The organism is Bradyrhizobium sp. 191, assembly GCF_023100985.1.
Classification (GTDB): domain Bacteria; phylum Pseudomonadota; class Alphaproteobacteria; order Rhizobiales; family Xanthobacteraceae; genus Bradyrhizobium; species Bradyrhizobium diversitatis.
Genome location: NZ_CP064692.1, coordinates 3,131,405 through 3,592,777, shown reverse-complemented (window position 1 = coordinate 3,592,777; position 461,373 = coordinate 3,131,405). Strand labels below are relative to the sequence as shown.

General features: G+C 61.2%; 402 protein-coding genes, 50 pseudogenes, 1 riboswitch and 4 other annotated features (1 of these 457 running past the window's edge). Of the genes and pseudogenes, 298 read left to right on the top strand and 154 right to left on the bottom strand.

Translation table 11 applies throughout. From position 1 onward, the window contains the following. Positions 1-2,402, bottom strand: the 5' portion of a protein-coding gene (locus tag IVB23_RS16650) for an autotransporter outer membrane beta-barrel domain-containing protein (protein ID WP_247804298.1). It extends 172 nt beyond the left edge of the window; only the first 2,402 of its 2,574 coding nucleotides appear in the window; the start codon lies at positions 2,400-2,402; its stop codon lies beyond the left edge, outside the window. 564 nt (positions 2,403-2,966) lie between these two features. Between IVB23_RS16650 and IVB23_RS16645 the strand changes: the two genes are divergently transcribed. Beyond that, a complete protein-coding gene (locus tag IVB23_RS16645) occupies positions 2,967-3,314 on the top strand; it encodes a hypothetical protein (protein ID WP_247804296.1) in 348 nt (115 codons plus the stop codon). Positions 3,315-3,420: 106 nt separating this feature from the next. Here the strand turns inward: IVB23_RS16645 and IVB23_RS16640 are convergent, their stop codons facing one another. The 3 genes from IVB23_RS16640 to IVB23_RS16630 are packed head-to-tail and all read right to left on the bottom strand — an operon-like array spanning position 3,421 to position 5,076. Continuing rightward, entirely contained in the window at positions 3,421-3,888 is a 468-nt protein-coding gene (locus tag IVB23_RS16640) for a YbaK/EbsC family protein (RefSeq protein WP_061879018.1), read from the bottom strand. Positions 3,889-3,927: 39 nt separating this feature from the next. Then, positions 3,928-4,659: a haloacid dehalogenase type II gene (locus IVB23_RS16635; protein WP_197968951.1), complete on the bottom strand. Its 732-nt coding sequence runs from the start codon at positions 4,657-4,659 to the stop codon at positions 3,928-3,930. 57 nt (positions 4,660-4,716) lie between these two features. Further along, positions 4,717-5,076 carry a helix-turn-helix domain-containing protein gene (locus tag IVB23_RS16630; protein WP_197968964.1) on the bottom strand — a complete coding sequence of 120 codons (360 nt, stop codon included), beginning with the start codon at positions 5,074-5,076 and terminating at the stop codon, positions 4,717-4,719. A 161-nt stretch (positions 5,077-5,237) separates the two neighbouring features. On the opposite strand from IVB23_RS16630, the gene IVB23_RS16625 reads away from it, so the two are divergent. Further along, positions 5,238-5,972, top strand: a complete 735-nt coding sequence (locus IVB23_RS16625; protein WP_061879076.1) for an SDR family oxidoreductase — start codon at positions 5,238-5,240, stop codon at positions 5,970-5,972. 199 nt (positions 5,973-6,171) lie between these two features. Here the strand turns inward: IVB23_RS16625 and IVB23_RS16620 are convergent, their stop codons facing one another. Beyond that, positions 6,172-7,056 carry an amidohydrolase family protein gene (locus IVB23_RS16620; RefSeq protein WP_247804294.1) on the bottom strand — a complete coding sequence of 295 codons (885 nt, stop codon included), beginning with the start codon at positions 7,054-7,056 and terminating at the stop codon, positions 6,172-6,174. Between the two features lie 301 nt (positions 7,057-7,357). On the opposite strand from IVB23_RS16620, the gene ykgO reads away from it, so the two are divergent. The 3 genes from ykgO (at position 7,358) to IVB23_RS16605 (ending at position 8,666) form a co-directional block, all read left to right on the top strand. Further along, positions 7,358-7,483, top strand: coding sequence for a type B 50S ribosomal protein L36 (gene ykgO / locus IVB23_RS16615; RefSeq protein WP_006611362.1), 126 nt, complete (start codon positions 7,358-7,360; stop codon positions 7,481-7,483). 106 nt (positions 7,484-7,589) lie between these two features. Beyond that, positions 7,590-8,222 (top strand): tetratricopeptide repeat protein, encoded by a 633-nt coding sequence (locus IVB23_RS16610; protein ID WP_061879014.1) that lies wholly within the window; start codon positions 7,590-7,592, stop codon positions 8,220-8,222. Between the two features lie 183 nt (positions 8,223-8,405). Next, positions 8,406-8,666: a hypothetical protein gene (locus IVB23_RS16605; RefSeq protein ID WP_247804292.1), complete on the top strand. Its 261-nt coding sequence runs from the start codon at positions 8,406-8,408 to the stop codon at positions 8,664-8,666. 7 nt (positions 8,667-8,673) lie between these two features. Here the strand turns inward: IVB23_RS16605 and IVB23_RS16600 are convergent, their stop codons facing one another. Beyond that, entirely contained in the window at positions 8,674-8,856 is a 183-nt protein-coding gene (locus IVB23_RS16600; protein ID WP_061879013.1) for a hypothetical protein, read from the bottom strand. Between the two features lie 328 nt (positions 8,857-9,184). On the opposite strand from IVB23_RS16600, the gene IVB23_RS16595 reads away from it, so the two are divergent. Further along, a complete protein-coding gene (locus IVB23_RS16595; RefSeq protein ID WP_247804291.1) occupies positions 9,185-10,141 on the top strand; it encodes an alpha/beta hydrolase in 957 nt (318 codons plus the stop codon). Positions 10,142-10,215: 74 nt separating this feature from the next. Here the strand turns inward: IVB23_RS16595 and cycA are convergent, their stop codons facing one another. Beyond that, the gene (gene cycA, locus IVB23_RS16590; protein ID WP_028182288.1) at positions 10,216-10,611 is read right to left on the bottom strand and encodes a cytochrome c-550 CycA; all 396 of its coding nucleotides are present in this window, start codon (positions 10,609-10,611) and stop codon (positions 10,216-10,218) included. 261 nt (positions 10,612-10,872) lie between these two features. Between cycA and IVB23_RS16585 the strand changes: the two genes are divergently transcribed. Further along, on the top strand, positions 10,873-12,366 hold the full coding sequence (locus IVB23_RS16585) for an FAD-linked oxidase C-terminal domain-containing protein (RefSeq protein WP_061879075.1): 1,494 nt from the start codon (positions 10,873-10,875) through the stop codon (positions 12,364-12,366). A 256-nt stretch (positions 12,367-12,622) separates the two neighbouring features. On the opposite strand, the gene IVB23_RS16580 is transcribed toward IVB23_RS16585, so the two are convergent. After that, positions 12,623-12,958 (bottom strand): antibiotic biosynthesis monooxygenase family protein, encoded by a 336-nt coding sequence (locus IVB23_RS16580; protein WP_061879011.1) that lies wholly within the window; start codon positions 12,956-12,958, stop codon positions 12,623-12,625. Positions 12,959-13,113: 155 nt separating this feature from the next. On the opposite strand from IVB23_RS16580, the gene IVB23_RS16575 reads away from it, so the two are divergent. The 4 genes from IVB23_RS16575 to IVB23_RS16560 all read left to right on the top strand — a co-directional run bounded on the left by IVB23_RS16575 (position 13,114) and on the right by IVB23_RS16560 (position 17,568). After that, positions 13,114-14,352 carry an FAD-binding protein gene (locus IVB23_RS16575; RefSeq protein ID WP_247804289.1) on the top strand — a complete coding sequence of 413 codons (1,239 nt, stop codon included), beginning with the start codon at positions 13,114-13,116 and terminating at the stop codon, positions 14,350-14,352. Then, positions 14,349-15,671 (top strand): glycolate oxidase subunit GlcF, encoded by a 1,323-nt coding sequence (glcF, locus tag IVB23_RS16570; RefSeq protein ID WP_197968947.1) that lies wholly within the window; start codon positions 14,349-14,351, stop codon positions 15,669-15,671. The genes IVB23_RS16575 and glcF overlap by 4 nt, the downstream gene beginning before the upstream one ends. A gap of 86 nt (positions 15,672-15,757) precedes the next feature. Then, a complete protein-coding gene (locus IVB23_RS16565; RefSeq protein ID WP_247804287.1) occupies positions 15,758-16,132 on the top strand; it encodes a histone in 375 nt (124 codons plus the stop codon). 404 nt (positions 16,133-16,536) lie between these two features. Beyond that, on the top strand, positions 16,537-17,568 hold the full coding sequence (locus tag IVB23_RS16560; protein ID WP_247804285.1) for a TorF family putative porin: 1,032 nt from the start codon (positions 16,537-16,539) through the stop codon (positions 17,566-17,568). Between the two features lie 392 nt (positions 17,569-17,960). Here the strand turns inward: IVB23_RS16560 and IVB23_RS16555 are convergent, their stop codons facing one another. Then, on the bottom strand, positions 17,961-19,718 hold the full coding sequence (locus IVB23_RS16555) for an ABC transporter ATP-binding protein/permease (protein WP_247804283.1): 1,758 nt from the start codon (positions 19,716-19,718) through the stop codon (positions 17,961-17,963). 311 nt (positions 19,719-20,029) lie between these two features. Between IVB23_RS16555 and IVB23_RS16550 the strand changes: the two genes are divergently transcribed. After that, positions 20,030-21,694 carry an L-lactate permease gene (locus tag IVB23_RS16550; protein ID WP_247804281.1) on the top strand — a complete coding sequence of 555 codons (1,665 nt, stop codon included), beginning with the start codon at positions 20,030-20,032 and terminating at the stop codon, positions 21,692-21,694. Between the two features lie 133 nt (positions 21,695-21,827). Then, positions 21,828-22,226, top strand: a complete 399-nt coding sequence (locus IVB23_RS16545) for an META domain-containing protein (RefSeq protein WP_197968945.1) — start codon at positions 21,828-21,830, stop codon at positions 22,224-22,226. A 123-nt stretch (positions 22,227-22,349) separates the two neighbouring features. Here IVB23_RS16545 and IVB23_RS16540 read toward each other — a convergent pair whose 3' ends face one another. The 3 genes from IVB23_RS16540 to IVB23_RS16530 form a co-directional block, all read right to left on the bottom strand. Then, a complete protein-coding gene (locus tag IVB23_RS16540) occupies positions 22,350-23,561 on the bottom strand; it encodes a hypothetical protein (protein WP_247804279.1) in 1,212 nt (403 codons plus the stop codon). 197 nt (positions 23,562-23,758) lie between these two features. Beyond that, the gene (gene groL / locus IVB23_RS16535; protein WP_197968943.1) at positions 23,759-25,390 is read right to left on the bottom strand and encodes a chaperonin GroEL; all 1,632 of its coding nucleotides are present in this window, start codon (positions 25,388-25,390) and stop codon (positions 23,759-23,761) included. A gap of 163 nt (positions 25,391-25,553) precedes the next feature. Next, a complete protein-coding gene (locus tag IVB23_RS16530; protein WP_025033779.1) occupies positions 25,554-25,850 on the bottom strand; it encodes a co-chaperone GroES in 297 nt (98 codons plus the stop codon). A 316-nt stretch (positions 25,851-26,166) separates the two neighbouring features. Here IVB23_RS16530 and IVB23_RS16525 point away from each other — a divergent pair, with 316 nt between their 5' ends. Next, positions 26,167-26,688, top strand: a complete 522-nt coding sequence (locus IVB23_RS16525; protein WP_061879002.1) for a hypothetical protein — start codon at positions 26,167-26,169, stop codon at positions 26,686-26,688. Positions 26,689-26,924: 236 nt separating this feature from the next. On the opposite strand, the gene IVB23_RS16520 is transcribed toward IVB23_RS16525, so the two are convergent. Then, positions 26,925-27,704, bottom strand: a complete 780-nt coding sequence (locus IVB23_RS16520; RefSeq protein ID WP_247804277.1) for a protein phosphatase CheZ — start codon at positions 27,702-27,704, stop codon at positions 26,925-26,927. Positions 27,705-28,019: 315 nt separating this feature from the next. Here IVB23_RS16520 and IVB23_RS16515 point away from each other — a divergent pair, with 315 nt between their 5' ends. Continuing rightward, positions 28,020-28,820 carry a L,D-transpeptidase gene (locus IVB23_RS16515; RefSeq protein WP_061879000.1) on the top strand — a complete coding sequence of 267 codons (801 nt, stop codon included), beginning with the start codon at positions 28,020-28,022 and terminating at the stop codon, positions 28,818-28,820. A 166-nt stretch (positions 28,821-28,986) separates the two neighbouring features. On the opposite strand, the gene IVB23_RS16510 is transcribed toward IVB23_RS16515, so the two are convergent. The 6 genes from IVB23_RS16510 to IVB23_RS16485 form a co-directional block, all read right to left on the bottom strand. After that, positions 28,987-29,829 carry a DUF2076 domain-containing protein gene (locus tag IVB23_RS16510; RefSeq protein WP_247804276.1) on the bottom strand — a complete coding sequence of 281 codons (843 nt, stop codon included), beginning with the start codon at positions 29,827-29,829 and terminating at the stop codon, positions 28,987-28,989. Between the two features lie 126 nt (positions 29,830-29,955). After that, the gene (locus IVB23_RS16505) at positions 29,956-30,801 is read right to left on the bottom strand and encodes a ChbG/HpnK family deacetylase (protein WP_247804274.1); all 846 of its coding nucleotides are present in this window, start codon (positions 30,799-30,801) and stop codon (positions 29,956-29,958) included. Then, the gene (locus IVB23_RS16500; protein ID WP_247804273.1) at positions 30,798-31,859 is read right to left on the bottom strand and encodes a glycosyltransferase family 2 protein; all 1,062 of its coding nucleotides are present in this window, start codon (positions 31,857-31,859) and stop codon (positions 30,798-30,800) included. The genes IVB23_RS16505 and IVB23_RS16500 overlap by 4 nt, the downstream gene beginning before the upstream one ends. An 86-nt stretch (positions 31,860-31,945) precedes the next feature. Then, on the bottom strand, positions 31,946-32,923 hold the full coding sequence (hisG, locus tag IVB23_RS16495; protein ID WP_131869139.1) for an ATP phosphoribosyltransferase: 978 nt from the start codon (positions 32,921-32,923) through the stop codon (positions 31,946-31,948). A 3-nt stretch (positions 32,924-32,926) separates the two neighbouring features. After that, positions 32,927-34,078: an ATP phosphoribosyltransferase regulatory subunit gene (locus IVB23_RS16490; RefSeq protein ID WP_247804272.1), complete on the bottom strand. Its 1,152-nt coding sequence runs from the start codon at positions 34,076-34,078 to the stop codon at positions 32,927-32,929. Positions 34,079-34,187: 109 nt separating this feature from the next. Next, complete coding sequence (locus IVB23_RS16485) at positions 34,188-34,607, bottom strand: hypothetical protein (protein ID WP_247804271.1); 420 nt, start codon at positions 34,605-34,607, stop codon at positions 34,188-34,190. Positions 34,608-34,801: 194 nt separating this feature from the next. On the opposite strand from IVB23_RS16485, the gene IVB23_RS16480 reads away from it, so the two are divergent. Both IVB23_RS16480 and IVB23_RS16475 read left to right on the top strand, forming a co-directional pair. Next, complete coding sequence (locus IVB23_RS16480; RefSeq protein WP_061877490.1) at positions 34,802-35,308, top strand: hypothetical protein; 507 nt, start codon at positions 34,802-34,804, stop codon at positions 35,306-35,308. A 73-nt stretch (positions 35,309-35,381) separates the two neighbouring features. Further along, a complete protein-coding gene (locus IVB23_RS16475; protein WP_247804270.1) occupies positions 35,382-36,329 on the top strand; it encodes a helix-turn-helix domain-containing protein in 948 nt (315 codons plus the stop codon). Here IVB23_RS16475 and IVB23_RS16470 read toward each other — a convergent pair. After that, positions 36,326-37,081 carry a 16S rRNA (uracil(1498)-N(3))-methyltransferase gene (locus IVB23_RS16470; protein ID WP_247804269.1) on the bottom strand — a complete coding sequence of 252 codons (756 nt, stop codon included), beginning with the start codon at positions 37,079-37,081 and terminating at the stop codon, positions 36,326-36,328. The genes IVB23_RS16475 and IVB23_RS16470 overlap by 4 nt on opposite strands. A 209-nt stretch (positions 37,082-37,290) precedes the next feature. Between IVB23_RS16470 and IVB23_RS16465 the strand changes: the two genes are divergently transcribed. Beyond that, complete coding sequence (locus IVB23_RS16465) at positions 37,291-37,953, top strand: hypothetical protein (protein ID WP_061877379.1); 663 nt, start codon at positions 37,291-37,293, stop codon at positions 37,951-37,953. 142 nt (positions 37,954-38,095) lie between these two features. Beyond that, positions 38,096-39,052 (top strand): 4-hydroxybenzoate octaprenyltransferase, encoded by a 957-nt coding sequence (gene ubiA, locus IVB23_RS16460; protein WP_247804268.1) that lies wholly within the window; start codon positions 38,096-38,098, stop codon positions 39,050-39,052. 101 nt (positions 39,053-39,153) lie between these two features. Here the strand turns inward: ubiA and IVB23_RS16455 are convergent, their stop codons facing one another. Further along, positions 39,154-39,672 (bottom strand): DUF6101 family protein, encoded by a 519-nt coding sequence (locus IVB23_RS16455; protein WP_247804267.1) that lies wholly within the window; start codon positions 39,670-39,672, stop codon positions 39,154-39,156. A 264-nt stretch (positions 39,673-39,936) separates the two neighbouring features. Between IVB23_RS16455 and IVB23_RS16450 the strand changes: the two genes are divergently transcribed. From IVB23_RS16450 to lpxK, 6 genes are read left to right on the top strand one after another with little or no spacing between them, the layout of a single operon-like run. Then, entirely contained in the window at positions 39,937-41,319 is a 1,383-nt protein-coding gene (locus IVB23_RS16450) for a TldD/PmbA family protein (RefSeq protein ID WP_197968932.1), read from the top strand. Continuing rightward, positions 41,306-42,124 (top strand): 3'(2'),5'-bisphosphate nucleotidase CysQ, encoded by an 819-nt coding sequence (locus IVB23_RS16445; RefSeq protein ID WP_247804265.1) that lies wholly within the window; start codon positions 41,306-41,308, stop codon positions 42,122-42,124. The genes IVB23_RS16450 and IVB23_RS16445 overlap by 14 nt, the downstream gene beginning before the upstream one ends. Positions 42,125-42,184: 60 nt before the next feature. Further along, the gene (locus tag IVB23_RS16440; RefSeq protein WP_061877384.1) at positions 42,185-42,427 is read left to right on the top strand and encodes a DUF4170 domain-containing protein; all 243 of its coding nucleotides are present in this window, start codon (positions 42,185-42,187) and stop codon (positions 42,425-42,427) included. After that, the gene (locus IVB23_RS16435; RefSeq protein WP_061877385.1) at positions 42,424-43,143 is read left to right on the top strand and encodes a lysophospholipid acyltransferase family protein; all 720 of its coding nucleotides are present in this window, start codon (positions 42,424-42,426) and stop codon (positions 43,141-43,143) included. Before IVB23_RS16440 ends, IVB23_RS16435 begins: the two co-directional genes overlap by 4 nt. After that, positions 43,136-44,452, top strand: a complete 1,317-nt coding sequence (locus IVB23_RS16430) for a 3-deoxy-D-manno-octulosonic acid transferase (protein WP_247804264.1) — start codon at positions 43,136-43,138, stop codon at positions 44,450-44,452. Before IVB23_RS16435 ends, IVB23_RS16430 begins: the two co-directional genes overlap by 8 nt. Beyond that, positions 44,445-45,461 carry a tetraacyldisaccharide 4'-kinase gene (gene lpxK / locus IVB23_RS16425; protein WP_247804262.1) on the top strand — a complete coding sequence of 339 codons (1,017 nt, stop codon included), beginning with the start codon at positions 44,445-44,447 and terminating at the stop codon, positions 45,459-45,461. The genes IVB23_RS16430 and lpxK overlap by 8 nt, the downstream gene beginning before the upstream one ends. Before the next feature lie 193 nt (positions 45,462-45,654). Here the strand turns inward: lpxK and IVB23_RS16420 are convergent, their stop codons facing one another. After that, the gene (locus IVB23_RS16420) at positions 45,655-45,852 is read right to left on the bottom strand and encodes a hypothetical protein (RefSeq protein ID WP_061877388.1); all 198 of its coding nucleotides are present in this window, start codon (positions 45,850-45,852) and stop codon (positions 45,655-45,657) included. A gap of 458 nt (positions 45,853-46,310) precedes the next feature. Between IVB23_RS16420 and IVB23_RS16415 the strand changes: the two genes are divergently transcribed. Further along, the gene (locus IVB23_RS16415; RefSeq protein ID WP_247804919.1) at positions 46,311-46,622 is read left to right on the top strand and encodes a hypothetical protein; all 312 of its coding nucleotides are present in this window, start codon (positions 46,311-46,313) and stop codon (positions 46,620-46,622) included. 16 nt (positions 46,623-46,638) lie between these two features. Here the strand turns inward: IVB23_RS16415 and IVB23_RS16410 are convergent, their stop codons facing one another. Further along, complete coding sequence (locus IVB23_RS16410; RefSeq protein WP_247804260.1) at positions 46,639-46,866, bottom strand: DUF2093 domain-containing protein; 228 nt, start codon at positions 46,864-46,866, stop codon at positions 46,639-46,641. A gap of 195 nt (positions 46,867-47,061) precedes the next feature. On the opposite strand from IVB23_RS16410, the gene IVB23_RS16405 reads away from it, so the two are divergent. Together IVB23_RS16405 and IVB23_RS16400 are read left to right on the top strand one after the other, a co-directional pair. Further along, positions 47,062-47,853: a dienelactone hydrolase family protein gene (locus IVB23_RS16405; protein WP_247804258.1), complete on the top strand. Its 792-nt coding sequence runs from the start codon at positions 47,062-47,064 to the stop codon at positions 47,851-47,853. Positions 47,854-48,054: 201 nt separating this feature from the next. Continuing rightward, positions 48,055-48,204: a hypothetical protein gene (locus IVB23_RS16400; protein WP_162832052.1), complete on the top strand. Its 150-nt coding sequence runs from the start codon at positions 48,055-48,057 to the stop codon at positions 48,202-48,204. Positions 48,205-48,341: 137 nt separating this feature from the next. Here IVB23_RS16400 and xseA read toward each other — a convergent pair whose 3' ends face one another. The 6 genes from xseA to IVB23_RS16370 form a co-directional block, all read right to left on the bottom strand. Further along, on the bottom strand, positions 48,342-49,964 hold the full coding sequence (gene xseA / locus IVB23_RS16395; protein ID WP_247804257.1) for an exodeoxyribonuclease VII large subunit: 1,623 nt from the start codon (positions 49,962-49,964) through the stop codon (positions 48,342-48,344). Between the two features lie 605 nt (positions 49,965-50,569). Then, a complete protein-coding gene (locus IVB23_RS16390; protein ID WP_247804255.1) occupies positions 50,570-51,433 on the bottom strand; it encodes a peptidoglycan-binding protein in 864 nt (287 codons plus the stop codon). 461 nt (positions 51,434-51,894) lie between these two features. Next, the gene (locus IVB23_RS16385) at positions 51,895-52,251 is read right to left on the bottom strand and encodes a helix-turn-helix domain-containing protein (protein ID WP_247804253.1); all 357 of its coding nucleotides are present in this window, start codon (positions 52,249-52,251) and stop codon (positions 51,895-51,897) included. A 112-nt stretch (positions 52,252-52,363) separates the two neighbouring features. Further along, positions 52,364-53,185 carry a hypothetical protein gene (locus IVB23_RS16380; protein ID WP_247804252.1) on the bottom strand — a complete coding sequence of 274 codons (822 nt, stop codon included), beginning with the start codon at positions 53,183-53,185 and terminating at the stop codon, positions 52,364-52,366. 1,228 nt (positions 53,186-54,413) lie between these two features. Further along, positions 54,414-55,040, bottom strand: coding sequence for a hypothetical protein (locus tag IVB23_RS16375; RefSeq protein WP_247804251.1), 627 nt, complete (start codon positions 55,038-55,040; stop codon positions 54,414-54,416). A gap of 552 nt (positions 55,041-55,592) precedes the next feature. Further along, a complete protein-coding gene (locus IVB23_RS16370) occupies positions 55,593-56,633 on the bottom strand; it encodes a DUF4917 family protein (protein WP_247804249.1) in 1,041 nt (346 codons plus the stop codon). 255 nt (positions 56,634-56,888) lie between these two features. On the opposite strand from IVB23_RS16370, the gene purD reads away from it, so the two are divergent. Next, entirely contained in the window at positions 56,889-58,172 is a 1,284-nt protein-coding gene (gene purD, locus IVB23_RS16365) for a phosphoribosylamine--glycine ligase (RefSeq protein WP_247804248.1), read from the top strand. Between the two features lie 205 nt (positions 58,173-58,377). Then, positions 58,378-59,283, top strand: a complete 906-nt coding sequence (locus tag IVB23_RS16360; RefSeq protein ID WP_247804247.1) for an alpha/beta hydrolase — start codon at positions 58,378-58,380, stop codon at positions 59,281-59,283. Here the strand turns inward: IVB23_RS16360 and IVB23_RS16355 are convergent. Then, a complete protein-coding gene (locus IVB23_RS16355) occupies positions 59,280-59,738 on the bottom strand; it encodes a nucleoside deaminase (protein WP_131869425.1) in 459 nt (152 codons plus the stop codon). The two genes, IVB23_RS16360 and IVB23_RS16355, sit on opposite strands and share 4 nt — an antisense overlap. A 119-nt stretch (positions 59,739-59,857) precedes the next feature. On the opposite strand from IVB23_RS16355, the gene IVB23_RS16350 reads away from it, so the two are divergent. After that, on the top strand, positions 59,858-61,837 hold the full coding sequence (locus IVB23_RS16350) for a pseudouridine synthase (protein WP_247804245.1): 1,980 nt from the start codon (positions 59,858-59,860) through the stop codon (positions 61,835-61,837). A gap of 141 nt (positions 61,838-61,978) precedes the next feature. Continuing rightward, positions 61,979-62,536 (top strand): 16S rRNA (guanine(966)-N(2))-methyltransferase RsmD, encoded by a 558-nt coding sequence (gene rsmD / locus IVB23_RS16345; RefSeq protein WP_247804244.1) that lies wholly within the window; start codon positions 61,979-61,981, stop codon positions 62,534-62,536. An 82-nt stretch (positions 62,537-62,618) separates the two neighbouring features. On the opposite strand, the gene mutL is transcribed toward rsmD, so the two are convergent. Beyond that, positions 62,619-64,430, bottom strand: a complete 1,812-nt coding sequence (gene mutL / locus IVB23_RS16340; RefSeq protein WP_197968987.1) for a DNA mismatch repair endonuclease MutL — start codon at positions 64,428-64,430, stop codon at positions 62,619-62,621. Positions 64,431-64,677: 247 nt separating this feature from the next. Here mutL and IVB23_RS16335 point away from each other — a divergent pair, with 247 nt between their 5' ends. After that, on the top strand, positions 64,678-64,995 hold the full coding sequence (locus IVB23_RS16335; RefSeq protein WP_061877406.1) for a ribbon-helix-helix domain-containing protein: 318 nt from the start codon (positions 64,678-64,680) through the stop codon (positions 64,993-64,995). Positions 64,996-65,203: 208 nt separating this feature from the next. Here the strand turns inward: IVB23_RS16335 and IVB23_RS16330 are convergent, their stop codons facing one another. Genes IVB23_RS16330 through IVB23_RS16315 form a run of 4 tightly spaced genes read right to left on the bottom strand, consistent with a single transcriptional unit; the run spans position 65,204 to position 68,169 of the window. After that, on the bottom strand, positions 65,204-66,772 hold the full coding sequence (locus IVB23_RS16330) for a GMC family oxidoreductase (protein WP_197968986.1): 1,569 nt from the start codon (positions 66,770-66,772) through the stop codon (positions 65,204-65,206). Between the two features lie 30 nt (positions 66,773-66,802). Then, positions 66,803-67,351, bottom strand: coding sequence for a gluconate 2-dehydrogenase subunit 3 family protein (locus IVB23_RS16325; RefSeq protein WP_247804242.1), 549 nt, complete (start codon positions 67,349-67,351; stop codon positions 66,803-66,805). Positions 67,352-67,386: 35 nt separating this feature from the next. Next, a complete protein-coding gene (locus tag IVB23_RS16320) occupies positions 67,387-67,782 on the bottom strand; it encodes a VOC family protein (protein WP_124160355.1) in 396 nt (131 codons plus the stop codon). After that, on the bottom strand, positions 67,783-68,169 hold the full coding sequence (locus tag IVB23_RS16315; protein ID WP_247804918.1) for a c-type cytochrome: 387 nt from the start codon (positions 68,167-68,169) through the stop codon (positions 67,783-67,785). It abuts the gene before it with no gap. A 309-nt stretch (positions 68,170-68,478) separates the two neighbouring features. Between IVB23_RS16315 and IVB23_RS16310 the strand changes: the two genes are divergently transcribed. Then, entirely contained in the window at positions 68,479-68,784 is a 306-nt protein-coding gene (locus tag IVB23_RS16310) for a hypothetical protein (protein WP_247804241.1), read from the top strand. A 162-nt stretch (positions 68,785-68,946) separates the two neighbouring features. Here the strand turns inward: IVB23_RS16310 and arfB are convergent, their stop codons facing one another. From arfB to IVB23_RS16275, 7 genes are all read right to left on the bottom strand, one after another. Next, complete coding sequence (gene arfB, locus IVB23_RS16305; RefSeq protein ID WP_061877410.1) at positions 68,947-69,363, bottom strand: alternative ribosome rescue aminoacyl-tRNA hydrolase ArfB; 417 nt, start codon at positions 69,361-69,363, stop codon at positions 68,947-68,949. Between the two features lie 118 nt (positions 69,364-69,481). After that, a complete protein-coding gene (locus tag IVB23_RS16300; RefSeq protein WP_247804240.1) occupies positions 69,482-70,846 on the bottom strand; it encodes a pitrilysin family protein in 1,365 nt (454 codons plus the stop codon). Then, complete coding sequence (locus tag IVB23_RS16295; RefSeq protein ID WP_247804916.1) at positions 70,843-72,234, bottom strand: pitrilysin family protein; 1,392 nt, start codon at positions 72,232-72,234, stop codon at positions 70,843-70,845. The genes IVB23_RS16300 and IVB23_RS16295 overlap by 4 nt, the downstream gene beginning before the upstream one ends. Before the next feature lie 203 nt (positions 72,235-72,437). Then, on the bottom strand, positions 72,438-73,160 hold the full coding sequence (locus tag IVB23_RS16290) for a hypothetical protein (protein ID WP_061877412.1): 723 nt from the start codon (positions 73,158-73,160) through the stop codon (positions 72,438-72,440). A 96-nt stretch (positions 73,161-73,256) separates the two neighbouring features. Further along, positions 73,257-73,751 carry a signal peptidase II gene (lspA, locus tag IVB23_RS16285; RefSeq protein ID WP_028176617.1) on the bottom strand — a complete coding sequence of 165 codons (495 nt, stop codon included), beginning with the start codon at positions 73,749-73,751 and terminating at the stop codon, positions 73,257-73,259. A gap of 10 nt (positions 73,752-73,761) precedes the next feature. Further along, positions 73,762-76,770, bottom strand: a complete 3,009-nt coding sequence (gene ileS, locus IVB23_RS16280) for an isoleucine--tRNA ligase (RefSeq protein ID WP_247804239.1) — start codon at positions 76,768-76,770, stop codon at positions 73,762-73,764. Between the two features lie 203 nt (positions 76,771-76,973). Next, on the bottom strand, positions 76,974-77,945 hold the full coding sequence (locus IVB23_RS16275) for a bifunctional riboflavin kinase/FAD synthetase (RefSeq protein ID WP_247804238.1): 972 nt from the start codon (positions 77,943-77,945) through the stop codon (positions 76,974-76,976). A gap of 230 nt (positions 77,946-78,175) precedes the next feature. Here IVB23_RS16275 and IVB23_RS16270 point away from each other — a divergent pair, with 230 nt between their 5' ends. Then, positions 78,176-78,571, top strand: a complete 396-nt coding sequence (locus IVB23_RS16270; protein WP_008567674.1) for a response regulator — start codon at positions 78,176-78,178, stop codon at positions 78,569-78,571. A 139-nt stretch (positions 78,572-78,710) separates the two neighbouring features. Here the strand turns inward: IVB23_RS16270 and IVB23_RS16265 are convergent, their stop codons facing one another. Together IVB23_RS16265 and IVB23_RS16260 are read right to left on the bottom strand one after the other, a co-directional pair. Beyond that, positions 78,711-79,565, bottom strand: a complete 855-nt coding sequence (locus IVB23_RS16265; protein ID WP_197968981.1) for a TIGR01459 family HAD-type hydrolase — start codon at positions 79,563-79,565, stop codon at positions 78,711-78,713. A gap of 15 nt (positions 79,566-79,580) precedes the next feature. Beyond that, entirely contained in the window at positions 79,581-81,047 is a 1,467-nt protein-coding gene (locus IVB23_RS16260) for an EAL domain-containing protein (protein ID WP_197968980.1), read from the bottom strand. Positions 81,048-81,320: 273 nt separating this feature from the next. Here IVB23_RS16260 and IVB23_RS16255 point away from each other — a divergent pair, with 273 nt between their 5' ends. Continuing rightward, entirely contained in the window at positions 81,321-82,160 is an 840-nt protein-coding gene (locus IVB23_RS16255) for a class I SAM-dependent methyltransferase (RefSeq protein WP_061877416.1), read from the top strand. A 44-nt stretch (positions 82,161-82,204) separates the two neighbouring features. Here the strand turns inward: IVB23_RS16255 and IVB23_RS16250 are convergent, their stop codons facing one another. The 7 genes from IVB23_RS16250 to uvrC form a co-directional block, all read right to left on the bottom strand. Then, positions 82,205-83,335 carry a YihY/virulence factor BrkB family protein gene (locus IVB23_RS16250; RefSeq protein WP_061877417.1) on the bottom strand — a complete coding sequence of 377 codons (1,131 nt, stop codon included), beginning with the start codon at positions 83,333-83,335 and terminating at the stop codon, positions 82,205-82,207. After that, positions 83,335-83,952 carry a phage holin family protein gene (locus IVB23_RS16245; RefSeq protein WP_197968979.1) on the bottom strand — a complete coding sequence of 206 codons (618 nt, stop codon included), beginning with the start codon at positions 83,950-83,952 and terminating at the stop codon, positions 83,335-83,337. Before IVB23_RS16245 ends, IVB23_RS16250 begins: the two co-directional genes overlap by 1 nt. Positions 83,953-84,043: 91 nt before the next feature. Beyond that, the gene (gene prmB / locus IVB23_RS16240; RefSeq protein ID WP_197968978.1) at positions 84,044-85,003 is read right to left on the bottom strand and encodes a 50S ribosomal protein L3 N(5)-glutamine methyltransferase; all 960 of its coding nucleotides are present in this window, start codon (positions 85,001-85,003) and stop codon (positions 84,044-84,046) included. Continuing rightward, complete coding sequence (locus IVB23_RS16235) at positions 85,003-85,470, bottom strand: molybdenum cofactor biosynthesis protein MoaE (RefSeq protein WP_197968977.1); 468 nt, start codon at positions 85,468-85,470, stop codon at positions 85,003-85,005. The genes prmB and IVB23_RS16235 overlap by 1 nt, the downstream gene beginning before the upstream one ends. A gap of 4 nt (positions 85,471-85,474) precedes the next feature. Next, a complete protein-coding gene (gene moaD, locus IVB23_RS16230) occupies positions 85,475-85,726 on the bottom strand; it encodes a molybdopterin converting factor subunit 1 (protein ID WP_061877421.1) in 252 nt (83 codons plus the stop codon). Beyond that, entirely contained in the window at positions 85,723-86,340 is a 618-nt protein-coding gene (gene pgsA, locus IVB23_RS16225; protein ID WP_028176628.1) for a CDP-diacylglycerol--glycerol-3-phosphate 3-phosphatidyltransferase, read from the bottom strand. The genes moaD and pgsA overlap by 4 nt, the downstream gene beginning before the upstream one ends. Before the next feature lie 108 nt (positions 86,341-86,448). Beyond that, positions 86,449-88,536, bottom strand: coding sequence for an excinuclease ABC subunit UvrC (gene uvrC / locus IVB23_RS16220; RefSeq protein WP_247804236.1), 2,088 nt, complete (start codon positions 88,534-88,536; stop codon positions 86,449-86,451). Positions 88,537-88,769: 233 nt separating this feature from the next. Here uvrC and IVB23_RS16215 point away from each other — a divergent pair, with 233 nt between their 5' ends. Next, entirely contained in the window at positions 88,770-89,393 is a 624-nt protein-coding gene (locus IVB23_RS16215) for an outer membrane protein (protein ID WP_247804235.1), read from the top strand. A gap of 70 nt (positions 89,394-89,463) precedes the next feature. Here IVB23_RS16215 and IVB23_RS16210 read toward each other — a convergent pair whose 3' ends face one another. The 4 genes from IVB23_RS16210 to IVB23_RS16195 form a co-directional block, all read right to left on the bottom strand. Next, complete coding sequence (locus IVB23_RS16210) at positions 89,464-89,679, bottom strand: cold-shock protein (protein ID WP_028176631.1); 216 nt, start codon at positions 89,677-89,679, stop codon at positions 89,464-89,466. A gap of 264 nt (positions 89,680-89,943) precedes the next feature. Beyond that, a complete protein-coding gene (gene rlmJ, locus IVB23_RS16205; RefSeq protein WP_247804233.1) occupies positions 89,944-90,804 on the bottom strand; it encodes a 23S rRNA (adenine(2030)-N(6))-methyltransferase RlmJ in 861 nt (286 codons plus the stop codon). 156 nt (positions 90,805-90,960) lie between these two features. Continuing rightward, positions 90,961-91,653 carry a ribonuclease T2 gene (locus IVB23_RS16200; protein WP_061877425.1) on the bottom strand — a complete coding sequence of 231 codons (693 nt, stop codon included), beginning with the start codon at positions 91,651-91,653 and terminating at the stop codon, positions 90,961-90,963. A gap of 120 nt (positions 91,654-91,773) precedes the next feature. Then, a complete protein-coding gene (locus IVB23_RS16195) occupies positions 91,774-92,235 on the bottom strand; it encodes a hypothetical protein (RefSeq protein ID WP_165935885.1) in 462 nt (153 codons plus the stop codon). A gap of 184 nt (positions 92,236-92,419) precedes the next feature. On the opposite strand from IVB23_RS16195, the gene IVB23_RS16190 reads away from it, so the two are divergent. Together IVB23_RS16190 and IVB23_RS16185 are read left to right on the top strand one after the other, a co-directional pair. Next, on the top strand, positions 92,420-92,713 hold the full coding sequence (locus IVB23_RS16190; protein WP_247804232.1) for a hypothetical protein: 294 nt from the start codon (positions 92,420-92,422) through the stop codon (positions 92,711-92,713). Positions 92,714-92,757: 44 nt separating this feature from the next. Continuing rightward, positions 92,758-93,288, top strand: coding sequence for a DUF3617 family protein (locus IVB23_RS16185; RefSeq protein ID WP_197968974.1), 531 nt, complete (start codon positions 92,758-92,760; stop codon positions 93,286-93,288). Between the two features lie 162 nt (positions 93,289-93,450). Here the strand turns inward: IVB23_RS16185 and IVB23_RS16180 are convergent, their stop codons facing one another. From IVB23_RS16180 to IVB23_RS16170, 3 genes are all read right to left on the bottom strand, one after another. After that, the gene (locus IVB23_RS16180) at positions 93,451-94,749 is read right to left on the bottom strand and encodes an IS4 family transposase (protein ID WP_247804231.1); all 1,299 of its coding nucleotides are present in this window, start codon (positions 94,747-94,749) and stop codon (positions 93,451-93,453) included. Positions 94,750-95,074: 325 nt separating this feature from the next. After that, positions 95,075-96,499, bottom strand: coding sequence for a methyl-accepting chemotaxis protein (locus IVB23_RS16175; protein ID WP_247804230.1), 1,425 nt, complete (start codon positions 96,497-96,499; stop codon positions 95,075-95,077). Positions 96,500-96,617: 118 nt separating this feature from the next. Next, positions 96,618-98,366: a methyl-accepting chemotaxis protein gene (locus IVB23_RS16170; RefSeq protein WP_247804229.1), complete on the bottom strand. Its 1,749-nt coding sequence runs from the start codon at positions 98,364-98,366 to the stop codon at positions 96,618-96,620. A 204-nt stretch (positions 98,367-98,570) separates the two neighbouring features. Between IVB23_RS16170 and IVB23_RS16165 the strand changes: the two genes are divergently transcribed. The 5 genes from IVB23_RS16165 (at position 98,571) to IVB23_RS16145 (ending at position 103,041) form a co-directional block, all read left to right on the top strand. Further along, entirely contained in the window at positions 98,571-99,317 is a 747-nt protein-coding gene (locus IVB23_RS16165) for a YebC/PmpR family DNA-binding transcriptional regulator (RefSeq protein ID WP_247804227.1), read from the top strand. Positions 99,318-99,552: 235 nt separating this feature from the next. Further along, positions 99,553-100,080 carry a crossover junction endodeoxyribonuclease RuvC gene (gene ruvC / locus IVB23_RS16160; RefSeq protein ID WP_197964932.1) on the top strand — a complete coding sequence of 176 codons (528 nt, stop codon included), beginning with the start codon at positions 99,553-99,555 and terminating at the stop codon, positions 100,078-100,080. A gap of 240 nt (positions 100,081-100,320) precedes the next feature. Further along, positions 100,321-100,938 carry a Holliday junction branch migration protein RuvA gene (gene ruvA, locus IVB23_RS16155; RefSeq protein ID WP_247804225.1) on the top strand — a complete coding sequence of 206 codons (618 nt, stop codon included), beginning with the start codon at positions 100,321-100,323 and terminating at the stop codon, positions 100,936-100,938. Further along, complete coding sequence (gene ruvB / locus IVB23_RS16150; RefSeq protein WP_247804224.1) at positions 100,935-101,993, top strand: Holliday junction branch migration DNA helicase RuvB; 1,059 nt, start codon at positions 100,935-100,937, stop codon at positions 101,991-101,993. Before ruvA ends, ruvB begins: the two co-directional genes overlap by 4 nt. Before the next feature lie 127 nt (positions 101,994-102,120). Beyond that, positions 102,121-103,041: a metallophosphoesterase gene (locus tag IVB23_RS16145; protein ID WP_247804222.1), complete on the top strand. Its 921-nt coding sequence runs from the start codon at positions 102,121-102,123 to the stop codon at positions 103,039-103,041. A gap of 129 nt (positions 103,042-103,170) precedes the next feature. Here IVB23_RS16145 and IVB23_RS16140 read toward each other — a convergent pair whose 3' ends face one another. The 3 genes from IVB23_RS16140 to queD all read right to left on the bottom strand — a co-directional run bounded on the left by IVB23_RS16140 (position 103,171) and on the right by queD (position 107,040). Continuing rightward, entirely contained in the window at positions 103,171-104,874 is a 1,704-nt protein-coding gene (locus tag IVB23_RS16140) for a recombinase family protein (RefSeq protein WP_247804221.1), read from the bottom strand. A gap of 1,174 nt (positions 104,875-106,048) precedes the next feature. Then, positions 106,049-106,192, bottom strand: coding sequence for a hypothetical protein (locus IVB23_RS16135; protein ID WP_247406398.1), 144 nt, complete (start codon positions 106,190-106,192; stop codon positions 106,049-106,051). Positions 106,193-106,677: 485 nt separating this feature from the next. Then, entirely contained in the window at positions 106,678-107,040 is a 363-nt protein-coding gene (gene queD, locus IVB23_RS16130; RefSeq protein ID WP_018454585.1) for a 6-carboxytetrahydropterin synthase QueD, read from the bottom strand. Positions 107,041-107,827: 787 nt separating this feature from the next. On the opposite strand from queD, the gene IVB23_RS16125 reads away from it, so the two are divergent. From IVB23_RS16125 to IVB23_RS16110, 4 genes and pseudogenes are all read left to right on the top strand, one after another. Further along, positions 107,828-109,255 carry an MATE family efflux transporter gene (locus tag IVB23_RS16125; RefSeq protein WP_247804220.1) on the top strand — a complete coding sequence of 476 codons (1,428 nt, stop codon included), beginning with the start codon at positions 107,828-107,830 and terminating at the stop codon, positions 109,253-109,255. A gap of 626 nt (positions 109,256-109,881) precedes the next feature. After that, complete coding sequence (locus tag IVB23_RS16120; RefSeq protein ID WP_247804914.1) at positions 109,882-110,175, top strand: hypothetical protein; 294 nt, start codon at positions 109,882-109,884, stop codon at positions 110,173-110,175. Beyond that, entirely contained in the window at positions 110,172-111,236 is a 1,065-nt protein-coding gene (locus IVB23_RS16115; RefSeq protein WP_247804218.1) for an IS630 family transposase, read from the top strand. The genes IVB23_RS16120 and IVB23_RS16115 overlap by 4 nt, the downstream gene beginning before the upstream one ends. A gap of 12 nt (positions 111,237-111,248) precedes the next feature. After that, a pseudogene (locus tag IVB23_RS16110) lies at positions 111,249-111,638 on the top strand (glutamate dehydrogenase); the annotation flags it as partial. A gap of 471 nt (positions 111,639-112,109) precedes the next feature. On the opposite strand, the gene IVB23_RS16105 reads toward IVB23_RS16110, so the two are convergent. Together IVB23_RS16105 and IVB23_RS16100 are read right to left on the bottom strand one after the other, a co-directional pair. Next, complete coding sequence (locus IVB23_RS16105; RefSeq protein WP_247804216.1) at positions 112,110-113,816, bottom strand: outer membrane beta-barrel protein; 1,707 nt, start codon at positions 113,814-113,816, stop codon at positions 112,110-112,112. Positions 113,817-115,601: 1,785 nt separating this feature from the next. Continuing rightward, positions 115,602-116,216 (bottom strand): IclR family transcriptional regulator, encoded by a 615-nt coding sequence (locus IVB23_RS16100; protein ID WP_247347483.1) that lies wholly within the window; start codon positions 116,214-116,216, stop codon positions 115,602-115,604. A 239-nt stretch (positions 116,217-116,455) separates the two neighbouring features. Here IVB23_RS16100 and IVB23_RS16095 point away from each other — a divergent pair, with 239 nt between their 5' ends. The 6 genes and pseudogenes from IVB23_RS16095 (at position 116,456) to IVB23_RS16070 (ending at position 122,155) form a co-directional block, all read left to right on the top strand. Further along, entirely contained in the window at positions 116,456-117,244 is a 789-nt protein-coding gene (locus IVB23_RS16095) for an ABC transporter ATP-binding protein (protein WP_247299133.1), read from the top strand. Further along, positions 117,228-118,001: an ABC transporter permease gene (locus tag IVB23_RS16090; RefSeq protein ID WP_247804913.1), complete on the top strand. Its 774-nt coding sequence runs from the start codon at positions 117,228-117,230 to the stop codon at positions 117,999-118,001. Before IVB23_RS16095 ends, IVB23_RS16090 begins: the two co-directional genes overlap by 17 nt. 33 nt (positions 118,002-118,034) lie before the next feature. Further along, on the top strand, positions 118,035-119,057 hold the full coding sequence (locus IVB23_RS16085) for an ABC transporter substrate-binding protein (protein ID WP_247284001.1): 1,023 nt from the start codon (positions 118,035-118,037) through the stop codon (positions 119,055-119,057). 54 nt (positions 119,058-119,111) lie between these two features. Further along, positions 119,112-120,377 (top strand): CoA transferase, encoded by a 1,266-nt coding sequence (locus IVB23_RS16080; protein WP_018454575.1) that lies wholly within the window; start codon positions 119,112-119,114, stop codon positions 120,375-120,377. 55 nt (positions 120,378-120,432) lie between these two features. Beyond that, positions 120,433-121,260 carry a citryl-CoA lyase gene (locus IVB23_RS16075; RefSeq protein WP_018454574.1) on the top strand — a complete coding sequence of 276 codons (828 nt, stop codon included), beginning with the start codon at positions 120,433-120,435 and terminating at the stop codon, positions 121,258-121,260. After that, a pseudogene (locus IVB23_RS16070) lies at positions 121,257-122,155 on the top strand (SMP-30/gluconolactonase/LRE family protein). Before IVB23_RS16075 ends, IVB23_RS16070 begins: the two are co-directional and overlap by 4 nt. Before the next feature lie 581 nt (positions 122,156-122,736). Here IVB23_RS16070 and IVB23_RS16065 read toward each other — a convergent pair. Next, positions 122,737-123,252: a GNAT family N-acetyltransferase gene (locus IVB23_RS16065; protein WP_247804214.1), complete on the bottom strand. Its 516-nt coding sequence runs from the start codon at positions 123,250-123,252 to the stop codon at positions 122,737-122,739. Between the two features lie 600 nt (positions 123,253-123,852). Here IVB23_RS16065 and IVB23_RS16060 point away from each other — a divergent pair. Together IVB23_RS16060 and IVB23_RS16055 are read left to right on the top strand one after the other, a co-directional pair. Beyond that, the gene (locus IVB23_RS16060; RefSeq protein WP_247804213.1) at positions 123,853-125,067 is read left to right on the top strand and encodes an EAL domain-containing response regulator; all 1,215 of its coding nucleotides are present in this window, start codon (positions 123,853-123,855) and stop codon (positions 125,065-125,067) included. Between the two features lie 609 nt (positions 125,068-125,676). Next, a complete protein-coding gene (locus tag IVB23_RS16055) occupies positions 125,677-125,880 on the top strand; it encodes a 4Fe-4S binding protein (protein ID WP_247804211.1) in 204 nt (67 codons plus the stop codon). Positions 125,881-125,901: 21 nt separating this feature from the next. Here the strand turns inward: IVB23_RS16055 and IVB23_RS16050 are convergent, their stop codons facing one another. Continuing rightward, complete coding sequence (locus IVB23_RS16050; RefSeq protein WP_247804210.1) at positions 125,902-126,303, bottom strand: hypothetical protein; 402 nt, start codon at positions 126,301-126,303, stop codon at positions 125,902-125,904. Between the two features lie 213 nt (positions 126,304-126,516). Here IVB23_RS16050 and IVB23_RS16045 point away from each other — a divergent pair, with 213 nt between their 5' ends. The 5 genes from IVB23_RS16045 (at position 126,517) to IVB23_RS16025 (ending at position 133,720) form a co-directional block, all read left to right on the top strand. Next, on the top strand, positions 126,517-126,714 hold the full coding sequence (locus IVB23_RS16045) for a hypothetical protein (protein WP_247804208.1): 198 nt from the start codon (positions 126,517-126,519) through the stop codon (positions 126,712-126,714). A gap of 248 nt (positions 126,715-126,962) precedes the next feature. Next, positions 126,963-127,163: riboswitch (cobalamin riboswitch) on the top strand. A gap of 99 nt (positions 127,164-127,262) precedes the next feature. Continuing rightward, positions 127,263-129,578, top strand: a complete 2,316-nt coding sequence (gene metE, locus IVB23_RS16040) for a 5-methyltetrahydropteroyltriglutamate--homocysteine S-methyltransferase (protein ID WP_247804207.1) — start codon at positions 127,263-127,265, stop codon at positions 129,576-129,578. 899 nt (positions 129,579-130,477) lie between these two features. After that, complete coding sequence (locus IVB23_RS16035) at positions 130,478-132,013, top strand: DUF6538 domain-containing protein (RefSeq protein WP_247804206.1); 1,536 nt, start codon at positions 130,478-130,480, stop codon at positions 132,011-132,013. 136 nt (positions 132,014-132,149) lie between these two features. After that, complete coding sequence (locus tag IVB23_RS16030; protein WP_247804205.1) at positions 132,150-133,523, top strand: DUF6538 domain-containing protein; 1,374 nt, start codon at positions 132,150-132,152, stop codon at positions 133,521-133,523. A gap of 11 nt (positions 133,524-133,534) precedes the next feature. Continuing rightward, positions 133,535-133,720 carry a hypothetical protein gene (locus IVB23_RS16025; RefSeq protein WP_247380287.1) on the top strand — a complete coding sequence of 62 codons (186 nt, stop codon included), beginning with the start codon at positions 133,535-133,537 and terminating at the stop codon, positions 133,718-133,720. A gap of 545 nt (positions 133,721-134,265) precedes the next feature. Here IVB23_RS16025 and IVB23_RS16020 read toward each other — a convergent pair. From IVB23_RS16020 to IVB23_RS16005, 4 genes and pseudogenes are all read right to left on the bottom strand, one after another. After that, entirely contained in the window at positions 134,266-135,873 is a 1,608-nt protein-coding gene (locus tag IVB23_RS16020) for a hypothetical protein (RefSeq protein ID WP_247804203.1), read from the bottom strand. Positions 135,874-135,876: 3 nt separating this feature from the next. Continuing rightward, positions 135,877-136,158 carry a hypothetical protein gene (locus IVB23_RS16015; RefSeq protein ID WP_247804201.1) on the bottom strand — a complete coding sequence of 94 codons (282 nt, stop codon included), beginning with the start codon at positions 136,156-136,158 and terminating at the stop codon, positions 135,877-135,879. Positions 136,159-137,534: 1,376 nt separating this feature from the next. Further along, a pseudogene (locus tag IVB23_RS16010) lies at positions 137,535-138,247 on the bottom strand (IS5 family transposase). A gap of 118 nt (positions 138,248-138,365) precedes the next feature. Then, entirely contained in the window at positions 138,366-139,100 is a 735-nt protein-coding gene (locus IVB23_RS16005; protein ID WP_247804199.1) for a hypothetical protein, read from the bottom strand. Positions 139,101-139,355: 255 nt separating this feature from the next. On the opposite strand from IVB23_RS16005, the gene IVB23_RS16000 reads away from it, so the two are divergent. From IVB23_RS16000 to IVB23_RS15990, 3 genes are read left to right on the top strand one after another with little or no spacing between them, the layout of a single operon-like run. After that, entirely contained in the window at positions 139,356-140,078 is a 723-nt protein-coding gene (locus IVB23_RS16000; RefSeq protein WP_247804197.1) for a hypothetical protein, read from the top strand. Continuing rightward, a complete protein-coding gene (locus IVB23_RS15995; RefSeq protein ID WP_247804196.1) occupies positions 139,972-140,664 on the top strand; it encodes a hypothetical protein in 693 nt (230 codons plus the stop codon). Before IVB23_RS16000 ends, IVB23_RS15995 begins: the two co-directional genes overlap by 107 nt. A 1-nt stretch (position 140,665) precedes the next feature. Next, the gene (locus IVB23_RS15990) at positions 140,666-141,211 is read left to right on the top strand and encodes a hypothetical protein (RefSeq protein ID WP_247380304.1); all 546 of its coding nucleotides are present in this window, start codon (positions 140,666-140,668) and stop codon (positions 141,209-141,211) included. Between the two features lie 201 nt (positions 141,212-141,412). Here IVB23_RS15990 and IVB23_RS15985 read toward each other — a convergent pair whose 3' ends face one another. Continuing rightward, positions 141,413-142,255, bottom strand: coding sequence for a toll/interleukin-1 receptor domain-containing protein (locus IVB23_RS15985; protein WP_247804194.1), 843 nt, complete (start codon positions 142,253-142,255; stop codon positions 141,413-141,415). Between the two features lie 208 nt (positions 142,256-142,463). Here IVB23_RS15985 and IVB23_RS15980 point away from each other — a divergent pair, with 208 nt between their 5' ends. The 3 genes from IVB23_RS15980 to IVB23_RS15970 are packed head-to-tail and all read left to right on the top strand — an operon-like array spanning position 142,464 to position 144,142. Further along, complete coding sequence (locus IVB23_RS15980) at positions 142,464-142,835, top strand: TIR domain-containing protein (protein ID WP_247380312.1); 372 nt, start codon at positions 142,464-142,466, stop codon at positions 142,833-142,835. 7 nt (positions 142,836-142,842) lie between these two features. Next, on the top strand, positions 142,843-143,832 hold the full coding sequence (locus IVB23_RS15975; protein WP_247804193.1) for a caspase family protein: 990 nt from the start codon (positions 142,843-142,845) through the stop codon (positions 143,830-143,832). 4 nt (positions 143,833-143,836) lie between these two features. Then, positions 143,837-144,142: a hypothetical protein gene (locus IVB23_RS15970; protein ID WP_247804192.1), complete on the top strand. Its 306-nt coding sequence runs from the start codon at positions 143,837-143,839 to the stop codon at positions 144,140-144,142. 21 nt (positions 144,143-144,163) lie between these two features. On the opposite strand, the gene IVB23_RS15965 is transcribed toward IVB23_RS15970, so the two are convergent. From IVB23_RS15965 to IVB23_RS15955, 3 genes are read right to left on the bottom strand one after another with little or no spacing between them, the layout of a single operon-like run. Then, entirely contained in the window at positions 144,164-144,928 is a 765-nt protein-coding gene (locus tag IVB23_RS15965) for an ImmA/IrrE family metallo-endopeptidase (RefSeq protein ID WP_247804191.1), read from the bottom strand. 4 nt (positions 144,929-144,932) lie between these two features. Further along, entirely contained in the window at positions 144,933-145,355 is a 423-nt protein-coding gene (locus tag IVB23_RS15960; protein ID WP_247804189.1) for a hypothetical protein, read from the bottom strand. Beyond that, positions 145,352-145,894 (bottom strand): hypothetical protein, encoded by a 543-nt coding sequence (locus IVB23_RS15955; RefSeq protein ID WP_247804188.1) that lies wholly within the window; start codon positions 145,892-145,894, stop codon positions 145,352-145,354. The genes IVB23_RS15960 and IVB23_RS15955 overlap by 4 nt, the downstream gene beginning before the upstream one ends. A gap of 260 nt (positions 145,895-146,154) precedes the next feature. Between IVB23_RS15955 and IVB23_RS15950 the strand changes: the two genes are divergently transcribed. The 8 genes from IVB23_RS15950 (at position 146,155) to IVB23_RS15915 (ending at position 153,459) form a co-directional block, all read left to right on the top strand. Beyond that, entirely contained in the window at positions 146,155-146,544 is a 390-nt protein-coding gene (locus IVB23_RS15950; protein ID WP_247804187.1) for a TIR domain-containing protein, read from the top strand. Beyond that, positions 146,541-147,542: a caspase family protein gene (locus tag IVB23_RS15945; protein ID WP_247380334.1), complete on the top strand. Its 1,002-nt coding sequence runs from the start codon at positions 146,541-146,543 to the stop codon at positions 147,540-147,542. Before IVB23_RS15950 ends, IVB23_RS15945 begins: the two co-directional genes overlap by 4 nt. Positions 147,543-147,594: 52 nt before the next feature. Further along, positions 147,595-148,089 (top strand): toll/interleukin-1 receptor domain-containing protein, encoded by a 495-nt coding sequence (locus tag IVB23_RS15940; RefSeq protein ID WP_247804186.1) that lies wholly within the window; start codon positions 147,595-147,597, stop codon positions 148,087-148,089. 180 nt (positions 148,090-148,269) lie between these two features. Beyond that, positions 148,270-149,826, top strand: a complete 1,557-nt coding sequence (locus IVB23_RS15935; RefSeq protein WP_247804184.1) for an adenylate/guanylate cyclase domain-containing protein — start codon at positions 148,270-148,272, stop codon at positions 149,824-149,826. Continuing rightward, a complete protein-coding gene (locus tag IVB23_RS15930) occupies positions 149,823-151,559 on the top strand; it encodes a ThiF family adenylyltransferase (protein ID WP_247804182.1) in 1,737 nt (578 codons plus the stop codon). The genes IVB23_RS15935 and IVB23_RS15930 overlap by 4 nt, the downstream gene beginning before the upstream one ends. Beyond that, on the top strand, positions 151,516-152,043 hold the full coding sequence (locus IVB23_RS15925) for a Mov34/MPN/PAD-1 family protein (protein ID WP_247380342.1): 528 nt from the start codon (positions 151,516-151,518) through the stop codon (positions 152,041-152,043). The genes IVB23_RS15930 and IVB23_RS15925 overlap by 44 nt, the downstream gene beginning before the upstream one ends. 270 nt (positions 152,044-152,313) lie before the next feature. Next, the gene (locus tag IVB23_RS15920) at positions 152,314-152,496 is read left to right on the top strand and encodes a hypothetical protein (RefSeq protein WP_247804180.1); all 183 of its coding nucleotides are present in this window, start codon (positions 152,314-152,316) and stop codon (positions 152,494-152,496) included. Positions 152,497-152,523: 27 nt separating this feature from the next. After that, complete coding sequence (locus IVB23_RS15915; protein ID WP_247804179.1) at positions 152,524-153,459, top strand: IS630 family transposase; 936 nt, start codon at positions 152,524-152,526, stop codon at positions 153,457-153,459. Here the strand turns inward: IVB23_RS15915 and IVB23_RS15910 are convergent. Next, positions 153,419-154,216 carry a TIR domain-containing protein gene (locus IVB23_RS15910; protein WP_247804177.1) on the bottom strand — a complete coding sequence of 266 codons (798 nt, stop codon included), beginning with the start codon at positions 154,214-154,216 and terminating at the stop codon, positions 153,419-153,421. The two genes, IVB23_RS15915 and IVB23_RS15910, sit on opposite strands and share 41 nt — an antisense overlap. Positions 154,217-155,115: 899 nt before the next feature. Beyond that, a complete protein-coding gene (locus IVB23_RS15905; protein WP_247804176.1) occupies positions 155,116-155,700 on the bottom strand; it encodes a hypothetical protein in 585 nt (194 codons plus the stop codon). Positions 155,701-155,858: 158 nt separating this feature from the next. Between IVB23_RS15905 and IVB23_RS15900 the strand changes: the two genes are divergently transcribed. Further along, the gene (locus IVB23_RS15900; RefSeq protein WP_247380348.1) at positions 155,859-156,068 is read left to right on the top strand and encodes a helix-turn-helix transcriptional regulator; all 210 of its coding nucleotides are present in this window, start codon (positions 155,859-155,861) and stop codon (positions 156,066-156,068) included. Between the two features lie 43 nt (positions 156,069-156,111). On the opposite strand, the gene IVB23_RS15895 is transcribed toward IVB23_RS15900, so the two are convergent. Continuing rightward, on the bottom strand, positions 156,112-156,360 hold the full coding sequence (locus IVB23_RS15895) for a helix-turn-helix transcriptional regulator (protein ID WP_247380350.1): 249 nt from the start codon (positions 156,358-156,360) through the stop codon (positions 156,112-156,114). 500 nt (positions 156,361-156,860) lie between these two features. On the opposite strand from IVB23_RS15895, the gene IVB23_RS15890 reads away from it, so the two are divergent. Together IVB23_RS15890 and IVB23_RS15885 are read left to right on the top strand one after the other, a co-directional pair. Then, positions 156,861-157,676 carry an alpha/beta hydrolase gene (locus IVB23_RS15890; RefSeq protein WP_247804174.1) on the top strand — a complete coding sequence of 272 codons (816 nt, stop codon included), beginning with the start codon at positions 156,861-156,863 and terminating at the stop codon, positions 157,674-157,676. A gap of 28 nt (positions 157,677-157,704) precedes the next feature. Then, positions 157,705-158,412 (top strand): LuxR family transcriptional regulator, encoded by a 708-nt coding sequence (locus tag IVB23_RS15885; RefSeq protein WP_247804173.1) that lies wholly within the window; start codon positions 157,705-157,707, stop codon positions 158,410-158,412. On the opposite strand, the gene IVB23_RS15880 is transcribed toward IVB23_RS15885, so the two are convergent. From IVB23_RS15880 to IVB23_RS15870, 3 genes are read right to left on the bottom strand one after another with little or no spacing between them, the layout of a single operon-like run. Next, positions 158,293-159,711: a diaminobutyrate--2-oxoglutarate transaminase gene (locus tag IVB23_RS15880; RefSeq protein WP_247804171.1), complete on the bottom strand. Its 1,419-nt coding sequence runs from the start codon at positions 159,709-159,711 to the stop codon at positions 158,293-158,295. The two genes, IVB23_RS15885 and IVB23_RS15880, sit on opposite strands and share 120 nt — an antisense overlap. Then, positions 159,708-159,911, bottom strand: a complete 204-nt coding sequence (locus tag IVB23_RS15875) for a hypothetical protein (RefSeq protein ID WP_247380358.1) — start codon at positions 159,909-159,911, stop codon at positions 159,708-159,710. Before IVB23_RS15875 ends, IVB23_RS15880 begins: the two co-directional genes overlap by 4 nt. Beyond that, on the bottom strand, positions 159,908-160,534 hold the full coding sequence (locus IVB23_RS15870) for an acyl-homoserine-lactone synthase (protein ID WP_247380360.1): 627 nt from the start codon (positions 160,532-160,534) through the stop codon (positions 159,908-159,910). Before IVB23_RS15870 ends, IVB23_RS15875 begins: the two co-directional genes overlap by 4 nt. A gap of 666 nt (positions 160,535-161,200) precedes the next feature. Between IVB23_RS15870 and IVB23_RS15865 the strand changes: the two genes are divergently transcribed. After that, positions 161,201-161,854, top strand: a complete 654-nt coding sequence (locus IVB23_RS15865; protein WP_247804170.1) for a hypothetical protein — start codon at positions 161,201-161,203, stop codon at positions 161,852-161,854. Positions 161,855-162,078: 224 nt separating this feature from the next. Here IVB23_RS15865 and IVB23_RS15860 read toward each other — a convergent pair whose 3' ends face one another. Then, positions 162,079-163,146: a cytochrome-c peroxidase gene (locus IVB23_RS15860; protein ID WP_276578601.1), complete on the bottom strand. Its 1,068-nt coding sequence runs from the start codon at positions 163,144-163,146 to the stop codon at positions 162,079-162,081. A 2,014-nt stretch (positions 163,147-165,160) separates the two neighbouring features. On the opposite strand from IVB23_RS15860, the gene IVB23_RS15855 reads away from it, so the two are divergent. The 10 genes and pseudogenes from IVB23_RS15855 to fdxB all read left to right on the top strand — a co-directional run bounded on the left by IVB23_RS15855 (position 165,161) and on the right by fdxB (position 175,275). Continuing rightward, complete coding sequence (locus IVB23_RS15855; RefSeq protein ID WP_247804169.1) at positions 165,161-165,478, top strand: hypothetical protein; 318 nt, start codon at positions 165,161-165,163, stop codon at positions 165,476-165,478. 46 nt (positions 165,479-165,524) lie between these two features. Then, positions 165,525-166,163, top strand: a pseudogene (locus IVB23_RS15850) (ISNCY family transposase); the annotation flags it as partial. Positions 166,164-167,581: 1,418 nt separating this feature from the next. Further along, positions 167,582-169,084 (top strand): nitrogenase molybdenum-iron protein alpha chain, encoded by a 1,503-nt coding sequence (nifD, locus tag IVB23_RS15845; protein WP_247804168.1) that lies wholly within the window; start codon positions 167,582-167,584, stop codon positions 169,082-169,084. 73 nt (positions 169,085-169,157) lie between these two features. Then, complete coding sequence (gene nifK, locus IVB23_RS15840; protein ID WP_247804909.1) at positions 169,158-170,717, top strand: nitrogenase molybdenum-iron protein subunit beta; 1,560 nt, start codon at positions 169,158-169,160, stop codon at positions 170,715-170,717. A gap of 117 nt (positions 170,718-170,834) precedes the next feature. Next, on the top strand, positions 170,835-172,478 hold the full coding sequence (gene nifE, locus IVB23_RS15835; RefSeq protein WP_247804167.1) for a nitrogenase iron-molybdenum cofactor biosynthesis protein NifE: 1,644 nt from the start codon (positions 170,835-170,837) through the stop codon (positions 172,476-172,478). 9 nt (positions 172,479-172,487) lie between these two features. After that, complete coding sequence (nifN, locus tag IVB23_RS15830; protein WP_247804165.1) at positions 172,488-173,870, top strand: nitrogenase iron-molybdenum cofactor biosynthesis protein NifN; 1,383 nt, start codon at positions 172,488-172,490, stop codon at positions 173,868-173,870. A 22-nt stretch (positions 173,871-173,892) separates the two neighbouring features. After that, complete coding sequence (gene nifX, locus IVB23_RS15825; protein WP_247804163.1) at positions 173,893-174,288, top strand: nitrogen fixation protein NifX; 396 nt, start codon at positions 173,893-173,895, stop codon at positions 174,286-174,288. 10 nt (positions 174,289-174,298) lie between these two features. Continuing rightward, entirely contained in the window at positions 174,299-174,769 is a 471-nt protein-coding gene (locus IVB23_RS15820; RefSeq protein WP_247804161.1) for a NifX-associated nitrogen fixation protein, read from the top strand. A 7-nt stretch (positions 174,770-174,776) separates the two neighbouring features. Then, the gene (locus IVB23_RS15815; RefSeq protein ID WP_247324226.1) at positions 174,777-174,977 is read left to right on the top strand and encodes a CCE_0567 family metalloprotein; all 201 of its coding nucleotides are present in this window, start codon (positions 174,777-174,779) and stop codon (positions 174,975-174,977) included. A 13-nt stretch (positions 174,978-174,990) separates the two neighbouring features. Then, complete coding sequence (fdxB, locus tag IVB23_RS15810) at positions 174,991-175,275, top strand: ferredoxin III, nif-specific (protein ID WP_247804160.1); 285 nt, start codon at positions 174,991-174,993, stop codon at positions 175,273-175,275. Between the two features lie 878 nt (positions 175,276-176,153). Here the strand turns inward: fdxB and IVB23_RS15805 are convergent. Next, positions 176,154-176,744: a hypothetical protein gene (locus IVB23_RS15805; RefSeq protein ID WP_247804159.1), complete on the bottom strand. Its 591-nt coding sequence runs from the start codon at positions 176,742-176,744 to the stop codon at positions 176,154-176,156. 325 nt (positions 176,745-177,069) lie between these two features. Between IVB23_RS15805 and IVB23_RS15800 the strand changes: the two genes are divergently transcribed. The 13 genes and pseudogenes from IVB23_RS15800 (at position 177,070) to IVB23_RS15740 (ending at position 188,972) form a co-directional block, all read left to right on the top strand. Next, positions 177,070-177,390 (top strand): iron-sulfur cluster assembly accessory protein, encoded by a 321-nt coding sequence (locus tag IVB23_RS15800; RefSeq protein ID WP_247388570.1) that lies wholly within the window; start codon positions 177,070-177,072, stop codon positions 177,388-177,390. A 38-nt stretch (positions 177,391-177,428) separates the two neighbouring features. After that, on the top strand, positions 177,429-177,722 hold the full coding sequence (locus tag IVB23_RS15795) for a NifU family protein (protein ID WP_247804158.1): 294 nt from the start codon (positions 177,429-177,431) through the stop codon (positions 177,720-177,722). Between the two features lie 18 nt (positions 177,723-177,740). Next, positions 177,741-178,934, top strand: coding sequence for a cysteine desulfurase NifS (gene nifS, locus IVB23_RS15790; RefSeq protein ID WP_247804156.1), 1,194 nt, complete (start codon positions 177,741-177,743; stop codon positions 178,932-178,934). Beyond that, positions 178,931-179,152: a putative nitrogen fixation protein NifT gene (nifT, locus tag IVB23_RS15785; protein ID WP_247324232.1), complete on the top strand. Its 222-nt coding sequence runs from the start codon at positions 178,931-178,933 to the stop codon at positions 179,150-179,152. Before nifS ends, nifT begins: the two co-directional genes overlap by 4 nt. A 486-nt stretch (positions 179,153-179,638) precedes the next feature. After that, positions 179,639-181,750: a prolyl oligopeptidase family serine peptidase gene (locus IVB23_RS15780; RefSeq protein ID WP_247804154.1), complete on the top strand. Its 2,112-nt coding sequence runs from the start codon at positions 179,639-179,641 to the stop codon at positions 181,748-181,750. Between the two features lie 640 nt (positions 181,751-182,390). After that, on the top strand, positions 182,391-183,947 hold the full coding sequence (nifB, locus tag IVB23_RS15775) for a nitrogenase cofactor biosynthesis protein NifB (protein WP_247804907.1): 1,557 nt from the start codon (positions 182,391-182,393) through the stop codon (positions 183,945-183,947). Positions 183,948-183,962: 15 nt separating this feature from the next. Next, complete coding sequence (locus tag IVB23_RS15770) at positions 183,963-184,187, top strand: 4Fe-4S binding protein (RefSeq protein ID WP_247804152.1); 225 nt, start codon at positions 183,963-183,965, stop codon at positions 184,185-184,187. Positions 184,188-185,301: 1,114 nt separating this feature from the next. After that, positions 185,302-185,622, top strand: a complete 321-nt coding sequence (locus tag IVB23_RS15765; RefSeq protein WP_247804151.1) for a nitrogen fixation protein NifZ — start codon at positions 185,302-185,304, stop codon at positions 185,620-185,622. After that, a pseudogene (locus IVB23_RS15760) lies at positions 185,619-185,857 on the top strand (nitrogen fixation protein NifZ). Before IVB23_RS15765 ends, IVB23_RS15760 begins: the two are co-directional and overlap by 4 nt. Before the next feature lie 11 nt (positions 185,858-185,868). After that, positions 185,869-186,228, top strand: a complete 360-nt coding sequence (locus IVB23_RS15755) for a hypothetical protein (RefSeq protein ID WP_247804149.1) — start codon at positions 185,869-185,871, stop codon at positions 186,226-186,228. 11 nt (positions 186,229-186,239) lie between these two features. Then, complete coding sequence (locus IVB23_RS15750) at positions 186,240-186,506, top strand: DUF6129 family protein (RefSeq protein ID WP_247804148.1); 267 nt, start codon at positions 186,240-186,242, stop codon at positions 186,504-186,506. A gap of 717 nt (positions 186,507-187,223) precedes the next feature. Continuing rightward, entirely contained in the window at positions 187,224-187,487 is a 264-nt protein-coding gene (locus tag IVB23_RS15745) for a hypothetical protein (protein ID WP_247804147.1), read from the top strand. 420 nt (positions 187,488-187,907) lie between these two features. Next, complete coding sequence (locus IVB23_RS15740) at positions 187,908-188,972, top strand: IS630 family transposase (protein ID WP_247804145.1); 1,065 nt, start codon at positions 187,908-187,910, stop codon at positions 188,970-188,972. Positions 188,973-189,515: 543 nt separating this feature from the next. Here IVB23_RS15740 and IVB23_RS15735 read toward each other — a convergent pair. Continuing rightward, the gene (locus IVB23_RS15735; RefSeq protein WP_247324253.1) at positions 189,516-190,070 is read right to left on the bottom strand and encodes a peroxiredoxin; all 555 of its coding nucleotides are present in this window, start codon (positions 190,068-190,070) and stop codon (positions 189,516-189,518) included. Between the two features lie 523 nt (positions 190,071-190,593). On the opposite strand from IVB23_RS15735, the gene nifH reads away from it, so the two are divergent. The 4 genes from nifH (at position 190,594) to nifW (ending at position 194,478) form a co-directional block, all read left to right on the top strand. Beyond that, a complete protein-coding gene (nifH, locus tag IVB23_RS15730; protein WP_026233535.1) occupies positions 190,594-191,484 on the top strand; it encodes a nitrogenase iron protein in 891 nt (296 codons plus the stop codon). A gap of 65 nt (positions 191,485-191,549) precedes the next feature. Further along, complete coding sequence (locus IVB23_RS15725) at positions 191,550-192,278, top strand: nitrogen fixation protein NifQ (RefSeq protein ID WP_247804143.1); 729 nt, start codon at positions 191,550-191,552, stop codon at positions 192,276-192,278. A gap of 596 nt (positions 192,279-192,874) precedes the next feature. After that, positions 192,875-194,143, top strand: a complete 1,269-nt coding sequence (nifV, locus tag IVB23_RS15720) for a homocitrate synthase (protein ID WP_247804142.1) — start codon at positions 192,875-192,877, stop codon at positions 194,141-194,143. A gap of 2 nt (positions 194,144-194,145) precedes the next feature. After that, the gene (nifW, locus tag IVB23_RS15715) at positions 194,146-194,478 is read left to right on the top strand and encodes a nitrogenase stabilizing/protective protein NifW (protein WP_247804141.1); all 333 of its coding nucleotides are present in this window, start codon (positions 194,146-194,148) and stop codon (positions 194,476-194,478) included. Positions 194,479-194,767: 289 nt separating this feature from the next. Here nifW and IVB23_RS15710 read toward each other — a convergent pair whose 3' ends face one another. After that, entirely contained in the window at positions 194,768-195,322 is a 555-nt protein-coding gene (locus IVB23_RS15710) for a hypothetical protein (protein ID WP_247804140.1), read from the bottom strand. A 323-nt stretch (positions 195,323-195,645) separates the two neighbouring features. On the opposite strand from IVB23_RS15710, the gene IVB23_RS15705 reads away from it, so the two are divergent. The 4 genes from IVB23_RS15705 to IVB23_RS15690 all read left to right on the top strand — a co-directional run bounded on the left by IVB23_RS15705 (position 195,646) and on the right by IVB23_RS15690 (position 199,489). After that, the gene (locus IVB23_RS15705) at positions 195,646-196,758 is read left to right on the top strand and encodes an electron transfer flavoprotein subunit alpha/FixB family protein (RefSeq protein ID WP_247804905.1); all 1,113 of its coding nucleotides are present in this window, start codon (positions 195,646-195,648) and stop codon (positions 196,756-196,758) included. Positions 196,759-196,769: 11 nt separating this feature from the next. Further along, on the top strand, positions 196,770-198,077 hold the full coding sequence (locus IVB23_RS15700) for an FAD-binding protein (RefSeq protein ID WP_247804139.1): 1,308 nt from the start codon (positions 196,770-196,772) through the stop codon (positions 198,075-198,077). 41 nt (positions 198,078-198,118) lie between these two features. Beyond that, positions 198,119-198,415 (top strand): ferredoxin family protein, encoded by a 297-nt coding sequence (locus IVB23_RS15695; protein WP_247279062.1) that lies wholly within the window; start codon positions 198,119-198,121, stop codon positions 198,413-198,415. A gap of 549 nt (positions 198,416-198,964) precedes the next feature. After that, a complete protein-coding gene (locus tag IVB23_RS15690) occupies positions 198,965-199,489 on the top strand; it encodes a hypothetical protein (RefSeq protein WP_247804138.1) in 525 nt (174 codons plus the stop codon). Between the two features lie 705 nt (positions 199,490-200,194). Here the strand turns inward: IVB23_RS15690 and IVB23_RS15685 are convergent. Continuing rightward, complete coding sequence (locus IVB23_RS15685; protein WP_247804903.1) at positions 200,195-201,028, bottom strand: RMD1 family protein; 834 nt, start codon at positions 201,026-201,028, stop codon at positions 200,195-200,197. Between the two features lie 715 nt (positions 201,029-201,743). On the opposite strand from IVB23_RS15685, the gene IVB23_RS15680 reads away from it, so the two are divergent. The 3 genes from IVB23_RS15680 (at position 201,744) to IVB23_RS15670 (ending at position 204,370) form a co-directional block, all read left to right on the top strand. Then, positions 201,744-202,487: an energy-coupling factor ABC transporter permease gene (locus IVB23_RS15680; protein WP_247804137.1), complete on the top strand. Its 744-nt coding sequence runs from the start codon at positions 201,744-201,746 to the stop codon at positions 202,485-202,487. A gap of 447 nt (positions 202,488-202,934) precedes the next feature. Continuing rightward, positions 202,935-203,456, top strand: a complete 522-nt coding sequence (locus IVB23_RS15675; RefSeq protein WP_247804136.1) for a thermonuclease family protein — start codon at positions 202,935-202,937, stop codon at positions 203,454-203,456. 584 nt (positions 203,457-204,040) lie between these two features. After that, positions 204,041-204,370 (top strand): hypothetical protein, encoded by a 330-nt coding sequence (locus tag IVB23_RS15670; protein ID WP_247804135.1) that lies wholly within the window; start codon positions 204,041-204,043, stop codon positions 204,368-204,370. Between the two features lie 976 nt (positions 204,371-205,346). Here the strand turns inward: IVB23_RS15670 and sugE are convergent. After that, on the bottom strand, positions 205,347-205,661 hold the full coding sequence (sugE, locus tag IVB23_RS15660) for a quaternary ammonium compound efflux SMR transporter SugE (protein ID WP_247804134.1): 315 nt from the start codon (positions 205,659-205,661) through the stop codon (positions 205,347-205,349). A gap of 116 nt (positions 205,662-205,777) precedes the next feature. After that, positions 205,778-206,485 (bottom strand): SPASM domain-containing protein, encoded by a 708-nt coding sequence (locus tag IVB23_RS15655; protein ID WP_247804133.1) that lies wholly within the window; start codon positions 206,483-206,485, stop codon positions 205,778-205,780. Positions 206,486-208,305: 1,820 nt separating this feature from the next. Here IVB23_RS15655 and IVB23_RS15650 point away from each other — a divergent pair. Together IVB23_RS15650 and IVB23_RS15645 are read left to right on the top strand one after the other, a co-directional pair. After that, on the top strand, positions 208,306-208,749 hold the full coding sequence (locus tag IVB23_RS15650; RefSeq protein ID WP_247804131.1) for a hypothetical protein: 444 nt from the start codon (positions 208,306-208,308) through the stop codon (positions 208,747-208,749). A gap of 818 nt (positions 208,750-209,567) precedes the next feature. After that, on the top strand, positions 209,568-210,833 hold the full coding sequence (locus tag IVB23_RS15645; protein WP_247801167.1) for an IS256 family transposase: 1,266 nt from the start codon (positions 209,568-209,570) through the stop codon (positions 210,831-210,833). Positions 210,834-210,995: 162 nt separating this feature from the next. Here the strand turns inward: IVB23_RS15645 and IVB23_RS15640 are convergent, their stop codons facing one another. Next, positions 210,996-211,307 carry a helix-turn-helix transcriptional regulator gene (locus IVB23_RS15640; protein ID WP_247804130.1) on the bottom strand — a complete coding sequence of 104 codons (312 nt, stop codon included), beginning with the start codon at positions 211,305-211,307 and terminating at the stop codon, positions 210,996-210,998. A gap of 126 nt (positions 211,308-211,433) precedes the next feature. Here IVB23_RS15640 and IVB23_RS15635 point away from each other — a divergent pair, with 126 nt between their 5' ends. Further along, positions 211,434-212,027, top strand: coding sequence for a hypothetical protein (locus IVB23_RS15635; RefSeq protein WP_247804129.1), 594 nt, complete (start codon positions 211,434-211,436; stop codon positions 212,025-212,027). A gap of 106 nt (positions 212,028-212,133) precedes the next feature. Then, positions 212,134-213,483, top strand: coding sequence for a hypothetical protein (locus tag IVB23_RS15630; RefSeq protein ID WP_247804901.1), 1,350 nt, complete (start codon positions 212,134-212,136; stop codon positions 213,481-213,483). Between the two features lie 5 nt (positions 213,484-213,488). Here IVB23_RS15630 and IVB23_RS15625 read toward each other — a convergent pair whose 3' ends face one another. The 6 genes from IVB23_RS15625 to IVB23_RS15600 all read right to left on the bottom strand — a co-directional run bounded on the left by IVB23_RS15625 (position 213,489) and on the right by IVB23_RS15600 (position 218,736). Continuing rightward, positions 213,489-214,184, bottom strand: a complete 696-nt coding sequence (locus IVB23_RS15625; RefSeq protein WP_247804128.1) for a hypothetical protein — start codon at positions 214,182-214,184, stop codon at positions 213,489-213,491. Beyond that, complete coding sequence (locus IVB23_RS15620; protein WP_247804126.1) at positions 214,181-215,779, bottom strand: adenylosuccinate synthetase; 1,599 nt, start codon at positions 215,777-215,779, stop codon at positions 214,181-214,183. The genes IVB23_RS15625 and IVB23_RS15620 overlap by 4 nt, the downstream gene beginning before the upstream one ends. 197 nt (positions 215,780-215,976) lie before the next feature. Next, positions 215,977-217,308 (bottom strand): ThiF family adenylyltransferase, encoded by a 1,332-nt coding sequence (locus IVB23_RS15615; RefSeq protein ID WP_247804124.1) that lies wholly within the window; start codon positions 217,306-217,308, stop codon positions 215,977-215,979. Next, the gene (locus IVB23_RS15610) at positions 217,305-217,748 is read right to left on the bottom strand and encodes a Mov34/MPN/PAD-1 family protein (protein WP_247804123.1); all 444 of its coding nucleotides are present in this window, start codon (positions 217,746-217,748) and stop codon (positions 217,305-217,307) included. The genes IVB23_RS15615 and IVB23_RS15610 overlap by 4 nt, the downstream gene beginning before the upstream one ends. Then, positions 217,717-218,232 (bottom strand): hypothetical protein, encoded by a 516-nt coding sequence (locus IVB23_RS15605; RefSeq protein ID WP_247804121.1) that lies wholly within the window; start codon positions 218,230-218,232, stop codon positions 217,717-217,719. The genes IVB23_RS15610 and IVB23_RS15605 overlap by 32 nt, the downstream gene beginning before the upstream one ends. Before the next feature lie 3 nt (positions 218,233-218,235). Next, on the bottom strand, positions 218,236-218,736 hold the full coding sequence (locus IVB23_RS15600) for a hypothetical protein (protein WP_247804119.1): 501 nt from the start codon (positions 218,734-218,736) through the stop codon (positions 218,236-218,238). 169 nt (positions 218,737-218,905) lie between these two features. Here IVB23_RS15600 and IVB23_RS15595 point away from each other — a divergent pair, with 169 nt between their 5' ends. From IVB23_RS15595 to IVB23_RS15580, 4 genes are read left to right on the top strand one after another with little or no spacing between them, the layout of a single operon-like run. Beyond that, a complete protein-coding gene (locus tag IVB23_RS15595) occupies positions 218,906-219,118 on the top strand; it encodes a ribbon-helix-helix protein, CopG family (RefSeq protein WP_247804117.1) in 213 nt (70 codons plus the stop codon). Then, positions 219,115-219,756, top strand: coding sequence for a hypothetical protein (locus tag IVB23_RS15590; RefSeq protein WP_247804115.1), 642 nt, complete (start codon positions 219,115-219,117; stop codon positions 219,754-219,756). Before IVB23_RS15595 ends, IVB23_RS15590 begins: the two co-directional genes overlap by 4 nt. Position 219,757: 1 nt before the next feature. Continuing rightward, a complete protein-coding gene (locus IVB23_RS15585) occupies positions 219,758-220,294 on the top strand; it encodes a hypothetical protein (RefSeq protein ID WP_247804113.1) in 537 nt (178 codons plus the stop codon). Beyond that, positions 220,281-221,207, top strand: coding sequence for a hypothetical protein (locus IVB23_RS15580; RefSeq protein WP_247804112.1), 927 nt, complete (start codon positions 220,281-220,283; stop codon positions 221,205-221,207). Before IVB23_RS15585 ends, IVB23_RS15580 begins: the two co-directional genes overlap by 14 nt. A gap of 178 nt (positions 221,208-221,385) precedes the next feature. Here IVB23_RS15580 and IVB23_RS15575 read toward each other — a convergent pair whose 3' ends face one another. Next, a complete protein-coding gene (locus IVB23_RS15575; protein WP_247804111.1) occupies positions 221,386-222,450 on the bottom strand; it encodes an IS630 family transposase in 1,065 nt (354 codons plus the stop codon). A gap of 73 nt (positions 222,451-222,523) precedes the next feature. On the opposite strand from IVB23_RS15575, the gene IVB23_RS15570 reads away from it, so the two are divergent. The 3 genes and pseudogenes from IVB23_RS15570 to IVB23_RS15560 all read left to right on the top strand — a co-directional run bounded on the left by IVB23_RS15570 (position 222,524) and on the right by IVB23_RS15560 (position 224,221). Continuing rightward, complete coding sequence (locus IVB23_RS15570; RefSeq protein ID WP_247804110.1) at positions 222,524-223,186, top strand: HAD family hydrolase; 663 nt, start codon at positions 222,524-222,526, stop codon at positions 223,184-223,186. Positions 223,187-223,254: 68 nt separating this feature from the next. Further along, a pseudogene (locus tag IVB23_RS15565) lies at positions 223,255-223,760 on the top strand (NUDIX domain-containing protein). Next, positions 223,757-224,221: a metallophosphoesterase family protein gene (locus IVB23_RS15560; protein WP_247804108.1), complete on the top strand. Its 465-nt coding sequence runs from the start codon at positions 223,757-223,759 to the stop codon at positions 224,219-224,221. Before IVB23_RS15565 ends, IVB23_RS15560 begins: the two are co-directional and overlap by 4 nt. A gap of 20 nt (positions 224,222-224,241) precedes the next feature. Here the strand turns inward: IVB23_RS15560 and ligD (IVB23_RS15555) are convergent. Continuing rightward, positions 224,242-225,163 (bottom strand): annotated as a pseudogene (gene ligD / locus IVB23_RS15555) (non-homologous end-joining DNA ligase). Between the two features lie 141 nt (positions 225,164-225,304). Between ligD (IVB23_RS15555) and IVB23_RS15550 the strand changes: the two are divergent. Further along, positions 225,305-225,919 (top strand): cell envelope biogenesis protein TolA, encoded by a 615-nt coding sequence (locus tag IVB23_RS15550; protein WP_247804106.1) that lies wholly within the window; start codon positions 225,305-225,307, stop codon positions 225,917-225,919. Between the two features lie 40 nt (positions 225,920-225,959). On the opposite strand, the gene IVB23_RS15545 is transcribed toward IVB23_RS15550, so the two are convergent. Together IVB23_RS15545 and ligD (IVB23_RS15540) are read right to left on the bottom strand one after the other, a co-directional pair. Next, positions 225,960-226,133 carry a hypothetical protein gene (locus tag IVB23_RS15545; protein ID WP_247804104.1) on the bottom strand — a complete coding sequence of 58 codons (174 nt, stop codon included), beginning with the start codon at positions 226,131-226,133 and terminating at the stop codon, positions 225,960-225,962. Next, a complete protein-coding gene (gene ligD, locus IVB23_RS15540) occupies positions 226,133-227,053 on the bottom strand; it encodes a non-homologous end-joining DNA ligase (RefSeq protein WP_247804103.1) in 921 nt (306 codons plus the stop codon). Before ligD (IVB23_RS15540) ends, IVB23_RS15545 begins: the two co-directional genes overlap by 1 nt. Positions 227,054-227,148: 95 nt before the next feature. Here ligD (IVB23_RS15540) and IVB23_RS15535 point away from each other — a divergent pair, with 95 nt between their 5' ends. Beyond that, a complete protein-coding gene (locus IVB23_RS15535; RefSeq protein WP_247804899.1) occupies positions 227,149-227,349 on the top strand; it encodes a DUF3606 domain-containing protein in 201 nt (66 codons plus the stop codon). 34 nt (positions 227,350-227,383) lie between these two features. On the opposite strand, the gene IVB23_RS15530 is transcribed toward IVB23_RS15535, so the two are convergent. Continuing rightward, complete coding sequence (locus IVB23_RS15530; protein WP_247804897.1) at positions 227,384-227,650, bottom strand: hypothetical protein; 267 nt, start codon at positions 227,648-227,650, stop codon at positions 227,384-227,386. A gap of 503 nt (positions 227,651-228,153) precedes the next feature. On the opposite strand from IVB23_RS15530, the gene IVB23_RS15525 reads away from it, so the two are divergent. Next, positions 228,154-228,675 carry a thermonuclease family protein gene (locus IVB23_RS15525; protein WP_247804101.1) on the top strand — a complete coding sequence of 174 codons (522 nt, stop codon included), beginning with the start codon at positions 228,154-228,156 and terminating at the stop codon, positions 228,673-228,675. 133 nt (positions 228,676-228,808) lie between these two features. Next, positions 228,809-228,991, top strand: a complete 183-nt coding sequence (locus IVB23_RS15520; RefSeq protein WP_028153819.1) for a hypothetical protein — start codon at positions 228,809-228,811, stop codon at positions 228,989-228,991. Between the two features lie 231 nt (positions 228,992-229,222). On the opposite strand, the gene IVB23_RS15515 is transcribed toward IVB23_RS15520, so the two are convergent. Continuing rightward, the gene (locus tag IVB23_RS15515; protein WP_247804100.1) at positions 229,223-230,530 is read right to left on the bottom strand and encodes a reverse transcriptase/maturase family protein; all 1,308 of its coding nucleotides are present in this window, start codon (positions 230,528-230,530) and stop codon (positions 229,223-229,225) included. Then, a complete protein-coding gene (locus IVB23_RS15510) occupies positions 230,443-230,856 on the bottom strand; it encodes a hypothetical protein (RefSeq protein ID WP_247804099.1) in 414 nt (137 codons plus the stop codon). Before IVB23_RS15510 ends, IVB23_RS15515 begins: the two co-directional genes overlap by 88 nt. Between IVB23_RS15510 and IVB23_RS15505 the strand changes: the two genes are divergently transcribed. After that, positions 230,855-231,040: a hypothetical protein gene (locus IVB23_RS15505; RefSeq protein ID WP_247804098.1), complete on the top strand. Its 186-nt coding sequence runs from the start codon at positions 230,855-230,857 to the stop codon at positions 231,038-231,040. The genes IVB23_RS15510 and IVB23_RS15505 overlap by 2 nt on opposite strands. Beyond that, on the top strand, positions 231,033-233,243 hold the full coding sequence (locus IVB23_RS15500) for a recombinase family protein (protein WP_247804097.1): 2,211 nt from the start codon (positions 231,033-231,035) through the stop codon (positions 233,241-233,243). Before IVB23_RS15505 ends, IVB23_RS15500 begins: the two co-directional genes overlap by 8 nt. On the opposite strand, the gene IVB23_RS15495 is transcribed toward IVB23_RS15500, so the two are convergent. After that, positions 233,231-233,806 carry a reverse transcriptase domain-containing protein gene (locus IVB23_RS15495; protein ID WP_247804095.1) on the bottom strand — a complete coding sequence of 192 codons (576 nt, stop codon included), beginning with the start codon at positions 233,804-233,806 and terminating at the stop codon, positions 233,231-233,233. The genes IVB23_RS15500 and IVB23_RS15495 overlap by 13 nt on opposite strands. Before the next feature lie 989 nt (positions 233,807-234,795). Here IVB23_RS15495 and IVB23_RS15490 point away from each other — a divergent pair. From IVB23_RS15490 to IVB23_RS15425, 14 genes and pseudogenes are all read left to right on the top strand, one after another. Further along, positions 234,796-235,752 carry a zincin-like metallopeptidase domain-containing protein gene (locus IVB23_RS15490; RefSeq protein ID WP_247804094.1) on the top strand — a complete coding sequence of 319 codons (957 nt, stop codon included), beginning with the start codon at positions 234,796-234,798 and terminating at the stop codon, positions 235,750-235,752. Positions 235,753-235,860: 108 nt separating this feature from the next. Then, positions 235,861-236,564, top strand: a pseudogene (locus IVB23_RS15485) (ParB/RepB/Spo0J family partition protein); the annotation flags it as partial. 254 nt (positions 236,565-236,818) lie between these two features. Further along, positions 236,819-238,090, top strand: a complete 1,272-nt coding sequence (locus tag IVB23_RS15480; RefSeq protein WP_247799878.1) for an IS110 family transposase — start codon at positions 236,819-236,821, stop codon at positions 238,088-238,090. 45 nt (positions 238,091-238,135) lie between these two features. After that, positions 238,136-239,539 (top strand): annotated as a pseudogene (locus tag IVB23_RS15475) (DNA-binding protein); the annotation flags it as partial. Between the two features lie 182 nt (positions 239,540-239,721). Further along, a complete protein-coding gene (locus tag IVB23_RS15470; protein WP_247804093.1) occupies positions 239,722-244,071 on the top strand; it encodes a strawberry notch-like NTP hydrolase domain-containing protein in 4,350 nt (1,449 codons plus the stop codon). After that, the gene (locus IVB23_RS15465) at positions 244,071-245,132 is read left to right on the top strand and encodes a toprim domain-containing protein (protein ID WP_247804092.1); all 1,062 of its coding nucleotides are present in this window, start codon (positions 244,071-244,073) and stop codon (positions 245,130-245,132) included. Before IVB23_RS15470 ends, IVB23_RS15465 begins: the two co-directional genes overlap by 1 nt. A gap of 330 nt (positions 245,133-245,462) precedes the next feature. Further along, a complete protein-coding gene (locus tag IVB23_RS15460) occupies positions 245,463-246,386 on the top strand; it encodes a DUF2493 domain-containing protein (RefSeq protein WP_247804895.1) in 924 nt (307 codons plus the stop codon). Positions 246,387-246,524: 138 nt separating this feature from the next. Beyond that, the gene (locus tag IVB23_RS15455) at positions 246,525-247,007 is read left to right on the top strand and encodes a hypothetical protein (protein WP_247804091.1); all 483 of its coding nucleotides are present in this window, start codon (positions 246,525-246,527) and stop codon (positions 247,005-247,007) included. Between the two features lie 550 nt (positions 247,008-247,557). Beyond that, positions 247,558-247,878, top strand: a complete 321-nt coding sequence (locus tag IVB23_RS15450) for a DUF736 domain-containing protein (RefSeq protein WP_247278035.1) — start codon at positions 247,558-247,560, stop codon at positions 247,876-247,878. A 659-nt stretch (positions 247,879-248,537) separates the two neighbouring features. Next, complete coding sequence (locus tag IVB23_RS15445) at positions 248,538-248,798, top strand: hypothetical protein (protein WP_247804090.1); 261 nt, start codon at positions 248,538-248,540, stop codon at positions 248,796-248,798. 189 nt (positions 248,799-248,987) lie between these two features. After that, positions 248,988-249,215: a hypothetical protein gene (locus tag IVB23_RS15440; RefSeq protein ID WP_247804089.1), complete on the top strand. Its 228-nt coding sequence runs from the start codon at positions 248,988-248,990 to the stop codon at positions 249,213-249,215. A 362-nt stretch (positions 249,216-249,577) separates the two neighbouring features. Then, positions 249,578-250,000, top strand: a complete 423-nt coding sequence (locus tag IVB23_RS15435) for a transposase (protein WP_247804088.1) — start codon at positions 249,578-249,580, stop codon at positions 249,998-250,000. Then, positions 249,997-250,350 (top strand): IS66 family insertion sequence element accessory protein TnpB, encoded by a 354-nt coding sequence (tnpB, locus tag IVB23_RS15430; RefSeq protein WP_247803849.1) that lies wholly within the window; start codon positions 249,997-249,999, stop codon positions 250,348-250,350. The genes IVB23_RS15435 and tnpB (IVB23_RS15430) overlap by 4 nt, the downstream gene beginning before the upstream one ends. A 69-nt stretch (positions 250,351-250,419) precedes the next feature. Beyond that, complete coding sequence (locus IVB23_RS15425; RefSeq protein ID WP_247804086.1) at positions 250,420-250,560, top strand: hypothetical protein; 141 nt, start codon at positions 250,420-250,422, stop codon at positions 250,558-250,560. Positions 250,561-250,728: 168 nt separating this feature from the next. Here IVB23_RS15425 and IVB23_RS15420 read toward each other — a convergent pair. Further along, a pseudogene (locus IVB23_RS15420) lies at positions 250,729-252,184 on the bottom strand (IS1182 family transposase). A 76-nt stretch (positions 252,185-252,260) separates the two neighbouring features. Between IVB23_RS15420 and IVB23_RS15415 the strand changes: the two are divergent. The 4 genes and pseudogenes from IVB23_RS15415 to IVB23_RS15400 all read left to right on the top strand — a co-directional run. Then, entirely contained in the window at positions 252,261-253,679 is a 1,419-nt protein-coding gene (locus tag IVB23_RS15415; protein ID WP_247804084.1) for an IS66 family transposase, read from the top strand. 911 nt (positions 253,680-254,590) lie between these two features. Next, positions 254,591-255,822, top strand: a protein-coding gene (locus IVB23_RS15410) for an IS3 family transposase (RefSeq protein WP_247800019.1) whose coding sequence is annotated in 2 segments (ribosomal slippage) — positions 254,591-254,882 and positions 254,882-255,822 — 1,233 coding nt in all. Because the reading frame shifts where the segments join, the coding sequence is not laid out codon by codon here. Next, positions 254,875-254,991, top strand: a sequence feature (AL1L pseudoknot). Its footprint overlaps the gene before it by 117 nt. Positions 255,823-256,074: 252 nt before the next feature. Continuing rightward, positions 256,075-256,878: a ferredoxin--NADP reductase gene (locus IVB23_RS15405; RefSeq protein ID WP_247804082.1), complete on the top strand. Its 804-nt coding sequence runs from the start codon at positions 256,075-256,077 to the stop codon at positions 256,876-256,878. Positions 256,879-258,052: 1,174 nt separating this feature from the next. After that, a pseudogene (locus IVB23_RS15400) lies at positions 258,053-258,186 on the top strand (DUF736 family protein); the annotation flags it as partial. Positions 258,187-258,257: 71 nt separating this feature from the next. Here the strand turns inward: IVB23_RS15400 and IVB23_RS15395 are convergent. Then, a pseudogene (locus tag IVB23_RS15395) lies at positions 258,258-258,425 on the bottom strand (helix-turn-helix transcriptional regulator); the annotation flags it as partial. Positions 258,426-258,460: 35 nt separating this feature from the next. On the opposite strand from IVB23_RS15395, the gene IVB23_RS39470 reads away from it, so the two are divergent. The 4 genes from IVB23_RS39470 to IVB23_RS15380 all read left to right on the top strand — a co-directional run bounded on the left by IVB23_RS39470 (position 258,461) and on the right by IVB23_RS15380 (position 260,030). Continuing rightward, on the top strand, positions 258,461-258,640 hold the full coding sequence (locus IVB23_RS39470) for a DUF2285 domain-containing protein (RefSeq protein ID WP_346659149.1): 180 nt from the start codon (positions 258,461-258,463) through the stop codon (positions 258,638-258,640). After that, a complete protein-coding gene (locus IVB23_RS39465; protein ID WP_346659148.1) occupies positions 258,558-258,767 on the top strand; it encodes a DUF2285 domain-containing protein in 210 nt (69 codons plus the stop codon). Before IVB23_RS39470 ends, IVB23_RS39465 begins: the two co-directional genes overlap by 83 nt. 78 nt (positions 258,768-258,845) lie before the next feature. Next, positions 258,846-259,124 (top strand): helix-turn-helix domain-containing protein, encoded by a 279-nt coding sequence (locus IVB23_RS15385; RefSeq protein ID WP_148742779.1) that lies wholly within the window; start codon positions 258,846-258,848, stop codon positions 259,122-259,124. A 3-nt stretch (positions 259,125-259,127) separates the two neighbouring features. After that, the gene (locus IVB23_RS15380) at positions 259,128-260,030 is read left to right on the top strand and encodes a replication initiator protein A (protein WP_247804080.1); all 903 of its coding nucleotides are present in this window, start codon (positions 259,128-259,130) and stop codon (positions 260,028-260,030) included. Between the two features lie 587 nt (positions 260,031-260,617). Here the strand turns inward: IVB23_RS15380 and IVB23_RS15375 are convergent. Continuing rightward, positions 260,618-260,782 (bottom strand): hypothetical protein, encoded by a 165-nt coding sequence (locus tag IVB23_RS15375; RefSeq protein WP_247804078.1) that lies wholly within the window; start codon positions 260,780-260,782, stop codon positions 260,618-260,620. 45 nt (positions 260,783-260,827) lie between these two features. Beyond that, positions 260,828-261,637 carry a transposase gene (locus tag IVB23_RS15370; RefSeq protein ID WP_247804077.1) on the bottom strand — a complete coding sequence of 270 codons (810 nt, stop codon included), beginning with the start codon at positions 261,635-261,637 and terminating at the stop codon, positions 260,828-260,830. A 184-nt stretch (positions 261,638-261,821) separates the two neighbouring features. Here IVB23_RS15370 and IVB23_RS15365 point away from each other — a divergent pair, with 184 nt between their 5' ends. The 15 genes from IVB23_RS15365 to IVB23_RS15295 all read left to right on the top strand — a co-directional run bounded on the left by IVB23_RS15365 (position 261,822) and on the right by IVB23_RS15295 (position 275,304). After that, entirely contained in the window at positions 261,822-262,007 is a 186-nt protein-coding gene (locus IVB23_RS15365) for a hypothetical protein (protein ID WP_247804075.1), read from the top strand. Beyond that, entirely contained in the window at positions 261,985-262,446 is a 462-nt protein-coding gene (locus tag IVB23_RS15360) for a DUF2840 domain-containing protein (protein ID WP_247804073.1), read from the top strand. The genes IVB23_RS15365 and IVB23_RS15360 overlap by 23 nt, the downstream gene beginning before the upstream one ends. Before the next feature lie 41 nt (positions 262,447-262,487). Then, on the top strand, positions 262,488-262,952 hold the full coding sequence (locus tag IVB23_RS15355; RefSeq protein ID WP_247804072.1) for a S26 family signal peptidase: 465 nt from the start codon (positions 262,488-262,490) through the stop codon (positions 262,950-262,952). 299 nt (positions 262,953-263,251) lie between these two features. Further along, positions 263,252-263,845: a lytic transglycosylase domain-containing protein gene (locus IVB23_RS15350; protein WP_247804070.1), complete on the top strand. Its 594-nt coding sequence runs from the start codon at positions 263,252-263,254 to the stop codon at positions 263,843-263,845. A 241-nt stretch (positions 263,846-264,086) separates the two neighbouring features. After that, positions 264,087-264,521 carry a hypothetical protein gene (locus IVB23_RS15345; RefSeq protein WP_247804069.1) on the top strand — a complete coding sequence of 145 codons (435 nt, stop codon included), beginning with the start codon at positions 264,087-264,089 and terminating at the stop codon, positions 264,519-264,521. An 84-nt stretch (positions 264,522-264,605) separates the two neighbouring features. Further along, positions 264,606-265,025, top strand: a complete 420-nt coding sequence (locus IVB23_RS15340) for a transposase (protein WP_247800831.1) — start codon at positions 264,606-264,608, stop codon at positions 265,023-265,025. Beyond that, a complete protein-coding gene (gene tnpB, locus IVB23_RS15335; RefSeq protein WP_247342129.1) occupies positions 265,019-265,372 on the top strand; it encodes an IS66 family insertion sequence element accessory protein TnpB in 354 nt (117 codons plus the stop codon). Before IVB23_RS15340 ends, tnpB (IVB23_RS15335) begins: the two co-directional genes overlap by 7 nt. Before the next feature lie 51 nt (positions 265,373-265,423). Beyond that, the gene (locus IVB23_RS15330) at positions 265,424-266,989 is read left to right on the top strand and encodes an IS66 family transposase (RefSeq protein ID WP_247800830.1); all 1,566 of its coding nucleotides are present in this window, start codon (positions 265,424-265,426) and stop codon (positions 266,987-266,989) included. After that, complete coding sequence (locus tag IVB23_RS15325) at positions 266,986-267,588, top strand: plasmid pRiA4b ORF-3 family protein (RefSeq protein WP_247800829.1); 603 nt, start codon at positions 266,986-266,988, stop codon at positions 267,586-267,588. The genes IVB23_RS15330 and IVB23_RS15325 overlap by 4 nt, the downstream gene beginning before the upstream one ends. Further along, positions 267,552-268,934 carry a DUF3363 domain-containing protein gene (locus tag IVB23_RS15320; protein ID WP_247804067.1) on the top strand — a complete coding sequence of 461 codons (1,383 nt, stop codon included), beginning with the start codon at positions 267,552-267,554 and terminating at the stop codon, positions 268,932-268,934. The genes IVB23_RS15325 and IVB23_RS15320 overlap by 37 nt, the downstream gene beginning before the upstream one ends. Before the next feature lie 1,290 nt (positions 268,935-270,224). Further along, complete coding sequence (locus IVB23_RS15315; RefSeq protein WP_247804066.1) at positions 270,225-272,204, top strand: conjugal transfer protein TraG; 1,980 nt, start codon at positions 270,225-270,227, stop codon at positions 272,202-272,204. Positions 272,205-272,217: 13 nt separating this feature from the next. Continuing rightward, positions 272,218-272,637 carry a CopG family transcriptional regulator gene (locus tag IVB23_RS15310; RefSeq protein WP_247804064.1) on the top strand — a complete coding sequence of 140 codons (420 nt, stop codon included), beginning with the start codon at positions 272,218-272,220 and terminating at the stop codon, positions 272,635-272,637. Positions 272,638-273,249: 612 nt separating this feature from the next. After that, the gene (locus IVB23_RS15305; RefSeq protein WP_247804063.1) at positions 273,250-273,588 is read left to right on the top strand and encodes a hypothetical protein; all 339 of its coding nucleotides are present in this window, start codon (positions 273,250-273,252) and stop codon (positions 273,586-273,588) included. Between the two features lie 89 nt (positions 273,589-273,677). Then, a complete protein-coding gene (locus tag IVB23_RS15300) occupies positions 273,678-274,295 on the top strand; it encodes an SDR family oxidoreductase (protein WP_247804062.1) in 618 nt (205 codons plus the stop codon). Positions 274,296-274,308: 13 nt separating this feature from the next. Then, positions 274,309-275,304, top strand: a complete 996-nt coding sequence (locus IVB23_RS15295) for a nitrilase-related carbon-nitrogen hydrolase (protein ID WP_247804061.1) — start codon at positions 274,309-274,311, stop codon at positions 275,302-275,304. Positions 275,305-276,413: 1,109 nt separating this feature from the next. On the opposite strand, the gene IVB23_RS15290 is transcribed toward IVB23_RS15295, so the two are convergent. Next, positions 276,414-276,629: a hypothetical protein gene (locus IVB23_RS15290; protein ID WP_247804060.1), complete on the bottom strand. Its 216-nt coding sequence runs from the start codon at positions 276,627-276,629 to the stop codon at positions 276,414-276,416. A 597-nt stretch (positions 276,630-277,226) separates the two neighbouring features. Then, positions 277,227-278,291: an IS630 family transposase gene (locus IVB23_RS15285; RefSeq protein WP_247803844.1), complete on the bottom strand. Its 1,065-nt coding sequence runs from the start codon at positions 278,289-278,291 to the stop codon at positions 277,227-277,229. 482 nt (positions 278,292-278,773) lie between these two features. Between IVB23_RS15285 and IVB23_RS15280 the strand changes: the two genes are divergently transcribed. The 15 genes from IVB23_RS15280 to IVB23_RS15210 all read left to right on the top strand — a co-directional run bounded on the left by IVB23_RS15280 (position 278,774) and on the right by IVB23_RS15210 (position 294,018). Further along, positions 278,774-279,334, top strand: a complete 561-nt coding sequence (locus IVB23_RS15280; RefSeq protein WP_247804059.1) for a hypothetical protein — start codon at positions 278,774-278,776, stop codon at positions 279,332-279,334. Between the two features lie 151 nt (positions 279,335-279,485). Then, a complete protein-coding gene (locus IVB23_RS15275; RefSeq protein ID WP_247319974.1) occupies positions 279,486-280,733 on the top strand; it encodes an MFS transporter in 1,248 nt (415 codons plus the stop codon). Positions 280,734-280,954: 221 nt separating this feature from the next. Further along, on the top strand, positions 280,955-282,169 hold the full coding sequence (locus IVB23_RS15270; protein WP_247804058.1) for a TlpA disulfide reductase family protein: 1,215 nt from the start codon (positions 280,955-280,957) through the stop codon (positions 282,167-282,169). Positions 282,170-282,708: 539 nt separating this feature from the next. After that, entirely contained in the window at positions 282,709-284,004 is a 1,296-nt protein-coding gene (gene dctA / locus IVB23_RS15265; RefSeq protein ID WP_247804057.1) for a C4-dicarboxylate transporter DctA, read from the top strand. 566 nt (positions 284,005-284,570) lie between these two features. Further along, positions 284,571-285,491: a P-type conjugative transfer ATPase TrbB gene (gene trbB, locus IVB23_RS15260; protein ID WP_247804893.1), complete on the top strand. Its 921-nt coding sequence runs from the start codon at positions 284,571-284,573 to the stop codon at positions 285,489-285,491. Positions 285,492-285,493: 2 nt separating this feature from the next. Then, the gene (locus tag IVB23_RS15255; RefSeq protein WP_247278044.1) at positions 285,494-285,814 is read left to right on the top strand and encodes a TrbC/VirB2 family protein; all 321 of its coding nucleotides are present in this window, start codon (positions 285,494-285,496) and stop codon (positions 285,812-285,814) included. Beyond that, positions 285,814-286,077: a VirB3 family type IV secretion system protein gene (locus IVB23_RS15250; RefSeq protein WP_247319927.1), complete on the top strand. Its 264-nt coding sequence runs from the start codon at positions 285,814-285,816 to the stop codon at positions 286,075-286,077. The genes IVB23_RS15255 and IVB23_RS15250 overlap by 1 nt, the downstream gene beginning before the upstream one ends. Before the next feature lie 8 nt (positions 286,078-286,085). Further along, complete coding sequence (gene trbE, locus IVB23_RS15245) at positions 286,086-288,518, top strand: conjugal transfer protein TrbE (RefSeq protein ID WP_247804055.1); 2,433 nt, start codon at positions 286,086-286,088, stop codon at positions 288,516-288,518. Next, positions 288,518-289,252: a P-type conjugative transfer protein TrbJ gene (trbJ, locus tag IVB23_RS15240; RefSeq protein ID WP_247804891.1), complete on the top strand. Its 735-nt coding sequence runs from the start codon at positions 288,518-288,520 to the stop codon at positions 289,250-289,252. The genes trbE and trbJ overlap by 1 nt, the downstream gene beginning before the upstream one ends. A gap of 2 nt (positions 289,253-289,254) precedes the next feature. Then, positions 289,255-289,626 (top strand): putative entry exclusion protein TrbK-alt, encoded by a 372-nt coding sequence (gene trbK-alt, locus IVB23_RS15235; protein ID WP_247804053.1) that lies wholly within the window; start codon positions 289,255-289,257, stop codon positions 289,624-289,626. Between the two features lie 3 nt (positions 289,627-289,629). After that, positions 289,630-290,862, top strand: coding sequence for a P-type conjugative transfer protein TrbL (gene trbL, locus IVB23_RS15230; protein WP_247804051.1), 1,233 nt, complete (start codon positions 289,630-289,632; stop codon positions 290,860-290,862). Between the two features lie 49 nt (positions 290,863-290,911). Continuing rightward, positions 290,912-291,592: a conjugal transfer protein TrbF gene (gene trbF, locus IVB23_RS15225; protein WP_247804045.1), complete on the top strand. Its 681-nt coding sequence runs from the start codon at positions 290,912-290,914 to the stop codon at positions 291,590-291,592. Between the two features lies 1 nt (position 291,593). After that, a complete protein-coding gene (gene trbG / locus IVB23_RS15220; protein ID WP_247804044.1) occupies positions 291,594-292,568 on the top strand; it encodes a P-type conjugative transfer protein TrbG in 975 nt (324 codons plus the stop codon). Then, a complete protein-coding gene (locus IVB23_RS15215; RefSeq protein ID WP_247804040.1) occupies positions 292,565-293,770 on the top strand; it encodes a TrbI/VirB10 family protein in 1,206 nt (401 codons plus the stop codon). Before trbG ends, IVB23_RS15215 begins: the two co-directional genes overlap by 4 nt. A 5-nt stretch (positions 293,771-293,775) precedes the next feature. Further along, positions 293,776-294,018: a DUF2274 domain-containing protein gene (locus IVB23_RS15210; RefSeq protein WP_247804039.1), complete on the top strand. Its 243-nt coding sequence runs from the start codon at positions 293,776-293,778 to the stop codon at positions 294,016-294,018. Here IVB23_RS15210 and IVB23_RS15205 read toward each other — a convergent pair. From IVB23_RS15205 to IVB23_RS15190, 4 genes and pseudogenes are all read right to left on the bottom strand, one after another. Further along, positions 293,991-294,943: pseudogene (locus tag IVB23_RS15205) on the bottom strand (LysR substrate-binding domain-containing protein). The gene IVB23_RS15210 and the pseudogene IVB23_RS15205 overlap by 28 nt on opposite strands. 76 nt (positions 294,944-295,019) lie before the next feature. Further along, positions 295,020-295,651 (bottom strand): annotated as a pseudogene (locus IVB23_RS15200) (acyl-homoserine-lactone synthase). 76 nt (positions 295,652-295,727) lie between these two features. Beyond that, a complete protein-coding gene (locus tag IVB23_RS15195; RefSeq protein ID WP_247804037.1) occupies positions 295,728-295,952 on the bottom strand; it encodes a helix-turn-helix transcriptional regulator in 225 nt (74 codons plus the stop codon). Then, positions 295,949-296,244 (bottom strand): annotated as a pseudogene (locus IVB23_RS15190) (autoinducer binding domain-containing protein). The gene IVB23_RS15195 and the pseudogene IVB23_RS15190 overlap by 4 nt, the downstream one beginning before the upstream one ends. A gap of 547 nt (positions 296,245-296,791) precedes the next feature. Here IVB23_RS15190 and ald point away from each other — a divergent pair. Both ald and ltrA read left to right on the top strand, forming a co-directional pair. Further along, positions 296,792-297,904 (top strand): alanine dehydrogenase, encoded by a 1,113-nt coding sequence (gene ald / locus IVB23_RS15185; RefSeq protein WP_247804036.1) that lies wholly within the window; start codon positions 296,792-296,794, stop codon positions 297,902-297,904. Between the two features lie 487 nt (positions 297,905-298,391). Further along, entirely contained in the window at positions 298,392-299,768 is a 1,377-nt protein-coding gene (gene ltrA, locus IVB23_RS15180; protein ID WP_247799886.1) for a group II intron reverse transcriptase/maturase, read from the top strand. Between the two features lie 243 nt (positions 299,769-300,011). On the opposite strand, the pseudogene IVB23_RS15175 reads toward ltrA, so the two are convergent. Next, positions 300,012-300,759: pseudogene (locus tag IVB23_RS15175) on the bottom strand (MFS transporter); the annotation flags it as partial. Position 300,760: 1 nt separating this feature from the next. Continuing rightward, positions 300,761-301,698 (bottom strand): annotated as a pseudogene (locus IVB23_RS15170) (aldehyde dehydrogenase family protein); the annotation flags it as partial. 99 nt (positions 301,699-301,797) lie between these two features. Here IVB23_RS15170 and IVB23_RS15165 point away from each other — a divergent pair. The 8 genes and pseudogenes from IVB23_RS15165 to IVB23_RS15135 all read left to right on the top strand — a co-directional run bounded on the left by IVB23_RS15165 (position 301,798) and on the right by IVB23_RS15135 (position 308,593). Beyond that, positions 301,798-302,739 (top strand): annotated as a pseudogene (locus IVB23_RS15165) (IS630 family transposase). A 745-nt stretch (positions 302,740-303,484) separates the two neighbouring features. Then, positions 303,485-303,850 carry a hypothetical protein gene (locus tag IVB23_RS15160; protein WP_247319901.1) on the top strand — a complete coding sequence of 122 codons (366 nt, stop codon included), beginning with the start codon at positions 303,485-303,487 and terminating at the stop codon, positions 303,848-303,850. Next, positions 303,847-303,978, top strand: coding sequence for a hypothetical protein (locus IVB23_RS39350; protein WP_256469079.1), 132 nt, complete (start codon positions 303,847-303,849; stop codon positions 303,976-303,978). The genes IVB23_RS15160 and IVB23_RS39350 overlap by 4 nt, the downstream gene beginning before the upstream one ends. Before the next feature lie 218 nt (positions 303,979-304,196). After that, the gene (locus IVB23_RS15155; protein WP_247319900.1) at positions 304,197-304,397 is read left to right on the top strand and encodes a hypothetical protein; all 201 of its coding nucleotides are present in this window, start codon (positions 304,197-304,199) and stop codon (positions 304,395-304,397) included. A gap of 26 nt (positions 304,398-304,423) precedes the next feature. After that, the gene (locus tag IVB23_RS15150; RefSeq protein WP_247804035.1) at positions 304,424-304,831 is read left to right on the top strand and encodes a hypothetical protein; all 408 of its coding nucleotides are present in this window, start codon (positions 304,424-304,426) and stop codon (positions 304,829-304,831) included. Between the two features lie 583 nt (positions 304,832-305,414). Next, positions 305,415-305,756: pseudogene (locus IVB23_RS15145) on the top strand (transposase); the annotation flags it as partial. Positions 305,757-306,333: 577 nt separating this feature from the next. Next, a complete protein-coding gene (locus IVB23_RS15140) occupies positions 306,334-306,504 on the top strand; it encodes a hypothetical protein (RefSeq protein ID WP_247804032.1) in 171 nt (56 codons plus the stop codon). After that, complete coding sequence (locus tag IVB23_RS15135; RefSeq protein ID WP_247804031.1) at positions 306,494-308,593, top strand: recombinase family protein; 2,100 nt, start codon at positions 306,494-306,496, stop codon at positions 308,591-308,593. Before IVB23_RS15140 ends, IVB23_RS15135 begins: the two co-directional genes overlap by 11 nt. Here the strand turns inward: IVB23_RS15135 and IVB23_RS15130 are convergent. After that, a pseudogene (locus IVB23_RS15130) lies at positions 308,587-309,526 on the bottom strand (IS3 family transposase); the annotation flags it as partial. The gene IVB23_RS15135 and the pseudogene IVB23_RS15130 sit on opposite strands and share 7 nt — an antisense overlap. 225 nt (positions 309,527-309,751) lie before the next feature. Between IVB23_RS15130 and istA (IVB23_RS15125) the strand changes: the two are divergent. Continuing rightward, positions 309,752-311,224, top strand: a complete 1,473-nt coding sequence (gene istA, locus IVB23_RS15125; protein ID WP_247804030.1) for an IS21 family transposase — start codon at positions 309,752-309,754, stop codon at positions 311,222-311,224. Then, positions 311,221-312,077 (top strand): annotated as a pseudogene (gene istB, locus IVB23_RS15120) (IS21-like element helper ATPase IstB). Before istA (IVB23_RS15125) ends, istB begins: the two are co-directional and overlap by 4 nt. Positions 312,078-312,158: 81 nt before the next feature. Here istB and IVB23_RS15115 read toward each other — a convergent pair. Further along, a pseudogene (locus tag IVB23_RS15115) lies at positions 312,159-312,272 on the bottom strand (transposase); the annotation flags it as partial. An 87-nt stretch (positions 312,273-312,359) separates the two neighbouring features. On the opposite strand from IVB23_RS15115, the pseudogene IVB23_RS15110 reads away from it, so the two are divergent. The 12 genes and pseudogenes from IVB23_RS15110 to IVB23_RS15055 all read left to right on the top strand — a co-directional run. After that, positions 312,360-312,566, top strand: a pseudogene (locus tag IVB23_RS15110) (IS5/IS1182 family transposase); the annotation flags it as partial. Between the two features lie 225 nt (positions 312,567-312,791). Then, positions 312,792-313,133: an SIR2 family protein gene (locus tag IVB23_RS15105; protein ID WP_247319898.1), complete on the top strand. Its 342-nt coding sequence runs from the start codon at positions 312,792-312,794 to the stop codon at positions 313,131-313,133. A 323-nt stretch (positions 313,134-313,456) separates the two neighbouring features. Further along, positions 313,457-314,159, top strand: a pseudogene (locus tag IVB23_RS15100) (hypothetical protein); the annotation flags it as partial. Positions 314,160-314,305: 146 nt separating this feature from the next. After that, on the top strand, positions 314,306-314,620 hold the full coding sequence (locus IVB23_RS15095; protein ID WP_247319897.1) for a nitrogen fixation protein NifZ: 315 nt from the start codon (positions 314,306-314,308) through the stop codon (positions 314,618-314,620). Beyond that, positions 314,617-314,856: a nitrogen fixation protein NifZ gene (locus tag IVB23_RS15090; RefSeq protein ID WP_247804028.1), complete on the top strand. Its 240-nt coding sequence runs from the start codon at positions 314,617-314,619 to the stop codon at positions 314,854-314,856. Before IVB23_RS15095 ends, IVB23_RS15090 begins: the two co-directional genes overlap by 4 nt. Before the next feature lie 15 nt (positions 314,857-314,871). Continuing rightward, positions 314,872-315,223: pseudogene (locus IVB23_RS15085) on the top strand (DUF3024 domain-containing protein). Between the two features lie 33 nt (positions 315,224-315,256). Next, positions 315,257-315,526 carry a DUF6129 family protein gene (locus tag IVB23_RS15080; RefSeq protein WP_247804027.1) on the top strand — a complete coding sequence of 90 codons (270 nt, stop codon included), beginning with the start codon at positions 315,257-315,259 and terminating at the stop codon, positions 315,524-315,526. Between the two features lie 563 nt (positions 315,527-316,089). After that, positions 316,090-316,308: a hypothetical protein gene (locus IVB23_RS15075; protein WP_247804026.1), complete on the top strand. Its 219-nt coding sequence runs from the start codon at positions 316,090-316,092 to the stop codon at positions 316,306-316,308. 1,251 nt (positions 316,309-317,559) lie between these two features. After that, on the top strand, positions 317,560-317,739 hold the full coding sequence (locus IVB23_RS15070; protein ID WP_247319890.1) for a hypothetical protein: 180 nt from the start codon (positions 317,560-317,562) through the stop codon (positions 317,737-317,739). Between the two features lie 298 nt (positions 317,740-318,037). Then, positions 318,038-318,586, top strand: a complete 549-nt coding sequence (locus tag IVB23_RS15065) for a hypothetical protein (RefSeq protein WP_247804025.1) — start codon at positions 318,038-318,040, stop codon at positions 318,584-318,586. Continuing rightward, positions 318,492-319,666, top strand: a protein-coding gene (locus IVB23_RS15060; RefSeq protein WP_247804024.1) for an IS3 family transposase whose coding sequence is annotated in 2 segments (ribosomal slippage) — positions 318,492-318,726 and positions 318,726-319,666 — 1,176 coding nt in all. Because the reading frame shifts where the segments join, the coding sequence is not laid out codon by codon here. Before IVB23_RS15065 ends, IVB23_RS15060 begins: the two co-directional genes overlap by 95 nt. Then, positions 318,719-318,835 (top strand) — a sequence feature (AL1L pseudoknot). Its footprint overlaps the gene before it by 117 nt. A 476-nt stretch (positions 319,667-320,142) precedes the next feature. Beyond that, entirely contained in the window at positions 320,143-320,715 is a 573-nt protein-coding gene (locus tag IVB23_RS15055) for an Lrp/AsnC family transcriptional regulator (RefSeq protein ID WP_346659147.1), read from the top strand. Between the two features lie 1,337 nt (positions 320,716-322,052). Here the strand turns inward: IVB23_RS15055 and IVB23_RS15050 are convergent. The 11 genes and pseudogenes from IVB23_RS15050 to IVB23_RS15000 form a co-directional block, all read right to left on the bottom strand. After that, positions 322,053-323,585 carry an AMP-binding protein gene (locus IVB23_RS15050; protein WP_247804023.1) on the bottom strand — a complete coding sequence of 511 codons (1,533 nt, stop codon included), beginning with the start codon at positions 323,583-323,585 and terminating at the stop codon, positions 322,053-322,055. Positions 323,586-326,355: 2,770 nt separating this feature from the next. Then, on the bottom strand, positions 326,356-326,466 hold the full coding sequence (locus tag IVB23_RS39305; protein ID WP_253075443.1) for a hypothetical protein: 111 nt from the start codon (positions 326,464-326,466) through the stop codon (positions 326,356-326,358). Between the two features lie 107 nt (positions 326,467-326,573). Continuing rightward, entirely contained in the window at positions 326,574-326,810 is a 237-nt protein-coding gene (locus IVB23_RS39300) for a flavin reductase (protein ID WP_253075442.1), read from the bottom strand. 855 nt (positions 326,811-327,665) lie between these two features. After that, positions 327,666-328,679 (bottom strand): anthranilate phosphoribosyltransferase, encoded by a 1,014-nt coding sequence (gene trpD / locus IVB23_RS15035; RefSeq protein WP_247319883.1) that lies wholly within the window; start codon positions 328,677-328,679, stop codon positions 327,666-327,668. Positions 328,680-330,027: 1,348 nt separating this feature from the next. After that, positions 330,028-331,635, bottom strand: a complete 1,608-nt coding sequence (locus tag IVB23_RS15030) for a carboxyl transferase domain-containing protein (RefSeq protein ID WP_247804022.1) — start codon at positions 331,633-331,635, stop codon at positions 330,028-330,030. 1 nt (position 331,636) lies between these two features. Continuing rightward, on the bottom strand, positions 331,637-332,143 hold the full coding sequence (locus tag IVB23_RS15025) for a biotin/lipoyl-containing protein (protein ID WP_247319880.1): 507 nt from the start codon (positions 332,141-332,143) through the stop codon (positions 331,637-331,639). A 1-nt stretch (position 332,144) separates the two neighbouring features. Further along, complete coding sequence (locus IVB23_RS15020; RefSeq protein ID WP_247804021.1) at positions 332,145-333,614, bottom strand: biotin carboxylase N-terminal domain-containing protein; 1,470 nt, start codon at positions 333,612-333,614, stop codon at positions 332,145-332,147. Positions 333,615-335,941: 2,327 nt separating this feature from the next. Beyond that, positions 335,942-336,387: pseudogene (locus tag IVB23_RS15015) on the bottom strand (YopT-type cysteine protease domain-containing protein). A 949-nt stretch (positions 336,388-337,336) separates the two neighbouring features. After that, complete coding sequence (locus IVB23_RS15010; RefSeq protein WP_247804020.1) at positions 337,337-338,074, bottom strand: carbonic anhydrase; 738 nt, start codon at positions 338,072-338,074, stop codon at positions 337,337-337,339. Positions 338,075-338,576: 502 nt separating this feature from the next. After that, entirely contained in the window at positions 338,577-338,834 is a 258-nt protein-coding gene (locus IVB23_RS15005; protein WP_247319876.1) for a VirK family protein, read from the bottom strand. 69 nt (positions 338,835-338,903) lie between these two features. Then, positions 338,904-340,135 (bottom strand): IS3 family transposase gene (locus IVB23_RS15000; protein ID WP_247800019.1). Its coding sequence is split into 2 segments (ribosomal slippage): positions 338,904-339,844 and positions 339,844-340,135, totalling 1,233 coding nucleotides; the frame shifts between segments, so codons are not numbered across the junction. Beyond that, positions 339,735-339,851: a sequence feature (AL1L pseudoknot), on the bottom strand. (Overlaps the previous gene by 117 nt.) 258 nt (positions 340,136-340,393) lie before the next feature. Here IVB23_RS15000 and IVB23_RS14995 point away from each other — a divergent pair. Further along, positions 340,394-340,771 (top strand): hypothetical protein, encoded by a 378-nt coding sequence (locus tag IVB23_RS14995; protein ID WP_247804019.1) that lies wholly within the window; start codon positions 340,394-340,396, stop codon positions 340,769-340,771. A gap of 340 nt (positions 340,772-341,111) precedes the next feature. Here the strand turns inward: IVB23_RS14995 and IVB23_RS14990 are convergent. The 4 genes and pseudogenes from IVB23_RS14990 to IVB23_RS14975 all read right to left on the bottom strand — a co-directional run. Then, positions 341,112-342,050, bottom strand: a pseudogene (locus tag IVB23_RS14990) (IS630 family transposase). A gap of 221 nt (positions 342,051-342,271) precedes the next feature. Next, complete coding sequence (gene groL, locus IVB23_RS14985; protein ID WP_247804018.1) at positions 342,272-343,912, bottom strand: chaperonin GroEL; 1,641 nt, start codon at positions 343,910-343,912, stop codon at positions 342,272-342,274. Positions 343,913-343,997: 85 nt separating this feature from the next. Further along, entirely contained in the window at positions 343,998-344,312 is a 315-nt protein-coding gene (groES, locus tag IVB23_RS14980; protein ID WP_247277985.1) for a co-chaperone GroES, read from the bottom strand. Positions 344,313-345,156: 844 nt separating this feature from the next. Beyond that, positions 345,157-345,279: pseudogene (locus IVB23_RS14975) on the bottom strand (transposase); the annotation flags it as partial. 199 nt (positions 345,280-345,478) lie between these two features. On the opposite strand from IVB23_RS14975, the pseudogene IVB23_RS14970 reads away from it, so the two are divergent. From IVB23_RS14970 to IVB23_RS14935, 8 genes and pseudogenes are all read left to right on the top strand, one after another. Then, a pseudogene (locus tag IVB23_RS14970) lies at positions 345,479-346,778 on the top strand (IS701 family transposase). 893 nt (positions 346,779-347,671) lie between these two features. After that, the gene (locus IVB23_RS14965; RefSeq protein ID WP_247319872.1) at positions 347,672-350,083 is read left to right on the top strand and encodes a 2-aminoethylphosphonate--pyruvate transaminase; all 2,412 of its coding nucleotides are present in this window, start codon (positions 347,672-347,674) and stop codon (positions 350,081-350,083) included. A 32-nt stretch (positions 350,084-350,115) separates the two neighbouring features. Further along, positions 350,116-351,174, top strand: a complete 1,059-nt coding sequence (gene rtxC / locus IVB23_RS14960; protein ID WP_247319871.1) for a dhydrorhizobitoxine desaturase — start codon at positions 350,116-350,118, stop codon at positions 351,172-351,174. A gap of 29 nt (positions 351,175-351,203) precedes the next feature. Beyond that, positions 351,204-352,004: a gamma-glutamyl-gamma-aminobutyrate hydrolase family protein gene (locus IVB23_RS14955; RefSeq protein WP_247319870.1), complete on the top strand. Its 801-nt coding sequence runs from the start codon at positions 351,204-351,206 to the stop codon at positions 352,002-352,004. After that, positions 352,001-352,963, top strand: coding sequence for a DMT family transporter (locus tag IVB23_RS14950; protein ID WP_247319868.1), 963 nt, complete (start codon positions 352,001-352,003; stop codon positions 352,961-352,963). Before IVB23_RS14955 ends, IVB23_RS14950 begins: the two co-directional genes overlap by 4 nt. Continuing rightward, a complete protein-coding gene (locus tag IVB23_RS14945; RefSeq protein ID WP_247804017.1) occupies positions 352,960-354,246 on the top strand; it encodes an ATP-grasp domain-containing protein in 1,287 nt (428 codons plus the stop codon). Before IVB23_RS14950 ends, IVB23_RS14945 begins: the two co-directional genes overlap by 4 nt. After that, the gene (locus IVB23_RS14940) at positions 354,246-355,583 is read left to right on the top strand and encodes a glutamine synthetase (RefSeq protein ID WP_247319864.1); all 1,338 of its coding nucleotides are present in this window, start codon (positions 354,246-354,248) and stop codon (positions 355,581-355,583) included. Before IVB23_RS14945 ends, IVB23_RS14940 begins: the two co-directional genes overlap by 1 nt. Positions 355,584-355,801: 218 nt before the next feature. Then, positions 355,802-355,966 (top strand): hypothetical protein, encoded by a 165-nt coding sequence (locus IVB23_RS14935; protein ID WP_247804016.1) that lies wholly within the window; start codon positions 355,802-355,804, stop codon positions 355,964-355,966. A gap of 1,137 nt (positions 355,967-357,103) precedes the next feature. On the opposite strand, the gene IVB23_RS14930 is transcribed toward IVB23_RS14935, so the two are convergent. Next, positions 357,104-357,265 (bottom strand): hypothetical protein, encoded by a 162-nt coding sequence (locus tag IVB23_RS14930; protein WP_247804015.1) that lies wholly within the window; start codon positions 357,263-357,265, stop codon positions 357,104-357,106. A 43-nt stretch (positions 357,266-357,308) separates the two neighbouring features. On the opposite strand from IVB23_RS14930, the gene IVB23_RS14925 reads away from it, so the two are divergent. Next, entirely contained in the window at positions 357,309-357,824 is a 516-nt protein-coding gene (locus tag IVB23_RS14925; protein WP_247804014.1) for a hypothetical protein, read from the top strand. An 81-nt stretch (positions 357,825-357,905) separates the two neighbouring features. Here the strand turns inward: IVB23_RS14925 and IVB23_RS14920 are convergent, their stop codons facing one another. The 3 genes and pseudogenes from IVB23_RS14920 to IVB23_RS14910 all read right to left on the bottom strand — a co-directional run bounded on the left by IVB23_RS14920 (position 357,906) and on the right by IVB23_RS14910 (position 360,512). Beyond that, positions 357,906-358,967: a pyridoxal-phosphate dependent enzyme gene (locus IVB23_RS14920; protein WP_247804013.1), complete on the bottom strand. Its 1,062-nt coding sequence runs from the start codon at positions 358,965-358,967 to the stop codon at positions 357,906-357,908. A gap of 197 nt (positions 358,968-359,164) precedes the next feature. Beyond that, positions 359,165-359,515: pseudogene (locus IVB23_RS14915) on the bottom strand (aminodeoxychorismate/anthranilate synthase component II); the annotation flags it as partial. 607 nt (positions 359,516-360,122) lie between these two features. Next, positions 360,123-360,512, bottom strand: coding sequence for an ATP-binding protein (locus IVB23_RS14910; protein ID WP_247313945.1), 390 nt, complete (start codon positions 360,510-360,512; stop codon positions 360,123-360,125). On the opposite strand from IVB23_RS14910, the pseudogene IVB23_RS14905 reads away from it, so the two are divergent. Continuing rightward, positions 360,513-360,759: pseudogene (locus IVB23_RS14905) on the top strand (transposase domain-containing protein); the annotation flags it as partial. Positions 360,760-361,226: 467 nt separating this feature from the next. Here the strand turns inward: IVB23_RS14905 and IVB23_RS14900 are convergent. Further along, entirely contained in the window at positions 361,227-361,922 is a 696-nt protein-coding gene (locus tag IVB23_RS14900; RefSeq protein ID WP_247804012.1) for a nodulation protein NolW, read from the bottom strand. A 185-nt stretch (positions 361,923-362,107) separates the two neighbouring features. Between IVB23_RS14900 and IVB23_RS14895 the strand changes: the two genes are divergently transcribed. The 11 genes from IVB23_RS14895 to IVB23_RS14845 all read left to right on the top strand — a co-directional run bounded on the left by IVB23_RS14895 (position 362,108) and on the right by IVB23_RS14845 (position 370,507). Next, complete coding sequence (locus IVB23_RS14895; protein ID WP_247313949.1) at positions 362,108-362,587, top strand: nodulation protein NolB; 480 nt, start codon at positions 362,108-362,110, stop codon at positions 362,585-362,587. 9 nt (positions 362,588-362,596) lie between these two features. Further along, positions 362,597-363,463 (top strand): type III secretion inner membrane ring lipoprotein SctJ, encoded by an 867-nt coding sequence (gene sctJ / locus IVB23_RS14890; protein WP_247804011.1) that lies wholly within the window; start codon positions 362,597-362,599, stop codon positions 363,461-363,463. Between the two features lie 13 nt (positions 363,464-363,476). After that, entirely contained in the window at positions 363,477-364,109 is a 633-nt protein-coding gene (locus tag IVB23_RS14885) for a nodulation protein NolU (RefSeq protein WP_247804010.1), read from the top strand. Further along, entirely contained in the window at positions 364,106-364,726 is a 621-nt protein-coding gene (gene sctL, locus IVB23_RS14880) for a type III secretion system stator protein SctL (RefSeq protein ID WP_247313955.1), read from the top strand. Before IVB23_RS14885 ends, sctL begins: the two co-directional genes overlap by 4 nt. Before the next feature lie 89 nt (positions 364,727-364,815). Then, positions 364,816-366,084, top strand: coding sequence for a type III secretion system ATPase SctN (gene sctN, locus IVB23_RS14875; RefSeq protein ID WP_276578594.1), 1,269 nt, complete (start codon positions 364,816-364,818; stop codon positions 366,082-366,084). After that, complete coding sequence (locus IVB23_RS14870) at positions 366,060-366,593, top strand: hypothetical protein (RefSeq protein WP_247313957.1); 534 nt, start codon at positions 366,060-366,062, stop codon at positions 366,591-366,593. Before sctN ends, IVB23_RS14870 begins: the two co-directional genes overlap by 25 nt. Positions 366,594-366,826: 233 nt before the next feature. Next, entirely contained in the window at positions 366,827-367,705 is an 879-nt protein-coding gene (gene sctQ, locus IVB23_RS14865; RefSeq protein WP_346659146.1) for a type III secretion system cytoplasmic ring protein SctQ, read from the top strand. Further along, positions 367,698-368,363, top strand: coding sequence for a type III secretion system export apparatus subunit SctR (sctR, locus tag IVB23_RS14860; protein WP_247313961.1), 666 nt, complete (start codon positions 367,698-367,700; stop codon positions 368,361-368,363). Before sctQ ends, sctR begins: the two co-directional genes overlap by 8 nt. 2 nt (positions 368,364-368,365) lie before the next feature. Further along, positions 368,366-368,641 carry a flagellar biosynthetic protein FliQ gene (locus IVB23_RS14855; protein WP_247313963.1) on the top strand — a complete coding sequence of 92 codons (276 nt, stop codon included), beginning with the start codon at positions 368,366-368,368 and terminating at the stop codon, positions 368,639-368,641. 10 nt (positions 368,642-368,651) lie between these two features. Further along, positions 368,652-369,473, top strand: coding sequence for a type III secretion system export apparatus subunit SctT (sctT, locus tag IVB23_RS14850; RefSeq protein WP_247804009.1), 822 nt, complete (start codon positions 368,652-368,654; stop codon positions 369,471-369,473). Then, positions 369,470-370,507, top strand: a complete 1,038-nt coding sequence (locus tag IVB23_RS14845) for an EscU/YscU/HrcU family type III secretion system export apparatus switch protein (protein ID WP_247313967.1) — start codon at positions 369,470-369,472, stop codon at positions 370,505-370,507. Before sctT ends, IVB23_RS14845 begins: the two co-directional genes overlap by 4 nt. Before the next feature lie 43 nt (positions 370,508-370,550). Here IVB23_RS14845 and IVB23_RS14840 read toward each other — a convergent pair whose 3' ends face one another. The 5 genes from IVB23_RS14840 to IVB23_RS14820 form a co-directional block, all read right to left on the bottom strand. Continuing rightward, complete coding sequence (locus tag IVB23_RS14840) at positions 370,551-371,213, bottom strand: CpaD family pilus assembly lipoprotein (protein WP_247313969.1); 663 nt, start codon at positions 371,211-371,213, stop codon at positions 370,551-370,553. An 11-nt stretch (positions 371,214-371,224) separates the two neighbouring features. Beyond that, positions 371,225-372,646 (bottom strand): type II and III secretion system protein family protein, encoded by a 1,422-nt coding sequence (locus IVB23_RS14835; RefSeq protein ID WP_247314021.1) that lies wholly within the window; start codon positions 372,644-372,646, stop codon positions 371,225-371,227. 73 nt (positions 372,647-372,719) lie between these two features. Continuing rightward, the gene (locus tag IVB23_RS14830; RefSeq protein ID WP_247314022.1) at positions 372,720-373,409 is read right to left on the bottom strand and encodes a response regulator transcription factor; all 690 of its coding nucleotides are present in this window, start codon (positions 373,407-373,409) and stop codon (positions 372,720-372,722) included. A gap of 257 nt (positions 373,410-373,666) precedes the next feature. Next, on the bottom strand, positions 373,667-373,825 hold the full coding sequence (locus IVB23_RS14825; RefSeq protein ID WP_247313971.1) for a hypothetical protein: 159 nt from the start codon (positions 373,823-373,825) through the stop codon (positions 373,667-373,669). Positions 373,826-374,623: 798 nt separating this feature from the next. Next, positions 374,624-375,889, bottom strand: a complete 1,266-nt coding sequence (locus IVB23_RS14820; protein ID WP_247801167.1) for an IS256 family transposase — start codon at positions 375,887-375,889, stop codon at positions 374,624-374,626. A gap of 616 nt (positions 375,890-376,505) precedes the next feature. Between IVB23_RS14820 and IVB23_RS14815 the strand changes: the two genes are divergently transcribed. From IVB23_RS14815 to IVB23_RS14785, 7 genes and pseudogenes are all read left to right on the top strand, one after another. Next, positions 376,506-377,159, top strand: a complete 654-nt coding sequence (locus IVB23_RS14815) for a host specificity protein (protein ID WP_247313973.1) — start codon at positions 376,506-376,508, stop codon at positions 377,157-377,159. A gap of 1,186 nt (positions 377,160-378,345) precedes the next feature. Next, positions 378,346-380,334: a hypothetical protein gene (locus tag IVB23_RS14810; protein WP_346659145.1), complete on the top strand. Its 1,989-nt coding sequence runs from the start codon at positions 378,346-378,348 to the stop codon at positions 380,332-380,334. A 657-nt stretch (positions 380,335-380,991) separates the two neighbouring features. Further along, a pseudogene (locus IVB23_RS14805) lies at positions 380,992-381,385 on the top strand (DDE-type integrase/transposase/recombinase); the annotation flags it as partial. Continuing rightward, positions 381,304-381,651: pseudogene (gene repC, locus IVB23_RS14800) on the top strand (replication initiation protein RepC); the annotation flags it as partial. The pseudogenes IVB23_RS14805 and repC, both read left to right, overlap by 82 nt. A gap of 85 nt (positions 381,652-381,736) precedes the next feature. Beyond that, on the top strand, positions 381,737-382,354 hold the full coding sequence (locus IVB23_RS14795) for a hypothetical protein (RefSeq protein WP_247804008.1): 618 nt from the start codon (positions 381,737-381,739) through the stop codon (positions 382,352-382,354). Between the two features lie 370 nt (positions 382,355-382,724). Beyond that, positions 382,725-382,958 (top strand): AbrB/MazE/SpoVT family DNA-binding domain-containing protein, encoded by a 234-nt coding sequence (locus IVB23_RS14790; protein ID WP_247313977.1) that lies wholly within the window; start codon positions 382,725-382,727, stop codon positions 382,956-382,958. Next, complete coding sequence (locus tag IVB23_RS14785) at positions 382,955-383,359, top strand: type II toxin-antitoxin system VapC family toxin (protein ID WP_247313979.1); 405 nt, start codon at positions 382,955-382,957, stop codon at positions 383,357-383,359. The genes IVB23_RS14790 and IVB23_RS14785 overlap by 4 nt, the downstream gene beginning before the upstream one ends. A 544-nt stretch (positions 383,360-383,903) precedes the next feature. Here IVB23_RS14785 and IVB23_RS14780 read toward each other — a convergent pair. Further along, entirely contained in the window at positions 383,904-384,968 is a 1,065-nt protein-coding gene (locus IVB23_RS14780; protein WP_247804007.1) for an IS110 family transposase, read from the bottom strand. Further along, positions 384,952-385,950, bottom strand: coding sequence for a site-specific integrase (locus IVB23_RS14775; protein WP_247804006.1), 999 nt, complete (start codon positions 385,948-385,950; stop codon positions 384,952-384,954). Before IVB23_RS14775 ends, IVB23_RS14780 begins: the two co-directional genes overlap by 17 nt. Between IVB23_RS14775 and IVB23_RS14770 the strand changes: the two genes are divergently transcribed. The 12 genes and pseudogenes from IVB23_RS14770 to IVB23_RS14715 form a co-directional block, all read left to right on the top strand. After that, entirely contained in the window at positions 385,919-386,875 is a 957-nt protein-coding gene (locus IVB23_RS14770) for a DUF1403 family protein (RefSeq protein WP_247313981.1), read from the top strand. The two genes, IVB23_RS14775 and IVB23_RS14770, sit on opposite strands and share 32 nt — an antisense overlap. A 1-nt stretch (position 386,876) precedes the next feature. Continuing rightward, the gene (locus tag IVB23_RS14765) at positions 386,877-387,560 is read left to right on the top strand and encodes an SMC-Scp complex subunit ScpB (protein ID WP_247804005.1); all 684 of its coding nucleotides are present in this window, start codon (positions 386,877-386,879) and stop codon (positions 387,558-387,560) included. A 126-nt stretch (positions 387,561-387,686) separates the two neighbouring features. Continuing rightward, positions 387,687-388,424: a reverse transcriptase domain-containing protein gene (locus IVB23_RS14760; protein WP_247313985.1), complete on the top strand. Its 738-nt coding sequence runs from the start codon at positions 387,687-387,689 to the stop codon at positions 388,422-388,424. 555 nt (positions 388,425-388,979) lie between these two features. After that, positions 388,980-389,675: a type IV secretion system lytic transglycosylase VirB1 gene (locus IVB23_RS14755; protein ID WP_247313988.1), complete on the top strand. Its 696-nt coding sequence runs from the start codon at positions 388,980-388,982 to the stop codon at positions 389,673-389,675. A gap of 124 nt (positions 389,676-389,799) precedes the next feature. Further along, positions 389,800-390,126, top strand: a complete 327-nt coding sequence (gene virB2 / locus IVB23_RS14750) for a pilin major subunit VirB2 (protein WP_247313990.1) — start codon at positions 389,800-389,802, stop codon at positions 390,124-390,126. After that, positions 390,126-390,452 (top strand): type IV secretion system protein VirB3, encoded by a 327-nt coding sequence (locus IVB23_RS14745; protein WP_247313992.1) that lies wholly within the window; start codon positions 390,126-390,128, stop codon positions 390,450-390,452. The genes virB2 and IVB23_RS14745 overlap by 1 nt, the downstream gene beginning before the upstream one ends. Beyond that, entirely contained in the window at positions 390,452-392,821 is a 2,370-nt protein-coding gene (locus IVB23_RS14740) for a VirB4 family type IV secretion/conjugal transfer ATPase (RefSeq protein ID WP_247804004.1), read from the top strand. The genes IVB23_RS14745 and IVB23_RS14740 overlap by 1 nt, the downstream gene beginning before the upstream one ends. A 12-nt stretch (positions 392,822-392,833) precedes the next feature. Then, on the top strand, positions 392,834-393,532 hold the full coding sequence (locus IVB23_RS14735; RefSeq protein ID WP_247804003.1) for a type IV secretion system protein VirB5: 699 nt from the start codon (positions 392,834-392,836) through the stop codon (positions 393,530-393,532). A 66-nt stretch (positions 393,533-393,598) separates the two neighbouring features. Next, positions 393,599-394,477, top strand: coding sequence for a type IV secretion system protein (locus IVB23_RS14730; protein ID WP_247804002.1), 879 nt, complete (start codon positions 393,599-393,601; stop codon positions 394,475-394,477). Between the two features lie 34 nt (positions 394,478-394,511). Next, positions 394,512-394,679, top strand: a complete 168-nt coding sequence (locus tag IVB23_RS14725) for a type IV secretion system lipoprotein VirB7 (RefSeq protein ID WP_247314000.1) — start codon at positions 394,512-394,514, stop codon at positions 394,677-394,679. Next, a complete protein-coding gene (locus tag IVB23_RS14720) occupies positions 394,666-395,379 on the top strand; it encodes a type IV secretion system protein VirB8 (RefSeq protein WP_247314001.1) in 714 nt (237 codons plus the stop codon). Before IVB23_RS14725 ends, IVB23_RS14720 begins: the two co-directional genes overlap by 14 nt. Beyond that, a pseudogene (locus IVB23_RS14715) lies at positions 395,376-395,540 on the top strand (type IV secretion system protein VirB9); the annotation flags it as partial. The gene IVB23_RS14720 and the pseudogene IVB23_RS14715, both read left to right, overlap by 4 nt. A 37-nt stretch (positions 395,541-395,577) precedes the next feature. Here the strand turns inward: IVB23_RS14715 and IVB23_RS14710 are convergent. Beyond that, positions 395,578-396,809 (bottom strand): IS3 family transposase gene (locus IVB23_RS14710; RefSeq protein ID WP_247800019.1). Its coding sequence is split into 2 segments (ribosomal slippage): positions 395,578-396,518 and positions 396,518-396,809, totalling 1,233 coding nucleotides; the frame shifts between segments, so codons are not numbered across the junction. Continuing rightward, positions 396,409-396,525: a sequence feature (AL1L pseudoknot), on the bottom strand. (Overlaps the previous gene by 117 nt.) Before the next feature lie 55 nt (positions 396,810-396,864). Here IVB23_RS14710 and IVB23_RS14705 point away from each other — a divergent pair. Further along, positions 396,865-396,963, top strand: a pseudogene (locus IVB23_RS14705) (IS481 family transposase); the annotation flags it as partial. 100 nt (positions 396,964-397,063) lie between these two features. Here IVB23_RS14705 and IVB23_RS14700 read toward each other — a convergent pair. After that, positions 397,064-397,205: pseudogene (locus IVB23_RS14700) on the bottom strand (IS6 family transposase); the annotation flags it as partial. Positions 397,206-397,772: 567 nt separating this feature from the next. Between IVB23_RS14700 and IVB23_RS14695 the strand changes: the two are divergent. Then, positions 397,773-399,573 (top strand): annotated as a pseudogene (locus tag IVB23_RS14695) (IS1634 family transposase). Between the two features lie 56 nt (positions 399,574-399,629). Here the strand turns inward: IVB23_RS14695 and IVB23_RS14690 are convergent. Then, on the bottom strand, positions 399,630-400,715 hold the full coding sequence (locus tag IVB23_RS14690; RefSeq protein WP_247320873.1) for an IS5 family transposase: 1,086 nt from the start codon (positions 400,713-400,715) through the stop codon (positions 399,630-399,632). Positions 400,716-400,799: 84 nt separating this feature from the next. Next, complete coding sequence (locus IVB23_RS14685) at positions 400,800-405,365, bottom strand: shikimate kinase (RefSeq protein WP_247804001.1); 4,566 nt, start codon at positions 405,363-405,365, stop codon at positions 400,800-400,802. A 129-nt stretch (positions 405,366-405,494) separates the two neighbouring features. On the opposite strand from IVB23_RS14685, the gene IVB23_RS14680 reads away from it, so the two are divergent. From IVB23_RS14680 to IVB23_RS14670, 3 genes and pseudogenes are all read left to right on the top strand, one after another. Then, a protein-coding gene (locus IVB23_RS14680) for an IS5 family transposase (protein ID WP_247800519.1) occupies positions 405,495-406,246 on the top strand; the annotation gives its coding sequence in 2 pieces (ribosomal slippage) (positions 405,495-405,825 and positions 405,825-406,246; 753 coding nt in all). Between the two features lie 198 nt (positions 406,247-406,444). Further along, a complete protein-coding gene (locus tag IVB23_RS14675; protein WP_247804000.1) occupies positions 406,445-407,041 on the top strand; it encodes a hypothetical protein in 597 nt (198 codons plus the stop codon). A 12-nt stretch (positions 407,042-407,053) separates the two neighbouring features. Next, a pseudogene (locus tag IVB23_RS14670) lies at positions 407,054-407,236 on the top strand (IS3 family transposase); the annotation flags it as partial. A gap of 64 nt (positions 407,237-407,300) precedes the next feature. Here the strand turns inward: IVB23_RS14670 and trxA are convergent. Continuing rightward, positions 407,301-407,621 carry a thioredoxin gene (gene trxA, locus IVB23_RS14665; protein WP_247323804.1) on the bottom strand — a complete coding sequence of 107 codons (321 nt, stop codon included), beginning with the start codon at positions 407,619-407,621 and terminating at the stop codon, positions 407,301-407,303. A gap of 562 nt (positions 407,622-408,183) precedes the next feature. Between trxA and IVB23_RS14660 the strand changes: the two are divergent. The 6 genes and pseudogenes from IVB23_RS14660 to IVB23_RS39460 all read left to right on the top strand — a co-directional run. Next, positions 408,184-408,538 (top strand): annotated as a pseudogene (locus IVB23_RS14660) (transposase); the annotation flags it as partial. A gap of 60 nt (positions 408,539-408,598) precedes the next feature. Beyond that, positions 408,599-409,090: a hypothetical protein gene (locus IVB23_RS14655; RefSeq protein ID WP_247803999.1), complete on the top strand. Its 492-nt coding sequence runs from the start codon at positions 408,599-408,601 to the stop codon at positions 409,088-409,090. A gap of 33 nt (positions 409,091-409,123) precedes the next feature. Next, positions 409,124-409,843, top strand: a complete 720-nt coding sequence (locus IVB23_RS14650) for a hypothetical protein (RefSeq protein ID WP_247803998.1) — start codon at positions 409,124-409,126, stop codon at positions 409,841-409,843. Positions 409,844-409,907: 64 nt separating this feature from the next. Continuing rightward, the gene (locus IVB23_RS14645) at positions 409,908-410,363 is read left to right on the top strand and encodes an SbcC/MukB-like Walker B domain-containing protein (protein ID WP_247323797.1); all 456 of its coding nucleotides are present in this window, start codon (positions 409,908-409,910) and stop codon (positions 410,361-410,363) included. Positions 410,364-410,856: 493 nt separating this feature from the next. Next, positions 410,857-411,111, top strand: coding sequence for a hypothetical protein (locus IVB23_RS14640; protein ID WP_247323796.1), 255 nt, complete (start codon positions 410,857-410,859; stop codon positions 411,109-411,111). After that, positions 411,108-411,479: pseudogene (locus IVB23_RS39460) on the top strand (cell filamentation protein Fic); the annotation flags it as partial. The gene IVB23_RS14640 and the pseudogene IVB23_RS39460, both read left to right, overlap by 4 nt. A gap of 85 nt (positions 411,480-411,564) precedes the next feature. Here IVB23_RS39460 and istA (IVB23_RS14630) read toward each other — a convergent pair. After that, positions 411,565-412,407 carry an IS21 family transposase gene (gene istA, locus IVB23_RS14630; RefSeq protein WP_247803997.1) on the bottom strand — a complete coding sequence of 281 codons (843 nt, stop codon included), beginning with the start codon at positions 412,405-412,407 and terminating at the stop codon, positions 411,565-411,567. Between the two features lie 129 nt (positions 412,408-412,536). Between istA (IVB23_RS14630) and IVB23_RS14625 the strand changes: the two are divergent. Then, positions 412,537-412,970 (top strand): annotated as a pseudogene (locus IVB23_RS14625) (IS5/IS1182 family transposase); the annotation flags it as partial. A 491-nt stretch (positions 412,971-413,461) separates the two neighbouring features. Here the strand turns inward: IVB23_RS14625 and IVB23_RS14620 are convergent. Continuing rightward, a complete protein-coding gene (locus tag IVB23_RS14620; RefSeq protein WP_276578591.1) occupies positions 413,462-414,445 on the bottom strand; it encodes an Effector protein NopP in 984 nt (327 codons plus the stop codon). A gap of 532 nt (positions 414,446-414,977) precedes the next feature. Between IVB23_RS14620 and IVB23_RS14615 the strand changes: the two are divergent. The 3 pseudogenes from IVB23_RS14615 to IVB23_RS39455 form a co-directional block, all read left to right on the top strand. Then, a pseudogene (locus IVB23_RS14615) lies at positions 414,978-415,115 on the top strand (IS110 family transposase); the annotation flags it as partial. 205 nt (positions 415,116-415,320) lie between these two features. Further along, positions 415,321-415,575, top strand: a pseudogene (locus IVB23_RS14610) (hypothetical protein); the annotation flags it as partial. Between the two features lie 575 nt (positions 415,576-416,150). Next, a pseudogene (locus IVB23_RS39455) lies at positions 416,151-416,231 on the top strand (hypothetical protein); the annotation flags it as partial. Positions 416,232-417,116: 885 nt separating this feature from the next. Here IVB23_RS39455 and IVB23_RS14600 read toward each other — a convergent pair. Next, positions 417,117-419,027: an HrpF/NolX family T3SS translocon protein gene (locus tag IVB23_RS14600; protein WP_247803996.1), complete on the bottom strand. Its 1,911-nt coding sequence runs from the start codon at positions 419,025-419,027 to the stop codon at positions 417,117-417,119. Between the two features lie 647 nt (positions 419,028-419,674). Between IVB23_RS14600 and IVB23_RS14595 the strand changes: the two genes are divergently transcribed. The 5 genes from IVB23_RS14595 (at position 419,675) to sctV (ending at position 424,365) form a co-directional block, all read left to right on the top strand. Then, positions 419,675-419,860 carry a hypothetical protein gene (locus tag IVB23_RS14595; protein WP_247323782.1) on the top strand — a complete coding sequence of 62 codons (186 nt, stop codon included), beginning with the start codon at positions 419,675-419,677 and terminating at the stop codon, positions 419,858-419,860. A 491-nt stretch (positions 419,861-420,351) separates the two neighbouring features. Beyond that, positions 420,352-421,242, top strand: a complete 891-nt coding sequence (locus IVB23_RS14590; RefSeq protein WP_247803995.1) for an FHA domain-containing protein — start codon at positions 420,352-420,354, stop codon at positions 421,240-421,242. Between the two features lie 36 nt (positions 421,243-421,278). Further along, positions 421,279-421,815 carry a hypothetical protein gene (locus IVB23_RS14585; RefSeq protein ID WP_247803994.1) on the top strand — a complete coding sequence of 179 codons (537 nt, stop codon included), beginning with the start codon at positions 421,279-421,281 and terminating at the stop codon, positions 421,813-421,815. A gap of 2 nt (positions 421,816-421,817) precedes the next feature. Next, on the top strand, positions 421,818-422,261 hold the full coding sequence (locus IVB23_RS14580; RefSeq protein ID WP_247323775.1) for a histidine kinase: 444 nt from the start codon (positions 421,818-421,820) through the stop codon (positions 422,259-422,261). Continuing rightward, positions 422,242-424,365, top strand: coding sequence for a type III secretion system export apparatus subunit SctV (gene sctV / locus IVB23_RS14575; RefSeq protein ID WP_247803993.1), 2,124 nt, complete (start codon positions 422,242-422,244; stop codon positions 424,363-424,365). Before IVB23_RS14580 ends, sctV begins: the two co-directional genes overlap by 20 nt. A 185-nt stretch (positions 424,366-424,550) precedes the next feature. Here the strand turns inward: sctV and IVB23_RS14570 are convergent, their stop codons facing one another. Beyond that, positions 424,551-425,204, bottom strand: a complete 654-nt coding sequence (locus tag IVB23_RS14570) for a hypothetical protein (protein ID WP_247803992.1) — start codon at positions 425,202-425,204, stop codon at positions 424,551-424,553. A gap of 2,534 nt (positions 425,205-427,738) precedes the next feature. On the opposite strand from IVB23_RS14570, the pseudogene IVB23_RS14565 reads away from it, so the two are divergent. From IVB23_RS14565 to IVB23_RS14470, 20 genes and pseudogenes are all read left to right on the top strand, one after another. Then, positions 427,739-427,912, top strand: a pseudogene (locus IVB23_RS14565) (HupU protein); the annotation flags it as partial. Beyond that, a pseudogene (locus IVB23_RS14560) lies at positions 427,909-428,422 on the top strand (nickel-dependent hydrogenase large subunit); the annotation flags it as partial. The pseudogenes IVB23_RS14565 and IVB23_RS14560, both read left to right, overlap by 4 nt. Before the next feature lie 341 nt (positions 428,423-428,763). Further along, a complete protein-coding gene (locus IVB23_RS14555; protein WP_247803991.1) occupies positions 428,764-429,855 on the top strand; it encodes a hydrogenase small subunit in 1,092 nt (363 codons plus the stop codon). Positions 429,856-429,885: 30 nt separating this feature from the next. Beyond that, positions 429,886-431,676 carry a nickel-dependent hydrogenase large subunit gene (locus IVB23_RS14550; protein WP_247803990.1) on the top strand — a complete coding sequence of 597 codons (1,791 nt, stop codon included), beginning with the start codon at positions 429,886-429,888 and terminating at the stop codon, positions 431,674-431,676. Positions 431,677-431,692: 16 nt separating this feature from the next. After that, positions 431,693-432,433, top strand: coding sequence for a Ni/Fe-hydrogenase, b-type cytochrome subunit (gene cybH, locus IVB23_RS14545; protein ID WP_247803989.1), 741 nt, complete (start codon positions 431,693-431,695; stop codon positions 432,431-432,433). An 18-nt stretch (positions 432,434-432,451) separates the two neighbouring features. Then, on the top strand, positions 432,452-433,036 hold the full coding sequence (locus IVB23_RS14540) for a HyaD/HybD family hydrogenase maturation endopeptidase (RefSeq protein ID WP_247803988.1): 585 nt from the start codon (positions 432,452-432,454) through the stop codon (positions 433,034-433,036). A 25-nt stretch (positions 433,037-433,061) separates the two neighbouring features. Next, complete coding sequence (locus IVB23_RS14535) at positions 433,062-433,358, top strand: HypC/HybG/HupF family hydrogenase formation chaperone (RefSeq protein ID WP_247511870.1); 297 nt, start codon at positions 433,062-433,064, stop codon at positions 433,356-433,358. A gap of 237 nt (positions 433,359-433,595) precedes the next feature. Further along, a complete protein-coding gene (locus IVB23_RS14530) occupies positions 433,596-434,039 on the top strand; it encodes a hydrogenase accessory protein (RefSeq protein WP_247803987.1) in 444 nt (147 codons plus the stop codon). Then, the gene (locus IVB23_RS14525) at positions 434,036-434,899 is read left to right on the top strand and encodes a hydrogenase expression/formation protein (RefSeq protein ID WP_247803986.1); all 864 of its coding nucleotides are present in this window, start codon (positions 434,036-434,038) and stop codon (positions 434,897-434,899) included. The genes IVB23_RS14530 and IVB23_RS14525 overlap by 4 nt, the downstream gene beginning before the upstream one ends. After that, positions 434,896-435,105: a rubredoxin gene (locus tag IVB23_RS14520; protein ID WP_247320203.1), complete on the top strand. Its 210-nt coding sequence runs from the start codon at positions 434,896-434,898 to the stop codon at positions 435,103-435,105. The genes IVB23_RS14525 and IVB23_RS14520 overlap by 4 nt, the downstream gene beginning before the upstream one ends. Next, positions 435,102-435,623: a [NiFe]-hydrogenase assembly chaperone HybE gene (hybE, locus tag IVB23_RS14515; RefSeq protein WP_247803985.1), complete on the top strand. Its 522-nt coding sequence runs from the start codon at positions 435,102-435,104 to the stop codon at positions 435,621-435,623. The genes IVB23_RS14520 and hybE overlap by 4 nt, the downstream gene beginning before the upstream one ends. Next, a complete protein-coding gene (locus tag IVB23_RS14510; RefSeq protein ID WP_247803984.1) occupies positions 435,620-436,714 on the top strand; it encodes a nickel-dependent hydrogenase large subunit in 1,095 nt (364 codons plus the stop codon). Before hybE ends, IVB23_RS14510 begins: the two co-directional genes overlap by 4 nt. Next, positions 436,707-437,048: a hydrogenase maturation nickel metallochaperone HypA gene (hypA, locus tag IVB23_RS14505; RefSeq protein WP_247438836.1), complete on the top strand. Its 342-nt coding sequence runs from the start codon at positions 436,707-436,709 to the stop codon at positions 437,046-437,048. Before IVB23_RS14510 ends, hypA begins: the two co-directional genes overlap by 8 nt. Beyond that, positions 437,048-437,938 carry a hydrogenase nickel incorporation protein HypB gene (gene hypB / locus IVB23_RS14500; protein ID WP_247803983.1) on the top strand — a complete coding sequence of 297 codons (891 nt, stop codon included), beginning with the start codon at positions 437,048-437,050 and terminating at the stop codon, positions 437,936-437,938. Before hypA ends, hypB begins: the two co-directional genes overlap by 1 nt. Then, the gene (gene hypF / locus IVB23_RS14495; protein ID WP_247803982.1) at positions 437,935-440,190 is read left to right on the top strand and encodes a carbamoyltransferase HypF; all 2,256 of its coding nucleotides are present in this window, start codon (positions 437,935-437,937) and stop codon (positions 440,188-440,190) included. Before hypB ends, hypF begins: the two co-directional genes overlap by 4 nt. Then, entirely contained in the window at positions 440,190-440,426 is a 237-nt protein-coding gene (locus tag IVB23_RS14490) for a HypC/HybG/HupF family hydrogenase formation chaperone (RefSeq protein ID WP_247320217.1), read from the top strand. Before hypF ends, IVB23_RS14490 begins: the two co-directional genes overlap by 1 nt. Beyond that, a complete protein-coding gene (gene hypD / locus IVB23_RS14485) occupies positions 440,423-441,565 on the top strand; it encodes a hydrogenase formation protein HypD (protein ID WP_247803981.1) in 1,143 nt (380 codons plus the stop codon). Before IVB23_RS14490 ends, hypD begins: the two co-directional genes overlap by 4 nt. Beyond that, on the top strand, positions 441,562-442,602 hold the full coding sequence (gene hypE, locus IVB23_RS14480) for a hydrogenase expression/formation protein HypE (RefSeq protein WP_247803980.1): 1,041 nt from the start codon (positions 441,562-441,564) through the stop codon (positions 442,600-442,602). The genes hypD and hypE overlap by 4 nt, the downstream gene beginning before the upstream one ends. An 8-nt stretch (positions 442,603-442,610) precedes the next feature. After that, positions 442,611-444,311: a hydrogenase maturation protein gene (locus IVB23_RS14475; RefSeq protein ID WP_247803979.1), complete on the top strand. Its 1,701-nt coding sequence runs from the start codon at positions 442,611-442,613 to the stop codon at positions 444,309-444,311. Between the two features lie 48 nt (positions 444,312-444,359). Further along, positions 444,360-444,905 (top strand): annotated as a pseudogene (locus IVB23_RS14470) (response regulator); the annotation flags it as partial. A gap of 99 nt (positions 444,906-445,004) precedes the next feature. Here the strand turns inward: IVB23_RS14470 and IVB23_RS14465 are convergent. Next, positions 445,005-445,468: pseudogene (locus IVB23_RS14465) on the bottom strand (transposase); the annotation flags it as partial. 407 nt (positions 445,469-445,875) lie between these two features. On the opposite strand from IVB23_RS14465, the gene IVB23_RS14460 reads away from it, so the two are divergent. From IVB23_RS14460 to IVB23_RS14410, 11 genes and pseudogenes are all read left to right on the top strand, one after another. Next, complete coding sequence (locus tag IVB23_RS14460; protein ID WP_247803978.1) at positions 445,876-446,121, top strand: hypothetical protein; 246 nt, start codon at positions 445,876-445,878, stop codon at positions 446,119-446,121. A gap of 145 nt (positions 446,122-446,266) precedes the next feature. Further along, positions 446,267-447,469, top strand: a complete 1,203-nt coding sequence (locus IVB23_RS14455; RefSeq protein WP_247803977.1) for a cytochrome P450 — start codon at positions 446,267-446,269, stop codon at positions 447,467-447,469. Positions 447,470-447,563: 94 nt separating this feature from the next. Further along, complete coding sequence (locus tag IVB23_RS14450; RefSeq protein WP_247803976.1) at positions 447,564-448,853, top strand: cytochrome P450; 1,290 nt, start codon at positions 447,564-447,566, stop codon at positions 448,851-448,853. Between the two features lies 1 nt (position 448,854). Further along, positions 448,855-449,163, top strand: a complete 309-nt coding sequence (locus tag IVB23_RS14445; RefSeq protein WP_247803975.1) for a ferredoxin — start codon at positions 448,855-448,857, stop codon at positions 449,161-449,163. Then, positions 449,150-449,995, top strand: a complete 846-nt coding sequence (locus IVB23_RS14440; protein WP_247803974.1) for an SDR family oxidoreductase — start codon at positions 449,150-449,152, stop codon at positions 449,993-449,995. Before IVB23_RS14445 ends, IVB23_RS14440 begins: the two co-directional genes overlap by 14 nt. Further along, on the top strand, positions 449,995-451,338 hold the full coding sequence (locus IVB23_RS14435; protein WP_247803973.1) for a cytochrome P450: 1,344 nt from the start codon (positions 449,995-449,997) through the stop codon (positions 451,336-451,338). Before IVB23_RS14440 ends, IVB23_RS14435 begins: the two co-directional genes overlap by 1 nt. Positions 451,339-451,483: 145 nt before the next feature. Beyond that, positions 451,484-452,482, top strand: a complete 999-nt coding sequence (locus tag IVB23_RS14430) for a polyprenyl synthetase family protein (protein ID WP_247804870.1) — start codon at positions 451,484-451,486, stop codon at positions 452,480-452,482. Between the two features lie 300 nt (positions 452,483-452,782). Further along, positions 452,783-454,333, top strand: a complete 1,551-nt coding sequence (locus IVB23_RS14425; protein WP_247803972.1) for a hypothetical protein — start codon at positions 452,783-452,785, stop codon at positions 454,331-454,333. Continuing rightward, positions 454,330-455,231: pseudogene (locus tag IVB23_RS14420) on the top strand (hypothetical protein). Before IVB23_RS14425 ends, IVB23_RS14420 begins: the two are co-directional and overlap by 4 nt. A gap of 85 nt (positions 455,232-455,316) precedes the next feature. Then, the gene (gene fni, locus IVB23_RS14415) at positions 455,317-456,366 is read left to right on the top strand and encodes a type 2 isopentenyl-diphosphate Delta-isomerase (RefSeq protein WP_247803971.1); all 1,050 of its coding nucleotides are present in this window, start codon (positions 455,317-455,319) and stop codon (positions 456,364-456,366) included. Positions 456,367-457,049: 683 nt separating this feature from the next. Next, positions 457,050-458,183 carry a hypothetical protein gene (locus IVB23_RS14410; protein ID WP_247805038.1) on the top strand — a complete coding sequence of 378 codons (1,134 nt, stop codon included), beginning with the start codon at positions 457,050-457,052 and terminating at the stop codon, positions 458,181-458,183. A 563-nt stretch (positions 458,184-458,746) separates the two neighbouring features. Here IVB23_RS14410 and IVB23_RS14405 read toward each other — a convergent pair. Together IVB23_RS14405 and IVB23_RS14400 are read right to left on the bottom strand one after the other, a co-directional pair. Then, positions 458,747-459,837: pseudogene (locus IVB23_RS14405) on the bottom strand (IS3 family transposase); the annotation flags it as partial. 1,155 nt (positions 459,838-460,992) lie between these two features. After that, entirely contained in the window at positions 460,993-461,274 is a 282-nt protein-coding gene (locus IVB23_RS14400) for a helix-turn-helix transcriptional regulator (RefSeq protein ID WP_247803970.1), read from the bottom strand. Positions 461,275-461,373: the final 99 nt, after the last annotated feature.

Sequence of the window (461,373 nt, the reverse complement as noted above, 5' to 3'; positions counted from 1 at the left end):
CCGGGGGCCCCCTCCAGGGCCGCCGTGGTGGACGCCGCGCTGCCGGTAAATTCGTGGCGGACGGCGAGGGTCGCGCCGAATTGTGCCGACTGGCCGTTCGGCATGATCACTTGGTGATGGCTGCGCAGGCCTGCCGTGCCATAGGCGACGTCGAACCTGCCGGACTGCACCAGCTGGTTTACGCCCGGTGCACCCGCTTCGGACAGACTGCCTTGCCGTGTCGAGTACCAGTCGGCCTTGGCGAACGGCTCCGCCGTGAACCCCCATCCGATCGCAAAGGGGCGTGCGATGCCGAGTGAGGCGGCAAAGGTGTTCGCCCGCGAGGAAGCGGTCGCAGTTTCGCCGAGGAACGCGATCGAGCGAGAGGATTCGAGCGCCGCGAAGGAATAGCTGATGGTGGACGCGAGATTGAAGCCGCCCCTCTCGCCGCGCGCGTAGAAGCCCACATGGCCGGCATTGGCGTCGATCCGGTCGGCGCGGCCGGCCATCCGCAGCTGGCCGGTCGATGCGCCGATCGCAAGGCCTGCCGTGAAGCCAGACATGTGCCAGAGATCGGCGCCGAGCGCTGCGCCGGCGACGGTCGTGTTCGCTCCGAAGGCAATGCCGCTCGCCGCCACCTTGTCCCAATTGCCATAGCCGCCGAACCAGACGCTCCGCGCGGGCGTGAGGCGCCGGCCGGCGAGAGCCTTGCCGATCGGATCCGCCGGCTCCGGGGCGTAGGCGGTGGCCGACATGCGCAGGGTTTCGCCGCGCGACTGCGTGCCCGCATTCCACATGAAGGTCTGGAACATGTCGGCCTGATCGGCAACGAAGCGACGTCCATCGGCGTGAACTTGACCGGCAAGATCATCGAGGCCGGCCTTGATGCCGGACGCATCGAGTGCGGCGAGCGTGTTGATCGCCGTGGTCAGCGTCCCCGATGCGCCGCCGAGCTGTGCCTGGTCGAGTGCGCCGGCCACCGCAGCCTGGTTCGGCGTCAGCCCCGACAACGTTCCGAAGCCGCCGATCTGCTGCAGAATGAAATAGACGTTGTTGACGTCGTAGCTGAGCTGGCCCGAAACCAGCGGGCTGCCCGACGTCGTGAGGCTGGCGAAACTGCCGCTGACGCCGCCCGTCGCGGTCAGGATCGTATACTGGGTGTTGGCGATGAAGCCGGTGCCGAGCGGCACGATCTGCACCGTGCCGCCATTCAGCGTTGCGGTCCCGGTTGCTGCGATCCTGTCGGACTGGCCGGCAGCATTGATCTCGACCTGGAAGGTCGATCCGGCATTGAAGGCGACGTTGCCATTGACGTTGAGCGTGCCGATCGAACTGCCGGGTGCGACCGTGCCGCCACTGCTGACGGCGAGCCCACCCACCGTGCCGGTGCCGCCGAGATAGCCGCCGTTGACGGCGACCACGGACGGCAGCGTGCCGTTCACGAGGAGGCCGCCGGCGTCCACCGTCGTCGTGCCGCTGAAGGCAGTGGTGCCGGTCAGCGTCCAGACCGAGGAGCCGGTTTTCTTCAGCTGCTCGAATCCGTCATATTGGAGAGCCGTGCCGATATTGCTGAGGTCGAACGAGGCGTTGCCGATGCCGCCGAAATTCAGCGTGTCGGTGCCGGTCCCGCCGCGTACTGTCCCGGTGATCGTCGAGCCCGGAGCGAGGGTGAGCGAATCATCGCCGCCGGACAGATCGATCGCCCCGCTGCCGCCCGAGATGGTTCCGGAACTGAGGATGGTGTCGCTGCCGGAAGAGCCTTGGATGGCGATCAAGAAGCCGCCGGAAATCGTGCCGGCATTGATGAGAGTGTTGCCGCCGGCGATGAATTGCACGCCGGTATGGCCGCCGTCGATCGATCCGCTGTCATAGACGAGGACGATATTGGCGTTCGACGTCCCGCTGATTCGGAGCCCCGTCGTGTTTGCTCCGGTGCCGACTGCCGTCCCGCGGATGTTGATGAGATTGTTGCTCGAATTGTCGATGACGATCGCCGCCTCGGCGTTGCCCGTACCCTCCGCGATCCCGCCGGCCGCGATCGTCACGGTGTTGCTGTTCGATCCGTTGGAGAGCAGAAGCATTCCGCTGTAGGTCGAGACCGTCGCTTGATTGTTGACGGTTACATGCGAAGCGATGGTGCCGTCGAAAGTGATTGCCGGAATTCCGGCCCCCGGCGTGAGCGAGGTCGTCGTCCCGTCGCCGACGTTGACCGTGGCGTTGCTGCTGCCAGTGGCGTTGATGTGATCGGTGTTGCCGACGCCGGTGCAGGTCGCCACGTCGCCTGAATTGAGCGCGCCGATCGTGCCGGTACCGGCCACGGTGCAGGCGGCGAGAGCCGGAGCAGGCATCAGGGCGATCGTCGGAGCGAGCATGAGCGTCAGCACCGTCGTGACAAGCAGCCTGGTGCGCAGCTTCGTGACCATGGCCTCTCGTTCACGGGCTGGTATTGCGGTCGGCATCGACAATTCCCTCGTTGCAGCAATTGATTGCTAGCGGGGGCGTCGCTTCCGTTCTTGGCAATATGCGAAACGGTCTATGGTCATAGGCGCAAGCGACCGTTTTGCTCCGGCTGTGTTGCCGCACTACAACGGACAGTAACGCCGGCGCGCGATGCGTTGCTGCCGCACGTGGACAAAAGCGAAATCCGGATGGCTTGAGACGCAGCTGGATCTGAAGTCCGCGCCGCGGCTTAAGTTGAACAGCGACTGATGCGGTCGGCGCCACCGCTCCGCGATCCGTTGCACCGGTTGAACGGGATCAACGACCGCTTGCCTCTGCGGCCTCAACGACGTCCCGTATCTCCGATGAACATTTCGGCGGGGCTTTGGAATGACGACCGTCGGATGCGAAGGCCGTGACGTGGACGTGGACGACAAGCCGCGGCGGAAGCGGGTTCCAAGCGCCCTTCACGTTTTTTTGTTGAAGCAGAACCTTCCTGCGCCTCATTGATTGAGGAGCCTTTGAATGAGCCTGGAAGGATATGAAACATGCGAACAGAGCGGATCGCGCTAGGTGTGGCGCTCGCAGTCGGCGTCCTGGCACAGAACGCTGCGTCCGCGCAGGAATACCGCGGCACGATGGAACAGCAGATGGCTTGTACGCCCGATGTATGGCGTCTGTGCAGCGACCAGATTCCCGATGTGAATCGCATCACGGCTTGTTTGCAGCAGAACGCGCCGCAGCTCTCGAGCGGCTGCCGCGCGGTGTTCCAGTCCAACAACCAGATGCCGCAACAACAGGCGGTGCCGCGCAATCGCGCCGCTCCGCCACCGCGTTACAACGCGGCGCCGCCACCTCCGCCCGCACAGCCGCAGCCTTACGACGAGGATGACTAGCCGCCCGGAAGCATGATCCGGAAAAGTGCGCGGCGGTTTTCCGAAAGGATCATGCTCAAACAACGAGCTCAATCGCGATGACGATTCGTCCTCATCTCATCGCGATTTAGGAACGATGCTCACAGACATCGACCCACTCGGCGGCGACCAGCTCGGCCAGCCGATCGGGCGTGATCCGCACCGCACTGTGGGTCGAGCCTGCGGCCGGAACCACGATGTCGAACGCCTTCAGCGAGACATCGCAATAGATCGGCAGCGGCGATTTCAGGCCGAAGGGGCAGACGCCGCCAACCTCGTGCCCGGTGATGTCGGCGACTTCCTCCAGACCCAGCATCTTCGGCTTGCCGCCGAACTGCGCCTTCACCTTCTTGTTGTCCATGCGTGAGGTGCCGGCGGCGACGATCAGGATCACGCGCTCGCCGATCCGCAACGACAGCGTCTTGGCGATCCGTCCCGGCTCGACGCCATAGGCTTCGGCCGCCAGCGCCACGGTCGCGGAGCTGATTGGGGATTCGATGACGGAGATGTCGGGGGCTTTCTCGGCGAAGAAGGCGCGAACGGATTCCAGACTCATTCCGGGCAGCTCATTCCAATCTCACAGGCGGGGCGACCCTTACGCGATTCCTGGCAGCTCGGAGAGCGAGCGGACGCGGTGGTCCGGCGCAAAGCCAAGCTCGTCCATCTGGGTACGGATCGCCCTAAACATGGTGAGCGGTGCCACGAGTTCGTTCTCGACGCAAGCCAGCGCCATGGCTTCGGGCGTGACGCGTTCGATCCAGGCAACGTTCAATCCGAAGGATTTCGCACCAGCAACGTCCCAGGGATTGGAGGAGACGAACAGAACCTCATCAGGCGCGGTGCCGAGCATCTCGCCGATCAGCTCATAGGCCTCCGGGCTCGGCTTGAAGATCTTCTTCGCGTCGACGCTGATGGTGGCATCGAGCAGGGCATCGAGGCCCGAATTGCGTACGAGCGCATTGAGCATGTCCGGGCTGCCGTTGGAAAGGATGGCCAGCTTGCGCGGCTTTAGCGCCGTGAGCGCTGCCGTCGCGTCCGGATAGAGATCGAGCTGCAGGTATTTCTCGATCACACGCTCGAATGCGTCGTTCTCGTATGCGAGTCCCAGCATTCGGAGCGTATAGGCGAGCGAGTCACGGGTGACGGCGGCAAAATCCTGGTAGCGTTGCATCAGCGAGCGCAGCCAGGTGTATTCGAGCTGCTTGATGCGCCAGACCTGCGTGATGATCTCACCATAGCCCGGAAACGCATCCTCGGTGATGTCGGCGACCGACTGGATGTCGTACAGCGTTCCGTAGGCGTCGAATACGACGGCTTTCATGCTCATGACCCGTTCCCTTGGATCGTTGCAGGCGCGCGGACCGACTATACCGATGCGGACCGCTTACTGTCGTTTTGTATTCCAGGTCGCCCGCTCGGCGAAGACCCGGCTGACCTCCGCCATGTGCTCGGTCCCCCACGTGCAGAGCGGCACCAGCGCTTGGGCGAGGCTGTGACCCAAGGGGGTGAGACTGTAGTCCACACGCGGCGGCACCTCCTTGTAGTCGGTCCGCTTGATCAGGCCGTCGGCCTCCAGCTCCTTGAGCTGCTGGATCAGCACCTTGTCGCTGACGTCGCGCACGGCTCGACGGAGTTCGCCATAGCGGGTCGGGCCGTCCTGGGCGAGGAAGTAGAGGATCAGCGGTTTCCACTTGCCGGAGACGACCCGCAGGGTCGCATCCAGGCCGCAAGTGAAGCCGGGCAGATTCGGCGTGCAACGCGGGACGTCTGCTTGAGCCTGCGCCGGCGGGGAGAGGAGGTCTGAACGATCTGACGACATTTTTTTGGGTACTTACCAAAAGGTGCATACTTGTCGATAGGTGGGTAGCCCGCCAGCTCAGTGCAACCCTAGTGAAGGAGCACATCATGAGCAGACTACAAGGCAAGACGGCGGTGGTGACAGGCGGCGGAACCGGCATTGGGCTGGGAGCCGCCAAACGGTTCGTCGACGAGGGCGCGTTCGTCTACATCTTCGGGCGGCGGCAGGAGCCGCTCGACGCCGCCCTCGCGCAGCTGGGGTCCTCGGCGCGTGCCGTAAGAGGCTCGGTCACGGATCTGTCCGACCTCGACCGGCTATACGCGACGGTCAAAGCCGAACGCGGCGGACTCGACATCCTGTTCGCCAATGCCGGGACCGGACTGTTTGCGCCGCTCGGCGAGATCACGCCCGAGCACTACGATCACATCTTCGACGTCAATGTGAAGGGGCTGGTGTTCACGGTGCAGAAGGCCTTGCCGCTGATGCGAAAGGGATCGTCGATAATCCTGACCGGTTCGAGCACGGGCGTGATGGGCACGCCGCAATTCAGCATCTACAGTGCGACCAAGGCGGCGATCCGCAACCTTGCGCGCAGCTGGGCGCTCGACCTGCGCGGCACCGGCATCCGCGTCAATGTGCTGTCGCCGGGGCCGACCAAGACGGAGCTGGCATTGGAGATCGTCGGCGAGGAAGCATTCGATGCGCTCGGAAGTGCGACGCCGATCGGGCGAGTGGGCGACCCTTCCGAGACGGGAGCGGCGGCTGCGTTCCTGGCCTCCTCGGACAGCAGCTACATGACCGGCGGCGAGGTCTTCGTCGATGGCGGCCTCGCGCAGGTCTGAGGCCTCGTTCACCTCTCCCGCTTGCGGGAGAGGTCGGCGCGCCTCGGACGATGCGAAGCATCGTTCCCGCGCGCCGGGTGAGGGCTTTCTCCTCTTGGCGATTGTCCCATTGCGGAAACACCCTCTCCCCGACCCTCTCCCGCAAGCGGGAGAGGGAGTTCGCCTGCGTTGTCGCAATCAACCTGATCTCATCGCCTTCCTAGATCCCCAGCAGCTTGCGCGCGTTGGCCTTCAAGACCTTCGGCCGGATCTCGTCGCGGATCTCGATCTTGGCGAAGTCGGACAGCCAGCGGTCCGGCGTGATCACCGGCCAGTCCGAGCCGAACAGCATCTTGTCCTGCAGGATCGAGTTGATGTAGCGCACCAGGATCGGCGGGAAGTATTTCGGCGACCAGCCCGAGAGGTCGATATAGACGTTCGGCTTGTGGGTCGCGACCGACAGCGCCTCCTCCTGCCAGGGGAAGGAGGGATGGGCGAGGATGATCTTGAGGTCGGGGAAATCGGCCGCGACGTCGTCCATGTACATCGGGTTGGAATATTTCAGCCGCATGCCCATGCCGCCGGGCCTGCCGGAGCCGACGCCGGTCTGGCCGGTGTGGAACAGCGCGATCGCCCCGCCATTGTTGATCTCTTCATAGAGCGGATAGGCCATGCGGTCGTTGGCGTAGAAGCCCTGCATGGTCGGATGGAATTTGAAGCCGCGCACGCCGTATTCCTCGATCAGCTTGCGCGCCTCGCGCGCGCCGAGCTTGCCCTTGTGCGGGTCGATCGAGACGAAGGGGATGAGGACGTCAAGATGCTCGGAGGCCACCTCCAGCATCTCGTAATTGTTGTAGCGGCGGAAGCCGGTCTCGCGCTCGGCATCGACAGGGAAGATCACCGCGGCGATGTTCTTGGAGCGGTAATAGGCCGCGGTCTCCGGCACGGTCGGTGGATGCTTGTTCGGCGACTTGAAGTACTCGGCCATCTGGGCCTGGAAATCATCATAGCCATCGTCGGCGTGGCAGCCGCAAGGCTCCTCGGCATGGGTGTGGATGTCGATGGCGACGACATCGTCGATAGCAGGCAGCTTCAGCTTCGGCATTGGTTTCCTCCCGACCGGTTGCCAAATTGATTATATGATATAACGAATTTGGCAAGGCATTGCGGGAGGTTATCGGGTAGATCGGGCCGATCCGGCCGCTTCTACTGTGCATGGGGTTGTTTTCGCGAATTTGCTGGCCCGAACCGGGGCAGTGAACATTGACATCACCTCCCGCCATGCCTTAAGAACCGCCCCGTCCCGGGCGGTCGGTCCGCCAGCGGGAAAAATCTCATTTTGCCACATTCGCGCGTGCCGAAACGGTAGTGCCGAACACGGCCTTTCGAACGTTCAGGATTCTGCCATGAAGGTCCGTAACTCGCTGAAATCGCTGCGCGGTCGCCATCGCGCCAACCGCCTGGTCCGCCGCAAGGGCCGGGTTTATGTGATCAACAAGGTGCAGCGCCGCTTCAAGGCGCGGCAGGGCTGATCTCGCCCGGCCGGACGCCTTCGCGCGCCCCGCAAGACCACGGCTCACACGAGTTTGACGCCGCCTTTGCTTTGCAAGGGCGGCTTTGCGCGTTTAGACTTTCGTCATGGCAGTGAGATTCCCTTTCGCCCGTACCCTGTGCCTGGCCCTTGCGCTTGCAGCCGCCGGCCTGACTCCAGCCGTGGCGCAGCAGGTTGAGCCGCCCGGCAAGCAGAAGAAGCTGCCCGAAGCGCCGGCCAAGCTGCCCAAGGTCGATCGCGGCAAGAATCTCGATTTCCTGTTCGGCGCGCTGAAGGCCGCTCCCGATGAGGCCAGCGCCAAGCATGTCGAGGCGCGGATCTGGGCGATCTGGCTCCAGACCCCGAGCGACACCGCGGCGCTGCTGATGTCACGCGCCAAGACCGCGGTCGATGCGAAGAAGGTCGATGTCGCGATCAAGCTGCTGGATTCGGTCATCAAGCTCAGGCCCGATTACATCGAGGCCTGGAATCGGCGGGCGACGCTCTATTACATGCAGAACGACTATGGCCGCTCTCTCGCGGATATCCAGCAAGTGCTGGTCCGGGAGCCGCGCCATTTCGGCGCGCTCGCCGGCCTCGGCATGATCATGCAGGAGGTCGGCGACGAGAAGCGCGCGCTGGACGCCTACCGCAAGGCGCTCGCCGTCAATCCGCACCTCGAAAAGATCCCCGATCAGGTCAAGGCGCTGACCGAGAAGGTCGAAGGCCGCGACATCTAGGGCATGATCGGTCAGGGAACGCAGCGGTTTTCCGAAGAAGATCGTGCTCAAGACAATAGGGACAAGTTGATCAGCTGCCGAGCGGTTGCGGCGTGTCCGGATTAACCACGATCCGAAGCGGGCCGTCGCGAGGGCTATTGCCGGACCTGCTGCAGGCCTACCTGCAGGGCAGGGAGCACAGCCATGAAGCGTTTGGGAGTAGCAACCATATTGCTGCTCGCGTCGGGAGCGGTGAGCTTCGCCGACGGATTGTTCTGGGTGGTCGGCAACCGCGCCACTGGAAAATGCAATATCGTGACCAGCAATCCCGTGATCATCGGCGATATCTGGTTCGGCGACGGTCCCTACAAATCCAGGGCCGATGCCAAGCTTGCCCGTTCGACGATCCGCGTCTGTCCCCCGGTCACGCCCGAGGAGGAGAAAGAGGAAGACGGTACGGACTAGCCTGCGCTTAATGCAGGACGCTGCTGCCGCGCTCGACGAGGCCGCGGGCGGCGGCCGCGGCGTAAGCCTTTGCGAGCTCGGTCTCGAGATGCTCGTTGATCAGGAGCAGAGCCCGCACGGCACCGCGCAAGTCACCATTGCAGCTCGCGACAATTTCGTCGATTGCAGTGTCGTTCGATCTGAAGCTCATTGAAAATTCTCCGGTCAAACCAGGACAAATCCTGCCGGTCTTTCCCGCATCGCCCGAGGCTGCGAGGAGGATCGGCACCTACCCGCGCCTAGATGGCGGAACCGACCGTGGCGATTATATGGAAGCGGCGATGACGGCTGCATGAAGCTGGTCCGGGGCTTGCGTGCTCTCCTAAATATCGTTGATTTTACTGTATTTTCTCGTTCCGCAATTATGCACATATCCACAGCCCCGGGATTTTCAGTGGAAGCGCGGAAAGCCGGCGGCGAAACTGCCGTGCGATCAGACCCGTAGCTGCCTCGTGCCCAGGACCACCCGGATTTTCTCCATGATCGTGATGTCAGTCGTGACGGCGCTGGTCCTGTTGGCACTGGTCACGCAGGCGGGAATCGTCGCCGTGCAACGCGCCTTTCCCCCTCAGGGCCGGATGGTCGAGGTCGACGGCGCGAGGCTTCACGTCGTCGATATCGGTCCCCGCGATTCGGGCCTTCCGATCGTGATGCTCCACGGCGCGAGCTCCAATCTCGAAGCGATGCGACGGCCGCTCGGCGACATCCTCGCCGGGGACCGCCGCGTGATTCTGATCGATCGTCCCGGCCATGGCTGGAGCACGCGCGGGCGGCGACAGGAATCGACGCCGCAAATCCAGGCGCGGATGATCGATGAGGCGCTTCACAAGCTCGGGATCGATCGCGCGGTCTTCGTGGTGCATTCCTGGAGCGGGGCCCTCGGCGCGCGGATCGCGCTCGATCATCCGCAGCGCGTTGCCGGTCTCGTCATGCTCGCGCCCGTCACTCATCCCTGGCGCGGCGGTGTCGGCCGCTACAACGAGATCATCGCAACGCCCGTGATCGGCCCGCTGCTCGCCTACACGATCACGCTGCCGCTCGGCTATGTCCTCGCTGAATCCGGCGCACGCAACGTCTTCCTGCCGCAAACCATGCCGGATGGCTTCGTCAAGGACTCCGCGACGCCGCTCTTGCTGCGTCCGCGCGAGTTCATCGCCAATGCCTATGATCTGGTGACTCTGAAAGAGTCGGTCGCCGCGCAAGTCGCGCGCTACGGCGAGATAAAGGCGCCGGTCACGATCGTTGCCGGTGAGCCCGACAAGACGGTGAAAACCGGCATCCACGCGCGCCCGTTCGCCGCAGCGGTGCCCAATGCGAAGCTGATCGTGCTGCCCGACCTCGGCCACATGGTGCAGAATGCCGTGCCGGATCTCGTGAAGGCGGAGATCGAGACGATGATCGGCAGGATCGTCCCGGCGCAGGCGGCCGCCGATTAAGGCGCTCTCGAGCGAAGTGGATATCAGTTCGCGTGAAGAAAACGCGTCAGCTGTGGCGGCCGCCCCTTGCGGGCCTACTGCTTGATCTTCCCGTCCTTGTCGTATTGGGCGAGGAAGGCCCAGAGATTGTTGATCTCAGTCTCGTTCTTGATGCCGGCGAACGCCATCTTGGTGCCGGGAATCTTGGCCTTGGGGTCCTTGATATATTCCTTGAACGTGGCCTCATCCCAGGTGATGCCGGAATTCTTGTTCGCGTCCGAGTAATTGTAGTCCGGCGCGGTTCCCGACTTGCGGCCGTTGAGGCCGTTGAGCTCGGGGCCGACCTTGTTCTTGGCGCCTTCGCCGATCGCGTGGCAGGCCAGGCATTTGTTGAACGACGTCTTGCCGGCCGCGACATCCTGCGCCATCGCGGCAGGTGCGGTGGCAATCACGGTGAGGATCGTCAGTGCGCCAAAAGTCAGTTTTGTCATCGGGTGCTCTTCGTCTCTTCCCTGGTGGGTCTGGTCAGTCTCTTGCCTGATCGACAATCGCCGGCCCGCCGCTTTTGGCAGGCCTGTTCGGCTTGGACAAGCCATCAAACCATGACAGGTTTCACGATTTCCTACTTGTCCCAGAGCGAACTCGCGGAACATCGTCGATCCGACTTTCGGATGGCCTACCCAAACAGGCGCGGACGTGATTGATTTGCCGCGACAAATTTGATCGTGAGCGACGAGCCGGAAGGATATGTCATGACCATCATGATGCCTGCGAGCGACCAGGCGGTGCTCGCGCGCCGCGCGGAGATCATTGCTGCGTTGCGCGCAATCGTCCCCGGTGAGGGCGTGATCGACAGCGCAGCCGAGATGCGGGCGTATGAATCCGACGGGCTGACCGCCTACCGCCAGCCGCCGATGGTCGTGGTGCTGCCCGATACGACCGAGCAGGTCTCGCTCGTCCTGAAATATTGTGCTGCGCAAGGCATCAAGGTGGTGCCGCGCGGCTCCGGCACGTCGCTGTCCGGCGGCGCGCTGCCGCTCGAGGACGGCGTGCTGCTGGGGCTCGGCAAGTTCAAGCGCATTCGCGAGATCGATTTCGACAATCGCGTCGTCGTCACCGAGCCCGGCGTCACCAACCTTGCGATCAGCCAGGCGGTCGCGCATGCCGGCTTCTACTATGCGCCCGATCCGTCCTCGCAGATCGCCTGCTCGATCGGCGGCAATGTCGCCGAGAATTCCGGCGGCGTGCATTGCCTGAAATACGGCATGACCACCAACAACGTGCTCGGTTGTGAGATCGTGCTGATGAGCGGCGAGATATTGCGCATCGGCGGCAAGGGGTGCGAGAACGCGGGCTACGATCTGATGGGCGTCATCACCGGCTCGGAAGGCCTGCTCGGTGTCATCACCGAGATCACGGTGCGCATCCTGCAGAAGCCGGAGACGGCGCGCGCGTTGATGGTCGGCTTTGCGCAAGTCGAGGCGGCCGGCGAATGCGTGGCGCGCATCATTGGTGCCGGCATCATTCCGGGCGGCATGGAGATGATGGACAAGCCGGCGATCCACGCCGCCGAGGCCTTCGTCCATGCCGGCTATCCGCTCGACGTCGAGGCGCTTCTGATCATCGAGCTCGACGGTCCCAAGATCGAGGTCGACGAGCTGATCACGCGCGTCGAGACCATCGCCAATGCCTGCGGCTCGACCACGTGCCAGATCTCGACCTCGGAGGCCGAGCGCAACCTGTTCTGGGCCGGCCGCAAGGCCGCGTTTCCTGCCGTCGGCCGCATCTCGCCGGACTATCTCTGCATGGACGGCACCATCCCGCGGGGCGCGCTGCCGAAGGCGCTTGCGCGCATCCGCGAGCTCTCGGAAAAGTACCAGCTCGGCTGCGCCAACGTGTTCCACGCCGGCGACGGCAACCTGCATCCGCTGATCCTCTATGATGCCAACAAGCCCGGCGAGATCGAACGCGCCGAAGCCTTCGGCGCCGACATCCTGCGCGCCTGCGTCGAGTTCGGCGGCGTGCTCACCGGCGAGCACGGCGTCGGCATCGAGAAGCGCGACCTGATGCCGGAGATGTTCTCCGAGATCGACCTCAACCAGCAGCAGCGGCTGAAATGCGCCTTCGATGCGCAGGGCCTGCTCAATCCCGGAAAGGTGTTTCCGACCCTGCACCGCTGCGCCGAGCTCGGCCGCATGCATGTCCATGCGGGCAAGCTAGCGTTTCCGGACATTCCGCGGTTCTAGATTCGAAGCTATCTCCCGGAGAGGAAAAGCGTCGGTCGGCGTAACGCTCTTGCAGCGGGAGTGATGTGCATTGCTGTGCCCTCGCCCCTTGTGGGAGAGGGCAGCTCCGCTGGTCAACGCGAACTCGCGCGGGTGAGGGGTATCTCTCCGCGAGTTCAGTCGTCACTTGAATTCGCGGGGAGATACCCCTCATCCGGCGCTTCGCGCCACCTTCTCCCACAAGGGGAGAAGGAAGAGCGCTTAGACAGCGCAGCCTTCACATCAGCGCATACTGCGCCCGCTCGCGTCTCGCCAGGAGCGGCAGCGCCTGTCCCGCGATGTAGGTCTTGAAATGCGCGCTCTCCTGGTGGGCCTTGAAGGCGGCTTCGTCGCGGAACAGCTCATAGAAGAGGAACTGCGCCGGATTGTCCTTGGCGCGGCTGATCAGGAACAGCTTTACGCCTGGCTCGCCCTGCGCCTGCGGGAGGAAGCCGCGCAGGATCTCGGCAACCCGGTCGGCCTCTTCGGCCTTGGCTTCCCATTGCGCCACGACGAGAAGTCCGCCGCTGAAGGCCTGATGGACGGCTTGTTGGTTCATTGCCTGTTCGTTCATGATGGAGCTCCTTTGCGACGAGGTCTCCCATCGGTAGCAAAGCTCCGGGCGGCAATGGTTCGATGACGATCGTAGTGCGAATGTCGCAGGGTGGCACCGCGCTTCGTCACCCGTCGAATTGATTTCCTGCGCGAATTTCGCTACCGCCTTTGCCCGTGGATACGCTCAAGGTCAGAGACGCCAGAGACGTCGAAGAGGTGGTGCGCGCGGCGATTGCCAATGAGCAGCCGCTCGAGATCATCGGTCATGGCACCAAGCGCAGCATTGGCCATGTCATGGCGACCAATGCGGTGCTCGACGTCTCCGCGCTGAATGCCGTCACCTCCTACGAGCCCAACGAGCTCATCATCACGCTCCAGGCCGGCGCGCCGCTGGCCGACGTGCTGGCGCTGATCGATGCCAAGAACCAGCAATTCGCCTTCGAGCCGATGAACACCGCGCCGCTGCTGGGCACCCCCGCACTCGGGACGATCGGCGGGATGATCGCGGCCGGGCTCGCCGGTCCGCGGCGTATCCGGGCGGGCGGGGCGCGCGATCATCTGTTGGGAGCGCACGCCGTCTCGGGCTTCGGCGACAGCTTCAAGACCGGCGGCAAGGTGGTGAAGAACGTCACCGGCTACGACCTCTGCAAGCTGCTCGCCGGTTCCTGGGGCACGCTGTCGGTGATGACGGAGGTCACGCTCAAGGTGATGCCGAAGCCGGAAGCCGAGCGGACGCTGCTGCTGCGCGGGCTCGACGATGCCGCCGCCAACAAGGCCATGACCGCGGCGCTGGGCTCGCCCTTCGACGTCTCCGGTGCCGCGCATCTGCCGAAATCGGTATCCCGGGCCAGGATCGGGGGGATTGACGACATCGCGGGCCAGGGCGAGGCGCTGACCGCGCTGCGGCTCGAGGGCATCACCGCCTCCGCCGCGCACCGCGCCGGATCGCTGCGCGAATTGCTGGCGCCGTTCGGAACCGCGACGCTGGTCGAGGATGGGGCATCTGCGGCGCTGTGGGCCGCGATCCGCGATGTGCTGCCGTTTGCGGCCAGCGGCGCGCTCGGCGCCTGGCCGGTGTGGCGGATCGTCTGTCCGCCGGCCTCGGGCGCGGCACTCGGCACGCAATTGGCACGCGAGACGGGGGGCGATTTGATCTACGACTGGGGCGGCGGGCTGATCTGGGCGGCAGTGCCACCGAAGCCGGACGCGCATGCCCCGGCCGTGCGCGAGCGTACGAGCGCGGTCGGTGGGCACGCCACGCTGATCCGGGCGACCGAGGATGTCAGGCGCACGATCGACGTCTTCCAGCCGCAGGCGCCCGGGATCGCCGCCCTCAGCGAGCGGGTACGTGCCAGCTTCGATCCGAAGACCATTCTCAACCGGGGACGGCTGACGCGGGGCGCTGCGTCATGAAGACCGAATTCTCGCTCGCGCAACTCGCCGACCCCGACATCGCGGAAGCCGACAAGATCCTGCGGGCCTGCGTCCATTGCGGCTTCTGCACCGCGACCTGTCCGACCTATGTGCTGCTCGGCGACGAGCTCGATAGCCCGCGCGGCCGCATCTATTTGATGAAGGAGATGCTGGAAAAGGACCAGGCGCCGACGGCCGAGGTGGTCAAGCATATCGACCGCTGCCTGTCGTGCCTTGCCTGCATGACGACCTGCCCCTCGGGTGTGAACTACATGCACCTCGTCGACCAGGCCCGGGTCCGGATCGAGCAGCGCTATCAGCGGCCGCTGCCCGAGCGGCTGCTGCGTCAGGTGCTGGCCTTCGTCCTGCCGGACCCGCAGCGCTTCCGCATCAGCATGTGGCTGGCGCGGCTGGCCCGTCCGCTGAGCGTCCTGCTGCCGACGCCCCGGCCTTCGGCGACGCCCGGATTGGTCCAGCGCATCAAGGCGATGCTGGCGCTGGCCCCGAACCAATTGCCGCCGGCTGGGCCTGCCGCAGGCAGCGTATTCGCACCGCTCGGCAAGAAGCGCGGACGCGTGGCGCTCCTCCAGGGCTGCGCCCAGCAGGTGCTGGCGCCGCGCATCAACCAGGCCGCCATCAGCCTCCTCACCCGCCACGGCATCGAGGTGGTCCTGGTCCGGGACGAGCAGTGCTGTGGCGCGCTGACCCATCACCTTGGCAACGACCGGGATGCGCTGGCGCGAGCTCGCGCCAACGTCGCGGCGTGGCGCAAGGAAGCGGCCGGCGAGGGGCTCGACGCCATCCTGGTGACGACCTCCGGCTGCGGCACGGTCATCAAGGACTATGGCTATCTCCTGCGCGAGGACTCCGCGTTCGCGGCCGATGCGGCGAAGGTGTCGGCGCTCGCCAAGGACATCACCGAATATGTCGCCGGCCTCGAACTCGCGACGACTGCGAGACAGGACGACGTCGTCGTCGCCTATCACTCCGCGTGTTCGTTGCAGCACGGGCAGAAAATCACGGGCCTTCCGAAAGAATTGCTTTCCAAGAATGGATTCGTGGTGAAAGATGTGCCCGAGAGCCATTTGTGTTGCGGCTCGGCGGGGACCTACAACATTCTCCAGCCCGAGCTTGCGGGCCGGTTGCGCGACCGCAAGGTCGCCAACATCGCAAGCGTCAAGCCGGACATGATTGCCGCGGGCAATATCGGCTGCATGGTGCAGATTGCCAGTGGCACGTCAGTTCCGGTCGTACACACGATTGAGCTTCTCGATTGGGCTACGGGCGGGTCGCGGCCGACATCGAATGCACAAGCTTGAGCTTTCAGGGGCTCGAGCTTTCGTCCGAAGGTGACGGCAGAACGACGCCCGATCGACCATTGTTCGGCGGCAACAGGAGGACCACGATGGCGAAAGCGAAGAAGAAGAAAAGCAAGAAGGCCAAGAAAGCGAAGAAGGCCGTAGCAGCGAGGAAGACCGCAAAGAAGGCAGCCAAGAAGTCCGCAAGAAAGTCTGCCAAGAAGACTGCAAAGAAAGCTGCGAAGAAGTCTGCCAAGAAGGCAGCCCCGAAGAAAGCCGCCAAGAAGGCTGCGGCGAAGTCGGCCAAGAAGGCCACACCCAAGATGGCCGCAAAGAAAGCGGCACCGAAGAAGGCGAAGGCAGCTCCTGCTCCGAAGCCGTCGGCACCGGTAGAAGCTCCGGCTCCCGAGCCTGCCTCCGAGACAAGCTGGGCGATGCCTTCGTCTTCTGCGGAACCCGCGCCGGCAGAGGGGCAGGGGTAAGCCCCGACCGCTCCCTGGCTCTTGAAGCGATCTGCAATCAGGAAGGCCGCGGCGCCGGGCGCTGCGGCCTTTTTGCATCGTCGCACGCTGATTCTGACTCAGCCGTTTGCCGCGCCTTTCTGATTCGTGGCCTGGGCGTCACCCAGCCCGAAGACCCCCGGACTTACACGGGCCCCCTGTGCACTTTGGAATGAGAAAAATGTGATCGGGAAGCCACACAGGCCAACAACCTTTCGTGAATTGGTCAAAACGCCTAAAAAGTCGGCAGATGCCCGCGCTTTTTGCTTCACGGTTCCTATCCGCCAATCCAGATTGTCGCAGTGATGTAATTTGCAATCAGGTCGAGCACCCCGGGGGGCTTCCGGGATCCGACTGGGGTCTAAGAACTGGCGATGGGGATCGAAATGAAAAAAGCGGTTTTGTTGGCAACGGCGCTGGCAATGGTCACGGGCTCGGCTTTCGCGGCAGACTTGCGGGTGAAGGCGCTGAAGGCCCCGCCGCCCCCGGCCTTCGATCCGTGGGATGTCGCTTTCGGCGCCGGCATCATGAGCGATTACATCTTCCGCGGTATTACCCAGTCGAACCACAACCCGTCGGTCACGGCCTATTTCGAACCGCGCTACAACGTCAACAAGGACCTCCAGCTCTACATCGGTACGTCCGCCTCGAGCATTTCGTTCCCGAACCGCGCCGCGGCCGAAGTCGACATCTACGGCGGTATCCGCCCGACCTTCGGCATGTTCGCCTTCGATTTCGGTGTCTGGGGCTACCTCTATCCGGGCGGAAGCTGCTTCGGTTCGCAGGGGACCCTCGCGCAGGGCAATTGCGGTACCGACCTGGATAACTCCCAGGGCGCGATCGGCCTGCCGATCAACGGCAACTTCGCCAAGAAGGACGCAAGCTTCTTCGAAGCCTATGCCAAGCTGAACATCGCCATCAACGACCAGTGGACGGTCGGCTTCAACGAGTACTATTCGCCGAACTTCCTGAACCTCGGCGCTTGGGGCAACTACGCCTCGGTCACGGCCAAGTGGACTGCGCCGAGCACGACCTTCGGCGCCAGTGGCGTCGGCATGTATGTGTCGGGTGAGTTCGGCCGCCAGTGGCTCGGCACATCCGACATTTTCTACGGCATCGCAGGCGATCCGGTGTACGCGAACGGTATCAAGGAGCCGAGCTACAACACCTGGAACGTCGGTCTCGGCTTCACCTACAAGGTGTTCACGCTCGATCTGCGCTACTATGATACCGATCTGTCGAAGGGTGACTGCAACGCCTTCACCAGTGACTTCTCCGCCACCAACTCGAGCCCCGGCTTCGTCACCCCGATCAACGGTGGTGCGAACGCAGCCACGGCTTTCGGCTCCAACTGGTGTAGCGCTGCTGGCGTCGCCAAGCTCTCTGTCGACCTGACGGCGATGACCAACCTGAAGTAAGTTTCTTTCCGAGACGACTTCACCAAGTCATTCGGCAAGGGCGGCAGGACAACCTGCCGCCCTTTTGCTTTGGGGCTGGTGAGAAGGATGCTCGACCGCTGGGCGAGAGTGCGAAGGATGGGGTTGAAGACCGGCGCTGACGCCTCGCACTCCGTGATTGCGTTTGCAGTGTTGATTCATGGATGTGAACCGCGTCTCGTTCTCGTGCCCCGGACGCAGTGCAGCGCTTCCCCGGCGATGCGAAGCATCGTCTGGTTCAGCGGTGCGCTGCAGAGCCGGGGCCTATCCTTCTAAAGTACGACACCTGGGTCCCGGCTCTGCGCCTCAACGCTGAAGGGCGTTGTGGCTTGTCCGGGACACGAGAGGAGGCGGGCGCCGTGCCCCTTTGCGCCTCAACGCGCCGGGCTTGGCTCCGCTGCAGCCCGTTCGCCGCCGAGGACGTGAATCGCACCGTCCTTCACCAGCGCCACCTTGCGCGTGTGGAAGGCGTCGAGCGTCGAGCGGTGGCCGATCGAGACGATGGTGGCGTGCGGCAGCTTCTCTGCCAGCAGCCGGTAGAGCCGGGCTTCGGAGGGTTCGTCCAGCGACGCCGTGGCCTCGTCCAGGAACAGATAGTCCGGGACATGCAACAGCGCGCGCGCAAGCCCCAGGCGCTGCTGCTCGCCGAGCGACAGCATCCGGTTCCAGTGGCCGTCCTCGCTCAGCCGCTCGGCAAGGTCTGGCAGCCCGACGGCGATCAGTGCATCGCGCACTTGCGCGGCGCCGAACGCGCCGGGCGCTGCCGGATAGACAACGGCATCGTGCAACATGCCGACCGGAAAATAGGGCCGCTGCGGCAGCATCATCAGCTTTGCCTTCTCGGGGATGACAACCGTGCCGGTACCGAACGGCCAAATGCCGGCGATGGCCCTGAACAGCGTGGACTTGCCGGAGCCGGACGGTCCGGTCACCAACACGCGCTCCGACGTCTCGATGGTGAAGGCCTTGGCGGCAACCAGCGGCGTGCCGTTGGGCAGGTTCACGCAGAGCTGCTCGAGGTCGATATGGCGGCCGCCGCCGGCGACCTCCAGCGCGATGGCAGGCTCATGTGCCGGCAGGTTCGCGGCTGAATCGACGGACATCTCGAAGCCATCGAGGCGCGCAACGATCGAGCGCCACTCCGCGAGTGACCGGTAAGCCGTGACGAAGAACGATAGCGCGCCCTGCACGCTGGAGAAGGCGGATGCGGTCTGCATCATGTCGCCGAGCTGAATCTTCTTGGCGAAGAAGGCCGGCGCCACCAGCACGTACGGAAAGATCACTGCGGCCTGCTGATAGCTGGCCGTGAACGCGGTGAGGCGTTTGGTCCGGCTCATGATGGCGTACCAGTTGGCGATCACGAAGCCGAAGCGATCGAGCAGGCGGGCCCGTTCGGCGCCTTCACCCCTGAGCAGCGCGATCTGCTCGGAATTCTCGCGGACGCGGACGAGATTGAAGCGGAAGTCGGCCTCGTAGCGCTGCTGCTCGAAATTGAGGTTGACCAGCGGCGCGCCGATCCAGTGCGTCAGCGCGGTGCCGAAGATCGCGTAGATCAGCGCGCCCCAGCACAGATAGCCGGGGATCATGAGATCGGTGCCGAACAGGCGTAGCGGCGCGGCGTTGGATAGGCCCCAAAGGATGATGACGAATGAGAACAGCGTCACGATCGACGAGAGCAGGCCGAGCCCGATGGTCAGGGTCTGCTCGACGAAATTCTTGACGTCCTCGGTGATGCGCTGGTCCGGGTTATCGGCCGCATCGCCCTTGAGCTGCATGCGGTAATGCGTGGCGCCCCGAAGCCATTCGCCAAGATAATGCCGGGTGAGCCATTGCCGCCAGCGAATCTGGAGCCACTGGTTCAGGTAAAGCTTGTAGACAGCCAGCGCGATATAGGTGGACGCGAGCGCGACGAAGATCCAGATCTCCCTGACGAAGGTGTCCCAGTCGCTGGTCTGGAGCGCGCTGTAGAACCGGTTCTGCCACTGGTTGACGAGCACGTCGATCGCGACCAGTGCCAGCTCCATCGCGACCACGGCGGCGAGCAGGCCCCGGCCGGCCCATTTGTCTTCCGATCGGAAATAAGGGATGGCGATTCGCCAGACGATCGCGAGCGTGGCGCTAATGTTCTTCACAGAGCAGGGTCTCCTCGGGAGATGTGCATAGCGGCCCAGAGCCAAACACATGAGGCGATGGCGGAAACGGGCGCGCTTAGACTAAAGTCGCAAGATCTGCAATTTGCGTTGGATTGCCGCAGCCCGCAACCCTAGCATGGGCTTCGATGGCCCGGGGCAGGGTGGATCTGGATTTCGCGAGCTTGTGAGCGGACGGGAACCGCCTGCATTCGCGAGGAATTGGCGTCCAGCTCGGGGTTTTCACTTTCAGCGTCAAGCAGGACGGCTCCCCACGCGGGCCGCCTGTCGCAACATGCGTGGGGAGAAAGTCCATGTGGAATCAAATCTATGATCCGCTCAACAGCCCGGTGCTGTCGACCATCGCGGCGGCGGTGCCCGTCGTCACGCTGCTGGTCCTGATCGCGAGCGGCCGCGTCCAGGCGCATATCGCGGCCATCATCGCCGTGATCGTGACCAACGTGATCACGATCTTCGTTTTCACCATGCCCGCGAACATGTCGATCCGCGCCTCGGTGCTGGGCATCGTCACCGGGTTCTTCCCCATCGGCTGGATCGTCCTCAACGTCATCTTCCTCTACCAGGTGACGGTGAGCACCGGCCGCTTCGAATTGCTCAAGCGCGCCATCGGCGGCGTCACCGAGGACCGGCGGTTGCAATTGCTGCTGATCGCGTTCTCGTTCGGCGCGTTCTTCGAGGGCGCCTCCGGCTTCGGCACGCCGGTCGCGATCACCGGCGTCGTGCTGATCGGGCTCGGCTTCTCGCCGCTCGCAGCCTCCGGCCTGTCGCTGATCGCCAACACCGCCCCGGTCGCCTATGGCGCGCTGGGCACGCCGATCCAGGGCCTCGCCTCCGTCACCGGGCTCGATCCCTACATCCTGGGCGCGATGGTCGGCCGGCAATTGCCGTTCTTCTCGTTGATCGTGCCGTTCTGGGTGGTGTGGGCGTTCGCCGGATGGAAAGGCATGAAGGACGTCTGGCCGGCGATCCTCGTCACCGGCTTATCGTTTGCCGTCCCGCAATTCGTGATTTCGAACTACATCAATCCCTGGATCGTCGACATCGGCGCCTCACTGATCTCGATGGGGGCCCTGATCCTGTTCCTCAAGGTGTGGCAACCGAAGCAGCTCTGGCTCTCGCCGGCGTTGCGCGGACACGATGAATCGGCCGCCACCATGGCGGCGGCAAAGCCGCTCGACAAGACGCCGCTGACGCAAAGCGAACTCTTGAGTGCGCTGTTGCCGTGGATCATCGTCTGCGTCGTGATGCTGATCTGGGGCAACGGCGCCTTCAAGGGCTGGGCGAACTCGATCTTCGTCTGGAACTATCCCGTGCCCGAGCTGCACCAGATGATCAACAAGATGCCGCCGGTCGCGCCAGGGCCGACGAAAGAGGCTGCGGTGTTCAGCTTCACATACCTGTCGTTCACCGGCACGGGCATGCTGATCGCGGCGATCATCTCCGGCGTTCTGATGGGCGTCGGTCCCGGCCGGCTCGTGGCAGAGTATGGCCGCACCATACGTCTGTGCGCGATCTCGCTGATCACGATCTCGGCCATGCTCGCGATTGGCACCTTGACGCGCCTGTCCGGCGTCGATGCCACGCTGGGTCTCGCCTTTGCCGCGACCGGTGTGCTCTATCCCTTCTTCGGCACGCTGCTCGGCTGGCTCGGCGTGGCGCTGACGGGATCGGATACGTCGTCCAATATCCTGTTCGGCAACCTCCAGAAGATCACCTCCGAGCAACTCGGCCTGTCGCCGATCCTGATGAGCGCGGCGAACTCCTCCGGCGGCGTGATGGGCAAGATGATCGACGCCCAGTCGATCGTGGTCGCCTCCACCGCGACCAACTGGTACGGGCATGAGGGCACCATCCTGCGCTTCGTGTTCTGGCACTCGATCGTGCTGGCGTGCCTCGTCGGTGTGCTCGTGACGCTTCAGGCCTATGTCTGGCCGTTCACGGCGATGGTCCTGAAATAGCCGCCTGCGCCTCGTTCGAGGCAAATCCCCGCGAGGTTCGCCCCCGCGGGGATTTTTTGCATCTGGGCGAACCTTCTCAATGGCATCGCCATCTTATAGAAGGTGCCGCAAATCAGGTCGGTCGAGAGGTCTCATGGTTTTGCTCAAGCGATTGGTGTGTGCGGCAGTTGCAATGCTCGCGATGTCCACGCTCGCGCGTGCCGAGGACGGTTTCCCGTTCGGCACCGAGATGACGCTCGAAGCATTGCCGCAAGCGGGCTCGAAGCGGATTCCGAACATCGAGATCGGCGACCATGGCGAAGTCGTGCTGGAGCTCTGGTGCAAGGGCGGCAAGGGCCAGTTCTCGGTTGCCGGCAACACCGTGATCTTCGTTCCCGGCCAGATCCAGGACCGTTCCTGTCCGCCGGCGAAGGCGCAGGCCGACGACGAACTCGTGGCCGCGCTCGGCAGCGTCGAAACCTGGAGGCGCCAGGGCGACGTGCTGACGCTGATCGGCCCCAAGCCGCTGCACTTTCGGACGACGGGGAATTGAACGTCAGGTCATTCCGGGGCGCGCATAGCGCGACTATGGTGCGCAGTTGCGCACCTGAGAATCTCGAGATTGTAGCGCGAGATTCCGGGTTCGACGCTGACGCGTCGCCCCGGAATGACTACGTCACTTCCACTCCGATTTGTCGGCGTCCCAGCGCTGGCCCTTCAGCTCCTTGGCAAGCGCCTCGATCGAGCCGTTGTCGTCAGGCAGATCGCCTTCTTCGTCCAGGCTCGCGTCGTCGGACAGATTGAGCTTGGCACCGCTGCTCTCGTCGGCGGTCGTGGTCGCGGGGCTACCGATCCAGAGCATGAGCTTGTCGGTGGTGCCGGGCTTGTCCGGCGACACGAGCCCTGCGACCTCGATCGTGTCGGTGAGATCGAGCGCCGGAAAATCCTGGTTCGGCCGCTTGAACACCAGCTTGAGCTTGCCGGTGGCCGGGTCGAAGTTCTGCGAGACCGGCTTTGCGGCGAGCGTCCTGCTCAGCACGCTCGCCACCGCGGTCGCGAGCTTGCCCTTGTTGATCTTGTCGCCCTCGCGCCAGTCCGCGGCGGGGAAGCGGATGGTGCGGTCCATCTCGGTCATGCCCGCGGTCCAGCCTGCGGCCGTGACGCCCGGCATCGCCTTGAATTTCGCCAGCAGCGCGCCGGCGCGCTCGGGATCGACCGACATGTTGATGGTCTGCTCGCCTGCGCGCAGTGCGTCGCAGCCGACGGTGAGGCTGGTCAGCGTCACCTCGACCTCCTGGCCCTTCAGGCTCTTCAGGAAGTCGGTCGCCGCGTCGAGCTTGACCTTGACTGCGATCGCCTCCGGCGAGACGTCGGTGAAATCCTTCGGCTGCGGCGTGATGCCGTCGTCGGAGGTCTGGTTGTCCAGAAATTCCCTTTCGCTGAGATCGGAATTGTCGGGCGAGGTGACCTCGGTCACCGCCTGGCCGACCGCAATCTGGCCGCGGAACTCGAACGTGTCGCCGGACTGTTTGCGCGTCAGCTTGACGCTGATCGGCGACTTCTCACTGATGCTCTGCGTCGTTCCCGTCAGCGTCTGGCCGGCGACCTGGAGATTGACGACGAAGCGGTCCTTGCGGTCGGAGTTTTTCGCGATCGGGTAGCAGACGTCGAGCACCGCCGCGGTGACCGTCTTGCCCTGGCGCGTCTCCTTCAGGATCACGTCGGCATTGCCGTCCATCAGCCCGTCGATCGAGGTGAAATAGCGCGTCTCGATGCCGCCCGGCGCCGTCGCCTTCGGCGACAGCTTCATCTGGGCGGAGGCGAATTCGGGCGAGACGGCGAGCAGAGCCGCCAGAAGGGCAGTCGAACAAACCGGAAGCGCGCGCATCGACGAAGACCTCGGGCAACGGGCATGATCCGGAAAAGTGTGAAGCGGTTTTCCGAGAGGATCATACCCAAACAGTTAGAATCGGCGCCACCGTAGTGGTTTTTGGCTGCCGGTTGAATTGGAAAGCGAAGAGGCAGGGTCGGCAAAAAAGAAGGCCGCCCGGAGGCGGCCTTCGCAATACTGCAATGGAACGGAGCCTAGAAGCCGCCCATGCCGCCGCCGGCCGGCATCGCCGGCGCAGCTTCCTTCTTCGGCAGCTCGGCGACCATGGCTTCGGTGGTCACCAGCAGGCCCGCCACGGAGGAGGCGTCCTGGAGCGCGGTGCGCACCACCTTGGCGGGATCGATGATGCCCTTCTCGACCAGGTCGACATAGTCCTCGGTCTGGGCGTCGAAGCCGAAGGTCTCGGACTTGTTCTCCAGGATCTTGCCGACGACGATCGAGCCTTCCACGCCCGCGTTCTCGGAGATCTGGCGGATCGGGGCTTCCAGTGCCTTCAGCACGATGTTGATGCCGGCCTGGACGTCGTCATTGGCGTTGGTGAGACGGCCCACCGCCTTCTTGGCGCGGAGCAGCGCGACGCCGCCGCCGGGAACGATGCCTTCCTGCACCGCAGCGCGTGTGGCATTGAGCGCGTCCTCGACGCGGTCCTTCTTCTCCTTGACCTCGATCTCGGTGGCGCCGCCGACGCGGATCACCGCGACGCCGCCGGCGAGCTTGGCGAGGCGCTCCTGGAGCTTCTCGCGGTCGTAGTCCGAGGTGGTCTCCTCGATCTGGGCCTTGATCTGGCCGACGCGCGCCTCGATGTCGGGCTTCTTGCCGGCGCCCTTGACGATCGTGGTGTTTTCCTTGTCGATCACCACCTTGCCCGCGCGTCCCAGCATCTTCACCGTGACGTTCTCGAGCTTGATGCCGAGCTCCTCGGAGATGAGCTGGCCGCCGGTGAGGATCGCGATGTCCTCCAGCATGGCCTTGCGGCGGTCACCGAAGCCCGGCGCCTTGACGGCCGCGACCTTGAGGCCGCCACGCAGGCGGTTGACGACCAGGGTGGCCAGCGCCTCGCCCTCGACGTCCTCGGCGATGATGACGAGCGGCTTGCCCGACTGCACCACGGCTTCCAGCACCGGCAGCATGGCCTGCAGGCCCGAGAGCTTCTTCTCGTGCAGGAGGATGTAGGCATCCTCGAGCTCGGCGGTCATCTTCTCGGCGTTGGTGACGAAGTAGGGGCTGAGATAGCCGCGGTCGAACTTCATGCCTTCGACGATGTCGACCTCGGTGTCGAGCGACTTGTTCTCCTCGACGGTGATGACGCCCTCGTTGCCGACCTTCTGCATCGCCTGGGCGATCATCTTGCCGATGGCGGCGTCACCGTTGGCCGAGATGGTGCCGACCTGGGCGACCTCGGAGGAGGCGGCGACCGGCTTGGCGCGCTTCTCGATGTCCTTGACCACGGCCGCGACCGCGGTGTCGATGCCGCGCTTGAGGTCCATCGGGTTCATGCCGGCGGCAACCGCCTTGGCGCCTTCGCGCACGATGGCCTGCGCCAGCACGGTCGCGGTGGTGGTGCCATCGCCGGCGGTGTCGTTGGTCTTCGAGGCGACCTCGCGCAGCATCTGGGCGCCCATGTTCTCGAACTTGTCCTCGAGCTCGATCTCCTTGGCGACGGTGACGCCGTCCTTGGTGATGCGGGGCGCGCCGAACGACTTCTCGATGACGACGTTGCGGCCCTTCGGGCCGAGCGTCACCTTGACGGCGTTGGCGAGAATGTCGACGCCGCGCAGCATGCGGTCGCGCGCGTCTCCGGAAAACTTGACGTCTTTGGCAGCCATGTCTGCAATCCCTCGTGTTTCGTGATGTGTCTTGTTCGTGCTGTTTCCTGCTGCGCTCTCTCCGTCTTACCGGGCTTGTCCGGCCTGCACGGCCGTAGCCGCTTCGGCGGGGCAAGCCCGGGGATGACGATGGAGCATTCAGCGGCCGTTCAGGCAGATGGCCTTAGGCCAGCACGCCCATGATGTCCGACTCCTTCATGATCAGGAGCTCTTCGTTGTCGATCTTGACCTCGGTGCCCGACCACTTGCCGAACAGTACGCGGTCGCCGACCTTGAGGTCGATCGGGATCAGCTTGCCGGTCTCGTCGCGGCCGCCGGGCCCGACGGCGACGACCTCGCCCTGCGACGGCTTCTCCTTGGCGGTGTCGGGAATGATGATGCCGCCCTTGGTCTTTTCCTCGGCGTCGATACGTTTGACCACGACACGGTCATGCAGCGGACGAAATTTGGATTTAGCCATGACGTTTCCCTTTGGAGGCTCGCTTCGGAAGGAGTGGAAGTCGGTGGGGCGGCGCGTCCGTCCACCCTCTCCCTGAGAGACTGAACGGCGCGCTTAGCAATCGGGCTTTCCGAGTGCTAATAGTGCGCCCGGAAATATGGCTTGGCCGCGATCCTGTCAAGCAAAGGTGGTTAAGCGATTGTTGAGGCGGATATAGGATGGTGGCATTGGAAACTCGTTCGGGGCGCCGGCGTACAGCAGGACGTCATTGCTCCGGCAGCGGTTTTGCGCTTGGCTGCGGGAGGGGTGCGGCCGTCGTCTTGTTCGGGGGAATGCCATGATCAGTTCAGCTCACGCGCGCACGGTTGCCAATCTGGCGGCAGCCTCCTGTCTGGCGCTGTTGCTGGGCGCCTGTGGCGGCGGCATGAGCCTGCCGTCCTTCTCGTCATCCTCTCCGCCGCCCGAAGCCGAACCCGGCACAGCGCCGGAAATGCCCGCCACCATCCGCGCGGACGAGATCGTCGGCCGCTGGGGTCTCGCCTCGTTCCAGAACCCGGCCGACCGCGCCCGCACCGAGGCTGCCGCCCGGGCGCAGTGCAAGAACCCCTATGTCATCACCGCGGGCTCCTCCGGCGGCGTGATCATGCATCTGGCCGACCAGGCGACGCCGCAGGAACTGCGGCTGAAGGGCTCGCCGAGCGGCAAGAACTACATCGGACCGGCGGGGCCGACCCCCGGCGAACAGGATCGCGAGATCATCTCCTTCGACGGCCGCGTCCTGATCACCCGCTTCATCGACAAGGACGCCGCCACACGCTACGGCAACATGGTCTACGTCCGCTGCGCGCCGAGGGCGTGATGTCTCTTACCCTCTCCCCTTGTGGAAGAGGGTGGCTCGCCGCGAAGCGGCGAGACGGGTGAGGGGTATCTCTCCGCGAGTGAAAATCTCGCAGTCCAGTTTGCTGAAGCAACCCCTCATCCGGCGCGCCACCTTCTCCCACAAGGGGAGAAGGGAAGGGTGCCCCGCGGTTGGCCTTACAAAACAAAAAACGCCGGCTCGCGCCGGCGTTTTCATTTTCCGAAATCCGCGTCCGCTCAGTCGAACAGCGCGTCGATGTCGTCCTGCGAGGCATGGCCGACGTCGCCGGCGAGCTTCGGGCCGTTGAGGAGCTTCTCGTCGTCGCTGCGGCTGTCGACATGCGCGGGCACATGGGCCTTGATGGCGTCGACACCGCCCCAGATGTCCATCATCGCATTGATGTGCTGCTCGATGAACTTCATCGTGGTCATGACCTTGCTGATGCGCTGGCCGGTCAGGTCCTGGAAGTTGCAGGCCTCGAAGATCGAGATGACGCGTTCCTGGATGTCGTCGGCCAGCCGCTTCTGCTGATCGGCCGAGTCCACCTTGGACATTGCACTGGCGGCCTGGTCGATCGATTCTGCGGCTTCGAGGATCTGCTGGGTCGCCTGCTCGGTGCCGCCGACCACTGCGCCGAGCTCGCCATTGACCTTGGCCATCTCGCCGCCGTCGAAGCTCTTGCCGTGCAGCGTCGCGATCTCGCGCTTGGTGCGATCGATGGCATCGTGGATGAGGTCGAGCTCGACCTTCAGCTTCTCGCACTGCTCGATCTGTGCCCGGTAGGTATCGAGCATGGTGCGCGCTTCGGCCAGCTCGTGGGCCGTCGAGGCGTCGATCGCCGCCATGGCTGCGCTGCCGGACAGTGGGGCGTCACCCTTCGCCATCTGTGCGCGGATCGCGCGCAGCTCGGCCATGATCTCGCTATGCATCGGGGGGGCCTCTTCAACTACATCTGGAATGGGCATCTCGCCACCGACGATATCCTCGACACGAAAACGTTTGCGGTGAACAGCCATCAGGAAACTCCCCCACCTCATTCACGCGTCTTTGTAGGCACAAGCGATTTAACACGAAGTTCACAGCGGGAACTGCCAGGCGGCCCGCGAGCGACGCTCCGCGAAGAAGCGATTAACCATGGACGCGCGGCGTTCATGGAAAATAAACGCTGATCGCCAAATTGCGCCGCCATTCGCGACGTGGTGAATCCAAACGCCCGATGCGTTTACCAAACGAAACGGCTTTTGCTCTTTATTGACCACGTCGCCGGCGCCGATCAGCCAGGCAGCTTCCGCGACGCATGTGATCTAGACGAAACAGTACAGAGTACGTCGATGTTCAAGAAAATGTCTGTCGCGCTGCTCGGCAGCGCTTGCACCTTCATGGCCGGCACCAACGGTGCCGGCGCCTTCGACAACAGCGTGCCGAACGATCCGCCCGCGGTGCTCTACGCGCCGCAGGTGCCGCCGGCGCCGGTGCGCGTCGCTTCCAATTCGAACATGGGTGGCGGCTTCATCGAGTTCCTGTTCGGCGATGGTCCCGGTCGCGGTCCGGCCTACGCGCCGCAGCAGCCGGTGTATCAGCAGCAGCCGGCCTATTACGATCAGCGTCGCCTGCCGCCGATGGGCGAGCCGCAGATGCAAGGCGCAGCTCTCCAGCAGGAGGCGATCGATCCACGGCAGCGTCCGTTCGATCCGAAATTCGAGAAACAGCTCGTTGACTATAACGGCAACGAAAGTCCCGGCACGATCGTGGTCGATACGCCGAACAAGTTTCTCTATCTCGTCGAGGGCAACGGCAGGGCGATGCGCTACGGCATCGGCGTCGGCCGTCCCGGCTTCACCTGGTCCGGCGTGAAGTCGATCACCGCCAAGCGCGAATGGCCGGACTGGACGCCGCCGAAGGAAATGCTGGCGCGCCGTCCCGATCTGCCCCGGCACATGGAAGGCGGTCCGGAAAATCCTCTTGGCGCCCGCGCGATGTATCTCGGCTCGACGCTCTACCGCATTCACGGCTCCAACGAGCCCTGGACCATCGGCACCAACGTCTCCTCCGGTTGCATCCGCATGCGCAACGAGGACGTCATCGACCTCTACGGCCGCGTCAATGTCGGCACCAAGGTCGTGGTGATGTGATGCTCGCTTTGCCCTCTCCCCTTGTGGGAGAGGGATACCCCTCATCCGGCGCTTCGCGCCACCTTCTCCCACAAGGGGAGAAGGAAGAGGTTCTGAGCAAGGGTTGGAAAATGAAAACGGCCGCCTCTTGGGCGGCCGTTCCTGCTTGCGCGGTTACCAGACGGCGTCACGCGTAATCGCTGCCGCCGTCGTCGCCGCCGAAATCGCTGTCGTCGGCCATGTCCATGTTGTCGTCGCGATTGTCGTCGTAGTTCTGGTCGTTGTTGTCGCGATCGTTCGAGGCCTGGTCCAAGAAGCCCTGGCGGGAGTCCTGGTTCGAGCCGATGTCGTTGAGGCCGGCATCGCGCGACAGCGATCCGCCCGACTGGTCGCCGCCGCCCCAAGGACTTCCACCAGCGCTGCGGTCGCCCAAGGCGTTGGTGTCGCCGAAGGCCTGCTGATGCGACCCACCCATCATGCCGCGGATGCTGGAGAGCAGCAGCGAGCCGCCGACGACGCCGGCCGCGGCCGCGGCCGCGGTGCCGAGGAACGAGCCGCCGCCTCCGCCCGCGGGCGGGGCACCATAACCTTGTCCCGGCCCTTGTCCAGGTCCTTGCACCGGTCCTTGGCCGTAAGCCTGTCCATAAGGCGGCTGGCCGTAGCCCGGCTGCGTCTGCTGCATCGCCTGGCCGGTGTTCCAGACCGGTCGCTGCTCACGCGGCGGCACGTTCGGTACCGAGCCGCGCGAGGGGCTGCCGCCGAACAGCGAGTCGCGCATGGTGTCGAGGAAGCCGCCGGACTGGGCGGGCTCGGGCGCCTGGGCGGCCTCCAGTTCCTGGATGCGATGATGGGCGCGCTTCAGCGCTTCGTCCTGCAGCAGTGTGGTCTGCACCAGCGCATAGACGGCGCCGGGCGCCTTGCGCAGGCCGTCGGAGATCGCGGCGACCGCATCGGGATCGCGCGGTGCATTTTCCAGCTTTGAAAGCCGGTCGAAAAGGTCGTCGACGAGCTGGCGTTCCTGCGGCGTCATGATCTGTCTCCTTCGCGCAAAATCAAGCGCGCAGGAGATGTAGGGTTCCATTGTGGCCCCAACAGTGCCGGCCGGATTAAATTTCCGTATGCGACAAGCTGCCTCCTGGCCCGCTTTTCGCCGTGTTCATCCCAGTGTCACGTTGCTGTCTGTCAGCAGGCGCGCGAAGGCGTCGCTGGCGAGATAAGCATGCTCGCGCTCGCGGACATCGGTCATCGGGTCGAGGCCGGCGAGGACGTCATCGACGAAGCCGGGATGGCACATCACGAGGCCGCCGTCGGGAAGGCCCTCCAGGAACTGCCGCATCAGCGCGCCGAAATCGGCGTCGCGCGTGAAATCATAGGCGCCGGCGAAGCCGGGGTTGAAGCTGAGGCCGGCGCTGCCGGCGCGGCGGCGGAATTGCGCGCTGAGACTGTCGAGCACCATGGCTTTTGGTGAGGCCAGCCGTTGCCTGAGCGGCAAATCGCGGCCGCCCTGACGCACCCAGGCGCCCGGCGCAGTCTCAACCACCGCATCGACGAAGCCGTCGCGGACCTGTGGGTAGAGCTGCACATGCTGGTGGCCGTCGACGAAGTCGGGAGCGCGTCCGAACGCTTCCATGAAGGCTGCCAGCTGCGCCTTGACTTCGTTGCGGAAGAATTCCCGGTCGAGCCGTCGCAAAACGCCCGCGCGCAGCAGCTTCGGAAACGGCATGAACATGTCGCCGTCGAGCGGACGGAAATGCATGGTGAGCGGCCGGAACGGCGCCGACAGCGTCACGTGCAATCCGATCGTGCAGTGCGGGTTCGTCTTCGCGGCGGACTGGAGCGCCTCGATCTCGGAGCGCGCGATCGCCGGACCCACCATCATCACCGAGGTGGCGTTGAGGCGGCCGCGTTCGATCAGGTCGCGAATGGCGCGGTTGACGGCGGGGCTGATGCCGTAATCGTCGGCGCAGAGCCAGATTCGCCGCGGGCCCGCGGCCGCGCTCATTCGGCCGCCGTCCTGTTCGCGGCGTCCTGGCTTGAAGGGTCCTCGGCCTTGCCGGCCTCGGAGTGCTTCTCGCTGTGCTCGGCGACGAAGTAGATCGGGCGCGCCTTCAGCTCGGACAGGATTTTGCCGATATATTCGCCGACGATGCCGATCATGATGAGCTGCACGCCGCCGATCGTCATCAGGCCGATCACGAGCGAGGGATAGCCGGGCACCTGCTTGCCGGTCGTGAACACCTCCCAGAGGATCGTCAGGCCGAACAGGAAGGCACCTCCGGCGAGAATGACGCCGAGCAGGCTGGCGAAGCGCAGCGGTGCCACCGAGAACGAGGTCAGGCCCTCGATCGAGAGGCCGAGCAGGCTTGCGGCGTTGAAGGTGGTGACGCCATGGGCGCGCGCCGCAGGCTCGTAGTCGACGCGGATCTGGCGAAAGCCGATCCAGCTGGCGAGGCCTTTGAAGAAGCGGTTGCGTTCCGGCAACTGCCTGAGCGCGGCGACCGCGCGCGGCGAGAGCAGGCGGAAGTCGCCGGCGTCCTCGGGAATCTTCTGGCGTGCGCCCCAATTGATCAGCGCGTAGAAGCCGTGCACCGCGACCCGGCGCAAGAAGGGTTCGTTGTCGCGATGCGCCTTGGCGGTGTAGACGACGTCATAGCCGTCATCGATCCAGTGCCGCACCAGCTGTTCGATCAGCGCCGGCGGATGCTGGCCGTCCCCGTCCATGAACAGGACGGCGCCGAGCCGGGCATGGTCGAGGCCCGCCATCAGCGCGGCCTCCTTGCCGAAATTGCGCGACAGCGACACGACCTGGACGTCGACCGCGTCGGCCGGCAGAGACCGCGCGATCGACAGCGTCGCGTCCTTGCTGCCGTCGTCGACGTAGACGACCTCGCAAGTCAGCCGATAGCGCTGCCGCAGCGTCTTTGCGAGATCGCAGATGCGCTGATGCAGGGCAGCGAGCCCCGCCGCCTCGTTGTAGACGGGGACGACTATCGACAGCCCCTTCGCAGCGGCGCTCGCTGCGGTGGTCGTCATGCCTGATACGTCAGAGCCCAGCGTCATCGATCAAGGTTCCAGAGGCGTTTAGATGTTCTCGACAGCATATGGTAGCTGCCGCTTGCTGTCGCCATGCTGAACGAACCCCGGGCTCACTGCCCGAGGAACGCCGCGAGCTTGGCGAACAGCGGGTTCTCCCGATCGAACACGTAGTCCAGCGAGACCACCGAGACGGTCTCGGCGCCATGCTCGCGCAGGAAGCTCGCCAGCGCATAGAGCTGACCCGGCGGGCAGTGCAGCGTCAGCATGCCTGACGAAGTCGGACCGCCGAACGGCGCCTCGACACCGTATCGGCTATGGGCCTCGCCGAGCAGGGCGGCGTCGCATTGCCGGAAGCGGGTGCGGACTTCGCGATACTTGTTGGCCCGCGCCCGCGCTGCGATGTGATCGAGGATGACACGCGCCGTCTCTCGCGCCTGCGGCGACCAGTCGGCCCCTTTGGATGCCACCAGATTGGCCTGGCTGCGCAGGATTGTACCGTCGTCGAGCACCCGCAAGCCGTTGGCGGCGAGCGTTGCGCCCGTAGTGGTGATGTCGACGATCAGCTCGGCGCTGCCGGCTGCCGGCGCGCCTTCCGTTGCGCCTGCGCTTTCGACGATGCGGTAATCGGTGATGCCGTGGGCCTGGAAGAAGCCGCGGGTGAGGTTGACGAACTTGGTCGCGACCCGCATCCGCATGTGATGCTGCTCGCGGAAGCCGGTGGTGACATCGTCGAGGTCCGCCATGGTGCGGACGTCGATCCAGGCCTGCGGCACCGCGACGACGACGTCGGCATAGCCGAAGCCGAGCCCTTCTATCAGCGACACGCGCTTGTCGGCATCGGCGATGTTCTCGCGCACCAGGTCCTCGCCGGTGACGCCGAGATGCGCGAAGCCGCGGGCGAGTTGCGAGGCGATCTCGCTCGCCGAGAGATAGGCGACCTCGACATTGTCGAGACCTGCGATCGTGCCGCGGTAGTCGCGGGCGCCGCCGGCCTTCGACAGCTTGAGGCCGGCACGGGCAAAGAAGGCCTCGGTGTTTTCCTGCAGGCGGCCCTTGGAGGGAACGGCCAGAACGAATGGCGCGCTCATGACTTAAGCTCCCACCTTGCGGGCGATCCGGTTCAGCGCGTCCACCCAGACCGAGAAGCCGACCGCGGGGATGGGCTCGCGCGATCCAAGCTGGGTCATCAGCCCGTCATAGCGGCCGCCGGCGACCAGCGGCTCGGCGCCGTTGCCCCGGTGATGCAGCTCGAATTCGAAGCCGGTGTAATAGTCGAGGCCGCGCCCGAACGCCGTAGAGAAGCGGGTCTGCTTCACCTCGATGCCGCGCGCCGCCATGAAGCCGACGCGGCTCTCGAACTGATCGATCGCCGGGGCGAGATCGAGCTTCGCGTCGGTCGTGAGTGCGCGCAGCTCGGCGATGGCGTCGTCGGGATTGCCTGATATCGACAGGAAGCGCTTGAGCACGGCGATCGCCTCGCGCGGCAGCGCGCCGCCCTTCAGCGTCGATTGCTCGAGGAAGCGATCGGCGATCTCGGCCGTGGTGCGTCCGCCGACATTGGTGGTGCCGGCGATCGACATCAGATCGGTGACGAAGGCGAGTGCCGCCTTGCGGTCGGAGCCGGCGAGGGCGGCCAGCACGCCCTCGTATTCGCTGCGCGTCGCGGTGCTGGCGGCTGCCAGCCGCTCCAGATCCTGCTCCAGGCTGATCTTGCGGTTGAAATCCTTGACCAGGCGGCGGCGCCAGACCGGATAGAGGTTGAGTGCGTCCAGCAGAGCATTGAACAGCGCGACATCGCCGGTGCGGATCTCGACATCGCGGACGCCGAAGGCGGCGGTCGCCTCCAGCGCCAGGGCCAGCATCTCGGCATCGGCCGCGGCGCGGTCCTGGCGGCCGAACGATTCGATGCCGGCTTGCAGGAATTCGCTGGCCTGGCCGCTACGGTAACGAAACACCGGACCGAGGTAGCTGAACCCGGCCGGCTGGCCGGCGCGGGTCGAGGCGAGATAGTCGCGCGCGACGGGTATCGTCAGGTCCGGGCGCAGGCAGAGCTCCTCGCCGGAAAGGTCCGTGGTGAGGTACAGGCTCTTGCGGATGTCCTCGCCGGACAGATCCAGGAACGGCTCGGCCGGTTGCAGGATGGCGGGCTCGGCCCTGACGTAACCGGCCTGCGCGAACGACAAGAGCAGCGTATCCGCCCAGGCGGCGGAGCCGGCAGCATTTGAGGTGGCAGTCGCGGTCATCTCAGGGTCCATCGGCCCGGTGGAACCGGGCAGGGCTGGGAAGGAATGGGAGTTGGCGCAGCCCTTAGCATGGCCCGAAAGCGGTTTCGACCTCCAAAGGATCAATCGCTTAACGAGTTTGGCGCGACGCCGGCCCCGTTGGCAGGGTGTAGAAAGTGGCATCGACCAGGTAATTTGATACCGAATGCCGATGGATCACGTTTCGTCGCGGGACGCGCCGAACGAGGGCGTTCGGCTTCATTCGGTTGGGCCGGGGGCATGGGGCTGATTCCACGAACGATGCCTCGGTCGCGGCAACGATCGACCCCGCCGTCGCGGCCCCCGCGTCTTCCGCGAGTTGCTCCGCCAGGTCGAGGACCCTTCCCCTTCTGCCGGGGTCCGTGAGGCGGAGAAACGCCTTGATGAGCCGCAGCGACTCGCATGCTCGCGCCTCGGGCACAACATCGTCATTCATTGCCATGTCTTCCATCGCGATCGCCACCCCGGCGGCGCCGGCATCGTCGAAACTGTTGGATGCGCGCTCGCGCAATGAAGTCCTGGCGGCCAGGGTCCGGCAGGCACATCGAAGGTCTCGTCGACAACGATGTTCAGATGCCGCAGCAGGCCGGCGTCACAATGAGAAACTAGGGACGGCTGGCAAGTCGTCGCATACTCATTTTGGGTATGGCCGATGGTCCGTTCGCCGTAACCATCGTTTACAAGATGAATGTTGGTTTTCGATTCATGCGCAATGCTTCAGATATTATCCGGACGGTCTCGCGGCACACGCTAGCCTATATGCTGTTCTCGATGAGCGAGTTGTTCCGGCACTACGACGAATTCGATCCGCTGGACCTTCTGATCATTCATGCGGTCCTGAACGCCAATGTCATCCACGTGATGAACGATCCGGCGTTGGACGAGAAATTCTCCAGCATTCATGCCGTCGAGCCGGACGTGATCAAGCAGGGGGTCTCTCGTGCCGCACTCTCCCGCTTCCTCAGCCTGCCCCTGGAGACGGTTCGCCGTCGCGTGACGGGACTGAAGAGGCGGAAGATTCTCGCCGAGACGAAGGCCGGACTCATCGTGACCGAGCAGAACGCATTCAGGTTTGGAAACAACCACGAACTGCAGAAGACGAACATGCTGTTGCTCGCGAAGCTGCTTCGCGATCTCAGGCGTGCCGGCATCAGCGGGCCGGATGATCTGCGCGCCTCCAGGGGCGCGGCGTCCGCAAAGAAGGCAAGGTAAGCGACACGATATGGATCAAGGCCATCTCGATACGGCGCGCGAGGGAGCGCGAGAGCTGGCGACGGACCGCTTGATGTCCTTCCAGGAGCTCAAGCCATCGTCGGCCCTCGAGCTCATGGCGTATGACATCGACCATTTCGGCGAGACCGAGAGATATGCCGGCGCTTCCAGCATGCCGTTGTCGGTCGGGGCGACGGCAATCATGCGGGCTCGGCTCAGCCTGCCGACCCTGACCCTCTCTCTGGTGAAAACCTTCCCGAGGATCGTTCGCGGCTATCAATTGACGGATGCCGCCGCCGTCGTGGTGCCGATGGATCACGTGACCTCGGCCCGCATTAACGGGCAACCAATGGGCCGTTCCATCGTCGTTCTGACGGGCAGCTCCGATTGCCTGGTCTATGAGCCGGAGGGCCGGCTGATGGCAGTCGTGTATCTCAGTCCGCCGCAGCGCGAACCCTGGGCGCAACTGGGCGACGGCTATCGCCTGGTGAACCCGCCGTCGGACGTTTTTGCCTCGCTGCGCCGCCTGATCTCCGTCACGCTGGAAATCGCGGCACATGACCCGGACTTCCTGAACGAGCCGATGTCGCTGACCGCCGTCGAGCAGTCCCTGCTCAGCACGATGGACGCTGCGCTGCGCACCAGCGCGAGCGGCGGACCTGCATCGTCCGCCACGGATGGCTATCGGCGGATCGTCGCGGACATGGAAAGATTGATCCGGCAAGACCCGACGGTCTGGCCCAGGACGCCCGAACTGGCCGCGCAGGTGGGCGTGTCCGTCCGGACTCTCCAGAGCGCGACACAGGCCATTTGCGGCATGAGCCCGCATCGCTACAGCCGGGTCCTGCGGCTCTGGTCGGTGCGCAAGCAGCTGCGCATCGGTCCTGGGCGGCGCAGTGTGAAGGCCTGCGCAATTGCGCACGGCTTCTGGCACCTGAGCGAGTTCGCGGCGAGTTACAGGGCGGCCTTCGGGGAGCTGCCGTCCGAGACCCTGCACCGCGCGATGCGGGAAACGATCTAGCCGCCTCCACCGCCCCAGTCGCCCAGCACCGCCTGCACCAGCGCCAGGGCCGCCACCGCGGCGGTGTCGGCTCGCATGATCCGGGGGCCGAGGGCCAGCCGCAGGATCTTGGGCTGCCGCAGCAGCAGTGCCCGTTCCTCCTCGGCGAAGCCACCTTCGGGGCCGATCAGCACGTCAATACCTCCGCCGGCCTCACGGCTGTCTTGCAGGCTCTGAACGGGGTCCTGGACCTCCGCCGCCTCATCGCAGAAGATCAGCAACCGGCCCGCGGCGCGCTGGCTCAAGAAACGCTCCAGCGGCACCGGCTCGGCAACGGTGGCGATGCTGAGGATGCCGCATTGCTCGGCCGCCTCGACCACATTGGCGCGCATCCTCTCAGTATTGACCCGGGAGGCCTGGGTAAACCGTGTCAGGACCGGCTGCAGGGCGGCGGCGCCCATCTCGATCGCCTTCTGCACCATGTAATCCAGCCGGGCATGCTTGAGCGGCGCGAAGACGTAAGTGAGGTCGGGTAGTCGGTCCTGGGGCCGGGTCTGCTGGAGGATCACGAGGCCATCCGGCCGCTTGCGGCCTTCGATCGCCGCCTGCCACTCGCCGTCACGGCCGTTGAAGGCCAGGACTTCGGCCCCGGCGGCAAGGCGCAGCACGTTGCCGAGATAGTTGCTCTGGTCGCGGTCGAGCGACACCCTGGCGTCCTGGACGAGGGCGGCATCGACGAACAGGCGGGGAGCGCGAAAATCGTGGGAGGGCATCGTCAGAGGTCCGATTTGCCGCCGTTCTTAACCGAAACCAGTAGTTTTGGGGGTAAATATCGCCGGATTGGTGCGTCCCAGCGCCGCGCTCTTGCCCTATTCCACGGGTTGTTAAGGGCCGGCGGGAATCGTAGAAAAGCGAACACGCTGGTCGCGCTTCAATTGGGAAGACGCCGCCCCCGTAAGCTCCTGCCGGAGAGACTGCCTTCATGATCCGTCGTCTGATGGTTCCGATCACTGCCGCCATGGTCGCCATGGGTGCCGCGGGCGCCCAAGCGCAAAGCGCCTTCCCGGCGCCGCTGCCCGGCCAGGCTGCTACCAGCTCCCCCTTTCCGCCCGTGAACGGCTCGGCACCCGTCGCCTCCGTCGGCACGACGCCGCAATCGTCGTTTCCGGTGAACGGCGCCGCCCCGGTCGGCGGTGCCGGCGCCTTCAGCGCGGCTCCGCCGACGCAAGCCGGTCCCGGCGAGGACTGCATGAAGGCGTTCATGCCCCTGCGCGAAGAAGCCGAGAAGCGCGGCAAGCTGATCAAGGCGGCGAGCGACCGTCACGCGCCGCCGGACGAGGCCTGCAAGCTGATCCGCAATTTCAGCCAGGCCGAGACCAAGATGATCAAGTACATCGAGACCCACGCCGCCAAATGCGGAATCCCGCCGCAGGTCGGCGCGCAGATGAAGGACGGTCACAAGAACACAGAGGCGATGGCGGCGAAGGTCTGCAACGTCGCGCTGCAGATGCAGCAGCAACAGGCGCGTCCGGCCGGCCCGTCCCTGAGCGAGGTACTCGGTTCGGGCTCTGCGCCCGAGGTCAATGCCGGCAAGAAGGGCGGCAGCACCTTCGATACGCTCAACGGCAACGTCCTGACCCGATGATACACCTGTCGCCGATTTGAAGTTCCTACGGTGCTTGCCGCGAGATCCTCATAGGAACTTCAAATCGATAAGCGGCACGTGAATTATAGTTTTCCTGCTAGTGCCCTTGTAGTTTTCGAAGTTCGTACCGGAACACGCCGCGATGGAATACGAACTTCGAAAACTGGGCACTGGCACATCCGCCCGCGTTGCCGATTCCACCGGCAACTGGGTCGATACGCTCGCGCCGCATTGGGCGCGGCCTTACCTGCGCCTGTCCCGCTTCGACCGTCCGATCGGCTCCTGGCTTCTCCTGATGCCATGCTGGTGGTCGGCGGCGCTCGCCGCCGGCATGGCGCATGACGTCCGCGGCCTGCCGCTCACCATCGTGCTGTTCTTCATCGGCGCCTTCGTGATGCGCGGGGCAGGTTGCACGTGGAACGACATCACCGATCGCGATCTCGACGACAAGGTTGAGCGCACGCGCTCGCGGCCGTTGCCGTCAGGGCAGGTGACCACCAAGCAGGCGCTGGCCTTCATGGTCGCGCAGGCGCTGATCGGCCTCCTGGTGCTGCTGCAGTTCAACCGCTTCGCGATCGCGACCGGCATCGCCTCGCTTCTGATCGTCTCGATCTATCCCTTCATGAAGCGCATCACCTGGTGGCCGCAGATCGTGCTCGGGCTTGCCTTCTCATGGGGCGCCTTGATGGGATTTGTCGTCACGTTCGGACACATCGACGTCACCGCGCTCGTGCTCTATGCCGGCGCGATTTCCTGGGTGATCGGTTATGACACGATCTACGCGCATCAGGATGCCGAGGACGACGCGCTGATCGGCATCAAGTCGACCGCGCGCCTGTTCGGCGCGCACACGCACCAGGCGCTGATCCTGTTCTACGGGCTCGCGGTGATGTTGATCGGCATCGCGCTGGCTTCCGCCGATGTGCGCTGGCCGGCCTGGGTCGGGCTCGTGGCCTTCGCCCTGCATCTGGCCTCGCAGATCGTGCGCCTGAAGATCGAGGATCCCGGACTGTGTCTGCGCCTGTTCAAGTCGAACAGGGATGCTGGCCTGCTGCTTTTTGCGGGATTGCTGGTCGACGCGGTGATGCGAGCCGCGTAGGTCTCGTAGGGTGGATTAGCGAAGCGTAATCCACCTCTTCGCTTTCCATGCGGACAGAAGTTGGTGGGTTACGCCTACGGCTAACCCACCCTACGGCACCTTCAATTCCTCGCAATGATCTCGCGTTCTTCGCGATGAACGGGCAGCTCCCGCGCAATACCCATGCGCCGGCGCATCAGGAATTTCGGGCGGCGGGCGCGGATCGCGTTGGCGCGGCGACGGCGCGGCGCGGGCTTGCGGGCGCCTTCGTCGAGCTGCGGTAGCGCGAAGAGCTCGCTCCAGATCGCCCAGGCTTGCGCGATCTCGTCGGCATCGGCGCCGACCAGCAGCGGAATGGACAGCGAGGGATCGCGATGCACGAGGACGAGCGTCTGCACTTCGTCATTGCCGCGCAAAGCGACGCCGGTGAAGTCGGCAACGCGCACGTTGATCGCCATCTGCATGCCGCGGACGGCACGGCGCAGCACGACACGCTCGCGATGAAGCTCGATCTGCCTGACATGTCCGTCGGCGCGCGGGTCATGCGCATCGAAGCGGACCGGAAGGGAAAGGGGGTCGAGCCGCAAGGAGCGGCTCGACCCGGCGGGAGTGATCCCGCATGTTGCTGTTTGACGCCTCACGGCTTTAGTTCTCCCCGCCGGGATTATGTTCCCGGTCGATGCGAGGACCTTAGCGCGGCCCTTTCCGAAACCGCTTAAAAAGCCTGGTTAACCCACCGTCACCGCTGCTCATGATTGACAAGACCTTGGCGCGCATGATTGACGAGACGTTGCGCCGAAGTTGCGAATCTGAGCTTTTGGCAGGCTGAAAATGCTTGAAGTCCGCGCCGTCAGGGCACATCTGTGGGTTCCGGTCCCGAACCCCGCCCCAACAGGATTTCGTTTGTGAACTCTTCACCAAGCTCGACGACCACCCATCGCGACCTGTTCGATCAGTCCGCGCTCTCCGATCTCGCGCAGCGGCTGGTCGAGGCGGCGAGGCGCGCCGGTGCGGATGCGGCCGATGCGGTCGCGGTGCGCGGCGTCTCGCAAGGCGTCGAGGTCCGCGACGGCCGTGTCGAGGAATCCGAGCGGTCGGAGGGCGACGATGTCGGCCTGCGGGTGCTGGTCGGCCAGCGCCAGGCGGTGGTCTCGACCAACGACGTCAGCGGCGATGCCGTGACCAAGCTTGCCGAACGCGCGGTCGCGATGGCGCGCGTGGCGCCCGACGACAAATATGTCGGCCTCGCCGATCCCGCCCTGCTCGCGCGCGATTTCCCCGATCTCGACCTGCTCGATCCCGATGTGCCGGCGACCGCCGAGCTCGAGCGCCGCGCGCTCGCGGCCGAAGCTGCGGCGCTCGGCGTGAAGGGTGTGACCAAGTCCGGCGGCGCCTCGGCTTCCGCCGGCATCGGCGGCATGGTGCTCGTGACTTCGACCGGCTTCCACGGCTCTTACCTCCGCTCCAGCCAGGGCATTTCCGCCACCGCCATATCGGGCGAAGGCACCGGCATGGAGCGCGATTACGACTTCACCTCGGCGCCGCACGGCGCCGATCTGTTGTCGCCGGAGACGGTCGGCCGTTCCGCCGGAGAGCGCACCGTGGCGCGCTACAATCCGCGCAAGGTCGAGACCTGCAAGGTGCCGGTCGTGTTCGATCCGCGCGTCGCGGGCTCGCTGGTCGGCCACCTCGTCGGCGCCATCAACGGCGCCTCGATCGCGCGCAAGACCAGCTTCCTGAAGGACAGGCTCGGCCAGCAGCTCTTCGCCAAGAACATCCGCATCATCGACGATCCCTTGCGCAAGCGCGGCCTGCGCTCGCAGACCTTCGATGCCGAGGGCGTCGCGGTGAAGAGGACCGCGCTGGTCGACGACGGCGTGCTGACGACCTGGCTGCTCGATTGCGCCACCGCGCGCGAGCTCGGCCTCGCCACCACCGGCCATGCCCATCGCGGCGTCTCCTCCTCGCCGTCGCCCGGGCCGTACAATCTGCATCTCGAGCCCGGAACGCCGACTCCTGCTGAATTGATCTCGGATATCAAACAGGGCTTCTACGTCACCGATCTGATCGGCTCCGGCGTCAACGGCGTCACCGGCGATTACAGCCGCGGCGCCTCCGGTTTCTGGATCGAGAACGGCGAGATCACCTATCCCGTCAGCGAAGTCACGATCGCCGGGCATCTGTTCGAGATCTTCAAGTCGATACAGCCCGCGAACAATCTCGAATTCCGCTACGGCATCAATGCGCCGACGGTGCGCATCGAGGGTTTGACGCTTGGCGGACGCTGACGCGCACTCTCTGGGCGAAACCATTCTGGCCCGCGACGCGGCGCTGCTGAAGGCCACGGTGCGGGAAGCGGGCGCGCTCGCGCAGTCGATGTTTCGCACCGAGCTGCGGAAGTGGACCAAGGGCGCGTCCTCCCCGGTGTCGGAGGCCGACATCGCGGTCAACGATCTCCTCGAGGCGCGCCTGCGTGCGGCGACACCCGACTATGGCTGGCTGTCGGAGGAGAGCGCCGACGATGCGGCACGGCTGTCGCGGCGGCTGACATGGATCGTCGATCCCATCGACGGCACGCGCAATTATCTGGGCGGTCATGACGAGTGGTGCGTCAGCGTGGCGCTGGTGGAGGACGCCTCGCCCGTTCTCGCCGCGGTGTTTGCACCAGCGAGCGACGAGTTCTTCTTCGCGGTGCGCGGCCAGGGCACGACGCTCAACGACAAGCCGGTGCGGGCGACGTCCGGATCCGAGCTCGACTTCGCCCGCGTCGCCGGCCCGAAGCCCCTGGTCGAGCGGCTGAAGCCGTCACTCGGCGAGATCAAGCTGCATCGGCGAATCGGCTCGCTGGCGCTGCGGCTGTGCCGGGTGGCCCATGGCGCGCTGGATGCGGCTTTTGCGGGGGGCAGCAGCCATGATTGGGACCTTGCGGCGGCCGATTTGATCGTGCAGGAAGCGGATGGTAGGATGAGCGACCTCTCCGGAGAACCCATCCTCTATAACCGCCGGGAAGTGGCGCACGGAGTGCTGGTGGCAGCGGGACGCGATCGTCATGCGGGCATTGTCGCGCATTTTCGCAACCGTCCCTTGGCCTGAAGCGCTTCGTCGTGCTTGTCGGACACTGCTTTGCCGGGCAGCCCGCTAGGAACAGAACTCATGCCAGATAGTGCCCCGCAACAACTGCTCCACCTCGTCATCGGCGGCGAACTCGTCGATCTCGAGCACAACGTCTTCAAGAATCTGGACGACGTCGACATCGTCGGCCTCTATCCGAACTACGCCGCCGCCCACGCCGCCTGGCGGGCCAAGGCGCAGAGCACGGTCGACAACGCACAGATGCGCTATTTCATCGTCCATCTCCACCGGCTGCTCGACCCGAATCAAGAACCGGCGCGTTGAAAAGACTGCTTCGCAATACGCTGCGAAGCAGCTGGTTTCAGCGTGCCGTCGGGGTCCTGGCGGCCGAATATCTGCGTCTGGTCTGGCGGACCAACAAATTCACGTTGGATCCCTCGGACGTCTATGGACGCGTCGAGCCGCAGCTCCCCGCGATCTTCGCGTTCTGGCACGGCCAGCATTTCCTGACGCCCTTCATCAAGAATCAGGACAAGGCCTCCTATCGGGCCAAGGTCCTGATCTCGCGCCATCGCGACGGCGAGTTCAATGCGATTACGGCCGAACGGCTCGGCATCGGCACCATCCGCGGCTCCGGCGACCACGGCGGGGCGTTCCATCGCAAGGGGGGTGTGGGCGCCTTCAAGGAAATGGTGCGGACGCTCCAAGGCGGTTGTAATGTCGCGTTGACTGCCGACGTCCCCAAGCGCTCGCGCGTGGCGGGGCTCGGCATTATCATGCTGGCACGGGAATCGGGACGGCCGATCATGCCTTTCGCGATGGCGACCAGCCGCTTCGTCCGGCTCAAGAACTGGGACCGCACCACCATCAATCTGCCGTTCGGGCGCGGCGCATTGGTCGGCATCAAGGAAATCCACGTTCCCGCAGATGCCGACGCCGCCGCGATGGAAGCGTTGCGGCAGGAGCTGGAAGACACGTTGAACGAAGCGACCCGCCGCGCCTACGCCCAACTCGGCCGTCCGGGACCGGAAGATGCCTAAGTCGCTGCCTATTGCGTTGCCGATCACGCTGCGGATGTATCGGCGCCTGGCCTCCGGCCTGGTGCCGCTTGCGCCTGCACTGATCAAGCGGCGGTTGAAGCAGGGTAAGGAGGATCCCGCGCGCGTCGGCGAGCGGCGGGGGCTGTCCCGCGACGTGCGGCCGCATGGCCCGCTGGTCTGGATCCACGGCGCCAGCGTCGGCGAGGTGCTAGCCGCCGCGGCGCTGGTCGGGCGCCTGCGCGATCTCAATCTGCGCATCCTGCTCACCTCGGGCACTGTCACCTCGGCGGCGGTGGCGGCAAAGCGCTTTCCGCCTGACGTGATCCATCAATACGTACCGTACGACTCTCCGCGCTATGTCGCGCGCTTCTTCGATCACTGGAAGCCGTCGCTGGCGCTGTTCATCGAATCCGACCTGTGGCCGAACCTGATCCTCGCCGGCGCGGCGCGCCGGGTGCCGATGGTGCTGATCAACGGACGGATGTCGCCGCGCTCCTTCCCGCGCTGGCGGCGCATGCACGGCACCATCTCGGCGCTGCTGTCGCGGTTCGACATTTGTCTTGCGCAGTCGAAGACCGATGCCGAGCGCTTTTCCGCGCTCGGCGGCCGCGACGTCGTCACCACGGGCAATCTCAAGCTGGACGTGCCGGCGCCGCCGGCCGATCCCGCAAAGCTCGAACGGCTGATGGCGATGACGCGCGGGCGTCCGATCATCGTGGCGGCCTCGACCCATCCGGGCGAGGACGAGATGCTGATCGCCGCGCATCGCAGCCTCTCCGGTTTCTTCCCGCAGCTTCTCACCGTGATCGTGCCGCGGCATCCGGATCGCGGCTCCGCGATCGCAGGCCTGGTCACGTCCTCCGGCATGAAGCCCGGCTTGCGCTCGCGCGAGGAACTGCCGACGGCCACGACCGACGTCTACGTTGCCGACACCATGGGCGAGCTCGGCCTGTTCTACCGTCTCTCGCCGATCGTGTTCATGGGCGGATCGCTGATCTCCCATGGCGGCCAGAATCCGATCGAGGCGATCAAGCTCGGCGCGGCGATCGTCCACGGTCCGCACGTCTTCAACTTCGCCGACGTCTATGGAGCGCTCGACGGCAGCGGCGGAGCGCGCCAGGCCGATACGCAGGAGGCGCTGGTCAAGCAGCTCGGCCTGCTCCTGGCCGAGCCGATGGTGCGCGACAAGATGCAACGCGCCGGCTCAGGCGTGGTCGAGCAGCTCGGCGGTGCGCTCGATCGCACCATGACCGCGCTCGAGCCGTATCTGCTGCAGTTGCGGATCGAGATGGGGGCCGCGAATGCGTGAGCCGGCCTTCTGGTACCGGCCACATTCCCCGCTATCGCATGTCCTCCTTCCGCTGGGTGCGCTCTACGGCGCCGTCACCGCATGGCGCATGCAGCGCGACGGCGTGGACGCCGGCATTCCCGTGATCTGCGTCGGCAACTATCATGTCGGCGGCGCCGGCAAGACGCCGACCGTGCTGGCGCTGACGAAGCTGCTTCGCGAGCTCGGCGAGACGCCTGTCGTGCTCAGCCGCGGCTATGGCGGGCACCTGAAGGGCCCGGTGATGGTCGACCGCGCCCGTCATGCCGCGGCCGACGTCGGCGACGAGCCCCTGATGATGGCGCGCGACGTCCCGGTCGCAGTCGCGCGCGACCGCCTCGACGGCGTCGCGCTGGCGAAATCGCAGGGCGCCACCGTGATCCTGATGGATGACGGTTTCCAGAATCCTGGTCTGTTCAAGGACGCGTCGCTGATCGTGATCGACAGCGAGCGCGGCCTCGGCAACGGCCAGGTGTTTCCCGCGGGCCCCCTGCGCGCGCCGTTGCAGGCGCAGCTCGCGCGCACCGACGCGCTGGTGCTGATCGGCGATGGCCGTGCCGCCAACGATGTCGCGGCCGAGCTTGCCAAGCGCGACAAGCCGGAGCTGCGGGCACGCCTGAAGCCGGCTGCGGCCTCGCTCGTGCAGCTGACCGGCAAGCGGGTCTTCGCGTTCGCCGGCATCGGCGACCCCGAGCGCTTCTTTCGCACGCTGCACGCCAGCGGCATCGCGGTCGCGCGCACGCGCGCCTTCGCCGACCACCACTCGTTTTCGGAAGGCGAGATCGCGGCGCTCGCAGCGGACGCGCAGCGCGAGCAGCTCACGCTGGTGACAACAGAGAAAGACCTTGCACGCCTGCGCGGCCGCGCGGACGTGCCCGAGGGCATCGTGCCATTCGCCGTTCAGCTCGAGTTCGACGAGCCGGCAAAGCTGCGGCAATTGATCAGCGATCATCTCTACAGGGCGCGCGAGCGCAGATTTTCCAGGCGCTGATCTCGTCGGTCCCGTAGGGTGGGTTAGCTCTGCGACTGCGCGAAGCGAAGTCGCAGGGCGTAACCCACCGACTTCGTCCCGCATTCGCCGATCCATGGTGGGTTACACTGAGCAGATGCGCTTCGCACATCTGCCCAGCTAACCCACCCTACTGCACCTGCCATGCGGGAGTGATCGCCGGTCTTGGGCCGCTTCAGTTCGGCATGCCCTGACCGGTCTTGCGGTGTGCGTCCGCTCCCTCATCGTCGCCCTGCTTCGCAGGATGATGATCCGCTTCGAGAGTTTCGGAGCGTTTAGCCGCGATCAAAAGCTGTTTACGCATCTCGGCGAGACGGGCGCGGCAATATTCACGATAGAGCAGGTCCAATATGGCGGGCATGATCACCCCCATCGTTTGACTCTCAATTTACAGATATTCCACCGCGAATTTTCGGGATGATCATAGCCCGCCAGATGGCTCTTCGGTATGAGCCCGTTCACAGACTGTGCCAATTCCGAAGCTTGAGCGCTGTTCGGTTTGATCTGATCGCCTGTGCGAAAAAGGAACAGCGCTGATTACCTAACATGCACTTTAGCAGCGCTCTGTTTCGCCGAGACTTCGTCAAACAACTCAAGGGCGCCGAACGGCAACGAAGAATCCACCACAGCGCGAAATGACTCGCCGTGGAGTGCACGCAACTGTTCGATGCAACTCGGAGCGGCACGGAGATCACGGCTGCGAGATCAGGCACGCAAACATCGTCGGGACGCGAAGCACTCATCCCCGTGCTGGGTCTTCTCGGTCCCGCAGGTCATTCAGGCGGCATTCATCGCAAGACTTCTATCGGTTCGGGCGATCGGGAGAATGCGATGAAATTTCCGTCTGCGACTGTCGCCGCCAGCCTTGTGTGTCTGATCATTGCGCCTGTGTTTGCTGCGCAGACGACGCCGTCCGCTGCTCCAGCAGCGACGGTGCCGGTTCCCGCCACCAAGCGGGTCGCGTGCCTGGCTACGACGCAAAGCCTGAAGGGGCAGGACAGGCGCGACCAGCTGCAGCTCTGCATGGCGCAGGCGCGTGTCGATTGTCTGAAGCAGGCGATCGATCAGAAAATCGTCGGAGAGGCCCGGAAGGATTTCATCAAGACCTGCGCAGGCTCGTCGGATGGCACGGCGCAGCGATAGCCGCGCGCCAAGGGCCTTACGGCTGCGGCTTCAGCGCGCCGGGGAAATGCCGCTGCAGCACCGCGACGGGTGTGGCGTAGGCCTCCTGCAGATCCACGCTCCAGTACTTCAGCTCGTCGAGCGGGATCCGCGTGTCGGTGATCGCGCAGCGCACGAAAGTCCCCGGCGAGATCACGCGGAAATCGCCGTCGAGATACTGCACCTGCGCTTCGCTATGGCCCGAGGGGCCGAACTTGTTCAGCACGGTCGAAAGTCTCCGTGGAAGGCCCCTCCCAGGAAGAACCCTGGAGGGCACGATGTGTTGGCTTGGATGTAGCATAGATAGGGTGGCTTGTCCGCCCGTCAAACCCACCGGTTCGTGATGTTTTACCGCCGTTTCTGCGTGATAAGGTTTCGAGCGAAGGATCGCTGGTTCCGGCATCTTCTCCGGCAGAGTCCGATGCGCTTTCGACTGACCGCCCTGTTCCTGGCGCTGCTGGTATCGGCCGCGCATGCCGCGCCGGCGCCGCAGCCGGTCGATATTCCGCTCGCGTCCGGGGTCCTCCATGCGCAGCTCTACAAGCCCGAGGGCGCTGGGCCGTTTCCGACCGTGATTGCGCTGCATGGCTGCGGCGGCCTCGGCGGCCATTCCGATCCCGTGCTGCCGCGCTATCGGGATTGGGCCGAGCGCCTGCTCAAGGCCGGCAATGCCGTGCTGCTGCCGGACAGCTACGGCTCGCGCGAGCTCGGGCCGCAATGCCGCGTCAGGGAGATGCATGTCAAAGCGCGGCGCGAGCGCGTCGCCGATATCGCGGCCTCGCGCGCCTGGCTGATGAAGCAGGCCTGGGTGGCGCACGACCGCGTCAGCCTGATCGGCTGGGCCAACGGCGCAAGCGCGCTGCTCTGGGCCGTGCGCCCGCAGAGCGCAGCGCGCGATCTCACTCCGGATTTCCGCGCCGCGATCGCGTTCTATCCGGATTGCCGGATCTCGGCGGGTCTGGGGTGGAGCACGCGGGTGCCGACGCTGGTGCTGATCGGCGCCGATGACGACGTGTCCTCGCCGCCGGCCTGCCGCCAGATGGTGGACGGCGCGCGCGGCCGCAGCGCGCTCGCGCGCATCGTGGTCTATCCCGGCGCCGATCACGATTTCGACCGCGCCGCCGGCACGCAGCTGCACGCAGCAGCCGAGCATACGGACGCCGAGGCCCGCGCGGCCTCGCAGAAGGACGTCGCGCAGTGGCTGGCGCGGTGAGGCGGATGAGCGGGCCTGCCGCGCCGTAGCTCGGTAGAGCGAAGGCGGGGCCGCCCGAGGAACAAATTGGGCGGGCAGCCCCGCATCGACCACCGCCCTGCACGGAGTATGGCCGACCGGGAATCTACGGGCCCATGCCGCGCCGGTTTCGGCTGCGACCGTGCCATCATTCGACCACGATGGCGGTTAAACCGATCTCACATGCGCAACCGCATCGTCCTTTTCGCCTCCGCCCTGATCGTCTTCACCGTCGCGATCTTCCTGTTCGAAGCCCGCGCCGGCGCGCCAATGCTGGCGCCGGAACATTGCGGCTTCTGGACCACGATCGACGCGGGATTGTCGTGTAGGTAGGGCACGCCGTCTCCACACACGCCGTCATTGCGAGCGCAGCGAAGCAATCCAGAATCTCTCCGCGGAGGGATTCTGGATTGCTTCGTCGCAAGGGCTCCTCGCAATGACGAGATGAGAGAGCGCTCGTTGGTCGCTTGTCAGAACAGGCTGCCCTGATCCATCTTCTTGGCCACGCGCTTCGGCGCCGGCTTGGTCTCCTGCGCGGCCGGCTTGGGTTGCGGCGGCGCGCGCGTTCCCGCGGGGTCCGCGCGATCCGCATCCGCCGTCGCGCCGACGCGGCCATCGGCGAACTCGATCTCGACGCGCGCGCCGGGACCGATCGCGTCCGCCGCATGCAGGGGGTGGCCGGCCTCATCGCGCACCAGTGCAAAGCCGCGCGCGAGCACGCTGCGGTAGGACAGCGCCGACAGCAGCTTGCCGCTGTTCTCGACCCTTGTGTCGAGCCGGTGCAGCAGCGTCGCAAGCGCGCGCCCCGCGCGCTCGGCCAGGCGATGGGTGCGCTCGCGCTGGCGCGCAATCGCGTTGCGCTGCGCCTGCGCGTTGGAGAGCTTGGAGGCGCGCAGGCGCACCTCCAGCCCGGCAAAGCGGTCACGCCGCCGCCGCAGCAGCGAGCGCGCGGAGAGACCAAGCCGCTCGCCGCACACGGTGAGGCGATGATCCGCCTGCGATATCTGGCCGTGCAGCACCCGCAGCGTCAGCTTTGAGCTGGCGGCGGTGAACCTGCGGAAATGCGCATGCGTGTTGGCCTTGAGGCAGCGGGGCAGGGAGGCGCCTGCCGAATCCAGCCGCTGCCGCGGGATCGCCAGCAGATCGCCGGCCGCCGGCAATGCGCGCGCGGCGGCACGAAGCTCGCTGCGGCGGCTCTCCTGGGCGCGCTGCCAATAGGCGCGGGTGCGGCGGCCGAGATCGGCGACCTCGACGAACAATTCACTGCGCACCGGCACCGCCATCTCGGCCGCCGCCGTCGGCGTGGGCGCGCGCTTGTCGGCGACGAAGTCGATCAGCGTGATGTCGGTCTCGTGCCCCACCGCCGAGATCAGCGGGATCATGCTCTCGGCTGCTGCCCGCACCACGATCTCCTCGTTGAACGACCAGAGATCCTCCAGCGAGCCGCCGCCGCGCGCGACGATCAGGACGTCGGGGCGCGGAATCTTGCCGCCCTCCGGCAGCGCGTTGAAGCCGCGGATCGCGGCCGCGACCTGCTCGGCCGAGCCGTCGCCCTGCACCTTGACCGGCCACACCAGCACGCGGCGGGGGAAGCGGTCCTCCAGCCGATGCAGGATGTCGCGGATCACGGCGCCGGTCGGCGAGGTCACGACGCCGATCACCTCCGGCAGCCAGGGCAGCAGCTGCTTGCGCGCCTCGTCGAACAGGCCTTCGGCCGCGAGCTTCTTCTTGCGCTCCTCCATCAGCGCCATCAGCGCGCCGATGCCGGCCGGCTCCAGCGCCTCGATCACGATCTGGTATTTCGAGGAGCCCGGATAGGTCGTGAGCTTGCCGGTGGCGATGACCTCGAGCCCCTCCTGGGGCTTGAAGCGCATGCGGGAGTGCACGCCCTTCCAGATCACCGCCTCGATCTTGGCGCTCTCGTCCTTGAGCGCGAAATAGCAATGGCCGGAGGAATGGGCGCCGCGGAAGCCCGAAATCTCGCCGCGGACCCGGACATGGCCATAGGTGTCCTCGACCGTCCGCTTCAGGGACTGGGAGAGCTCGGAGACGGTGAATTCGGGCGCGTTGTGCAGTTGTTCCGCAGGCGGCATTGAGCAAACGATTCGGGGTTTTTGGGGTCAGGCCCGACGTTAAGGATTTTCAGCGCGGCGCGCCAGCCTCCGCCGTCATTCCGGGGCGCGCCCTCTTGGGCGCGAGCCCGGAATCCATTCCACCGCCGACGCTGCGGCCCAATGGATTCTCAGGTGCGCAATTGCGCACCATAATTCGCGCTGCGCGCGCCCCGGAATGACGGCTCGTAGGATGGGTTGAGCCCTTGCGAAACCCATCGAAATGCACGGAACTGACCGCTTTCGCCTGTATTTCTCCTGGCAACTAACATCCCCGGACCGGCGATGCTTGCGCGGGAGCATTGTTTTCAGAATGCGATCTCGAGTGAGGCTGCGCACAGATGGGCCGACTTCTTCGTGGCGTTGCTGTCCAACTTCAAAAGGGAACGGCAATGAGCCACAACTGGACGGTTCGCTGGAAGGGCCTGATATTCGCTGGCTACGGCGTGTTGATTGCACTCGTTGCGAACAAGTTTGTTTTCACGGAATTACACTAAATAGTATCAACTGCACTGGCTTGGGAATTAGTGCACTGTCACGGTAATGAGGCGATTTCTGGCACAGCCGTCCACGGCACCGGACATAGACTATGGAAGCCGGAGCAAAGTCACCCAAGGAAAACCAATGGTATCAAACTCCGGCCCAAATCTAGAACGTGTATGGCAAGCGATAGCAGTCGGGCCGACCAAAATTACTAGATGCTCATAGTTGGCGGGCTTGTCTTTCGAGGCGTATGCGATGAGATCGCCGGGTTGAAGTTTCGTCAGAATATTATGTCTTGTAAGTGGCAAATCTCTAGGCTGAAACCGGGGCCCCACCACTGTTGCCAGCTTCGCAGAAACTAGATGCGGCACCATTTCAGGTACCGTGTCTCGACCATAGGCGCCAGCTTGCTTAACGTGCGGGGCTGTCTGTAGTGGTAGGCCGCCGCCCTCAATGCTAGCCCCCGTGACCTTCATGGCCGGCGGCCGTCCGATGCAGCAAGAGATAAAGTGAGTACAATCTTCCTCTCCAGCTATAGCGCCGATCTGGCTGAATGGAAGACCGGGTGTTATGTTCACACCATTTACTGCTTTGGGATATCCGGTTTTGGTGGCTATTCGCCCGTCCGACGTGATTTTGTCATGGAACATGCGCGCGTAAATTATTGCGAACATGCGCTTGTATATCCCGAAGGGCGGAGGTGGGGCGGGGAGTTTCTTGATCACATCCATTGCTATGTTGATCAAGTTCATGGTGATCGAGCCAACAATGCCGTCACCGACAACGTTATTGCGTGACTGAAATTCGACAACCCGCGCCTTCGTCCTAACTCCGAAGATTCCATCTGTCTTGAGAAGCGCGTTCGCAGTGTCGAATTTGGGCTGCTTAAACTGGGCTATCGTATTCAGAGCGTTTTGAAGGTGTTTGACATCTTCGCCGCTCAGTCCCAAGGACAGTTGCCTTGTCATGCTCAGCCTGACCCATCTTAAGTGGTAGCGTATAATATAACATGACCTGGCTTTGCTGCCCACCATGTAATCTGGGCCTTGTCCTTGGGGCGGCACTGAGGTGTAGGCGCAAAATGCGAAGAACTCAGGCTAAGCACATCACGTCCGCTACGGTCCATTGAGCCGACCTCATGAGGGTGCAGTCGTCGAGACTTCCTTACCTGAGCTGCCGCTACTTGCTCGCTGCCCCGGTAAACGCCCTGCTGGCCGATTACCGGCGTTTACGCAAACCGCGCGTCCCTCAACCGCCCGCGCCCGAAAAACGCACAGGCGGCGCTCCCACGTAATCAAACTGGTATTACGGTGACAGTGCACTAAACTCACTGATGCTTGGAGTTCAGTGCACTGTCACCGTAAATGCGGCAGGCCCGCCAGATGGCAAAGGCGGTGCACGTCGGCGTGAGCATCGGTTGCCTCCGATGTCATGGCTTGGATGACTTCGATGATGCGGTTGCGGGCTTGCCTTGCGCTGCCGGCCGCTCCAATGCGCGCAAGGCTTGCCGAAAAAAATCGAGGTCCATCTGCTGGCGGCCCACCAGCCGTTCGAGCTCGGCGATGCGGGCATTCGCGCGCGCGAGGGCGGAGCGTTTGTCGTCGTATGTCGCCAACGGCTTGAGCTTGCGGGGGCCGGGCTTAGGTCCTCGCTTCCGGCTCAAACCATCCGGGCCATCGGCCTTCCAGGCCTTGATCCAGTCATGGAGAATCTTGCGGGAGATCCCAAGCTCGCGGGCCACAGGGAGGACGCCTTCGCCCCGCTCAACCCGCTTGATCGCCTTCAATTTGTACGCCGTCGGAAACTGACGCTTCTTTCCTCGTCCTGCCACAGGTCATCCTCGAAATGCCTGTCACTGTAATTATCGTGTCTCACTTCAGGGGTGCAGTCCATATCTGTCACCGGAACCCGGAAGCATCCGAGCCGGGATATTTCAATGTTCCTTCCGGCGTTAGGAGACTCTCGTCCGGCGGCTCAACATAAAAAGGCAAAGCTACATCAAACGCGACTGGTGCGTCCGAAACCATTTCGACGACCTCGGCAATGATCTCGGGCGAAAAATACTTGCTTAAGAGGGCGTCGAAAAATGCCTGTGCAAATTTGATGATTGCATCTGATGCGAGGTTTAGCTGCTGGTGCATCTTCTTTTGCGCTTCCACAAAGTCGTTTTCACCGATCGCCTTAAGAAGGCCGTGCACCACAACCATGTCGGAGATAAAATAGAAGCAGTTGATATTCTCCTTGGCCAAATACCAGTTCCACTCGTTGTCGAACTCCGGGTTCGCGGAAGCGGCCGCGAACGCCGTATCGATCTCCGAATTGTACGGATGATGGAAGGCGTACTGATTGCGAATGTTATTGAGGATGTTCGAGGAGCCAAACTGCTTCTGAAGCGTGGCGATAGCATCGAGACCCATAGGCCCGAGCCGCGACGCACGGTATTCCTTCCCGATCGGCTTGTTGAGGAAGCGTTTGTCGATCAATTCCCAACTCTCCGCAACAACGCCTACAAGATGCCGCACGAGAATCTGGCTCTGGGCGCCTTCGACCGTAGCCTGCACGTCTGAAGATGTACTGACATTGGTTGCGAAGACAGTGAGCTTCTTGAAAATAGCAATCTGATTGGCAGCATAACCGAGTAAGAAGAACAATGATCGTTCTTCTGTCGTCAGTTCTCGCAATCGTTCTTTGGGAAACCTGATCCGGTAAATATCGATCATCGCCCGCTCTTTCGGATCGTGCCAGTGTGGCTGGCATCCGATACATCCATTGCCCAAGTTGAGAGGCGAGCAAGACCCATCGCTTTCCTACTCCCACTCTCCGTCATCCGACTGCAAGTGACGACAAACCGCGGATGGCGCCGATCGGTCAGCTTTCGGACGCTTTGAGAAAAAGTAAGACTCCGCAACAATTCGACATGCTCCGTCAGTAACGCTAGTCCGCGCTCCACCAGATTGACGGTTAAGAAAAAGCATCCCCCGAAACGAAGTTGCGGCGGTACGCGGTCATGATGCGATCTTCTTATCACGAAACAAGTGCGATGGGTTTCGCAAGGGCTCACCCATCCCACGGGCTTCCCATATGTTGATTTCTTGTTTTATTTCAGATGCTTACCCGAAGAATTCATTTTCTACATGGTCACCGACGCGCGACCTTTGAGTGATTTAGTCGCTAATCAAACCTGTTTTCCTAAATACGAATAGGATCAACCCGAAGACTATTTGTACCGAAAGCAGTCCTAACCAGCCTGTTGTTAACGAGCTTGCACTCGCAACAGCCCAAGCAATCAGGATAACCGTGCGATCTTTCCCAAGATCCGAGACCATAGAGCTGGTGTGTCCGAGAATATCGGACACCACTCCGGTCGATTTTGGACGCAGGTTGCCCTTCACCGACTTAGGTGGCGTATTAGTTCTTCTGCTCATTTTCAGAACCGTGTGCGGGTTTGTCTACCCGCTCCCAAGTGGCACGCTCCCTAGAGCTGCCATCCCTGATTTAGTTTCCGACTCTACCGCTACTGTAGCTTCAGCAAGGTTATAAAAACGTACGGTTTTAGTGCTCCGTTACAATAAGCATTCCACTACTCACCTGCTAATTGCAACTCCGAATAGTCACGAAAAGTTCGCTGAAGCGCTTGTAGCTAGAAGATGCCAAAGGAATCCAGCTATCTATTGTTGAACGGTACAGGCGCTGTACCACTCACGATTCCAACGAGTTAATCGTCAACTCTCGGCGCCACATTCGTTTGCACCATATTGCAGGAGGTGGTGTGTCTCTGAGTCCTATAACACCTAGGGATTTCGAACCTCACCTCCTCGGGTTCAAACTGGGATGCCCGGAATCTTCCAGAACATCACAGAAAGCAACCTCTTTCGGGTGTCTGAAATTCAATCCCGCTGTAGTTGTATCTTACTGAGAGGATACCTCGTCATTTTGCCTCCTCCATACTTAGGTCGCCGTAGTCTCTGCTGGGGCAGCGGACTGAGGAGATGCAGCCTGAGCCGCAGCGGCGGCCGCCGTTTGCGCGGCCTGATGATTGGCCCAGCACTGATGGACAGCTTCGATTTCACCGTAGGCGCCAACCTCCATTAGACGTTCGATGAAGCGGCCATAGATGCCGTCTTGAACCAAGCCATGGTTTCGCATCCACTCCAACCCAGCGTTCGGATTCAGGAGCATAACGTAGTGAAACTCGCCGGACGCACCTGGCTTGGTCATGATCATCGTGAGTTCACGCAGGCGCTTCATACGCTTTCGCCAAGTGTCCGTGGCGCGCTCACCGATGAAGCCGGCTTCACCGGCGAATGTTGCCGGGTTCTCGATCGTAATGACGGGGTTATCCGGAGAGCGAGCCCAAAGGCAGAAAAGCGCGTGCCCGGCGGGCTGGCCCTTCGATTGAGCGTCGATGGCGTTCATCACGATGGGAAGCGTCCGGGGAATCGTCGTGAAACCATCGTTGGTCTTGCGATGCCATATGAAGGAAGGATCGATATTCGGGAAATGCAGGTTCATCAATTGCTGCGCGCGCTCGGCCATCTTCATGCGCTTGGCCGTCGCCTGCCGTCCGTTTGCCATCGCCAATTCTCCTGTCCATCGCGGTTCCCAGCACTTTCGCCGCCGAGCCGGATTTCCACAACGATAGGATAGGCCCGATGATCTAGCTCAACTCAAGTGCCTGAGAGACATATTGAGGCATCCGAAATGCACGGTTTCAAGGATAATGATCCTATTGAATTGCGCGAAACAGCACGCAATGGATTCCATATTGAAGCAATTACAAAGGGTTAGTTACTTTCCGGTGTGCTCGATGTGATCGCGTGCTGCACGTCCTCCGCTGTGCTCGCGGTGCTCCTGGGGTTGTAGGGGCAGAGACCCCGCTAGGCAGACTGCGATCCTGGGCCAGAGGCACACCGTTCTGATCCAAATGTCGACTGGCTCAACGGATGGGTGCGTGATGCCATCAAGCCCGCCGGCATCAGTGATTTGCGTTGCCAACCGTGCGGCCTGAGAAGAACATATGGCCGATTGCTCGTTGACGCGGGCGCGACCGGGATCACCGTGATAGTGCACTAAACCATGTCGAACGATGCTTTAGCTTTGGAGCACTGTCACGTAATTGCAGACAAATTAGCCCCACAGCTTAACAGTCGCTGCGTCGTAAAAGCGCACTTCGAGAGCCTTCTTTCTTCCGCCCGCCGGACCGCGTTCCTCGGCAAGAGCATTCGCTGCCGCAATAATGTTCTTGTTCGTCTCCGATGATGGATCGCCATATAGGCTCACAAGCAGATACGGGCAGTTGCCCTTGGCGATACACTTCAAAACGTGGCGATCATTGTCTGCAAGCGAGTGACCGAAAATGACGATAGCCGCGGTCGCTGCTTGACATCCCTCGAAACTCCTAAGCGCCTTGTGAAGGTAGGCGTTGTGCAGTATGCGTTCCAGCTTTGTGGCACTCGTTCCTTCGGCGACGAAGAGGGGGTACTTTTCTTCATCTAGCGAAGCTCTGATCTGATCGACTATTGGTTTATCGGTTTTGGACCACGTGTATTTGGTGATCTCGGAGCCCGCATCAAAGACGTGAAGAGCGCCGTGTAGGTAAGATACTGTCGCCGCGTTTCCCTGCTGCCAAGATACCCACGGGGCACCCGGATCGTCCTCCGGATGCCTAAAGCCGTCGTCGTGCCGGAATGTCAATCGGTCAACGTCGCTCTGCATCATTGTCCAATAAAGGAGCACGTCGTAGTTCAGCGTGAAAATATGATCGAATCGCGACAAGAACTTCCTGCATGCGACATACTGCTCAGGCTTGATGTCGAAAGGACGATCGGGATGTCTCTTTGCGATTGCTTTGACTAAGGCATCCTTGATCGACGCCGCATCATCCCTGAAGTCCTTCGCCAATGCAGGATCAGTGCGGCCGTATGCATCTAAGACAGTGGCCGCATCTTGCAGATGTTTGATTACAATCTCGAAGTCTTGCGTCTTCAAATTTTTGAAGAGGTCCTTGATGTGAGGCTTCGAATTGAAGTCTGCGCTATCGAACAGGGCGCCATAGGAAAAAATGTCGGGCTTTAGGGAAATGCTAAAACCGTTCCCAAGTAGAAGGTGCCTTTTGGAAAGGCCAGAAACTGATTGCATCGCATCATCGAATGAAAGAACTTTCGTCATAAATCCCTCCAAAGTGAAATGACGACAAGAATAATCTCGAGCGTGATTTAAACCTAATGTTGCGCTTTGCTCTCAAAGCACGCAAGCTCGCTCAAAGCCGCGAACCGTTCTACGCATGGCACCGCTCCTCGAATTCCGGGCTAGTGCTCTACGGTGTCCCCGCGGCATGACGGGGAGTTCGCTCCGACCCCCTTGAGCCCCACCCCGATTCGTGCGACCTCCGCCCCCAGCAAAACCCCTCATTTCGAGCCCTATATGCACATTCTCCTGCTCGGTTCCGGCGGCCGCGAACATGCTCTGGCGTGGAAGATCGCGGCCTCGCCCCTGGTGACCAAATTCTGGTGCGCGCCGGGCAATGCCGGCATCGCGAAGGAGGCGGAATGCGTGGCGCTCGATGTCGCCGACCATGCCGCGGTGATCGATTTCTGCAAGAAGAACGCGGTCGAGCTCGTGGTGGTCGGGCCGGAGACGCCGCTGGCGGCCGGCATCGTCGACGATCTCACCGCTGAAGGCATCAAGGCGTTCGGGCCGAGCAAGGTCGCGGCCCAGCTCGAAAGCTCCAAGGGGTTCACCAAGGCGCTGTGCACCGAGTTCGGCATTCCGACCGGCGCCTACAAGCGATTCACCAACGCCGACGAGGCGCGTGCCTATGTGCAGAGCCAGGGCGCGCCGATCGTGGTCAAGGCCGACGGCCTCGCCGCCGGCAAGGGCGTCGTCGTCGCGAAAACCGTGCGCGAGGCCGAGGATGCCATCGCCATGATGTTCGAGGGCGCCTTCGGCGAGGCCGGCGCTGAGGTCGTGATCGAGGAGTTTCTGCCGGGCCGCGAGATCAGCTTTTTCGCGCTGTGCGACGGCGAGACCGCCATTCCGCTGGCCTCCGCGCAGGACCACAAGCGCGTGTTCGACCACGACGTCGGCCCGAACACCGGCGGCATGGGCGCCTATTCGCCGACGCCGCTGGTGACGCCTGCCGTCCACGACGCGATCATGGCCAAAATCATCCTGCCGACGGTCGCGGGCATGAAGCAGCGCGGCACGCCGTTCCGCGGCGTGCTCTATGCCGGCATCATGCTGACGACGCAGGGCCCAAAACTGTTCGAGTTCAACGTCCGCTTCGGCGATCCCGAGTGCCAGGTCTTGATGCTGCGCATGATGAGCGACATCGTGCCGGCGCTGCTCGCCGCCTGCGACGGGGAGCTGAAGCATTTCGATCTGCGCTGGTATCCGGAATCCGCGCTCACCGTGGTGATGGCGGCGAAGGGCTATCCCGGCGACTACCAGAAGGGCACCCGCATTGGCGGGCTCGAGGAGGCCGCCAAGGTCGACAATGTCGAGATCTTCCACGCCGGCACGGTGGCCAAGGACGGAGCGATCCTCGCCAATGGCGGCCGCGTGCTCAATGTCTGCGCGCTCGGCAAGACCGTGACCGAGGCGCAGGGGCGCGCCTACCAGGCCGTCGACCGCATCGATTGGCCCGAGGGCTTCTGCCGCCGCGACATCGGCTGGCAGGCGGTGGAGGCCGAGAAGGCCAAAAACTAGCGCGTCATCGCGGACGGCGCGCAAAGCGCGCCGAGCGAGGATATCGCGGTTTGTGTCACCACCCCGCCACATCCGCATTCCAGAATATGTAACGCTCTGTTGGGGTTAGCAGCTCCCGCAAATAATACCGCTACTGTGCATGGGGTTGTTTTCGACGTTTTGTTTGTCGAGCGGCCCCGCGACCGACCAACAAGGATGCAAGAAGATGTCCGATCTCGCCGACCTCTATCCGGGCTTTGCCGCCGAATGGATCGATACCGCCTTCGGCCGCATCTTCGCCCGCGTCGGCGGCAAGGGCCCGCCGCTGCTGCTGCTGCACGGCTTCTCCGAGACCCATGTGATGTGGCACCAGGTGGCGCCTGAGCTTGCCGAGCACTTCACGCTGATCATCGCCGACCTGCCGGGCTACGGCTGGTCCGACATGCCCGCGAGCGATGCGCTGCACATGCCCTACAGCAAGCGCGCCATGGCGAAGGCCATGGTCGAGGCGATGGAGCGTCTCGGCCATGTGCATTTCGCGCTCGCCGGCCACGACCGCGGCGGCCGCGTCTCCTATCGCCTCGCGCTCGACCATCCCGGCCGGCTGTCGCGCCTCGCCGTGCTCGATATCCTGCCGACCTATAATTACTGGGAGCGGATCAACCGCGCCTATGCCCTGAAGATCTATCACTGGACCTTCCTGGCGCAGCCTTATCCGCTGCCGGAGACGCTAATTTCGAGCAATGGCGAGTTCTTCCTGCGCTTCAAGATGGCGAGCCAGACCAAGTCGAAGACGCTGGACGCCATCGACCCGCGCGCGCTCGAACACTACCTCGCCCCGTTCCGCGATCCCGCCCGGGTGCACGCGATGTGCGAGGACTACCGCGCCGGCGCCTATTTCGACTACGACCTCGACAAGGCGGATTTCGAGGCCGGCAAGAAGATCACGATCCCGATGCTGGCGCTGTGGGGCAATGCCGGCATCGCCCAGGCCGCCGCGACGCCGCTGGACACGTGGAAGCAATGGGCGACGAATGTGGATGGCATGCCGGTGGACTCGGGGCACTTCCTGACCGAGGAGAATCCTGACGCGACCGCGAAGGCGCTACGGGAGTTCTTCTCCGCGGGTTAGCGCCGCTCCCGGAAGAACTCCTTCAGCAGCCGCGCCGCCTCGCTCTCGCCGACGCCGGAGTAGACGTCCGGCGCGTGGTGGCAGGTCGGCGAGGCAAAGAAGCGCACGCCGGATTCCACCGCACCGCCCTTGGGATCGGCGGCGCCGTAATAGAGCCGCCTGATCCTTGCAAAGGAGATCGCGCCCGCACACATGGTGCAGGGCTCCAGCGTCACGTAGAGGTCGCAGTCGACCAGGCGCTCGCTGCCGATCTTCGCGGCGGCCTCGCGCAGCGCGATGATCTCGGCATGGGCGGTCGGATCATGGTCGGTCAGGGTCCGGTTGGCGGCGGTGGCGATGACCTCGTAATCGCGGACCACCACGCATCCGATCGGAACTTCGCCCGATTTTCCGGCGTTTTCGGCCGTCAGAAGCGCTAAATCCATGAAAGAAGGGGCTTTCAAGCCTCGTATCATCGCCAGAAACCTGCTACTAGCTCCGCCTTCAGCAAGAGTGGATACCGTTTTGCCTGAGCATGCGGCTCGCAGCGAGCGCGCACAATGCTCATCGCGCTACCCCCTAGGTGAGATTATTCATGCCTCGCGACAGCGACAAAGACAACGATTCCCGCGGCCGGCGAGGCCCGACACGGGGAGGTCCGCCGAAGGGCCGGTCCGGCAAGCCTCGTGGCCCCGAGAAGAAGTTCGCCAAGCGCGGCCCTGAGGGCAGGGGCGATGCCCGCCCGCCCCGTGGCGATCGCGACAGCCGCCCGCCTCGCGCCGACCGCGGGGATCGTCCGTTCCGCCGCCGCGAGGAGGGCGATGCCCCGCGCCGCGACTTCAGCGACCGTCCGAAATTCAAGCGTGACGACCGTGGCGGCGAGCAGCGCAGCTTCAAGCCGCGCGGTGATCGTCCCGCCCATGGTCGCGACGATTCCCGTCCGGCCGGTCGTTCCGGCGAGAAGAAGTTCGGCGAGAAGCGGCCCTACGCGCCGCGTGGCGATCGTCCGGAGCGCAAGTTCGAGGGCGAGCGGAAGTTTTCGCGAGGCGCACCGGATCGCAGCGACCGCCCGCGCGATCGCGGCGAGCGCAGTGATTCAAAGCCCTGGCAGAAGCGCGACGCCGCTTCCCGCGGCGATCGGCCGCCGCGCAAGGATTTCGGCGGCCGTGACCGCAGCCAGGAGAAGCCCTGGCAGAAGCGCGACGACCGGCAAGGCGGCGAGGACCGTCCGCGCTTCTCGCGTTCGCGCGACGATCGCGCGCCGGGCGATCGTCCGTTCCGCGAGCGGCCCAAATTCGATCGGCCGCGCGAGGATCGCCCCAAATTCGATCGGCCTCGTCGTGATGCCGAGGGCGAGCGCGGTGGGCGCGGCGGCGACCGTCCGAAATTCAACCGTCCACGCGAGCGCTCCGAGGGCCGCGCCGACTGGCACGAGCATCCGCGCAGCGAAGGCCGTTTCGGCGATCGTCCGCGCCGCGAAAACGAGGATGAGAGCAGGATTTTCGAGAAGCGCCCCGCCTTCGGCGGCCGCGGCGCCTATCGCCAGCGCGATCGCGATTTCGAGGGACGGCCGCGTCGCGAAGACGCGCCGAAGCCGAAGAAGGCCGGCGAGCGCATCGCAAAGGTGCTGGCGCGCGCGGGCCTTGCCTCGCGCCGCGACGCCGAGGAGCTGGTCACGCAGGGCCGCGTCACCGTCAACGGCCGCGTGATCAACTCGCCCGCGCTGGACGTGACGCAGAACGATGTCGTCGCCGTCGACGGCAAGCCGTTGCCGCCGCGCGAGCGCACGCGGCTGTTCCTGTATCACAAGCCACGCGGCCTGATGACGACGCATGACGACCCCGAGGGACGTCCGACCGTGTTCGACAACCTGCCCGAAGGCCTGCCGCGCCTGATCAGCGTCGGCCGGCTCGACTTCAACACCGAGGGCCTGTTGCTGCTCACCAACGACGGCGGGCTCGCGCGCACGCTCGAACTGCCCGACACCGGCTGGCTGCGCCGCTACCGTGTCCGCGCCCATGGCGACGTCACCCAGGCGCAGCTCGACGAGCTCAAGAACGGCATCGAGATCGAGGGCGTCAAGTACGGCCCGATCGAGGCGACGCTGGAGCGCGACCAGGGCGCCAATGTCTGGCTGGTGTTCGCAATCCGCGAAGGCAAGAACCGCGAGGTGCGCAACGTCTGCGCCCATCTCGGGCTCGAGGTGAACAGGCTGATCCGGGTCTCCTACGGCCCGTTCCAGCTCGGCGAGGTCCCCGAGGGCCAGGTCGAGGAGGTCCGCTCGCGCGTGCTGCGCGAGCAGCTCGGCGACAAGGTGATCGAGAAATCGGGCGCGCAGTTCGATGTGCCGCAGAAATCGTCTGCGGCCGATGACGATGCGCCCCGCGAGAGCAAGCCTGCCAGCAAGCGCGCCGTGATCAACGACCGCAAGGGCCGTCGCGTGCTGGTGCAGCGGACCGGCAGCGAGGAGGCGCGCGAGCGCAATGAGGAACAGGCCAGCGGCTACGGCCCGCCGCGCCGTCCCAAGCGCGGCTATCACGGCAAGCGCGACCTGACGCCGCGGGACGGCGAGTAAGCTTCAATGCTCGGAGCGACGCCGACACCGCGCAACAGGTCGTCATGGCCGGGCTTGACCCGGCCATCCACGTCTTGCTTGCGTCTACTACTGAAGAACGTGGATGCCCGGGACAAGCCCGGGCATGACGGAGTCATGTAGATGCGCGTCGTCGGCGGTCGTTTGAAGGGGCGCAATCTGGCCTCACCGTCCTCGCGCGACATCCGCCCCACGGCGGATCGCCTGCGCGAGTCCGTGTTCAACATCCTCGTGCACGCCTATGGCGATCCGATCGAGGACGCGCGCGTGCTCGATCTCTTCGCCGGCACCGGCGCGCTTGGCATCGAGGCGTCCTCGCGCGGCGCCAAGTTCACGCTGTTCGTCGACAACGGCGCCGAGGCGCGTGCGCTGCTCCGTAACAACGTCGAGGCACTCGGCCTCGGCGGCGTCACCAAGGTCTATCGCCGCGATGCCACTGATCTCGGCCCTGCGCATCCCGTCGAGCCTTTCTCGCTGGTGTTCCTCGATCCGCCCTATGGCAAGGGTTTTGCGGAGAAGGCGCTCGCGAGCCTGCGCGACGGCGGCTGGCTCACGCCGGGCGCGCTGCTGGTGGTGGAGGAGGCGAAGGCCGCACAGTTCGTGACGCCGGAAGGATACGAGGAACTGGAGCGGCGCGCCTACGACGATACGGAGTTCGTGCTTCTGCGTAGGGCGGATTAGCGAAGCGTAATCCGCCACTGTCTCTCACGGCGGAAGCAGAAGAGGTGGATTACGCCTTCGGCTAATCCACCCTACGGCACCGTCACCTCCGCCCGAACAGCTTCTCCACGTCGCTCAGCTTCAGCTCGACATAGGTCGGCCGGCCGTGATTGCACTGGCCGGAGTTCGGCGTCTCCTCCATCTCGCGGAGCAGGGCGTTCATCTCCTCCGGCCGCAACCTGCGGCCGGCGCGCACCGAGCCGTGGCAGGCCATGGTGGCGGCAACGTGCATCAGGCGGCGCTCCAGCGGGAGTGCCTCGTCCCACTCGGCCATGTGCTCGGAGAGATCGCGCAAGAGGCCGCCGGCATTGGTCTTGCCGAGCAGCGACGGCGTCTCGCGCACCGCGACTGCGCCGGGGCCAAAGGATTCGATGGCGAGGCCGAACGAGGCCAGCTCGTCGCTGCGCTCGAGCAGGCGCTCGACGGTCGCCTCGTCCATCTCAACGATCTCGGGGATCAGGAGGATCTGCCGCTGCACACCGTTCGCTGCCAGCGAGGCCTTCAGCCGCTCGTAGACGATGCGCTCATGCGCGGCGTGCTGGTCGACGATGATCAGGCCGTCGCGGGTCTGCGAGACGATGTAGGTCTCGTGGATCTGCGTGCGCGCTGCGCCCAGCGGGCGATCGACGAGGTCGCCGCTTGGCTGCGATTCGAACCGCACGTCCGCGCTGGGCGCGCCGACATCGAATGCAGCCTGCACGCGCTCGGCGAAGGCGGGGGCGGCGGCGCCTTCGAAGGACGGCATCGGCGCGACCGGGGCGGCTGGCGAGGCCCGCCAGTCCCAGCTGGCGGGACGCGGCGTGAAGGCAGGCCGGAACGAGGACAATGCGCTCTCGCCGCTGTTGGCGGCGGTGCGCCGGCCTTCGCGCGCGAGTGCTTCCTTCAGCCCGTGCACGATCAATGCGCGCACAAGGCCGGCGTTGCGGAAGCGCACCTCGGTCTTGGCCGGATGCACGTTGGCGTCGACCTCGCGCGGATCGAGCGTGACGAACAGCGCCAGCACCGGGTGGCGATCGCGCGGCAGGTAGTCGGAATAGGCGGCGCGCACCGCCCCCAAGATCAGCTTGTCGCGGACCGGCCGGCCGTTGACGAAGAGATACTGCCCGAGCGCGTTGGCCTTGGTCAGCGCCGGCGCCGCCGCATAGCCGTCGACCACGACGCCCTCGCGCTCGGCATGAACCTCGATGGCGTGGCTGCGGAACTCGGCTCCCAGAATATCGCCGAGCCGGGTCAGCCGTCCGGCGGCGCCGGGCAGGGCGGCGGCCCAGGTCACCGGCGCGCGCTCCTCGCCCGCGAGCGTGAAGGCAATGTCCGGCCGCGCCATCGCAAGGCGCCGCACCACCTCGCGGATGGCTTCCGCCTCGGTGCGGTCGGTCTTCAAGAACTTCAGCCGCGCCGGCGTCGCGTAGAAGAGGTCGCCAACCTCGACGCGGGTGCCGTGGGCCAGCGCGGCCGGCATGATCTCGGACTTCGCGCCGCCCTCGACGGTGAGAGCCCAGGCATGCGGTTCGCCGGCATGCCGCGTGGTGATGGACAGCCGTGCCACGGAGCCGATCGAGGGCAGCGCCTCGCCGCGGAACCCGAGGGTGCGGATCTGGAGCAGGTCCTCGTCGTCGAGCTTGGAGGTGGCGTGGCGCTCGACCGCGAGCGAGAGGTCCTTTGCGGTCATGCCGCTGCCGTCATCGGTAATGCCGATCCGCCGTCGCCCACCGCCATCGGTGAAGACGTCGATCCGGCTCGCGCCGGCATCAATGGCGTTCTCGACCAACTCCTTGACCACGCTCGCCGGACGTTCGACCACCTCGCCGGCGGCGATGCGGTTGACGACTTGTTCTGGCAATTGGCGGACGGGCATGAATTCGATCGGGCTCGGTCTTGGATTCGCTGATGGTCTATTCTAGGCCGTGTTGCGTCAAAAGCATGCGTTGGGCAACAGCCGCGTGACGGGCTGGGGAAGAAGACCCTCTATCACATTGAAGACATTGGACGTTCGGGACAATGCCGCGGGGTCGATGCGCCGGCTTTCGGCCGTGGTTGTGATTGTGAGGCGCCGGGCAGCGGTGTAGCATCGTGAAAAAACGGCAACAGGACGGGAGGACGCCATGTGCCATCTCTTCGCGCATCAGCCCCAACGCGACTACGAATCCCAGACTCGGTCTTTGCGGATCGGTGGGCACTGCACGTCGATCCGTCTGGAAATGGCTTTCTGGGACACGCTGGAGGAGATCGCGGCCAAGGAGAGCATGAGCCTCGGCAAGTTCCTGACCACGCTCTACAACGAGGTGCTCGACCATCATGGCGAGGTCAACAATTTCGCCTCGCTGCTGCGCTGCTCGTGTTTGATCTACCGCTCACGGAGCGTCACGCCGGTCCAGGATTTCAAGGCAATTGGTGCGCCCATTCTCGACGCGGCCGAGTAGCCGCTCCACCCTCGGTGTCGTCCCGGCGAACGCCGGGACCTATGCCGCGTGATCTATCGATTGCGGAAGCTCGAAGTCCCGAACGACCAATCTCCGCCAAACTGGGCCTTGTGGTTATGGGTACCGGCGTTCACCGGGACGACACCTTGAGTGTGGATACGCAATCCCTCCTCAATGCCGTTCCGGCGATCGCGATGGTAGCGTACGATCAAATCTCCTTCTTCTGCATCGCCTCCGCAATGTAGTCCGCCTGCCGGATCGCGAGCGCGACGATGGTCAGCGTCGGGTTGCAGGCTGCGCCGCTGGTGAACTGGCTGCCGTCCGAGACGAACAGGTTCTTGATGTCGTGGCTCTGCCCGAATTTGTTGACGACGCCGTCCCGGGGCTTCTCACTCATCCTGTTGGTGCCGAGATTGTGCGTGCTCGGATAGGGCGGTGTCGGATAGGTCACGGTGGCGCCGACGGCGTCGTAGACCGCGGCGCCCTGCTTGTAGGCATGCGCGCGCATCGCGACATCGTTGGGATGGTCGTCGAAATGCACGCTCGCGACCGGCTGACCGAACTTGTCCTTCACGACCGGATCGAGCGTGATGCGATTGGTCTCCTGCGGCATGTCCTCGCCGACCAGCCACATGCCGGCCATCCTGGGATAGCCGTCGAGCGCTGACGTGAACGAGCGTCCCCAGGCGCCGGGGTTGAGGAACGCGGCCATGAACGGCAGGCCGATCGACAGCGTCTCCATCTCGTAGCCGCCGACGAAGCCGCGCTTGGGGTTGTTGGCGGCCTCGTCGCGGATGATGCCGGCCATGGTGGTGCCGCGATACATGTGCACCGATTTTTCGAACACCGCGTAGACGCTGCCGGTCATGTGCCTCATGTAGTTGCGGCCGACCTGGCCGCTGGAGTTGGCGAGGCCATCGGGGAACATCGTGGAGGCGCTGTTGAGCAGCAGCCGCGGGCTCTCGATCGAGTTACCGGCCACCGCAACGATGCGCGCCCTCTGACGCTGCATCGCGCCTTGCTCGTCGGCGTAGACGACACCGGTGACCTTGCCGCTCGCGTTATGCTCGATCTTCACCACCATGCTGCCGGGGCGGACCTCGAGATTGCCGGTTGCCTCGCCCTTGGGGATCTCGGTGTAGAGCGTCGACCATTTGGCGCCGGACTTGCAGCCCTGGAAGCAGAACCCGATCTGCTGGCACGAGCCCCGTCCGTCGCGCGGCTGACTGTTGATGGCCATGTTGCCGGTGTGCACGGTCTTGTAGCCGAGCTTCCTCGCGCCGGCCTCCAGCACCTTGAAGTTATTGTTGCCGGGCAGGCCGGGAATGCCGTTGGTGCGAGTCACGCCCATCTTGTTCTCGGCCTTGGCGTACCACGGCTCCATCTCGGCAAGCGTGACCGGCCAGTCCAGGAGGTTCGCCCCGGGAATGTTGCCGTAGGTGCTCTTCACCTTGAACTCGTGCTCGTCGAAGCGTAGCGAGGCGCCGGCCCAATGCACCGTCGAGCCGCCGACCGCCTTGACGATCCAGGCGGGAAGGCCCGAAAAATCCCTGGCGACGCGCCATGTGCCCGACGTGGTGCGCGCATCGGTCCAGGCGAGCTGGGAGAAGCTCTCCCATTCGTCGTTGATGAAGTCGTGGTTCTCGATGCGGGGACCTGCCTCGAGAATGACGACCTTGACGCCTTTCTGCGCGAGCTCGTTGCCCAGCGTGCCGCCACCGGCACCGGAGCCGACGATCACCACAACGCTGGAGTCGTTCAGATCGAATTTTGCCATATGCGTTCTCCTGAACCGTTGGGTGGCGATCTAAGCCTTCGGCAGCCAGTCGATGTCGGCGAAGCCGCGGTCGATGTAGCCGCCGAGCTCGGCGGAAGAGCCCTCGTATCCGAACCGCGGCCAGATCTCTTTCTGGTTGTAGAGCGAGACGACGAGATCGCCGCGCACCTTCTGGAAAAAGGCGCTTTGCTCGATCTCCTTCAGGAGCACCACGCGGTCGGCTTCCCAGGCCACTTCGACATAAGGCACCTTGTGGCGGTCGCGCGCGTTCTGATCGAGCCGCGCAATACCGTCGCTGATCAGCAATTTGACGGCAGGATCCTTCGCCGCCTTGCCGTCCCACGGCTTGATCGCGGTGATGTAGTAGCTGTCGCCGAGCACGTCGTGCGGATAGATGTCGCGCGCGACCTTCAGCAGCGTCTTCATCGTCGAAGGCGAGAGCGCGCTCGTCTCTTCGGCCCAGGCGTCATCGATGCTGACTCCGACGCTGGTCGCAACGGCCGCAACCGGCACGGCGGCCGCCGCGCCCTTGATAAAGACGCGGCGGCTGTGCTTGCTTCGACGATCGACTTCTCTCATGGCATGTCCTCCGTAGATTTTTGATTTTGGTTTGGTCAGTTGAAACGGCCGCCGCGCTGGATCACTTCGATCTTGTAGCCATCGGGATCACTGACGAAGAAGAAGCGCGCCAGCGTTCGGCCGTCGTGCTTGAAATCGCGTAAGGGTCCCGGTGCGAGCTTCTCGCGCTCGAAGCGGGCATGCTCGGCATCGAGGTCTTCAACGACCACGGCGAGATGGCCGTAGCCGTCGCCGAGCTGGTACGGCTCCTTGCGATCGAAATTCACCGTCAGCTCGACCTCGAAAGGCGAGGAGGGGTGACGCAGATAGATCAGGGCGAAATCCGCGAACTTCAGATGGTCGGTGACCTCCAGGCCGAAGGCACGCTTGTAGAAGTCGAGCGAGCGCGCCTCCTCCAGCACGCGGATCATGGAATGGACTGGCTTTGCCATTCAGTTCAGCTCCTTGAGGTAAGTAATGATGGCGGCGCGTGTCTCGGGCCTGGCCTGCCGATAGGCCATGATCACACCGGGGATGACGGCTTGCGGATTGGCCAGCCACGCGTCGAGCCGGGCCTCATCCCAGATGAAGTCAGCTTTGGCGAGGCCGTCTGAAAAATGAAAGCCCTCGACCTTGCCGGCAGCCCGGCCCACGATCCGGACCAGCGGCGGACCTTGTCGCATCGGGTCCGAGAGATTGGTGGTATGGCACACCGCGCATTGCTGCTTGAACAGCGTCGCGCCATCCGGCGGCTTTGCCGCCGGCAGCGGCATCTGCGCGTCGGCGCCTCGCGCCATCAGCACCATCGCGGTGCACAATCCCAGCACGATCGCGCGCATCGCCAAGAGCTTGCTCATCCACGTCAAATCCAGCGTGTGCAAACTCTAATCGGCGTCAGAGATGAGGTGGTAGTAGCGGGCTGTTTCGCGGCGAACGGAGATGTCTTGGGCCGTGTGATGTTCCGCGGCGCCTTATATGCGGAGCACAATTCCGCGAAACCGCCGTCAAATCCCTAAACGATCACCACACCATCGGGATTGCATGACGATCACGCCGCTCGAACTCTCTACGCGATGACATGGCCGGTGCAGATGAGCGGCGTGGAGAGCCGCCGAGCCGTTCCTCGCGAAAGAATCCAGGAGAAATGGATGAAGTTGGTCAAGACCTCGATGATCGCATGCGCTCTATCGGCTCTCGCTGCCACGCCCGTTCTCGCGCAAGGCGCGCCACCTGCCAAGACAGGCGGCAGCGTGCAGAGCAAGCCGATGCAGGGCAGCACCATGGGCAGCGGCGACGAAGAAATGAGTCCGCAGGCGGGCGCGGCGGGTGAGAAGACCGGCATGAAGTCGACCAAAGGCACCAGGGGCACGGTCGGCACCACGGGCAGTGCTACGCACAAGGGAACAGCCGACGATGCCGCGACGGGCGGCGCAGCCCCGTCCAAACGTTACTAAAGCATGATCCGGAAAAGTGCGCAGCGGTTTTCCGAAAAGATCATGCTTAAACAACAACCTAAAGCGCGATGACGATTCATCCTATCCCATCGCGCTTTAGTCTCGCCGGGTGAATCGGCAAAGCTCCGGTCGCCTCGCGGCCGGAGCTCTTTGCCGCGCCAGTTAGTCGTCGAAGCTCCGGCCGCGTCCTGCCTTGACGTCACTGCGGCGTTTCTTGCCCTCGAGCCGGCGCTGCTTGGAGGCGAAGGTCGGCCGTGTCGCGCGCCGCGGCGTCGGCCGGATCATCGCCTCACGCAGCATCTCCGTGAGACGGTCGATGGCATCCTGGCGGTTGCGCTCCTGGGTGCGGAAGCGCTGCGCCTGGATCACAATGACACCCTCCTTGGTCATGCGCTGGCCGGCAAGGCGCGCAAGCCGCAGGGCCGCGTCCTCCGGCAAGGTCAGCTTGCGCGTGTCGAAGCGCAGCTGTGCCGAGGTCGCGACCTTGTTGACGTTTTGCCCGCCCGGGCCGGAGGCGCGGACAAAACCGATCTCGATATCGTCCTCGTCGATGACGAGATTGCGGGATATCCGCAGCATGTAGGTACCATCCGTGATGTCTGGACATATCGCGGACGTTCAGGTTCGGCAATGGTGCTCATGCAAACGCAAATGGCCGGGACGAGCCCGGCCATTCAGGGAGCGTGTGGAGAACAGATCAGTTCGACTTCGGCGTCGCAGCCGCCGGTTGGGCCGCGGCCTGCGGGGCGCGGCCGACAATGACGGTCAGCAGCCCCTGGCCCCAGAGGCGCTTGGCCGCCGCCTTGGCGTCGTCCAGCGTCACGGCGTCGACGATGGCGTTGCGCTTCTCGATATAGTCGATCGGCAGCTTGTCCTGCTGATATTGCAGCAGCGCCTGTGCCAGCTTGGAGGAGGTGTCGAGCGCCAGCATCTGCGAGCCCTTGAGGTAGGACTTGGCCTCGTCGAGCTCCTTCTGCGTCGGGCCCTCCTCGGCCATGCGGCGCACCTCCTTCTCGATGGCGTCGATGGTGTCGCCGGCGCGGTCGGCGCGCGTACCGGTGTTGCCGATGAAGATCGCCGAATGCTCCATCCAGAGCAGCGATTCGAACACCGAATAGGCCAGCCCACGCTTCTCGCGGACCTCGCGATAGAGCCGGGAGGACAAGCCGCCGCCGCCGAGGATGTGGTTGACGACATAGGCCGCCATGAAGTTCGGATCGCTGCGCTTCACCCCGGGGCCGCCGAAGGTGATCACGGTCTGCGGCACGTCGAGCGTCACGAAGGCGCGTTGCGGGGGCTTCGCAGCCTCGACGTCGGGGACCGGTGTCAGATTGGCCTTGGCAGGCAGGCTACCGAATGTGTGGTCGAGCAGCTTGCCCAGGGTCGCCGGATCGACGTCGCCGACGACCGCGATCTTCAGCCCGTCCTTGGCGAGGACGCGGCCGACATAGTCCTTCATGTCGGCGATCGTGATGGTCGGCACGCTGTCGAGGTTGCCGTTGGTCTGCCGGCCGTAGGGATGCTCGCCGAAGGCGACTTCCAGGAACTTGCGGCTCGCCAGCGAGGTCGGATTGGTGGTCTCGCGGCGCAGGCCCGAGATGACCTGCGAGCGGATGCGTTCGACGTCGGCGGTGTTGAAATGCGGCGAGGTCAGCGCGCCCCTGAGCAGGTCGAAGGCCTCGTCCTTGTTGTCGCGCAGCATGCGCAGGCTGCCGCGAAACGTATCGCGGGTGGCGTTGAAGGAGAGCTCGATGGCGCGGCGGTCGAGCCGTTCATGGAACGACTTGGAGTCGAGATCGCCGGAGCCTTCGTCGAGGAGATCACCGACCAGATTGGCGACGCCCGGCTTGTCTTTGGGGTCCTGGGACGAGCCGCCGGCGAAGGAATATTCCATCGCGATCAGCGGCACGGTCGCGTCCTGCACGAACCAGGCTTCGATGCCGCCGGGCGAGATCAGGCGCTGGATTTTTGCGGCGGCATGTGACGGCGAGGCGGCGGCGAGCGCGAGCGCCGCGCCGGTGGCAAGGGAGAATGCAACGCGTCGAAGGAAGGGATAGGTCACGAACGCTTCTCCTCGCGCTTGGCGCTAGCGGTGTCCTTGATCAGATAGCCCGTCACCGAGCGCTTCTTCTCGAGCCATTTCTGCGCGACGGCGCGAACCTGCTCGGCGGTGACGGCGCGGATGCGGTCGGGCCAGCTCCTGATGTCCTCGATCGACAGGCCCGTGGTCAGCGCGCCGCCGTACCAGCGCGCCAGCACCGCCTGGTTGTCCTGGGCGTAGATCGCCTCGGCGATGAGCTGGGTCTTCACGCGCTCCAGATCCTCGGCGCGGATCGGGTTCTGCGCAACGCTGGCAATGACACCGTCGACCGCCTGCTCCACCTCTGCGAAGCTGACGCCGGGTTTCGGCGCAGCGGAGATTGCGAACTGGGTCGGGTCGAGCGAGATGCTCGAATAGCTGGCGTTGGCGGACACCGCGAGCGGCTTGTCGACGACGAGCGCGCGGTAGAGATAGGAATTGCTGCCGCTGCCCATCAGCTGCGCCAGCACGTCGAGGGCCGCGCTCTCGCCGGCTGCCGCCGTGGTCGCGGAGGGCACCAGATAATAGCGCCGCATGCTCGGCTGCTCGACGCGCGGGTCGGCCAGCGTGACGGTGCGCGGGGCGGCCGGCTCCGGCTCCTGCGGACGGACGCGGCGTGCCGGGATGGCCGGCTGCGCCGGGATGGAGCCGAAATTGCGCTCGACCAGCGGGCGGATTTCGGCGGCGTCGACGTCACCGGCGATCACCAGGATCGCGTTGTTCGGCGCATAGAAGCGGCGATAGAAGGCGAGCGCATCCTCGCGATCGAGCTTTTCGATCTCCTGATGCCAGCCGATCACCGGACGCCCGTAGGGATGGTTGAGATAGAGCGCGGCCATGATCTGCTCGTTCAGCCGCGCATCCGGATTGTTGGCGACGCGCATGTTGTACTCTTCGAGCACGACGTCGCGCTCGGGCAGCACGTTCTCGTCCTTGAGGACGAGGCCCGTCATGCGGTCGGCCTCGAACTCCATCATGGTCGGCAACTGCTCTTTCGGCACACGCTGGTAGTAATTGGTGTAGTCGACCGAGGTCGAGGCGTTCTCGTTGCCGCCGACGCGAAGCACGGTCTGGGAAAATTCTCCGGCCGGATGCTTCGAGGTGCCCTTGAACATCAGGTGTTCGAGGAAGTGCGCCAGCCCGGACTTGCCGGGGGTCTCGTCCGCCGAGCCGACCTTGTACCAGATCATCTCGGTGACGACGGGCGTACGGTGATCCGGGATCACCACGACCTGCATGCCGTTGCTGAGCGTGAAGCTGGCGGGCGGAGCCGATGTTACCGTGGTCTGGGCGAGGGACGTGCCGGCTGAGAGGACACTCGTCGAAAGCAGCGCGGCAAGGAGGCAGGCAGCCGATCGGTAAGAGGACATCATGATCCTTTTGAAAGGCCGAGCCCGGATGTCCGGCTCGGAGGCACGGCATGCTACACCGTGCGGCTGAGGCTTCGCGTCACGAAGCAGAGAACGCATCTCGTAGGCAAGTTACTGATCGGCAATTTACGGCGGCGCCGGGCGCGCAGGGAGGCGCCGGCGCCGGCTTTGCTTTTGTCAGGATGTCGCAGTGGACAGGAACGCTATTGTTCCTTCTCCTTGCCGGACATGATGTCGTAATACATCCGCCGCGACTTGTCCGGCCCGGCGCCATAGGCGTAGTTCGGCGACGGCGTCTGGTAGCCCGGCGGCGGCTCGACCAGCGACTGGCGCGGCGGCTCCGACGTGAACTCCTTGGACTCGGAGCTGCTGCCGCCCTTCATCATGTTCCACAGGCCGCCGGTGAAGCCGAGCTCGGCGGGGCTCAGCGAGGGGTTGCCGTTGGTGCCCGGCTGAATCGGATCGTTGCTCGTGCGGGGCGCTGCGGCGACCTGGCCGGCCTTCATCTCGGCAGGCGTCAGCGGCTGGGCGGCCTGCCAGTTCTCCGTTGCCTTGGTCGCCTTCTTGCGCGCGGCGATGGCTTCCTTGCGGCGCTTTTCTTCGGGATCCTTGGGCCAGTTCGGCGCAGCCTTGGCTTCGGTCGCAGGCGGCGGCAGATCGAGCTTGGGCGGCACCACCAGCGGCGAGCGCTCGCGATATTCGATGCCCTTCTTTTCCATGCTCTTGGCGCCGATGCCGGACATCAGATTGTCGATGAGCCTCTCTTCGAAGGTCATATCGTCTTCCTCATCGTCGTCACCGGCGCGGGCCGCGCCGGTCGACATGACGAGACCGATGCCAAGGGCGACAGCGGACAATTTCAATGCCCGCCAGAGCCCCCACCGGGGGTCTCGCACCATCGAATCGCTGGTCATCGCGCTGCGCATTGCTTTACCTGTTCCATATTGTGGCAGATCGCCGCGCGCACGCGGCTCTCATCCTCGCAAAGGCCGGGTTCCACCGCCGGTCCGTATCGGCCGGGATCAGGGCGCTTTTGCGGCGGGTACCCCCAGGAAGGAATCATACAATAGCGCCGCCACCCCAGCAACGATGGCCACGTCCGCGAGGTTAAACACATACCAATTATAGGTTTTTCCGGCGATCTCGATGTGGAGCAAGGCGAAATCCACCACCGCGCCATAGGCCAGGCGGTCGATGCCGTTACCGATGGCGCCGCCGATGATCAGGCCGAGCGCGATGGTCGCAAGCATGGTGTGCGAGCGGGCCATCCAGATCGCGAGCGCGACCACCGCAATACCTTTGACGGCCATCAGCGCGAGCTGCGCTGCCTGGCTGTCGTTCTGGAGCCAGCCGAAGCTGATTCCGATGTTCCAGGCCAGCACCAGGTCGAAGAATGGCGTCACCCGCACCGCGCCGCGACCGGCGAGGTCGAACACGTTTAGGAGCCAGAGCTTCGAGGCCTGGTCGGCCACCAGCGTGACCATGGCCGCAAGGATGCCGGCGCGGAGCGGGGTCATGGTCGACCGATCAGACGCTCACCCCCAGCGCCTTCCATTCGCGCAGCGCCTGGGCGTCGCGCGGGGTGACGTCGGGGTATTCAGGGTCCTCGCCGACCGTCGGCGAGATCTTCCAGGAGCGGGCGCACTTGGTGCCGACCGCCTTCTCCACCACGACGGCAACGCCGGGCACGGCATCGAGACGGAACGCCGAAGCCGGCGCCTCGCCCTCCCGCACCTCGTAGTTCGAGGTGATGCAGATCTCGGCGAGATCGGTGTCGAACAGCGTCATCAGCATGTCGCGGTCGGCGACATAGATCACCGGCGAGGCCTCGAGCGAGGAGCCGATGTTCTTGGCGGCGCGTTCGAGCTCGAGCGCCCCGGTGACGACGCGGCGGATGTTGCGGATCGTCTCCCATTTTGCGGCGAGCCTGTCGTCGCGCAGGTCTTCGAGGTCGGTCGGGAACAGCGTCAGATGCACGGACGGTTCGGCGTCGGGCCGGTACATGCGCCAGCCTTCTTCTGCGGTGAAGCTGAGGATCGGCGCCAGCCATTTCAGGATCGAGGCGCACAACAGGTCGATGGTCGTCAGCGCCGCCTTGCGCGTCAGCGAAGAGGGCGGATCGCAATAAAGCGTGTCCTTGCGGATGTCGAAGTAGAACGCCGAGAGCTCGCTGTTTAGGAAGGCGGACAGGATCGCGACCACGGTCTTGTAGTCGAACTCCCGATAGGCCTTGCCGATCGCGGTGGCGCGACCTGCGAGCTCGTGCAGCATCAGGCGCTCCAGCTCGGGCATCTCGGCGGGCGCGACTGCGTCGGCCGGCTTGTAGTGGTGCAGCGTGCCCAGCATCCAGCGCACGGTGTTGCGCAGCTTGCGATAGGTCTCGACGGTGTTCTTCAGGATCTCGGGGCCGATGCGCTGGTCGTCGGTGTAGTCGCTGGATGCGACCCAGAGTCTCAGGATGTCGGCGCCGGAGTCCTTGATGACGGACTGCGGCTCGATGGTGTTGCCGAGCGACTTCGACATCTTGCGGCCGTCCTCGGCCTGGGTGAAGCCGTGGGTCAGCACGATGTCATAGGGCGCGCGTCCGCGCGTGCCGCAGCTCTCCAGCAGCGAGGAGTGGAACCAGCCGCGGTGCTGGTCCGAGCCTTCCAGGTACATCACCGTGTCGGTGCCGCCGTCGACCTTGCGCTTGATGCCTGACAGCCCCGGGAAATGCACGGGGTCTTCGAGCACGAAGGCGTGGGTCGAGCCGGAATCGAACCAGACGTCGAGGATGTCGTCGACCTTCTGCCAGTCCTCGGTCGCGCGGGATCCCAGGAAGCGCTCGCGCGCGCCCGTCGCGTACCAGGCGTCGGCGCCTTCCTTCTCGAAGGCTTCGCCGATGCGTGCATTGACGGCCTCGTCCTGGAGGATCTCGGCGGAGCCGTCACCCTTCTCGCGCACGAACACGGCGATCGGCACGCCCCAGGCGCGCTGCCGCGAGATCACCCAATCCGGCCGCGCCTCGATCATGCCGTTGATGCGGTTCTCGCCGGATGGCGGCACCCATTGCGTCACCGAGATCGCATGCAGCGCGCGGGCGCGCAGCGTGTCGCCGGCCTTGGTCTTGCCGCCCACCGCGATGTCCTTATCCATCGCGATGAACCATTGCGGCGTATTGCGGAAGATCACCGGCTTCTTGGAGCGCCAGGAGTGCGGATATTGGTGCTTGAGCCGGCCGCGCGCGAGCAGCATGCCTCTGTCGACGAGCGCCTTGATCACGGCCTCGTTGGCATCGCCCTTCTCGCCCTTGTCGGTGATGACGCGCTTGCCGGCAAAACCCGGCGCATGATCGGTGTAGGCGCCGTTCTCGTCGACGGTGTAGGGGATCGCGGTGTTGATGCCGCGCGCGTCGAGATCGCGCGCCTGCGCCGTCCAGACATCGAAGTCCTCGCGGCCGTGGCCGGGCGCCGTGTGCACGAAGCCGGTGCCGGTGTCATCGGTGACATGGTCGCCGGGCAGCAGCGGCACGACGAACTCATAGCCGCCGCCAAGGCCCTTCAGCGGATGGGCACATTCGATCGCGTCCATGGTGTCGCCGGGGACGTCGCGGACCTTCTCAAAAGCCGTCACGCGCGCCTGCTTGAACACCTCTTCCGCGAGCGCGTCGGCAAGGATGAGGAGATCGCCGGTCTTGGCCCAATTGTCGGCGGGCGCGTCCGTCACCTTGTAGAGGCCGTAGGCGATCTTCGGCGAGAACGAGATGGCGCGGTTGCCGGGCAGCGTCCAGGGCGTGGTGGTCCAGATCACGACGCTTGCGGAGGCGAGCGCACCGTGCGCGGGCGAGGTCACCGGGAATTTCACCCACACCGTATCGGAGGTGTGGTCCTCGTACTCGACCTCGGCTTCGGCCAGCGCGGTCTTCTCGACCACGCTCCACATCACCGGCTTGGAGCCGCGATAGAGCGTGCCGTTGGAAGCGAACTTCATCAGCTCCCGTGCGATCTGCGCTTCGGCGGGATAGCTCATGGTGGCGTAGGGATGGTCCCAGTCGCCGATCACCCCCAGGCGCTTGAATTCCTCGCGCTGGACGCCGAGCCAGTGCGTGGCATAGGCGCGGCACTCCCTGCGGAAATCGATCATCGCGGCGGAGTCGCGAAAGTCGGGCTTCTGCTTGCCCTTCTTGCGATAATGCTCCTCCTCGACCTTCCACTCGATCGGCAGGCCATGGCAGTCCCAGCCGGGCACGTAGTTGGAATCGAAGCCGAGCATCTGCTGGCTCTTGGTGACGAGATCCTTCAGGATCTTGTTCAGCGCCGTGCCGATATGGATGTTGCCGTTGGCATAGGGCGGGCCGTCATGCAGCACGAACTTGGCGCGGCCCTTCGCAGCTTGGCGCAGCTTCTCGTAGAGCCCGATCTCGTACCAGCGCTTGAGGATCTCCGGCTCACGCTGCGGCAGGCCGGCGCGCATCGGGAATTCGGTCTGCGGCAGGAACAGGGTTTTCGAATAGTCTTTGGCTTCAGGCTTCTGGGACTTCTGCGGCTTTTCGGACATGAGGCTGACTGGCTCGGAAGGGCGCGGGAACGGATCGCGATGCGGAATCGCGGGAGTGAAACGACAAAATCCCGGTCTTGCGCCGAGCCAAAGGCTCAGGCGGAAGCCGGGCCGCTAATCCCTATGATGCGCCGCGCAAACATGGGCTCTCCATAGCAGGGGGCCAAGGGAAGCGCAAAGGTTCGGGTGGCCCGGTTTCGGGCTCAATCAATCACGCCCAGCCTCGGAAACGCGTCCGGATTGGCGGCCAGGATGGCGCGGGCGCGGGCGGAATCGTCGTCCATCTGGCGGATAAGGGCCTCCAGGCTGTCGAATTTCAGCTCCTCGCGGACGAAGCCGATGAAGGCGCAGTCGAGGAGCTGTCCGTAGAGGTCGCCCTTGAAGTCGAACAGGAAGATCTCCAGGAGCGGGGCGCCATTGTCGAAGGTCGGACGGCGGCCGAAGCTGGCCACGCCGTCGAGCCGCTCGGCACCGCGGCCGACCCGCACCGCGTAGATGCCGTGCTTGAGGCCGCAATTGGCGTCCAGGCGAATGTTAGCGGTGGGATAGCCGAGGTCGCGGCCGCGCTTTTCGCCATGGATGACCTCGCCCGTAATGAACCAGGGCCCGCCCAGCATGGTGGTCGCGTCGTCGAGCTGGCCTTCGGCGAGGGCGATCCGGATCGCGCTGGAGGAGACCGGCCGTTCGTCGATATCGACATGCGGTTGCACGTCGACCTCGATGCCGAGCCGGGGCGCCTCGTTGACGAGAAGGCTTGGCGAGCCGACCCGCCCTTTGCCGAAATGGAAATCGTAGCCGACGGCGATGCCGCTCACGCCGAGGCGCCCGATCAGGTCATGGTGAATGAAATCTTGCGCGCTGGTTCCGGCCCGCGCCTTGTCGAAGGTCATCACCACGGCCCCGGCCAGCCCGGTGCCGGCCAAAAGGCGCAGCTTGGCCCGCTCATCCGTCAGGCGGAACTGCGGGGTGTTGGGGCTGAAAAACCGCCGCGGATGCGGCTCGAAGGTCAATGCCAGCGCAGGGCGGCCATGCGTCCGGCCCATCTCCAGCGCTGCCGCGATCACCGCGCGATGGCCAAGATGAACGCCGTCGAAATTGCCCATGGCAACCACGGCGCCCCTCGGAATCGCGGAATCCGGCGTTGTATCGCGAATGACGGTAAAAGGCGGAGCCATCAGGGGAATTCTCGAACCGGGCAGGACCGGCCCGGACCGTGGCGCGACCGGCCGTGCGAAGTCAAGCGGCGGGGCGGGCAGACATTGAACACGATTTCAGTCCTTTGGCGATGTCCGCAATTAACGCGCTGTTTAACGCCTTGATGCTAGTCCTTGAGGCGTGGAACTGCCGGGCTCCGGCCTGGCAGGTCCGATCCTAATATTCCTGGGTTTGCGTTGGGGGAGTCGAGATGGCGGTTGATTTGTCGATGCCGGTTCTGGTGGTGGATGACTACAGCACCATGATCCGTATCATCCGGAATCTGCTGAAGCAGCTTGGCTTCGAGAACATCGATGATGCCAGCGACGGTTCGGCAGCGCTGAACAAGATGCGTGGCAAGAAGTACGGGCTCGTGATCTCCGACTGGAACATGGAGCCGATGACGGGCTACGACCTGCTGCGTGAAGTCCGCGCGGATCCGAACCTCGCCACCACGCCTTTCATCATGATCACGGCAGAATCCAAGACCGAGAACGTGATCGCGGCCAAGAAGGCCGGCGTGAACAACTACATCGTCAAGCCGTTCAATGCGGCGACGCTGAAGACCAAGATCGAGGCGGTCTTCCCGGACATGGCGAGCGCGTAAGCGCGCTCGTGTCCCGGACAAGGCGCGGCACGTCAGTGACGCGACGCCGAGCCGGGACCCAGTCTATCCACGACATCGCATGCGGCTTATGGGCCCCGGCTCTGCAGCTCTTCGAGCTGCGTCCGGGGCACGACATTTTCTACCACTTCAATTCGCGTATCAGCGCCTTCGGCGGGTGGCCGAACAATTCCACGACCGATGTCGGGTCGAGCTGGTCAAGACCCTCGAACTCCTCGGCATGGATGCCGCGGGTCACGAACAGGCAGTCGATGCCGAATTCGCGCGCGCCGGTCAGGTCGGTGCGGACGGAATCTCCGATCGCCAGGACCTTCTTGCGATCGATCTGATAACCTTGGCGTTCCCCGGCGAGTGACATGGCGCGCTCGTAGATCGGCCGGTGCGGCTTGCCATAGAAGATCACCTCGCCGCCGAGCTCGCGATAGAGCTCCGCGATGGCGCCGGCGCAGTAGATCAACCGGTCGCCGCGTTCCACCACGATGTCGGGGTTGGCGCAGACCAGCGTCAGCTTGCGCTCACGCGCCTTCAGCATCATGCCGCGATAGTCTTCCGCCGTCTCGGTCTCGTCGTCATAGAGGCCGGTGCAGACGATGTAGTCGGCTTGCTCCAGCGGCGCGGTCACGGCATCGAGGCCGCGATGGATCGAATTGTCGCGCTCGGGGCCGAGCCAGAACATCTTGCGGCCGGGATGCTCGGCGACATAGAGCCTAGTCAGGTCGCCTGAAGACACGATCGCGTCATAGGTCTCGTCGGGAACGCCGAGCTTGCGCAATTGCCGCTGGACGGAGTCGGCCGGGCGCGGCGCGTTGGTGATCAGGATCACCGTACCGCCGCGGCTGCGATAGGTGTGCAGTGCCTCGCAGGCTTCGGGGAAGGATTCCAGCCCGTTATGGACCACGCCCCAGATGTCGCTGAGCACGACGTCCACACCGCCCACGAGCTCGCGCAGGCCTTCGGCAAAATGCAGCGTGGTCATGATCTGCGCGGTCGATCAGATGCGGCGCGCGAGCGCCGCGTTGCCGGTGATGCGTTGTGGCGGAGGCGCAGAAGACGTCGCGCCTGAGCTGGGTGTGCCGGAGCCATGAGGTCCCTGAATGTCTTTCGTCTGGTTCGGCGGAGCCCCGGCGGTAGCAGATGCCCCCTCCGGCCGCAATGGCCGCGGCGGCGCGAACAGGAACCCCTGTCCGAAGCGCACATCGTAGTCGAGCAGGTCGACCACCGCGCGCTCGCCCTCGATCCGCTCGGCGATCAGGTCGATGCCGAAGCGGCCGAGCAGGTCGGAGAGATCGGAGGGGTGGATGTCCGAGGTCGAGGCCTGCCTAGGATCGAGCAGAAGCGTGGCCGGCACCTTGATGAAGCGCACCCCGCGATCGGCCAGTTCGCGCGGCTCGATGCGCAGATCCGTGACATGGTCGATCGAGAAACGGAAGCCGCGCTGGGCGAGCGCCGCGAGATTCTCGGTCTCGGCGGGGCCGAGATTGCGGAACGTCGACTGCTTGAACTCCAGCACCAGGGAGGGCGCCAGCGCCCGGTTGGCTTCGAGGAAGTCGAGGCATTGCGCGAAGGTGGTGGAATTGCCGAGCGTGGAAGCTGCGAGGTTGCAGAACACGCCGACGTCCTTGTTGCGCACCATCAGGCGCCGCAGCACCTGCACGCAGCGCAGCATCACCATGTTGTCGATGCGGCCGATCAAGCCCGAAGCTTCCGCGATGCTGATGAACTCCTCGGCGGCGATCAGCTGGTCGCGCTCGTCGCGCAGGCGCGTGACCGCCTCGTAGAACCGCACCTTGCGCTGCGGCAGCGTCACCATCGGCTGCAGGAATATGTCGATGCGGTTTTCGTCGATTGCATTGCGCAGCGTCGCCAGCAATTGGGTCTGGCTACGTCCGTTGCCGGTCTGAACCGGGTTGGCGGGCTGGACCTGGACGGCCGGTGCCGGCCGAGGCGGCACGGGAAGCGGGGGGGCGGCGACCGGCTTCTCCTCGAAGGGGGCAGCCAGATCGATCGGCGTCTCCGGCTCGGGCCTCATGACCGGGGCGGGGGCCGGCGCGTGGCCGGCCAGCAGATCCTCATGGGCCGACACGGTGGTGGCAAGCTGCCTGACCAATCCGCCGAGTTCGTTGATCTCGCCGATCACCGACTGGACGCGGTCGGAGTTGGCCGAATTGGACGAGGCGATGCGGCCCTCGATCGCGGCAAGCCGGCGACCGAACTCGGCCACCTGGCGGGCGAGGTCCGCGGTGCCCCGCGAGAGGTCGGCGATCTGCCCGCCGACGTCGCTGCGGTCGCGCAGCCGCATCGACACCGCGTTGTAGAGGATCAGGAACGTCAGCGCGGTCAGCGCCACGATGGCCGATTCCGTCCCGCTGATGCCGGCGACCGAATAGAGCACGAGCCCGAGCGAGGCCGCGACCAGGACCATGCAGATGGCGATGAAGATCGTCGAAATGCGAATCATGCCGCGCGTTATGCCTCAAGAGCTGGCTGCTTCACCGGGAAAACACGGGTCGCGCTCCAATCCGTCACGGCTCATGCTCCCCCAAGCAATGCATGACCCTAACATCATTGTTGATTCGAGGGGATAGTGACTGTCCGGCAGCCTGCATCAGGCCCGCCGCCGGCTCCCGTCCGGAAATCAAGGCGTTCTCAGCGCAAAATAACGCTGCTCTCAAGGCCAGCGGGCCGCATGCGCTCTATCGTCCCGGCGTTTTCAACCCCAGGAGATTTGCTCATGTCGACATCCGCAGCCCTCAAGCAGCCCACATCCCAGCCTGACCTTGGCGCCGTCAAGCAGCGCCAGCACGGCGCCTGGTCGTCGGGCGACTATGCCGTTGTCGGCACCACCTTGCAGATCGTCGGCGAACAGCTCTGCGAGGCAGTCGACTTGCGCGCTGGCAGCAAGGTGCTTGACGTCGCCGCCGGCAACGGCAATGCGACGCTGGCCGCGGCGCGGCGCTGGTGTGACGTCACGTCCACCGACTACGTGCCGGCATTGCTCGAGCGCGGTCAGGAGCGCGCGGCGGCCGAACATCTCAAGGTCGAGTTCCGCGAGGCGGATGCCGAAGCGTTGCCGTTTGCCGATGCCACCTTCGACGTCGTGCTCTCGACCTTCGGCGTGATGTTCACGCCGGATCAGGATAAGGCCGCCTCCGAGCTCGCGCGGGTCTGCAGATCCGGCGGTAAAATCGGTCTCGCCAACTGGACGCCGGAAGGCTTCATCGGCCAGCTGTTCAAGACCATCGGCAGGCATTTGCCGCCGCCGGCGGGGGTGAAGTCACCGGCGCTGTGGGGCACGGCTGCGCGGCTGGAAGAGATGTTCGGAAGCCAGGCTTCCGAAATTGCCGCCGAGCCGCGCATGTTCGTGTTCCGCTATCGCTCGCCGGACCACTGGCTCGACATCTTCAAGACCTTCTACGGGCCTACGCTGAAGGCGTTTGCCGCGCTCGACGAGAGCGGCCAGGCCGCGCTGAAGCGCGACCTGCTGGCGCTGCTCGGGGAGTTCAACCACGCCGACGACGGCACGATCGTGGTGCACAGCGAATATCTGGAAGCCGTGATCACCAAGCGCTGATGGCCCAGGATGCGGTCGGGCCGACTCCGGCCTGACCGCACCGATCAAAATGGCGCGGTGGCGCCGACCGTGTCGGCCGAGACGGCTTCGCGGCTGCCGAGCGGTTTCGGCCGCCCGGTGGTCGTGTCGCGCAGCGTCTGCCGCTCGATCTCCGAGTTCAGCTCGGCGCCGAACATGATGACGATCGCCGACATCCACATCCACATCATCAGGCCGATCGCAGCGCCCAGAGAGCCGTAGGTCGCGTTGTAGTTGGCGAATTCCGAGAGATACCAGGAGAGCAGGGCCGAACCGGCGATCCAGAGGATCGCGGCCGTCACGGCGCCGAGGCTCAGCCATTGCCATCGCGGCGCATCACGGCTGGGAGCGAAGCGGTAGAGGATGGCGAGTGCGACGAGCAGGATCAGGAACAGCAGCGGCCATCGTGCCAGCGCCACGATCAGCTTGCTTTCAGGCGCCAGGCCGAGATGATTGAGCGCAAGCGGGAAGGCGACGACGGCCCCCACCATCAACAGCAGCGCCACGATGCCGCCGACGGTAAAGGCCAGCGAGACCATGTTCAGCCGGATGAAGCTGCGCTTCTCGCGTTCCTCGTAGGCGACGTTGAGGGCGTCGAAGATCGCCTTGACACCGGCATTGGCACTCCAGATCGCAAGCAGCAGGCCGAACAGGAACGTGACACCGAGCGTGGCGGTTGCGTTCGACACCACGCGCGCAACCTGGTCCTCGACGATCTGGAACGAGCCCTCGGGCAGCATGGTCGCAAGCGTGTGGAGATTGGCGCTGATCGTCGCCGGGTTGGCGAACAGGCCATAAGAGGAGACGAGCGCCGTGACTGCGGGGAAGATGGCGAGCAGCCCGAAGAAGACGACGCCGCCCGCCGTCGCGAGCAGGCGATCCTCGTCGATGCGCTGATAGGTCCGCCAGAAGATATCCTTCCAACCCGCCCAGGGGATCGTGAACGGGCTCTTCGCCTGGCGGCCCCGGCCGGGCTGCGTCGCCGCGCCGGCCGGGTGCGTTTCCGGCGAGTTCGCTTCGCCGTTGCGGTGGTCTTGCGGGGGCCCCGACCGGATCAGTCCCGAATCCTGAAAGTAGCGCTCCGCCGTCAGCACGAAGACGGCCGTCGCCGCCACCAGCAGCCAGGAGTCGATCTGCTCGGAGCGCCGCGCCGGCATCACGCATCCAGACTGTGCCTGTGGCGCCGCCGGCGGGCGGCCGTCAGCCCGACCAAACCGACGGCTGCGAGCATCAGGCCGAGCTGCACGGGGCGGTTGGCGCGGACCGGCCAGGCCTTGCCGTGATAAGCCTTGCCGTCACCAGCCTTGCTGTCGTGACCGCGTTCACCCGGCGCAAGCGGCACGAGGGGAATCGTCGTTGCGACCTCCTTTACCGCCTGCTTGACCGTTCCACGTGGGATCCGCGGCGTCGCGACCGCCACGCGCAGACGGCTCGCAAGCGGCACGATCGGCTTGGCCTTGCGTTTCATCTGCGCCATGGCGACCCCGGCACAGACCGCGGCCAGCACCAGCAGCAGGGCGCCGACAGCACCAAATCCCCAGAATTGGCCGTAAGTGATCGCGATCCAGCGGTACAGGGCGATCAGTCCGACGAATAATGCCGCGACAACGAACAGACCTGCGACCGCGAACAGTCCGCCGGCCACCGCGTAAGATGTCATCCTGCCGGTTGCGTGGCTGGTCTGGTCACGCAAATAGGATTGAGCGGCGCGTTTGACGTGATTGAGCTTGAGCGCCATGCCGGCGCGCAGCAATTCGCCCGATGGCGCGAGCATGCGGACATCCTCCGAGAGCGAGAAAATTCCTCGGGGGATGAACGTGGCGGTATTTGACTTGTTCCGACGGAGCGGGATCCGTCGTGCTGAATCAGCCGAGATCGGCGGCTGCGATCCAGAACACCTCGCCCTCGGAATCCTCGGTGTCCAGCCAGAGCAGCGGCAGCTCCGGAAAGGCTTCGTCGACCAGCTCGCGGCCACGGCCGATCTCGCAGATTAACCCGCCATCCGGCGTCAGGTGATCGGGCGCATCGCGCAGGATGCGGCGCACCACGTCGAGACCGTCGGCGCCGCCGTCGAAGGCGAGCTTCGGCTCGGCCCGGCACTCCGGCGGCAACGCCGCCATGCCTTCGGCATCGACGTAAGGCGGATTGGTGATGATCAGGTCGTATCTGTTGTCGCCGAGCGGGGCGAACAGGTCGCCGCGATAAAGGTTGATCCGGTCCTCGAGCCCGTATTCGCCGACATTGCGCGCGGCGACTTCGAGTGCCCCCTTGGAGATGTCGACGGCATCGATGGTGGCGTTCGGGAAATGATGCGCGGCGAGGATCGCGAGGCATCCCGATCCCGTGCAGAGGTCGAGCACGCGCGTGACCGCCGTAGGGTCGTCGATCAGCGAGCCGGCCTCGCCGTCGCTGCCGAAATGCGAATCCAGCAGCTCGCCGATGAAGGAGCGCGGAACGATGACGCGCTCGTCGACATAGAAGGGCAGGCCGCGCATATAGATCTTGTTGACGAGATAGGCGGCCGGTTTGCGCGTGGTGACGCGCTTGTGGATCAGGTCGAGCAGGATCTTGCTCTCGGCGGCCGTGACGCGGGCGCTGGCGAAGACCTCGAACTGTTCGGGATTGAGATGCAGCGCCTCGCAGACCAAGAAGGCGGCTTCCGCGACCGGATCGGTGGTGCCGTGGGCAAAAGCGAGCCTGGCTTCGACGAAGCGGCTGACCGCGTAGCGGACGAAGTCGAGCAGCGTGAGAAGCTCGCCGGGACCGACTTTCGCAAGCCTCGGCGCGGCGCGGCCGCGCGGGAGTCTCTTGGAGGCTTTTGCCATCAGGACTTCGTCCAGCGCGCGGCGGCCTCGTCGTCACGGGCCTGGGCTTCGACCCAGCCCGTGCCGGCGGCGCTCTCTTCCTTCTTCCAGAACGGCGCGCTGGTCTTGAGGTAATCCATCAGGAACTCGGCCGCCTGGAACGCGGCCTGTCGGTGCTGCGAGGCGGTCAGCACCAGCACGATGTTCTGGCCCGGCATGAAGCGGCCGACGCGGTGAATCACCGTGACGCCGTTCAGCGGCCACCGCGAGGTCGCCTCGTCGACATGGCGCCTGATCTCTTCTTCTGCCATGCCCGGATAATGTTCGAGCGTGAGCGCCGAAATCTTTGCGCTGTCTTCATCGGCGCGGCAGATGCCGGAAAAGCTCACGACCGCGCCGATATCGGTCCGGCTGTCGGTCAGGAGCGCGATCTCGCGCGCGATGTCGAAATCGCCCTCCTGGATGCGGATGGTGACGGGGCAGGTCATGAGCCTAGCCGCCGGTCATCGGCGGGAAGAACGCGATCTCGCGGGCGCCCGCGATCGCGGCGTCTGATTTGACGTGGGCGTGGTCGATCGCGGTGCGGATTACCCTTGGCTTCTCGAACGCATGCGCATAGGCCTCGCCCTGGCCGGACAGCCAGGCGATCAGCTCCTCGACGGTGCGCACGTTCGGGGGCGGCTCGATCGTCTCCTCGGCCTTGCCGACGCGCTCGCGCACCCAGGCGAAATACTTCACCTTCATCCCTCGTCCTCCTTGATGAGGTGATGGATGCCCGCACGGAAATAATCGTAGCCGGTGTAGATGGTGAGGATCGCCGAGGCCCACAGCAGCGCCAGCCCGATCATCGAGACGATGGGCAGCACCTCGTCGCCAGCCGGGCCGGCGAGCAGGAAGCCGATCGCAACCAGCTGGACCGTGGTCTTCCACTTCGCAAGCTTGGTCACGGGCACGCTGACGCGGAGCGCAGCGAGGTATTCGCGCAGGCCCGAGACCAGGATCTCGCGGCACAGGATCACGATGGCGGCCCACAGCGACCAGCCGTGGATGATGCCGTCGGCGGCGAGCATCAGCAGGCAGGAGGCGACCAGCAGCTTGTCGGCGATCGGATCGAGCATCCGGCCGAATGCCGATTGCTGATTCCAGATCCGCGCGTAATAGCCGTCGAGGTAGTCGGTGACCGCAGCCGCAATGAAGATGGCGACCGCAACCCAGCGCAGCCACAGCGGCTGATCCAGGATGGACTGCGCGTAAATGCATCCGACCACGACCGGAATCGCGGCGATCCGGCCATAGGTCAGGATGTTCGGGAGGGACATCGCGCGCCTGGTCGTCCCTCGTGTCGTGGCGATGTTCATCCGTCCTACCAATACCGCTCGGGCCTGAAGGTCAACCGTTCCGCTTCCCAGATGGGTGCGGGATACGACGACCATATGACCAAGGCTCCCTTTGGGTCCCCCTTTAGTTCATCCTGGCTGGGGATGGAAATACTCGAAAATCCTGCGGGCGCTCTCGGCGCTCACCCCCGGAACCTTGCCGAGATCGGCGATCGAGGCCCGCTCGATCTCCTTCAGGGTCCCGAAATGATGTAGCAAGGCACGTTTGCGGGACGGGCCGATGCCCGGAATCTCCTGCAAGCCGGCCTCGCGGATGTCCTTCTTGCGCAGCTTGCGATGCGAACCGATGACGAAGCGGTGAGCCTCGTCGCGCAGGCGCTGGATGAAATAGAGCACGGGATCGCGCGGCTCGAGCTTGATGGCCTCGCGTTCCGGCATGAACAGGGTCTCGCGGCCGGCGTCCCGGTCCGGTCCCTTGGCGACCGACATCAGCGACACCTGGGTCAGGCCGAGATTTGCGAAGATCTCGCGGACGGCATTGAGCTGGCCGCGGCCGCCATCGATGATGACGAGATCGGGCCATTGCGGGAAATCGTCGTCCTTCGCCTTGATGTTTTCCTTGGCCGCGCCCTCCTCGGGCGGGTTGATCAGGCGTTTGAAGCGCCGCTCGAGTACCTCGCGCATCATGGCGAAGTCGTCGCCGGGCGTGATCCCTTCCGACCTGATGTTGAACTTGCGGTACTGGTTCTTCACGAAACCATCGGGGCCGGCGACGATCATGGCGCCGACCGCATTGGTGCCCTGGATGTGACTGTTGTCGTAGACCTCGATGCGCTTGGGCGCATGCGGCAGGCCCAGCGTCGTCGCGATGGCGTCGAGCAGGCGGCTTTGCGTGGCGGTATCCGCAAGCTTGCGGCCGAGCGCCTCGCGCGCATTGGTCAGCGCATGGGTGACGAGTTCCTTCTTCTCGCCGCGCTTGGGCGTGGTGACCTCGATCTTGTGGCCGGCCTTGATCGACAGCGCATTGGCGAGCAGCTCGCTCTCCTCGATCTCGTGCGAGACCAGGATGTTCCTCGGCGGCGGCTTGTCGTCGTAGAACTGGGCGAGGAACGAGCCGAGCACTTCCTCCGGCGTAAAGGTCTTTTCCGCGCGCGGGAAATAGGCGCGGTTGCCCCAGTTCTGGCCGGTGCGGAAGAAGAACACCTCGACGCAGGAGAAGCCACCCTCCTGGTGGATGGCGAACACGTCGGCTTCTTCCACCGTGCGCGGATTGATGCCCTGCTGCGACTGGATCGCCGAGAGTGCGGCAAGGCGGTCGCGGTAGAGCGCGGCGCGCTCGAATTCGAGCTCACCCGCCGCCTTCTCCATCTCCCCGGCAAGCTCCTGCTTCACCGCATGGCTTTTGCCGGAGAGGAAGTCGGTCGCCTCGCGCACGAGCGTCGTATAGCCGGGAAAATCGATCTCGCGGGTGCAGGGGCCGGCGCAGCGGCGGATCTGGTAGAGCAGGCAGGGCCGCGTGCGGCTCTCGAAGAAGGAATCGGTGCAGGAGCGGATCAGGAATGCGCGCTGCAGCGCCGTGATGGTTCGGTTGACCGCGCCCGCGGAGGCGAACGGGCCGAAATAGCGCCCGGGCCGGGTCTGCGCGCCGCGATGTTTCAGGATCTGCGGCGCCCAATGATCGCCGGTGATCAGGATATAGGGAAACGACTTGTCGTCGCGCAGCTGCACGTTGAAGCGCGGCCGCAGCTGCTTGATGAGGTTTGCCTCGAGCAGCAGCGCCTCGGTCTCGGTATTGGTCGAGACGATCTCCACGGTGACGGTAGCGGCGATCATGCGCAGGATGCGGGCCGGCAGCGGCGCACTCTGGCGTGCATAGCTGGACAGGCGCTTTTTGACGTTCTTGGCCTTGCCGACATAGAGCACGTCGGAATTCGCATTGAGCATGCGATAGACGCCGGGCGAGGTGGGGGCGAGCCGAACCGCGCGTTCGATCGCCTCGTGGCCGGTCGCGAGCGGGCCTTCGCCGACGGCGCCACTCTCCTCCAGGATATCAGGCAGCCGCGCATCGTCCTCGTCGTCGCCGCTTGCGCTGGCGGGATCGAGGTCCGGCGGCGCCGTCTCCTGTTGGATCTCCTGGGGCGGGCCATCCGGTGCCATGCCGCGCCGGGATTTGCGCGCGCGTGCGTCGTCCGGATTGTCGGTGGAATCGTGAACCATGGGAGGAATTTAGGCGCTGGGGGTGTCGATTTGAAGTTCCGGCCCTGCCGCACGCACAGGTCCCGGTAACGCTTCCTTAAGTCTGTTAACAGCGCAGTAACCCGACTTAACAGCCCTTTAACTTAAAACTCTCGATAAATCCTACGCGAAAAGTTCTTGGTTCCGTAACCATGCAGGGCCGGCGCGGCGGCGCAGGCATCGCGCGGGTTGCGACAGTTGCGTTGGAGTGAGTGATGAAGGGGCTCGTTGTGGGCGCGGCCGCGTTGGTTGCGGCCGGCTGGACGGCTTCGGCAGAAGCCGCCGATCTCAGTTATGGGCAACGTGCGCCCTATACCGTCAACCAGCCGCTCAATGCCTATAGCTGGGCAGGTCCCTATCTCGGCGGCAACATCGGCTATGAATGGGGCTCGGTGGACGACAACCCCTCGAAGCCGTCGGGCTTCGTCGGCGGTGTGCAAGCCGGCTACAATTTCCAGAACGGCCCGTGGGTGTTCGGTGTCGAGGGCGACATCCAGGCCGCGGGCGCCGACGACACCTTCGCGCCGTGGAAATTCTCCAATCCGTGGTTCGGCACCCTGCGCGGCCGCGCGGGATATGCGTTCAGCAACGTGCTGTTCTACGGCACCGCCGGCCTTGCGTTCGGCGAGCTGCGTGGGCAGACCTTCGGCTGGACGGAGTCGCATACCACCGCGGGCTGGACCATTGGTGCCGGCGCGGAAGTGGGCCTCGCGCCGAACTGGAGCGTCAAGCTCGAATATCTCTACATCGATCTGTCCACGAGTCAGTTCGCGATTACGGGCGTGTCCAACGGCTATAGCGCCAACGTTGTCCGCGCAGGCGTGAACTATCACTTCTGACGTCTCAAGAAGAAAATACCGGACCAGCCTCCCGGCCGCTCGCGGTCGGGATTTTTTTGCGTCAGGCTCGCTAAGCGAGGATCACCAAATTGACCGCCTTCGGGCCTTTCCCCTTCTTGTCCGGTTCGACTTCGAAAGTGATACGCTGTCCTTCGGCAAGGTCCTTCAGTCCCGCCCGCTCCACAGCGGTAATGTGAACGAAGACATCGCGACCGCCGTCGTCAGGCTTGATGAAGCCGTAGCCGCGCTCGCCGTTGAAGAACTTGACCGTTCCCGTCATGGCCATCGGGAAACTCCCCCTCATTGCTCCTCCGCCGCGACGCAGACTCACGTCACGACATGACCGGGCCTTACGGAGCCCGGGAGCTGGCCATCCTTGGACGGACCTCATCGGTCCGGCCGGATCTTTCTTAGGCCTTCACTCCGCCGCAACCATTCGCGGAAGCGGAACGTAAAGCCAGTCACGGAAACAGCATAATACGGTTCGTTGCAGATTGACTACCGGTCCTGCATATTTTTCCCAAGAATGCCGGAGTGTTACGGCTTGGCTTTAAGGCTTGGGCACCTCCAATCGGAATCTGGCAGCTCCGCCCTGGCCGAGCGGCATTTCCAGTTCGGGCAGGATGGTCTTGAGCTCGCCGTGCAGCGTATAGGGCGGATTGACGATCAAGAGCCCGGTGGAGGTGAGGGCGGCGCTGTCGGCCTGCGGCGCGACGCTGAATTCGAGGCGCAGGCATTTCCCGGGGGGCTTTGCTGCAGCTGCGAGCCGCGCGACCGTCTGGGCCAGCGTGTCGGTGGCGCGGCGGTTCTTGGCCGGGTACCAAATGACATAGATGCCGGTTGGCCATTTCGCGAAAGCCGCCGAGAAGGCTTCGCCGAGCCGCTCGAACTCGTCCTTGGCCTCAAAGGGCGGGTCGATCAGCACGAGGCCGCGGCGCTCCTTCGGCGGCACGAAGGCCGGCAGTGCCATCCAGCCGTCGAGATCGACCACGCGGGCCTGCTCGTCGCGGCGCAGCACGTCGATCAGCGCTTTCCGCGCTTTCGGCTCGAGTTCGCATGCGACGAGCCGGTCCTGCGGCCTGAGCAGGCCGCGCGCGATCAGCGGCGAGCCCGGATAGGCCTTGAGCTCGCCCTTCGGATTGAAGGCGCGGACGATGTCGAGATAGGGCTTGGTCAGCGCCGCGGTCTCGTTCGACAGGCGCGCCTGCAGCAGCCGCGCAATGCCGGTCAGCCATTCGCCGCCCCGGCGCGCCTCGTCGCTGTCAAGATCGTAGAGGCCGGCGCCGGCATGGGTGTCGATGACGCGGAACGCTGCCGGCTTGTCCTGCAAGTAAGTGAGGATGCGCGCCAGCACGATGTGCTTGATGACGTCGGCGAAGCTGCCGGCGTGGAAGGCGTGTCGGTAGTTCATGGCGGACAGTTACGACATCGCGCGCCGAAAGTAACGGCCGTCATTCCGGGGCGGTGCGCCAGCACCGAACCCGGAATCCATTTTTGCTACCGGTAACGCCGAGAGATGGATTCCGGGTTCACGCTCCGCGCGCCCCGGAATGACGGCGAACCAATCCTACCCGCCCCTGATCGGCGGCATCGTCACCTGGTCGCGGCGGCAGGCGCGGCGCTCGATCTCGTCGCAGGCGCGGAACTGCAGGTCCTTGCTGAGGCAGATGCGGACCTCGGACAGCCGTGTCCGGTTGCAGGTGACCGAGATGCTGGCATTGCTGAGGCCCGGATTGGCCTTGATGAAGGCCTCCTCGACCTCCGCCGGCGCCACGGTCTTGGCCTGCGACAGATCGAGATAGTCGGCCGGGATCTTGATCGCGGCGCGCGCTTTCCGGATCGTCTCGAAATAGCTGCGGCCCTCGAGCCCGGAGCAGGTGCCATGCTTGTCCCATTCGTTGAAGATCAGGCCCGGCGCCGGCATCAAATCGAGCATCGAGGACACGATGTTGCGGTTCAGCCGCGGCGCCGGGCGCTGGCAATATTCCGGGAAGCCGTTCTCATATTGCGGCCACAGCCCATGCACGACGAAAGCGTAGGGCCGTCCGCCGCACTGGATCTGGGAGCGGCCGCCGCGCTCGGCCGCCTCTTCGCAGAACGAGGGCGACCACGACAGCGCGAGCACGTAGAAATCGAACTCGCCCGGTGCGTTCTGCCGCTTGTCCTGGGCTTTCGCGCCGCCGGCGAGCGTTGCCAGCCCGGCGGCGAGGGTCAGCGAGATCATCAGACGGGACAACGAACGCAATCTGGGATGAAACATGGCAACGCCCCTCAACTAGACTGTGCGCGCAGTCTAGCAGGCAAAGAGAACATTTCAAGAACAAAATTCGAGCCGGTTGTCGTCCACCGGTTGATCAGCCCGAATCAGACGCTCTTCGGATCAGGGCTTGGCGGAGCGGCAGGCCGGATTGTAGGCCCAGTTGCGATCGAGTCCGACCACGCACCATTCGACACCGTCGCCGTAGCCGGCAAAGCCGCCATCCTCCATGATCGAGAAGTGCACCTTGCGCACCTTGCCGTCATTGAGCAGGGCCTCGCCGGTGCAAAAGCGGCGCGGAATGTTGTCGGACTGCCAGGGTCGGAACGCGACCTCGCGAACGGCGGAGAAGCTGGTGATCTTCAACGAGGAATTCCAGAACGAGCTCTCTTTTTCCCAGAACTGGGTGGCGATCGTCGGCAGGGCCTTGTCGCAATCGACGACGGCGCCGTCGTAGCGCGGTCCGCTCAGCCAGAAATTCAGCTCGAGCGGATTGGCGGCCCTGGCCTCGCCGAGCGACAGCGCCCCGAACATGAGGCCGAGCAGAGCAGCAAAGCGAAGCGATTTCGGGGAGGGGGCGCGCATGGTCAATCCAGACAGCTTAGGTCTTGCGAAGTTCAGACGGTGCCGCGAAGGCCGGGGCAGGTCAAGTGCAGCGCGGCAACACTTGGCGAGGAGTTGACCGGAACGTCGCGGCCAACCGGGCTTCTGTTCTTTTCACTTCCATCCCGGCACCGTAGACTGGCGCCAGCCAATTGGAGTGACGGGAATGCGAATCATTGCGGCCGCTGGCCTTCTTGCCCTGGGTATGATGGCGAGCCAGTCGGCGCGGGCCGACATCCTTCCGGTGCCGCCGTTCAAGGGCAACGACACCGGCGGGATCATCGCCTATTCGATGGCGACCCAGGTCGACGCGCGTCAGGTCGCGGTCGATCACTGCGCACGCTACGGCAAGGTCGCCAAATTCCTCGCGGTGCAGGGCTATGACGGCGGCTACATCTCGTTCGCCTGCCGCTGGGTGCCCTATGGTGCCGCCGATCGCCCGATCCGCACGCTCTACTGAGGCGCTGTCGTAACGCCGCACTTTCTCGGCCGGGAGCCTCCCACATGACGCGCAAACTCGCTTTGCTCGGCCCGACGCTTTGCCTCGCGTTGTCGGCAGGCAGCGCCAGCGCCGACGACCTGCCGGTGCGCAAGGCCGGTCTTTGGGAAATGAAGCTGGTCTCGACCGGCTCGCCGGTCCCCGAAATGACCATGCAGCATTGCACCGACGAGACCGTCGACAAGGAGATGAGCAACAACGTCTCGCCGATGGCCAAGCAGATCTGCGCCAAGCAGGAGATCAAGAAGACCGCGACCGGCTATGTCAGCGATTCCGAATGTAGCGTCGCCGGCGTCAGCACGACGTCGCATGCCGAGATCACGGGCGATTTCAACTCGGCCTACACGGTGAAGACCACCTCGCACGCGCAAGGCGGCGTCGCCGGCGCGGCCGGCCGCGATAGCACCATGACGCTGCAAGCCAAGTGGCTGGGCGCCTGCAAGCCGGACCAGAAGCCCGGCGACATCGTGATGCCCGGCGGCTTCAAGATGAACGTGCGCGACATGGACAAGCTGAAGGCGCTGCTGCCGAAGTAGGTGTGCTATTTCCCTCTCCCCTTGTGGGCCTTGTGGGAGAGGGTGGCTCGCCGCGTTAGCGGCGAGACGGGTGAGGGGTTTCTCTCCGCGAATTCAAATGAGACTTGCACGCGCGGAGAGATACCCCTCATCCGGCGCTTCGCGCCACCTTCTCCCACAAGGCTAAGGCGTGCACATATCTCGGAGCCTCCAACCGGCTGACATTTGCTTGAAGCGGTGCCATCCTCTGCGCATAGTGATGGGACCTGGTGGCCGCTCCGAGGCGTAGCCGGTCCATCCTCCGAGGCGAGCGATGATCCATGCGAGCCATGCGACAGAGTGCTTGGAGTGAGGGTTCTTTTGCTTGTCAGTCCTGCCTTCGAGCTGGACCTGCAAGATTTCGAGGATCGGCAGTTGGTCCGGAGGCACCACGTCGGTGGCGGGGCGGTCGACCGTGCCATCACGGGCGAGGACGAGCTGCATGATCTTGGTAGCTGCCGTCATCGCGATGGCAGCGAGCTTGAACAATGCCTCAGCCGCCTCGACTTGGCTGCTCTCGATGTCGAGGCCTTGGCTTTTACTGGTGCGGAACAACTGCTCGATGTGCCAGCGCTGACGGTACCAATCAACGATCTGCAGCGCCTGCTTCACGGTCGTCACCGTATGAGTGGTGAGAAGGCGCCAGTGGATCGACTCCCCGATAACGGGATCCAGTTCCTTCACTTCAACCAAGCGCAACGTCAATTGACGCGCAGCTTTCCGGTCGCTGCAGTTGGCCGGGCGCTTGATGGTCACCCCGCCAAAGCGCAGTGCGATCTTGGCCGTTCGTGCCGCACGGCCGGGCTGTGCCCGAACCTCCAAGTCGAAGCTATGCTGGACCGGCCAACTTTCGGCAATATCAAACAGCTTTCCGCCGCCCACCAGGGCGCGATCGCGACAGGCACGTGTAAGCAAATGGGTCCGTGCGTCAGGAATCCGGTCAAATTCCTCGTAAATGTCGCTCTCACGGTCGCCAACCACCGTGACCATCGCCGCAGCAGCAAGCGCACTCTTGGCGTCGGCCGCGCTCTTTATCCAACGATAGGACTCCTTCTCTTCGATTGGCTGGCTCTGGTAATCGGGCGACGCAGGCCCCTGGCGCGTCCAAATCTGCATCCCAGCGAGCCCGAGCAAGGCTCCGCTCCCGGCGTCAACGGCCAACACCGGATGCACAAACAGGCCTGGGTCAATCCCGTTCCCGGAAGGGCCAAGGCCGCGGACCCGGCCCGCATGCCTCGCGTAGTTCAGTTCCGTCGTGTCCTGGATCGCAAGCACATGCAGGCCTGCACACTGCTTCGACAGCACCTCTGCGCCATGCCCGACGATCTCGTCCACCGTTACGCTCGGATTGTTCAGCCACCGGCTGAAGCCGACCCATTCGGCGCGGCCATCGGCCGCTGCTCGCAGATTCATCGTCACGCGTTCGACGGCGCGCCGCAACAACAGCGCCCCCTTTTGGCCAGTCGAACGTCTCCAAAACGGCCGACCGACCAATCCATTCCTGCCTTCAATGCGGTTATCCTTCTTAACCGCATTACAAAGAATCAGACTCGATTCACTTAAGGCAAGAAAATTCTGTGCACGCCTTAGCCCACAAGGGGAGAAGGGAAGGGGAGGATTTCGGAATAATAGCATTCTACCTCTGTTTGGCCCGACGAGTCAAAGCGCGCCATGGCATGCCGGCGCAAGCCATTGATTTCGCACACCCCGGCTACTGTGCATGGGGTTGTTTTTCAGGTTTTTGATTCAAGGGCCGCAGGAGCGCCCGTCAGCCCTGACGAAAGCCCATCCGGAAGGCGCCCCAATGCCTGCCGCGGATCATGATCGGCGAGGACAGGTCCTTCATCAGCACGAACTGCCCGCCGCCCATGTCGCGGCGGTAGGTCTGCAGCAGGAACGGCTTCGTGTTGGCTGCGACCTTCTTCACCGTGCGGTCGGTGAACAGGCGGCGGTTGCGGCAATTGGCGTTGTTCCAGACCGGGTCCTTGCCTTGCGGCAGCCGGTAGTTCGGATTGTGGGTCGGCAGATAGCCGCCCCTCGCCCAGGCGACGCAGAACACGATGCGGGGATCGGATTTCTGGATCGGGTCCTGGATCGCGGGCAGCACGCGGTCGGTGAACGCGACGTAGTCGGTGAGGTACTGCTTCGGATCGGTGCCTGATATCTCGCGGTAGTTCTCGTCCATGAGCTGGTCGAGCGTGATCTCGCCGCGGTCGATCGCAGCTTCGAACTCCGCCGAAATCCGCTTCGCGGTGTCGACGACGACGCGGATCAGCGGCGCGTCCGACGTCTCCACGCCGCTGTCGGCGATCAGCGCGATCAGGCCTTCGGAAGCGTCGAGCAATTTCGCCACCCGCTCGTCGGCGTTCTTGAGGTCGCGCGAGGACAGGTCGACGCCCTTGGCGAGCTCGTTGAGCTCGCTGATGACGATGTCGCAATGTCCGAGGTTGGAGGTCGCCGCGCGCGTGACGCTGCCGATCTCCGCCTCCACGGAGGCGAAGCCCTGCTGGACGCGTGAGATGATGCCGGAGATCGCTTGCGCGCCTTCGCCGGCGGTCTTGGCGCGCTGCGAAGCGTCGCTGCTCTCGCCGATCAGACCTTCGATCTGGCCGTCGAGATCACGCACGGTGTCGGAGATCTCATGCGTGGCCTGGCGGGTGGCTTCCGCGAGGTTCTTGACCTCGCTCGCGACCACCGCGAAGCCGCGGCCGGCATTGCCGGCGCGCGCCGCCTCGATGGTGGCGTTGAGGGCGAGCAGATTGGTCTGCTTCGCGATCGCCTCGATCGAGCCGGAGACCTTCGCCACCTGCGCCAGCGCCGAGCCGACGGCGGACAGGCGCGCCTCGATCCGCTCCACGGCCGCGACGAGTTCGGAGATATGGCTGACCGCGGTGTCGACGGCGCTGCGCGATTGCGCGATCTCGCCGACTGCCGCGGACGTCGTCGTTTGCACGGCCTGCGATGCGTTGGCGATGTCGTGGTTGGCCGACACCATCGTCTCGGCCGTCTCCTGCAGGTGGTGGAACCGTTCCGACTGGTTCGCGACGCGGTTTGCGACCTCCTGGACGTTGCCGGCGATGTCGGCGAGTTCCACGCCGAGGCCGCCGATGCGGTCGGCGAGCTGATCGATCAGCCGCTCGGCGAGCGACCTGTTGGATGCGGTGTCCAATACTGCAAGCTGTGCCTGGGACATGTACGGGCTCTCTCCAGTCAGGGCCGTTGATCGGCTCTCGGCGGCATTCCCATTCCAGTTTCGGCTTAGAGGATGATTCGCGGCCGGTGTCTTGCCCAAGAGTGCACTCGGGAGAGCACTACAGCTTGTAGGCCGTGCGGAAGCCACCCCAGTGACGGCCCTGCACGCGGATCGGGACGTCGATCTCGCGCATCATCACCGTGTTGCCGTTGCCCATGTCCCGCGCATAGCTCTGGACCAGGTACGAGCGCAGGTTGCGCGCGGCGGCGAGCCCCGCCGGATCGTTGAACATCCGCCGGTTGCGGCTGTTGGCCGTGTTCCAGGCGACGTCGCCCGGCCGCTGCGGATGCGAATAGATCTTGTTGTGCACCGGCAGGAAGCCGTTGCGGTCGACCATGGCGCAGAACGCCATCCGCGGCTCCCTCGCCAGGAAGGCTTCCTGGAACGGCGGCAGGGCCCGGTCGGCCCAGTCCAGATATCTCGTGCGGAATTGCTGCGGATTGGTGCCCGCAATTTCCACATAATCCGTGTCGAACAGGTCCTCCAGCTTAACCTCGCCGCGCGCAACCGCCTGCTCGAATATCTTCGTCAGCGCATTGCCCGCCTCCATGGCACGGGTGACCAGCTCCGTGTTCTCCTCATGGATCGACCAGAGCTTGTCCTCGACCTTCTCGCCGAGCGCGGCGCCGGCACCAACGAATTGCGCGCGGGCGCCGGCCTTGGACTGCTCGACCACGCGCAGGCGGCAGGCGCCGATGTCTTCGAGTGTGCCTTCGATCAGCGCTTGCGGTGCGAGCCTGCCTGCATCCGCGCCGCCGATCAGAACGCCGTCCATCGCGATTTCATAGACCGGCATCACCCCGCGCGTGGTCTCGAATCTGAGATGGCAGGGCAGCCGCTCGGTCTTGCGGCGGTCGTCGTGCTCGCTCTGGCCGAGCAGCACGGCGCAGCGCGATTTCAGCTTTTGAGCAAAAGTGGTGACGGCCTTGCCGGCACTGGCGACGCTCTCGCCATGGGTCTCGGCCGCCTTGGTCGCGGCATCGATCTCGGCCGCGCTCTCGCCGACCGAGATGATGAACTCCGAGGCGCTGGCGGCATTGCCGGAGACTTCGCTGGTCGTGGCGTTCTGCTCGGCGACCGCGCCGTTGACGGTGTCGAACACCGGGCGGATCGCCTCGATCGCCTGCGAAATGCGGTGCACGGCATCGGCAGAGCCGGCGGCGTCGCGCTGGAGCGCGTCGATCTTCCTTGTGATCTCTTCCGTCGCTCCCTGCGTCTGCACCGCGAGCGCCTTGACCTCGGTCGCGACGACCGCAAAGCCTCTGCCCGCATCGCCGGCGCGTGCGGCCTCGATGGTGGAGTTGAGCGCGAGCAGCGTCGTCTGCCGCGCGATCTGTGCGATCAGATTGACGACGTTGCCGATGGCGGCGGAGGATTCGCGCAGGCGCTCGACATTGGCGCGGGCTTCCTGCGCCGCGGCGCTGGCCTCGTCGGCGAGCTTGCCCGCATTCCGGACCTGCGCGCCGATTCCTTGCGCGGACTGGGTGAACTTGTCGGCGGCATGGGCGAAGGTGGAGGCGGTCGACTGCGCCGCGTTGGTCCGACCGGTCAGGGCGTCGGTGCGGTCGCGAATGGCGGCAAGCGTCGCGGCGGTCGCCTCGGCGCCTCCGGCCACCGAATTGGCGGCGCGTTCGAGCTGGCGGATCATGGCGCCGAGCTCGAGTTCCAGCAGTTCCAGGATTTCCCGGGCCGAATCACTGTCGACGGCCGGGGCGCGCGCGGAATCGGCCGCCGGCTGCGGAGCCTCCAGGGCTGTCGCAGGCGCAGCCGGGTCCGGCAGACGCTTCTGAAATAATCCGAACGCCATCGGGCCTCTCTTGTCGGAGAACGGTCGGGCGCTATTTTCGCAGTCCGGAATGAAATCAGGGTTAACGGTGCCTGACCTCTAGGCACGGGCGAGTACGGTGTTACCTTAAAGTCGTAGAGCCTCTTTCATTTCGGTGGGTTGGCGGCCTATAAGGCCGCGCTTCCCACGTTCACCTTGGCGCACGATTCCTTAACGAGACCACGCATGGCCGGACATTCCCAATTCAAGAACATCATGCACCGCAAGGGGCGGCAGGATGCCCAGAAGTCGAAACTGTTCGGCAAGCTGGCGCGGGAAATCACCGTCGCGGCCAAGCTCGGCACGCCCGACCCCGCCATGAACCCGCGCCTGCGTGCCGCCGTGATCGCCGCGCGCCAGGAGAACATGCCGAAGGACAACATCGAGCGCGCCATCAAGAAGGCGCTCGGCAGCGACGGCGAGAATTATGACGAAATCCGCTACGAGGGCTACGGCCCCGGCGGCGTCGCCGTCATCGTCGAGGCGCTGACCGACAACCGCAACCGGGCCGCCTCCGACATCCGCTCCTTCTTCACCAAGTCCGGCGGCAATCTCGGCGAAACCGGCTCAGTCTCGTTCATGTTCGACCGCACCGGCATCATCGAATACGACCGCAGCGTCGCCTCCGACGATGCGGTGCTGGACGCCGCGATCGAAGCCGGCGCAGACGACGTCGTTTCCGGCGAGAACGGCCACGAGATCTATGCCTCGACCGAAAGCTATCGCGATGTCGCCAAGGCGCTGGAAGCCAAGTTCGGCGAGCCGCGCAAGGCCGCGCTGATCTGGAAGCCGCAGAACACGGTCACCGTCGACGACGAGACCGGCGAGAAGCTTCTCAAGCTGATGGATTTGCTCAACGAGCACGACGACGTGCAGCAGGTCTACGCCAATTTCGAGATATCGGACGCGCTGGTCGCGAAGATGGGCGGGTAGGAGCGCGCGCGTCAGTTCCACACTTTGCTGTCATCGCCCGCGAAGGCGGGCGATCCAGTATTCCAGAGACGTAAGAGGGATACGGATAAGCCGCGGCGTAATGGATACCCCGCCTTCGCGGGGTATGACGCCCGGGTTTGTACCGCGCAGCGCGGCTCATCCGAGACCGCCTTTCCCCTGTTACTTCCGTTCTGTTTCTGTTTCCCCCGCGGCGGCCAGCCGCTATCACTGGCCCATGACTGCGCTCCCGATTCGTGGCCCCGTCCGCATCATCGGCATCGACCCCGGCCTGCGCCGCACCGGCTGGGGCGTAATCGAGGCCGAGGGCAATCGCCTGATCTACATCGCCTGCGGCTCGGTGGAACCGCCGGATGATCTGCCCTTGTCGGGCCGGCTGCTCGCGATCCACGAAGGGCTTGCTTCCGTTCTCTCTAGCCACCAGCCGATGGAAGCGGCGGTCGAACAGACCTTCGTCAACAAGGACGGCGTTGCCACGCTGAAACTCGGCCAGGCCCGCGGCGTCGCCATGCTGGCGCCCGCAATGTTCGGCATCTCTGTCGCCGAATACGCGCCGAACCAGGTCAAGAAGACGGTGGTCGGTGCCGGCCACGCCGACAAGCAACAGATCGCGATGATGCTGAAGATCCTGCTGCCGAAAGCGGAGCCCCCGTCCGCGGACGCCGCCGACGCGCTCGCCATAGCCATCACCCACGCCCATCATCGCCAGAGCACCGCGCTGCGGCTGAAGGTGGTGGGGATATGATGCGCGTCGCGAGGCACAGATGAGCGGCATCGGCGGTGCGCTCCCTCCCCCCTTGTGGGGGAGGGCCGGGGAGAGGGGTAGCCGCAGCGGTGGTGCCGCGGTCGTTGGTGGGCGGCGCACGCGGTGCTCGCGCCTTCGAGAGAATCCCCGTGTGGCACCCCCCTCCCTGACCCTCCCCCACAAGGGGGGAGGGAACGGCGAGTCGTTGCCGTGCGTCCTTCAAGCGATGGGTGCGCAGCGATGATCGGCAAGCTCAAGGGCCTGATCGATTCCTACGGCGAGGATTTCGTCATCCTCGAAGTCGGCGGGGTCGGCTATCAGGTGCATTGCTCCTCGCGCACCTTGCAGCATCTGCCTTCGCCGGGTGAAGCCGCGGTGCTATCGATCGAGACCTATGTCCGCGAGGACCAGATCAAACTGTTCGGCTTCCGCACCGACCAGGAGCGCGAATGGTTTCGCCTGCTCCAGACCGTGCAGGGTGTCGGCGCCAAGGTGGCGCTGGCCGTGCTCGGCACGCTGGCGCCGGCCGATCTCGCCAATGCGATTGCGCTGCGCGACAAGGCCGCGGTGGCACGCACGCCCGGCGTCGGCCCCAAGGTCGCCGAGCGCATCGTCACCGAGCTGAAGGACAAGGCGCCGGCCTTCGCCAATGTCGATCCCGCCGTCGTGCATCTCGCCGGCGCCGTCGACGACCAGCGCGCGCCGCGCCCTGTGGCGGATGCGATCTCCGCGCTGGTCAATCTCGGCTACGGCCAGCCGCAAGCCGCCGCGGCCATCGCATCGGCCTCGCGGAGTGCGGGCGAGAATGCCGAGACCGCGCAGCTCATTCGTCTTGGCCTGAAGGAGCTCGCGAAGTGAGCGATCCCAAGGCCAACCGCATGGTCTCGCCCGAGCGCCGCAGCGACGATGTCGGCGATACCGCGCTACGCCCGCAATCGCTGTCCGACTTCGTCGGCCAGCAGCAGGCGCGCAAGAATCTGTCGATCTTCATCGAGGCGGCGCGCAAGCGTGGCGAGGCGCTGGATCACGTGCTGTTCGTCGGGCCGCCCGGCCTCGGCAAGACCACGCTGGCGCAGATCGTGGCGAAGGAACTCGGCGTCGGCTTTCGTGCGACGTCCGGGCCCGTGATCGCCAAGGCCGGCGATCTCGCCGCGCTCCTCACGAATCTCGAAGAGCGCGACGTGCTCTTCATCGACGAGATCCATCGCCTCAGCCCGGCGGTGGAAGAGGTGCTCTATCCCGCGATGGAGGATTTTCAGCTCGACCTCATCATCGGCGAAGGCCCGGCGGCGCGCTCGGTGAAGATCGAGCTGTCGAAATTCACCCTGGTCGGCGCCACCACGCGGGCGGGCCTGCTCACCAATCCCCTGCGCGATCGCTTCGGCATTCCGGTCCGGCTCAATTTCTACACGATCGAGGAATTGGAGAGCATCGTCAGCCGTGGCGCGCGCGTACTTAATGTCGGCATGAGCGCTGATGGCGCCAACGAGATCGCGCGCCGCGCCCGCGGCACGCCCCGCATCGCCGGCCGGCTACTGCGGCGCGTCCGCGATTTCGCCTCGGCGGCGGATGCCGCCACGATCGACCGCAAGATCGCCGACCACGCGTTGAGCGCGCTCGAGGTCGACGCCGCCGGTCTCGACGCGATGGACCGCCGCTATCTCTCGACCATCGCGCTCAACTATGGTGGCGGCCCGGTCGGTGTCGAGACGATGGCTGCGGCCTTGTCGGAGCCGCGCGATGCCATCGAGGACATCATCGAGCCTTATCTGATCCAGTGCGGCTATCTGCAGCGCACGCCGCGCGGCCGCCTGCTCACCTCGCACGCCTTCCGCCATCTCGGCATCGCCGAGCCCTCGCGCGATGCCGCGGCGCAGTTCGGCCTGTTCGGCACGGATGACAACGACGAGTGATCTGCTGAACCGCGCCGTTCCGGCTTTGATGAATTTCCGTTAACCTCGTGCAGACGATCTGCACGAACGCACCCCAATTCCGCTCCAATCGGATATCATCAAGACGCCGCATCATCATCGGGCTTCCATGATCACGCGCCGTCATCTCATCCGTTCCATCGGTGGTCTGTCCGCCCTCGGCGTCTCGACGGCCGCCTATGGCGTCGGCGTCGAGCCGATGCTGCGGCTCCGCGTCACCCGCTATCATCCGACGCCGCGGCAGTGGCCGGCGGATCTTCCGCTCAAGATCGCCGTCATCGCCGATCTCCATGCCTGCGATCCCTGGATGCCGCTCGACCGGGTCGCGGCCATCGTCGACCGCACCAACGCGCTGAACGCCGACCTCATCGTGCTGCTCGGCGACTATGTCGCCGGCCTGCATCAGGTCACGCGCATCATTCCATGCAGCGAATGGGCACGCGTGCTGGCCGGCCTCAAGGCGCCGCTCGGCGTCCACGCCGTCATGGGCAACCACGACTATTGGGATGACAGGCTCGTGCAGCGAGCCGGGCAGGGAGTGACCGTCGCGCACCGCGCGCTGGAAGCGGCCGGCATCCCCGTCTACGAGAACGACGTCGTGCGCCTCACCAAGGACGGCCGACCGTTCTGGCTCGCTGGTCTCGGCGATCAACTCGCGTTCCTGCCAGCGCGCCGGTTTCGCGGCATGGCGCGGTTCGGCGCCGACGATCTCAGCGCGACGCTCGCCAAGATCACGGACGATGCGCCCGTCATCCTGCTCGCGCATGAGCCCAACATCGCGCCGCGCGTGCCGGCGCGTGTCGCGCTGCAACTGTCCGGCCACACCCATGGCGGCCAGGTCCGCCTGCTCGGCTGGTCCCTCGCGGTGCCGCCGCAGGACGGCGTCCGCCTCGCCTATGGTCATGTCAGGCTGAAATGCGACGTCATCATCTCCGGTGGCCTCGGTTGCAGCATCATGCCGCTCCGCGTCGGGGTGCCGCCGGAGATCGTCGAGGTGAGGCTGGGGCAGACCGCGCCGGTTGTGTCGTAACACGCTTGCGCGGACCGCGGTTTTTGCGCAAAACGGGCCGGCAGCGACAAGCGAAGAGGCTCACGACGTGACTGCCCATCTGGACGGCGAGATCCGCGACGGCCGCCACCACATGCAGGTCCGCGTCTATTACGAGGACACGGACTTCCCTGACTTGCCATTGTCGTAGTAGGCAAACGTGCTGATTTCTCGCGCCTTGCTGCGGTTTTCTGGGAAAAGGTTCTTGCCGTAAAGCGCGGAGCTGTTCAGGTAGGGCGTATATTCGTAGGGCATCCGCTTGCGAACCGGATGCACTACTATGCATTCGATCAAGTTGCGGAAGGCTACGCGAGTTTCGATCGCCTTCGGATTGGCCTTGAGCGCGGTGACCAGTCTTCTAACCTCCGAACGGTATCGGTCACCGAATTTCGGGTGATCGAAGCCAATGACATTTTCGCCGCCAGCGCCCAGCAGCCGCAAGCGCTCTTCAACGCTTTCCCGCTCCAGGTCGCACTCATCGATGCGCTTGAGCAACTCGTCCGGCTTCCGGCGGCTATTTGCGATGGCATATGACAGGCGTTCCATCTCGGTAGTCAACACGCGGCGTCGCCGCTCTAGCTTAGAGTGTTCGCTGCCCTTGTTCCGATCGTTTTTGCGCTCCTCCTTCCAGGCACACATCGCCTCTTCAATGGCTTTCGGCGAAAGCAATTTCAGTTGGATTTTGTCGGAGGCATCCTCGAGCAGAACGTCCATGTCGAAGCTACGGGTGTGCTCGCACGTGCCCCGCTGATGCGCGCTCGCGCATGCCGCGCGCGGTGCACCGTTACGCGAGGATTGAGCGATTCGCATGTGGCCATTGCAGACGCCGCACCGGAGCACACCGGCAAGCGGGTGCTCGTTGTTGCGCGGGATCACGGCGCGACGCCGCGGCTTGCCAGTCGGTCCGAACATAGATACGGCGCGCGCGCTACGAACCTCATGCGCTCGATTCCAGAGCGCTTGCGGCACGATCCGTAGCTCCGGCTTCTTAACTATGATGTGGCGCTCTTCTGGATTGCGGCGCTTCTGTTTCTTCTGGGTCTCCGGGTTGAGAACTGTCGAGCGAACGTTCCAATGTATCTCGCCTATATATAGATCGTTGCCGATAATACCGCGACCATGCCGGCCGCCTGTAATGCACTGGTGATTCCAGGTGGTACGATCAGCCTTGTTCTTGTGACGAGTTGCCCCTGGTGAGGGCACGCCTTCGCGGGTGAGATCAGCGGCGATAGTTCGGGTCGAGCGGCCCGCTGCATATTCGCTGAAGATGCGGAGCACAATCTTTGCTTCGTTGTCATCGATCACGCGTTCGCCCGGCGCGCCCGGCCTCGGTCGATAACCATAGGCGCATGAGCCAGGAATTCTTCCGTTGGCAACAGCGTTGTCATGGCCGCGCCGAACCTTTTCGGCGAGCTGCGGCTTGTAAATCGTGTTGTAGAGACTTGCGATGCTGATGTCAGTGGCGGTCGCATAGACCCCCTTCTGATCCATCAGCTCAACGCCGTTGAACTCGAAAACCTGCTTGAGACGCTGGATGGTTGCGGGATCGCGCGACAAGCGGTCGAAATGCTCAACCACGACTACGTCAAAGTCCCGGTTTCTCACACCGTTGAGTAAACGCTGATAGCCGTCCCGCGCACCTTCGGTAAGACCAGATTTTGCGGCATCGACAAACTCGCCGATGACATCGAGGTCGTTGCGCAATGCGACCTTCCGGCAGAGCAATAGCTGACCATCAATCGAGGTCGCCTTTTGCATGTCGCTGGAATAACGGGCGTATAGTACGGCCGTTTTCTTCGATGACGCTGTCGTCATGTCGGTCCTTTATCGGCTGCCCCGAGCCGTGATTTTCATCCCGTGCGACCTGACGTCCGATAGCGCGCGCCAACTCAAACCAGATTTCCTCATTGTCCGGATTATCCCAGCTCTGAGGATGTGAGGGGGCGAGCGGTCGAATGATCGCTCGTTGTCTTCGGAGAGATCGGGTGCGGGTACGCATTTGCAAACTCGCGAGCAGAAGCTAGCCTACATTTCTGCGCTGCGCTACAGCCAAGCCGCAGCGATTACTCGCAACGCTTCTCGCATGCTGACTTCGGCAGCGTCGAATGAAAATGAAATTGTTGAAGTGCCGCGGCGCGCGTGAGGGCATTCCTAGCGATGAGGCGCGTAGTCGAGAGCAGATACGCTAAGCAAAGCGGAGTAAAAATACTTGCGGGTGACGGCGACGAAGTCCGTGGCTGCGTGAGCTGTGCCTAGCGGACCCGTTCTCGGTTCATGAGGCTTCTCGTACAGTCGTACAGATGTTGTAGTGGCCGGCGCGGAGCGCCGGCTCGTCCATCAACCGCTGGCGGACGGATTGTCGCGCACAGCCCAGACGCCGTGGTTCGACCCAAGGAACCGTCGCTGGTTGGGGCTTTCTTATTCCGTTGGTTCGATGACCCTTGCGTCGAGCCTCCAAGAGCAAGCACTCGCGTGTGGGTGAGCTCCGCAAGCGCGCGTCGAAAAAGCACTGTCAGAAAAACGCTTACTTCTGACAGAGTCCTCCCGTTCCGGCATCCAAGCAGTTCAAAACTGAACTCGCTTCAGCTCCCGTCCGGCGTCTGGATCCCCGCGGATTTCCTCCCTGTCGGCTGGCGAGACACCGTCGATGATGCCCCGTGGCGCCTCACCAGCGCTGGCGATATACGCGACCCGCTGGCCTGTGGTGGGAAGAGCACGCCGAGTCTGCCGTCTCGGCCAAGATCGGGTTGGACAGGATACCTTCGCCGTTTTCCACGAGGAATCAGCCAGCCCGCAACGGGAATCGCGGCTCCGTCGAGGCATTAGGATGGCCGCCTCGGTGCGTCGGAGTGGTGTAATTATGTTTTGTCCTATTTTATTGAACGTCTTCGCGTTTATGCGTCCATGTTTTGTGGGAACGGAGACCACGATGCCAAAGCATCAGACCTCGCTTGAAAAGATCGAGCGCAAGAAGGATGACGCTGTCTTCCTAGTGTGTGAGTTCACCAAGCTCGGCGGTGAAGATCAGGCCTTGCGCGCGCTTCGCACCCCTCTGGGCAAGGGCCGTCTTGTACGGCTCGGCCACGCCCCATGGCCGTGCCAGTCCCTCGAGGCTGACGCCGGATGGCTTCACCGGCGCGGCGCGTCAAGCGCTCGACGAGCGTGGCGTGGAAGGGGAACCTACCGAAGCCGAAAGTGCCCTATGATGAGGGCCTTCTCGACTCAGATTCCCGTCAAACCCGGTCGTCCCTCAAGGCCGCCTCTCGCGTAAAGGTCCTGATCATCATCCATGCAGGCACATACACCAGGTCGTCGCGGGAGGCATAAATCGGCTCAACCCGGGCAATTGGTCCGGCGGGCTTCGGAGGCCTACGGCTGCCGCATTTGCTGATGAAGGCGGCGGCTCATGGCGCTGTCGATGGCTGCCTCGCGCTCCTTGAGATCCTAGCCTTGCAGGGCGCCGTCGTCTGACCTCCCGCGAGATCCAAAGGGCCTCCCGTGAGCGAGGGAATCTGCCCGCGGATCGGGCCGATGAGGAGCCGAAGCGCAGATCGTCGGTTTCGGAGCCGAAGAAGGACAGGCGCGCCGCATCAATACAGCCCAAAATGAGCGCGGAATTCAGCGATCGGGCCCCTCATATTCGGCCCAACAATCTGTCGTCTCGTACACCCTCACGCTCGAGAGTTGCGCAAGGCGCGGTTTCGCGTGCTGCCAGATCCAGATGGCGATATTTTCCGCCGTCGGATTTTCGAGTCCCGGGACTTCGTTCAGGCAATGGTGATCGAGCTTCTTTAGAAGAAGACCGAACGCTTCTTCCATGCTGAAGAAATCCATTACGAACCCGGTGTGCGGATCGACGGGCCCGTTCAGCACGACCTCGACGCGATAGGAATGACCGTGCGTCCGATGACAGCGATGTGTCTGCGGGACGGTCGGAAGTCGGTGCGCTGCCTCGAACTTAAATACCTGGGATATCTTCATCTGATGCCGGGATGTTTGTGACATTGCACGCTGATTCGCCATTTCCGATGAGTCAGGCGTTGCGCGACGGCCTGCCGCATGTGGTCGACGGCGCCAGGGCCGTCTGTGGGCCGAAGCAGAAATCGTCCGAGCCCTCTCATCGAACCGCCGGCACACGGCTGCGGCTACACGAATTTTGAGTTCGTGTCCGCGAGCGATGGCCAGTGCGGCGCGATTTGCTGCCGCAAACCCAGTTACCGCGCCGGCCGGGACCAGCAGCCTGCCGTTCGTCTCGATCGCGACAAGGAACCCGAGATCATGGAGCGCTTGCACGACATCGTCGCCAAACCTAACACTGGTTCTGGGCACGTTCATTGCGTGTGCCATGCAGACGATGGAGCGTCTACTACAAGATCCGGTAGATGCCAAAGCCAAGTTGAGGCTCTAGGGTCCGGCCGCGTTCCCCCGCCGATCATCATCGAGGAAAAACGCAACGGATGAGAAGTCAACAAAAGGGCAGAACGGCACAATATGACTGGCAGAACCTAGGTGGCTACGCACGGACACCTCAATCAGGATCCTCGTTGTTCTACTTAAGAGCCGCAGAAGCCTGCGATTGGCGGGAGGCGTATGCCTAGGGAAAATCCGACCAAGGCAAAAATCAGCTTGTGAAACGTCAAACGGGTCCACGCGATCACGACGATCGATCGGCGCAGATAAACTTATGTACCGCTGTGCAAGAGCGGATCGGAAAAGCTTGCGCTGAGTGCGCGATCAGCGAATTTGGAAAGTAGCGACACGTTCATGCATGAATGAGCCGGATACGGAATTCGCGCTCGAGAGCGAGCGAAGTTTGATGCCACAGAAGAAACAGCACATCGATCTATCGGACCCGAATCTCTCGAGCCTTATCCTGCGGCTCGCCATTCCATCTGTTGTTGGGTTATCGATCCATGCTTTACAGCAGGTCGTCAATGCGATCTTTGTTGGCGCACTTGGCGCGCAGGCGACCGCAGCTGTGAGCATGACCTTGCCGATCATGGTCCTGCTCGCGGCAGCCGCACAGGGAATCGGTGTTGGAACGGCGTCCTTCATATCTCGTCATCTGGGCGCTCGTGAGTACCTAGAGGCGAGTCGAGGCGCAAGTACAGCTCTCGCGCTCACCGCTCCGATTGGCATCATAGTTACCGTCGCTCTGCTTCCTAGTCTGCCAGCGATATTCGCAATCCTCGGAGCGACTCCAACCATCATGCCCGTGGCGCTCGACTACGCGGGAACGCTTTTGTTCGGGAACACCCTGATGCTTCTAAACATCGTTAGCGGGTTCATTGTCAGAGCCGAAGGCGATACGCGATTCAGCATGTGGGCGATGCTTACCGCGTTTCTACTGAACGCTGTGCTTGACCCTGTCTTCATATTCTTGTTTGACCTTGGCGTGCGTGGCGCAGCCCTCGCAACGCTGGTATCGCAGATCGCCGCTATTGGACTTTATATTGCGTATTTTGCGAAGCTTGGCGGGACAGTTCTCGTCAGGATATCTCACATATCATTGCGAGCAGATCGCATCAGACAGCTCGCGTTGGTGGGCGCGCCAGCGACAATGACGAGTATCTTATCGGCTCTTGCGGTTATGCTCTTGTACGGAGCTGCCGCACCGTTCGGCGATGATTCCATCGCTGCAGTTGGAATAGCTGTGCGAATCTTGATGGTCGGCGCACTGCCTATCACCGGGTTCTGCATAGGCGCGCAAGCTATCCTGGGTTTCGGTTGGGGCGCACGCGACTATGTTCGTATTCTGAAGGCTGCGAAGTTCATGCTCTTCGTGACGGTCGCATTCTCCATCGCGTATTCTGCGGCCGTTGTTGTTTTTGCAAGGCCTTTGGTGAGTCTATTTAGCGATAACGAGAATGTCACGGAAATAGCCGTCTCGTCCTGCATCGTGTTCCATCTCTTCTTTGGGCTGTTTGGGGTTCAGAGTTTCGTGACGGCAATGCTTCAGGCGTTTGGGAGAGCACGCCTCAGTGCAATTGTGGCCCTGGCGAGGCAGGGCTATCTCTTCATACCGGCCGTACTTTTATTCCCGGTGGTTGCGGGTTTCGATGGGCTGTTAGCCAGTCAAGCAATCGCTGAGCTGGGCGCCGGAATGATCGCTCTGTTCGTCATGTTCCATCAGTTCGGTGAGCTCAGACGAGCGCTCCGGCACCGTGGCTCAAGAGCGATCGGGATAGCGGGTTGACCTTAGAATGGATGTCATCGAACCCAGAGCATTGGGCGCAAGCCTCCCGAGAAGCTCGCGGCAAGACCGGCTGCCAGTGGGCACGGATTTTGCGGGCTCGCGGGCGTGCGATCCGCGCGGTCCTTCCTCCAGCCGTGCTCCTCGCACTCGCGGATCGCACCGGCTCGCCTAGCGGACGGATCGGGCAGTTCGGCGAGCGATAGCCGATGTGCTCCCGCTCGCCAGGCGGGGTGGCAAGGGCTCTACGCGCGGTCGAAAGGCTCGGCTTTAGCAGAGTGGGTGGTTTCTGCGCTTATGCAGGTTTGTCTCTTAACCCGCGTCTTTGGAGCTGACTTGAATGCCGCCGCTTTGGGTCGACACTTCGCAGGACGCTCTTGAATTTTCGCCTGCCACGATTTGCTGTTGGGCCGTCGTGGCCGCCTCGGTCAATCTCGCTTTCATCGCATTGGTGATATTTCTGGCGTGACCGCGAGACGCAATCTTGCTGATTGGACTAGTTGTCTCACCCGCGTCTGAAACGCGCAACACGCACCAGGGAGCTCGGTGCTCTGAAGCACAAGCATTCCGACGTTTCATATCCAGGCTCAGGAGCTATCGTGACTGTCTGCACTGGGCAAGTGTTTGAGATGGCCGTAAAGCAATTCGAACTGATCGCGAATTATCCCGAGGATACCAGACGACCTAAGAACCCGCCTGCTGATGCCGAAGGAATCTGTCACGGTATTGTTCAAGGCTTTGGAGATGTCGGTTCGATCACCGCACTCGAGCTACACAATATGCGAGCGAAAGTGATCGGAGTCAGAGATCACACGGGCGCGCTTTATCGACCTCGGCGCTCGATATACCACAGCTGGTCGGACATGCTGCCTCCTAGTACCCACTTTTCTTGGAACGTGAGTCGTGATTCAAGATATGGATGATCCCCGAAGCAAGAGAAGTCCGCCTTTCGCGGAAAGATCGCACGGTGCTTGAGGCGTGTTGTCGCTCGCCGGTGACGTTGCAGCGCGATTTGAAGCGGGCGCGGATAGTTCTGTTGGCGGCGGACGGGCGCAGCACCCGCTCGATCGCCAAAGAAGTCGGAGTCCAGCCGCGGATTGTCAGCCTTTGGCGACACCGCTATGCCGATCATGGCCTTGAAGGACTGCACGACAAGCCGCGGCCCGGCAAGCAGCCGATCTATACGAAGGCCACCAACAAGCGGATTCTGAAGCTGCTGGATAAGCCGCCGCCGCAGGGGTTTGCGCGCTGGACCGGCCCGCTGCTGGCCGAGGCGCTGGGCGATGTTGACGTCCAATATGTCTGGCGGTTCCTGCGTAGCCACAAGATTGACCTTGCGGCTCGCAAGTCCTGGTGCGAGAGCAACGACCCGAACTTTACGGCCAAAGCCGCCGATGTTGTTGGCCTCTACGTCGCCCCGCCCGCGAAGGCCATTGTGCTATGCGTGGACGAGAAGCCCTCGATCCAGGCTTTAGAGCGAGCGCAGGGTTATCTGAAGTTGCCCAATGGCCGCGCCTTGACCGGCCAGAGCCACGATTATAAGCGGCATGGCACTACGACATTGTTTGCGGCGCTCGAAGTCGCCACCGGAAAGATCATCGCGGCTCATTCAAAACGCCGTCGCCGCGTCGAGTTCCTCGACTTCATGAACGGCGTTATCGCGGCCTTTCCGGGCCGAAGGCTTCACGTCATCCTCGACAACCTCAACACCCACAAGAAAAACGAGCACTGGCTCAAGGCCCACCCCAACGTGCAATTTCATTTCACGCCGACAAGCGCGTCCTGGCTCAATCAGGTCGAGGTCTGGTTCTCGATCTTGCAGGGGCAGTCACTTAGCGGCTCCTCCTTCACAAGTCTCAAGCAGCTTCAGGAACACATCGATGCCTACGTCAACGCGTACAATGACAAAGCCGAGCCCTTCGTCTGGACCAAGAAAAAGGTTCGTCAACGCCCCTTCAAAGGCCGCCGTATCACTCAGCTCTGATTCCGGGTACTAGGTAGCCTGGATGGCCACTCCAGCGAGCTTGCTCTAGACCCAGGCGAGCTGCTGACGATCCCGTGTGACGTGCTTGTTCCGGCTGCCCGGAACGGGGCATCGACCGCGAAATAGCCAGTAGCAAGGCCATCAGGAGCAGATCTTTCTCATCCCCATATTCTCCGCAACTCGGGCGGTGTCGTGGTCAGCTACTTTGAATGGGGTGCAGGGCTTCCAACGACTATTCTGGGAGGAGGAGGAAGTCACGAGTAGGGAGTATCAACTTTGGATCGTGCTTTCGAGCGCGTCTTGGCGCGAAGCAAACGTGAAAACAATCGCACGGCAGCCATCGCGATAGGTGTCGAGCGCGTTCGTGGAGCAAAAGAAACACGCGGACGGTTTCCCCATTAGTGTGATCTCGCTGAATGTCTTTGTTATCCAGTTCGATATGCCGGGCCGATGACGGACCGGAGTTTCTGCACCGTAGGCCTAGGTGGGTCACCGCCGAAGTTCACGGCGGCGGCCCCTTCTTTACTAGTGAATGAGTGCGTGCGTCTTACGAACCGCCCGTCGATCAGAATTGAACCTTGTTTTCACCCGTCACACTTCGCGAATCGTCCTACAAAGGCAAATGCGGAGCTTGTTGAAGTTACCGATTTCAGCCTGGCGCCGCTTCCACGTTTCCATCAGCTGCTCGACAGTATCTCACTATTATTTGGCGGCGGAATCTAACGTAAATCCGGGCGGGCCACGCCGGTAATGACTTCCAGCGTCGAAAACGCCTAGGACGGTTCAAGGTACTTCTGCCAGGGAAACGCGTACGGCTTCAGGATGCTCGTCCAGCAGGGCTGGTGTCTGGAGCTTGACTAAGGTGGGGCCTTTTCAATTGACCTTGTAAGAGGCCTGAAAGAACGTACCCCAGCGCTCCATGCTGAACTTTGAAAACTGAGTCGCAGTGGTTCCCCGATAACAGCCTGTGCACGTCGTTTCGCTGTCCTTTTCGCTCCACATTGCCCAATAGCGCCCGCCGACGCCGATGCTGAGATTATCGGTAATGAAGTAGGACAACACGCCTTCAACCTGTACACCCCCGCCTCCGTTGCCGCGTTGATCAACGAAGGTCGTCCCCGAGCGCAAGAGATGGTGGTCGCGACCAGCGAAATCGGTCCAAGGCAGGTAAGCGACATCCGTGCTTAAACGCCAACGCTCGGTAAGCATGGTTTCGGCGCTCAGGCCGACGCGAGGTGCATTCCACTGCGTATCCTGGCTGCCAATGATTTGATCAGCCGACGCCGGGCATAGTGTCATGGGGTTGGCAATCTGCATGCATCCCATCGTGTCGGAGTTCTGGGCGTAATAGGCCCAGCCGATAAATCCGCCTAGCTTGTAGTTGGCGCCGCGCAAAAAATCGTAACCCGCGTCGACCGTATAATAGGTGAACCTTCCGTTTGCCTGGCCCGATATCGTGTTGCTATAAGAGACCCCGCTCGGGAGGCTCCAATCTTCATCGTTCATCTTTCCTTTATCGAAGCGCCCGATGCCGACGTTGCTCTTCAGGAACACTCCCCACGGGCTGTCAAGACGGCCAAATAATTCCCCGGAAAGTCCGTCGAGGCCATGGTAGGTGAGCCTTGATACAAGAATGTTAGGATCTCCAGTAGCGATCCCATGGGGAACAGCGCTGGCGTCCCATTGGAATCGTCCCCGGCTGAGCCAGAGCCGCGATCCGCCTTCGAACGACCAACCGGCCGTGTAAGCAATCGGCGGCGCGCCGGCAGGTGCTTTCGCATACAGCGGCGCATCGGCCCATTGCGCCGCCCATGGGGCGGCGCCAAAATGGTAGTTCAACCCGATCTTTCCGATGTGATAGCTGCTGGACAGGCTCGTTGTGTTCGCCGGAAGAATTGCGAACGGCGGAAGCTGCACCGTCGGAGGCGTTGCGACGCTTGGCCCACCGAAATGCAGATAGTCATACTCTACGTTGACCGACCATGCAGACGTAAGCGCTTGTTCGACGCCCAGCCCGATGACGCCACCGACCTGACCATAGTCGAAATGAGTTTTCTTCTGTAGCCCGAGGTCATTGAATTCGTAGTTATTGAGGACGTTGCCCTGATTGTATTGCCAAGCCACGCCTCCCTTGAGATAGGCCAGCGTATGGCCGAGAGCGTCCAACACGTAACCGACGCGACCGGTCCCGGTGGTAAAGAGGTTTGGACCAGCCGTGCAGTTTGCGCTCACAACAAAGCCGGAGGCGGCCAGACAAGTATTTGTGCCATCGGAGACAGCGCCGCTGGCATCTAGTTCGACGCCAAAGACCCAGCCGTTCTTCTGCCAATTGTAGCCGATCTGGCCTCCTGCGAGGAACACTGGGGTATCGACGACGCCGCCATAGATTGACGGACCGTAGGGATTACCGAAGGAGGTTCGGCCGTACCCACCGCCGACGTGCCCGCCAATATAGCCTCCGGACCAGCTCCACACTGCTGGTGGCAGTTTCACTTCTGGCTCAAGGTCCGCCGCATTGGCTGCACCGGTTGCGATGAGCGCAATTGTTGTGGCTCCCGAAAGAAAAACTCCAGATCGCACCAATACTTCCTTCCCTGCATTTTCTCGGTCGACAACCGAGCGCCCTTAAGTTATCGCCGCAGCAAAACGTCGGGGCGGACCAGACGCTAACGGCGATGCGCCGAGCCCGTCCCGAAGACCATCGCACTGCGTGGTGATGATGATGACTGAGTAAAGCAAACCTCGTGCCGAAGAGAGTTCGAAGCTCTGCAGGCACTCCGTGAGGTGTGTAGCGTCAAGTTGCTGACATTTGTCTCAAGACTGACAGTCTGCGCTGCTATCGTCCGACAGGGCGTCGCGCTTCGAACAGTTGTCCCATCGCCCCTCAATACGCCGGTGTAGGGCATGCAACTCCGCATCGTTCAGCGCGGTGATCGAGGAAGCGCCGCTTGGTGTCGTCGGTCCCCGGGGCGATCGCCGCTGCAACCGCGGCCGGCAAGAGAGCTAAAGAACGGCGGCATCAGTTGCGTGATGCTCTCCGCCGACACCATCCAACCGCGCGCCGACTGGTGCTGATCGCCAGCGACGATCTCATTGCCGCCCCCTCAATCGCAATGGCCTCAAGACCGGCAACGGCAATCGCGTACCCCGAGCGCGTCACATCAATGCGCTCGAACTACCATATCCCGGTGTTTAAGCCTGCCGATGGCGGAGTAGTGTGGTCGCCGCCGGGCCGTGTCCCCGTTGGTCTGCTTCACCGGGATCGAGATTGGACCCGTGGCGCCAGCAACGCGCCTGTCGCGATCCGCCCAGTTCCTCGACCTGGTCGAACACCATCTTGATCCTGGACGCGCCGATCCGGGTCTTTCTCATAGCGGTCGCCGGGCTTCATGAAGCCGACGGGCGCTGCCATAACCAACTCGCCCCGGAGCGCCTTCTCACAGCGTGCCGAGAGCGAGCGCTGGCGCAACAGATCCGGTTCGTACTCGTTGAGGCTGCCCCTTACCCCGAGCAGCAGGCGGTCGTTGCCATGCCTCAGCGCTTAGATGGTCTCCTGATCGACCAGAACCGGTATCGGCCACGCGGCACATCTCGATGAGTTGCTGCCAATCCCGACTGTTGCGAGCGAAGCGCGAGACGTCGCGGGCGCAAACCGCACCAACCCTACCAAGGCAAACCTCCGCTACCATTCGCTCGAAGCCGGCGTGTGTAAGCCGCCGGCGGCTGAACGACCGAGATCATCATCGATCACTTCGATCTCTGAATAAGCTGGGTGATGACGGACTGAGATAGGCGGCGTATCAGGCGGATGTCGCGCCTGCCAGAAGCTCTCAAGGAGCGCCGAAAGGTCGAGAGGCCATGGTGCGGTGTGTGGAAACGGCACTGAGCAATGCACGCCGCCGCGCGCCAGTTCAACACCACGCCGAAGATGGTGGCCAAATGGGTCGAACGGCCGCACAATCTGCGCAACGTTCTGGCCGCGCTTGCATCGATGTCAGCGCGCCGCAGCTTGGCCCTCAGCAGATGCCGGCTCCAGAACACCAGCACATATATCCAGCAGCGTAGCCTTTGAAGAAGCCTCCCTCCTGATGCCCGTGTACAGGTGGGTGGCGTCGAGCTCGAGGATGATCTGCGGCGGGATCACTTGGACGACTCCAGGAACGGCTTCAGGGGCGTCACCACTGCACGACGCTCTGTCGTTGTCAGGGCATTCCTTCCACCACCAAATTCTTGTTGCAAAAGAACGCCTCGCCGATTCGCGCCCCGATGCTCCTCAACAATGTGAAAAATGCACGCTGCGCTTAGGAGAGGCCCTGGCGGCACCCGCTGAGCTGTGCGTCATGAACGGAACGCTGCCATTGTAGTTCAGCGCTCGCTTGCGGGCAGCAGACCGATCAGCGCTTTAGCCTCCGACTTCAGAACTAGAATCGCAGCCTTCCGAGCATCTGCATCAAACCGACTCCGAATGGCGGAGACCGAGAGAGCGCCGCGCAATTGGCCATGAACGTCGATCACAGGCACAGCTGCGGCCGCGACCTCACGATCCCGCTCGCCGATCGAGACGTAGAAGCCACGATCTCTGACCTTCTTTCCATCAGTTGATGCAGAATCGCGGTAGGCGGTAAGAACACGGCCGGCAGCGCCGCGGTCAATCGGCAGTCGGTGACCCTCTTCGAGGTGATGCCGGACCGAACGCGGAGAATTGACGCGATAAAGGCAGATGCGCTCGTCGCCCTCCGCGATGTAGAAGGATGCGGTCTCTCCGGTAGCCTCGACCAGACGATGGAGCGAGGGTCTGATCAGGTCACCAAGGTCGAGCCCGCGCTGATAGAGCGCCCCAAGGCGCCATAGCTCCGGTCCGGGTCGAAATAGCCGGTTCGTACCCCGCACCAGGAAGCCATCCGCCTCCAGAGATGCGGCAAGGCGAAGGACTGTGCTCTTGTAGAGGTCAGTCGCATTCGCAATCTCCGTCAGCGTCATCGCGGCGCGCTCCGGGTCGAATGCCTTAAGGATTGCCAGTGCCCGCCCGACCGCATCAACCCCTGTTCTTACCATCGCTACCTCTGGTTCTGCTCTGCAGAACCAATAGTCAAAATGACGCCAGGAGTCCACCCAAGTTAGCGCGAGCACAATCCTGCACGACAGAATACGATTGACTCCTCGTGAGAACGCGAGCTACTCGGTTCCAGGTTTCAGAACAAGTTCTATGGAGCGAAACAATGGGGCGGCCGGGACTTGCCGTGGACTTGCACGACGTCATGATTCGCTTCGGCGACTTCACGGCAGTCAAAAGCATGAACCTCCAGGTGGCCGAGACGGAATTCGTTGCAGTGGTGGGGCCGACCGGCTGCGGAAAATCGACCATTCTCAACACTGTCACCGGACTGCTGAAGCCCGCCGCCGGCGACGTTCGCATTTTCGGCAAGTCTCTTACGGGCCTGAACGGTCAGTCCGGCTACATGCTTCAACAGGAAGGGCTGCTGCCCTGGAAGACCGCCCAGGACAATGTCGGCCTCGGGCTCGTCTTTCAGGGCAGGTCGGTCGCGAAAGCGCGCGAGCAGGCACGGCCCTGGCTCGCCAAGGTCGGATTGAAGGGATTCGAGGAGCGCTATCTGCATCAATTGTCCGGCGGCCAACGCAAGCGCGTTGCGATGGCACAAACCCTCATCATGGAGCCCAAAATCGTTCTCATGGATGAGCCGTTCTCCGCGCTGGACGTTCACACACGCCGACTCATGCACCGCATCCTGCTCGACCTCTGGCAGGCGGACCGGCGCTCGCTCATCTTCATCACCCATGATCTCGATGAGGCGATCACGCTGGCGGACCGCGTCGTTGTGATGTCTGCCGGTCCCGCCAGCCGCATGGTTGCCGACGTCAGGATCACGCTCCCTCGTCCGCGCGATGTTTCTGCGCTGCAGACCACCGACGAATTCGTCGCGCTCTATCGTGAAATTTGGTCGCTGCTCGGCGCCGAAGTGGAGAAAAGCTATGTCACGCAGGGGTAGGGTCGCTCTCACGCAGTTCGCCATCCTGCTTGGCATGATCCTGATCTGGGAATTGGGCGTCTGGGCCGGACTGATCGATCCCTTCTTCTTTCCGGCACCGTCGACACTTGTCGTAAGGATCGGGGAGTGGATGTCGACGGCGGACTTTTGGGGCGATATTGGCATAACATTGCTGGAGACGGTCCTGTCGTTCCTGGCTGGCATCGGGATCGGCACAGCGCTTGGGATCTGGCTGGGCTTAAGCCCATTTGCTGCCGAAGTCGTTCAGCCCTTTATCAAGATGTTCAACGCCATCCCGCGGATCTTGCTTGGACCCATTTTCGTCATCTGGTTCGGATTGGGCCTCATCTCCAAGGTTGCGCTCGGCGTCACGCTGGTTCTATTCGTCGCATTCTTCAATACGTTCCAGGGCGTCCGCGAGGTCAATCCGGTCGTGCTGGCGAATGCCCGCCTGCTGCGTGCATCGAAGTCGTCCCTGCTACGGCACGTCTACCTGCCGTCCGCCACGACCTGGATTTTGTCGAGCCTGCGGGTGTCCGTCGGCATGGCTGTGATGGGAGCCGTGGTCGCGGAATATCTCGGCTCGTCCGCAGGATTGGGGCACTTAATTGCGCAGGCCGAAGGCGTCCTCGATGCGACCGGAGTGTTCGCAGGAATTATCGTTCTCTCCGCCTTCGTCGTTGTCCTCGATGCCATTGTCGACTGCGCGGAAAAGCGGCTCCTGGTCTGGCGGCCGGCGCCTGCGAACGAAAGCTGATCGTACGCTCTCCCCTCAATTATGGAGGTTCGCATGCACGTTTCCATAAGATTGATGCCGGTGGTGGCGCTGGCCGCATTCTCGGTCATTTTGGCGCATGCCACCGAGCCCGAGAAAACAAAATTGAAGATCGCGGTGGGGTCACAAATCCTCAACTATATGCCTGTCGAACTTGGAGTGAAGCTTGGCTCCTTTAAGGAAGAAGGCCTTGACGTTACCGTCGAGAACTTCCAGGCCGGTGGCTCAAAGGCTCTGCAGGCCCTGATCGGCGGCTCTGTCGACGGGACTATCGGCTTTTACGATCATACCATTCAGATGCAGGTGCTGGGTAAGCAAATTTCCTGCGTGTTCCTGCTGAATGACATTCCCGGCGTCCTGCTCGGTGTCCGCAGCGACCTCGCCGACAAGGTCAGATCCGGCGCCGACCTGAAGGGGCTCAGGCTCGGGATCACGGCGCCGGGGTCATCGACGGAGAGTATGGCGCGCTACTACATCAAGAAGTCAGGATTGGGTTCACGCGATGTCAACATCATTGCCGTCGGCAGCGGCGCACCGGGCATGGTGGCGCTTGAGGCCATGAACGTCGATGCCCTGGTCTATTTCGATCCCATCGCGACGCTTCTCGCGCGCAAAAAGAACGCGACAGCGCTGTTCGATGCGCGCACGATCGAAGGCTCAAAGCAGGCCTTCGGCGGGTCCTATCCGACCGCGTGTCTCTACCTTCAGCAGACTTTCATCGACAAAAATCCCGAAACGGTCCAGCGCCTGGTCAACGCCTTGCTCAAAACTCACCGCTGGATCAACGCAACGCCGACGGAGCAGCTCGTCGATACGATTCCTCCTGGTTACAAGACTGACAATCGCGAGGTGAATATCGAAATCATGAACGCATCGAAAGCGCTCTTCTCGCCAACCGGACAGATGGACATCGAGGCGGCCAAGGTCCCGCTGGCCGTCCTAAGCGACTTTGATCCAAAAATTGCTGCCGCAAAGATCGACTTGAACAAAACCTTCACCAATCGTTTTGCGGAACGCGCCGCACAACAACTGAAATAGCTGCCAGCCGGCCAAGCCCTCACCATCGGATCACCTAAAGGAAGGCGTCTTCAGATGTCTCTGCCGCTCACCGGCATCCGCGTCCTGGACCTGTCGAACGTGTTGGCCGGTCCGTTCTGCGGTTATCATCTCGCGCGTCTTGGCGCGGAGGTCATCAAAGTCGAAAATCCGAACGGCGGCGACCTCGCGCGGCGCCTCGGCGCCGATCCGCAAAGGGCAGAGCGCTTGCAGGGCCTCTCTTTTGTCGCGGTGAACGCCGGCAAGCAATCCGTGGCGCTGGACTTGAAGTCGGAATCGGGCCGCGAGGTATTCTTGCGACTCGTCAAGGAAGCCGATGTGGTGCTCGAAAGCTTCCGGCCGAAGGTGATGGAACGGCTTAGCCTAGGCTTTAATGTGCTCAGCAGGCACAACCCGCGTCTCGTCTACTGCGCGATCTCCGGCTTTGGGCAGAGCGGGCCATGGTCCGCCCGTCCGGCCTATGACCAGATCGTTCAGGGTCTGTCTGGTGCCATGAGCGTCACTGGCGATACGGCCTCGGCTCCCCTGCGCACCGGCTTTCCAATCTCGGACACGATTGCGGGACTCACTGCTGCCTTTGCCATCGCCGCGGCTCTGGTCGAACAGCGGCATAGCGGCCGCGGTCGGTTCATTGACGTGTCCCTGCTCGAAGCCACCGTTGCAGCGATGGGATGGGTCGTCTCCAACCACCTGAACGCTGGTGTGGAACCGCAGCCCATCGGCAACGAGAACTTCACCGCGGCTCCCTCCGGCACGTTCCGCACCGCAACAGGCCCGCTGAACATTTCCGCCAACGAGCAGAAGCAGTACCAAGCCCTATGCGACCTGATTGGCCGACCGAACCTGAAGACGGATCCACGCTTTGCTGAGCGCGAGATGCGCAAGGTCCATCGCGCAGCGCTGAACACGGAGTTGAACCAGGCGTTGAGTTGCAAGCCCGCTGAAGAATGGGAGGCCCAAATGAATCTGGCTGGAGTCCCCGCAGGCTGCGTGCTGACGGTTTCCCAAATCTTGCAGCAGCCACAGCTCCTCGAGCGCGGATTCGTCGAGACTTTGGCCCCAGAACAAGATGGTGCGCAGCCGTTACGAATCATGCGGCCGGGCTTCCGGCTGGATGAGGAGTTTTCGGTGCCTTCACCACCTGCGACGCTCGGAGCAGACACCGAGCGATGGCTGCAGCGGCTCGGCTATTCGTATGCGGAGGTCGAGCAGCTGGTCTCAACCCGGGCCGTCGGGACGCCAAAGCAACGGGCGGCTGATTTCCTGCCCGTCCGCGTAGCCGCGGACGGACCAATATCATGATATTCGACGGCTTGCGGCGATCGGCAATGGCAGGGTTGAAGGGGCGGAACCGCAAATGAGCGAAGAAGAATTGCGGCAGCAAGCGGCCCGTTGGTGGCGAACCTCCATCTGCGACATCGCGCCCGGTCGCATCGCCTATCGGGGTTATCCAATCGAAGATTTGATCGGCCGGATTTCCTTTCCCGCCATGATCTGGCTGATGTTGCGCGGCGATCTGCCGACGCCAGCGCAGGAGCGGCTGCTGCAAGCTGCGCTGGTCGCGTCCGTTGACCACGGTCCGCACGCGCCCTCCATCGCAATTGCGCAGATGGCGGTGAGCTGTGGGCTGCCCCTGAATGGTGCGATGGCGTCCGCCATCAATACACTCGATGAGGTGCACGGCGGAGCAGGGGAGCAGGCGGTCGAACTCTACGAAGATGTGCTGCGGAGGCGCGATGGCCTAGAGATCGGCGAGGCCGCGGCCGCCGCAATTGACCATTTCACTGCAAGGTGCGGCAAATATCTGCCCGGCTTCGGCCACCGGTTTCATTCGGTCGACCCCCGCGCCGCACCGCTATTGGCGCTGGTGGATGACGCAAGTGCTGAGGGCAGTGTCAGCGGCGACTATGCCAAGGCCGCCCGCGCGATCGAGCGGGTGATGCAGCAGCGCAAGGGCAAACTCATCCCAATGAACATTGATGGCGCGACCGCGGTCATTTACGGCGAGCTCGGATTCGCGCCACCGCTGGCGCGCGGCGTCTTCTGCCTGTCGCGAGCGGTCGGAATCCTGGCCCACGCCTGGGAACAGACCAGGCGCAAGGATCGTAACAAGGGACCGATGCCCAAGCAGTTTGGCTACAAATATGAGGGACAGCCGCGCCGCACGCTGGGAGGCCCGTCATGATGTATCTCGACAAGCCGCCTCAGCTGGCTGAGACCCGCGTGTTCTCGTCGATGCCGCGGAATTTCGTCGCCGTGGTGTTTCCTCGAAATGGGCCGGATGCCAACCGCGGAGGCCATCGGTGGATTGTTTCATCGAGGGGCCGTCGTTCGACAAGTCCGGGGATCTCTACGTCGTCGATATCCCCTTCGGCCGCATTTTCCGGATTTCGCGCGACGGGATCTGGTCTCTGATAATCGAATATGACGGCTGGCCGATTGGTCTGAAGATCGCACCTGATGGCCGGGGGCTGGTGGCCGACTACATGAACGGCCTCATGGAGCTCGATCCGCAGCGGGATACTATCAGCCCGCTTCTGGGGCACCGCAATTCCGATTCCTTCAGAGGCTGCAACGACCTGCATATCGCGACCAACGGCGACATCTATTTCACCGATCAGGGGCGAACTGGATTGCACGATCCGACCGGCCGGGTGTTCCGACTGCGTCCTGACGGCCGGCTCGATTGCCTGATTTCGAACGGGCCAAACCCGAACGGGCTGGTGCTCAGTCCCGACGAGGCCGTGTTGTTCGTTGCAATGACGCGCGACAACAGCATCTGGCGCGTGCCGCTGATGCGTGACGGCGGGGTTGCGAAGGTGGGACGGTTCAGCTTGTTCTTCGGGACCAGCGGTCCTGACGGGCTGACGATGGATCAAAAAGGGCGGCTCTTTGTCGCGCACGCCTCCCTCGGCCACGTCTTCGTCATGGCGCCGAACGGCGAAACGATCGCCCGCATCAAGTCCTGCGCTGGGGCGACCTGCACGAACCTCGTATTGGAGGCGGCAAACGGCACATTGCTCATTACGGAATCCTCTACCGGATCAGTGTTGATGGCTGATCTCGCTCACCTTCCTTGAACGTTCGCCAGCAGGAGTGACAAGGTGGTACCGAATCCTTTTACGCGACGGTCCACCGAATCAAGATGCAGGAAGGAGCCCGGTAGATGATGTGCTTGCCAGTTGCCGAGGCATCGTACTTGGCGACGAATGGATCGCATTTGTGTGCGGTGATCCGAAACTGGCGTCAGTAAGTCGCATTGTGTGGGAAGCACGAAAGAACGACTCGGCTATCTTTGTAAGGCTGGGTCGGGCTTCGCCCGCAACGGGCCGCCGCCGACCTGGCTCCGCCGACTTTTAGCCGGGCAGGTTTCGGCTCGCGATCCACGAGCCTTGAGAAGACCATCGTATCGCTTCGCACCATGAAGAACGATTTGATGGCTAATATCTTAAACGTTCCCGCCAAGAAGGTCAAAGAGGTAACCGCTCGCAGTGAAGTAAGCACCGCATCAGCGTCGAGGTTCTCGATCATCCTCGGCCCCGACGCACGCGTTGGAGCGTTCGTTTGAGAACCAACAAGCAGCAGGATTTGCTGCTTTGAAGGTCTTTACTGATAGGCCCAGGAGCGCTTTTAACTGTGTGGAGCAGAGGTCGCAGTACTGTCATAGCCTCTTGCGCGCGCGCAATCCTCCAACCCGATATCCCCTCTCCTCATAGAAACGGCGTACCCGTTCGAAGGCCGGATAGCCATCCGGGGGCAACGCAACCTCAATCATCTGCCAGCCTCGGCGCTTCGCCTCCGAATGTACCGCCTCGAGCAGATGCCGACCGTGGTCAGAGCTTCGGAAGTCGCGAGAAATCCATAGCTCCTGAAGCACACCGTACGCTCCGGCCGCTCTCACGGCCTGTACGGCCGAGATGGCAGCGACCCCTACAATCTGCCCGGTGGCTTGTTCCTCGATGACAAAAATGAAGCCCTCTTCGGGATCCTGAATCAGGCGCAAAGCAGCCTGCTTCGCGCCTTCAAGGCTGAACTCTGGTCCGGGACCACCTAATTCAGAAAGTAGCTTTCCGACGGCTTCTACGATCGCGTTCTCATCTCCTGGCACGCCTTTGCGCAAAGCCGTGCCCCCGTGGGGCAAGCCTTGCGCTTCAGCGCCAACACGAACACCCGTCACGTTAGTCCCTCCAGTCCCTCTTGAGGATATCCATGTTCAGAAGGATACAGAGAACGCAACTGAGAGAAACTATCAAGCTCGATAGGGAATAGGACGTCCGCACTCGCTATAACCAACAGAGGTGAGGTAAGTGCAAGCTGTTGCCGTTCTCAGAATCGACCGCGGCTTGACCCGCTGCGAACTCAGTTGGATCTCCTTCGACTAGATAGGGAATCCACGAGACGGCACATTCGCGCGTGGGCAGGCCGGCCATGCCGATCAAACATTTCGTAGGAGAGATTGCTGATCATCACTCACGAGAGTCGATTCAGTACATCTTGCAGCATGATCATCGCCGTGGCATAGGGCGCATCAGCTCGGCGCGTCCGAAGGTGAGATTCCCCACACTCGTGTGCGTCACTCGTACAAAGTTGCGCGAGCCGGGACAGGTATCATACGCGTGCGCCCGACAAAATCGTCTGAACAACATCGCGAAAAGATTTTGCACGCTAATGCACTATCTTAAGCTTACCTCGAAGAATCGAAAGATAATGGCAAGCACTGCTTGTTTGGACCTTCGCTCCTCGTTTAAGGGACCTTCACGGAAGGGGAGTGGTTGCGATGGAGCATGGGCAGGCCGAACTGGTCGGAGGGAAACCTGTAATCTTCGGCCAGCGTAAGGTGCGGCCGCGAGCGTGCGTGGCCGTCGGCAAGCGGCATCTGCGCGCCTTTCTACGCGATGTGCTAGAGGATATGGGGTTTGTGATCAGCGAATGCGGGACTGCTGACGAGCTGCCGCGCGTACTCTGCACGGACTTCCCTGATCTGATCCTGCTCGGCATTGGCTCGGATCGCATCGAGCCTGGACGATTGCTCGAGATACTCGTACGCGAAGAATTTGCAGGCAGAGTGCTGGCGTTCGGCGCCCGCGAGTCGATCGTCATGACGGCAGTGCAGCAGGTCGGGGGCGAATATGGACTTGATATGCTGCCGCCGCTGAGGACGCCGTTTGCAGCCGAGACGCTGCGCGATCGGGTCGCCATGCTCTTGCCCAGAGAGCCGGCGCCCCGTCCCGCAGTCCATGTCGGAGAAGCCTTACACGCTGGCTGGCTTGAGCTCTGGTATGAGCCGAACTTTGACCCGTGTACCCTCAGCCGCCGCGGCGCCGAGGCGCTTGTGCGAATGCGGCATCCGACCTGGGGCGTTGTTCCACCAGCGTATTTCATCCCGGAGGCTCACGATCCGCATTTTAGGGAGTTGTCGCAGTTCGTGATCGACCGCGCGATCAAGGATTGGCAGTATCTTCTGGAGCAGCAAACTTCGATCGATCTCTCCATCAATCTCCCGGCAGCATTCCTGATTGACCCGCAGGCGGTACGCGATCTCTGTCAGCGCATGCCGTCGCACCCCGATTTCGGCGGCTTGACGATTGAAATCGAGAGCGAGGAAGCGATCCAGAACCTAGATCTCCTGATCGAGGTCGCGCGTGAGGTTCGCTTTCACAACATTGGCCTGGCAATCGACAATGTCGGCGCCAATTGGCCGCAGCTGATGGGGGTCGAAAAATTCCCGTTCACGAAATTAAAAGTGGACCGGCAGTACGTCGCCGGTTGCGGAAATGGGCCCCTGAAGCGAACGGTGTGCCGCCATATCGTCGATCTAGCCAAAAAGTACAGTGTGCGCACCGTCGCCGCAGGTGTGGAGAGCCACGCCGACCTGATCGCTGTGACCGAACTCGGCTTCGACCTTGCGCAGGGCCATCTGTTCGGAAAGGCCATGCCGCTGAAGCAATTTGCACAGTCATCTTTCAGCCCTGTTCCACTTCGTCCAAAATAGTTGCATGAGAAGTGGCTGAGCACGGCCAGGCAAAGCGTACCAGCGCTCGCCCGCACGCCATGCCTACTCGGCACCAGGCATGCGGCAATTAAATCGGTCACTTTGCAAAGCCGGTATCGCTCCTCCCGGCGCAACTTCATTTCCCTCCGAAGCGACGACCGAAGCATGTTGTAGCACAACCTGTTTTGGCATGCCTCCAGCGAGTCAATCCGCGGAGTTAACGTTGCAGCCGTGAGCGAGGCTTGCACGAAACCTCCAGTCAGGGCGTGTTACCGGAGGTTTGCCGAGGTCCGCGTAGACGTGCGTCGGCTCGCGGCTTTTAGTCGCGCCGCAGGTTTCGGAATCGTCGAGCGTCGCTTGCCCCGCGCTGCCGTGCCGGACAAACCAACGGAAGCTCGCAGCGGTCGAGTCGCGACTGGCTCTCGGAGTAGGGCTCGAGGGCTCGCATAGCTTGAAATTGAAGTGGCCCGTCGCTGTCGCAGATGCAACATGGTCTCAGACCCGGGACAGCACAATTGGGCAAATTGCCGACCGTTGACCGCGTCTGTGTTTGGCACGGCATTTGAAAGGGATCGCCAATGGCATCGCTCGCCTAAGGAGTCGGAAGACATGGCTTACAAGATCGTCGCTTCGCAATGCACCGTTTGTGGGGCATGTGAGTTCGAGTGTCCCAACGCGGCGATCAGCCTCAAGCGCGACATTTACGTTATCGACGCCAAAAAATGTACGGAGTGCGAGGGCCATTGCGACACGCCGCAATGCGCGGTGGTCTGTCCGGTGCCCGACACCTGTGTCCCGTCTAAGACAGCATAAGCAGCCCGCGTCCAGAAGGCTTCACCGCTCGATTTCGCGAACGAAGTAGTAGATGTCGAGCTTGAGGAGGCCGCCGACCGCATGGGGCGCATCGAGGTCGATCAACATCGTTATGAGCTTAAGGCGTCGATCGACGGCGAGAAGCCCTCGAAGGGCTCTGTCAAAGGACACCGTCAAATTTGTCTCGAATAAGGACAAAGCCGCCTCGATGCTCCAGTCGCCGCGTTGAGGCTTATCGTCGCTGGCTGACGAGCCGAGGCGAGGTGGACGGGCGTCGAATATCGCAAGATCGATTTGCAGGATGTCTAAAGCTACGTCACGGCCGAAGCCGAAGAGACGGTCTCCTGGCGCGACGAGATCGGTCCGGAGATCCTGAAGACGTGCGAGAAGCTCGGCATCCGCTTGGCCGTGGTCACCGTGCACGAGTGATGGAGTCTAGGGTTATAGCACAATCCCGCCGCCCGCGCTCTCGCCGCTTACTCCAGTTTCGCAAGTCAGCGTGCATCCTGAGGTCCGGAACTGTTCCTGCGATGTCGCGCAGTCCAACGTCCAGGCTGCACTACTCGTCAAGCGACGGACACAACGAAGGCGCACGCCAAAGTCGCTCAGCAGTGAGTGCCTGGCCAGGAGATCATCTTGACCAACGCCACGGAGGCGATCGAGCTCGCGGTTCGTCGCCGGGTCAGCCGAACACAGGCAGTCCGACCTGATCATCCGTTCGATCCCTGGAGCAATCCGGCCTTGGCAATTCCTAAGCAGGCTCATCGCGCTGTGATCAAACGGATGCCGGCGAGGATGATCGCAACTTCCTCACAGGCGAGTTCGAGAAACTGAAAAGATCAGGCTTTGTCGCGATCATGCAGATGTCGAAAGCGCCCAGCGCGTTCGTTCTGCTCGCGTTAGCCCATCCGATTACGCGAACAGGGTGTTGAGCGGACGCATTCACAAGTCGGAGCCTCCACAGATTCACGCGTTTTCACCAGGCCGGGAGTAAGACCGTTGAAGCCTACCTGGTACAGCTCGCAGTCGCTTGGGCAATATCGCAGCGACAGCTAGTAGGTTGACCGATCGATCCTCGTGCGCATAATGTCAGCCGTCGTGGTCTCCGGATTTCGTTTGATCCGGAGCTAAGAGAGAAGCCGGTGCAATGCCGGCGCTGCCCCCGCAACTGTAAGCGGCGAGCCGCTGTCCAACGAAGTCACTGAAGCCATGCGGCTTCGGGAAGGCCGGATAGCAGCGACGACCCGCGAGCCAGGAGACCTGCCTCGACAATATATCGTCCACGGGCGGGGTGTCCCGGTGTGCGCCAAGCAGCTGTCGCTCACACGATATTCGCTGCATGCGTCCGCCATGGCCTTTGCCCCAATTATGGGGTCTGAGCTATGTCTATTCTTTCGCTTCCCGTTGCCACACTGGGGACGTCACGCATCGGCCCACGACGCGAACTCAAATTCGCGCTCGAGAGCTACTGGGCGGGAAACTCCAGCGAAGCCGAGCTCCTCGAGGCGGGGAGTGGACTTCGTGCCGCTAATTGGGCACGGCAGAAATCCTGCGGTGCGACCGTCATTCCTTCGAATGACTTCTCGTTTTACGACCATGTGCTCGATACCAGCGTAATGGTCGGCGCCATTCCCGACGTCTACAGCTGGACCGAAAGTCCTGTGTCGCTCAAGACCTACTTCACCATGGCGCGTGGCGCTCAGGACGGTGATCACGCTCAGCATGGGCCTGGCGTAGCCGCACAGGAAATGACGAAGTGGTTCGATACCAACTACCACTACATGGTGCCGGAATTTCAGCAGGATCAGATCTTTAAGTATTCCTCTCGAAAGCCGATCGAGGAATATGAGGAGGCAAAAAGCCTCGGCTACCAAACGCGCCCCGTCCTAGTTGGCCCAGTCACTTTCCTGAAGCTCGGCAAAAGCGCAAATCCCGCATTCAATCCGCTGTCGCTGCTTGATAGGCTCCTCCCAGTCTATGTCGATGTTCTCCGCGAACTAGCCTCGCGCGGTGCTGAATGGGTTCAGCTCGACGAGCCATGCCTAGTGATGGACGTCGACGAAGCATCGCGGGCGGCTGTCCGCCGGGCCTATGCTCATTTCGCAAAGGTTGTGCCGGCCCTTAAAATCATGCTGGCCACATATTTCGGGGCTATCGGCGACAATCTTGAAACAACCTTAGCCTTGCCCGTTGCCGGGCTTCATGTCGATCTGGTTCGGGCACCTGACCAGTTGGACGCAATTGTCGCCACAACCCGTAGAGATCTCGTGGTCTCGCTAGGCGTCGTTGATGGTCGCAACGTGTGGCGCTCCAATCTTCCGGCGCTGCTCGACCAGCTTGCTCCTATGGTCCAAAAATTGGGCAGGGACCGTGTTCAGATTGCTCCTTCCTGCTCGCTGCTTCATGTTCCGATCGACATTGAGCTAGAGACCGATCTCGATCCCAATCTGAAGACGTGGCTGGCGTTCTCAGTTCAGAAGATCAAGGAACTTTCGATATTGGGCAAAGCGCTGGCCGGCCATGCTGCCGAGGTGGCCGATGAACTTGCGCTTTCGGAGGAGGCAGCCGTCACCCGCGAAACATCGCCCGAGATCCACAATGCGAATGTCGCCGGACGAATCGCCGCGATCGACGATAGCATGCGTCGCCGTCGCAGTGCGTTCACCCAGCGTGCCGACGTCCAGCGCGTCGCGTTCGCATTGCCGATGTTTCCAACGACAACCATCGGATCCTTCCCGCAAACGGCCCACGTCCGGAATGCGCGTGCGGCTCATGCGCGGGGAACGCTGAATGACACGCAGTACGAGGAGCTTCTGAAAGCGGAGACAGCCCGTACCGTGCAGTGGCAGGAAGATATCGGCCTGGACGTGCTCGTACACGGTGAGTTCGAGCGCAATGACATGGTTCAATACTTTGCCGAGCAGCTGTTGGGCTTCGCTTTCACCAAGCACGGCTGGGTTCAGTCTTATGGCTCGCGGTACGTTCGTCCGCCTATCCTGTTCGGAGATGTCTCCCGGCCGAAGTCCATGACCGTTGAATGGTGGCGCTATGCGCAGTCTCTGACCAAAAAACCCGTCAAGGCTATGCTGACCGGACCGGTGACGATCCTGAACTGGTCGTTTGTCCGTGACGACATCTCGCGGCGCGAGACATGCCGACAGATCGCTCTCGCGATCCGAGATGAGGTCATCGACCTTGAGGCGGCTGGAGCGACCATGATCCAGATCGACGAGGCTGCGTTGCGGGAGGGATTGCCGCTACGCAAATCGCAGTGGAAGAACTATCTCGATTGGGCAGTGGACAGCTTCCGCGTTTGCTCCTCCGCTGTCGCCGACGGAACTCAGATCCATACTCACATGTGTTATTCCGAGTTCAACGAAATCATCGATGCGATCGCAGCAATGGATGCCGACGTCATTTCAATCGAGACGTCGCGTTCTAAGATGGAATTGCTCGAGGCTTTCAAGAGCTACAAATACCCTAATGAGATCGGGCCCGGCGTCTATGACATTCATTCACCGCGCATTCCCGCAGCGGCGGAAATCAAGCAGCTGATTGTGTTGGCGCGGCAGCGAGTTTCCGATCGGCAGCTCTGGATCAATCCCGACTGCGGACTGAAAACGCGAAGGTGGGAGGAGGTGCGTCCCGCGCTCGTCAATATGGTGGCCGCCGCACGCGAGTTGCGGGCTGAGCCATGATGGGTGCGGAGCGTTTCGCCAACGCGTTTGTGAATAAGATGCACGCGCTTTGGGGGCTTACGATGTCCTTGCGAGCTCCCAAAGTTTCCAGCGCCTGGGAATGCCGGCCGGCGCCGGCGGAGGCGGTCGCATACAGCCGGCGACAAGCTCGGTTTTCGATCCGACGGCGGACAGCATGCCGGCGATGCCCGATCAGGTCACATATTCCGAAGTCAACGCTCGACGCGAAGCACAGCGCTATTTTTCATTTATCCATCGCGTGGATGCGTCCCATCACAACAATCTATTTTACCGCCCTTGCGGAATGTCATACGAAATTCGCGCCTTGGCACGCTCTTCCGGAAGATAATCGAGCGTTGTTGGTGTTTGGGGGTGCCAAATGCTGCTGCGCGACGGCAAACTGCCGCTTGTGTTTCAGGGCACGGCAGCCAAACCGCTTGCGCGAAGGATCCCAGCTCGATCACGGCACTGCCTTGCCAGTCGGACAGCGGGCGAGTGGTGGGCAAGTCGTGAAGTTTCCGACAGGAGCGGAAGGCAAGCGGCTCCAGATTTCGCGCGGAGTGATATCCGCTTCTCGTTGTTTGACGGCGAATGCCCTCGCCGTAAATCGATCGCCGGTAGTCCTCCCTACCGGCGAAAGCTGGTGCGATGCGTAAAGCAGCGTTGTTCCTGCGTGACTTTCGCCCGGCCTCCCGAGGAGGCTGGGCGTTTTTTTGGTGCGCCAGGCATGGCGCGGACCGCCGTGACTGGCGCGATTCGACCGGAGTGGTGTCCGGTCGATGACTTGGAGGTAAGAGTCCTTTCCTGGGCACCATTCTCCTTCTAAACCATTGGTTTAGAAAGAAATAAGCAAGATCAGAGGCTTAACGCTACCCGCCTGGTACAAAAGGCTGGTACAAATGCCCTTGGCAATGTCTCGTCCCTGGAAGCATCCCAACAGTGGTGTCTACTGGCTCCGTAAAGGTGTCCCGGAAGACCTGCGTGCGCTCGTTGGCAAGCGCGAAGAGAAGCGCAGTCTCGGCACGCGAGATCCCATTGAAGCCAAGCGGAAGCACGCCGAAGCGCTGGCCGAAATCGAGGAGCGATGGGCCAACCTGCGCGCTGGCCCCAAGGTTCTAACCGAACGGGAAGCCCACGAACTGGCTGCCTTTGCTTACGAGCGGTGGTTTGAGCAACACAGACATAATCCTTCGCTGCAGACAGTCTGGAATGTTGAACTCGGAGGTCGGCTATTTGCCCCGGCACCCAAGCCGAAGGCGGGCCAAATCTATGACAGCACATTTTTGTCCAACCTCGATCCAGACTATTTCGAACGCCTAAGGATGGAAACTTGGTGCTTGGACGGCGCCGATGAACGCCTCAAGGCCTGTGGGTTCAAGTCAGATGAAAGGAACCGCCGGACGCTAGCCAAGGCAATTGCAGCAGCCGTGCAACGCGCCAGCCTCATGCTCGAACGGCTGGCAAACGGCGAAGCTATTCCGACTATGTTCTCGCCTGCGGTTACAGCAGTGACGATATTGCCGCCGACATTGTTGCCGCCTCTGCCATTAGCGGATCTTGTAAAGGGATGGGCGGCCGAGCGACGCCCCGCGGCTAAAACGCTTTACGAGTGGTCCCGTGTCGTTCGTCAGGTTGGAGAGTTCCTCGGTCACAGCGATGCACGACGGCTAACCGGCGAGGACTTGGTGTCCTGGAAGGGCTCCATGGTAGCGGCCGGACTTCGGGCCAAGACCATTCAGGACGCCAAACTAGCTCCTTTGCGGGCTATCCTGCAGTGGGGCGTCCATAATAAACACCTTACCTCCAATCCTGCTGAAGGAGTCTCGCTCGCCGCCAAGAGCAAGCAGAGCGAGAAGAAGCGGAGCTTCACGGACGAAGAGGCCAAGACGATCCTGCGCGCAACCTCGGCAGAGAAGGATCCTGTCAGGCGGTGGGTGCCGTGGCTCGGCGCTTATTCGGGGGCACGCGTCTCAGAGATTTGCCAATTGCGGTCCGAAGACGTCCTAAAGATCGATGACGTCTGGTGCATGAAGCTCGATCCTGAAGCGGGCTCGCTGAAAACGAGTGGCTCGGAACGCGTCATTCCGGTGCACCCGGCCTTGCTTGAGGCTGGCTTCGTGAAATTTGCGACGCGGACGAAGCCTGGCCCGCTATTCGCTGACCTGGCGCCGGACAAGTTCGGAAAGCGTGGTGGCAATGGCACGAAAGTTATCGGGCTATTCGTTCGCCAATTGGGATTGGCCGATCTGCGGCTATCGCCCAGCCATTCTTGGCGGCACCGTATCAAGACTCTGGGGCGCAGGCACGGATTGGCTCACGACATTCTGGATGCGATCACCGGTCATGGCAGCCGATCGGTGGCCGATTCGTATGGGGAGTTTCCGGTGGAGGCGCTCTTTCGCGAACTTTCGAAGATACCGACACTAAGCCTTTGAACCCGTACCGTGGGTTCGAATCCCACTCTCTCCGCCAGCCCTCCGCGAAAGCCCATATGATTCAAGTTCTATCGATAGAATAAGGCCTTAGCAAAAACCCGGTGGTACACAAAAGTGGACTCCACATGGGTAAAAAATGCTCGAACCCTGGAAGAACCCACGGAGCCGGAATTTCTGGTTTCGCCGGCGCATTCCGAAAAAATACCGTGCCTTCTTCGGTGACCGCGCCGAAATCAAGATCTCGCTCGGCACCACCGTGCGCTGTCAGGAGGAGAACCTCCGGCTGGAGCGCGCCTGGCGTCGCAACATCGTCGGGCGGCCGCCGGACCAGCTGACCTACGAACAGATCTCGGCGCTGGCGAGCCTCGTGTTCGACGAGGCGGTGGCGGCGCAGCGCGCCAATCCCGGTCCTCCGCTGGAGCGCGCGAAATCGCTGCGACAGCTGCAGGCCCGGCAGCGCCGCGACTGGAATCTGATCCCGATCGGTCAGCACCTGCGGCTGAGGTTCGGGGCCGAGGTCGCGGCCTTCCTCGACAGGCACGCCCTGTATCTGGTCGGCGACACCTACGAGACCTTCATCCGGGCATTCGTCAAGGCCAAGGAGGACGCGGAAACGGCGCTGCTTCGCAAGGCGAACGGCGTGTACGGGCCCGATCCGGAGCGGGAGAAGTTCGCGTCGGCCGAAGTTCTCAAGCCGAACGGCGGAAAGGTGCCGGCGCTGGCGACCTTCGACGCCTACGCGGAGGATGCGGGGCTCGCGCCCAAGACGAGATCGGCCTGGCGGTCGAAGATCCGCGACCTGATCGCCTTCGTCGGGCACGACGATCTGGCGCGACTGACGCGCAAGGAGGTGCTGGCCTGGAAGGAGAAGCTGCAGAGCGAGATCCTGCCCCGGCGCAAGTCGAAGCGTAAGAAGGGCGGGCCTGCCGTCGGCGCCGACGACACGCCGGCAGAGCCGAGGACGCGCGACCGCAAGACCATCCGCAACGTATATCTCGCCGCGCTCCGGGCGACGCTGAACTTCGCGGTGAACCGCGAGGATTTGACGACCAACGTCGCCAAGGGGATCGTCGTCAAGGTGAAGAAGAAAAAGAAGCAGCGCGAGAAGGGATTCACCGCCGACGAGGCGCGGCGGATCCTGACCGCGTCGCTCGAGCCGCAGCCGAAGGCGCTGTCGGCGGAGATGGCGGCCGCGAGGCGCTGGGTGCCGTGGATCTGCGCCTATACCGGCGCGCGGGTGAACGAGATCACCCAGCTCACGCCGCTCGATTTCGGAATCGAGGAGGGCTTCGACTACATCCGCCTCGACGCCTCCGCGACCAAGACGGGGGACTACAGGAAGGTCCGCTGCACGAGCACCTCCTCGACCAGGGACTGCTCGACTACGTCAAGAGCCGGAAGAACCGCCCGTTGTTCTACGAACCCAAGCGGTCGCGCGGCGGCGACGGGAAGCACTTCCGCAAGGTCGGCGAACGCCTGGCGGAGTGGGTACGCAACACGGTCGGGGTGACGGACACGGACGTGCAGCCGAATCACGGCTGGCGCCACCGCTTCTCGTCGCTGGCGCGCGCGGTCGACATGCACGTGGACGTCCAGAACATCGTCCAGGGCCACGTGGGGGAGCGGACCGCCTCCGACTACGGCGACGCCTGGATCTCCACCGCCCATCGGGAGATCTCGAAGCTGCCCCGCTATGTCGTGAAGTGAACGTCGGCGGACGCGTGGAGCGGGGCTTCACGTCCAATTTCACGCTTGCAGCCGCGCGATGTAGTTTCGCTCCCGGAAACAAGGATGCGCGATGAAGAATTCCTACCGAGGCATATGGTCCGAAGGCGAGTTCGATCGGCCATTCTTCGTGTCGGTCGTCCCTCCCTCGGGCAGACGGCTGTGGCCGGTCACGACCGAGGCAGAACGAAGCTACGCCGACGGCGAACCCGTCACGGTCGTTTCTACACCAAGACCAAGACGGTGACCTCGCGCTGGCCGTCCGGAATAAAAGGTGGGGCGCAGTTCGCTATGCCTACGACGTAGGAAGTAGGATTGTGCTTCCTGTCATCTGCATCGGAACCACCGACAGCCTGAATGCCGATCGATGCAGCCGATGAAGCGGAGGATGAGTTCTGCGCTTCGGTCGAATGCTTGGCTGAATATCCTGATCAGGCCGGGCGGCGCTTGGCCCGATTTCGCCGTGCCGTGACGCGTGGCGATGATCCACCTGGCGGGGCTATGTTCGAGGTGGTCGGTCATCCCGATCACCTCAATCGGGGTCTCCAATCGATTTCGACGTTGTTGCCGATCCGCTTCGCCACATATCCGACGAGTGCCACGAGCGCGCTAAAAATCGCCGTGAGAATGGCAGTGCGCTGTTCCCAGCCCAGTTTTTCCCACTTCGTCGGGTTTTCGCGACCACCATTCTTCCACAGCGCCTTCGCGATCCCCGAAAATCGGACCTTGGCGGTATCGTCGAAGCTTCCGACAAAGTCGCCCAACGCGTGATATTCGTCGAGGGGACGCGCCGTGGTGGATGTCTTATCGATGTCCAGGCTCGCGATGTTTCCTCCGAAGGCGACGAAGTCGGCGTTGCCCGAGGGATCGTCGCTCGATTTGCGCCCGGCTGGCCGCAGGAAGGACACCCAACCGTTTCCGCCCAGAATCTTGAGAGCGCTCTCCTCGACGCCGTAAACAGAAGCCGGCTCTTGTCGCTTGTTGAGCCGAACGACCAAACCCAGGTAGGCGTCCGCCCCGCCGATAATGACGCGATCACGCTTCACGGCCCCCACGGCATCGACCGACCTGCATGCGAGTTGGCCAATCGTCTTCGAGGTGCCTCGAGGCTTGGCGGCTTGAATCGAATAGGTCTTGCTATCCGCCTTGATGGTTGCCGTGCGACCGGAAGCCGTAATGCCGGGGTTGGACGTGGAAGCCAGCACGGAATTCAGATAGAAACCGAGGCTGCGTCCCTCGCTTTTGACGGCTATCGAGGCGTCCTTGTCGACGAATTGCGTCGTCTTGCTTCTCTGCGAGCCGGAATCCAGATCAAGCGAATACATCGCGAACGAACCGAACTTCGTGGTCATCGTGCCGCTGGTCTTCGCCCGATCGAGGGTACCGAACTCGGCAGGACCAGCATCTAGCGAGACGGACAGTTCGGTCAGGTCTTCGATACCGATGCGATGACGCTCGACCGAGCTCGCAGTGTTCATCCCGTCGCCGAAGCAATCCGCGTAGAACTCGATCGTGGCATCGAACCTGCCCGATTTTGCAATTTTGCTCCATTGCACAGCGAATTTGTTGTCGTCCCCCGGGCTGTTCCAACGAAGCGAGCCGTTCTCGATCTGGGAGGGAAAGATCTGAAAAGGAGCACGGTCCTCGTCGTCCTGCGCGCGGCGTCGCTTCCTGTGTCCATCGGCGGCTACGCCCTTGGTTCCGATCACTCCGTTGACGGGAGCGTCGAGTATCGCATCCAACCGCACCGGAATGGGTCGATAAAGGAATTCGGCCATATGGAACACCGTCGAGCCAATGCTGATCCCGAGAACGAGAACGACGAACGCGGCGGCCACACCACGCGCGATCTTCGGTCCGCGCACATGAGTATAGCAGCCGCGCCCCGCCATCATGATGGCGACCAGAACGAACGCAACGACGATCGCTCCCGCCGCATCCGCAATCAGGTTCTCCAAAACATAAGGTGCCGAAATAACGCCTTCGAGCATTCCAATCGCCAGGTCGCAGGCCACCAGCGAGAAGTAGGAAGCAACGACTGCGGCCACGAAGACATTTCTCGCGCCGGTTCGACCGAAGGAAAGACCGACTATGACCGATGCCATCGCCAGAAACGGCCACTGAAAGGCCGACAACAGTCATTGTCGAAGGCTCGGAAACCTTGCCAGGGTGTCCTGATAGGCCGAGCCGTATATCGATGGCGAATCGCTGCGGATGAGAGCATAGATGTAGTTCTGGATGTCCGGTCCGGTGCTTAAAACGAACGACAAGCCCACCACAAGGCAAGCAGTCGACACGATCCAGCTTCCCAGTGCCAAAGGATGTTGGCGAGCGAATTGAATCGTCCTGCGAAGCTTCAGTTTCAGTACGAGCCAATAGCAGCGCAGTAAGGTCGATTGCAGCATCAGCATCGTCTTCAAACGCTATCCCCGAACCAGGCGCTAACCAGCAGCAGCCGGCCGTGCCCGCAAGATCATCAAGGGCTCTTGCTGAAGGAGTTGCCAGACCTCCCATGCGAACGATGTGATCGCGATTCCGCCGAGAATTTGCGAGCCAACGTGAAACCATATGTACCTTTGATAGGATGAGCGTGCGGGAGTCCATCCAGTGCCCCGTTCTGCTTCGATCAGCGGACTGATCCGCACGGTCAGGATGATGCGCATTACCTGATAGACGAGAATGATGATCGCGGGTAGTGCCGAAGTCCATTCCGCCCCGAAGACAAAGTGGTATTTCAAAAGCTTGATCGCCCGTTTCCAATCTTAAGAATGTTTGAAAATATCAATGACTTGTATGGAGAGTGAGGAAAGCAGGCGGCCACCGTGTACATAAATTCGCACGAAAACGAGGTCGCGCCATATCAAATGAGGAGGTTTGGCTCGTCACGGCAGCCTGCGATTGCTGGATACGACGGCCCGGCAGACCCCTGTCAACCTGGTCGCCGCCATCAAGGTGCAAGGCGAGCCAATGCGGCGGAGTCCTTAGGATCGAGTGGGTCAACATATACATGACGGACCTCCACGCTCGGCAGCCTGGCACTCCGTCGGATCTTTCCGATCGATCGACAAAGCTGCTCGACGCGGTTCGCATAAATCGAGGCGTAAGCCTCCTCCGGGACCGCAAGCATTACCCGATCGAACATCCAAGCGGTGCCAAAAGCCCGTAATACCCATTCGTCGCATCGGTCGCGATACATGGCGGAGTTCCTATAAGGACCCACCACAAGGACCGCCAATCTCTGGGGCGGATCGGCGGCGATCACCGACGCGGGGCGATCGGCGCTCGACCTGATGGAGAGCAAGCCTACTGACTCGGAAGTGCAGCAAGCGCAGAAAATGGCGTCCGAGCCGTCTCCGGCCATCGTGCTTTCCGAAACTTCGCTTGCTGCTCCAGCCTCGGCGTCTCCAGCGACCTCGGCGGGACGCAGGCCGACGATGGCGCACTGCGAACGCCTCTCGTTAAGCGAACGGTTGCGGTGATCACTTTTGCGAATGACCGCAAATGGTCTTAATCGCCCAATCTTCGGTACGAAGAGCCAGCTTAACTAAAACCATGGAAGGGCAAGTCCGGCAGTCCTGCTCAATGCACCGAACTGATACCGTCATCCATCCTCAAGAGAGTGTCGCCGTATAGCGCAATCTTGAGGGCCTTTTGGTCTAACGCGAAGACCATGGCTTCCTGAACGAGGCCGGCCTCCTTCATCTCCTTAAAGATATCCGAGTAGACGTCACTCTTGTTCCGAGCGCCTTCCAAAAAACGGTGAAGTAGAAGGCTCCAATCTAGGGTCTGTTTGGATTCATCTTGAGTTTGTCACGGCGGCGGTCAGATTGATCATTGCTTCGAAGCTCAAATCGGTTTTGTCGGCGCGCATGGCGATCCGCTTGAATTCCTTGAGCTTGCAGAAGAAATTTTCGATCAGATGCCGCCATTTGTACATTTCCTTGTCGATGGCGAGAGGCTTGGCGCGACGTGGGTGCTGGGAAATGACCACCTTGGCGCCGCGCTTGTCGAGGTCGGCGATGATGGCATTGCTGTCGAACGCCTTGTCTGCGATCAGCGCATCGAAGGCCAGCCCTTCGATAAGCGGCGAGACGCCGACCGTGTCGAAGCGCTGGCCGGGCAGCAGCACGAAACGCACGAGATTACCGAGCGCGTCGGTAAGTGCCAGGATTTTGGTGGTCATACCGCCTTTCGAGCGGCCGATGGCTTGGTTTTGCGTCCCCCTTTTGCGCCCTGTCCGTGGCGGTGGACTTTGACGATGGTGGCATCGACCATGACGTATTCCATGTCCGGCTCGTCCGAGACCGCATCGAACAGACGCTTCCAGACACCTGCCTTCGCCCAGTCGCGGAAACGCGTGTATACGGTTATCCAGTTGCCGAAGGCGCGCGGCAGATCGCGCCATGGGCTGCCTGTCCGGGCGATCCACAAGACTGCTTCGACAAATAGCCGGTTGTTCTTGCCGCTCCGGCCGGGATCAGCCGGCTTGCCAAGACAATGTGGTTCCATCTTCGCCCATTGGGCGTCAGTCAAAACGAATCGGTTCATCCCAAGCTTGAATCACAGCCAAGCCCAAATGAGAATCCTGAATCCAAACAGGCCCTAGGTCGCGGGCGGACCCGGTGGATCACTTCTTGCCGGCTAGTGCCCGCGACCATTTCGTGTCGGGATAGGGCGGGAGAAGCAGAGGCTCGCAGCAGAGACTCTCGAAACGTACCCCTGCGCTTCCGCGCGCGGCCTCAGTATCGATCACCAGCCGATGCGTAGCTTGTGCGAATACCTCGCCGACGAGGGCCGGGCTCGCCCACGGTCGTTCGTTCTTTCCTTTCAGGAACATGAACACGACATACCCTGATTTTTCGAGGGCGTCCTTCGCCTTGGCGGCCGCGTCGAAATCCTCTTTGGTGAAGGCGATGAAAACGCGATCGTCCGGCGCGGCGTTCAACCAATCTCTCACGAACCGGCATGCCTCCTCATCTCCCGGAGGCTTCGTGCGATCGCAATCCGACTTCTTCTTGGCCAGCCGCTTGGGCACCTCCTTAGGACGATAAGCGAAGAGCACTCCTGCGCGTCCGTCCGCAAAGGCCAACGCCCAGCCTTCCTTCGTGAAACTGTTCCAGTTCTCCCTTCTCGGAGCATAACCCGCGAGCGAAGCGAGCCTCGGTTTGTCCGGTGGCTTTAAGGCGGAGGCGTCCCCCAACACGACATCTAATCCGGCCAGGTCGAGAACCCGCTCGACTGCGCTCAGGAATTTGTTGTCGGGACCGTCTCCCTGGTCGAAGACGGCACCCCACGCCATGCAGGCCATCAGCGACAGCAACGCCGCGGCTAACAAGCTCGGAATGGATTTCCCGCACGCCATAACCGGTCGCGCTCCCGAAAACATCCACCTTAATGCTCGCAAGCGGTCTGGGAAGCTAGGGGATTCCCTTGCACGCCAAGCTTGTCCGGTCCCATCCTTCAAGGCCACACTGCGAGTGCCACCCTGGACGTGTGAGCTGCGATGAACGCCTTCGACGCATTCGTATGCTACCGACGATCCGACGGCGCACTCGCCACGCGACGGACCAGGCGCCTCTTGCAGGACTATCGTCCACCCCGCGAGGTGGAGAGTCCCGTGGGCAAACTGCGGGTTTATCTGGACACGATCTACGAACGGGCCACCAACGACTTCTTCGAGCGCGTCACGCTGCCCGCGCTGATGTCTTCTCGCTATCTGATCGTCGTGGCAACGCCGGATGCCGCCCCCAGGGAGCAGGCGACCAACGATTGGATGCGTCGGGAAATAGAAGCATTCGAGGCGGGCCCGAATCGGGGCAACATCATTCTCGTGCGGGCGGCCGGCGCGTTCGCCGGACCTCTGCCGGGCGATCTCGCCGTTCGCTATCCCAACATCGAAATCATAGACATGAGGGGATACGGTCCCTTCGCCTTTCTCAATCCGGCGAAGGCATCAAGGCTGGCCGACGAGACCGTCAAGATCGTTGCGCCGCTTCTCGGGCTGACGTCCGAGGACATGCCTGCCATCAGGCGGGAGGAGGAGCGAAGGCAGCAGTTCCGGCTCGGCCGCCGGTTCGGCGATCGCGGTGATCGGCGCCGTGACCGCAGCTCCCGTGTTCGCATTCTTGAGCCGCAACAACGCGCTCGATGCGCTTTCGCGCAGCGTGTTCGCGACAGAAAGGACGATCCAAACCATCCGGTCGCTACAGCCCGGCGAGGCGCGAAACAATCTCTTGGCCAGCAGTTGCGATCTGCTCGATTCACTCGCCGACCGAGCTCCTTCTCCGCCGCAGGCGCTGGCGCTGGTCGCGTGCCGCGCGGAACGGGCGGACGCGCATGATCGGCTGAAGGAGCCGGATCGAGCCGCCGAAATGCTGGCGGCGGCGACGAAGATTGCAGAGGAGGGGTTCGCGCGAACGGGAGCGGCCGACGACGCGCTTGCGGTCGTGGAGGCCCGGCGCGCAACGCTGGAACGCGCGATTCGGACCGATATACAAAACGCAGGCCGCGTGGCGTCGGATTTCGCGACGCGCGCCCTCGAAATTGCGAAGAAGATGAAAGAGGAGCACGAAATTCCGGAAACGGCGGCCAGGGCATTGCAGAAATCGGCAGTCGAGTTTCTTCAGGCGAAGCAAGATGATGCTGCACTGGATGCGGTCAATGCGTCCATAGAGGCGGGGAGTATTGCGCTTAGTCGGCAAGAGCGTCTCTCGATGCAGCTGGAACACGTCGTCACTGTCGCACTTAAATCGCAAGTGTTGTTCGAAAGGGAAGAGAAAGGCGCGGCGGACGAAGTCAGAGCCAAAGCGAAGGCCATGCTCGACCAGATCGATGGGAAGAAGGCGGACGCGGAGGGGCTGGCGCGGCGCTATTCGGAAGCTGCTGACCTCGTCGCGAAGACCGGCAAGGGTTACCTGGACCGATAAGATGAGCAGAAGCTTTGTGACCGCCTTTGCCCTTTCCCTCGTCTCAGTCGGACTATTGCTGTGCGGTGCCGGCGCAGGCCTGGCGTATCTTTTGGTCCCCGAGGCTCCACGAAGGTACGCAACGGCGATCTTCTCATTTGCCGTGCCACCAGGCTGGACGTGCCGGCGGGAGCAACTGGACTATATCTGCGACAGTGGGCATCCACCGTTCGCTTCCATCGTCATCTTTACGATGAAGCATCGGGGTACTCATGACACCCTCGATGCTTATGAGGACCATCTTCGTGGCCCTATTCCAGCGGTTGGCAACAAAAGCGGCGAAGCCGAACTCGTATCCCTCAAACGCGTACGCATCGCAGGTACGGATTGGGTAGAGGGAATACGCAAGAACTCGGAGGTTCCGAACTACGAGACGACGTATCTGGCGGGAATCACCGCCGAGGCGGCCGTTCTATTCACCTTCAGCATCCACGAACCGGCCGATCCGAAACGCAGACGCCAGCTCCGTTCGATGGCCGATAGCTTGGTAATCTATCAGCGCCGGTAGCGTCATATTCGCTCGACCAAAGTCTCGATGATCCGAAACCAAATATGCGACTTTATCGACGAGATCTTCGTTCCAGCGGTTCGACAAATCGACGCCAGAGGTAGTCAGCCGCAGCTTCCGGCGACAAGTGCTTCAGATCGACGTCGTCATAGTGGCCGAACGCCGAGCCCATCGTGGCGCAGAGGAATAAGGCATCATCGGTCACCGAGAGCATTTCGTTGACCGCGTTTCCGGAAAAGAACGTCCCTCGTAATACGAAATAGCGTCGCGCGAAAACGCTCCGCCCAACCAAATGTGACACGCGCATTCGCTGTTGCCGTGCATAAACACCTCGGCGACGAAGTCCATTTCGCCGCGGAATTCGATGTCGGTCTCGACGAAATCATAGCGAGCCTTCAGAGCCTCCAAGCCGTTCCGGAACTTGTCGGTGATCGCGGCATACGAGTTTCTGATGAATCGGCGACGCTCTGCGTCCGAAGGCCTGCGTCCGATGTGCGGCAGGTAGGGATTGTCACGCCGATTCGCCGTTGCGGAGCGCGGCCCGGGGAAAGCGGTCGCCACCTTTCCGTCGGGCTGTGCTGGAAACGGCGGCTGAGCTTCGGGCTTGGCGCGTCGCTGCTCGATGCCTTTCAGCAGCCACCGGCGGGCCTCATCTTCCTCGAGGCCGACCAACTCGATGCGAACGATCTGCCGAAGCAGCCCCTTGGGCTCGCAAGGTCTAACCATCACCGGCACGACCTTGCCCTCGACGCCACGTGGATCCCGAGCAAAAGCGGCGGCCCATTCCGAGGCCGCGAACTGGGATGTCAGGTAGTCCGGCGAAAGCACCAATAGGGTCCGGACCGCTTCCGCGGCCGCTTCCTGCATTTCCAGCACAAAGTTGGTTCCCGGACGGAAATCCCACGCCTGGATCGACGTGCTGAACCCCGCGTCCTCGAGAACGTATGCTATCCACTCGGCCCACGTCCGGTCGGCCTTGTTGTAGCTAATGAAGAAATCCGTCATGTCGGGAGGATTCGCCTCGTTGAGGTTTTCGATGATCATATGGTCGATCCATGGATTCGCAATCGGCCCGCGGCTGCGGCGGGTTTCGCGCGCGGCCGCTTAGCCCGTTTGGGGCGGCATTCCGTTCCGAACGCGCGGTTCTCGGGAACACCCCGGGGTGTCCACTAGGTTATCTCGGTCGCGTCAGCGGCTAAACGGAGCCAGGGCCGTGCCGGGTGGTTCGTCGGCCCCAGTGTTGGAGACCCCAATGGCGGACAAGAAAGTGGTATTCGTTGCCTTCGCGATCGAAGACGAGCGGCAGCGCGATTTTATGAAAGGCCAATCGCTGCACACGAGATCGCCTTTCGAGTACATCGACATGTCGGTGAAGGAAGCGTACGACACCGCCTGGAAAGAACGCGTGCGCACGCGGATCCGGCGGTCCGATGGTGTGATAGCGCTGGTCAGCAAGAACTCCCTATCTTCCAGCGGACAGAAGTGGGAGATTCAGTGCGCCAAAGAAGAAAAAGAGCCGCTGCGCGGCATTTGGGCTTACGGCGACGACCGCACCAATCTTGAAGGCGTGAATACCACGGTCTGGACATGGGACAACATAAAAGACTTCATCAATACGCTGTGAGATCCGCATGACCAGAAAGGCGCTCATCGTCGGCATCGACCACTACGACTACATCACACCGCTCACGGGTGCGGTCAACGATGCACATTCCGTCAAGGCGATGCTCGAGCGGAACGCGGACGGGTCCCTCAATTTTGAAGTGAGGCTGATCACCGGTACGGGGCCTGCCGACATCGTCGACCGTCAGGAATTCCGGGACGCGATCGAACAGCTGTTCGCCGCAGACAGCGGCATCGAAGTTGCGCTGTTATACTTCGCTGGCCACGGCCATCTGGAAGCGACGGGCGGCTATCTATGCGCCGGAGACTGCAAGACGGGGCATGACGGGGTGCCGCTCGGCGAAATCATGACCATGGCTCATCTGTCCAAAGCGCAGAATAAGATCATCATGCTCGACAGTTGCCATGGTGGCATCGCCGGCTCGCATCCGACGCACACAAGCACTGCGGAGATCAGCGACGGAGTTACCATCCTCACGGCATCGACCGCCGAACAATACGCCAGCGAAAGCAATGGAGGTGGCTTGTTCACCAGCCTGCTGGTCGACGCCCTGGGAGGGGAAGCGGCGAATCTGATGGGTGAGATAACTCCCGGCGCCGTCTATGCCCACGTCGACCAATCGCTGGGTAACTGGTCGACGCAGCGGCCTGTCTTCAAGACGAACGTCAAGCGTTTCGTTTCTCTCCGGCGCGTACAGCCGTCGCTCGAATTGTCGGAACTACGGCGCATCTTCGATTTCTTTCCGGCGGCTGGGCACCATTACCAGCTCGATCCGACCTTCGAGCCGGAACGCCCCACGCCCCCGCCCGGCTACGTGCCGCCGCCCGACCCAAAAAAAACCGAGATCTTCGCCATTTTGCAGAAATACAACAGAGTTGGCCTGCTCGTTCCGGAAGGTGCCCCCCACATGTGGCATGCGGCCATGGAGGGCAAGACCGTTCGTCTTACCGCGCTGGGCGAACATTACCGGAGACTGGTCGCAAACAATCGGATCTGACCCAATGAGCACGCCCATCTCACAGAAGGCGATCGACGAACTGATCGAAACCCTCGCCGGCATCGAGCATGAGCGTTGGTCACACTGGCAGCGCTATATGCACGAGCAGTGCGAACGCCGGCCGGACGGCTCGCTCACTATCCCGCCGATGCTGGTGTCGCAATGGGAGCGGCAGTCAGCCACCGCTTATCCCGATCTCAACGAGAAGGAGAAGAAAAGCGACCGCGATCAAGTCATGCACTATTTGCCGGTCGTCCTGAATGCCTTGGATGTCGTGCCGGAAACGAAGCTCGGTGGCGAAAGCCAATAACCCCTGAAAGCGCCGACTTCCTCAACCATATATTTCTATCATCCTTTCATCGAGGATTCTCAGAAGCGTTAGAGCCTCGCCCTCGGACGTCCGAACGCTTTGCACCCGCACGTCGAACTGTTCGATGTGCCGGCGATCGAACCAATAGTGCGCCGGCTCCTTCCTAGCCGGGCCGATCTTGTTGGCTCCCGCAAGCGACGTTGCAGCGCTAGAGCGCAGGTCGATATCGTCGCGAACCTTTAAAGTGCCGCAAACGATGCTCGGCCACTGCCAGCGCCTTCCTCCGAGATCCTGCGCGACCAGGACGCAGGGCTGTCTTGTCATGCGTATGACACGGATGGCAGTGGCGGTAAGACTTGTCGAAAAATCGTGGGAGAGAGCTGCGATCCCCTCCAACGTAATGTCGCCCAGCGTTGCGAGTCTCGGCGTGATCATGAACGGCGGGAGGATGAGATCGCCGGCATAGGCGTCCGCCACACGTTCGGCGTTCTTAGAGCGCTCATCGATCGGTTTGCCGATGTCGTCGGACCTGCAGACAAACGAGGAGCCGCGATCATGATACCAATGGCCCAGCTCGTGGCCGGTGCTGAATCTTCGCCTCGGCTTCGTTACGCGATCGTCCACGTAGATTACCGCACGTTCGCGAAAGCCGATGATCTGGGCCTCGCAATCGACAAGGCGTCGATAATGGACCTCGGCACCGACACAGAGCGCAATCGCGGGAAGGTCGATGTCTTGCGGGTCGGCGATTCCCAAATCGACTAGAAGCTTCTCTGCGGGCTTCAAGCACTCAGTCCTTCAAGTTTCCGTTCTCGTCTATGACACCAAGCATCAGACAAGCCTCCAGGAAGCTGTCCAAATCGTCCGGCGACTCGATTTTCCTGTTGCGTGCGGCGACCATCATCGCGCCGGTGACCGCCACGTGTTCCTTGACCGCGGCGTACACGCTGCGCTTCCTGGATGCTTCGATGTTCAACGAGCGCCTATTCGTTGCATCTCGAGAAAGCCTCCTTCTGGCCGCTTCGAATTGCCTGCGGCCGGCAGCGGCCTCGAAGGACCGATACGACCGGTCGTAACTCGCAAGCAATTCATCACGATCGAAGCCAGTCTCGGCAAGAAACTCCTCCAGCGCCTTGCCTTCCAAGGCGTGCATTTCCTCGAGAACTTCGTCCAGGAGTCTGGTCCGGAGGGGAGGGCGGCCGGCGCGGGTCATATCTTTCCCTCATTTATCAGGCGGGCCACCATCTTTCTTTTCCTTTTTTGGACCGTCTCGTACTTGGTTACGTCCCAACCGAGCTCTTGGAGCACTTCGGCGCGTTCGGCGCCTTCATCCAGAAGCATCAACAACGTCTGGATTTCCGGATCGTTCGCGCAAAGGTCGTAGAACTGATTCAAAACAAGTGAATCCTCCTGCGAGGCCGTCGGGTCGGCCACGTTTTCGGCCGGATCCGGATCTCCTTCGGCGGCCGTGAAGCGCTCGCCATGCACACGACGTATCGTCGCGGCGTGCCGGCGCTCGTTGGAGGCGATGCTCCTGATGGCGCCGCGAAGAAAGCCGTAGGTTTCCGCTGTGCCGGTCACGGGCTTGTCCGAAGTCATCCATCGTTCATACGCCCCTTGAAGCAGGTCCTCGAAATCGAACGACGTACCGCGGGCCCGAAGCCGAGCGTCGACTTCCAGTTTGATCCGCTGCTCGTCGGTCAGGGCCCGCAGCGCATCCGCCCTGGCCGGCTGTGCTGCCGTCCTCTCCACCAAAAATCTCCATCCACCTAAGTTAGCTCACGACCCGGCCCAAGTCGGAAAAAAATTGCTTAGGCCGGTCCGACACTGTGCGGGTCGCGAGCTTACTATCCCGAGGCCACCAGTTCGCAGCAGCCGCTGCGGCCGAGCCCGTTCCCAACGACGGCAGATGAACGCCGGCGAACGGATCGTGATACTCGGGGTAACCCTAGGTACAGCCTACAAAAACGGAACGTCGGGGCCGCACTCCCGCGCTCACTCGGGAGTTAAAGATGGCAAAAACCAAGGTTTTCATCAGTTTCGACTACGATCACGACGAGGCCCTCAAGGAGTTTCTGGTCGGTCAATCCAAGCTCGAAGACAGCCCCTTCGAGCTGGCCGACTGGTCCATCAAGGAGGCGATCAGCGAGGATTGGAAAAAGAAGGCGCGCACTCGAATCAAGGGTGTCGACACCGTCGCCGTCATCTGCGGCAAGACCACCGACACCGCAGCGGGCGTGTCGGCCGAGGTCAAGATTGCGCAAGAGGAGAAGGTCCCGTATTTCCTGCTCCAGGGCTACAAGGACGGCGGATGCAAGAAGCCGAAGTCGGCGAAGACCGACGACAAGATGTACGAGTGGACCTGGAAGAACCTGAAGGCGCTGATCGGGGGCGGTCGATGAAAACGGCCGGCCGGGCTCTGGTCATCGGCATAGACCATTATCAGGATTCGCCATTGTCCGGGTGCGTCAACGACGCCTTGGCGGTCAAACGGTTGCTGGAGACGCATGCCAACGGGGACCCCAACTTCTCGGTAATGGCGCTGACAAGCGACAGCCAGGTCGTCACAACCGCCCTGATGTTCGACGCCGTTACCCAGCTCTTCAAGGGCGATGCCGATACGGTGGTCCTGTATTTCGCTGGTCACGGTCTCATCAACGAGGAAACAAACGCCGGCTTCCTGCTCAGTCAGAACCACGCGAAAGGCGCATGGGGAGTGGCACTGGGTGACGTTCTGGAACTGGCCAACAAGGCCTATCCTCATGTGAAATCAACCGTCATCATCCTCGACAGCTGTCATTCCGGCTTTGCCGGCGAGGTGCCCCAATTGGGCTCGCGGGGGCAGGTTTCCGTCATCGGCACGGGTGTCACGATCCTGACGGCATGTCACCGGGATGGGCTCGCCGACGAGGACGGGCAACACGGGCTTTTCACCGGTCTTTTGCTGGAAGGATTGACCGGCAGCGCCTCCGACGTCCGCGGCTACGTGACGCCTGCTGCGCTGTACTCGCTGATCGACCAGACGCTGGGCGAATGGGAGCAGCGACCGATCTACAAGGCGAACGTGCAGACGTTCGTAACGCTGCGCCAGGTGCCCGCGAAGATTCCGTCCGAAGTGCTGCGGCGGTTGCCCGAATACTTTCCGACCGCAAACTACATCTACCCGCTCGACCCATCCTACGAGCCGGACCGGGAGAATATTCCGGAGCACCTCCGTAACCTACCGGTGGACCCAGAACACGTAGCGATCTTCAAGGAACTTCAGATGTGCAACAGGCAAGGGCTCATAGCTCCAGTCGAGGCGGAGCACATGTACTACGCCGCCATCGACTCGAAGGGCTGCAAGCTAACGGCGCTAGGCGCGCACTATCGCAAGCTCGCAAATCTGAAGCGCATCTGAGAAATCCTGCCTCGCAGAACCGTCTAAAACGACCCGAAAGGCCAAAATCGCCATGTCCGGAATCAAGGTATTCCTGTCACACAAGAACGAAGACTCGGAAGTCGCGGGCGCCATCGCCTACAGGCTGAAGATCCATCATCAGATAGACGTGTACCTCGGCGTCATCGACCGAAACATGGAAAAGAATGGGCCGGATCTAGCGGACTATATTCGCGCCGAGATGGAGAAATGCACGCAGCTGCTTGCGGTTATCTCGGCCAAGACGCGCGAATCCCAATGGGTACCGTGGGAGATCGGGGTTGCGACGGAAAAGGAACGACCGCTGGCGTCCTTCATCAATCCGCCGGCCACGATACCGGAATTCCTGCGGAAGTGGCCGTACCTGCAGTCGCAGGAGGACGTGGACCGGTATGCGTCGGTTTCGAAGAGCACGCGCCTGGTACAGGAAGAATCAGTACGCAGGGCCACGGCTTCCGCTTCCTCAGCCCGGAGAACGGCTTTCCGCGAATTCCATCGATCACTGAAGGCACAACTCGGTCAGCGATAACTAGGATAGCGACCGAGGACGCATCGCTCGTGCGCCCTTGGTTCGGCCGAGATGCGAAATCTGAGGATAACAGCTTGCAATTAACCTTGCTCAGAACCACTTCGGTTAACCAGACCTAATCGGATTCCGTCAACACATGATGATCGCACCCGCGCGATCGAGCATGGCATCGAGGTATAAATGGGTACGCGGACATGGAATAGGGATCGAGCGACCAAGCGCCTTGATGCCAAGATCGATGGGCTTCCGCTGAAAGACATCGAAATCAAGGAATACGTGCGGGACACCGATCTCGGTAACTTGCCTCGGCATGTGGCGTACCGGGTCAACGGCGTGCATCTCTACGCCGATATCCTGAATCTCAATGACATGCTGCACGTGACCGACGTAGAAGGTGAGACTTGCCATCGTCGAACGTTGCGCTTCTTGAATCTGCATTACCGGGCTGTGCATCGCGTGCTGCTGAGAGTGGATGCCCTTTTCGTCGATTTCCACAACCAGCGTCTGCATTCGGTCGTAACCAAGCCGTATGATTCCGAGGCGAAGCGGGTCCATAAGGCTGTTGCCGTTGGGCAACTTGTCATCGACGTGCTGGCTCAAACCGGCGAAGATGCCGATCATCCCGCCGCCGACATGCGCGTGGGAATCGACACCGGCCTGGCGCTTGCCGTAAACAACGGACGTCGGGGGCATCGGGAGCCGCTATTCCTGGGCGAGCCGGCAAACTATGCGGCGAAGCGTTCCGGAGGCGGCAAGTCGACCGGAATTTACCTCACCAACAAGGCCCGCAAGGCAATCGGCCTGGCCGACGTCAAGAACGAGGATACCACTCCGCTTACACCGACCGAGATCAAGGCATCGCAAGACGAGGCAAAACTGGGCGTGAACGCGGATGAGATCGTGAAGGAATGGAAAGACGATCTCGACAAGAATCCGATCGGGAGTTTCGAGTTTTCCGGTCACACGCCGCCCTTCCGGACGCTCGATATCGAAGAACTATCGGTGAAGAATTCCCGCCGGCAAGATGCCGCAACCATCTATGCCGACATCGACGGATTCACGGCATATGTAGGCAAGAACATCACGACCGACGCGGACGCCAAACACGTCGTGCGGGCGCTCGACATCTTGCGCACCGAGCTCGATGCCGTGCTGCATGAGGATTTCGCGGGCCGCAAAATTCGCTATATCGGTGACTGCGTGCATGGCCTTCTGGTCGAGGGGACGGCGCAAACGACGGAAGCCGAGGAGACGATCAGCAACGCGACGCTGTGCGCCTCCGCTATGCGCAGCAGCTTTGATCTGGCGCTGAAGAGGCTCAAGGACAAAGGGACCGATGCTACGACCCTTGGCCTCGCCATCGGCTTCGAGTATGGACCGATGACCGTGACCCGCCTGGGCATGAAAGGTGATCTGGTGCGCTGCTCGGTGAGCCGTGGAGTCGTGACCGCCGAGAACGAGCAGAAGCGTTCCGCCGGAACCGAAACCGCGATTGGCCAGAAAGCCTATGATGCAGCGACGGAGGCCGTGAGGAACATCTTCGGCTCTAGCCGCAAACGATCCAACCTGTACTATGAAGCTGCGGTCGAAGAGCTTTCGGCCAAGGATGACAAGGCAGCAAAAGCATCCAAGGCGATGGATTCGGCGGGACTGCTCAAGCCTGCCGCAGCGGTGGCGCCCCCACTCAGTTTTCCGAATCGCCGTACCGGTCCTTCGACCCCCGACGGTTTTGCGTGATCTGGTCGGTCGAGCACCCCGAGCGTGCCCAACGCGAAAGGGCCGAACTTGAGGCGCTGGTTTCGCGCGCGGATTGGCTCGTTCCCGGCGAATGGCGAATGGACACGTCGCTACGTCAGATTTGGGACGCGGACATAAGGATCGGCGACCGAACCTACGTGATCTCGCTGCGCTATCCGAACCATTTCCCGCATTCGCCGCCGTTGGTCCTCCCGCGCGACGAGACCGCCAGGTGGTCGAGTCATCAATGGGGAGCGGGCGGCGAACTGTGCTTGGAATTCGGCGCCGACAATTGGCATCCGGATATCACGGGCGCTGCCATGATCGAGAGCGCCCATCGTCTGCTCTTGGTCGAAAATCCGCCGTCAGGCGAGAACGGCATGGTCGCCTCGCGCCACGCCACCACCCTCGGACAGGACCTCCGAAGCGAGCGCATGCGATTTGTGCTCACGCGCTCCGCGGCCTCGTTCATGAAGACCTTGGCGGCCGGAAAAATGTGCGAAGCTTCCGTCGTGGGGACCTATCGAGAGCGGTCCGCGGTCTATGTGCTCGATTGGGCAATGGACCTAGCCGGCGAGAAATGGACCGACGCCTCGGTGCCGCGGACTGTCGTCGACGAAGGATATGCCCTCCAGGCAATGATCCTGTGCTGGCCTGGCGATCAGCCGCTGCCGCGCGTAACCACGCGGGCCGACCTGTACGACGCGGCGCTTGCGATCGGGTTTAGCGTACCGGACGTTCGGTACGTGCTCATCGTTAAAGGCGAGGTCTTTCGTGGCTACGCGGTCTGGGACGACAACACGGCCCAGCGATTGAGCATGGTCTTGCCGCAGCGCGAAGTGGGGCGCCTCGATCCGGAACACGCCGCTCTCGCGGCACGCAGCGTCGCGATCGTCGGCTGCGGTTCGCTCGGGAGCAAAGTCGCGGCAATGCTCGCGCGCGCTGGCGTCGGCAAATTCCTGCTCGTCGATGACGACGTCATGCTACCGGATAACGTCGTCCGCAACGATCTCGATTGGCGCGAAGTCGGCTATCATAAAGTCGATGCGGTCGCGCGTCGTATCGAACTCGTCAATCCCGATGCCGCGCGCGACGTCCGGAAATACCGGTTGGGCGGACAACATTCGAGCGACAGCGTCGAAACCCTGATTGAAGCCCTGGGCACGTTCGACCTCATCGTCGATGTCTCCGCGGATGCTCGCGTCTTCAACTATCTTTGCGCTGCCGTGAGCGTTGGCAGGAAGGCAATGGTGTGGGCGCGAGTGTTCGGAGGAGGATTCGGCGGCCTGATCGCTCGCCATCGGCACGGCATCGAACCCGATCCCGCGACGATGCGAGCCCAGATCGAACAGTGGTCCGTCGATCAAGGATTGCCGCCCGAACGCGCAGGCCAGGACTACGAGACGCGCGGCGACGACGGCCCCATGATCGCCGACGACGCGGATGTGACCGCGATCGCGGCGCATGCCGCACGATTGGCCATCGACACGCTGATACCTCGGGTCCCCTCTATGTTCCCGACTTCTGTCTACATGATAGGTTTGTCGCAGCGTTGGGTCTTTCAGCAGCCATTCGATACAAGGCCGATCGATGTCGGCGTTGCCGCTGCGACTTTTCCGTCCACCCCGGACCTGGAACTTGCCAGACTAGAGACAGAACGCATCCAGGCTCTTCTCAAGAAGCTGATAAATGAAACTGCTGCTGCCACGTCGGGTCCTGAAACAACTCCATAGCGAAATGCGCCGAGCAAGGCGGCGGGAAATCGGCGGTCTGCTGCTCGGTGAGCATGTCGGCGAGGAAACGTTTCGCGTGGTCGACGTCACCGTACAGCGCACGGGCGGTTCGAGCGCTCATTTCGTACGCGATCCGACGCAGCATCAAGCCCAGCTCGATTCCTTCTTCGCCAGGACGGGCGCCGACTTCACTCGCTACAACTACCTGGGCGAATGGCACTCGCATCCGAGCTTCGAACCCCTCCCAAGCCCTAAGGATATCGCGACCATGCAGGCTCTCGTCGAAAGGGCAGACGTCGGCGTAAATTTTGCAGTCCTCGTCATCGCCCGCGTCGGCTTCATCGGCAACGTCCAACTCTCTGCGTCCGTGTTCCGGCCAACCTGGAGGCCCGAGGAGGTGCAGGTAGTTCTGGAAAACGGCGGCCACGCGGAGAGCAGGCTTCGCGAAATCGGCCGCTGGCTTAAGGGATTTATGCCGGGTTGAATATGCGGACGCCCCGCACCTGGACCAGTTTGCGGACGGCTTCGCATACCGATTTCAAGCGCAGATTTACCGTGCTCTCGTCACCCGGTTCGTAGGGGATCACGGTCAACCCCTGCAAATCGGTAGGAATCCAGAGATCCTTGACGCGCGGATGCACCGCGATGGCACGGTGACGGCCTAGACGACCGATTCCATGAAATTGGCACTGATGGAACGGATGATTTGTTGCGGGATTCCTCGTTTGTGTTTGGCTGAACGAGGAGTGGCGTCATGGCGAAGTGGCGGCAAGCGGTCGAGTTGGCGCTGACCGATGAGGAGGCTGAAGTGTTGACGGCTCTTTCGCGGTCGAGGACGGAACCGGCGAGCCGGGTGTCGCGGGCAGCGATGCTGCTCGCCTACCTCGAACAGCCATCGTTCTTTGCCGTGGGACAACGGCTTCGCGTGCACCATTAGACGGTCCAACGCTGCGTCGAGCGAGCCGTGGCGTACGGCGCACTGGCGGCACTCGACGACCGACCGCGACCGGGCAGGGAGCCGGTGATCACGCCTGAGGCCAAGGCCTGGTTGGTGTCTTTGGCGTGCGACAAGGCCAAGGAGCACGGCTATCCACACGAGTTGTGGACGACGCGGCTTTTGGCCCGTCATGCGCGCGAGCACGGACCGGCGGCGGGGCACGAATGTCTCGCCCGTCTGGTTCAAGGCACGGTGTGCAAGCTTCTCGGCCAAGAGGCAATCAAGCCGCACAAGGTGCGCTACTATCTTGAAAATCGCGACGCCGCGTTCGAACAGAAGATGGCGGAGGTTCTGTGCGTCTATCGTGAAGTCGATGTCCTGAAAAAAGCCCCTGCCAGATCCAAGAAGCGGGGAAAACCGGTGGCGATCGTCTCTTGCGACGAGAAGCCGGGAATTCAGGCCATCGCGACCACGGCGCCGGATTTGCCGCCTGAGCCCGGCATCCACGCCACCTTTGCGCGGGATCATGAGTACAAACGCCATGGCACGCTCAGCCTGTTGGCCGGGATAGATCTGCTCACCGGAAAGGTCCACGCGCTCGTCAGAGATCGCCATCGCAGCCGCGAGTTCATCGAATTCCTCAAGCTTCTCGATGCCGCCTATCCGGCCAGCACCGCGATCAAGCTGATCCTCGACAATCATTCGGCACACATCTCGAGGGAAACCAGAGCCTGGCTCGACACCCGACCGGCAGGCCGCTTCGGCTTCACGTTCACGCCAAAGCACGGCTCCTGGCTCAACCTCATCGAGGGCTTCTTCTCCAAGTTTGCCCGCTCTGTCCTGCGTCACATCCGAGTGACATCAAAGCACGAACTCAAGGGACGCATCATGGCCGGCATCGACGACGTCAATCGCCATCCCGTCATCCACACCTGGTCCTATAAGCTTGCCGATGCAGCCTGATATGATTCGAACCATGGAAACGCTGATCTAGTTTGCCCATGAACAGTCCGAGCTCGAACAGGACGTTGTCGCGCAAGGTGGGCGACTGGTGGCCGCGTGATCGGACAATGTCGTCGGGCTCGGCAATCGCGATAGCAAAATCCGATTGGGCGACTTGTTTTTCGAGATGTTCGAGCGGATAGCCGCCGGCAAAGAACACACCGTCATCCCACACGGTGCTGAAAACGTCCGGATTCAGACCGTCGCGCAGCGCGTGCGCGACATGCTTTGCCTCGGTGGACGAGATGACGAACAGTTTGGGCGCTGCATTCGGCACGGGTATCGTCGAATTGCGCTGAAAAAGGCGTCGAGACACCTCCTGTGCGATCGGCAACCAGATCTGCGGATAACTTATGCCAAGCGCCATGAAATCGGCGCTGGTCAGTTTCAGCGCGACCACGGTCTCGGCGGCGGCGACCGTTGCGGACCGCTTGAGCGACGGCTCGATGGCCGCCATTTCGCCGATATGCTGCCCCGGTTTTCGCCGTTCATATTCGTAGCCATTGATCAGAATCAAGACCGTGCCCGCGAGCAAAAGGAATATCTCGTTGTCCTCCGCCCCTTGCGTGATCAGCTTTTCGCCGTCCTGATATTCGACGATCTCGCCAATGTCGGCCGCGGCCTCTGCGATCTCTTGATTCCCGCCGACGAATTCTTGGCGCCTAAGCGCAGCAAGCAGATTTGCGCGGTTGGCAGCGCCCTGAAATCTCTCCTTCATGCATCGTGCTTCCTGAACATTGACCATTCCGACGGCCAACATCCGTAGCGGAGGGCTGTCCTTGATGCCGCTCGCTTGGCTTGCATCGCAGCAAATCACGAAATCCCGGCAATTGAAGCTTCTATATATTTCCTCCGCGCTCGTCTGCAACCTTCCGCGATGAAGACCCCAAGAATTCCTTCCTCTAGCGCTTTGACGCCGTCCGCCAACCTTGGTGGATGGTCAGTTTCGCGCCAAATCATGGCCGGCTGGCAGGGGGCGGCGCTATGCGTGCTTGATATCGACCGGTAGAAACAAGGCGTCGCCAGCCTCGGCGTGCGAAACAGAACCGCTGCGTCGTCTCTGGGCCAACTCGGGCAATCCCTGGGTGCTGCCGCCGCCCTTCGCGGTTGATCGATCCTACCGGTGACAAGTAACGCCTCGAGAAACCGCCACCTCGGCCACCCACCGAGCGCGCTCGTTGGCACCGGGAAGATCGGCTCTCACTTGTCCTCGCTCGCACGAACGATGGCCTTCAATAATGAAAATTCTCAGCGCTTGAACCGTTTCGTCGTTTTCTCCAACTTCCCACGTTCTTAAGATCGCTGCTTTCGCATCACCCAAAGGGTTGAGCAACCATTGCACCCGATCGCCGAAGGAACGTCCAGCTCCGCGCCAAGTGCTTGCGGGCACGGCGCCTGGTATACCGAAGGAGATGCCGACGACGTTTCCCCCATCGAAGAAGGTCGCCTGAAGGCCGTGAGGTCCCGGGCAGACCCACCTACTGAGATGCTCCTTCGACAGGTCGCGGCATTGCTTTCCCGAAGTGCTGGAGAAGAACTCGCGAAGGGCTGCGGCCCCGCATGACGGCGCGAACGCAATCGACGCGCCGAGAAGGAAGGCCGATATCCAGGACCGCATCACCTTCCGCCGCTTTCACGCGCCCTCGCTTTCGCCAATATTTCCATGGCGCCGCGAATTGCAGGTCCCAGGTCCTCCGAGAGCGGCAGTGGAGGCGGCATGGCGCGAGGAGAGGCGATGTGTCCTCCAGCGAAGAACGCCCTGCGGTTGCCGGATCCCGTAAGAAGTGTCCACGCTTGACCGATCCCCGCCAGGAGATTCGGCAAGCCGTAACCCATGAACGGCGTCAGAAGAATTCCCCTGACAAGATTTGCCGAAGCGAGGATCTTACGAAGGTCCACGCTGTCGACTACGCTCCGATCCGCGGTTCTCAGTCCCCAAAATTGGCTCAAGAACCGCCGACCATAGACGAACACGTCGTCGAAGAAGGACTCTCCTGCGGTGCCGACGCCCATCGACGCTTCGATGTCAGCAGCGACGGCGACCTTCTTCAATAATCTTCTGTTTTCGTCATGCGTCGTGATCTCCACGTATGCATAAAAGATCGTTGTCGAATTCGCACTGACCCAATCGAGAAATCGTGCCCTGCAAAGAATAAAGACCCATTCGTGCCTCCCGAGAAAGGAAGCATCCTGGATGATCAATCGCAAATATATGATAAATCACATGGTCTTATTTTTGCGGAATCCGGACGTTCGCCTCCATGGCTCGATCGGGATTCGGCAAACGGTTTCCACAAAGAGAGGCGAGGGCGGCTAAGCTGCTCGCGGCTAACGTGAGACGCTTGCGCCGGGCGCGGAATTTGACCCAGGACGATTTGGCGGCGGCCCTCGGTATCGAGCAGGGGGCCGTTTCATTGATCGAAAACGCCCGCTCCAACCCGACCATACTGATGTTGGATGCGATCGCCGCGGCACTCGAGGTGCACATGGCCGATTTGTTCGACGAAAAGGCACGGTCCCATCGCACCGAGGAAAGCGTACGAAGATCTACCCGCCGCACGACATCCTGAACCGCGGCGCCGATGCCAGCGGTGTGGACGGGTCAGGCGAACCTTACTTCCGAGAAATGCCGAAGAGATCGGCTATGCCGACGCCAAGCGCGGCGGCGATGCGGGTGATCGAATCCAATGTCGGATTGGCGGTCTCCACCTCGACGGCGCTGACAAGCGCCTGCCTTGTCGCAGCCTTAGCGGCGAGCTCCTCTTGCGTCATCCCGCTTTCGAGCCGCAATCGGCGGACGTTGCGCGCCAGTGTGCCTCTGGGCGAGGTACCGGAGTCCTTTCGCATCAGCAATGAAAGCATCACCGTCTCCTGCCTACATGCGATATGTCGCATAAACGCTTTAACGTGTAGCGGCGCGCTGCCCATTGCTTGCTAAGACGTGGGAATTGGCCAGCGGATGATCCTAAGTCAACGGGGCATTCTCGACGCTGGCGTGCCAATCGTAGCCGCCGGGCGGGCGAGGGAAGCTCGGTGAGGTCCACGGGCGGCCAATCCGTCCTTGACGATACAGACGCCTCTTCCTCTTCGGTCGCCCCATCGGGGCAGGAACGCGCCTTCGCAGGTCGAACAGCTTCGGGATACCAACAAAAGTACGAGCTTTCCCGGCCTTCCAAGGACCGGGAGTTCAACGCCGGATATTTACACGCTTTGACGTGTAGACCGTCTCGATTACAATGTGCATCAATCACGGGAATTACAAAACAGATAATGCCGAGAGTTGTAGCCGTCGACGCGTGAATTCTCACGCTCCGGCGTAATGGTTTTCGAGGCGCGCCCGTTTGCGGGCTCGGAAAAGAATTATGCGGTCGCTTGTTCGAGTCATCAAGAGCTTGAGGTTGAGCTATTGCGAGCACAAGAGCAGCCGCGGCGCCGCCGTTTTGCTGATTCACGGGAATTCCTCGAGCAAAGACGTCTTTGCGAAGCAAGTTCCTCCGCTTTGCGCAGGCGGCTACAGCTTCGTGATCCCGGATCTTCCGGGGCACGGATCGTCCGCCCGCTCTGAAACGCCCCGGTCCACGTACAGCTTTCCCGGCTACGCGGCGGTACTTCATGCATTGATGGGAGAATTGGGTCACAGGAGCTACCACGTGGTCGGATGGTCGCTCGGTGGTCATATCGGCATCGAGATGATGGCGCGGTACGGTGCCGTGAAATCGCTCTTGGTCTCTGGCACTCCTCCCGTGAGCCTCGACCCCGACGGCATAGCCGCCGGCTTCAACTGGACGCCGTCAACCGCTCTCGCGGGCAAGCGCGTCTTTTCGCGCGAGGATGCGATCCGCTACGTGCGGGCGATGATGGGCGCGCGCCTGGCGCCCGCTCAGCAGATCGAAACGGCGCTTCGGACCGACGGCGATGCTCGCCACTGGATGGTGCGCAACGGCATGCGCGGCGTAGGAGCGGATGAGGTCCGCACGATCACCGAGGATGATCGTCCGTTCGCAGTCGTTCAGGGAGCTTCGGACCCGTTTGTCCGGACTGATTATCTTGCGAGACTTCCCTACAAGAACGTCTGGACCGGAGCGCCCGTGTTTGTCGAGGCAGGCCACGCCGCCCACTGGCAGGCGCCAGGGGTCTTCAACAGCAACATGATGGAGTTTCTTAGAGCCGCCAATTGAGGGTAACTGACTGAAGGTGGGGGGCACCATGGTCGCAACAGTCGAGGACTTCATCGAAGCAACGCAGAATGTCAGTTCGGAAGCGATATTGAGGGACATGTTCCTCGCCGCGACCGGCGCAGACGGGTACGAAAACGCGGTGTTCGCGCGCGCGCGCAACGGCCGTCTGCTCTCTATTCCGTGGAGCCAGTTTCCGCCTGGCTATCTCGATACGTACAAGGCGGAGCAATGGGACAGGATCGATCCGGTGGTGCAGCACGTGCAGACCGCGCGGGGACCGTTCCGCTGGTCGGATACGCATTCGGGCGGGGGCTTCTCTCGCGATCAGCACCATTTCTTCGAGAAATGCCGCGAACTCGGCGTTCATTCCGGAATTACCATTCCGATGCGCGGACCGGCCAGGGAGACCGATCTCATCAGTTTGAGCTTCCGCGAGCACGGCAGCCTGATGCCCGACCGCTCAGCCTACATCTACATGCTCTGCGTGCAATACTGGCTGAAGTACTGCGAGATCGCGGACCGGCGCGACGCTCCGTGCGTTACGCTGACGGCGCAGGAACTCGAATGCCTCAAATGGTGCAAGGAAGGGAAGACGAACTGGGAAATCGGCGAGATACTATCCATTTCGCAGAAGACCGTCGAATTCCACGTCGGCAATGCGATGAGGAAGCTCGGTGCCGGTAACCGAATCACCGCAGTGATCATGGGAATCAAGAACGGCCTCATCCAGTTGTAGCTTCAAAACGGCCCCAGACCGAAGCAGTACCGACTCGACGATTTCGCCGAGTCGCTCGAGCGTGGAGGCGAACAACCCCGCATCGATGTTCAGCGGCGCCATCACCTTCAGAACCTCGTCTTGGGGTCCGCAGCACTCGATAATGATGCCGCTTCGCGCCGCGAGGTCGGCGACCTTCGCCGCCCTCTGCGGAACAGCGAACTCCAATCCCTGCATCATTCCGATGCCCTTGTGTTTCAATTGCTTCGGGAACGCCCCGACGATTCGGTCGCACCATTGCCGAAGCATCAGCGCGCTCGCATTGACGTTCGAGATGAAATCCTCCGTCCACAGCTGGAGGGCTTTGGCTGCCGTGACGAACGCAAGCGAATTCCCTCTGAATGTTCCGTTGTGTTCGCCGGGCGACCAGACGTCCAGTTCCGGGCGTATCAAAAGCAGCGACATCGGAAAACCGAACCCGCCGATCGATTTCGCCAGGCATACCAGGTCCGGCACCAGACCGGCTCTCTCGAAGCTGAAGAACCCGCCGGCCCGACCGCAACCGGCCTGTATATCGTCGACGATCAGCACGGCGCCCAGACGCTCTGCCGTCGCGGCAAGCGCCGATAACCATTCCGCCGAGGCGACGTTCAGACCTCCCTCCCCCTGAACCGTCTCGACGATGAAGGCCGCCACCGGGTCGATGCCTCCGGACGGATCGAGCGCCATGGCCTCGAAGCGGGCGAGGTCGCGGACATCCGCTCCCCGATAGCCGTCGTACGGGAGGCGCACCACGCCATGGAGAAGACCCCTGGCTGATCGTCGTGACGCTGCGGAAGCCGTCGCGGACAGCGCACCGGACGAAACCCCGTGGAAGGCATTCGTGAACGCGACCACGACGTTCCGGCCAGTTGCCTTCCGGGCCAGCTTGATCGCGGCTTCCACGCAGTTCGTGCCCGTAGGCCCCGGAAATTGCATCTTGTAGCGGAGCCCGCGCGGCACCAAAACGCGCTTTTCGAATTCGGAGATGAAGCGGAACTTTGCGTCCGTGTGTAGATCGAGCGCGGCGGCGATGCCGTCCGACAACAGATAGTCGATCGCGGCCGCCTTGAGGATCGGATGGTTGTGCCCGTAGTTCAGCGCTCCGCAGGCGGAGAGCAAATCGACATACTGCCGTCCCTGAACATCGAACACGGAAGCGCCCTTCGCCGTCGTCAGGAGCGATGGCAGGCGACGGCAATAAGATCGCACTTCGGATTCGTGCTCGGCGAAGAACGCGGTGTGATCGATCGGTCCGGCCGATGTGTCGCGAACTTTCATGCGTTTGCCCTCTTCCGTTGTGCCTTTTCGCCAAGCGCGATCAGAGCGAGCTTGTCGCGCACCGCAAGGATGTCGGCTGCCACCGCATGATATCCCGCGTCCGCGGCTACGCGCCCCAAATACGTCAAGGCGTCCGCCATGTGGTCCGCCGCTTCCTCGTCGGTCGAACCCAAAGTCGATCCAGTGTCACGATCGGTCATGCCGCGCTCCTGGCCGACAGCGGTTCGGAGGCAGACGCGAGAACTTTCGGGCCTATACCGAGCTTTCTGCAGTGGAGCGCCGGTCGGATGTAGTCCACGGGAACGTAGAATGCCCTTTCCATTTCGCCCTCGATTTCGCGGGCACCGCCGAGCCAACGGATGCCCGATCTGACGAAGTGCGCAAGCAGATGCTCGCGCGTCACTCCAATCATGCCGCTGCCTCCGTTCTGCAATATGAATTCCTGGATGGCACAGAGCAGCTCAGGAAATATCGTCGCGCGCACCCGTGGTTCCACCGTCTTGTCGACGCAGACGCGCGTCACTTCGAAAATTCCGACAGACGCCGGCAAAACGCCGTCTTCGACGAGATGCGGCCAATAACTCCGAAGCATGTAGGGCGTAGTCGTGCGCAAGAGGCGCGCGCTTCCCCTGACGACGCGCTCGTTGTCGCGCCAGACGAGATAAGTAGCAGCAGGCGTGTCGAATTCGTCGAACTCCAGCCCGTCCCACGACGAATGGTCCAGCCCTCTTCGTCGGACGAACACCTCGAATCTGAGCTTGGCCTGCGACGCCAGCGCATCTTGGAAGTGGTGCGCCGTCGCCACTGAAAACGCTTCGATCATGCGATGTTCTCTCCGATGTCCGCAACACTCCATCAGAGGGGGCAGGGCACTGCTACTGGGGGAGTCCCTAAGACGTCCGTCACATTTTCGAAGAAACCAGTGCGTAGGGCGCATTGCGCGTTCGCCGCGACCGGCAAACCCGGGACATTCCCTAGTACCCTCCGGAGAGCTTTGCGCCTTTGCTCGCAACGCGCGCGTCGACGGCGGAGGGGATATGGCGAAGACAGCGAAGAACAAGCCGGCAAAGAAGGCGGCGAAGCCGAAGAAGGTAGCGAAGCGCGCACGAAAGCCTCGTCTCGTACTGGAGGCGGTCGGCGGAGGGTCGATCACGCGCGACGAAATCTACCACCGTCTCGAATGGTATTTCGATCACAGTCACGATCCGGGACGGGGACATTCCATCGACCCCAACACGGCGATCGAAGCGTTCTTCCTATGGATCCGGCCACAGGGAGACAGGTCCTCTGGGTTAACATCAACAAGATCAGCTCAACCTACATACCGGCATGGCGCAGCGCACTGTTTCACGGCGTGCAATTCCCATGGCCGTCCGAGGCGCCCAATGCGATCGGAATCCGCGACATCCGGACGTTTGGAAACCTCATCGATTCGGCCGTTCTGACGTACCGGCACTTCGGTTGGCGCGTGACCTGAAGGAGGATGACCATGAGAGCCGTTTCCGTCTCGACGGTCTTCGCGCTGTACTGCCTGTCAACCGCTGCGCACGCAGGCGAAACCCTCTCCGCCAAGCCATACGATCGGAACGGAGATGGCGTCCTGGACGAAGCCGAGGCTTTGGCCTGGCGGCTGCATGCGCAAGATCCCGTGCTCGCCAAGTACGATCTAAATTTCAACGGTCGACTTGATGCTGGCGAGGCCGAAAAGCTTCGATCCGAGAGCGCAAAGAGCTTCGCTGAACGGTCGAACTCGGTGGCCAACGACGTGCTGTTCTTCAAAAACCGCAAGGTCGCCGAGATCGACAAAGTCGCCTCCTCGAGGCCTCCTCCGGCCCTGCCGGTCGAAGTGAAGCCGCCCAAGGGTGGATGCGAGAACCAGCAACGTCTTTTCATCAGAAGAGATCGGCTGGACACCTACCAGTTCCGGGATTCAACCTTCGTGACCGGATTCGTTCCGCGAGCTAAGGCCAAGGGCGCGTCCGTCAGCTTCACCCACGACGACCTGGCACAGACCGACTCGCTGACCCTCAACGGCCGCGTTTCCTACGTTTTGGTCCAAAACGACCCCATGAGTCCCTGCTTCGAAGGACTGCCGAAAGACCCATACGCGAAGCACGACTTCACAACGCCATCGCTGTTGTAATTCGGCGCGGGGGTCATGCCACAGCAAGCGGCGGCGATAACGTTCTGAAGATGACTGAGAAAGGCTGGTCGCGGTGGGGTCACGATCGGCGCCGACTGGGACCCCACCCAACCACCAAATCTCTTATTTGCTACAAGCAATTGGCAGCACTCGTTCAAGCGGCTTGGTTCGGCGCCGATTTACATGTTATTATTCGGCAAGACATGAGGCCGGTGCTGTTAATCCTATCTGTCTATTGAAGGCTTTGGCGTCGTGTTCGTACGGGTGGGTAGTATCGGATACTCGATCTTAGGTAGCCGCCCGGTAAGCGAATTCAGAAACGCGACAATGTCGTTTTCTTCCCCATCGCTAAGCTTGGCGCCGAGCTGGATTTCACTCATCAGGGCAACAGCTTGCTTCAGGCTCCAAACCTGGCCCGAATGGAAGTAAGGGGCTCGCAAAGCAACGTTCCGCAACGGCGCCGCGCGGAAGACATATTCGTCGCCGACCGCCTTGGTGACCGCGAATCGGCCCTTATCGGCTCGCGGAAGCAGGGTTGCGTCCGGCTTCTTCATCACGCCGAACTGGAAGTAGGCCTGTCCACCGACATTGATTCCATTGTGGCAAGAGGAGCATCCCTTCTCCATAAACAGCGCCAACCCTGACTTCTGCTGATCATCGAGAGCATGTGTATTGCCCTCCAAATACTGATCGAACGGGGCCGCAGGTGTGATGAGAGTCGCTTCAAAAGCCTCGATTGCCTTCGCAAAGTTTTCAAAGCTGACCGGTCTCGCTTCGTTCGGGAAAGCATTTTTGAACAAGACGACATAGCTGGCCATTGAGTTCAAGGTGTCGAGCACATGATCCGGAGTCGCATTCATTTCGGCACTCGCCTGCACAGGGCCAGTTGCTTGCGCCTTGAGGTCCGCGGCGCGTCCGTCCCAGAATTGCGCCGCATTGAACACCGCGTTGTAGACGGTTGGGGCCCGACGTAGGCCGACCTTCCAGCCGTGACCGACTGAGGTCGGACCGGCATCGACTCCGCCGCTGCCGAGATTGTGGCACGTATTGCAGCTAATGATCTCGCTTGCCGATAGCCGCGGATCGAAGAACAGAATCTTGCCAAGCTCGACCTTTTCATGCGTGACTGGATTGTCCTTTACCGCAGGAATGACTGAGGGAATCGGATGGAAGATCTGCCTGGCGGTTCTCATCAGATCATCGTCCGCGCTAGCTCCTGACGACATCAGCAGCCCAATCGCCAAAACAGATGCTTCAGCCACAAGCCGAAGCTCCCGGATCGATTTGTTCATACACCCGCCTCATCAGTTCTGATTGATATCAAGGAAACAGTCGAAAGCGATGCCACACTCTGTTCCCTCAACGGGCCGGCGCAGCATGCACCGGATCCTGTGAAGCGAGGCTGCATCAAATGTTCGATTTCGAGGTGCTCGCTGCCGGCGTTCGCCCACGAGGCTTTAAGCCCTTATTTGATTCGCGAGTTCGCTTTGAGCTCAGATCACGACGTTGGTAGATCAGACTAGCGCCTCAACCTTCGGAATGATGGCCGATCTGACAACAACAAGCGTGCCGAAAAAGGATAATCTGTCCGGTGGCCGCATCGGTTCTCCATTAAGCGATTGGGTGGCCAATACGCTCCAGCGAAGTTGATCGTATCCGTGTTGCACCGCTGGTCGCGCTCAGCGCTCACGGTGCGGCTGGACAATAGCAACCCCCATGCCAGTTCCATCTGACATGCAAGCTGCTGATTTAGTTACAGAACGAGTCCGGGCTACCGAACAACGTCGGATGTCTTGGTTTGATGAATACATACAGTCATACAGTGTCACAGATGCGACATGCGCCAGTCCCAGCTAGACATCATCGCACAGAAAGTTTTGTGATGAGATCCAATTGCCAGCTTGCCGGCCACACGTGGGACGGCGGTAAAAAGATCTACGCTGGCCTACGGCGAGACACTGAGCCGAGGCGCCCGGCGGTGCGCATCGCTCACGATTTCGTATCGCCCTGCCGACTGAAGGCTCTCCGACCTCATATCCGGGCCGGCTCTTTGCGCGCCGCCGCCGAAATCCCGCTCGTTTGTAACAGACGAGCCGCGAAGCCTGAACATGGCTTGTCTTGAATCCCACCTGGGGTTCGCTGGCATGGCAATTGCCGATCTCAAATCTGTTACCCAGAGTTTGACGGTACGACCGTCCGATTTACTCGGATACTCCCATTCGACACCAGCTTAAGTGCCGGCCTGACACCTGATCGGGCCGCGTGTGGGTTGGGATAAGATAACCATTTCGATCCACTCACGGCCGAGTGGCAGCTTTTGAAATCCTGCGCGCTGATGGCAAAAATCGCTGAACTTCTGCAGAAGCAATGGTCACTTCGTGCTCTCGCGTTCAAAGACTTCGGTACAAGAGGACATGCTGGGAGGAGATCGTTACATCATGTCCGCAGATGGACAGGTCGTGAGATCTCATCGGCGTCTTACCGAGGGAAGGACGTGATTGACCAGTTGTCCATGGCTGGTTCAAGTTAGATATGGTGTCCGTAATGGCTTCGATTGACGATCGATTGAATGAGATCAGATACGTGCGGAATGACATTTGGCGCTGTCGAAGAAGGCTTAAAAGCGAGCTAAGTGATCTCGAGCGTAAGGTTCTCGAAGATCGCCTGCTTGAGCGGCAATCTGCCTTTGAACGGCTCCTAGCGACCACGTTTCCTTTTACATTGACACTGTGAAGCAAAATTCGGGACCTGTGCCGCGGGTCATTGACGCGCAAAATGGCGTCCGCTCATAGAACGCATGCGCCTGCGTCAGGAACCTAGGCTCCGTCGCTGCGGGCCGCCGCGCCCGTCATGGCCGCCGCCGAGCTGAAATGCGTCGGTTCTCAGCCTTGGTTCACCGATGTGCTGGCCCGCGGCGCACCGTGAGCGCCGATAATGAAACCGTTCGGGCCGCCCATCCAGGACCACCGCTGGGGGGACACCGATTGCGCCGTTTCTGCGAAACCGCGGTCACCATGAGTAGCTTTCATCCGACAGAGCGATCGAAGAAGCTTGAATCGGCCGTAGCGTCAGATTGTACAGAGCAGGCGAACGATACTCCAGACTAGGTGTAGCCGAATGAGAAGAGCCGTTATCGCTTTTGCATTATGTTCCGCTCTCGAGTTGCTCGGGCTAAGCGCGAGCGCGGTTGCGGACACAAGGCGGTACGCGTGCACGATCACTGCCGCCGATAGAGAGCCGGTCGGAGTTCGGAACGAGCGGGTCATTCTCACGGTTCAATATGGCTGCCGGATCGCGGATGGTCTCTTGAGTGACGCGGGGATTACAGCAGTGTCGGTCAGCGAGTGGGCTGCAGATAAAGAAACGTACTTAGCGTCCCTGGAATTTCACCGCGCGCTGGAGGGAGTTGCAATTGGGCAACTCTCCGAGGCGACCGGCTTCTCTAGCATGGAAGGCGAGCAAGGCATTGCGGTCGCAACTTCCGGCACGACAGTATTCAAGTTCGCATCTGGCTCATTGGCAGCCCTTTCAGGGAAGACCCTTAAATTCACCACCAAACTTACTGGCCTACGTAGCTTCGAATTGGAGTTCACAGATTGGCCAGAATCTCTTTTTTGGAAGTGACTCGTGTCTTACGCTTTATTTCCGCAAGCGCAAAAATATCCAAGGAGTGAAGAAGGCCACGGACATTCTGCAGCAGATCGCACTGGAGTGGCTCTGCGAGGAGCTCGATAGGATGTTGCCGCTGGTGCTGCGGGTGATGCGTCAAACCCGGACGCGCGCATCTTCCACGCCGACACTCATGTGGAAGATAAGGTTCTCAGCGTGTTCGAGACGTCGACCGAGATCATCCGTAAGGACAAAGCCGGCAAGCCCAACGAGTTCGGCAAAATGATCAAACTGCAAGATTGTCGACTAAGTCTATGTCCGACCCCAATGGCGATCTGTTGATCTCGGCCACCGCAACCCACCAGGGGGCGTGCCGGGGCTGGTGGCGACTGACGCCTGGTTCTACTCTGCCAGGAACGAGGCCGCTGCGAGAGCATTGGGGGTCACGTGGGTATGCATTCCCAATCGACCGAGCAAAAGCCCTGAGCGCAAGCGCGAACGGAAGAAGCGCTGGTTCCGCGATGGCCAGAAATGGCGCACGGGATGTGAAGAACGCATCAGCGTGGTCAAGCGGCGAAACGGTCTCAATCGACGCCGATACAAGGGTGACGCCGGAATGCAGCGCTGGGTCGCCCTCGGCGTGATCTCTGACAACCTCGTCAACATCGGCCGGACGATGAGCAGCCGAGCCGCTCCGTAGACCTCGCACCCATCATTGCTCGCTCCAGACCCCCGCCGTCCACCCCGGCGGGGTTGCTTTGGCCCATGCCGTTGACCAAAGGCTGGAAAGCATCAATTTTGCGCCGGGAAGTAGACTAGAGTGAGCTATCCAACGGGCATTATTTGCCGAACCGAGAAATATGCGAAGCTTCATCGACAGACGATGACGCTCAACGCGAAATTGAGGGCAGCCCGCGCTGATCGAGCCGCTCTAGCGGTGTGCGTCTTTAACGGGAGGAAGGCCTCGCGCCCATGAGCAGGCCGGCCTCGCTGTCGCTGCACTCGGTGCCGCGTGCCGGCTTCGGCTCACCCTGTCACGCTCCCGCAAGCGGCGATAGAAAAAAGTCGACGCGCGCCCGATCGAAGCGCGGAATTGCGTCGTTGCGTGTCTAACCGAGATGCTGAAGCGAGCTGCAACTGGACTGCCGAATGAGAAGGACGGGGCCATTGTAGAACGCCAACCCGTTACCCCGCACGACGAAGGGCCACGAGCTTACGCCTTTTAGGCTATCGCAGGTTGAGAATCGATCAGGTCCACATGCTCTCCACGGGATCGGGTGTCGCCACATTAGAGTACGTCTCCACGAGATCAACTGGAATGACGAGCGAAGCGAAAGATCGGGCGTAAGTGTAACAATGCGTTCTGCTGACAACTGAGTTCTCTTAGTCATCCGGAAGAGGTGCTGCAGCGCTCAATCATCACTTGCTCAGGATCGATCGCAAACACCATGGGCGCATCTACGTGCGCTGAAATCTCTCGAACCGATGGTGTTTGCGATCGCTGGATTGGTGCGCCGAGCAAAGCTGCGCACCGGAGTGACGTCGGCGCGCGGGAAGACTCTAGCCATCTCGCTGGCGGAGGGCGCAAGTGATTGTTTTGTTTCAGACAGGACGTTAGCGGGTACGCCTGTCGGTGCCACGCAGGGTCAGGTTTATAACAATCCGCATCCTGCCAGCTATCTAGCTCTACAGACGTGGGTTTTTGTATTCAACCAGCGCTGGCACACTCGTTGCAAACCCCTGCGCAACAGGCGGCTGTTAGCCCTTTGCATCGACATGCAGAGGGGCAGGCCGCCCCCTGATGGCACGCGAGCGAGTAAAGAAGCCGATATGACCAATCGCTGGAGGGCAGGCATGACATCACGCGAGACGCGTCTTGGTCAGCGATTTCGTCGACAAATCAACAGCTCACACACGGCGCTCGCAAGCGCTCAGCCGAGATGAGCTGCAACATCCTGATCGACCGCTGCGGCATGATCCAGAAGCTCGCGAAGTTGCGACCGGTAGGACCGGCCAGGGAGATTGCACGCTTTACACCTGAACGCCGGATCGGAAATCCGTCGGTCCACCGAAAAGCGCCGCTTCTTGATTTGAGACGACAATGGAAAGGAATTTTGTATGAGCCGAGCAACTACCGAAAGCGTCGCAGAGATCAAGGCGCGCAACAAGCAGCTAATCGATGAGGTGTTGAAGGTCTACCCAGAGAAGACCGCCAAAAGGCGCGCCAAGCATCTGAGTGTTCACGAGGCGGGGAAGTCGGATTGTGGCGTCAAGTCGAATATCAAGTCCATTCCGGGCGTGATGACCATCCGTGGCTGCGCCTACGCGGGCTCCAAGGGCGTGGTCTGGGGGCCGATAAAGGACATGATCCACATTAGCCACGGTCCGGTCGGCTGTGGTCAGTACTCATGGGGCTCGCGGCGCAACTACTACGTCGGCACGACCGGCATCGACACGTTCGTGACACTGCAGTTCACTTCCGATTTCCAGGAAAAGGATATCGTCTTCGGCGGCGATAAAAAGGTCACCAAACTCATCGACGAGCTCCAGGTGCTATTTCCTCTCAACAGGGGCATCACCATTCAGTCCGAATGTCCGATCGGTTTGATCGGCGACGATATCGAGGCGGTCTCCAGAGAAAAGTCAAAGGAATATGGCGGCAAAACCATCGTGCCTGTGCGGTGCGAGGGTTTTCGTGGCGTGTCACAATCGCTCGGCCATCACATCGCGAACGACGCCGTTCGAGATTGGATCTTCGACAAGAGTGCCCCAGAGGTCAGCTCTAAATTTGAGCCGACGCCATATGATGTTGCCATCATCGGCGACTACAACATCGGCGGCGACGCCTGGTCGTCACGGATCCTGCTCGAAGAAATGGGCCTGCGCGTCATCGCCCAGTGGTCCGGGGATGGATCTCTCGCTGAATTGGAGGCGACGCCGAAGGCGAAGCTCAACATATTGCATTGCTATCGCTCGATGAACTACATCTCACGGCACATGGAGGAAAAATTCGGGATTCCCTGGTGCGAGTACAACTTCTTCGGGCCTTCCAAAATCGCGGAGTCGCTGCGCAAAATTGCAAGCTTCTTCGATGATAAGATCAAGGAAGGCGCCGAGCGCGTCATTGCGAAATATCAGCCGCTTGTCGATGCGGTTACCGCGAAATACCGGCCGCGGCTCGATGGCAAGACCGTAATGCTGTTCGTCGGCGGCCTACGTCCTCGCCACGTCATCGGCGCCTATGAGGACCTTGGCATGGATGTTGTCGGCACAGGCTACGAGTTCGGTCACAACGACGACTATCAGCGCACCGCCCAGCACTACGTCAAGGACGGCACGCTGATCTACGACGATGTCACCGGCTACGAATTCGAGCGCTTCGTAGAAAAGATCCGGCCAGACCTCGTCGGCTCCGGTATCAAGGAAAAATACGTCTTCCAGAAAATGGGCGTGCCGTTCCGTCAGATGCATTCCTGGGACTACTCGGGTCCTTACCACGGCTATGACGGCTTCGCGATCTTCGCCCGAGACATGGACATGGCGATCAACTCCCCGATTTGGGGGAAGACCACCGCACCTTGGAAGGACACTCCGCGGCCGAGCCTCATGGCGGCGGAATAGGAAGCCCGCCCTTTCTTCCGCAGAGGAGGGGAAGGGCAGGAGAACGAACACAAGAAATCTGAAGAGTGCCATGATGACACAGAACGCAGAACACATACTCGACCACTCTGAGCTTTTCCGGGGAGACGACTACCAGCAGATGCTGGCCAATAAGAAGGCGCTATTTGAGAATCCGCACGATCCCGCCGAAGTCGACCGTATCAGAGAATGGTCCAAGACGCCCGAATACCGCGAGAAGAACTTCGCCCGCGAGGCGCTAACCGTCAATCCGGCGAAGGCTTGCCAGCCGCTAGGTGCGGTGTTCGCCGCGGTCGGGTTCGAGCGCACACTGCCGTTCGTCCACGGCTCCCAGGGTTGCGTCGCGTATTACCGCAGCCATTTGTCACGGCACTTCAAGGAGCCGACCTCGTGCGTCTCCTCGTCCATGACGGAAGACGCGGCTGTGTTCGGGGGGCTCAACAACCTGACCGACGGGCTTGCCAACAGCTACAACATGTACAAGCCGAAGATGATCGCGGTCGCCACGACCTGCATGGCGGAAGTCATTGGCGACGACCTCAACGCCTTCATCAAAACATCAAAGGAAAAAGGTTCAGTCCCCGCGGACTACGACGTACCATTCGCTCACACCCCTGCATTCGTCGGTAGCCACGTTACGGGCTACGACAACACGCTCAAGGGCATCCTCGAGCATTTCTGGGATGGCAAAGCCGGCACGGCGCCAAAACTCCAGCGCAAAGCGAACAACTCGATCAACTTCATCGGTGGCTTCGACGGCTACACTGTCGGAAACATCCGTGAGATAAAGCGCATCTTCGACTTGATGGGGGTCGGCTACACGATCCTCGCGGATAACAGTGATGTGTTCGATACCCCCACCGACGGCGAGTTCCGCATGTATGATGGCGGCACCACACTAGAGGATGCCGCGAACGCAGTCCATGCGAAGGCAACCATTTCCATGCAGCAATATTGTACGGAGAAGACGTTGCCCTTCATCAAGGGGCACGACCAGGAGGTCGTCGCCTTCAATCACCCGCTGGGCGTCAGCGCCACGGACGATTTCCTGATGACGCTGTCGCGTATCACCAACAAGGCAATTCCAAATGCGCTGGAGCGGGAGCGCGGGCGTCTGGTAGACGCAATGGCTGACTCTAGCGCGCATGTTCACGGCAAGAAGTTCGCGATCTACGGCGATCCCGACCTCTGCTATGGCCTGGCCGCATTCTTGCTGGAGCTCGGCGCTGAGCCGACCCACGTGCTCTCGACCAACGGGAGTAAGACCTGGGAGCAGAAGATGCAGGCGCTGTTCTCGAGCTCGCCGTTTGGTAAAAACTGCCGCGCCTACCCCGGCAAGGACCTCTGGCACATGCGTTCTCTCCTGTTCACAGAACCGGTTGATTTCCTGATCGGTAACACCTACGGCAAGTATCTCGAGCGTGACACTGGAACGCCGCTAATCCGCATCGGGTTTCCCATCTTCGATCGCCATCATCACCATCGTTATCCAGTGTGGGGCTATCAGGGTAGCATGAATGTTCTGGTCAAGATTCTCGACAAGATCTTTGATGAGATCGATAGAAAAACCAGCTCGGTTGGCAAGACAGACTACAGCTTCGACATCATACGCTAAGGCGAGCGCCCCGCCTCATCGTCCGCAGGAACAGCGGCGCTGTGGCGGGGATCACAGGTTATCCGCCGGCCATCCTCTTGGTCTGTGCGGTGTCTTGACATCCCCGAAAGAGACACCATGACTTCGCTTCCCACGACCATACAGGACGTCTTTAACGAACCGGGCTGCGCCAGGAACGCAAGCAAGTCGAACGTCGAGCGCAAGAATGGATGCACCAAGCAGCTGAAGCCGGGCGGCGTCGCCGGTGGGTGTGCCTTCGATGGCGCCAAAGTCGCACTGCAGCCCTTCACCGATGTCGCCCATCTTGTGCATGGCCCAATCGCCTGTGAGGGCAATTCCTGGGACAATCGCGGTTCCGCCTCCTCCGGCTCCGATCTGTGGCGCAGAAGCTTCACCACAGACATGAGCGAGACCGACATCGTGTTCGGCGGCGAGAAGCGGTTGTACAGGGCAGTCAAGGAGATCACAGAGAAATACGACCCGCAGGCCATCTTCGTCTACCAGACATGCGTGCCCGCAATGATCGGTGACGACATCGATATGGTCTGCAAGGCGGCCTCCGCCAAATTTGGCAAACCGGTCATTCCCATCAATGCACCGGGATTTGTGGGGTCGAAGAACCTTGGCAACAAGCTCGCGGGCGAAGCACTGCTGGAGCACGTCATCGGTACCGGAGAGCCCGATTACACCACTGCGTATGACATCAACATCATCGGCGAATACAACCTGTCCGGCGAGCTCTGGCAGGTCAAGCCGCTGCTCGATGAGCTCGGAATCCGGATCCTGTCGTGCATCTCGGGGGACGGCAAGTATCGCGAGGTCGCTTATTCGCACCGAGCCAAAGCCGCGATGATGGTCTGCTCAAAGGCAATGATCAACGTCGCACGCAAGATGAGGCAGCGCTACGGCATCCCGTTTTTTGAAGGCTCGTTCTACGGTATTGAGGATTCCAGCGATTCACTGCGCCAGATCGCGCGCATGCTGATCGAACGCGGCGCGCCGGCTGAGCTGATGGAACGCACGCAAGCCCTGATCGCACGCGAAGAGACCAAAGCCTGGGCTGCGATTGAACGTTTCAAGCCACGCTTTGCCGCCAAGAGGGTTGTTCTCATCACCGGTGGCGTGAAATCCTGGTCGATCGTGGCCGCTTTGCAAGAGGCCGGGCTCGAGATCGTCGGCACGTCCGTGAAGAAATCGACCAAGAAGGACAAGGAACGTATCAAGGAATTAATGGGCCAGGACGCCCACATGATCGAGGACATGTCGCCTCGCGAGATCTACAAGATGCTCAAGGACGCAAAAGCCGACATCATGCTCTCTGGCGGCAAGTCGCAATTCGTCGCACTAAAGGCGGGGATGCCGTGGCTCGATATCAACCAGGAGCGCTGCCACGCCTACATGGGCTATATCGGGATTGTCAAGCTCATGGAGGAGATCGAGAAAGCGCTCTACAATCCGATATGGGATCAGCTCCGCCAACCCGCGCCATGGGATGAGTTCGACCGGAAGCGTCAGGCAACGACGGTTGCGCAGATGTATGCGCAAGCCGCTGATCCAGTTCGGGACGCGAGCAAGAACGGCGTCAATACGATAAGTTCCTGCAATGAAAGTGAGGCCAGCGGTGGCGAGAGCGCGATTGCGGCGCATGGCCCGAATCTCGCCAAGCCCGCCAGGCCGTGCACCAATTCCACCGCACGGTGCGTTGCTTGTAAGGACATTCGTTCCGATCTGCAGCCCCCGGCGCTGCAGGCGGCGGAGTAGAGGGACGACATGGCGATCGTCACTACCTCGAATAAAGCCTGTTCGGTCAATCCGCTCAAAATGAGCCAGCCGATCGGCGGCTCATTTGCCTTCCTGGGCCTGCGCGGCGCGATGCCGCTTTTGCACGGCCCGCAAGGTTGCACGTCCTTCGGGCTGACGCTGTTCGTACGCCATTTCAACGAAGCCGTGCCGATGCAGACGACCGCCATGAGCGAGGTTGCCACCGTGCTCGGTGGCCACGAGAATCTCGAACAGGCGATCCTCAACCTCTACAACCGCGTCGAGCCCGAGATCATTGGCATCAATTCGACTGGCGTCACCGAGACCAACGGCGATGACGTCGAAGCCTTCATCCGGTTGATCCGACAGAAGCATCCGAAGCTCGAAAAGCTCCCCCTTGTCTACGTCTCGACCCCGGATTTCAAGGATGCCTTTCAGGATGGCTGGGGCAAGACAGTGGCGCGGATGATCGAGGTGCTTGTGGCTCCCGTTGACGCAGCTAGACCGCGCGATATCTCCCGCGTTAACGTGCTACCTGGTTGCCACCTCACGCCCGGCGATCTCGACGAGCTTCGCACGATTTTTGAGGATTTTGGGCTCAAGCCCTCCTTCCTGCCGGATCTTGCCGGCTCGCTGGACGGTCACATTCCCGACGAATTCACGCCGACCACGATCGGAGGCATTGGAGTGGACGAGATTGCGACCATGGGGCAGGTGGCCTGGACGGTCGCGATCGGCGCGCAAATGCGCCGTGCGGCCGAGGCCATGCAGGTGCGGACAGGCACGCCGTTCCGTCTGTTCGACCGGCTCTGTGGCCTTATCCCAAACGACGAGTTCATCGCTTTCCTGAGCCAGATCAGCGGCCGGTCGGTGCCCTGGAAATATCGCCGGCAGCGTGGACAGCTGGCAGACGCCATGCTGGACGCACATTTCCATATCGGCGGTCGCAAGCTCGCGATCGGCGCCGAGCCGGACTTGTTATTCGATCTCTCCAGCTTGCTCCACGAGATGGGGGCACAGGTAAGTGCTGCGGTGACGACGACGAACTCACCGGTGCTCCAGCGGGTCAGGACCGAGGACGTCCTGATCGGCGATCTGGAGGATCTTGAAGAGCTTGCCAGGTCGCGTGATTGCGACCTCTTGATGTCGCATTCACATGGTCGCCAGGCCGCTTTGCGACTTAATGTTCCGTTCTTCCGGGTAGGCTTTCCGATGTTCGATCGCCTTGGCGCTGCGCACCTCACGACCGCTGGCTATCGCGGCACGCGCGATCTGATCTTTGACATCGCCAATCTGATCATCACCGACCGCGAAACCAACCATGGGCCGACGCCCGACACCTGGCGATCAACCTGCGGCGGCCCGCAGGTCCATCCGCCCCAGGTGCATTGAGCAGGGAGAGAAAACAACCCGGATGAAAGTTGCATTCGCCACTCAGGACTTGAAGCACGTCGATGCCCACTTCGGCTGGGCCAAGAACATCGCGATCTACGAGGTCGGCCCGGACGGGCATCGGTTTATTGAGGCGATCCAGTTCGACGGTGACCTCACCGAAGACGGCAATGAGGATAAGCTCGCGCCGAAGATCGAGGCGATCAGGGACTGCGCAATCCTCTATGTTGCGGCGATTGGCGGCTCGGGCGCTGCGCGAGTCGTCGCGCGCAACGTCCATCCGATGAAGGTGCTGCAGCCAGAGCCCATCGACGACCTTTGCGTCAAACTCGAAACCGTGCTGAAGGGGTCGCCGCCGCCCTGGCTGCGGAAGCTGCTCACCAAAAGCGCGGAACGTACGGTGGATTTCGAAGCCTGAAGGAACAAAGATGGCAGATCCGTCTCAAGTCACTCCAGCCGCCGCCGCGGCGGAGGGGCCATTTCTGAAAGAGCTCATCAAGATCTGGCGCGCCCAGGACACCCACGGCGCCTGGGAGGGCAAGAAGGATCTCGAGCTGCTCGAACCCTACGTTCTCGACAAGGGCAAGCGCCGTGCGCTGCCGATCGTCGGCAATCCCGACCCGGACACGACACGGCGGCTGGAGCTGTTCTTCGACGCCGTTGCGCTCTCGATCGAGAAGGCGACCGGTGTGATGATCTCGCCAATGCTGAAGATGCATCACGAAGGGTTCGGTCGGATCGTACTGATCGGCGGCCGGCTCGTTGTCGTGAGCAAGCAGCTGCGCGACGTGCATCGCTTTGGTTTCGATCATCTCTCTGATCTCGCCAATCAAGGCGACAAATTCGTCAACAGTGGCGTTGAGATGATCCGTAAGTTCCCGGAAGCGGCGAGTTATTGAGGCAAGTGTGAGCGATATTGAAACCCTGAAAGCGGAAATAAAGAAGCTGTCGGCCAAGGCGACCCAGGCCAAGATGGACCTCCACGACCTCTCCGAGGAGCTGCCGGTCAACTGGTCGTCGATCCTGAGCGTGGCCCAGAAGGCCCACGCTGCCTTCAGCGAACTCGAAAGCAAGCGCCAATATCTTCAGGGGCTGGACAAAGCATAACGGACGGTTAGCCATGTCATTCACGACCCGCGACGGTCGCAATTGGAGGCCGGACTACCTGGTTTCTATCGATCCCAAGAAGTGCATCGGCTGCGGCCGCTGCTACAAGATCTGCGGCCGTGAGGTCATGACGCTGAAGGGGCTAAGCGAGGGTGGCGAGATCATCGATCTCGACGAGGACGACGATGAGGTCGAAAAGAAGGTCATGGTGCTGAAGGACGAAGGCGCTTGCATCGGTTGCAGCGCCTGCGCCCGGGTGTGCCCAACAAACTGTCAGACCCACACACCACCTGGTTGATTTCGCTTCTCCGACGAGATCGACAAGTCAGTTGTCCGACACAATCTGGTAGGGAACGCCCAGATCCGACCTGTTCTACTGGCGTGAAGCCGGCAGTTGCCGAGTCGGCCGCGAGCTCGCATGGGCCAACTGGCCGATCTTCGGTTGGATCGGTCGGATCTCGCAAGACGAGCGCGCTCGATCCATTGAGGCGAACTGCAGTCGGCTGCCGGCGCAAGCAGTTGATGAGCTAGGACAGTTTCGGTTGCGGCATTCTGCATAGCTTCGCTTCGTTCTCACGATATTGAGGACGTGCGGCCCAAATCTGCTCAGCTATCGCTTGGCCTGGCTCGATCAACCGGCACCCCACCGCCGTATTTTGAGGCTCTGCGGAACTGCATGTACGAGGCAAACCGCTTGACGCTGGCACGCTGGGTTCTCTCGAACGATGCAACCTGCGCGCTACTCAATCCCCCGGGTCGGTCTCCCATCATCCATGGGCGCAGCTCGTCGACAACCTGTCGGCTGGCGAGCATCGACGCGCGACATCTCTGCGCCGCGCAGGCCGGCAAAGGCCTGGAGCACAGCACCAAAGCCGATCCATACATCGTCGATCAGCTCTCTGAAATGTGTGACCGCGATCATGAACCGATGAGCATTGGAACGTCCGGATCCCCATGGACGCAGTCAGCCGGTCCGTCGCGGCCAGCCGCCCCTCGGTGTAATTGACGACAGTGCTCTTGGCCAACACACGCCTAGCAGAGTGGCCGTGTGATCTCCCGAAAGGTAGGCCGATCACCAGGGTTTGTCAGAGCCAGTCCCAGGCGAAGCGGGTGCAGTGTCTCTCTCTCTGCGGCATACTCGTCGGGCTGGCGAGAGAGAGGGTCTGAGGCGATGCCTCAGACGGGGCGGTTTTCGCTTCTGTTCTTCACCGGCTCCATTTTGGCCAGGCCGTCCTCGTATGAGATTTCCGTGTATGATCCACCGATGTCCTTGGCCGCGTCGAGCAGGTAGTCGAGCTTACCGGCCGTACCGAGCTTCTTGATGTCATTCTTGTCGACGCCGGCGAGGTCCATCATCTCCTTCCACACAGTTGATTCGTCGCAAGGCAGAATGCGGAAGGTGATGTCGCCGATCTTGGTGCGGTACTTCGCGAGCAGATCAATGTTGTTGCAGAAGATGAAATAGCTCCCTTTGGGGCTCAGCTTGCCATCCAGAACCTTTGCGGCCTGAGGTAGATACGCGAAGGAATGCAGATATCCGGCAAGGACTGGGATGGTCGGTTCGCCTTCCTGCGCGATTGCAAGAACTTGTTCGATGGAATAGTCCGGCGGTCGTTTTTCGTCGGCGAGCTGGGCTTGGAACTTCAGCGCGATGTCGCCCCGAAATCCAAATCGCCCCGACTTCGTTGTCTCGGTCTTAAGCACCGCATTCAGCAACCGCCCCTCCTTGTCCAACTGGCCAAGAGCGGTGTTGTCGATCGACGTCATGGAAGGCTCCTCATCAATCTGTCGTGTACATGCATCGCCCAATGCGGCGTGTCCGCTAACCTTATGCAAGTTGTTTGCCGTGCGGCTATGTGTGCAGCGACGCACAGCGTAAGCGGCGGCTTGGCGCAATGCGCATGGATACGTGCTGGCACCATCACAAGGTCTCGGCCGGATGAGGTCGGGACGCCGGAAAACCGCCTGTCGCAAAGCCGACAGGTCGCAAATCGAATGGTCGCCGCCTTCAAAACCAATGATTTCAGCTGCATCTCGACTGGCATGGGATTTGCGAACTGTGCCTCGCGACAGAACCGAGAGCGAGCCAGAAATGATCAACCTAACGGATAGCGCCATCAACGCACTGAAGGCCGCAATCTCCTCGACAGCCCAGCCGGCAAGCGGTTTGCGAGTCATGGTCGAAGGCGGCGGTTGCCAAGGGTTCACATACAAAATGGGGCTTGCTCATGAGCCGGTCTCCGATGAGCCCGTGTTCGAGCAAGACGGGATCAAAGTATTCGTCGACAACGCAAGCCGGGCGCATCTCAATGGCACCACGATCGATTTCGTGGTGTCGCTCGAAGGATCAGGGTTCCGCTTCGATAACCCAAATGCCAAATCGAGCTGCTCCTGCGGCAAATCGTTCAGCTAGCCGCCTTCGGACCATTCGCAATGGAAGGAGCATCGAACATGGACCTGAAGGCTGAACGAACGAAGCAGTCTTCGACTGCAGAGCCTTCCGATCGCGAGCGGACTGTCTGCGCGGTGCTCGATGAGATTCGGCCAAGCCTCAGGCGTGATGGTGGGGATTGTGAGCTCGTCGAAATCGACGGCAACAAGATCATGGTCAGGCTCACCGGCGCCTGCATGTTATGTAAGCTTGCGGGCACGACGCTCGCGGCCATTCAGGCGCGCCTGATCGAGCGGCTCGGCGAGTTCGTCCGCCTGATCCCGCTCCCCGGAGCTGCCAAAGTGGGGCATTAAGTGCAGAGCGGACAGTCCGTGCGGCCGATCTACCTGGATAACAACGCGACGACCCGTGCTCATCCTTTGGTCGTCGCGGCAATGCTGCCGTTCTTCTCTGGGCAATTCGGCAATGCGTCGTCCGCGCATGCATTCGGCATTGAGGTTGCGCCCGCATTGAAACAAGCGCGCCGGAAGCTGCAGGCCCTCGTTGGCGCGGCATTCGATCACGAGATCGTCTTCACGTCGGGCGCGACTGAATCCGACAACACAGCGATCCTATCCGCACTCGCCGTGCAGGAGGGACGCGACGAGATCGTCACAACGGCCGTTGAGCATCCGGCCGTGCTGTCCCTTGCCGAGGAGCTGGGCCGACGAGGAATCAAGACCCATGTCATTCCGGTCGATGCAAGCGGCCGATTGAACATCGAGGCTTATCGCAACGCATTGTCGAGGCGCACGTCAATCGCCTCGGTCATGTGGGCCAATAATGAGACCGGTACGATCTTTCCGGTGAAATCCCTCGCCAAGATGGCGCGCTCAGTCGGTGCGCTCTTTCACACCGACGCGGTCCAGGCGGTCGGGCGGATTCCGATTGACCTGAAGACTACGGACATCGACATGCTGTCGCTCTCCGGCCACAAGCTCCATGGTCCGAAGGGGATCGGCGCGCTGTATGTGCGCAAGGACATCAAGTTCCGACCGCTGATCTTCGGCGGCGCACAGGAGCGGCATCGTCGCGCTGGCACCCAAAACGTTCCGGGCATTATTGGGCTCGGCAAGGCGGCGGAACTCGCTGCGGCACACCTCATACAAGAGCAGATGCAGATTGGCGTCCTTCGCGACCGGCTGGAGCAAGGCATTCTCGCTCTCGGCTGTTGCATCGTGCTTGGTCATATCAATAACCGCTTGGCAAATACGTCTAACATTGCCTTCGAGCATCTCGAAGCAGACGCCATCGTCGACCACCTGAACCGCAACGGAATTGCCGTCTCGCTCGGTTCAGCCTGCGCGTCCGGCTCGATGGAGCCGTCCCATGTCCTGCGCGCGATGAGAGTACCACCCGCTTTTTTGCGCGGTGCGGTTCGCTTCTCGCTGTCGCGCGACACGGCGCCCGGTGAGATCGATCGTGTCCTGCAAGTCCTGGCGGACATCACTGCCAAACAGAGAGCCTTGTGGCGTGCGTGTCAGGAGCGCGCGGGCGAGAGCTCACAACTTGCGGAGCTCCTATGAAGGTCATGATTCGCCGTTCGCCCGAGACGGGGCTTTCGATTTATGTGCCCAAGAAGGATCTTGAGGAGCCGATTGTCGAATGTGAGCACGAGACGCTGTGGGGTGGTTGGATTAGAATCGCGAACGGCTGGGTGCTCGACCTACCCGCGATGGCGAGTGACACCATCCTTCCAATCACTATCAACGCCAAGAAGCGCGGCGGCGAAGCAACCGAATGATGAATGCTGCGACTCCACAGAACCTCGCCAAGCCAGCGGATGCGGAAGCTATTCTTGGCGGAGCGGTCCGGCCTCTGCGAGGAAGGGCACATCATTCCCTGGCTTTGGCTTGGCGTGACCGAAGGTTCCAGCCGACCGTGCCGATGACTCCGGAAGCGCTCGAAGCGTTCTTGGGAACCAAGATCGCGCCGACGCACGGTGCCAAACGCAATATCTCGGCCTAGGCCAGCACTGAGGTTAGGCCAGCGCGATGGCGTTGACGGGGGAGGCCCTCGCGAGGGCCCATCGTGCTGACATCGCCAGCCCGGTCGTTGCATTCCGCACATCTTAACAGCGTCAGGCCAATTGCTACAACTCCGCAAGAGTCAGTTTCGAGAGGATTGAATCTCGCGCCGGGCCAGGTCGTTGCTTGCAAATCGTGATGCAACGTTCGCGATGCAAATCCTTGAATCAGTCTCGAACTACGCGTCAAGACTAAGGTTGTAGATGAAGCATGGTCAGACAAAGAGCGTCGACGACTCGCGAACTGGAAGGCCAACGCCCTCCGCTCCTGACGATGATCCCTATCTATGGTTGGAACAGATCGAGAGCGCGCGCGCGCTGAACTTCGTCGAGCGGCAGAATAGCAGAACCCTGAAGGTGTTTGGCGGACCCGCAGCCGAACGAGACAGAGATGCGCTGACAGCGATTTACGACCGACCTGACAATATCCCCTATGTCAGCCGGCGCGGCGGGTATCTCTACAATCTGTGGAGGGACGCCAACAATCCACGCGGCCTCTGGCGGCGAACCACTCTGGAAGAATATCGCACGCTGAAGCCGTCATGGGACATCCTGCTCGACCTCGATCAACTTGCCGTCAGCGAAGACAAAGACTGGCTTCTGAACGCCACGGCCGCACCGCCTGGAAATCACTCGCGGTGGATCTTGAGTCTATCGCGCGGCGGAAGCGATGCCGTCACTTTGCGTGAATTCGATTCAGACACGAAGCTCTTCATCCACGATGGCTTTATCTTGCCGGAAGCCAAAGGCAGCGGCGTATGGCTCGATTCTGATACGCTGGTGTTGTTAAGCTCCCATGGCGACGGCATGGCCGCGACCACCGGCTATGCGCGCACGGTGAGGCTGTGGCGGCGTGGTACGCATGTTGACAAAGCGGCAGTGATCTTTGAGACCAAGGCCGCTCATGTGTCAGTCGGTTGCAGTGTTGACGACACTGTCGTGCCGCCCAGGATTTGGTTCCTCGATGCGACAGACGTCTCCAATTGCGTGGTCTGGCTGGGCGATGAAACGGGCGCCAAGACGAGGCTCGATTTGCCAAGTAACATCTGGATGCGGTCGCATCGCAACTGGCTTGCCCTGAGGCCGCGCGAATCCTGGTCTGTGGCAGGGCAGACCTATGCCGCGGATACGGTGCTCGTCATCCCGCTGCCGGCATTCCTGGCGGGCAGCCGCCAGTTCGAGATTCTCTTCGAGCCGGGCCCGCGCCGTGCGCTGCAGAGCTTCTTTTGGAGTGCGGGCAAGGTTGTGCTTTGTATTCTCGACGAACTCCGGCCAGTCTTCGAGATCTGCACGCCATCCGGTGATGGCTGGAACCGCGAGCAATTGGGCGGGCTTCCTGATCTTGGCGTCGTCGACATCTGGTCTCTCGATCGCGATCCGTCCGAGAGCAATGGCGACTTGCTGGCTCACGTCGAGGATCCGCTCACCCCGCCGTCCCTCATCCTGATGGAGCGGGGCGTTGGCAGTCCCGCCGTGCTGAAGCAGGCGCCGAAGACGTTTGCCGCGGAGCACTGCGTGGTCACGCGGCACGAGGCCATCTCGATCGACGGTGAGCGAATTCCCTACCTACAGACCGGCCCGGTCAGACAGACCGGCAACGCGCCGGTCCATCTGAGCGGATATGGCGGGTTTGGGATCTCCGTGAAACCGTATTACAATTCCGCGCTCGGTAAGCTTTGGCTTGACTGCGGCGGCACCACGGTTCAGGCAAATTTGCGCGGCGGCGGTGAGTTCGGCACGCGCTGGCACGACGCCGGCCGGCTGGCCGGCAAGAGTTTGTCGCATGACGATTTCGCAGCCGTCGCCGCCGATCTCGTTAAGCGCGGCGTGACACAGGCCAAGCGGATCGGGGCCGAGAGTGGATCGAACGGCGGTATCCTCATTACCAACATGCTAACGCGATATCCCGGGCTCTTTGGCGCACTGTTCTGCACCGTCCCGCTGATCGACATGCGTCGCTACACCAAACTGCTCGCCGGGCCGAACTGGCTCGCCGAATATGGCGATCCCGACAACGCTGAGGAGTGGGAGTGGCTGAAGACCTATTCTGCCTATCATGCCGCAAGACCCGGGCAGTCCTATCCACCGATCCTGATGGCCACCAGGCGGCGGGACGATCGCGTCCATCCCGGACATGCGCGCAAAATGGCAGCGAAGCTGCAGGCGATGGGCTATGAGGCTTATTTCTACGAGCATGCCGCAGGCGGCCACGGCTATGGCAAGGACAACAGGGAGCACGCCGGCTTGTTGGTGCTGGGCCTGCGTTTCCTGAAGAGCAGGATCGGGTGGCTGGATACCGAGACGTCAGCGACGTAGTGTAGTTGTTGGACGGCAGTTCGTGCGATGTCGACCGAGGCGGCTGCAGCCTTACGAATCCGATCGGCGTCCACACCCGCACGACCTACTCGAGATGCCAACCAACGTTTGGACGCACGGTCCAATTCGTGGCCGTCGGGACCCTGGCCACCAGGCGTTTCTCCTCACCTGCCCGACAATGCCTTCCGGAGTGTCAGGCAGGGGCCCGCGTGATCTTCCACGACATAGGTCGGTAACGGGGACTGCTTCTTGTCTGCATCTACGAAGGATCGCCAGTTCAAGTTGTCCCTCAAAGCGTCCGAAACGCCTTTTGCGGATTGTGCTTTGCATACGCGTCACATTTCGGCGACAACATCAACTTTCAACGACACCAGCCGCCATGCTCTGTGCCCAAGGGCATAGATGAAGCAGCGTACCCGCCGTCATAATAGCGCTGCCAGCGCTCTTGTGATCGCAATTTCTGTCAGCTTTCCAACATGAGTTGATAAAACTGACATTCGAGCAGGCGTTACCTAACTGCTTGAAGCGAACCACAAAATTCATTTGTGGCAGGTATGGCACGCCAGTTGCTCTTGGCTTTTCAGAAACGACTCTGGGGATGCTTGCTGGAAGGATTCGGCTTGCGAAGAGAAATGGAAAAATGAGTACTTCAGCGCAACACCAGGTATCCTGCGTCGGCGGTGAGATCAGCGAGAACATGCAAGTCATGGCTAAGCACAAGAGCTGCGGTACGGTCGGTGGCAGCGGCAAGGCGAGCTGCGGATCTCAGCCCGGCATCGGCAATGTGCCAAATGAGGTCTGGGAAAAGGTGAAGAACCATCCCTGCTACAGCGAGGAGGCGCACCACCATTATGCCCGCATGCATGTCGCGGTCGCACCCGCCTGCAATATCCAGTGCAATTACTGCAATCGTAAATACGATTGCGCCAACGAATCGCGCCCCGGCATTGTCAGCGAGAAGTTGACGCCGGAGCAGGCCGCCAAGAAGGTGCTGGCGGTCGCTTCCGCGATCCCTCAGATGAGCGTGGTCGGCGTTGCTGGCCCTGGCGACCCCCTGGCGAATCCGGACAAGACATTCAAGACGTTCGAGCTCGTCAATAAGCTCGCGCCAGATATCAAGCTGTGCCTCTCGACGAACGGTCTGGCGCTAGCCGATCATGTCGACACGATCGCAAGACTCAAGGTCGATCACGTGACGATCACGATCAACATGATCGATCCCGATATTGGCGCAAAGATCTATCCCTGGATCTTTTACCGCCACAAGCGCTACACCGGCATTGAAGCTGCAAGCATCCTCAGCAATCGGCAGCTCCAGGGCCTGGAGATGCTCACCGCGCGCGGTATCCTGTGCAAAGTCAACTCGGTGATGATTCCCGGGATTAACGATCAGCATCTGGTTGAGGTTAACAAGGCCGTGAAGTCGCGCGGCGCCTTCCTGCATAACGTGATGCCGCTGATTTCGTCGCCCGAGCACGGCACAGTGTTCGGTCTCAGCGGGCAACGCGGCCCGACCGCACAGGAAGTCACAGCGTTGCAGGATAGCTGCGAAAGCGAGATGAACATGATGCGTCACTGTCGCCAGTGCCGCGCCGACGCCGTCGGACTGCTCGGGGAGGACCGCGGCGCGGAGTTCACCATGGAAAAGATCATGGCCATGGACATCAAATATGATGAGCAGGCCCGAAAGGAGTATCAGGCCAAAGTCGAGAAGGCGCGCATTGCAAAGCTTGCGGCCAAGCAGGAGCAGCTTGCGGAGCTCGCCAGCGCGTCCAGCGAAATCAAGGTGCTGGTGGCGGTTGCAACCAAGGGCTCGGGATTGATCAACCAGCACTTCGGTCATGCCAAGGAGTTCCAGATCTACGAGCTCTCGACTTCAGGCGCAAAATTCGTTGGCCATCGTCCTATTCATCCCTATTGCCAGGGCGGCCATGGCGAGGACAGCAAGCTCGAAGTCGCCATCGGCGCCATCAACGATTGCCATGCCGTGTTCGTGTCAAAGATCGGCGGCTGCCCGAAGGCCGAATTGATCAAGGCCGGAATCGAACCGGTCGATCAGTACGCCTGCGAGTTCATCGATGGCTCGGCGATCGCCTGGTTCAAGCTCTATCTCGATAAAGTCAATAAGGGCAAGATCAAGCACGTTGAGCGAGTCGATGCGGCGGCCCGCCACAATGCGCTGATTTCCGCCGCCTGAGGATGGGTTCAGACAATGCCGTTCAAGATCATCGCCTCGCAATGCACGGGCTGTTCGGCGTGCGAAACGCAATGCCCGAACCTCGCTATTTCCGAGCGAGCCGGCGTTTTCCTGATCGATCCTGAGAAATGCACCGAGTGCGTCTCCTACTTTGATGAGCCGCAATGCGTGGCGGTTTGCCCGGTTGAAAATACATGCGTGCTCGACTCGGCGCTGCCGCGTCAGCAGGAGCCCGCTTGAGGGCCACAGTGGATGTCACTACGACACTAACGGTTCAGAAACTCGGGCGGATGATGCTCCGCTTTGACGAGGCGCCGGCCGCGGCTTTCGCCTTCTCAGACCGGGTCGACGGTTCGCCCTGGTCGCCAACGTTTTCGCCAGTTGCCAAGTCATATTCTGGCGACGCGCACGTCGGCGGGAGCGCGTCGAGCTGTCGGCCCGAAGGCTGCTGTCTTGAGCGTCGAGGATCGATTTCGCCGATGGGCTCACGAAGAGCGGACCCGTCTTCCGCGATATCAATCCAGTCACCTGCGGCCATCATTGATCAGGCGACATTCATGCCCGAGGCCTTCTTCAGTTGGTCATCCGAGAGAGGGCGTCCTCACCGAGTCCTATCTTGGTCGCACGGTGTCGAGCCGGCCGAGCATCATCCCAGGACGACAGGGCTATCCTATCACCTCGATGAAGGTGCAGAAAGTACACTTGCGCCACGCCAAGGCGTTCGCACCCGATCACGTGATGCGGAAACGAATTTCCTGCCACCGGTGCGGTCGGCGCCACCAAGCCGGAATTCGGCTGTTATGAAAGCACCTCGTGTGGGTCTTCCTGTTCTCGCTCAACGCATGTTGCCGACTTGCAGATGCGTCTCGGGCAACTCGGGAAGGACGGCAGCTGTCGGGAGACTGCTGGGGCTTTGTCCCGCAGACAAGGCTGGCGCCAAGGTGTTGTTGGGCACGCTCGAGCGTATGGGCGGGACCGTGAGTGATGACGTCCACAATGCCCTCGGTTGCCGGGGTAATCAGGTCGACTCTGTCGGCTGTGCGCATCCCGCGCTGGAGCACGCGGCTCGCCGCCGGCTCAAGCACGCCTCCCTCGATGACAGACCCGCGTGCCGCGTCGATGGCTTCTTCAACATCAACCATGGGCTCACGATAGTTATCTCGAGCATCTGGAGTTTAGGTTGCGGGCGTTGATGTTGCTGCACCGGGATCCCGACAGGCTCATGCGATCCGTGATCGCAAGCGCCGCCGTGCGGGAATGGCGGGGGTTGATCGAGCATCATGATAGGGCGGTCCCGTAAGGCCGGGCGCCCGCGAGGCGCGGTACAGTTGAACTATGGAACAGGGACGGCAGCATGAGCAACATCGCCCGTGATAGTGACATCGTCGAGCTGACGGACGCCCCATTCTTTGATTATGGTGACAACGTGCGGGCCAACCGCACTATCCGCAACGACGGCACCTATGTGGGCAAGGAGATCGGTGAGGTTCTGGTCAAGAAAGGCGAGCTTGGCTATGTCATCTCGATCGGCACATTCCTGCAACAATTTTATATCTATGGAGTCGAATTCCTCGACTCCGGCAATCGCGTCGGCATGAAATGCAAGGAACTCGATCTAGTCACGCGAAACCGCGAAGGCGAGGAGCCGTTCTTGCCAGGAGCGGCACCCCGATGATCGAACCAAGATTGCCAAAATACCGGTCAGGCCAACGTGTCAAGGCCGCAATCGATCTGCTCAACGACGGTTCCTTTCCCGACGCGTCGGCGGAAGAGTGTCTGGTCAGCGTCGGGTACATTGGTGAGATCGTCCAGGTCGGTCGCCATACGGAAGCGAACCTACCATTTATATGGTCGACTTCGGCAAGCAGTTGGTGGTTGGCTGCCTCGAGGCAGAAATCTCTGCAGTCTAGGACATCGCGCAATGAACGCCGCAATCATCAGACGACATCATTCCGGATTGCCTGCGCAACCCAACGAGCTCGACCGGTGGCGGATCGTTCGCGCGCTGACGAAGAGCGAGCGCTACCGATATGTCTCGCCAAAGGTGACAGCGGTTGCTGGCGGCTATCTGGTCGAGAGCCCGTGCTGCTCAGGCAATATCAATGTGGAGGGCGGCCTCGTCGACGTAGCGCTGCTGCACCACGATAGGACTCGAGGGGCATGGCAGCTGTTCCGCAAAGATCACCGCAAGGGCGTCTGGGAGTGGCATTCGACCCATCAACGGCTTGGCTTGGCGACAGCGGTTCTGAACGCCGACCCTGAACGTTTGTTCTGGCAATAAGGATTGTGGAGATGGTGCTCGAAGGCGACTTGACGGAGATCGAGCAGACGCTTGCCGTCGTTGATACAGCCTCTGAGCCCTGCCTGACGCTCCGGCAGAAATTTCCACATCTTGCCTGGATTTGTTGCGAGGCGTCCGACATGACGCAGAGTCCGTTCCGCCGGATTGGAAAGTTCGACCTGCATCTGCTCGACAGTGGAGGTCACTGTGTACAGATCACGAATGATCCGCAGCGCGCCACCGGTATTGTGCTGGCTAAGCGCTCTGGCAAGTCATGATCAAGCAATCGCCTGCCGGTGCCAAGCTCACACAGGACGGCTAGGCCCCGCGGGTTGTTTGCCATGCCGTAGTGGCCGGCCCGGGAAATATCACCATCAGGTCGCACGCTCGTCTCATCGGGTCCATGAGACGGCGGCAGGCGATGGTCTCGCAGAAATGTTCGCTGAGGGCGGAATTGCCTGGGCATCTCAACGTGGCTTATTAAACCAAGGATACTGCGGCAGATCAAATTTGGCCGAGCGAGCCGTGCTCGATCAGCTGACGTGGAGTAACGCTCAGGCATCGCAAGATTTGCCTTTGTGAGTACTCGCCCTTAAGTCCGCAGGACTTCAGAAAATAGGAGAAGACGTTTGTTCTTTGCGCGGTAACGCCGTGCACTCGCCGTGAAGGCCGGTTGATGATGCGCGCGGAAGTGAGGCAGTGCGACTGTCCCGGCCGATCCTCGCTACTCCATCAATATTATTGGCGCCTGGAAATATCATTCTACGAAATTGGTGAGTGAAGTCGGCGCATTCAAGCAAGAAGGGCTTTTCGAGTTGTTTTTCGAAGATGCATCGGGCGTCCCTTCTCTATGGCTTGCTTCCATGTTGAAGTGGCTGACGTACACGTCGAGAATCGGGCCTGTCACGCGGATAAAGATCCAGAGGACGGAGGACAAATTCGCGTGTAGTTCCAGTTCTTATCTCGAAGAGAAAAATCCGCTTGAATAGTTGTCGATGACCATTGATATGGTAATGGGAAGCAGTTGCGTCTTCGCCAAAAACAAGGCGCTACAGGCAGATGTGCAAAGCGAAATCGGAGAACACGTGGCAAAAAGCACCAAGCGCAAAGAGTATAGTAAGGATGACGTCAAGCTGCTCAAAGCGCACTCAAAGGCCCGCACCCCTGTAGCTAGGGTTTCAAAGCTTATGAAGCGATCCGAGGGCTCTCTAAGACAGAAAGCACGTACCTTGGGGATTGGCTTGGGTCACCAGCGTTGAGATACGCGTCAATGTTCGGAAATTGACCGGTGTGATGATCGAGACGGCCAGGCGGCTTACGACCGCCGGGCCACCTGATCGTTTCAGATCCCTGCGCCCGAGGGTCAGCTCGCGCGATGAACGAGCTGACCGGTTTCCCGATAGACCGGCTCAATTGGCCTAAACCTCGTCGATTGTCATGGTTTCAATTCAGGGACTGATAAAGCCGACTCGTTCGTCTCACTGTGCGGCTTACATCGTGAATATAGATTTACCGAGCCCGGAAATAGGGTCCGCGAGCGTGCCGGCGGATCATCATCTCGGCCGGTAGACGTCCTTCGGCGCTGAGCCATCTCCCTCTGCCTCCACCCTTCTCGAGGCGCGGCGACTGGAACCTAGTACCCACTTTTCTTGGATCGTGAGTCGTGATTCAAGATATGGATGATCCCTGAAGCAAGAGAAGTCCGCCTTTCGCGGAAAGATCGCACGGTGCTTGAGGCGTGTTGTCGCTCGCCGGTGACGTTGCAGCGCGATTTGAAGCGGGCGCGGATAGTTCTGTTGGCGGCGGACGGGCGCAGCACCCGCTCGATCGCCAAAGAAGTCGGAGTCCAGCCGCGGATTGTCAGCCTTTGGCGACACCGCTATGCCGATCATGGCCTTGAAGGACTGCACGACAAGCCGCGGCCCGGCAAGCAGCCGATTTATACGAAGGCCACCGACAAGCGGATTCTGAAGCTGCTGGATAAGCCGCCGCCGCAGGGGTTTGCGCGCTGGACCGGGCCGCTGCTGGCCGAGGCGCTGGGCAATGTTGACGTCCAATATGTCTGGCGGTTCCTGCGCAGCCACAAGATTGACCTTGCGGCTCGCAAGTCCTGGTGCGAGAGCAACGATCCGAACTTTACGGCCAAAGCCGCCGATGTTGTTGGCCTCTACGTCGCCCCGCCCGCGAAGGCCATTGTGCTATGCGTGGACGAGAAGCCCTCGATCCAGGCTTTAGAGCGAGCGCAGGGTTATCTGAAGTTGCCCAATGGCCGCGCCTTGACCGGCCAGAGCCACGATTACAAGCGGCATGGCACTACGACATTGTTTGCGGCGCTCGAAGTCGCCACCGGAAAGATCATCGCGGCTCATTCAAAACGCCGTCGCCGCGTCGAGTTCCTCGACTTAATGAACGGCGTTATCGCGGCCTTTCCGGGCCGAAGGCTTCACGTCATCCTCGACAACCTCAACACCCACAAGAAAAACGAGCACTGGCTCAAGGCCCACCCCAACGTGCAATTTCATTTCACGCCGACAAGCGCGTCCTGGCTCAATCAGGTCGAGGTCTGGTTCTCGATCTTGCAGGGGCAGTCGCTTAGCGGCACCTCCTTCACAAGTCTCAAGCAGCTTCAGGAACACATCGATGCCTACGTCAACGCGTACAATGACAAAGCCGAGCCCTTCGTCTGGACCAAGAAAAAGGTTCGTCAACGCCCCTTCAAAGGCCGCCGTATCACTCAGCTCTGATTCCGGGTACTAGTTGCCCCCAAGAGGGAGCTTGGCACCATTTTTCCGAGTCCGTGGCCGCCGGCATCGTCGGCCTACAGCATTAGCGGCCTGCGGCTGACACAGATCGCTCTGATGATGCTGCCGGCCGGCAAGCCGCGGAAAGAAGGGAATAGCCGCGGTCCGGCCTACGGTGACAACATAGGGGAACTCCGGCAGGAGATGTGCGTCCAGCAGGCGCAGAAGCGTACAAGTATTTTGTATGTTCATGCGGAGCCGCGCCGGCATCCTCTTGTATGCGGGATCTGTTGTGAGGTGAGCAAAGCGGTGGTGAGCATTGTTCATCGTCATCATCGATACCGTCGATTTCGCCGCCGCGACTGCCGCGCGCGGACAGCGCGGCGGCCGCGGCAGACTCCATGGCGGCAATGAGAATTGAATTGCGGGCCGCACTCGCTAGCAGCAGGCCGCATTTGCGGTAAGATCGTCTGTATCCGACAAACGATTGAATCTGACGTCCTTCGAATGCGGGAGCTGCTCCTGCTGCACTTTCGATATGTTGCCTCAGGCAATTTTAAGCGTGTCGCCGCCGATTTCGCGGTTGCAAGGGCAGAGCTCATCAGTCTGTATCGCATCCAGAACGCGTAACGTGTCCGTCGGGCTGCGGCCGACATTGAGGCTTGTCGCATAGACATGCTGGATCGTGTTCTCAGGATCGACGATGAAGGTGTAGCGATGCGCGATGCCATCACGCGATCGCACTCCAAGGCCATCGACCAGTGCGCCCTTGGTGTCGGCAAACTGCCAGATCGATAGACGGTGCAGATCCTTGTGCTCACGCCGCCAGGCGAGCTTGCAGAACTCGTTATCGGTCGAGCCACCAAGCACGATTGCATCGCGATCGGCGAAATGCTTGGACAGGCGAGCAAACTCAGCGATTTCGGTTGGGCAGACGAATGTGAAATCCTTCGGGTAAAAGAAGATGACTTTCCATTTTCCGGGGAAACTCCTCTCAGTCAGTGTCTCGAAGGCGCTCTGCCCGTTCTCCTCTTGCAGGTGAAAGCCGGGCTTCACGCCTGTGATGTCGAACGGCGGCAACTTACTTCCAATTCCAGGCATATTGTCCTCACAACATCGCGTCACACGGAAACAGCGTTCCGCGACTGGCAAAGCAAGCGATATGCCACCCATCTGCCGGCAAGTACCCATCATGCCGGTCGTGGAACATTCGCCTTTGATGACGGCGGTGTCCTCGAACCCCATCTGCACCGTGTGGTCTCCTCAATTGACTCGGCCCGGCATTCCCCATTCCGCGCTCTTTCGCCCGGCACTCGTAGTGGAATCCACGCGCCGGGCTTTGTCGGGTTTCTGTCAGAGCCCTTGCCGCTGTCGGGTCCGCCACAGCTTCCGGTCTCGGACGCTGCGCTATTAATCGAGCCGAGTCAGATGCTTAACGCGCGTGCGAACGAATGGCACGCCAGTTGCTAACTGGATGCAGCAACAACGAGCGAGGGCTGAGGGCACGCCGACGCCGATGGCGAGCGATGGCCTCCTTCCCGAAACCCGTGTGCCACGTTTGTGAGAGAGAAACAGCCTCGCGCGTTCGGCGCGAAAAATTGGCAATCGGTTGATGGAGAGCAACATGTCTTCGCTGAGACAAATCGCGTTTTATGGCAAGGGTGGCATCGGTAAATCGACAACGTCGCAAAATACGCTGGCGGCTCTTGCTGAGCTGGGCCAAAGGATTCTCATCGTCGGCTGTGATCCCAAAGCGGACTCGACTCGCCTCATCCTGCACGCCAAAGCGCAGGATACCATTCTGAGTCTGGCGGCGAATGCCGGCAGCGTTGAGGACCTCGAAATCGAGGACGTCATCAAGCTCGGCTACAAGGACATTCGATGCGTCGAGTCCGGCGGTCCAGAGCCGGGGGTCGGGTGCGCCGGAAGAGGTGTGATCACTTCGATCAACTTTCTGGAGGAGAATGGCGCCTATGAGGACATCGACTACGTCTCTTACGACGTGCTCGGCGACGTCGTCTGCGGCGGCTTCGCGATGCCTATCCGCGAGAATAAGGCACAGGAAATCTACATCGTGATGTCCGGCGAGATGATGGCGATGTATGCCGCCAACAACATCTCCAAGGGTATTCTGAAGTATGCGAATTCCGGCGGCGTGCGCCTCGGCGGTCTGATCTGCAACGAGCGGCAGACCGACAAGGAGCTGGAGCTTGCAGATGCTCTTGCCAAGAAGCTCGGCAGCCGGCTGATCTACTTCGTGCCGCGCGACAATGTCGTGCAGCACGCGGAGCTGCGCCGGATGACTGTGTTGGAATACGCGCCAGAGTCCAAGCAGGCGGATCACTATCGCAATCTCGCGACCAAGATCCACAATAATGCGGGACAAGGCGCCATCCCGACGCCAATCAGCATGGACGAGCTCGAGGATATGCTCATGGAGCACGGCATCATCAAACCTGTCGACGAGAGCCTGGTCGGCAAGACCGCCGCCGAGCTCGCCGCTGTTTCGGCATAGTTCATGTTGTCGGCCTTCTCGACCGGGGAAGGCCGACATCGTCCACTCAGAAGCTGGGGACCTTCATGATTGGCACACAAAGCAAATTGGCCGATACGATGTCATCTCCTGTATCAGCAGCTCACATCGCCGAGCAGCGCGATGCAAGTGAGCTCTACGGGCTTCTGACCGGGCGCCATCCAACAGAAGTCGACATCAGCGACGATGACGATTTCGATCGCCATGTGCTCGCTTGCGTTCTCGCCGCATCCGCTATGGATGGCGGCCAACTTCCCGAACGGGCTGGCTTGAGTAACCAGGAGCTCGATGCGCTCTTGGTGCAATACTTCCCATCCACCCCGGTCAGGAGTTGTACCTGGCGCGAACAGTCCGCGTTACCGGCTCCTGACGAGACGATTATGGTGCGCGATCTCCTGCTTGCGCAACGTTCCACCCGTGGCGAGGTCGGCGGCTGGCTCGCGACGATGATCGCGCGGCGCGCCATGGAGCCTAATCACCTGTGGGAAGATCTCGGTCTGCGGAAGCGGGACGAATTGTCCCGCCTCCTGATGCGCCATTTCGGGCCGCTGGCGGCTCGCAACACCAAGAACATGCGCTGGAAGCGCTTCTTCTATCGCACGCTATGCGAAGATGACGGTCTGGTGATGTGTACCACGCCGGTCTGCACGGAATGCAATGATTTTGATCTTTGCTTCGGCGAGGAGAGCGGGGAGAGCCGGATGGCCGGACGCCGGCGGGATCATCTGCGTCGTCTCGATGACTCCGTCCAAGCCATCCCAAGTTCGCAAGACTGAGCTCATAATGGATGCCCCCTCCTCGGCGCGAGCACCGGTGTATCGGACGAGCTTTCGGCCAGCTGTCGCCTAGAGGAGACTGAGGGTTTGAAAAGATCACCGGGGTAAACAACTGCGGCGCAGCCGGCCTAAGCCGGACGCGGCGGCGCCTGATGATCGCGGCTTGATAATTGGCGGAGGCGACCGTCACATTTACCGCCGAGATGTTTTATGTCGACGCGCGATCGACGCCAACATCCGCCTTTCGATCGCGTCCGCTGAACTTATTTACGAACGCCGACCTGTGGTTGGACCGAACCCGATGGCTCAAAATTCTTCTTCGATAAGCATGCCGGAATGCACGCGCCTTCCCCGAAGTGCTGCAGCTTGAGGTGAGACCCGAACCGTTGCCCGGCTAGCAAGCTCCAAGCTAGGCGCCTGCCTTCAGCTCGGTCGCAAGCGCACCGAACCTGGCGCTCCGCCGTTTCCATCGTGTCGGATTTGCGACGCACCCGACTAATCTGAAATTCGACGTCGTTCACAGGTTCTTGGGAAATTCGAGCGGGTTGGCACAGCAGTTGCTGAACAGCTTCCGGAATAAACATACGGAGCCGCTGATGGCGTTCGCTGCCGCAATCACCGGGCCCGACAAAGATCGGTCGAGGTCCATAGTCCTTAATGACGCCACGTTGCGCGACGGCGAACAGACACCCGGCGTGGCCTTCACGACACCGGAAAAGGTCTCGATCGCGCGTCCGCTGGCCGCGGCCGGAGTCACGGAGATCGAGGCCGGCACGCCGGCGATGGGTCAGGAAGAGATTGCCGCGATCCGAGCGGTCGCCGAAGCGGGCCTTGCGGCGACGATCATCGGCTGGTGCCGGATGAAACCCGCGGACGTCGATGCGGCGGTCGAGGCCGGTGTTTCGATGGTCAACCTATCGATTCCATCGTCCGACGTGCAGATTGCGGCGAAACTCGGTGGCGGCCGTTTGGCCGCGCTGGAGCGGGTGAAGCGCGTCGCGGCCTATGCTCGCGACAAGGGACTGGATGTCGCGGTGGGTGGCGAAGACTCCTCGCGTGCCGATGTCAACTTCCTGATCGAGCTGATCGCAACCGCCAAGGCGGCCGGCGCGCGGCGCTTTCGTGTCGCAGATACGCTGAGCGTGCTCGATCCCGACGCGTCCTTCGCGCTCATGGCCGCACTGCGCGCCAGCACCGATCTCGAGCTCGAATTCCACGGCCATGACGATCTTGGGCTGGCAACGGCTAATACGCTGGCGGCGATCAAGGCCGGTGCGACGCACGCCTCTGTGACGGTCATTGGACTGGGCGAGCGAGCCGGCAATGCGCCGCTGGAGGAAGTTGCCGTCGCACTCAGGCAGCTTTACGGCGGTGATACCGGCGTGCTGCTATCCGAACTGGAAAAAGTCGCGGCCGCCGTTGCAGCCGCAGCGTGCCGCACCATTCCGCTCAACAAGGCGATTGTCGGCGAGCGTGTCTTTACCCATGAATCCGGCATCCACGTCGATGGGCTCTTAAAAGACCGGACCACCTACCAAGCGCTGGACCCGGGGTTGCTCGGCCGCTCCCACCGCATTGTGATCGGCAAGCATTCCGGGCTTGCCGCTATCACTTCGCTCTTGTCTGAGTTGCAGCTTTCGGTCACTGCCGAGCAAACCGGAACCATTCTCGCGCGCGTCCGCAAGCATGCCATCGAGCACAAAGGCCCGGTTTCACAGGAAACGGTGGTGGCGATCTGGCGCGACATTCACGAGAGCTCGCTCGTCAATCGAGGGCGATCGAGTGGTCAGCCATGCGCGTCGCGCGATCAGGTTGGGACATTCGAGCCAGGACGGTTTCTGGGCGCGGATCTAGATGGAGGTTGAGAATGACGACGGACGGGATCCTTTCGCAATTGAACAAGGCCTCTGCGGCAGAGGAGTTTTTTGCACTGCTCGGCGTCGAGTACGATGCGAAAATCATCGACGTGGCGCGGCTTCATATCCTGCGTCGCATGGGTCAATATCTCGCGGGCGAGGAGTTTACCGGTGCATCCGATCCTGACATCGCCTCGCGTTGCAAGGCCACGCTTGAGCGCGCCTATGCCGACTTCGTCACGTCCTCCCCGATCGAACAGCGCGTGTTCAAGGTCCTGAAGGATGCGGCCGCACCACAATCGAACAAGCATCCAGCATTGGTCCAGCTCGGTTCCTTGGAGTGAATTGAGTTTATCCTCGTGCTCTGGAGCGTGAAGGTTCAGAGAACCTGCCAACGACCCAGGGCGTCGAATTCAAACGGAAGTTGCAGTTACGGCCTCGCGGTGCGCAGCTTGGACGCTCGGCTCCTTAAGGGCCAATCACGGCTCAGCCCTGAAATTTCCGTCCTTCCCCATGGTGCACCTATCTCCTGCAATGGTACGCCGGCAGTGGGGAGCGCATATTTGGCGACGAAAGCGCACCAAGATTCGGATGACTGTCTTCTGTCGCATTCCGGACACGGGTCCAGCACGGTTATCGAATGTTCCGATCCTCGTGAGAGGCTGCCAATCCGATTTCCTTCAGTAAAATTCTGTATTGGCGGTCAATTTTCATCGTCTGCGCAATTGGTACGACAATTGCTGACATATGCTCAGCTAGTCTGGAGAAGCGAATGCACATCTTGGCCCGCATCGAGTTTGTTTTGGACGCCGCGCAGTTTCGCGCGCGCTGCCTGTCGGCATCATGATGCGTCGCGACGCCAAAGCGATGGTTGCATATTCCGGCCTGGCTGAGCTGAAAGCTGCGCTTGATCCGCGCCAAAGATTCGTCGACGAAATCACTCCCGTTGGCCGATCTATGGCCGAGGTTTCGCGGGGGGGAGCCCTTGCTCTCCAGCGCCGGTCGCGCGGCGCCGTTGACGGGCGGCTTCACCGCCAGCCCTCGTGCCCTCGCCAAGAGTTGCGGGCGTGTCGCTGCAATCGGAAATATTGCGAGGGCATTCAGAGTAATGGATCGCGTTTTCACCGGCAAGCTCGCGGCCGACAATGGCACCAGCCGAGCCTCTGGCAGGTCCTCGATCTGTTCCAACTCGGTTGCATCTCGAAGATGAGGGGGACCAATCGATCGGCTCGGGTGACCGCGCGGTTGCGTGCCTCACTAGTTCCATTGCCAAATGGTGGCCCAGAATGGCGAACCCGGAAAGACGCCCAAGCGCGTGCTTCCGGGCTCGTCGACAAAGGTCCAGCAATGGGTGTCTCGGCCCCGCGCTGCTGCCAGGCGGTGTTGAAAAAATGGCGGCGGGCACGCGGCCGAACTCTTAACTGAAGCAATCTTCACGCGCGAATTCAAAGCTGAAGGCGGAGCACGCTTCGCTGGCGAGCCGCTACTGAACACGGATGGGAGTACAGATGATGAGCACCGCACCCAAAAGCGCCGCTCCGGCCGCGGGTGGTGGTCGCGCGGCGACCAAGAGGGAGCTGCCCGAACGATTCAAGGCGTATAAGCACGTCTGGGTCTTCATCGAGCAGGAACGCGGGATAGTGCACCCCGTCTCCTGGGAGCTGATGGGTGCCGGCCGCCGGCTCGCCGACAAGCTCAACGTTGACCTCGCCGCGGTTGTCATCGGCCCGGTCGGGGAGACAACGCAGCAGGCGATCGCCGAATCCTTCTGCTACGGCGCCGACCTCGCCTATATCGTCGCGGATGATCTCTTGGCCGATTATCGCAATGAATCCTACACCAAGGCGCTGTCAGAGCTGGTCAATATGTACAAGCCGGAAATCCTACTCCTAGGGGCAACTACACTGGGCCGCGATCTCGCCGGCTCAGTGGCCACCACACTACTCACCGGCCTAACTGCCGACTGCACCGAGCTCGATGTCGATGCCGACGGCTCGCTTGCAGCGACCCGGCCGACGTTTGGCGGCTCACTATTGTGCACGATCTACACACTGAACTATCGTCCACAGATGGCAACCGTCCGTCCGCGCGTGATGCCGATGCCCGAGCGCGTGACCGGCGCCGTCTGGCGCGTCATCTCGCATCCGCTCGGGCTTGTAGAAGAAGATATCGTCACAAAAGTGCTGTCGTTCCTGCCGGACCGCGATTCTACAAAGTCCAACCTTGCCTACGCCGACGTGGTCGTCGCCGGAGGGCTCGGTCTGGGATCGCCTGAGAACTTCCAACTGGTACAGCAGCTCGCGGACGTGCTTGGCGCCGAATATGGCTGCTCGCGGCCGCTGGTCCAGAAGGGCTGGGTCACCTCGGACCGACAAATCGGCCAGACCGGGAAAACCATTCGGCCAAAGCTCTATATCGCGGCCGGTATTTCCGGCGCGATCCAGCATCGCGTTGGCGTGGAGGGGGGCGACCTCATCGTTGCCATCAACACAGACAAGAACGCTCCGATCTTCGACTTCGCCCATATCGGCATCGTCACCGACGCCATTCGACTGTTGCCCGCATTGACCTCTGCATTCCGCGCGCAGCTGTCGCCGCACTCGCACGACCGCATCGCTGGCTAGGGGAGCTTGTTATGATCGAGGAAAGATTCGACGCGATCGTCGTCGGTGCTGGCATGGGCGGGAATGCGGCAGCGCTTACCATGGCCGAGCGGGGCCTAAAAGTGCTGCAGCTGGAGCGCGGCGAGTATTCGGGGTCGAAGAACGTGCAAGGCGCCATCCTCTATGCCGATATGCTGGAGAAGCTGATCCCGAATTTCCGAGAAGATGCACCGCTTGAGCGGCATCTCGTCGAGCAACGCTTCTGGATCGTGGACGAGCGTTCGCACACGGGGATTCACTATCGCTCCGATGATTTCAACGAGGAAAAGCCGAACCGCTATACCATCATCCGCGCCCAGTTCGATAAATGGTTCTCGCAGAAGGTCCGCGAGGCCGGCGCCACGGTGCTGTGCGAGACCACGGTGACCGAGCTCCTCCAGGATTCCGATGGGAGGGTCGTCGGGGTGCGCACAGACCGAGATGGGGGTGAAATCCATGCAGATGTCGTCGTGCTGGCCGAGGGGGTGAACGGAGTGCTCGGGACGGGTGCGGGCTTAAGAGGGCGGCCGAAACCGGACAAGGTCGCACTCGCGGTCAAGGAGATGCATTTCCTATCGCGCGAGACAATCGATGCTCGCTTCAATCTCAAAGGCGACGAGGGGCTCGTCATCGAAGCCGCCGGAACCATCTCCCGCGGCATGACCGGTATGGGTTTCATCTATTCCAACAAGGAATGCATCTCGCTTGGTATCGGCTGTCTTGTTGCCGACTTCCAGCGTACCGGCGAGACGCCTTACGGCCTGCTCGAGGGCTTCAAGCGTCACCCGTCCGTCGCGCCGTTGATCGAGGGTTCGGAAGTAAAGGAGTATTCGGCGCATTTGATCCCCGAAGGTGGATATAAGGCGATCCCGCAGCTTTGTGGTGAGGGCTGGGTCGTTGTCGGAGACGCCGCCCAGCTCAACAACGCCATCCATCGCGAGGGGTCCAATCTGGCGATGACGTCGGGCCGTATCGCCGCGGAAGCGATCTGCCTTATCAAATCGCGAAATGATCCGATGACGGCCAAAAATCTTTCGCTTTACAAAAAACTGCTGAATGATTCCTTCGTGATCAAGGACCTGAAGAAGTACAAGGATATGCCAGCACTGATGCATACCCACTCGCAGAACTTCTTTCTCACATATCCGCAGCTCTTCTCCAAGGCGATGCAGGATTACGTGCGCGTCGACGGCACACCAAAGCTTGAGAAAGAGAAGCTGATGCTGAGCTCGTTCATCAAGGCGCGGTCGTGGAGTGGACTGTTCAGCGATGCCCTGCGCATTGCCCGGGCCTGGCGGTGATCACAAACCAAAGACAACGACGAACGACGGAGCCAGAAACAATGCCGAGTGAGCCATCCCGACGTGTCGAGGACAAACTATTCTACAACCGCTATCTCGTTGATTCCGGCCGCGCCCATATCAAGGTGCGCCCGCACACCACACCATCCTCGCGGCTCTTATCGATGCTGAAGGCCTGCCCTGCACGGTGCTACGAGCTCAGCGATAAAGGTCATGTTGAGGTGACAGTCGACGGGTGTATCGAGTGCGGCACCTGCCGGGTGATCTGCGAAGAAAGTGGTGATATCGAGTGGAGCTACCCACGTGGCGGTTACGGTGTGCTATTCAAATTTGGTTAAAGCTTCGGGGTAGGGGCTGATTGGCAGGCTGCGGCGTTCTCGCGATACAACGAAATCACGCGCGAAGTGGAGATTTCACCTGATTCAATCGAGTCCCAATATTTCCATATACCGGGCGGGCCTTTGTCAGGTTCCGCTATAATATGCCCGGAGATAGTCAAAGCGAGCGGATTCGAAACAGGGCGCAGCCCATTGGCGGGATTAGGTTGTCCATCTCGGATCTGTCGACCGTTCCTGGTTCTCTTCCCCAATATCTGTCCGGTTTTGTCCTTCTTGGAGTTCGCGGCGATCCGCCTGCGGCCACTGCCTCGCGACGCCGCCTATCACCTACCAACAGAACGCTGGAAGCAGGACTTCGCTTCGCCATAGCCGCCGACCCGACAACGTGCCATCGAGCGCCTTGTAGACAGACAAGCACGAGCGGATCACGAAATTAGCGCTTTGTGACTCCTTCGCGCGACCGGCGGTTGCGCGTTCGTCCGGCGGGCTGCGCGCATGCAGCACGCAAGTTTGCACTTTCATTCGTCGCCAGGATATGGGCCGGAGAGCATGACGATGGTTCGATTACAAAAGAGCAGGGCAGCCGCTAACGCGCGGCGAGCAGAGGTACGCCGTGAGAGTTCGATCGGCGACATCCAGGCCCGCATAGCCGAACTGAGAAGCTTGCCGCGCGAGAACCTCGCGGATGCGGTGTTCATGCTCTCGATGAATGCAAGACGGCAGGGCGAGTTGATACGACATGCGATCGAGAAGCGCGCCGAGATCGACTTGGACTTTGATCCGCCGCCGAATTTGGCGACCTATCTCGCGAATGATGTGGTCTCGACCTTACGCCACCACGTTGCTGACCTTCCGAGCTTGCTGGACCTGTTGGTTGAGCGAGCGCCTGACGTCTGCTTCACCGTCGATCGGGAGGAGGCCGTTTCGCTGCTCGCCACAATCATTGGCGAACAGCGGCTCGAACGAGCCCTTGAAGGCCTCAGGCTAGCCGGGCTCCTGAACGAGCCAGCGAAGGATCGCCACGCCGGGATCGGTTCGGAAGTGGATTTGAGAGGAGCTGCCGAGGGCGCATGAGTGTCCAGGGCGCTTTGAGGGACAGTCCTGCAGATGGAATGTCCGCGGCGAATGGGGACCTTAGAAAATCGCGCGCCTGCTTGCGAGGTCAAAACCGCGTCGAAATTTGCGGCGTAGTTCCTTTGTCATCCGTTCAGCGTTTATCGCTGACGCGGAGCCGCTATGCATGCCCGGTCGCAGTCCCCGGCCGCGTCAAGCTCGGCGACCTTCGCGTTGGCGAGGACGAGATCCGCAGTTCTGAGCTTTCATGTTCAGTTGCAGCGCGGCGCCCTGGTGAAATCGACCGTCCTTGTTTCGGTAGTCGCTGGCTGCGGCGGAACGGCGGGGCAAGGCCTGGCAAGTATTCCGCGATCAAGTCGAAAATAGCAGACAAGCTGAGTGGCGGTCCGCTGCAATTGGGCAAAAGCGGATTCGTGGGTGGCGCTGGATCGTCGACATGAACGCTCCGCCGCGCGTCTGCCATACACCGCCTATCCTTGCTCGATCGCCGAGGAAATGCGCCGAACTCGCTTCGGCTATTCGCTGCGTTCGCGAGCCGCACCGGGATTTCGCCGAACCTCGCGTCCACGAGCACGGCGAAGGCATAGCCGAAATCCGCAGCTGAGTACGGCCGAACGGCGCGTTCCACGTCAATGCCGGCCAGGTCGGTCAGTAGGCCTGCTCAAACCCCACGAAGGCGCCTCACGCGCTGCGGCCAGCCGCACGTCACCGAGCTGCTGTAATAATCTGAAAGCATCCGATCGCAACTTCCATTACGATCAGCACGACTATAACCCACTCAAGACGCAGCGAGCGCCGTGTGTCGATGATGTCCGTCAGTGCGTTAGCCGTTCCGGAGATGGCCGACAGCTTGCGCTCAAGCATCTCAAGACGCTCCTTCAGTTCGTATTCGTCTTTCAGACGCGAATAGAGCCGCTCGAGTTCCGGCTTCTCCCAGAGTGCGTCGGGCTTTTCGGCAATGGCGATGCGGCCCGCGACGCGCTGCTGGACCAGGAGCGCATTGCCGATCAGTTGGAGAATGCCCTTGCGGCCCCGCGGCGTCCGGCCGCGCTCGGCCAGTTCGCGTGCAAAGGGTTCGATCACGTCGAATACCGCGGCGACGCGGCGCTCATCTCGCTCCAGCGCCGTGCTCTTGGCTAGCGTATCGGCGATCAGCAGCAGCCGATCGTCACTAAAGTTTCTGAGACAAATCCACCCGCCCGGCAGGATGACCTCAGCGCTCTGGTCGTTGCAGAGCTGCGCCTGCGCGCTATCCTCCTCATAGGAGGTGAGTTCACCGATGACGCGCGATATCAGGGTTTCGATCAGAGCGGCTTCTTCCGAGGGCGACAACCCGATGAGCACTACAACGCCATAGCGGAAGATCACGACAAGGCCCGCATGAATGCGGAAAGCGACCGGCGTCGAGGACACCAGCGTTCCGATTTCGAGAGCCGACGGGTTGATACGATCCCCCAGCATGACTGCCCGAATGCGCAGCATCGAGGCGGGCGCCGTCTCTCCGGAGACGGCAGGCTTACCGTGCGTAAGTTGATCCATGTTCACGTTTGCATCCGGTTTGGCGCCACTGCGACGCGATAGCGTTCCCCCGGAAACACGTCCAGAACTTCGTCGCAGATGGTGCAGCGGAATTTGCCGGGCGCGTCGCTGAGAGATGATGCTGAGAGCCAGCAAATGCCGGCTCCACAGTTTGGATGGGTGGTCGCCATTTCCATGTTCGTGCATGCTTGGCCGCAAGGTCAATCGAACGACCCAGCAAGCTCTTCGAGGAATTCGACGACCCCGGCCGCCAAACATTTGGCTGCGCCCTAGGCGCCGTCCTCGAACAAGGTCGAGCAAGATTGATGCCGAACAGGTGTCTTCGCGCCAGCGGCGTCAGGATTTCCGCTTCAATGGGCGAGCGAAAATGATTGTTTGAAACGGCACAGACCAAACACTGGCCGCGATGTGTGTTCAATTTCCTCCAGAGCATGTCGGCTACAGAACACGGCGTATCTTGCGCGCCGCGGAACTTTTCAAAGCGCCCTCAGAGCCTTAATCGCGGCAGCGGCGCTGGCATAGCTGTTGCTATGAAATGTCGCAAAGCCCGAGCGAAGGCTGAGTGCACACCCGGTCCGATCTGGCGAAAATTGGACGTTACCAGCGGACCGAGGGTGGGGAAGGTGAAGTGCCGTTTCCAACCGTCTGCTACACGACCGTCCCGGAAGATTCTTGAGCCAAGGCCCGAGTACAACGGCAGAAAGGACTTGAGACCGTGCATATCGAATCGGGAATAGTAACAGGCGCCAGGCTCGTGTTGAGCTACGCGACAGGCATTGCGGCGGGCTGCGTCGTCGCCAAGTTTGTGGTAGAGACCATAAGCGAGCGGGGCGCTCTGTCATTTGCTATGCAAGCCATCGCCGCGACGGGCCTTGTGTTCACGTTTTTCGAAATCCTGCCGCACTTTGCGGTTGGGGTCTCTGAAGTGCACTTCGTCCTGGGCTCGATGCTGTTCCTGTTGTTCGGCGCGGCGCCGTCTGCTTTTGGTCTTGCGCTCGGCCTCTTGCTGCAAGGCGTCCTCTTTGTTCCGACCGACCTGCCGCAATATGGTATGAATGTCACGACGCTTCTAGTGCCGCTGTATGCGATCCAGGCGCTCGCCAAACGGCTCATTCCATCCAAGATCGCCTACCGCGATCTGCAGTACAGTAAGGCGCTTGCGCTCTCGACTGCGTATCAATCTGGTATCGTTGTCTGGGTCGCGTTTTGGGTGCTCTATGGCGCGGGCTTCGGCGCCGCCAACCTCGGTAACGTCGCATCGTTCGCGGTTTCCTATGCAGTTGTGGCCTTCGAGCCGGCGGCTGATCTGGCTGTGCTGGTGCTCGCGAAACAAATTGGGCGGCGTGAGTGCGAGGGGATCTGTCGCCCACCGCTCCTAGAAGGCATGCTGCTGTTGACAGCAACGGTGACCGTCATGTCGCCCGTTTTGCTCAAGCGATGCGTACGCTTTCCCCGATAGCGGCGGGCTGCAGCGATCCCGGGCGACGCGCGCTCGCTGCTATCCGTGGCAGCGAGGGGCCGAGCTTATGCTCATTCCGCACAAGGCGACCAGGAAATCATATCTCGCCGACTTGCGGCCGGCCGCCGGCCCGGTCGCTAGTGAGCGGACGCGCACTACCGAGTTCGACCTGCTGGTGCGTGATGCGGCCAAGGCGAACTGCCGCCACGACGTGGAGGAATGGCGGGATGCGGTCAGCGCAGCAGCCTGGTCGCAGAGCATCGGGGGCGAGGTTGGACACGAGGGGCGTCTTGCGCTGCTGATACACGGGGAGTCATCCGTCGAACGACCTTACCCATGCAACATTGGCACCCTCCTAAGCACAGCCGCGATGGAGCGCCGTTCGGCGGCTTCCCATGCTCTGCTGCACTCGGCCGGAATGTTCGCAGCTCGACAAAGAAGATCGCCATGTATGGACTGATCGTGGTGTTGACCATGCTCGCACTGTGCAGCATCGTGTTTGCCGGCGAATTGACGGGGCCGGCAAAGGTTGTCAGCACCGACACCCTTGAAATTCATGGGACACGCGTTCGGCTCTGGGGCATCGACGCGCCGGACAAGACTCAAATGTGCCGAGATATCAACGTCAATCCATATCGATGTGGCCTCAGGGCCGCGAGCGATCTTGAAAGATTCATTGCAGAGCGCGAAGTCAGTTGCCTCTCAGTCCGGGAGGATGAGTGTGGACGCACGATGGCGACCTGTTCAGCTGATGGCATCGATCTCGGAGAATGGTTGGTGCGTAACGGTCTCGTGCTCGATTGGGCGCAATACTCCAGGGGACGATACCACGCTGCGCAACGCGCGGCCGATCGTGCCGGGCTGGGCTTGTGGGCGGGCAGCTTTGCCGTACCTCGGCTATATCGAGCGTGCATTCGGTTAGGTGGTCGACCAGCCAGTTGTTCTGACGACGCGAATGCACATCCTTGATTCGTGTTCCCCACACCAGAATCTATGCTAGAGTCGGTTCCGCATAAGGCGACAGTCACTGGCGAGCTGGCGTCGACCGGAGTGAGCAAGCTTACCACTGCCGCCCAACCATGCTCAAAGGAGTTGGTCTCAACCTCTCGTAAGCGAGAAAGTCGCAAGACCAGAAAATCGCGTGCTCCGCAGGAACGCCATCGTTCTCGGCGTAATTCTTGGGAACCCTGGACGCGCGGTCATGCCAAGGCGGCGCCTTTTGAGTTCGAGAGAGAGCCGCATTTACCTCAGAAGAATGGCGGGTTCTCCGGAGCCTAAACAAGACAAACGTGTGGCACGGAAAAAACAATCAGATTCCGCCGGTACAGGTTGAGCGGAAGAAAGAAGGCCAGTGGCGTTCAAGGCACCACTGGGCAAGGTAGGCAACACGAATGTGGCTTGGAATGCAGCCTGCCTCTACTCCATTCGACTCGAGTTTTCAGATTTTGACATACCCAGGGCTCGCAGCTTGATTCCCAGAGGTCGCCAGATGCTGTCCCACCAAAACTCATACACTCGCACTCAAATCTGATGGACCAAGCCGGTGTGAGCGCTTGCTCAACGCCGGCTCCGCGGGGCCCATCGAAACGACGGTAATCGAACTGCGCCCTTTGCCGCGGGAACGTCGCATAGGTCCCTTCCCGGACTTCGCTGCTGTTGGCGATATCGGCCGCGATTGCCTTTTCAAGCCACGGCTGCTCCGATATACGCCAGAATTTGGCCGGGCGAGTAAGAAGCTGAACACCACATGTGCGGTTTCGGTGACAAAGACGTGTGGACCTGCCTTGCAGGCGCCGATCACAACAATGCCACAGAAAACAATGCAGCTGTTCGTGCGGTTGCAAACAACCTGGCTCGCTGACGACTGGCTGGAGATCCGCTGAATGAGCAACACCGCATGCGACGAGCGCAACTGCTGCGGCAGCCCGAACAAGAACGTCAGATCGCATATCACCTCCCGAACACGAAGTGCGCGCCTTCCAGAACGAAGCGTGAGCCACTGAACTCGCATCGTCGCTCCCAGCCCTTGTGGTGTGCAGACTCTGTGCCGACGGGCACGATGCAAGCTCCCGGCGTTTTTCGATCGCGATGTCGTCTACGCGACAATAGCGGTCATTGTTCAAACAGGCCGCGGGGCTGAGGTCGAACGCGAATCGAATGCCGCGCGCCGGCACCGCCAGTTCGATGATTTCAGTGAACGCTCCTGCGAAAGAGATTAGGTGATCGAGCTTCTTTGCAACCACACAATGAAGTCGCACCGGTTATTCGAGGCGCGGAGCTGAGCTCAGTCAGAGATCGCAAGCTCACCTGACTGCGATCTAACAATTGAATTGGGTCGGCAGTCCCTGATGGTGCCGACGCGGGATGGTCGGAAGCAATTGCAAACAAACGAACACGATCTGCCGATCTGCATCTTCTCCCCTGCTGCTCCGGAGATCAGGCATCGTATAACTCCGGCAAGCGACCTTTCTTGACCGTCGCCCGGAGATCAGCCGCATAGCTGGGTTTCATTGCTGTTCTATTCGTACCGCGATCTCGGCAGCGAATTGTTCGTGCCGTTCCGGGTGGTGCTATTGTGCCAGTCGCGATGGCGATGGGACGCTGATGAGCGGCTGGCGTATCGTCCGCACTAGGGCTTTCGCTTCACGACACAGAGGTCGCGGCCAGACGGTCTCGGCCCAGAGGCCTTGCATCGGCATGTTGCTTTTTGGCGACTTTCCTCGCCATTGTCGGCGCGCGCCCCTCGGCGGTGCGCTGGAACGTGGCCAGCTCGATTGTCTATGCCTGGAGAATCACGTGCCGGCCTCGGCGATCGTTGCGGCGCTGACCTGGTGGGGGTCGGTGCTTTCGATCTTTTCATCAGGACACGAGCTTCAGCCCGACAATGCCGGCGACGATCAGTCCGATGCTGGCAAGGCGAAACGCGGCGGCCGGTTCTCCGAACAGGATGATGCCGAGCGCTGCGGTACCGACCGCACCGATGCCGGTCCAGATCGCATAAGCAGTTCCAATGGGCAGCGTCTTTAGAGCAAGGCCGAGTAGGATCACGCTGCCGGCCATCGCCGAGAGCGTGAGCACGGACGGAACGGGCTTGGTAAAGCCCTCGGTGTATTTGAGGCCGATTGCCCAGGCGACCTCCAGCAGGCCGGCGACTAACAAAATGCTCCAGGCCATGGCGGCCCTCCGTTCATGGCAGGGTCGTCCCCGCGGCTGATGTGGTGATGAGCTGGAAGGCCGTCCTTGCCAGGGCTCGCGATTCGGTTCGAGCAGGGGCCAACATTTCTCAAAGATCAGCATTCCGACGTTATTGGTTCGGCGAATTCACACGATCGACAAAGCAGAAAGCCGTCCGTTCCGTTCATGCGATCGGCAATGTTGCAAAAAGCGGCCCCTTCGAAGAGATCCTTGTACCTGTCGCGGAGGAGGTTGCCCAAAACGTGTCGTCGCTCAAAATCCATGCAACAGAAAGTAACGTCGCCGTTTGGGAGAAGAACATTACGATATTGCCGTTCGTCAGGACATGTCAGTGCTCCAATGATTGGCTGCCGCGCTCCAACCATCTTCTCGCCATTGCCAGCCCTGCTGCGCGGCGGACGCGAGCGAACCAGCGCTTCGTCAGGAATTATGCCGACAAGTTCGGGATGCACCTCGCCCATGACTATGAAGAGCAACGATGAAATGTCGGCATCGACAAGTTGGCGCATCAAATCGACATAGTTGCGCCTGACGAGACCACTATCCATGTGCGTGCCGTCATCAAAAACATGCACCAGGAAAACGCGGAACTGCAGCGCACGCAAGCGTCTTAGATCCCGCCCGTTCATTCCTACCAGGGTTGTGAAAATTCGGATTCCATGGCCACACGCATAGGCATGCTCAACCATTTCGGTGCAAGCCGGATTGAGCCAAGGCTCCGAATACCCGGAAAAGCTGATGTCGACAGCTGCTGGTACGCGCGCCAGACATCGCTTGAAATCTTGGAGAGAAAGATGCTTCACGTCGGATATCGCTCTTTGCCGTTCGGCAAACTTGTCCTGCGGGCAATAAGAACATCCGACGACACAGTCCGTTGTCGTAGTTATCTCCAAGACCCTGCCGCCACTGATTGCGGAGCGAAGCTCCTGTAGAGTCATCGATTCTATATTGTCCACTTCCGCGCTCCGCGTTTGGAACAAAGACACCTTGAGGGGACCGTCGATTTGCATCTCATGCCGGTTCGCTCATGCATCATTCTCGATTCGTCGTCCATCAGCGCGATACGGCACGGTCGCAAGCGCGGTCGCGACAGATGAAGAAAGCGCCACGGCTCTCTCCCCTTAGCGCCCCAGTCCAGCAGGATTGGACGGCTGCCGAATGCACATGCGTCGATGGGGTTGGTCCAACGTCTCGTTTATTCCAACAAGCATCACTCATGCCATTGGCGGTACTGTCCATAACTCGACACGTCCGCGATAAATGTCGCTCCAAATGCCCAACCGAAGCGCAACTCTACGCGATCGATAGCGTACAATATGACGCTACGTACGATTCAAGCTCTCTCGAAAATGAGTTGAATGGCAGCTTTCTTATGAAATGCGACGGTGTAGCCGCCGCCCCGAGCGCCACGTCATCATGATCAACGCGGTCGGCATCGACCCGCGAAGTTCCGATTGCGAGTGCCCTTGGCCCCAGTCGAGAATGCAAAGTCTTCACCTTCATGCAGCAAATCGCGAGTTTCAACAGTTGAAAACGTTGCTCGATAAGAGTGAGCTGGCGCGATTTGCGCGAACTCGGGCTAAGTAGTCGACCTCGTCTTCTTACTGTCACTAAAGGAAAAAGATGGTCACTATCGCCCGTGAATGCCGGTTTCAGGTTACGCACTCGGGTGGGCGCCTCAAGACTGAATTTGCGACGAGAGACGGGGCCAAAACCGGCGCGCGCGAGCTGAAGAAGCGTTTTCCCATGCTGCGAGTCAGAATCTATGACGACTCAAGAGGACCTCGCGTGAGGCTGGGCGGGCGATCGCAGCGACGTCACGTCCTGATTTCTTGCTCATAAAATGGCCTTGAGAGGCCAGCACGGCAAACCAGGCCGGTGGCGGCATCGGTACAAAGTTGCCCACCACAAAGCACCACAACGGATTGGGCCTATCTGCCGATGAGGTACCAAAACGGCCGGGAAGTCCTCTCTTAAGCAAGCTAACACAAATTGTGAGCTCCGCATGTCGCAAGCCACCCGTCGAGTTTTGCGATCGAGAGTTTTCACGAACCGGAAACCACTCTTCCATTCATCATCGACACCTGCCTGGTATGTGTTCGGCGTCAGGCCGCGGTAATATCATGATCGCGATGACAATCTCGTCATCGACCCTGACCACAGGCTATTCACAAATTCCAGGAAAAGCAGAGTCCCTCGGGCTTCGCTTTTCAGCCTGTTGCGCGGCGCATCTCCGCGGCATTGTTCAGCAATAGCGGCCCCGAACCTAAGTCGCATGGGAAGAGGGGCTTTCTATATCAATGGTGCTCGGATGCTCGCCGAGCTCGCGACCGCCTGCGCGCGGAAATGGCGGAAGGGGCCGAGAGAGCGTCGAGCGACCGCAACCCCGATGCCTGGTTGAAGAAGCCTTCGAGATGATCATCGTCCACCGCATTCCAGTCCTGATTGGCCATCCGCCAAACGGCATAGCCGGAGATTTCTGAGAAGCTACGCCTTTCACCAGGAGACATGACGCAGCTAATCCAGACTCGATCCAGACCGAAGATCGACGACAAATATTCCTGCGCTACTAAGCCGTCTTCCGGCTTAAGTTGCCCCACCACGTGAGCGTGGAGATCGAAGTTTGTCCCACCCTGAAACGGCACCAGACGAGAAATGGGACGAGAACCTGGCGTCGTTCGAGCTCCGCAATGGCCGGCTGCACGCAATTATTGAAGGCCTTTTGAGCCGCCCGCAAATTGGAACTCGGGCAGCGACCGTGTTCGTCCAGCACCTTCTTCCCGCCATTCGTTTTCACTTCCGCCAACCCGAGAGGCGAACGCAGCACGATGTGTACCACGTTGTCCGGCCGATTGGCTGTCTCGAAAGCTTCAATGTCCCGCTGAAGCTCAAATGCCGAAACGGCGGCTTGCGTGTTGAAGAGCTTGCTGTGGCGCAGGGGAACGCCCCGCGGTTCCGTCAAGCTACCCTCCGTAGCCAGATCGACCAAGAACACGGGCATCTGACCGTGGTGAAGGAAATGGACTCCGCTCGGTTCCTGCGCTTCTCGTTCGCTTCAATTGCTTGAACCAAACTCATCCCCTTCCACTCCGGATCAACCGTATGCCGTTCCGGAAGGTACTGAAGTCTCGCAGCGAAGCGCGTCAGATCAGCTTCGCTGTAGTCCGCGATAGGTTTGTCACCGACAATGTCCAAGAAACTTGCCAGGCGGGGTCTAAAATACGCAGGTTCTCGCGATTCCTCGGAAAGTTGGATGCGCTTGGCTTCCAAGAATTCCTCGAGACATTCGCTGAGTAGCGGCCCTTGATAGAGTAGCTTGCTATTGACTTCCGCAGCGCTGCGTACAACGGCACCAACTTCTGCCAAGGCATTGGTGTTTGCTTCATGCGCAGTACGCAGTTGAGAGTCGGATTCCCTGTCTGCCTGAGCCGGGATCACTCACACGGCCTTGTAGTCCTAAGAGAAAAAATTTCTGAGGGCGCAGACCCTCCACCAAGCAGGGCTGTCCGTTCGGCGTGCGCGTGCCGATCGTCAAATTGCAACGGCTCGCTTGGCGCGCTCGGTAGTTGAGAAGAACCCGCGCAGCGCACATTGGGGCCGGTAGGCTCTTCTCAATCGCTGCTGCACTTCAGACGGCTCGGGCGAGGACGCAGCCAGATGACGAGCCCACGGATCTGTGGGAGCCAACGTTTGACCTGTGGGGGATCCCCAGCATACCGCCGCCAAAGATCTTCTGACGCGACGATCGGAGTATCGTGTCGGAACAAAGCCTGTGATCGGCCAAAGGTGCCGTCGCGAGGTTGGTAGGAATTGAGGGTGGCGTAGTCTCCGGGGTGATCAACCTCGAATCATCCGGCGTTGAAGCGTCGGACTGGAGACCACGCCATGACGAGCCTTACCACGAAGTCTGATTCCTCGCAGCCAGCAGCAGAGACAGCTTCCCGACTTTTCGACAACTGGTTCGATCCGATCGAGACCGAGGTACGGGCTCGATCGCGTCAGTTCATCGAAGAACTGATCCGCAGCGAACTTGACGCCGTGTTGGCGCGACCGCGTTACGAGCGAAGCCAGATGGCCGGCAATGAAGGAAAAGCCGGCGTTGCGGGCCACCGCCACGGCAGCCGCACGCGGTCGCTGACCGGCACATTCGGGCCGATCGAGATCGCGGTGCCGCGCGCCCGGCTGACCACGTCCGAGGGCAAGACGACGGAATGGAAGAGCCAGGCGCTGCGGGCCTACCAGCGCCGGACGCTGGCCGCCGATGCGCTGATCGCGAGCACGTATCTCGCCGGCACCAACACCCGCCGGGTGCGTCGTGCGCTGGCGGCCTTGTTCGACGGAACGGTCGGCAAGGACACGGTGAGCCGGACATGGCGCAAGGTGAAGAGCGACTGGGACGCCTGGAACACCCGCCTGCTGGCCGGGGAGCCGGTCGTGCGCCTGATCCTCGACGGCACCATTGTTCGCGTGCGGCTCGACCGCAAGGCGACCTCGATCTCGCTGCTCGTCGTTCTCGGCGTGCGCGCGGACGGCCAGAAGGTTTTGCTCGCGATCAAGAGCATGGGCGGCGAGAGCGCCGAAGCATGGCGCACTGTCCTGGACGATCTCATCACGCGCGGACTGCGGCGGCCAGAGTTCCTCATTGTCGATGGCGCGCCGGGGCTCGACAAGGCCATTGCCTCGGTCTGGGACGGCGTGCCGGTCCAGCGCTGCACGGTCCACAAGCACAGGAACCTGTTCGCCCATGCCCCCGAGCGGCTGCATGACGAGATCACCGCAGATTACAACGACATGATCTACGCGACGACGCCTGAGGAGATCGAAACGCGCCGCAAGGCCTTCATCCGCAAATGGAGGCTGAAGCATCGCGCTGTTGCCGACAGCCTGGAGGAAGCCGGCGATCGCCTCTTCACCTTCACCCGCCTGCCGCCGAACCAATGGCGCAGCGTACGCACCACCAATGCAATCGAGCGATTGCACGAAGAGTTCAAGCGACGGATCAAGACGCAAACCGTCCTGCCATCGGCCGACACCGCTGCGATGTTGTTCTGGGCGCTGCTTGCTTCAGGGCAGATCAACATGCGCAAGGTGGATGGTTGGCAGACGCTCGCCACAAAACCCATCGATCAGCCAATTGACCTTGCCGCCTGAAACGATACCTTCATGTGACCGGAGAATGCGCCACTCTAAATTCCAACCACTTTCCGGACGGCACCGGCCAAAATTTGGCGGGTGCACGGCTCTCACCCTGACAGATAAACCTTGAGCCCGAGCTTTCGGCGGTTAAGAGCCGCGCATGGTCGGGATGCCGTATCAGGATTTATGACTGCGCTTCTTCGTATCTTGCGACGAGCCGTAGGCTCGCAACGCTCGCTGAAGTAAAAGCAACAATTCTGTTGCAAATGAAACATCAATCGGTGGACGCTCTTCGTTCCGCAAGCGATCGAGTCGTTGCTCGATCAGGCTGGCGTTGGTCTGCGTCACTGGATGGCCGGCAAGCGCTCTCGTCACGAGCGAGTGGTTCAGGCCTAGGCGGCGAGCCAGCTCGCGCCTACTCCACGGACGCTCGTCCGCAAGCTCCCGCAACCGCGCGACGGCGGGGTGATCGACCTGTCCTTGGGGCATGACACGTTCTGAGAGGAGGGGAGAACGCCTTCATTTGCACCGTTTTAGTTTTATATGCAACAGGAGCTGAGGTAGGCTGCAGGCGATGGCGCCGCGTTGCGCGCCGAACTATATTGGCGGGGTTCGATGTCCTGGAAGAAGAGCGCGATGGTCGCAGTCAAGGTCGAGGTGGGGCCGTCGATCATGCTCCATAGCGGTGCATGGTTCGACTTCGCGTCGCCGCACACCAGCGACTTCACGGCCGAAGACGTCGCCCATGGGCTTGCGCACATCTGTCGGTACTCTGGTCAGTGCAGCCGGTTCTACTCGGTCGCAGAGCACAGCATGCTCGTGAGCGACGTCGCCGAAGGATTCGAATTCGAGGCTCTTCTCCACGACGCGGCCGAGGCCTTCATCGGCGATATAACACGGCCGCTGAAGCAGCTGCTTCCAGACTTCAAGCGGATTGAAGCCGCCGTGCAGGATGCCGTCCTGAAGCGGTTTGGCATCGACTCTCCTCTTCCTCCGCAGATCAAGGAGGCCGACCTCAGGGTCCTGGCGGCTGAACAACGGCAGATCATGCCGCCGGGAACCGACGGCTGGATCGCCGGCCTGACTATACAGCCAGCCGCGATCGTAGTCCGTCACCTTCAGCCGGATACCGCCAAGCGGATGTGGCTCGATCGGTTCGACACCCTTCGGCGATCGAGAATTGTCAAGGGTCAATCCCAGGTCCGGTGAAAGGCGGTGATATTTCCCCAGAACGGCTGGAACGGGCGGCCGTTTGCGCCTTTATGCCGGGACGAGACGCGTAACAGGGGCCGGGTCGATGTCATTGCGTAAGGATGTGTCGTTGGACGAACTCGCCCGCGTCGGCAACGTCGCACAGTTCGTGAGTTTCTCTCCCGATCCGAACCGGCCGCGTCAGGAATTCTGCCGCGTCGCCGGGGTCGACGCCAACCACAAGTTCCAGACACTTGCGGACGCTGTCCGCAGTCTGATCGAGCACAGTCCGGAAGGGTCCGTAAATCTCCGGAGCTTTACCCCGGACAGTCCGCGAAGCCGCGACTTCCACTACGGCCTCTCGGATCTCGCGCAAATCGAAGCGCTGGTCCGGAGCATGTCAGCCGAGGGTCTATTCGTCATCGCGAACGAGACGGTCGACGTCTCCGACGGCGGAGTATCCGGCGTCCTCCAGGGCGGCGTGGCCGAGTTCGCGCCCGACGACACCCCCCGCTGCGTGGAAAAGGGCGGGACCGCGTCCCTACCGTTGGACTGGGCTCTCGCACTCGTCGAGACGGTGTATGGCATCCCGGTCGAAACGGTCGACGCCGGTCGCGGACGACTTGAATTCAGCATTCATCCCAAGCCGCGCGGCTGGCGGCGAACCCATACTTTGATGTGGGAATACGAAGGCTCGGACAGCGCGCCGGCCATGGCCGCCGTCAAATGGCCGAATCGCTTCAGCCGGTTGATCGGTGACAAGACCTTCGGTCTTCTTATCGCTCACGCCATGGGTCTGCCTGTCCCTCGCACGACTTGCATTTCGCGGCGGGTGGCGCCGTTCACGTTTGGCGAGGCGACGTCGTCGAAGGAAGTCTGGACGCGCACGTGTCCTCGGGAGCAGGAGCCCGGCAGGTTCACGACCATCAAGGGTTGGCTTGATCCCTTCCGTTTGTTGAACGCTGAAGACCCGACGGGAGAGGCGATATCAGCCGTCCTCTCGCAGGCCGCGGTCCCCGCCTCGTTCGCGGGTGCCGCCATCACGGACGCTCGGGGTGAAATCGTTGTCGAGGGCACCTCCGGAGAAGGCGATCGCTTCATGCTCGGTCAGAAGGTGCCCGAACGCCTGCCGAGGAACGTCGTGGAGGACGTCGAGGCGATCTATCACAAAACGAAGGAGCGGCTGGGGCCGGTGCGGTTCGAGTGGGTCCACGACGGCCAGCGCGTCTGGATCGTCCAACTGCACAAGGGCGCCACCGACAGCGCCGCGTCAACCCTCGTCCCGGGCGAAGCGGAGCACTGGGAGACCTTCGACGTGTCGAGCGGCCTGGAAGAGTTGCGCAGCCTCCTGCACCGCTTGCCGTCGGGCGTCGGCCTCCGCATCCGCGGCGAGGTCGGCCTGACGTCTCATGTCGCTGACCTGCTGCGGAAACACCAGCGCCCTGCGCGTCTGAGCGAGAACTCGGCTGCGTAGGCCGCCTAGGGCCCCTCGGACGGATCGCTTCCCTCGCGGCGCCAGAGTTCGGTCTTGGCTCCCTTGAACACCCGATGTGCCGCGAGCGCATGCTTCTCGATCTCGGGCACGCCGCCCATCACGGTCAACTCGACCACGGCGTCCTTAATCAGCTTTTTCATGGTCTTTCGACGCTCCTCGAACGGAAAGTCGGCAATGGACATGAACGTGCTGCGGCCCCTCGGCACCGGATTGTAGATCGTGGCACCGCTGTTGATCGGACTGAGCGTAATGACGTCCCGATGCGCGCCGACCAGGCTTGCCGTATCCAACGTGATGACCGTCTGCGGCTTGTCGCGATAGGCCCGCGCCCCGAGGAGTCCTTGGAGGCGATCCTTCGACAGCCAGAAGAAGACTCGGGCGTTCAAAGTTTCGAACCACTCTTCGGGCGTCGTACCGTCCGTCAGGCATTTTTCCAGTGCGGATCGCGTCATCGGCTTCTGGTCGCGCACCACGGCCGATGGCAATCCTTCCCGCGATATCCTGACCGATTCCGGCCGCCGCTCGGATTCCAGCTTCCGCCGCTCCTCGCCGTCGAATTCGTAATGATCGAGAAGCTCGATAGTCGACAGCAGACCGTGCTTGACGACCGAGTCCCAGCTCGCGTCTTCCGCCATATGATAAAGACGCGGATAGTTCTTCAGCAGATCCTCTTCCTTCACCGCCAGTCCCTTCGATCAATGACACCAGGCTTGGCGAACCGCGTAGATATCAGCGACACGGGCGCGTTCGCAACCGCCTCGACAGAAGCGATGAATTCGCGGGTTTCGGCCGTGAGTTGGTCGAAATGTTGGGCCTTGCGGTTGTCGACGCTGATGTAGTCCGAAAATGACAACGCGATGTCGGTCGCTCCGTTGAGGACAGACGATCGACGAAGCTGCTCCCAGTCGAACTCGGCGATCCGCCGCTGATTTCCCGAGACCGACCCCACTTCGGTTTTCAAAATCTCGTCTAGGGGCACCCCCGACCGTTTGGAAACCGTTTCGAAGTCGATCTCGATACCCATCGGACCTGACTCGCCTCCGACCCGGATCGGATATCTCCTCATGACCATGACGACTCTGCGCACGCGCGACGGAGCTATGCCGGCATCCGCAAGACAGCCGGCCGCCGTCGTTTCGCGTGCCGTAACGTTCGGATAATGGCCATGATGGATGCTCAGCCCGGTGCCTTGCGTCCCTTCAAGCATCACGTGCGTTCCTGAACAATATGCCCTCTCGAGCTCCAACCCGACGGAGCCGACAAAAGGCGTCAGGTCGGGATGATCTTGCGCCAGCCGGACCATCCCGCCCAGCATCGGAGTTTTGCCTCGATTCAATATCTTGCGGGCCAAAGCGGAGCCGGCGCCCTGCTTGGTCGAACCGATCGTTCCGAGGCCACCATCGCGGCTCTCGAACTCAATATCGGCCTCTTCGATCACCATGGCTTGCTCGTCGATGACGATGCGCTGCGCTGCGCCGCACTCGGCAATCTCGCGGAGAATTCGCGTGGGCGAAATCGTCGATCCTGCCGCAATCAATATCTTCGCATCCGGATTGGACTGGGTACCGGACGGCAGTTGTCTGTAGTTATATCTGGGATCCGCGACTTGGTGGCCAGCGTTGGGACCGCCGACCCTTACCAGCATGCCGTACTCCGTCGCGATGTGAGCGCAGATGTGTCCCTTTCCCTCACTGCCGTACTGGCCACTCACGATCACATCGATGAGCGGAACGGCAGCGCCCGGGAAGAGTCCGAGCCCCGTCACGGCCAGAGCGAGTAGAGATGCGGGTTCCCGATTGTGGTTCACCACGACCCGGTCCGCCGTGGCTTCCAGCGACCAGACGCCGGCCTCGGTTGGATCGGCCCTGACCTGATCGTAGGTCATTCCCGTATCGGCCGTCGAACCCCGGTCTTCGTAGCGCTTCTTGATTACCTCGAACGGTGCCGTGACATGCGCGTGGACAAGCCGCTCGCGGTAGGTCTCACGAAGATGCGCGATCTGCGGTGCGGTCCTCACGGCATCGACCAGGATCACGTCCTTGCGTTCGTGCTCAGCGACGTATCGGGCGATGCCGTCCCGGACCCACCGGCCTTCGGTCTCCGCGTCAAGACGCTTGCCGGCCTCGATCAGCGCATCGCGCTCGTTCGGACAACCTGTGTCGATCAACAGCTGTCGAGTGGAAATCCGGTGGGAACTGAACCTCTGAAGTAGCTCGTCGGCCAAAGCCGATTTTCCGACCGCAACCGGGCCCGAAATCACAATGATGTAACGCACGCATAAACCTCTGATTGCATCGGGAGCAGCAACATACGTGTCGCGCGCTGGTGTTGTCCACATCGAACCGATCTTCCTAACGAAGTTTCGGTGATCTTCGCGCCTCGAAATTGTCGGCGGCATCGGGTGCGCCGCAGCAACGCGTCAAGCGTTCGGTTTTGCTGTCGTGCGTTGAGTCGTAGCTGTCCCAGGGTCGATCAACGCCCGATTCTGGCGTGCACGAACGGAAGGATTCCCGGCCTGACCAGCGCGTGCCGATGACCGGTCGCGCGGCGACAGTTCACCAGCGTCACATCGACGAGATCGAAGAAGCCGCCGTCGCGCACGGCCCGGCAAGCTTGCGCGACCTGGATGGCGGCCGCGGCGACCGCAGTCGACGGCACCCCCAGACTTCGGCCAGCGATGGTGAACGCTCCGCAACGATCGATGCGGCCGGCAGCGACGAGCTCCTGAAGCGATGCATCGAGCGGCGCTTCGGGCCGCACGTCCGGTTCGGGCCAGGCCTGCGCCGGCGAGCGCGCCCCCGGGAAACCGTGGATGCGAATGTCGAAAATCTCCGATGGCGTGGCGCCGAGGCCGGCATCGAGCACGAGGTCGAAGTTTGAACCCGCCGCGGCGCGGCGCGCCGCCAGATTATCGACTCCGACGAGCGCCAAGCCAGGCTCGTCCGTTGAGCGCTTCGTGTCCTCGACGAATCTGCTTTCGATTATCGTCGTCCGGAAACCGCGCTCCTCCCCCCACAGCGCCGCGCTGCGGGCCTTCTTGCGACCGATCCAGCCGGGCTTGGTTAGAACCTGGATGGCGAGATTGCCGAGCTCCGACTTGTCCGCATCCTGGAGAAGCAGCGAGACCAGGCCGGGATCGGAGTACGGTAGAAGTCCTATCGTCCACAGCGCGGCTTGCCCGAGATTGCCGAGCCCGAGCAGCCAGAACGCCGCCGGCAGGTAGGCCAGATCTATCTCGTCCCCCTCCTCACAGCCGGGCGACAACGCCGACAATGTCGACGTCCTGTGGCAGGCGAGCTTGTCTCCGAGCACGGCGCTGCGGAAGACCTCGCCGATGCCCATGGCCCCCGCCAGGATGCCACCGATCTCATTGCCGCCGCGGGGCGGATCGGCCGGCGCCTCGATGCCGACGAGCCCAGCCCAGCCCTCGGCCCAACATAGCGCGCCGCGTTGCATGCCCCGGCGCCCAGCGCCGACATGCAAGGCGATCGCATGCTCTGGTGCATTCGTAGTCCTGCAGCCGGCGAGTTCGAGATGGCGCCTGATCGGCCATCTGCCGAATTGGCCGACCACGGTCGTTTCAACGAAATCCGAACCGAGATAGACGCCGCCGGGAAACATCCGCACGCCGCATTCCGCCGCGGTCAGCAGCGCCGCCTGGCCCCACGGCAGACTGGCAGCGACATCCGCGGTCAGGACGAGCGCGGCCCGGTCGAGCTTGCGCCGCGCTTCGTCGTAACCGGCATGGCCATCGCCGCGCATGAGCAGATGCGCGAGTCGATCGTCCTCGATCGAGAGATTCATGAGAACCGCCTGACCGCAAAGTATTGGCCGGCGTCGTCGTTGCGGTCGGTCCATTGCCGGCGCCCGCAATATTCGTAGATGCCGATGTCGCCGGGGAAATACACGCGGTCGGCGAAGTTCGGCACGATGAGCGCGACATGTCCGACCTCCGGGATCATCGGGTTCTCGCGGTCGGTCTGGCTCTGACCGACGCCAGCGGGATGAGTGTGGATGTCGGCCACCACTTCCAGTCCCTCGCGACGGCAGAGATCCCAGACGACGTCCATCTTCGAGCCGTCGAACAGGATGGCACCCCTTAAGGCGTGTGGATCGACATCGTCGTACGGCAGAAAGGATTCGATCGTCCTGAGGCCGTCGACGCGACGGCCGAGAAGGAAGCCGCCGCTTTCGCGATGACCACGGCCGCGCTCACGCAGCAGCGCCAGCGTGTCTAGCCACAAACTCCGGCGGCAGTTCAAGTGCCGCGGCGGGAAGATTAGCGCCCGCATAGTCCGTAGAATCCAGAATGCCATGCACGGTCTCCAGAAGAAAAACGATAGTCTTGTCGGCGGTCCAGCACAGTTCTTCGTGCTGACACGGCCAATGGCTCCGCGCCAAACGATCGATGGGGTGATACAGGCACGCCGCCCACATCTTGAACGAGATCATGGTGTCGCCCTGCCTGGTCTTGGGACGATGCGCGTCGCCGAGCGGCTGGTTGTCGCGACCGTGCCAAAGCTGCGAGTTCGGCGCCGTCGCGGGGTATCCGGAACAATCCGACCGCAGCAGGAATCCGGTCGGTCCGCCGAAGCGCACCGGCGCCGCGACGAAGAACATCGCGATCGGAAACTTCACGCCGAGCAAGGTCCAACGACCTCGGCGTACGCCGACATCGAAGGTCGGCGATGCCAGGTCCCGCATGAGAGCGTTCTGATCCGGCCCCATGCTCTAGCCCTGCGGCTTCACCTTGAAGACAAGATCGAGGACGATCGACTTCGCGCCGTGAGCCGCCTGGCCCAAATGCGAGTCCGGCGGCAACACCTTGCCGTCGTGCTTCAGTTGGAAGTCGCTCGGGTCCTCGGTCGGGGCGAGCTTTTCGACCGCCCACTTCGTCACCTTCGCGATCGTCGCCGCCGGTCGGAACGGATGCTCGACCTGTCGGGCCTGATAGCGCACCGTGGTCGCGATCTTGCCCGGCGTGGCGACATGAAGCGGCGCGAACTCGGCCGACAAATGCTCGACCAGGATCAACTCGTGACCGAGAGGCTCTTCGGCGTCCTCAGCGTAGACCTCGAGCAGCCCCTCGATGCCCGCCTTGGTGGCCGCGATGTCAACGAACTCCTTCACGGTGGTAGTGGGACCGATCTCGGCGTCGTGGTGCCCGGCGTGCCCTTCCGTCGCGAACACCACGGCAACTCGCTCAACAACCTCGATAATTTCGTCATTCATTGCAAACCTCACATTCTCGATAGGCGGGAGGCGCGTCCCGGCCGGTGCGAAGCATTCAATATAGCAGCTAATTTTTAGCCTCACAATAGCTGCTGCAAAGCTATTCATTGGCTTATTTTTGTTGACATTTTCTGGCCATATCATACATTTCCACCAGAAGGAGTGATCTGTGGCTGACAAAAAGACAATGACGTTGAACCTGAGCGAGCCGGAAATGGCCGTGCTGGAAGCACTTTGCAAGCGAAAAGGAATGTCGAAGACGACGTTGCTGCGTCAGGCGTTGCGGCTCTATCAGTCGATAGACGAGCGCCTCGAACGTGGCGAAAAGGTCTTCGTTGAGGATCCGCGCAGCAAGGAGAAGGCGGAGCTCATGGTCCTATGAAGACTCCGCTCGGCACGTTCGATCTCTTCAACAAGCTCACGCAGCGCTTCGAGCGAGCAAGCCTGTTCGAGGGAATAGACGAGTCGAACCTGCACTCATTCGAGCAGGATTGGAAAATCGCCTTCGAAGCCCGCGTCCCGGCGGACGCAACAACGGTGGAGCGGCTTGCTGCCAACGCCCAGGACGCCCACTGGGATTGGCGCCGCCTAGCCGAGATCAGGGATAACCCGCTTCTCTATCAGATGTATGCCGTTGAATGCGCGGGCCGCATGCAGGGGATCATGCTCGTGAAGAAAGGGGGGCGCTTTAGCCGTCATCCCGATCATTCGAAGGCGGATCTGGTCTACATCGACCGGCTTTCGACCGCCCCCTGGAACAGACGCGGCTTCGTCGCAGAGCCGATATACCAAGGCGTCGGCGTGTTGTTGCTGGCGACGGCGATGAACCTGAGTTTTGAGGAAGGGCTCGACGGCCGCATCGGCCTCCATTCGCTTTCGGGGGCCGAGGCCTTCTACCGCGACGTCATTGGCATGACCGACTTCGGTCCCGATGCCGACAAATATGGAATGCGTTATTTCGAGATGTCATCCGCCCAGGCACAGGCCTTCCTGAATCCGCAGGAAAGGGATGGAGCGTAACATGAAGATGAGATTCACAAACGAATGGCTAAGGCGTCGGATCGATCGCGACGCCGACTTGGACAGCGATGCGGGTCTGCCGATCACGAACACCGACGTACTGAAGGCGTTCCTTCCGGCGGCTAGCGACGCACGCGCCCCTGGCGCTTCTGGTCCGAGGGTCGGACGGTCCGCCGAAGTTATCGGACATCTGGTGCGCCAACTCCGTCGGCGCGACAAGCTTGAATTGGCGCGCTTGTCCGTAGAGGTCCGCGTACCCGAACAGGAGCTTCGTGAGATCGAGGAAGGTACCGTGAAGTCGCTACGCCCGCGTACGCTTCACCAACTTGCCACGTTTTTCAAGATTCCGGCCCAAGCACTCGTTGCGCTTTCGCCCGCTGCCGCACGACGCGATCCCGAATTGGACCGCGCTGCGGTAAGATTCGCTACCGACTCCGATGATATCTCCAAGCTGTCTCCGGAAGAGAGAAAGAGTCTAAACGAGTTCGTGAAATTCCTCAGCGAATATGGAGCGCGCGATACCGATGGAAAGCGATGATGGTGAAGTCGGAGAGCAGGAAGCCGCGGATATCCGTGCCCAGGTCGCCCGCGTACTGCGCGACTTGGGCAACCCGGAGCCGCCGCTGAGGCTGGACGACCTGATTGAGCAGCTGAAGCTCGATTTCAAGTACTACAGCAGCACCGACCTTTCGACGTTCGACGAGATCGCGCACTGCATCAAAGTCGCCGGTAAGTTGGTCATCCAGGAGCCCGGACGCATCCTCGACGTCATCAGGAAGGCCAAGCTCAACGCGCTTTGGCTGCCGAACGGGCGCAAGATCCTGATGGACGAAAACGTGCCTACGCCCAAGCAACGGCACATCAGCGCGCATGAGATTGTCCACAGCATCGTGCCCTGGCACAAGACGTTTCTGCTCGGCGACAATGAGCTCACAATCCCCTATTGTCAGGCCATCATTGAGGCGGAAGCGAACTATGGTGCGGGGCAGCTTCTTTTTCTCCAAGGGCGCTTCGTCGGAGACGCTCGTGATTGCGAGCTTACCTGGAAGAACATCCAGGCGCTGAAGGATCGCTACAAAAACACTTTGACGACGACACTATGGCACTCCGTCGAGGAGCGCGACTCGGACGCCCCGGTGTTGGGCCTCATCAGCCGGCACCCGCGGCATCCTACGATTGGCGGAGGCGCCGACGGTGCTCACGTGAAACACTTTATTCGCTCTCAGGCGTTCAAGAGATTCTTTCCGCATGTGCGTGGTGACGACGTCTACGCAATCGTTCGTGGTTACATGAGCTTCGGAAAAAGAGGTCCTTGCGGCGAAGGCACGTATCCGTTGGTCGATGCCAACGGAGAACGTTGGGAGTTCACGCTGAAGAGCTTTTGCAACAGCTATGATTTATTGACGTTCGGCGTTATCGAACGTCGGTTGCCCATCCTGCTCGTCGGCTGAACTGATCTGGCTTCGTTGGAGCAGCGCGTCTGCATATAAATCGCGCGAGCAGCCGAGATTGAACTCAGATGGAGCAGGCGGCACCGGTCCCATGGTCATCTCTCATTGCCAGCTGCAAAACGACTGACGCCTGACCACTAGGCCCGTTGGCAAAGAGCTTGAAAGCTAGTACCCGGAATCAGAGCTGAGTGATACGGCGGCCTTTGAAGGGGCGTTGACGAACCTTTTTCTTGGTCCAGACGAAGGGCTCGGCTTTGTCATTGTACGCGTTGACGTAGGCATCGATGTGTTCCTGAAGCTGCTTGAGACTTGTGAAGGAGGAGCCGCTAAGTGACTGCCCCTGCAAGATCGAGAACCAGACCTCGACCTGATTGAGCCAGGACGCGCTTGTCGGCGTGAAATGAAATTGCACGTTGGGGTGGGCCTTGAGCCAGTGCTCGTTTTTCTTGTGGGTGTTGAGGTTGTCGAGGATGACGTGAAGCCTTCGGCCCGGAAAGGCCGCGATAACGCCGTTCATTAAGTCGAGGAACTCGACGCGGCGACGGCGTTTTGAATGAGCCGCGATGATCTTTCCGGTGGCGACTTCGAGCGCCGCAAACAATGTCGTAGTGCCATGCCGCTTGTAATCGTGGCTCTGGCCGGTCAAGGCGCGGCCATTGGGCAACTTCAGATAACCCTGCGCTCGCTCTAAAGCCTGGATCGAGGGCTTCTCGTCCACGCATAGCACAATGGCCTTCGCGGGCGGGGCGACGTAGAGGCCAACAACATCGGCGGCTTTGGCCGTAAAGTTCGGATCGTTGCTCTCGCACCAGGACTTGCGAGCCGCAAGGTCAATCTTGTGGCTGCGCAGGAACCGCCAGACATATTGGACGTCAACATTGCCCAGCGCCTCGGCCAGCAGCGGCCCGGTCCAGCGCGCAAACCCCTGCGGCGGCGGCTTATCCAGCAGCTTCAGAATCCGCTTGTCGGTGGCCTTCGTATAAATCGGCTGCTTGCCGGGCCGCGGCTTGTCGTGCAGTCCTTCAAGGCCATGATCGGCATAGCGGTGTCGCCAAAGGCTGACAATCCGCGGCTGGACTCCGACTTCTTTGGCGATCGAGCGGGTGCTGCGCCCGTCCGCCGCCAACAGAACTATCCGCGCCCGCTTCAAATCGCGCTGCAACGTCACCGGCGAGCGACAACACGCCTCAAGCACCGTGCGATCTTTCCGCGAAAGGCGGACTTCTCTTGCTTCAGGGATCATCCATATCTTGAATCACGACTCACGATCCAAGAAAAGTGGGTACTAGCTCGCTCCAACCAGGGAGGACTGTGAATTGCCAAAAGCCGCTATTTTCGATCTCGACGGCACGCTTTTGGACTCGGTGGATCTCCACGCGCTAGCTTGGCAGGAAGCCATGCTCAAGTTTGGCCACGATGCAAGTTTTGAACAGGTGAGAGGCCAGATCGGCAAGGGCGGAGACAAGCTCATTCTCGTATTCCTGTCCCCTGACGAACAACGAGACCACGGCAAAGAACTGGAAGAGTGGCGAGGCAATCGTTTCAAGACCGAATATCTGCCGCTTGTACGTCCCTTTTCGGCGGTCCCGCACCTGCTCCGGTGCGCGCGCGACGCTGGACTTCAGATCGCTATTGCCTCCTCAGCCAAGAAAGATGAGGTCGAGAAGTACCTCGACATCGCAGGCATCGCCGACCTGGTGGATCTGAAAACCTCTTCGGACGATGTAGAAGAATCCAAACCCGCGCCTGATATCTTCGAGATCGTTCTCAGGAAGCTCAAGCTTGAAGGCAGCGACACCGTCGCGATCGGTGACACGCCCTACGATGCCGAAGCAGCGGGGAAGGTTGGCATCGCGACCATCGGCGTGCTTTGCGGCGGGTTTGCTGAGAGTTCGCTGAGGCAAGCCGGATGCGTCGAGGTGTATCCGGGGCCTGCTGCGCTACTATCCCTTTTCGAACGTTCGTTGCTGCGCAAGTAGCCAAACGTCGCGTCTCAGATCCTGCGCCGTTGCTCAGCCCTCGATTTGCGTCGCAAAATAGGAGCGATATGGCCGCGCTGACAACGACTTCCAGGCGATCGACGTTGAGCGCGGGCATTCTGGCCTACCGGAAAGGCGCTCGCGGGCTCGAGGTTCTGCTCGTTCATCCCGGCGGTCCGTTCTGGCGCAACAAGGACGATGGCGCCTGGTCCATCCCGAAGGGTGAAATCGATGCCGCGGAAGATCCAGAGCAGGCCGCGCGACGTGAGTTTGCGGAGGAACTCGGCAAAAGCGCCTCGGTTGGTCGGCTGCAGGCCTTAGGGAGGTTCGCCAGCGAGGAGGCAAACGCGTCATCGCATTCGCCGGAGAGGGCCATTTTGACCCGGCGGCACTGGCCAGCAATACGTTTGAACTCGAATGGCCGCCCCGAAGCGGCCGGCTGCAGAACTTTCCCGAAGTCGACCGCGCGGAATGGTTTGATATCGAGGTCGCACGGAAGAAGATGCTGTCAGCTCAGGTGGAGCTTCTCGATGGTCTCCTGGCGATCGAGGCTGTCGAGCACGCCGAAATATGATGTTCAGGATAGGAGTCATTTCGGACACGCACGGCCTATTGAGTCCGGAGGCGGAACGATGCTTGGCCGGCGTCGATCACATCGTACATGCCGGCGACATTGGGCGCCCAGAAATCGTCGACGCGCTTCGCAGCATCGCGCCCGTCACCGCCATCCGTGGAAACATGGACAGCGGCGAGTGGGCCCGCGAATACCCTGACACGAAACTCGTGCGCCTGGCGGGAAAGTCGATCTACGTTCTGCACGACCTGAAGACGCTGCAGGTCGATCCCGGCGCCGGCATCGACGTGATCGTCTCAGGGCATTCCCACGTACCGAAGATCGACACGGTCGGCGGCGTTCTCTATTTGAATCCCGGCAGCGCGGGACGGCGGCGTTTCAAACTGCCAATCACCCTTGCGACGCTCGAAGTCACGCCAGCGGGCATGCGACCGGAAATCCACGACCTTGGAGGCGACTGAACGCCGCGGCGGTGGGATCGCTATTTACGCGAACGTCCTCGTTCGCGCACGACATCTTTCGCCCGCTTGTCGGACCTGAGTCCGAGGTAGACGGGCTGGCGCAGTTCGCCCTTGCCCGTCCACTCCGCGAATTTGACCTCGGCAACCAGCGAGGGTTTTACCCAGGTCGTGGCGGCCTCGTCCTTCACTTTGGCAGGAAAGGGTGATTGAGGGACCGTCAGCTTCACGAGCTTGGCATGGAGCTCTTCCAGGACCTTGTGGCTGAAGCCAGTACCTACATGTCCGATGTAGCGCCATGCGTCGTCTTCCCGCACGGCGAGAACCAGGGCGCCGAAGAACGGCCTGGTGCGCCTGGGCGCCGTGAAGCCGGCGATCACCACTTCCTGTCGCTTTGCCGTCTTGATCTTCAGCCAATCTGGGGTTCGGCTTCCGGACGTATACGCGCTGTCGGCGCGCTTCGCCATTACGCCTTCCAAACCCTTCCGCTCGGCCTTTGCGATGAGGGCTGAAGGCGATCAGCTTGTCGCGCGGCAGAATCGCCTTCAGCCGCTTCTTGCGCTCGAGGAGAGGCTGCTTGCGCAAGTCCACTGCGTTCTCAAACATGAGATCGAAGACGCGATACAGGAGCTTCGCTTCATGGCGCAGCGCGTTTTGCAGCAGCTGGAAATGCGAGACGCCGTCCTTTCCGATCGCGACGAGCTCGCCGTCGATCACGGCGTCGCCTTTCACGCCCTCCAGCGCCTTGGCGACCTCCATATAGCTGCGGCTGATGATCTTGCCATTGCGGCTGTAGAGCGCAACCTCGCCCCGCCGGATTTCTGCGATCATCCGGAAGCCGTCGTACTTGTCCTCGAAAACCCAGCCGGGATCATCGAATGGCGCGTCGGTAAGTGTGGCGAGCATGGGCTGCAGGCGCTTGGGCAGGGTCGACGTCCGGCTCATTCGGGGCCAATCCTTAAGAGCAGGTTGCGAAATGCATGGACGTCCTCCAAGGATTGGGAACGCTTCGAGGCCGCGTCGTGTTCCGCAGGCGCCGTGGCGTGCGCGACGTTGACGATCGATCGGGAAGGGCGGATCAGACCGATGGCCAGAAAACTGAAGACCTACCAAACTTCGCTGGGCTTCTTCGATCTGGCGATCGCCGCTCCGTCGATGAAGGCGGCTCTGGAAGCGTGGGGGGCGGACAGCAATCTGTTCCACCAGGGCGCGGCGAAGGAAAGTGACGATCCGGACGTCATTGCCGCGGCCATGGAGAAACCGGGCATTGTTCTCAGGCGCGCCGTCGGATCCGACGGACCCTTCGGCGAACATGCCAAGCTGCCTACCGATCTTGGCGGTACTAGGCCAACGAAAGCCGCCCGCAAGTCGAAAGGTCCTGGGGCGAAAAGGCCTTCCTCTCGCCCCGTCGACAAGGCGGCGGAGCAAAAGGCCGCTCTCGCCTTCGAAAAGGAGCAATCGCGCCGCGAGCTTGAACGGGCGAAGGAAGAGGCCGCCAGGCGGAAGGAGCATGAACGCCGTCAGCAGGCGGTCGACAAGGCGCAGGCTGCGCTGGACAAGGCCGAGCAGGAGCACGCGAAGCAGGCCGCCGCCATCCAAGCCGATATCGAGACTCTTGAGAAGAAATCGCAAACCGAGCAAGCCCGCTGGGACAAGGAGAAGGCGCGATTGGAAGCCGCGCTGCGGCGCGCGCGGGGTTAGTTTCTGTGGGGCGGCCACGAGCTTAGGCCAGCGGTCCCGTTCAACCATTCATCTTTCCACCTAGGAGGCGTGCTGCGGCCTGGTTCACCGCGGCGCGGTCCCCTCGCTCCTCAGGGGCGAGCTCCGTGACAGCCTGGTGTAGCTCGGCCGGTATCGTCAGTTGACTTTCCAAGGGCTTGTTGGCCCACTGCCAGAAGCGGTCGAATGCATCCATCACAGGTCCTCCCGCAGGCCCCGGAAGAACGGGTGCCGAACCTTTCCCTCGGCCGACTTCGCGCGATATTCGATCTCGGCCAGAAGCTTGGGTTCAACCCAAATGCCCTTGTGGTCGATGCGCTTGGCATAGGGCTGGGTCTTTCGAATGAGGGGTTTAAGCCGCTTCTGCAGATCGGCGGCCGAAACCTTGTCAAAGCCGTGGTCGACCTTTCCGGCGTAGACCAGATCATCGCCTTTGCGTCGGCCGACGTAGAGCCCGTCCCACTTCGTACCATCGAGCGCGAAGCCGGCAATGGTCAGCGTCTCCCGCTGTACGCAGGTCTTCTTGACCCAATCGTTCGTGCGTCCCGTCGGATAGGTGCCGTCCCGGACCTTCGAAACGACGCCTTCGAGACCGACTTTGCAGGCGTGCGCGAACATCTCGCGGCCGTCTATCTCGAAACTTTCACTGAACTGGATGTCGGTGCTGTTCAGGATCTTCTTGAGTTCGGCCTTGCGTTGAAAGAGCGGCAGCTTCCGGACATCGCAGCCATTCAGATAGAGCAGATCGAACGCCACCAGCACGATCTTGGTCGATTTGCCCTTGAGCTCGTTCTGCAGCACCGAGAAATCGGTAGTGCCGTCGGCGGCGGGGACGACGATCTCGCCGTCGATGACGGCCGAGCTCGCCCTGATCTGCCAGGCGTCGTGCGCGACCTTCTTGAACCGGTGCGTCCAATCGTGGCCGCGCCGGGTAAAGATCTTGGCCACCTCGTTGGCCAGATGCACCTGGACACGGTAGCCGTCAAACTTGATCTCGTGAATCCAGCGTTCTCCGGACGGCACCCTCTCGATCGAGGTGGCCAAGGCCGGTTCGATGAAGCCGGGCATTGGCGCTTTCACGCCCATGGTCGCCGGTTTTCGACGCTGAAACGCCACTGAAGCACTCCACGCAACAGCTGATTCAAACTGACACAGTTCGAATCGTTCCGGAACCCGTGAATCCTTTGCTGCGTTGCTTCATCATCAAATCCATCAGGAGGAGCCGATGGCGACAGCGAAAGAAGAAAACGGCACGCGGGCGCAAGCAGGACCGAGCCCGTGTGGCCGGCGGGCAAAAGTATGAGGTGGGGTACGAGTCCAAGAAGACAGGACGGTCGGCATCAGCGGTCAAAAAGGCTGTCAAAAAGGTCGGCAACAGCCGGAAGCGCGTCGAGAAGCGTCTCGGGCGTTAGTCACCTTTGCTGGCCTCGATCGTTCAGCGCGTGCCTAGACTTCGGGCGGGCATTCGGGGCAGGTATCGCCGATCGAGTCCAGGACCTCGGTCACCGCGCCGGCGGCCGCCTCGGGCGAAAGGCCCGGTGGCGCATCCTGGCGGGCGATTTGGAACGCCCGCTCACGGGCGTGCGGATCTGCGCGGTCCTGCATCCAGCCATGGTACGCACACTCGCGGATCGCGCCTGCCTCCTGCAGCACGGCTATCGCCCAACCCCGTACCGTGCGGATCGCCGTCCGCCTCTCCTTGGTCATCAGCATCAAGATCGCTCTCCGCGAGGGACGAATCCTTGCAGCCCTCGATTCGTTCCGGCTGCTAACACAGAGCAGGGATTCCAAAACGTCGGGGCAGGTGCTTTTCCACGTGTTCCGCCATCCTGTGCAAAACCGGCCACGCAGCAATCTTGTCTTCCTTGTCCGCGTCGCGCATGACAACTTTCAGCGCCTCGTCTGGTAAAGGGCGCTGCAGCGCCTTGCCTCCTCCCAAAGGGGCACGCTGGGACGAAATTTACGCGCTTTGCCGGCTGAACAGCGGGCCATCTACCGCGATTGGCGAAGTTATAAAGAATGACGGCGTCTGGAAGGTTTATGAATTCACTTGTCCGATGGACGCGATTCTGCTCTGGGCTCGCTCCGAGGGACGCTGGCGGCGCCGCACGTAGCTTCACTATCCGAGCGGCCCGAGAGCCTGCCGGCGCTGAAGCCACTCGCGAACTGGCCGAAATCCAATCCGCGAGATTTGCGGTAGCTACAAGGTCATTGGAATGGGTCGAACCTCTGTCGCATTGATTCTCGCCATTCTGTCGAGCTTGGGCTTGGCCGACGATTTTGTCGGACAGGCTAGCGTTATCGACGGCGACACGTTGGAAATACATGGAGCGCGTATCCGGCTTTGGGGTATCGATGCACCGGAGAGCAGCCAGCTGTGCCGCGGCGAAGACAGCTTACAATATCGTTGCGGTGCGCAGGCCGCGAACGACCTTGACGCCTTCATTGCCCGCCGTTCCGTCAATTGTGTTCCAGTCAGCCTCGACCCGTATGGCCGAACGGTCGCGACCTGCTCGGTCGCAGGCAGGGATCTCGCTGAATGGCTTGTACGCAACGGCCTTGCGCTGGATTTGCCCCAATACCCGAAGGGCAGGTATCACGAAGCTCAGCGCGAGGCTGAGCGCGCGGGCCGAGGACTCTGGAAGGGCAGCTACGTCGAGCCGTGGGTCTATCGTGCATGCATCCGCGCAAGTGGAAAGCCGTCCGCCTGTTCGGACGATGCAAATGCCCATCCTTGATGCGATCTCAGCAAGGCGCCAATCCACAACGTGCGTTGGCCAATCACCGCACTTGGGCAGGTGGCTCTGGCGCGGTTTGGGCGACTCACGCTACCCATCATTCCGAATTACCTCACCGCACAATGGGAATGAAATGGTTGCAGCCACCCGTGAATTGCCGGCCTCTGGTTACGCGCTTGAAGTGGACGGCCGGCTCAAAGCCGAATTTGCAACCAGAGACGGCGCCAGGGCAGGTGGCGAAGAACTGAAGAAGCGTTTTCCAATGCTTCAGATCAGGATCTACGACGCGCAGACGAATGCGCGCGAGGAAATCTAGATCCTCCGACTCAAACCTTGGTTGAGTTCTTCCGCTTGCGCGCGTGCGGCTCCGCCGCATCGGGCTCTCGGTGAAACCGAGCCGCTTTGCGTCTCGGTAGGGTAGGCGTGGAACATGTTCCTACGCCTCCCCCCAAACCGTGCGGGCACCTTTGCGATGCACACGGCTTTCCATATGCGAGTGCTCTCGACCGGAAACGGTCGCCCGGCACGACGGGCACAAGACGATGGTCTAGCGCCGCCAGCCAGATCGTTTCCAGACTATCAGCGACCCACTTCGCAGGTCTCGAACACGGCGGAGGTGATGCATCTCGAACGGCCCCATCGTGCCGCCGCATGCTTCGCATCGGCGAGCATTCAACCGGTCGATTAGGTCATTCGAGTTTCTGACCCACCACGCCCCCCTTGTGACATCGTCAATTACTGGACTTATCCAAAAGGTTCGCGTGAGGTGCTTCAGTCTCCACAGTTTGATTGTGCGAAGCTTGCCCCGGACTACAGAACTAACCTCGTGGTCCGTGCCTTTCCACAGACGGGCCATGATCCGCGCCCTCGTCGTTCGATGTCGCAACGCCAGCGTCTTGATGAGGCTGCGGAACACAACAAGCTCCAACACTCCCAAGGCGCGTTTGTTGTCATCGGCAAACGAGTAATAGTTCGCAAAACCACGGAACTCTGAGTTGTAGGCGAGCACGGTCGCAGAGTCGCTGGTGACCAGGAACTGCTCACGAGCACGGCCGGTCTTCTTGGCGAAGTCGCCATAGCCGTTCCGTTTGCAGAACTCGGTTATCCGCTTTCGCGGCACACGTAGGCTAATATTACCGGTAGTCGGCCGGCGCGTGATACGCCATGTCCGTGCTGCCGGTCCCTTGCGGTTGGACCTTCGTCCACCCCCGTAGGACGTGTACGCTGCGATACTATAACCGAGGAAGGTCACTCCCTTTGAAGCGGCCTGAATCCCACTCTTCTCGGGCGAGATTGCGAGCTTCAGCGTCTCCGTCAAGAATCGTTCGACAGAGGCCATGGCTTCACGAGCCTCCGCCTTGCTGCCGATAATGCCGATCAGGAAGTCGTCGGCATATCGACAGTAGCGGAGCCTTTTGAAGTTGGGGTCCATGGGATCGACAGAAGGCACCTTCCGTCTCTCCTTATTGATAGCTTTGATCTCCGCCAGTGCGGCATTGATCTTCGCCAACTCAGCGCCATTGGTGCGCAGCCGCTCAATGTTCCGGCGGAGACCAAGGACGCGCCTTTGCAGCGCCGCGTAAGGCGGAAATGCGCGTCGGTCGCGGCCTTTATCGAATCCCGCTTTCATTGTCCGCATGTGCTGGTCTAGCTCATGCAAATAGATGTTGGCGAGCAAGGGCGATACTACTCCGCCCTGCGGCGTGCCGCTGTACGTGCGTCCAAGGACCCAATCTTCCATGTAGCCTGCTTTCAGCATTCCTTCGATCAGACCGATGAATCTATCATCATCGATCCGCTTCTTGAGAAGCGTGAGCAGAACGTCATGGTCGATGTTGTCAAAGGAAGCGGCCACAGACTACCCATCACCGTGATATTCCAGATTCGCTGACCATCACCCGCGAGCGCCACGCCTTCGAAGGCCAGTCGCTGGCCGTGATCAGCAGCATCCGGCGGCGCGGCGTCCTCCTCGTTCTCGTGGTCTTGCCAGACGGTAGCCGCTCGCTGATTCCGGCCAACTGGACCGATTGGAACGCCGAGCAGGCAAGGCGAACGCCGGCGAACGATGCTGGTGGTGCCCACGATCTCGGCCGGCTCGGCGATTTGCTCCACCTGCGCAAGATCATTGACGCTCTCTACGACCGACCCGTCGAGTCGGTGCAGTGCAAGGAGCGCAACCATGCAACTGAACCTGGCCTTTCTCGACCGCCCCGATCTTCCACCGAACCCCTTTCCAGCAGCCCCGTCGGCGACGGCGTGGGAGCAGCTCGACGAAGCCTCGCGCATCGCGGCGCTCGAGATCCTCGCACGTCTCATCGCCCGCATGATCTCGGCCAGGTCGACGAGGGAGGCAAGCGATGAATGAACGCGCCAAGATCACGGCCAGCCATCTGTCCCGCCAGGCCATCGTCTACCTGCGCCAGTCGAGCGCCGCCCAGGTCGAGCACAATCGCGAGTCGACCGATCGACAGTATGCGCTTGCCGCCAAAGCCCGCGAGCTTGGCTGGCCCGACGACCGCATCATCGTCATCGACGAGGACCTCGGGCTTTCCGGCTCCGGTTTTGTCGCGAGATCGGGCTTCGCCCGCCTCACCGCCGCAGTCGCGCTCGCCCACGTCGGCCTCGTGCTCGGACTCGAGGTCTCGCGCCTGGCGCGCAACAATGCCGACTGGCACCGCCTCATCGACCTCGGCGGCCTCACCGACACGCTGATTGGCGATGCAGATGGCATCTATCATCCAGCCCTCTTCAATGATCGTCTCCTGCTCGGGCTCAAGGGCACCATGAGCGAAGCCGAGCTGCATGTGCTGCGGGCCCGCCTCAATGGCGGCATTCGCAACAAGGCAGCACGCGGTGAACTCCGCCGAGGATTGCCGGTCGGCTTTGTCTGGGGCGAGGCCGATGGCGAGGTCCGCTTCCACCCCGACGAGGCCATTGTCGCCGCCGTCCGCAACGTCTTCGCGCGCTTCGCCGAGACGGGCTCGGCGCGCCGCGTCTGGCTATGGTTTCGCTCGGAAGGGCTCACATTCCCTCTGCAGATGCACCAGAACGCAGAGATCCGCTGGGTCGAGGCCAGCTATACCGCCATCCACCACGTGCTCACAAATCCCGTCTATGCTGGCGCCTACGCCTATGGCAAATCACGCCAGGAGACGATGCTGGATGTAGCGGGTGCACGCACAAAGCGCGTGCGACAACTGCCGCGCTCCGCGTGGCAGGTACTCATCCCGGACCATCATCCGGGATTCATCGATTGGCAGACCTATGAGGCGAACCAGGATCGCATCGCCAAGAACACCCGCCCCGGACCGCACAAAGTGGGCGGCGCCGTGAGGGAGGGCAGCGCCCTGCTGCAGAGCCTTGCCAGCTGCGGGCACTGCGGACGCCGCTTGCACACGCACTATCGCGGGCGCAGTTCCGCACCGGGGTATCATTGCCCCGGCAAGATCCTGGTCGAGGGCCGCGGCGTCTATTGCCTCAACATTGGCGGCATTCAGATCGACGAGGCCGTCACGCGGGCCTTCATCGCCGCCCTCGAGCCGGCAAAGCTTGCTGCCGCGCTCGCCGCTGCCGAGCGGCTCGAAGCAGATCGCGAGACCTCGCTCAAGCAATGGCGTCTCGGCGTCGAGCGAGCAAGCTACGAAGCGAGCCGCGCCGAGCGCCGCTACCGTGCCGTCGATCCAGACAACCGATTGGTCGCTCGCGGCCTGGAGCGCGAGTGGGAGGAGAGCTTGAGCGCACTCGAAGCCGCCAAGGCCGAGCTTGCACGCCGCGAACGGGAGCGTCCACGCGTGCTCTCCCAAGAGGAGCGCGACCGTCTGCTCGCGCTCGGGCCCGATCTTGCCACCGTCTGGCACGCGGCAACGACCACGCCGCGTGACAGGAAAGAGCTGCTGCGAGCATTGCTCGAGGAGGTCATCATAAAGGTCGAGCGCGACAAGGCGGCAGCCCACCTCACGCTGCGCTGGAAGGGCGGCGCGCTCAACGAGATCGACCTCGCGCTGCCGCGCTCGCGGCCGGCCACGATACGCACCGATGAGGACACGATCGCGCTCGTCCGCCGGCTGGCGGGGCATTATCCCGACGCCGTGATCGCCGGCATTCTCAGTCGCCAGGGGCGCACCACAGCATACGGCCATCGCTTCGAGGCAAGCCGCGTCGGCAATCTGCGTCGCCACTGGGATATCCCGTGCTTCGAGCCGAAGGCCGAGCAAGCCGGAGGCGAACTGCTGACCATCAGTAAGGCCGCGGTCGTGCTCGGCGTCGCCCCCTCGACTTTGCACCGCTGGCTCAACGACGGCATCATTCCGGGCGAGCAGCTGACGCCCGGCGCACCCTGGCGCATTCGCCTGACCGATGACCTCATCGCCCGATTCAGCGAGACTGCTGGGGACGGCTTCGTGACCATGCACGAGGCAACCCGCAAGCTCGGTGTCTCGCGCCAAACCGTGTTGCAGCGTGTCAAGCGCGGCGAGCTCGAAGTCGTGCACGTCACGAATGGCAGGAAAAAGGGAATCCGGATCAAGGTGATAACCCGGCAATCCGAACTCTTCGATCAAACCTCATGAACCAGGGGGCAATATGAAGCGGTGTCCAAGAACCCACGCACGTCCACTTCGATCAGCCACTTGCAACCCGTCCAAGTCTTCTTGATGAGGTTTAGAGCGGTGTGACAGGACCTCCTCGGGCGGAACCCATGCGACTCATCGAGGAACACAGGTTCATAGATTGCTTCGAGGATGATCCTGACCGCCTCCTGAACGAGCCGGTCTTCCACCGTGGGAATTCCCAGCGGTCGTGTCTTGCCGTTGCCCTTCGGGATGTAAACCCGGCGGACTGGCCGGAAGCGATAAGTGCCATCTGCTACGCGCCTGGCAATGTCGGCGAGCTTCGTCAGCGACATGCCGTCGAAGGTCTTGCCGTCAACACCCGGCGTCAGTGCTCCCTTGTTGAGGGAGACCTTTTCGTAGGCCCGCTCGAAGAGATGCGGAGATCTCATCAAGCGGTGAAGGCCATTTACACGCTTGCCCGACCGCGACAAAGTCGGCAGTGATTCAATTCTCCTCTGGATGGTGACGGCCTGCATCAGCAGAACCTCTCCGTCGAAGAATCTTCTCTTCGCATACTGCATATGCCGTTGTTGGCGGCATCGTCCTTCCCCCGATCGGAGGCGCTTTCGGTTCGGTCACCCGGCCTTATACGCATGATCGTCCGCCTTGCGGCGGCTGTCCCAACCATTACGCTGGGCATTTGAGTACTACGACGGCTCCGTCGCCATACAGGTTCGCGAACGAACCTGCTGCAGGCGATCCCGTAGTTACGTGTGTGGGGAGTTGCGGTGTGTTTAGGTGTCCCATTCGCTTCCTTGACCCTCCGATGGAGGTCGTCCCACGCGGACTGGTGGCAGGTCGCACTGGCCGGTGCGATTTGCCCCGCGTGGCGTAGCGTGTCAGCCGCGTTCGCTACCGCCAACCCTTTAGCAACTGGAAACTGGGATTCAGGCAATACAGCTTTCACCATGCACACCTTACCTTGTGCTCTCCACCGGGCTGCGGCGCCCGATTTCGAGACGTTTCCCGACATGCTCTGGTCCCGTTCCTCTTTCGAGGTCTCAGTCGTTTCCGACACCGGTAAGTCGGGCAGAAAAGAGCCAAACCAGTAGGCTCCATTCTTTCGAACACTCCCTTCTTCTTCACGCCACAACGGCGCACGCCATCCGGCTTCGATCCCTCGCGCAAACACTATCGGAACTCCTCGCCGGGGGCACTCGGGAAAGGGGCTCGCCTTCGGCGATCGCTATCACTGCCCCGTTCCCGGGTGCCGCTGTTAACCGGTCTCGTCGCTGCACTCGGACCCGCGTGCCCCTTCGGGTCGCTATGCTCACGCTCTCCGGGTGCCATTTTCCGTTGAGGCGATGCGCCCTAGGCGCACGCCTGGGTCAGGGCCTTCGGCCCCGGGGCACCTCAATGCCAAGTCCCATGAAGAATTGGACGGAAGACAGGTCGCGTCGCAGATTTCGCATTCTCACTTAGAGACTGAGAGTAAGAGTATCGCGCGGTTTTGCCGTGACGGGTTACAGGCTGCGAGAGAGGCTCGCGGCGCCCGTCGCGGAGATCCGCGATGTCCAGACATTATCCTCGGGCGCGCACCGGTGAGGACCGGACAAGCCTTTATGACGAAATCACCAACAAGATCATCGCCGAGCTGGAGGCTGGCCGAGTGCCATGGGTGCAGCCTTGGGGCACGGCGGCGGCGATGGCGCCTTTGGCCATGCCGGAGAGCGCAGCGACCGGCCGTCACTATAGCGGCATCAACATTTTAATCCTCTGGGGGGCCGCCACTGAGCGCGCATTCTCCGGTCAGAGCTGGCTTACATTCCGCCAAGCGCTGTCGCTCGGTGGTCACGTCCGCAAGGGCGAGCGCGGCACGACCGTCGTCTATGCCGACCGCTTTGTGCCGGTCGACGAAAAGCGCCGCGCAAGCGAGAACGGTGAGGAAGCGCAGGCCATTCCGTTCCTCAAGCGCTTCACGGTCTTCAACAGCGATCAATGCGACGATCTGCCTTCAGAGATCGCAACAACGGCGCCGCCTCCGCCGCCAGGCCTGATCGAGCCGCAGGTCGAATACCTGATCAAGGCGACCGGCATCGACTTCCGCATTGGCGGCAACCGCGCCTTCTATGTGCCGGCGGAAGATTATGTGCAGGTGCCTCCACCGCAAGCCTATTTCGAACCGATCAATTGGCATCGAACGGCCCTCCACGAGCTTGCGCATGCGAGCGGCCATCCATCACGTCTCAACCGCGACTTGTCGGGCAGCTTTGGCACCAAGAAGTATGCCTTTGAGGAGCTGGTTGCGGAAATCTCGTCTGCGTTCGGTTGTGCATCGCTTGGTATTGTGCCGACGGTGCGGCACGCCGACTATATCGGCTCGTGGCTTGACGTACTGCGCGAGGACAATCGTGCGATTATCCGGGCCGCTTCCCAGGCCAGCAAGGTCGCGGATTATCTCCTTGGATTCTTGCCAGAAATTGCTGTCGACATGATGGCGGAGAGAGCGGAGCAGGAAGCGGCGTGAGGCTCTGGTCGGCCGCCGCGGGCACGAGAGTGAGAGGGCGGGGTCGTTTTCCGCGACGGGTTGGAAGCCGAGAGAGAGGCTCTCGGCTGCTCGTCGTGGAGAATCGATATGACGAAGGCTGTCCAAAAGATCACGCTGTCGCCCTCACGTGACATTCCGTTCAACAAGCTGGTCCTCAGCCAGTCCAACGTCCGGCACGTGAAGGCGGACGTTTCGGTCGAGCAACTCGCCGAAAGTATCGCGCAGCGTACGCTCCTGCAAAGTCTCAACGTCCGGGCGGTCGTGGACGCTGAAGGCAATGAGACCGGCATGTTCGAGGTGCCGGCAGGTGGCCGGCGCTATCGCGCGCTGGAACTTCTCGTCAAGCAGAAGCGCTTGGCGAAGACCCAGGCGGTTCCTTGTGTCGTGCGCGAGGGCGGCATCGCTGAAGACGACTCGCTTGCAGAGAACGACGAGCGGGTAGGGCTTCATCCGCTCGATCAGTTCCGAGCCTTCCAGGCCTTGCGTGGTGCCGGTCTATCCGAGGAGGATATCGCCGCCCGGCACTTCGTGACGCCGACCGTCGTGAAGCAACGACTGCGGCTGGCCTCCGTGTCGCCAAAGCTCCACGACGTCTATGCCGAAGACGGCATGACTCTCGAGCAACTCATGGCCTTCTCTGTTACGGCCGACCACGCCAGCAGGAGCAGGTCTGGGAGAACGTCAGCCGATCCGGCTATGATGAGCCCTATCAGATCCGGCGAATGCTCACGGAAAATACGGTGCGCGCGCCAGATTGCCGCGTTCAGTTCATTGGGCTGGATGCTTACGAGTTGGGACCGGCATTGAGGAGCCGACGCGCGCTGGATGAAACTGTCGGAGCGTGGGCAAATGCGGTATTTTGAGAGGCCGTCGGCAAAGAGGTCGATTACTCTCTGGTGCGCGAGAGCCCGGTTGCGAGTTGGACCCGGGTTGCCTGGATAACCCACACTGGCGCGGAGGGGCTGCATGGCCCTCGAGCACGCTTCCTAGCATTCTTTTCTGACAGGCGCCTATGCCGCCGGCGCTAACTGTTGAGGAGAGGAGCATGGATATTTTGTATGAGCGGGTGGCGGGGCTGGATGTACACAGGGACACGGTCGTGGCCTGCGTGCGGATCATGGTCGATGGCAAGGCGCAGCGGGAGTGCCGGACTTTTGCGGCCACGACGGACCCGCTCGTGGAGCTGAGAAGGTGGCTGGAAGAAAGCCGGTGCACGCATGTGGCGGTGGAGGCGACGGGCGTCTACTGGATGCCGGTGTTCCGGATCCTGGGCGAAGGCGCCTTTGAATTGATCGTCGCCAATGCGGCGCATATCAAGAATGTGCCGGGACGCAAGACCGACATGAACGATGCGATGTGGATCGCCGATCTGTTGGCCTGCGGGCTGATCAAAGGCAGCTTCATTCCCGAGGAGAAGGTACAGGAGCTGCGCGCGCTGACGCGAACGCGCAAGCAACTGGTGCGCGAGCAGGCGCGGCACGTGCAGCGGATCGACAAGACGCTGGCGGAAGCCAACATCAAGCTCGGCTCGGTGATCTCCGACATCATGGGCGCGAGCGGCCGGCGGATCATCCAGGCGATGATCGACGGCGTCCGGCAGCCGAACAAGCTGGCCGAGCTTGCCGGCAAGCAGCTCAAGGCGTCGCCGAAGGAGCTTTACGATGCGTTGCACGGGCGCCTGACGGATCACCATCGCTTTCTGCTCGCGCTTCACCTGAAGCAACGCGATGGTCTGGATGAGACGATCCGCAAGCTTGATGTCGAAATCGCTCAGCGGATCGAGGGCATGGAAGCGGAGGCAGGCGGTGGCAAGATCCCCTTTCGCCACTTGATCGGATTGTTGACCACGGTCCCCGGGATCAGCGCGGTGGCAGCGCCGGCAATTTTATCCGAGATCGGCGCCGATATGAGCCGCTTCGAGACTGCCGGCCATCTCGTTGCCTGGGCCGGCCTGTGCCCCGGGCAGAACGAGAGCGCCGGCAAGCGCAAGTCCTCGCGCCTGCGCAAGGGGGCGCCGTGGCTCAAGACGATGCTCGTTCAATGTGCTTGGGCCGCCAAGCGCTCAAAGAACAGTTACTACCGAGCGCAGTTCTTCCGCTTGCAGGCCAGACGCGGACCTCAAAAAGCCATCTGCGCTGTCGCCGCCTCGCTCCTCACCGCCATCTACCACATCCTCAAAAACGGCACCGAGCACCACGACCTCGGCGCCGCCTACTTCGACCGTCGGCCCACCGAGGTCAAGGCAAGCCGCTTGGTCGCGCGCCTCAAAAAGCTCGGCTTCACCGTCCAACTCCAGCACATCGCGGAGGCGGCCTGACCCTAAACAACCAGCAGTTTCTTCCTAGCAGTTTCTTCCTAGCAGGCTGGCGGCGGCGTTTTACGAGACCTGTTCGAGCACGATGATGGCGGCTGGCTCCAGGACGTTGCTTTGCTCGATCGTCTCGTGACGGAAAAGCTCAAACGCGAAGCCGAGACGATTGCAGCCGAAGGCTGGAAGTGGATTTCGGTCGCCGTCGAATTCCCCTACGGCCACACGGAGGGCCTGCGCGAAATCGAGGGCAAACCTGTCGATCTCTCTCCGGAGGAGCAGGCCGCCATCGACGCACTCAACGCGGAGCAAGCCAAACTTGAATCCGATTATCAGGATGCCGACGAGTTGCCCGATGAGGTCGATCAGCGTCTCGGCGAAATCGAGGCGGCACTGGCCGCGTTCGAAGACCGGCCGATGATTCACGATCCGGCCGAGATCGTCCGCGCTGGCGTCTTCGTCAGCATCGATTCCGAAGGGCGCCTCTCGGTGGATCGGGGTTACGTCCGGCCGGAGGACTACGTGTCGGCGGCCGATCCTGATGTCGGGCAGGGCGGCGATACACAGTCGATCGAGGGGAAGGCGGCTGGTACTTCTGTCCAGCGCACGGTCATCGCGGTGCCCGGCGGCGCTATTGATCCCGAAGACGATGATGAGGACGGCACGAAACCTCTGCCGGATCGGCTGATCACCGAGCTGACGGCGCATCGCACGCTGGCATTGCGGGATGCGCTGGCAGAAAATCCCGCGATTGCTGGCGGTGCTGCACAACTTCGTGCTGACGGCCTTTTACCGGTTCGCATCGTCCGGGAGCTGCCTTGAGATCGGCCTTCGCACGCCGACCTTTCCGGCTCAAGCGCCTGGCTTGAGGGAGAGCGCGTCCGCGAAGGCCGTTGAGGCGCGGCATGAGTCCTGGAAAGCACGATTGCCGAACCGCGAGAACGATCTTTGGGATGCGCTCGCAGCTCTCGATTGCGGCGCACAGGCGTCCCTGTTCGCTCACTGTGCGTCATTTGCGGTCAACGCTCTCTACGAGCCGGCCAACCGCTGCAATCAGGGCCGCGTCTCCGCCCACGGCGTCCGCACCCGGCTCGACCAGGCGGATGTGCTTGCGCGCGCCATCCGCCTCGACATGGTCCGAGCGGGCTGGAAGCCCTCTGTCGACAACTATCTCGGCCGGGTCACCAAACCTCGCATCCTGGAGGCGGTGCGGGAAGCAAGAGGCGAATCGTCCGCGCAATTGATCGACCACCTGAAGAAGGCCGACATGGCCAAGGAGGCTGAGCGTCTTCTCGATGGTTCGGGCTGGTTGCCGGAGCCGCTGCGTGTCGTCGAGTCCGGCGTATCGTCACTGGAGCAAGAGAGTGAAGCGGGTCCGCTGCCTGAATTCCTCGGAGAGGGAGGATCGGGACAACGCGAGCGAGGATGAGGATCCGCAACATCGACGCCGCTGAGTGAGATCATGGAGTTGGACGGCTCTGGCCGTCCGTAGGTGCTTGGGGACCGGTGTGCAGCGCCGGCCCCCATTTTTCTGGGCGCGCGCTGAGAGGGAGAGCGGGCCGGGAAGGGTTTGAGCCGTCGGGGTCAAAGGAGAGCGCCTGATGGTTCGACCCTTTCCTGCTCTCCGAAAGAACCCTCTCATGACAGAATCTCTCGCCGGCGGCGCTGCGGCCGCGCCGCTCTCGCTGCGCGCCGCTGCAAGTCTCACCTCCGCCGCCGTCAGGGCCGCGCGACAGCTCGTGATTGATCTCGAGCGCGGCCGTCGCATCGATGCCGCTGTCCTGCGTGGCGCCATGGAAGCTGCCTTCGGCGCTTCCGACGCCAGTGGCGTCTGGAACTGGAAAACCGCCTATGATGTCTGCGAGGCGGCAACTGTTCTGTTCCTTCGCAAGTTTGGTCCCGCAATTCGTGTCGAGGCCGGCTCGACGGCCGCCATGCTGCCGATGCTCGCGAGAATCGCGCGCCGTCTGCCGACCCACACGCGGCGCTCCGAGGACAGTCAGGCCCTTCAACAATTCTCGACGCCGATCCCGCTTGGGCTCGTCGCATGCACCGCGGCCGGCATCACGCCGTCCGATCGGGTTTTGGAGCCCTCCGCGGGGACCGGCTTGCTCGCCATTTTTGCCGAGCTCGCCGGCGGCGCCTTGGTATTGAACGGGCTGGCCGATGCCCGCGCCGCATTGCTCGAGCAACTGTTCGCCAAGGTTAAGGTCACGCGATTCGACGCCACCCAGATCGATGATCACCTCGATGCCGGTGTCGTACCGAGCGTTGCCCTGATGAACCCGCCGTTCTCGGCATTGGCGAACGTCGATCGACGGATGGCGGACGCGGCTCTCCGGCACATCGCCTCAGCCTTGTCGCGTCTTTGCGACGGTGGGCGTCTGGTCGCCATTACCGGTGCAAGTCTTGCGCCGGACAATCCGGCATGGCGAGATGCCTTCGTTCGCCTCCAAGAGCGCGGGCGAGTGGTGTTTTCGGCTGCCATCGACGGCGCGGCCTATGCGAAACACGGAACGCAGACGGACACAAGGCTGCTTGTGATCGACAAGCAGCCCGCCGCAGACCCGAAAGTCTTTCCGGCGTTGCTGGGCATGGCGGGCGATGTCGCCACGTTGCTCGAGTGGGTGAGCCAGCATGTGCCCGCGAGGATGCCCGTTGCCACTCCCGTCATGGTCGACGCCATCAGGCGCCGCGCGGCGTCGCAGCGGGTTGGCGCGTTTGCACCGCGACCATCGTCCACTCCGGGAGACGGCGCGCCGGAGGGCGTCGAACTCACCTACGGGACGGTCGAGTGGACGCCTCCGGAAGGCGCTCGACTGACCGACGAGCTTTATGAGGAATACGCGCTGCAGGCGATCCGTATTCCGGACGCGCATGCGCATCCGACCAAGCTCGTGCAATCCGCTGCGATGGCCTCCGTGGCACCGCCCAAGCCGTCTTACCGGCCCCACCTGCCGGCCAAGGTCGTGGCGGATGGCATTCTCTCCGATGCCCAGCTTGAGAGCATCATCTATGCCGGAGAGGCGCATTCCGACTTCCTTGCGGGCTCCTGGACCGTGGATGGGACCTTTGATGTTGTCGCGGCCGCACGCGACGATGCAGAAAACGCCGTCCGCTTTCGCCGCGGCTGGTTTTTGGGCGATGGCACCGGCGCGGGCAAGGGTCGGCAGGTCGCAGGCATCCTTGTCGACAACTGGCTCAAGAGCCGCCGTCGCGCGGTCTGGATCAGCAAATCCGACAAGCTGATCGAGGACGCGCAGCGCGACTGGTCCGCGCTCGGCATGGAGCGGTTGCTCGTGACGCCACTGTCTCGGTTTCGCCAGGGCACACCGATCCGGCTCGCGGAAGGCGTCCTTTTCACCACCTACGCTACGCTGCGCACCGATGAGCGTGGCGAGAAGCTTTCGCGCGTGCGGCAGATCGTTGAATGGTTGGGCTCCGACTTCGACGGAGTGATCGTCTTCGACGAGAGCCACGCGATGCAGAACGCGGCAGGCCAGAAGGGCGAGCGCGGCGACCTCAAGGCGATTGCTTGCAATCGTCCGGGGGCGGCCTCCCAGCAGGGGCGCGCGGGCCTGAGGCTCCAACACGCGTTGCCGAATGCCCGCGTCGTCTATGTTTCGGCGACCGGTGCCACGACGGTCCACAATCTCGCCTACGCCCAGCGGTTGGGCTTATGGTGTGGCGCCGATTTCCCGTTCGCCACCCGGGCCGAGTTCGTCGAGGCGATCGACGAGGGCGGCGTCGCAGCCATGGAAGTGCTCGCGCGCGACCTTAAGGCGCTCGGTCTCTACGCGGCCCGCTCGCTCTCTTACGAGGGGGTCGCGTACGAGCTCGTCCAGCACCAGCTCACGCCCGAGCAGGTACGCGTCTACGACGTCTACGCCGGCGCGTTCAGCGTCATCCATAACAATCTCGATGCCGCGATGAGGGCCGCCAACATCACCGGCGAGACCGGCACGTTGAACGGTCAGGCTAAATCGGCCGCGCGATCCGCTTTCGAGAGCGCCAAGCAGCGCTTCTTCGGCCACCTATTGACTTCGATGAAGATGCCATCGCTGATCCACTCGATCGAACGCGATCTTGACGCCGGCCACGCCGCTGTCATCCAGATCGTCTCGACCGGCGAGGCGCTGATGGAGCGCCGGCTCGCCGAGATCCCGACCGAGGAGTGGGGCGACGTCCAGGTCGACATAACCCCGCGCGAGTATGTCCTCGACTATCTCGCCCACTCCTTTCCGGTGCAGCTCTACGAGCCTTTCACCGACCAGGAGGGCAATCTCAGCTCCCGGCCCGTCTATCGCGACGGCCAACCGGTCGAGAGCCGGGAGGCCGTCGCTCGCCGCGACCGCCTCATCGAGAAGCTCGCTTCGCTGCCGCCGGTCTCGGGCGCGCTGGACCAGGTGATCCAGCGCTTCGGCACCGACATGGTCGCGGAGGTCACAGGTCGCTCGCGCCGCATCGTGCGCAAGGGCGATCGGCTGATGGTCGAAAACCGGCCCGGTTCGGCCAACCTCGCCGAGACCTCGACCTTCATGGATGACGTCAAGCGTATCCTCGTGTTCTCCGACGCGGGCGGCACGGGGAGAAGCTACCATGCCGATCTCTCGGCTCGGAATCGCCGCCTGCGGGTCCACTATTTGCTCGAGCCCGGCTGGAAGGCCGACGCCGCGATCCAGGGGCTCGGCCGCACCAACCGGACCAATCAGGCGCAGCCGCCGCTGTTTCGTCCCATCGCGACCGACGTAAAGGCAGAAAAGCGCTTTCTCAGCACCATTGCGCGCCGGCTCGATACATTGGGCGCCATCACGCGTGGCCAACGCCAGACCGGAGGGCAGGGCCTGTTCCGGCCCGAGGACAATCTCGAAAGCCATTACGGCCGCGACGCGTTGCGCCAGCTCTATACGCTGCTGGCGCGGGGCAAGGTCGACGGCTGCTCGCTCGAGCGGTTTGAGGATGCGACCGGCCTGAAGCTCACGGATGCTAATGGGCTCAAGGATGACCTGCCTCCGATCACGACCTTCCTGAACAGGTTGCTGGCGCTCACGATCGATCTTCAGAACATCCTCTTCACCGTCTTCGAGCAGCTCTTGACCGCCCGGATCGAGGGCGCGGTCGCCTCGGGCAGCTATGACGTCGGACTGGAAACGCTCAGCGCCGAGAGCTTTACCGTCACCGACCGGCGGACGATCTATGTCCATCCCGGCACTGGCGCCGAGACCCGGCTTCTCACGATCACCCAACGCCAGCGCAATCATCCTGTGAGCCTGGATGACGCTCTTGCTCATCTTTCCGATCCTCGAGCCATTCTGTTAATCAATGAGCGCTCGGGACGAGCAGCGGTGCAGGTCGCGGCTCCGAGCTTCATGCTTGATGACGGCGAGATCGAGCGGCGCGTCCGCCTGATCCGGCCCGTGGAACAGCATAGCGTCCCCTTAAGAATGATGGCGGAAAGCCATTGGGTCGAAGTGGACCGCGAACGCTTCGCCGCGGCCTGGCTGGCGGAGCTTGCCGAGATCCCAGCGTTCACGGAAAGCACGATCCACATCGTGACCGGCTTGCTGCTGCCGATCTGGAAGCGGCTGCCGAACGAGTCGACGCGCGTCTATCGGCTGCAGACCGACGCGGGCGAGCGGATCGTCGGCCGCAAGGTCTCGGTTACCTGGGTCGCGAATGTCCTTGCGGCTGACGCGCCGGCGCTCGCGCCAGACGCCGCCTTCGCCGCGCTGATGGAGGGGCGGACCGTCCTTGAGCTTGCGGAGGGGCTCCAGCTTCGCCGTGTCCGGGTGATGAGCGCACACCGCATCGAACTGTCGGGCTTCAACGACACCATGCGCGATCGCTTGCGGGCTTACGGCCTCTTTGGAGAGATCATCTCCTGGAAGCTGCGCATGTTCGTGCCCACGGACGCGAGCGGCGTCGAGATCCTGTCGAAAGTGCTCGACCGCTATCCGGTCGCGCGCATCAGTGAGCGGGAGGCCGCCTGATGCCCCGCAAGCCTTGCGAGCTAGCACGCCGCCTCGCGCGCGAGGCCGAGGCGGTATGCCGACACTATCTCTCCAATGGCAAGCGGGAGGGGCGGTACTGGCTTGTGGGCGATGTCCACAACAATCCGGGCCGCTCGCTGTTCGTGCGGCTCCAGGAATCACGGAAGGGACCCGCGGGCAAATGGACCGATGCCGCAACAGGCGAGCATGGCGATCTCCTCGACGTCATCCGCGAAAGCCTGGGGTTGCGCGAATTCCGCGAGGTCGCAGAGGAGGCTAGGCGCTTTCTGAGGCTGGCTCGTACTGAACCGGAACTCGTCCCGAAACCCGTTCGTCCGTTAGCACCGGCTGGATCGCAAGAGGCGGCAAGACGGCTCTTTATGATATCGCAACCGATCGAGGGGACGCTGGTCGAGGCATATTTGCAGCGTCGCGGGATCGCCCACGTGCACCATGGTGGCAGCCTGCGCTTCCATCCGCGCTGCTATTATCGGCCCGACGAACACCTGCCAGCCGAGACCTGGCCGGCGATGATCGCCTGCGTCACGGATATCGAAGGCAGGATCACTGGCGTGCATCGCACCTGGCTCGACCCGGACGGCTTTGATCGCATTCGGCTGGGCAAAGCTCCGATCGATACCCCACGACGCGCGATAGGCGATCTCCTCGGCAACGCGGTTCGCTTCGGCGTGCTGGACGACGTGCTCGCTGCCGGCGAGGGAATCGAAACCATGCTGTCGCTACGTTACGTGTTGCCGACCATGCCAATGGTGGCTGCGCTCTCGGCCAATCACCTCTCAGCCATGGTGCTTCCGACTGGACTGCGCCGGCTCTACATAGCCCGCGATCTCGATGCTGCCGGCGATGTGGTACAGGCGACTCTCAGCCAGCGCGCAGCGGACGCCGGCATTGAAGCAATCGCGCTGTCGCCCCGGCTGGGCGACTTCAACGAAGATCTCCATGTCTTCGGCCTCGATGCGCTCCGAGCAGCGTTGCGGTTCCAGCTCGTGCCAGAGGACGTCGTTCGCTTCCTGCATTCGTCGACGGTGCCCGCGGAATAGCTCCCGGTCTTCGATCGACGTTGATGGGCCAGTCATAGGCGAGGCCAATACCGGAAGAGGACGCGACCTTGGCCTTCTAGAGGGCGATCGGACGGCAAGCGGAGCGGGCCGGCAATGGCTGCGGCCGGCTATTTTCCGCCGCGCGCCAGTGATGTGAAGACACATTATTCAGCTGGCCGCGCGCTTTTCATCGCGAAGCAAAATAGCCGGCCTCCGCCATCCTCCGCTGCCGCTTCGGCCCTTTCGGGTTCTGGCCCTCTCCGCCCGCCGTCAGAGGATCGCCACGAAGGCCGCGATGGTCGCGGCCGATCCGGCAAAGGACCTCTTCCCATGACCGACCATGACGACATCGAACCGCCGCACGCATCTTCTCCAACCGACCACGTCATCACCGAACTCCAGCTCTTCGGCTATCGTCCCTTCGACGACCAGCCCGATCCAAGACCGCTCCCCGAGGGCAATATGATTGGCGGCGCCGTCGCCGATATCTTCGACGCCCTGGTCGCGACCTTGAGCGAAACGCGGCTTGAGCCGGACCTTGACGATCTGCTCTGGTCGACGGTCAACCTGTTCCATCGTGCCGTCGAGCGCGTCGAACGGCAGCTCGATAACAACGAACAAGCGCAGCATAAGAGCCAACGCGAGCAGAATGGCTCGGAGGTGCGATCTGTCGAACTCGAGCGCCTGACCGCCGAAGGCCTCACGCTAGTCGAACGCCGCAACTGCCTGGAACTCTTCCGCGACCAGGCCATCGAACAATTTGAGGTCAACACCGGCGCATCCTGGCGCCCGCGATCGGGATCATTGGTCAATCACCGCACGCTCACCGCGGCAATGATCGACTCGCGCGACTTCATTGCCGCCAAACGCCGCGCCGAGACCGAGGTCTTGTTGCCACCAGGACCGAAAATCGCACTCACCGGCGGGCTCGACTTCAATGACCACAACCTCATCTGGGATCGCCTCGACAAGGTTCATGCCAAGCACCCGGACATGGTCCTCCTGCATGGCGGCTCTCCTAAGGGCGCCGAACTGATCGCCTCCAAATGGGCGACCAATCGCAAGGTGCCACAGATCGCCTTTAAGCCTGACTGGACGAAGCACGCCAAGGCGGCGCCGTTCAAGCGCAACGATGCGATGCTCGAACTCCTGCCGATCGGCGTCATGCATTTCCCGGGCACGGGAATTCAGGACAATCTCGCTGACAAGGCGAAGCGGTTCGGTATTCCCGTCTGGAAGTTCGGCGGCGCATGAGCGCCGTCTACTCGCCTCCAAGACGACCAAGATGGAGTTGCGCGCCGCAACTCCGCCTCGTTTCGATTTTACGTCCGAAGCCGCGCCGCGGTGGTGGTGGAGGCGCGACCAATACGTCTGTGCATTGGAGCCACCGCCATGCTCGCTCTTGGGCTTGTCCTCAACACGCTCGGCATCGGTTTGTTCTGCTGGCTGATCTTTGCGCTGGCGGTCTATGCCTTGCCGTTTTTCGTCGCACTCAGTGTCGGAATGTCGGCATTTCGTAATGGCGCGGGCGTCTTCGGCGCATTGCTTATCGGAATTGTTTCTGGCGCGCTGACGCTTGCCGCTGGTCAGCTCGCCCTTGCCGTTAGTCGGTCCTTGACCTTGCGCGTCGCGATCGCAACCGTATTCGCGCTCCCTGCGGCGATCGCCGGCTATCATCTGGTGTTTGCCCTGTCGCAGATCGGGGTGCCCTCGCTGGCTTGGCGTGAGGCCTTCGCTTGCGCAGGTGCGGCTTGCATCGCCGGCACGGCATGGGCGCGTTTGACCCTTCCCACGAGGACCCGCCCGTCGGAGTCGGCCGGGGTGGTGGAGAATACACCTCGACCAGTTCTTACAGCCGCCACGCACGAGCGATGAGGCTTCGTCGCCATCAGGTCCAGCAAGCTCGCACAGAGACCAGGTTGAACGAGAGGGCGTCGAGCTTGAGCGAAAGGTACCCGCGTTTCTCCTCGAAGCCTGCAAGCAAGCCCCACCAATCTCTGTCTGGCCCGCATAGCTGCGGTGGGGCGCGCCGCGCTCGATCATTTCTGCGGGGACGATACCGCCCTTTGCGGCAGATTGTTTCTCCTTCTACGCCGACCCGTACCGACCTCTTGCTCAGCACACCGAGATTCGCCAAGTCTTCTCCTTAAGATTGCGGTTCAGCACGCGGACGCACGTGGCCTCTTTGATGGCTTGATCTGGCCCAAGAGCGGCTGCGCCTCGATCGTCTGAGCCGCAACGCCGTTCGAGCGACTTTCTTCCCCTGGGCTTGCGCCCATTCCTCGCGAGACAAGAAAGTCGCTCCAACGGCGTCCTCCGCTGCGCTCCGGCCCGCCAGCGGGTGCGTCGCCGATCGTCTTCGGCCTTTAGATCGCCATCGAGGCCGCGGTGGTCGCGGGCTCGAAACACAAACAGGAGAAGTAACATGGCTAACATCGGTTCGTTCAAGAAGGTCGGTAACGAGTTTCACGGCGAGATCGTCACCCTGAGCCTTCAGACCAAGGGCGTCCGCATCGTCGCCGAAACCAACCGCTCCAGCGACAACGCGCCCAGCCACCGCATCTACGTGGGCCGGGCGGAGATCGGAGCAGCCTGGTCGAAGCGCTCCGAGGAGGGCCGCGACTACCTCTCGCTCAAGCTCGACGATCCCTCATTCAACGCACCGATCTACGCGAACTTGTTCGATGACGAAGGCGGCGAGGGGTACACCCTGCTCTGGTCGCGGCCGCGCAAGAACGGCGAGTGAGACTCGCTCTAAAGCCCCGCCCGAGTTGATCGGGCGGGTTCCTTTTGGAGCCTAAAGTCGAAAACATCAACGCTGCCGCTGCATCGGCGCAGTCGATTTTCGTGATTTCGCGTTCTAGAGCTCGCAGTGCCACAACCGATCATAAAGTCGCTCTTACGCAGCAGTGCTATTTCTTCTTGGAACGTGGCTCGCCGGCTTGCGGACTTTTAGGCGAAGTCCTTCGGTGTCGTCGCTCCTCTGGGTGGCTGAACAGAGCCTTCAGCATAAGTGAACACCCAGCGTGTCGGCCAGCCAGTCGAGAAAGATCAATTCTCCGGTTCTCAGATTGCCTTTCGAGGCCACCCATATATGAGTGGTCACTGCCGACACTGTAGGCACGTTGCTCTTGGGGCACCGAGGCCTTGCCGATGCTGGTGCCAGTCGTGCGGAGCGCGTCTGCCTCGCCGCTGCGCAACCGTCTGCTGATCTTGCATCGGGCAGCAACAGACAGGCACCCAATGGCTGGTGTGCTGTAGTGCGCATTCAGGGAGCGCAACATCACCTTTGGTTCAAAAAGGCGCCGCGGCCAGTGTCCCGAGCCACAACTCTGCAATCGTAGATTTGCATTACATTTGCGTCGCTGTGCCAAGATGGAGGATGTAGCAGGGACGGAGAATGTGATGGAGGTCCGGCAACTTGCCTCCCTGACATTGAGCGATGAAGTTCGTGCCGAACTGAAGTCGCTGACGACGCGGCGGAAGACGGCGCTGGTGCTGGCGCTGCGAGCGCGGATCGTGCTGACCTGCGCGGAAGGCGGTCAGAACAAGGAAGTGGCGGCCAAGCTGGGCCTTGACGGGTCGTCGGTAGGCGGCGGCGTTTTGTGGAGCGGCGCGTGGACGGGCTGCACGACGAGCCGCGCTCCGGGCGCCGCGTACGGTTGAGGATGCCCGCATCGAAGCGGCGATCGTGAGGACATTGGAGAGTTGCCCTGAGAACGCCATCCATCGGAGTTCCCGCGGTATGGCGAAGGCCAGCGGCCTGTCGGTGTCGACCGTGCAACGTATCTGGCGGGTCTTCGGGCTCCAGCCGCACCGGACGGAGGCCTTCAGGCTCTCCACGATCCAAACTTCATGGCCAAAGTGCGCGACGTCGTGGGCCTATACGTCTGGCCGCCGGAGCACGGTGTCGTTCTATGCGTGGATGAGAAGTCCCAATCCGGGCGCTGGACCGCAGCCATCATGCTGCCGATGCGTCCCGGCCAGCCGGCCCGAAGGAAGCATGACTACAGAAGACATGGCACCACATCGCTGTTCGCCGCTCTCGACACTGCGACCGGACGAGCCATCGGCGAGTGCTAGGGAGGTCACCGTGCTGCCAAATTCCGTCAGTTCCTCGACGAGATCGAGGCCGCTGTGCCGCGCGAACTCGACGTCCATCTCGTCATGGACGCCACGCATAAGCCCGCACTGATCCAACGATGGATGGCTAAAAGGCCGCCCTGGCACGTGCACCTGACCCGACCAGCTCGCATGGCTCAACCAGGTCGGGCGCTTCTTCGCTCTCCTCACGGATAAGATCAGGCGCGGCGCAGCGTCGCCGCCCTCCGGGCAGACATCACTTCGTTTATTGATCGACACAACGTAAGCGCGAAGCCGATACCCTTGCTTCAGAATTCGAATGAACGTGCGAAGAAGCCTCCGGCTCTGGACGGAGGTTTGGGATGGGATTGGACAGCAAAAAGGACGTCCATTTGGACGGCTCATCGGTAGGGCCGGTGAGCCGGCTGGAGGTCCTTGAAGGACCGTCGGGACGCCGCGTGCGTTCGGAGGCTGAGAGAGCTCGGATCGTCGCCGAGAGTCTGCTACCCGGTGCCCAGGTGTCCGAGGTAGCGCGCAAGCACGGAGCGACGCGCTGGCAGATTTACGATTGGCGACGACGCTTCCGACAGCGAGGCATGTGGGCGCCGTGCGAGGCGTCGCAGTCGACATTCGCGCCGCTGGTCGTGGAAAGCGCGTTGGAGGCGGGTCACGTTCCGGCCATCAAGCTTGAGATCGCGATCGGCGATGTCGTGCTGCGGACGGACACAGCCATAGATGGCGAGCAGCTGTCCCGGGTGATCCGCGCAGTGCGAGCGTCACGATGATCGCGGCCGGTGCCGATCTGAAGATTTACATCGCGACGCGGCCGATCGACTTCCGCTGTGGCCATGATGGGCTTGCGACGAAGGTGCAGGAGATGCTTCGCCTCGACCCGTTCAGCGGCGCAGCCTTCGTGTTCCGATCGAAACGAGCGGACCGGATCAAGATTTTGGTCTGGGATCGAACGGGCCTGGTGCTGGTGCACAAGCGTCTCGAAGGTTGCAAGTTCGTTTGGCCAACGATCGCAGACGGCGTGATGCGCATATCGCCGGCGATGTTCGCAGCCCTGTTCGAGGGGCTGGATTGGAGGTTGGTCCGCCCGGAAGAAGCGCGGCGTCCCCAGGCAGCTGGATAACTGCGGCAGATTGACTCGGAAGCTATTTTGAACGTGGCACGCGCAGTGACGATGTGCTCGAAATAGCGCATGAGCATTGCGGCGCTGCGCAACGAAAATGAACGCCTGAAAGCGCTTTTGGCGCAAACGCAGGCAGCCTTGAGCGAGCATCAGGGGGCACTGGCGGCATCGGAGGAAGCGCGACGTCGGCTGGAGGTCCAGACTGTGTAAAAACGTTTTTCTTCCCCCCAAAAACAGCACGCAACCGGGGACGACCCGCGTCGACACAACGGTCTGAGCATTTTTTGCTTGATCGAGTCCGGGGCCAACCCGAGCGCAAGCTCGGGCCACGCTGCGCGACCTGAACGGTCACACGATGCGCATAACAGCACGAACTCTTCACGCCTGGATCGCCAGCAGGAGCGGCTTGATCCCGACGATGTTCATTACGCGCGTGAGGTTGTAGGCGAGTACGTTCAGCGCCATTTCGGTCGCGACATTGGGCAACCGCTTCATTAGAAAGTGTGTTGCCCCCATCCGCATCTTCAGTGTGGCGAACGGATGCTCGACAGTTTCGCGGCGCACACGCATGGCTTGCGGGTTCTGATCGAGCCGCCTCTGCGCCGCCTCGACGACATGTTCGTGTTCCCAGCGTCTGATGCGGCGCTCGTTGGACGTTGTGCACTGATCCTTGAGCGGGCATGTGCGGCACGCCTTCGTCAAGTAGATCCGCATTTTTTGGCCATCTTCATCAGCGGTGAAGTGGTGCGCCAGCTTCTCGCCGGCCGGACAGCGATAGACATCGTCCTTGGCCAAATAGACAAAGTCAGGTTTCCCAAAGCGGCCCGCCGACTTGGCTCCCGAGGTTTGCGGCTTGGGTAGCGTGACGGCGACCCCGGCCTGTTCGCATGCCAGGAGTTCTTCACCCTTAAAGTAGCCCCGATCCGCAACGACGTCCAAATGATCGCTGCACAGCGCGGCTTTCGCCGCCTGCGCCATCGTCGCCAGCTGCGATCGATCGGTGCCGACGTTGGTGGACCTCGTGCGCGACAATCAGATGGTTCGTGGTGTCGACCGCACTTTGTACGTTGTAGGCGACCATGCCGGAGCCGCGCCCGCTCGTTGCCATCGAGCGGCAATCGGGATCGGTCAGCGATATCTGCTTGTCGGGCGAGGCGAGCAATGCCTTTTCAATCGCGGCCAGCCGTTTCACTTCTTCTTCGAGCTTCGCCAGCTTTTCCCTAAGTCGCGTCTTGGTCAGAAGCAGCGTTTCCGACGGCTCTTCTCCTGCCGCAGTCTGGCGGTCGGCGGTGTCCAGTTGACTCATGTAGCGCGCCACGCTCTCTTCGATCTGCTTCTGGCGGCGCTGGATCTTGCCTTGCGTGAAGTTGTTGTCCCGACTGTTCACGGCCTTAAACTTGCTGCCGTCGATGGCAACGCTGGCCTTCGTCAGCAGACCCATCTTGCGGCACAACTCGACGAATTGCGCGCAAACCTTCTTGATCGCAGCGCCGTTATCCTTGCGGAAGTCGGCGATGGTTTTGTGATCGGGCGCGAGCCGTCCGGTCAGCCACATCACCTCGAGATTGCGGCCAGCCTCGCGCTCCAGCCGCCGGCTCGACTGCACCCGGTTGAGATAGCCGTAAATGTAAAGCTTGAGCATCGGCGATGGATGGTACGCCGGCCGGCCGGTCGCCGCAGGATCAACGCCATCGAACCCGAGGTCGCGGAGTTCCAACGCCTCCACGAACACATCGACCGCGCGAATAGAATTGCCCTGGTCGACCCAATCATCGAGGCATTCCGGCAGCAACGTCGTCTGCTGGCGATCCGCCGCTTGAACGAAACCCTGCATCACTTCCCCCGCCGATTCAGCAAGAGAATCATACCATCGACCAGGTTTTCACACAGCCTGGGTCATTCTCGGGGAATTGCGACGCGAGAAGTTCGGCGCGACGTCCGAGAAGCTGCGGCCAGATCAGTATCACTTGCCGCTGGAAGACGTGGAGATCGCGCAAGGCATCCTGGACGCGGCGCAGGAGAGAGCCGAGGCTGTGATCCAGGGCCGATCGCGGACCGCGCCGGATCAAGGTTCTCATCGCAATCGCGGCTGCTTGCCTGCCCATTTGCCGCGGGTGGAACGGATCATCGAGCCTGCGAGCACGCTCTGTCCGTGCGGTTGCGGCGCCATGACGAAGATCGGCGAGGACGTCAGCAAACGCCTCGACGTGATCCCGGCGCAATGGCGCGTGCTGATCACACGCCGCCCGAAATACATCTGTCGCCGCTGCTCGGGCCCTGTCGTGCAGGCGCACGCACCGGAGCACGTGGTGCCTGGTGGACTGCCGACCGAAGCGGCGATTGCGCACGTGATCGTCTCCAAGTTTGGTGACCATACGCCGTTTTACCGCCAGTCCGAGATCTATGCGCGTCAGGGCATCCGGCTTGATCGGGCGACACTGGGCAACTGGTCCGGTCGCGCCTGCTTCCATCTTCAACCCATGGCGGACCACATGCGCCGCCACCTGGCCATGGCGGATCGTCTGTTCATGGACGAAACCACGGCGCCGGTACTCGATCCCGGGCGCGGCCAAACGAAGAAAGGCTACTTCTGGGCGATCGTGTCCGATGACCGCGGCCACAGCGGCCCAAGTCCGCCGATCGTGCTGTTCCGATATGCCCCCAGTCGCAGCGGTGCCTTCGCTGAGCAGTTCCTGGACGGCTTTGGCGGACGCTTCCTGCAATGCGATGCCTATGGCGGTTATGACCGGCTAACCGAAGTCGCCCGACCACAGGGGTCGTGGACGCTCGTGCATTGCTGGAGCCATTTGCGCCGGCGTTTTGTCAAATTGGCCCGCAACAGCAAATCGCCGATCGCTGAGGCCGCCATTCGGCACATCGCACAGCTTTACGCTATCGAAGCCATGGTGCGCGGCTCATCGTCGGACATTCGGCTGGCCGCACGCAAGGAGCATTCGTTGGCTCTCGTCGCCGCGTTAAAGCCGTGGTTCGAGAAACAGTTGTCGATGATCTCCAGCGGCTCGACGCTCGCCGACGACATCCGCTACGCGCTCAATCACTGGCAAGGGCTGACCCGCTTCCTCGAAGACGGGCGCCTCGAGCTTGACACGAACCCGGTCGAGAACGCCATCCGGCCAGTCTGCCTGACCAGAAAAAATGCGCTCTTCGCCGGTCATGAAGTGGGCGCGGAAAACTGGGCCTTGCTCGCCTCGATCGTCGCCACCTGCAAGCTCAACGACGTTAACCCGGCCGCCTACATCGCCGAAACACTCGAGGCAATCATCGACGGCCATCCCCATAGCCGCATCGAAGACCTCATGCCGTGGTGATTCCGCAAAACGTCAAGCCAGCCTCAATAGGGTTGCGGCTAAGCGCTTACGACACAACGTCGATCCCAAACCGTTCCGATGGAGGAAGTCCGCCGATCACATCCTTGCATTCATCGAACGCTTCTGCCGGTACAATGCCCCGACAAACACGATGTGATGTTGCGATCTTGTTCAGGACAGGGCCTTCTATTCCGCCGAACTGCCGCTCGATGCAGACCTTGAAGTCCGTGCCCATGCCTCTTGTGCTTCCGCTTCGGTCCTTGCTTGAGTGGAGGCTGAAAGCACGCGGCTGTCTGCATCGGACCGAGCATGTGCCGTCATGACAAGGCCCGCAGGCGGTAGGGAAAGTTCGGGACAAGGTGCGGCGTGAAATCCATCGAAGAAGGTGGCCAAGATGCAGGATTTAGCCGTGAACACGCGCCTCATTGCATTAAGTAACATCACAGAGTTGTTATAGTCAGCTTGAGCAATCACGCGCGGTCGAAGAAAGCATGTTCAGGGGATTGATATCTCGGCGAATCTCGGAGCGTCGATCCTCATTGAGGTTCCCGTTCTAGTAGCTTTGCAACCGAGCGCAAGGTCTAGGCGAGATGGAAGAGGTATTTTGTACGAAACGCTCCACTGAAGCCGAGACACCACACTCAGGTGGGAAACGGGATTGTTTGTTCACTATGTACTGTGTTTGTCGGAGCAAATGCGCCCAAGTCTGCCATTGCGTCTGCTCGAGGTGGGCACGGCCACTCGGCGGGGAGTGAGCTGGCAAGCCAGCCTACCGCCCCGCGTGAACTGGGGAAAAACTTCATCTGGGGATGCCGGCGGGCTGAAGAGTAAAGCGATTAGATAATCTACGTGAATGGGCAGTGAACCGCCCCGGGTTTGCCGGAGGCTCCAACTCCTGAGAGGATGGAGCCATGACGAGCAAGACAACGAACAAGTTTTCACCCGAGGTCCGGACCCGAGCGGTTCGGATGGTTCTGGATCACGCCGGCGAGCACCCGTCGCGCTGGGCGGCAGTGACGTCAATCGCGGCCAAGATCGGCTGCACGCCGCAGACGCTGCATGACTGGGTCAAGAAGGCCGAGGTCGATAGCGGGCAGCGGACCGGCGTTCCGACCGATACGGCCGAGAAGCTGAAGGCGCTCGAACGGGAGAACCGCGAGCTTCGGCAGGCCAACGAGATCCTGCGCAAGGCAAGCGCCTATTTTGCGATGGCGGAGCTCGACCGCCGGTCCAAGCCATGATCGCCTTCATTGACGATCATCGTGGGGCGCATGGGGTCGAGCCGATCTGCAAGGTGTTGCCGATTGCCCCCTCGACCTACCACGCCCATGTCGCGAAGCGGCGCGATCCGGCCACGCGGTCGGCGCGCGCCAGGCTGGACGCCGCGCTGAAGATCGAGGTTCGGCGCGTCTTCGATCAAAACTTCTCCGTCTACGGCGTGCGCAAGGTCTGGCGGCAGCTCAAGCGCGAAGGCTTCGATGTTGCCCGTTGCACGGTGTCGCGACTGATGCGGGACATGGGTTTGCAAGGGGTCATCCGCGGCAAATCCGTCAAGACCACGATCAGCGACAAGGCCGCGCCATGCCCGATGGATCACGTCAATCGCCAGTTCAAGGCACCAAGGCCGAACGTCCTCTGGCTCTCCGACTTCACCTATGTCGCGACCTGGACCGGCTTCGTCTACGTCGCCTTTGTGATCGACGCCTATGCCCGCAGGATCGTGGGCTGGCGGGCCTCCCGCACGGCGCACGCAGGCTTCGTGCTCGATGCGCTGGAGCAGGCCCTGCACGATCGCCGACCGGTCCATCGCGGCGGGCTCGTGCATCATAGCGATAGGGGCAGCCAATACGTCTCTATCAAATACACCGAACGCCTGGCTGAAGCTGGCGTCGAGCCTTCTGTCGGCAGCGTCGGAGATTCCTATGACAACGCTCTCGCCGAAACCATCAACGGTCTCTACAAGGCCGAGGTGATCCATCGGCGCGGACCATGGCGCAGCTTCGAGGCCGTCGAGTTCGCGACGCTGGAATGGGTGGACTGGTTCAACAACCGGCGGCTCCTGGAGCCCATCGGCAACATCCCGCCGGCCGAAGCCGAGCAACGCTACTACGCCATGCTGGAACAACCGGCCATGGCGGCATAACTTAAACCAAATGGCCTCCGGCAAACCCGGGGCGGTTCAGCAGCGCCTGGGGTTGATCGCTACAGGAGGGGCACAGGCCGATCTTCTAATGAAAGCCAAAGCGGTTGTGGGCGTGAAGCTATCGGTCCGACTCTACTTCATCGAGAGCCTCATCTGGTGCTTGTATTATGCTCATTCGGAAAATTGGTGCAAACTTTGCGCGAACGCGGCCCGTGGATTTGGATCATGCCTTAATTTCGCCGAGACGGTGAGATGAGCAAGTTCAGCCAGGAAAACGTACTGAGCGTCCATCACTGGACCGACAATCTCTTCAGCTTCACCACGACCCGGAATCCGTCGTTCTGCTTCCGTAGCGGTGAATTCACCATGATCGGGCGCAAGGTCGACGAGAAGCCGCTGCTGCGGGCCTACAGCCTCGCCAGCGCTCATTACGAGAACCGGTTGGAATTCTTCTCGATCAAGACACCGGATGGTCCCTTAACCTCGCGTCTGCAGCATCTGAAGGAGGGTGACGAGATCATCGTCAGCCGCAAGGCGACGGGGACGCTGGTCATCGATAATCTCGAGGACGGGCGCAATCTGTATCTGATCGGCACCGGCACCGGGCTTGCGCCGTTCCTGAGCGTGATCAAGGATCCCGAAACCTATTTGCGATTCGAGAATGTCGTGCTGCTGCATGGCTGCCGCCGCGTCGCCGAGCTCGCCTATGGCGAGATGATCACGGAAAAACTGCCGCGCGACGAACTGGTCGGCGACTTCGCGCGCTACCAGCTGATCTATTATCCGACCGTGACGCGCGATCGCTTCTATAACCGCGGCCGGGCCACCGATCTGATCGTTTCAGGCAAGCTGTTTGCGGATATCGAATTGCCGGAACTGGAGCCGCAGCATGACCGCGTCATGATCTGTGGCAGCCCCGGCTTGGTGCGCGATGCCCGTGAGCTATTGGTGGCGAAGGGCTTTGTCGAAGGGAATCAAGGCAAGCCGGCGCAATTCGTGTTCGAAAAAGAGCTCGCAGAACGAAACAGGTTCGTCTTCGGAGAAGGGGGCACATGAACCATGACGACAAAGTACGAACCGCCATGAAGCATCGACGATGACAGACGAAGAGCGCGAGCTAGAGCGCTGCAAGCAAGAAATTCTTCGTCTCACACAGCTGGTTGTGTTTCTCAAACGGCAGGTTGTGCAGCTTTCTGAAATCGTCTTACGCAACGTCGTAAAGAGCGTCGGGGGCGGAAAGTCGGAACGCTCGTGAGTCTGTGAGCGACGCTGAAGTAGCGCGTTGTTTCCCAGCAGCGTGGATCCCTCGCTTTGGGCGGCGGGGAGCGGCCCCGCCCTTGCGCTCATCGGGACCGGGCTCTCAATTTTCAGTCGGAGGCGCGGTGCATATGAGGACTAATGTTCAACCGTGACGGTGACTTTGGCCTCAACTTGCGGCCTATCACTACGCTTTGCTTGTCGCGTTGTCCCTGTTGTGCAGCATTGGTCACCTTCTAACAGGGGCCAATTTTGAGCTTTCTCTTAACCGCGGATGAGAGAGCATCGGGTACGTTTTTTGATAGATTGCGCGCGCCAAAGCGAAAGAGCGGCGGAGCGATCAAACGGAATTCGCTAAGGGCCAGCCGGGAACATGGAGTTGCAATAAAGTCATCTCCTCTTATGCGGATTTGGCGAGACAAGGCTGGGGCGATTTTAATTGAGTGCGGCCTGATTGCGGCCGGGATTTCTGCTACTGTTGGCCTTGCGCTGACTGTTCTTTCACCAACCGCAATGTAGCTTGCAGTTCTTTACCTTCACCAAACTGTTCGACGCGCCAGCTCGAGAAGTTGGATCTCGTACCTGAACCCAGCAATAGGAGGAAAGGCGAATGACCGTTAGCAAGTATCAGTTCAGGCACGAGCTGCGGCTGTTGATCGACACGCAGATCAGCTCCTCGAGCCGTTCGCAGACTACGTGCTAGCACATGGGAGCTGGAAAAGGCGAAGAACAGGCTGGAGTTGGACGCTGAGAAATTCCCGGACGAGGAGGTCGACGCCTGTGAATTATAGCGCCGGCCCGAGCGCTTAGCACTCGTTGATCAATCCTCGGGCGGAGGCTGTGTTGGAATGGTAAAGCCCGCCTTTAGGTAGCCTATTGTGACCATGTCTTGAAGCCCTAATTTCCGGTCCTCATAGAAGAATTGCCGGGTAAACGGCTCATAAGCTTGCTATTTGGTGCGCAGTATAATCGCGAGATAGGCGCAGTGTGGTCAACGCGCTCCGAAGGAAGCGCGCGAATACCTCTCACACGAGCTTGACGATCCTCCTCGACGCGCCGATATACGCGAACCTGTTCGATGACGAAGGCGGCGAAGGCTACACCCTAGGCGGAGCTTCGTGTTCAAGCCATGCAGCAACTGCCGAGCAACCGGAAATAAGCGTCTGGCCGAAGTCCTTTCATTTTTGCTTCGGCGTCTTGGTTCGCTCTTTGCAGAATTCCTCATCAGGCAACACGAGATCGACGTGGCTAAGGCCTAATGTGATCGCGAGTTCGAACAGCGTCACTACCGTGGGATTGCGCCGGCCACGCTCTAAATCGCTGATGTATTACTGAGTAAAGCCGGACGCCTCGGAGATCCGCGTGCACGCTTCACGTCGGCGTGTGGCGCGCTATCATCGGCCGCGCCCCAGGCCCCCCCTTTTATCAGCTTTCGGCGCAGCGACGCGAACGATTGGCCTTGGCGCTGTGCGCGCTCGATGGGCTCTTGGATGGCGCGCGTCATCGCCGAAGTGTTGTTCAGCCGAAAACGCATCCCTGGACGCGCCTGGAAAACCCATGAGCTGCGCAGCCGGACCATCCGCCTGGTGCAAGCCGGCTTGGCTCTGATGCGCGGCGGCATCCCTCATCTCGCAGGGAGTAGAGCAGGGGTGCCGAAAACCATCGGTCCATCTTCGGCATCCCCCTGAGCACTCCTACTCCGTCATGGTGACCGTCGACGCGCGACCGAACCCGGTCGCGCTCCAGACGACCACGGAGCCTCGCAAATGCCCGATCCGAACGCCGGCTTGCCGCCGCGATACCTGCGCACGCCCGAGGCGGCGCGCTTTCTCGGACTGTCCGGTCGCACCCTCGAAAAGCACCGCACCTATGGCACAGGCCCGACGTACCGGAAGCTGGGCGGCCGCGTTGTGTATGCGCTCGAAGACCTGACGGCGTGGGTTGACCGCGGCGCCAAAACGTCCACCAGCGATCCTGGCGCAGGCACAGTCCTGCCCGCGAAACGGCACACGCCGATTCCGTATGCGGGCAAGGAGCGGCGCTGACCTTTGCCCGACAGCAACTCAACTGTATCCGGGAGGCGGCGGTCAGAGCGCGACCAACTCGATCTGTTTCGCGCGCTTCCTGGCGATCTCGCTGCACGGGACGCGCAAGGCTTGATGGCGTATCCGTTCTTTTCGCTAGCAAAGTCGAAGCGGATCGTCCCGATCGACTTCCGCGCAGGCACCATCACCATCCGTGTCGAAGCGGTGCCGGAACATGGCCTGGCCACGATCTGGGACGCGGACGTTCTGATTTTGGCTGCCGCACAGATTGTCCAGGCCCGTGATGCCGGGTTGAAAACCTCGCGCCTGATGTCCACCACCCCCTATGAGATCCTGACCTTCGTCGGCCGCGGCACTAGCGTACGCGACTACGACCGCCTCAAGGCTGCGCTCGACCGTTTGCAATCAACCAGCGTCATGACCTCAATCCGGCAACCGACAGAACGGTCGCGGCATCGCTTCTCCTGGATAAACGAATGGAAACACACAAGCGATGTGCACGGGCATGCCCGTGGGATTGAGTTGATCTTACCCGATTGGTTCTACACGGGCGTTCTAAACGAATCGCTCGTGCTGACCATTGACCGCGCGTATTTCGATCTGACCGCTGGACTGGAACGTTGGCTCTATCGCCTCGTCCGCGAGCACGGGGATCATCAGCATAGCGGTTGGAGCTTCGGGCTCGTGCACTTGCATGCCAAGTCCGGGAGCCTCGCGCCGCTGAAGCACTTCGCCTACGACCTGCGCCGAATCGTGCATCATCAGACCTTGCCGGGCTATCGGCTGGCTATCACACACGACCTGAATGGCGAAGAACGATTGAATTTCGCACCCGTCCAGATCGACCCGCCTACGCGGCGATTGCGAAAGCGTGGCCTTAGCAGCCCTGCGGGGGATAAGCTGTGAATTCGCTCGTGTTATCAGGGACTGGAAGACTCGTGCCATCGGGGACCCGATCCGCGTGCTACCGAGGACCGAAATCGCACCTAAAACACTGCGACGCCAATCTTTCCAGCTCTCTTAACTTTACTAACGTAGTGACACTAACGTCTTGTTGTGAATCAGTGCGTTGTGAACAAGTTAGCCGCGCGGGCAACGAGGATGCCTCATGCGCTTACTCTCTCACGCGCAAGACCTTCCTGCAATGCGATTCTTGTCACGAGCGCACGCGCGCGGACGCGATCGCGCGCAAAATCACGCGATCAGCAGCATCGTTGTCACCACCGCGTTACGCTCGTTCGTTTCCGTTGCGCCAGCTCGCTCGTCGAGGAGAACTCGCTAAGGTCCGTGGTTGGCACGGCCGCTACCACATGCCGGAATCTGGAGAATGGGCGGTCAGGCCAACCAGCGCCGTGCTTGATGGCTTCAAAAGTGTGCATGAAGCCGCTGGCAGCAAAAGTAGCGATCTCACCCAAATCCCCGTCTGGTTGGGAGACGCCGCTCCGCCGTGGCGGAAGAAGCCGCTCGTGGAAACGGCCGGGTCGCGGAGATCCTCAGGCCACCGCAGCGAGCCGGCCGCGCTTCACGCCCGCGCCAAACCGGAAGGTCGTGCCATCGATCCAGATCTTGTGCAGCAGCACGGCGAGCGCGCGCGCCACCGCGGTCGCCGCGCGCTTCAGCCCCTTCTTCCTGGCCAGCCGCAGGCCCCACAGCCGCACCTTAAAACTCTTCGGAATGCGCGTGAGGATCGCGATCGCCGCCTCCTACGGGATCGCTCGCGTCAGCTCATCGCCGCATTTGAAGATGCTGCCGATCCGGTCGGTCTGGCCGGATTGATAGCGCCGCGTCGTCAGCCGGAAAGGGGCGCCAACATTGGTCGACTTCTTGAATCTCGCCGGATCATCGACGGTGGCGCGAAACGTCACTCCGAGCGCGCCGACCGGGGGCACCGTCATCATCCGTCGCACCGCGCTGTCGCTGCGCGCAGCCACCACCGGCAGGCGGTGCAGTTTTGTCAGCTGCAGCCGCATGGCGTTGCGGGCGTCGAACAGCGGGGCGACGATCGCTTCCAATTCTCTCTTTCCGGCCATGATCTCGTGCACCCGCGCGTCAAAACGGCCGACCGAGATCTCGCCGACATTGAGGCCGAACGAGCGCAACAGGCCGCGGATCATGTTCTCCATGCCCAGCATCTTGCCGCGCATCGCCTTGCGCCCGACCAGCGGCGCGCGCAGCGGCTGTGCGCTCTCCGACTTGACATGAACCGTACGGAACCAACCAGTCCGCATCATCTGCGCAATGCCTTTGGCGTTACGGTCGGTCTTGTTCAGCATCGCGTTCAGCGCCGCCTTGGCGTGCCGGCTCTCGAGGCAGATCACGGCGCGGGCCTTTTCGGAAAGCGCCGTGAACAGCCAGGCGCTGTACGAGAACGCTTCCAGGCCGACGCGCTTGAGGTGGATTCCCCATTTCGCCAGGAACAGTTCGATCGCGTCCGGATCGGTCTCGAGTGTCGCTTCCTGGACGACGTTATCGTCGCCGTCCACCACGCAAACGTTCGTTGCCTGCAGCGACACGTCGAGCCCTGCATAAGATTCCGTCGTTCGTCTCTACCATTCTCCGCCGGAACGCGCCGCCCGTTCCGTTCCCGGATTGTCGCGAAGCAACATGTCCGCAATCCGGCCGGCGAGGGGACACAAGTCACTACCTCGGAAAACCTGCAGTGCTTTCGATTCCTTCTAACGAATTGGAGCCTCGCCGATGTGGTCCTTTGCAGCAGGATTGCTGCAAGCCTTCGACGACCACGATCCATCGAAGCGTCATTACAGCCGTCCTGCCGATCGCAAAGGCTTCTCGCACGATGCGCCGGTGATAGCCATTCTCGGCACGTCCAAAGTCCCCCTCAACAATATGGAGCAGTCAGGTGAGCGACCTCACAACTGTTGAGCTATTGTGGCTCGAGAAGCGCATCGAAAATCGAATCCGGTTCGGTAAACCTGCATCAGAGAAGATCGTTCATCACCGGCGCATTCTCTCGTTTTTGCCCGGCAGCATCTTCGCGTTCGTGCGCTGGACGTCCAACGACTTCGGAACCATCCTGTCTCGGATCGACATTTTACGCGCCGTCGCGCCAGGCCAGCGATACTCAACCGTGCCTTGGGTCAGCCCCGGCGGCGAAAGCCTGCTGCGATTAGCTGGTTGGCCAAAGGTCGAACGCGTTCTCCAGTTGATCGACTCCGTAGAGTCACTAGGCATCGATCCTGCCGATGCAGCCCCCGCGTATTGGCATCACGCCCACAACCGTCTTTCTGTCAACGAAAAGCCACGAGCTTATACCCGTGCACGCCACCAGGCGTGGCTCCATCGGCACAGGATGGCACTCTGATGGGACGGTTGGGGAACATTCTTGCGATGTGTGGGGCCACAATGCTCGCGCTCTGGCCAGTCAACAACACCTCACCATTGTACATCTGGAATGCCTCGGACAGCGTGCCGATCGGGGTCTATCGCTTGCAAGAGGCCGGACCATTGTACGTCACTGAGCTCGTGGCGGTTCGAACGCCAGACCCGCTCGCGACTTTTCTCGATCTCAACGGCTATTTGCCAAGCGGCCTTCCAATGCTCAAGCGTGTGCTGGCGCTGCCCGGCCAAACCGTCTGCAGAACGGGCCTCGCAATCATCGTCGACAGCATACACATGGGTGAGGCAAGTGAGCGCGATCGTCGCGGCCGGCCGTTGCCGGTCTGGCAGGGCTGCCGGGTCATTGCTGAGGGCGAAGTGTTTCTCATGAACTGGCAGTCGGCGGACTCGCTAGACGGCCGATATTTCGGACCCCTGCCGAGATCGGCCGTTATTGGGCGAGCGCTCCCGGTGTGGACCAGAGAGAAGTGACAATGCCGGCTCTCCCCTGTTGGCCTGTCATTTCTCCATACGGCCGGGCGCAACATCGTTCCTCCGTCTCGGCCAGCTTCTTGAGAATCGGCGCGCATTGGCCCAGGATCAGGCGGCCTCAAGGCCGGCTGGGAGAAACTTTATATTTGGCGGCAGTCCGCACAATGCGATGTGGGGCCACTGCTTGCTTTTTGGGAATTCTGCTGACGTTCGGACCGCCCTCGAGCGCCAGAGCGGAGGTCGCATCGCGGCCTGCGCACTCCATAACCCTGCTTCGTAGCGTTGCATACGCCGCGTTCGTGACCGAAGCCTCCAACCGGTTCGCGATCCCGGAGCGTTGGATCGATGCCGTGATGCAGGTCGAAAGTGGCGGTAATGCGCACGCCATATCGCCTCGAGGAGCGCTCGGGCTGATGCAAATCAAGCCCGCGACCTGGGTCGAACTGAGCGCTCGTCACGATCTCGGTATCGATCCGTTTGATCCGCACGACAATATTATAGCTGGGGCAGCGTACATCCGCGAGATGCTCGACCGGTTCGGATGGGGAGGGTTTCTTGCAGCCTACAATGCGGGACCGAAGCGGTATGACGAGCATTTGGCGACAGGTCGATCGCTTCCAGAAGAAACGCAAACCTATGTAGCCAGACTCGCAGCATTGATCGGAGTTGAGCAACGCAACAGCCGTGGTTCGGCCGCCAGACACGTCGTCCTGTGGCAGCAAGCTCCAGTTTTTGTTGAGCGATCTGGCAGCTCGTCCGCTGCCGACAACTTTGCATCAGGAGTGCGCACAATGAATTCGTCGAAGGCAGCGCCTAAAGCTGTTGCCAGTGCACTTGTACCTCGCGCGACGGGGCTGTTTTGGCATCGATCAATCAAGGTGCAGTCTCCATGACAGAAATCGGATTTGGTCGCATGGCCTCGAAGGTTCGCGCATGTTTGAGAATGGCCGGGAGGAAGCAGGGGGGAGCCGACCGCCGAGGGCAGGATAAAAGCCGCAAGGTGCGGCCGGTCGGTTGTGCGAGAAAGTGTACCGATTTCAATGATCGACTAAACATTGCGGCGACTCGGAGCAAAGTTCAGCCTTCCCCAAGGCGCTGTTCTTACACGGTTTTCGATGCCTTGCGGCGGCCGGAATGACGCGCGACGATGATCTTCGGATCCGTCCCGGCCGTATCCGTTCCACGCGCGCGCCCCGGACAAAACCATTTCTGGCGCAGGTACTCACAGCCGCTCAGAAGGCCGGCGGCCTCTCGCGAGGCAAGGATGGCCACGGCCGTAAGTTTGGACGCGGCCGCGCCGCGAGCATCGCTGCGGCACGGCTCCTCAACGCCCGCGGCCGCGGCGCTATGGTCAAGGCGCGGGTGGTGCGGCGGATGCGTTCGCCGGGCGCGTTGCGCAACCATATCGGTTACCTGCAGCGCGACGGAGTCACACGCGGCGGCGCTCCGGGCAAACTATTCGACGCTGCGGGGGATGATGCGGACGGTCGCGCCTTCGTCACGCGTTGCGAGGGTGACCGCCATCATTTTAGGTTCATTGTCTCGCCTGATGATGCTGGTGAACTGTAAGCGTAGCGCCGCGGCCGTTCAGATTGTTTGTGCGCTGTCTTGGGAGCACCGTTAGAAGAGTCATCTTCTGCAAGGGTGCTCACAATGGACGACCATTCGGACGACATAAGACGACCGTCGCCGCGTATCGAAGTGTATACTGGTGCAGGTCGAAAGCGCTGGCCGGACGATTTGAAGGCACAGATTGCCGCGGAAAGCTTCGAGCGGGGCGCGATTGTCACAGATGTCGCCCGCCGCCATGGCTGCCGGCCCCAGCAGGTGCATGACTGGCGGCGCCGAGCGCGTTTGGGCCAGTTGGTGCTGCCGGCTTCGGCGGATACCTTATCGTTTGTGCCTTTGGTGTCGGAATCGTCGCTACCCGCGGCTGCGGAGCCCTCCGTATCGGCGGAAGCAGCTGTTGTTATGGTCGAGTTCCAGGGTGCACGGGTAGAGGTACGCGGGACGCCTGGCCTTGGGGTGCTAAGTGACGTGTTCACGGCTCTGCGACGGACACGTTCATGCTGACGCCACCCGCGGGCCTCACGATTTACGTTGCGACCCAACCTGTGGACTTCAGAAAGGGTGCGGATGGCTTGGCGCTCTTGGCGAAGGAGACGCTGGGCCAAGACCCGATGAAGGGTGTGGCGGTGGTCTTCCGGGCGAAGCGCGCCGATCGAGTGAAGATTGTCGTCTGGGATGGCACCGGCCTGGTGATGTACTGGAAGCGGCTCGATAGCAGCGGCTTCAAATGGCCTCCCATCGTGGCCGGCATGATGCGCATGAATGCCGCGCAGTTGTCCGCGCTTCTGGCCGGCATGGATTGGACACGCATGCACGCACCTAGAATCCCGCAACCGAAAGCACTTGCGTAGGGAATAAAATCTTCGCTGCATCGAGGCGCGAAGCATGGCAGACTCGGGCCAATGAGTGATTTGCCTGATGAGCTGCCGACCGATCCAGCCGAGTTGCGTGTCTTTGCCGCGGCTCTGCTGGATCGCTGCGCCAGGCTCGAGCGATTGCTAAAGCTTGCGAAAGATGCGCAGTTCGGTCGATCGTCGGAAAAGCTGGACGCTGATCAACTTCAGCTTGTTCTAGAAGACATCGAAGAGGCCGTCGCGGCTCTCGAAGCAGCCGAAGATCGCGCCAATCCCAGAACCTGCGAGAAGAGAACTGCCAAGCACAGGGCCAATCGTGGCAAGCTGCCGGAGCATTTGCCCCGCATCATCGAAACCCTGATGCCGGCTGAAACCTGCTGCCCCTCCTGCAAAGGCGATCTCGTTGAGATTGGTCGCGATGAGAGTCAGAGGCTCGACGTCGTTCCGGTGCAATACCGGGTGATTGTGACCCGCCGGCCCAAACTGGCCTGCCGCGCCTGTCACGGTGTTGTCCTCCAGCACGCCGCTCCCGAGCGACTGATCAGGGGTGGATTGCCCACCGAGCGGCTCGTCGCACAAGTGATCGACGCCAAGTATCATTGGCATTTGCCGCTCTATCGCCAGGCGCAGATGCTGGCGACGCACGGTATCGCCATCGACCGTTCCACGCTCGCCTTCTGGGTCGGCTATGCCGCCCAGGAATTGAAGCCCTTGTGGCATCGTCTGCGAGAGCTTCTGCTCGCCTCCTCGAAGCTCTGTGTCGATGAGACCCCGGCGCCGGTGTTGGATCCGGGGCGCGGCAGAACCAAAACCGGCTACTTCTGGGCGCTCTCGCGTGATGACAGGCCTTGGGCCGGACCTGACCCACCTGGCGTGGTTTACGCCTATGCACCGGGCCGTGGGGCCGTTCATGGCTTGCGGCTGCTTGAGGGCTATCGCGGCATCATCCATTGCGATGGCTATGAGGCTTACAAGACCATGACCCGAGAGACGCGTTCGGACGCACTGTCCGCGACGCTTGCCTTCTGCTGGTCGCATCTGCGACGCCAGTTTGTGAAGATCGAGCGCGAGGCCTCTCCGGCACCGGCTCCGGTTGCCCGCGAGGCCCTCAAGCGCATCGCCCAACTCTACGCGGTCGAGAAAGTACTACGTGGCCGATCTGATGCTGAGCGCCGCGCAGGCCGACAAGCGCATGCCCGGCCTTTAACCGCAGCCTTGAAGCAGTGGTTTGAGGCGCAGTTTGATCACCTTGCACAGAAGAGCGACACGGCGAAGGCTTTGCGTTATGCGCTGCGTCATTGGGACGGCCTGACGCTCTACCTTGATGATGGGCGCATCGAGATGGACACGAATGCGGTCGAGCGCGCGATGCGGCCGATCAAGCTCAACGCCAAGAACTCCCTTTTTGCCGGCTGTGACGAGGGGGCCGAGAGTTGGGCGTTACTAGCTTCGTTAATCGAGACCTGTAAGCTTAATGGCGTCAGTGCAGAGCGCTGGCTCTCCGACGTCCTCGCGAAGCTTGTCAATGGTTGGCCTGCGTCACAACTGGATGAGCTGCTTCCCTGGGCATCGACTTACATGATGCATGCTCACGATCCAAGGTTGGCAGCATGAGCCTCAACACGACCGCTGTCCGGATCAGAGTGACCCTCAAGGACGTGAAACCGGAAGTGATGCGTCGCCTTGTCGTACCTGTCACCCTGCGCCTTGATCGGCTGCATTTGACGCTTCAGGCGGCATTTGGCTGGACAAATAGCCACCTCTTCGAGTTCCATGCTGGCGAAGAGCGTTGGGGCATCCCTGATCCCGACGGTGATTTTGGCCCCCAGCCTATCGATGCCCGCAAGACGCGGCTCTCCAATATCGTTCAAGAGACCGGCGCCAAGACGATCCGTTATCTCTATGACTTCGGCGACAGCTGGGATCATGTGATCAAGCTTGAAAAATGGTTCGACAACACGACGACAGAGGGACTTCCCCTCCTGCTCGAGGCCGCCGGTCGTTGTCCTCCGGAGGACGTCGGCGGTGCGCCCGGCTATGTCGAATACCTCGATGCCATCAGCGACCCCGCACATCCAGAGCACGAATGTATGCGCCTCTGGGGGCCCGAACAGTTCGATCCCGACGTCGTCGACCGGAAGGCGCTCGAGGCCGCCGTCAACGCATTGTCCGGAATTTGGAAGCCAAGACGGCACAAGCTGCGATCAAAATAGGCGTCAAGCGCCAATCGAAAGGGCCGCAGCGCTACGCTTACGGTGAACTTGCCAGCCTGCGTAGCTTCACCCGGGAGCTGATGGACCAAGCCTCGCGCGACCTTGGCACACGGCTTGACTGGGTCGCGGTCGACCATTGGAATACCGAGCATCCGCACATTCACATCCTCGTGCGGGGCCGTACCGATGACGGTGCCGACCTCGTCATCAGCCGCGATTATATCGCTATGGGCTTACGCGCCCGCGCCAGCGACCTTGTCACGCGCGAACTTGGCCCTCGTTCGGAGCTCGAGATCCGCCAGAGCCTTGAGGCGGACACGACAGCCGAACGCTGGACCAGGCTCGATCGGACGCTTGCCCGGGAAGCGGGGACGGCGGACGGCGTTATCGATTTGAGGTTCGAGCGGGAGGCCGGGCGCGATCCATTGCGGGAAATTCGGATTGGGCGGATGCGGACGCTCGAGCGGCTCGGCTTGGCGGAACCTGGGGGCCCCGCGGTCTGGGTTCTGGCAGCCGATGCGGAGGCGAGGTTGCGCGCGCTTGGCGAGCGCGGTGACATCATCAAGCGGCTGCACAAAACCCTCACGCGGGACGGCGCCAGCCGCACCCCGGCATCCTGGGCACTCGAGGGCGAAACTCATGGCGAACCGATCGTTGGCCGTCTCATCGCGCGCGGGCTTGATGACGAGCTGAAGGGCACAGCCTTTGCCATTGTCGATGGGATTGACGGGCGCGTGCATCACGTGAAGCTTTCTGACGTCGAGGCGGCCGGCGATGGGCCGATCGGTGGGATTGTGGAACTGCGCCGGTTTGCGGACGCCCGTGGTCGAACACGGATTGCGCTCGCGGTTCGCTCGGAGCTCGTTCTGGACCAGCAGGTCGCGGCGGATGGTGCAACGTGGCTAGACCGGCAGCTCGTTGCACGAGATCCTGCCGAGCTCTCGCGCAATGCGTTTGGCGCGGAGGTTCGTGCAGCACTTGAACGGCGCATCGATGTTTTGGCCGACCAAGGGCTCGCCCAGCGCGATGGCAACAAGGTCCGGCTACGCCGCAACCTGATCGAAACCCTCCGCGATCGCGAACTCGACGTCGTCACACGACGTCTCATGGAGGAAACGGGGCGTCCGCACTTGTCATCTGATGTAGGTGAGCAGATTTCGGGGGTTTATCGTCGACGCCTGTCACTGGCCTCGGGGCGCTTCGCGATGATCGACAACGGCCTCGGCTTTCAGCTTGTGCCCTGGTCGCCTTCGCTCGAGCGGGAGTTGGGAAAACAGGTCAGCGGCATCGCCGGTCCAGGCAGCGTCGACTGGGACTTCGGCCGCAAGCGGGGCCTATCGCTCTGACCTGAGGTCCTGGCGCTGCACTGCGCCCAATTGCAGGGCAGGGAAGACTTGGTTGCCTCGCGTGGATTGCTCGAGGCGGAAAAATGGGAGAGGAGCGATAGTGAGCAGCGAATAGCGAATGGAGGGTCCACCGTTCTGGAACTATCTCTTCTTCGCCTCCGGGTTCGCTCGACCTTGGTGGCGTTCGATCATCGACTGGACGCAGCTGTGTGGAAAAAAGCGCCGTTCACCCTTAGGTCGCTGAGATTCTCAACGGCTAAATCGCACAGCAGAACCCTTCGAATCTAGATGGCCATCCCGTGTAGCGGAAACGGCATGGGGCCTTCGATCTTTAAGTCATCGGAAGGTGTCTGGCTGTGGCATGATGGCGGTGACGATACTTCCTTGCGTGCTGGTCTCGGATGCCGATGGTCAGATGCTCTGCAGAAGACCCCGGCGCTTCGCGCACCGACCACCAGAGTCCAGTTTGCTGGACCCAGTTGTGGGCGTGTCATCGAGCGGGCGAATAACGATTTCAACCTGCTCGATTTTGATCCGGAGGCATTCGCGCGAGGTTATCCGCGTAGGCAGGCCGGCGAGCAATCGGAGAGCTCCGAGCCCACAAGCCGGCTTTGACAGCGGATAGCAGAAGTGCAACTCGATTCGCGCAATGAAGATTTGGCAAACGCCAGTTCGCCTGTCCCGGTTTCCAGAGAGACCGCAACAGCTGACGTACAACATCCAAGAATCTGGCTGGCCAAGGGCACCAACAGGCGACCGGCTGGAGGAGGACTCGCTCGATACCGATGCGCAGGAATATCTAGATGACCGTCGGCCCGGCAGTGTCGTCCCATCGGAAACAAGCTCCTGCCGGGACGCTCCCCGCATGATTCTTGTACTCCGCGAGCCCCGCCTCCCGCCGATTTAATCCGGGAACGCCCGCCTCATCGATAACGCGTTGTGGCACGCCGCACTCTCTCTTGATCGCGCGCACTTGACGGAGAGCTTAGGGCAGACGCGAGCTAGCCTTCCGGGCATCTATAACCCGGAGCCTCGCTTCGCGAAGGCGGGCCGGTTCGCCTCGAGCGGCAGCACGGTACGAGTTGATTGTCTCATCATCCAAGCGCCTATCACGCGAAGCTGCTTGGGACGGTGCTTTAAGGCGGCCTGTTCTACGCGAGGGATCTTTTTCGGCCCAAACGCGGCTTGCCGATCTGACCCGCCGATCCCTTCGCCAGGGCGCGCGCGAGTACGAGAAGCATAAGCCTCTGATTGTAGCCAACAGGTCGATGGTGTCGATATCGGCAAGCCATGTCCGCGACAAAAATCATCTGGCATCAGGTGATCCTGGTTTGCCTAATCGCGTTCACCTTCGTGTGGGCAGCGACCGAATGGACCGCTTGTCAGCTTGCGTTCCAGCCGCAGCTTGGACCGGCCTGGTTCAGATTAGGGACCTGGCCCGTCTACCAGCCGTTTGCCTTCTTCATCTGGTGGTTTGAATTCGACGCTTACGCGCCCACGATATTCCTCCAGGGGGGCGCCATTGCCGGGAGCGGTGGGATCGCGGCAGTCGCCGCAGCAATGGTGCTTTCGGTCTTGCGCGCGCATGAGGCTCGCGATGTCACGACTTACGGATCAGCGCGTTGGGCCGATACGCGCGAGGTCAAACGGGCGGGGTTGCTAGGCAACGATGGCCTTGTGCTCGGGCGTTTCGATGGTCGATATCTTCGCCATGACGGGCCTGAGCACGTGCTCTGCTTTGCGCCTACCCGTTCGGGCAAGGGCGTCGGCCTGGTCGTTCCGACTCTTTTGACCTGGCCGCGTTCGGTGATCGTCCACGATATCAAGGGCGAGAATTTCCAGTTGACCTCGGGGTGGCGCGCGCACCTTGGAGATGTACTCTTGTTCGACCCGACAAACGCGGCAAGCGCCGCCTACAATCCCCTTCTTGAGATTCGCCGTGGTGATTGCGAAGTACGAGACGCGCAAAATGTCGCGGATATCCTGGTCGATCCCGAAGGGGCGCTCGAGCGGCGCAATCATTGGGAAAAAACCAGCCATTCTCTGCTCGTCGGCGCTATCCTGCATGTCCTCTACGCTGAAGCTGACAAGACACTTGCCGGGGTTGCCAGATTCCTTTCGGACCCGTGCCGCCCGATCGAGGCCACACTGAATGCGATGCTTGCGACTCCTCATCTGGGTGATCGCGTTCATCCCGTCGTCGCTTCAGCTGCGCGAGAGCTGCTCAACAAGAGCGAGAACGAGCGGTCGGGCGTGCTGTCGACCACAATGAGCTTCTTGGGCCTTTATCGCGATCCGGTCGTCGCTAAGGTCACCGCGCGGAGCGATTGGCGCATTCGCGATCTCGTCGATAGACCGCAGCCCGTTTCACTCTATCTCGTCGTGCCGCCATCCGACATCGTCCGCACAAAACCCCTGATGCGGCTCATCCTCAATCAGATCGGACGGCGCCTGACCGAGAGCCTGGATCCCGACCGGCGCCGTCAAAAGCTCCTCCTGATGCTGGACGAGTTTGCAGCCCTTGGCCGCCTCGATTTTTTCGAGAGCCAGCTTGCCTTCATGGCGGGCTATGGCATTCGCAGTTTCCTGATCACTCAGAGCTTGAATCAATTAGAACGCGCCTATGGGCCGAACCACGCGATCCTCGACAATTGTCACATCCGGATCGCCTTCTCCACGAATGATGAGCGCACCGCTAAGCGCGTCTCGGATGCGCTGGGGACCGCGACCGAACTGCGCGCCATGAAAAACTATGCCGGGCATCGCTTAAGCCCCTGGCTTGGACACTTGATGGTGAGCCGCCAAGAGACGTCCCGTCCGCTCCTGACGCCCGGCGAAGTCATGCAGCTCTCATCGAAAGAGGCGATTGTGATGGTGTCGGGCCTCCACCCGCTGCGTGCCACCAAGGTTCGTTACTATGAGGACCCGCAATTTCAGAGGCGAATCTTCAGGCCCGCTAGAACAGGAACAATTCTCTTGTCCTCGCGCCCGGATGAGGACTGGTCAGGGCACCCAAGCCCTGCGCCCTCGATCGAACTGCTTGCGCCTCGGCAGCGAAAGCGTGGCGATCCGAATGGGGGGCTGCGGCGCGAGCCAGAATTGCCGCAGCACGAGGAGATCGAAATCAAGGCACCGCTCGCGGAACATGAGTTCGATGCTGGTCCCGATGAGCCCGACGCAGATGCGGTCCAGGCACAAGCGCTAAGCCGCGTAATGCAGGGATTAGCGCGCGCGACCAGCCTCGACCCTGACGATGGCATGGACCTCTGAGTGGGACAAATCGGTGAAAAAGGTTCAGCTCAGTATCTACCTTGATCCGCAGACATTCAGGACTCTTGATGTCTTCGCGGAGCGTCGTGGCCAGCCCAAGTCGCTGGTCGCAGAGGCCGCGATCGCGTCATTTCTTTCGCCTGACGATTCCGACCAACGGGAGGCGGCTATTGCCAAGCGGCTGGATCGGATCGCACGGCTGCTCGAGCGTCTCGAACGCAATGACAGCATCACGCTCGAGACGCTCGCCCTGTTCATTCGCTTCTGGTTGACATCGGTGCCGGCATTACCAGAACAATCCAGTCCAGCCGCTCGCGCCAAAGGCGCCGAACGTTATGATCGATTCGTTGAAGCGCTTGGCCGAAGGCTTTCCAGCGGATCAAGCGTTCTGAAAGAGGTGAGCTTCGATTCGAACGCCGCAATTCCAGAGTAATTCAACAACCGCCGGAGCGGGCGGACGATGCAGGACTACAAGGGAATTTGCGAGGGTGCTCGCGCCGAGTACATTTCGGCCGCAAACAACGATAGGGCCAAATCGAACGGAGCGAGCGCGTTAGGTCGGGACCGACAGCAGATATCTGAGGCGTAGCAGGCCGCATGACATGAATGCTGAAATCTGAAGCGAGTTGAGACGAGGTCCGGCCTCCATCCGAGCTGCCGCTCAATGGAGTAACGCTGCTTGCTTGAGCAAGCGGAAGCCTCTCCAGAGTTCTGGAAGGTCTTCTCAATGGTTGCCCTACCAGTTTTTGCGAATTGCATCGCAGGTCCTCTGTGTTAGCAATCCACGTTGTACGGTCTTACTATGCGAACATCCTGTCGAAAAATGCGAGAACTTGCACTGCCCCACACTTCAGCAAACTGGTGCGACGTTATCCGTACGTCAGATTGCGATCAGGCAACGCCTGAGACCGCCTGCAATATGTTTCCACAATTCCAAAGGAACGGAACTAGATCGTCTCCTTTCGATGGAAGGGACAACTGGGCCACGAGAAGCACATTGGCTTGGAGCCGTTTGAATGAGGCCCAATTCCCCCGGATGGCGACGATGGCCAAGCATCCTCACACCAAGATCAATCTGATCCGCTCTCTCGCCTCACGACAAGACGGCGTTACACAAGCAGAGTTGCGCAAGGCCACGGGATGGAAGCTTGTCCCGATGCCCCTGATCGCCAAGCGGTGCGAGATGAAGCTGATTACCAAACGTGAGAAGGGCAACGTCACTCGCAAGAAGGGTAAGATCGCCAGCAAGAGCGGCCACTTCACCACATACTACATGATTGCGCATGATTCGACCAAGGCAATAGCCGACGCGACTACCGACACAGGAAGCAGAAAGCCTTATCCCTCAATGCATAAGCCAAGCGATGCGGAAAACGCGACATGAGCCAAAGTCCTGCAGGGCATTGCGCAGCTATCCGGACAGCGAGGCTTGGCTATTGCCGCTTTTCGCGCTGGCTATCCCGATTCGAAGGAATGCGCGAAACTATTATAGCCCATTTCGATGCCAATGCCGAAATCGCGAAACTCGGCTCGCTCGCGGAAACAACGCAGCAGAGCTTTGACGTCGTAAGCGTCGATTTCCCTAGATCCTATTTCAATGTTCAGAACGCGTTGCCTCTCGCGCGCAACCTAAACGCGATCGGCTTCACGGCTTCTTTGTCCGATCAGGTCGGAATCGCGGGAACATCGGCCGTATCGGCATCCAAGGCCGCACTCTGCAACTTGACGCGAGCGCTTGGCGCCCAACTGATCCGCCGAAGCGTTCGGGTAAACGCCGAGAGCTCGGACGTCATCGAAAGCCCGCTGTTTAGGAAGATCGGCATTTCCGAGGCCGGCGTGCAAGACCGCGGAACGGTCCTGCTGGAGCAGATAGCCGCGAAACACCTCGGCAAGCCACGGAAGATCGCGGCGCGTGAGCTTCCTCGCTTTCGGCGGCTCATCCTACATCACCGGCATCGACGTGGCTGTCGATGGCAGACGCACACAGCCCTGAGTCCAAGAAGCCCTGGCGATGTGCTCGAAGAGCCTCCCGTGAGAGTCATCCGTCGTCCTCTACACCAGTCCAGTGCAGCGCTCGGATACTCACAATGAGCAGAAGAAGAGAATGAGAAACATCGTCAAGGCAGCCGCCGTACAGATCAGCCCCGTGTTGTACAGCCGAGAGGGGACAGTCGAGAAGATCACCAAAAAGATTCGCGAATTGGGCAAGAAGGAGGTGCGTTTCGCCACGTTTCCCGAGACCATCATTCCCTACTACCCGTATTTCTCGTTCGTCCAGCCGCCCTTCACGCTTGCCAAGGAGCATCAGAGGCTGCTTGAGCAATCCCTTACGGTACCCTCTGCGGAGACGCATGCGATCGGCGATGCCGCCAAGGACGCCCAAATGGTCGTTTCCGTGGGCGCCAACGAGCGGGACGGAGGATCGATCTACAACACTCAGCTCCTGTTCGATGCGGACGGCACGCTGATCCAGCGTCGCCGCAAGATCACCCCCACCTATCATGAGCGGATGGTCTGGGGCCAGGGCGACGGTGCCGGCCTTCGCGCCGTAGACAGCGCCGTCGGCCGGATCGGCCAGCTTGCGTGCTGGGAACATTATCTCCCGCTGGCAAGATACGCCTTGATTGCCGATGGCGAGCAGATCCACTCCGCGATGTACCCCGGCTCGATCTTCGGCCCTCTTTTCTCCCAGCAAACGGAAGTGAGCACCCGACAGCATGCCCTTGAATCGGCCTGCTTCGTCGTCAGCGCAACCGCATGGCTCAACGCCGACCAACAAGCCCAAATTGCCAACGACACGGGCGCTGCTATCGCTCCGATTTCGGGCGGTTGCTTCACCGCTATCGTTGCCCCCGATGGTCAATTGATAGGCGAGCCCCTGAAGGAAGGTGAAGGAGAGGTGATTGCCGATCTCGACTTCATCGAAATCGACGGGCGCAAGAGAGTGATGGATGCAAGCGGTCACTACAGTCGCCCTGAACTGATCAGCCTCCTGATCGACCGGACACCTTCTTCGCACGTCCATGAACGGATTGTTCCTCCCAGGAGCGTGGCGACTACCGGCCTTCACCGCGAGGACCGTGCTGCGGACGGCTCTTGAGAGTTAATGGTCCTCCCCGCCCGAGCCGGAGCCCCCGCTTCGATCGGAACGGCCGGAGATACAGGTAATCGCCCGAGAGTCACATGCGCAAAGAGAAAGAGCTAGTTTGCAGCAGGACCATGCGGGCCGCTCGGCATGATCCAGACCGATTCTCTATTGGAGAAATGACCAGCTGCGGAGCCTCGCCAGTGACCTTCAGCCTACAGCGCACCGGATCACTGCAGCGGCAAGTTCGCTTCAGGGGTTCGAACAGTTACGCTGACCGCCGCATCGCCCATCCTTGCAGCGCCCTGCCTCGAGACTGGATGTTGCCCCGATGAGGATCCGCTCATATCGGGAGGCCACATCGTCAGCTCGAGACGGCTCGTCATGGCAGGTCTTTCCCGAGTGGCGCCCAGCGGCGGTGGGATCAGGTCCAGGCGATCCTCGCCGGGGAAGCTGGCGGCTGAAGGTGAACGCGCACTCAAGCTACGGTGATCTCCATGCAAGGGCATCCAGCATCCTGCGCAACACGAGCGCCCATTCGGGTTAGGAATTTCATGGAGGACGATAAAACCAGATTACTCGCCGAGAAGGTGCCCACGCTCGCGCTCAACGATCCGGACCCAGCCCCGCGGCTTGAGAACTGGGCCAAAGAATACGAAAAACTGTGTCCTGGACCCAGCCTCCAGACGCGATGAAGATTCATAACTGCCGCCGCACGGTGCTCCGGAAGGCGCCGGCACGGTCTCAGTAAACAACCGCAGTTTCAGGGCGCAGTATCCAGGCCTATGCTGGCCGGATGGAGCAATCAGTACTTTTCAGGTGCCCGCGCACGGGCATGAACGTGCAGCAACTGCTGACAGGGCTGGAGTAGATCGGTCCCGATACTCATCTGCCGGTCGTTTGTCCGGCATGCTCCTCGGTCCATTTCGTGAATGCCTCCACCGGCAAGCTGCTCGGCGACCGCAGTGCGGTGAGGGCGGTCGACGGGTGACATCCGGCATGCTCACTCCGGTTTGGGTGCGCATCCTTTCCCGGTGTAGTTCGTGTATCGTCCCTGGAAAATCCAGCGCCTTGGAGGGGTGATGCTTGTTGCCGCTGCTCGACCTCGCTGCCGGCGCTCTTCGTCAAGCTTCGCCAGCATCGGAGATGGCGCTCACGGCTGGCACGGTGCGGGACAGCGGCAGCGTGCGTTGAAGATTGCGGCTGGCCGGCGAAGGTTTGCCGAGCTTGGCATCGTATTTCTCGGTCAGCACCAGAAGCCGCTTTCGCGTGAACGGGTCGGCCTTATCGGCCAGATCGCGGGCCCGCTGTGCAAAGCTCCTGTAGAACTCGACATCCATGATGTGCCCTCACTCAACGCTACCAGGATTGCACTTAAGTACATCGACGGCTCCGACGTCAAGGCGGGTGAGCAGGGTGGGCCTTTCGCAGAATGTTCTGCGACGAGCCTGTAGCAGCCGATCTGGCGCAAGTAAGCTCGCCGTCGCTGGGGCAATTCACATGTCAGTCCTCCATCGGATCCGGAAGCGATGCCCGGAGTGCGGGGGGCCGATGAATCTCCTGGCTAGCGAGGACGGGCAGAACGAGCGCTACGTCTGCAGCCATAGCGAGGGGGACCCGCTGCGCGATCCACCCGCCTGCCAGTGCGGCCGACAGTTCCCCTGAGGCCTCCTGACAAGTGAGTGGTCGCACTGGGCCTGCAGATACGTTTCAACAGCCGTGGACCGGGCTCGACGCGCGACACGCGAACGGTTGTAAGTCCTATCGCACGCTGGTGATGCATGCCGGAAATCGGTGAGGCGCAGGTGTATTTGGTCGCGCGCATGAGCTGGTGCGCTTCTTATGAGGCGCATCACCCCCACAGGGAATAACGCCGGTGCGTCCGCGGGGGTCGTTCGCGACGTCGGGGGCGCGAGGGCGCCATCTAGTACCCGGAATCAGAGCTGAGTGATACGGCGGCCTTTGAAGGGGCGTTGACGAACCTTTTTCTTGGTCCAGACGAAGGGCTCGGCTTTGTCATTGTACGCGTTGACGTAGGCATCGATGTGTTCCTGAAGCTGCTTGAGACTTGTGAAGGAGGAGCCGCTAAGTGACTGCCCCTGCAAGATCGAGAACCAGACCTCGACCTGATTGAGCCAGGACGCGCTTGTCGGCGTGAAATGAAATTGCACGTTGGGGTGGGCCTTGAGCCAGTGCTCGTTTTTCTTGTGGGTGTTGAGGTTGTCGAGGATGACGTGAAGCCTTCGGCCCGGAAAGGCCGCGATAACGCCGTTCATGAAGTCGAGGAACTCGACGCGGCGACGGCGTTTTGAATGAGCCGCGATGATCTTTCCGGTGGCGACTTCGAGCGCCGCAAACAATGTCGTAGTGCCATGCCGCTTATAATCGTGGCTCTGGCCGGTCAAGGCGCGGCCATTGGGCAACTTCAGATAACCCTGCGCTCGCTCTAAAGCCTGGATCGAGGGCTTCTCGTCCACGCATAGCACAATGGCCTTCGCGGGCGGGGCGACGTAGAGGCCAACAACATCGGCGGCTTTGGCCGTAAAGTTCGGATCGTTGCTCTCGCACCAGGACTTGCGAGCCGCGAGGTCAATCTTGTGGCTGCGCAGGAACCGCCAGACATATTGGACGTCAACATTGCCCAGCGCCTCGGCCAGCAGAGGCCCGGTCCAGCGCGCAAACCCTTGCGGCGGCGGCTTATCCAGCAGCTTCAGAATCCGCTTGTCGGTGGCCTTCGTATAAATCGGCTGCTTGCCGGGCCGCGGCTTGTCGTGCAGTCCTTCAAGGCCATGATCGGCATAGCGGTGTCGCCAAAGGCTGACAATCCGCGGCTGGACTCCGACTTCTTTGGCGATCGAGCGGGTGCTGCGCCCGTCCGCCGCCAACAGAACTATCCGCGCCCGCTTCAAATCGCGCTGCAACGTCACCGGCGAGCGACAACACGCCTCAAGCACCGTGCGATCTTTCCGCGAAAGGCGGACTTCTCTTGCTTCGGGGATCATCCATATCTTGAATCACGACTCACGTTCCAAGAAAAGTGGGTACTAGATTGCGCCTGCGCTTCTTTTTTTGGACCGGTAACTTTGTCGATTTCAAGTAAGGGTGCACGCACCGTCCGCGAAATCGCTCGTCTGTCGGCGACCTGACTGTCTAGAGGGACAAGAGGCTACGAGACGTCTGGCGCTGATCTTTAGGAGTCCGCCGTTTCTTTCTTTCGGTACGCCAGACTGCGACCAGAATGTCCCCGCGGTTGAAGCGGCATGCGGTCTCGGCCCTTTTGTCGTGCGTCATCGCAGGCGATTCATCCGTTTCGACCGAACATCCAGACCCCGCGCGTGCAAGCGCGGGCGGTGTGCAGTCGCAGAGAGAAGGAAGCTGGAGTATGCAGATTAGCGGCGAGCGCCGGGGAGAACCGAGCTCAAGTCGGAATGAAGCTGAGGTGGACGCGCAGCCGAGTCCAAGCGAAGCTCAGCAGACCAGAAAGATGACGAGTCAACTTTCTGAGTGCATTTTCCAGCGACTCCAAGCCGCGACTGACCGCCCTGGTATGGGCAAGAGCCTCGTCGTCGAAGCGGCTCTTGAGCGCTTCCTGGATCCGGCGCCGCCTATAGAGGGACTTGTTTACGAGGCGATCGAGCGAACGAGGGAGCAGGTGCTCAGTCTGCGGACGGACATCGCGATGATCGCGGAAATAGTGGCTCTCCATGCGCGATACCACCTCACGCTGACGCCGCCGATGCCGCTATCCAAGCAGGACGAGGCGTGCGTACTCGGGCTCGAGCGCTTCAAGGCGTTTGCCGAGCAGGTCGATCGTCGCGTACGGTTTGGCCGGCCCTTGCTGCAGGAGGCAATTGATCGCTCGGGAAATTCCAGCCGATCCGGGTCTGAAATGGGCGGCGGAGCGTCACGAGCCGTTCCACGAGCGCCAGTTGAAGAAGAACCCCACTGTGTGGCCGTCGTAGGTAAAAACTCAGAAGCGTGTGCTGTCGCCGAGGAGGGCGGCAGCAATATCAACTTTCGACAGCTGCCAAACGCCTTGTGTTAAAGCCAGTGGCCGCGTTCCGAGCAACACGCGCAGCGATGCCGCTGGGCTGATATCAGGCGAGAAGCCGGTCAACCGGGGTTGGAGCTGGCGGATCATCTCTTGCGTGTTCCTTCCCTTTGCCGCGGGATATTATCTTTCCTACCTGTTTCGGATGATCAACACGCTCATTTGTGGCCGCCTCGCCTCTGAATTGGAGCTTGGTACGGCCGATTTGGGGCTGTTGGGCTCGATCTACTTTCTGGTCGTTACCGGCAGCCAGATTCCGATGGGCATGCTCTTGGATCGCTTCGGTCCGCGCCGAGTCCAGGGTGCGCTCTTGCTGCTGGCTGCCGCAGGCGCTGCGCTTTTCGGATTATCGAGTGGACTTCTGTCGCTTCTGGTTGCTCGCGCGATGATAGCATTTGGCACCGCAGCTTCCCTCATGTCTGGCCTGAAAACAGTCGTGCTCTGGTTTCCGAGAGAGCGCGTGGCGCTCGTCAACGGCTGTATGATCATGCTGGGTGCATTGGGCGCGGTAACGGCAACTGCACCAGCCGAGGCATTGCTTAACTGGATAGGCTGGCGCGGTCTATTTGAGCTGCTTGCCGCATCCAGTGCCTCCGCGGCCGCTTCGATCTATTTTTTGGTTCCAGAGCATGAGGCAACTGCGAAGAGCCCTCCAGAGACGGTCAGCCTGAAGACCGTCTATACGGATGGACGGTTCTGGAGAATTGCGCCGATTTCTTCAACATGTATCGGGTCCGCGTGGGCCCTGCAGTCCTTGTGGGCAGCGTCCTGGCTGAGCGATGTGGAAGGGTTGGACCGAACAAGCCTTGTCACACAATTACTCGTCATGGCGATAGCCCTAAGCATTGGCGCATTGCTGCTCGGCGTGGTCGCCGATTCGTTGCGCCGGCATGGCAAGGACATTGAAACGTTGCTCGCAATCATAGCTGCTGTGTTCATTGCAGCCGAACTCGCGCTGATATTGCATCCGCCATTCCTGTCGCTACCGTCGTGGATCATTGTGGCGATGGTCGGATCAGCAATCGTCCTCAGCTACGCGATCATCGGAGATTACTTTCCAGCTCAATTGATCGCGCGCGCAAACGGCGTGCTCAACGTTCTGCATTTCGGGTGGGCTTTCCTCGTCCAATACGGGACGGGGTTAATTCTCGAGCAATGGCCGGCAAAGGACGGACACTACCCCTCAATCGCGTATCAGACGGCGTTCAGTATCAATGTTGTGCTGCAGCTGGTCGCCCTGGTCTGGTTCATCGCCCCTTGGCTCATAGAGTTGAAATGGAAATCTGAGATCGCCGTCAAGCGCAAGTCGACGGGCCAAAGCAGGTCAGTTCACGTCGCGATCCCGAGCGCCGAAATGGTTATCCTGGAAACCGATCAAGATGTGGAGTGGTGAACTCGGCCTTCTGCATGGCTTCCCGCCTCGTCGGTCTACAGGCGCGTCAAGAACGTCCGGCCGACTGATTGCCTGAGAAGCTCCAAACAGCTGGTCGGATATGCGACGAGCGTCGCAAGGTCGACAGGAATGATACGAAAAATGCGTAAATACCAATGAGCGATGGCTGGCATGCGACTTGCTATTGTTCTCCGCAGAGCCAGGTAAAGCGAATTTGAGCAATGACCAGTCTGACTGAGAGCGCAAGTCAAGTCGGTGCGGAGAATGTGCTGAGAGTCGGTTCGCCGGCTCCCTCCATCAAAGTTGAGGACTGGCTACGTGGCCATCCCGTTACAACGTTCGAACCTGGGAAAGTATACATCATCGAGTTTTGGGCGACGTGGTGCGGACCATGTATCGCCTCGATGTCGAATTTGGTGATCCTGCAAAGCAAATACAGGAGCAACGGAGTTGAGGTGGTAGGCATCGCGGCTCACGAACAAGCTTCGACGGCAGATGAAGCGCGAGCCAGCTTGGACGCTTGGTTGACGAAGAGCTTGCCAAATCTGAACTTCGCGATCGCATTCGACTACTCCGGCGAAATGAACAAGCTTTGGATGGATCCCTGCTTTTCTGTCGGGATTCCCTCGTCATTCGTGGTCGATCGTGACGGCCGCTTCGCCTTTATCGGCCATCCGACGCAACTCGATAACGCGTTGCCCAAAGTTCTGAACGGCTCCTGGGCAGTGAGCGACGAAGCCAAAGCCCTGGATGCGGAGAGGATAACTACGGGTCGACGCAGAAAGCGCGAACTATCGCAGAAGCGAGCGCTGGTGGAGCCGATCTTTGCCAGACTTGAAGCCGCCATGAATAGTAAGGATTGGGCGGCAGCCCTTTCAGGGGTTGAGGAGGCACTCGCTGCGATGCCGGACGATGTCACCTTCCGTGGGCTTCATGCGGAACTGTTGCTTCACAAGATACGCGACATGCGGGCGGGCCTGGCGGTATTGCGCCAATTGGTTCGCGATGCGATCGACAAGAAATCCGTGGTTTGGATGAGCGTGGCCATCCGCCAACTCTTCGACCCCGCGAAAGACTACTCCGGTTTCCCACATGCCGAGCGCTTTGCCATGGGCAGGGACCTCTCCGAACACATCCTGGCGGCGAATCCGCCCCAAGGCAGCGAGGGCGCGAAGTTCCTCTCGTACGGGGCGGTCGCTCAGTACTATTACGAGACCGGTAACAGGGATCGCGCGATCGAATTGGTCGAGGTGGCGCTGAAATGGCTGGATGCAGCGCCTGCCTCGGATGTAGCGAAACGGGATCTCGTGCAGTGCTCCCTCCACGCCTTGGCGAGCTACAGGAGTGACAAGCTCTGTCACGAGGAGTGTTGTTCGACACCGCAAAACACAGCTCCCGAAAAGCCGCAACCGCGATCGCCAAGGGAGGCAGCGTGAGCAATGCTGCTGGCCATGTCCTCTCGGCCTTGTGGTTTTGCGATCAAAGTCGATGCCTTTGGGAATGTCGGGGCATTCACCTGAAGTGAGGATAGGACGAGTGAGGGGTGAACGCAGGCGAGCCGCACCACCACAAGTTCTTTACGGTGAATGTTTCTTCAACGTACGTCGCGATCCGGCGCGATAGCGGCGAGAATGCCTGTCCAGGTGAAGAGTGGTCGCCGGCTGCTAAAGGTGGCGTTTTATAAGATGCTGGTGGCATCTTCGAACAACCAAAAAAGATAGAAATGGGTGGTGACGCTGATGCATTCCAACTCTCAAGGAAGCTTTCTCAAGTTTTTACCGCTGGTTTCAGAAGGGATTCAGGACTTCGTTTCGCGTTGGCCGCAAGCCCATTCGGGAGAGGCGGCAAACCGTGACGACGGACGGGGTTGTTTAGAGCGGTCAGTGCCCTGTGCGCGCCGTGCTAAGGAAACACTGAGCGAAGCCGTGCCTTCATTGTCACCCCTCTTTGGTACCACGGCGCCGGGTCGAGCGTGATGTACAATCACCGCCAGCGCCGCTCTGTCAAAGCCGCCGCCCTGTTCCAGCCATCTCGCCCCTGGTACAATGTTCTTTATATCCAGGTACTCATCGCGATCTTGATTGGCGTTCTCGTTGGCTGGTTGTGGCCTGCTGTGGGGACGAACAGCTGGGTCAAAGCGCTTGGTGACGGATTCATCAAGCTGATCAAAATGGTGATTGCGCCGATCATCTTCTGCACTGTTGTGTCCGGAATTGCGCATGTTCAGGATGCACGAAAGGTCGGCCGTGTCGGCGTCAAGGCGCTGCTTTACTTCGAGATCGTGTCAACCTTCGCGCTAATCCTGGGTCTCGTGATGGGCAATCTCGTTCAGGCCGGCCATGGGCTCGCTCCCAGGGCTGATGGCGCGGCGGTAGCCAACTACGTCAAAAGAGCGGAAGGGCAGAAGGCGGTCGATTTCCTCCTCAATATTATTCCGGATAGCGTAGTTGGCGCTCTGGCCCAAGGCGACGTGCTACAGGTGCTGCTGTTTGCCATCCTATTCGGGTTCTCGCTGATGGCGCTTGGCGAGCGGGGTGAGCGGATGCGCAGTCTGGTCGACGATGCTGCACACGCGGTGTTTGGTGTCATTAGGATCGTAATGAAGGCAGCGCCAATCGGGGCGTTCGGCGCCATGGCCTACACTATCGGCGAATTCGGGCCGTCCGCGCTCGGTAAACTCATCGGCTTGGTTGCGCTGTTCTACGTGACAGCCGGGCTCTTCGTGATCATTGTGCTTGGTCTGGTCGCGCGCTTGGTCGGTTTTTCTATTCTAAAGTTCATCGTCTACATCAAGGATGAGCTGCTGATCGTGCTCGGAACGTCGTCGTCCGAAAGCGCGCTGCCGCAGTTGATGGAAAAACTCGAACGGCTGGGCTGTTCCAAGCCGGTCGTTGGCCTGGTGGTGCCGACAGGATACTCTTTCAATTTGGATGGGACCAACATTTACATGACGTTGGCGACCTTGTTCATCGCGCAGGCGCTCGGGGTCGATCTCGACTTCGGCCAGCAGCTCACGATACTCGTTGTGGCGATGCTCACCTCGAAGGGCGCAAGTGGTGTTACCGGTGCCGGGTTCGTCACCCTGGCCGCAACGTTGACCGTGGTCAGTCCTGACCTCGTCCCGGGCATTGCGATCGTATTCTCGATCGACAAGTTCATGAGCGAGGTGCGCGCGCTTACCAACATCATCGGGAACGGTATTGCCGCGGTGTTTGTGTCGTGGTGGGAAGGTGAACTCGACCATGTCTCGCTACACGCGCAGCTCAAGTAGATCTCAGCTCGGCCATTGCGGACTAGAAATCACTCTTTGAATGCCTGCATTCTGCGTTGGCAATCGTCGTGCAGTACTGGGCCAGCCTGATTCCAGGGGGAATGGTGCAGGGTCATTACACTCACGGTGGTGCACCAGACCAGCGTCGGCATTGGAGCCTGCGGCAGCCCGCCGGCTGATGTGGTTCATTATCCCGGGTTTGAGCTTCCTCAAAAAAGCGGGAGCTCAATCGTGCCCATGCGAGGGAGTGACAGTGGTTCAGGAGAAGCAACGGAGCCTGAGCAAACACCGCGACCGAGAGAGGCGTAAAAATAGTAAGCTTCGGATCATTGGTCATTGCTGATTTCTCGCCTCGCCGCCGAGGGGTCGGCGCGTCAAGCCGGCGCTCTTTTCAAATGTTCCTTTCTCTACGCTAGACTACGAACGGCATATTCCCTTTGTTGCGGTAACACACGACCTATCTTTTATTTGCCTTCAGATGAGGGCGCCGAAGCGGCCTCAGCAGCTTGGGGCAAATCGTGGCGATCCATTCTTTTGATTCAGAAGCGAACTTGCGCGGAGCGCGTATGCTGCGTACCGCGTTGGGACCCGCCATCGCAGCGTTTTTGGAAGATCCGGCAATCGTCGAGGTGATGCTCAATCCCGATGGCCGACTGTGGATCGACCGACTGTCGAGCGGCCTTACGGATACTGGCAAGAATATATCCCCCTCTGACGGAGAGCGAATCATCCGAGTGGTGGCTCACTACGTGGGAGCCGAGGTTCATCCCGGGAGCCCACGGATTTCTGCCGAGCTGCCCCAGACGGGGGAGCGCTTTGAGGGGCTGCTGCCGCCGGTCGTTGCCGCGCCAACATTTGCGATCCGAAGGCCGGCGGTCGCCGTGTTCAGCCTCGAGGATTACGTCGCAGTCGGCGTCATGACGCCGGATCAGGCCGGTGCATTGAGGGATGCAGTTTGCGCGCGCAGGAACATTCTGGTCGCCGGCGGCACCTCGACCGGCAAGACGACACTGACCAATGCCCTTCTCGCCGAGGTGGCTAAAACGACTGACCGTGTAGTTCTCATCGAAGATACGCGCGAGCTTCAGTGCTTGGCGCCAAACCTCGTGGCGCTCCGCACGAAGGACGGCTTGATCTCGCTCTCCGACCTGGTCCGTTCGTCGCTTCGTCTGCGCCCCGATCGAATTCCCATTGGTGAGGTGCGCGGAGCCGAGGCGCTCGATTTGCTCAAGGCCTGGAGCACAGGACATCCGGGCGGAATCGGCACGATCCATGCCGGAACGGCGCTCGGGGCGCTACGCCGACTCGAGCAGTTGGTCCAGGAAGCTGTTGTCACAGTCCCCCGGCCGCTTATCGCCGAAACAATCAACGTGATCGCGGTGCTCAGCGGCCGCGGCGCCGAACGCCGCTTGAGCGAGCTCGCCCGCGTCACCGGCTTAGGAGTATCAGGTGATTACAACCTTTCTGCAATTGGAGACCGGTCATGACGATGCCTTCATCTCTCCGCCGCGCCAGCATTCCGGCCACGGCAATTGTGACCCTTTGGCTGAGCAGTATCCCGGCTTGCGCCGCTGGCTCAAATATGCCGTGGGAGCAACCGCTCAACCAGATTTTGCAATCGGTCGAGGGTCCCGTCGCCAAGATTATCGCGGTCATCATCATCATCGTGACCGGGCTCTCGCTCGCATTTGGCGACACGTCTGGTGGCTTTCGTCGCCTGGTTCAGATCGTGTTCGGTCTGTCCATCGCCTTTGCGGCATCAAGCTTCTTTCTGTCTTTCTTCTCCTTCGGCGGCGGCGTGGTGATCTAATGGAGGAGCCTGTCGCAGGCTTTATCGCGCCCGTGCATCGTGCGCTCACCGAGCCTATCCTGATGGGCGGTGCGCCGCGCGCCGTGGCGATCGCCAACGGCACGTTAGCGGCGGCACTCGGTCTTGGGCTGCGCCTGTGGGTTGCCGGCCTTTTCCTCTGGTTCGTCGGCCACATGGCCGCCATCTGGGCCGCAAAACGCGATCCCGATTTCGTGGAAGTCGTGCGCCGGCACGTCCGTATTCCAAGCCACCTCAGGTCCTAGAGTTGCCTATGATGAATCTTGCCGAATATCGCCGTTCAAACACGCGCCTTGCCGACTTCCTGCCTTGGGCGGCCCTGGTCGATGAGGGCATCATTCTCAACAAGGATGGATCCTTTCAGCGAACGGCCCGGTTCAGAGGGCCGGATCTCGACAGCTCAGTGTCTGCCGAGCTGATTGCTGTCGCAGGCCGCCTCAACAATGCGCTCCGTCGCCTCGGATCGGGGTGGGCCGTCTTCGTCGAGGCGCAGCGGCATTCGGCAGGACGCTATCCGCCTGATACATTCCCGGACGTCGCCTCGGCGCTGGTGGATGCGGAGCGGAAAGCGCAATTCGAGGAGGCCGGCAGCCACTATGAGTCGAGTTACTATCTGACTTTCCTCTATCTGCCTCCGGCAGAGAGTGCGGCCGTGGCGGAGCGCCTGCTGTACGAGGGCAGCCATCGCGCTGCAGGAGCGGATGCGCGCGAGGTGCTTGCCGGCTTTGTCGACCGGACTGGCCGCGTCCTGCAGCTCGTCGAGGGTTTCATGCCGGAATGCGGTTGGCTTGATGACGAGCAAACGCTGACCTACCTGCATTCGACGGTCTCGACCAAACGGCACCGCGTGCGCGTGCCAGAAATCCCGATGTATCTCGATGCGTTGCTGGCCGATCAATCGCTGGTAGGCGGTCTTGAACCCATGCTGGGCGACGCGCATCTGCGCGTTCTGACGCTCGTGGGGTTCCCGACTGCGACCACGCCCGGGATTCTCGACGAGCTGAACCGGCTGGCATTCCCGTATCGCTGGTCGACGCGGGCGATCATGCTCGACAAGACAGATGCCACAAAGCTCCTCACAAGGATCAGGCGGCAATGGTTTGCCAAGCGCAAGTCGATCGCCTCGATCCTGAAGGAGGTGATGACGAACGAGGCCTCCGCGCTTTTGGATACCGATGCCCACAACAAGGCGATGGATGCGGACAGTGCGCTCCAGGAATTGGGTTCGGATCAGATCGGCGAGGTCTTCGTCACGGCAACGGTCACGGTCTGGGACAGGGATCCGCGCGCAGCCGACGAAAAGCTCCGCCTCGCCGAAAAGGTCATCCAGGGCCGGGACTTCACATGCATGGCCGAGACGGTCAATGCCGTCGAAGCCTGGATCGGCAGCCTGCCGGGACAAACGTACGCGAACGTCCGCCAGCCGCCGGTCTCGACCCTGAACCTCGCCCATATGATCCCGCTATCTGCGGTATGGGCCGGAGAGGTGAGGGATCACCACTTCAAGGCGCCCCCATTGTTCTTCGGTAAGACTGAAGGTTCCACGCCATTCCGGTTTTCTCTGCATGTCGGAGATGTCGGCCACACGCTGGTCATCGGACCGACGGGCGCCGGCAAGTCGGTCCTGCTGGCGCTTATGGCGCTGCAGTTCCGCCGCTACAGCGCGGCGCAGATCATTGCGTTTGACTTCGGCGGCTCGATCCGCGCATCGGCCATCGCCATGGGCGGCGACTGGCATGATCTCGGCGGCGCGTTGGAATCGTCAGAACTCGTCGCCCTGCAGCCGCTTGCGCGCATCGACGATCTCGGCGAGCGAGGCTGGGCATCCGACTGGATCGCATCGATCCTGTCGCGCGAGCGGATCGAGGTCACGCCTGAGACTAAGGATCACGTCTGGTCGGCGTTGACCTCGCTCGCCTCGGCGCCGGTTACGGAGCGGACGCTGACTGGGCTCTCCGTTCTCCTGCAATCCAACGCTCTCAAGCGCACGCTGCAGCCCTACTGCCTCGGTGGGCCATACGCGCGGTTGCTGGACGGCGAGCACGAACGGCTGGGTGAAGCCTCCGTCCAGGTGTTTGAGACCGACGGATTGATTGGGACCTCTGTCGCGCCCGCAGTTCTGGCCTATCTGTTTCACCGGGTCGAGGACCGCTTAGACGGCCGTCCGACACTGCTCATCATCGACGAAGGCTGGCTCGCGCTCGATGATGCCGATTTTGCCGGCAAGCTCCGCGAATGGCTCAAAACGCTTCGCAAGAAGAACGCCTCGGTCATTTTTGCGACCCAGTCGCTTGCCGATATCGACGGCTCCAAAATCGCGCCTGCCATCATCGAGAGCTGCCCGACCCGGATCCTGTTGCCAAACGATCGCGCCATTGAGCCGCAGATCATGGCGATTTACCGGCGCTTTGGGCTGAATGACCGCCAGATCGAGATCCTCGCCCGCGCCACCCCCAAGCGACACTACTACTGCCAATCCCGACGCGGCAACCGCCTGTTCGAGCTCGGACTTGGCGAAATCGCGCTCGCCTTTGCGGCCGCCTCGTCCAAAGCCGACCAGGCTCTCGTCGATCGGGTGCTTGCCGAGCACGGAAGGGACGAGTTCGTCACCGGTTGGCTCAAGACGCGAGACCTCGGTTGGGCCTGCAATCTCATTCCGCAGCTCGCCAAACAAGGAGCGCTCTGATGAGCTGTATCCGCCCGCTTCTGGCAGCAAGTATCATCGCCATGACCATGATCCAATCGCCCCGCGAAGCGAAGGCGCAGTGGATCGTGTTCGATCCCAACAACTACGTTCAGAATGTGCTGACGGCCGCGCGTGAGCTGCAGCAGATCAACAACCAGATCACTTCGCTCCAGAACGAAGCGCAGATGCTGATCAACCAGGCGAAGAACCTGACGAGCCTGCCTTATTCATCGTTGCAACAGCTCGAGCAGTCGATTCAGCGCACCCAGCAGCTACTCTCGCAGGCGCAGCGGATTGCCTACGACGTCCAGCAGATCGATCGCGCGTTTTCGACCACCTATGCGCCGGCATCCGCGAGCATCTCCGATGGGCTCCTGGTCGCAAATGCCCAAACACGCTGGCAGAACTCAGTTGCCGGGCTGCAGGACGCCATGAGGGTCCAAGCGAGCGTTGTCGGCAATCTCGACGCCAACCGCACCCAGATGTCCGCCCTCGTGACGGCGAGCCAGGGCGCAGCGGGTGCGCTCCAGGCAAGTCAGGCCGGCAACCAGCTCCTTGCGCTGCAAGCCCAGCAGCTTGCGGACCTTACCGCGACTGTTGCCGCGCAAGGTCGCGCACAGACGCTCGAATCCGCCCAGCGGGCTGCAGCGCAGGAGCAGGGTAGGGAGCAGCTGCGGCGCTTTCTCAGCCCGGGCCAAAACTATCAACCGACAACCGTGCAGATGTTCCACTGATCATGAAAATACGATTTGAACGACTACCTGTTGCGGCAGCAGCTGGTCTTGCTGTCCTGTTGGTTGCCGCCTGCGCCATTCGCCTGCGCACCGACGAGAGCGCGACCCAGTCTTCCGTCTCTCTGGCCTCAAAACCGGATGTGACTGCAGCAAAGCTCGAGCAATGCCGTACCGTCACCTACGAGCAGAAAGATGCTCTGCTTGAATGCCAGAAGATCTGGGCCGAGCAGCGCAATCAGTTCTTAGGCGGAAGCAGGGCAATTGATGGTTCGGATAGCCGGACCGGCGCGGCGCCATTCCCCTCTCCAGTCCCGCGTAAGGACGAAAGTCGCCTCCCGTCCGGCTTTTCCTCCATTCCGAGCCAAAGCGAGTGAGCCATGGGCGGCACGGGCGTCATCGACCAGTTTCTGGAAACCTTTACCCGCTACATCGATTCCGGATTCGGTCTCGTCGGGGGCGAAGTTGGATATGTCGCCACAACGCTGGCTGCAATCGACATCACCCTGGCTGGCCTGTTCTGGTCGTTCGGAACGGACGAGGACGTCATCGTCCGGCTGGTCAAGAAAACCTTGTTTGTCGGCGTCTTTGCTTACCTGATTGGCAATTGGAATAACCTCGCCCGGACGGTCTTCGAAAGTTTTGCGGGGCTAGGTCTGAAAGCCTCAGGGACAAGCCTTTCGTCAGCAGATTTCCTAAGGCCGGGCCGCATTGCGCAGGTAGGCCTTGATGCAGGCCGGCCGATCCTGGACTCCATCTCTGGGCTGATGGGCTATGTCAGCTTCTTTGAGAATTTCGTGCAAATCGTGGTCCTGCTGTTTGCTTGGATCGTGGTGCTGCTCGCGTTCTTTATCCTGGCGATCCAGCTGTTCGTCACCCTCATCGAATTCAAGCTGACGACACTTGCCGGCTTCGTCCTGATCCCCTTCGGCCTGTTCGGCAAGACCGCTTTTGCGGCCGAACGGGTGCTGGGCAATGTCATCTCATCGGGGGGCAAGGTTCTGGTCCTTGCCGTCATCGTGGGCATCGGATCGACCCTGTTCTCGCAGTTCAGGGGCGGCTTTGGCGGCAACCAGCCGACCATCGAGAATGCGATGGCACTTGTCCTGGGCGCGCTCGCCCTCTTGGGCCTTGGCATCTTCGGTCCCGGTATCGCCAATGGCATCGTCTCCGGAGGTCCGCAGCTTGGCGCAGGCACCGCCGTCGGCACGGGCCTCGCTGCCGGTGGGGTGATCGCGGCAGGAGCTGGCGTTGCCGCCGGCGCTGCAGGTCTTGCTGCAGGCGCGATTGCGGGCTCGCTGCGCGGTGGAAGCGCGATCGCAAGTGGCGCGACGAACATGTTGCGGGCGGGAAGCTCCGGCGTCGAGGCGAGCGCGCCAGGCGCGGCAAGTCCCTTGCGTTCGCTCGCAGCCGGCCTTGGGCGAGGGGCTGGTCAAGTCGGTCAGGAGGAGGGGGGCTCCTCGGCCGCGCCCGACAGTCCGCCAGCCTGGGTTCGGCGTATGAAGCGGGCGCAGACCATCCAGCATGGAGCATCAGCGGCCACGCAGGCGGTTCGGTCAGGCGATCACGGCGGGAGTGGCGCATCGGTCGACCTCTCACAAGACAATCGCTGAGTTCGCTGTCTCTCCAAATCCATTTCCAACCATGCCTTGAGGTCCACAAATGTTCAAACGATCGGCCGTTCACTATGGCCGCACGCCGGAGCCGGTCACGCCCTATCAACGCGCAGCTCAAGTCTGGGATGACCGCATTGGTGCAGCACGAGTCCAGGCCAAGAACTGGCGGCTCATGGCATTCGGTTGCCTGTTCCTCTCCGCGGGCTTTGCTGGAGCTCTGGTCTGGCAATCAGCCCATGGCACGATCACGCCCTGGGTGGTTGAGGTCGATCAATTGGGTGAAGCGAAAGCAGTTGCCCCTGCAAATGCTGCCTACCAGCCGACGGACCCTCAAATAGCGTTTCACCTGGCGCGCTTCATCGAGCACGTCCGTGGCCTGCCGATGGACGCGATTGTCCTCCGCGAGAACTGGCTGCGTGCCTACGACTTCACGACCGATCGCGGCGCCGCCGCGCTCAACGACTATGCCCGCAACAACGACCCCTTCGCCAAGCTCGGAAAGACGCAAATCGCGATCGAGGTCTCGAGCGTCATCCGAGCCTCGCCTGAGAGCTTTCGCCTCGCCTGGATCGAGCGCCGCTACGACAACGGCCAACTTGCCGCAACGGAACGGTGGACTGCGATCCTTACCATCGTCGTGGAAATGCCTCCCGATCTGGATCGCCTACGCAAAAATCCCCTTGGCATCTACGTCAACGCGATCAACTGGTCAAAGGAGCTCGGCTAACATGCCGTCAGGTCTCGTTATTGTGTCACGAAAAGTGCGGCCGTGCTTACCTCTGGCTCTTCTGGTCTGTGTCTCGACGCTCGGCGGCTGCACGACCTTCAGGCCGCCGCAAATCAGCTACGACAACGAGCTCCCGCCGGCACCGGACTTTCCGGCGCTTGCCGATGATCGCCCGCGACCGCTGCATGTGCCGCCGGCCTGGAAGGCTGCACGAGGCGGCAACAGCGCGGAGGCCAAGGAGCCTGTCGAGCGCATCGAAACCGCAAATGACGCTGCACGCGTGCAGCCTCGCAAAGCCGGCTACTACAATGCGGTGCAAGTGTTTTCCTATAGTCCGGGCGCGCTCTACCAGATCTATGCCGCGCCGGGGCAAATTACGGACGTTGCCCTCGAGCCCGGTGAGCAGCTGATCGGCTCAGGACCGGTCGCCGCAGGCGATACCGTCCGCTGGGTGGTCGGCGACACCGAGAGTGGCAGCGGCGACACCCGCCGCGTTCACATCATGGTCAAGCCCACCCGTCCCTCGATCGAGACCAACCTCGTCGTCAATACTGATCGCCGTACTTACCTGATCGAGCTTCGCGCCAAAGAAAAGCCCTATATGCCCTCGGTCGCCTGGTTCTATCCGGCGGATCGTGGCGGGCGAACGCGAGCTTTACCGCCGGCACCCTTTATTCCGGACCTGCCGGCGCGCCGCTACCGCTACGCCATCGAGGGCGACAGCCCGCCTTGGCGTCCCGTCAACGCTTATGATGACGGCCGAAAAACCTACATTGAATTCTCCCCCGGCGTCAGTCAGGGCGAGATGCCGCCGCTCTTCGTGATCGGGCCCGACGGCAAAACCGAGATCGTCAACTACCGCGCTTACGGAAATGTGCTGATTGTTGACCGGCTGTTCGCGGCCGCGGAACTGAGGCTGGGCGAGGAGCGCCAGCAGAAGGTCAGGATCGTGCGAACCGACGGGAGGTCGCTTTGAACGATACTGACCAGGCAATCGATACACCAAAGGAAGCGCCTCGGGGCAAGCCGCCGGAAGAGATCGCCGAAACCCTGCGGCTCCGGCCGGATCGGCCAAAAGTTACGCGCCTCTCGCGGAAAGTCCTTATCGGCGGCAGCGCCCTTGTGCTCGCGCTGATCACTGGCGCGGTGCTCTGGGCGCTGCACGAGAAACGGTCACGTACTTCAGCGCCCGAGGAGCTTTACGCGACCGACCACCGCAATATCGCCGATCAGCTTGCGACCTTACCAAAGGATTACACCGAGATCCCGAAGGACGTGCCGCGCCTGGGGCCGCCTTTGCCGGGCGATCTCGGCCGGCCGATCGTCGCAGCACAGGGATCTTCGACGTCCAGCTCGCTCGGTATCGATGCCGAACAGCAGCGTATCAACCAGGAGAGCGAGGCAGCACGGACCAGCAAGGTATTTGCCAGCACCAATGTCCGGCCACAAGCCCCTGCCACTTCATCGAGCGAAGCTCGTTCAAGCGCCGCGCCATCATCGGACGAAGCATTTGCTCAGAATGGCCAAGACCGAAAGCTCGCGTTCGTCAGTGCAACGGTCGATCGCCGAACGACAAGCTCCGATCGCCTTGTGAGGCCGGCTTCGCCTTTTGTCGTTCAGGCCGGAACGGTCATCCCGGCCGCTCTGATCACAGGAATCCGGTCCGACCTGCCTGGCCAGATCACGGCGCAAGTCACAGAATCGGTGTACGATTCTCCTACCGGTCGAGCTCGCCTTATCCCCCAGGGAGCAAGGCTGATCGGGAGCTACGATAGCCAGGTCGCATTTGGGCAGTCGCGCGTGCTCCTGGTCTGGACGCGCCTTATCATGCCGAATGGGAGATCGATTGTTTTGGAACGGCAGCCCGGTGCAGATGCGGCAGGCTACTCTGGTCTTGAGGACGAAGTCGACAATCATTGGAAGGAATTGTTGGGGGCCGCCGCTCTTTCGACGCTGCTTTCCGTCGGCACGGAGGTGAATTCCGGGGCGGATAACGGCAATACCAACAACGATCTCATTGCCGCCCTCCGCCGTGGAGCTGGGGATTCGATCAATCAAACAGGCCAGCAGGTGGTCCGCCGCAATCTCAACATACAGCCGACTTTGACGATCCGTCCGGGATTTCCGGTGCGGGTGATCGTCAACCGTGACCTGATGCTCGAACCGTATAGAGGTTGAGGACGATGGCAAAGCTTAAGCTCGGAGCAATCGAAGACGACAAGCCGATCAAGATTACGCATGAACTGCCCGCGAGCGTGCACAGGGATCTCGTGGCATATGCCCAGATCCTTGCACAGGAGACCGCTCACCCGATCGGAGATCCGGCCAAGCTTATCGCGCCCATGCTGGCCCGGTTCATGGCGGCCGACAGGAGCTTCCGGAAAGCGCGCCGCGCGCGTCAGCGACCGATCGAAGGCGAGGAATAGCGCTCGGAGAGTAACATCAGGAATTCCTGCAGGGCCGGGTCTCACTGTCGGCGTGCCAATAGGCAGAAAACTCGAATCGGCTCGCGCCCGCGCCATCGCGCAGCTCTCGGTAGACAAGGTCCGCCAAATTCGCGCCTTTGTCGGACTCGAGCACGAGGCTTATTCCTGTGTTCATGCTGATCAGGCTTTTGATGATGCCGCGACTGACGTCGTGGCGCTCGATTTTTGGGCGGACCTCAGGCGAGACGAGCTTGGAAACCAGAAGACATTCGAGCTCCTTTCCGGGGTCGTAGTGGCTGAGCAGCACCGTCTCGCCGCGCAGGTCGGTCCAGTAGACAGTCTCGGCGCGAACTGAGAGGATGGTCATGAGGCAAGGCAACGAGAACACGCTCGCTCCACAGAGACATGGCTTTAGTGTCCAAACACGGCAAGCTCCCCGTGACGATCAGGAGATCAAGCGCTCCGTTGCGGAGTGCCGCTGCTAAACGTGTTCTTGATCGTTCAACCTCGCAAGCGCGATCTGCGGGAACCGCTCCTTGAACTCAAGTAAGGAGGCTTGCAGATTGCCGGCCGAAAGCGATGTGCAGAAACCGACGCTCAGACGGCCGGTTTCGCTGTTGTGAACGGATCGCGCGGTTGCGATGAGTGGGTCGAATTCCTCCAGGATGGTCCTGGCCAATCGAAGGACGTCGCAGCCGGGCCGCGTTGGGCGCACACCTCCGCTGAAGCGCTCGAAAATTGGAACGCCCAAGTGGTGCTCAAACTCGCTGATTGTTCGGCTGAGGCTCGATTGTTGGGACCTCAGCAACTCGGCGGCTCCACGAACGCTCCCGCAATCGGCCGCAGCCACGGCCCATCTCAGGTGTTTCAGTTCGAGCGCTTTACTGGCTTGAAGTGACGGTCGTGTTCGACGTGGCTTGTGCATCGCAAGTCTTGAGAGAGAAGAGCGGCCTTCCCGCACCAATCTGGTGCGATGCTGCGATTGGGTTTGCTTCCAGAACCTAGGCAGCCGCTTGAATGACCGGAGCCCAGAGCGCCGGTCCCGAGATGTGCCCCGCCTTGCGGATGCGGTCCAACGCATCGGGCGAGACCTCCAGGTACCCGGCAACCGCCATGGTGTTTCCGAGAGGGCGAGCTTTTCCCACTCTGCGAAGGGGCCATCCGGCCCGGCGAAGAATGCGCTCCATGCGGGCGTCGGTCACAGTGACGATTTCGATCAATTCAATGGAAAGGCCGAATTCAATCGTACCCGCAAACAGCTCGTAACTGGCAGCAGCAAGTCCGCAGCTCGCCTTCGGCGCATCCGCGGGAACATCGAGCGCGAATCGGCTGCTCTCCCAGATCCGATCGCTTCGTGGCGCCGACTGCCCGTCCAGCAGGATCGGAAGGTGTCCCTCAGCATGGTTGGACCGGTCGAAGGCAAAAGTCGGACGCAACCTTGAATACGTCCGGCTCCCGAGCGGTTCAGTAGATGCACCGGTCGAAGGACGTCAAACTCGTCGACTTCCATGTCGCCGCTGACCTCGACGGTCCAATCCAGGCGCTGCTTGAAAACGCGGTAGCGCAGCCGGTGCATCTCGGCGAGACCGTGGAGGAATTCCCCGTAGTATTCCGGCGTGATGAGCTGCATCATTTTTGCCTCCCTGCTTCGTTTCGGCAACTAAGCAGAGAGGCCTAGGCAAACGCATCCTGTGCAGTTCCACAGGCGTTTATGGAAGGCCGGTGTTTAATTTTCGAGATTTTGTTTCGGTCAACAGCACGATCGCTTGACGAAGCGAGCTGACACCGAGCTTCGCACGGGCGTTGTCCAGGTGAAATCCCGCAGTTCGCTCTGCGATGCCGAGAATGATCCCGATCTCCCCAGCCGATTTACCGCGCGCGGACCATTCGAGACACTGGTACTCGCGAGGAGACAGCACCACGCCGCCGATCATGCGATCAATCGTCCAGAAGCGTTTTGCATGCTCATGGAAAACGTTGCGATTAATCGCAGGCTCTGGGCGTGTTCGACAAGCGCGCGCTCGAAACCAGTTCGACGCTCGTCACTTGCAAAGCTCAGCGCGGCGATTGCGCCCTTGTCATCGTGGATAGGAAATGTAAACCGCAGCGAATCCCAAATTTTTCGGCTTCTTCGAACAAAGCGCGTTCGGACTCCGACCGATTTCGCGCTTCAAATCCAAGGCCCCATCGGAAGGGCTTAGGCTGGCGCATTGCCCGACGTACCACCGGATCGACGGATTCGTAGCCGCGCTGCAGATAGATGGCGGTCCAGGAGGGGGATATGTCGAGATCGGTTGGGAGCACTGCCTGGCTCGCGGGGAAGAGCGAGATATGCGAAGCACGACAGTTTGAGCGCAGCGGCGACCTCAGCCATGCTCTGCTGAGCTGCGTCTCGATGCGTGCTTTCGGTCAATCGTTCAGCAAACCTTTGAAAAACCCGATCCATCTTTGATGAATCCGCGGGCCTCCCTCGCAAGCGCTACTCGTGCTAGCGAATCGAGCATCGCTGCGAATGAGGCAAAACAACGAAGAAGTCGATCCAGTCGGCGTAAATCAATCCTGATCACGAGCGCCTGGTTTGGCTGCCGGGGCCGCATCAGGTCTTGCCACCCTGTGGTAGCATCCCTGCCAACTCGGCGGTCTTCGGTCGTCTGTTCGAAATCCTGCAAACAGGCGGGGAAGATCGCCGGATTACTGCGCTATTTGGCTTCTCGCCTCGCAGGTTTGTACCGCTCTTCCGATTACAACGAGCTGCTCACCAAGGAGATTGCAAATGAAGGTCGGTGTTCCCAAGGAAATCAAGACGCACGAATACCGCGTCGGCCTGACGCCTGGGGCCGTCCGCGAATACGTTGCAGCTGGCCACAGCGTATTGGTCGAGAGCAATGCCGGCGCCGGGATTGGCGCGACAGATGATAACTACCGCAAAGCTGGCGCGACGATTGCGACCTCTGCTCGCGAGGTATTCGCGTCGAGCGAAATGATCGTGAAAGTCAAGGAGCCACAGCCCTCCGAATGGGCGCAGCTTCGAGAAAACCAGATCCTCTTCACTTATCTGCATTTGGCTCCGGATCCGGAGCAGGCGAAGGGCCTCATGAAGTCTGGCTGCACCGCAATTGCCTATGAAACTGTGACCGACGCGCACGGTGGCCTTCCACTGCTTGCCCCTATGAGCGAGGTTGCGGGAAGACTTGCGATTGAAGCCGCGGGTGCGGCGCTGAAGCGGTACGCGGGCGGACGGGGACTGCTGATTGGCGGGGTACCGGGCGTGCCACCCGCTCGCATTGTGGTGATCGGCGGGGGCGTTGTCGGCACTCACGCTGCACGGATGGCGGCAGGCTTGGGCGCTGAGGTCACGATCCTCGACCGTTCGATTCCCAGGCTTCGCGAACTGGATGAGCTGTTCGAAGGGCGAGTACGTACCAGATTCTCGACGATCGACGCCGTTGAAGAAGAGGTATTTGCGGCGGATGTTGTCATTGGTGCCGTTCTCGTTCCTGGCGCGAGCGCGCCGAAACTGGTCAGCCGCGGTATGTTGAGTTCGATGCGCAAAGGCTCCGTGATCGTGGACGTAGCGATCGATCAGGGCGGATGTTTCGAGACATCCCGGGCGACGACACATGCCGATCCAACCTATGAGGTGGATGGCGTTATCCACTATTGTGTCGCAAACATGCCGGGAGCTGTGCCGCTCACCTCAAGCCAGGCACTCAACAACGCTACGCTGCCTTTTGGTTTGGCTCTCGCCAGTAAGGGATTTGCAGCTGTGCTCGAAAATCCGCATCTGCGCGCAGGCCTGAATGTCTATCGGGGCCGGCTAACCTATAAGGCTGTCGCCGAGAGCCTTGGTCTTCCCTTCTCGCCGATCGAACAGGCTGCGGCCTGATCCTAGAGGTCCCCTACGGGACGTTTCGCCGCAGACTTGGGCCGCTCATCAGAGTGGCCCTTTTTGTGGTGTGCCGAGTATGAACGACAGCTTGGAGGTGGAAGTCCTCTACCCAGCCTGATGACGGCGAAGGGTTAGCGAAGCGCAAGGGCGTCATCGCGAGGTGGGGTCTGAAGACAGCGTGGAGCAAAGCCGCGGCTCGATGGACAATTACCGGATAACGAGGCCTACCCGGCCGGACGAGCGAGCTACTGATCGCGAAGTCCATAGTCATCAAGGGTCGGGGTGGTAAATCCGGCGGGCGTGCGGCGAAGGCGGTCGGTCTTACCTCGGGAGGTCTGTGCGGTGTCCCGGCAACGGGACTGAGGTCGTCGCAAGGCGATCTGACCGCCGTGCAGAAGTCAGCAGAGGGCATAGTGGGCGGCAGCGCGCCGCTGAAGGCCCGAACGGTGGAAGTGGTCAGTAGAGCGGTCATCTCGCGCGAGCCATGCGACAGAAAACTCAGGTCGAGCTGAACTTGGGCACCGGAACAAGGGGTGAAGCCCCGAATACCGCCGCCCAAGAGGTCGAAGCAAGTGCGGCGGGGGCCAGTCTCGAACGCCCGGCGGTCGCAGGGCCGTCGATGGAAGCAGTAGTCGAGCGTGAGAACCTGAAGAAAGCGTTGGCGCAAGTGAAGCGCAACAAGGGTACGGCGGGCGTCGACGGAATGACCGTCGACGAACTGCCGGCCTACCTGAAGGAGCACTGGCTCACGATCCGCGCCCAGTTGCTTGATGGCACCTACAAGCCACAGCCGGTGCGGCGGGTGGAGATACCGAAGGCATCGGGCGGCCTGCGGCCGCTCGGCATCCCGACGGTACTCGACCGCTTTATCCAGCAAGCGGTGATGCAGGTGTTGCAGGCAGATTGGGACGGAACGTTCTCCGAGGCGAGCTTCGGCTTCCGGCCGACCCGCTCGGCGCATCAGGCGGTGGAACGGGCGCAGACCTACATTGCGTCCGGGCACGCCGTTGTCGTGGACATCGATCTGGAAAAGTTCTTCGACCGGGTCAACCACGACATCCTGATGGGGCTTGTGGCCAAGAGAGTTGCTGACAAGCGCCTCCTGAAGTTGATCCGCGGCTTTCTGACCGCGGGTGTGATGGAGGGAGGACTGGTCAGCCCGACTGAGGAGGGGACGCCGCAGGGTGGCCCGCTCTCGCCGCTGTTGTCGAACCTGATGCTGGATGTGTTGGACAAGGAATTGGAGAAGCGCGGACATCGCTTCGTGCGTTACGCCGATGACTGCAACGTCTATGTGCGTAGTCAGAAAGCGGGTGAGCGGGTGATGGCCGGCATCGAGAAGTTCCTTGCAAAGCGTCTCAAGCTGAAGGTCAACAAGGCCAAGAGCGCGGTCGCCAAACCGAGTGTCCGCAAGTTCCTGGGCTTTAGCTTTACATGGGAGCAGCCGCCACGACGGCGTATCGCGCCGCAGGCCGTCGCCCGCTTCAAGGCGAAGGTTCGGGAGCTGACGCGACGCACGGGCGGCCGAAGCCTCGCGCAGAGCGTCAAGGAGCTGTCCGTCTATCTCAAAGGATGGCGCGGCTACTTCGGCTTCTGCCAAACTCCGTCGGTGTTGCGCGCGCTTGATGAATGGATCAGGCGGCGGTTGCGCGCCGTCGTCTGGAAGCAATGGAAGCGCGGACCCGCTCGCTTTGCCGAGTTGCGACGCCGCGGCGTCGGCCGGGTTCTGGCGGCAAAGACCGCCAGCAGCCCACGTGGCCCTTGGCGGCTCGCGAACAGCCCCGCGCTCAACATGGCCTTGCCAATCGCCCTCTTCGGTTCACTCGGTCTGGTGTCCATCGCAGCTCAGCGCACCGCATAATCCGCCGAACCGCCGTATACGGACCCGTACGTACGGTGGTGTGGGAGGGGAGGAGTCGCGAGACTCCCCCCTATCCCGATTGCCGAGTATGAGCGACAGCTTGGAGGTGGAAGTCCTCTCCCCAACTTGATTGACGGCGAAGGCTTAGCCACGCGCAAGGGCGTCAACGTGCCCGGGATCCTTGAATGCGGGTGCGATGGAAGGGACTACAGCTAGTGCCTGCGCCGCGCTCTCAACCAGCAGCTAGCGCTCACTCGCGGCGCGGTCGGGCATATCATCCTTCCAGCGTACCGATCCAAACGGGCGCTCCAGCGACAGATACTCAGGGGCTCAGGCCCGATATGGAAAGCCATGGCCTTCTCGTGTAATGCGCACTCCGACTGGTCCAGCGGTTGCGTTGGCGCAAATATCGAGTCATGTCGGGCAGTCTAGCGCTCAGTCCACAGCTCGGGTCGGCGATATCACGCGCAAATTGACCAACCATAGGCGCCGTTGCGTCGCCGGTAGAGCTGCACATCCTGCATGAGGTTGTGGAAGGCTCGCGCATTTTCCGAGGCCACGCGATAGTCGAGCTCAACTACCAGTGGGCCGCTCCGGCAGGTCAGCGGGAGCCGCACCTTAGGATCGGCAAGCATGTCGGCGTCATCCCCGCGCTCGGTGATGGCCGGCATGCGCAGCCAGCGCCCAAGCAGCGGCAAGAGCAGCATCAGTCCGGCAAAGGCGAGCAGCGTGATGTCGACACCGACGGCGTCGGTGAGACGCCCCCAGCCCCAACTGCCAACTGCGAGGCCCCCAGAGAACGCAGCCTACCAAGCCGCAACGGATTGGTCCGCAACCCAGCGCGGGCGGAGAGCTGCACGCCAATGTTGAACAGCGTCCACGTCCATACGGCGCCCGCCAAAACCAGAGCTGCGGCTGTCAAGACCGAATTATGACTGAGCACAACCGCCGCGATCGCGCCGCTCATGGACAATGTGAACCGCAGCCTCGCGGATCTTTATCGCCGCGACCTTCGTCGAGAGCTCCTGCACGAATTCCTCATAGATGCCTGCCTGTGCGTAGAGGCGGTTGGCGCAGACGCAGGTCTGGCCCATGTTGCGGTATTTGGAGACGATGGCGCCTTCGATGGCGGCATCGATATCGGGTCGTCGAACACCACGAAAGGCGCCTTACCGCCGAGCTCGAGGCCGAGCTTCTTCAGGCCGACGGAGGCCCGACGGTAGAGGATCTTGCCGACCTCGGTCGAGCCGGTGAAGCCGACAAAGCGCACGGCCGCGTGCTCGCACAAAACCTCGCCGATCGGTCGCGAATCTCCGGTGAAGACGTTGAAGACACGCTTGGGCGCGCCGGCTTTCTCAGCGAGGGCTGCGAGCGCAAGCGCCGAGAGCGGCGTCTCACTGACTGGCTTCAGCGCCACGGTGCAGCCTGCGGCGCGCCGGCCATACCTTGCGGGTGATCATCGAGTTGGGGAAGTTCCACGGCGTGATGGCGCCGCAGACGCCAATCGGTGGCTTGATCGCAAGCAGCCTTGCATCCGGGCGCGGCGAGGGAATCGTTTCGCCATAGATGCGGCGCGCCTCTTCGGTGTAGAACTCGACATAGGCGCCAACGATATCGACTTCGCCTAGCGCCTCGGAGAGCGGCTTGCCCTGCTCGGAGGTCAGGATTAGCGCGAGATCCTCGCGATTGGCAACGATCATTTCGTACCATTTGCGCAGGATGTTGGAACGTTGCTTGGCTGTGAGCTTAGCCCATGCAGGGAGCGCTCGTTCAGCAGCCTCCACGGCTCTCGTGCAGCCGTCGGCCGAGAGCTGCGGCAGTTTGGCGAGCTCAATGCCGATCGCCAGATTGTTTTTACCGAAAGGCGAGGTGAGCCGACTCAGGCGCCATCAGTGTAGCAGGCCTCCCGCAGATGTGACGGGTTCTTCAGACGCTAGAGCGCTTTCCGTTTGATGTGAATCGGAAGATTAGGGGATTCCCTCGATCGGGCAAATCAGATTCGGTTCCTCCGACGACAACGGGGGGCACGATGGCGAAGGGATACTCGAAGGACCTGCGGGTGCGGGCCGTCTCGATGGTCGAGGAAGGCGAGAGCGCGCGGGAGGTCGCGCGTGTACTCAACATCGGTGCCTCGACGGCGATCCGCTGGATCGAGCGCTGGACAACGACCGGCAACGTCGAGGCCAAACCCGGCACCGGCCATAACCGCTCGCCGCTGAACAAACATGAGCAATGGCTACTCGATCTTATCGCCGGGGAGCCTGACCTGACGCTGGATGACATCCGCGTGCGGCTCAGCCGCGCGAAGAGGCTCAAGGTTGGAACGACCTCGATCTGGCGCTTCTTCGATCGTCACAAGATCACGTTCAAAAAAAACTCTGCACGCCGCCGAACAGGATCGGCCTGATGTTGCGGCTGCGCGCGCTGCGCTGAAAGCTGAGCAGCCTGCGCTTAAGGCGCCGCGCCTGGTGTTCATTGACGAGACCGCGGTCACGACGAAAATGGTCCGTCGCTATGGCCGTAGCCCGCGTGGCGAGCGGCTGGTCGCCAGCGTGCCACACGGTCACTGGAAGACGCTGACGTTCATCGCTGCATACGGTTCAAGGGCATGACCGCACCCTATGTCATCGATGGCGCGATGGATGGGCCAACGTTCATTGCATATGTCGAGCAGGTTCTCGCGCCGACCCTGAAAAAGGGCGACACCGTCTTTATGGACAATTTGCGCACCCACAAGATCGACGGCGTGCGCCAGGCGATCGAGGCGGCCGGCGCAAGCGTGCGCTATCTACCGGCCTACTCGCCAGATCTCAACCCAATCGAGCTGGCATTCTCCAAACTCAAAACGGCCGTCCGCAAGGCCGCGGCCCGCACCGTCAAAGCACTCTGGAAGCTGATCGGCAGGCTCACCAAGACGTTTGCGCCTGCGCAGTGCGTCAATTACTTTCGACACGCTGGCTATGGACGATGACCCACATCAAGTGGAAAACGCTCTAGCGCAGGAAGGACGAGCCTTGCGTGGGTTGTGCGGCGGCGGTCGGGGTCGTCGCGTTGCTCCTGGAGGTTTTCAAATCCGAGCAATCAGGTCTTCGTCGATCGCGAAAAAAGGCCGCGCGAGATACCGCGCGGCCGAGTCAGGGAGGAAAAAGCCCCGAAGGGCACTGAATAGGAGCTCGGCAAGTAAATGAACTCACTGGGAACTCCAATCTTGCACGAAACGTCGTCAGATCGTGCAAGCGGATATCGGATACTCATTTACCTGGGAGGATTGGAGGCGTTCGCAGCGATATCTTGCAGTTTTTGTGCGCAGATTTCGCCAAGTTCGCAGCAACTGCTATCTTGAAGCGTTTCTCGCGAGAATATTCGAACTTGCGTACTGTTCATTGAGGCCATCGAACACTCGCTCGTTGTACGCGTCCGTACCCTCGATAGCTCGGTTTCAGGATTTAGCAAATCAATCTAAATTAGTCAGCGCTCGTCAACGAGAGGCAGAGAAACATTGAGCTCGGCGATTTGGCAGGATAGCTGCGCGTCGCGACAGTGCGAACCAGCATCGGGCGCGTACGAACAAGTCATTTGAGGGGCAAAATGCGCAAAGTCGCGATCGGAATTGGACATCATCACCGCGTCGCGGATTCCGCGTTGGGCTACGCGAACAGCTGGCACTGCCGGGGATTTCAGGGGTCATTGTCACAGGCGCACTCTGCACTGTCGCCATGCTCTACGGGAGCGTGGCGCAACATGAGTCGAATGCCAGCAACGAATTCAAAGATCATGTCGTATCGTTGTCACAAACCTTCTTGGAATCCGGGCAAATTGCAACCGAATTCGAGCGCAAGCCCAGTGAAGAATCGATCAAGAAGCATGCCGATAATCATGAGCGCCAGCTCGCAGCATCCAGTCGTGTTGAGGGATTCGTGACCGATTTGCGCGACGATGACCCTCCCTGCGGTCTGTCATCAATCTTTATGCAACACGATTCCAGAACGTGGTCTCGGCCCAACGAAACCTTGGCTTCAACGAGAATTAAGGATTTCAAGGCAAGTTACGAATGGCCGTGCGCGCAGTTGAGCATCGGGTGAGCGAGCTCAATCAGCCTCAGCGCGCGATATTGATGCTGAAGATGCGCCGCCACGAGAATGAGTTCATGTTGCGCGGTGAGAACAGCCATCGCGATGAAAATCGTCAAAAAGAGTCTCTCCGGGGCTGAAATTCCATCACGGAGGTGGTTCCTCGGCACTGGCGTGGCGGAGCAAGAGCATCATAACTATCCTCCGTGAGGAGGACACGGCCGCGACGTCTCAGGCAATCAACGAACAACGGCAACTGTGGTGAAGTTCATAGTCTTGGAATCAGCTAGTAGTTCATTTGAAAGTTTCAGCGTGCTTCCTCGTGCTAGCATTCTTTTGCGCCTTCCGGAGTCGCCAAGTGTTCGACGCAACGACCACTGCGCTTTTGCGTGCTGTTCTTGAGGAGGTTTGCGAGGGTCTGCCTCGCAGCGAAACCGGCACTCGGGCCCATGTCGCTTCCAAGATCTTGGACGCCGCCAACAGAGGTGAGATCACGGCGGACCGCCTTAGGCAGGTCGGCATGGAAGCTCTTCGCTCTGCGCCAACAATGTGGCGGTAGGTGCGGACAACACTGATAGTGCTCATGTGAATTTCCAGGTCACGGTGTTGAAGATCCTTGTGAGCTACCCGGACGGGTTCGCATCCATGCCGGACCTCAAGCGAGACATGGCCATTTTGGCCACGAGCGGTCCCGATTGGGCGGCGCGCACCAAGGGAATGGGCGCCCGCGTGCCCGAGCTCGACCTTTTTTCGCAACGACTCGTCGAGCGTGTGAATGGAGGGTGGCGCATCACGGACGAGGGACGAGCGGTGCTCGAACTGATGGAGCCGCGCCCTGGCACGCCCCAAGTCCAGCCAGAGGACACGAGAGCTCGTGAGCTGGCATCGCCAGTGCCGGCACGATCCCATTCTGTCGAACTACGTCGGCGCGAGCCTGAACGACTGGGGCGGCGCCGGTCCTCTAAGAGCCGAACGTGCGCACCGCACTCTTAGACCGGACAATCTAGGCGATCAAGGCCGCGCCCGACGATCGGGTTGCCGAAGGAGAATTTTCGATGCCGTTGTGGGCTTCGAACGTTTTATTGGAGAGCTGGAACGAGAAGTGCTGATATCTCAGCATATATCGGGGAAAGGTGCTGTTGCTTCGATCAGATCCAAGATCCCGCGATGCGCAGTGCACCATTCATGTATGGACCTCGATTCTCGGCGCCTGAGCCGTTGGCTGAGGCCACGGCGCAGGCGCGGCCAAGTGGGACGGAGTGCCTGGGAGTCTCGCCGCCTCTCAACGGCAACAGTATCTGAGCGCTGATGCCGCTCGGCATAAAGCGATCGATGGCCGACACGCTTGGTTCGCATTGACTCACGTCAATTCGCTCCCGCCTCGTTCTTGAAACATCCCTCTTAGGCCGTCGTCCGTGAACAACGCCTAAGGTGCTGATCAGGAATCGGGTTTCCGGACGTTGGTGCGTTTCGGATTGCAGGCGTTGATAGGTTTGAGCATCGGAAGCCTGCAATTTGCAGTTTGAGATTCCGTCGAATCGCAAAGCCTGATTCGATGGCCGTATCGGAGGAGCCGATGCGACCGAAGAAGCCGAAAGCGACGGAAGAAGGCGATCTGTTTCGTGCCAGGCTCGATCAGATCATCAACATGAAGCACGAGCCGGTGCAGCTCGCCGGCAAGGTCGACTGGGCTTGGGTCGATGCGCAGATTGCACCGCTGTACAGCGACAAGGACCGCCCTGGGATCGAGACCCGCTTCGTGGTTGGGCTGCTGCTGCTCAAGCACATTTATGGTCTCTCCGACGAAGGCGTGTGCGATCGCTGGGTCCGTGATCCGTATTCCCAGCACTTCACCGGCGAGGCGTTTTTCCAGCACGAGTTTCCGCATGAGCGCTCGGATCTCAGCCATTGGTGCAAGTGAGCTGGTCCCGCTTGTCTGAACAGACTCTCCGCGTCGATAAGTGGAGCCTCTGCCGGGATTAGGCCGCCACGCGGAGCGGCGGAAGGTTGAAGTAGGCTTGATCCGGGGTCATGTCGTCAAGGCTCGAATGGGGCCTTCGTCCGTTGTACAACAAGGTTTGAGAACGCCCACAGGACCGTTCTTCGCGAGGTTCTTTATCGATATCATCCTTGGTTTGGCTGCCGAGTTTGCGTTCATGGGGCCGTCGACAAGGCCGGCGATGTCGCCTTCCGCTGCACGCTGGATGGATCGCAAGCAGATCGTTGGCTGGAGGTTCCTGCATGGATGTTCGACCGGACGGCATGCCCTGAGGCGGAGCTTTTGGCAGCTCGGCCATTTGTCAGCATAACCGCACTTGCAGCGCTTTCTGCGCTTCTCGATCTGGCGTTGATGGATCGAACGCCATCAGCTGCCCTGTTTTCTAGCGCATCCAGAGCCTCTCACAGCCAGAATCGGGGAGAGACCCATGTCACGGCAGACGGCAATGCCAGGGAGCGGATACCGACACAATCGACAACCGCGGCCGCAGCGGCAGATGGATCTGTTCGGGAGCGACCTGTCGCACGACGCCATCGGCGCGCCCGCATGGCCGGAGCTGCCGGCGGAAGCCCGGGCGGCCCTCACGAGGCTGATGACGCAGTTGATCCTCGACCATGCTGCGACGACAGCGACGCCGCCCGCGAAGGAGGCCGGTCATGATCTCTGACAAGGTCAGGCCACATCATCTGGAGCGCAAGGCGATTCTTTACGTGCGCCAATCCTCAGCACATCAGGTGTTGCACAATCGCGAGAGCAGCGCGTTGCAATACGCCATGCGGGACCGGCTGACGGCGCTCGGGTGGTCAGAGATCGAAGTGATCGATGATGATCTCGGTCGTTCAGCCGCCGGCGGGGTACAACGCGCTGGTTTTGAGCGGATGGTAGCGGACGTTTGCCTCGGTAAGGTTGGTGCGGTTTGCGCCCGCGAGGTCTCGCGCTTCGCTCGCAACAGCCGGGATTGGCAGCAACTCATCGAGATGTGCCGCGTGATCGACACCGTTCTGGTCGATCAGGAGACCATCTATGCGCCAAGGCACGGCAACGACCGCCTGCTGCTCGGGCTCAAGGGCAGCCTCAACGAGTACGAGCTGGATCTGTTGCGCCAGCGCTCGCTCTCGGCCCGCCACGAGAAGGCGCGCCGCGGCGAGTTGGTTGCGGCGGCGCCCGTCGGCTTCGTGAAGGCCGGCGACCGCTATGAGAAAGATCCGGATCGGCGCGTCCAGGAAGCGATCCAGTTGGTGTTCGACAAGGTCGAGGAACTGGGCAGTGCGCGACAGGCGCTCTGCTGGCTCCACGAGTACAATCTCGATCTGCCGGTGAAGCTGTCCAACGGCGACACAGCCTGGCGGCGACCGAGTTACTCCGCCATCCACCGGATCATTGAGAACCCGGTCTACGGCGGCGCCTATGCCTATGGTAAGACGGCTGTGGCGGCGGGATACACCGCCGAGGGCATGAGCGTGAAGATCCGCGGCAAGACGCGGAACGAATGGTTGACGTTGAAGCCTGATACCCACGACGGGTATGTGAGCTGGGAGAGGTTCGAGGCGATCCGCGCGATGGTCAGCAGCAACGTTCCCACTGGTCGGCATCACGGCGCGCCCAAGCATGGAGACGCGCTGCTGGCCGGTCTGATCCGGTGCCAGCGCTGCGGCCGCAAGCTCACACTCCGGTACTCCGGCATGAAGCACCATATCCCGCGCTACAGTTGCAGCCGCGCTTGGATGGACAATGGCGGCGCTCACTGCATCGCCTTCGGAGGATTGCGCGTCGATGATGCAATCGAGGAAGCACTGCTTGGCGTCGTCGGCCCAGGCGCTATCGCCGCTGCAACCGCTGCCGCCAAGGAAGCCGGGGAACGGCGCGATCAGGTGCGCGATGCGCTCAGTCGCGATCTGGAAGCGGCGCGCTATGCCGCCGACCGGGCTTTCCGGCAATACGATGCCGCTGACCCCGCGAACCGGCTGGTGGCGAGTGAGCTTGAAGCGCGCTGGAACAGGGCGCTCGCTCACGCGGCGGAGGTCGAGGACAAGATCGCTATGCATGATGCGGCGACGCCCGCACCTATTGCTGATCCAGCTTCGCTCGGCGTACTGGCCTCAAACCTCAAAACGGTCTGGGATGCGCCGACGACGGATGCTCGCCTCAAGAAGCGCATTGTGCGCACCCTCATCCATGAGGTCGTGGCCGATATCGACGACGCGGTTTCCGAGATCGTTCTCCTCGTCCATTGGGTGGGTGGCGCCCACAGCGAGTTGCGCTTGCCCAAGCGCCGGCGCGGACAGCGCAACAGCACCTCTGCCGATATCATCCAAGCCGTGCGTCAACTGGTGCTGATCGCCAGCGACGATCTGATTGCCGGCCTCTTCAACCGCAACGGCCTCAAGACGGGCAACGGCAATCGCTGGACCCGCGAGCGCGTCACATCAATGCGCTCGAACTACCACATCCCGGTGTTCAAGCCCGCCGATGACGGGATCGAACCCTGGCTCAACCTTGGCAACGCTGCAAAGCTCCTGAAGATTGCGCCCAAGACGCTCCGGCTGGCCGCCGAAGCCGGCGAAATCGAAGCCTTCCATCCGCTATCGGACGGCCCGTGGATCTTCGCCCGCGCCTCGCTGATAACAACTGCCGCTCAATCTATCGCCGAACGAGCGCGACAGAACCCAAGATACCCCACGGGATCGCATCCCAATCAGCAAAGTCTCTTCTCTTCAACAACATTGACAGATGGGTGTTCTGATGCGCGGTTGTAGAAGTCGAGATACCGGCCGATCGAATGTCGCGCCTCGCCGACGGTTTCGTAGGCTCGCAGATAGACCTCCTCGTATTTGACGCTGCGCCACAGCCGTTCGACGAACACATTATCTCGCCAGGCCCCTTTGCCGTCCATGCTGATGGCGATGCCCTTGCTGGCGAGCAGGCCGGTGAACGCCGCGCCGGTGAACTGCGAACCCTGGTCGGTGTTGAAGATCTCCGGCTTGCCATGGCGTGCCAAGGCTTCTTCCAGGGTCTCGACGCAGAAGGCTGCTTCCATCGTGATCGACAGCCGCCAGGACAGAACTCGACGGGTCGCCCAGTCGAGCACGACGGCGAGATAGATGAAGCCGCGCGCCATCGGGATGTAGGTGATGTCCATGGCCCAGACCTGGTTCGGATGCGTGATCTCCATGCCGCGCAGCAGATACGGATAGATCTTGTGGCCCGGTTCAGGCTTGGTGGTGCGCGGACGGCGATAGAGCGCCTCTATCCCCATCCGCCGCATCAGCGTCTTCACATGCCGGCGGCCGATCTTGCACCCCTGCAAAGCCAGCAGGCCTCGCAACATACGCGAACCGGCGAAGGGGAACTCCAGGTGCAGCCGATCCAGATGCCGCATGATCGCGAGGTCGGCGGACGACACCGGGCGCGGCAGATAATAAACGCTGCCGCGGCTGATCTTCAAAACTTCCGCCTGCTTGGTGATCGACAGATCGTGTCCACGGTCGATCATCGCTTTGCGCTCAGCAATCCCGCCTTGGTGAGCGCTCCTTCTAAAATTCGTTCTCCAGCGTCAGCTCTCCGATCTTGGCATGCAGCGACTTCACATCGACTGCAAGCGCGGCCGGCGGCCCGCCCCCTGGTCCGAAAATCTCGGAAGCATTGCCCTCAAGCTGCGATTTCCACGCCGTAATCTGATTGGGGTGAATGCGGCGCGACAATCAGGATGGAAGTGGAGCGTCAATCTGGATGAGAAGAGGCCGGCGGGCTTGTAACGCAGGGAGGGCGTAGCCCGACCGGAGTTACGAGCCCGCCGGCGGCGCGATCCCGGAAGGGGCCGTGCCGCCCGGTGATCCCGGTCGGCCGGGTATGGAGGTGGTTCTTCTGCGAGGGGGAATCACTTTGTGCCTGGCCGCCATGTAACCGATCACCAGATGAGGCTCTTTATGAAGTTCCGTCAGACTAATCCCACTGCCGCCGCGGCGGCGAAGGCGTCGATCAGTATCGCCACGGCCTATCGCATCGAGAAGGACCCGAGGCTGCCCTCGCAAAGGAAGGCGCCCCGCGAGCGGCGCCGGCCCGACCCGTTGGGCGATACTTTTAAAGCCGAGGTCGTGCCCATGCTGCAGGCTTCCCCGGGCCTCCGCTCTGTCGCTATTTTTGAGGAGATGATCCGGCGGCATCCCGAGCTGGGCGGCGGCATTCGCCGCACGCTGGAGCGGCGCATCCGATCGTGGCGCGCCATTCATGGCGCGGAGCGTGAGATCATTTTCCGGCAGGTGCATGAGCCCGGCCGGATGGGCCTTTCGGATTTCACCGACATGGGCGATGCCGGCATTGCGATCGCCGGCGCCGCGCTGGATCACCGGCTCTATCACTTCCGGCTGGCCTATTCCGGCTTCGAACACGCTCATGTCGTGCTCGGCGGGGAGAGTTTCGTGGCCTTGGCGGAAGGGCTGCAGAACGCCCTGTGGTCGCTCGGTGGCGTACCGCGCGAGCACCGCACCGACAGCCTTTCGGCGGCCTTCCGCAATCTCGACCCCCAAGCCTGCACAGACCTGACGCGCCGCTACGATGAGTTCTGCCGTCATTACGGCATGACGCCTTCGCGCAACAATACCGGCATCGCCCACGAGAACGGCGCCATCGAAGGCCCGCACGGCCATCTCAAGCGCGCCATCCAGGACGCGCTGCTGATGCGGGGCTCTGCCGATTTCGCCGATCTGGCCGCCTATCGCGGCTTCATCGACGAGATCGTCAGCCGCCGCAATGCCCGCAATGCCAAGCGCATCGACCTCGAACGCGCCGGACTGCAGCCCCTGCCGGGCCAGCGCACCTCGGATTACGAGGAAGTCGGCGTCCGCGTCACCTCCTCGGGCGGCTTCACGCTGCGCAAGGTATTCTACACCGTGCCCTCGCGCCTGATCGGCCATCGGCTCCGGGTGCGCCTGTTCGACGACCGGCTGGACCTGTTCATCGGCGGCACCCCGCTCATGACCCTGACGCGGGGGCGCCCTCATGCTTCCGGCAAACACGACCAAGTGGTTGACTATCGCCATGTCATCCATTCGCTGCGCAGGAAGCCGATGGCGCTGCTCAGCCTGGTCTATCGCGATCAGCTGTTTCCACGCGACGCTTACCGGCGAACCTTCGACGCGCTCCTGATGCGCCTGCCGGAGCGCCAGGCCTGCCGCGTCATGACCGATCTGCTCGCGCTCGCCCATGAGCGCGGCTGCGAGAGCGAACTGGCCGACAAGCTTTCCACCGCTCTGGAGACCGAGCAATTGCCGGACATGGCCGCTTTGCGGGCCCACTTCGCGCCCGATCCCGCCGCACTGCCGAACGTCGAGATCCACCTCGTGCCGCTCAATGTCTATGAAGCCCTGATCGGTGGAGACGTGGCATGAAGACGAACAGCACCATCGATACCGCCAAGCTTGGCATCCTTCTCAACGAACTGCGTCTTCCTGCCATCAAGTTCATATGGCCCAAATTCGCCGAACAGGCCGATAAGGAAGGCTGGCCCGCTGCCCGTTTCCTCACCGCCATCGCGGAACACGAACTCGCCGATCGCCGCCGCATCGAGCGCCATCTCGTCGAAGCCCACCTCCTGCCGGGCAAGACCCTTGACACCTTCGAGTTCGAGGCCGTGCCGATGATCTCCAGGGCCCAGATTATGGCGATTACCGCCGGCGACGCCTGGCTCGAGAAGGGCGCCAATCTGCTCCTCTTCGGTCCGCCCGGCGGCGGCAAGAGCCATCTGGCGTCCGCCATCGGCCTCGCTCTCATCGAGAACGGCTGGCGCGTGCTCTTCACCCGCACCACCGACCTCGTCCAGAAGCTTCAGGTCGCCCGCCGCGAACTTGGCCTCGAAGCCGCTATCGACCGGCTCGATCGCTTCCATCTGCTGATCCTCGATGACCTTGCTTACGTCACCAAGGATCAGGCCGAGACCAGCGTGCTGTTCGAGCTCATCAGCGCCCGATACGAACGACGGTCGATGCTGATCACCGCCAACCAGCCCTTCGGCGAATGGGGAAAGGTCTTTCCCGATCCCGCCATGACGCTCGCCGCCGTCGATCGCCTGGTCCATCACGCCAGCATCTTCGAGATGAATGTCGAGAGCTACCGCCGGCGCGAGGCCATCGAACGAAAGCGAGGTCCGGGGCGGCCGGCCTCATACGCCACACCTGCCAATATCGCTGCTGATTGACGCGCCGCGACAATCAACCTGACAAAGTCCTTGCGCGCGACAATTAACGCCGCAATTATCGTTCTCCCGCGACACCGGATTCTCATCCTGATTGTCGCCCGCCTCTTATCCAGTTTGTCGCGCTACAGGTGAACGTCGAAATGCTCGGCCAGTTGGGCTACCGTTCGGTCGCCCTTGATGGCTGCCAGCGCCACCTTCGCCTTGAAGGCCGGTGAGTGATTCCGGCGTGCTCGTCTGCTCATCGTCTCTCCTGATTCGCGGGCCAATCTTGCCCGCCGTCAGGCAGAAACTCCACTTATCGCCCTGTTCAGATTTCCCGAGCCGGCTCTAAGCGCTTTGGTGACAAGCTCGAGCTTCTGCTGGCCGAGAGCCTGAGGGTGGCGCACGACGCCGGGGCACTGCGCAGGCGCGATCTCAAGCGGGTCACCGTGGATACCACGGTGCAGCCCAAAGCCGTCACCTTCCCGACCGACGGCAAGCTGCTGCGTGCAGCCATCGAAGGGCTCAACCGGCTGGTCCGCAGAGTAACTGCTGGCTAACGAGGCCGGCGCAACCAACCTGGACTGTCACGATCTCCGCCGGTGGATGGCCCGGCACATCAAGCTGGCCAAGGTGGCAAGTCGGCAGTCGAAAAGAGAATTATTGTCTTTGATCTCAGAGGCGATACGATGCCTTAAATTACTTAAGCTCTATAAGAAGATAAAGGCGAATAGGCTGGAACATAGGAGTATAAGTCCCGTTGCGGGGCCCATTGGCCTACTGTGCTGCGCAAGCCGCATGGCGGCGTGCTGCCGGTCAAGAGCTTTCTGATTACTGACGCTGATTATGTTGAGGTTCTGACTGAAATCGACATCCAGACACCAGTTCCCGACATCATCAAGGAAAGGCGGAACGGACGGAGCTTCCTCTTCATCGGCTGTCGCTTCAGATCGGCTTTTGCTATTTATGCGCGGCAGATCACCAAACGCTCGGCTGACGTCCATTACGCGATCGTCGATCCGCAAGCACTCTCGCGCAACGAACTCTGCTTTCTGGTCGAGCAACACCTGACACCGATCGCGATATGGCTCCCGCACGCAATAGAGATGTTGAGCGCCAAGTAGCGACGCAAAGTGGGCTGCTCGCCCCGGTCCGCTAGTAGGAAGAGGTCGCATCGCAAACGACCGGTGCGGGTTGGGAGATTTCACGCGAGAGCTCAATGAGAACCCAACGGCCATCTCCGTCACAATCGCGACGCCTGTCGCATTTGCGACGTGTGAACTGTCGCTGACGCGCGCGCAACTGTGCGGATCACGTCTAGCTAACTCATTCACAGGGCGGGAATGCCATCGCCATCCGAGATGGCACGCGAGTTGCTAACTCTCGTTCTGTGGCCGCTCAGGCCGGACGCGGAAAACATGTCAAAGATGCTGAGGATAGCGGCGGGATGCGGGTCATCACCGGTTATAAGGGTTCCCGGAGCTCTTCGAAGAATGGCAAAGGGAGCTATGGGTCACAGGCTGCCCCAGGCGATCTGCCGTCCGAAATCTGGGACAAAGGTAGGACTCATCCCTGCTATAGCGAAGAAGCTCATCATCATTACGCTCGCATCCATGTCGCGGTCGCGCCGGCTTGCAATATTCAATGCAACTACTCCAATCGTAAGTACGACTGCGCCAATGAATCGCGTCCGGGGGTTGTTAGTGAGAAGCTCACTCCTGAGCAGGCGGTGAGAAAGCTGCTCGCGGTCGCCACCAGAATTCCACAGCTGACTGTGCTCGGTATCGCCGGCCCCGGCGATGCCTTGGCCAATCCGAAAACGACTTATCATGCCACAGATCTCCGCGCCCGAACACGGCACAGCATTCGGGCTCAAAGGCCAGCGAGGCCCGACAGCGCAGGAATTGGCGGCGCTTCAGGATGCTTGTGAAGGTCAGATAAAGATGATGCGGCATCGCCGCCAGTGCCGCGCTGACGCCGTCGGCCTGCTCGGAGATGATCGCAGCAGCGAGTTCACCATAGAGAAGGTCATGGTCATGGACGTTCAATATGACCTCGAGACGCGCAAGGCTTATCAGGCCAAGATTGAGGATGAGCCTGCGGCGAGGATCACGACCAGGCAGGAGGAGTTTCCGGAACTCGCTGGCGAACCTGAACGGCATGCCCGCTACGAAGTGGCGATTCGCATCGCGGATGACGAGTCGGCATGTCTCATCGCAGACGAGGGCAATATGCTGCAGAAGAGCACCTCTGCTCGCGTCTCCGTGCGCCCTGCAGGTTCGCGAGGGGGCGGTGCATGAACATGATCGTTCGCGACAGTGATGTGGTCCAGCAAAGCGGGCCGCCCGCGTTCAGCCTCGGCGAAAAGGTGCGGGCCAGCAGTACCATCCGCAATGACGACACCTTTCGCGGCAAGGAGATCGGCGACATTCTGGCCAGGAAGGGCGACGTGGGTTATGTCGTTTCCATCGGCACGTTCCTGCAGAAATTCCATATCTACGGTGTCGAATTTCTTGAAAGCGGCTACCGCGTCGGCATGGGGCGCAAAGAGCTCGACCCGGTCGACGAGGGCGTAGATGATCTGCCATTGCCGGAAATGGCTGTGTCATGACAGAGCCGTGCGTTCCAAAATATCGATCGGGCCAGCGCGTGAAAACCGCAGTCAATCTCATCAATGACGAGTCAGTTGCCACCGCGCCGCCTGATGGGATCCTGGTCGGCGCCGGTGCTATCGGCGAGATTGTCCGGGTCGCGATGCATACCGAAGCGCGCGTGCCGATTTATCTTGTAGGTTTTGGTGAGCGGCTGGTCGTTGGTTGTCTTGAAGAAGAGATCACAATCCTTTGAGGGGATGTTCTCGCAATGAGAGTGTCGAGAGAGGTACCGGTCGGGCTGATCCCGCATCCGAACGAGCTAGATCGCAAGCGGATCGAACGTGCTTTGATCTCGCGCAAGCACTATCGCTATGTCTCGCCTAGTGTGACGCCGGTAAAGGCTGGCTATCTCATTGAGAGTCCCTGCTGCTCGCGCAATATCGAGAACGATGGCGGTCAGATCGATGTCGCGCTATTTCATTACGATGCCGAGAGCGGGATCTGGAAAGTTCTTCAAGAACCATGCGCGAGGAAACTGGAAATTTTACAGCATTTTCCACCGGCTGGCCTCTGCGATCGACGAATTGAACACGGATCCCGAGCGGCTGTTCTGGCAGTGATGCTCATTTAGCAGCAGTCATATAGGAGCCACAATGGCGCTCGCCACAGAACAATTGATCGAAATCGAACGCCTGCTTGCGACAGCTAACACAGACACTAGCGCCGTTGCTGACCTAAGGAGCCGCTTTCCGCAGCTCACCTTGGTTCGATGTGCTGCGTCGGATGTGGCGGAGCAGCCATTCCGGCGTCTTCCACAGTTTGACCTGCATCTAATCGATGGATCGGACCACTGCATGCAGATTACGGCCGACCAGGCGCGAGCGACTGGATTGGTGCTGGCTAGAAGGCATGTTGGGCGATGATCAGAACTGGACCTGCAGAGAATCGCCTCGATGACGCGGAGGCGGTGAATGCAACTCCGCTCTCGGATCCTGATATCATTGTTGCCGACTCTCTGCCGTCGAAGCGCAATTGTGTTCGCAGCGAATTTCCAGTCGGTGGACGACTGAGAGGCTCGAACGAGCTTTCGCGGTCTATGTTGGCCGCAAGTATAACGTTGCGGTTCCAAGCGCACGATTGGGCTCCTGCTTGGCCTGAAGGCGGTCAGTATCGAGCGGGAGCAAGAGGTAATCGCCTCCTCCTATTCGTTTCTCAGGCCGTCCACGCCATCAATCTCGCGGACGCACGGGCGGAGTTTGCCGACATCGACTGTTGGTCCGAAACGTGGCTCAAGGCAATGCCGAAGTACGTATGAGGCCTAACACACGGGCGATTATCGCCGTCAACCCGAACGGGCCACCCGGCACCAATGCAGGTGCGAAGTTCAAGTCGCGGCGCGAGGTCCACCCCAAAGGGGGCGAAACTGAACACGTCACAATCGAGCAGCCCACCGGTCTCTAAACCTGGCAAAAAAAACGGGAACGATATGAATCCGCAGATCATCATTCACGCCCGCTTCGCCCCGAATGGCAGGGTGATCCAGATCAGCGAGCGCCCGGCGAGGCTCACGCCCGACCAATGGTTTAATGTTCTCAAGGCCCGAGCCGGCTCTGCCTATCGCCCACTGTCCCGTGGTCGTGGCGTTTTTCGGCTGACCCGGGCCGCAGTTGATACCTTCAAGCAAGAAACTGTGACGCCGGCATGAGCGAAGAGATCATCGATATCGTGGCTAGCCACGAGATTGAGGTGGTCGCAGGCTGTCCAGCCGATGCGATCGAGCGGGTGGCGCCAGGGCGTACAGTCTGTCGCAGATCGAAGACATCGGCGAGGGCCTGCCGGTTACAATTCTTGTGATCCTGACTTTCGGTAATGACTATTTCGATTATGTCAATCGTTGCTGGCACGACGGAGTTTGGCTTAAGATCGCTTACTGCGGGTTGTTCTCCCCGGATCGGTCATGATTCAGATACAAAGGCACGGTGCGACCTTGGAGGTCGACAGTGGTTTTGCATCGGGGCCTCGTAATGGCACGCGCTTAGATCGGTTGCACTCCGCGCTGTAGTCGACAATGGGGTCCGAGTGTCCGGGGGGCCGTATAGTCGCGATCCGTCGGCTTTGCGAAACACCCACGTGCCGGCGGTCTCGTTCCTCCGATAACCGATCGACAGGCCTTGTCCGATTGATACAAAGACGGGCGTTTTGCGCACCGGCTTGTCCAGCCGCGCACTGCGGCTTTCGAGCGTCTTGTCCCTGATGCGCCTGACCATCGCCGATGCCTCAGCTTCATTCCGAAAGTGTCCAGCCGGAGTCCAGTGGACAAGGATTTACACGGGACTGATACTGGCGGACGCCAGCGCGCTCGAATCCTTGAAACGGCCGGCAATTTGAAGATCTCTATAATAGGGCGTCGTGTCCTTCGCTCACCTGAACAAGAACAAGCTTCGCTCAGAAGCATGCCTTGGCCGCAGGAGGAGCCCGTGGGATTGAGACAAAAGCTCGCTAGCGTTTCCTTTCCGCGGAGCCTTTAGGCCGTCTGCTTTTCCAAAGCTGTACAAGCGGAAGACACCGCTCAGCATATGTTAGGTGAATCATCCCGTTCACGTCGGCGATACGCGATAAACCGACAAGTCTGAGTTGGCAGCTGAATTAGACGGTTGCGTCTTACAAGGGATATTTCCCAAAATTACCCAGATGCTGAGTTCGGACGCCAGCAACCAATGCGACCTCATCTGGAATAATCACGATCGGGGCAGGGCCGCGCCTCATAAGGCCGAAGCAGGACAGTTCGAGTCATCTCCAAAATGCTGACCGAAAAACACCGCGTATCCACGGACAACCGCTGGGATAAAGTTCTATCGCTCCGATCTCATCGGCAAAGGCTGCCGCAGAGCCGGAATGATCTCGTGGGGATTGCTCATGCCCTGCATCGGAAGAGAAAAGTGAAGCGGGTTATGGCATGAGCTACACCGACGCAGCCTTTAGTTTCTGGTGGACCCTCTGGAATAATAACTACGAAGTCTTCGCAGCAGATGGCTGGACGCCCGATGATCAGTTCGGCCTTTCGGTTGCAGGCGGCGAACACTGCGAGGACCATTCTCGAATCCTATTATCTGTTCGAGGCATCGAATGTTCTTGATGACCTGAGCGAGCCCAAAGACATCTGACCGTCAAGGACATCTGCTTGTTGGACGCCTGCTCATGCCAAATGCATGGAAATACGCCTATAGCCGCCTCTTCCCAGTCGCACCGGCTTTCACGGAAACCGGAGTTCTTGCCCTTGAGGGGCAGCGCCGCGTGCTCGAATGCATGATCGACGAGCGCGTCGATGGGATCTGCATTCTGGCTCATTGTTCCGAGCAGTTCCTGTTATCGGAGCAGGAGTGCGATATATTGGTTGATTTGTCCTGGCTCATGTGGGTAGTCGCAAGGCGGTCATGATCACATGCAAACATTTCAGCACGCAATTTGCAATCGAGCGCGCCCGCTATGCGGCCGCGCGTGGCGCAAGCCTTCTGATGCTGATGCCGCCCTATCTCGGCGTGAGCCTCAACGCAGACGCGCCCTCGATGTTCGATCGTTTCGGCCGTGTCGCAGATGCGGCCAAGATTTCGATCCTGGTCCTGAATGCGCTGCTCAGTGGCGTGACGTTAACAATGTCGTTTCTGGTGCGCCTTGCCCGGGAGATGCGGCGCTTTAGTTATTTCAATATCGAGGTGCCGTTTGCCGCGGCGAAGCCGCGGACGTTGACTGACGCCGGAGGAGAGGCAATCCTAGGCCCCTTTGAACCGCCCCGGGTTTGCCGGAGGCTCCAACTCCTGAGAGGATGGAGCCATGACGAGCAAGACAACGAACAAGTTTTCACCCGAGGTCCGGACCCGAGCGGTTCGGATGGTTCTGGATCACGCCGGCGAGCACCCGTCGCGCTGGGCGGCAGTGACGTCAATCGCGGCCAAGATCGGCTGCACGCCGCAGACGCTGCATGACTGGGTCAAGAAGGCCGAGGTCGATAGCGGGCAGCGGACCGGCGTTCCGACCGATACGGCCGAGAAGCTGAAGGCGCTCGAACGGGAGAACCGCGAGCTTCGGCAGGCCAACGAGATCCTGCGCAAGGCAAGCGCCTATTTTGCGATGGCGGAGCTCGACCGCCGGTCCAAGCCATGATCGCCTTCATTGACGATCATCGTGGGGCGCATGGGGTCGAGCCGATCTGCAAGGTGTTGCCGATTGCCCCCTCGACCTACCACGCCCATGTCGCGAAGCGGCGCGATCCGGCCACGCGGTCGGCGCGCGCCAGGCTGGACGCCGCGCTGAAGATCGAGGTTCGGCGCGTCTTCGATCAAAACTTCTCCGTCTACGGCGTGCGCAAGGTCTGGCGGCAGCTCAAGCGCGAAGGCTTCGATGTTGCCCGTTGCACGGTGTCGCGACTGATGCGGGACATGGGTTTGCAAGGGGTCATCCGCGGCAAATCCGTCAAGACCACGATCAGCGACAAGGCCGCGCCATGCCCGATGGATCACGTCAATCGCCAGTTCAAGGCACCAAGGCCGAACGTCCTCTGGCTCTCCGACTTCACCTATGTCGCGACCTGGACCGGCTTCGTCTACGTCGCCTTTGTGATCGACGCCTATGCCCGCAGGATCGTGGGCTGGCGGGCCTCCCGCACGGCGCACGCAGGCTTCGTGCTCGATGCGCTGGAGCAGGCCCTGCACGATCGCCGACCGGTCCATCGCGGCGGGCTCGTGCATCATAGCGATAGGGGCAGCCAATACGTCTCTATCAAATACACCGAACGCCTGGCTGAAGCTGGCGTCGAGCCTTCTGTCGGCAGCGTCGGAGATTCCTATGACAACGCTCTCGCCGAAACCATCAACGGTCTCTACAAGGCCGAGGTGATCCATCGGCGCGGACCATGGCGCAGCTTCGAGGCCGTCGAGTTCGCGACGCTGGAATGGGTGGACTGGTTCAACAACCGGCGGCTCCTGGAGCCCATCGGCAACATCCCGCCGGCCGAAGCCGAGCAACGCTACTACGCCATGCTGGAACAACCGGCCATGGCGGCATAACTTAAACCAAATGGCCTCCGGCAAACCCGGGGCGGTTCACTTCGACGGAGAGGAAGCCATTACAATGATGCCAGATCTCGATGCTGGTGCGAGCGGGACGATACCGGGCGCGCTGCTTCCTGATCTATTGCGATCCAGTGATCGATCATCACACGACGGGACGCAGGCGGGAAGCCGTCCTGCCTATGGAAGAGTGCTGTCATTAATCGGTTTCGAGAACCGCCAGTGTGGCCTGCGCGCCGCCACGGGCGCGATGTGACATAGCTGAAGGAAATTCACCCCACAAACAGCGCCGTGAGGAAAAGAGCTTTAGCGGCTTATTGGAATTAGGAGAGGCGACGCAAGCCGACCGGGCGCGCACGAGCCCGAACCGGTGGTTAGCTGTCCCCGATAAGGTTTGAGCTTTCAACTCGTCAGTGCGCGCATTGTCGGCTGAAGACGTACATTCGTAGAGGTGCTAGGGAGGAGGTTTGGAGATGACCGGGACGCTCAATGGGACTATGTCGCATGCTTGGACGAGGCGGTCGCGCTCGACAGTCCGCAATGCAGCCATAGAAATCGACAAAATCGATGCTCGTCTTCTTGATCTCGTTCAACGCAACAATCGCCTAAGCAGTGAAGAACTCGGCGCGAAAGTTGGCCTATCTGCATCCGGAGTTCAGCGCCGACTAAAGCGCCTACGAAAGGAGGGCGTGATAGAATCAGACGTTTCAATCATTTCGCCAAGGGCGATCGGCCGAAGCTTGACTATGCTGGTCCTCATTTTCTTTGAGCGCGATCGCGCCGACATCATTGATCGCTTTAAGCGGGGGATCCGCACTATGACGGAGGTGATGAGCGGATTTTACGTCACTGGCCAAGCTGATTTCATCCTGTTGGTGACTGCAAATAATCTGGAAGAGTACGATCATTTCACCCGACGCTTGATAAAGGAAAATCCAGATATGAAGCGCCTCGAGACTGTAGTTGTTTGGACCGAGTCAAAGCCGGTTTCATTTTACCAATGGGATCGTTGGCATGCTGGTGACCAATCTCGCCGTGACCCTTAACGGCCTGATCTTGAATCAAGCATAATCGCTTTCCGCGCTGTGAGAGCGGTAACGACCATCTCGTACTCTCGGCCCGGGTCGATGCGGTCCGATTAAAATGAGGCCGCGTTCCAGCTTCGGCGCATGCTCCTCAACAGCAATGTCCGAGGCTAACACTATGAGGCCGGCGCTTGTTGTGCGGTTTCGGACTGCCGAACAAGTCAGGCCAGGTTCAAAACGCCTTGCGCGATCGACAGGTCGCTAATTTTTCCGGGCATAATCAGAAGCTTTATTCAGCAAGGCGCTGGTACGGGGATTGCTGCAAGCACTCGTCAAGGGCGAGCGTCCACGCAGGCTCGCAAGAGCGATCTCTCCTTTTGAACCCGGACGGGCTCGAATGGCGCGCTACTCATCGGTTGATAGGAAGATTGATACAAATCGTGCTCCCAAAGGCGGCATGGGCAGTTCGATCGCGTCCCAGAATACGCCGGCAGCAACACGGGCAAAGCTCTAACTGACGCGGGCGCCGGCGGCGTCGAGGAGCCAAAAACGGAGATGGGATGGACGATCGGAATATCGGCTGAGTGAGGACGGGTACCCCAACTGGCGACGTCGCTCCGGCTCAGCACCTCTATATTAACTTCCTGGAAGAGTGCGGCACCTGTGAAGGCACGGACGACGTCTCGTGCGAACCGTCAACATACGTCGACTGCAACGGCGTTTGCGATCTGATTGGCAAGTTCAAAGCGCAGGAGATGTAAATCGCGATATTCGGTGAGAGGATGGCAATGTATGCCGCCAGCAGCATTTCAACAGACATTCCGAACCATGCCAACTCTGGCGTCGTGCAGCTCGGCGGTCTGCTCTGCAGACCGAGAAGGAGGCGCATGGGCCGAGAAGCGCTTGTGAGTGCCGCTCTGTTGAGCTCTCTTGCCTTCTCGTCCATGCAGCGTTCTCTCCCGTTTCTGAGGTTCAAATGACGCGTTCTAATGCTTCTCCTTCCAAACTGCGCGAGCATCCAGAGATATCAGTCGGCGAATCCTTGACTTACCAAACCCGGACTGTGGTCGGGCCCCCTATCTCCCTCCTGTGCAAACCACACGGAGACCAAGCCGACTTGGAGGCAAGCGAAAGTTGGTTGTCGCCAGATCAGAGCCCGACATTTGCGCGGTACCGGCATTCATAATGAGGATCCGCGGCATCAGCGACTTCGGGTCAACGTTATTCGACGGAAAGGCGCCGACAATGATCAACTCGCAGCTGCCGTGTTGGCATAGACGCGGTGACCCGTGGGGTTTTCGCGGCCCTCAGCGGCCACGCCTGCGGGATAAAGGAAATGCCAAAGCCGATCGAAATCTTCAGTCGCCGTCGTTGTGCTGGCTTGATCGTGTAAGCCCCTTCAGCGCGAAATGCTGGATCTTGCCCAACGCCGTTCGTGGCAATTCTTCCGTGAAAATAATTTCGCGCGGCACCTTAAAGCGGGCGAGCTGCGAGCCTGCATGCGCCGTTAGTGCTTCCGCGTCAAGCCGAACCCCCGGCCGCCTGATCACATAAGCGATCGGCACCTCATCCCAGCGCGGATCGGGTCGACCGAAAACGGCGCAGTCTGCGACATCGGGATGCTCCATGAGCGCGCGCTCTACTTCCGCCGGGTAGATATTTTCTCCACCGGAAATGATCAGGTTCCTTTTGCGATCATGAACCCAAAAGTATCCATCGGCATCGCGGCGGCCGATGTCACCGGTGAGATACCAGCCGTTGTGCAAAGGCTCGCGCGTTGCTTGTTGAGCGCCCCAATACCCGCTGAAGACATTGGGGCCCCGTACGGCGATCTCGCCCGGGCTGCCTGCCTGCAACTTGTTGCCGGTATCATCGAGAATAGCCGCTTCGCAGCATAGGCCGGGCAAGCCGCTCGAGCCCTTACGCGTAAGATCGCCGCCGAGCCTCGTATACACAGCAATAGGGCAGGTCTCGGTCGAACCGTAAACCTGCAGCACTGGCACCCCACGCGCGACAAAGCGTTCGATAAGGTGCTGCGGGACCATCGTTGAACCGGTGCAAATTGCCTTCAGTGAGGAGAGGTCCGTCGTCCGCCACTGAGGATGGTCGGTTAGGACTTGCATCATGGCAGGCACCAACGCTGCTAGCGTAGGTCTGTCGCGTTCGATCGCAGCAAGCGTCGCCTCGGGCGTAAATCGCGTGTGAATGGTGACGGTCGCGCCGTGATGCAACGCGGGCGTGGTCTGGATATTCAGGCCGCCAACGTGAAACAGCGGCAAGACCGTCAGGACATGATCGGTCGAGCCGAGGTTATGCATGTGCTGACTCATAACTCCATTCCACAGCAACGCTTCTTGACGCAGCACAGCGCCTTTCGGCCGCCCTGTGGTACCCGAAGTATAGACAATCAGAAGCGGGCAAGACAGGTCCGTGTGCTGATTGCGATCGTCGCCTCGGCCCTGGTCTACCAGGCAGTCCCACTTACTTCCGCCGAGAGGCGAAAAGTCCAACCCGGCAACAAAGGTATCGGGCAATTGCCCCGCCAGAGCTGGTAGCAGCGCATCAAAGGCCTGTTCTAGAGCTAGCACTTTGGGACGGGCGTCGGAGAGGATGAACAACTGTTCCGCGACCGTAAGCCGCCAATTTAATGGAACGAGCATCGCGCCGAGTCGCGCGCAGGCATAGAGCAGGGCCAGGTAGTCGGGCCGGTTGAGGCCAAGGATCGCAACGCGGTCGCCTCTCTCGATGCCGAGCTGGTGTTTTAGAGCACGAACGATTTGCTCGATCCTTTGAGTGAAGGCGGCGTAGCTTAGGGTGCCCCCGTCGAAGTGGATCGCGGGTTTGTCGGGAGCAAACGACGCGTTACGCTCAATCAGTGTGCAAAGATCCACCTTTGTCCCCTTTTCGCTCAGGTTCGCTACGTACTTGCAAAACTGCTTAAACCCCTGACCTCCTGAGCCGTTTGGAAGCTCTCGATCGCGATCAGATCACATCGGATGGCCTTCAGGCACGCGAGCAGTCAAGCGATCTCAGTCGGAAGCATACGGTCTTGACGACGTCATCAGCCCGGGCTCGATGTAAATCTCTTAAAGCGTAAAGGCGTAGGCGCGTCGTCACGGGCTCCGTTTTGTCCGACAGCGCTGGCGTGCATCTGCGCGTAGTGATAAGCGCACCATGACGTTATCTTCTTCAGGGTTCCGACTTACAAGCTCACCGCACATATAGGGAGATCTGGAATTTCCATCTTTGAAGCCGCCTATGGCTCGGCATTGACCTTTAGTGTGGTCGACCAACAGAACGTTCTTGACACCGTCGGGGTTTTTCATCGTGCTGCCCCGAAATGCGAAGCAATCTTTCGCGATTGTCGCGCCGGTCGCGCCGACCGACATTAGCCGCCTAAGCCGATTGGAACCATCGGAGGTCGGATCGACCGTCGTGCATTTCCGAGATGATGGTGCCGTGCGAGCTCCAAGCGGGCTGAACGAACACAACCAAAAACTCCTTGGTTCAACTGATCTCCACGGGTGTCCCGGCCCGCGGAGGAACTCGGTTTCCAATCTGCAATGGGAGCCGCACAGTGCGGTAGGGGTGACGTTGACGTCCTCTGAATTGACCAGCTCTCCAGCGATGTGAATCAAAGAAGGCGTATGGTGCCGCCCGTAGATTGTCGAGCCCATCAGGACCACCCGCAAGCCGCACTGTCGCGATGATCGAGGTAAGACGGTGCGGTGCGATTCTGACATGCTCGAACATTCGCAATCCTTATCTCGACCAGCCCGAGACTGGTGTACCTTGAGATCATACAATTTAACGTTACGTGCGATTCAAGCCCCTTGGACTTGTCGCTGGATCAAATTTTTCCGAGGCTCACCGGGCAACGCCGATAGGAAAAGTGGAAGAGCTCGCGATGCCAAGCTTAGTTAGTGGCCGCAACCGAGAAATACACAGTACCACGTCTTCCGCACTCGACCCTCACGCCATGGCGTGCCTTTGTCCGCCAACGCAATTCACGAGATGCACCCCAGCTAGCGGCGCCTGCCGTGAAGAACGAGCCGCGCGAATGCGCGAGCGCGCCGCCGTACGGCGGCAAATGGCGATGGCAGATATCGCGTCGCGCAGCAATCATCGCAGCGTCTGGTAAAGCCGATGCTATAGCCGCCCACGCGGTTCAACTAACGAAATGTAGAGCTGCTCATGGTGGATATGCGCGCCCTTGCCATCACACCGAGGCCGTCGAGTCTTGCGATGCGAGGCGGTAAAATCGCCGTCGGAAACGCGGCCGGACGTCGACCAAATCGAAGCCGAGCCCGGCGGCAAGGGTTTGGCATGATCGAAGAGCGCAGCTCCGGCGTTTCACTTCTCATAGGGGGGCGGTTAAGTTCTGCGTCCGCCTTGACACTGACGGCCTGGGTGCGCGATGTCAGCCCGAGGATCCTTGGCACGAGCTCCTTCGCGACCGAAATGGCCGGCATGCCACGGCACGTTCGTGATGAACGGCTCGAAACGCGCGAGATCTTGCATCCGGTGACGATCTTGCCGCCATCGCGCGCCAACTCTGTCACTAGCACATAATTGGCATTGCGCCCTCGGCTTTATCTGCGCGCCCGAGGTCGGGCTGCCGATCTCTTCGTAAGATAAGTAGAACTGGAGCACCGCCGAACGGTGAGCGCGCGCCGTTGGTGCGAACTTGCCGGAAAGGCATGATAGGAGAGATAGCCGCCGCACTTCATGTCGTAGATTCCTGCCCAAACGCGCTCTCCCCCTCGATCTTGAATGGCAGCCGCTCGACGAAGCCGATCGGATGGACTGTGTCGAAATGGCTCGGCACCACGATGCCAGGCGCCTCCTGTTCCCCGGAGGAGCGCGCCAGCAAACGATCGCTGCAACCGTCTCCGGTCCAAGCTGCCCGGCGGGCGCGATATCCGATGCGCCCAGACCGGCGACCGATTTCGACCAAGCGGCGAATGCCGTCGAGGATTGAGGCTGCTTAAAATGGGGTTTTGGGAATGGCTGTCATCGACGCTTGTAGGTTTCAGCCTTTATCGCGCGCACGAGTTCGTGGTGCGGTTCCACTCAATCAGATCATGATCTAGCGCGGTAATCATCAGGCTCGCCAACTTGTCGGTCGTAGGTGTCTGTGAAGTGTGATCTCATTTCGCGGCAACGATGCTACACGCCAGTCGATGGTAACGGTGCTATTAAGGCTGGTAGGTGTTGATCCAAAATCACGCAAAGACAATTGCACGACATGGTCAAGTGCGCCATTTCCCATGTGAGTTGTAGCTTTTCATGTCAGAAGTGTCTTTGTGCGTCGCGCGTATTGCATGTGAACTAACGTCGATCCAGCCGCGCTTACGGGCGCTTGCAACCATCTTGTTGTAGGCTGCTTCACAGTTTTCGCGGTCTTTGGGACGTCCGGGTAGCGTAGGCACCAAGCCAATAGGAATCAGCGCGTGGTCTTGGTCAACGAAAGTGCTCCCTCTTAAGGCTGCAGGTGTGGGGGACAGTGGGCCCTTCAATACGAGCTTGAACCCGCCAAAGTCTAGGGGTCGAGCAGTTGAAAGCCCCTTTCAGGCATATTCTATGATCATGTCTCGGATTCCCCACGAACGCATCTAGCCGCTGTTCGTCTCGAGCAGCGGTAACGTGCGCAAGCGGCACTCAATCATGCGGTAAGGTTCGAAGCGCGCCCCGAAAGTTGATCAATGGACTGCCATGAGCTAGCCGAGTCGCGATAATTCGTCCGACAAAGATGGTATGCGTGCCAATCACCTTGTGATCGTGCAAAACGCACTCGAGCGCGCAAGGTGCGCTTCGCAGAAGCGGTACGTCGAGGAGCCCCTGATTCTATGGCGCGATATCGAAACGCTGGTGACCTTTCACACCTTCCCGGCCGCCAAAGCGCAACGCGAGGTCCTCCTGGCGCCGCCGAGAAGACTCACTCCAAAGCTGCGTCTGGCGAATATCGCGTCATGCGTTTCGGAACTGGCATTAATACCGACCACCACGCAGGGCGGCTCCATGCAGATCGAAGTCACAGAACTGAGCGTCAGACCACGCCGCCCGACGGCCGTTCCCGTCGTTACGATGGCGACGCCACTCGGCAGATTTTGCATGGCTTGCCTGAACTCTGTCGCTTGAATTGACGGAACATTGCGCATCTCGGAAGAAAACTGGCCCCTCATAATCTGCCTCGGAAGGTGTTCGGTTTTCCGCGTTTTCGTTGTGGCGATATCATCCAGATAGTAGTTGCGCACTTCAGCCGTCAGAAACCGACCGTATTCCAGGGACGTTGTCCCTACGATCCTGAGGCACTCCGGGCATCAGGGCCTTCGCGCAGGACTGAGCCAAAAAGCGTAAGCCGTGGCTCACGAACTCGTCGTCGCCATTGGTATAAGTACGGGTGAACCATCGGCACCCCGGGCCCGCAAGATGACGCCGCCTCCGAGGTTTGGGAGCGTCGGCAGCTCTCAGCGCGTAGCGGCATGAGAGCACCTAGTGGATTCCGGAATCGTCGACAATCTGCTTTTTTGCAGCGAGAAGATGCTTATCGAGTGTTGTGTGCAGCGTACCCCGCAAATTTGAGGGGATGGAGCTGTCTGTATCGATGACCTCCCGAAATTTCCGAATGATGTGTTCTATCTTTGCCATAGATGCTAGCGCTTCTACCGTTCGTGGAGACGTCATTGCTTATCCTTTGACGCGTTGCGTGCACTCAAAATTGAGAACCTAAGCTTCGGCGCGGCCTTTGCTGATTGTCTCGGCAGGCGGCTTCGCACTGGTCTTCGCGATCTGAGGCCTTCCGCGCATCCTGCTCCCGTCGCTTCGAAAGCGGGGCTGCTGCGTCTGTGACCCGGCAACCGCGGTAAGCGCCTCGACGTGTGGCAGAGGCAACTCGCGCTTTGCGCCTGCAATCTCTTCGCGCTCGTAGGCTTCGATGTTGGTGTTCAAAATGTCGTACATCGGCCGTGTCAAGCATTGGAGATCGCGATCAGGTGTTTCAATCGCGCGGCTGCCGCACCGCTATTAAGGGATGCTTGCCCAAGGGCGACGCCCTCCTTCAAGCTGCTTGCGTGGCCGGCCACGATCATTGCCGCGGCGGCGTTGAGAAGAGCAACATCGCGGTACGGACTTGGCATGCCGTCGAGCACGCTTTGCAGCGCGATTGCATTGGCATCGGCGTTGCCGCCCCTCAGCGCCTCGTTGTGGCAGCGGGCGAGGCCCGCTTCTTCCGGGGTGACTTCGAAGGTGCGGATCGCATCTCTCTCTAGCGCGGCAACAAACGTCGGCCCGGTGAGGGTGATCTCATCGAGTCCATCTGAGCCATGCACCACCCACACCGACTCAGCACCAAGGTTCTTTAACACCTGCGCCAAGGGCTGCACCCATCGCCGCGAAAACACTCCGACGATCTGCCGCTTGACTCCGGCCGGATTTGCGAGCGGGCCGACTAGATTGAAGATCGTGCGGGTCCCAAGTGCCGCTCGGATCTGAGCAACATGGTGCATAGCCGGATGACGGATGGGCGCAAGCATGAAGCCGATGCCAGCTTCGTGCACACAACGAGCAACGCCTACAGGCGGGAGGTCGACCTTCACGCCGAGGCGGGCCAAGACGTCAGCAGCGCCTGATAGTGAGGACACGGCGCGGTTGCCATGCTTGGCCACGGGAACGCCCGCCCCGGCGACGATGAATGAGGCGCATGTCGACACGTTGACTGAGCCCGAAGCGTCACCGCCCGTACCAACGATGTCGACAGGATCTGGGGGCGCACTGACCCGGAGCATTTTGCTCCTCATGGCCGAGGCTGCGCCGGTGACTTCTTCTACGGTTTCGCCACGTACCCGCATCCCCATTAATAATCCCCCGATCTGGGAGGATGTCGCCTGGCCCGACATCATGATTTCAAAGGCTGTTGCGGTCTCCTCGCGGGTCAGCGTGGCACCTGTAGCAACTTTGCTAATGATCGATTTGAGGGCGTTCATTGGTCTACACGTGCTTAGTCGTTCCAATTGGACAGTCGCGCGTGCGAGCGCGACCTCAATCCGCTAGTTGATTCCATCTTCCATGTTGTCGATACCCACGCTGTTCTTTGCTGATATATGATCGGACAAACGTTGCGGTTTTGTGGGATCGAGCCGAACTCGACGGTTGCAGGATGACGTCGATGCCACACACGACTACTCGCCGTTGATGTTCCCAGCTGGCGCTGGCGCATAGCTCGAAATCCTGACCAAATACACTGCATGTTGCTCCTGATATGGCATTATGTCGCGCGGTCTCGATCGCAAATGTTACTCCTCCTCTTTGAGATACTTGACCTTCGAGCGCGTTGCGCAACTTTCGAGCGTCTCGGCCGGCATCATTGGCGCTCGTTACCGGCAGCGTCTGTTGGCTTAGAGGATGTTTGTAGTGATCCTAAGTCACTCGTTATCATACTTGCGCGCTCCATGAATCAATCTCACCCGTTTTCGTTTTCTGCGTTCAACAGCGAGGCGTCATTCGAAACGGGCGTTAGTGGGTCATGCAGCTCGGCAACCGGTCCGGCTCGGACCGCGTATGCGTTGTCGAGGCATGCGCGGTGTCAGCTTGAACGTCAGTCCGCTCTGCAATCTTTACAACCTGACGCTACGTAAGAATCAAGCTATCCATGGCGTTCACCTGCAAAGGAGCAAGTGTTCTTTGCTCGAGATCAGATCAGACGATTGGACGGTAAGACGGTGGGTGGTTCCATAGTCGAGCATGGCGGGACGACTTCTTCTGCGCCCAGCCCGTCGTGGAATCGTTGACTGCGATCGGTATGATGGCTTGCATGTCTCCTCCCAAGGATTGTTATCGTCGGTGATGAATGGACCAACAATCCATCAGGAGGGCGCACCTTAGATCTAATGTGACTGACGCGTCCGTTGGTGGATCAGAGTCAGCAGGGCGGCCGCGCTTGCATCAATCGCGAACTCCAGATGTCGATGGCTTCGACCCGCAGGGGCCTCGCAGTTACACTACGCAATGCTAGAAGTGTAACGAGCAGATCATCTCGAGTGTTACGCAATTTGCGTAATCCCCACGCGAGGTTCGATGCGCGGCCAATCAGGCCTATGCGACCCAGCTCCGCCTGCTTCGACGCAACGCCGTTGTCCTGATCGACAACGTGGTCACCGAATTCAACGCACCACTTAGAACCGGGTTGGTCTAAGTGACCAGGTCGCGAATTCGAGTTCTGCCACGGAACGTGGGCGACACCAATCTGGCTCATGCCGGGGACAGGACGATCCGTCGATGTGGACTCCAGTTAGAGAGTAGAATCTACAGACACGGACGTTCGACTCCCGCCGGCTACATTCGGAATACGCCATAATGGGGCGCTTCGATGGAAGCATTCAGCGAAGCGCTCAGGGCGATCGCGAGTGCACTTCGGGTATCGACTGGATCAAGAATTCCGTCGTCCCAGATTTCGGAGGTTGCATAGTAGGCGCTGGATCGTTCCCGATACTCGTCGAGAAGGGGACCTCGAATGGCTGCCAGCTCCTGCTCTGCGAGCCGCCCACCGACACGGGCCAGTTGTCGGGTCTTAACGTGGGTCAGCACACCTGCCGCTTGCTCGGCGCCCATCGCAGAGATCTGAGACTGCGGCCAGGTGAAGACGAACCGAGGATCGAAAGCACGTCCCGCCATAGCGTAGGTACCTGCTCCGTGCGAGCTGTTGCAAACGACCGTGAATTTTGGGACCGACGCTCCCGAGACGGCCATGATCAGCTTGGCACCATCCTTGGTTATGCCACGGCGCTCGTATTCGCGGCCGACCATGAAACCCGTTGTATTCTGCAGGAAGAGCAGGGGCGTCCGGTTCTTATCGCATAGTTGGATGAAGTGAGCGCCCTTCAGCGCACTTTCGCTGAGCAGCACGCCATTATTTGCAAGAATCCCTATTTGATATCCATGAAGCCGCGCGAAACCGCACAGCAGGGACGTGCCGAAACGCGGCTGGTATTCGTGAAATCGGCTACCATCGATCATGCGGGCGATGATCTCCCGCATGTCAAACTGCACTCGAGGGTCCTTTGGAATAATGCCGTATAGTTCCGATGCGTCGTAGGCAGGGGGCTCCGGGGCGGCTTGATCAATCGGAGTCTTCGCGGGACGATGGAATCGGGCAACGATATCACGTGCGATCGCAATAGCGTGCATCTCGGAGCTTGCGGAATAATCGCTCGTGCCCGACACGCTCGTATGCATGTGGGCGCCCCCAAGCTCCTGTGCCGATACGTCTTCACCGGTAGCAGCTTTCACGACTGGAGGGCCACCGAGAAATATAGCTCCCGTATCCTCGACCATAATGTTGAATTCGCTAAGCGCCGGGACGTAGGCCGCTCCCGCTGTGCAATGACCCATTGCGATCGCGACCTGCGGTACTCCCATCTTGGAGAGAATGGATTGGTTACGGAGGATCCGGCCCGCGAAGTAGCGATCGGCGAAGAACTCTGCCTGAAAAGGTAGGAATCCTCCGGCGCCGTCGCACAAATGAATCACTGACAGACGATTCTCGATTGCGATGTCCAAGGCTCGCACTATCTTCTTGACAGACAACGGATACCATGCGCCGCCCTTTACGCTTGCGTCGTCTGCATGAACCATCACCTCGCGACCCGCGACGATCCCGATGCCGACGACCTGTGCCGCGCCGGGCACTTCGCCGTTATAGGCCTTGTTAGCGGCCAGCGTTGAAAGCTCGAGGAACGGAGTTTTTGGATCGAGCAAGGCGTCGATGCGATCTCGTACAAACAGCTTATTTTGACGTCGAAGGCGCTCGAGCTGACGCTCGGGCCGCTGGAAGCGGACAGCTCGTTGCCGCTCCTTCAACTCGTCAGCAAGCCGCCTGTTGTGGAGCTCGTTTTGACGAAAGTCTTGCGAATTGACATTCGCCCCAGAAGCGATTCGTAGCATTTCAGCGCCCTTCTTTCGATAGCGTAATCAGCACAGCATCCCGCTCGAAGCTCTCCCCTTCTTTGAAATGGATTCGATCGACTACGCCATCCTGTGAAGAGCGAATAATAGTTTCCAGCTTCATGCTCTCAATCATCATCAGCGCCGCGCCTGCGGATACCGGTTGACCAGGCGAAACCGCGATCGTAACGACTACTCCCGGCATCGGTGCGCGGGTCATGAGCGAACTTTCTTCTTGGTTCACGCAAGCGAGCGTTCGCAACGGGTCGCTGTAGCGCAAAACGCGCGTCATGCCACGGATGTGGACGTGAATCAGGTCGCCTTCGATGACGAAGCGGACCCGTTCGGTCTCGCCGGCAATGGTCAGGACACCTGAATTCTCGCCGTATTGGGCGAACGCGACCGGGGAAATGACTTGGTCGCGCAAGTGAAGATGATAGGAGCCGGATTGGCAGGGTGAAAGCCATAACTGATGGTCGACGCCATCAACCTCGACGGAGTGATACACGTCAATTTCTCCAATGGCCCAGCGAAGCGTGAAGCGCGGGCACGGCATCGGCCGATTCGCGGACTTGTCGGATCAGGAGAGCAGCTGATGCCAGGAATGCCGGTAGGCCGGTAGCAGAGTTACCGGCGGCAATGTGGGGGTTTTCCTCCAGATATCCCGTATGAAACTGTCCGCGGATAAACGACTCGTCGGAAAGGATGCGGGCGAGGAAGCTAGCGTTTGTCTCGCAGCCGAGAAGAATGATCCCCTGAATCGCGTGATTGGCCGTCGCGGTGGCCAATGTGCGCGTCGGCGAATGCGCGATGATCTTTGCGAGCATGGGATCAAACGCAGTGGTGATTTGCTGACCCTGCGTGATGCCGCTGTCAATCCGTACCCCACTCGGATACTCGAGAAGAAGTACTTTGCCGGACGTCGGAACATAGCCTCGTTCGGGGGCTTCAGCGTACAGCCTTACTTCGATAGCGTGGCCGTTCGAAACGATATCTGACTGAGCAAAACAAAGTTCTCGGCCCGCGGTGGCATAGACCTGTTCGGCGACAAGATCGATGCCGGTGATCATCTCAGTCACGGGATGTTCGACCTGTAGGCGCGTATTCATCTCGAGAAAGTAGAATTCTCCTGCACAGAAAATGAATTCGACGGTTCCTGCGTTTTGATAATTCGCGGCGCGTGCGATACCGACCGCGGTCTCGCAGACGCGTTTCCGTAGTTCTGGCGACAGGGCTGGCGAGGGCGCTTCCTCGATGATCTTCTGGAAGCGGCGTTGCACCGAGCACTCCCGCTCAAACAGGTGTACAATGTTCCCAAAGGAGTCGCCGAGCACCTGCACTTCGATATGCCGCGGGTTCTCAATGTATCTTTCGACGTAAAGCCGGTGATCCCCAAAATACCGTTGCCCCTCAGAGCGAGCCCGCTCAATCGCGCCTTCCAGGGCATGGACGTCGCGTACAATCCGCATGCCCTTGCCGCCCGCGCCCCCTGACGGTTTTACCAGCAAAGGGGTTCCAATGGCACGCGCCCTGGAGACGAACGTCGCTGGATCGTCCTCCTCAATTGCAGATGGGGCCACTGGAAAGCCGTTCGACTGGACGAAGTTGCGGGCCCGAATCTTATCACCCATCAGTTCAATAGTTTCAGGTGCGGGGCCGATGAACGCAACGCCGGCCTTTATCACGGCCGTGGCGAATTGAGCCTGTTCGGAAAGAAATCCATAACCTGGATGAACAGCGCCGGCGCCCGCCTTGTGAGCGGCGGCGATAATTTGTGCGATGTCCAGATAGGCCGCGATCGGCGTGTGACCGCTGATAGGAATCGCTGTGTCGGCCATGGAGACTGCCGGGCTTCGCGCATCGACCTCGTGGTAGACAACTGCAGAACGAAGGCCCAGCTTCCGTAATGTCTTGATGATGCGGGCGGCGATCTCGCCTCTGTTGGCGATAAGGACTGTATCGAAAGGCAGTGTGTGCATTCGCTATCCAAACAAACAACTCAAACGAGATCTTACGTTACTTGCGAGCGGGTTGGTCCGCTTTCGATAGCTCCGCTCGCTTATCTGTTGACAGTGAGTCGGCCATCCACCCGCGCAATTATTACCTTGCGGCTCGGTTTGGGGAGCGCCGCGCGGCGGCGATCGAGGGTGCAGGATGGTTCGTAGTACCTCACTTCGAGCCTGTTCTTTTCTTTGGCGGTATCGCCAATGGAAATCACATCGCGACATTGATGACTCAAGCTCGCCTGCTTGGCTCTGAGACACGCAGTGATGGCGGTGCGATCCGGGATGTGGGTGCTACACAGGCGAAACACGTCCTGTATGCAACCGTCTTTCTCCGCGTCGGTCGGCGGCTGATCTCGCGCACCCGCCGACTCGAGGCACAGAGATGCCGTTGCACAATAAGAACTACTGCACAGCAGTTGGCTTTGGGACGCAAAAACCAATGCGTTCGTTGTGTGCGCGTCACCATATCCTCTTCAGGTCGGTACGTTGCGGTATTGGTGTTCGTGCGCAAGGCACAGTATGGCCTTTCTACAGGAAAAACAGACCGGAACCGTTCAAGTCGTTGATGGCTGCGGAAGCGTTGCTTTGTATGGTTGAACCGAAGGCTGCGATGTGTTGACGATTTACAATCAGCATGCCGATGTCGTCGTAACGCGTGTTGTCTTGCCGGACTCGACCTCGCAAGTTTGCCTGGCTCCGGACGAGATGATCGAGCAGTTGCGCGTCGACAAGGCACTAACGTCGTCCCGACGGCAAAAAAGGCCCGGCCTCATTTTGGAAGCCGGGCGAAGTCAGTCTAGGAGGAGCGACGCTGCTACACATCGCGCCGACCGTCGGCAAGGGAGAGTTGCCGCCGGCTCATTTACGGCGAGCGTTCGCCGCAAATTCGAAACACGACAAGATCGACATCCGAGCGAAATCTGGTGTCGCCTCCTTGTCTTTTGAAGATGAGATCACGGAACGCGGCCGGGCGATGTTTGCAACTAAGTTGGTAACGTCGTCAGTTTTTTCGCTTGTCATTGGTAAGAGTCGGTCATGCGGAAGCGGGACGTGGTAGGTCGGCAAAACCGTAAGCCTATGCCGCAAAAGAGGTGCAAATTCCACAGTCAAGTTATGCCATCGCCCCACACGCTAGGAGTAGCTTACGTTCGTTTGTTAGAGGTCGCGATCTCATTTCAAGATCGTACAATGTGACGTTACGTGCGATTCAAGGCCTTTCAACGAAATGATCGCACAAATTTGTCCAAGCTCCTGGCTTCCCGGAAGTAGCCAGGTCCGTACGTAACGTACTATCCATTCTGTCCACGGGTGGGGGCTTGCCCCGTGTGAGCGCTTCAGTCAGCTTGCACGTCATACTTTGTGCGATGTCACCATGCGTTCGGTCTTCTTCAGTAGCTCGCGTTTTAGCTTAGTGGACATGAATCTTCAGGTCACCATTTTGAAGCTCCTCGTTACCTCCTATCCGAATGGCATAGCCAAACTCGACGATCTCAAGCGAGGCCATTCTGTCCAGAAGTGGCAAGGATTGGTCCGAGCGCACCAGCCGACTTGCCGCTAAGGTCCCTGATCTGATCATTGTTACGATGTGGGTGGTCAAGCGCTACTCATTCGGCTGGCACATCGCAGAGAGGGGCCGCGCCGTGCTCGAATACATGGAGAGCCGTGCTGATGTGGCCGAGCGCCCGTCAACCTTCGATGCAGATGTTCGGGTGCTTGCAGGTGCTCTTCGCGACGTCCCACGATGACGCCGAACGCGCGTGGACGAGCTCAGGGAAAATAGCTGCGGCGCCACTCGCGTGCCCGCATCGACCAGCGCTTTCAGAACGACGGTCGTGTCGTGGCGCCGATCGTAATGACGCCTAGATTATCGGATCCAAGGTTATGACAACGCTCAGGCATTCCGAACGACGGAGCGATCGTTCGCCGATGTGGGCGACAGATGGTCCGAAGGCGCCGATGCCGCTCGCTTGCTGGCTCCGCCTTTTGCATCGGCAAAAGCTGCGCATCTGTTCCTACAGCCTTCGTTCGAGCCGCTCGACAGCTGGTAAGCAGGACGAAGACCAGATCAAGCATCCGGATAACTGTCATCGCCCAAATATCCACTCGCTCGGGCACTGTGGAGGGCGCGCGTCGCGAACGACTCGCGGCAAGCGTGTTCCAGGAAGAAGCCGTCCGCTTCGATAGCATTCTCGCCTGAAGCAATTTTGTGGGCCTAAATCCGGACGTCGCATTTCACCCGAATTGTGATGGCTCGATTTGCCCCGCTGTTAGATAAGTTCACGCGAGGACGTACTCTTGCCTTACCTAAAGGCCAAATCGCCAACGACCTGTAAACTTGGATTCCTGTAGCGATTGGCAAGGCTTTGCAACAAGCCAGCCATCTGGTCTGATGGAACAGAAATGTCTCCATAGTTCGGATCGAAAAGCGTAGTCCTTCCGTCCGACGCCGACGTTGCAACTGTGTGGGCGCCGCCTTCGACGAAATACAGCTGAGCAAATAAGTCGATCTGTCGTCGATGATTGTGCCCACCATGCGCGAGACGCTCGACTCGTCGCCGAAGTTGCACGCTTTCTCTTCTCCGGATGGTGTCAAATCTGCGCCCGTCAGTACGGTGTTTTGTGCCTTAAGGTCGGCCTGAGAAGTGCCTGCCCCTTCGCTTTGCAACCGATCTTTGAGTCGCTGATAATCCCGTTGGAGCACAGCCGCTGAGGCGTGCCTTTGCGATCCGGGTATTAGGGCATTCATTCGGCCTGACGGACTCTCGTTAAGATTGCGGAGCCAACTCCGCAGTCAGCCCCACGCAAATGCCATCTACAATCGCGTCGGCCAATTCGACGGTTCTGTATTCGAACAGGATGTGCTCGGCCTTGCTGGGGTGGATGTGCTGGGGTGAAAAGTTGGATCGTAGGCTTGTGTGCTGGCGCAGCATTCCATCTTGTCGGGCAACTCCGCGGGCGGCAGGTTCCCACGCAGAGCGAGAGTTGCAAATGTGTCGCCAAAGCTGGCGGTATCAGCGGACTGAGTCAGTTCATCAGCATGGCTAGCGCGTGCGGGAGAGCCTCCGGTTCGATTATGCATAGCGATTTGCGTCTCCTTAGACGTACGTTTCGTCAGCGTGCGCGGGCTGCTCAGGCCCACCGCAAGTGATACTCAGGACTCAGGCAAACTGACGACGAGCTGACGTGCGAGGTATCACCGCTTTGAGAAGCTATTGTACTGATATGCCGGCGAGCGTTTCGCGCTCAGGTTGGTCCAAGCCCCAACCGTGATATACCTCGCGGGCCTCTGCCAGAGCTTTTAGTTATTCGGATATAGCTACGGCTTCCGTTGCGCTGGTGGCCATGGCCCACTGTCCTGGATCACAATGGCTTGCTGTTCGTCGTCGTAGCCGATGATGAGCATGCAGTGGGTGGTGGCCTGCCGTCCGGAATTCGCTCTTGTCAAAGCAGTCGGCCTCGGCAAGTTACTGATGTCGCTCCCGAGCGCTCGTTCAGGTTGCCGTTCTTCGCTTTCGCGTTAGGAATTCGCATCAGATGATCTAAATAGCAATTGCGGTCAAGGCGCCGCGCCGGCGCGCTGCGTAAGATCTGTCCCTCCGATCACCAGGATCTGGTCGACTCGGCGGCAGAGACAACAACCTTTCGACCTTGTCGCTTCAAACGGCACTGCTCAGAAATTAGCGCTCTGATGACGCTCAGCTCACCAATTCGACTCGGCCGGTGTCGAGCCGATAAAGACCCCCGACGACTTTCAGCCTATTCTGCTCGATTGCTATATTTAAAATCGGAGCCGCCGATTTGAGCTTATTGACGTTGTCGATTACATTTTTCCGGATCGCATTTGCGAGTGCATCCCCGCTTTCCTGGGAAGGCGCGTTTACCGCGGGCGCAAGTGCGGCGGCGAGAGATGGAATGTGCCCAGGCAAAGACTTGCCCTCTCTTAAGGACTCGATCGTAGCACCGACGGCGCCGCAGCGATCGTGGCCAAGTACCAGGGCCAGCGGGGTATTTAGCACGGCCACCGCATATTCAATGCTGGCGAGCATCTCATCGTTGGCGAAATTACCAGCGACACGGCAGACGAACAGATCGCCAAGTCCGCTATTGAAAACATGTTCGGGTGCGATACGTGAATCGGCGCAGGTTAAGACCGCCGCATATGGATTTTGCCCGCCGATTAAAGCTTCGCGCTCCTGCCTGAAATCGTCGCGTCGTGATAGGCCCTGGACGTAGCGCGCATTGCTTTCCATTAGGCGCTTTAGCGAAGCGTCCGGCGTGAGAAGGTTGTCCGGTTTTGGCGGCGCTGTTGCCTCCATGGCGCCCGCAATCCTACCGCCCAGCAGCATGCCCGCCGCCGAAGCCGTGAACAGCATTAGCGAACGGCGAGACAGCGTCATCGGATGAGGCAGGATCGGGGGGCAGTCTTCACACATGTTTTCCCTCCTCGTATGTTGCTCTACGCCGTCCCGTGGCTTCGGCCTCAGCCCCGCTGCGGAACCAGCGCTAACTCAGCGCCTTACCATATGGAGTTGCACCAACTCAGTTGCAGAGATGTGTTCGCCCTTGCGCCTCTCGCTGCGCTTGATGACACCGCGATTAGCGTTGTCCAAAATGGCTCCGAGAAGGAGTTCTAAAGTGTCGTTGCGGCAACATGATCAGGATTTCGAGACAACGTCACCGTCCCCCAACAGCCGTTCTTCAGGGCGCATGCGCTCCACTAGATTAGGATGAATGGAGCGAACGCGGAGCCGCGCGAACGGGCGCCGGAATCCATCGATGTGCGCAGGCGGCGGTGAGCACGAACGAACTGGGCATCTTGGTCGCTAGCGCTCCTCAGGTGAGTGTAGCCCGATCGAAGTTGTCATCGCGCGTGCCGAATGGGATACCTATCACATTGCGACGCGGCTAAGAACGGCTCAAGCCTCATTCCAATTTCTAGACGAACTTTGCGCCGTCCCGCAGTTCGCAGACGAATTCGCCCAGGTTCATGACCTTGGCCGGCCCTGCCACCAGCTTTGAGGCCCGCACCGTGAGCTTGCCTTCGCGGCTGAGGCTGTGGCGGATGTATTCCGTCACCGGGTACCCGGAACTGTCCACGGTTTGATGAGCATTGGAGAAGCTGATGCCATTCTGGGCAGTCACCCTGAAGGCATTGATAATCAACCCGCCCTGTGGCCGGGCCGGGTTTGCCATCGACAGTGGTGCAGCGGTTTAGGTCCAGTATGAACCGCCCCGGGTTTGCCGGAGGCCATTTGGTTTAAGTTATGCCGCCATGGCCGGTTGTTCCAGCATGGCGTAGTAGCGTTGCTCGGCTTCGGCCGGCGGGATGTTGCCGATGGGCTCCAGGAGCCGCCGGTTGTTGAACCAGTCCACCCATTCCAGCGTCGCGAACTCGACGGCCTCGAAGCTGCGCCATGGTCCGCGCCGATGGATCACCTCGGCCTTGTAGAGACCGTTGATGGTTTCGGCGAGAGCGTTGTCATAGGAATCTCCGACGCTGCCGACAGAAGGCTCGACGCCAGCTTCAGCCAGGCGTTCGGTGTATTTGATAGAGACGTATTGGCTGCCCCTATCGCTATGATGCACGAGCCCGCCGCGATGGACCGGTCGGCGATCGTGCAGGGCCTGCTCCAGCGCATCGAGCACGAAGCCTGCGTGCGCCGTGCGGGAGGCCCGCCAGCCCACGATCCTGCGGGCATAGGCGTCGATCACAAAGGCGACGTAGACGAAGCCGGTCCAGGTCGCGACATAGGTGAAGTCGGAGAGCCAGAGGACGTTCGGCCTTGGTGCCTTGAACTGGCGATTGACGTGATCCATCGGGCATGGCGCGGCCTTGTCGCTGATCGTGGTCTTGACGGATTTGCCGCGGATGACCCCTTGCAAACCCATGTCCCGCATCAGTCGCGACACCGTGCAACGGGCAACATCGAAGCCTTCGCGCTTGAGCTGCCGCCAGACCTTGCGCACGCCGTAGACGGAGAAGTTTTGATCGAAGACGCGCCGAACCTCGATCTTCAGCGCGGCGTCCAGCCTGGCGCGCGCCGACCGCGTGGCCGGATCGCGCCGCTTCGCGACATGGGCGTGGTAGGTCGAGGGGGCAATCGGCAACACCTTGCAGATCGGCTCGACCCCATGCGCCCCACGATGATCGTCAATGAAGGCGATCATGGCTTGGACCGGCGGTCGAGCTCCGCCATCGCAAAATAGGCGCTTGCCTTGCGCAGGATCTCGTTGGCCTGCCGAAGCTCGCGGTTCTCCCGTTCGAGCGCCTTCAGCTTCTCGGCCGTATCGGTCGGAACGCCGGTCCGCTGCCCGCTATCGACCTCGGCCTTCTTGACCCAGTCATGCAGCGTCTGCGGCGTGCAGCCGATCTTGGCCGCGATTGACGTCACTGCCGCCCAGCGCGACGGGTGCTCGCCGGCGTGATCCAGAACCATCCGAACCGCTCGGGTCCGGACCTCGGGTGAAAACTTGTTCGTTGTCTTGCTCGTCATGGCTCCATCCTCTCAGGAGTTGGAGCCTCCGGCAAACCCGGGGCGGTTCAAAGAGGTGACGTGCGCCATGAGGTTGTGGACGCTTTCCAGCTGCAAAGCGCTCACGGTCAACGCGATCTGTTCCCGGCTGCATCAACGTAGCGAGTCAGTTTACGGCTGATCACTTGACCCATGATTGCATCGTCAGCCGCAGGGAATTTGCGTGCGGGCTTGCGCTCCGACGGACAGGTGACTCACGAAAGGCAATGGAACCCATTCATGAGCGAGATGACAACTCAGATTCATTCGCACGCGGTCGTGTGGATCGACCACCTCATTGCTAAGATATTCTCCATAGGTTCAACGGGCGTCAGCGCGATGGCCGTACGCGCGCATTTGGCGCCCCAGCGTCTTGATTGCAAAGCGAATACTGGCTCTGCCGACGTGAATGACGATCCGACGTTTGTCGTCAGGGTAGGTTGGGCCCTGAGTAGCTGCACCGATTTGCTGATCATCGGGCCGGGGACCGAGAAGACCGAGCTGATGAACTTCCTGAGAGTGAACAGGCCGGATCTCACCCTGCACGTCGCGACAAGTAATCCTCCGACCGACCGGGAAATTGTAGCGGTTGGGCGAAAGATCTTCCGTCTCGATTGAGTTGGCGATGTTCTTCTTCTGATTCTGGACGGTGCAACAGATCGGCCCAAATTAGGAGAGATGAGGATCGCCCCTTCCCGGGGACCACCACCTAGCTCGCGCATCCGTTTACAGTGATGGATAAGCGCGGGAGCCGATGCTATTTAAGTCAGTAGCGCCAATGGGTGGGCTACCTCGACCGCGCGTTCTCAGGTTTTCGCCTTGACCAGCCGCCGACGTTGAGGCAGCAGGGAAAGACTTTGCAAAAGCGATCACCCGCTCGTCCTCCCGGTGACATGCCTACCAGCAGACTCGCGAAATCCCAAGCGGAACGTCTAGAGCGTTTTCCACTTGATGTGGGTCATCGTCCATAGCCAGCGTGTCGAAAGTTGACGCACTGCGCAGGCGCAAACGTCTTGGTGAGCCTGCCGATCAACTTCCAGAGTGCTTTGACGGTGCGGGCCGCGGCCTTGCGGACGGCCGTTTTGAGTTTGGAGAATGCCAGCTCGATTGGGTTGAGATCTGGCGAGTAGGCCGGTAGATAGCGCACGCTTGCGCCGGCCGCCTCGATCGCCTGGCGCACGCCGTCGATCTTGTGGGTGCGCAAATTGTCCATAAAGACGGTGTCGCCCTTTTTCAGGGTCGGCGCGAGAACCTGCTCGACATATGCAATGAACGTTGGCCCATCCATCGCGCCATCGATGACATAGGGTGCGGTCATGCCCTTGAACCGTATGCAGCGATGAACGTCAGCGTCTTCCAGTGACCGTGTGGCACGCTGGCGACCAGCCGCTCGCCACGCGGGCTACGGCCATAGCGACGGACCATTTTCGTCGTGACCGCGGTCTCGTCAATGAACACCAGGCGCGGCGCCTTAAGCGCAGGCTGCTCAGCTTTCAGCGCAGCGCGCGCAGCCGCAACATCAGGCCGATCCTGTTCGGCGGCGTGCAGAGTTTTTTTTGAACGTGATCTTGTGACGATCGAAGAAGCGCCAGATCGAGGTCGTTCCAACCTTGAGCCTCTTCGCGCGGCTGAGCCGCACGCGGATGTCATCCAGCGTCAGGTCAGGCTCCCCGGCGATAAGATCGAGTAGCCATTGCTCATGTTTGTTCAGCGGCGAGCGGCTATGGCCGGTGCCGGGTTTGGCCTCGACGTTGCCGGTCGTTGTCCAGCGCTCGATCCAGCGGATCGCCGTCGAGGCACCGATGTTGAGTACACGCGCGACCTCCCGCGCGCTCTCGCCTTCCTCGACCATCGAGACGGCCCGCACCCGCAGGTCCTTCGAGTATCCCTTCGCCATCGTGCCCCCCGTTGTCGTCGGAGGAACCGAATCTGATTTGCCCGATCGAGGGAATCCCCTAATCTTCCGATTCACATCAAACGGAAAGCGCTCTAGCAACTGCTGATCGTCATTTCCGCAGAGCGCATAGCGCGAGTTCAGAACAATGAACTGGAAAAGTCGCGAGCAAAAATGACCCCGGCATTTTTCTGCCAGGGATCGCATTTTCAGAGAGAGTTGGCTCAGAAGTCCATGCCGCCCATGCCGCCGCCCGGAGGCATCGCGGGCGCGCCGGTGTTCTTCTTCGGCAGCTCGGCGACCATGGCCTCGGTAGTGATCAGCAGAGCCGCAACCGAGGCAGCGTTCTGAATCGCGGTGCGCACGACCTTGGTCGGGTCGATGATGCCCTTGGTGACCAGGTTGCCATACTCGCCCGTCTGCGAGTCGAAGCCGTAGGCGTATTGCTCCTTCTCCAGGATCTTGCCGACGATCACCGAACCGTCTTCACCGGCGTTGATCGCGATCTGGCGAGCGGGCGCGGAGAGCGCCTTGCGCACGATCTCGACGCCGGTCTTCTGGTCGTCGTTCTTGGTGCGCAGACCCTTGAGCTGCTCGGAAGCACGGAGCAGGGCGACGCCGCCGCCCGGGACGATGCCTTCCTCGACAGCCGCGCGGGTCGCATGCATCGCGTCATCAACGCGATCCTTGCGCTCCTTCACCTCGACCTCGGTCGCGCCGCCGACGCGGATCACCGCGACGCCGCCCGCGAGCTTGGCCAGACGCTCCTGGAGCTTCTCACGGTCGTAGTCCGAGGTGGTTTCCTCGATCTGCGCCTTGATCTGCGAAACGCGCGCCTCGATGTCGGCCTTCTTGCCGGCCCCGCTGACGATGGTGGTGTTTTCCTTGTCGATCATCACCTTCTTGGCGCGACCGAGCATGGCGAGCGTGACATTCTCCATCTTGATGCCGAGATCTTCCGAGATCGCCTGACCACCGGTCAGAACCGCGATGTCCTGCAGCATGGCCTTGCGGCGATCGCCGAAGCCCGGAGCCTTGACGGCCGCGACCTTCAGGCCGCCGCGGAGACGGTTGACGACCAGGGTGGCAAGAGCTTCGCCTTCGACGTCTTCGGCGATAATCACTAGCGGTTTGCCGCTCTGCACCACGGCTTCCAACAAGGGAAGCAATTCATTCAACTGAGATAGCTTCTTTTCGTTGATGAGAACGTAAGCATCTTCCATTTCAACGCGCATCTTGTCGGCGTTGGTGACGAAGTAGGGCGAGATGTACCCACGGTCGAACTGCATGCCCTCGACGACGTCGAGTTCGGTTTCGAGCGACTTGGCTTCCTCGACGGTGATGACGCCCTCGTTGCCGACCTTCTTCATGGCGTCGGAGAGGAACTTGCCGATTTCGGCATCGCCGTTGGCGGAGATGGTGCCGACCTGGGCGATCTCGTCGTTCGAGGTGACCTTCTTGGAGTTCTTGACGAGGTCGGCGACCACGGCTTCCACGGCCAGGTCGATACCACGCTTCAGGTCCATCGGGTTCATGCCGGCAGCAACCGACTTGGCGCCTTCACGAACGATCGCAGCCGCGAGCACGGTTGCAGTGGTGGTGCCGTCGCCGGCCGCGTCAGCCGACTTGGAGGCGACTTCGCGCACCATCTGCGCGCCCATGTTCTCGAACTTGTCGTCGAGCTCGATCTCCTTGGCGACGGTGACGCCGTCCTTGGTGATGCGGGGAGCGCCGAATGACTTCTCGAGCACCACGTTGCGGCCCTTTGGACCGAGGGTGACCTTTACCGCGTTGTTGAGAATTTCGACGCCGCGCAACATGCGGTCGCGGGCGTCTACGCCGAACTTGACTTCTTTGGCTGACATGTGGGTTTTCCTGAATGTTTTACTTGGTCTCACCCTTGGCGACGCCCAGCAGGCGCTCCTCAGGATGAGCGGTGCGAGCGATGGTTTAGGCCGCCTTCTTCTTGGCGGACGCGTCCGTGAGAACGCCCAGGATGTCGCTCTCCTTCATGATCAACAGCTCCTGGCCGTCGATCTTGACCTCGGTGCCTGACCACTTGCCGAACAGGACGCGGTCGCCGACCAGGACGTCGATCGGGATCAGCTTGCCGCTCTCGTCGCGGCCGCCGGGGCCGACGGCGATGACTTCACCTTGCGAAGGCTTTTCCTTGGCAGTGTCCGGAATGATGATGCCGCCAGCGGTCTTTTCTTCTGCGTCGATGCGCTTGACCACGACGCGGTCGTGAAGCGGACGGAATTCCATGCAGATCTCCTAAGCATTTACATCAGTTGAAGATTTCACGATTGCTAGCAATCGCTGCCCGCGAGTGCCAACGCAGGCGCAGCTGAAATAGGACCGATTTTTTGGGGAACAAGTGTTTGTAGGAGGAAAATCGGCCGGGCGCGCGGGATCTCTGTGGGAGCTTACCCAGACCTCTTCGAGTTTGCCGCCGAGCGTCGACCTTCTTCTGAGTGACCGTACGGCTCTGTCTCTCGACCTAATGTCACTACCAGTTCAATTCCTCCGCCCTAAATTCGTGATGGTAAAGGCCCGCCGATCTGGTGCCGGTTCAAATGCGAATCGTCGGCTGACTTCGTTCTAAGATTGCGATGCGTTTAGAACCTAACGCAGAGGTCGGGAATTGGAGGTATCGCTCCGCTTGATCGATGATCCGATAGCGCTCAGCAAGTCGAAGCTAGGCAACGCTGGCTGCGAGAGCTAGCGCAAGAACGTGCTCAGATCGTTCGGCACCTCGTCCAGTTTCAGATCACCTTTGCGCGCCGAAGTCGCTGCTGGACGGACGCCCGTGCTCCAGACAGCGAGCGCGCCGATGTCCCCGGTTTGCGCGAAAGGGCCTCTGCCCGCATCGCGACAGGTCTATATGCGCGAACAGCTTGCCAAACTGTCCCGCGGCCATGACCTGGCAAGGCGTTCAACTAAATCCTGAAGCGATTTGCGAGCTGCGAAGACGCCGGTGGCGGCGTGCTGATCAATACCGGAGCCAGCGTCGGTGTGATCTCGACAGGAACAAGAGCTGGCACGGAATCTCCGCCCGGTCGCCCCTGGTGCGCTTGTCGACGCCTGGTGAACAGCAGGCTGTGAGCCACCCGTACCGGCGCGCGACGCCGCAGACCGTCTCGCCAGCCTGCAAGGTCTCTCCGACATAACGAACCTTCTCGTCGCAACTCCATCGCCGCCGACGTTCGGCGCCGAACGCATTGGCCTGCATTCGCCACGTGACCTTAAAGCTAGACTTAAGATCAAATCCCCGGCCGCCTCTCAAACCACACAAGGCGGCCGCCGCCGGGCGCCGCCGGAGGGATACGGGCTCCGAAACTAGCACTACTTTGGCAGAGTTTAAGCTGCGCGGGATTCCCAAATCAGTTTTTTTGTGACTCATGGGTTGTCGGCTTGTGGAGGGGCCGACCATGGGAGGCGGGAGATCGGATTGGCGGAAGGAGCTTGGACGCTTTCTGGAGCCGTTTTTGGATCGATTGGGTCACAAGGCTCGGCGGCAGATGTGCCCAGCCTATGTGGCGGGACTGATTGGCTCCGGCGATCGCAAGAGCATCCAGCCCATGGCAGCGCGCGACGGACAGGTCGGCTACGACCAGCTGCATCACTTCATAGCAAGTGGTGTATGGGATGCGGCCCCGCTGGAGAACGTCCTGCTTGCCGAGGCCGACAAGATGGTTGGCAGTGATGCCGCCTGGCTGATCATCGACGATACGGCGCTGCCGAAGAAGGGGGAGCGCTCGGTCGGCGTGGCGCCGCAATACGCTTCAGCCCTTGGCAAGACAGCCAACTGTCAGTCTCTGGTCTCGGTGACGCTGGCCTCGCGCGAAGTGCCGGTGATGGTCGGGCTGCGGCTATTTCTACCCGAGACCTGGACGAACGATCCCGAGCGCATGAGGCGAGCCCACGTGCCGAAGGATCGGCAGATCGCTCTAACAAAGCCGGAGATCGCGATCGAAGAAATCGATCGTGTCATCGCCTCCGGCGTGCGTTTCGGCTGTGTGCTTGCCGATTCAGGATACGGATCAAGTGGGCCTTTCCGCCAGGCTTTGAGCGAGCGCGGGCTGCTGTGGGCAGTGGGACTGTCGCGACGCCAGAACGTCTACCCCGCGGACGTTGCCCTTATCTTCCCCATCGCAAAAACTGGAAAGCGCCGCAAATACCACATTCCTGACCGGCCTCCGGTTTCCGCCGAGGCAACGTTGAACGGAGAGAAATGGCGAAAGGTCAGCTGGCGACGGGGGACCAAGGGCCGGCTGAGCTGTCGCTTCGCGGCTCGCCGTGTTCGGGTTGCGGACGGTCATAAGCATCGGATGCTCGATAATCGTATGCAGTGCATGCCTGGCGACGAGGTCTGGCTTGTCGGCGAGCGACCGGAGAGCAAAAATACTATGTGTCGAACCTGCCGGCCGATGCCACCATCGTGATGCTTACAGCCGCCATCAAGGCCAGATGGGTCTGTGAACAGGCGCACCAGCAACTCAAGGAAGAGCTTGGGCTCGACCACTTCGAAGGCAGATCCTGGACGGGCTTACACAGACATACCTTGATGACGATGATCGCCTACGCCTTCCTCCAATCCCGCCGCCTCAAAGCAGCGGGACGGAAAAAAAGAATCGTAGGACCGCCACCCCAGCCCAGCATGCCCGCCATCAGGCAAGCCATTCTCGATCTCTTCGAACGCCCTCCACCCCTGCGATGCTCCCATTGTGAAAGGCTCCTCGTAGGAATCGCTAAAACAAAAGTGCCAAAGTAGTGCTAGTCAGGTGAATCTAAGTTCGCCCCAGGTCCGCTAGGCCTTGTGGCAGAACGGTCTGGTCTGCGGACTTGGTCGGCGTGAAGTGGACATGATAATGCGGCCTCTTATACCTGCGTTCGCGACAAGCGTCCTCCTTCAAAGCCGCAGCGGTCATTTGCCTGCCTTGTGCTTTGGGCGCGTCTTTAGCTTTGATGGGATTCATCTTGGACATCGTACACATACTGTGGCGCCTCGGATTACAATGCGATACAGCCGCGTTGTCCGAAAAATTTCGCACGACAGGCTATCTGAGGGGCTTGAATCGCACCTTACGTCAAGATGTAACGTATCGAAATAGGCGGTGACAGGCTTCGGCACCCGAAGCCGTCCGAACGAGTGACATAGAGTGCGAATGCCCCAAATCCTAGGCTCACGCAAGACGAGCCCGGTCATCAACGACTGTCGTGAAGCTCGCTGTGTCTGGGTCATAGCAACTCCGACAGACCACGCTTGGCTCACCGTCGGATCGTAGGACGCCGCTCACACGTAAGCAGAGCCTGTTAGCGACGCGAGATGGTGGCCCGCAAACCTGCATCTCAATGCCAGAAGGAAGCTGATGCTTCGCGGCAAGTGCGATCGGCAACACGGTGCGCACCGGGAGAGCTGCGGGCTTTACGCAGATCGTTCTGAATCTGCGACTAGGGTCAAGGGTGTCGTTCACTGGGGTTTGGGCCTTCGTCAGGGTGAAGCAGATCGTGTGACTCTGCCGAACTGCGATGGACACTAGATAAACGGGGATAGCGTGACGAGACAACGTTCTTTGCTGACGCCTGGGCCAATGTCGTTATCGTCGGCAGTGAAGGCCGAGATGCAGCTCGACCTCGCATCGCGTGATTGCGAGTTCAAGGAAGTGACCGCTCGCATGAGGCAGCTGATGCTCAATGTGTCGGGCAATGCGGAGGGCTATTCGGTCGTTCCTATACAGGGAGGTGGCTCCTTTGGAATGGAAGCTGCTCTCTCTTCATTTGTCACCCAGGCCGACCGGCCGCTTGTTTGCATAAACGGCATCTATGGCGAGCGCATTCTCAGAATTCTGCGGCTGTGGGGCGTCCAAGCGGTGAAGCTTATCAAGCGAGCCACCGAGCCGTTGGACCCTGAGGAAGTCATCGAGCGCTTGAGCCGAGATCCAGGTATCACGCACGTATGCTTGGTCCATTGCGAGACTACGACCGGGATTGTGAATCCGCTCGAGCCGATCACAGAAGGAGCAAGGCGGCGTGGTGTAAAGACTATCGTCGACGCGATGAGTTCTTTCGGCGGCGTCGACATCGACCTAAGCCGGGGCGGACCAGACGTCTTGGTTACGTCGAGCAACAAGTGCGTCGAAGGTCCGCCAGGGCTGGCTTTCGTCATTGCTTCTTGCGAGCTTCTTGAGAATGCAGTTCAAGAGCCAAGATCGTTTGTGCTCGACGTGAGAGATCAATGGCGCGCGCTTGAGCGCACTGGTGAATGGCGATCAACCCCACCAACGCATATCGTTCAGGCAGTCACAAAGGCATTGGAGGTCCTGAGCATCGAAGGCATTGATGCCAGGCGCCGCAGGTATGAGAAGATAAGAGAGAGCGTCATAAAAGAGCTGAAAGGAGTGGCGTCCCCACTGCTTCCAGCGAACCTCCAGTCGCCGGTTTGCGTGGCGTTCACCGCGCCAGCTGGAATCTCCGACCAGGTAGCGTTTGACTGCCTATATCGGCACCTGGCAGCCCATAACCTCTACGTCTACTCTAAACTGCATCTTCCTACGCGCAGTTTTCGGATCGGCTGTATTGGCGAGATTCAATCCAATTGGATCGAGCAGTTGGGCTGTGCCTTTCGCACATACTTCCGCTCCGGTGAGACTCTGACCGTGGGACGAGTGTCAGCCCAGGAAACACGGGAGAGCCGCACAGAGATATCGCGCCCAATGGCGAGCAATGCGCGGCATTCATATTCGATCGAAACTGCTGTTCTGCACGCAGGATACCGCCGTGATCCGGTGACGAAAGCTGTGGCAGTGCCGATCTATCAGAATACGGCCTATGAGCTCGACGGTGATTTGAGCCATATTGCTGACGTCTATAACGTAAAGGCTGATGGTTTCACATACACCCGCATCATCAATCCGACGACCCGGGCGCTGGAAAAAAGGTACGCCGCCGTCGACATGGGAAGCGACTCGCTGGCTGTTGCATCAGGTCAAGCGGCGACGTTTCTTGCGATCGTAAACTTATCAAGCGGTGAGGTGGGAGATAACGTCGTCGCTTCTCCGTATCTATACGGCAACACCTGGAATCTGCTGCACAACACGTTGAAGCGTCTTGGTATCAACGTAAGGACGGCAGACCCTCGAAACCCCGAGACGTTCGAACGCGCCATTGATGATCGCACGATATGTCTGTTCGGGGAGGTCATCTCGAATCCCTGTCTGATTCCGCTTCCTGTCCAGCAGCTGGCGGAGATCGGCAGAAGGCACGGCGTCCCCTTGGTTGTGGACAATACGACAACCCCCCTGGTTTGCCAGCCGTCAGCTCTCGGCGCCGCGATTACGACGTACTCTGCCACGAAATACATTTGCGGTCATGGGACGACGCTCGGCGGACTGATCGTCGACAACTGTGGGTTCGACTACCGGGGACGATCTCGCTTCCCACTGTTCAATAGTCCGGACGATGCGCACGGCGGGATCATCTGGCGCAACGCGTTGGCGGAGCTCGACGACCTCGGAAAGAGCGAATTTCTTCTCAAGGCGCGTATGACGTGGTTGCGCGATACTGGCGCGGCCATCGCCCCCTTTGCGAGCTTTCAACTGATTCAGGGACTTGAAACGCTACCTCTTCGCATGAAGCAGCACTGTGAAAATGCCAGGATTGTAGCCAACGTTCTGAAGGAACATCCGAAAGTGTGCCGTGTCTTCTACCCGAGCCTCTTTGAGGGAGCTGACCGAGAAATCATCGATCAGACACTTAATACCGGGTACGGGCACGGGGCGATGGTCATGTTTGAGGTGGAGAACGAGCAAGCCGGCCGCAAGTTCATCCAGAACGTCGAGCTGATGTATCACGTGTCGAATGTGGGGGACGCCCGCACGCTGGTAACCCATCCTGTATCTACGACTCACACCACCGTCCCACGGGAAAAGCGCGAAGCCGCCGGCATATTTGGTGGCTCCATCCGGCTTTGCGTCGGCATCGAAGATGTTAGCGACATCATCAAGGACTTGGAAAAAGCGCTTTCCGCAATCTGACAACCTGAAAGCCGATTAAGCAAGGGGTTCTCATGAAACACGCAGATACTTGGAAGTTGAGGTCGTCACGTTTTGAGGCGGTTCAATTTGGCCGCGAGATCAATCAGCAGCTCTCCGCGCTGAGGCCTGACAACGTGACGGGAGCTGCTTACATCGCGAAAGATTACGCTGTGATCGCAGCTTGCGTGCTGGCGACGGTCCATGTCTCATGGTGGTTCTATCCCCTCGCAGTTCTGTTGATTGGCGCCTACCAGCGTGGATTGACGACAATCGCTCACGATGCAGCTCACCGCACCCTCGCGAGCAACACGACCTGGAACTATATTCTGGGCATTTTGTTCGCGTCCTATCCTTTGTTCCAGCGCCACTGGGCATACCGGATTTCACACGTCTACCTGCATCACCCGAATCTCGGCGATCCGGAGAAGGATCCCGACTTGAAGTTCTTCTTGGCCAGCGGCGTTTACGAAGTTGTGCCTCCTAAGCAGTACGCCTTCAACATCATCTGGAAGCCGATACTGGGTGGCGCGACAGTCGCGTATCTGAAGTACCTTTGGACTAATCGGTTTTCGATCACGGATGTCGAGGACCAGAGCCGGTCGGGAATCCTCATCGACAAGTATGGCTTCTATCTCTTTTGGACGCTCATATTCGGTGGGTCATACCTTCTTGGACTGCTCCACGTCGTCGTCCTGTTTTGGATCGTGCCCTATCTTACCACGTTTCAAGCTCTCGGCTGGTTTATCGAGCTCGCCGAGCACTCACCTATGTGCGAGACGGAGACAAAGAATGTCTACCTGACTCGGAATAGAAAGGGGAATTTTATCGAGCGAGCCATTCTCGGTCAGAATCTGGATGAATACCACCTTGAGCACCATCTGTCGCCCGGCATTCCTTTCTGGCTCTTGCGCAAAGCTCAGAAAATTCGAATGCAGGATCCTCATTACGCAAGTGTTGCCGCAACCTGGGGAGGGCTCTTCGTCAAGGGCCCTCAAGGTCAACCCAGCGTAATTGCCCAGTTGAAGGAGCGAAATCGATGCTTGTATGAGCAGTCTCTGGCCAGTCCCGAGGCGAAGGAGCAGTTGGCTTGATATCGCGGCGAACAGAGTCGGTCCGAGCCGTGGTGGGCGTGACCTCAAACCGCCTTTTGGCCGATGGCGTGCACCGCGACTGGTTGCGGCGCAAATATGTTCAAGCCCTCGTTCGCTATGCGGGCGTGGCTTGCGCGATATTGCCAACGATCGATGCTGACGATGCGGAAGGCGACAGTGATCTGTCGATCATGGGCAGGCTCGACGGTCTGATTTTGACGGGCGATGAATCGAATATCGATCCTGCCATCTTCAGTTGGTCCGCTTCGCGCAGACTGAAACCGACAGGCCACGCGGACGTTCAAGCTGGCGTGAGGGATCGTCCTCGTGACAGGCTGTCCGCGGGCGCCGTCGAGAAGGCGGTTGCCCTTGGGATGCCGATACTTGGCATCTGCCGTGGGCTTCAGGAGCTTAACGTCTATTTTGGCGGCACGCTTCACCCGTCGTTGTCCGAATGGAGGCTGGAAAGCGGACAGATGCACGCTGAGAAGGCGGGGCTGCCGAGGGATCGCCAGTACGATATAGCGCACAGCGTGAAATTATGTCCTGACGGCGTTCTCCTTCCTATCGCGGGCGCGATCGAAGCGCACGTTAACTCCTTGCACAATCAAGGCATAGAACGGCTTGCGGCTGCGCTGAAACCGGAAGCCTGGGCGTCCGACGGTCTGATCGAAGCGGCTTCTGTAATAGGCGCGCCGACGCTGCAGATCGGCGTGCAGTGGCACCCCGAATGGCACGTCGAAACTGATACCCTGAGCAAGCAACTTTTCAATGCATTTGGAGAGGCGTGTGTCACGTATCGCCTAAGAAGTGATAGGGGCATACTGTGAAGTTTCGATCGAAATGCGGCCCTTTGGGATTGAAAGAAGGAGAGCCTCTTGACAGGCCGAGCAGAGAATTCGCGGCAGGAGTGCTCTTTATTGCCCTCTACGTTGTCGTTAGCGCGGCAGGTGAAGTCTTTGCGGCATCATATTTTCAGCAAGCAAACGTGTGGGTCACTCTCCTGTTCTCCTTTGGTATCGTAAGTTTGACGTTCAACATTTTGGCTCGCCGCGAAAGCATTGGAGCGAAGGTTACGAAGTCGTCGTTTCTGGCTTTTGTGTCGCTCAATTGCGTTACTGCGATAAGCTGGGTCGGCTTGTTTATCGGACTGAAGTACGCCGAGCCTGCTATCGTTGTCACGTTTATGGTCGCATTGGGACCTACAGCGACAGCATGGTTGAACGCACTGATCAGGAGACAGGGGCGTCCTCCGAAATCAGATATCGCAGTGAGCGTTCTAATTGCGGCTGTTGGTATTTACATGGTCTGGATCGCGGCAAGCGGCAACGCTGGGATCGAATGGGGGTCTCGATCATCCTTTGGTATCTTCCTGGCAATCGCAGCTGGGCTGTCGCTTTCGCTTACCAATATCCTTGTGAAACTGCTGTTCGACCGTGGATTATCTGGTCGACAAGTGCTGGCCCATCGCTTCTATGGAGCAATCCTCTTGCTGCTGGCACTGAGCGATCCTTCCTCCATCTTACCAGAGATCTCACAGCATTGGCTCGCGATCATAATGATTGCACTCTCGACGATCATTGTTCCCTTGCTCCTTGTGCAGGAGGGCATTCGCCGCGTAGAGCCATTTACGGCAAACATGGTCTTGTCCACGGCACCTGTCATTACGTTTCTTTTCCAGTATTTCGATTCTCGTATCGTGCCTTCTTTATATACGTTTGTTGGAAACGTTCTCATCACGGCTGTCGCCGTGGCTAACGTCTACTTGCAGTATCGGAGATCGGCATGAAGGAACGGAATTGTGTCATTGTCGACGCATACTCGACAGGCCGATACCTCCCGGAAGAGTTCAAGCGCTACGGAATTAGGACCGTGCATGCGATGTCGAATGCACGGATCCCACCAATCTTCCAATCGCACTTTAACATCGACATCTATGATGAAGTCATTCGGCCGGACGAGTGCATGACTAAGGAGGAGATCGTTGAATTTCATTTGGAGGCTCTCCAAGGTAGGGAGTTGGAATTCATCATAGCGGGTTGCGAGTCAGGAGTTGAACTGGCCGATTCCTTGTCCGAGCGGCTCGGACTACCTTCAAATGGAACCGCGTTGTCCGCTGCAAGACGTGACAAATCGCGCTTGGCTGACGCTTTGACCTCTGCCGGAGTGCGATCGATCAGACAAGTTGTATCCGACGATGCGGAGGACGTCATAAATTGGATGCGTCAACAGCGCTACGACGAAATCGTGATCAAGCCCTTGAACAGCGCAGGTACGGAGGACGTGTTCTTTTGCGCGACCGAGGCTGATGTTCGCAGAGCTGTGCATGTTATTGTCGGCAAGGCGAATTGCCTCGGAGCGATGAATCGTTTTGTTCTTGGCCAGGAGAAGATAAACGGCAAACAATACACCGTAAACGCGGTCTCGATCAACGGAGAAACCTTCGTCACGGAGGTGTGGACTTATGACACCGTTGCCATCAAGGGCGCGGCATCGGTCTGCGCGCTCGAGCAGTTGCTGGGTGGTGAGGAACCAGTTGTTCAAGAGCTGTCCGACTACTTGGTGCCGGCGCTAAGGGCGCTTGAGATCGTCAACGGACCTGCTCATGCCGAAATTATCGTCGATCATAAGGGGCCGGTTCTGGTGGATCTTGGAGCGAGGCTTCAGGGGACAATGTCGGCAAAAGCCCGGACTATGGCTTTGGGTCACAATCATATAACACTGACGGCGTGGCGCTACGCAGATCCCATCGGTTTTACTGATCATATGAGACGACGCGGGCCTTACACGCGGCTGGCGCACGCATTGTGCGTCTCACTCATCTCCAATATGGACGGTGTTGTTGGCGGTTATCCCGGACTGGACGCAATCCGCAAGCTGCCCAGCTTCGCAGATTCGATAGCTTTTGTTCCGATAGGTCAAAACCTGGTCCCGACGACCGACTTAGCTTCGACGCCGGGTATTGTGTATCTCGTGAGCAACAACTTGACTGAGCTTGATGAGGATTATCGCAATCTGCGAGCAATGCGTATGGACGAGGTATTCGGATTGACGGCGCAGGGTCAGAAGTGATGGCAAGCGAAATACAGGTTGCAGGCGCGAACGAGGCGCGTAAGGCATTGATCGGAGTATGCGACTTTGACGGCATTCTTCGCGGCAAGCACGTATTGGCTGACGATGTCTCGGACGAAGGCTGGATAATAAAGTTCTCCGAAGCCGTGCTCGGCTGGGATTGTTCGGACCGAGTGATACCTGCCAATTTCGGGCAAGAGCCGCCATCGATATTCGGAGACGCCAACCTGCGTGTTCTGTCAGGCACAGCGCGTCCGGTGTCTAACCGTCATGATCGGTATCTTTACCTCGCAGAGTTTGCAGGTGGCCATGAGAGCATCTGCCCGCGTGGTGTTTTGCGGAAGGTCTTACGAAGAGCTGCTGACCATGGATACAGTTGCGCTGCTGGATTTGAGTTCGAGTTTATGCTGTTTAATGAGAGCGCGGAGACAATTGAGAAAAAGCCTTATGATCAATGGGTCCCCCTGACGAGGGGCCCTTTTGGCTATTCAGCAGCGCGCACCCTTGCCAGTAATGAGCTATTCGAAGAGATTCTGGCGCTTTGTGAGAATGCTAGGTTGCCGCTCAGCGGGCTCCACTTTGAAACCGGCCCTGGGGCGATTGAGGCATCGCTTCGTCATTGTGATGCCCTGGAGGCTTCGGATCGAGCAGTCGTATTCAAGTCGATGTTGAAATCCTGGGCTCAGAAGCGGGGTATGATGGCAACGTTTATGGCAAAGGTTTCGGAGAATTGGCCGGGACAGTCGGGACATATTCACATTTCAATGTCGTCAAATGGTCAAAATGCATTTTACGAAGGCGAGGCAAGCCGCAACATCTCAAGAACTATGAGCCAATTCCTCGGCGGACAGCTGAAATATATGAACGACTTTTGTGTACTCGCTGCGCCCAACGTGAACAGCTATAAGAGGCTGCGGCCAGGCTACTGGGCTCCAACCTGTCCTAGCTGGGGAGTTGACAATCGTTCGTGTGCGGTGCGGGTCATTCCGGGAGACAAGTCTGCACACCGCCTCGAGTACAGATTGAGTGGCGCAGATGTGAACCCCTATCTCGCTCTCGCATGTGCTATCGGCTCCGGTATTCTGGGGATTGAAGAGAATGCTGTGTTGGCAGCTCCAATTGTTGGTGATGCAAGCGAGGAAAAACATCCTCCGTTCGAACGGCTTCCCCAAAACTTATCTGAGGCCACATCCCGGTTTGAACAATCTCCAAAGGCGATGGACGTTTTTGGCGAAAGGTTTGTTGAAGCGTTCTCCCGTTCCCGGCGATGGGAGTGGGAAGCCGTTCAACATCGAGTCTCCGACTGTGAACGCCAGCGGTACTTCGAAGCTATTTAGCAGGTACGCCGGTCGTCCGTCCGAACGGCGGTTCATGTTGGGGCTATCATGTGAGACGCGAGTGAGGCTGGCACTGTGGTTGAATGCTATCGCGAGCTAGCGAGGAGTTCGTAGCATTCGAGCGTCGCCATTACTATGACGGCGCATGACCCACTTTGGCCGGATGTCCGGGTCGAGTGCTTTGAAAGAGGCGCGCTTCGCGCGACGGATCCACAACGGTGAAAAAGCGGCTGTTGTCACAAAACAGAACCGATTTGGCCGAGCGCGGTACTGCCTGTCCAGGTCATTTTTATCTATCCAATGGTGCGAGAACAGAAGTAAATCGCCTCACCGGAGAGCGTAAGGATGATTGGAAGAAAGCGACGACAGAAGATCTCGCGTGAGCACGAGGCCTAGGAGGCCGCTTGTCAATCGGCGTTGGATCGGGAGCCTTATCGGCATCCATGCCGAAACACACACACACAGCATAAGCGGTTCGCCGCCGTTCTGCGTGGGCATTATGGCTACTATGGCAGGCCGCACGATTATCCAGCGCTCAACGGCTTCTACCGCGAAGTACGTCGGACCTGGCTGCGTTGTCTGAGACGGCGGAGCCAGAAAAGTCGGCGCATGGGCTGGTCCGAGTTCGACACCCTGACGGCAGCTTCCGTCTGCTCGTTCCACGCATCACTCGCACTTGGGCACAGGCGCGGATATGACGCGGGTTACCCCCGGGAAGAGCCGGGTGCGGGAAAGCCGCCCGCCCGGATCTGTGAGGGCAAAGCCGAATGGCCGAGCTACTCGACCACGATCATAAGACTAGGGCACGTTGACTGGCGGCAGGGACGCGGTCAGCCGCGGCACAAAACCATCTTGGTGCCGGCCGCGTGCTGCCAACACTATTATAAGCGCCACAAAAACGATCAGAAGTCCACGCATTCCGACGAATTCCCCGCCAACTCCATCGCAATTATGAAACGGCTGACACCTGATGCGCTTGCTCTAAGCTCGCCGCGAAATTGCCGCCGCGTTCAATGCAGGCTGTTAGGCTTGCAAAGTCGAAAAGATAAGCCCACTCAGTCGTCAAAAATCAATATTCCTTGTATTTCCGAGTAAGTCTGCGAACTGTCGGGTGGTCAGCTTGAAAAATGCACCGCGTGCGTATGATGTCCTTGTGGCGGTAAGACGTGGCCCGCTGCGATGCCGATCTCGCGATGCCAGCCCATGCACCGGTAAATTCCGGCGTAGGGAGCCGTGGCTCCTGGCCCATGATCCTGGTCAAATGGCTCGCTGTTAGACTCGCGCAGATAACGCCCGTTCTTATAGATCGCGATTCGTCATCTCTCAATCGGCTAGCTTAACTTTGCCTAAAGCCATCCATTCGGGCGCAGAGTTGATCTGAAAAGCTAGCTGAGCCCGCCTTCTGGCCTTCTGCGAGCGTGCTTGTTTATCTTTCGACAATGCGCCCCGCAGATTGCCGCCAGTGCGGAGGAGCCCGCGCCATCGCGAGAGCTATGGCCGCGATCGTATCGTGCGTTTTTTCATTGCCTGTGCAGCGTTAATGCGCCGAGTGCCTGTTGGCGCGGTAAAACATCGATTCGTTGAACGAGTAGAGTCGTGTTGGACGCTGAAGCGGCATGATCTTTCCCGATATCTTTCTGCGCATGACCAATTACTTTCGCATGGACGCTCTTGACCGTCATCTACTATCGCGGCAACGAGAGCCATTATAGATCGAGAGAAAGAATGATGGATGTGATTGATCAAGCGAACGGTTCGGAGTTGCCGCCCGTCTTGCAGAAGTCATCAAGACGCCTGCCGTGGGTTTTTGGATTTGTCGCCGTCTTCATCGGGCTATGCGTTGGGGGTGCATTTTACTGGCCCCATATCGACCGAATGATCGAGGCGTCAGCGGCACGTGAAGTCGTCCCAATGCCGGCGTTGTCACCTGAAGACAAGGCGGCCCTTTCGGAGATTCGGTCGGGGCAACAGGAGGTGAGCGAGGAGATTTCAGCGCTTAACCGCAACATCGATGCGCAGCAAGCCGATTTGAAACGGATGTTAGATCAAATCGCAGCCCTGACCTCAAGAATTGAGTCTCTGCAGAACATTGCTGCGCCTCTTCCTGCAGATATTCGTCCGCCAGCAGCCCAGGCCGCTTCAAAGCCGACTACAAGAGCCACTCGCCCGCCTAAACCAGAAGGGCCGGTTTCCGTCGGGGGCGCGCCGCTGGTTCCCGAGCCGGAGACGGACCGCCGATGATCCAATCATGAAGCCTCGAGCCTGCCAGACATGGCGTCACTGAGAGGAAGCAAGTCGAACTAGGAGCGAAGATCGCGGTGCTCACGTTCGGTCCTCCCAGGCGCGTTCGGTGAGGAGGACGAGAATGCGGCTCGACCGGTCGAGTCCGAGATCGCTTGTATGGCTCGGGTCTGCTAGGGCAGCCATGGCACCCGCCAGGCCCGCTGCACCGGACGGCGTGGTGGCGAGGCCATCATGGGCGGAGAGTACGCGAACAGCATCCACTAATTCCGCCTCGGGCACGGTGATGGCCCGAGCGCCGTGACGCCTGAGCACCGCAACGGCGGGCGCACTCGCCTGGCCGCAGGAGAGCATCTCCGCGGATGTTCGGAGATCGCCCATCACCCGAATCGGGCGACCGGCCGCGAGCGCGGGCGCAAGACACGCGGCGGTTTCCGGCTCGACCGTCACGATGCATCCCGGAGGTGCCAGCCAGCCCGAGAGGCCCTCGGCGATGGCAGCGGCGAGTCCGCCGACACCAGCTTGTATAAAGACGTGTGTCGGACGCCCATGGCCGGCGAAATCCACCTGATCGCGGATTTCCGCCGCCGTGACGCCGTATCCCGCCATGACGTCGCAAACGATGGGGTCGTTCGGATCGTCGGTCGTGTCGGCGACAAGAATGCCGCCGCCTTGGCAGGCCGCGGCTGCGGCCGCATCAACTGCATTGTCGTAGGTGCCCGGCACCCACACGATCGCGGCACCCTGATTCTCGATGCGGCGCGCGCGCGCGTTCGGCACGCCCTCGTGCAGGAACACGCGGGCGGGCGCCCCGGCAAAGCGCGCGGCGGCAGCTACCGCGAGCCCGTGATTACCGTCACTGGCGCAGACCAGGGTCGGCTGCCCCTTAGGTCGGGCCGCGAGAAGGTCGGCCACCTGCATGCGCGAGGCCCGGGCGAGCGCGCGCAACCCGGCATAGGTGCCACCAAGCGACTTGAAGCTGCCGAGCATGCGGCGGCCCTCGTCTTTCGCTAGCACCTGCGCCACTCCGAGCCGCTCCGCCAGCGCCGGAAGGTTCAGGAGTGGCGTCGGCGCGTATGCGGGATCGAGGCCGCCAAGCTCGGCTGCGATCTCATTGACTGGTGAAGAAGAGGTGCTGTTCATGCGTTGATCTTGCCCGCTACAGGTGACGGCTGCTGCCGGAGCGTTGCACAGCAACTGTTTCCGCCGATCATAACCAGCTGTACCTGCGAGCACCACCCTCGACGACTTCGATCGCGCGCTTCTCGCGGAGGCCCTTTTCGTGCTCGCGTCCGCCTCCGCAAGTTTAAATTGCGCATCTGCGCAATGATCTGGGAGTTTTATCGGCAGGAAGTCTCTGCGAGCCGTAAGAAGTCTGTGAGCAGCACGTGCCATCGTTGCGTAAGTATGGATTCGGGGTGAAACGGCAGGCCGTAAGTTGGTTTATAACGATGTGCGAGAGCCATGACCTCGCCCTCTTCCGAACGCGCTGTCACCATGAGATCCCGCGAGCAGACCTCGTCGAACTCGACGACAAGAGAATGGTAGCGGCCGACGCAAAGTGGGGACGGGAGTCCTGTGAAGCGCCCCCGGCCGTCATGGGTAATATGCGAGGCCCGTCCATGCAGACCTGCGCGCACGACGCGTCCGCCGAAAACGCTCCAAATACACTGATGTCCGAGGCAGATGCCGGCGGTTCAAGGTCTGCCAATTCCTCTAAGTCCTCCAGAGGGAATGGCAGAGCGTTTTTGATGTCGGTAATGGATTGGATATTAGCTTCACGCAACATTTCGAAGCCGCGCCGAATGAGGTGAGGCGATTCGTTTTCCACTTTGCCGTCAATGGTTCACCTTTGCGCCATCGGCGCCGTGCGTAATTCATCCATAAGCGCTTGGCCGAAAAATCATCCAAGATGTCGAGCGACTTGCAGCGCATTATCATTGCACCGACCGAAACGCCCCATCTCTCCTTAAGACTGAGCATGCCCATCCAATGTTGGGGCGTATAGCTCGTCTAGGAAGTCACGCTCAGGAAGCAGCATAAAGCTTGCAAACTGGTCAGCATGCTTCTCCAAGATCTTATAAGTCGTGCGGTTGTTTAGATGCTCTTGTGTCACCTTCCGATGAAGTAAAACGTGTGCGAGTTCATGCAGTGCATCAAAGCGCTGTCTCGATGCGCTCGCCTTGTCTCGTGATAACATAATGAAGGGAATGCCAAACCGGTCAGACCATTGCGAAAAAGAATCCACCTTTTCCGCGCGAACGTGAATACAAGAAACAAGAATCCGCTTTCTTCAATCTACGTCATCTCCGGCGTAGCCAGCAACGTCTCGCGCTCGTCCTCAAGCTCGCGGACAGCGACCAGGCGTTCGTTCCAGCGCCGCTCCAGCTCGCCGGCAACAAGGCGATTGTTCGGATCGACAGCCTCGTATCGCCGACGAGCGCGAGTTGCCTCGTAGCGGGCCTGCTCCAGAGTCAACTCGAGCTGACGCAGCTTGTCGGCGTGTTCACGCCCGCGCGCTTCCATGGCTGCCAGCGCCGCCTGTACACCCAGCGGCTGCAGCCGCGCGATGACCTCCGCGCTGATCGCGCGATCCGCGCGCAGACCGCCGAATGAGATGCACGGATCTCCACCAGGGTTGGCGGCAATGATAGCGCCCGACAGTACTGTGCGTGCCGCTGTAGGCACGTCGACGATGGCAGGATCCGCTTGACCAACAATTGTGCTGAGGCATCGTCTTGGGAAGGCGCAACTGGACCTTCGCCGGCAGCCAGGTGGCGCTGACCGTGCCGCCATCATGCTGACGATGATCACGACCTGTCGCCTCAACGAAGTCGATCCCAAGGCCTGGCTCGCCGGCGTTCTCGCCCCTATCGCTGATCATCCCGCATCACGTCTGCACGAACTGCTGCCCTGGGAATGGAAGCTCCCGCGCCAAGCCGCAGCCCGCCAGATCAGCAGGTCGCCTGCCCTTCACCAACGCTATCATAGAGCTCGCCATGCCGCGCACATCGTCAATGAGGTCTTCGTCGTATGCGTACACCGCAGGTGCAGATCTCACTGCATCACTTCATGGATGTGAATGGTTGCCCGAGGCCTCTCATCGGAAGGGGGCCGCACTTCTTGGCTTGGACCAAATCCGGCCGGAGCATCGCGCTGCCGGTGCAACGACACTTAAGCCTAGGCGCATGGCACGGACGGCGACCGGCCATCCCCATACTGGAACACAAGGTGGTGCAACGGCAATTCTTGTGGGTCTGGAGTCGATTTACGAGACGCACGTCTCGCATGCCTGTACGGCGTCTGATCGGGACGATCGGTCCAGGCTCCCTGCACGACCCGCGCAACGGACTCATTGAGGAGCGCGGCTAACAGGAATTCGAAAACAAGCTCGTCTCAGTATCATCTTGGGGCCGGCCCTCGCGCAGGCAAGGCACCCTCCTGGCGCGGCATGTCTGAAGAGTACGGGCCTTCAGTTCGCCCATCCCGAACGACCGTCGCGGAGGTGCCGCGATATAACATCAGCACAGATTCCCGGGACGGCATCTCGACGGAGCGAGGTCGCGCCTGCGCCTCCGCCACAAGACCATTGAGCGTCTGATCCACGAGTGCGATGAAGCGTGGTGGACCGGACGCAAGGACTAGGCCATCTCCCGGAGCTGATCTCATGATGTAGCGTTCGTCGGAAATGGCGAGCGCATCGAGGGTTGCCTTGAGCGCGTCGCAGCTGATTGAAGTTAGGAGAAGCAGACGAGTTTGCGCTTCCTTTGCGGTAGAGACGTAAAGCACGAGCCCATCGTAATACCATTGAAGATTGTAGAGCTGAGTCAGATGGTCAAGGAACTCGCGCGGTGGCAGGTCCGGCATGTGCCCGCGAATCCGACCCTTCACCTCGGCGCTGATGGCGACTTTAATATTGAGGTTGTTGCCGAATTCCTGCAGGGCGGCAGAAAGCTCCTGATCCAGAACCGTATACCGGTAAGGGGTCGAGGGCAGCGACAGGGGAGCGCCGCGCGCGATCTGTATTCCGCCGGAAACGAAAACGGCGACACACAGAACTCCGTTCAAAACGTGCGGGATTATGGATCGGACGAGCATTCTTGGTTCTCTTTGACTTAAACTAACAGGAGTACGTTTGGTACGTGAACGCGAAACGTGATCTTTAGATGACGATGTGCGGGCGAACTCGTCAGCTTGTCGTCAGCTGGCCTGTCTAGGACATTAAGCCGCTAATCGGCTTGAACGGCTGGTCGTATCACATCTCGATGAGAGCGAGTCTTTCCATGATGATGTTAGGCGCTGCGCCGATTTCTCACAATCTAGAAGGCCTGTCCAAGGCCTGTTCGGCAACAGTGGTCGACGAGCAGGTCCAATTTCAGCAGAGTCTCTTGCAGGCGGCTTCGGTTCAAGACCTTGCGCCTCCAGTAACGGAAGCGGCGGCCGTTCCGCCGACTTCCGAGCTATCGCGTGCAACAACACAGGCGAGCCCGCTGGGCGATCGCATCCTCCAGAATCTTTCTGCGATGTATCCGGTCAATGCAGTTCCAAAAGGTGCGGAGACCGGGCCGGCGTCGGGGCCCCTTTTGCTGCAACCGGGCAAAGCGGAAGCAGGTGTGCCGGGCGCCCCCAGTGGCGCGGGTGACTTCGAGGCGATGTTGGCGAATCTGAAGGGTGTTTCTGACAGCGTCATCCAGGTAACACTCATTTCAAATGGCATCGGTAGCCTCGGTTCATCTCTGAACAAGCTGATATCGGCGGGCTGAGTGGGGCGAATGATTGGTTTAATCTATCGCGAAAGCGGTGAGGCGCGCCCATTCCGCAAGCGGCTTCAACTTCTGGCTCTGCTGCCGCTCCTGCTTGCCCTGGTTGGTTGCAAAGCCGATCTCTACACGAAAGTTCAAGAGCGTGAGGCCAATGAGATGCTTGCGGTCCTCCTCAAGAACGGGGTCGATGCGCTCCGCGTTGCTGCTAAGGACGGGACTATCACGATCCAGGTCGAGCAGACTCAGATTGCTTCCGCAATCGACCTGCTGAATGGCGAAGGGTTGCCGCGCCACGCTTTCAAGAGTCTCGGCGAAGTGTTCAGCGCGGCGGGTCTGATTGCTTCGCCAATCGAGGAGCGCGCCCGTTACGTCTATGCGCTGAGCGAGGAATTATCTCGCACGATCAGTGATATCGATGGTGTCATCTCGGCGCGCGTCCACGTTGTTCTGCCAAAGAACGACCTGTTGCGACGTGACACCACGCCATCTTCGGCGTCGGTTTTCATCCGGCATGACTCGAGGGCAAATCTCTCAATCTTGCTGCCGCAGATTAAAATGCTCGTCGCCAACAGCATCGAGGGCTTATCCTATGACAAGGTGGCTGTTGTTTTCGTCTCAGTCGAGCGGCCCGCACTAGAGCCGCGACCGGCGGCTGCGGCTGGTTTCGCCCAAGCATCTGGAGTCATTTCAACGCCATTGGTTGCGGTTGGCATGGGTCTCGGCGGGTCTGTATTCGGCGTGCTATCCTGCGTCTTGCTGAGCGCTCGTGGGCGTCAGCGCAGGCAATCATCTCAGAAAGTTAGCGCTGTTGGTGGGCGCTCGGGTGTCTCTGCTATCGAGATGATTCGCAAAGCGACTAAGCCTAATGCGGCGTAGTGTGGTATCCGACATGACGAGACCGAATCCGTCTGCCGAGCGGCATGATCTGCTGAAATTAGCCTCTGTAGGTATTCGTAAGCTTGCTGCCACGATTCATCCGACCCGCCTTGCCGCGCGACTTGACGCGAACCTCTCGGCCGCGACGTTGGTGCGACTGCAGAAGAGTCCTAGGCTGCAGATAAGACTGCCAGCGTTGCTGCTTGAAGATGAAATGGGCTTGAACGGAAGTGACTTCGGGCCAGACCTTCTCCTCGGGCATGATCCGAGCAGGGCTGCCCTGCTCGCCGGCGGCATTTGGCATGCCCGTTCGCTGACAAGGCTGATTTCAAAGCACGATGTCGCCGTTCTGGTCGAGCGCGTCGGCACCGAGGTGCAGGCTTTCGGGATCCGACATGCAGCGCATGCGGTTTCGACCAGATTAATTGCTGATCCTCAACAACTCGCGCTAGAGATTGAAGACGATGGACATGCCTGCCTCGGCGCTTGGCTCGATGAAGCGCCAACGCTTGATTGCCGCCGCGTGCGTCTACGCCTAGCTGTCGGAACGGCCGCCGACAATCCTGCGACTGAACACCGCGATGCCGCGGGTCAATTGTTTTCGCCGGTGTTGGCCCAATTGGCGAGGGAGGCCCCAGCGGGATGACAGCCGACGAAACTGCGCCGCCCGTCGCTCCGCACATCCGCCCGCTTGGGCCACTCATAGCGGCGAGGGATCTCGAGATTTGGCAGAGCGCCCTCGAGGCGCGTGCCGTAGCCGAGCGCAATCTGAAGCGGGTTCGCGGCTGGGCGCGCAGAGCTTATCAGAAGGAGCGTGCGCGCGGCCATGCCGAGGGGGTGAGGGCCGGCGCCGAGGAAATGGCACAGCTGGTCGCGCAGGCTGCCTCGGAAGTGGCACGACGAAGGGTCCGTTTGGAGCAGGAACTGTCAGCGCTCGTGATGGACATCGTAACTGATCTATTGGGCGATTTCGATCCCGGCGAGATGTTGGTGAGGACGGTTCGTCACACGATTTCGCACAGATATGGCGGGGCGAAACTGTCCCTTCATGCGTCCCCCATGGATGCTGATGTGCTTACGCGCGAATTTGCTGCCTGCGACGGACGGGAGGACCGGCCGGCGGTCCGAATTATTCCGGATCCGGCGCTGTCAGCGAACGAATGCGTGCTGTGGAGCGAATTTGGCAATATCCATCTCGGACTTGACGCGCAGCTCCGCGCACTGCGTTTGGGCTTTGGGTTGGATCATGAGGCAGGCGAATAGTGACGGCGCCGAGACCAGACCATAGCTGTCCTGATGGAGATGGGACTCTGCACGCGGCGCTGGCTCGTCTGCGAACTACGGCAAGGCATGTGGACACGCGTGTCGTACGCGGGCGGATCACGCGGGCGATCGGCACGTTGATCCATGCAGTTTTGCCGGATGCTCGTATTGGAGAAGTTTGTGTGCTCAAGGATCCGCGCACGGGATGGTCGCTTGAGGCCGAGGTGATCGGTCTCTTGCAGGACGGCGTGTTGCTGACGCCGATCGGTGACCTGCAAGGCATGTCCGGCCGCGCAGAAGTCGTTGCCACTGGCCGAATGCACGAAGTGCCGGTCGGCCCCAATTTGCTTGGCCGGGTGATCGACAGCTTCGGCCGTCCCCTCGATGGCAAGGGCGCAGTCAAAGCTGTGGAGACGCGTCCGCTGCGCGGCAAAGCGCCAAATCCAATGACGAGGTGCATCATCGATCGCCCTCTGCCGCTCGGTGTTCGCGCCTTGGATGGTCTTCTGACATGCGGCGAAGGCCAGCGCATCGGCATTTATGGAGAGCCTGGTGGCGGCAAGTCGACGTTATTGTCGCAGATCGTAAAAGGCGCGGTCGCTGACGTGACCGTGGTTGCGCTGATAGGCGAGCGTGGACGCGAAGTGCGTGAATTCATCGAACGGCATCTCGGGGAGACAGCCCTCCGCCGCACGGTCGTCGTCGTTGAGACCTCCGATCGCTCAGCGACGGAGCGGGCGCAATGTGCTTATACGGCAACCGCGCTCGCCGAATATTTTCGCGAACAAGGGCTGCGCGTCGTTCTGATGATGGATTCATTGACGCGATTTAGCCGCGCTATGCGCGAGATCGGGCTTGCTGCCGGTGAGCCACCGACCCGCCGGGGCTTTCCTCCCTCTGTCTTTGCAATGTTGCCAGGTTTGCTGGAGCGCGCTGGTATGAGTGAGCGTGGCTCAATCACGGCCTTCTATACCGTGCTTGTGGAAGGTGACGGCACGGGCGATCCAATCGCCGAGGAAACGCGTGGCATTCTCGATGGTCATATCGTTCTTTCACGCTCTCTCGCGGCGCGGGCGCATTTCCCCGCCATCGATGTACTGTCGAGCCGCAGCCGCGTCATGGATGCCGTCGTATCTGCACCGCATCGCAAGGCAGCATCCCTCTTCCGTGATCTTATCTCCCGTCATGCAGAGGCCGAATTTTTGATCAAGGTTGGCGAATACAAGCAAGGCAGCGATCCGCTGACGGACCGAGCTGTCGCTTCGATCGATGATCTGCGCGAGTTTTTACGCCAAGGTGAAAACGATGCGTCCACTTTTGAGGAAACCGTCACATGGATGTGCCGTCTGACCGCATGAGTTGCATACACGTTTCGAGCTTGCGGCAAGTGAAGGATATGCGCGAGCGTAGTGCTCGTAGTGAGTTGTCCAATATGGAAGCCAAGCGTCATATCGCGACCTTGGCCGCGGAGCACGCATGGCAGGAACTTGCAATTGCTGAAAAGCATCATACAGAGGCCCAGGCGGAGGTTTACCAACAATTGATGTCGGTCGGTACCTTGTCCGTCGTTGAGCTCGATCATTGCCAGCTCACCCTTGAGAGGCTCGCGATTGAGATCACCTCGAAACGCCGCACACTTGAGGAGGCGCGTATCGCTCAAAAGCAGGCCGAGACAGCGGCATCCGAGAGGCGTGCGCACTGGGCGAAGCGTTCCGCAGCGACTCATAAATGGCGACAGATCGAGACCGACGTCCGGCGTGCGGCCGATACCCATTCGGAAATAACAGCCGAGCTAGAGGCTGATGATGAAGTCTTGCTTCGCCATGGGAGGGGTTTGCCCGCGCCGGTGGCGGGCGGTTCAATTTGATGACCGCTAGTCCAGTTGGGAAGCAAATGCGCTGCCCTGTACAGCCGCCTCCTGCAACTCGCGCGGACGCATACGTGAGGTACGAGCCGGGCCAGAGTCTAACGCAGAGTCTCGTCTCGTGGCTCAACAGAAACGTGCGGCCCTCCGCCTCTTTGCGGAGTAATCTTTGTGACAAGCCGCTATCGGTGCGACTGGAACGAGTTGTGTGGCAGGGGGAGCCTCCGGCTCTGTCGATGCTCGATTGCGCTTGGGGCCTCGGCGATGATGCGCTCGTGTTGTCGATGCCGCATGCGCTTGCCGAGGCCTTGATCTCGACAGTACAGAGTGGCCTAGTTCTACTTTCCGAGCCAAGTCGTTCGCTGGTTCTCGAACTTGCACTTGAACCGTTGCTCGCGCGCCTGGAGACTGAGACAGAGCAGCAACTGCGGCTCCTTCATGTTGGAAAGGCCGAGAAGAACGGGCCTTATATCGAACTCGACATCATCTACGGTCCGGTCAGTGGCAAAGGTCGCCTATTTCTTTTCTCGCCTCTTGATGGACCGATACCGCCGGCGTTCCGCGCCTTAGGCGAGCTGCTCGGCCAATTGCCGCGACAGTTGTGTGAGGTCTCCGCACAGTTACCCGTTACAGTTGCAGGAGAGATCGGTTCCCTCCGGGCGTCAGCCTCGCTTCTTCGCAAAACGCGTAAGGGCGACGCTTTGTTGCCGGATGTAATGCCATTCGCCCGCGGTCAGATCATCCTCACTGCGGGCCGGTTATGGACCGCGGCAGATGTCACTGGCAACCGCCTGATTCTGCACGGACCGTTTCGCTTGCGGCCGCGCCCTCTGGAGTATGCGCATATGACGACACTACCCGGTTCACAGCAGCCGCCTTCGGAAGCCGATCTCGACGATATTGAGATTTCGCTTGTCTTCGAATGCGGCCGCTGGCCCATCACGCTGGGAGCCTTGAGAAGCATCAGCGAAGGATATGTATTCGAACTTGGCCGGCCGGTCGATGGCCCGGTCGATATCCTTGCAAACGGCGTACGTATCGGCAGTGGTGACATAGTACGTATTGGGGACGAGCTCGGCGTTAGACTGCGTGGCGGGTTAGCGGGCAATGACTAACATTGAACCAGCAATACTGCCGCTTCTTGCGGTCACGGCCGCGCTCGGCTTGTTGGTCTTCGCTGTCGTCACGACCACGGCGTTCGTAAAGGTATCTGTCGTTCTCTTCCTCGTTCGCAATGCGCTTGGGACCCAGTCGATTCCACCGAACATCGTTCTATACGGCGCAGCATTGATGCTCACCGCCTTCACGAGCGCCCCCGTCTTTGAGCAGAGCTACAATCGAGTCGCCGATCTTCAGCTCCGCTATCAAACGCTCGAGGATTGGGTAGCCGCTGCGAAAGAGGGGCAGGAGCCGCTGCGAGGCTATCTCAAGAACTTCACCAATGAAGAACAGCGAGGCTTCTTCCTGTCCTCGACCGAACGTGTCTGGCCGGAAGAGATGCGCGGCAGAGCCACAGCCGATGATTTTGTCATTCTCGTCCCATCTTTTCTAATCTCAGAACTCAAGCGTGCCTTCGAAATCGGGTTTTTACTATACCTTCCGTTTATCACTATCGATCTGATCGTAACGACCATTCTGATGGCCATGGGCATGTCAATGGTGTCTCCGACAGTGATCTCAGTTCCTTTCAAACTATTTCTATTCGTGGCGATTGACGGCTGGTCGCGGCTTATGCACGGGCTAGTGCTGAGCTATACAACACCTGGAGGGTGAGCATGGATGAGGCCACTATTCTCCCTTATATGAGCCGATCACTGGTGCTTTTCATGACCTGGGTTCTGCCTCCGCTCATTGCAGCGGCGGTCGCCGAAACCGTCATCGGCATCATCCAGGCGGCAACGCAGATCCAGGATCAGACATTGCCACTGACTGTGAAGCTTTTGGTCATTGTTGGGATTATAGCTTTGTTTTCTCCGGTGCTCAGCGTCCCGCTCATCGAACAAGCCAAGCAGATCTTCACTGATTTTCCCGCGCTCACGACGGGCTACTAGCAGCGCCGGCATGTATGATCTGTCAACCACTGGCACGCAAAGTCTGATCCAGGCGACCATCGAACTCGTCGTTGCTGCCAGCCTTGGTGCGGCCCGCCCCGTGGGCATTATGCTGGTGCTTCCCGTATTTACGCGTCCGCAGATCGGGGGCCTGATCCGCGGTTGCCTGGCCGTTGCGCTCGAACTACCATACTTGGCGCACATCGCCGATCGCCTGAAGGAGCTAGATCCGGACACCCGTCTGCTCAAGATCCCGCTACTCGGTCTTAAGGAGACGTGTGTCGGCCTGCTGATCGGCGCCCTGCTCAGTATTCCCCTCTGGAGTCTTCAGGCCGTCGGCGAGTTCATCGACGCGCAAAGGGGCATCAGCAGCGTGGTCACTCCCGCCGATCCCGCGACACGCAGTCAGGCTTCGGCGACGGGACTGCTTATCGGTACCACCGCGATCACCATCTTCGTCGTATCGGGCGGCCTGCAAACCATGATCAGCGGACTTTACGGCAGCTATCTGGTTTGGCCGGCTTATCAGCTTGGACCCACGCTGAGCATGCAAGGGACACTGGAGTTGTGGGGCGTGCTCGACAGCATCATACGTACCGCCGTCCTGGTCTCTGGACCGGTGGTAGCTTTCCTCTTGCTGGCCGACATATCAGCGCTCCTGCTCGGGCGCTTTGCGCCGCAATTCAACCCGCGGGACCTATCTTTGACGATCAAGAATATAGGCTTTGCGATCGTCATGGTCACTTATACGATCTATCTCATCGAATACATGCAATCCGAAATCATTCAGTCGAGCCGAGAGCTGGAGAGGCTTGAAAGGAAACTGAAGTGAGCGACACGAGCGAAGAGAAAACGCTCGCCCCCACTGAAAAGAAGCTAAGCGATTCGCGCAAGAAAGGCGTGGTTCCGCATAGCACGGATCTAGTCAGGGCCTTCAGCGCTTGCGCCGGTCTCGGCTATCTCTGGATAGAAGCGAGTTCCATCTACGACAAATGTCGTGAAGCGCTCATGCTGGCTGACAAGCTGCTTGATAAGCCGTTCAATATTGCGGTCGATCTTGCGCTCGGCGTCTTGCCCGAACTTGCACTGAGAATTGTTGGCCCGCTTCTTGGGAGTATGGTCACCTGCGCAATTCTGACGACGGTCCTGGCCAATGGTGGATTAGTGTTCTCCTCGGAGCCGATGACGCCGAAATTCGAGAACATTGATCCCATCAACGGACTGAAGCGCATCGCTTCTTTGCGTTCCCTCATCGAGCTTGGCAAGACCTTGTTCAAGGTCTTCTGCCTCGGCGCGATCTTTCTCCTCGTCGTTGTCGGCGCGTGGAAGACACTGGTCTATCTGCCGGTTTGCGGCACGGGCTGCTTCGAGTTCGTGTTCATTCAAGTGAAACTGTTGATCGGGATTGCAAGTGGTGCATTTCTGATCGGCGGATTGGTCGATCTCCTCGTCCAGCGCTGGTTGTTTTTGCGCGGCATGCGCATGACTAAGAGCGATATGAAGCGCGAGGACAAGGAGCAGCAAGGCAGTCCGGAGGTGAAACGCGAACACCGACGCCTTCGGCGGGAGCAGGCGAGCGAGTCTCCACTCGGCGTGCGTCGCGCGACATTGATCTTGACTGGACGCGAGCTGCTGGTCGGGGTACGCTACATCCGTGGCGAAACGGGCGTCCCGGTCCTGGTTTGCCGCGGCGATGGCGAGGCGGCTTCACGGCTCTTTGATGAAGCGAGGCGCCTTCGTCTCAGTATCGTCGATGATCACGTCCTGGTCCGTGAGCTAATCCGCAACACTAGCCTTGGCAATTCCATTCCTGTCCAGTATTTCGAGGCTGTCGCAAAAGCTCTCCTTGCCGCCGGCCAAGTCTAGTTCGTGTTGTGAATGAGGTCGCATCGAATGACTGATGTTCTCGCTATCGAGACGGCTGCACGGTCTGGGTGCCGGCAGACGTGGGATCTGATAGCTGCTTGTTGTTAGCTATACCCAAGCTGCTGTTATTGCCGGTCGCGAAGGCTTTGTATGTGGCAACGGGAATGGCCGCGCGATTGCCATCACTCGGCACAACGGCCTGATTGTCAATCAAGTCGCGCGGATCGTTGACCATGCCCGCCAAGTTGTTGCGGATCGAGCAGCCAAGCGTCGGATCGAAAGAATTGTCGTTCACGGAAGGGCCGACGATCGCAATCGACGGACAAACGGGAGGGTGCGCCTCGTACGTAATCGCCTCGATTCGGGCGGCAGAGCCATCACGCCTATCGATGAATGGACCGTACAGGCGGATGTTGTGAGCGTCGACGCCCACTGCGCGGGCCTCAGCTGCTATCTGCGCCCCGAGCCGACGTGAGCCGACGATATCAAGATGGAGCGCGTCATACCGACCGCGACTGGTACTCGCTATGAAATAACGCAGACGCTGCCGTTCGGGCCCTCCAAGGGTCTGTAACAGTAAGACGTTCTTCTCCTGTTCAACCAGGATCGCTTGCGCGGTCGGTTCGAGGTAAGTCGGCGCGGTGCTTGCGCAGCCACCTAGACTGGCCGTCAGACAGATGAGGGGACGCACGAATCGTAATCTCATTGGTCGAATCCTCATTCGATGATGTGGCCGGTGCCCCTTATCGCGCCTGGTACGCTTATCGGGGGAGCACTGCGAACAGGCGAGCGCGTTGCCAATGTGTTCGTCAGACTGCGCGCGAGGTCTGAGGGCGGAGCGATGCGGTCGGTGGGCGCACTCATCTGCTTCGAGTTCGATCGTGGCCGCACGACGTAAGGCGTGACGATGATCACGAGTTCCGTCTCCTCCTGTTGAAATGACGATGAGCGAAATAGCGCACCAAGAATCGGAACGTCGCCGAGCCAAGGGAAAGTCGTGATCTCAGTGCTGAAGTTGCGCCGGATAAGCCCACCAATTGCAAAGCTCTGGCCGCTGGCGAGCTCGACAACCGTGTTTGCACGCCGGGTGGAGAGAGCCGGCACGGAGATGCCGTTGATGTTGACAGCACCTTGTGACGATAGTTCGCTGACTTCAGGCTTCACGCGGATATTGATCTGATTGTTACTGAGAACGGTCGGCACAAACTCCAGGCTGACGCCGAAGTGACGGAACTCGACAGAGACCTGCCGATTGTCCTGCAACACCGGAATGGGAAATTCGCCGCCGGCGAGGAAGCTGGCGGATTCGCCTGACATTGCGGTGAGGTTCGGTTCAGCAAGTACGGAAGCGAGGCGCTCGTGAGCCAGTGCATCGAGCATTGCGCTGACGTTCACATGGCCAGTGTTGACCCCCATCTTCGCCGTACCGCCGCCCTGCGCCGCGCCGTATCCACCACCACTGCCACTGACCAAGCCGAGAGTGAAAGGGCCAGCTTGACCGGAAGCGGAGAGGTTGACGCCGAGCTCCTTCATGGCGCTCCGGGAGACCTCCGCCACCCGCACGCTCAGATTCACCTGCAATGACCCCGCCACCTGAATCTTGTTGACGACGAGCGCACCAGACCCAAGAAACTGCTCGGTCACTTTCATCGCTATATCGACGATCTCCGCATTGGGCGCCGTACCGCTAAGGATGGCCCCGCGCGGGGTGTAGCTTACCTGGATGGGATAGTCGCCGACCTGGGCTTTCAGCGTGGCGCGCAGATCCTCGATCGGCTGGGTGACGACAACACGCAGCTCAGCGAGAGCCTCCCCGGCCTCGTTCAGTGCGAACAAGGTGGTCCGCCCGGATTTTTTGCCGAAAACAAAGATGGTCCTGTTCGAAGGTGCCTGATAGTCCGCGACCGTAGGATCTGCGACAAAGATGCTCGCGGCTGGCGCTGGCAGGTGAATCGTCTTACCTAGCGAAGAGGAAAGGGTCAGCGTTGCGCTAATGCCGTCGGCAGCCGTACGCTGCGGCCCACCTCCATCATCCCGCTTGATCTGAGCTACGGCCGCAGCCGGGAATAGCAGGATGACCACGCACAAAAGCTGCCAAAGACAAGGAAGAAAGGTGGACGAAAGGCCGTTGGCGGCGATCGATCCTCGAGTGACGCCGGCATGCTTGTCAAGAATGATGCTCAAGATGGTCTTTTCTTTCAAGTTCAATTAACTACGCGGTCGATGCCGCGCCTTTCAATTCAAGGACGTAGCCGATCCCGCGCGCGGTTTTGATCCGTAGGGTCGCACCGGACCGACTCAAATGACCGCGCAAACGATAGATTCCGACCTCAAGCGCATTGGTTGAGACCTCGTCGTCAAATGCATAGAGGCTATCTTCCAATGACGCGCGAGCCACGGTGCGGCCGGCGCGGCTGAGCAGATGTTCGAGAATGCACACCTCGCGGCGGGCAATCTTCAGCGGTCGACCATTGACCGATGCTTGCCGACCGATCGAATCGAATCGTAGATTGCCAAAGGTAACGATGGGGGCCGTCATTTGCGTTGATCGGCGCAGAGTAGCGCGCATCCGTGCGATGAGTTCATCAGTAGATACGGGCTTGGGCAGGAAGTCGTCCGCACCGCCATTAAATAGCGCTATCCGCCTACCGAGCTCGTTGAAGTTACTCATCATCACGGCAGGCATCGAATGTCCGTCACGTCTCAACTGCTTCAGCCAATCCAAGCCGTCTCCATCCGGTAGAACCAACTCGAGCAAGAGAATGTCATAGCTGGCGCAACAAAAAGCGGCGGCCGCCTCGTCCAGGGTGCACGCTACGTCAACGGCAAAACCGCAATCGGAGAGCGCATCTTGTACAACGCGCGCTGGGTCCGTCTCATGATCAACGAGTAGCGTTCGCATTCCACGACCTCCTATCAAGTCACCCAAGACAACCACCACGTCACGTTCGAGCATGACCACTCCCGAGCGGAATTGAACAGTCCGGCCTCCGCGTAAGCGTTGGAATCCGGAATAGACGAAGAGCAGCGGTACTGGCGAATCGCATACTGGATCGGGATTCCATTGTAAGCTCGACTGGCGTTGTTCACTGTCTCACGTGGCGCGCATGCATCTTGGTGACGTCGAATGTGCTCTTGCCACCGGGACATAGGTGGCAATCAATCAAATGCATCGATAGGCGGGCAGCACCCGCTCAGCGCCGGAACAATCCCGGCAGTTGTCGCCGACATCGTGAAGTCGAGATGATTGCCGAGAACACATTGATTGGTGAAATCGATGGTTTGGATCCATGCATTCACATGGCCGATCAGTGACAATGCCGTTCCATGGTCTGGACCTAAATCTCCTCATCACGATCGATGCTTCCGATGGCGAGCGCAGCCGCACGGCCGCAGGTTTGATGGGCGAGTAGCGATGATATGCGATTTGCATCGCGGCCCTCAATTTGCAAAGCCTCACACGCCGGCAGGCGTTCCGTGCTTGAGCAACGAACTTCCTCATTCGGCCAAAAAGGTGAGCCTCCTTCGTGCTCCGATCACCGGAGCGACAGTGATGGCCAAGCGCGGCTACGCTCAGCTGGAGAACGCCATAACGAGGCCGTCCTGCCGCGCCTTCCTATTTTTGACTTTTATAAAATCACCGAGACGCTGTGGAAAGAACTGCTCAACGGCCGGACAATCCAAAGACGGGGGATGACATGAACTTGGCCGCACCGGGCAAAACCGTGCCTACAATCCGATCGCGGTGTCCATGATCACGTACTCATCGCAGCTTTGCCGACAGCAAACCTACGATGTTGCGTGATGCACGGCGCTTTCACTACCCGGCGGCACATGAAGTGTGAAATCAATTCTTTGGATAGATTGCATTCACACCCTGGATAGTGACAACACGTCTGAGGTCTGTGTCTCAGTCTCCTAGTCGCACCTGATGCTCTGATGACCGAACGCAATCTGTCGCTGGCAGCTCTGGTGGGGTGAGCGATGATTTTGGTGATTTGCATGACGGCGTCTTCCTGCAAGGCTCACATTGGGCACCGACTCTTCTGGAGGTGCCGTCCGGAAAGTGGTTGGAATTTAGAGTGGCGCATTCTCCGGTCACATGAAGGTATCGTTTCAGGCGGCAAGGTCAATTGGCTGATCGATGGGTTTTGTGGCGAGCGTCTGCCAACCATCCACCTTGCGCATGTTGATCTGCCCTGAAGCAAGCAGCGCCCAGAACAACATCGCAGCGGTGTCGGCCGATGGCAGGACGGTTTGCGTCTTGATCCGTCGCTTGAACTCTTCGTGCAATCGCTCGATTGCATTGGTGGTGCGTACGCTGCGCCATTGGTTCGGCGGCAGGCGGGTGAAGGTGAAGAGGCGATCGCCGGCTTCCTCCAGGCTGTCGGCAACAGCGCGATGCTTCAGCCTCCATTTGCGGATGAAGGCCTTGCGGCGCGTTTCGATCTCCTCAGGCGTCGTCGCGTAGATCATGTCGTTGTAATCTGCGGTGATCTCGTCATGCAGCCGCTCGGGGGCATGGGCGAACAGGTTCCTGTGCTTGTGGACCGTGCAGCGCTGGACCGGCACGCCGTCCCAGACCGAGGCAATGGCCTTGTCGAGCCCCGGCGCGCCATCGACAATGAGGAACTCTGGCCGCCGCAGTCCGCGCGTGATGAGATCGTCCAGGACAGTGCGCCATGCTTCGGCGCTCTCGCCGCCCATGCTCTTGATCGCGAGCAAAACCTTCTGGCCGTCCGCGCGCACGCCGAGAACGACGAGCAGCGAGATCGAGGTCGCCTTGCGGTCGAGCCGCACGCGAACAATGGTGCCGTCGAGGATCAGGCGCACGACCGGCTCCCCGGCCAGCAGGCGGGTGTTCCAGGCGTCCCAGTCGCTCTTCACCTTGCGCCATGTCCGGCTCACCGTGTCCTTGCCGACCGTTCCGTCGAACAAGGCCGCCAGCGCACGACGCACCCGGCGGGTGTTGGTGCCGGCGAGATACGTGCTCGCGATCAGCGCATCGGCGGCCAGCGTCCGGCGCTGGTAGGCCCGCAGCGCCTGGCTCTTCCATTCCGTCGTCTTGCCCTCGGACGTGGTCAGCCGGGCGCGCGGCACCGCGATCTCGATCGGCCCGAATGTGCCGGTCAGCGACCGCGTGCGGCTGCCGTGGCGGTGGCCCGCAACGCCGGCTTTTCCTTCATTGCCGGCCATCTGGCTTCGCTCGTAACGCGGTCGCGCCAACACGGCGTCAAGTTCGCTGCGGATCAGTTCTTCGATGAACTGACGCGATCGAGCCCGTACCTCGGTCTCGATCGGATCGAACCAGTTGTCGAAAAGTCGGGAAGCTGTCTCTGCTGCTGGCTGCGAGGAATCAGACTTCGTGGTAAGGCTCGTCATGGCGTGGTCTCCAGTCCGACGCTTCAACGCCGGATGATTCGAGGTTGATCACCCGGAGACTACGCCACCCTCAATTCCTACCAACCTCGCGACGGCACCCTTCTGGACTAGCAAACCCAGTCATGGTCACTCGCCCAGCAATGTCGGTTCTGCTCCATCCGGACGTGGGAAAAATGTTGTTGTGATCGACATTCTACGTCTGATCAGAATGTGCAGCATCTCGGAATCGGTGGGCGACTTGCTCAGGAAATCGCATGGTGCATGACCGCGCGTCTGCAAGTTGTCCCGTCTGAGCCGAAGCGCCCCGATCCTAGAGAGCTTGACGGCCAATAAGTCTTCCGCAGAGTGCTTGGCAGGCGCATTGGAGTGCGGACAGCTGCTTTGGTCACGTTGTGGTCAGCTAAGTTATATATCCTCCTGGCAAAGCTTGCCGCGCACGAGCTCAATCGCGTGCACTTTGCCAATGCGGGAGCGATCTGATGTATGGCAGAATCGGTGGATCCGTTTTGCGGAAGCGGTTGCCGGCCTGGAGCGAGGTGGGTCGTCGGCGGGCGCGTCGCCGTACTCCTTGCGTTCCAATCCGCCCATTATCAAGATCGTCGACCGAGAATCTTTCATGCGCAAACTGAAGAGATTCTTGTCCAGTGACATCATGCACATCGTCAGTAACCCGCAGGAGTACTCGGATTTTGTTCGGAGAAAGCCGAGCGGGCTGCAACTGTCGGTGGAGGCTATTCCAGTACTTACGGTGATCCGGATAAGCCCGCGCGATTTTTCAGCTATCAGGTTGGGTGACGAAACTGTAGGGCTTTTAGGAGCCGGAGGCTCGGTCCGGATCAAGGGAGACCATTTTCGCCAACAGTTCGGGCGTAACGATATCACGTCCGTGGTAGATCTACGCGTTACTCATCCGCTCGTCGAGAACGCGGGCGATATCCTGCTGGAGCATGAACTGCGAATGGACGGCGATCATCCGTTGGTCTTATCACGTCCTGGCGTAGGAGGTATGAAACCCCGTCTAGCGGAAAGGGGTTTTGTTCACGTGGGTCGCAATAACTGGGTGCTTGATCCTCAACAGCATCCCAAAGTGTGGACGAAGAACGAGAACGACCAGTGGCACCGAGTAGACAGGCCTACAAAGTATCTTTCCAAAGTCGAGGATAGCGATAGTCAAGAGAGCTGCGAGACGGATTCGTCTGACGATGATCCCTCGTATTACCTGGAGCGCACTGTTCGAAGATTGGCTGTGGGACAAGACGATTCGGAATGATGAAAGCGGGCTGGAACTGACTGGTATTTCGCTATTGCAGGGCCATCTCAGTAGTGAACTTGAAGGAAGCGCTCGCGCGGATCGTGCTCCTCGCGCGTGACAGATGCCCGGTTTCGAACGTCAAGTTTGACTTCCTCGGCTACTGCTTCCGGCCGCGACGGGCAAAGAACTCACAAAACGCCTCGGCATTTTGCAGTTTTCTGCCTCGGCTCAGCGCTTCGGCGCTGAAGTTTATGCGGGCGGCAATCCGGGATTTGAACCTCCGAAAACGGACCCATGTGTCAATGGCTGACATCGCTCGGCAGCTCAATCCCCTCCTGCGGGCGGGGATTGTGTATTACGGTCGATTCAGGCGAGCGCCTCTGGGTCAATCCTTCGATACGTCAATCAGACAATCGAGGCTTGGATGATGCGGAAGTTCAAACGCTTTATGGGTCGCAAGGCCAAGACCGGCCGCGTTCTCGAACGACTATCTCGCGAACGTCCCGGGTTGTTCGCACAATGGAAGATCGGCATACGCGGCTCGTTCGCCTGATGGGAGCCCAGTGACGCGAGAGTCTCACGCTAGGATCCATGAGCGGCCGGCGGTGAGATTCCGCCGGCCTACTCGCCAAAGCCGTCTGCCCGGATCTGTGAGGGGCAAAGCCAAATGGCCGAGCTACTCGATCACGATCCACGGCGATGTGGGTTTCCTGTGCAACCGGAAAAACGCCCTTCGTCAGCTACTCGTCAGCCAGCCTGTCTATCCAGACAGGCTGCGCATTCTCGACTTGATTGGAGATGGAATATGACGGGCATTGGCCGATCTGGAAGATCGCGCACTGGAGATGCTGGAGCCGGATCGAGCAGTTCACGCTCGCACTCAAGTCTAGCCCCTGGGGGAGGCAGTCAATCGTTCGATTCCGTCGTGGAGCGGATGCGCTCTGGGCCCCAAGATAGAGGGACGTCCTCCGCTAGCATGGCGCGCGGTGCCGGCGATGCCTTTGGCGACAGGTCTTCCGGTCCGTCCGTTGGCCCAGATCGAATCTTAGGCGCTGCGCCACGTGGAGCCACTGCGCGGCGGCGCGGCTTTCCCTCAGTGTCGGAGGGTGGAGAAACGGCGCCGGTCGCCAGCCAGCCGCCAACTTCCGGTGTGGCAGTCCCCATTTCCTCGTCAGAGGAAGAAATCAACACAGCAAAGCGACACATGCGCCGCCTGCGTGAGGAACTTGACGCATGCGCTCATGCGGGCACCCGTGCCCGGAACTTGGAGGAGGTGCAAGAGCTGACCGAGCGGTTCGCCGAAGCAGGCTCGGCAGTTCTGGACTACTACGCGAGCCTGCGCCCGGCCGTGGCGCCGAGCATTTTGTCCGACGATAAGGCCCGTCATTACCGCGATCTCGTGCTCGAAGCGAGCGGCGAATGCGACGCAAAGGCTGCAGAGGGTTCCGACGCCTTGCTAGACGGCAAGCAACGTATGGTAGACCTGTTCGAGGGGATGCTCAAATCCAACGCTACCCCCGACCAGCTGAGCCGAGTGGCTTCCAGTTTGGCGAAGCACCTCGCGCCTTGCATCGAGTGGTGGGGAAAGAAGATGTTGTGCAAGGAACGAATGCGGTCCGCCTGGGAGGCCACTGCCAACTTGCCAAGCACGACGCCCGAGATGCGGAAACTCGAAGAGGCCACACTACGCGTGCAAACCGGCTGGGCACTTTATACGGCGTGCATGTGTCTGGAATCGCGGATTGCGCTCGCGAAACTTCGGATTGAGTCTAAGGCGAGCAGGTTTGAACCAGCCGTCAGGGACGCCCTCATGGATGAGAACGGGCAGGTGCGTCTGCTCGGGACCTATGTCGATGATGCTCTTCCGGCATTCTTCTCGACGTACGACGCCGTTCTGAACAAGCACGGAGAGCCACTCGACGCGGAGCACTGCACCGTTCTGGAAGGAGTCATGGAACGGCATTCGGAATTTGCCTCAGGGGTGGAACGCATCGTTGCCAGCCTAAGGGATGCTGGAACGGATGCCGACCTTCCATTGGAACAGTTGGACCAGATCGTGGAAGGTGCATGGGTCGCCGCGAACCAAGTCACGCGACTTTTGGCAGCGCAGCCAAAGAGCCCGGTCCTGATTGAACCGCCTGCCCAGCCTGCGATATCGGGAAAGACCGACTTAGCGGCTGAGAGCCACGCGGCGCGCAGGAAGGGGAAAGGCAAGCGCGCACCGGCCGGAGGCGAGAGGAGTTCAACGGCCGGGCTGCGCGAGCCGCAGCTCGCTAGGCCCAATGCTGCCTCAGCCCCGACTGCCAAGGTTATCGTACTCTCGGATCTGGGTACAAAGAAGCTCGCGAGTGCAGAGGAGGCACGCGCGAGGGCGTCATCATCGGCGACCGGGCACCTGGCGATGTGGCAGGCTCCGCCCTCCATGAACGCACTGACGGGATTACTCAAGCGATTGGACGAGCTGCTGCAGTTCGATCTGCCGGCTCAGCAAAGCGCCGTCTCGCAAGCGCGCCAGATGAAGCCTGAGGACGCCGACCACGTCGTGGATCTCGTCCTTAAGCGCCTGCAGACGCAGGCCGCCGAGATTAAGACCTGTGTAGCCGCGCTGGAGGAGCGCCGTCGCCTACTCACGCCTGCGCAAGTGACTGAAGTGCACGAAAAATTAGTCCGGCTTAAGGCGATGTTGTCCGAGGTTCAGGGACAGGCAAACTCATTGAACGCGCGAAAGGCGGCGATCACGATCGATTGCATGAAGACCTACGCGTTTCCGTCGCAGACGTACCTTGAACAGTTGCGGGCGGCCGAAGAACTTGCGTCTGTGGATCCACCCCACGCCTTGAACATCGAGCCAACGACGCTGTTCGAGATCAAGCTGCAGCCCAAGGCGTTGCGCAGTGGTAGGATGCCAAGTCCGATGTGGGTGCACATCCATACCAAGCTGCCGGTACATGCCTGGCAGTTGGCCACGCTGGGCGGCGCCGACTTCGCCGCTTGCCACGTGAAGTCCAATGAACAGCGCGGCTACAATCGGCAATGGCAGAGCGCTCGAGCCGCCACGGGGCACAAGAACGTCGTGATCCACCGCGGCAAGCTCACGCCTGCGTTCTGTAAGTCGTTGCTGAGCATCGCCCCATGCTACTCCCTTCCCGAGGCGGAGCACGCGTCGATGCAGTTCGCGCGCCTCAGGATGTAGTTACCTGAGTGTCTCGCGCCAGAGCGTCGCTGTGGTGACACCATCAAGCAGACCGTTATCACCGAGAGGAAATCCTCGATGAACTCGTAGCCGGCGCGGGCTCCTCGAACAGATCGACAACGGGGTCCGACTGAAATTCGATCGGGAGCGTGGAGACCCCGACTTCCTTTCGCTTGAAAAACAGCATCGCGGCGCTTGTCGCCGCGCTTGCGATGGCCGGGTCCGAATAGCCTAGGACCCGGCTATGCTTCAGATCGTGAATGAAGCAGTTTTGCGCATTTGTGTTCGAGATCCCATCGCCGATCGCTTCGGTAAGTGTCTGCGGCGCCGTGCTTAGCGCCCCACAATGATTGGGCTTCCCGGCCTGGAGCACCAGAATGCGGTGTAAAGGGCCAAACGCGTGCGGGCCAGCCGCACCGGGCTCTCGTGCTGGGATGGACGGCCCTTTCCGCTACTCCGGGGGCAAGATGAGGAGTCGTCGCTGACCTCAAAGAAATGAGACGCCCGCGAAAACAATTGTTCGCATCGGTTTGGATACGTGAAGAGCGTAGTGTTTCAGCTGCATGGCGTTGACAGGACGGAGCAGCCGAGGGTTGAGGGTGCGGAAGGCACGGTCAAGTTAACGAATTGGAGCGGCCGAGCGGGCAGACGAGCGGCATGCCAACCGCCCGGGGTTCTTTCTCGCCGTCATGGTTTCCCACCGGAAGTGATCTGCTATGCCGTTTGGATGTATTTCCCGTTTCCTTAAGCTTGCGCATGGTCGAGGAAATGCTGGCGGCGCGCGGCATTGTCGTGACCTATTAAACCGTGCGCCAGCGGGGAACCAAATTCGGCAAGGCGTTCTCCTTTTGGATCCGCCAGCGCGCTCCGCGCGCGGCGACAAATGGCATCTGAACGAAATCGCTATCTCGACGCGGCCGAACAACATTGGCTCTGGCGCGCTGTTGACCAGAAAGGGCTCGTTCTCGAGGTCTTAATCCAGCGCCGAAGAGACTCGCGCGCTGCGCAGCGGCTTGTCAAGAAGCCCTCGGCGACCAGCAGGCCGCGATTACGCTCGCCGCGATCCATCAGAAAGCGGACCAGATCAATAGCGCCGGCGGCTATCTGCGAAGCCTGACCGACCGTGCCAAGGACGGGAAATTCTCCGTGTGGCCGATGATCATGGCCTTGCTGCGCGCCAAGCTCGACGGATCGAACCCGCCAACCACACCGCCCACCCAGGGCCCTGGCCGGTCCGAGCCAGGAAAACCGACCGAGAGCGGCGGGCTCCAGCCGAGCGCCGAATTGCGGGCTCTTCTCGCCAAGCGGCCGAAATGATCCAAAACGGGCGGGAAATGACTCCGTCGTTGCGGACGACTCGGCTACCAAATTTTAAGGTTAACAAAAGATGGGAGAGGACGACTTGACCAGAGATGCAACGTCTGTCGGCGGCGCGATCGCGGCCGCCCTCAAACGGGCCGAGGAGTTGCGCGGCCTCAGCGACCGCCCGGCTCGCGTGCGGATCATGACGATCTTTGGCGATGATCGCTCAGGTCTCACGATTAACGCCCGCATCGCGGCACGAATGCCGGCGGAGCATCGTGCCCAGGAAGGCCTCGGGACACGCTGCATCCCATGGGACGCCCTCGACGCGCGTGCCGGCGAGATCGTTGGCCTGGTCGACGAGGTCGTTGGCGAGGTGACGCTGGCCGTCCGAAACGCCCCGCCAGTGCCGCGGCCGAGCCGCTTGGAAGATGATCTTGAGCTTGCCGCGTTCGACGAACTGATCGATGAACTCGGCCGAACGATTATCCAGTCGGCCTTTTCCGTGCTGGAGACGCATCCGGCCAAGCACGTCTCGCGGGAGCTGGGCAGCGAAGCTGCGATGTTAGCCGCGCTGAAATTCGCGGCACTCGCGGCCTATACCGGCCATGTCGGACTGAATGACGCCCAGGACGAGCTCCGAATGGCGATGGGCGAGGTGATGAGCAACATGCGCGCTTCGCCTGAATTGATGCGTCGGCAGAGCTTGAATTCGTAAGCGGCGGGCGCGGCGTCAGAGAACGGCTGCGCAAACGTCTCACCCCGAGACACAAAACCTTGGCATAGGTTGTGCAGACTAACGAGAGCCGGGATTTTGCATCACCCTCCCGGGGCTGGATAAGCGCCGCCTGCAAGGTATTTCGAGCAGGCGGCGTTTTTATTGAATGTCCCAATTCGATTTCGCGGGTGTCCCCAATGAGGACCAATGAGGATAGCAGCGAACGGTGCGGCCGCCCGGCATCTAAGGTTCGATCTCAAAGCCGCCGACAGCATGTCCTGCGATCGCGACAATTTCGATCGACGCGGCCTTGAAAAGCCCCGCTGGTGGTAATACTCTTGGAAGATATGGTATTACAATCGTTGTGTCCATGACCACGACAGTCACAGCCAAGGGACAGGTGACCATCCCGAAGTCTGTCCGCGACCTTCTCGGCATCGTGCCGGGCAGCAAGGTCGATTTCCGGCGTGCGGCCGACGGCAGTGTGGTGCTGGCGCGCGCTGACAAGAAACAGCCGGCGAGCCGCTTTGCCAAACTGCGTGGCCATGCCGGCAAAGGGCTTGATACCGACGCGATCATGGCGCTGACGCGTGGCGAAGGGTGACGCTCGTCGACACCAACGTTCTGCTCGACCTGGTCACCGATGATCCAAATTGGGCGGGTTGGTCGGTGGCCCAGCTTGAGGCGGCGAGCCTCAAGGGACCGCTCTTGATCAACGATATCGTCTATGCCGAGCTTGCGGTCCGGTACAACCGCATCGAGGGTCTGGATGCTTTCATTGACGAAGCCGGTCTCGACATCGCACCGATTCCCCGCGAGGGGCTGTTTCTGGCCGGCAAGGTGTTTGCGCAGTATCGCAAAGCGGGCGGATCGCGGACTGGCGTGCTCCCCGACTTCTTCATTGGCGCCCATGCCGCCGTTGCCGGTCTGCCGCTGCTGACCCGCGACGTCGGCCGCTACCGCACCTATCTTCCGTCATTAAACCTGATCGCACCGGACGGCTGAGGGGTCTCGGCGCCACATCCCTCAACGTTCCTGGCTCGCGCGGGGGAGGGGCGCTTTTGGCTTCAGAGCCCCGCGGCTTTGGTGAGATTGACCCGAATGTATGGTCCGACCGTGCGTTGCAAGAAGATTTCGTCGAATTGGCGGCGGCGGTCTTGCATCAATGTATCCGGCCTCTGATTGGAGCGCGTTGTGCTCCGGGCCATCATGGATATCAGCGCGCGTGCGTTCTCATTAGCGGACCGGCCTCGATCGGGCCATTCGGGTCACCAGTGTTCGCACGCGCTCGGAAGACCGATCCTCCATCTCGTCTCATCCTCTCGCAGACCTCGGCTGGAAACGGTTGATAGGGTTACGTCATCGCGGGCTCCTCATATCGCGCAGTTCCTTTGTTCGAGCCAAGGGCCGTTCCTTCGTCCCGGCCCACAGAACGTCGATCGCGTCGCGCGCAGGGGCGGTCAAGGCAAGGCCGGCCGTCGCGCTGGGCTTGCGGCGGGCGCCGGCGTTGCCAGGCTGCGCCTTGACCGCCCCGAGCACGGCGCGAGGATCAAGCGGGTCGGACGCTTGCATCGTCGCTCCTCGTCAGCTCGAAGGCGCGTCCTTTGGCCAGCACCGCCCAGGCGATGCGGGCAAGCTTGTTGGCGAGCGCGATCGCGAGCACGTTGTGGTGCAACCGCCTCTTGGCGGCTTCGATCCAGGATTTGAGCCCGTAACGTTCCCAGTCCTTTATCCTGACCAGCACAACCCATGCCGCCTGCACGAACAGAACGCGCAGGTAGCGATTGCCGCGCCTGGAGATTTTGCCGAGGATCGTGCGGTCTCCCGTCGAGATCTGCTTGGGCACCAGTCCGAGCCAGGCGCCGAAGTCGCGGCCTTTGGAGAATACGTCTCCAGTGCCGATCGCGGCCACCATGGCGCTCGAAATGATCGGCCCGATGCCGGGCACCGTCATCAGGCGCGCACATGCCTGATCCTGACGGGCCAGGGCTTCGATCTCGCCGGAGAGGCCATCGATGCGCTGATCCAGCCGGCGCCAGTCGCCTGCCAACTCCTCGATGACACGCAACATGCGGGGCGACAGGGCATCGGTGCGCGTTGCAAGGATGGTGGGCAGTTCCGTGCGCAGGAAGCCGATCCCCTGGCGCACGGCGATCCCGCGTTCCAGCATGAAGGCGCGAATCTGGTTGATGATGCCGGTGCGTTGCGACACCAGCCGCTCGCGCACCCGATGCAGCGCCTGCAGATCCAGTTGCTCCGCGCTCTTGGTCGCCACGAACTTCATCGTCGGGCGCTGCACGGCTTCGGCAATCGCTTCGGCATCATTGAAGTCGTTCTTCTGTCCCTTGCTATAGGGGCGGACATATTTGGCCGGCATCAACCTGGCATCGTGACCAAGCGATGCGAGTTTGCGGCTCAGGTGATGTGCGCCGACGCAGGCTTCCATGCCGATCAGGCAAGGTGGTATATTGGCGAGCCGCGCTTCCACCTGGCCACGCGACCACTTTTGCCGCAGCACGATGGCGCCGCGCGCATCGTGGCCCACGGCGTGGAACGAGTTCTTGCCGATATCGATGCCGATCACGGCGATCGCGGTATTAGGTGTCTGAGACATGGCGTGCTCCTTGTCTTTGGCGCCCCGGCAGATCGGCCCGGACGCCGGCGGCCAGGGCCGCGCGTTTGACCAGCCGCGCGACCTGCTGATCGCTGAGCCGATCGGGTCCGACCTCCTTGCCCTGGCCTCTCACGCGCCGGAACAGCGGGCCGTGGCCGATCCGCGCCAGCTTCAGCCAGATCTGCAGGGCGACGACCGGGCAGGTCGCATCCGACGAGCCGCGGCCGATCTCGAGCTCGCGCCAGCCGGTCTTGCCGCGCAGGGTGACAATCAGGCCCTGGTCGAGGATCTCGACCCAGCCGGAAGAATCCTCGGTCTGGTCACGGCCACAATCCAGCCCGACGATCTCCGAGCGCCGCAGGCCGCCGGCAAAGCCGATCAGCAGCATGGCGCGATCGCGTAAGCCCCGCAGCGTGCCACGGTCGAGCGTCTCAAGCATGGCGATGACGTCCTCCGGCAGCACCGCTTCCTTCTGGCGGGGCGGGGCGGCGTGGGTGTTGCGGATGCCGGCCAGCACGGTCGCGATATGCCGATCCGCTCGGTCGAGCGGCGTCCCGCGCTGGGCATAATTCCAGGCGAGCGCCGAAAGCCGCCGCTCGATCGTCGCGACCGCATTCGCCTGGCGATCGGCGGTCGCCGCGCCGGAGGCGCAGGCGGTGATGTAGAGGCCGACGGTTTGCGCCGACGGCGGCAGGACCTCGAGGCCCTGGCGCCGGCACCAGGCGGAAAAGTGCTTCCAGTCCGACGCATAGGCCCGGCGGGTGTTGGCCGAGCTCGCGGCCTCGACATAGCCGCGGGCGCGCTCGGCCAGGCGCGCGAGATGCGCCGGCAGGCTGGCGGCCGGAAGCGGGGCGGGGAGGCCGCCGCGGGTCGCGACTGAGGCCTCCGCCGCGGAAAGATCGACGCCAGGAGGCGGGCTGTCCGGCGGTGCGGAGGCGTCCGGAGCGCGATTGTCCGGGGTCTGGGCGGCGATATCGAGCATTCCTTACGACCCCCCGCCAACCTTCGCGCCGGTGCCGGCCTGGCTGCGTCGCGCACCGCCCGACATCGTCACGGAAGCGGTGTTTTATGCCGGCGCGGCGCTCGCGGCGCTGCATCCGATTGCCCGCGACGAGCACCCGCTCGGCAGCTTGTGGCGCCAGCGTCTCGCGCTCACCTGCGCGGCCACGCTCGCGCGCCGGGGTGGGCGCACGGAGGACGAGGCGATGCTGCGCGACCACTGGTATTTGCGCCGCGACAAGGATGACCCCGGCCCCGGCGGCCGTATTCTCGCCGCCTGGCGCAAGCTCGGCGAACGGGCCTCCTCCAGCGACGTGGAGGGATGGATTTTTGGCCTTGCGACCACGCTCGGCCATCCGCTGGGCTCGCTGCCGAGCGAGATCGTCGAACTCGCAAGCCGGCATACGATGCGGGAGCACGCCGTGCCGGTGCTCGCCGCCGCGGAGATCATCGCCGCGAGCAGGCGCGTGCTCCCGAACGAGGAGGCGCTGCCGCTGTGGCTGGCGGACGCGGTCCTCGCCCATCAGCTCCGCTGGCCGGCACCGATGCCGCTGATTGCGGCCCATCTGACGCGCGGCGCGCTGCGCAAGGCGCCACAGCATCTCGAGGGCGAGACTGCCTTCATGAGCGCACTCTGTGCGGCCTACACGAACGCCGCCGTCGCCGCGATCGACCTCTACAGTGATCTTGCACGGCGGGCGACACGCCTGCTGACGGTTGTGCCCAAATTGCGCGGCAAGGACGCCGGCGTCATGGTGGGGATCCTGATGGTGGAAGATGCCCAGCCCGCCGGCGCCGGCAAGACGGCGAGCGATCGCAGCACGCGGCGGCTGTTCGAGCGGCTGGTCTCGCTCGGCGCTGTGCGCGAGCTGACCGGCCGGCCGACATTCCGATTGTACGGGCTCTGAGATGGGGCGGCGCGCGCGGCCGAAAGAGGGTCTCGATACCGAGCTGGCGGACCTGCCAGCGGATCTGCGCTGGCGCGAATGGATGGGTCGGGTCGAGGCCGTGATCTTCGCCTCGCCCGAGCCGGTGACGCGCGAGGCGCTCGCTCGCGTGGTCGGCCGCGATTGCAGCATCGACCTTCTGATAGACGACATCCGTGAGGAGCTGCGCGGCCGGCCTTACGAGCTCGTCTCCATCGCCGGTGGCTGGCAGCATCGCACCCGGAAAAACTTCGCCGAGGCGATCCGCTCGGCGATCGGCGCCGGCAGTGACGGCAGGGCGTTGTCGCAGGCCGAAGCGCTGATCCTCGCCTGCATCGCCTATTACCAGCCGATCACCCGCGGCGAATTGTCAGGCTTCTTCGGCAAGGAGGTCAGCCGCGATACCATCGGCCGTCTGCGCGGATTAGGGTTCATCGCGAGCGGCCCGCGCAGCCCGCAACCCGGCGCGCCCTACACCTATGTGACGACCAAGGCGTTCCTGTCGCACTTCGGCTTGGAAATGCTGCGCGATCTTCCGGACATGGAAGCGCTCGAGGATGCCGGCCTGCTCAGTAAGGATAAGATGTTGGCGGGAGAGTTTCCGGACCCCTTGGCCGAAGGCCCGAACGATCGAGAGAAGCAAGTAGGACTGGTATCTCGTGAATAGAAAGCGGCAGAACAACCAGCAAGCGCTGGCCTTGGAACCGAAGGAGTGGGGTGAAGCACCGGCGCGCGGTGACGAGGAGATCCGCGCCTGATCAGCTTGATCCGGCGCTGGTTGAAAGCGGGTGTCTTGGAAGACGGAGCGGTGTATCCGAGCGAACAAGGAACGCCACAAGGCGGATCGATCAGTGTGCTTTTGAGCAACCTCTACCTTCATTACGTTCTCGACCTCTGGTTCGAACGCGTGGTGAAGGGCCGGTTGCGGGGCGAAGCCCGGCTGGTGCGCTATATCGACGACTTTGTGATCTGCTTCCAATATCGATCGGACGCCATCCGCGTACAGGAGGCCCTGCAACTCCGGTTGGGGAAGTTCGGTCTCACTCTAGAGCCGACCAAGACCAAGTTGGTCGAGTTTGGTCGGTTCGCGCAAAGACACGCGGGCAAACGCGGCAGAAACCGCCCGGAAACAATCTACTTTCTGGGTCTGACGCTCTATTGCACGCGAAACCAAAGAGGCAACTTCAAGGTTGGGATGCGTACCGAGAAATCTCGGCTAAAGCGCAGCCTTATGTCTCTGCAGGAGCTGATGCGGCGAATACGGCATTACAAGATCAGTGACCAGGCCGATGAAATCAACGTCGTCCTGCGCGGCCACTATGGCTATTACGGCGTCGCCGGAAATCTCCGGAGCCTCGTAAAAGTTTATCGGGCAGTGGAGCGTTACTGGCGCGGAATGCTGCGCAGCCGCAGCTGGGCAGGCCGACGCCTCACTTGGGACGCCTTCAACCAAGTCAAAGAACGGACACCGTTGCTGAAGCCTAAGCTGCGCCTCCCTTATCGGGAGCTGCAGGCGCTTGCAGTGCTGTGAACCAACTGTCGAAGAGCGTCGGTGCGGGAAATCCGCACGCCACGTTCTGTGGGAACCGGGGGCGGGCGACCGCCTCCGGTGACCCGGTGGGTGGCGTCGCGAGACGTCCCCCTATCCCGATCAAACAGCCCTATGCCGCGCTCGGCATAGGCAGGTGGCGATGAGGCTGTAGATGACGGCCGCACGCCGGCCGCCCTCGTCGGACCCGGCGAAGGTCCAATTTTTTCGCCCTACGGCGACCGCCCGTAGCGTATCGCTCCGGCGAAGAAGTATCTTTTGGAAGACGTCGATCGTTCACCTCAACGCATACCATTTGATCTCCACGATGGCCTGCTAGCGCGGTTGGACGCGGAGATTGATTAGGCGCCTCCACTCGATCGTCTTTCGCGCTTCAACCCTCACCGACGCGATGAAGATGGCTTTTGTTTCAGATGAAATCAAAGAGAGCAACTCTAAAATCATAGGTTAACAGTCTCGGCCGATAAGCGCAGGTGTCAGATGACAGCGCCTCATTCCGACCGAGCGGGAAATGATTGCGCATTGGGGAGATAGGGAATGTCGAAGGCAACAGGACAGCTGTCGATCGTCTTACTAACCTTCATGTGCCTGTCGACAGAGGCGGCGCCACTCTCTGTCCGTGAAGTCGATCAGCTCGCCCGCGAATGCGCTCCGTCAGTCGCCCCATCAACGCTTGCGGCGATCGCCAACGTCGAAAGTGACTTCGATCCGCTTGCGGCATATGACAACACCACCGGCGAGAGCCTTCACTGGAACGATCAAGCGCAAGCGAGTCAAAGCGTTAAGAAGCGCCTTGAAGCACGACATTCAGTCGACGTTGGGCTTGTGCAGATCAATTCGAAAAACTTTTCCATGCTGGGTCTGACGCCCGACAAGGCCTTTCAGCCGTGCACCTCATTGTCAGCGGCCGCGCACTTGCTCGAGGAGCGCTACGCCGGCGGTAAGACCACCGCGGCAGAGCAACTGGCGCTTCGGCGGGCGATCTCGGCCTACAATACCGGTCATCCGACCCGCGGCTTTACGAATGGATATGTGCGAAAGGTCGAGTTAGCCGCCCGACAGATGGTGCCGTCGCTCGTCGAGGTGAAGGAAGCGGCTGAAACTCCGATCCCGGAAGAAACATGGAACGTGTGGGGCTCGTATGAGCGTCATGATCGTTCGGCGAGCAAGACATCTGACGCGCCAACGACACGCAAAAAAGGTCAACATCGAAAGTCGTTACGAGCGCCGTGATCATCACCGGTCCGACTGGAGTGGAGCACTGGAATGCTGTCGATAGGACTTGCTTTGCACGAGGCGCCAAATGGCAACTCGGGACGACGATCAATTCATAACCGGCTGAATGATGGAGGACTGCATGAATTCCTGTTGTGACAATGGCCGTGCGTACTTACGAATGGCGGCCCGGTACGCGCCCGCCGCTATTGGGGCGGTCGGCTGGATGGTGTTATCCATCGAGCCGGCCTCGGCTGAAGGTGCCGATCCGGCTGCAATGCTCAACAACATATGCCAGTTTATCCTTGGCCCGTTCGGCAAGTCGCTCGCAATGCTTGGCATTGTGGCTATCGGTGTGTCGTGGATGTTCGGCCGAGCATCGCTCGGTCTCGTTGCCGGTGTCGTCGGAGGGGTTGTGATTATGTTTGGAGCGAGTTTTCTTGCGCGAGCCCTCATAGGGAACGGCTGATGAGTGCCCATCTGGAAGAAACGACGCTGTATGTGGCGGCAACGCGGCCCGCTTTGTTTCTCGGAGTACCACTAACTCTGGCGGGATTGTTCATGATGCTAGCCGGCCTACTTGTCGTTATCGTCCAGAACCCGCTCTACGAAGTGGTTCTCGTACCACTGTGGTACGGGGCGCGGCTGACGGTGGAGCGTGACTATAACGCCGCAAGTGTTGTTCTCCTCTTTCTTCAGACCGCCGGCAGAAGCGTTGACGGAGCTCGTTGGGGTGGCGCGAGCGTCACCCCAAACCCGATTGCCGTGCCGAAGCGGGGAAGAGGAATGGTGTGATGCTCGGCACAAGTGGCATGTCCGAGAGATCTGGAGAGATCTATTTACCCTACGTGGGACACCTAAGTGAGCACGTTGTCTTGCTAGAAGACGGATCGATCATGAGTATGGCACGTATCCGTGGCGTGGCGTTTGAGCTGGAAGACGCTGAGATGCGGAATGCGCGCTGCCGCGCATTCAACACGCTCTTCCGCAACATCGCGGACGATAATGTCTCAATATATGCCCATCTCGTGCGCCACAACGATGTCCCGGCGCCGCCGGCGCGGCAGTTTCGTAGCGCTTTCGCGGCCAGCCTGAACGAAGCCTATGAGCAGCGTGTGCTGTCCGGTAAGCTCTTCAGCAACGACCACTTCCTTACCCTGATCGTCTTTCCCCGCACCGCGCTCGGCAACGTCCGAGGCAGATTCGCCAATTTGTTCAAACGACAAGAGCCGGATTTCGCGGAGCAGATCCGGAATCTGGAAGACATCTGGCGAGTTGTGGCGGATGCGCTCGAGGCATATGGTCTTCGTCGCCTCGGCTTTCGCGAGAAGAATGATGTGCTTTTCACGGAGATCGGGGAAGCGCTCCGACTGGTGGTGACGTGCCGTTTCACGCCAGTACCGCTTGTTAGCGGCTCGTTGGGAGCGTCGATCTATACTGACCGAGTCATTTGCGGCAAGCGGGCGCTAGAGATTCAAACGCCACAAGTGAGTTACGTCGGCGCGATGTTTTCATTTCGCGAATACCCGGCCAAGACGAGGCCTGGCATGCTCAACACCCTATTGTCTGCCGATTTTCCGCTCGTCTTGAGCCAAAGCTTCTCCTTTCTTACTCGTGCGCAGGCTCATGCGAAGCTCAGCCTAAAATCCAGCCAGATGACAAGTGCCGGTGACAAGGCCATCACCCAGATAGGGGAACTAGCCGAGGCAGAGGATGCACTGGCAAGCAACGAATTTGTCATGGGCTCGCATCATTTGAGCCTCTGTGTCTACGCCAACAATCTTAACAGCCTCGCGGATCGCGGTGCGCGCGCCCGCACGCGATTGATGGACGCAGGGGCCGTCGTAGTCCAAGAAGGCATTGGCATGGAAGCTGCTTATTGGTCGCAACTTCCAGGCAACAACAAGTGGCGCACGCGTCCGGGGGCGATCACCTCAAGGAATTTCGCCGGGTTGGTCTCGTTCGAGAACTTTCCCAGTGGCAAGATGAGCGGTCACTGGGGTAACGCAGTTGCGCGCTTTCGCAGCAACGGTGGGACCGCATTCGATTATGTTCCGCATGAGAATGACGTCGGCATGACGGCGATATTTGGGCCCATCGGCAGGGGCAAAACGACGCTTATGGCGTTCATACTTGCAATGTTCGAGCAGAGCATGGCTGACCGCAGCGGCGCGATCGTCTTCTTCGATAAGGACCGTGGTGGGGAGTTGATGGTACGGGCCACTGGAGGGACATACCTGACGCTACGAAGAGGCGTGGCCAGTGGCTTGGCGCCGCTCCGCGGGCTGGACAATACAGCAGCCTCGCGGGATTTTCTCCGCGAATGGGTCGTGGCGCTGATTGAAAGCGATGGACGTGGAGGCATTTCACCGGAAGAGGACCGGCGGCTAGAGCGCGGTATTCGTCGGCAGCTTTCGTTCGAGCCACATATGCGGTCCCTCGCGGGCTTGCGCGAATTCCTGTTGCATGGCCCGTCCGAAGGTGCTGGAGCGCGGCTGCAGCGTTGGTGCCAAGGTAATGCACTCGGCTGGGCATTCGATGGAGAGCGTGACGAAGTAAAGCTCGATTCGTTCATAACGGGCATCGATATGACGCATATCCTTGAGTACGAGGAGGTCTGCGCACCCGCCGCAACATATCTACTGCATCGAGTCGGAGCTGTAGTCGACGGACGTCGCTTCGTCATGAGTTGCGATGAATTTCGCGCCTATCTGCTGAACCCACGGTTCTCGGCGATCGTCGACAAATTCTTGCTCACCATTCGCGAGAACAATGGGATGTTGATACTAGCAACGCAGCAGCCCGAGCATGTTCTGGAATCGAGCCTAGGTGCCAGCCTCGTGGCACAATGTAAGACGAAAATCCTTTATCCATCCCCGACGGCTGAGCGGTCGGCTTATATCGAAGGCCTGAAATGTACCGAGCAGGAATTTCGCGCGATCCGCGAGGATATGACGATTGGCAGGCGGAAATTTCTGCTCAAGCGCGAGAGCGGGAGCGTGATCTGCGAATTCGATCTTCGTGAGATGCACGAGTATGTTGCGGTGCTGTCTGGCCGCGCCAATACGGTGCGCTTTGCCGATCAGCTGCGCGAAACATACGGAGAAGAGCCGTCTGCGTGGCTCGACAAGTTCATTGTCCGTTACCACGAAGCGCAAGATTGACAAGGAAATCAAATGAAACGTACTCAACTCAAGGCAGTAGTAGTGGCGATTTGTGTCATTGGATCGGGGCCGGCCCGAGCGCAGTTCGTGGTTAGCGATGTCTTGGTGGAAGCCCAAACGGCTGCAACTGCAGTCAATACTGCGGCGAACTTGGAAAAGACAATCGCAGTGGCAACCAGCACTGCAGCGAACCTGGAACAGACAATTGCAATGGTATCGATGCTGACTACGTCATTTGGCGTGTCCGGCCTATTAGGCTCACTTAATCAGCCAAACCAGTACCCAGCCAGCAATCAGCTCGAAAGGCAGATGTTTGCTGGGCAGCGACCAACCGCGGGCACTGCGAATGAGATCGTATCAGATGCGAGTCGCACGGTGAAGGGCAGCGATGCGGAAGCGACACTGCTACATGATCAGATTGTAGGGTCTGCTAATGCTGCGGGTCTTGCTGCCAACAATCTGAATGCGTTGGATCATCGCCTGGCAGAGAATGCCAATACGCCAAATCAGCTGTCGCGTTCAGGGAACATTATGCATGCGACGGTTACAAACGGGCTCGTTCTCAAGCAGATCCACGATGCGGTCATCCAGAACGCCCAAGCGACCAGTTTGCTAACGATGACCGTTGCACAGGCAGGCCTCCATCAGGCAGAAGAGGCTGTGGCCCAGCGAAGAGAGCACCAGGCGACCGCCGATCTATTCCGCCCCTAAGTGCTGCAGCGCTACAAGTGGCCGCCACGCCCGGCGAAGAAGAGGCGTGCTCAAGAGGGAGAACAAATGACTCTCAGGATACCCGCGCCATTTTCGGCGATACATGAAATCTTCGATGTCGCCTTTTCTGTCGGATTGCGCACTATCCTTGAGAAGATCCAAAGCGCAGTTAGTGCGCCTCTGGTGACCTGTGTCACGCTTTGGATCATGGTCCAGGGCATTCTGGTGATGCGTGGTGCAATTGATGCTCGGGCTGGGATAACGAAAGTGATGACGGTATCAATCGTCGTTGCACTCGTCGTTGGGCAGGCGAACTATCATGATTACGTGGTTTCGGTATTCGAGGACACAATCCCACAGTTTGTCCATGGGGTCAGCGGCAGTGGTCCAGGGGTGATTAATGTTCCCATGAAACTTGACTTCATATTTGCCGCAGCTCAAGCGACGTTTCAGCGGGTCGCGTCCGAGATAGGGCCGATGAACGGCCAAGACATCCTTGCCCTTGAAGGTGCTCAGTGGCGCACGCTTTGGACGGCGTTCGCGATTTACGATGGGACCACGATCCTGACGAAAGTGCTGTTGGCGATCGGCCCGGTGATCCTTGTCGGATATCTCTTTGATCGCACGCGAGAGAGCGCTGCGAAATGGGTCGGACAACTCCTTACCTACGGGATACTTCTGCTCTTGCTGAATATCGTGGCGACGATCGTCGTCGCGACAGAAGCGGCCTGTGTTTTGGCGATACTCGGCGTAATCAAATTCGCTGGCACGACTGCGGCCAAGATCATCGGCTTGTACGAGCTCGACATGTTGTTTCTGACCGGTGATGCGTTAATTGTCGCGCTACCAGCGATCGCCGGCAATATTGGAGGCGCATATTGGAGCGGCATGACCCAGGCGCCTAGAAGCCTCAATCGCCAAGTCGTCCAAATTGTGCGTCGCTAGGATCACTCTAAAAGATACGGGATGGAGAGAGCCGGTGAAATATTGTCTCTTATTGCTGACCCTCGCCTTAGGCGCCTGCCAGTCAACCGAGAGGCTAGCGAGCTGCGAGGGGCCGGTGTTCCCGTTGAACGTGGATCGATGGCAACCCACTCAATCCGATCTTCAGCTTAGAAATGCGGAAGCACTTAATGAAAGGCCATGAATACGCGTTGTTGGTGAACAGAGAAGCGTTGGCGGATCACTATAAGGAAGTGGAAGCCTTTCAAATCGCGCGCGCGAGATCGGCGGGGCGTCTTTCCAAGATCGCGGGCGCCATTGCCGCAGTTGCTGTATTGGGGAATGTTGCGCAGGCCTTCACGATCGCCACCATGATGCCGTTGAGCAAGCTTGTTCCAGTGTATCTTTGGATACGGCCGGATGGGACCGTCGACAGCGAGGTGTCAGTCTCTCGACTGCCAGCAACCCAGGAGAAGGCCGTTGTTAATGCTGCACTCTGGGAATATGTCCGTCTGCGCGAAAGCTATACGGCCGACACGGCTCAATACGCCTATGATCTCGTATCGAATTTCAGCGCGCCGATCGTGCGGCAAGAGTATCAGCAGTTCTTCAATTACCCGAATCCACAGTCACCGCAAGTTATAATTGGCAAGCGCGGTCGGGTAGAGGCTGAGCACATCGCCTCAAATGACATCGCGCCGGGTGTGCAACAGATTCGCTACAAACGCTCTTTCATCCTGGAAGGGCAGAGACCTGTCGTGACGACTTGGACGGCGACAGTTCGCTATGAAAGGGTGAATAGCCTGCCAGGTCGATTGAGATTGACCAACCCCGGGGGCTTAGTTGTTAGCTCCTACGGTACGTCGGAAGACACCGTTTCGAATGCGGGGCGCAGCGAACAATGACGAAGAAATGCTTTATGACGCTGGCCTGGTTACTTTTCTTTGCAGTTGGCGTACGTGCGGAGGACACGCCGACGGCTGGTAAATTAGATCCGCGCATGCGCTCGCTCGCCTATGACCCCAATCAGGTGGTGCGCCTTTCGACCGCTGTCGGAGCGACATTGAACCGCCCCGGGTTTGCCGGAGGCCATTTGGTTTAAGTTATGCCGCCATGGCCGGTTGTTCCAGCATGGCGTAGTAGCGTTGCTCGGCTTCGGCCGGCGGGATGTTGCCGATGGGCTCCAGGAGCCGCCGGTTGTTGAACCAGTCCACCCATTCCAGCGTCGCGAACTCGACGGCCTCGAAGCTGCGCCATGGTCCGCGCCGATGGATCACCTCGGCCTTGTAGAGACCGTTGATGGTTTCGGCGAGAGCGTTGTCATAGGAATCTCCGACGCTGCCGACAGAAGGCTCGACGCCAGCTTCAGCCAGGCGTTCGGTGTATTTGATAGAGACGTATTGGCTGCCCCTATCGCTATGATGCACGAGCCCGCCGCGATGGACCGGTCGGCGATCGTGCAGGGCCTGCTCCAGCGCATCGAGCACGAAGCCTGCGTGCGCCGTGCGGGAGGCCCGCCAGCCCACGATCCTGCGGGCATAGGCGTCGATCACAAAGGCGACGTAGACGAAGCCGGTCCAGGTCGCGACATAGGTGAAGTCGGAGAGCCAGAGGACGTTCGGCCTTGGTGCCTTGAACTGGCGATTGACGTGATCCATCGGGCATGGCGCGGCCTTGTCGCTGATCGTGGTCTTGACGGATTTGCCGCGGATGACCCCTTGCAAACCCATGTCCCGCATCAGTCGCGACACCGTGCAACGGGCAACATCGAAGCCTTCGCGCTTGAGCTGCCGCCAGACCTTGCGCACGCCGTAGACGGAGAAGTTTTGATCGAAGACGCGCCGAACCTCGATCTTCAGCGCGGCGTCCAGCCTGGCGCGCGCCGACCGCGTGGCCGGATCGCGCCGCTTCGCGACATGGGCGTGGTAGGTCGAGGGGGCAATCGGCAACACCTTGCAGATCGGCTCGACCCCATGCGCCCCACGATGATCGTCAATGAAGGCGATCATGGCTTGGACCGGCGGTCGAGCTCCGCCATCGCAAAATAGGCGCTTGCCTTGCGCAGGATCTCGTTGGCCTGCCGAAGCTCGCGGTTCTCCCGTTCGAGCGCCTTCAGCTTCTCGGCCGTATCGGTCGGAACGCCGGTCCGCTGCCCGCTATCGACCTCGGCCTTCTTGACCCAGTCATGCAGCGTCTGCGGCGTGCAGCCGATCTTGGCCGCGATTGACGTCACTGCCGCCCAGCGCGACGGGTGCTCGCCGGCGTGATCCAGAACCATCCGAACCGCTCGGGTCCGGACCTCGGGTGAAAACTTGTTCGTTGTCTTGCTCGTCATGGCTCCATCCTCTCAGGAGTTGGAGCCTCCGGCAAACCCGGGGCGGTTCACTAGCGGCCTCACACCCTACGAAGCCATATGTACAGCTTGGGCAAACGAGCCAGACCGCTTCAGGCTCGATCCCATCCACTTGACCTCGGGACTGAACACCTAGTTCAACAACGATCGGGACATCCCCGGGGGGGCGAGACCATCTCGGAACAAGGGGGCGACATGCCTCGGAATTTGCACTCTGCCCAAAGCCGGACTGTCTAATGCGAGACAATAATCCCTCGTGCCGCCAGCAAGTCCTCGACCATTCGCAAACTGAGAGGAAACCGGAAATACAGCCAGACAGCATGGGCGATGATCTCGGGAAGCGATGGCGCGGCGGTAGAGTGGGTCACGCTCTGTCATAGCCCGTCATCGCACAGTATCCACGCTTCATTAAGTTGACGATGCCGTTTAGACTCGGAGCTGATCCTTCCCGGTCTATCACCAGGATTTGGCTCGCGACCGGCACCGGCGGTTCGTCTGTGTGCGGCGAATCCTCCTGCGTCATCCAGGCCGGATCAACTCGGCCATCAGGCTTCTCACGACTTTATGCATGCGATTCCGACTTTTATTAGCATTCGGCGCGAACCCGCACCCTGCACCAAACCTGCGAAAGAACCCTTGATTGTTGCCGCCTAACAGTCTGCTGAAAAACCTTGAAATGGAGGGTTTTCTTGTTCTGGCCGGTCGTTGTTGGGGCGAGGCGGCGGAGTTGGATGTAATTTTTGGCCTGTTGTTGGGTGCCCCCTGACGCGGGGTGGCTAACCCGAGTTCGCGGATTCGCGGTCGACAATCGCGATTTTGCGATTTTTTGGCGAGCTAAGTCTTTGATTCTCAAAGGGTGAGGTGTTCGTTTTCAGCCAAGAATGGCTGTAGTGAAGACCTACCCGATTCCCAAGGGCGTGATGGTGCGGATAGATTCGCCGTGCCATGTTCCTGCGACGCACCGAGCGAAAGAAGAACGGCAAGGCGCACCACTACTGGAACGTCGTCGAGAACAAGCGCCTCGCTGATGGCCGTGTGGTGCAGCGACATGTGCTGTATCTCGGCGAGATCAACTCCTCCCAAGCCGTAGCCTGGCGTAAGGCGATCGAGGTGTTCGACGAGGATGCCGGCCGTGCGCGAACGTTGGCGCTGTTCCCGGAGGATCGCTGCGAGGCTGTCGCAAGCGATGCATCGATCGTTCGGCTGCGACTGTCAGAGATGCAGCTTCGCCGTCCGCGCCAATGGGGCGCCTGTTGGTTGGCCGGACAGGTGTGGCAAGAGCTTCAGCTCGATCGCTTCTGGGCCGATCGGCTGCCGCCGAGCCGCAAGAAGACCAGATGGGATCAGGTCCTGCAGGTACTCGCGACCTATCGGCTGATTGCGCCGGGGAGCGAGTGGCGGCTGCATCGCCAATGGTTCGGTAACAGCGCGATGGCTGATCTGTTGGGCGCGGACTTCGGCCTTGCGGAAGAGCATAAGCTCTACGCCTGCCACGATCTGCTGCTTGCACATAAGGACGCGCTGTTCGCGCATCTGGTCGGGCGCTGGCGCGACCTGTTCAACGCCGACTTCGACGTGCTGCTGTACGATCTGACCAGCATGCACCTACTTCGAGGTCAATGCCTCGGACCTGCCGGAAGATACAAAGCGCCGCCACGGCTACAGCCGCGACAAGCGGCCGGATTGTCCGCAGGTCGTGATCGCACTGGTGGTGACGCCGGACGGGCTGCCGCTGGCATACGAAGTGCTGCCCGGCAACACCGCCGACAGCAAGACGCTGCGGATGTTCCTCGACAAGATCGAGCAACAATACGGCAAGGCGCGTCGGGTCTGGGTGATGGATCGCGGCGTGCCGACCGAGGCTGTGTTGGCCGAGATGCGCAATAGCGATCCGCCGGTGCAATATCTGGTGGGAACGCCGAAGGGGCGTCTGAACCGGCTGGAAAAGCACCTCCTGGACAGGCCCTGGCAGGAGGCGCGCGAGGGCGTCAAGGTCAAGCTGTTGGCCGAAGATGGCGAACTCTATGTCTTCGCGCAGAGCCATGATCGCGTAACCAAGGAACGCGCGATGCGCCGGCGGCAATTGAAGTGGCTGTGGAAGCGGCTCCGACAGATCGCCGCTATGGAGCTGACGCGCGAAGAGCTTTTGATGAAACTCGGTGGCGCGCGCTCACATGCGCCGGCAGCCTGGCGCTTGGTCGACATCGAGATCGACAAGCATCAGCCGAGCTTCAGCTTCGCGCTCAATCGCGCGAAGCTGCGCAGAACGCGGCGGCGCGAAGGTCGCTATCTGCTGCGCACCAACCTCACCGACAATGATCCGGCCAGGCTCTGGCAGTACTACGTCCAGCTCGTCGCCGTCGAAGAAGCCTTCCGCAACCTCAAGGGAGATCTGGCGATCCGCCCGGTCTTCCACCAAGACGAGGCACGGATCGAGGCCCACATCTTCATCGCGTTCCTGGCTTACTGCATGCAGATCACGCTGACGCGTCGCCTTCATGCCCTGGCCCCGGGCCTCACCGCACGTCGCACACTCGAGAAGTTTGCCGCCGTCCAGATGATCGATGTTCACCTGCCGACTACCGACGGTCGCGAGATCCTGCTCACCCGCTACACCCATCCCGAACCCGAACTTCAGCTCCTGATCGACCGCCTGAAGCTCCGACTACCACAACAACCGCCGCCCAGGATCACCGCAGCCGCCGTCAACCAGCCAAGCCGCCGTAGTGAAGACCTCTTAAGCTAAGCCATTGATCTGGTTGAGGCGGGGTCTTCAAAAACCCGCCAATCCGCGAAGACGGGCTAAGCGGCAAGCAGTTTGGGAATGCGGATCAGGTTATAGGCGATCAGATTGAGCAGGAAGTCGGCGGCGACGCGGGCGACGCCACGATGTTTGGTCTTGCGCATGGTGCCATGCTGCTTGCCCCATCCGAAAATGCACTCGACCATCGCCCGGCGCGATTGCGACATGCCGTACCCCGAATGCCGCGTGGTTCGTTCGTCGATGGCGCTGGTGCGGTTCTTGCCGGTTTTGGTGACGGCCTGGTTCTGTGTCACATGCGGCGTCACGCCGATGGCGCGAAGATTGGCGACATGATCGGCGGTATCGTACGCCTTGTCCTCACCGGCGGTGATGCGGCGGCCCGCGGCTTTGCGTCTCGCCTTCAGCATGACCTCCGAAGCCCGGCGTTCGGCGGTGCCATTGGCATGCGTGACCCTGCCGGCCACCGCCAGCCCATGCCGGTTCTCCATGGTGGCGTGGCCCATATAGCAAAGCTTGGCCTCTCGTCCGGCCGCCTTGCGATAAAGCCTGCTGTCCGGATCGCTGGTACTCGCATGGGTGTCGTTCTTGCGCTTCTGGCCGTGGAAGTTGGCGCCGTCATCGTCGTCGCCGCTGCCGTCCTTGGGGCGAAAACTCTTCTGCGAAGCCCAGGCTTCGATCAGCGTTCCGTCCACCGAAAAATGCTCGTCCGACAATAGTGGTTTGACCTGGGAATGGTTCAGAAGCCTGGTCATGAACTTCGTGAACACATCGCCGTTCTGCAGCCGCTCGCGGTTCTTGGTGAAGGTGGTCGGGTCCCAGACCGGATCGTCCGGCGACAGTCCCACGAACCAGCGGTACAAAAGATTGTAGTCCAGTTGCTCCATCAATTGGCGTTCCGAGCGGATGCCGTAGAACACCTGCAGCAGCAGGGCGCTCAGCAATTGCTCCGGAGGGATCGAAGGACGTCCCTCGCTGGCGTAGAGCCTCCCAAGGCTGCGGTTCAAATCACTCAACACATCCCGGACAAGTTCCCGGACCTTCCGCAGCGGATGGTTCGCTGGCACACGCTTATCCGGCGCGATGTACGAAAACAGGCCGCCCTGATCCGTAAAACTGCCGCGCATGATCGTCTACACCGATTCGAGATGATAAAGTGAATCATCAAGTCCCCTCCGTGGCGAGGGGGTTTTTCAGCAGACTGCTAAAGCTTATCGTCCTCGACTTGAGCGTTCTCTGCTTCTCGTGGAAGACGCTAAATCCGCTCGTGCGTTACTGCCGGCCAACAAAGGCTGCGGGTCGGCGGTGAGGGTGTCGAGGGGCGGCGGCCGTTCCCCTTCACTCAATGGTGTCGCCGGCGCCTGGATGGTTTCCACGACGCCGCCCCCGCAATCGTAGCCGTTGTGATGATCATCGTGCATGCGCTGCGCTGTTGGGGACATGCTGATGGCGGTGCCGGAAGGACCGGAGACTTGTGATATCTCGGCAGCGGGCAGAGCGGCTTCTCTGTCGCTGCACAGGAAAGCGTAGAGTTCCTTCACGCAAATGCGGGCGACCTTCTTGTCTTTTTGAAAGAGCGGGACGAGGGGCAACCTGATATCGGCCTTTTGGTAGAACGGACTGCGCTCTTCGTACAGCTGGTCAACCTTCTGCTCGATGTCGGCGCCTTGCAGCAGCGGCCGGCTGGTGTCCCTCTTGAGGCGCTTGCGGAGCTCTTTCAGCTCGGTGTCGAGCCAGATCGACCTCGCCTTATTAAGGATCAGGGCTTGATTGGACTCCTTGCCAAAGCAGCCGCCGCCGGTTGCGATGACGATGGGCCCTCTCTCCAGCTGCTTGGCGAGCTCTTTGGTCTCCAGGTCCCTGAAGTGCGCCTCGCCGCGGCCAGGGTCGGCGAACATCTCCATCAGATTGCCGTGCTCGGCGACGATACGCTTATCCATGTCGACAAACTCCACCCCCAACTCCTTGGCAAGCTGGGCGCCGATGGTCGACTTGCCGCTCGCCGGCATGCCGACGAGCACGACCGGCCGCGTACCGAGGGCCGGGAGGATCTCGCCGGCTTGCGGCGAGCGAGCGACCGCAATCTGTTGTCTTGCGACGGTGAGCGACCTGGAGGTCCTTGCCGCCCTCGACCTGCTTTCTCCTGACGAGCCCCAGTGTAATATCTCCCAGGCACCACGGGGAATGGGGACCAGCTCGCATTCGCTCTGCGCGAGCTCGGCCCGGTAACTGGCCGGCGTATGGAACTCGACCTCGAAGCGATAGTTCTGCGCGGTTCTGAACGCCGTGTGAACGCCGCGTAACCGCGGCGTGTCCATCCTGATGAACCAGTTGGTGGTCTCGACCTCGCTGCAGTCCCGCTCCTCGAAGGCCAGTGCCGCCTTCCTGAAGGCGCGCGTAAAAGCCTCGTCCGGGATCTCGAAGACATGGCGCACGGCATTGGTGACCAGTTGGGCCTCCGGCGCCGCGCTCACGCTCTGGCCGGTCAACTCGTCGGCTATCCAGACCTGCCCGCGCGACCGTTGGTCAAGATGCGGCACCTTCACCTCGATGCCGTCCTGCCGCAAAAGCTCGGCAACCGCATGCACAGTTTCGGTAATCGCGCTTTCTTGCGCTTCGGCGGGGGCGGCTTCGAGCCTGGCGCGCTCCAGGGCCTGTTCGCTGCTCAGCGTCATCCTGCTGGCGGGGTCGTCGTCGGCCGAGATTGCTAAGGCGCTGGGCAGGATGCGCTTTTCGACGGCGAGTCTGATCGAGGCCTCCATGACCGAGGCCGCCAGCGTGGGGTTGTCCTTCAGATCCGCCAGGCTGCCATCGACGTCGAACCGGCCCTGGTGGAGCTTTGCCGCCTGCGCCTTGACATAGGGCGCCGACTTGAAGCCCGGCCTCCGCTCCAAGAGCCGCTGCAATTCGGTGGTTTTTTGCATGAACACCCGCGCACCGGTATCGGACTTGTAGGCGTCCGTGCCGGCCTTGATGCCGACGCTCAACAGATTGATGGCGCTTTCATGCAGATCGTCCGGGTTGTAGCCGTCGGGCCGCGGATCCATGCGCGGCTGGTAGTGGTTGAGCAGGAAGTCGATGCGCTTCCTGGCGTCAGCGGTTGCCGGATAGGATTCGCTGAGTTTCGGGAAGAGCGCGCCGGCGTCGGCGCTGACGGCAGGCTTCGCGCCGGTTGAGGCCACGGATCGCGCTAACTGCTGCTTGACGTTGACGTCCGACTGCTCATGAGCCGGCTCGCTATTGAGCTGCAGGTTCCAGTCCTGGAGCTCGGCCACTAGCAAGGCGGCCAGTTCGCAGGCCACCGGATGGCTGGCGGCCTTGCTGTCTTCCCCCGCCCTGACGATGAGCTCATGGAGGGTCTGGCCATCCGGCCGATCTTCCTGCAACAGTGCGCGGATGTCGGCCTTGAGCTCATGATGAATGCCCTCGTAGGTGCCGAAGATGGCACGCTCGGCAAACCAGCGTTGCGCCTCCAGCGGCTGCGCCAGCACGTTGCGCTGCAGGCAGCTGTAGGTCTCCAGCACCAGCCCGGTGGCCGACAGGATCTGCTTGGACCGGCTGAACTGGTAGCCGCCTTTCTCAATGGCCGGCGTGTGCGACTTCGGCGGCTTCATCGAGGCGATGCCGCGCGCCTGCAGCTGCGCGTCGAACTGGCGCACATGCTCGTAAAGGCGAGGCCGGTCGCCGATGATGACGACGATGTCGCCGTCAAAATCGCCGTCGAGCTTTTTTTGTTCGGCGCTCGGAACCGCAACCAAAGAGCCGGGCGCGAACACCTCCGTCGCCTGCAGGATGCCGACGCACTCGAGCGCGGTGTCGGCCTTGACTCGGTCCTTTTTCTCCAGCCAGCGCGAATGGCACTTTACGTCCTCGGCAGACATCACCACCCCGCGCTCGGCGAAGTCCGCCGGCCACATTTCGTCGGGCACAACGATCAAGATGCCTTTGGCAAAGAAGGTCGGATCGTCGGCGGCAAGCCCAGCCCCCGACCTGTGCGCGACGTTGAAGCTGTATTGGAAGGCCACGCACCGATCCAGGAACGCCGCGGTCCGATCGCCATCGCGCGCCGACCTGACCCGGTCGGCGGCGAACGGGCGCAGGTTGGGCTTGTCATAGGGGGAGCGTCCGACAAGCACGCCAGCGTCACGGGTCAAGGTCTTGCTCTTGCCCGTCGGCACATGCAGGCATTCGTCGCTGGACGGCACGGCGATAGCGCTCGAACCCTCGATATGCCCGCCCGTGACCGTCCGGAACAGCTCCTCGGCGGTGAGGCTTTGACGGGTTTCGAGCCAAGCCAGAGCCTTCTCGCGGGTCTCCTGTGCCACCTCGACGCTGCGCGGATAATGTTGCAGCGCCGAGGACGGTACCGCCGATTGCCTTTTATCGGCATAGGCAGGCATCCGCTCGGGAGCGTCGTGGCGAGCCCGGGCAATGGCCGGCATGCGCTCGGCCAGTGAGGCCCTGATGAAGCCGCAGCCGTCATGCGGCCGCAAGGCGATCTCGCCGTCTCGCCCCTCGAACCGGAAGGGATGCACTGCACCTGCGGGGCGGTCGGGCAGAAGGGACAGCTTGAAGCACCCTTCCAGCGCATAATCATGCGGGCCAACATCGGGAATGCCCGGCGGCGCGGCAAATCCGCGGCGCTGGGTATAGTAATAGGCTTCCTTGAAGGGCGCCCAGGCCCGCGACAGCTGCTCAAAGGCCGTACCCGGAGCCGTCTCGGCATAGGGGATCGCCAAAAGCTTGCCGCTTGGGGCCTCTTCGGCCGCGAAGGGCAGGTGAGAGGCAAGCTTGTTCAGGCTCTCTTGCGGCGGCTTCAGTTTGCTGCCGCCGAACAGGTCCATGCGGTAGGGCACGCCCTCCACGGTGAACGTGCGTGTCAGCATGGCGCCAGTCGGAGTTCCCTTTAGCTGCACTGCCACCACCTTCACCGCGCCCGAGGTCAAGCGGTGGAAAATGGAATAGCGCAACTCGTCTTCCCTGGCCAGCGGCCGGCCTTGCATGTCGACCACCGGCAGCCGCATCAGTCCGGCATCGCCTTGCGGCGGTCTCGGCTCGTGGTCCACCGCCTGAAGGACCCGATGGACATCGAAGCTGGCGGCTGCATGCTGGGCCTGGACCATCGATGCGTTCTGCGCCATGAAGGTGTCGAGCGCTTCGAGCGGCTCCTTCGCCTCGATCTCGGCGATCACGTTCCAGCTCATGTAGGAAAGGTCGGCGTAGATGAGGGCGCTGGCACTGTCCAGGATCTGCCTGGTCTTGCCGCGCAGCTCTTCCTGCCTGGCCTTCAAGGCGAGCTCGTCGCCATCGACATAGGGCCGCCGGTAGAGCGTCCCCAGCACCGCCCGGGTCTTGAGCACCTGATAGATCGAAAGCGCCGGGCAGCGGCTTGCATTGGCGCCGCTGGTGTGCTCGGCTTGGCCTGGCTTGAGATGGGCATCGATCTTGTGTTCCACCACCGGCTGGATGGCGTTGAGCAGGTTCAGCGCCGACCTGCGGTGCCAGCGCAACACCGGCTTCGGGCTGCGAACCAGTGGCAGCAGGGAGGCGCAAAGATTGCCCATCGTCTCGAGGTTGTTGTCGAGCTTAAACCCGGGAGCGGCACGTAACATCTCGAGCCTGTCCAGCCCCGGCTGTGCCAGCGCACCGAGTTCGTCCAACAACTGCGCCTTGCCCAACGCCTTGAATATACTCGCGATGGCATGGACATCGGCCTGCTGCAGCCGATCCTCGGCATATTGCAGGTAGTGCGCCAGCTGCTGCAGCCGGTCCTTCAAGGCGGGTTCGGCGACCTCGCCGGCGGTCTCTCCCCCCTCGATACCCCGCGACAGACCGTTGGCGATCCTGACTAGGGCCTGTTTGGATTCAGGATTCTCATTTGGGCTTGGCTGTGATTCAAGCTTGGGATGAACCGATTCGTTTTGACTGACGCCCAATGGGCGAAGATGGAACCACATTGTCTTGGCAAGCCGGCTGATCCCGGCCGGAGCGGCAAGAACAACCGGCTATTTGTCGAAGCAGTCTTGTGGATCGCCCGGACAGGCAGCCCATGGCGCGATCTGCCGCGCGCCTTCGGCAACTGGATAACCGTATACACGCGTTTCCGCGACTGGGCGAAGGCAGGTGTCTGGAAGCGTCTGTTCGATGCGGTCTCGGACGAGCCGGACATGGAATACGTCATGGTCGATGCCACCATCGTCAAAGTCCACCGCCACGGACAGGGCGCAAAAGGGGGACGCAAAACCAAGCCATCGGCCGCTCGAAAGGCGGTATGACCACCAAAATCCTGGCACTTACCGACGCGCTCGGTAATCTCGTGCGTTTCGTGCTGCTGCCCGGCCAGCGCTTCGACACGGTCGGCGTCTCGCCGCTTATCGAAGGGCTGGCCTTCGATGCGCTGATCGCAGACAAGGCGTTCGACAGCAATGCCATCATCGCCGACCTCGACAAGCGCGGCGCCAAGGTGGTCATTTCCCAGCACCCACGTCGCGCCAAGCCTCTCGCCATCGACAAGGAAATGTACAAATGGCGGCATCTGATCGAAAATTTCTTCTGCAAGCTCAAGGAATTCAAGCGGATCGCCATGCGCGCCGACAAAACCGATTTGAGCTTCGAAGCAATGATCAATCTGACCGCCGCCGTGACAAACTCAAGATGAATCCAAACAGACCCTAGCGCAGGCGTGCTGAAAGTGCTGAAGCGTCGGCCCTTGGAACCGAGCTCGCCGGCGATGGCAACGATCGCATTGCGTGCTTTTTCTTCTTCCGGCCACTTGCCGAAACCGTTCACCAGATTGGCCAATTCTTGATCCGAGAATCCGTCGAGATTGCCGTCGCGGGCAACCACCGCGCCGGCGATGGCGACCGTCGCTTCACGCGTCTTCTGCTGGTCCGGCCATCTGCTGAAGCCGTTCACCAAATCGGCCAACTGTGAATCCGAAAATCCGTCGAGATTGCCGTCGCGGGCAACCACCGCGCCGGCGATGGCGACCGTCGCTTCACGCGTCTTCTGCTCGTCCGGCCATCTGCTGAAGCCGTTCACCAAATCGGCCAACTGTGAATCCGAAAATCCGTCGAGATTGCCGTCGCAGGCAACCACCGCGCCGGCGATGGCGACCGTCGCTTCACGCGTCTCCTGCTGGTCCGGCCATCTGCTGAAGCCGTTCACCAAATCGGCCAACTGTGAATCCGAAAATCCGTCGAGATTGCCGTCGCAGGCAACCACCGCGCCGGCGATGGCAAGCGTCGCTTCGCGCGTCTTCTGCTGGTCCGACATTGCGTCGAAGATGCGGTGCGGGCCTCCTTCGTTATCAGGACGCCCTGCTTGTCCGACTAACTCTCCGGTGCGGCCCATATTCCCTCTCCGATCCAGCAAAACGCATCGCCTAAAGCCTGTCGACAACAGGCATCATTGGTTTGAGTGCGGTCACGCGAGCCTGCAACGGCATGCTTGAAAGCCGCAGCATTCACGCAAGGGCAACTGCCTCGACAACGCCGCAATGAAAAGCTTCTTCGCCACTCGATCGCTCCGACAGCATCGCAAGTCCGAAAGAGGGGGAGGACTATATCCGCTATTACAAACCAACGACCTCATCAGGCTGAAGCTCAAAGGGCTGAGCCCCGTACAAAACGCCCATAAATCACTATGAACCCTACCGCTTTACGGGGCGAATCTACGGTTTTTTCATTGCGGTACAGATTGAGCGATATCGATCAGGCAGCGTTCGAAATCCAATTCAAAAGAGCTGTCTTCGGTTTGGCGCCGACCGAGAAATCGACCACTTCGCCGCCCTTGAAGATCGCGAGCGCCGGGATGGAGCGCACGCCCAATTGGGCGGCGAGTTCCGGGTTTTCATCGATGATGAGCTTGGCGACCTTGATCTTGCCTTCCATCTCGACGGAGATTTCCTCGAGGCTCGGAGCAATCATCTTGCAGGGATCGCACCATTCGGCCCAGAAATCGACGACGACGGGTGCTGCGGATTCCAGAACTTCCGACTGGAAGTTATTGATATCAACTTTCACGGTAGCCATGGCTGCTCCTTTGACCGAAGAAGATGTTGAACCACATGTGACGGTGCGGTGCAGAATTTTCAATTATCAACCCGACGATCCAGCTTTTCTATGCTGTTAGCCTAAGACACGCCAACGACACTCATCGTGCCAAGGTGGAGCCTTGGCGCTTGCTGGATGCCCTCAACTCTGCTCGCGCGCGACTGTATGCTTCGCTGATGGACTATCCGATCGGGCGAAGGGCCAACATTTGCTCACATGCGCTCATGTTCTTTTCGTATGGACCAACTGCCACATCGTGGACTGAACGGTCAGGCGCTTGCTCGCGATCGCTATTCATTGATCAGACTCCATCGCTATACGACTGCCAATGCTAACATTCAGGAGCAACACTTGAACCAATTTCGTATTGCATTTGTAGTACGACATTTGAAGTGGACCCCGCTGCGGCACAGATCGGTAACCGAAACGCCAGCCTCATGCTCCTCCAGCGCTCCCGAAGCGCAGTTCCGGTGTAAGCGCTAAGCCGATCTTTCAATTACCCATAATTGTTGGCTCGATTGCGGCTCCAAGTTAGATGTCGGTCAGCCGCAAGGCCGGGATCAGCCAGGCGACCTACTTCAACTGGAAGAAGAAGTATGACGGACTGCTGCCGACGGAGATGCTGTGCTTGAAGCAGCTCGAGGAGGAGAACGGCAAGTGGACCTGTCGCTCGACAAGGAGATGCTGCAGGACGTGATCCGCCGAAAGCTATGAGGTCTGGCCGGAAGCGCAAGCTGGTCGACGAAGTCCGCAACGAATGGCAGGTCTCGATCCGCAGAGCCTGTGCGGTGTTGGAGTTTGACAGGTCGACCTACCATTACAAGTCCCGTCGCTCCGGCCAGGCTGCCCTCGAACAGAAGATCAAGGAGATCTGTCATGCCCGCGTTCGCTACGGGTAGGCCAGCGTCTCACGCGCACTTGCCGCTACAGAAGGGCGCCGGGCAGAGGCGAACCGCGTGATTGATATCGCGCGCGGTCAGGTTTCGGCAGCCGAGAGCGCTTACATCGAACTAAGGCCAATGGTGAGCGATCTTTGCTCCAAGGCGAGAGTGAAGGGGAGTGTGCCTCGCGCGCTCGATAGTCAAGCCACGAGCGAATTGGCGGCGCTCGCCTCGGCCGCGAAGGCGGAACGGATCTCGATTGCTGATCCGCTCGCAGACGCCCAGCGCCTTCGGGCCGAGAGCGACGGTTTGCAGAGGGAGCATGACGCACTCGTTCGGTCCATCCAGTCGACAATTCGAAGCGTCGACCAACGACGTTCTGAACTTCATGCTGGACAACTGAAAGCCACAGAATCCACAATCCGGGAAGCGGCGCTCGCAGAGAGCCTCGCTACCATCGATGGCGAGATATCGCCATTCCTCGTTGCAGCCGATCTAGCCATCGAGCTGCTTGACGCCGACCCGGTGGGCTGCGCCGACAGACTTTCAGCGGCTGCGCAAGAGTAAGGTGCACTGCGTGAGCGGGCTGGTGAGCTCGAGATGACGCTGCAACGGTTGGCGCCGGACTGCGCGGCGGCGGCCGTCTCGCTTGAGCACGCACGGTCGCATATGACGGAGAGCGCGGCCGAACTCAATGAACGTCGACTGGTCGTGGAAGAGAAGGCGACCGCCCGAGCTGAACTTCTTGGCGGTGAGGCGACTGCCAGTCACCGGACCCGGATCAACGAAGCTCGTCGAACGGCTCGCGAAACCCTCGCCAAGGCGCGGGAGGCGAAATCCGCTGCTGCCGGGGCGTTCCAGTCGGCCAGTGCTCGCTGTGACGAGGCTACCCCGGGATTGGAGGCCGCGAAGAATCGCCGCGCGTCAGCCGAAGGGGCCTTCGATATGGCCTGTCAGGATATCGCCCGGTCGCCGGGTCAGGTGTTCACGCTGATTGCCGCCGACCCAGCGGTGTGCAGAGCGCTACGGAGACGAATTCAAGAGATCGACCGAACCGTAAACGATGCGGACGCCGCCGTCCTGATGCGTCGGGAAGACCTTGAGAGATCGCTGGAAGGGTTCGACGAGACAACTGATGCGGAGGTATCGACTGCCGCCGTTGCAACCCTGACAACGGAAATCGGCGATCTGCATCAACGAACCGGCACACTTTACGTATCGCTCGCGCGCGACGATGACGCACGCCGCATAGCTGCAAAGCCTATCGGCGGAGATAGAAACCGCACAGGCGGAACTTGCCATTTGGCAGGCGGTCGATGACGCCATCGGCTCAGCCAATGGCGATCGCTTTCGTCGCTTCGTACAGGGCGTCACACTCGATCACATGGTGCAACTCGCGAATGATCATCTCAATGCACTGAGCCCCCGCTACAGGCTCGCGCCGGGCAAGGTGTCAGATCTCGCACTCTATATCATCGACCGCGACATGGACGATGAGGCGCGCGGGACGCGGAGTCTTTCCGGCGGCGAGCGATTTCTGGTCTCGTTGGCGCTTGCGTTAGCTCTATCAGGCCTCGAGGGCCGATCGTCCTTTGTCGATACGCTGTTCATCGACGAAGGCTTCGGATCGCTTGACGCCGACACGCTCGAGTTGGCAGTGGATGCATTGGAAACCTTGCAGGGGCGAGGACGAAAAGTTGGCGTCATCACTCATGTCGCCGCCATGATCGAGCGGATCGCCGTGCAGGTTCGCGTTGAAAAGTGCGGCGCGGGGCGCTCCGAGATTCGGGTTTCTACCGGAATGGGAACGGTGTGGCCTGCTGTCGAGGCCGTGCAATAGACGGCAGCGCGGTCAAGAGTGGCGGCTTCGCGGAAGCACTGATCACGGCCAAGGCCCCTGCCGCGGATTCGCAGTACTCGCTATTTGAGCGGCAAGCCGAGCCCAATTGCCATCACCGTGATCGAGCTCAGTGGCCGTCTGAGCGTTCGCGCGATCTTGCTTGCCGACAATCCTTGCTCGATCAGCCCTTTGAGCTTGTGTTTCTCAACCGCGGTCCAAGGGCGAGCGACGGCTCCCGCGGCGCGGTTGCCGTCCCAGCGGAGGCTCATTTCGTTCGGTGTCATCTGATGGCGCTCGTTGAACCTGCACGGCCGCTCCGTAGGTCGTGGCCATCGAGCCATTCGAACTGAGGCGGATAAGACCAAAATCCGTCCGCCGGTGGTCAAAAATATGTATTGTTTCAGTGTGTTGTGACCTGGCTAGGGACGTGTGCGGGCCTTCACTTAATGGATTTTCAGTCCTTCTTGTATTATATTGGAGGAGAGGAGAATCTATGTCCGCGCGACGTGCCACGATCAAAGCCCGCTACACCGCCAACGTGATCCAGAGGCTCGCGAGCGCCAACAATGTCGCTGTCGTTGTGTCCGCCAACGACCTCTTCGCGCACCACGTCAAGCGCCTTTCCGGCGATGACATTCACTTTGACCCGATCGAGAATACGATCGTGGCCCTGCAGCGTGCCGGCATTCTGGATCGCGTCCAGGCCGTCCGACTTCAGGCCCGCTATTTGCGCGAAAATCGTTCGTGACCTTCGATCCTTTCGGGGACTTTGAGACGCGCGGCTATTTGCGCAACGTCGCAAAGACCAAGGACCTAGCGGTGGTCCAGCGCCTTCAGCACAATTCCTTTCTGACCGGTGTCGATGCGGGACTTGCGCAACTTGAAGCACGCTCATCCCTGACCTACGCCGATGTGCTACAGACTCACAAGACACTGTTCGAGGCTGTCTTTCCTTGGGCCGGCGAAGATCGTCTTACGAACGCTTCGACGATTTTCGTCAACAAGGGTTTGGTGCTCTTCGCACACCCCAAAGACATCCGCCGCGCCGTGGGCTATGCGCTCGAAAAAGGACAGGACAAGGCTTTCATGGCCGAGAAGCCCGGCGAGGTGATGGGCTATCTCGCCTACGGTCATCCGTTTCTCGACGGCAATGGGCGCACGATCATGCTGATCCATGCGGAACTCGCGCGGCGCGCCGGCTTCAGCATCGATTGGTCCGCGACCGACAAGGACCAGTATAGGTCTGGGCAAAACGCACTCCGGCTTCCACTTTTGCCTTATCCCGGGGCTTTCTTGGCCGTGCCGGAAGGATGCCAACGCCGTAATGGGACGCCATCATCCCGTAGCTGCGATTGATTTCAGGGTCGTAGAACGACGCCCGGTGCACGCCGGACTTCAGATTGTCAGGGACGACGAGGCGGGGCACCCCGCTAAAGAACCGGAACATCCGGACATGGGCCTCGATCCAGTCCGCCAGTTTCTGCGTCCATGTCGCCTCGGCGTAGGTGTAATTCGAGGCGCCAAGCACGGCGACGAAGATCTCCGCGTCGCGCACAACCCCGGTTTCGCGATCAACGATCATGATCTTCTTGCCGGAGTAATCGACAAAGACCTTGTCGCCGGCCGGATGGTCCTGCCGCATCGTCGGAGACAGCCGCCGCTCGAATTCCCGGAATAAATCGCAGAACCGGCTGCAGCCATAACCTTCCGGATGCACCGCCCGGTACTCCTCCCACAGCACCATCAGATTGACGCCAGGCCGCTTCAGCTCACAGGGCAGCGAGGCCCAATCCGGCTCAGCTCGCCGGCGGAAGCCGCGCCTGACGCCGGCATGGGCAAACAGACGTTGTTCAAGAACGGCGTCGGTCAGATCGCCCGCCAAAGGCCACGCCAGCCCGGCAGTCGAGGCACGCTTGAGATTGTCCTGGATGGTGCTGCGCGCCACGCCGAGCGTGCGCCCGATCTCCCGGGCGCTCACCCCATCACGGGCAAGCCGCAGCATCTGTCGTATCTGTCGCATGGTCAGTTCTCTCTTGGCCGGCATCCGCTTCCCCTCGTTGACTCAACGAGGGACTTGATGCCTGAGGGACTGACCCAAACGAAAACGCCGACTTCCAAAAACCCGGCCGGCTTCAAATCGGAATACCCGGCCGGAATAAATCGGAATCCGCACGTACTGCACGCTCGCGGACTGCCCGGCAATCGCTATGACGGGCACTCGCTCGGCACCATCATCGAGGCGACGGAAATGCCAACCGGCTGCGCGATCGAGCGCGCCTATGTCGGCAAGGGCTATCGCGGCCACAACACCGATAGACCGCGCCGCGTCTTCATCTCCGAGCAGAAACGGGGCGTCTTCGGCGTCATCGAGCGCGAGCTCCGGCGCCGTTCAGCCATCGAGCCCATCATTGGCCACATGAAGAGCGACGGCCAGCTCGCCCGCTGCCATCCCAAGGGGCGTGAGGGCGACGCCATCAACGTCATCCTCACCGCCGCGGCCGCAACCGCCGCCGCGTGCTCGCCTGGCCGAGGGATTTGCTGACATCAATCCTGATCATCCTCTGGCAAGCAGGTGTCCGGTCGCAGGCGCTCAAACCGCCTTCTTAGCGGCGACGATTCCACGATGCTTGGCGGCAGCGAGTCAGTCCGAGCCTGATGAGATTGGCCGCCGATCAAGCTAGCTTGGCTCCGAAGCCGCCGCACACAAGCTTGCCGAGATCGCGTCTGGCATAAAGCCGATTCAGGACGGGCACATCGCGCCGGTCAACACGTCCGTCCTTAAGGTCGGCGGCAGCGGCGCAGAGCTTAGCGCCAGGATCAGAGCGCATGGATTGCTGTGGCTCAAATTCGCTCGACATCTCTCCTGATTTGGTGTCTTCGACCGAAATGGCCGAGACACCCTATCTCCCTCAGATTGGCGCATCAAACGGCGAAACCACCTCGGACCGGCCTGATGGTGAACATTGGTGCCGTTGTTACAAAGCACCTCGCGGATCGAATTGTCGGTTTCGCTCGGCTTGACCTTTGCCGCAGCTGTCGGTTTGCCTGCGCTCCTTGCTCCACCGCCTGCCCAAACATGAATGCCTGCGGATCTCGCATTACATAAAGTCACCATCCTCTTCGGAATCTGCTGCAACCTCAGTATCACTATCGACCTTGGAGAGATAAAGCTGAGATTTAGTTGCGCGCTGCCATTCACCAAGGCTGTTTTTTGTCCACTGCGCGGACTGAGTGGGGTCAAGTACCATGTCGTCCTCATCCACTTCAACGAAGCCCATTGTCTCTGCGCGGGCCTTCGCTTCTGCATTAGCAGGACGCCAGTTTACCAATGGTCGTTCGCCGTCTTGCCGAAGTTGATGTTCGAGCAGAATATCGCCGGCGTTCGCGACAAGCGGATGAGCAACCTGAAAATCCACAATTGAGGTGACTTCACTTCGTCCAGGGAATTGTTCTCGCCACTTATCGCTTTCGAACTCAGTCATGTTGAATCCGGCTTCCGTTCTTTGGAGGCCGACGCTCACATTTCCTAATTGGTAGCTGTAATATCGGGCGTCTTCTGAATCTCTTCTGATACCGTATTCCTTAGCGACCTCTGCTGTGCGCTTAGCTCTTGCGGATACAAATTCCGAGTACTCGTGTGGATTGTTGGCGATGCGGTTGATTGCGTCGCCATGAAAGGTCCTCACTTCTGTCCTGAAGGTAGCTCTATCGATCTCGACCACAGGAGGTTTTCGAACGAGGGAATAACTCGGTTGCGAAGGTGAGCTGCCAGCAGACTCCTGCAATCGCGTTCTAGCGAACGCATCGGCGAAGCCCTGGCTTTCGGCACCCGCTTCCTCAGCGTTGGCTGCCCGATGATATCTTTCTTCGGCCGGAGTATCGGGCCAATTGTTAACTCGACCGTACATGACGACTGCACCTGGATCATACATCTTGCATTGTTTCAGGTCGTTAGACCTTACCCGCTTGATAGACAGCTTAGCTGTCCGTAAGCTGACGCAGCGCATAAAGGGAAAATCCGACCAGGCCTTTGGGCAGCTCGACTGCGTATCGTCGAGGCGTTGCGCGATGCAGGCTTCCACGTTATCCAGCCAGCACGAGGCGAGGAGGTGCTGGACTGGTGCAAGCGGCACGTCGCAAGGGGAACATGATGCGGAGCACTCGGACCCGCCGAGGCGTCGAGCTCGCCGCGAGGGAAGCGACTTCCACCGCCGCCCGAGCGTCTCGTGCGCTGGATGGCTTGCTCGACCTGGTGGCACTCCCAGTCCGAGGCAGCGAACTGCACGCAGTGTCGACCGGATATTCGGGTGGCGCGTGGCGCGCAACGCGATCGCGAGAGTGACTCCGGATGACGTCACCTACTACGTGGCACTGCCGTTCGACGAGCGCCTGAACGGCGGTTGGCGTAGAAAGGGGCGCGCCGTGCTCGAACTCATGGAAGCTCCGGCCTTCCGAAGCCGAGTCGGGAAGACAGGCAGCCGGAGCTGAGCCATCGACTACCATGCCCGCGGCTCGTCTTCCGGTCTCGAGCCAGCTCTGCTGGGATCATTGGCGGACGACGGTCTGGCCGCCGGCGAAGTGGTAGATTACCTGAGCGCAAACGCAGCTCTTGTGCTCGCCGAAGCGCTCTCGCGGAAGCCGCGCATGCTCGTGGCGATCGCCTTCGCGACCAAGATGGCTCGGACGATTTGGGCCATGGCCACACGGAAGGTGGGTTATCGGAACCCAGCGCAGGCAGTGACGGCATCATGACGAATGCAGCGCGAAATAGCCTGACGTTGGTGAAGGATGTGAGAAGGCGACGATCCTAATGGGCAGAACGATCGAACAGATCTGGATCAGGAAAACCAGTTGGAGCCGAGGTGCTCGGAAATGAGAATTGGACTTGATCCGCGGATCACCATACAGGCCAGCGGCTTCTGAGGACGCCGTAAAGGAAGGCCTGACAGAAGACCGCATCGTCCACACGCCAAACGGGTCAGAAACTTCTTGCATCACGGGCGGCAACGACAGAAGGCTCTACACGAAGTACCGTCAGATCGATAGCCCGCCAGTGGCCGCCGCCAAGGCGTCGTTTAGTCCGTCAACCGCGTATCGGACCGAGAACGACCCCGCCTCCCATCGCAGAAGAAGGGTGGGCGCGGCCGTCGCCGGCCGGACCGGTTGACCGATATGTTTTGAGACAGAAGTGGTGCCGATGCTCACGGCAGCCCGATGTCACCGATGCGCAGTGGCTGCAGCGGCTCCGTTCGTTTGGACTGTTGCGGGCCAGCTTTCCGCCCAAAGGACAGATTGCGGAGCTGCGATCCTACGTGCGCAAGCGCAAGCGTCTGGTTGAGTACGCGGCCTCGCACATCAAGCATATGCACAAGACTTTGACGGAGATGAGTCTTCAACTCCACCACGTCTCGCCGACATCACCGGCGCCACCGGCTGCGCCTCATCCGCGCGATCCTTGCCGGCGAGCGCGATCCTGAGGCGCTGGCGTGCTTGCGCCATTACAGTTGCCACGCTAGTGCGGAGACGATCGTGAAGGCGCTCACCGGAAGCTATCGCGCCGAGCGTCTGTTTGCGCTCGAGCAGGCACTTGCGCTTTAGGACGCCTACCACGAGAAAGCATCTGTCTGCGACGCCCCCGATCGAAGCCGTGTTGAAGGCGCGTCGGAATCGATCCGATCAGGCGAACGCTCTAGCTTACGAACGTCCGCGTGGCGCTGTTCGGGTTGGTCGGAAAGGACATCACCACGCTCGAGGGCCTCGGTCCTTACCTCTCGCTGAAGCTGATCGCTGAATGCGGCGACGACCTCTCCCCTTTGGCCAAGTGCAAAGCATTTTACCTCCTGGCTGGGACTGGCGCCGAACAACAAGGTCTCCGGCGGCAAAATGCTCTCATCCCGAACGCGCCGATCCGGCCGCGGAACTTCTGCGCCTCGCTGCCGTGACCGCGGGTCATACAGACACCGCGCTCGGCGCCTTTTACAGGCGACTTTCATCGCGCATTGGCGAGGCCAAGGCAGTGACCGCCCGCAAGATCGCAGTTCTGTTCTACAACGCTTTGCGATACGGACGGACTATGTCGATCCAAGGGCCTCGTACTACGAGACGCGTTATCCAACACGAGTGGTCAACAATTTGCATGGGCGTGCCAAGGCATTGGGCTTTGTTCTCCAAGCCTTGGAGCCGCAAGTCGGTGCTGCCGTTTCTTATGAATCATTCTCCAGCGTCAACTCCCCGCTCTTGGCATTTAGTGACTTCACATCGACCGCGGGCGCAACCGCTCGCGGAGCTCCCCGTGCCGAACACGTCAGAAGCCCGGCCCTCAAGCTGAGCTTTCCAGGCCGTCACCGGACGGGGTGGACGTCGAAGTGCTCGGCCAATTGGGCTATCGTCCGGTCGCCCTTGACGGCCGCAAGCGCCACCTTCGCCTTGAAAGCCGGGCTGTGGCTCCTGCGCGGTCATCTGTTCAATCTCAGCTGTTCGTGGCGATCATCGCCGCTTTCAGGCAGAAACTCCAATTATCGACCTGTTCAAATTTGCGGAGCCGGCTTCTCAGAAGAGTGGCGCCAGGTACTTGGGGTACGCCTCGAGTGCAGCGCGCGTTCTTCCGCCGCCGTTTGCCAAGTGGCGGCTTCGCCCTGACGACCTGGCACATACCGAGTTTCTCGACGCCGTGCTGTCGGGCGGCGCAGGCGTTGCAAGCCTCCGTCCCTGAAAAGGTAGATACGAATCCGCACCTTACCCGCAACTGGCCTTTCAGGCCACCTTCTGAGACGACGGCGGCGTAGCGACCTGACTCGGAACGCCTGCGGCCTGCACGGGCTCGGTAAGGCGTGCCTTCAGGTCGTCCAAATGGTCCTCGGCATAGGATTGCACTTTCGAGATCGCCGTATCGAGGCCGAACTGCGCGGTCTGTTCGAGCATCTCCTTTGCGAGGCCCTCGCGCAGCGCGAATTTGACCTCGGGCCCAGCTACAAAGCTAATGGCCTGCGCCGCAAGATTAAGGCCAACCTCTTCCAGCGCCTGTTTCATATTACCCCCGCTAATGGCCGTATGCAGAAGGTTCGCTGCTTGGGACTCGAACTCGAGCACCATCGATATGCCATCGGCCAATTCGCCCAGTCCCGGAATGACGCCGAGCAGGCCTACTGCCGTGGCCTCCCAGTCGAGCACCTTCGAGCCCACCTTGGCTACGTCGTCGACCGCATGCATGAGGACCCCACCATTCTTCTTCGGAGACGCGACATCGGGTTGGTCGGATACCCCCATCATCATGTCTGTGACTGCATTTTGTTCAGCGGCGGTCTTGGGGACATGGGTCTTGATCTGCTGAACGGTATGGTTCGCAGGTGACATGTTGCTATAGAAGTGCGTAAAGTCGTTGTTGCTGATATTACCGGAGTCGACCGTATGCCCGCCGCCTAAGTCGAAGAACTCCTGATGGGTCTTGTAGCCCGTAATCGAATTATTTAGCAAACGGAACAAGAGCGGGTCCGAGAGCAGCTGCGATGCCGCTTCTCGTATCTTCGGGTCGAGAGTCTTGTCCTCCACCATACTCGCCAACTTGTGTCGTGTCAGGTCGCCGTCCCCGAAGAAGGCATTCTGATTCTTGTTGATCGTGTCGAGCGTGTTCAGCTCGCTTTGCGTGGAATTCATCGACGACGAGGCGACTTGCAAGAAGTCTTCCTTGTGGATTTTATCAGTCGCACCACCGCACAACTGCTTCCAGGCGTCCGGGTGCTCGAGGAAGTGTTGAGCCGCCGCGATCAGCTGAGGCGGACACTTACCGACGTCGGCTTTGCCGTCGACGATCCGCTTGAAATCGTCCAGGCTCAAATTCTTGGGCAGGTAGTCAGAATACTTGTAAAGCTCGCGCAATGCATCATTCAAGGTCATGACCGATGCTTGTCCATTCGAGGTGCCGTCGGATGGAATATAGTTCTGCTCGTAGCTATGCGCTTGCTGCTCCTGGAATGTAGCAACCTGCGAATGGCTGGCGGAAAACTCTGACAGATCCTTGGCCTTGATCTTGCCGCCGCAGCGGCCGTCCCCTTGGGAGCCAATCGCATAGAAGAGCTCTGGATCGCGTCGCAATCCGTCGATCGCCTCCTTCAGATCCGGGGGCGTCGACGGATCGCTGGCCTTGGCTGCCAGCGAGTCCCAGCTGAGTGGGCATTGGTCCTTGTGCCGGTTCAGCACTGCCACGATCTGCAACTCGGCATTGGTCAGCGTGCCGCCGTTCCACGTGATCCTAGAGCTTGGCACCGGAGTGCTCGGTACGTCAGGCGATGGAGCAGCCGTCGACGATGCGTCTGCACTAGGGGAGTCGACCGAGGAGGAATCGACCAAGGAGGAATCGACCGAGGAAGAAAAAACCGGATCTTTCATCAGCGCCTCGATCGCCGCCTTCGCGTGCGCTGACAACTGGTCCAGCGAATCCTGCGGGATCTGTCGCTCTGATTGCAGCAGATCCGGTGGCGTGGAGGGAACGTCGGATTTCTCTTCCCGCGAGTAGATGGACACCATTGCCTCGAAGATCGAAGGCTCGCCTTGCCGAATCTGGCCGGCGGTCTGCGCGGATGATCCCAAGGCTGACGAAGCCCCCGGAACAAGCCCGAACTGAGCTGGATCTGCACTGGCGGGCAGCGAAACGCTGTTGAGCTGCATTAGGTTCATTTCCATTCCATTGCGGTAAATACTTGGCATCGGCGTCGTAAGATCGAGGCTTTCATGTTAAGGGGGCGAGCTTTCGAGAAGCTGACGACTTTTAGACGGAGCAGGACGAGCCAATGTCGGTCGTCTTAACATCCGGGAGAGGCGTCATCGCGCTCATGAAACTCATCTCCGGCTCAGAGCATGCGCAGGCACGACGCTGCTCTGACGCTTTCGGAAAGCAGGCGCCTGCGGTCGTCAGTCCCGAGTGACGATCGCTGTGTGGAGCCACGAAACAACATCACCACCGATTCCCGCGGTAGCATTTCCAACTGCGCGCGGTTTTGCCTCCGCCTCGCCATCACACCATTGAGCGTCCGATCCAGGAATGTGATGAGCTCCGCTGGACCAGCCCGCTATCTGGCGTTCGTCGACATAATGTAGAGATCAGATCGCCGTAGACACTCGCGCGGTGGCAGTCCCGGCATGCACCTGCGATTGCGCGCTCTCACCTGGCCGTTGATGCTGACTGATATTGAGGTTGTTGCTGCATCCGTCTTTCGACTCGTCAGCTTCCCGACAGCTAATCCCAGTAGCGTAAGCAACGTGGATCGCTCGGTGGTGATACCACCTTTCTGACCGACTGAAGTGAGAGGCACCAGATGGCCGGCGCAATCGAAAGCGTAATTCATACCAATTCTGACAGTGGCAGCTCGCTGTCTGAAGCGGATCGTCAAAACTTCGAATCGGCTTTCGGTTCGGTTTTTGCCAATCTCGCGATGCGAGAGATGACTCGAAACATGGAAAATATTCACGAAGCTATGGCTGAAACAGAAGAAGATACCTGACGCCGGATTCGCCGACGTCAGTGGAGTGTCGCCATTCGTGGCGGCAGATTCAAGCAGAAGGTGAAGCGATATGACGAAAACAAGCGCTACTAACTCTTCTAATGGTAGTGTTGGCCACGACCAGAATGATAGCAAGGCTGATAATAAGTCCACGGGTTCCGGTGGCAGTTCCACGGCGTCTACCGCCGCATCAGGCGCTGGAACTGCACTTGAGAAGGTTGGTGGGGCGGCTACGTTCGAGGGGCTAATCGCGGAGTTGAAGGCCGTTAGCCTGCAAGCCATGGTGCAGGACATCCGGTTGCGTTCACTGTCGACCGAGCTCTCGAGTGAGAGGAAGGTGGCCAGCGAGCGCGTCAACGGATAACGGTGAAAGGCGGGGCGAATCCTCGCCCCGCCTTTCCCCTCATCGGGGTGATGTGAGTGGTGCGGCCTAGGAATGAGTCGTGCGACTAATCGCCCTGCCGTGCTCCTCATAGTTCGGAGAATTGTCCGTGAATGAGGCCGCCTCATTACATTTCGAGGTACTGTCGGGATCTTATGCCGGGCTAAGCGGGAAGGCGGCTGTCGGAACGAGCCTTATCGGTAGCGGCCTGGACGCGGATATGGTTTTCGTCGAACAAGGGCTTGAGCCGCATCACCTACGTATCACCCTCGTTGGCAATTCAATCGAGCTTGAGGCTCTTGCGGCCGTAAGCACCCCAGAGGGCGAAGGGGATATTGCCGCAGGTGAGCGTGTTGTTCTTTTTCTTCCCGCCGTCATTCGTGCGGGCGCCATGTCTATTCGCTGGTCGATGCAGAATGCAGTTGAGGCTCGGTCGATCAGCCTCTCGCGCGGTTGGATCTCAGCTCTCGCCCTCGTGCTCCTCAGCTTTCTTGGTGTAGGCAGTCTCTGGACCATTTTCTTCAAAGCCAGCGGAAGTGCACCGACCGGCATTGCGCCTCCTGCGGCAGAGCCGGTACCCAAGCTGGGCATGAACCGGCCTGACGATCGGCGAGCTCAGGCTGCAGCCGAAGTCCTGAAACAGGAAATTGATAAGGCGGGCCTGCTCGATATCAGGGTTGGTTCGGGGCCGGGTTTTGTTAGCGCTGAGGGAAAAGTCACGCCTGCAACCGTTGCGAAATGGCAGGAGCTCCTGCAATGGTTCGATGGTCGTACATCCGGTGCGGTGACACTGGTGAACGGAGTGATGGTCAAGGAGGAAAAGCAGCCATCCTCAATCGCGATCGAAGCTGTTTCGCGCGGACCCCAGCCCTATCTGCTTGTCGGTGGGCAGAAGTATTTCGTCGGCGCTCTCTTGGCCGACGGATGGTCGGTCACTCGAATCGAGGATGGGCGTGTGCTGCTAAGCCGCAATGGCCGCGTTGTTGCCGTTCCGTATTAGGCTTTCCGGGCCCGAAGGAAGGATAAGGAGATCGTCATGTCAAAGGTGTCCCGCTACGATGTCGGGCCTGGCACTGCTTCGCAGAGACTCAGCGAGCACCATCATCAACCAGTGATAGGGCCGACCATCCAACCCAATAAAGGTGAGGCGGACGGTGCTCGTGCAAATGGCGAGAAGGAGCTGGCGTCGATCTGGGGCGAGCTGAACACGCGTTATATGCCGCTGGATGTAGCGATCGAAGCCGCATCGGAGGCCAAAGATATTGATGCAGTCGGGCGTGTCAGTCTCAACGAGATGCGCACTCGCATTTATGAGATCGAGCAACCCGCTGGGGTGGCATCGCTCTACGGGCGCGATATCGCGCACGATCTACTCTCCTTCGTCACTCCAAGCCTTCGTCATCCGGACATGCTGCGGGCAGAGCAGTATAGCATTGTTCTGGAACGTCTCGTCCATAAGCTGGCGGCCGAGCCTGCGGATTCGATGGCGGGGGACGGTATCGTCGTCCTACGGCAGGGACTGCACTGGCTAGCGCTGCTCCGCCAGAATCGGAATAGCTTGATCGAAGCCTAACAATGTTCAACTCCGATGGAGCGCAACGGACGACCAACATTTCCGAATCCGATAACGTCTCACTGAGTTCCGGGCAGGAGCGCGATTTGCTCTGTACACTTTCCTATCTTCACCTTGCATGTGGGCAGAGCGCAGAATGCGTGGCTCTCTTGCGACTCATCGTCGGCAACCACTCGCGAGATGTCGATCTATTACGGATTCTCGCCTATGCCCTCATCTTGGAAGGCCTCGGAGGTGAGGCGTTGCAGGTCCTAGATAGACTGAACACACTTGATGACGAACCCTCGGCGCGTATCTCTTTGATGCTGTTGCGTAGCCACGCCCTGCGGCGGGCCGGCCTCATAGACGAGGCGCTCGCCGCTTTCCAGCGCTATGTCTCGTTGCGTGACAGCACTGGCCTGATCAATCAACGATCGGAAGGTCCCCATGACCAGCGTCCTGCGTAAGATCATTGCGCGCGCGTCGGCCAGCTCCGATTTGATGGTCGCGTTGATGCTGCTTCTGACGGTCGGCATGATGATCATGCCGATCCCGATAGTGGCGATCGATACGCTCGTCGGCTTCAATCTGGGCTTCGCCATATTGCTGCTGATGGTCGCTCTCTATATTAGCACTCCACTTGATTTCTCGTCCTTGCCAGGCGTCATTCTGATTTCCACGGTATTCCGTCTGGCGCTCACCGTCTCAACGACGCGGCTGATCTTGGCTGAGGGGGACGCGGGCAGCATCATTCGCACGTTCGGTGATTTCGTCATATCGGGAAATATCGTCGTCGGCATTGTCATATTTTTAGTCGTGACCATGGTGCAGTTCATCGTCGTGGCCAAGGGGGCTGAACGCGTGGCCGAGGTGGCGGCGCGGTTCACGCTCGATGCTCTGCCAGGCAAGCAGATGGGAATCGATGCGGAATTGCGCAATGGCCATATCGATCAGAACGAAGCCCGCAGCCGGCGCGCTACATTGGAGAAAGAAAGCCAGCTTTACGGGGCTATGGATGGCGCCATGAAATTCGTGAAGGGCGACGCCATCGCAGGATTGGTGGTTATCTGCGTCAACATGCTGGGCGGGATCACCATCGGCCTGCTCTCCAAGGGCATGTCTTTCGAGGCGGCGCTGCATCAATATACCCTGCTGACCATAGGTGATGCGTTAATCTCACAAATTCCCTCGCTGCTGCTCTCGATTACAGCTGCGACAATCATCACTCGTGTAAATGGGGTTGTAAGGCTCAATCTTGGGACCGACATCGTTAACCAGCTCACAGCAAACTCGCACGCATTGCGGCTGTCTGCCTGCGTCCTCGTTGTAATGGGGGCTATTCCGGGTTTTCCGCTCCCTGTCTTTCTCGTCTTGGCTGCAGTCTTTGCGGCAGCGAGCTTTGCCGACGGTGGGACCCAAAGCGGCAAGAAAAGCGCTGATATCTCTCGCCCGGCTCCCACACAGTCTAACAAGGAAATCGTGCCTGCGGAGGCGCTTCCCGTCGCGTTGTTCCTTGCGTCAAGTCTGACACGGGCGATCGACAAAGAAGAATTGCAACAGCACATTGCACGCGTTTCGGGACTGATCTCGTCTGATCTCGGCATCACAATTCCGCGCATCCCCATCGAGGTCGACGAGCGCTTGCCAGACTTGCAGTACAGGGTGGATGTCGAGGGCGTGCCCGTCGAGCAGGAGTTAATTGATCCAACGCAGCTCCTACTGCACGACGATCCGGCCAACATTGAATTGAGTGGCATCCCGTTTCGGCATGACCGGGAGACGGATCAAATCTGGATTGAACAGAGCAATGCACCGGCTCTCAAAGCAGCCGGCATCGGGCACCGCCGTCCCATTGAAATCCTGGCCTTGCGCGTCCATTCGGCGTTGACCCGCTATGCACAGTGCTTGGTGGGTATCCAGGAGACGCGCCAGTTGCTGGCCCGCATGGAGACGGAATATTCCGATCTGGTCAAGGAGGTATTGCGTACGACGCCGATCCCTAAAGTAGCCGACGTCTTGCGGCGTCTCCTGGAGGAGGGTATTCCGATCCGGAACACACGACTGGTCTTGGAAGCATTGGCCGAATGGAGCGGACGTGAACAAAACGTCGTCTTGCTCACGGAACATGTTCGCTCCGGTCTGAGACGGCAAATTTGCCACCGGTATGCCAACGCACACCGCGTCGTGCCCGTCTTTATCATCGAACGTCAAACCGAGGATATCGTGCGCAGCGCGGTTCGAGAGACTGCCAAAGGACCCTACCTGGTTTTGAGCGACGAGCAAAGCGAGGCGCTGCTCTCAAAAATGCGTCAGATCCATTCGAACGTAGTTCGGGGGCAGATCAAGCCCGTTATCCTTGCTTCGATGGATATACGACGCTTTGTCCGCGGCTTTCTCACCCGTAATGGGATCGATCTTGCTGTTCTATCCTATCAGGACCTTGCCTCGGACTTCACAATCCAGCCTGTTGGATCCATTACACTCGCAGCTGCAAAGGACGACAACGCCCCGTCCGAGCAACTCCGCAACACGCTCCTTGCAGCCGATTCACAGTCGCAGCAGTCAATCTAAGAAGGACCGCATGAATTCACGTCGGAAGGCAGCGCGGTGGCGCTTGGGTTCATTTTGTCTGCTTTCGTGCTCGGCTCTCTTCGCCACTCTGGGGCTCTGCAGTTGCGCTAGCTGGGATAAACCAGCTCTTCAAATGCAGGAGACGCCGGCGCCAAAGTTGCTCGGTGCCAAAGATATCGATCCAGCTATGCGCGAACGCATTGAGTGCGCGATCGGCCGGACTCCTGACCAGGAGCTTTGCACGACGCGCTGAAGCAGAAAAGAAGATGAATGCAGCGGATCGGTCTTGCGTGTCGATGCGAAAGCGCTCGCATTGAGGTGCTCGTCAACATCTGCCTGAACCTGTGACCTATATGCGCTGAAGACAAATGCGTTAACCTCAACAACGTGGGACGCTTGGTGAGCCACAACCGCAATACAAGCAATCGCGACAGCGCGGGGTATATCCCGATCTCGCGTGACCAAATCACGTTGTCCGCGATATGGCGCAAGGTCGTGTCCCCGATGGTGGTGTAGCTCGGTAGAGCAATGCCCCCCGGACGCGCGCTGACCTGATCGACGAACCACATCCGCGCCGGCGCAACGGTATGGTCGACATTGCAGTGGGCGCTGCCATGATCGGCTGCAATGTCAAAGATCACCGGAGCTTGATCTGCCCCCTTGCCGCGCCGCCACAGCCGCACCGTGCGCGCATAGCCAGATGTCGTCGCCATATCCCGCCCATAAGAGCTCGACAGCACCAGCGTATCGGGATCAATCCATTCAGTGTCGCGCTTGGCTTCCGGCAACACGAAGCTATCGCGAGCAAACGCTTTCGCGTCGATGTAAGGTGACAGCATCGCTGCCGCGCCGCGAGAGGCTCAGCATCGTGCGTCCATGAGCCCCGGGCAGCGAGGCCGTCGCATCAGAAGCCAGTCTTCACCCTCGCTGATAGCGAGCTGGTCGATGTCGAGCAGAACTTCCCACAACGCGGCGTTCGAAATTCTTCCAGAGTGGTTCGTCGCCAGAGGCCGCCTGGATTGTTGGCGTCCTTCCATAGATTGTAGAGATAGCCGCCACGCCGGCTAATATATACTGTCTGATCGATCGTAAATCGAGGCCAGCGCGTCCCGCTCCCGCTCGAATGCCGCTCCGCCAAACGTCTGCAACGTCTTGTAATTCTGCCGCTTGATAAATCTCAGCGCCCGCGCGCTTTCGATCTGTTCCAATCACCAATATGGATCATCGTCTGGAGGCCGAGAGCGAGGGCTTTCCAGCCCGCCACTTTGTCTTCGCTCTTGCTTTGATTGCAGTTCACTACCTCCAGTCCTGGCATTTAGGCGCAAAGTGGGTATGGCATCCGCGGTGAAGCGCCGTCTCTCGTAAGTTTCTACGACCTGACGCGACGTGAGATGCAAGGCTAGTCCTTCGATGCGGATGTCGCACGGCATCACAGCTTTAGTGGTGATGACAATCCGCGCGCGGTTGGAGCGATCCCAGCGGAGCTCGACTGAAGGATTGCGGCGATGGCCCTCGCGGGTCCATCTCTGCGACGCAGCCCATTTACACCGACGCGAGCGCCATTGCGCGGGATGCTGCGGATCTTCGCGGATATCACGTCACAGAACCAGCCGACGTTTCGAGCGAACAGTACTTAGGTTCCTGGGTAGTATTCGCCTGCGTGATCAAGGCAATCGTTTCCGTCATCAGAGCCTGGTCCTCCCTGCATGTGCATTCCGGTATTCGGCAAATGTGTGTTGTGTTCGATTCCGACGCGGTCGTGTTTCAATGCACGCTCGTGTGTCGCGAAAACGACATTCCCGAAACGAGGCAGTGGCGGTTTACAGATCGAAGGAAGTTCTGTCTTATTTTGTATGCGATAAGTTTGGCCTCGGCGTGGGTGGCCGCTATTGGGTCATGCGGACGCCATGACATAGTGAACGAATCTCCATCACGTCAGCGAAAAGCGTATCGCCAACCGTGCTACTGTGACGCCAGAAAGCCCGACCTTCCAGTTCAAATTAATCAATTCGCGCTTCGCGGGCTCCCCTGTGCGACTACCACCTTTCACATCCGTAACAGCCATGACAGGATTTCTGCACTGTCAGCACTGCGAGACGAGTTAGGATCGTTGGATTGCTCTCACCCCGCGCGGCCAGAGCTAGAACCTTCTCGGCAAGGCAAGCCTTCAATGAAGACGTCCGCTTTGCTTCAGGCACCATCCGGACAGCATCCTCCAGAGCACCTCTCAGCACAGCATGCAGCTTGGTTTGAGGGGGTGGATATGACATGGCGCAAAATCCTGAAAACTTAGAATCTAACGATGAGGGCCCAGCATGTCCCAGCCTCCTGATGGTCCATCAAAACGTTTGATAACGATGTTTCGTTTTGAGGTGGCAGTCAGTGGCTCAGCTGTGCCCAAAACAAATACAATGACTAGGACCCGTTGAATGTGACAGTGGAGCTTCACAGACAGCTAAATTTTTGTTCTGATCATTGCTGGGCGATCTCGACATTGACGCGACCGGAAAGTCGTGCGGCTTCGGCATTGCCGAAGGCATTCTGCCGTGGTGACGTCCAGATCAAGCTGAAGTGACGCCTGTGCTACGCGGCTTCGTGTTCGAGCCGGACGTGCAGTTGGTGTGTCCCGCGATTGAAGAGGGAGTTCGGATCAGCCGAGGCCCGAACGGTCTCTACTGATGGGGCAAGTCACGTCTGTGCATACTATACTCTGGGCCAAGCCGCCGGCGGTATGTGCGGGCCAGGGGCGCGTTGAGGGTGCGCTAGACACTGCCCGGTGGCGACATAGATGCGTCGGTTCGCGAGGACCTTGCCGATGAAGCGGCTGCCGCAGATCACAAGATCTAGGCATTGATCCCGCTGAGGCCCAGGGCCGCGTTCCAACTTCTTATGAGCTTAAGGTGCCGCCCCTTTGCCTGTTTATTCGTTAGCGTCCGCTCGAAAACGGCTCGCCGCCTCTCGTGTGTAGAGCATAGCCGCCGCGCTCTGTTCCCTCACTGAGGCGTCGGGGCAGGGCTTGCGGGCGGCAGCACGGGCGTGGCGTGCGAACCGGAAACGAGTCGCGCCGGCGGCCGCCGCTGCTTGGAATTCATCCAGGTGGTCGATGAGCCATTCCAACGTTTGTCCACGTGTCTGTTCGGAGTCGCCGTCGCTTTGCGCTGTTGGAATTCAGGTGTGCTCGCCAGCGAGGCGAAAACTGCACATATCGGGCCGATAAGCCAGCAAGGTCATGTGGCTCCCTTGAAGATGATCTGTCGCGTCAAAAAGCAAGTCGAAGATTGGTTGTCTTTCCAACATCGCGTGTACGCGCCAGATGTACCGAGGGAGGTCGCGCCGGAGCAAGTCGCTTCGCGTTTCACTGTGGAGAGAGACATCCGCAAAGCTTGCCGGCATTCCCGTCGGACTTCCGACCGACATGCCCAAGACCTGGTTCGTGGCGCTCGCGGCCCTGTCGAAGTCGGCGACGCCGCGGCGGGTGCGGCTGAATGCGACCGCGGACCACGTGGTCGTGCCGCCCGGCCGCCCGACGGCCAAGCACACGCCATGACGCGCATCAGGATCGGTCCACTCAACGCGTCGAGGGCGATCTCGAAGTTGGCCTCGATGTCGAGAGTGGGCGGGTCATGCGCGCGGAGGTGACGGCGCCGCTGTATCGCGGCTTCGAGCAGATCCTGGAGGGGCGTCCGCGCCTCGAGGCGCTGGCGCTGGCGCTGGCGCCGCGGATCTGCGGCATCTGCTCGGTCTCGCAGTCGGTCGCCGCGGCTGCCGCTCTTCGCGATGCGATGGCGGCCGAGGTCGCGCCGAACGGGATGCTCGCCACCAATCTCGCGCAGCGGCGGAGAATGCCGCTGATCATCTCACGCACTTCTACATCTTGTTCATGCCGGACTTCGCTCGCGAGGCCTGTGCCGCGCACGCCTGGCATGAGGAGACACGGGACCGTTTCGCAGCGACGCGCGGCACTGCGGCACGCGATGTCTTGCGGGCGCGAGCGCGGCTGCTCGAACCCATGGGTATCTTCGCCGGGAAATGGCCGCATGGTGTGGCCTTCCAACCGGCGGATGTCGGCGGCCCGCTGGAGCAGGCGCTGATCGGCACCGATGTCCGCGACGCCGGCGCACGCTCGGTCGCCATCCAGCACGTCGTGCGCTCGTTCGATCCCTGGATGGTGTGCACCGCGCATTGAGTGGTCTCTCGCGCGGGGGCGGAAACTTCGTTGTCGCCTGAAATCGAATTGTTTCCACTTTTATCGGTCGGGGCATGCGCGCGCTGCAATTCGAGCAATTCAAATCTGCAACAATTTGGTATCACTCTACTTTCCTTACGCTCCCAGTGCTTGGCCTGCTTCTTGCTGTCCTTGGCGTCATAGACAAGTCAAAGCCGAGGCGGGAGGCTTTCATGGGCGCGGCGACGGAAACGTTTTACAGCGTGATCAGGCGACAAGGTATCACGCGTCGGAGCTTTCACAAATTTTGCAGCCTGACTGCGACGAGTCTGGGCCTCGGGCCGCTGGCGGCGAGCCGCATCGCGAACGCGCTCGAGACCAAGCGCCGCGTGCCGGTGATCTGGATGCACGGCCTCGAATGCACCTGCTGTTCCGAGAGCTTCATTCGTTCCGCGCACCCGCTGGTGAAGGATGCCGTGCTCTCGATGATCTCGCTCGACTATGACGACACCATCATGGCGGCCGCAGGCCACCAGGCGGAGGCGATCCTCGAAGAGACCCGCGCCAAGCACAAAGGGCAATACATTCTCGCGGTGGAAGGCAATCCGCCGCTGAACGAAGGCGGCATGTTCTGCATCGACGGCGGCAAGCCGTTCGTCGAGAAGCTGAAGATGATGGCGGAGGATGCGATGGCGATCATCGCCTGGGGCGCTTGCGCCTCGTGGGGCTGCGTGCAGGCGGCCAAGCCCAATCCGACGCAGGCGACGCCCATCGACAAGGTCATCGCCAATAAGCCGATCATCAAGGTGCCGGGATGCCCCCCGATCGCCGAAGTGATGACCGGCGTCGTCACCTTCATCATCACTTTCGGCAAATTGCCCGAGCTCGACCGTCAGGGCCGGCCGAAGATGTTTTACTCGCAGCGCATCCACGACAAGTGCTACCGGCGGCCGCATTTCGACGCCGGCCAGTTCGTCGAGGAGTGGGACGACGAGGCGGCGCGCAAGGGCTATTGTCTCTACAAGATGGGCTGCAAGGGCCCGACCACCTACAACGCCTGCTCGACCGTGCGCTGGAATGGCGGCGTCTCCTTCCCGATCCAGTCGGGCCATGGCTGCATCGGCTGCTCGGAAGACGGATTCTGGGACAAGGGTTCGTTCTACGACCGTCTCACCAACATCAAGCAGTTCGGCATCGAGAAGAACGCCGACCAGATCGGCATGGTGGCGGCCGGAGCCGTCGGTGCAGCAGTCGCTGCGCATGCAGCGGTGACCGCGGTGAAGCGGCTCGCCGGCAAGCGCGAAGACGCGCACCACACCAGCTAAGCGCCAAAGAGATCCAAGGGTAAGAAAATCATGGGTATCCAGACTCCCAACGGCTTCAATCTCGACAATTCCGGCAAGCGCATCGTCGTCGATCCGGTGACCCGTATCGAAGGTCACATGCGGATCGAGGTCAATGTCGACGCCGATAATGTCATCCGAAACGCAGTCTCCACCGGCACGATGTGGCGCGGGATCGAGGTGATCCTGAAGAACCGCGATCCCCGCGACGCCTGGGCGTTCACGGAACGGATCTGCGGCGTCTGCACCGGCACGCACGCGCTGACGTCGGTGCGCGCGGTCGAGAACGCGCTCGGGATCACCATTCCGGAGAACGCCAATTCGATCCGCAATCTGATGCAGCTTGCCTTGCAGGTGCACGACCACGTCGTTCACTTCTATCACCTGCACGCGCTGGATTGGGTCGATTTGGTCTCCGCGCTTTCGGCCGACCCGCGGGCAACCTCGACGCTCGCGCAGTCGATCTCGAGCTGGCCGCTGTCGTCGCCAGGTTACTTCAAGGACCTGCAAATCCGTCTCAAGAAGTTCTTCGAGTCGGGGCAGTTGGGGCCCTTCAAGAACGGCTATTGGGGCAGCAAGGCCTACAAGCTGCCGCCTGAGGCCAATCTGATGGCGGTCGCGCACTATCTGGAGGCGCTCGATTTCCAGAAGGAGATCGTCAAGATCCACACCATCTTCGGCGGCAAGAATCCGCATCCGAACTGGCTCGTGGGCGGCGTGCCCTGTCCGATCAACGTCGACGGCACGGGCGCGGTCGGTGCCATCAACATCGAACGCCTGAACCTGATCTCGTCGATCATCGATCGCCTGATCGAGTTCAACGAGCAGGTCTACCTGCCTGACGTGGCGGCGATCGGTTCGTTCTACAAGGACTGGCTCTACGGCGGCGGTCTTTCCGGCAAGAGCGTACTCTCTTATGGCGACGTGCCGGAACACGCCAACGACTACTCCTCCAAGAGCCTGAAGCTGCCGCGGGGCGCCATCATAAACGGCAATCTCTCGGAGGTGCTTCCCGTCGATCATGCCAACCCCGATGAGATCCAGGAGTTCGTGGTTCACTCCTGGTACAAATATCCCGACGAAACCAAGGGACTGCATCCCTGGGACGGCGTGACCGAGCCGAACTACGTGCTGGGGCCCAATGCGAAAGGCACCAAGACCGCGATCGAGCAGCTCGATGAGGGCGGAAAATATTCATGGATCAAGGCGCCGCGCTGGCGGGGTCATGCCATGGAGGTCGGCCCGCTGGCGCGTTGGGTGGTGGGCTATGCGCAGAACAAGGCCGAGTTCAAGGATCCTGTCGACAAGTTCCTGAAGGATATGGACCTTCCGCTGTCGGCGCTATTCTCGACGCTCGGTCGCACGGCGGCGCGCGCGCTGGAGTCGGTCTGGGCCGGACGACAAATGCGCTACTTCCAGGACAAGCTCGTCGCCAACATCAGGGCCGGCGACAGCTCGACCGCGAACGTCGACAAGTGGAAGCCGGAGAGCTGGCCGAAGGAGGCCAAGGGTTTTGGCTTCACCGAGGCGCCGCGCGGGGCGCTCGCGCACTGGATCAAGATCAAGGAAACCAAGATCGACAACTATCAGTGCGTGGTGCCGACCACCTGGAACGGGTCACCGCGCGATCCGCAAGGGAACATCGGTGCATTCGAGGCCTCGCTGATGAACACCCCGATGGTCAATCCCGAGCAGCCTTTGGAGATCCTGCGCACGATCCATTCCTTCGATCCGTGCCTGGCCTGCTCCACGCATGTCATGAGTCCGGACGGCCAGGAAATGGCCAGCGTCAAGGTCAGGTGAAGCAGGGGGAAACGCCATGATGGATGTAGCTGCACGTCCGGAAGCCGAGCCGGACCTCTCCGCGATAGCGGCCGATGCGACCGGCGAACATGGTGTCGGCCGTCCCGCCGTCTATGTCTACGAAGCGCCGGTGCGGATCTGCCATTGGGTGAACGCGTTCTCGATCATCGTGCTGATGGTGACCGGTTATCTGATCGGAACGCCATTGCCGTCGGTCGAGGGCGAGGCCTCGGCGAACTTCGTGATGGGCTATATCCGCTTTGCCCATTTCGCGGCGGGGCAGGTGCTGGCGGTGTTCTTCCTTGCCCGCATTCTGTGGGCCTTCGTCGGAAATCACCATTCCCGGCAGATTTTCTATCTGCCGGTGCATCGCAAGCACTTCTGGAAGGAAGTGCTGCATGAAATCCGCTGGTATGCGTTCCTGGAGCGCGAGCCGAAGATGTATGTCGGCCACAACCCGCTGGCGCGGACCGCGATGTTCACGGGCTTCACGCTGTTCGTGGCGTTCATGATCGTTACCGGCTTTGCGCTCTATTCGGAAGGTGCGGGCATCGACAGTTGGCAGCACAAGCTGTTCGGCTGGGTGTTCGCGATCTGGCCGAACAGCCAGGACGTTCACACCTGGCATCATCTCGGCATGTGGGCGCTGGTCGTGTTCGTGATGGTGCACATCTACGCCGCTGTCCGTGAGGACATCATGTCGCGCCAGAGCATTATCTCCTCGATGATCTCCGGCGAGCGGCAATTCCGCGACTGAGAGACTGGAATGATACCGATGCCGACATCTTCGCAAGCAAACCGCATCCTGGTGCTCGGCATCGGCAACATCCTGTGGGCCGACGAAGGCTTTGGCGTGCGCGCGGTGGAGGAATTCCACCGCCGCTACGCCGTGCCCGACAACGTCACCATTCTCGACGGCGGCACGCAGGGGCTCTACCTCGTGAACTACCTGGAGGATGCGGATCGGTTGATCGTGTTCGACGCGATCGACTATGGGCTCGAGCCCGGGCAGTTGAAGCTCGTTCGCGACGACGAGGTGCCGCGTTTCTCCGGCGCCAAGAAGATGAGCTTGCACCAGACCGGCTTCCAGGAGGTCATCAGCGCGGCCGACCTGCTTGGCCGTTGTCCGCGACATCTCGTATTGATCGGCTGCCAGCCGCTCGACCTCGAGGATTGGGGTGGGCCGCTGACGGAGCCGGTGCGCGATCAGATCGCGCCGGCGCTCGAGCTTGGTTGCCAGATCCTGGCTGCATGGGGCGTCGAGGTGATGGCGCGCACCGCGCCGTTGGCAGAATCGGAGCGGCTGCTCGCCAACGACATCGATCATCAGCATTATGAGATGAGGGGGCGGCCGGCCTGACCGGCTACACCGTCGGAGATCCGCCATGTGCCTCGGCTTGCCGATGACGATCGTTGAGACTGACGGGATATCGGCGCTGTGCGAGTTCCGAGGCGAGCAGCGGCGCGTTTCGATGCTGCTGCTCTCGAACCCGCCGGCCGGTGCCAGGGTGCTGGTCTTTATCGACACCGCGGTTCGCCTTCTGCATGAGGCCGAGGCGCGCCTGATCGGCGCCGCGATCGACGGTCTGGGCGCAGCGATCAATGGCGAGGATTGCGATCGCTTCTTCGCCGACCTCATTGACCGCGAGCCGCAACTGCCCGAGCATCTCCGGCTTGATTAGGGCGGCAGCCCGCTCCACGAGAGCCCGCGTCCTCGCTGGGAGATAAATTTCTATCTGCTAAGTTCATTTTCATCCGATATGGAAATTAGCTTTCCGTCTTGGGATTGATGCATCTCCTGTCGTGGAAATATATGATTCAAATCAACTAGATAAATTAGGAAAGGTGATAACCGTCCTTGGCACGTACCTTGCTGATCCTATTCCCAGCAGAATCATAAGCTTGTCAGGAGAGGTCTGATGAAATTACAGCAGGGAAGGCAGGATCTGGCGCGGCGTGGCTTGCCGGAAGTGGATGCTACGACGGTCGATCGTTTTCTGAATACGACCGACGAGGCCCGCGCCATCGCCGTGTTGCTGTCCGCGGGAGACCCCGCGCGTTTTCCGGAGGCGATCGACGTCGCGGTCGTGCTGCCGGAGCTGATCGAGGCATTCGAGGGTCGGTTGCGTGCCGCGGTGATCGCCCGCGGTGCCGAGAGCGAACTCGGCCAGCGTTTTGGCGTGCGCGTGCAGCCGACGCTGATCTTCGTCGCCAAGGGCGAGACACTCGGGCTGATCGCGAAGATCCAGGACTGGTCGATCTATGTCGACCGCATCACCAAGCTGGTCGACCGTCCGCGCGGCACGAGCGCCGTTGTCATGACAACCGTCGTTCCCCAGCACCGCCAAGATGTCGAACTATGAAAGCGGGTTTCTGGACGGCGCCCGAGGGCGCGGAGCAGCCGATCAACGTGTTTCCGATCGGCGATGAGAGCCTGAACGCGATGAGCGGCAGCCTGACCGCGGCCGGTGCCTTGGCCAAGCTTGCCACGCTCGACAGCGCGGAACTCGCCAGGGTCTGCCCGAACGCCATCGAGCTGTTGTCGAAGGTGACCGCAGCGATCGCGAGCCAGAAGGCCGACATGCCGACGCAACTGTTCCGGCTTGGCAATCTCAACGATCTCGAGCGCAAGCTGATTGCCGACGTGATGGGCGAGGGCGAAGTGGCCGCCGTCGTTGCGCTGCCCGATGGATCGTTGGCGCAGATCCAGGAAGCTGTGCTGGCCGGGATCTGGCGCGTGCGGCTCGAGCGCGACGCCAATCACGAATATCTCGAGGTGGGGCCGATCCCGGAGATCGTGAAGCGCGCCGCTGCCGATCTCACGGCTGCGGATTTCGAGATCGGGCAGGCCCCCGCAGGTGCCATGAACGTGCTGCCGGTGCTTGCGGAAATCCGCGAGCGGGCGCTCGCATGGCGGCCGGGCATCCGCTCGCAGATCATCAATTTCACGCTGCTGCCGATGAGCCCGGTCGACATGAGTTTTCTCCAGGACACGATCAAGAACGGGCCGATCCAACTGCTTTCTCGCGGCTATGGTACCTGCCGGGTGCTCTCCACGGGCATCCGCAATGTCTGGTCGGTGCAGTTCTTGAACGCCATGGACACCATCATCCTCGATACGCTGGAGGTCGGCGGCGTGCCGACGGTGGCGATTGCGGCTGACGCGGACTTCGAGGACTCGGCTGAGCGGCTTCAGGAGATCATCGAGGCCTATTTCAAATGAGCGGGTTCGAGAATTTTGGCGTGCGCCAGGACGTCGCCGATGTCACGCGGCTGGAATGCGGCATCTGCTGGACGGTCTATGATCCCACCGATGGCGACGGGGTGGCACAGATCGCGCCCGGCACTCCGTTCGCGGCGTTGCCGGAAGACTGGCGCTGCCCGAACTGCGACTCTCCAAAATCCAAGTTCATGGCGATCGAGTCATGACGGCTGATGCGCAAATTCCGGCCAGCGACGCCGACGCCGAAGCCGAAGCGTGGGGCGGGCTCTTGGCAGGAAGCTATCGGGAGATCGGCGAGCGCGCGATGCGCGATCTGCCGATCTACAACGACGCGCTCGGCGTCAAAGCGGTCGGTTTCCGCTGGTTCAACAGCACGACCATCGGCATCATGGTCACGCCCTGGTTCATGAACGTGGTGATGCCGGCGAGTGCGATCGCGCGGGATACGTCGGGCCCGAGCCTGCGAATCCGCTTCCCTGCGGGCGATATCGAATTCACTCTCAGCGAGGTCGGACAAATGGGCCTGGTCGCGAGCTGCTCGCTGTTCTCGCCGATGTTCCAGTTTGCGGACATGGTCGCCGCGTGGGCGACGGCCGAAGCGACCCTCGCCGAGCTGATGCTGCCGGCCGACAGCGAGGAGGCGGTCCGTCGTCGCGAGCCCGCAACAAGCCCGATCGATCGGCGTAACTTCCTGCGCGGTGTTCTGACGGAGCGGTGCGGATGAGCCTGGCCTTCCGCAACGAGATCGACATCACGGTGTGGCTCGCCGGCGGCACGATCGCCGACGTCGCGATCCGGCCGCGCAGCCGGCCGCCGTTGACGCGCTTGTTCGCGGGAAAGCCGGCCTCGAAACTGCCGTCGGTGCTGCCGCGTCTGTTCTCCGTGTGCTCGATGGCGCATCAGGTAGCTTTCCTGTCCGCGGTCGATGCGGCGCGGGGCGAGGATGCCAGTCTCGAGATCGAGCACGGTCGCGTCGTCGCTGTCGTCGCCGAACGCCTGACCGAATTGTTACGCGGCCTGTTCGTTGGCCGTCTCACGCTTGACGGCGCCGGCGCCGCAGCCGTTCGTGCCATGATGGAGGCCACGGCCGTTCTGGGTGGCAGCATCGCCGAGCGCGGGGAGGCGGTCTCGCGCCGCGAGGCGGTGGCGAAGATCAGGGCATCGCTCGCCGCGCTCGGGATCGCGAGCGAGGAGCAAACCCCCGGGGCCGGCAGCGCGCTGGCGGTACATCTTGCGAATTTCGATGGCGATGCCTTGCTGCCGCCGGTGGTCGAACAGTCATTCCTATCGGCAGCCGACGATCTCGAAATCGTCATGCGGCTGCTTGCCGATGGCGCGATATTCTCCGATGCGCCTGATCTCCATGGCCGGATTCCGGAGACCGGCGTCTGGGCGCGGCGGGTTGGGCGTGAGCCGATCCTGCCGCCGGGCGCGGGGCCCGCCGAGCGTCTGAAGGCGCGGATCGCGGAAGTGGCGCGGCTCTGCGCCTTCCTCGAGGCGGACGATGGGACAGTCGAGGACGGTGTCCTCCAGAGCTACCGGCTGGGGACCGGCAGAGGCGCGGGTGCTGTCGAATGCGCGCGGGGCCGGCTCTATCATGCCGTCGAGCTCGACGATAAAGACCGCATCGTCCGCTTCGAATTCTTGGCGCCGACGGAGTGGAATTTCCATGCCCGCGGGCCGTTGGTTCGCAGCCTCCAGGGCTCCGTTCTCGCCGGGGGCCGGCAGGGGCTGGATGCGGTCCGCACGCTCGTCGGCTCGTTCGATCCGTGCGTCGGCTTCAGCCTCAGCTTCCGCGAGATCGGCCATGCATGAGATGGCGCTGTGCGAGGGAATCATCGAGATTATCCAGGAGGAGTCGCGCAAGCGCGCCTTCGCTAGGGTGAACGTCGTGTGCCTGGAGATCGGTGCGCTCAGCCATGTTGCGCCTGAGGCGATGAAGTTCTGCTTCGAGGCCGTCGCCGCGCGCACCATTGCACAAGGAGCAAGGCTCGAGATCGTCGAGACGCCGGGAGCGGCCTGGTGCATGGCCTGCTCCAAAGGCGTCGAGATCAAGCAGCGCTGTGAGCCGTGTCCGTCCTGCGGCAGCTATCAATTGCAGGTGACCGGCGGCGAAGAGATGCGCGTGAGAGAACTGGAGGTCGACTGATGTGCACGGTATGCGGTTGCAGCGATGCCAAAGCGTCCATCGAACACACCCATGATCATTCCCATGATCATTCCCATGGGCACGATCATTCGCATCATCATGGGCACAGCCACGATCATCACCATCATCATGATCACGCGCCCGGCGATGGCGGGCTGGTCGATTGCAGCGCCAACCCGGCAGGCCAGCAGATCGCCGGCATGAGCAGCGACCGCATCATCCAGGTCGAGCGCGACATTCTCGGCAAGAACAATCGGCTTGCCGCCGACAACCGCGCGCGCTTCCGCACCGACGACGTGCTCGTCTTCAACCTGATCTCGAGCCCCGGTGCCGGAAAAACCTCGCTTCTGGTTCGCGCCGTGTCCGAGCTGAAGGACAGCTTTCCGATTGGCGTGATCGAAGGCGATCAACAGACCTCCAACGATGCCGAACGGATCCGCTCGACCGGCGTGCCGGCGATCCAAATCAATACCGGCAAGGGCTGCCATCTCGATGCCGCCATGGTCGGCGAAGCCTATGACCGCTTGCCCTGGCTTAACGGCGGCATCCTCTTCATCGAGAACGTCGGTAATCTAGTCTGTCCCGCGGCGTTCGATCTCGGCGAGGCCTGCAAGATCGTGGTGTTCTCGACCACGGAAGGCGAGGACAAGCCGCTGAAATATCCGGACATGTTCGCAGCCTCCTCTCTGATGCTGATCAACAAGATCGATCTTGCGCCCGTACTCGACTTCGATCTTGCAAGGACGATCAAATATGCGCGCCGGGTCAGTCCGAAGATCGAGGTTTTGACGGTGTCGGCGTGCACCGGTGAGGGTTTTGCGGCATTCTATGCCTGGATTCGCAAGCGGGTTGCACAGATGAAGCCGACCGAGATGGCCGTGTCGGGATGAGCATGAGCGGCGAGGCCATGGCGCGAGACCGAAGACGGCTGCGCCTGCATGTGCGCGGCGCCGTGCAGGGCGTGGGCTTTCGTCCCTACGTCTACGGCCTCGCCGCGCGCTATCGGCTCGGCGGCTTCGTTGCCAATGATCCCGATGGCGTGGTGATCGAGGTCGAGGGCGAGCGCGCCGCCGATTTTGTCGATGCGCTGCCGCGGGAAAAACCGCCACTGGCTCGGATAGACGAGATTTCCGTGCAACCGGTCGGCATCACCGAAAGCGACGAGTTCCACATCCGCGCCAGCGAGCAGGGCAAGGTCTCGACCCGGATCGCCGCCGATGCCGCGACCTGTCCGCAGTGTCTGAGCGAGCTGTTTGATCCGGCGAGCCGCTTCCATCTCTATCCTTTCGTCAACTGCACCCATTGCGGCCCGCGCTACACCATCGCCGAGCGGCTGCCCTATGACCGCAGTACCACCGCGATGAGGCGCTTCGCGATGTGCACGGCCTGCGCAGCAGACTATGCCGATCCGGCGAGCCGTCGCTTCCACGCCGAAGCAATTGCCTGCCCGCGATGTGGGCCAAGGATCAGTCATGGTACCAAGCAGATCGCCACTGCGATCGCCGACGGAAGGATCGTCGCGATCAAGGGGCTCGGCGGATATCAATTGCTGTGCAATGCCCGTGAAGATGCGGCCGTGTGGCGTCTGCGGCACCGGAAGCATCGCAATCAGAAGCCGTTCGCCGTGATGGTCGGCTCGACGGATGTGGTCGGCGAGATCGCTGAAATCGACGCGGTCGGGCTCGCGCTGCTGGAATCCTCGCCGCGGCCCATCGTGCTGATGAGATCCCGCAATATGCTCGCGCCCGCGATTGCGCCGGAGCTGTCGCGGATCGGCGTCATGCTGCCCGTCGCGCCGCTGCATCATCTGGTGCTGAAGGCGCTCAATTCGGCGCATCCGCGAGCGGACGGCGCAAGTTGGGCGATCGTGGCAACCAGCGCCAATCCTGGCGGCGAGCCGCTGGTGATCGTCAATGACGAGGCCAAACGGCGGCTTGCCGGCATCGCCGACCTGATCGTCACGCATGACCGCGACATCGTCACCCGCGCGGACGACTCTGTCGTGTCGGTGGTCGCGGGCCGGGCGCAGTTCATCCGCCGCGCCCGCGGCTATATTCCCGAGCCGATTAGGCTCGCGAAGTCCGTCCCGTCGGTGCTTGCGGTCGGCGGCGCGCTGAAGTCGACGGTCACCGTCATCCGCGGCAACCAAGCCTTCGTCTCCCAGCACATCGGCGATCTCGACACCGCGGAAGGCATTCGCTTTTTCGAGGAGACGGTGGGTCACCTGCTCTCGACGCTGGACATCGAGCCGGTCGTCATCGCCCACGACCTGCATCCGAACATGGCCTCGACCCGTTTCGCCGAAGCCAGCGGGAGGCGGCTGATCGCGGTCCAGCATCACCATGCCCATGCGGCATCCGTGATGGCGGAACATGGCGTCGCAGGGCCGGCGTTGGCGCTGGTGCTCGACGGCTTCGGCTATGGCAGCGACGGTGGCAATTGGGGCGGCGAGTTGCTCTCGTGCGATGGTGCACGCTTCCGGCGGCTCGGACATCTGGCGCCGATGAAGATGCCGGGTGGCGATCGCGCGACGCGCGAGCCGTGGCGCATGGCCGCGAGCGTGCTGCACGCCTTGCGGCGCGGCGACGCGATTGCGAAGCGCTTTGCGATGCAGCCGCAGGCTGCGCGTCTCTGCGCTATGCTCGACCAGCCCGGCGTGGCGACGACGACCAGCGCCGGCCGGCTGTTTGACGCGGCGGCGGGGCTGCTTGGTCTCTGTCCTGTGCAGAGTTACGAGGGCGAAGCCGCAATGAAGCTGGAAGCGCGTGTCCGCACACCGCGCCTCGCGGAGGACGGCTGGACGATCGAGAATGGCGTGCTGTCTCTTTTCCCCTTGCTTGAGCGCCTTGCGGTCGATCCGGTCGATGGGGCCGAGCTCTTCCATGGCACCTTCGCCGCCGCCTGCATCGACTGGATCGCGCGCGCGGCACTGGAGACCAGCGTCACGACCGTCATCCTGAGCGGTGGCTGCTTCCTCAACGCGATCCTCGCAGACGAGATCGGGCGCGGCTGCGTCGCCGCCGGGCTCTCGCCGTTGCTGCCTCGCCAGGTGCCGTCCAATGACGGCGGCCTCAGCCTCGGGCAGGCCTGGGTCGCCGCGCTCCAACTCCTCGAACAGCAAGGCCCGGAAGGAAACGCCTGATGTGTCTCGCGATACCTGCTGAGGTCACAAAGCTCCTGCCCGACGACATGGCCGTCGTCTCGATCGATGGCGTCAGCAAGGAGATCTCGGTGGCGCTGATCGAAAACCTCGCCGTCGGCGACTACGTGATCATCCATGTCGGCTACGCCCTGACCAAGATCGATCCGGAGGAGGCGCAGCGGACGCTGGAGCTGTTGCGTGAAATCGGCGCCGAAAGCCGGGAAGCCGCGCAATGAAATATGCCGACGAGTTTCGCGACAAGGAGATCGCGCTGGGATTGGCGAAGGCGATTCGCTCGGAGGCCGATCCGGAAAAATCCTATCGTTTCATGGAATTTTGCGGCGGCCACACGCATGCAATCTCCCGCTACGGGCTGGAGGATATGCTGCCGAAGAATGTGCGGATGATCCACGGTCCCGGCTGCCCGGTCTGCGTCTTGCCAGCGGGACGCATCGACATGGCGATCCGGCTCGCCGAGCGGCCGGACGTGATCCTTTGCGTCTACGGCGACCTGATGCGGGTGCCGGGCTCGCAGGGTGCCTCGCTGCTGAAGGCGAAGGCGCGCGGCGCCGACGTCCGCATGGTTTATTCCACGATTGATGCAATCCGTGTTGCGGAAGAAAATCCCGGCCGCGCGGTCGTGTTCTTCGCCATCGGCTTCGAGACCACGACGCCGCCGACCGCCGTGATGATCCGGCTCGCCGAGAAGAAACAGCTCAAGAACTTCAGCGTGTTCTGCAATCATGTGCTGACGCCGCCGGCGATGCAGAACATCCTGGAAAGCCCCGATATCCGCAATATCGGCCGCGTCGAGATCGACGGCTTCGTCGGACCGGCCCATGTCTCGACCATCATCGGCACCGAGCCTTACGAGTTCTTTGCCGAAGAATTCGGCAAGCCGGTGGTGATCGCGGGCTTCGAGCCGCTCGACATGATGCAGGCGATCCTGATGCTGGTGCGGCAGGTCAACGAGCACCGACATGAGGTGGAGAACCAGTATAGCCGCGCAGTGACCCGTGACGGCAATCTGCGCGCCAAGGAGGAGGTCTCCGACATCTTCGAGCTGCGCGACCAGTTCGAGTGGCGCGGTCTCGGCCTAGTGCCTTATAGCGGGCTCAAGCTGAAGCGGGCCTACGCCAAATACGACGCCGAGGTCCGGTTCGACATGAATGAACTTCGCGTTGCCGACAATCCGGCCTGTGAATGCGGCGCCATCCTGCGCGGCATGAAGAAGCCGGTTGACTGCAACCTGTTCGGCACGGTGTGCACGCCGGAGACGCCGATGGGGTCCTGTATGGTCTCGTCCGAGGGTGCATGTGCGGCACACTGGACTTACGGCCGCTTCCGCGATCATCAGCAACGGCGGGCGTCATGAAAGCCCATCAGCGCAAGCTCGACATAAGGAACGGCTGCGTCGACCTGTCCCACGGATCCGGTGGCCGCGCGATGTCGCAACTGATCTCGGGCCTGTTCCACGAGGCCTTCGGCAATGAATGGCTGGCGTGCGGCAACGACCAGTCTGCGTTCGATGTCAGCGCCGGGCGCATGGTGATGACGACCGACGGCTATGTGATCTCGCCGCTGTTCTTTCCGGGCGGCAATATCGGCTCGCTCGCCGTGCATGGCACGGTCAACGACATCGCCATGGCCGGCGCGCGGCCGCTCTATCTCTCGGCGAGCTTCATCATCGAGGAAGGTTTTCGTTTCTCCGACCTGAAGATGATTGCGGATTCCATGGGCGAGGCCGCGCGAGCCGCGGGCGTCTACATCATCACCGGTGACACGAAGGTCGTCGAGCGCGGCAAGGCCGACGGCCTGTTCATCTCGACAGCCGGGGTCGGTGTCGTGCCTGCCGGGCTCGACCTCTCTGTCGGGAATGCCCGCGTCGGCGATCGTGTCCTGATCTCTGGAACGCTCGGGGATCATGGCGTCGCCATCATGTCCAAACGGCAGAACCTCGCTTTTGACACCGAGGTCGTCTCGGATTCCGCGTCGTTGCATGATTTCGTGGCGAGCATGCTGGCGGCCGGCGGCAAGGGCATCCGTTTGATGCGCGATCCCACCCGCGGTGGGCTCGCCGCGACGCTGAACGAGATCGCCCAGCAGTCCGGCCTTGGCTTCCGACTTCAGGAGGCGGCGATCCCGGTGAAGCCCGGTGTTGCTGCGGCCTGCGAACTGCTCGGGCTCGATCCACTCTACGTCGCCAACGAAGGCAAGCTGGCAGCGATCGTGGCGCCCGAGGTTGCAGCAGCCGTGCTTGCGGCGATGCGGGTGCATCCGCTCGGCCGTGATGCCGCCGAGATCGGCGAGGCCGTGGCGGACGACCACCATTTCGTGCAGATGGCGACGAGCTTTGGCGGCGGAAGGATCGTCGACTGGCTGTCGGGCGAACAATTACCCCGGATCTGTTGAGGCTCAGGATGCGCATTCTGCTTTTGTCGCATTCCTTCAACAACCTGACGCAGCGGCTGCATGTCGAACTCTGCGAGCGTAGCCATGAGGTCTCGGTCGAACTCGATATCCATCCCGACGTGACCCGCGAAAGTGTTGCGCTGTATCGGCCCGATCTCGTTATCGCGCCGTTCTTGAAACGGGCGATCCCGGACGATGTCTGGCGTGGCGTGCGTTGCCTCGTCGTGCACCCCGGCCCGCCCGGTGACCGCGGTCCTGCGGCTCTCGACTGGGCCATTCTCGAGGGCGTCGCGGAGTGGGGTGTCACGGTGCTGCAGGCGGATGGCGAGTTCGACGCCGGTCCGATCTGGGTCCATCGCACGTTCCCGATGCGGCGTGCGGCGAAGTCCAGCATCTACCGCAACGAGGTCACCTCCTGCGCGGTGGAGGCGGTGCTCGAGGCCATTGCCGCGATCGAGGCCGGGCACGAGGCGCCCGCGTTAATGGCGAGCGACGATCCGCGCATTCGCGTGCGGGGGCCCTGCCGGCAAGCGGATCGCGCGATCGACTGGCACCACGACACAACCGTCGAGGTGCTTCGCAAGATCGACAGCGCCGACGGCGTGCCCGGCCTGACCGACAGTCTGTTCTGGCAGGACGTCCGGCTGTTCGATGCGCATGAGGCCCATGGCATCTCCGGCGTACCCGGCACCGTGGTGGCGCAGTGCGACGGTGCGCTGGCCCGGGCGACCGTCGACGGCGCGGTCTGGATCGGCCACGTCCGGAGTGTCGGGCCGAAGAGCTTCAAGCTTCCGGCGACGAAGATCTTCGCGTCGGAAGCCGCGCATCTGCCGCTCAGGCCAGGATGCGGCTACGGTCCGATCAAATATCGCGAGCATTGCGAGGTTGGCGAGCTGCAATTCAACTTCTACAACGGCGCCATGAGCTCCGACGACTGCAAGGCACTGCTCAGCGCCTATCGAACCGCGCTTGCGCGCGCAACCAAGGTGCTGCTGCTGACCGGCGGCCGTGATTATTGGTCGAACGGCATTCATCTTGCCGAGATCGAGGCCGCCGACAGCGCGGCGGATGAGTCCTGGCGCAACATCAACGCGATCGACGATCTCGCGCGGGCCATTATCGAGACCACCGATCGGCTGGTGGTTTCCGTCGTTCGCGGCAATGCCGGCGCAGGCGGCGTGTTCCTCAGCCTCGCCGCCGACGAGGTCTGGGCCAGCGATCGGATCGTGCTCAATCCACATTACAAGGACATGGGCAATCTCTACGGTTCGGAATACTGGACCTATCTTCTGCCGCGGCGCGCGGGTGCCGCGAATGCGGCCATGATCACTCAATGCCGGCTGCCGATGGGCGTGGCTGAGGCCGGACGCCTCGGCATCGTCGATCGCGTGCTGACGGCCAGGGGCGCGGCAACGGACGATCTCGTGAAGCTCGCCGCCGCGCTTGCATCGGATCCCGACTATGCCGCGCGCCTTGTCGACAAGCAAAGGCGCCGCGCCGCCGACGAAGCCGAGAAGCCGCTCGACGCGTACCGCAACGAGGAGCTGCGCCGCATGCGGCTCAACTTCTACGGCTTCGATCCAAGCTACCACGTGGCGCGTTACAATTTCATTCACAAGGTCCCGAAGTCGCGTACGCCGCTGACCATCGCTAATCACCGGTCCCGGCGTAAGCGCGCACGACCCACCTGCATGACGGTGCGATCATGAGCATGCCAGAAAGCCCGCAGGAAACGTGCCAGAAACGTCCAAGGAACCATTCTCGTTGTCGACGACGAGATTCGCTCGCAGGAGGCTCTGCGGCGCGTCCTCGACCAGGCTTTCGAGGTATTGTGCGCCGGCAATGCGGCCGATGCGGAGAAGCTCCTGGAAGGCGATATCGTCCACGCCATTCTCTGCGACCAGCGGATGCCGCACGAATCGGGCGTCAGCTTCCTGGAGCGCGTCCGCGAGATATGGCCGGATCCGGTGCGGATGATCATCTCCGGCTATTCTGACTGCGAAGACATCATCGCCGGCCTCAACGAGGCCGGCATCTATCAATACATCACGAAGCCATGGCAGCCGGACCGGTTGGTCGACATCGTCAAGGAAGCAGTTCAGCTCTAGCGGCTTCAGAAGGAAACGGAAACGGCGGGGGTCGACGTCAAGGCGACGCCCGGGCACGTCAAGAAGGTCGTCTCGGTCAAGCGCGGCGCCGCAAAGCAGCTTTACGACTTCAACCGTATCGTGCATTCGCCCCATAGCCCGATGCATGACGCGATCGAGCTCGGCAGACGCGCCGCCGACTACGATATCTCCGTCGCGTCCTTCCTTCGGTTTTACCGGCGTATCGGACTGCCGCATTCCGAGCAGTTCGCGGCAGCGGGCGAGCTTTTGCTTGCGGTAGCGGTTGCCCATGAAACCGTAATAGCGGATGCGCTGAAATCCTTCGGGCAAGACATGGACGAGGAAACGCCGGATGAACTCCCCGGCGTCGAGCGCCATCACCTTTTGCCGGTTCTCGTTGCGATAGTCCTTCCACCGGAAGCGTACCTTGCCATCCTCGATATCGACGATCCGGTTGTTGGCGATTGCCACCCGGTGTGTGTAGCGTCCGACATATTCCAGAACCCGTTCAGCGCCCGCGAAGGGTGGCTTGGCATAGACTACCCAGTTGACCTGGCGGGCGGGATCCAGATAGCGCCGGAATGCGACGGGATCGTGCAGCCGTTCCAATGACGAAAAGAATCGCAACTCACCGGCATCGAATGCCTTTGCAGATCTTCGAGAAACAATCGCCGGAACAGTCGGGAGAGCACGGCGACTGGTAGGAAGAAGCCGGGACGGCACGCGATCCAGCGGCTCCCGTCCGGCGATAGCCCGCCACTCCTGTCCAGTTTTTCGAGCGAAGATCAAGTCCCCGGAACGTACCCGGGGCAGGTCAGTACCACCCAATCACTCTTGTCGATCCCCAGCACTTTGCCTCGTTATTTGTAGATGGTCGTAATTGTGAACCTCGATGCGAGATCGTAGTGCTTGCTCATCTCAATCAGAGTTCGACGTTGATTTAGATGTGGGGCTTCGACCTCTCTATGCAGGTCAAGATGGATACGCATCGATGTCGCGAACCTGACAAAATGTTGCGACCATTCCAGCTGACATGTTGGCGCGCATGCATGTTTCACTCTCGCTATGCGGGCGAGCACGGTATTCGACGTGGCACGCGGATTGCTGGGATGATGAGCAAAGAACCTAGCGGCAAAAGCGGCTGTAGCGATTGCATCCTCATTTCGTGGATGACACCGCGATCGATGGAACGAAGAAAGAAAAGCAAAATGTCAAATCCGCATCAGATAGCATTCTATGGGAAGGGGGCCTCGGCGAAACCGCCCCCTACCAAATAGGCTCGCCGCCCTTGTCGACACTTGCGCAGGAAATCTTGATGGCCGGCTGCGACTCAAAGGCCCACCACACTCGCCTCATCCTGAACTCGAAGGCGCAGGATAAAGTTCTGCATCTCGCCGCGCGGTATGCCTAGACAGTTACACGTTGGTCGATCTTGATAATCGAGTCGGGCTACGCCGCGGAGGACGCCGTCTACATGCCGTCTTACGTCATTCGCTGCCCGCAGCGCCTGCCGGTCACCTTGCGCCCTTCCATCGCTTAGAGAGTGAAGTGCCACCATGTCCGAACAACCCTTGCCGACGCTGCCGATGTGGCGCGTCGATCACATCGAGCCCTCGCCCGAGATGTTGGCGCTACGCGCCAACGGTCCGATCCACCGCGTGCGCTTCCCGTCTGGGCACGAAGGCTGGTGGGTGACAGGCTACGACGAGGCCAAGGCGGCGCTGTCCGACGCGGCGTTCCGGCCCGCGGGAATGCCGCCGGCGGCATTCACCCCGGATTCGGTGATTCTCGGTTCGCCGGGGTGGCTGGTCTCGCACGAGGGGGGCGAGCATGCCCGGTTACGCACGATCGTGGCGCCGGCCTTCAGCAACCGCAGGATGAAGCTGCTCGCGCAGCAGGTCGAGGCGATCGCCGCGCAGTTGTTCGAGACGCTGGCGGCCCAGCCCCAGCCCGCCGACCTGCGGCGCCAGCTCTCCTTTCCGCTTCCGGCCATGGTCATCAGCGCGCTGATGGGCGTGCTCTACGAGGATCACGCCTTTTTCGCCGGGCGGTCCGACGAGGTGATGACGCACCAGCATGAAAGCGGCCCGCGCGGCGCGTCGCGCCTGGCCTGGGAAGAACTGCGCGCCTACATTCGCGGCAAGATGCGGGACAAGCGCCAGGATCCGGGCGACAACCTCCTGACGGATCTGCTCGCGGCGGTCGACCAGGGCAAGGCGACCGAGGAAGAGGCGATCGGCCTGGCGGCGGGCATGCTGGTGGCGGGGCACGAGAGCACCGTCGCGCAGATCGAATTCGGCCTGCTGGCCATGTTCCGCCATCCGCAACAGCGCGAACGCCTGGTCGGCGATCCATCCCTGGTGGACAAGGCGGTGGAGGAAATCCTGCGCATGTACCCGCCGGGCGCGGGCTGGGACGGCATCATGCGCTATCCGAGGACCGATGTAACCATCGCAGGGGTGCATATTCCCGCGGAGAGCAAGGTGCTGGTCGGTCTGCCGGCGACGTCGTTCGATCCGCGCCATTTCGACGACCCGGAAATCTTCGACATCGGACGCGACGAAAATCCGCACTTGGCGTTCTCCTGCGGGCCGCACTACTGCATCGGCGTGGCGCTGGCCAGGCTGGAACTCAAGGTGGTGTTCGGTTCGATCTTCCAGCGCTTCCCCGCGCTGCGCCTAGCCGTGGCGCCCGAAGAACTGAAGTTGCGCAAGGAGATCATCACTGGCGGGTTCGAGGAGTTCCCGGTGCTCTGGTGATGCGCGGACGCCGCCGGGAATCGCGATCTTCTCCGCAACTTGCCGGCGCGCCTGGCGCGCGCCGGTCAGATCAGCCAGCCAACAGGTAACCAAGATGGACGTGCAAGAAACCACGGCAGCATGCCGGGACGCCTTCGCCGAACTGGCGTCGCCAGCGTGCATCCACGACCCGTATCCGTTCATGCGGTGGTTGCGCGAGCACGATCCGGTGCATCGCGCTGCGTCGGGCCTCTTTCTGTTGAGCCGCCACACCGACATCTACTGGGCGCTCAAGGCCACGGGCGATGCGTTTCGGGGACCGGCGCCGGGCGAACTGGCGCGCTATTTCCCGCGTGCGGCGACCAGCCTGTCACTCAATCTGCTGGCGTCCACGCTAGCGATGAAGGAACCACCGACGCATACGCGTCTGCGCCGGCTGATCTCGCGCGATTTCACCATGTGCCAGATCGACAACCTGCGGCCGAGCATCGCGCGCATCGTCGCAGCGCGCCTGGACGGCATGGCACCCGCGCTGGAGCGCGGGGAGCCGGTGGACCTGCATCGGGAATTCGCGCTGGCCTTGCCCATGCTGGTCTTCGCCGAACTGTTCGGCATGCCCCAGGACGACATGTTTGGACTCGCCGCCGGCATCGGCGCCATTCTGGAAGGCCTGAGCCCGCACGCCAGCGATCCCCAGCTCGCCGCGGCGGACGCGGCCAGCGCCAGGGTGCAGGCCTACTTCGGCGACCTCATACAGCGCAAGCGCACCAATCCCCGCCACGACATCGTGTCGATGCTGGTCGGCGAACACGACGACGATGCCGACACGCTGTCGGATGCGGAGTTGATCAGCATGCTGTGGGGCATGCTGCTGGGCGGCTTCGCAACCACTGCTGCGACCATCGACCATGCGGTCCTGGCGATGCTGGCGTATCCCGAACAGCGGCACTGGCTGCAGGGAGACGCCGTGGGGGTGAAGGCATTCGTCGAAGAAGTCCTGCGCTGCGACGCGCCCGCCATGTTCAGCTCCATTCCGCGTATCGCCCAGCGCGACATCGAACTGGGCGGCGTGGTGATCCCGAAGAACGCGGACGTGCGCGTGCTGATCGCGGCCGGCAATCGCGACCCGGCCGCCTTCGCCGATCCCGACCGCTTCGCTCCCGCGCGGTTCTACGGCACCAGTCCTGGCATGTCGACCGACGGGAAGATCATGCTGAGCTTCGGCCACGGCATCCACTTCTGCCTCGGTGCGCAACTGGCCCGGGTGCAGTTGGCCGAGAGCCTGCCGCGGATCCAGGCGCGCTTCCCCACGCTGGCATTGGCCGAGCAGCCGACCCGGGAGCCCTCCGCGTTCATTAGGACGTTCCGCGCGCTGCCGGTGCGGCTGCATGCGCAGGGGGGCTGAGATGCGCGTCGTGGTCGACCAGGATCTGTGCGGAACCACCGGGCAGTGCGTGCTGACCCTGCCGGGCACCTTTCGCCAGCGCGAACCGGACGGCGTGGCCGAAGTGTGCGTGGCGACGGTCCCGCAGGCGCTGCACGCCGCCGTGCGGCTCGCGGCCAGCCAGTGTCCGGTCGCCGCCATTCGGGTCATCGAAAGCGACGCTGGCGATGACGAGCGCGCCAGCGCCGACCCTGCGCCTTCTCCTGCGGAGGCCGAGCGGCATGCCGCGAAAGACCAACGCAATCCAGGAGGACACGATGGCACGGTTTGAAGGCAAGGTGGCCGTGGTGACCGGCGCCGGCGCCGGCATCGGCAAGGCATGCGCCCTCGCCATCGCACGTGAGGGCGGCAGAGTGGTGGTGGCCGACATTGATGGCTCGGCGGCCATCGCCTGCACCGCGCAGATCGCGGCCGAAGCGGGCCACGCGCTGGCCTTGGCCATGGACATCGCCGATGCGCAGGCGGTGGCAGCGCTGTTCGAGACGGCGCAGCGGCACTTCGGTGGGGTCGACCTGCTGGTGAACAACGCGAGCGCCATGCATCTGACCCCGCGCGACCGCGCGATCCTCGACCTGGACCTGGCGGTCTGGGATCAGACCATGGCGACCAATCTGCGCGGCACGCTGCTCTGCTGCCGGCAGGCCATCCCACGGATGATCGCCCTCGGCGGTGGCGCGATCGTCAACATGTCGTCGTGCCAGGGGCTCAGCGGTGACACCGCGCAGACGTCCTACGCCGCGTCGAAGGCGGCGATGAACATGCTGTCGGCCTCACTCGCCACCCAGTACGGTCATGCGCAGATCCGCTGCAACGCGGTTGCGCCGGGTCTCGTCATGACCGAGCGTCTCCTCGCCAAGCTGGACGAGTGCACGCAACGGCATCTGCGCCGGCACCAGCTCCTGCCGCGCGTCGGCCGCCCCGAGGACGTGGCCGCGCTGGTGGCGTTCCTGCTCTCCGACGATGCTGCGTTCATCACCGGCCAGGTCGTGTGCATCGACGGCGGCATGCTGGCGCATGTGCCGACGTACGCCGACGGTGGCAACAGCCTCGCCGCGCGGCCTGCCGGCGACACCGCCGAAGCGGCCGCGGCGCCGCGCTGCTGATGGACATGCTGCTCAACCCGCTGGACCGTCGGCACCGGCTCCGGCACGACATCCCGGTCGTGCCCGGCGCTTTCCCCCTGGTCGGGCATCTTCCCGCCATCATCTGCGACCTGCCGCGCCTGCTGCGGCGCGCGGAACGGACGCTGGGCAGCCACTTCTGGCTGGATTTCGGCCCTGCCGGACACCTGATGACCTGCGTGGATCCGGATGCGCTCGCACTGCTCCGGCACAAGGACGTGTCCTCGGCGCTGATCGAAGAGATCGCGCCCGAATTGCTTGGCGGAACGTTGGTTGCCCAGGACGGCGGCGCGCACCGGCAGGCGCGCGATGCGATCAAGGCGGCGTTCCTGCCCAAGGGGCTGACCCAGGCCGGCATCGGCGACCTGTTCGCGCCCGTCATCCGGGCGCGGGTGCAGGCGTGGCGCGACCGCGGCGACGTAACCATCCTGCGCGAAACCGGCGACCTGATGCTCAAGCTCATCTTCAGCCTCCTGGGAATGCCCGCGCAGGACCTGCCGGGATGGCATCGCAAGTACCGGCAACTGCTGCAGTTGATCGTCGCGCCCCCGGTCGACCTGCCCGGACTGCCCTTGCGGCGCGGCCGCGCCGCCCGCGACTGGATCGACGCGCAGTTGCGCCAGTTCGTCCGCGACGCGCGCGCGCATGCCGCGCGCACCGGGTTGATCAACGACATGGTGAGCGCCTTCGATCGCAGCGACGATGCGCTCTCCGATGACGTCCTGGTCGCCAATATCCGCTTGCTGCTGCTTGCCGGTCACGACACGACTGCCTCGACGATGGCCTGGATGGTGATCGAACTGGCGCGGCAGCCTGTGCTGTGGGACGCCCTGGTCGAGGAGGCGCAACGCGTGGGCGCGGTGCCGACCCGGCACGCGGATCTGGCGCAGTGTCCGGTCGCCGAGGCGCTGTTCCGCGAGACGCTGCGCGTGCATCCGGCGACCACGCTCCTGCCGCGTCGCGCGCTGCAGGAATTGCAACTCGGCCAACGGCGCATTCCCGCGGGCACCCATCTGTGCATCCCGCTGCTGCATTTCTCGACCTCGGCGCTGCTGCACGAGGCGCCTGATCAGTTTCGCCTGGCGCGGTGGCTGCAACGCACGGAGCCGATCCGGCCGGTGGACATGCTGCAGTTCGGTACCGGCCCACACGTCTGCATCGGCTACCACTTGGTATGGCTGGAACTGGTGCAGTTCTGCATCGCCTTGGCGCTGACCATGCACAAGGCCGGGGTGCGGCCGCGGTTGCTGAGCGGCGTCGAAAAAGGCCGGCGCTATTACCCGACCGCACATCCGTCCATGACAATCCGCATCGGATTCTCATGAGCTGGCTCGCATCCCCGTGTGGCGAGGCAGCGGCGCCGGTGACGCGCGGCATTGCTGCACTTGGCGCGCGCTCGGTGCGACGCCGGCAACACCGCGGCGGCTCGGCGCTCGCCGTGGCCGTGTCAGGTACAAGGACATGAACAACATGCAGACCGGTTCTACGCTACACGACGACCGAACTGGCGTTTCCGCGCTCGGCGGATTGGACGCGCAGGCGCGCGGCGCATCCGGCAGGCTGCTGCCGGAGATCTGGATGCAGGACGGCGCAAAGCGGGTCGAACAGGCGCTGGCGCGTCTTCTCTGCGCCGAAGACGACGATGAGACCGAGCTGATGGCGGCGATGCGCTACGCCACCTTGAATGGCGGGAAGCGCACCCGCGCCTTGCTCTGTCTGGCTGCCGGTGCACTGGCCGACACGCCGGCGCACATGCTCGACGACGTCGGCGCCGCCATCGAGATGATGCATGCCTGTACCCTGGTCCACGACGACCTGCCCGCGATGGATGACGACGTGCTTCGCCGCGGCCTTCCGACCGTGCACGTCAAGTTCGGCGAAGCCACTGCGATCCTGGTCGGCGATGCGCTGCAGGCGCACGCCTTCCTGACCCTGGCGAGCCTGGATGCGCCGGGCGACAACCGTGTCGCGCTCGTGCGCGAACTGGCGCAGGCGGTGTCCGCCGAGGGTGCCGCAGGCGGGCAGGCCATGGATCTGTCGCTGGTCGGAAAGCACGTCGAGCTGGACAGGATCGTGGCGATGCACCGGATGAAGAGCGGAGCGCTAGTGCGCGCGTCCGTTCGCATGGGCGCGCTATGCGCCATCGCGGAGGATGCCGCGCACGCTGCGCTGTACTGTGCGCTCGATCGCTACACCGCCTGTTTCGGCCTGGCGTTGCAGGTGGTCGACGACATTCTCGACGCGACAGCGGATACCGCGACGCTGGGCAAGACCCCCGGCAAGGACGCAGCGGCGCAGAAGCCGACCTGCGCGTCAATCATGGGGCTGCAGGCAGCGCGCCAGTTCGCGCTGGATTTGTTGCGCGACGCCGGGGAGGCCATCGCCCCGCTGGGGCCGCGTGCGGAACGGTTGGCGCAGATGCTGCAGCGGGCCAACGCGTATCTGTTCAAGCACGCGCCATGCGCATGAGCGCGCCCGTCCGCGTGGAGTCGCCCCTGTGCCGCTGCGATCGGCCGGCGGCAGCGGTGCATGCTGCACTGTGTCCGAGTCCGCGGCGCCGATCGCAGCGGTTGCGCAGCACGGCCGCGGCGCACGCGGCGCGCAAGCCTATGCGGCGGACCGGCGCCAGCATCGGGGCGCGTCGCCGCGCCGGAGCAGCGCGGCCGTCCGGCGCTGCCCATGCGCCGGGCCGCGACGGGCCTGCGGCGACGTGCGCGGCGTCTGCCCGATCCTGGTTCTCGTCGACCGTCTGCAGAAGGAACATCCCGCGTGAACGCGCTGTCCGAACAGATCCTTTCCGAATTGCGCCACCTGCTGAGCGAGATGAGCGACGGCGGCAGCGTCGGCCCGTCCGTCTACGACACGGCGCGAGCTCTGCAGTTCCACGGCAACGTCACCGGTCGGCAGGACGCATACGCGTGGCTCATCGCGCAGCAACAGGCCGATGGCGGATGGGGAAGCGCGGATTTCCCGCTGTTCCGCCATGCGCCCACGTGGGCGGCGTTGCTGGCATTGCAGCGTGCCGATCCTCTTCCCGGCGCTGCCGACGCAGTCCAGGCTGCAACCCGGTTCCTCGAGCGCGAGCCCGATCCCTACGCGCATACGGTGCCGGAAGACGCACCGATCGGCGCGGAGCTGATCCTGCCGCAGTTGTGCGGCGAGGCCGCATCCTTGCTGGGCGGCGTGGCGTTTCCGCGCCACCCGGCGCTGTTGCCGTTGCGGCAAGCGTGCTTGGTCAAGCTGGGGGCGGTGGCGACGTTGCCGAGCGGCCATCCGTTGCTGCACTCCTGGGAAGCCTGGGGGACGTCGCCGACCACCGCATGCCCGGATGACGACGGCAGCATCGGCATCAGTCCGGCGGCCACCGCCGCGTGGCGTGCGCACGCCGTGACACAGGGGAGCACGTCGCAGGTCGGGCGCGCCGACGCGTATCTGCAGGCGGCATCGCGGGCGACGCGCAGCGGCATCGAAGGTGTCGTTCCCAACGTCTGGCCGATCAATGTGTTCGAGCCATGCTGGTCGCTGTACACCCTGCATCTGGCCGGGCTGTTCGCGCATCCCGCGCTCGCCGAGGCGGTGCGCGTGATCGTCGCGCAGCTCGACGCCCGCCTGGGCGTGCGCGGTCTGGGCCCGGCCTTGCACTTCGCGGCCGATGCGGACGACACCGCCGTTGCGTTGTGCGTCCTGCGCCTTGCAGGCCGCGACCCGGCGGTCGATGCGTTGCGCCATTTCGAAATCGGCGAGCTGTTCGTCACCTTCCCCGGCGAGCGCAATGCCTCGGTGTCGACCAACATCCATGCCCTGCATGCGTTGCGACTGTTGGGAAAGCCCGCCACCGGCACCAGCGCCTACGTCGAGGCCAATCGCAACCCGTACGGCCTATGGGACAACGAAAAATGGCACGTTTCGTGGCTGTATCCCACCGCGCATGCGGTCGCTGCGCTGGCGCAAGGCAAGCCCCAGTGGCGCGACGAGCGCGCGCTGGCGGCGCTGCTGCAGGCGCAGCGCGACGACGGCGGCTGGGGCGCCGGTCGCGCGTCCACATTCGAGGAAACCGCCTATGCGCTGTTCGCGTTGTACGTGATGGACGGGAGCGAAGAGCCGACAGGGTGCCGGCGCATCGCGCAGGCGGTGGCGCGTGCGCTGGAGTGGATGCTCGCCCGCCATGCGGCGCATGCATTGCCGCAGACGCCGCTGTGGATCGGCAAGGAACTGTATTGCCCCACCCGGGTCGTGCGCGTGGCCGAACTCGCCGGGTTGTGGCTGGCGCTTCGTTGGGGGCGGCGCGCCCTGGCCGAGGGAGCAGGAGCGGCGCCATGATCCAGACCGAACGCGCGCTGCAGCAGGTGCTGGAGTGGGGGCGTTCCCTGACCGGGTTCGCCGACGAGCATGCCGTGGAAGCGGTCAGGGGCGGCCAGTACATCCTGCAGAGCATCCACCCGAGCCTGCGCGACACCAGCGCCCGCACCGGCCGCGATCCGCAGGACGAAACGCTCATCGTGGCGTTCTATCGCGAACTGGCGCTGCTGTTCTGGCTCGACGATTGCAACGACCTTGGCCTGATCGCGCCGGAGCAGCTCGCCGCGGTGGAGCAGGCGCTGGGGCAGGGCGTGCCGTGCGCGCTCCCCGGATTCGAGGGCTGCGCTGTGCTGCGCGCTTCGCTGGCCGCGCTCGCCTACGATCGTCGCGACTATGCTCAGCTTCTCGACGATACCCGGTGCTACTGCGCGGCGCTGCGCGCCGGACACGCGCAGGCGGCAGGGGCGGAACGCTGGTCCTACGCCGAGTACCTGCACAACGGCATCGATTCGATCGCCTACACGAACGTGTTCTGTTGCCTGTCGTTGCTGTGGGGGCTGGACATGGCGACCTTGCGCGCGCGTCCGGCGTTTCGCCAGGTCCTGCGGCTCATCTCCGCGATAGGGCGCCTGCAGAACGATCTGCATGGACGCGACAAGGACAGGTCGGCCGGCGAGGCCGACAATGCGGCGATCCTGCTGCGGCAGCGCTATCCGGCTATGCCTGTGGTGGAGTTCCTCAACGACGAGCTGGCCGGCCATACGCGCATGCTGCACCGGGTGATGGCGGAAGAACGCTTTCCCGCGCCGTGGGGACCGTTGATCGAGGCCATGGCGGCCATCCGCGCGCAGTACTACCAGACCTCGACCAGCCGCTACCGCAGCGACGCTGCGGTGGAGGCCAGCGTGCGCCGGCCTGAACGCGCGGGAGGCGGCGGCGTGCGCGCGCTGCCGTCGGTCCGATCCGACGCAACGCCGTCGCCCGATGCGACGGATGGAGCGAGCATGAGCGACACCGCCCTGAGCCGGCGCAAGGACGACCATCTGGACATCGTGCTGGATCGGCGAACGGCGCTGGCCACGGTCGCCGCCGGCTGGGAGTACATCCGTTTCGAACACTGCGCATTGCCCGAGTTGGACCTGACGCAGATCGACCTGCGCGCCTCGCTGCTGGGCAAGACCATGCGCGCGCCGCTGCTGATCAGCTCCATGACCGGCGGCATGCCACGCGCCGATGCCATCAACCGGCATCTGAGCGAGGCAGCGCAAGCCTTGGGGATCGCCATGTGCGTCGGTTCGCAGCGCGTGAGCCTGCAATCCCGCAACTCCCAGGGGCTGACGCGCGCGCTGCGCCGCCTGGCCCCAGACATTCCCTTGCTGGCCAATATCGGCGCCGCGCAACTGCGCGAGGCCGACGGCCTGGACCTGGCGCGCCGGGCGGTGGATGCGCTGGAGGCCGATGGACTCATCGTCCATCTCAATCCGCTGCAGGAAGCGGTACAGCCGGAGGGCGACCGCGACTGGCGCGGCGTCCTGGCGCAGATCGCTCGCGCCGCGCGCAGCGTGGGCGTGCCGATCGTGGCCAAGGAAGTGGGGTCGGGCCTGTCCGCCTCGGTGGCCTGTGCGCTCGTCGAGGCGGGCGTGGCGGTGATCGATGTCGCCGGCGCCGGCGGCACCAGTTGGGCCGCGGTGGAGGGCGAGCGCGCCCGCGATGCCGCCGACCGTGCAGTGGCGATGGCCTTCGCCGATTGGGGGATTCCGACCCCGGCCAGCGTGCAGGCGGTACGTCGGGCGCTGCCAACGGTGAAGCTGATCGCGTCGAGCGGGATCCGCGACGGCGTCGACGTGGCCAAGGCCATCCGCCTGGGCGCGGACATCGCCGGGCAGGCGGCCGGCGTGCTGCGCGCGGCTACGGTATCCACCGAGGCGGTTGTCGCGCATTTCGAGATCGTCATCCGCCAGTTGGCCGTCGCCTGCTTCTGCACCGGCTCGGCTGATCTGGCGGCGTTGCGTCAGGCGCGCTTGTTGCCCTCGGCGCATCTGCCCGCCGGTTGATGCCGGCGTCGCCCGCACGTGGCGGCGGGCGCCTAGTCTTACTGAGTCAGAAAGTCGCGGATGCGGGTGGATTCGCGCTGGCGCGGATTTGTTAGGGTGCTGCTTCGTGATCAGGGAAGCGCCCCGCGATGCCCGACTGGACAGCCGAGAGTGAAGCCGCATTCGACGCCTATGTCGATGCTTTGATCGGGGTGATCGGCCACGCCGAATGAGCTGAGCCCCTGAATGGGTCGGAACAAGGTGCGCCGGGAGACCGGCAAGGAGTAGATGGTGCAAGTCCATTGCAATGAAAGAGTAGCGATCCACATTGACCCCGAGTCATGCGCGGTCGGTCGTGAGGAGACCGGTAACTTCTCTGGGGTCAAACACGGGTTGTTAGGCTCGAGCAGTCCATCAGCATCGTTTTGAGACAAAGCGATGGCGGTGGAATGGACGGTTACGATCGAGGGCCGGAACGAATTTGGCGACACATGCCGGAAGGAGGTCCGCATAGACAAGACGGCGACATCGGCTTGTCGATCGGCGATAGCAAGAAGATCATGGCAGCGCTGCAGAACGCGGTCGTGAATCATGAGGGAGACGTATGCCCTTCTTCGCCGGGTTTGCCCGGATTGCCATACGTTCCGACCGGTCAAGCGCCGGATCCGAACCGTCTTCGGCACCGTTGAGGTTCGCAATCCCCGATGGATGCTGTGCCGGGAATGCCATCAGGGATGGTCGGTGCCTTCGCGCCGCTGAAGGAAATTTGTCCCGATCGAGCGACACCGGAGCTGATGGAACTGACGGCGCGGCTAGGAAGCATGCTGCCCTACCGGCAGGCGGCGAAGGTGCTGGCCGATTTCCTGCCCACTGAACCGACTGAGACGCATGCGACCGCGCGCAAGCGTTCCATCAGGATCGGCAAGCGGCTCGACGACCAGGTCATGCCGCAAACTTGGCGCGCGAGGTCCCAAACGGATGACCGATGCCAGCTTGAGATGCAGCTTCCCGGAGATCGGCGCAAAGAGTTCGTCATCAGCATTGATACGGCGCACGTTCGTAGCGCTGATCAACATTCGGCGCGAAATTTCGAGCTCGTCGTGGCCAGATGCGGCCGGGGGGGGCGGGGAGAAAGGGGCGGTCGCTATTTCGTCACCGGCAGCACCGACCAGCAGGCAATCCGCGATCGTGCTCTTCACTCTCTCCAGGAAGTCGGATATCGCGGCATTGGGGATGTGACGGTGATCTCGGACGGGGCCGAAATCCTAAAGCGGCTGCCCGGCGCCATGCCGAAACCAACGACCCACATCATCGACTGGTTTCATATTGCCATGAAGATCCAGCCCATGCAGCAGATCGCCGATCACATCGTACGATCCCGATCAGGCCCCTTTGAAGCGCTTCCAACCATCGACAGGGACATCAGAGCCGTGAAGTGGCGTCTGTGGCATGGGCGGGTCGGCCGCGCGATCCGCGACCTGGAGCAACTTCTAGCACTACTTTGGCAGAATCGTTTTGTGCTGAAGTCCTTCACGGATGCGCTTCCGACAATGTGGGCACCGTTGAGACGGCGGCCAAAGGATGAGATCGACGATGGCGTAACGTACGGCGGGCATGGTTGGCTGAGGCGGAGGTCCGTTGAACTAATGCAGCCACCAAAAATCAAGCGGCCAAGCGTTGCCCGGCCCAGGCTCGCGGGAATATTCCGAATTCGGTGTTCTCCGAACAAAGTGGGTGGTAGATTCGATACGCCGAGCGCGTTGCGCGTTCTTGAAGCCGACAGCAAGGCCCGCAGCTCAGTTTCTCTTGTTTCAATCGGCGCGGCAGGACGACCATAACTCGTCCAATTGGAGTACGCAGCCGGACTGCCAGCAACGGCGTCATGACGGGCCGTCGGCAAGCCTGCGATTAGCACAAATTGAGGAGCTTGGCGGTAACCCAGGGACGAACACGCCCGCGTCCCGCCCTGCGGTAATTCAAAGTCTGGCATTGGCGCACCTGCGGCTGCGCCCGGGTGGCACGGCGAGCGCGGCATTGTACGGCAGAGCGCCGGCAATTCCGCCATAAGTTGCCTCAGCCATCGGTGGGCGGCGGAATGATGGGGTGATGACGATTGCTGCTGTTGGGAGGTCCTGAAAACCAGATTGTCCGTTGGCTACCCTGGCGATGCCCGGATCCCAACTGTGAAGTGGACCCCGGAGCGGGGACCATGGATCGCCAAAGTTAAGGTGTGATCCGGCCTGCCTTGTCGTTCAAATCAAGCAGCTTTCTTCTGCTGCTGTTGCGTCTGCTGTGGGTATGTGGGCAACGCGTTTGCGTTGTCCAAGCGAAGCGGCATATCCACAGTCCTCGCCGCCTCGATCCTGTCGATGCCGGCACGCCATGCCGCCATCGGAAACTGGTTATTCATTGCCTGGTGCGGGCGGTGATGATTGTAAAAGCTCATCCATGATCCGATGCCATCTCGCGCTTCGCGTCCGTCGGCATAGGCCTTCAGATGCACTTCCTCGTACTTGATCGAGCGCCACAGCCGTTCGATGAAAATATTGTCCATGAAACGACCGCGTCCGTCCATCGAAATCGCAATGCCTACAGCCTCAAGCCTGCCGGTGAAGGCTGAGCTGGTGAACTGCGCGCCCTGATCCGTGTTGAATATTTTAGGCCGGCCGTGCCGCGCCAGCGCTTCGTCGAGCGCGGCGATGCAAAAGCCCGTATCCATCGTGTTCGACAGACGCCACGCCAGTACCGCCCGGGTAGCCCAGTCGATGATCGCCACCAGATACAGGAATCCCTGCGCCATCGGAATGTAGGTGATGTCGCTGGCCCAGACGTGATTGGGCTCGGTGATGCTGACGCCGCGCAAAAGATATGGATAGATCTTGTGGCCGGGCGCTGCCTTGCTGGTGCCGGGACGCGGGACCAGCGCCTCGATTCCCATCACGCGCATCAGCCTTTGCATGCGCTTGCGGTTGATGCCGTAGCCTGCCTGGTTGAGTTCGAACACCATTCGTCGCGAGCCGTAGAACGGCCACTTCAGATGCAATTCGTCGATCCGTCGCATCATGGCCAGATCGTCGGAGCTGGTCACCGGCTCGGAGCGATAGACGCCCGAACGCGCCAGATTCAGCAGCTCACATTGCCGCCGAACCGACAAATTCTCGCCAGGGCGCTCGACCATCGCCCTGCGCTCGGGGACGGTCATCGCCCGGGCCTCTTGGCCAAGAAATCCCTTTCAACCGTCAACTGGCCAATCTTGGTATATAGCTTCGCCGTCTCACGCTCATGCTCCTCCTCGCCATCTCCCAAAGCCGTCGCGCCACGCACAAACAGGCTCGCCAAATTGTCGAGGACTTGCTTCTTCCAGCCGTAGATCTGGTTCGGGTGAACGCCGTGCCGCTTCGCCAGTTCAGGCACCGTCGCGACCTCGCGCAGGGCCTCCAGGGCAATCTTGGCCTTGAATGCGGCATCGAACTTCTTGCGTGATTTCGTCATATCCGTGCTCCGTCGGTTCAAACAGAGCAGGACGCTTCACACCTTAACGTTTGGTCCTATTTCCGGGGTCCACTTCAGATCTCGAGGTGTCGCCATAACCCGTCTCTACAATTTTATGAGAGAGGTGGGCTTCGCTATCAACCGTATCCGGCATGAGCCGTCTCGTCATGTCGTGGTGGCGACATGTGATTCGGAGAATACAGGGATCGTCTTGCCTCTTCCGCACACGCGGGCCCAAAACGAAAGCCATTGCCTGCACCACCGCCAATGACGTGCAGACCAGGGACGTTTTTGGCGGGACGGGAGAACGGGACGCCATCTTCGGAATAGGAGTCGCAGAACACACGTAGTGATGCCACCGCGGGCACGTCGCGCGAAAACCCTTCATCAATATTGCGGTGGCGCGCGCGAGATCATCCGAACTGACTTGCAGCCCATCGATGTCCGACCTCACGCCCCAACTCTACGAGGTAAAACTGAACAGCCAATATCCTTCCTCGATCATGGGAATGAGGAAAGCGTAGTCATCGAACAGGCCGATCATTGGACAGTCGGGGGGAGGGCGCGCCGCGAGGTGAAGCGAGACGGCCTTTTTAACGCGCTCTCGGGGTTCGTCTGTGAGATGCTCGAACAACGGTGAATGTGGTAGCCATGGGCCAATTGCTAGGACGGCCGCGCCTTGCGGTTCTCTATCATCCGAGGTCTGAAGAAGAATATTGCTTGGTCCCTGCGATATCCTTTCAATAGATGTCCCTTCGCATATGGAAACACCGATGGTCTTGAGCCTTTGGGCCATATCCTGAACAATGGAATCTACTGGACTGTAAGAACCCCGATCAAGTTTCACGGCCGTATCGCTGGGAATAACAAAATGCGGCAGCGAGGAAATGCGAGCTTCCGGGAACCACGAGAGTATTTTGACCAGTCTGCTTGGGGGTTGAAGTTGAGGTGGGAGGAACACCTGAAACGGCGCACCTTGGGTGATCTGGCCGCAAAACCGTCCACTTGCGACCGCAGCCCATCACGGGTTTGCGGCGGGATTTCTGTTTGAAACCTGCAGCGATCTTCTTGTCAGGCTTCGGTGAAGTCTGGGGCAATTGCCACATTGATGTTCGTCGCTTGGGCAGCAAGCATAAACCTCGTCAGCAAGGAGTGCTATTTCTTTTTGCGATGTGGGCGCGCCGGCTTGCGCCCCTTACGCAAAGTCTTTGGAGGCGCCGCACCCTTGGGTGGTTGTATGAAAAATTCAGACACATGAACCTCAAGCGTTTCCGCGATACGGTCAAGAAGATCAATCGTCGGGTTCTCCGATTGCTGCTCAATACCGCCCATGTAGGATCGGTCGATGCGGGCATCGTACGCCAACCGCTCTTGCGGAACACCGCGATCTACGCGGATCCGGCGCACATTCCAGGCGACAAGCGCACGAGCTTTCATGCGCTAAAGCAGCCATTCTGATGGCCATCAAACCACTGGCTATAGCCATACTATCGCGGTAAGTTCGTCCAGAATGCAGATTAGCAGAATCCGCGCGTA

Coding starts and splice junctions, on each gene's coding strand:
- IVB23_RS16645 (WP_247804296.1), top strand. CDS start 2,967: ATGCGAACAGAGCGGATCGCGCTAGGTGTGGCGCTCGCAGTCGGCGTC.
- IVB23_RS16640 (WP_061879018.1), bottom strand. CDS start 3,888: ATGAGTCTGGAATCCGTTCGCGCCTTCTTCGCCGAGAAAGCCCCCGAC.
- IVB23_RS16635 (WP_197968951.1), bottom strand. CDS start 4,659: ATGAGCATGAAAGCCGTCGTATTCGACGCCTACGGAACGCTGTACGAC.
- IVB23_RS16625 (WP_061879076.1), top strand. CDS start 5,238: ATGAGCAGACTACAAGGCAAGACGGCGGTGGTGACAGGCGGCGGAACC.
- IVB23_RS16620 (WP_247804294.1), bottom strand. CDS start 7,056: ATGCCGAAGCTGAAGCTGCCTGCTATCGACGATGTCGTCGCCATCGAC.
- ykgO (WP_006611362.1), top strand. CDS start 7,358: ATGAAGGTCCGTAACTCGCTGAAATCGCTGCGCGGTCGCCATCGCGCC.
- IVB23_RS16610 (WP_061879014.1), top strand. CDS start 7,590: ATGGCAGTGAGATTCCCTTTCGCCCGTACCCTGTGCCTGGCCCTTGCG.
- IVB23_RS16605 (WP_247804292.1), top strand. CDS start 8,406: ATGAAGCGTTTGGGAGTAGCAACCATATTGCTGCTCGCGTCGGGAGCG.
- IVB23_RS16600 (WP_061879013.1), bottom strand. CDS start 8,856: ATGAGCTTCAGATCGAACGACACTGCAATCGACGAAATTGTCGCGAGC.
- IVB23_RS16595 (WP_247804291.1), top strand. CDS start 9,185: ATGATCGTGATGTCAGTCGTGACGGCGCTGGTCCTGTTGGCACTGGTC.
- cycA (WP_028182288.1), bottom strand. CDS start 10,611: ATGACAAAACTGACTTTTGGCGCACTGACGATCCTCACCGTGATTGCC.
- IVB23_RS16585 (WP_061879075.1), top strand. CDS start 10,873: ATGACCATCATGATGCCTGCGAGCGACCAGGCGGTGCTCGCGCGCCGC.
- IVB23_RS16580 (WP_061879011.1), bottom strand. CDS start 12,958: ATGAACGAACAGGCAATGAACCAACAAGCCGTCCATCAGGCCTTCAGC.
- glcF (WP_197968947.1), top strand. CDS start 14,349: ATGAAGACCGAATTCTCGCTCGCGCAACTCGCCGACCCCGACATCGCG.
- IVB23_RS16565 (WP_247804287.1), top strand. CDS start 15,758: ATGGCGAAAGCGAAGAAGAAGAAAAGCAAGAAGGCCAAGAAAGCGAAG.
- IVB23_RS16560 (WP_247804285.1), top strand. CDS start 16,537: ATGAAAAAAGCGGTTTTGTTGGCAACGGCGCTGGCAATGGTCACGGGC.
- IVB23_RS16550 (WP_247804281.1), top strand. CDS start 20,030: ATGTGGAATCAAATCTATGATCCGCTCAACAGCCCGGTGCTGTCGACC.
- IVB23_RS16545 (WP_197968945.1), top strand. CDS start 21,828: ATGGTTTTGCTCAAGCGATTGGTGTGTGCGGCAGTTGCAATGCTCGCG.
- IVB23_RS16540 (WP_247804279.1), bottom strand. CDS start 23,561: ATGCGCGCGCTTCCGGTTTGTTCGACTGCCCTTCTGGCGGCTCTGCTC.
- groL (WP_197968943.1), bottom strand. CDS start 25,390: ATGGCTGCCAAAGACGTCAAGTTTTCCGGAGACGCGCGCGACCGCATG.
- IVB23_RS16530 (WP_025033779.1), bottom strand. CDS start 25,850: ATGGCTAAATCCAAATTTCGTCCGCTGCATGACCGTGTCGTGGTCAAA.
- IVB23_RS16525 (WP_061879002.1), top strand. CDS start 26,167: ATGATCAGTTCAGCTCACGCGCGCACGGTTGCCAATCTGGCGGCAGCC.
- IVB23_RS16520 (WP_247804277.1), bottom strand. CDS start 27,704: ATGGCTGTTCACCGCAAACGTTTTCGTGTCGAGGATATCGTCGGTGGC.
- IVB23_RS16515 (WP_061879000.1), top strand. CDS start 28,020: ATGTTCAAGAAAATGTCTGTCGCGCTGCTCGGCAGCGCTTGCACCTTC.
- IVB23_RS16510 (WP_247804276.1), bottom strand. CDS start 29,829: ATGACGCCGCAGGAACGCCAGCTCGTCGACGACCTTTTCGACCGGCTT.
- IVB23_RS16505 (WP_247804274.1), bottom strand. CDS start 30,801: ATGAGCGCGGCCGCGGGCCCGCGGCGAATCTGGCTCTGCGCCGACGAT.
- IVB23_RS16500 (WP_247804273.1), bottom strand. CDS start 31,859: ATGACGCTGGGCTCTGACGTATCAGGCATGACGACCACCGCAGCGAGC.
- hisG (WP_131869139.1), bottom strand. CDS start 32,923: ATGAGCGCGCCATTCGTTCTGGCCGTTCCCTCCAAGGGCCGCCTGCAG.
- IVB23_RS16490 (WP_247804272.1), bottom strand. CDS start 34,078: ATGACCGCGACTGCCACCTCAAATGCTGCCGGCTCCGCCGCCTGGGCG.
- IVB23_RS16480 (WP_061877490.1), top strand. CDS start 34,802: ATGCGCAATGCTTCAGATATTATCCGGACGGTCTCGCGGCACACGCTA.
- IVB23_RS16475 (WP_247804270.1), top strand. CDS start 35,382: ATGTCCTTCCAGGAGCTCAAGCCATCGTCGGCCCTCGAGCTCATGGCG.
- IVB23_RS16470 (WP_247804269.1), bottom strand. CDS start 37,081: ATGCCCTCCCACGATTTTCGCGCTCCCCGCCTGTTCGTCGATGCCGCC.
- IVB23_RS16465 (WP_061877379.1), top strand. CDS start 37,291: ATGATCCGTCGTCTGATGGTTCCGATCACTGCCGCCATGGTCGCCATG.
- ubiA (WP_247804268.1), top strand. CDS start 38,096: ATGGAATACGAACTTCGAAAACTGGGCACTGGCACATCCGCCCGCGTT.
- IVB23_RS16440 (WP_061877384.1), top strand. CDS start 42,185: ATGCCAGATAGTGCCCCGCAACAACTGCTCCACCTCGTCATCGGCGGC.
- IVB23_RS16430 (WP_247804264.1), top strand. CDS start 43,136: ATGCCTAAGTCGCTGCCTATTGCGTTGCCGATCACGCTGCGGATGTAT.
- lpxK (WP_247804262.1), top strand. CDS start 44,445: ATGCGTGAGCCGGCCTTCTGGTACCGGCCACATTCCCCGCTATCGCAT.
- IVB23_RS16420 (WP_061877388.1), bottom strand. CDS start 45,852: ATGGGGGTGATCATGCCCGCCATATTGGACCTGCTCTATCGTGAATAT.
- IVB23_RS16415 (WP_247804919.1), top strand. CDS start 46,311: ATGAAATTTCCGTCTGCGACTGTCGCCGCCAGCCTTGTGTGTCTGATC.
- IVB23_RS16405 (WP_247804258.1), top strand. CDS start 47,062: ATGCGCTTTCGACTGACCGCCCTGTTCCTGGCGCTGCTGGTATCGGCC.
- IVB23_RS16400 (WP_162832052.1), top strand. CDS start 48,055: ATGCGCAACCGCATCGTCCTTTTCGCCTCCGCCCTGATCGTCTTCACC.
- xseA (WP_247804257.1), bottom strand. CDS start 49,964: ATGCCGCCTGCGGAACAACTGCACAACGCGCCCGAATTCACCGTCTCC.
- IVB23_RS16390 (WP_247804255.1), bottom strand. CDS start 51,433: ATGACAAGGCAACTGTCCTTGGGACTGAGCGGCGAAGATGTCAAACAC.
- IVB23_RS16380 (WP_247804252.1), bottom strand. CDS start 53,185: ATGATCGATATTTACCGGATCAGGTTTCCCAAAGAACGATTGCGAGAA.
- IVB23_RS16375 (WP_247804251.1), bottom strand. CDS start 55,040: ATGGCAAACGGACGGCAGGCGACGGCCAAGCGCATGAAGATGGCCGAG.
- IVB23_RS16370 (WP_247804249.1), bottom strand. CDS start 56,633: ATGACGAAAGTTCTTTCATTCGATGATGCGATGCAATCAGTTTCTGGC.
- purD (WP_247804248.1), top strand. CDS start 56,889: ATGCACATTCTCCTGCTCGGTTCCGGCGGCCGCGAACATGCTCTGGCG.
- IVB23_RS16360 (WP_247804247.1), top strand. CDS start 58,378: ATGTCCGATCTCGCCGACCTCTATCCGGGCTTTGCCGCCGAATGGATC.
- IVB23_RS16355 (WP_131869425.1), bottom strand. CDS start 59,738: ATGATACGAGGCTTGAAAGCCCCTTCTTTCATGGATTTAGCGCTTCTG.
- IVB23_RS16350 (WP_247804245.1), top strand. CDS start 59,858: ATGCCTCGCGACAGCGACAAAGACAACGATTCCCGCGGCCGGCGAGGC.
- rsmD (WP_247804244.1), top strand. CDS start 61,979: ATGCGCGTCGTCGGCGGTCGTTTGAAGGGGCGCAATCTGGCCTCACCG.
- mutL (WP_197968987.1), bottom strand. CDS start 64,430: ATGCCCGTCCGCCAATTGCCAGAACAAGTCGTCAACCGCATCGCCGCC.
- IVB23_RS16335 (WP_061877406.1), top strand. CDS start 64,678: ATGTGCCATCTCTTCGCGCATCAGCCCCAACGCGACTACGAATCCCAG.
- IVB23_RS16330 (WP_197968986.1), bottom strand. CDS start 66,772: ATGGCAAAATTCGATCTGAACGACTCCAGCGTTGTGGTGATCGTCGGC.
- IVB23_RS16325 (WP_247804242.1), bottom strand. CDS start 67,351: ATGAGAGAAGTCGATCGTCGAAGCAAGCACAGCCGCCGCGTCTTTATC.
- IVB23_RS16320 (WP_124160355.1), bottom strand. CDS start 67,782: ATGGCAAAGCCAGTCCATTCCATGATCCGCGTGCTGGAGGAGGCGCGC.
- IVB23_RS16315 (WP_247804918.1), bottom strand. CDS start 68,169: ATGCGCGCGATCGTGCTGGGATTGTGCACCGCGATGGTGCTGATGGCG.
- IVB23_RS16310 (WP_247804241.1), top strand. CDS start 68,479: ATGAAGTTGGTCAAGACCTCGATGATCGCATGCGCTCTATCGGCTCTC.
- arfB (WP_061877410.1), bottom strand. CDS start 69,363: ATGCTGCGGATATCCCGCAATCTCGTCATCGACGAGGACGATATCGAG.
- IVB23_RS16295 (WP_247804916.1), bottom strand. CDS start 72,234: ATGTCCTCTTACCGATCGGCTGCCTGCCTCCTTGCCGCGCTGCTTTCG.
- IVB23_RS16290 (WP_061877412.1), bottom strand. CDS start 73,160: ATGCGCAGCGCGATGACCAGCGATTCGATGGTGCGAGACCCCCGGTGG.
- lspA (WP_028176617.1), bottom strand. CDS start 73,751: ATGACCCCGCTCCGCGCCGGCATCCTTGCGGCCATGGTCACGCTGGTG.
- ileS (WP_247804239.1), bottom strand. CDS start 76,770: ATGTCCGAAAAGCCGCAGAAGTCCCAGAAGCCTGAAGCCAAAGACTAT.
- IVB23_RS16275 (WP_247804238.1), bottom strand. CDS start 77,945: ATGGCTCCGCCTTTTACCGTCATTCGCGATACAACGCCGGATTCCGCG.
- IVB23_RS16270 (WP_008567674.1), top strand. CDS start 78,176: ATGGCGGTTGATTTGTCGATGCCGGTTCTGGTGGTGGATGACTACAGC.
- IVB23_RS16265 (WP_197968981.1), bottom strand. CDS start 79,565: ATGACCACGCTGCATTTTGCCGAAGGCCTGCGCGAGCTCGTGGGCGGT.
- IVB23_RS16260 (WP_197968980.1), bottom strand. CDS start 81,047: ATGATTCGCATTTCGACGATCTTCATCGCCATCTGCATGGTCCTGGTC.
- IVB23_RS16255 (WP_061877416.1), top strand. CDS start 81,321: ATGTCGACATCCGCAGCCCTCAAGCAGCCCACATCCCAGCCTGACCTT.
- IVB23_RS16250 (WP_061877417.1), bottom strand. CDS start 83,335: ATGCCGGCGCGGCGCTCCGAGCAGATCGACTCCTGGCTGCTGGTGGCG.
- IVB23_RS16245 (WP_197968979.1), bottom strand. CDS start 83,952: ATGCTCGCGCCATCGGGCGAATTGCTGCGCGCCGGCATGGCGCTCAAG.
- prmB (WP_197968978.1), bottom strand. CDS start 85,003: ATGGCAAAAGCCTCCAAGAGACTCCCGCGCGGCCGCGCCGCGCCGAGG.
- IVB23_RS16235 (WP_197968977.1), bottom strand. CDS start 85,470: ATGACCTGCCCCGTCACCATCCGCATCCAGGAGGGCGATTTCGACATC.
- moaD (WP_061877421.1), bottom strand. CDS start 85,726: ATGAAGGTGAAGTATTTCGCCTGGGTGCGCGAGCGCGTCGGCAAGGCC.
- pgsA (WP_028176628.1), bottom strand. CDS start 86,340: ATGAACATCGCCACGACACGAGGGACGACCAGGCGCGCGATGTCCCTC.
- uvrC (WP_247804236.1), bottom strand. CDS start 88,536: ATGGTTCACGATTCCACCGACAATCCGGACGACGCACGCGCGCGCAAA.
- IVB23_RS16215 (WP_247804235.1), top strand. CDS start 88,770: ATGAAGGGGCTCGTTGTGGGCGCGGCCGCGTTGGTTGCGGCCGGCTGG.
- IVB23_RS16210 (WP_028176631.1), bottom strand. CDS start 89,679: ATGGCCATGACGGGAACGGTCAAGTTCTTCAACGGCGAGCGCGGCTAC.
- rlmJ (WP_247804233.1), bottom strand. CDS start 90,804: ATGAACTACCGACACGCCTTCCACGCCGGCAGCTTCGCCGACGTCATC.
- IVB23_RS16200 (WP_061877425.1), bottom strand. CDS start 91,653: ATGTTTCATCCCAGATTGCGTTCGTTGTCCCGTCTGATGATCTCGCTG.
- IVB23_RS16195 (WP_165935885.1), bottom strand. CDS start 92,235: ATGCGCGCCCCCTCCCCGAAATCGCTTCGCTTTGCTGCTCTGCTCGGC.
- IVB23_RS16190 (WP_247804232.1), top strand. CDS start 92,420: ATGCGAATCATTGCGGCCGCTGGCCTTCTTGCCCTGGGTATGATGGCG.
- IVB23_RS16185 (WP_197968974.1), top strand. CDS start 92,758: ATGACGCGCAAACTCGCTTTGCTCGGCCCGACGCTTTGCCTCGCGTTG.
- IVB23_RS16175 (WP_247804230.1), bottom strand. CDS start 96,499: ATGTCCCAGGCACAGCTTGCAGTATTGGACACCGCATCCAACAGGTCG.
- IVB23_RS16170 (WP_247804229.1), bottom strand. CDS start 98,366: ATGGCGTTCGGATTATTTCAGAAGCGTCTGCCGGACCCGGCTGCGCCT.
- IVB23_RS16165 (WP_247804227.1), top strand. CDS start 98,571: ATGGCCGGACATTCCCAATTCAAGAACATCATGCACCGCAAGGGGCGG.
- ruvC (WP_197964932.1), top strand. CDS start 99,553: ATGACTGCGCTCCCGATTCGTGGCCCCGTCCGCATCATCGGCATCGAC.
- ruvA (WP_247804225.1), top strand. CDS start 100,321: ATGATCGGCAAGCTCAAGGGCCTGATCGATTCCTACGGCGAGGATTTC.
- IVB23_RS16145 (WP_247804222.1), top strand. CDS start 102,121: ATGATCACGCGCCGTCATCTCATCCGTTCCATCGGTGGTCTGTCCGCC.
- IVB23_RS16140 (WP_247804221.1), bottom strand. CDS start 104,874: ATGACGACAGCGTCATCGAAGAAAACGGCCGTACTATACGCCCGTTAT.
- queD (WP_018454585.1), bottom strand. CDS start 107,040: ATGAAGATATCCCAGGTATTTAAGTTCGAGGCAGCGCACCGACTTCCG.
- IVB23_RS16125 (WP_247804220.1), top strand. CDS start 107,828: ATGAATGAGCCGGATACGGAATTCGCGCTCGAGAGCGAGCGAAGTTTG.
- IVB23_RS16120 (WP_247804914.1), top strand. CDS start 109,882: ATGGCCGTAAAGCAATTCGAACTGATCGCGAATTATCCCGAGGATACC.
- IVB23_RS16115 (WP_247804218.1), top strand. CDS start 110,172: ATGATCCCCGAAGCAAGAGAAGTCCGCCTTTCGCGGAAAGATCGCACG.
- IVB23_RS16100 (WP_247347483.1), bottom strand. CDS start 116,216: ATGACGCTGACGGAGATTGCGAATGCGACTGACCTCTACAAGAGCACA.
- IVB23_RS16095 (WP_247299133.1), top strand. CDS start 116,456: ATGGGGCGGCCGGGACTTGCCGTGGACTTGCACGACGTCATGATTCGC.
- IVB23_RS16090 (WP_247804913.1), top strand. CDS start 117,228: ATGTCACGCAGGGGTAGGGTCGCTCTCACGCAGTTCGCCATCCTGCTT.
- IVB23_RS16085 (WP_247284001.1), top strand. CDS start 118,035: ATGCACGTTTCCATAAGATTGATGCCGGTGGTGGCGCTGGCCGCATTC.
- IVB23_RS16080 (WP_018454575.1), top strand. CDS start 119,112: ATGTCTCTGCCGCTCACCGGCATCCGCGTCCTGGACCTGTCGAACGTG.
- IVB23_RS16075 (WP_018454574.1), top strand. CDS start 120,433: ATGAGCGAAGAAGAATTGCGGCAGCAAGCGGCCCGTTGGTGGCGAACC.
- IVB23_RS16060 (WP_247804213.1), top strand. CDS start 123,853: ATGGAGCATGGGCAGGCCGAACTGGTCGGAGGGAAACCTGTAATCTTC.
- IVB23_RS16055 (WP_247804211.1), top strand. CDS start 125,677: ATGGCTTACAAGATCGTCGCTTCGCAATGCACCGTTTGTGGGGCATGT.
- metE (WP_247804207.1), top strand. CDS start 127,263: ATGTCTATTCTTTCGCTTCCCGTTGCCACACTGGGGACGTCACGCATC.
- IVB23_RS16035 (WP_247804206.1), top strand. CDS start 130,478: ATGCCCTTGGCAATGTCTCGTCCCTGGAAGCATCCCAACAGTGGTGTC.
- IVB23_RS16030 (WP_247804205.1), top strand. CDS start 132,150: ATGCTCGAACCCTGGAAGAACCCACGGAGCCGGAATTTCTGGTTTCGC.
- IVB23_RS16005 (WP_247804199.1), bottom strand. CDS start 139,100: ATGGCGTGCGGGAAATCCATTCCGAGCTTGTTAGCCGCGGCGTTGCTG.
- IVB23_RS15990 (WP_247380304.1), top strand. CDS start 140,666: ATGAGCAGAAGCTTTGTGACCGCCTTTGCCCTTTCCCTCGTCTCAGTC.
- IVB23_RS15985 (WP_247804194.1), bottom strand. CDS start 142,255: ATGATCATCGAAAACCTCAACGAGGCGAATCCTCCCGACATGACGGAT.
- IVB23_RS15980 (WP_247380312.1), top strand. CDS start 142,464: ATGGCGGACAAGAAAGTGGTATTCGTTGCCTTCGCGATCGAAGACGAG.
- IVB23_RS15975 (WP_247804193.1), top strand. CDS start 142,843: ATGACCAGAAAGGCGCTCATCGTCGGCATCGACCACTACGACTACATC.
- IVB23_RS15970 (WP_247804192.1), top strand. CDS start 143,837: ATGAGCACGCCCATCTCACAGAAGGCGATCGACGAACTGATCGAAACC.
- IVB23_RS15960 (WP_247804189.1), bottom strand. CDS start 145,355: ATGACCCGCGCCGGCCGCCCTCCCCTCCGGACCAGACTCCTGGACGAA.
- IVB23_RS15950 (WP_247804187.1), top strand. CDS start 146,155: ATGGCAAAAACCAAGGTTTTCATCAGTTTCGACTACGATCACGACGAG.
- IVB23_RS15945 (WP_247380334.1), top strand. CDS start 146,541: ATGAAAACGGCCGGCCGGGCTCTGGTCATCGGCATAGACCATTATCAG.
- IVB23_RS15940 (WP_247804186.1), top strand. CDS start 147,595: ATGTCCGGAATCAAGGTATTCCTGTCACACAAGAACGAAGACTCGGAA.
- IVB23_RS15935 (WP_247804184.1), top strand. CDS start 148,270: ATGGGTACGCGGACATGGAATAGGGATCGAGCGACCAAGCGCCTTGAT.
- IVB23_RS15925 (WP_247380342.1), top strand. CDS start 151,516: ATGAAACTGCTGCTGCCACGTCGGGTCCTGAAACAACTCCATAGCGAA.
- IVB23_RS15920 (WP_247804180.1), top strand. CDS start 152,314: ATGGCGAAGTGGCGGCAAGCGGTCGAGTTGGCGCTGACCGATGAGGAG.
- IVB23_RS15910 (WP_247804177.1), bottom strand. CDS start 154,216: ATGAAGGAGAGATTTCAGGGCGCTGCCAACCGCGCAAATCTGCTTGCT.
- IVB23_RS15895 (WP_247380350.1), bottom strand. CDS start 156,360: ATGCTTTCATTGCTGATGCGAAAGGACTCCGGTACCTCGCCCAGAGGC.
- IVB23_RS15890 (WP_247804174.1), top strand. CDS start 156,861: ATGCGGTCGCTTGTTCGAGTCATCAAGAGCTTGAGGTTGAGCTATTGC.
- IVB23_RS15885 (WP_247804173.1), top strand. CDS start 157,705: ATGGTCGCAACAGTCGAGGACTTCATCGAAGCAACGCAGAATGTCAGT.
- IVB23_RS15880 (WP_247804171.1), bottom strand. CDS start 159,711: ATGAAAGTTCGCGACACATCGGCCGGACCGATCGATCACACCGCGTTC.
- IVB23_RS15875 (WP_247380358.1), bottom strand. CDS start 159,911: ATGACCGATCGTGACACTGGATCGACTTTGGGTTCGACCGACGAGGAA.
- IVB23_RS15870 (WP_247380360.1), bottom strand. CDS start 160,534: ATGATCGAAGCGTTTTCAGTGGCGACGGCGCACCACTTCCAAGATGCG.
- IVB23_RS15865 (WP_247804170.1), top strand. CDS start 161,201: ATGAGAGCCGTTTCCGTCTCGACGGTCTTCGCGCTGTACTGCCTGTCA.
- IVB23_RS15860 (WP_276578601.1), bottom strand. CDS start 163,146: ATGAACAAATCGATCCGGGAGCTTCGGCTTGTGGCTGAAGCATCTGTT.
- nifD (WP_247804168.1), top strand. CDS start 167,582: ATGAGCCGAGCAACTACCGAAAGCGTCGCAGAGATCAAGGCGCGCAAC.
- nifK (WP_247804909.1), top strand. CDS start 169,158: ATGACACAGAACGCAGAACACATACTCGACCACTCTGAGCTTTTCCGG.
- nifE (WP_247804167.1), top strand. CDS start 170,835: ATGACTTCGCTTCCCACGACCATACAGGACGTCTTTAACGAACCGGGC.
- nifN (WP_247804165.1), top strand. CDS start 172,488: ATGGCGATCGTCACTACCTCGAATAAAGCCTGTTCGGTCAATCCGCTC.
- nifX (WP_247804163.1), top strand. CDS start 173,893: ATGAAAGTTGCATTCGCCACTCAGGACTTGAAGCACGTCGATGCCCAC.
- IVB23_RS15820 (WP_247804161.1), top strand. CDS start 174,299: ATGGCAGATCCGTCTCAAGTCACTCCAGCCGCCGCCGCGGCGGAGGGG.
- fdxB (WP_247804160.1), top strand. CDS start 174,991: ATGTCATTCACGACCCGCGACGGTCGCAATTGGAGGCCGGACTACCTG.
- IVB23_RS15805 (WP_247804159.1), bottom strand. CDS start 176,744: ATGACGTCGATCGACAACACCGCTCTTGGCCAGTTGGACAAGGAGGGG.
- IVB23_RS15800 (WP_247388570.1), top strand. CDS start 177,070: ATGATCAACCTAACGGATAGCGCCATCAACGCACTGAAGGCCGCAATC.
- IVB23_RS15795 (WP_247804158.1), top strand. CDS start 177,429: ATGGACCTGAAGGCTGAACGAACGAAGCAGTCTTCGACTGCAGAGCCT.
- nifT (WP_247324232.1), top strand. CDS start 178,931: ATGAAGGTCATGATTCGCCGTTCGCCCGAGACGGGGCTTTCGATTTAT.
- IVB23_RS15780 (WP_247804154.1), top strand. CDS start 179,639: ATGAAGCATGGTCAGACAAAGAGCGTCGACGACTCGCGAACTGGAAGG.
- nifB (WP_247804907.1), top strand. CDS start 182,391: ATGAGTACTTCAGCGCAACACCAGGTATCCTGCGTCGGCGGTGAGATC.
- IVB23_RS15770 (WP_247804152.1), top strand. CDS start 183,963: ATGCCGTTCAAGATCATCGCCTCGCAATGCACGGGCTGTTCGGCGTGC.
- IVB23_RS15765 (WP_247804151.1), top strand. CDS start 185,302: ATGAGCAACATCGCCCGTGATAGTGACATCGTCGAGCTGACGGACGCC.
- IVB23_RS15755 (WP_247804149.1), top strand. CDS start 185,869: ATGAACGCCGCAATCATCAGACGACATCATTCCGGATTGCCTGCGCAA.
- IVB23_RS15750 (WP_247804148.1), top strand. CDS start 186,240: ATGGTGCTCGAAGGCGACTTGACGGAGATCGAGCAGACGCTTGCCGTC.
- IVB23_RS15745 (WP_247804147.1), top strand. CDS start 187,224: ATGACCATTGATATGGTAATGGGAAGCAGTTGCGTCTTCGCCAAAAAC.
- IVB23_RS15740 (WP_247804145.1), top strand. CDS start 187,908: ATGATCCCTGAAGCAAGAGAAGTCCGCCTTTCGCGGAAAGATCGCACG.
- IVB23_RS15735 (WP_247324253.1), bottom strand. CDS start 190,070: ATGCCTGGAATTGGAAGTAAGTTGCCGCCGTTCGACATCACAGGCGTG.
- nifH (WP_026233535.1), top strand. CDS start 190,594: ATGTCTTCGCTGAGACAAATCGCGTTTTATGGCAAGGGTGGCATCGGT.
- IVB23_RS15725 (WP_247804143.1), top strand. CDS start 191,550: ATGATTGGCACACAAAGCAAATTGGCCGATACGATGTCATCTCCTGTA.
- nifV (WP_247804142.1), top strand. CDS start 192,875: ATGGCGTTCGCTGCCGCAATCACCGGGCCCGACAAAGATCGGTCGAGG.
- nifW (WP_247804141.1), top strand. CDS start 194,146: ATGACGACGGACGGGATCCTTTCGCAATTGAACAAGGCCTCTGCGGCA.
- IVB23_RS15705 (WP_247804905.1), top strand. CDS start 195,646: ATGAGCACCGCACCCAAAAGCGCCGCTCCGGCCGCGGGTGGTGGTCGC.
- IVB23_RS15700 (WP_247804139.1), top strand. CDS start 196,770: ATGATCGAGGAAAGATTCGACGCGATCGTCGTCGGTGCTGGCATGGGC.
- IVB23_RS15695 (WP_247279062.1), top strand. CDS start 198,119: ATGCCGAGTGAGCCATCCCGACGTGTCGAGGACAAACTATTCTACAAC.
- IVB23_RS15690 (WP_247804138.1), top strand. CDS start 198,965: ATGACGATGGTTCGATTACAAAAGAGCAGGGCAGCCGCTAACGCGCGG.
- IVB23_RS15685 (WP_247804903.1), bottom strand. CDS start 201,028: ATGGATCAACTTACGCACGGTAAGCCTGCCGTCTCCGGAGAGACGGCG.
- IVB23_RS15675 (WP_247804136.1), top strand. CDS start 202,935: ATGTATGGACTGATCGTGGTGTTGACCATGCTCGCACTGTGCAGCATC.
- sugE (WP_247804134.1), bottom strand. CDS start 205,661: ATGGCCTGGAGCATTTTGTTAGTCGCCGGCCTGCTGGAGGTCGCCTGG.
- IVB23_RS15645 (WP_247801167.1), top strand. CDS start 209,568: ATGACGAGCCTTACCACGAAGTCTGATTCCTCGCAGCCAGCAGCAGAG.
- IVB23_RS15640 (WP_247804130.1), bottom strand. CDS start 211,307: ATGCCCCAAGGACAGGTCGATCACCCCGCCGTCGCGCGGTTGCGGGAG.
- IVB23_RS15635 (WP_247804129.1), top strand. CDS start 211,434: ATGTCCTGGAAGAAGAGCGCGATGGTCGCAGTCAAGGTCGAGGTGGGG.
- IVB23_RS15615 (WP_247804124.1), bottom strand. CDS start 217,308: ATGAATCTCTCGATCGAGGACGATCGACTCGCGCATCTGCTCATGCGC.
- IVB23_RS15605 (WP_247804121.1), bottom strand. CDS start 218,232: ATGGGGCCGGATCAGAACGCTCTCATGCGGGACCTGGCATCGCCGACC.
- IVB23_RS15600 (WP_247804119.1), bottom strand. CDS start 218,736: ATGAATGACGAAATTATCGAGGTTGTTGAGCGAGTTGCCGTGGTGTTC.
- IVB23_RS15590 (WP_247804115.1), top strand. CDS start 219,115: ATGAAGACTCCGCTCGGCACGTTCGATCTCTTCAACAAGCTCACGCAG.
- IVB23_RS15585 (WP_247804113.1), top strand. CDS start 219,758: ATGAAGATGAGATTCACAAACGAATGGCTAAGGCGTCGGATCGATCGC.
- IVB23_RS15580 (WP_247804112.1), top strand. CDS start 220,281: ATGGAAAGCGATGATGGTGAAGTCGGAGAGCAGGAAGCCGCGGATATC.
- IVB23_RS15575 (WP_247804111.1), bottom strand. CDS start 222,450: ATGATCCCTGAAGCAAGAGAAGTCCGCCTTTCGCGGAAAGATCGCACG.
- IVB23_RS15560 (WP_247804108.1), top strand. CDS start 223,757: ATGATGTTCAGGATAGGAGTCATTTCGGACACGCACGGCCTATTGAGT.
- IVB23_RS15550 (WP_247804106.1), top strand. CDS start 225,305: ATGGCCAGAAAACTGAAGACCTACCAAACTTCGCTGGGCTTCTTCGAT.
- IVB23_RS15545 (WP_247804104.1), bottom strand. CDS start 226,133: ATGGATGCATTCGACCGCTTCTGGCAGTGGGCCAACAAGCCCTTGGAA.
- IVB23_RS15530 (WP_247804897.1), bottom strand. CDS start 227,650: ATGCTGATGACCAAGGAGAGGCGGACGGCGATCCGCACGGTACGGGGT.
- IVB23_RS15525 (WP_247804101.1), top strand. CDS start 228,154: ATGGGTCGAACCTCTGTCGCATTGATTCTCGCCATTCTGTCGAGCTTG.
- IVB23_RS15520 (WP_028153819.1), top strand. CDS start 228,809: ATGGTTGCAGCCACCCGTGAATTGCCGGCCTCTGGTTACGCGCTTGAA.
- IVB23_RS15505 (WP_247804098.1), top strand. CDS start 230,855: ATGCAACTGAACCTGGCCTTTCTCGACCGCCCCGATCTTCCACCGAAC.
- IVB23_RS15510 (WP_247804099.1), bottom strand. CDS start 230,856: ATGGTTGCGCTCCTTGCACTGCACCGACTCGACGGGTCGGTCGTAGAG.
- IVB23_RS15500 (WP_247804097.1), top strand. CDS start 231,033: ATGAATGAACGCGCCAAGATCACGGCCAGCCATCTGTCCCGCCAGGCC.
- IVB23_RS15495 (WP_247804095.1), bottom strand. CDS start 233,806: ATGCAGTATGCGAAGAGAAGATTCTTCGACGGAGAGGTTCTGCTGATG.
- IVB23_RS15490 (WP_247804094.1), top strand. CDS start 234,796: ATGTCCAGACATTATCCTCGGGCGCGCACCGGTGAGGACCGGACAAGC.
- IVB23_RS15480 (WP_247799878.1), top strand. CDS start 236,819: ATGGATATTTTGTATGAGCGGGTGGCGGGGCTGGATGTACACAGGGAC.
- IVB23_RS15470 (WP_247804093.1), top strand. CDS start 239,722: ATGACAGAATCTCTCGCCGGCGGCGCTGCGGCCGCGCCGCTCTCGCTG.
- IVB23_RS15465 (WP_247804092.1), top strand. CDS start 244,071: ATGCCCCGCAAGCCTTGCGAGCTAGCACGCCGCCTCGCGCGCGAGGCC.
- IVB23_RS15460 (WP_247804895.1), top strand. CDS start 245,463: ATGACCGACCATGACGACATCGAACCGCCGCACGCATCTTCTCCAACC.
- IVB23_RS15455 (WP_247804091.1), top strand. CDS start 246,525: ATGCTCGCTCTTGGGCTTGTCCTCAACACGCTCGGCATCGGTTTGTTC.
- IVB23_RS15450 (WP_247278035.1), top strand. CDS start 247,558: ATGGCTAACATCGGTTCGTTCAAGAAGGTCGGTAACGAGTTTCACGGC.
- IVB23_RS15445 (WP_247804090.1), top strand. CDS start 248,538: ATGGAGGTCCGGCAACTTGCCTCCCTGACATTGAGCGATGAAGTTCGT.
- IVB23_RS15440 (WP_247804089.1), top strand. CDS start 248,988: ATGGCCAAAGTGCGCGACGTCGTGGGCCTATACGTCTGGCCGCCGGAG.
- IVB23_RS15435 (WP_247804088.1), top strand. CDS start 249,578: ATGGGATTGGACAGCAAAAAGGACGTCCATTTGGACGGCTCATCGGTA.
- tnpB (WP_247803849.1), top strand. CDS start 249,997: ATGATCGCGGCCGGTGCCGATCTGAAGATTTACATCGCGACGCGGCCG.
- IVB23_RS15425 (WP_247804086.1), top strand. CDS start 250,420: ATGAGCATTGCGGCGCTGCGCAACGAAAATGAACGCCTGAAAGCGCTT.
- IVB23_RS15405 (WP_247804082.1), top strand. CDS start 256,075: ATGAGCAAGTTCAGCCAGGAAAACGTACTGAGCGTCCATCACTGGACC.
- IVB23_RS39465 (WP_346659148.1), top strand. CDS start 258,558: ATGGGCTCTTGGATGGCGCGCGTCATCGCCGAAGTGTTGTTCAGCCGA.
- IVB23_RS15385 (WP_148742779.1), top strand. CDS start 258,846: ATGCCCGATCCGAACGCCGGCTTGCCGCCGCGATACCTGCGCACGCCC.
- IVB23_RS15365 (WP_247804075.1), top strand. CDS start 261,822: ATGTGGTCCTTTGCAGCAGGATTGCTGCAAGCCTTCGACGACCACGAT.
- IVB23_RS15355 (WP_247804072.1), top strand. CDS start 262,488: ATGCTCGCGCTCTGGCCAGTCAACAACACCTCACCATTGTACATCTGG.
- IVB23_RS15345 (WP_247804069.1), top strand. CDS start 264,087: ATGACGCGCGACGATGATCTTCGGATCCGTCCCGGCCGTATCCGTTCC.
- IVB23_RS15340 (WP_247800831.1), top strand. CDS start 264,606: ATGGACGACCATTCGGACGACATAAGACGACCGTCGCCGCGTATCGAA.
- tnpB (WP_247342129.1), top strand. CDS start 265,019: ATGCTGACGCCACCCGCGGGCCTCACGATTTACGTTGCGACCCAACCT.
- IVB23_RS15330 (WP_247800830.1), top strand. CDS start 265,424: ATGAGTGATTTGCCTGATGAGCTGCCGACCGATCCAGCCGAGTTGCGT.
- IVB23_RS15325 (WP_247800829.1), top strand. CDS start 266,986: ATGAGCCTCAACACGACCGCTGTCCGGATCAGAGTGACCCTCAAGGAC.
- IVB23_RS15315 (WP_247804066.1), top strand. CDS start 270,225: ATGTCCGCGACAAAAATCATCTGGCATCAGGTGATCCTGGTTTGCCTA.
- IVB23_RS15305 (WP_247804063.1), top strand. CDS start 273,250: ATGGCCAAGCATCCTCACACCAAGATCAATCTGATCCGCTCTCTCGCC.
- IVB23_RS15300 (WP_247804062.1), top strand. CDS start 273,678: ATGCGCGAAACTATTATAGCCCATTTCGATGCCAATGCCGAAATCGCG.
- IVB23_RS15295 (WP_247804061.1), top strand. CDS start 274,309: ATGAGAAACATCGTCAAGGCAGCCGCCGTACAGATCAGCCCCGTGTTG.
- IVB23_RS15290 (WP_247804060.1), bottom strand. CDS start 276,629: ATGGATGTCGAGTTCTACAGGAGCTTTGCACAGCGGGCCCGCGATCTG.
- IVB23_RS15285 (WP_247803844.1), bottom strand. CDS start 278,291: ATGATCCCCGAAGCAAGAGAAGTCCGCCTTTCGCGGAAAGATCGCACG.
- IVB23_RS15280 (WP_247804059.1), top strand. CDS start 278,774: ATGACGAGTCAACTTTCTGAGTGCATTTTCCAGCGACTCCAAGCCGCG.
- IVB23_RS15275 (WP_247319974.1), top strand. CDS start 279,486: ATGATCAACACGCTCATTTGTGGCCGCCTCGCCTCTGAATTGGAGCTT.
- IVB23_RS15270 (WP_247804058.1), top strand. CDS start 280,955: ATGACCAGTCTGACTGAGAGCGCAAGTCAAGTCGGTGCGGAGAATGTG.
- dctA (WP_247804057.1), top strand. CDS start 282,709: ATGTACAATCACCGCCAGCGCCGCTCTGTCAAAGCCGCCGCCCTGTTC.
- trbB (WP_247804893.1), top strand. CDS start 284,571: ATGCTGCGTACCGCGTTGGGACCCGCCATCGCAGCGTTTTTGGAAGAT.
- IVB23_RS15255 (WP_247278044.1), top strand. CDS start 285,494: ATGCCTTCATCTCTCCGCCGCGCCAGCATTCCGGCCACGGCAATTGTG.
- IVB23_RS15250 (WP_247319927.1), top strand. CDS start 285,814: ATGGAGGAGCCTGTCGCAGGCTTTATCGCGCCCGTGCATCGTGCGCTC.
- trbE (WP_247804055.1), top strand. CDS start 286,086: ATGATGAATCTTGCCGAATATCGCCGTTCAAACACGCGCCTTGCCGAC.
- trbJ (WP_247804891.1), top strand. CDS start 288,518: ATGAGCTGTATCCGCCCGCTTCTGGCAGCAAGTATCATCGCCATGACC.
- trbK-alt (WP_247804053.1), top strand. CDS start 289,255: ATGAAAATACGATTTGAACGACTACCTGTTGCGGCAGCAGCTGGTCTT.
- trbL (WP_247804051.1), top strand. CDS start 289,630: ATGGGCGGCACGGGCGTCATCGACCAGTTTCTGGAAACCTTTACCCGC.
- trbF (WP_247804045.1), top strand. CDS start 290,912: ATGTTCAAACGATCGGCCGTTCACTATGGCCGCACGCCGGAGCCGGTC.
- trbG (WP_247804044.1), top strand. CDS start 291,594: ATGCCGTCAGGTCTCGTTATTGTGTCACGAAAAGTGCGGCCGTGCTTA.
- IVB23_RS15210 (WP_247804039.1), top strand. CDS start 293,776: ATGGCAAAGCTTAAGCTCGGAGCAATCGAAGACGACAAGCCGATCAAG.
- IVB23_RS15195 (WP_247804037.1), bottom strand. CDS start 295,952: ATGATCGGCGGCGTGGTGCTGTCTCCTCGCGAGTACCAGTGTCTCGAA.
- ald (WP_247804036.1), top strand. CDS start 296,792: ATGAAGGTCGGTGTTCCCAAGGAAATCAAGACGCACGAATACCGCGTC.
- ltrA (WP_247799886.1), top strand. CDS start 298,392: ATGCGACAGAAAACTCAGGTCGAGCTGAACTTGGGCACCGGAACAAGG.
- IVB23_RS15160 (WP_247319901.1), top strand. CDS start 303,485: ATGCTCTACGGGAGCGTGGCGCAACATGAGTCGAATGCCAGCAACGAA.
- IVB23_RS15140 (WP_247804032.1), top strand. CDS start 306,334: ATGGATCTGTTCGGGAGCGACCTGTCGCACGACGCCATCGGCGCGCCC.
- IVB23_RS15135 (WP_247804031.1), top strand. CDS start 306,494: ATGATCTCTGACAAGGTCAGGCCACATCATCTGGAGCGCAAGGCGATT.
- istA (WP_247804030.1), top strand. CDS start 309,752: ATGAGGCTCTTTATGAAGTTCCGTCAGACTAATCCCACTGCCGCCGCG.
- IVB23_RS15095 (WP_247319897.1), top strand. CDS start 314,306: ATGAACATGATCGTTCGCGACAGTGATGTGGTCCAGCAAAGCGGGCCG.
- IVB23_RS15090 (WP_247804028.1), top strand. CDS start 314,617: ATGACAGAGCCGTGCGTTCCAAAATATCGATCGGGCCAGCGCGTGAAA.
- IVB23_RS15080 (WP_247804027.1), top strand. CDS start 315,257: ATGGCGCTCGCCACAGAACAATTGATCGAAATCGAACGCCTGCTTGCG.
- IVB23_RS15075 (WP_247804026.1), top strand. CDS start 316,090: ATGAATCCGCAGATCATCATTCACGCCCGCTTCGCCCCGAATGGCAGG.
- IVB23_RS15070 (WP_247319890.1), top strand. CDS start 317,560: ATGAGCTACACCGACGCAGCCTTTAGTTTCTGGTGGACCCTCTGGAAT.
- IVB23_RS15065 (WP_247804025.1), top strand. CDS start 318,038: ATGATCACATGCAAACATTTCAGCACGCAATTTGCAATCGAGCGCGCC.
- IVB23_RS15055 (WP_346659147.1), top strand. CDS start 320,143: ATGACCGGGACGCTCAATGGGACTATGTCGCATGCTTGGACGAGGCGG.
- IVB23_RS39300 (WP_253075442.1), bottom strand. CDS start 326,810: ATGCAAAATCTGCCGAGTGGCGTCGCCATCGTAACGACGGGAACGGCC.
- trpD (WP_247319883.1), bottom strand. CDS start 328,679: ATGAACGCCCTCAAATCGATCATTAGCAAAGTTGCTACAGGTGCCACG.
- IVB23_RS15030 (WP_247804022.1), bottom strand. CDS start 331,635: ATGCTACGAATCGCTTCTGGGGCGAATGTCAATTCGCAAGACTTTCGT.
- IVB23_RS15020 (WP_247804021.1), bottom strand. CDS start 333,614: ATGCACACACTGCCTTTCGATACAGTCCTTATCGCCAACAGAGGCGAG.
- IVB23_RS15010 (WP_247804020.1), bottom strand. CDS start 338,074: ATGTGTGAAGACTGCCCCCCGATCCTGCCTCATCCGATGACGCTGTCT.
- IVB23_RS15005 (WP_247319876.1), bottom strand. CDS start 338,834: ATGGCAAACCCGGCCCGGCCACAGGGCGGGTTGATTATCAATGCCTTC.
- IVB23_RS14995 (WP_247804019.1), top strand. CDS start 340,394: ATGAGCGAGATGACAACTCAGATTCATTCGCACGCGGTCGTGTGGATC.
- groL (WP_247804018.1), bottom strand. CDS start 343,912: ATGTCAGCCAAAGAAGTCAAGTTCGGCGTAGACGCCCGCGACCGCATG.
- groES (WP_247277985.1), bottom strand. CDS start 344,312: ATGGAATTCCGTCCGCTTCACGACCGCGTCGTGGTCAAGCGCATCGAC.
- IVB23_RS14965 (WP_247319872.1), top strand. CDS start 347,672: ATGCAGCTCGACCTCGCATCGCGTGATTGCGAGTTCAAGGAAGTGACC.
- rtxC (WP_247319871.1), top strand. CDS start 350,116: ATGAAACACGCAGATACTTGGAAGTTGAGGTCGTCACGTTTTGAGGCG.
- IVB23_RS14945 (WP_247804017.1), top strand. CDS start 352,960: ATGAAGGAACGGAATTGTGTCATTGTCGACGCATACTCGACAGGCCGA.
- IVB23_RS14940 (WP_247319864.1), top strand. CDS start 354,246: ATGGCAAGCGAAATACAGGTTGCAGGCGCGAACGAGGCGCGTAAGGCA.
- IVB23_RS14930 (WP_247804015.1), bottom strand. CDS start 357,265: ATGACGGTCAAGAGCGTCCATGCGAAAGTAATTGGTCATGCGCAGAAA.
- IVB23_RS14925 (WP_247804014.1), top strand. CDS start 357,309: ATGATGGATGTGATTGATCAAGCGAACGGTTCGGAGTTGCCGCCCGTC.
- IVB23_RS14920 (WP_247804013.1), bottom strand. CDS start 358,967: ATGAACAGCACCTCTTCTTCACCAGTCAATGAGATCGCAGCCGAGCTT.
- IVB23_RS14900 (WP_247804012.1), bottom strand. CDS start 361,922: ATGCTCGTCCGATCCATAATCCCGCACGTTTTGAACGGAGTTCTGTGT.
- IVB23_RS14895 (WP_247313949.1), top strand. CDS start 362,108: ATGATGATGTTAGGCGCTGCGCCGATTTCTCACAATCTAGAAGGCCTG.
- sctJ (WP_247804011.1), top strand. CDS start 362,597: ATGATTGGTTTAATCTATCGCGAAAGCGGTGAGGCGCGCCCATTCCGC.
- IVB23_RS14885 (WP_247804010.1), top strand. CDS start 363,477: ATGACGAGACCGAATCCGTCTGCCGAGCGGCATGATCTGCTGAAATTA.
- sctL (WP_247313955.1), top strand. CDS start 364,106: ATGACAGCCGACGAAACTGCGCCGCCCGTCGCTCCGCACATCCGCCCG.
- IVB23_RS14870 (WP_247313957.1), top strand. CDS start 366,060: ATGGATGTGCCGTCTGACCGCATGAGTTGCATACACGTTTCGAGCTTG.
- sctQ (WP_346659146.1), top strand. CDS start 366,827: ATGCTCGATTGCGCTTGGGGCCTCGGCGATGATGCGCTCGTGTTGTCG.
- sctR (WP_247313961.1), top strand. CDS start 367,698: ATGACTAACATTGAACCAGCAATACTGCCGCTTCTTGCGGTCACGGCC.
- IVB23_RS14855 (WP_247313963.1), top strand. CDS start 368,366: ATGGATGAGGCCACTATTCTCCCTTATATGAGCCGATCACTGGTGCTT.
- sctT (WP_247804009.1), top strand. CDS start 368,652: ATGTATGATCTGTCAACCACTGGCACGCAAAGTCTGATCCAGGCGACC.
- IVB23_RS14840 (WP_247313969.1), bottom strand. CDS start 371,213: ATGAGATTACGATTCGTGCGTCCCCTCATCTGTCTGACGGCCAGTCTA.
- IVB23_RS14830 (WP_247314022.1), bottom strand. CDS start 373,409: ATGCGAACGCTACTCGTTGATCATGAGACGGACCCAGCGCGCGTTGTA.
- IVB23_RS14820 (WP_247801167.1), bottom strand. CDS start 375,889: ATGACGAGCCTTACCACGAAGTCTGATTCCTCGCAGCCAGCAGCAGAG.
- IVB23_RS14815 (WP_247313973.1), top strand. CDS start 376,506: ATGCGCAAACTGAAGAGATTCTTGTCCAGTGACATCATGCACATCGTC.
- IVB23_RS14810 (WP_346659145.1), top strand. CDS start 378,346: ATGCGCCGCCTGCGTGAGGAACTTGACGCATGCGCTCATGCGGGCACC.
- IVB23_RS14790 (WP_247313977.1), top strand. CDS start 382,725: ATGACCACGACAGTCACAGCCAAGGGACAGGTGACCATCCCGAAGTCT.
- IVB23_RS14780 (WP_247804007.1), bottom strand. CDS start 384,968: ATGTCTCAGACACCTAATACCGCGATCGCCGTGATCGGCATCGATATC.
- IVB23_RS14775 (WP_247804006.1), bottom strand. CDS start 385,950: ATGCTCGATATCGCCGCCCAGACCCCGGACAATCGCGCTCCGGACGCC.
- IVB23_RS14765 (WP_247804005.1), top strand. CDS start 386,877: ATGGGGCGGCGCGCGCGGCCGAAAGAGGGTCTCGATACCGAGCTGGCG.
- IVB23_RS14755 (WP_247313988.1), top strand. CDS start 388,980: ATGTCGAAGGCAACAGGACAGCTGTCGATCGTCTTACTAACCTTCATG.
- virB2 (WP_247313990.1), top strand. CDS start 389,800: ATGAATTCCTGTTGTGACAATGGCCGTGCGTACTTACGAATGGCGGCC.
- IVB23_RS14745 (WP_247313992.1), top strand. CDS start 390,126: ATGAGTGCCCATCTGGAAGAAACGACGCTGTATGTGGCGGCAACGCGG.
- IVB23_RS14740 (WP_247804004.1), top strand. CDS start 390,452: ATGCTCGGCACAAGTGGCATGTCCGAGAGATCTGGAGAGATCTATTTA.
- IVB23_RS14735 (WP_247804003.1), top strand. CDS start 392,834: ATGAAACGTACTCAACTCAAGGCAGTAGTAGTGGCGATTTGTGTCATT.
- IVB23_RS14730 (WP_247804002.1), top strand. CDS start 393,599: ATGACTCTCAGGATACCCGCGCCATTTTCGGCGATACATGAAATCTTC.
- IVB23_RS14720 (WP_247314001.1), top strand. CDS start 394,666: ATGAAAGGCCATGAATACGCGTTGTTGGTGAACAGAGAAGCGTTGGCG.
- IVB23_RS14690 (WP_247320873.1), bottom strand. CDS start 400,715: ATGCGCGGCAGTTTTACGGATCAGGGCGGCCTGTTTTCGTACATCGCG.
- IVB23_RS14675 (WP_247804000.1), top strand. CDS start 406,445: ATGGCGACCGTCGCTTCACGCGTCTTCTGCTGGTCCGGCCATCTGCTG.
- trxA (WP_247323804.1), bottom strand. CDS start 407,621: ATGGCTACCGTGAAAGTTGATATCAATAACTTCCAGTCGGAAGTTCTG.
- IVB23_RS14650 (WP_247803998.1), top strand. CDS start 409,124: ATGACGCTGCAACGGTTGGCGCCGGACTGCGCGGCGGCGGCCGTCTCG.
- IVB23_RS14645 (WP_247323797.1), top strand. CDS start 409,908: ATGGTGCAACTCGCGAATGATCATCTCAATGCACTGAGCCCCCGCTAC.
- IVB23_RS14640 (WP_247323796.1), top strand. CDS start 410,857: ATGTCCGCGCGACGTGCCACGATCAAAGCCCGCTACACCGCCAACGTG.
- istA (WP_247803997.1), bottom strand. CDS start 412,407: ATGCCGGCCAAGAGAGAACTGACCATGCGACAGATACGACAGATGCTG.
- IVB23_RS14600 (WP_247803996.1), bottom strand. CDS start 419,027: ATGCAGCTCAACAGCGTTTCGCTGCCCGCCAGTGCAGATCCAGCTCAG.
- IVB23_RS14595 (WP_247323782.1), top strand. CDS start 419,675: ATGGCCGGCGCAATCGAAAGCGTAATTCATACCAATTCTGACAGTGGC.
- IVB23_RS14585 (WP_247803994.1), top strand. CDS start 421,279: ATGTCAAAGGTGTCCCGCTACGATGTCGGGCCTGGCACTGCTTCGCAG.
- IVB23_RS14580 (WP_247323775.1), top strand. CDS start 421,818: ATGTTCAACTCCGATGGAGCGCAACGGACGACCAACATTTCCGAATCC.
- sctV (WP_247803993.1), top strand. CDS start 422,242: ATGACCAGCGTCCTGCGTAAGATCATTGCGCGCGCGTCGGCCAGCTCC.
- IVB23_RS14570 (WP_247803992.1), bottom strand. CDS start 425,204: ATGCTGTCACCTTACATCGACGCGAAAGCGTTTGCTCGCGATAGCTTC.
- IVB23_RS14555 (WP_247803991.1), top strand. CDS start 428,764: ATGGGCGCGGCGACGGAAACGTTTTACAGCGTGATCAGGCGACAAGGT.
- IVB23_RS14550 (WP_247803990.1), top strand. CDS start 429,886: ATGGGTATCCAGACTCCCAACGGCTTCAATCTCGACAATTCCGGCAAG.
- cybH (WP_247803989.1), top strand. CDS start 431,693: ATGATGGATGTAGCTGCACGTCCGGAAGCCGAGCCGGACCTCTCCGCG.
- IVB23_RS14540 (WP_247803988.1), top strand. CDS start 432,452: ATGCCGACATCTTCGCAAGCAAACCGCATCCTGGTGCTCGGCATCGGC.
- IVB23_RS14535 (WP_247511870.1), top strand. CDS start 433,062: ATGTGCCTCGGCTTGCCGATGACGATCGTTGAGACTGACGGGATATCG.
- IVB23_RS14530 (WP_247803987.1), top strand. CDS start 433,596: ATGAAATTACAGCAGGGAAGGCAGGATCTGGCGCGGCGTGGCTTGCCG.
- IVB23_RS14525 (WP_247803986.1), top strand. CDS start 434,036: ATGAAAGCGGGTTTCTGGACGGCGCCCGAGGGCGCGGAGCAGCCGATC.
- IVB23_RS14520 (WP_247320203.1), top strand. CDS start 434,896: ATGAGCGGGTTCGAGAATTTTGGCGTGCGCCAGGACGTCGCCGATGTC.
- hybE (WP_247803985.1), top strand. CDS start 435,102: ATGACGGCTGATGCGCAAATTCCGGCCAGCGACGCCGACGCCGAAGCC.
- IVB23_RS14510 (WP_247803984.1), top strand. CDS start 435,620: ATGAGCCTGGCCTTCCGCAACGAGATCGACATCACGGTGTGGCTCGCC.
- hypA (WP_247438836.1), top strand. CDS start 436,707: ATGCATGAGATGGCGCTGTGCGAGGGAATCATCGAGATTATCCAGGAG.
- hypB (WP_247803983.1), top strand. CDS start 437,048: ATGTGCACGGTATGCGGTTGCAGCGATGCCAAAGCGTCCATCGAACAC.
- hypF (WP_247803982.1), top strand. CDS start 437,935: ATGAGCATGAGCGGCGAGGCCATGGCGCGAGACCGAAGACGGCTGCGC.
- IVB23_RS14490 (WP_247320217.1), top strand. CDS start 440,190: ATGTGTCTCGCGATACCTGCTGAGGTCACAAAGCTCCTGCCCGACGAC.
- hypD (WP_247803981.1), top strand. CDS start 440,423: ATGAAATATGCCGACGAGTTTCGCGACAAGGAGATCGCGCTGGGATTG.
- hypE (WP_247803980.1), top strand. CDS start 441,562: ATGAAAGCCCATCAGCGCAAGCTCGACATAAGGAACGGCTGCGTCGAC.
- IVB23_RS14475 (WP_247803979.1), top strand. CDS start 442,611: ATGCGCATTCTGCTTTTGTCGCATTCCTTCAACAACCTGACGCAGCGG.
- IVB23_RS14455 (WP_247803977.1), top strand. CDS start 446,267: ATGTCCGAACAACCCTTGCCGACGCTGCCGATGTGGCGCGTCGATCAC.
- IVB23_RS14450 (WP_247803976.1), top strand. CDS start 447,564: ATGGACGTGCAAGAAACCACGGCAGCATGCCGGGACGCCTTCGCCGAA.
- IVB23_RS14445 (WP_247803975.1), top strand. CDS start 448,855: ATGCGCGTCGTGGTCGACCAGGATCTGTGCGGAACCACCGGGCAGTGC.
- IVB23_RS14440 (WP_247803974.1), top strand. CDS start 449,150: ATGGCACGGTTTGAAGGCAAGGTGGCCGTGGTGACCGGCGCCGGCGCC.
- IVB23_RS14435 (WP_247803973.1), top strand. CDS start 449,995: ATGGACATGCTGCTCAACCCGCTGGACCGTCGGCACCGGCTCCGGCAC.
- IVB23_RS14430 (WP_247804870.1), top strand. CDS start 451,484: ATGCAGACCGGTTCTACGCTACACGACGACCGAACTGGCGTTTCCGCG.
- fni (WP_247803971.1), top strand. CDS start 455,317: ATGAGCGACACCGCCCTGAGCCGGCGCAAGGACGACCATCTGGACATC.
- IVB23_RS14410 (WP_247805038.1), top strand. CDS start 457,050: ATGGATGCTGTGCCGGGAATGCCATCAGGGATGGTCGGTGCCTTCGCG.
- IVB23_RS14400 (WP_247803970.1), bottom strand. CDS start 461,274: ATGAAAGCTCGTGCGCTTGTCGCCTGGAATGTGCGCCGGATCCGCGTA.